General features: G+C 41.9%; 463 protein-coding genes, 1 tRNA gene, 2 other RNA genes, 28 pseudogenes and 3 riboswitches (2 of these 497 running past the window's edge). Of the genes and pseudogenes, 320 read left to right on the top strand and 174 right to left on the bottom strand.

The annotated features are described in order from the left end of the window. The 14 genes from scpB to aroD form a co-directional block, all read left to right on the top strand. Positions 1-357, top strand: partial view of an SMC-Scp complex subunit ScpB gene (scpB, locus tag MKY50_RS11830; RefSeq protein ID WP_003223904.1) — the 3' portion only. The gene continues 237 nt to the left of window position 1, outside the view; the window shows 357 of its 594 coding nt (coding positions 238-594); its start codon lies off the left edge, out of view; its stop codon occupies positions 355-357. Between the two features lie 54 nt (positions 358-411). Further along, positions 412-951, top strand: coding sequence for a YpuI family protein (locus MKY50_RS11825; RefSeq protein WP_256682858.1), 540 nt, complete (start codon positions 412-414; stop codon positions 949-951). Positions 952-1,073: 122 nt separating this feature from the next. After that, positions 1,074-2,222 (top strand): D-alanyl-D-alanine carboxypeptidase DacB, encoded by a 1,149-nt coding sequence (dacB, locus tag MKY50_RS11820; RefSeq protein ID WP_014480157.1) that lies wholly within the window; start codon positions 1,074-1,076, stop codon positions 2,220-2,222. After that, positions 2,210-2,800: a spore maturation protein SpmA gene (spmA, locus tag MKY50_RS11815; protein WP_004398980.1), complete on the top strand. Its 591-nt coding sequence runs from the start codon at positions 2,210-2,212 to the stop codon at positions 2,798-2,800. Before dacB (MKY50_RS11820) ends, spmA begins: the two co-directional genes overlap by 13 nt. 4 nt (positions 2,801-2,804) lie before the next feature. After that, positions 2,805-3,341, top strand: a complete 537-nt coding sequence (gene spmB, locus MKY50_RS11810) for a spore maturation protein SpmB (RefSeq protein WP_003230509.1) — start codon at positions 2,805-2,807, stop codon at positions 3,339-3,341. A 91-nt stretch (positions 3,342-3,432) separates the two neighbouring features. Next, positions 3,433-4,167: a 23S rRNA pseudouridine(2605) synthase RluB gene (gene rluB, locus MKY50_RS11805; protein WP_004398815.1), complete on the top strand. Its 735-nt coding sequence runs from the start codon at positions 3,433-3,435 to the stop codon at positions 4,165-4,167. A gap of 94 nt (positions 4,168-4,261) precedes the next feature. Then, a complete protein-coding gene (gene resA / locus MKY50_RS11800) occupies positions 4,262-4,801 on the top strand; it encodes a thiol-disulfide oxidoreductase ResA (RefSeq protein WP_341116717.1) in 540 nt (179 codons plus the stop codon). After that, complete coding sequence (gene resB / locus MKY50_RS11795; protein ID WP_335388639.1) at positions 4,798-6,426, top strand: cytochrome c biogenesis protein ResB; 1,629 nt, start codon at positions 4,798-4,800, stop codon at positions 6,424-6,426. The genes resA and resB overlap by 4 nt, the downstream gene beginning before the upstream one ends. Before the next feature lie 19 nt (positions 6,427-6,445). After that, entirely contained in the window at positions 6,446-7,621 is a 1,176-nt protein-coding gene (gene resC, locus MKY50_RS11790; protein WP_004398799.1) for a cytochrome c biogenesis protein ResC, read from the top strand. A gap of 80 nt (positions 7,622-7,701) precedes the next feature. Continuing rightward, entirely contained in the window at positions 7,702-8,424 is a 723-nt protein-coding gene (resD, locus tag MKY50_RS11785; protein ID WP_003246107.1) for a DNA-binding response regulator ResD, read from the top strand. Further along, positions 8,421-10,190: a sensor histidine kinase ResE gene (gene resE / locus MKY50_RS11780; protein ID WP_128474034.1), complete on the top strand. Its 1,770-nt coding sequence runs from the start codon at positions 8,421-8,423 to the stop codon at positions 10,188-10,190. Before resD ends, resE begins: the two co-directional genes overlap by 4 nt. A gap of 203 nt (positions 10,191-10,393) precedes the next feature. Then, the gene (gene sigX, locus MKY50_RS11775; protein WP_003230521.1) at positions 10,394-10,978 is read left to right on the top strand and encodes an RNA polymerase sigma factor SigX; all 585 of its coding nucleotides are present in this window, start codon (positions 10,394-10,396) and stop codon (positions 10,976-10,978) included. Beyond that, entirely contained in the window at positions 10,914-12,017 is a 1,104-nt protein-coding gene (gene rsiX / locus MKY50_RS11770) for an anti-sigma-X factor RsiX (RefSeq protein ID WP_341116716.1), read from the top strand. Before sigX ends, rsiX begins: the two co-directional genes overlap by 65 nt. 111 nt (positions 12,018-12,128) lie before the next feature. After that, on the top strand, positions 12,129-12,896 hold the full coding sequence (aroD, locus tag MKY50_RS11765; protein ID WP_087614600.1) for a type I 3-dehydroquinate dehydratase: 768 nt from the start codon (positions 12,129-12,131) through the stop codon (positions 12,894-12,896). Positions 12,897-12,938: 42 nt separating this feature from the next. Here aroD and serA read toward each other — a convergent pair whose 3' ends face one another. Further along, a complete protein-coding gene (gene serA / locus MKY50_RS11760; RefSeq protein WP_004398713.1) occupies positions 12,939-14,516 on the bottom strand; it encodes a phosphoglycerate dehydrogenase in 1,578 nt (525 codons plus the stop codon). A gap of 208 nt (positions 14,517-14,724) precedes the next feature. Further along, positions 14,725-14,859: riboswitch (FMN riboswitch) on the top strand. 153 nt (positions 14,860-15,012) lie between these two features. Here serA and fmnP point away from each other — a divergent pair. Beyond that, entirely contained in the window at positions 15,013-15,585 is a 573-nt protein-coding gene (gene fmnP / locus MKY50_RS11755) for a riboflavin transporter FmnP (RefSeq protein ID WP_004399159.1), read from the top strand. Positions 15,586-15,624: 39 nt separating this feature from the next. Here fmnP and MKY50_RS11750 read toward each other — a convergent pair whose 3' ends face one another. Then, positions 15,625-15,873, bottom strand: a complete 249-nt coding sequence (locus MKY50_RS11750; protein WP_003225461.1) for a ferredoxin — start codon at positions 15,871-15,873, stop codon at positions 15,625-15,627. 265 nt (positions 15,874-16,138) lie between these two features. On the opposite strand from MKY50_RS11750, the gene MKY50_RS11745 reads away from it, so the two are divergent. The 17 genes from MKY50_RS11745 to fni all read left to right on the top strand — a co-directional run bounded on the left by MKY50_RS11745 (position 16,139) and on the right by fni (position 32,016). Beyond that, positions 16,139-17,197 carry a helix-turn-helix domain-containing protein gene (locus MKY50_RS11745; protein ID WP_041351444.1) on the top strand — a complete coding sequence of 353 codons (1,059 nt, stop codon included), beginning with the start codon at positions 16,139-16,141 and terminating at the stop codon, positions 17,195-17,197. Next, a complete protein-coding gene (locus tag MKY50_RS11740) occupies positions 17,190-18,680 on the top strand; it encodes a RecQ family ATP-dependent DNA helicase (protein WP_341116712.1) in 1,491 nt (496 codons plus the stop codon). The genes MKY50_RS11745 and MKY50_RS11740 overlap by 8 nt, the downstream gene beginning before the upstream one ends. A gap of 41 nt (positions 18,681-18,721) precedes the next feature. Beyond that, complete coding sequence (locus MKY50_RS11735; protein ID WP_283933531.1) at positions 18,722-19,309, top strand: CPBP family intramembrane glutamic endopeptidase; 588 nt, start codon at positions 18,722-18,724, stop codon at positions 19,307-19,309. Further along, positions 19,260-19,991 carry a LysM peptidoglycan-binding domain-containing protein gene (locus MKY50_RS11730; RefSeq protein WP_212060727.1) on the top strand — a complete coding sequence of 244 codons (732 nt, stop codon included), beginning with the start codon at positions 19,260-19,262 and terminating at the stop codon, positions 19,989-19,991. Before MKY50_RS11735 ends, MKY50_RS11730 begins: the two co-directional genes overlap by 50 nt. A gap of 62 nt (positions 19,992-20,053) precedes the next feature. After that, on the top strand, positions 20,054-20,497 hold the full coding sequence (locus MKY50_RS11725; RefSeq protein WP_003230531.1) for a YpbF family protein: 444 nt from the start codon (positions 20,054-20,056) through the stop codon (positions 20,495-20,497). 86 nt (positions 20,498-20,583) lie between these two features. Further along, entirely contained in the window at positions 20,584-21,363 is a 780-nt protein-coding gene (locus MKY50_RS11720; protein WP_046381152.1) for a metallophosphoesterase, read from the top strand. Between the two features lie 158 nt (positions 21,364-21,521). Beyond that, a complete protein-coding gene (locus MKY50_RS11715) occupies positions 21,522-22,106 on the top strand; it encodes a genetic competence negative regulator (protein ID WP_003230533.1) in 585 nt (194 codons plus the stop codon). Positions 22,107-22,261: 155 nt separating this feature from the next. Beyond that, on the top strand, positions 22,262-23,536 hold the full coding sequence (gene gudB / locus MKY50_RS11710) for an NAD-specific glutamate dehydrogenase (RefSeq protein ID WP_003230536.1): 1,275 nt from the start codon (positions 22,262-22,264) through the stop codon (positions 23,534-23,536). A gap of 108 nt (positions 23,537-23,644) precedes the next feature. Further along, positions 23,645-24,619, top strand: coding sequence for a YpdA family putative bacillithiol disulfide reductase (locus tag MKY50_RS11705; RefSeq protein ID WP_029317974.1), 975 nt, complete (start codon positions 23,645-23,647; stop codon positions 24,617-24,619). A 119-nt stretch (positions 24,620-24,738) separates the two neighbouring features. Continuing rightward, a complete protein-coding gene (gene prsW, locus MKY50_RS11700; RefSeq protein ID WP_014480144.1) occupies positions 24,739-25,395 on the top strand; it encodes a glutamic-type intramembrane protease PrsW in 657 nt (218 codons plus the stop codon). Positions 25,396-25,547: 152 nt separating this feature from the next. After that, entirely contained in the window at positions 25,548-26,465 is a 918-nt protein-coding gene (gene sleB, locus MKY50_RS11695) for a spore cortex-lytic enzyme (RefSeq protein ID WP_015714181.1), read from the top strand. Positions 26,466-26,499: 34 nt separating this feature from the next. Continuing rightward, complete coding sequence (gene ypeB, locus MKY50_RS11690) at positions 26,500-27,852, top strand: germination protein YpeB (RefSeq protein WP_003230547.1); 1,353 nt, start codon at positions 26,500-26,502, stop codon at positions 27,850-27,852. A gap of 93 nt (positions 27,853-27,945) precedes the next feature. Further along, positions 27,946-28,599: a cyclic di-GMP receptor DgrA gene (gene dgrA / locus MKY50_RS11685; protein ID WP_341116710.1), complete on the top strand. Its 654-nt coding sequence runs from the start codon at positions 27,946-27,948 to the stop codon at positions 28,597-28,599. Between the two features lie 44 nt (positions 28,600-28,643). After that, positions 28,644-28,820: a YpfB family protein gene (locus tag MKY50_RS11680; protein ID WP_003230553.1), complete on the top strand. Its 177-nt coding sequence runs from the start codon at positions 28,644-28,646 to the stop codon at positions 28,818-28,820. 78 nt (positions 28,821-28,898) lie between these two features. Then, positions 28,899-29,573 carry a (d)CMP kinase gene (gene cmk, locus MKY50_RS11675; RefSeq protein ID WP_003230555.1) on the top strand — a complete coding sequence of 225 codons (675 nt, stop codon included), beginning with the start codon at positions 28,899-28,901 and terminating at the stop codon, positions 29,571-29,573. A 232-nt stretch (positions 29,574-29,805) separates the two neighbouring features. Further along, positions 29,806-30,954, top strand: a complete 1,149-nt coding sequence (gene rpsA / locus MKY50_RS11670; protein WP_014477197.1) for a 30S ribosomal protein S1 — start codon at positions 29,806-29,808, stop codon at positions 30,952-30,954. Between the two features lie 12 nt (positions 30,955-30,966). Next, positions 30,967-32,016 carry a type 2 isopentenyl-diphosphate Delta-isomerase gene (gene fni / locus MKY50_RS11665; RefSeq protein WP_341116707.1) on the top strand — a complete coding sequence of 350 codons (1,050 nt, stop codon included), beginning with the start codon at positions 30,967-30,969 and terminating at the stop codon, positions 32,014-32,016. A gap of 42 nt (positions 32,017-32,058) precedes the next feature. Here fni and MKY50_RS11660 read toward each other — a convergent pair whose 3' ends face one another. Further along, entirely contained in the window at positions 32,059-32,190 is a 132-nt protein-coding gene (locus tag MKY50_RS11660; RefSeq protein ID WP_003225499.1) for a YpzI family protein, read from the bottom strand. A 77-nt stretch (positions 32,191-32,267) separates the two neighbouring features. Here MKY50_RS11660 and MKY50_RS11655 point away from each other — a divergent pair, with 77 nt between their 5' ends. From MKY50_RS11655 to ypjB, 36 genes are all read left to right on the top strand, one after another. Continuing rightward, complete coding sequence (locus MKY50_RS11655; protein ID WP_003230560.1) at positions 32,268-32,867, top strand: YphA family membrane protein; 600 nt, start codon at positions 32,268-32,270, stop codon at positions 32,865-32,867. Next, the gene (locus tag MKY50_RS11650; protein ID WP_003230562.1) at positions 32,864-33,757 is read left to right on the top strand and encodes a YIEGIA family protein; all 894 of its coding nucleotides are present in this window, start codon (positions 32,864-32,866) and stop codon (positions 33,755-33,757) included. Before MKY50_RS11655 ends, MKY50_RS11650 begins: the two co-directional genes overlap by 4 nt. After that, the gene (locus tag MKY50_RS11645) at positions 33,754-33,948 is read left to right on the top strand and encodes a capping complex subunit for YIEGIA (protein ID WP_003230563.1); all 195 of its coding nucleotides are present in this window, start codon (positions 33,754-33,756) and stop codon (positions 33,946-33,948) included. Before MKY50_RS11650 ends, MKY50_RS11645 begins: the two co-directional genes overlap by 4 nt. Positions 33,949-34,101: 153 nt before the next feature. Next, a complete protein-coding gene (gene der / locus MKY50_RS11640; RefSeq protein WP_341116706.1) occupies positions 34,102-35,412 on the top strand; it encodes a ribosome biogenesis GTPase Der in 1,311 nt (436 codons plus the stop codon). A gap of 17 nt (positions 35,413-35,429) precedes the next feature. Beyond that, the gene (locus MKY50_RS11635) at positions 35,430-36,467 is read left to right on the top strand and encodes an NAD(P)H-dependent glycerol-3-phosphate dehydrogenase (protein ID WP_015714177.1); all 1,038 of its coding nucleotides are present in this window, start codon (positions 35,430-35,432) and stop codon (positions 36,465-36,467) included. A 339-nt stretch (positions 36,468-36,806) separates the two neighbouring features. Then, the gene (locus MKY50_RS11630; protein WP_004399143.1) at positions 36,807-37,010 is read left to right on the top strand and encodes a DUF2768 domain-containing protein; all 204 of its coding nucleotides are present in this window, start codon (positions 36,807-36,809) and stop codon (positions 37,008-37,010) included. Positions 37,011-37,031: 21 nt separating this feature from the next. Beyond that, a complete protein-coding gene (locus MKY50_RS11625; protein ID WP_003230571.1) occupies positions 37,032-37,766 on the top strand; it encodes a hypothetical protein in 735 nt (244 codons plus the stop codon). Positions 37,767-37,946: 180 nt separating this feature from the next. Beyond that, on the top strand, positions 37,947-39,425 hold the full coding sequence (spoIVA, locus tag MKY50_RS11620) for a stage IV sporulation protein A (RefSeq protein ID WP_003230572.1): 1,479 nt from the start codon (positions 37,947-37,949) through the stop codon (positions 39,423-39,425). Between the two features lie 373 nt (positions 39,426-39,798). Beyond that, positions 39,799-40,077, top strand: a complete 279-nt coding sequence (gene hbs / locus MKY50_RS11615; protein ID WP_003153447.1) for a non-specific DNA-binding protein Hbs — start codon at positions 39,799-39,801, stop codon at positions 40,075-40,077. Between the two features lie 187 nt (positions 40,078-40,264). Next, the gene (folE, locus tag MKY50_RS11610) at positions 40,265-40,837 is read left to right on the top strand and encodes a GTP cyclohydrolase I FolE (RefSeq protein WP_173614163.1); all 573 of its coding nucleotides are present in this window, start codon (positions 40,265-40,267) and stop codon (positions 40,835-40,837) included. A gap of 21 nt (positions 40,838-40,858) precedes the next feature. Continuing rightward, positions 40,859-41,086, top strand: coding sequence for a trp RNA-binding attenuation protein MtrB (gene mtrB, locus MKY50_RS11605; RefSeq protein WP_003230576.1), 228 nt, complete (start codon positions 40,859-40,861; stop codon positions 41,084-41,086). Between the two features lie 163 nt (positions 41,087-41,249). Then, complete coding sequence (hepS, locus tag MKY50_RS11600; RefSeq protein ID WP_004398550.1) at positions 41,250-42,005, top strand: heptaprenyl diphosphate synthase component 1; 756 nt, start codon at positions 41,250-41,252, stop codon at positions 42,003-42,005. Between the two features lie 6 nt (positions 42,006-42,011). Then, complete coding sequence (gene menG, locus MKY50_RS11595) at positions 42,012-42,713, top strand: demethylmenaquinone methyltransferase (RefSeq protein ID WP_003230580.1); 702 nt, start codon at positions 42,012-42,014, stop codon at positions 42,711-42,713. Between the two features lie 25 nt (positions 42,714-42,738). Further along, positions 42,739-43,701 carry a heptaprenyl diphosphate synthase component II gene (hepT, locus tag MKY50_RS11590; RefSeq protein ID WP_003246013.1) on the top strand — a complete coding sequence of 321 codons (963 nt, stop codon included), beginning with the start codon at positions 42,739-42,741 and terminating at the stop codon, positions 43,699-43,701. Between the two features lie 115 nt (positions 43,702-43,816). Further along, positions 43,817-44,266 carry a nucleoside-diphosphate kinase gene (ndk, locus tag MKY50_RS11585; protein ID WP_010886554.1) on the top strand — a complete coding sequence of 150 codons (450 nt, stop codon included), beginning with the start codon at positions 43,817-43,819 and terminating at the stop codon, positions 44,264-44,266. Between the two features lie 236 nt (positions 44,267-44,502). Beyond that, the gene (cheR, locus tag MKY50_RS11580) at positions 44,503-45,273 is read left to right on the top strand and encodes a protein-glutamate O-methyltransferase CheR (RefSeq protein WP_003230589.1); all 771 of its coding nucleotides are present in this window, start codon (positions 44,503-44,505) and stop codon (positions 45,271-45,273) included. Between the two features lie 74 nt (positions 45,274-45,347). Beyond that, positions 45,348-46,520, top strand: a complete 1,173-nt coding sequence (gene aroC / locus MKY50_RS11575; RefSeq protein WP_327847436.1) for a chorismate synthase — start codon at positions 45,348-45,350, stop codon at positions 46,518-46,520. Continuing rightward, positions 46,520-47,608 (top strand): 3-dehydroquinate synthase, encoded by a 1,089-nt coding sequence (gene aroB, locus MKY50_RS11570; RefSeq protein WP_014480126.1) that lies wholly within the window; start codon positions 46,520-46,522, stop codon positions 47,606-47,608. The genes aroC and aroB overlap by 1 nt, the downstream gene beginning before the upstream one ends. Next, positions 47,605-47,988, top strand: coding sequence for a chorismate mutase (aroH, locus tag MKY50_RS11565; protein WP_004398675.1), 384 nt, complete (start codon positions 47,605-47,607; stop codon positions 47,986-47,988). Before aroB ends, aroH begins: the two co-directional genes overlap by 4 nt. A 215-nt stretch (positions 47,989-48,203) precedes the next feature. Then, positions 48,204-49,751, top strand: a complete 1,548-nt coding sequence (gene trpE / locus MKY50_RS11560) for an anthranilate synthase component I (RefSeq protein WP_326132199.1) — start codon at positions 48,204-48,206, stop codon at positions 49,749-49,751. After that, positions 49,723-50,739: an anthranilate phosphoribosyltransferase gene (gene trpD / locus MKY50_RS11555; protein WP_144530203.1), complete on the top strand. Its 1,017-nt coding sequence runs from the start codon at positions 49,723-49,725 to the stop codon at positions 50,737-50,739. The genes trpE and trpD overlap by 29 nt, the downstream gene beginning before the upstream one ends. Further along, positions 50,732-51,484: an indole-3-glycerol phosphate synthase TrpC gene (gene trpC / locus MKY50_RS11550; protein WP_341116702.1), complete on the top strand. Its 753-nt coding sequence runs from the start codon at positions 50,732-50,734 to the stop codon at positions 51,482-51,484. The genes trpD and trpC overlap by 8 nt, the downstream gene beginning before the upstream one ends. Before the next feature lie 4 nt (positions 51,485-51,488). After that, entirely contained in the window at positions 51,489-52,136 is a 648-nt protein-coding gene (locus tag MKY50_RS11545) for a phosphoribosylanthranilate isomerase (RefSeq protein ID WP_015714169.1), read from the top strand. Beyond that, positions 52,117-53,319: a tryptophan synthase subunit beta gene (gene trpB / locus MKY50_RS11540; protein WP_120028319.1), complete on the top strand. Its 1,203-nt coding sequence runs from the start codon at positions 52,117-52,119 to the stop codon at positions 53,317-53,319. The genes MKY50_RS11545 and trpB overlap by 20 nt, the downstream gene beginning before the upstream one ends. Continuing rightward, on the top strand, positions 53,312-54,115 hold the full coding sequence (gene trpA, locus MKY50_RS11535; protein WP_015714168.1) for a tryptophan synthase subunit alpha: 804 nt from the start codon (positions 53,312-53,314) through the stop codon (positions 54,113-54,115). The genes trpB and trpA overlap by 8 nt, the downstream gene beginning before the upstream one ends. A 10-nt stretch (positions 54,116-54,125) precedes the next feature. Then, positions 54,126-55,208, top strand: a complete 1,083-nt coding sequence (hisC, locus tag MKY50_RS11530) for a histidinol-phosphate transaminase (protein WP_015714167.1) — start codon at positions 54,126-54,128, stop codon at positions 55,206-55,208. A gap of 48 nt (positions 55,209-55,256) precedes the next feature. Further along, a complete protein-coding gene (locus MKY50_RS11525; protein WP_014480118.1) occupies positions 55,257-56,372 on the top strand; it encodes a prephenate dehydrogenase in 1,116 nt (371 codons plus the stop codon). A gap of 10 nt (positions 56,373-56,382) precedes the next feature. Next, positions 56,383-57,669 carry a 3-phosphoshikimate 1-carboxyvinyltransferase gene (gene aroA / locus MKY50_RS11520; RefSeq protein WP_341116699.1) on the top strand — a complete coding sequence of 429 codons (1,287 nt, stop codon included), beginning with the start codon at positions 56,383-56,385 and terminating at the stop codon, positions 57,667-57,669. 334 nt (positions 57,670-58,003) lie between these two features. Further along, on the top strand, positions 58,004-59,275 hold the full coding sequence (locus MKY50_RS11515; RefSeq protein ID WP_003230620.1) for a tetratricopeptide repeat protein: 1,272 nt from the start codon (positions 58,004-58,006) through the stop codon (positions 59,273-59,275). 71 nt (positions 59,276-59,346) lie between these two features. Continuing rightward, complete coding sequence (locus MKY50_RS11510) at positions 59,347-59,886, top strand: ReoY family proteolytic degradation factor (protein ID WP_014477176.1); 540 nt, start codon at positions 59,347-59,349, stop codon at positions 59,884-59,886. A gap of 54 nt (positions 59,887-59,940) precedes the next feature. Then, positions 59,941-60,387 carry a YpiF family protein gene (locus MKY50_RS11505; protein ID WP_341116698.1) on the top strand — a complete coding sequence of 149 codons (447 nt, stop codon included), beginning with the start codon at positions 59,941-59,943 and terminating at the stop codon, positions 60,385-60,387. Between the two features lie 142 nt (positions 60,388-60,529). Beyond that, positions 60,530-61,033: a ubiquinol-cytochrome c reductase iron-sulfur subunit gene (locus MKY50_RS11500; protein ID WP_003230627.1), complete on the top strand. Its 504-nt coding sequence runs from the start codon at positions 60,530-60,532 to the stop codon at positions 61,031-61,033. 1 nt (position 61,034) lies between these two features. Further along, complete coding sequence (gene qcrB, locus MKY50_RS11495) at positions 61,035-61,709, top strand: menaquinol-cytochrome c reductase cytochrome b subunit (RefSeq protein WP_003225560.1); 675 nt, start codon at positions 61,035-61,037, stop codon at positions 61,707-61,709. A 34-nt stretch (positions 61,710-61,743) separates the two neighbouring features. Then, complete coding sequence (locus MKY50_RS11490) at positions 61,744-62,511, top strand: menaquinol-cytochrome c reductase cytochrome b/c subunit (RefSeq protein WP_003225562.1); 768 nt, start codon at positions 61,744-61,746, stop codon at positions 62,509-62,511. A 110-nt stretch (positions 62,512-62,621) separates the two neighbouring features. After that, positions 62,622-63,215, top strand: coding sequence for a DUF1405 domain-containing protein (locus tag MKY50_RS11485; RefSeq protein WP_003230630.1), 594 nt, complete (start codon positions 62,622-62,624; stop codon positions 63,213-63,215). Between the two features lie 68 nt (positions 63,216-63,283). Further along, a complete protein-coding gene (ypjB, locus tag MKY50_RS11480; protein ID WP_015251822.1) occupies positions 63,284-64,078 on the top strand; it encodes a sporulation protein YpjB in 795 nt (264 codons plus the stop codon). Positions 64,079-64,119: 41 nt separating this feature from the next. On the opposite strand, the gene MKY50_RS11475 is transcribed toward ypjB, so the two are convergent. Beyond that, a complete protein-coding gene (locus tag MKY50_RS11475) occupies positions 64,120-64,992 on the bottom strand; it encodes a YitT family protein (RefSeq protein ID WP_003230635.1) in 873 nt (290 codons plus the stop codon). Between the two features lie 139 nt (positions 64,993-65,131). On the opposite strand from MKY50_RS11475, the gene MKY50_RS11470 reads away from it, so the two are divergent. From MKY50_RS11470 to MKY50_RS11385, 18 genes are all read left to right on the top strand, one after another. After that, positions 65,132-65,467, top strand: coding sequence for a nucleotide pyrophosphohydrolase (locus MKY50_RS11470; RefSeq protein ID WP_004398044.1), 336 nt, complete (start codon positions 65,132-65,134; stop codon positions 65,465-65,467). Between the two features lie 11 nt (positions 65,468-65,478). Next, a complete protein-coding gene (gene dapB / locus MKY50_RS11465; RefSeq protein ID WP_251233028.1) occupies positions 65,479-66,282 on the top strand; it encodes a 4-hydroxy-tetrahydrodipicolinate reductase in 804 nt (267 codons plus the stop codon). A gap of 15 nt (positions 66,283-66,297) precedes the next feature. Continuing rightward, a complete protein-coding gene (mgsA, locus tag MKY50_RS11460) occupies positions 66,298-66,711 on the top strand; it encodes a methylglyoxal synthase (RefSeq protein WP_014477171.1) in 414 nt (137 codons plus the stop codon). After that, a complete protein-coding gene (bshB1, locus tag MKY50_RS11455) occupies positions 66,704-67,414 on the top strand; it encodes a bacillithiol biosynthesis deacetylase BshB1 (protein ID WP_015383958.1) in 711 nt (236 codons plus the stop codon). The genes mgsA and bshB1 overlap by 8 nt, the downstream gene beginning before the upstream one ends. Next, positions 67,411-68,544, top strand: a complete 1,134-nt coding sequence (gene bshA / locus MKY50_RS11450; RefSeq protein WP_015251824.1) for an N-acetyl-alpha-D-glucosaminyl L-malate synthase BshA — start codon at positions 67,411-67,413, stop codon at positions 68,542-68,544. The genes bshB1 and bshA overlap by 4 nt, the downstream gene beginning before the upstream one ends. A 4-nt stretch (positions 68,545-68,548) precedes the next feature. Beyond that, a complete protein-coding gene (locus MKY50_RS11445) occupies positions 68,549-69,742 on the top strand; it encodes a CCA tRNA nucleotidyltransferase (RefSeq protein ID WP_120028315.1) in 1,194 nt (397 codons plus the stop codon). Next, on the top strand, positions 69,727-70,704 hold the full coding sequence (locus tag MKY50_RS11440; protein WP_341116694.1) for a biotin--[acetyl-CoA-carboxylase] ligase: 978 nt from the start codon (positions 69,727-69,729) through the stop codon (positions 70,702-70,704). Before MKY50_RS11445 ends, MKY50_RS11440 begins: the two co-directional genes overlap by 16 nt. Positions 70,705-70,949: 245 nt before the next feature. Continuing rightward, positions 70,950-71,783, top strand: a complete 834-nt coding sequence (panB, locus tag MKY50_RS11435; RefSeq protein WP_042976364.1) for a 3-methyl-2-oxobutanoate hydroxymethyltransferase — start codon at positions 70,950-70,952, stop codon at positions 71,781-71,783. 1 nt (position 71,784) lies between these two features. Then, positions 71,785-72,645 carry a pantoate--beta-alanine ligase gene (panC, locus tag MKY50_RS11430; RefSeq protein WP_042976362.1) on the top strand — a complete coding sequence of 287 codons (861 nt, stop codon included), beginning with the start codon at positions 71,785-71,787 and terminating at the stop codon, positions 72,643-72,645. A 1-nt stretch (position 72,646) separates the two neighbouring features. Beyond that, the gene (gene panD / locus MKY50_RS11425) at positions 72,647-73,030 is read left to right on the top strand and encodes an aspartate 1-decarboxylase (RefSeq protein WP_003225586.1); all 384 of its coding nucleotides are present in this window, start codon (positions 72,647-72,649) and stop codon (positions 73,028-73,030) included. Positions 73,031-73,155: 125 nt separating this feature from the next. Then, on the top strand, positions 73,156-75,951 hold the full coding sequence (dinG, locus tag MKY50_RS11420) for an ATP-dependent DNA helicase DinG (RefSeq protein ID WP_015251827.1): 2,796 nt from the start codon (positions 73,156-73,158) through the stop codon (positions 75,949-75,951). A 142-nt stretch (positions 75,952-76,093) separates the two neighbouring features. Continuing rightward, complete coding sequence (locus MKY50_RS11415) at positions 76,094-76,264, top strand: YpmA family protein (protein ID WP_015251828.1); 171 nt, start codon at positions 76,094-76,096, stop codon at positions 76,262-76,264. An 8-nt stretch (positions 76,265-76,272) separates the two neighbouring features. After that, positions 76,273-76,758: a cell wall elongation/penicillin-binding protein regulator TseB gene (gene tseB / locus MKY50_RS11410; protein ID WP_003230665.1), complete on the top strand. Its 486-nt coding sequence runs from the start codon at positions 76,273-76,275 to the stop codon at positions 76,756-76,758. A gap of 22 nt (positions 76,759-76,780) precedes the next feature. Next, positions 76,781-77,962 (top strand): aspartate transaminase AspB, encoded by a 1,182-nt coding sequence (aspB, locus tag MKY50_RS11405; RefSeq protein ID WP_124048169.1) that lies wholly within the window; start codon positions 76,781-76,783, stop codon positions 77,960-77,962. Positions 77,963-78,105: 143 nt separating this feature from the next. Then, on the top strand, positions 78,106-79,398 hold the full coding sequence (gene asnS / locus MKY50_RS11400) for an asparagine--tRNA ligase (protein WP_004398777.1): 1,293 nt from the start codon (positions 78,106-78,108) through the stop codon (positions 79,396-79,398). 92 nt (positions 79,399-79,490) lie between these two features. Further along, positions 79,491-80,189, top strand: a complete 699-nt coding sequence (gene dnaD / locus MKY50_RS11395; RefSeq protein WP_339244759.1) for a DNA replication protein DnaD — start codon at positions 79,491-79,493, stop codon at positions 80,187-80,189. An 18-nt stretch (positions 80,190-80,207) separates the two neighbouring features. Then, positions 80,208-80,867, top strand: a complete 660-nt coding sequence (nth, locus tag MKY50_RS11390) for an endonuclease III (RefSeq protein WP_009967580.1) — start codon at positions 80,208-80,210, stop codon at positions 80,865-80,867. Beyond that, the gene (locus MKY50_RS11385; RefSeq protein WP_041849962.1) at positions 80,864-81,358 is read left to right on the top strand and encodes a YpoC family protein; all 495 of its coding nucleotides are present in this window, start codon (positions 80,864-80,866) and stop codon (positions 81,356-81,358) included. Before nth ends, MKY50_RS11385 begins: the two co-directional genes overlap by 4 nt. A gap of 74 nt (positions 81,359-81,432) precedes the next feature. On the opposite strand, the gene MKY50_RS11380 is transcribed toward MKY50_RS11385, so the two are convergent. Together MKY50_RS11380 and recU are read right to left on the bottom strand one after the other, a co-directional pair. After that, a complete protein-coding gene (locus MKY50_RS11380; protein WP_341116691.1) occupies positions 81,433-84,186 on the bottom strand; it encodes a transglycosylase domain-containing protein in 2,754 nt (917 codons plus the stop codon). 21 nt (positions 84,187-84,207) lie between these two features. Then, positions 84,208-84,828, bottom strand: coding sequence for a Holliday junction resolvase RecU (gene recU, locus MKY50_RS11375; RefSeq protein WP_014480105.1), 621 nt, complete (start codon positions 84,826-84,828; stop codon positions 84,208-84,210). 40 nt (positions 84,829-84,868) lie between these two features. Here recU and MKY50_RS11370 point away from each other — a divergent pair. After that, a pseudogene (locus MKY50_RS11370) lies at positions 84,869-85,825 on the top strand (DUF2515 domain-containing protein); the annotation flags it as partial. 29 nt (positions 85,826-85,854) lie between these two features. Here MKY50_RS11370 and sspM read toward each other — a convergent pair. Continuing rightward, positions 85,855-85,959 (bottom strand): acid-soluble spore protein SspM, encoded by a 105-nt coding sequence (gene sspM, locus MKY50_RS11365; RefSeq protein ID WP_003225606.1) that lies wholly within the window; start codon positions 85,957-85,959, stop codon positions 85,855-85,857. 198 nt (positions 85,960-86,157) lie between these two features. Between sspM and MKY50_RS11360 the strand changes: the two genes are divergently transcribed. Then, positions 86,158-86,403 carry a DUF5446 family protein gene (locus MKY50_RS11360; protein WP_021481526.1) on the top strand — a complete coding sequence of 82 codons (246 nt, stop codon included), beginning with the start codon at positions 86,158-86,160 and terminating at the stop codon, positions 86,401-86,403. Between the two features lie 45 nt (positions 86,404-86,448). Continuing rightward, positions 86,449-86,820, top strand: a complete 372-nt coding sequence (locus MKY50_RS11355) for a YppE family protein (RefSeq protein ID WP_341116690.1) — start codon at positions 86,449-86,451, stop codon at positions 86,818-86,820. A gap of 38 nt (positions 86,821-86,858) precedes the next feature. Here the strand turns inward: MKY50_RS11355 and MKY50_RS11350 are convergent, their stop codons facing one another. Next, on the bottom strand, positions 86,859-87,047 hold the full coding sequence (locus MKY50_RS11350) for a YppF family protein (RefSeq protein ID WP_003230690.1): 189 nt from the start codon (positions 87,045-87,047) through the stop codon (positions 86,859-86,861). A 187-nt stretch (positions 87,048-87,234) separates the two neighbouring features. On the opposite strand from MKY50_RS11350, the gene MKY50_RS11345 reads away from it, so the two are divergent. After that, positions 87,235-87,612, top strand: a complete 378-nt coding sequence (locus MKY50_RS11345) for a YppG family protein (protein WP_015251832.1) — start codon at positions 87,235-87,237, stop codon at positions 87,610-87,612. Between the two features lie 20 nt (positions 87,613-87,632). Here MKY50_RS11345 and MKY50_RS11340 read toward each other — a convergent pair whose 3' ends face one another. Further along, positions 87,633-88,052 carry an Hsp20/alpha crystallin family protein gene (locus MKY50_RS11340; protein ID WP_341116689.1) on the bottom strand — a complete coding sequence of 140 codons (420 nt, stop codon included), beginning with the start codon at positions 88,050-88,052 and terminating at the stop codon, positions 87,633-87,635. 137 nt (positions 88,053-88,189) lie between these two features. On the opposite strand from MKY50_RS11340, the gene MKY50_RS11335 reads away from it, so the two are divergent. From MKY50_RS11335 to MKY50_RS11295, 9 genes are all read left to right on the top strand, one after another. Then, positions 88,190-88,696, top strand: coding sequence for a PTS sugar transporter subunit IIA (locus MKY50_RS11335; protein WP_085187617.1), 507 nt, complete (start codon positions 88,190-88,192; stop codon positions 88,694-88,696). 102 nt (positions 88,697-88,798) lie between these two features. Beyond that, positions 88,799-91,048: an ATP-dependent helicase MrfA gene (gene mrfA, locus MKY50_RS11330; protein WP_029317999.1), complete on the top strand. Its 2,250-nt coding sequence runs from the start codon at positions 88,799-88,801 to the stop codon at positions 91,046-91,048. 15 nt (positions 91,049-91,063) lie between these two features. Beyond that, positions 91,064-92,305, top strand: coding sequence for a metal-dependent exonucleaseMrfB (gene mrfB / locus MKY50_RS11325; RefSeq protein ID WP_085187420.1), 1,242 nt, complete (start codon positions 91,064-91,066; stop codon positions 92,303-92,305). Between the two features lie 100 nt (positions 92,306-92,405). Then, positions 92,406-92,534: a hypothetical protein gene (locus MKY50_RS11320; protein ID WP_003230707.1), complete on the top strand. Its 129-nt coding sequence runs from the start codon at positions 92,406-92,408 to the stop codon at positions 92,532-92,534. 83 nt (positions 92,535-92,617) lie between these two features. Next, complete coding sequence (gene cotD, locus MKY50_RS11315) at positions 92,618-92,845, top strand: spore coat protein CotD (protein WP_010886551.1); 228 nt, start codon at positions 92,618-92,620, stop codon at positions 92,843-92,845. 88 nt (positions 92,846-92,933) lie between these two features. Further along, positions 92,934-93,476: a DUF1273 domain-containing protein gene (locus MKY50_RS11310; RefSeq protein ID WP_256683491.1), complete on the top strand. Its 543-nt coding sequence runs from the start codon at positions 92,934-92,936 to the stop codon at positions 93,474-93,476. Positions 93,477-93,553: 77 nt separating this feature from the next. Beyond that, positions 93,554-93,850 carry a cell division regulator GpsB gene (gene gpsB / locus MKY50_RS11305; protein WP_003225629.1) on the top strand — a complete coding sequence of 99 codons (297 nt, stop codon included), beginning with the start codon at positions 93,554-93,556 and terminating at the stop codon, positions 93,848-93,850. Between the two features lie 65 nt (positions 93,851-93,915). Further along, an RNA gene (gene rnpB, locus MKY50_RS11300) (RNase P RNA component class B) lies at positions 93,916-94,296 on the top strand. A gap of 100 nt (positions 94,297-94,396) precedes the next feature. Continuing rightward, a complete protein-coding gene (locus MKY50_RS11295) occupies positions 94,397-95,554 on the top strand; it encodes a THUMP domain-containing class I SAM-dependent RNA methyltransferase (protein ID WP_009967571.1) in 1,158 nt (385 codons plus the stop codon). Between the two features lie 52 nt (positions 95,555-95,606). Here the strand turns inward: MKY50_RS11295 and MKY50_RS11290 are convergent, their stop codons facing one another. Continuing rightward, positions 95,607-95,759: a YpzG family protein gene (locus MKY50_RS11290; RefSeq protein WP_010327933.1), complete on the bottom strand. Its 153-nt coding sequence runs from the start codon at positions 95,757-95,759 to the stop codon at positions 95,607-95,609. A gap of 163 nt (positions 95,760-95,922) precedes the next feature. Here MKY50_RS11290 and MKY50_RS11285 point away from each other — a divergent pair, with 163 nt between their 5' ends. Next, positions 95,923-96,114: a hypothetical protein gene (locus MKY50_RS11285; RefSeq protein WP_003246090.1), complete on the top strand. Its 192-nt coding sequence runs from the start codon at positions 95,923-95,925 to the stop codon at positions 96,112-96,114. Between the two features lie 102 nt (positions 96,115-96,216). Beyond that, positions 96,217-98,142 (top strand): ATP-dependent DNA helicase, encoded by a 1,926-nt coding sequence (locus MKY50_RS11280; protein ID WP_014477152.1) that lies wholly within the window; start codon positions 96,217-96,219, stop codon positions 98,140-98,142. 40 nt (positions 98,143-98,182) lie between these two features. On the opposite strand, the gene kduD is transcribed toward MKY50_RS11280, so the two are convergent. After that, complete coding sequence (gene kduD, locus MKY50_RS11275) at positions 98,183-98,947, bottom strand: 2-dehydro-3-deoxy-D-gluconate 5-dehydrogenase KduD (protein WP_003230720.1); 765 nt, start codon at positions 98,945-98,947, stop codon at positions 98,183-98,185. Between the two features lies 1 nt (position 98,948). Then, positions 98,949-99,776 carry a 5-dehydro-4-deoxy-D-glucuronate isomerase gene (gene kduI / locus MKY50_RS11270; RefSeq protein WP_003230722.1) on the bottom strand — a complete coding sequence of 276 codons (828 nt, stop codon included), beginning with the start codon at positions 99,774-99,776 and terminating at the stop codon, positions 98,949-98,951. Positions 99,777-99,997: 221 nt separating this feature from the next. Between kduI and kdgR the strand changes: the two genes are divergently transcribed. The 14 genes from kdgR to exnP all read left to right on the top strand — a co-directional run bounded on the left by kdgR (position 99,998) and on the right by exnP (position 114,635). Continuing rightward, entirely contained in the window at positions 99,998-101,017 is a 1,020-nt protein-coding gene (gene kdgR / locus MKY50_RS11265; protein ID WP_003230725.1) for a pectin utilization transcriptional regulator KdgR, read from the top strand. Between the two features lie 37 nt (positions 101,018-101,054). Continuing rightward, positions 101,055-102,029, top strand: a complete 975-nt coding sequence (kdgK, locus tag MKY50_RS11260) for a 2-dehydro-3-deoxygluconokinase (RefSeq protein ID WP_003230727.1) — start codon at positions 101,055-101,057, stop codon at positions 102,027-102,029. Position 102,030: 1 nt separating this feature from the next. After that, complete coding sequence (gene eda, locus MKY50_RS11255) at positions 102,031-102,621, top strand: bifunctional 4-hydroxy-2-oxoglutarate aldolase/2-dehydro-3-deoxy-phosphogluconate aldolase (protein ID WP_003230732.1); 591 nt, start codon at positions 102,031-102,033, stop codon at positions 102,619-102,621. Between the two features lie 44 nt (positions 102,622-102,665). After that, positions 102,666-103,658, top strand: a complete 993-nt coding sequence (gene kdgT, locus MKY50_RS11250) for a 2-keto-3-deoxygluconate transporter (protein WP_003230734.1) — start codon at positions 102,666-102,668, stop codon at positions 103,656-103,658. Positions 103,659-103,769: 111 nt separating this feature from the next. After that, positions 103,770-105,275: a carboxypeptidase gene (gene ypwA, locus MKY50_RS11245; protein WP_041336383.1), complete on the top strand. Its 1,506-nt coding sequence runs from the start codon at positions 103,770-103,772 to the stop codon at positions 105,273-105,275. A gap of 141 nt (positions 105,276-105,416) precedes the next feature. Continuing rightward, positions 105,417-105,516, top strand: a riboswitch (purine riboswitch). Positions 105,517-105,605: 89 nt separating this feature from the next. After that, on the top strand, positions 105,606-106,190 hold the full coding sequence (xpt, locus tag MKY50_RS11240; RefSeq protein WP_003230744.1) for a xanthine phosphoribosyltransferase: 585 nt from the start codon (positions 105,606-105,608) through the stop codon (positions 106,188-106,190). Beyond that, positions 106,187-107,503: a xanthine permease PbuX gene (gene pbuX / locus MKY50_RS11235; RefSeq protein ID WP_003230748.1), complete on the top strand. Its 1,317-nt coding sequence runs from the start codon at positions 106,187-106,189 to the stop codon at positions 107,501-107,503. The genes xpt and pbuX overlap by 4 nt, the downstream gene beginning before the upstream one ends. A 73-nt stretch (positions 107,504-107,576) precedes the next feature. Further along, positions 107,577-108,674, top strand: a complete 1,098-nt coding sequence (bpsA, locus tag MKY50_RS11230; protein ID WP_003230750.1) for a type III polyketide synthase BpsA — start codon at positions 107,577-107,579, stop codon at positions 108,672-108,674. 3 nt (positions 108,675-108,677) lie between these two features. Then, on the top strand, positions 108,678-109,184 hold the full coding sequence (bpsB, locus tag MKY50_RS11225; protein WP_004398552.1) for an alkylpyrone methyltransferase: 507 nt from the start codon (positions 108,678-108,680) through the stop codon (positions 109,182-109,184). Between the two features lie 70 nt (positions 109,185-109,254). Next, positions 109,255-109,344 carry a Fur-regulated basic protein FbpC gene (gene fbpC / locus MKY50_RS11220; protein ID WP_100069434.1) on the top strand — a complete coding sequence of 30 codons (90 nt, stop codon included), beginning with the start codon at positions 109,255-109,257 and terminating at the stop codon, positions 109,342-109,344. Positions 109,345-109,519: 175 nt separating this feature from the next. Beyond that, positions 109,520-113,101 (top strand): dynamin GTPase, encoded by a 3,582-nt coding sequence (gene dynA / locus MKY50_RS11215; RefSeq protein WP_341116683.1) that lies wholly within the window; start codon positions 109,520-109,522, stop codon positions 113,099-113,101. A 64-nt stretch (positions 113,102-113,165) separates the two neighbouring features. Next, positions 113,166-113,423, top strand: coding sequence for a YpbS family protein (locus tag MKY50_RS11210; protein WP_003230757.1), 258 nt, complete (start codon positions 113,166-113,168; stop codon positions 113,421-113,423). Between the two features lie 74 nt (positions 113,424-113,497). Beyond that, positions 113,498-113,644, top strand: a complete 147-nt coding sequence (locus tag MKY50_RS11205) for a hypothetical protein (protein WP_003230761.1) — start codon at positions 113,498-113,500, stop codon at positions 113,642-113,644. Between the two features lie 100 nt (positions 113,645-113,744). Then, the gene (gene exnP / locus MKY50_RS11200; RefSeq protein WP_003230763.1) at positions 113,745-114,635 is read left to right on the top strand and encodes a 5'-3' exonuclease ExnP; all 891 of its coding nucleotides are present in this window, start codon (positions 113,745-113,747) and stop codon (positions 114,633-114,635) included. Between the two features lie 7 nt (positions 114,636-114,642). Here exnP and sspL read toward each other — a convergent pair whose 3' ends face one another. Genes sspL through MKY50_RS11185 form a run of 3 tightly spaced genes read right to left on the bottom strand, consistent with a single transcriptional unit; the run spans position 114,643 to position 115,900 of the window. Then, the gene (gene sspL / locus MKY50_RS11195; RefSeq protein ID WP_033884785.1) at positions 114,643-114,771 is read right to left on the bottom strand and encodes a small, acid-soluble spore protein L; all 129 of its coding nucleotides are present in this window, start codon (positions 114,769-114,771) and stop codon (positions 114,643-114,645) included. Positions 114,772-114,812: 41 nt separating this feature from the next. After that, positions 114,813-115,211: a reverse transcriptase-like protein gene (locus MKY50_RS11190; protein WP_336154343.1), complete on the bottom strand. Its 399-nt coding sequence runs from the start codon at positions 115,209-115,211 to the stop codon at positions 114,813-114,815. Then, positions 115,211-115,900, bottom strand: a complete 690-nt coding sequence (locus tag MKY50_RS11185; RefSeq protein ID WP_144530220.1) for a queuosine precursor transporter — start codon at positions 115,898-115,900, stop codon at positions 115,211-115,213. The genes MKY50_RS11190 and MKY50_RS11185 overlap by 1 nt, the downstream gene beginning before the upstream one ends. An 82-nt stretch (positions 115,901-115,982) precedes the next feature. Between MKY50_RS11185 and MKY50_RS11180 the strand changes: the two genes are divergently transcribed. Beyond that, complete coding sequence (locus MKY50_RS11180; RefSeq protein ID WP_003230769.1) at positions 115,983-116,663, top strand: ribonuclease H family protein; 681 nt, start codon at positions 115,983-115,985, stop codon at positions 116,661-116,663. Then, on the top strand, positions 116,656-116,838 hold the full coding sequence (locus MKY50_RS11175) for a zinc-finger domain-containing protein (protein WP_004399003.1): 183 nt from the start codon (positions 116,656-116,658) through the stop codon (positions 116,836-116,838). The genes MKY50_RS11180 and MKY50_RS11175 overlap by 8 nt, the downstream gene beginning before the upstream one ends. Before the next feature lie 27 nt (positions 116,839-116,865). Here the strand turns inward: MKY50_RS11175 and MKY50_RS11170 are convergent, their stop codons facing one another. Then, on the bottom strand, positions 116,866-117,135 hold the full coding sequence (locus MKY50_RS11170; RefSeq protein ID WP_004398863.1) for a DUF2564 family protein: 270 nt from the start codon (positions 117,133-117,135) through the stop codon (positions 116,866-116,868). Between the two features lie 155 nt (positions 117,136-117,290). Here MKY50_RS11170 and degR point away from each other — a divergent pair, with 155 nt between their 5' ends. Beyond that, the gene (gene degR, locus MKY50_RS11165) at positions 117,291-117,473 is read left to right on the top strand and encodes a transcriptional regulator DegR (protein WP_003230774.1); all 183 of its coding nucleotides are present in this window, start codon (positions 117,291-117,293) and stop codon (positions 117,471-117,473) included. Between the two features lie 51 nt (positions 117,474-117,524). Here degR and cspD read toward each other — a convergent pair whose 3' ends face one another. From cspD to metA, 4 genes are all read right to left on the bottom strand, one after another. Next, complete coding sequence (cspD, locus tag MKY50_RS11160; RefSeq protein ID WP_003230776.1) at positions 117,525-117,725, bottom strand: cold-shock protein CspD; 201 nt, start codon at positions 117,723-117,725, stop codon at positions 117,525-117,527. 30 nt (positions 117,726-117,755) lie between these two features. Beyond that, positions 117,756-117,887 (bottom strand): hypothetical protein, encoded by a 132-nt coding sequence (locus MKY50_RS11155; RefSeq protein ID WP_339187120.1) that lies wholly within the window; start codon positions 117,885-117,887, stop codon positions 117,756-117,758. 80 nt (positions 117,888-117,967) lie between these two features. Further along, positions 117,968-119,116 carry a diglucosyl diacylglycerol synthase gene (locus tag MKY50_RS11150; protein ID WP_003246153.1) on the bottom strand — a complete coding sequence of 383 codons (1,149 nt, stop codon included), beginning with the start codon at positions 119,114-119,116 and terminating at the stop codon, positions 117,968-117,970. 230 nt (positions 119,117-119,346) lie between these two features. Then, entirely contained in the window at positions 119,347-120,252 is a 906-nt protein-coding gene (metA, locus tag MKY50_RS11145) for a homoserine O-acetyltransferase MetA (RefSeq protein WP_004398721.1), read from the bottom strand. A gap of 342 nt (positions 120,253-120,594) precedes the next feature. Here metA and MKY50_RS11140 point away from each other — a divergent pair, with 342 nt between their 5' ends. The 11 genes from MKY50_RS11140 (at position 120,595) to MKY50_RS11090 (ending at position 129,647) form a co-directional block, all read left to right on the top strand. Further along, positions 120,595-121,077 carry a glutathione peroxidase gene (locus MKY50_RS11140; RefSeq protein WP_212060670.1) on the top strand — a complete coding sequence of 161 codons (483 nt, stop codon included), beginning with the start codon at positions 120,595-120,597 and terminating at the stop codon, positions 121,075-121,077. A gap of 15 nt (positions 121,078-121,092) precedes the next feature. Continuing rightward, positions 121,093-121,710: an Mn(2+)-dependent (deoxy)ribonucleoside pyrophosphohydrolase gene (gene hdhQ, locus MKY50_RS11135; protein ID WP_341116677.1), complete on the top strand. Its 618-nt coding sequence runs from the start codon at positions 121,093-121,095 to the stop codon at positions 121,708-121,710. 59 nt (positions 121,711-121,769) lie between these two features. Next, positions 121,770-122,903 (top strand): conserved virulence factor C family protein, encoded by a 1,134-nt coding sequence (locus MKY50_RS11130; RefSeq protein WP_032722021.1) that lies wholly within the window; start codon positions 121,770-121,772, stop codon positions 122,901-122,903. Between the two features lie 288 nt (positions 122,904-123,191). Continuing rightward, on the top strand, positions 123,192-124,868 hold the full coding sequence (gene ilvD, locus MKY50_RS11125; protein WP_009967560.1) for a dihydroxy-acid dehydratase: 1,677 nt from the start codon (positions 123,192-123,194) through the stop codon (positions 124,866-124,868). 106 nt (positions 124,869-124,974) lie between these two features. Next, positions 124,975-125,409, top strand: a complete 435-nt coding sequence (gene brxA / locus MKY50_RS11120; RefSeq protein WP_003230794.1) for a bacilliredoxin BrxA — start codon at positions 124,975-124,977, stop codon at positions 125,407-125,409. Positions 125,410-125,450: 41 nt separating this feature from the next. Beyond that, on the top strand, positions 125,451-126,224 hold the full coding sequence (locus tag MKY50_RS11115) for a class I SAM-dependent methyltransferase (protein WP_341116676.1): 774 nt from the start codon (positions 125,451-125,453) through the stop codon (positions 126,222-126,224). Between the two features lie 259 nt (positions 126,225-126,483). After that, positions 126,484-127,095: a YpjP family protein gene (locus MKY50_RS11110; protein ID WP_009967559.1), complete on the top strand. Its 612-nt coding sequence runs from the start codon at positions 126,484-126,486 to the stop codon at positions 127,093-127,095. Positions 127,096-127,112: 17 nt separating this feature from the next. Continuing rightward, positions 127,113-127,646, top strand: a complete 534-nt coding sequence (locus MKY50_RS11105; protein WP_087961595.1) for a phosphatidylglycerophosphatase A family protein — start codon at positions 127,113-127,115, stop codon at positions 127,644-127,646. Positions 127,647-127,728: 82 nt separating this feature from the next. Next, complete coding sequence (locus MKY50_RS11100) at positions 127,729-128,523, top strand: thymidylate synthase (RefSeq protein WP_044052509.1); 795 nt, start codon at positions 127,729-127,731, stop codon at positions 128,521-128,523. Then, entirely contained in the window at positions 128,520-129,026 is a 507-nt protein-coding gene (gene dfrA, locus MKY50_RS11095) for a dihydrofolate reductase DfrA (RefSeq protein WP_015251863.1), read from the top strand. Before MKY50_RS11100 ends, dfrA begins: the two co-directional genes overlap by 4 nt. After that, positions 129,027-129,647 (top strand): hypothetical protein, encoded by a 621-nt coding sequence (locus MKY50_RS11090; RefSeq protein WP_015251864.1) that lies wholly within the window; start codon positions 129,027-129,029, stop codon positions 129,645-129,647. A gap of 38 nt (positions 129,648-129,685) precedes the next feature. Here MKY50_RS11090 and trhA read toward each other — a convergent pair whose 3' ends face one another. Further along, positions 129,686-130,327 (bottom strand): PAQR family membrane homeostasis protein TrhA, encoded by a 642-nt coding sequence (trhA, locus tag MKY50_RS11085; RefSeq protein ID WP_004398522.1) that lies wholly within the window; start codon positions 130,325-130,327, stop codon positions 129,686-129,688. 20 nt (positions 130,328-130,347) lie between these two features. Then, complete coding sequence (locus MKY50_RS11080; protein WP_341116675.1) at positions 130,348-131,343, bottom strand: sigma-54-dependent transcriptional regulator; 996 nt, start codon at positions 131,341-131,343, stop codon at positions 130,348-130,350. Between the two features lie 248 nt (positions 131,344-131,591). On the opposite strand from MKY50_RS11080, the gene ilvA reads away from it, so the two are divergent. From ilvA to MKY50_RS11045, 7 genes are all read left to right on the top strand, one after another. Next, positions 131,592-132,860, top strand: coding sequence for a threonine ammonia-lyase IlvA (gene ilvA / locus MKY50_RS11075; protein ID WP_014480067.1), 1,269 nt, complete (start codon positions 131,592-131,594; stop codon positions 132,858-132,860). A gap of 85 nt (positions 132,861-132,945) precedes the next feature. Then, positions 132,946-133,197, top strand: coding sequence for a YpmP family protein (locus tag MKY50_RS11070; protein WP_004399020.1), 252 nt, complete (start codon positions 132,946-132,948; stop codon positions 133,195-133,197). Positions 133,198-133,343: 146 nt separating this feature from the next. After that, positions 133,344-133,925, top strand: coding sequence for a cytochrome c oxidase assembly accessory protein ScuA (gene scuA / locus MKY50_RS11065; protein WP_326237227.1), 582 nt, complete (start codon positions 133,344-133,346; stop codon positions 133,923-133,925). Positions 133,926-134,002: 77 nt separating this feature from the next. After that, positions 134,003-134,770 carry an SGNH/GDSL hydrolase family protein gene (locus MKY50_RS11060; RefSeq protein ID WP_003245956.1) on the top strand — a complete coding sequence of 256 codons (768 nt, stop codon included), beginning with the start codon at positions 134,003-134,005 and terminating at the stop codon, positions 134,768-134,770. Between the two features lie 9 nt (positions 134,771-134,779). Beyond that, entirely contained in the window at positions 134,780-135,343 is a 564-nt protein-coding gene (locus MKY50_RS11055; protein ID WP_015251867.1) for a YpmS family protein, read from the top strand. Positions 135,344-135,355: 12 nt separating this feature from the next. Beyond that, positions 135,356-135,550: a protein YpmT gene (ypmT, locus tag MKY50_RS11050; RefSeq protein WP_003230808.1), complete on the top strand. Its 195-nt coding sequence runs from the start codon at positions 135,356-135,358 to the stop codon at positions 135,548-135,550. Positions 135,551-135,621: 71 nt separating this feature from the next. Next, the gene (locus MKY50_RS11045) at positions 135,622-136,959 is read left to right on the top strand and encodes an MATE family efflux transporter (RefSeq protein ID WP_014477118.1); all 1,338 of its coding nucleotides are present in this window, start codon (positions 135,622-135,624) and stop codon (positions 136,957-136,959) included. 49 nt (positions 136,960-137,008) lie between these two features. Here the strand turns inward: MKY50_RS11045 and MKY50_RS11040 are convergent, their stop codons facing one another. Then, positions 137,009-137,434 (bottom strand): MarR family transcriptional regulator, encoded by a 426-nt coding sequence (locus MKY50_RS11040; protein ID WP_004398634.1) that lies wholly within the window; start codon positions 137,432-137,434, stop codon positions 137,009-137,011. Positions 137,435-137,565: 131 nt separating this feature from the next. Between MKY50_RS11040 and msrA the strand changes: the two genes are divergently transcribed. Further along, positions 137,566-138,099 (top strand): peptide-methionine (S)-S-oxide reductase MsrA, encoded by a 534-nt coding sequence (msrA, locus tag MKY50_RS11035; protein ID WP_014477117.1) that lies wholly within the window; start codon positions 137,566-137,568, stop codon positions 138,097-138,099. After that, positions 138,100-138,534, top strand: a complete 435-nt coding sequence (gene msrB, locus MKY50_RS11030) for a peptide-methionine (R)-S-oxide reductase MsrB (protein ID WP_014480061.1) — start codon at positions 138,100-138,102, stop codon at positions 138,532-138,534. A 43-nt stretch (positions 138,535-138,577) separates the two neighbouring features. On the opposite strand, the gene MKY50_RS11025 is transcribed toward msrB, so the two are convergent. Beyond that, positions 138,578-139,603 carry an SDR family NAD(P)-dependent oxidoreductase gene (locus tag MKY50_RS11025; protein WP_003230816.1) on the bottom strand — a complete coding sequence of 342 codons (1,026 nt, stop codon included), beginning with the start codon at positions 139,601-139,603 and terminating at the stop codon, positions 138,578-138,580. Positions 139,604-139,973: 370 nt separating this feature from the next. Between MKY50_RS11025 and MKY50_RS11020 the strand changes: the two genes are divergently transcribed. Continuing rightward, positions 139,974-141,122, top strand: a complete 1,149-nt coding sequence (locus MKY50_RS11020) for a phytase (protein ID WP_341116672.1) — start codon at positions 139,974-139,976, stop codon at positions 141,120-141,122. A gap of 70 nt (positions 141,123-141,192) precedes the next feature. On the opposite strand, the gene cgeB is transcribed toward MKY50_RS11020, so the two are convergent. Continuing rightward, positions 141,193-142,146 (bottom strand): spore maturation protein CgeB, encoded by a 954-nt coding sequence (gene cgeB, locus MKY50_RS11015; RefSeq protein WP_024572013.1) that lies wholly within the window; start codon positions 142,144-142,146, stop codon positions 141,193-141,195. Positions 142,147-142,152: 6 nt separating this feature from the next. Then, the gene (gene cgeA / locus MKY50_RS11010; protein WP_003230824.1) at positions 142,153-142,554 is read right to left on the bottom strand and encodes a spore crust protein CgeA; all 402 of its coding nucleotides are present in this window, start codon (positions 142,552-142,554) and stop codon (positions 142,153-142,155) included. 204 nt (positions 142,555-142,758) lie between these two features. Between cgeA and cgeC the strand changes: the two genes are divergently transcribed. The 14 genes from cgeC (at position 142,759) to MKY50_RS10940 (ending at position 153,190) form a co-directional block, all read left to right on the top strand. Next, positions 142,759-143,064, top strand: coding sequence for a spore maturation protein CgeC (gene cgeC, locus MKY50_RS11005; protein ID WP_003230826.1), 306 nt, complete (start codon positions 142,759-142,761; stop codon positions 143,062-143,064). Positions 143,065-143,128: 64 nt separating this feature from the next. Then, on the top strand, positions 143,129-144,409 hold the full coding sequence (gene cgeD, locus MKY50_RS11000) for a spore maturation glycosyltransferase CgeD (RefSeq protein ID WP_341116669.1): 1,281 nt from the start codon (positions 143,129-143,131) through the stop codon (positions 144,407-144,409). Positions 144,410-144,437: 28 nt separating this feature from the next. Beyond that, the gene (gene cgeE / locus MKY50_RS10995) at positions 144,438-145,217 is read left to right on the top strand and encodes a spore maturation N-acetyltransferase CgeE (protein WP_033884744.1); all 780 of its coding nucleotides are present in this window, start codon (positions 144,438-144,440) and stop codon (positions 145,215-145,217) included. Positions 145,218-145,260: 43 nt separating this feature from the next. Beyond that, positions 145,261-145,410, top strand: coding sequence for a YjcZ family sporulation protein (locus MKY50_RS10990; protein WP_015251877.1), 150 nt, complete (start codon positions 145,261-145,263; stop codon positions 145,408-145,410). Then, positions 145,404-145,559, top strand: a complete 156-nt coding sequence (locus tag MKY50_RS10985) for a hypothetical protein (protein ID WP_003230835.1) — start codon at positions 145,404-145,406, stop codon at positions 145,557-145,559. Before MKY50_RS10990 ends, MKY50_RS10985 begins: the two co-directional genes overlap by 7 nt. Then, complete coding sequence (locus tag MKY50_RS10980; protein ID WP_341116668.1) at positions 145,540-146,874, top strand: aspartate aminotransferase family protein; 1,335 nt, start codon at positions 145,540-145,542, stop codon at positions 146,872-146,874. The genes MKY50_RS10985 and MKY50_RS10980 overlap by 20 nt, the downstream gene beginning before the upstream one ends. 6 nt (positions 146,875-146,880) lie before the next feature. Next, positions 146,881-147,570, top strand: coding sequence for a CoA transferase subunit A (locus MKY50_RS10975; protein WP_341116667.1), 690 nt, complete (start codon positions 146,881-146,883; stop codon positions 147,568-147,570). Beyond that, entirely contained in the window at positions 147,555-148,208 is a 654-nt protein-coding gene (locus tag MKY50_RS10970; protein ID WP_015383895.1) for a 3-oxoacid CoA-transferase subunit B, read from the top strand. Before MKY50_RS10975 ends, MKY50_RS10970 begins: the two co-directional genes overlap by 16 nt. 8 nt (positions 148,209-148,216) lie before the next feature. Next, positions 148,217-149,527 carry a peptidase gene (locus MKY50_RS10965; RefSeq protein ID WP_080479570.1) on the top strand — a complete coding sequence of 437 codons (1,311 nt, stop codon included), beginning with the start codon at positions 148,217-148,219 and terminating at the stop codon, positions 149,525-149,527. Then, the gene (gene ablB, locus MKY50_RS10960; RefSeq protein WP_251233013.1) at positions 149,505-150,332 is read left to right on the top strand and encodes a putative beta-lysine N-acetyltransferase; all 828 of its coding nucleotides are present in this window, start codon (positions 149,505-149,507) and stop codon (positions 150,330-150,332) included. Before MKY50_RS10965 ends, ablB begins: the two co-directional genes overlap by 23 nt. 28 nt (positions 150,333-150,360) lie before the next feature. After that, positions 150,361-151,776, top strand: coding sequence for a lysine 2,3-aminomutase (ablA, locus tag MKY50_RS10955; RefSeq protein ID WP_004399420.1), 1,416 nt, complete (start codon positions 150,361-150,363; stop codon positions 151,774-151,776). Then, positions 151,773-152,051 carry a YokU family protein gene (locus tag MKY50_RS10950; protein WP_004399539.1) on the top strand — a complete coding sequence of 93 codons (279 nt, stop codon included), beginning with the start codon at positions 151,773-151,775 and terminating at the stop codon, positions 152,049-152,051. The genes ablA and MKY50_RS10950 overlap by 4 nt, the downstream gene beginning before the upstream one ends. Positions 152,052-152,137: 86 nt before the next feature. Then, a complete protein-coding gene (locus MKY50_RS10945; protein WP_003231160.1) occupies positions 152,138-152,362 on the top strand; it encodes a YozE family protein in 225 nt (74 codons plus the stop codon). Positions 152,363-152,509: 147 nt separating this feature from the next. Continuing rightward, entirely contained in the window at positions 152,510-153,190 is a 681-nt protein-coding gene (locus tag MKY50_RS10940) for a hypothetical protein (RefSeq protein ID WP_014480050.1), read from the top strand. On the opposite strand, the gene MKY50_RS10935 is transcribed toward MKY50_RS10940, so the two are convergent. Continuing rightward, positions 153,187-153,330 carry a hypothetical protein gene (locus MKY50_RS10935; protein WP_003231164.1) on the bottom strand — a complete coding sequence of 48 codons (144 nt, stop codon included), beginning with the start codon at positions 153,328-153,330 and terminating at the stop codon, positions 153,187-153,189. The two genes, MKY50_RS10940 and MKY50_RS10935, sit on opposite strands and share 4 nt — an antisense overlap. A 118-nt stretch (positions 153,331-153,448) precedes the next feature. On the opposite strand from MKY50_RS10935, the gene MKY50_RS10930 reads away from it, so the two are divergent. The 3 genes from MKY50_RS10930 (at position 153,449) to yodL (ending at position 154,688) form a co-directional block, all read left to right on the top strand. Next, a complete protein-coding gene (locus MKY50_RS10930) occupies positions 153,449-153,625 on the top strand; it encodes a YozD family protein (RefSeq protein ID WP_003231166.1) in 177 nt (58 codons plus the stop codon). Positions 153,626-153,701: 76 nt separating this feature from the next. Beyond that, a complete protein-coding gene (pgpB, locus tag MKY50_RS10925; protein ID WP_340955800.1) occupies positions 153,702-154,313 on the top strand; it encodes a phosphatidylglycerophosphatase PgpB in 612 nt (203 codons plus the stop codon). Positions 154,314-154,373: 60 nt separating this feature from the next. Further along, the gene (gene yodL / locus MKY50_RS10920) at positions 154,374-154,688 is read left to right on the top strand and encodes a shape determination protein YodL (RefSeq protein ID WP_004399431.1); all 315 of its coding nucleotides are present in this window, start codon (positions 154,374-154,376) and stop codon (positions 154,686-154,688) included. Between the two features lie 39 nt (positions 154,689-154,727). Here yodL and MKY50_RS10915 read toward each other — a convergent pair whose 3' ends face one another. Then, positions 154,728-154,853, bottom strand: a complete 126-nt coding sequence (locus MKY50_RS10915) for a hypothetical protein (protein ID WP_003231174.1) — start codon at positions 154,851-154,853, stop codon at positions 154,728-154,730. 201 nt (positions 154,854-155,054) lie between these two features. On the opposite strand from MKY50_RS10915, the gene deoD reads away from it, so the two are divergent. Together deoD and ldcB are read left to right on the top strand one after the other, a co-directional pair. Beyond that, the gene (deoD, locus tag MKY50_RS10910; protein ID WP_003241589.1) at positions 155,055-155,756 is read left to right on the top strand and encodes a purine-nucleoside phosphorylase; all 702 of its coding nucleotides are present in this window, start codon (positions 155,055-155,057) and stop codon (positions 155,754-155,756) included. An 82-nt stretch (positions 155,757-155,838) separates the two neighbouring features. After that, the gene (gene ldcB, locus MKY50_RS10905; RefSeq protein ID WP_014480046.1) at positions 155,839-156,660 is read left to right on the top strand and encodes an LD-carboxypeptidase LdcB; all 822 of its coding nucleotides are present in this window, start codon (positions 155,839-155,841) and stop codon (positions 156,658-156,660) included. 70 nt (positions 156,661-156,730) lie between these two features. On the opposite strand, the gene MKY50_RS10900 is transcribed toward ldcB, so the two are convergent. Both MKY50_RS10900 and MKY50_RS10895 read right to left on the bottom strand, forming a co-directional pair. Further along, the gene (locus MKY50_RS10900) at positions 156,731-156,982 is read right to left on the bottom strand and encodes a hypothetical protein (protein WP_003231182.1); all 252 of its coding nucleotides are present in this window, start codon (positions 156,980-156,982) and stop codon (positions 156,731-156,733) included. Between the two features lie 87 nt (positions 156,983-157,069). After that, positions 157,070-157,771, bottom strand: coding sequence for a class I SAM-dependent methyltransferase (locus MKY50_RS10895; protein WP_101172393.1), 702 nt, complete (start codon positions 157,769-157,771; stop codon positions 157,070-157,072). Positions 157,772-157,923: 152 nt separating this feature from the next. Here MKY50_RS10895 and ctpA point away from each other — a divergent pair, with 152 nt between their 5' ends. Continuing rightward, positions 157,924-159,324: a carboxy-terminal processing protease CtpA gene (ctpA, locus tag MKY50_RS10890; RefSeq protein ID WP_015714111.1), complete on the top strand. Its 1,401-nt coding sequence runs from the start codon at positions 157,924-157,926 to the stop codon at positions 159,322-159,324. 33 nt (positions 159,325-159,357) lie between these two features. Here ctpA and MKY50_RS10885 read toward each other — a convergent pair whose 3' ends face one another. Both MKY50_RS10885 and MKY50_RS10880 read right to left on the bottom strand, forming a co-directional pair. Beyond that, positions 159,358-160,848 (bottom strand): sodium:solute symporter family protein, encoded by a 1,491-nt coding sequence (locus MKY50_RS10885; protein WP_029318028.1) that lies wholly within the window; start codon positions 160,846-160,848, stop codon positions 159,358-159,360. Beyond that, entirely contained in the window at positions 160,848-161,048 is a 201-nt protein-coding gene (locus tag MKY50_RS10880; protein ID WP_003231189.1) for a DUF3311 domain-containing protein, read from the bottom strand. Before MKY50_RS10880 ends, MKY50_RS10885 begins: the two co-directional genes overlap by 1 nt. Positions 161,049-161,231: 183 nt before the next feature. Between MKY50_RS10880 and MKY50_RS10875 the strand changes: the two genes are divergently transcribed. Next, the gene (locus tag MKY50_RS10875; protein ID WP_033884561.1) at positions 161,232-162,143 is read left to right on the top strand and encodes a ring-cleaving dioxygenase; all 912 of its coding nucleotides are present in this window, start codon (positions 161,232-161,234) and stop codon (positions 162,141-162,143) included. 15 nt (positions 162,144-162,158) lie between these two features. Continuing rightward, positions 162,159-162,761: an alpha/beta hydrolase gene (locus MKY50_RS10870; protein WP_003231194.1), complete on the top strand. Its 603-nt coding sequence runs from the start codon at positions 162,159-162,161 to the stop codon at positions 162,759-162,761. Between the two features lie 42 nt (positions 162,762-162,803). On the opposite strand, the gene MKY50_RS10865 is transcribed toward MKY50_RS10870, so the two are convergent. Next, entirely contained in the window at positions 162,804-163,412 is a 609-nt protein-coding gene (locus MKY50_RS10865) for a nitroreductase family protein (RefSeq protein WP_341116662.1), read from the bottom strand. A 129-nt stretch (positions 163,413-163,541) separates the two neighbouring features. Between MKY50_RS10865 and yodB the strand changes: the two genes are divergently transcribed. Continuing rightward, entirely contained in the window at positions 163,542-163,880 is a 339-nt protein-coding gene (gene yodB, locus MKY50_RS10860) for a transcriptional regulator YodB (RefSeq protein WP_004399427.1), read from the top strand. A gap of 378 nt (positions 163,881-164,258) precedes the next feature. Here the strand turns inward: yodB and MKY50_RS10855 are convergent, their stop codons facing one another. Beyond that, complete coding sequence (locus MKY50_RS10855) at positions 164,259-164,648, bottom strand: tautomerase family protein (protein ID WP_014477090.1); 390 nt, start codon at positions 164,646-164,648, stop codon at positions 164,259-164,261. A gap of 364 nt (positions 164,649-165,012) precedes the next feature. On the opposite strand from MKY50_RS10855, the gene MKY50_RS10850 reads away from it, so the two are divergent. Together MKY50_RS10850 and MKY50_RS10845 are read left to right on the top strand one after the other, a co-directional pair. Then, positions 165,013-166,347: a gluconate:H+ symporter gene (locus MKY50_RS10850; protein WP_015251887.1), complete on the top strand. Its 1,335-nt coding sequence runs from the start codon at positions 165,013-165,015 to the stop codon at positions 166,345-166,347. Between the two features lie 84 nt (positions 166,348-166,431). Further along, a complete protein-coding gene (locus MKY50_RS10845; RefSeq protein ID WP_004399366.1) occupies positions 166,432-166,668 on the top strand; it encodes a hypothetical protein in 237 nt (78 codons plus the stop codon). A gap of 33 nt (positions 166,669-166,701) precedes the next feature. On the opposite strand, the gene gerT is transcribed toward MKY50_RS10845, so the two are convergent. Continuing rightward, positions 166,702-167,175, bottom strand: a complete 474-nt coding sequence (gene gerT, locus MKY50_RS10840; protein ID WP_003231207.1) for a spore germination protein GerT — start codon at positions 167,173-167,175, stop codon at positions 166,702-166,704. A gap of 98 nt (positions 167,176-167,273) precedes the next feature. On the opposite strand from gerT, the gene rarD reads away from it, so the two are divergent. The 4 genes from rarD to bshB2 all read left to right on the top strand — a co-directional run bounded on the left by rarD (position 167,274) and on the right by bshB2 (position 169,555). Beyond that, positions 167,274-168,170 (top strand): EamA family transporter RarD, encoded by an 897-nt coding sequence (gene rarD / locus MKY50_RS10835; RefSeq protein WP_021481479.1) that lies wholly within the window; start codon positions 167,274-167,276, stop codon positions 168,168-168,170. Between the two features lie 75 nt (positions 168,171-168,245). Then, the gene (locus MKY50_RS10830) at positions 168,246-168,524 is read left to right on the top strand and encodes a hypothetical protein (protein ID WP_003231211.1); all 279 of its coding nucleotides are present in this window, start codon (positions 168,246-168,248) and stop codon (positions 168,522-168,524) included. Continuing rightward, on the top strand, positions 168,521-168,871 hold the full coding sequence (locus MKY50_RS10825; RefSeq protein WP_003231213.1) for a YojF family protein: 351 nt from the start codon (positions 168,521-168,523) through the stop codon (positions 168,869-168,871). Before MKY50_RS10830 ends, MKY50_RS10825 begins: the two co-directional genes overlap by 4 nt. Positions 168,872-168,889: 18 nt before the next feature. Beyond that, positions 168,890-169,555 (top strand): bacillithiol biosynthesis deacetylase BshB2, encoded by a 666-nt coding sequence (gene bshB2 / locus MKY50_RS10820; RefSeq protein ID WP_003231215.1) that lies wholly within the window; start codon positions 168,890-168,892, stop codon positions 169,553-169,555. A 25-nt stretch (positions 169,556-169,580) separates the two neighbouring features. Here bshB2 and rsbRC read toward each other — a convergent pair whose 3' ends face one another. Beyond that, complete coding sequence (gene rsbRC / locus MKY50_RS10815) at positions 169,581-170,429, bottom strand: RsbT co-antagonist RsbRC (protein ID WP_122895487.1); 849 nt, start codon at positions 170,427-170,429, stop codon at positions 169,581-169,583. A gap of 15 nt (positions 170,430-170,444) precedes the next feature. After that, positions 170,445-171,803: an MATE family efflux transporter gene (locus MKY50_RS10810; RefSeq protein WP_003231218.1), complete on the bottom strand. Its 1,359-nt coding sequence runs from the start codon at positions 171,801-171,803 to the stop codon at positions 170,445-170,447. Between the two features lie 265 nt (positions 171,804-172,068). Between MKY50_RS10810 and cdaS the strand changes: the two genes are divergently transcribed. The 8 genes from cdaS to odhB all read left to right on the top strand — a co-directional run bounded on the left by cdaS (position 172,069) and on the right by odhB (position 183,682). Continuing rightward, positions 172,069-172,692: a cyclic di-AMP synthase CdaS gene (gene cdaS / locus MKY50_RS10805; RefSeq protein WP_010886531.1), complete on the top strand. Its 624-nt coding sequence runs from the start codon at positions 172,069-172,071 to the stop codon at positions 172,690-172,692. A gap of 235 nt (positions 172,693-172,927) precedes the next feature. Next, on the top strand, positions 172,928-174,145 hold the full coding sequence (locus tag MKY50_RS10800; RefSeq protein ID WP_003231222.1) for a macrolide family glycosyltransferase: 1,218 nt from the start codon (positions 172,928-172,930) through the stop codon (positions 174,143-174,145). Between the two features lie 381 nt (positions 174,146-174,526). Then, complete coding sequence (cwlS, locus tag MKY50_RS10795) at positions 174,527-175,762, top strand: D-gamma-glutamyl-meso-diaminopimelic acid endopeptidase CwlS (protein ID WP_341116659.1); 1,236 nt, start codon at positions 174,527-174,529, stop codon at positions 175,760-175,762. A 92-nt stretch (positions 175,763-175,854) separates the two neighbouring features. After that, positions 175,855-176,445: a superoxide dismutase family protein gene (locus tag MKY50_RS10790; RefSeq protein ID WP_021481471.1), complete on the top strand. Its 591-nt coding sequence runs from the start codon at positions 175,855-175,857 to the stop codon at positions 176,443-176,445. A gap of 63 nt (positions 176,446-176,508) precedes the next feature. Beyond that, the gene (locus MKY50_RS10785; protein ID WP_015251896.1) at positions 176,509-177,423 is read left to right on the top strand and encodes an ATP-binding protein; all 915 of its coding nucleotides are present in this window, start codon (positions 176,509-176,511) and stop codon (positions 177,421-177,423) included. A 10-nt stretch (positions 177,424-177,433) separates the two neighbouring features. Next, positions 177,434-179,350 carry a nitric oxide reductase activation protein NorD gene (locus MKY50_RS10780; protein WP_116316642.1) on the top strand — a complete coding sequence of 639 codons (1,917 nt, stop codon included), beginning with the start codon at positions 177,434-177,436 and terminating at the stop codon, positions 179,348-179,350. A gap of 228 nt (positions 179,351-179,578) precedes the next feature. Beyond that, the gene (sucA, locus tag MKY50_RS10775) at positions 179,579-182,413 is read left to right on the top strand and encodes a 2-oxoglutarate dehydrogenase E1 component (protein WP_049141172.1); all 2,835 of its coding nucleotides are present in this window, start codon (positions 179,579-179,581) and stop codon (positions 182,411-182,413) included. A 15-nt stretch (positions 182,414-182,428) separates the two neighbouring features. Then, on the top strand, positions 182,429-183,682 hold the full coding sequence (odhB, locus tag MKY50_RS10770; RefSeq protein ID WP_163130783.1) for a 2-oxoglutarate dehydrogenase complex dihydrolipoyllysine-residue succinyltransferase: 1,254 nt from the start codon (positions 182,429-182,431) through the stop codon (positions 183,680-183,682). A 49-nt stretch (positions 183,683-183,731) separates the two neighbouring features. Here odhB and MKY50_RS10765 read toward each other — a convergent pair whose 3' ends face one another. Continuing rightward, on the bottom strand, positions 183,732-184,697 hold the full coding sequence (locus MKY50_RS10765) for a bile acid:sodium symporter family protein (RefSeq protein ID WP_004399225.1): 966 nt from the start codon (positions 184,695-184,697) through the stop codon (positions 183,732-183,734). Positions 184,698-184,915: 218 nt separating this feature from the next. On the opposite strand from MKY50_RS10765, the gene MKY50_RS10760 reads away from it, so the two are divergent. Next, the gene (locus MKY50_RS10760; RefSeq protein WP_014477075.1) at positions 184,916-186,253 is read left to right on the top strand and encodes a sodium-dependent transporter; all 1,338 of its coding nucleotides are present in this window, start codon (positions 184,916-184,918) and stop codon (positions 186,251-186,253) included. Between the two features lie 32 nt (positions 186,254-186,285). On the opposite strand, the gene MKY50_RS10755 is transcribed toward MKY50_RS10760, so the two are convergent. From MKY50_RS10755 to dhaS, 3 genes are all read right to left on the bottom strand, one after another. Next, positions 186,286-187,131, bottom strand: a complete 846-nt coding sequence (locus MKY50_RS10755; RefSeq protein ID WP_019712210.1) for a superoxide dismutase — start codon at positions 187,129-187,131, stop codon at positions 186,286-186,288. Next, positions 187,121-189,019 (bottom strand): sporulenol synthase, encoded by a 1,899-nt coding sequence (gene sqhC, locus MKY50_RS10750; protein WP_341116651.1) that lies wholly within the window; start codon positions 189,017-189,019, stop codon positions 187,121-187,123. Before sqhC ends, MKY50_RS10755 begins: the two co-directional genes overlap by 11 nt. Before the next feature lie 100 nt (positions 189,020-189,119). Further along, positions 189,120-190,607 (bottom strand): aldehyde dehydrogenase DhaS, encoded by a 1,488-nt coding sequence (gene dhaS, locus MKY50_RS10745; protein WP_015714095.1) that lies wholly within the window; start codon positions 190,605-190,607, stop codon positions 189,120-189,122. Between the two features lie 229 nt (positions 190,608-190,836). Here dhaS and MKY50_RS10740 point away from each other — a divergent pair, with 229 nt between their 5' ends. Both MKY50_RS10740 and MKY50_RS10735 read left to right on the top strand, forming a co-directional pair. Next, positions 190,837-191,040 carry a DUF6501 family protein gene (locus MKY50_RS10740; RefSeq protein WP_003231245.1) on the top strand — a complete coding sequence of 68 codons (204 nt, stop codon included), beginning with the start codon at positions 190,837-190,839 and terminating at the stop codon, positions 191,038-191,040. Positions 191,041-191,396: 356 nt separating this feature from the next. Beyond that, a complete protein-coding gene (locus tag MKY50_RS10735; RefSeq protein ID WP_003220141.1) occupies positions 191,397-191,741 on the top strand; it encodes a PH domain-containing protein in 345 nt (114 codons plus the stop codon). 86 nt (positions 191,742-191,827) lie between these two features. Here the strand turns inward: MKY50_RS10735 and MKY50_RS10730 are convergent, their stop codons facing one another. Both MKY50_RS10730 and MKY50_RS10725 read right to left on the bottom strand, forming a co-directional pair. Beyond that, entirely contained in the window at positions 191,828-192,061 is a 234-nt protein-coding gene (locus MKY50_RS10730; RefSeq protein WP_003231251.1) for a hypothetical protein, read from the bottom strand. A 4-nt stretch (positions 192,062-192,065) separates the two neighbouring features. Further along, a complete protein-coding gene (locus MKY50_RS10725; RefSeq protein ID WP_004399338.1) occupies positions 192,066-192,329 on the bottom strand; it encodes a hypothetical protein in 264 nt (87 codons plus the stop codon). 66 nt (positions 192,330-192,395) lie between these two features. Between MKY50_RS10725 and yocM the strand changes: the two genes are divergently transcribed. Further along, entirely contained in the window at positions 192,396-192,872 is a 477-nt protein-coding gene (gene yocM / locus MKY50_RS10720) for a salt stress-responsive protein YocM (protein ID WP_014477071.1), read from the top strand. On the opposite strand, the gene MKY50_RS10715 is transcribed toward yocM, so the two are convergent. Further along, positions 192,859-193,086, bottom strand: a complete 228-nt coding sequence (locus MKY50_RS10715; protein ID WP_077671345.1) for a hypothetical protein — start codon at positions 193,084-193,086, stop codon at positions 192,859-192,861. The genes yocM and MKY50_RS10715 overlap by 14 nt on opposite strands. Before the next feature lie 77 nt (positions 193,087-193,163). Here MKY50_RS10715 and MKY50_RS10710 point away from each other — a divergent pair, with 77 nt between their 5' ends. From MKY50_RS10710 to MKY50_RS10685, 6 genes are all read left to right on the top strand, one after another. Continuing rightward, entirely contained in the window at positions 193,164-193,496 is a 333-nt protein-coding gene (locus tag MKY50_RS10710) for a hypothetical protein (RefSeq protein ID WP_123373202.1), read from the top strand. Positions 193,497-193,570: 74 nt separating this feature from the next. Next, on the top strand, positions 193,571-194,062 hold the full coding sequence (locus MKY50_RS10705) for a TraR/DksA family transcriptional regulator (RefSeq protein ID WP_003231259.1): 492 nt from the start codon (positions 193,571-193,573) through the stop codon (positions 194,060-194,062). 149 nt (positions 194,063-194,211) lie between these two features. After that, positions 194,212-194,838 carry an FMN-dependent NADH-azoreductase AzoJ gene (gene azoJ / locus MKY50_RS10700; RefSeq protein WP_003231260.1) on the top strand — a complete coding sequence of 209 codons (627 nt, stop codon included), beginning with the start codon at positions 194,212-194,214 and terminating at the stop codon, positions 194,836-194,838. A gap of 236 nt (positions 194,839-195,074) precedes the next feature. Then, a non-coding RNA gene (ssrS, locus tag MKY50_RS10695) (6S RNA) lies at positions 195,075-195,261 on the top strand. Between the two features lie 141 nt (positions 195,262-195,402). Then, the gene (recQ, locus tag MKY50_RS10690) at positions 195,403-197,178 is read left to right on the top strand and encodes a DNA helicase RecQ (protein ID WP_097080601.1); all 1,776 of its coding nucleotides are present in this window, start codon (positions 195,403-195,405) and stop codon (positions 197,176-197,178) included. A 247-nt stretch (positions 197,179-197,425) separates the two neighbouring features. Beyond that, complete coding sequence (locus tag MKY50_RS10685) at positions 197,426-198,289, top strand: LysM peptidoglycan-binding and 3D domain-containing protein (protein WP_003231267.1); 864 nt, start codon at positions 197,426-197,428, stop codon at positions 198,287-198,289. A 594-nt stretch (positions 198,290-198,883) separates the two neighbouring features. On the opposite strand, the gene desR is transcribed toward MKY50_RS10685, so the two are convergent. The 5 genes from desR to MKY50_RS10660 form a co-directional block, all read right to left on the bottom strand. After that, positions 198,884-199,483, bottom strand: a complete 600-nt coding sequence (gene desR / locus MKY50_RS10680) for a two-component system response regulator DesR (protein ID WP_004399356.1) — start codon at positions 199,481-199,483, stop codon at positions 198,884-198,886. A gap of 18 nt (positions 199,484-199,501) precedes the next feature. After that, positions 199,502-200,614 (bottom strand): two-component sensor histidine kinase DesK, encoded by a 1,113-nt coding sequence (gene desK / locus MKY50_RS10675; protein ID WP_003231271.1) that lies wholly within the window; start codon positions 200,612-200,614, stop codon positions 199,502-199,504. Positions 200,615-200,733: 119 nt separating this feature from the next. Next, complete coding sequence (gene desE / locus MKY50_RS10670) at positions 200,734-201,792, bottom strand: fatty acid desaturase DesE (RefSeq protein ID WP_004399588.1); 1,059 nt, start codon at positions 201,790-201,792, stop codon at positions 200,734-200,736. Positions 201,793-201,953: 161 nt separating this feature from the next. Beyond that, positions 201,954-202,931: a S66 family peptidase gene (locus MKY50_RS10665; protein ID WP_004399250.1), complete on the bottom strand. Its 978-nt coding sequence runs from the start codon at positions 202,929-202,931 to the stop codon at positions 201,954-201,956. 63 nt (positions 202,932-202,994) lie between these two features. Further along, positions 202,995-203,492: a GNAT family N-acetyltransferase gene (locus MKY50_RS10660; RefSeq protein ID WP_004399390.1), complete on the bottom strand. Its 498-nt coding sequence runs from the start codon at positions 203,490-203,492 to the stop codon at positions 202,995-202,997. Between the two features lie 170 nt (positions 203,493-203,662). Here MKY50_RS10660 and MKY50_RS10655 point away from each other — a divergent pair, with 170 nt between their 5' ends. After that, positions 203,663-204,445 carry a VLRF1 family aeRF1-type release factor gene (locus tag MKY50_RS10655; protein WP_004399450.1) on the top strand — a complete coding sequence of 261 codons (783 nt, stop codon included), beginning with the start codon at positions 203,663-203,665 and terminating at the stop codon, positions 204,443-204,445. Positions 204,446-204,581: 136 nt separating this feature from the next. Further along, a complete protein-coding gene (locus MKY50_RS10650; protein WP_003231280.1) occupies positions 204,582-205,118 on the top strand; it encodes a DUF420 domain-containing protein in 537 nt (178 codons plus the stop codon). A gap of 89 nt (positions 205,119-205,207) precedes the next feature. On the opposite strand, the gene MKY50_RS10645 is transcribed toward MKY50_RS10650, so the two are convergent. Continuing rightward, entirely contained in the window at positions 205,208-205,885 is a 678-nt protein-coding gene (locus tag MKY50_RS10645) for a lysozyme family protein (protein WP_003231283.1), read from the bottom strand. Positions 205,886-206,078: 193 nt separating this feature from the next. Here MKY50_RS10645 and czrA point away from each other — a divergent pair, with 193 nt between their 5' ends. Beyond that, the gene (czrA, locus tag MKY50_RS10640; RefSeq protein ID WP_003231284.1) at positions 206,079-206,402 is read left to right on the top strand and encodes a Zn(II)-responsive metalloregulatory transcriptional repressor CzrA; all 324 of its coding nucleotides are present in this window, start codon (positions 206,079-206,081) and stop codon (positions 206,400-206,402) included. A 26-nt stretch (positions 206,403-206,428) separates the two neighbouring features. On the opposite strand, the gene csk22 is transcribed toward czrA, so the two are convergent. Beyond that, on the bottom strand, positions 206,429-206,974 hold the full coding sequence (gene csk22 / locus MKY50_RS10635) for a mother cell-specific sporulation protein Csk22 (protein ID WP_341116650.1): 546 nt from the start codon (positions 206,972-206,974) through the stop codon (positions 206,429-206,431). A 205-nt stretch (positions 206,975-207,179) separates the two neighbouring features. On the opposite strand from csk22, the gene MKY50_RS10630 reads away from it, so the two are divergent. The 7 genes from MKY50_RS10630 to csaA all read left to right on the top strand — a co-directional run bounded on the left by MKY50_RS10630 (position 207,180) and on the right by csaA (position 211,973). Continuing rightward, on the top strand, positions 207,180-208,121 hold the full coding sequence (locus tag MKY50_RS10630) for a helix-turn-helix transcriptional regulator (RefSeq protein WP_003231290.1): 942 nt from the start codon (positions 207,180-207,182) through the stop codon (positions 208,119-208,121). 53 nt (positions 208,122-208,174) lie between these two features. Beyond that, positions 208,175-208,657 carry a GyrI-like domain-containing protein gene (locus MKY50_RS10625; RefSeq protein ID WP_014480008.1) on the top strand — a complete coding sequence of 161 codons (483 nt, stop codon included), beginning with the start codon at positions 208,175-208,177 and terminating at the stop codon, positions 208,655-208,657. Between the two features lie 76 nt (positions 208,658-208,733). After that, positions 208,734-209,435, top strand: coding sequence for an MBL fold metallo-hydrolase (locus tag MKY50_RS10620; protein WP_015251916.1), 702 nt, complete (start codon positions 208,734-208,736; stop codon positions 209,433-209,435). A gap of 5 nt (positions 209,436-209,440) precedes the next feature. Beyond that, positions 209,441-210,016 (top strand): TetR/AcrR family transcriptional regulator, encoded by a 576-nt coding sequence (locus MKY50_RS10615; RefSeq protein WP_017697555.1) that lies wholly within the window; start codon positions 209,441-209,443, stop codon positions 210,014-210,016. A 77-nt stretch (positions 210,017-210,093) separates the two neighbouring features. After that, on the top strand, positions 210,094-210,837 hold the full coding sequence (locus MKY50_RS10610; RefSeq protein WP_069703920.1) for a GNAT family N-acetyltransferase: 744 nt from the start codon (positions 210,094-210,096) through the stop codon (positions 210,835-210,837). 14 nt (positions 210,838-210,851) lie between these two features. After that, positions 210,852-211,577, top strand: coding sequence for a helix-turn-helix domain-containing protein (locus MKY50_RS10605; protein WP_080477820.1), 726 nt, complete (start codon positions 210,852-210,854; stop codon positions 211,575-211,577). Positions 211,578-211,640: 63 nt separating this feature from the next. Beyond that, complete coding sequence (csaA, locus tag MKY50_RS10600) at positions 211,641-211,973, top strand: chaperone CsaA (RefSeq protein ID WP_341116644.1); 333 nt, start codon at positions 211,641-211,643, stop codon at positions 211,971-211,973. Between the two features lie 249 nt (positions 211,974-212,222). Here csaA and MKY50_RS10595 read toward each other — a convergent pair whose 3' ends face one another. Beyond that, complete coding sequence (locus MKY50_RS10595; RefSeq protein ID WP_341116642.1) at positions 212,223-213,659, bottom strand: flavin monoamine oxidase family protein; 1,437 nt, start codon at positions 213,657-213,659, stop codon at positions 212,223-212,225. Between the two features lie 127 nt (positions 213,660-213,786). Here MKY50_RS10595 and MKY50_RS10590 point away from each other — a divergent pair, with 127 nt between their 5' ends. The 4 genes and pseudogenes from MKY50_RS10590 (at position 213,787) to MKY50_RS10575 (ending at position 215,332) form a co-directional block, all read left to right on the top strand. After that, positions 213,787-214,353 carry an SMI1/KNR4 family protein gene (locus MKY50_RS10590; protein ID WP_029727192.1) on the top strand — a complete coding sequence of 189 codons (567 nt, stop codon included), beginning with the start codon at positions 213,787-213,789 and terminating at the stop codon, positions 214,351-214,353. A gap of 87 nt (positions 214,354-214,440) precedes the next feature. Then, positions 214,441-214,560, top strand: a pseudogene (locus MKY50_RS10585) (hypothetical protein); the annotation flags it as partial. Positions 214,561-214,649: 89 nt separating this feature from the next. Beyond that, a pseudogene (locus MKY50_RS10580) lies at positions 214,650-214,832 on the top strand (hypothetical protein); the annotation flags it as partial. A 146-nt stretch (positions 214,833-214,978) separates the two neighbouring features. After that, a complete protein-coding gene (locus MKY50_RS10575) occupies positions 214,979-215,332 on the top strand; it encodes a hypothetical protein (RefSeq protein WP_250622286.1) in 354 nt (117 codons plus the stop codon). Between the two features lie 38 nt (positions 215,333-215,370). On the opposite strand, the gene MKY50_RS10570 is transcribed toward MKY50_RS10575, so the two are convergent. Next, positions 215,371-215,706, bottom strand: a complete 336-nt coding sequence (locus MKY50_RS10570; RefSeq protein WP_264098984.1) for a hypothetical protein — start codon at positions 215,704-215,706, stop codon at positions 215,371-215,373. Between the two features lie 208 nt (positions 215,707-215,914). Between MKY50_RS10570 and MKY50_RS10565 the strand changes: the two are divergent. Both MKY50_RS10565 and MKY50_RS10560 read left to right on the top strand, forming a co-directional pair. Beyond that, positions 215,915-216,151 (top strand): annotated as a pseudogene (locus MKY50_RS10565) (YolD-like family protein). Next, positions 216,148-217,196: pseudogene (locus MKY50_RS10560) on the top strand (Y-family DNA polymerase). The pseudogenes MKY50_RS10565 and MKY50_RS10560 overlap by 4 nt, the downstream one beginning before the upstream one ends. A gap of 54 nt (positions 217,197-217,250) precedes the next feature. Here the strand turns inward: MKY50_RS10560 and phrK are convergent. The 4 genes from phrK to MKY50_RS10540 all read right to left on the bottom strand — a co-directional run bounded on the left by phrK (position 217,251) and on the right by MKY50_RS10540 (position 219,688). Next, positions 217,251-217,373, bottom strand: coding sequence for a phosphatase RapK inhibitor PhrK (gene phrK, locus MKY50_RS10555; protein WP_004399440.1), 123 nt, complete (start codon positions 217,371-217,373; stop codon positions 217,251-217,253). Beyond that, entirely contained in the window at positions 217,370-218,485 is a 1,116-nt protein-coding gene (gene rapK, locus MKY50_RS10550; protein WP_033884009.1) for a response regulator aspartate phosphatase RapK, read from the bottom strand. Before rapK ends, phrK begins: the two co-directional genes overlap by 4 nt. A gap of 44 nt (positions 218,486-218,529) precedes the next feature. Next, complete coding sequence (locus tag MKY50_RS10545) at positions 218,530-218,772, bottom strand: phage holin (protein WP_341117309.1); 243 nt, start codon at positions 218,770-218,772, stop codon at positions 218,530-218,532. Between the two features lie 751 nt (positions 218,773-219,523). Then, entirely contained in the window at positions 219,524-219,688 is a 165-nt protein-coding gene (locus MKY50_RS10540; protein WP_341116637.1) for a hypothetical protein, read from the bottom strand. A 670-nt stretch (positions 219,689-220,358) separates the two neighbouring features. Between MKY50_RS10540 and MKY50_RS10535 the strand changes: the two are divergent. From MKY50_RS10535 to MKY50_RS10515, 5 genes and pseudogenes are all read left to right on the top strand, one after another. After that, a pseudogene (locus MKY50_RS10535) lies at positions 220,359-220,595 on the top strand (hypothetical protein); the annotation flags it as partial. Between the two features lie 33 nt (positions 220,596-220,628). After that, positions 220,629-220,877 carry a hypothetical protein gene (locus MKY50_RS10530; protein WP_174222940.1) on the top strand — a complete coding sequence of 83 codons (249 nt, stop codon included), beginning with the start codon at positions 220,629-220,631 and terminating at the stop codon, positions 220,875-220,877. Between the two features lie 28 nt (positions 220,878-220,905). Continuing rightward, positions 220,906-221,154: a hypothetical protein gene (locus MKY50_RS10525; protein ID WP_033884007.1), complete on the top strand. Its 249-nt coding sequence runs from the start codon at positions 220,906-220,908 to the stop codon at positions 221,152-221,154. A gap of 81 nt (positions 221,155-221,235) precedes the next feature. Then, positions 221,236-221,685, top strand: coding sequence for a hypothetical protein (locus MKY50_RS10520; RefSeq protein WP_033884006.1), 450 nt, complete (start codon positions 221,236-221,238; stop codon positions 221,683-221,685). Between the two features lie 52 nt (positions 221,686-221,737). After that, a complete protein-coding gene (locus tag MKY50_RS10515) occupies positions 221,738-221,932 on the top strand; it encodes a hypothetical protein (RefSeq protein WP_033884004.1) in 195 nt (64 codons plus the stop codon). A 168-nt stretch (positions 221,933-222,100) separates the two neighbouring features. Here the strand turns inward: MKY50_RS10515 and MKY50_RS10510 are convergent, their stop codons facing one another. Then, positions 222,101-222,376 carry an LCI fold-containing protein gene (locus tag MKY50_RS10510; RefSeq protein WP_033884003.1) on the bottom strand — a complete coding sequence of 92 codons (276 nt, stop codon included), beginning with the start codon at positions 222,374-222,376 and terminating at the stop codon, positions 222,101-222,103. A 206-nt stretch (positions 222,377-222,582) separates the two neighbouring features. On the opposite strand from MKY50_RS10510, the gene MKY50_RS10505 reads away from it, so the two are divergent. After that, entirely contained in the window at positions 222,583-222,798 is a 216-nt protein-coding gene (locus MKY50_RS10505; protein ID WP_080529412.1) for a hypothetical protein, read from the top strand. A 13-nt stretch (positions 222,799-222,811) separates the two neighbouring features. Here the strand turns inward: MKY50_RS10505 and MKY50_RS10500 are convergent, their stop codons facing one another. After that, positions 222,812-223,186 (bottom strand): YoqO family protein, encoded by a 375-nt coding sequence (locus MKY50_RS10500; protein WP_033884000.1) that lies wholly within the window; start codon positions 223,184-223,186, stop codon positions 222,812-222,814. A 220-nt stretch (positions 223,187-223,406) separates the two neighbouring features. Here MKY50_RS10500 and MKY50_RS10495 point away from each other — a divergent pair, with 220 nt between their 5' ends. Further along, the gene (locus tag MKY50_RS10495; RefSeq protein ID WP_004399296.1) at positions 223,407-223,754 is read left to right on the top strand and encodes a hypothetical protein; all 348 of its coding nucleotides are present in this window, start codon (positions 223,407-223,409) and stop codon (positions 223,752-223,754) included. Positions 223,755-223,805: 51 nt separating this feature from the next. Here MKY50_RS10495 and MKY50_RS10490 read toward each other — a convergent pair whose 3' ends face one another. Next, complete coding sequence (locus tag MKY50_RS10490) at positions 223,806-224,108, bottom strand: hypothetical protein (RefSeq protein WP_341116628.1); 303 nt, start codon at positions 224,106-224,108, stop codon at positions 223,806-223,808. A gap of 152 nt (positions 224,109-224,260) precedes the next feature. On the opposite strand from MKY50_RS10490, the gene MKY50_RS10485 reads away from it, so the two are divergent. Beyond that, a complete protein-coding gene (locus MKY50_RS10485; protein ID WP_225722012.1) occupies positions 224,261-224,536 on the top strand; it encodes a hypothetical protein in 276 nt (91 codons plus the stop codon). Between the two features lie 201 nt (positions 224,537-224,737). On the opposite strand, the pseudogene MKY50_RS10480 reads toward MKY50_RS10485, so the two are convergent. Both MKY50_RS10480 and MKY50_RS10475 read right to left on the bottom strand, forming a co-directional pair. Next, positions 224,738-224,872 (bottom strand): annotated as a pseudogene (locus MKY50_RS10480) (ATP-dependent DNA ligase); the annotation flags it as partial. Between the two features lie 48 nt (positions 224,873-224,920). Then, positions 224,921-225,157: pseudogene (locus MKY50_RS10475) on the bottom strand (S8 family serine peptidase); the annotation flags it as partial. Between the two features lie 1,052 nt (positions 225,158-226,209). On the opposite strand from MKY50_RS10475, the gene MKY50_RS10470 reads away from it, so the two are divergent. From MKY50_RS10470 to MKY50_RS10450, 5 genes and pseudogenes are all read left to right on the top strand, one after another. Next, a complete protein-coding gene (locus tag MKY50_RS10470; RefSeq protein ID WP_341116626.1) occupies positions 226,210-226,611 on the top strand; it encodes a hypothetical protein in 402 nt (133 codons plus the stop codon). A 499-nt stretch (positions 226,612-227,110) separates the two neighbouring features. After that, a pseudogene (locus tag MKY50_RS10465) lies at positions 227,111-227,315 on the top strand (helix-turn-helix domain-containing protein). 537 nt (positions 227,316-227,852) lie between these two features. Then, the gene (locus tag MKY50_RS10460) at positions 227,853-228,041 is read left to right on the top strand and encodes a hypothetical protein (protein WP_134818957.1); all 189 of its coding nucleotides are present in this window, start codon (positions 227,853-227,855) and stop codon (positions 228,039-228,041) included. A 117-nt stretch (positions 228,042-228,158) separates the two neighbouring features. After that, the gene (locus tag MKY50_RS10455) at positions 228,159-228,797 is read left to right on the top strand and encodes an HIRAN domain-containing protein (protein WP_327847490.1); all 639 of its coding nucleotides are present in this window, start codon (positions 228,159-228,161) and stop codon (positions 228,795-228,797) included. A 43-nt stretch (positions 228,798-228,840) separates the two neighbouring features. Beyond that, entirely contained in the window at positions 228,841-229,071 is a 231-nt protein-coding gene (locus MKY50_RS10450; RefSeq protein ID WP_033884044.1) for a hypothetical protein, read from the top strand. A 264-nt stretch (positions 229,072-229,335) separates the two neighbouring features. On the opposite strand, the gene MKY50_RS10445 is transcribed toward MKY50_RS10450, so the two are convergent. Further along, a complete protein-coding gene (locus MKY50_RS10445; protein ID WP_341117308.1) occupies positions 229,336-229,515 on the bottom strand; it encodes a hypothetical protein in 180 nt (59 codons plus the stop codon). A gap of 65 nt (positions 229,516-229,580) precedes the next feature. Between MKY50_RS10445 and MKY50_RS10440 the strand changes: the two genes are divergently transcribed. The 7 genes and pseudogenes from MKY50_RS10440 (at position 229,581) to MKY50_RS10410 (ending at position 232,085) form a co-directional block, all read left to right on the top strand. Further along, positions 229,581-229,832 (top strand): hypothetical protein, encoded by a 252-nt coding sequence (locus MKY50_RS10440; protein WP_029727209.1) that lies wholly within the window; start codon positions 229,581-229,583, stop codon positions 229,830-229,832. Positions 229,833-229,835: 3 nt separating this feature from the next. After that, a complete protein-coding gene (locus tag MKY50_RS10435) occupies positions 229,836-230,048 on the top strand; it encodes a hypothetical protein (RefSeq protein WP_033883988.1) in 213 nt (70 codons plus the stop codon). A 9-nt stretch (positions 230,049-230,057) separates the two neighbouring features. Beyond that, positions 230,058-230,179 (top strand): annotated as a pseudogene (locus MKY50_RS10430) (hypothetical protein). A gap of 160 nt (positions 230,180-230,339) precedes the next feature. Beyond that, a complete protein-coding gene (locus tag MKY50_RS10425) occupies positions 230,340-230,507 on the top strand; it encodes a permease (protein ID WP_341116622.1) in 168 nt (55 codons plus the stop codon). Between the two features lie 478 nt (positions 230,508-230,985). Further along, positions 230,986-231,315 carry an HIT domain-containing protein gene (locus tag MKY50_RS10420; RefSeq protein WP_029318060.1) on the top strand — a complete coding sequence of 110 codons (330 nt, stop codon included), beginning with the start codon at positions 230,986-230,988 and terminating at the stop codon, positions 231,313-231,315. Between the two features lie 33 nt (positions 231,316-231,348). Then, a complete protein-coding gene (locus MKY50_RS10415; protein ID WP_029727212.1) occupies positions 231,349-231,633 on the top strand; it encodes a hypothetical protein in 285 nt (94 codons plus the stop codon). 101 nt (positions 231,634-231,734) lie between these two features. Next, entirely contained in the window at positions 231,735-232,085 is a 351-nt protein-coding gene (locus MKY50_RS10410) for a hypothetical protein (RefSeq protein WP_044052683.1), read from the top strand. A gap of 39 nt (positions 232,086-232,124) precedes the next feature. Here MKY50_RS10410 and MKY50_RS10405 read toward each other — a convergent pair. Continuing rightward, a pseudogene (locus MKY50_RS10405) lies at positions 232,125-232,456 on the bottom strand (helix-turn-helix domain-containing protein). 170 nt (positions 232,457-232,626) lie between these two features. Here MKY50_RS10405 and MKY50_RS10400 point away from each other — a divergent pair. Then, a complete protein-coding gene (locus MKY50_RS10400; RefSeq protein WP_003231362.1) occupies positions 232,627-232,866 on the top strand; it encodes a TM2 domain-containing protein in 240 nt (79 codons plus the stop codon). Positions 232,867-232,943: 77 nt separating this feature from the next. Here the strand turns inward: MKY50_RS10400 and MKY50_RS10395 are convergent, their stop codons facing one another. Next, positions 232,944-233,192: a hypothetical protein gene (locus MKY50_RS10395; RefSeq protein ID WP_015251937.1), complete on the bottom strand. Its 249-nt coding sequence runs from the start codon at positions 233,190-233,192 to the stop codon at positions 232,944-232,946. A gap of 310 nt (positions 233,193-233,502) precedes the next feature. On the opposite strand from MKY50_RS10395, the gene xynA reads away from it, so the two are divergent. Together xynA and ppsA (MKY50_RS10385) are read left to right on the top strand one after the other, a co-directional pair. Then, the gene (gene xynA / locus MKY50_RS10390) at positions 233,503-234,144 is read left to right on the top strand and encodes an endo-1,4-beta-xylanase XynA (RefSeq protein ID WP_192858429.1); all 642 of its coding nucleotides are present in this window, start codon (positions 233,503-233,505) and stop codon (positions 234,142-234,144) included. A gap of 669 nt (positions 234,145-234,813) precedes the next feature. Next, complete coding sequence (gene ppsA, locus MKY50_RS10385) at positions 234,814-237,414, top strand: phosphoenolpyruvate synthase (RefSeq protein WP_341116619.1); 2,601 nt, start codon at positions 234,814-234,816, stop codon at positions 237,412-237,414. Positions 237,415-237,772: 358 nt separating this feature from the next. On the opposite strand, the gene MKY50_RS10380 is transcribed toward ppsA (MKY50_RS10385), so the two are convergent. Together MKY50_RS10380 and MKY50_RS10375 are read right to left on the bottom strand one after the other, a co-directional pair. Further along, a complete protein-coding gene (locus MKY50_RS10380; RefSeq protein ID WP_038429095.1) occupies positions 237,773-238,036 on the bottom strand; it encodes a hypothetical protein in 264 nt (87 codons plus the stop codon). A 403-nt stretch (positions 238,037-238,439) separates the two neighbouring features. Beyond that, on the bottom strand, positions 238,440-238,661 hold the full coding sequence (locus MKY50_RS10375) for a hypothetical protein (protein ID WP_341116616.1): 222 nt from the start codon (positions 238,659-238,661) through the stop codon (positions 238,440-238,442). Positions 238,662-238,824: 163 nt separating this feature from the next. On the opposite strand from MKY50_RS10375, the gene MKY50_RS10370 reads away from it, so the two are divergent. After that, a complete protein-coding gene (locus MKY50_RS10370) occupies positions 238,825-239,178 on the top strand; it encodes a DUF3221 domain-containing protein (RefSeq protein ID WP_230488193.1) in 354 nt (117 codons plus the stop codon). A gap of 106 nt (positions 239,179-239,284) precedes the next feature. Next, positions 239,285-239,374: pseudogene (locus MKY50_RS10365) on the top strand (SMI1/KNR4 family protein); the annotation flags it as partial. A gap of 261 nt (positions 239,375-239,635) precedes the next feature. Here MKY50_RS10365 and bla read toward each other — a convergent pair. Then, the gene (bla, locus tag MKY50_RS10360) at positions 239,636-240,556 is read right to left on the bottom strand and encodes a class A beta-lactamase (RefSeq protein ID WP_341116614.1); all 921 of its coding nucleotides are present in this window, start codon (positions 240,554-240,556) and stop codon (positions 239,636-239,638) included. 255 nt (positions 240,557-240,811) lie between these two features. Here bla and MKY50_RS10355 point away from each other — a divergent pair, with 255 nt between their 5' ends. Both MKY50_RS10355 and MKY50_RS10350 read left to right on the top strand, forming a co-directional pair. Further along, complete coding sequence (locus tag MKY50_RS10355; protein ID WP_046381095.1) at positions 240,812-241,444, top strand: type 1 glutamine amidotransferase family protein; 633 nt, start codon at positions 240,812-240,814, stop codon at positions 241,442-241,444. Between the two features lie 263 nt (positions 241,445-241,707). Next, a complete protein-coding gene (locus MKY50_RS10350) occupies positions 241,708-242,139 on the top strand; it encodes a hypothetical protein (protein WP_042975982.1) in 432 nt (143 codons plus the stop codon). Between the two features lie 173 nt (positions 242,140-242,312). Here the strand turns inward: MKY50_RS10350 and MKY50_RS10345 are convergent, their stop codons facing one another. Further along, complete coding sequence (locus MKY50_RS10345) at positions 242,313-243,191, bottom strand: DMT family transporter (RefSeq protein ID WP_076457988.1); 879 nt, start codon at positions 243,189-243,191, stop codon at positions 242,313-242,315. Positions 243,192-243,291: 100 nt separating this feature from the next. Here MKY50_RS10345 and MKY50_RS10340 point away from each other — a divergent pair, with 100 nt between their 5' ends. Further along, entirely contained in the window at positions 243,292-244,164 is an 873-nt protein-coding gene (locus MKY50_RS10340; RefSeq protein WP_021481419.1) for a LysR family transcriptional regulator, read from the top strand. Positions 244,165-244,280: 116 nt separating this feature from the next. Here the strand turns inward: MKY50_RS10340 and MKY50_RS10335 are convergent, their stop codons facing one another. From MKY50_RS10335 to MKY50_RS10325, 3 genes and pseudogenes are all read right to left on the bottom strand, one after another. Then, positions 244,281-245,075 (bottom strand): DUF817 domain-containing protein, encoded by a 795-nt coding sequence (locus MKY50_RS10335; protein ID WP_116316668.1) that lies wholly within the window; start codon positions 245,073-245,075, stop codon positions 244,281-244,283. A gap of 105 nt (positions 245,076-245,180) precedes the next feature. Beyond that, positions 245,181-245,434, bottom strand: a pseudogene (locus MKY50_RS10330) (helix-turn-helix domain-containing protein). Positions 245,435-245,443: 9 nt separating this feature from the next. Beyond that, positions 245,444-245,926: a DUF2975 domain-containing protein gene (locus tag MKY50_RS10325; RefSeq protein WP_341116610.1), complete on the bottom strand. Its 483-nt coding sequence runs from the start codon at positions 245,924-245,926 to the stop codon at positions 245,444-245,446. A 346-nt stretch (positions 245,927-246,272) separates the two neighbouring features. Here MKY50_RS10325 and MKY50_RS10320 point away from each other — a divergent pair, with 346 nt between their 5' ends. The 3 genes from MKY50_RS10320 (at position 246,273) to MKY50_RS10310 (ending at position 248,120) form a co-directional block, all read left to right on the top strand. After that, the gene (locus MKY50_RS10320; RefSeq protein ID WP_076457984.1) at positions 246,273-247,184 is read left to right on the top strand and encodes a VanW family protein; all 912 of its coding nucleotides are present in this window, start codon (positions 246,273-246,275) and stop codon (positions 247,182-247,184) included. Between the two features lie 100 nt (positions 247,185-247,284). Further along, on the top strand, positions 247,285-247,782 hold the full coding sequence (locus tag MKY50_RS10315; RefSeq protein WP_106073473.1) for a hypothetical protein: 498 nt from the start codon (positions 247,285-247,287) through the stop codon (positions 247,780-247,782). 104 nt (positions 247,783-247,886) lie between these two features. Then, entirely contained in the window at positions 247,887-248,120 is a 234-nt protein-coding gene (locus MKY50_RS10310) for a hypothetical protein (protein WP_341117306.1), read from the top strand. Here MKY50_RS10310 and MKY50_RS10305 read toward each other — a convergent pair. Beyond that, the gene (locus MKY50_RS10305) at positions 248,079-248,435 is read right to left on the bottom strand and encodes a hypothetical protein (RefSeq protein ID WP_080265378.1); all 357 of its coding nucleotides are present in this window, start codon (positions 248,433-248,435) and stop codon (positions 248,079-248,081) included. The genes MKY50_RS10310 and MKY50_RS10305 overlap by 42 nt on opposite strands. A 313-nt stretch (positions 248,436-248,748) precedes the next feature. Between MKY50_RS10305 and MKY50_RS10300 the strand changes: the two genes are divergently transcribed. The 5 genes and pseudogenes from MKY50_RS10300 (at position 248,749) to MKY50_RS10280 (ending at position 251,994) form a co-directional block, all read left to right on the top strand. Further along, positions 248,749-249,504 (top strand): N-acetyltransferase, encoded by a 756-nt coding sequence (locus MKY50_RS10300; protein ID WP_029318075.1) that lies wholly within the window; start codon positions 248,749-248,751, stop codon positions 249,502-249,504. Between the two features lie 29 nt (positions 249,505-249,533). Further along, positions 249,534-249,653, top strand: a pseudogene (locus MKY50_RS10295) (hypothetical protein); the annotation flags it as partial. 24 nt (positions 249,654-249,677) lie between these two features. Beyond that, positions 249,678-250,160, top strand: coding sequence for a DUF4944 domain-containing protein (locus MKY50_RS10290; protein ID WP_341116607.1), 483 nt, complete (start codon positions 249,678-249,680; stop codon positions 250,158-250,160). Between the two features lie 122 nt (positions 250,161-250,282). Then, positions 250,283-251,461, top strand: a complete 1,179-nt coding sequence (gene oxdD, locus MKY50_RS10285) for an oxalate decarboxylase (RefSeq protein ID WP_003231409.1) — start codon at positions 250,283-250,285, stop codon at positions 251,459-251,461. A gap of 227 nt (positions 251,462-251,688) precedes the next feature. Then, positions 251,689-251,994 carry a membrane protein gene (locus MKY50_RS10280; RefSeq protein WP_004399414.1) on the top strand — a complete coding sequence of 102 codons (306 nt, stop codon included), beginning with the start codon at positions 251,689-251,691 and terminating at the stop codon, positions 251,992-251,994. A gap of 332 nt (positions 251,995-252,326) precedes the next feature. Here MKY50_RS10280 and MKY50_RS10275 read toward each other — a convergent pair whose 3' ends face one another. Beyond that, a complete protein-coding gene (locus MKY50_RS10275; protein ID WP_163130807.1) occupies positions 252,327-253,010 on the bottom strand; it encodes an SOS response-associated peptidase in 684 nt (227 codons plus the stop codon). A 249-nt stretch (positions 253,011-253,259) separates the two neighbouring features. Beyond that, positions 253,260-254,297, bottom strand: coding sequence for a polysaccharide lyase family 1 protein (locus MKY50_RS10270; RefSeq protein WP_004399365.1), 1,038 nt, complete (start codon positions 254,295-254,297; stop codon positions 253,260-253,262). Between the two features lie 172 nt (positions 254,298-254,469). On the opposite strand from MKY50_RS10270, the gene MKY50_RS10265 reads away from it, so the two are divergent. Together MKY50_RS10265 and exlX are read left to right on the top strand one after the other, a co-directional pair. Beyond that, positions 254,470-255,147, top strand: a complete 678-nt coding sequence (locus tag MKY50_RS10265; RefSeq protein ID WP_004399503.1) for a YoaK family protein — start codon at positions 254,470-254,472, stop codon at positions 255,145-255,147. A gap of 269 nt (positions 255,148-255,416) precedes the next feature. Beyond that, positions 255,417-256,115, top strand: a complete 699-nt coding sequence (gene exlX / locus MKY50_RS10260; protein ID WP_003231419.1) for an expansin ExlX — start codon at positions 255,417-255,419, stop codon at positions 256,113-256,115. Between the two features lie 36 nt (positions 256,116-256,151). Here exlX and hpaB read toward each other — a convergent pair whose 3' ends face one another. Then, positions 256,152-257,603: a 4-hydroxyphenylacetate 3-monooxygenase, oxygenase component gene (gene hpaB, locus MKY50_RS10255; RefSeq protein WP_021481406.1), complete on the bottom strand. Its 1,452-nt coding sequence runs from the start codon at positions 257,601-257,603 to the stop codon at positions 256,152-256,154. A 324-nt stretch (positions 257,604-257,927) separates the two neighbouring features. Here hpaB and MKY50_RS10250 point away from each other — a divergent pair, with 324 nt between their 5' ends. After that, positions 257,928-259,613, top strand: a complete 1,686-nt coding sequence (locus MKY50_RS10250) for a methyl-accepting chemotaxis protein (protein WP_341116604.1) — start codon at positions 257,928-257,930, stop codon at positions 259,611-259,613. A 113-nt stretch (positions 259,614-259,726) separates the two neighbouring features. On the opposite strand, the gene MKY50_RS10245 is transcribed toward MKY50_RS10250, so the two are convergent. Together MKY50_RS10245 and MKY50_RS10240 are read right to left on the bottom strand one after the other, a co-directional pair. Continuing rightward, positions 259,727-260,020: a YozQ family protein gene (locus tag MKY50_RS10245; RefSeq protein ID WP_041335460.1), complete on the bottom strand. Its 294-nt coding sequence runs from the start codon at positions 260,018-260,020 to the stop codon at positions 259,727-259,729. Between the two features lie 43 nt (positions 260,021-260,063). Then, the gene (locus tag MKY50_RS10240; RefSeq protein WP_014477000.1) at positions 260,064-260,186 is read right to left on the bottom strand and encodes a hypothetical protein; all 123 of its coding nucleotides are present in this window, start codon (positions 260,184-260,186) and stop codon (positions 260,064-260,066) included. A gap of 68 nt (positions 260,187-260,254) precedes the next feature. On the opposite strand from MKY50_RS10240, the pseudogene MKY50_RS10235 reads away from it, so the two are divergent. Together MKY50_RS10235 and MKY50_RS10230 are read left to right on the top strand one after the other, a co-directional pair. Continuing rightward, a pseudogene (locus MKY50_RS10235) lies at positions 260,255-260,375 on the top strand (hypothetical protein). A gap of 86 nt (positions 260,376-260,461) precedes the next feature. Continuing rightward, the gene (locus MKY50_RS10230; RefSeq protein WP_341116602.1) at positions 260,462-260,866 is read left to right on the top strand and encodes a UPF0715 family protein; all 405 of its coding nucleotides are present in this window, start codon (positions 260,462-260,464) and stop codon (positions 260,864-260,866) included. 374 nt (positions 260,867-261,240) lie between these two features. Here MKY50_RS10230 and MKY50_RS10225 read toward each other — a convergent pair. Both MKY50_RS10225 and MKY50_RS10220 read right to left on the bottom strand, forming a co-directional pair. After that, positions 261,241-261,533: pseudogene (locus MKY50_RS10225) on the bottom strand (hypothetical protein). Between the two features lie 66 nt (positions 261,534-261,599). Beyond that, the gene (locus MKY50_RS10220) at positions 261,600-263,642 is read right to left on the bottom strand and encodes a molybdopterin oxidoreductase family protein (RefSeq protein ID WP_341116601.1); all 2,043 of its coding nucleotides are present in this window, start codon (positions 263,640-263,642) and stop codon (positions 261,600-261,602) included. A gap of 147 nt (positions 263,643-263,789) precedes the next feature. After that, positions 263,790-263,881: riboswitch (SAM riboswitch) on the top strand. An 83-nt stretch (positions 263,882-263,964) separates the two neighbouring features. On the opposite strand from MKY50_RS10220, the gene MKY50_RS10215 reads away from it, so the two are divergent. The 6 genes and pseudogenes from MKY50_RS10215 to MKY50_RS10190 all read left to right on the top strand — a co-directional run bounded on the left by MKY50_RS10215 (position 263,965) and on the right by MKY50_RS10190 (position 271,187). Next, positions 263,965-264,999 carry a 2-hydroxyacid dehydrogenase gene (locus tag MKY50_RS10215; protein ID WP_341116600.1) on the top strand — a complete coding sequence of 345 codons (1,035 nt, stop codon included), beginning with the start codon at positions 263,965-263,967 and terminating at the stop codon, positions 264,997-264,999. Between the two features lie 17 nt (positions 265,000-265,016). Further along, complete coding sequence (locus MKY50_RS10210; RefSeq protein WP_341116599.1) at positions 265,017-266,480, top strand: FGGY-family carbohydrate kinase; 1,464 nt, start codon at positions 265,017-265,019, stop codon at positions 266,478-266,480. A 96-nt stretch (positions 266,481-266,576) separates the two neighbouring features. Then, positions 266,577-267,821: an MFS transporter gene (locus tag MKY50_RS10205; RefSeq protein WP_341116597.1), complete on the top strand. Its 1,245-nt coding sequence runs from the start codon at positions 266,577-266,579 to the stop codon at positions 267,819-267,821. Between the two features lie 189 nt (positions 267,822-268,010). Continuing rightward, positions 268,011-268,841 carry a lipase family protein gene (locus tag MKY50_RS10200; RefSeq protein ID WP_029318086.1) on the top strand — a complete coding sequence of 277 codons (831 nt, stop codon included), beginning with the start codon at positions 268,011-268,013 and terminating at the stop codon, positions 268,839-268,841. Between the two features lie 24 nt (positions 268,842-268,865). Next, a pseudogene (locus tag MKY50_RS10195) lies at positions 268,866-269,693 on the top strand (lipase family protein); the annotation flags it as partial. Further along, on the top strand, positions 269,682-271,187 hold the full coding sequence (locus MKY50_RS10190; RefSeq protein WP_339189414.1) for an arylsulfotransferase family protein: 1,506 nt from the start codon (positions 269,682-269,684) through the stop codon (positions 271,185-271,187). The pseudogene MKY50_RS10195 and the gene MKY50_RS10190, both read left to right, overlap by 12 nt. A 156-nt stretch (positions 271,188-271,343) precedes the next feature. On the opposite strand, the gene MKY50_RS10185 is transcribed toward MKY50_RS10190, so the two are convergent. The 3 genes from MKY50_RS10185 to MKY50_RS10175 all read right to left on the bottom strand — a co-directional run bounded on the left by MKY50_RS10185 (position 271,344) and on the right by MKY50_RS10175 (position 273,067). Beyond that, on the bottom strand, positions 271,344-271,877 hold the full coding sequence (locus tag MKY50_RS10185; RefSeq protein WP_341116595.1) for a GNAT family N-acetyltransferase: 534 nt from the start codon (positions 271,875-271,877) through the stop codon (positions 271,344-271,346). Positions 271,878-271,920: 43 nt separating this feature from the next. Further along, complete coding sequence (locus tag MKY50_RS10180) at positions 271,921-272,691, bottom strand: hypothetical protein (RefSeq protein WP_341116593.1); 771 nt, start codon at positions 272,689-272,691, stop codon at positions 271,921-271,923. A 70-nt stretch (positions 272,692-272,761) separates the two neighbouring features. Then, complete coding sequence (locus MKY50_RS10175; RefSeq protein WP_032721975.1) at positions 272,762-273,067, bottom strand: DUF948 domain-containing protein; 306 nt, start codon at positions 273,065-273,067, stop codon at positions 272,762-272,764. Between the two features lie 152 nt (positions 273,068-273,219). On the opposite strand from MKY50_RS10175, the gene MKY50_RS10170 reads away from it, so the two are divergent. The 4 genes from MKY50_RS10170 (at position 273,220) to proB (ending at position 276,749) form a co-directional block, all read left to right on the top strand. After that, positions 273,220-273,936, top strand: a complete 717-nt coding sequence (locus MKY50_RS10170; protein ID WP_341116591.1) for a 3-ketoacyl-ACP reductase — start codon at positions 273,220-273,222, stop codon at positions 273,934-273,936. A 291-nt stretch (positions 273,937-274,227) separates the two neighbouring features. Further along, the gene (gene rtp, locus MKY50_RS10165; protein ID WP_003220337.1) at positions 274,228-274,596 is read left to right on the top strand and encodes a replication termination protein; all 369 of its coding nucleotides are present in this window, start codon (positions 274,228-274,230) and stop codon (positions 274,594-274,596) included. Positions 274,597-274,743: 147 nt separating this feature from the next. Further along, entirely contained in the window at positions 274,744-275,637 is an 894-nt protein-coding gene (gene proC / locus MKY50_RS10160) for a pyrroline-5-carboxylate reductase (protein ID WP_341117305.1), read from the top strand. Beyond that, on the top strand, positions 275,634-276,749 hold the full coding sequence (proB, locus tag MKY50_RS10155) for a glutamate 5-kinase (protein ID WP_317680679.1): 1,116 nt from the start codon (positions 275,634-275,636) through the stop codon (positions 276,747-276,749). Before proC ends, proB begins: the two co-directional genes overlap by 4 nt. 50 nt (positions 276,750-276,799) lie before the next feature. On the opposite strand, the gene gltC is transcribed toward proB, so the two are convergent. Then, on the bottom strand, positions 276,800-277,702 hold the full coding sequence (gene gltC / locus MKY50_RS10150; protein ID WP_004399246.1) for a glutamate biosynthesis transcriptional regulator GltC: 903 nt from the start codon (positions 277,700-277,702) through the stop codon (positions 276,800-276,802). 146 nt (positions 277,703-277,848) lie between these two features. On the opposite strand from gltC, the gene gltB reads away from it, so the two are divergent. Together gltB and gltD are read left to right on the top strand one after the other, a co-directional pair. Then, entirely contained in the window at positions 277,849-282,411 is a 4,563-nt protein-coding gene (gltB, locus tag MKY50_RS10145) for a glutamate synthase large subunit (RefSeq protein WP_327829513.1), read from the top strand. 16 nt (positions 282,412-282,427) lie between these two features. After that, positions 282,428-283,909, top strand: a complete 1,482-nt coding sequence (gltD, locus tag MKY50_RS10140) for a glutamate synthase small subunit (protein WP_014476983.1) — start codon at positions 282,428-282,430, stop codon at positions 283,907-283,909. A 56-nt stretch (positions 283,910-283,965) separates the two neighbouring features. On the opposite strand, the gene MKY50_RS10135 is transcribed toward gltD, so the two are convergent. Continuing rightward, on the bottom strand, positions 283,966-284,955 hold the full coding sequence (locus MKY50_RS10135) for a zinc-binding dehydrogenase (protein WP_014479971.1): 990 nt from the start codon (positions 284,953-284,955) through the stop codon (positions 283,966-283,968). 127 nt (positions 284,956-285,082) lie between these two features. On the opposite strand from MKY50_RS10135, the gene yofA reads away from it, so the two are divergent. Further along, positions 285,083-285,940: a LysR family transcriptional regulator YofA gene (gene yofA / locus MKY50_RS10130; protein ID WP_003231468.1), complete on the top strand. Its 858-nt coding sequence runs from the start codon at positions 285,083-285,085 to the stop codon at positions 285,938-285,940. 100 nt (positions 285,941-286,040) lie between these two features. Here the strand turns inward: yofA and ggt are convergent, their stop codons facing one another. Beyond that, a complete protein-coding gene (gene ggt / locus MKY50_RS10125) occupies positions 286,041-287,804 on the bottom strand; it encodes a gamma-glutamyltransferase (RefSeq protein WP_003231470.1) in 1,764 nt (587 codons plus the stop codon). A gap of 184 nt (positions 287,805-287,988) precedes the next feature. On the opposite strand from ggt, the gene MKY50_RS10120 reads away from it, so the two are divergent. The 3 genes from MKY50_RS10120 to MKY50_RS10110 all read left to right on the top strand — a co-directional run bounded on the left by MKY50_RS10120 (position 287,989) and on the right by MKY50_RS10110 (position 289,206). Beyond that, the gene (locus tag MKY50_RS10120; RefSeq protein WP_003231472.1) at positions 287,989-288,219 is read left to right on the top strand and encodes an excisionase family DNA-binding protein; all 231 of its coding nucleotides are present in this window, start codon (positions 287,989-287,991) and stop codon (positions 288,217-288,219) included. 316 nt (positions 288,220-288,535) lie between these two features. Then, entirely contained in the window at positions 288,536-289,081 is a 546-nt protein-coding gene (locus MKY50_RS10115; RefSeq protein ID WP_043857582.1) for a site-specific integrase, read from the top strand. Positions 289,082-289,133: 52 nt separating this feature from the next. Continuing rightward, positions 289,134-289,206: transfer RNA gene (locus tag MKY50_RS10110), tRNA-Arg, on the top strand. A 93-nt stretch (positions 289,207-289,299) separates the two neighbouring features. Here the strand turns inward: MKY50_RS10110 and iseA are convergent. Further along, the gene (gene iseA, locus MKY50_RS10105; protein WP_341116585.1) at positions 289,300-289,845 is read right to left on the bottom strand and encodes a DL-endopeptidase inhibitor IseA; all 546 of its coding nucleotides are present in this window, start codon (positions 289,843-289,845) and stop codon (positions 289,300-289,302) included. 285 nt (positions 289,846-290,130) lie between these two features. On the opposite strand from iseA, the gene MKY50_RS10100 reads away from it, so the two are divergent. The 20 genes and pseudogenes from MKY50_RS10100 (at position 290,131) to nrnB (ending at position 344,111) form a co-directional block, all read left to right on the top strand. After that, a complete protein-coding gene (locus MKY50_RS10100) occupies positions 290,131-291,522 on the top strand; it encodes an MATE family efflux transporter (protein ID WP_004399508.1) in 1,392 nt (463 codons plus the stop codon). A gap of 132 nt (positions 291,523-291,654) precedes the next feature. Continuing rightward, a complete protein-coding gene (gene galM, locus MKY50_RS10095; RefSeq protein WP_161476941.1) occupies positions 291,655-292,632 on the top strand; it encodes an aldose 1-epimerase in 978 nt (325 codons plus the stop codon). 33 nt (positions 292,633-292,665) lie between these two features. Next, positions 292,666-294,141 carry a D-alanyl-D-alanine carboxypeptidase/D-alanyl-D-alanine endopeptidase gene (gene dacB, locus MKY50_RS10090; RefSeq protein ID WP_339176614.1) on the top strand — a complete coding sequence of 492 codons (1,476 nt, stop codon included), beginning with the start codon at positions 292,666-292,668 and terminating at the stop codon, positions 294,139-294,141. 381 nt (positions 294,142-294,522) lie between these two features. After that, a complete protein-coding gene (ppsA, locus tag MKY50_RS10085; protein WP_341116583.1) occupies positions 294,523-302,208 on the top strand; it encodes a plipastatin non-ribosomal peptide synthetase PpsA in 7,686 nt (2,561 codons plus the stop codon). Positions 302,209-302,232: 24 nt separating this feature from the next. Then, the gene (gene ppsB / locus MKY50_RS10080) at positions 302,233-309,915 is read left to right on the top strand and encodes a plipastatin non-ribosomal peptide synthetase PpsB (RefSeq protein ID WP_341116581.1); all 7,683 of its coding nucleotides are present in this window, start codon (positions 302,233-302,235) and stop codon (positions 309,913-309,915) included. A gap of 17 nt (positions 309,916-309,932) precedes the next feature. Next, on the top strand, positions 309,933-317,600 hold the full coding sequence (gene ppsC, locus MKY50_RS10075) for a plipastatin non-ribosomal peptide synthetase PpsC (protein WP_341116580.1): 7,668 nt from the start codon (positions 309,933-309,935) through the stop codon (positions 317,598-317,600). Positions 317,601-317,625: 25 nt separating this feature from the next. Further along, positions 317,626-328,431: a plipastatin non-ribosomal peptide synthetase PpsD gene (gene ppsD / locus MKY50_RS10070; protein ID WP_341116579.1), complete on the top strand. Its 10,806-nt coding sequence runs from the start codon at positions 317,626-317,628 to the stop codon at positions 328,429-328,431. 7 nt (positions 328,432-328,438) lie between these two features. After that, positions 328,439-332,278, top strand: coding sequence for a plipastatin non-ribosomal peptide synthetase PpsE (gene ppsE / locus MKY50_RS10065; RefSeq protein WP_341116578.1), 3,840 nt, complete (start codon positions 328,439-328,441; stop codon positions 332,276-332,278). A 107-nt stretch (positions 332,279-332,385) separates the two neighbouring features. Next, complete coding sequence (locus MKY50_RS10060; protein ID WP_014476970.1) at positions 332,386-332,778, top strand: DUF1360 domain-containing protein; 393 nt, start codon at positions 332,386-332,388, stop codon at positions 332,776-332,778. A 135-nt stretch (positions 332,779-332,913) separates the two neighbouring features. Beyond that, positions 332,914-334,446, top strand: a complete 1,533-nt coding sequence (locus MKY50_RS10055) for a glycoside hydrolase family 10 protein (protein ID WP_106074202.1) — start codon at positions 332,914-332,916, stop codon at positions 334,444-334,446. A gap of 84 nt (positions 334,447-334,530) precedes the next feature. Next, positions 334,531-334,682 (top strand): annotated as a pseudogene (locus tag MKY50_RS10050) (hypothetical protein). Then, positions 334,672-334,975, top strand: a pseudogene (locus tag MKY50_RS10045) (DUF5367 family protein). The pseudogenes MKY50_RS10050 and MKY50_RS10045 overlap by 11 nt, the downstream one beginning before the upstream one ends. Positions 334,976-335,065: 90 nt before the next feature. Beyond that, on the top strand, positions 335,066-336,208 hold the full coding sequence (locus tag MKY50_RS10040) for an acyl-CoA dehydrogenase (protein ID WP_128441656.1): 1,143 nt from the start codon (positions 335,066-335,068) through the stop codon (positions 336,206-336,208). A 43-nt stretch (positions 336,209-336,251) separates the two neighbouring features. After that, positions 336,252-337,901 carry an AMP-binding protein gene (locus MKY50_RS10035; RefSeq protein ID WP_341116577.1) on the top strand — a complete coding sequence of 550 codons (1,650 nt, stop codon included), beginning with the start codon at positions 336,252-336,254 and terminating at the stop codon, positions 337,899-337,901. Between the two features lie 9 nt (positions 337,902-337,910). Then, positions 337,911-339,245, top strand: coding sequence for an acetyl-CoA carboxylase biotin carboxylase subunit (locus MKY50_RS10030; protein WP_106074200.1), 1,335 nt, complete (start codon positions 337,911-337,913; stop codon positions 339,243-339,245). A 14-nt stretch (positions 339,246-339,259) separates the two neighbouring features. Next, positions 339,260-339,481: an acetyl-CoA carboxylase biotin carboxyl carrier protein subunit gene (locus tag MKY50_RS10025; RefSeq protein ID WP_014476962.1), complete on the top strand. Its 222-nt coding sequence runs from the start codon at positions 339,260-339,262 to the stop codon at positions 339,479-339,481. Positions 339,482-339,495: 14 nt separating this feature from the next. Beyond that, a complete protein-coding gene (gene ldeG, locus MKY50_RS10020; RefSeq protein WP_213420268.1) occupies positions 339,496-340,395 on the top strand; it encodes a hydroxymethylglutaryl-CoA lyase in 900 nt (299 codons plus the stop codon). Between the two features lie 20 nt (positions 340,396-340,415). After that, on the top strand, positions 340,416-341,198 hold the full coding sequence (locus MKY50_RS10015; protein ID WP_213420269.1) for an enoyl-CoA hydratase: 783 nt from the start codon (positions 340,416-340,418) through the stop codon (positions 341,196-341,198). Positions 341,199-341,208: 10 nt separating this feature from the next. Then, on the top strand, positions 341,209-342,744 hold the full coding sequence (locus tag MKY50_RS10010; protein ID WP_341116573.1) for an acyl-CoA carboxylase subunit beta: 1,536 nt from the start codon (positions 341,209-341,211) through the stop codon (positions 342,742-342,744). Positions 342,745-342,911: 167 nt separating this feature from the next. Continuing rightward, positions 342,912-344,111 carry an oligoribonuclease NrnB gene (nrnB, locus tag MKY50_RS10005; RefSeq protein WP_015251991.1) on the top strand — a complete coding sequence of 400 codons (1,200 nt, stop codon included), beginning with the start codon at positions 342,912-342,914 and terminating at the stop codon, positions 344,109-344,111. 48 nt (positions 344,112-344,159) lie between these two features. Here nrnB and MKY50_RS10000 read toward each other — a convergent pair whose 3' ends face one another. The 3 genes from MKY50_RS10000 to MKY50_RS09990 form a co-directional block, all read right to left on the bottom strand. Next, entirely contained in the window at positions 344,160-344,756 is a 597-nt protein-coding gene (locus MKY50_RS10000; protein ID WP_003231529.1) for a DedA family protein, read from the bottom strand. Between the two features lie 72 nt (positions 344,757-344,828). After that, the gene (gene galU, locus MKY50_RS09995) at positions 344,829-345,722 is read right to left on the bottom strand and encodes a UTP--glucose-1-phosphate uridylyltransferase GalU (protein WP_277737176.1); all 894 of its coding nucleotides are present in this window, start codon (positions 345,720-345,722) and stop codon (positions 344,829-344,831) included. A gap of 6 nt (positions 345,723-345,728) precedes the next feature. Next, entirely contained in the window at positions 345,729-346,175 is a 447-nt protein-coding gene (locus tag MKY50_RS09990; RefSeq protein ID WP_167408187.1) for a GtrA family protein, read from the bottom strand. A 594-nt stretch (positions 346,176-346,769) separates the two neighbouring features. On the opposite strand from MKY50_RS09990, the gene xynD reads away from it, so the two are divergent. Further along, the gene (xynD, locus tag MKY50_RS09985) at positions 346,770-348,311 is read left to right on the top strand and encodes a glycoside hydrolase family 43 protein (RefSeq protein ID WP_213385474.1); all 1,542 of its coding nucleotides are present in this window, start codon (positions 346,770-346,772) and stop codon (positions 348,309-348,311) included. Positions 348,312-348,441: 130 nt separating this feature from the next. Further along, a pseudogene (gene xynC, locus MKY50_RS09980) lies at positions 348,442-349,699 on the top strand (glucuronoarabinoxylan endo-1,4-beta-xylanase XynC). A gap of 258 nt (positions 349,700-349,957) precedes the next feature. On the opposite strand, the gene MKY50_RS09975 reads toward xynC, so the two are convergent. The 3 genes from MKY50_RS09975 to MKY50_RS09965 all read right to left on the bottom strand — a co-directional run bounded on the left by MKY50_RS09975 (position 349,958) and on the right by MKY50_RS09965 (position 353,488). Further along, positions 349,958-350,221, bottom strand: a complete 264-nt coding sequence (locus tag MKY50_RS09975) for a YnfE family protein (protein ID WP_003231535.1) — start codon at positions 350,219-350,221, stop codon at positions 349,958-349,960. Between the two features lie 67 nt (positions 350,222-350,288). Then, positions 350,289-351,788 carry an endo-1,4-beta-glucanase EglS gene (gene eglS / locus MKY50_RS09970; protein WP_341116571.1) on the bottom strand — a complete coding sequence of 500 codons (1,500 nt, stop codon included), beginning with the start codon at positions 351,786-351,788 and terminating at the stop codon, positions 350,289-350,291. A gap of 302 nt (positions 351,789-352,090) precedes the next feature. Further along, positions 352,091-353,488 carry an alanine/glycine:cation symporter family protein gene (locus tag MKY50_RS09965; protein WP_116316104.1) on the bottom strand — a complete coding sequence of 466 codons (1,398 nt, stop codon included), beginning with the start codon at positions 353,486-353,488 and terminating at the stop codon, positions 352,091-352,093. A gap of 496 nt (positions 353,489-353,984) precedes the next feature. On the opposite strand from MKY50_RS09965, the gene MKY50_RS09960 reads away from it, so the two are divergent. Together MKY50_RS09960 and MKY50_RS09955 are read left to right on the top strand one after the other, a co-directional pair. Further along, a complete protein-coding gene (locus tag MKY50_RS09960) occupies positions 353,985-354,338 on the top strand; it encodes a hypothetical protein (protein ID WP_003245190.1) in 354 nt (117 codons plus the stop codon). A 25-nt stretch (positions 354,339-354,363) separates the two neighbouring features. Continuing rightward, a complete protein-coding gene (locus tag MKY50_RS09955; RefSeq protein ID WP_003231548.1) occupies positions 354,364-354,489 on the top strand; it encodes a hypothetical protein in 126 nt (41 codons plus the stop codon). A 45-nt stretch (positions 354,490-354,534) separates the two neighbouring features. Here MKY50_RS09955 and parC read toward each other — a convergent pair whose 3' ends face one another. From parC to MKY50_RS09940, 3 genes are all read right to left on the bottom strand, one after another. Next, entirely contained in the window at positions 354,535-356,955 is a 2,421-nt protein-coding gene (gene parC, locus MKY50_RS09950) for a DNA topoisomerase IV subunit A (protein WP_338733994.1), read from the bottom strand. A gap of 3 nt (positions 356,956-356,958) precedes the next feature. Further along, entirely contained in the window at positions 356,959-358,926 is a 1,968-nt protein-coding gene (gene parE / locus MKY50_RS09945; RefSeq protein ID WP_014479944.1) for a DNA topoisomerase IV subunit B, read from the bottom strand. A 399-nt stretch (positions 358,927-359,325) separates the two neighbouring features. Next, positions 359,326-359,733, bottom strand: a complete 408-nt coding sequence (locus MKY50_RS09940; protein ID WP_014479943.1) for a CoA-binding protein — start codon at positions 359,731-359,733, stop codon at positions 359,326-359,328. A 169-nt stretch (positions 359,734-359,902) separates the two neighbouring features. Here MKY50_RS09940 and plsY point away from each other — a divergent pair, with 169 nt between their 5' ends. Both plsY and MKY50_RS09930 read left to right on the top strand, forming a co-directional pair. Then, on the top strand, positions 359,903-360,484 hold the full coding sequence (gene plsY, locus MKY50_RS09935) for a glycerol-3-phosphate 1-O-acyltransferase PlsY (RefSeq protein ID WP_003231560.1): 582 nt from the start codon (positions 359,903-359,905) through the stop codon (positions 360,482-360,484). An 87-nt stretch (positions 360,485-360,571) separates the two neighbouring features. Further along, positions 360,572-360,859, top strand: coding sequence for a HesB/YadR/YfhF family protein (locus tag MKY50_RS09930; RefSeq protein WP_064814120.1), 288 nt, complete (start codon positions 360,572-360,574; stop codon positions 360,857-360,859). A 30-nt stretch (positions 360,860-360,889) separates the two neighbouring features. Here the strand turns inward: MKY50_RS09930 and MKY50_RS09925 are convergent, their stop codons facing one another. From MKY50_RS09925 to acnA, 7 genes are all read right to left on the bottom strand, one after another. After that, positions 360,890-361,189 (bottom strand): hypothetical protein, encoded by a 300-nt coding sequence (locus MKY50_RS09925; RefSeq protein WP_341116567.1) that lies wholly within the window; start codon positions 361,187-361,189, stop codon positions 360,890-360,892. A gap of 15 nt (positions 361,190-361,204) precedes the next feature. Further along, positions 361,205-361,621 (bottom strand): YbgC/FadM family acyl-CoA thioesterase, encoded by a 417-nt coding sequence (locus MKY50_RS09920; protein WP_017696516.1) that lies wholly within the window; start codon positions 361,619-361,621, stop codon positions 361,205-361,207. An 84-nt stretch (positions 361,622-361,705) separates the two neighbouring features. Further along, positions 361,706-361,957 carry a small acid-soluble spore protein Tlp gene (gene tlp, locus MKY50_RS09915; protein WP_003231568.1) on the bottom strand — a complete coding sequence of 84 codons (252 nt, stop codon included), beginning with the start codon at positions 361,955-361,957 and terminating at the stop codon, positions 361,706-361,708. Between the two features lie 36 nt (positions 361,958-361,993). Continuing rightward, entirely contained in the window at positions 361,994-362,140 is a 147-nt protein-coding gene (sspN, locus tag MKY50_RS09910) for an acid-soluble spore protein SspN (RefSeq protein ID WP_003231569.1), read from the bottom strand. 63 nt (positions 362,141-362,203) lie between these two features. Beyond that, positions 362,204-362,329, bottom strand: a complete 126-nt coding sequence (locus MKY50_RS09905; RefSeq protein ID WP_341116566.1) for an FbpB family small basic protein — start codon at positions 362,327-362,329, stop codon at positions 362,204-362,206. Positions 362,330-362,409: 80 nt separating this feature from the next. Next, complete coding sequence (locus tag MKY50_RS09900; RefSeq protein WP_161621604.1) at positions 362,410-362,922, bottom strand: redoxin domain-containing protein; 513 nt, start codon at positions 362,920-362,922, stop codon at positions 362,410-362,412. 71 nt (positions 362,923-362,993) lie between these two features. Beyond that, the gene (gene acnA, locus MKY50_RS09895) at positions 362,994-365,723 is read right to left on the bottom strand and encodes an aconitate hydratase AcnA (protein WP_341116564.1); all 2,730 of its coding nucleotides are present in this window, start codon (positions 365,721-365,723) and stop codon (positions 362,994-362,996) included. Between the two features lie 227 nt (positions 365,724-365,950). Between acnA and sspO the strand changes: the two genes are divergently transcribed. The 4 genes from sspO (at position 365,951) to yneK (ending at position 367,410) form a co-directional block, all read left to right on the top strand. Beyond that, positions 365,951-366,097, top strand: a complete 147-nt coding sequence (sspO, locus tag MKY50_RS09890) for an acid-soluble spore protein SspO (protein WP_003244839.1) — start codon at positions 365,951-365,953, stop codon at positions 366,095-366,097. Between the two features lie 31 nt (positions 366,098-366,128). After that, positions 366,129-366,275 (top strand): small acid-soluble spore protein P, encoded by a 147-nt coding sequence (locus tag MKY50_RS09885; protein ID WP_003221237.1) that lies wholly within the window; start codon positions 366,129-366,131, stop codon positions 366,273-366,275. 80 nt (positions 366,276-366,355) lie between these two features. Beyond that, positions 366,356-366,748 carry an outer spore coat protein CotM gene (cotM, locus tag MKY50_RS09880; RefSeq protein ID WP_072174018.1) on the top strand — a complete coding sequence of 131 codons (393 nt, stop codon included), beginning with the start codon at positions 366,356-366,358 and terminating at the stop codon, positions 366,746-366,748. 233 nt (positions 366,749-366,981) lie between these two features. Beyond that, on the top strand, positions 366,982-367,410 hold the full coding sequence (yneK, locus tag MKY50_RS09875) for a DynA interaction protein YneK (protein ID WP_341116563.1): 429 nt from the start codon (positions 366,982-366,984) through the stop codon (positions 367,408-367,410). A gap of 30 nt (positions 367,411-367,440) precedes the next feature. Here yneK and MKY50_RS09870 read toward each other — a convergent pair whose 3' ends face one another. The 3 genes from MKY50_RS09870 to ccdA all read right to left on the bottom strand — a co-directional run bounded on the left by MKY50_RS09870 (position 367,441) and on the right by ccdA (position 369,169). Beyond that, on the bottom strand, positions 367,441-367,932 hold the full coding sequence (locus MKY50_RS09870; protein WP_010886519.1) for a CcdC family protein: 492 nt from the start codon (positions 367,930-367,932) through the stop codon (positions 367,441-367,443). Between the two features lie 78 nt (positions 367,933-368,010). After that, positions 368,011-368,373, bottom strand: coding sequence for a response regulator (locus MKY50_RS09865; protein WP_003245707.1), 363 nt, complete (start codon positions 368,371-368,373; stop codon positions 368,011-368,013). Positions 368,374-368,461: 88 nt separating this feature from the next. Next, positions 368,462-369,169: a cytochrome c-type biogenesis protein CcdA gene (gene ccdA / locus MKY50_RS09860; RefSeq protein ID WP_003231585.1), complete on the bottom strand. Its 708-nt coding sequence runs from the start codon at positions 369,167-369,169 to the stop codon at positions 368,462-368,464. Between the two features lie 219 nt (positions 369,170-369,388). Between ccdA and ynzD the strand changes: the two genes are divergently transcribed. After that, complete coding sequence (ynzD, locus tag MKY50_RS09855; protein WP_010886518.1) at positions 369,389-369,562, top strand: aspartyl-phosphate phosphatase YnzD; 174 nt, start codon at positions 369,389-369,391, stop codon at positions 369,560-369,562. A 73-nt stretch (positions 369,563-369,635) separates the two neighbouring features. Here the strand turns inward: ynzD and MKY50_RS09850 are convergent, their stop codons facing one another. The 6 genes from MKY50_RS09850 to yneA all read right to left on the bottom strand — a co-directional run bounded on the left by MKY50_RS09850 (position 369,636) and on the right by yneA (position 373,997). Beyond that, on the bottom strand, positions 369,636-369,854 hold the full coding sequence (locus MKY50_RS09850; RefSeq protein WP_003221221.1) for a YneF family protein: 219 nt from the start codon (positions 369,852-369,854) through the stop codon (positions 369,636-369,638). A gap of 85 nt (positions 369,855-369,939) precedes the next feature. Continuing rightward, positions 369,940-370,386, bottom strand: coding sequence for a sporulation inhibitor of replication protein SirA (gene sirA / locus MKY50_RS09845; RefSeq protein WP_003231591.1), 447 nt, complete (start codon positions 370,384-370,386; stop codon positions 369,940-369,942). A gap of 152 nt (positions 370,387-370,538) precedes the next feature. Continuing rightward, positions 370,539-372,542: a transketolase gene (gene tkt, locus MKY50_RS09840; RefSeq protein WP_033885144.1), complete on the bottom strand. Its 2,004-nt coding sequence runs from the start codon at positions 372,540-372,542 to the stop codon at positions 370,539-370,541. A gap of 168 nt (positions 372,543-372,710) precedes the next feature. Next, positions 372,711-372,944: a DUF896 domain-containing protein gene (locus MKY50_RS09835; protein WP_003231595.1), complete on the bottom strand. Its 234-nt coding sequence runs from the start codon at positions 372,942-372,944 to the stop codon at positions 372,711-372,713. A gap of 63 nt (positions 372,945-373,007) precedes the next feature. After that, the gene (locus tag MKY50_RS09830; RefSeq protein WP_015383764.1) at positions 373,008-373,661 is read right to left on the bottom strand and encodes a YneB family resolvase-like protein; all 654 of its coding nucleotides are present in this window, start codon (positions 373,659-373,661) and stop codon (positions 373,008-373,010) included. 18 nt (positions 373,662-373,679) lie between these two features. Beyond that, the gene (gene yneA / locus MKY50_RS09825) at positions 373,680-373,997 is read right to left on the bottom strand and encodes a cell division suppressor protein YneA (protein WP_015252003.1); all 318 of its coding nucleotides are present in this window, start codon (positions 373,995-373,997) and stop codon (positions 373,680-373,682) included. Positions 373,998-374,146: 149 nt separating this feature from the next. Here yneA and lexA point away from each other — a divergent pair, with 149 nt between their 5' ends. After that, positions 374,147-374,764, top strand: coding sequence for a transcriptional repressor LexA (gene lexA / locus MKY50_RS09820; RefSeq protein WP_003238209.1), 618 nt, complete (start codon positions 374,147-374,149; stop codon positions 374,762-374,764). Positions 374,765-375,050: 286 nt separating this feature from the next. Here lexA and MKY50_RS09815 read toward each other — a convergent pair. After that, a pseudogene (locus tag MKY50_RS09815) lies at positions 375,051-375,393 on the bottom strand (hypothetical protein). Beyond that, positions 375,302-375,736, bottom strand: a complete 435-nt coding sequence (gene fosM, locus MKY50_RS09810; protein ID WP_003231604.1) for a FosM family fosfomycin resistance protein — start codon at positions 375,734-375,736, stop codon at positions 375,302-375,304. Before fosM ends, MKY50_RS09815 begins: the two are co-directional and overlap by 92 nt. A gap of 207 nt (positions 375,737-375,943) precedes the next feature. Here fosM and MKY50_RS09805 point away from each other — a divergent pair, with 207 nt between their 5' ends. Then, positions 375,944-376,393, top strand: coding sequence for a YndM family protein (locus MKY50_RS09805; protein WP_003245454.1), 450 nt, complete (start codon positions 375,944-375,946; stop codon positions 376,391-376,393). A 26-nt stretch (positions 376,394-376,419) separates the two neighbouring features. Here the strand turns inward: MKY50_RS09805 and pghL are convergent, their stop codons facing one another. The 10 genes and pseudogenes from pghL to MKY50_RS09755 form a co-directional block, all read right to left on the bottom strand. After that, positions 376,420-377,178, bottom strand: a complete 759-nt coding sequence (pghL, locus tag MKY50_RS09800) for a gamma-polyglutamate hydrolase PghL (protein ID WP_119899451.1) — start codon at positions 377,176-377,178, stop codon at positions 376,420-376,422. A 223-nt stretch (positions 377,179-377,401) separates the two neighbouring features. Next, positions 377,402-377,716 (bottom strand): hypothetical protein, encoded by a 315-nt coding sequence (locus tag MKY50_RS09795; protein WP_201757448.1) that lies wholly within the window; start codon positions 377,714-377,716, stop codon positions 377,402-377,404. A gap of 77 nt (positions 377,717-377,793) precedes the next feature. Continuing rightward, complete coding sequence (locus MKY50_RS09790) at positions 377,794-379,434, bottom strand: YndJ family protein (protein ID WP_341116562.1); 1,641 nt, start codon at positions 379,432-379,434, stop codon at positions 377,794-377,796. Then, positions 379,431-380,048 carry a DUF4166 domain-containing protein gene (locus MKY50_RS09785; protein WP_338381962.1) on the bottom strand — a complete coding sequence of 206 codons (618 nt, stop codon included), beginning with the start codon at positions 380,046-380,048 and terminating at the stop codon, positions 379,431-379,433. The genes MKY50_RS09790 and MKY50_RS09785 overlap by 4 nt, the downstream gene beginning before the upstream one ends. Positions 380,049-380,052: 4 nt before the next feature. After that, positions 380,053-380,859 carry a hypothetical protein gene (locus MKY50_RS09780; RefSeq protein WP_029726668.1) on the bottom strand — a complete coding sequence of 269 codons (807 nt, stop codon included), beginning with the start codon at positions 380,857-380,859 and terminating at the stop codon, positions 380,053-380,055. 146 nt (positions 380,860-381,005) lie between these two features. Further along, positions 381,006-382,220 (bottom strand): Ger(x)C family spore germination protein, encoded by a 1,215-nt coding sequence (locus tag MKY50_RS09775; RefSeq protein ID WP_341116561.1) that lies wholly within the window; start codon positions 382,218-382,220, stop codon positions 381,006-381,008. Then, on the bottom strand, positions 382,210-383,301 hold the full coding sequence (locus MKY50_RS09770) for a spore germination protein (protein ID WP_088326105.1): 1,092 nt from the start codon (positions 383,299-383,301) through the stop codon (positions 382,210-382,212). The genes MKY50_RS09775 and MKY50_RS09770 overlap by 11 nt, the downstream gene beginning before the upstream one ends. Positions 383,302-383,330: 29 nt before the next feature. Next, a pseudogene (locus tag MKY50_RS09765) lies at positions 383,331-384,889 on the bottom strand (spore germination protein). Positions 384,890-385,184: 295 nt separating this feature from the next. Beyond that, on the bottom strand, positions 385,185-385,373 hold the full coding sequence (locus tag MKY50_RS09760; RefSeq protein WP_014476925.1) for a hypothetical protein: 189 nt from the start codon (positions 385,371-385,373) through the stop codon (positions 385,185-385,187). Between the two features lie 37 nt (positions 385,374-385,410). After that, the gene (locus MKY50_RS09755) at positions 385,411-385,533 is read right to left on the bottom strand and encodes a hypothetical protein (protein WP_256683449.1); all 123 of its coding nucleotides are present in this window, start codon (positions 385,531-385,533) and stop codon (positions 385,411-385,413) included. A gap of 149 nt (positions 385,534-385,682) precedes the next feature. On the opposite strand from MKY50_RS09755, the gene MKY50_RS09750 reads away from it, so the two are divergent. Further along, on the top strand, positions 385,683-386,117 hold the full coding sequence (locus MKY50_RS09750) for an SRPBCC family protein (RefSeq protein WP_003231627.1): 435 nt from the start codon (positions 385,683-385,685) through the stop codon (positions 386,115-386,117). Positions 386,118-386,181: 64 nt separating this feature from the next. Here MKY50_RS09750 and MKY50_RS09745 read toward each other — a convergent pair whose 3' ends face one another. Further along, the gene (locus MKY50_RS09745) at positions 386,182-386,580 is read right to left on the bottom strand and encodes a hypothetical protein (RefSeq protein ID WP_009967329.1); all 399 of its coding nucleotides are present in this window, start codon (positions 386,578-386,580) and stop codon (positions 386,182-386,184) included. A 16-nt stretch (positions 386,581-386,596) separates the two neighbouring features. Beyond that, complete coding sequence (locus MKY50_RS09740) at positions 386,597-386,755, bottom strand: hypothetical protein (protein WP_033885321.1); 159 nt, start codon at positions 386,753-386,755, stop codon at positions 386,597-386,599. Positions 386,756-386,833: 78 nt separating this feature from the next. On the opposite strand from MKY50_RS09740, the gene tatAC reads away from it, so the two are divergent. From tatAC to MKY50_RS09720, 4 genes are all read left to right on the top strand, one after another. Then, a complete protein-coding gene (gene tatAC / locus MKY50_RS09735) occupies positions 386,834-387,022 on the top strand; it encodes a twin-arginine translocase TatAC (RefSeq protein ID WP_003231634.1) in 189 nt (62 codons plus the stop codon). 174 nt (positions 387,023-387,196) lie between these two features. Next, positions 387,197-387,397 carry a spore coat protein CotC gene (locus MKY50_RS09730; protein WP_003231636.1) on the top strand — a complete coding sequence of 67 codons (201 nt, stop codon included), beginning with the start codon at positions 387,197-387,199 and terminating at the stop codon, positions 387,395-387,397. 245 nt (positions 387,398-387,642) lie between these two features. After that, positions 387,643-387,999, top strand: a complete 357-nt coding sequence (locus MKY50_RS09725) for a YoqO family protein (protein ID WP_033885320.1) — start codon at positions 387,643-387,645, stop codon at positions 387,997-387,999. 163 nt (positions 388,000-388,162) lie between these two features. Next, positions 388,163-388,882, top strand: a complete 720-nt coding sequence (locus tag MKY50_RS09720) for a YrpD family protein (RefSeq protein WP_338381963.1) — start codon at positions 388,163-388,165, stop codon at positions 388,880-388,882. Between the two features lie 739 nt (positions 388,883-389,621). Here the strand turns inward: MKY50_RS09720 and MKY50_RS09715 are convergent. Together MKY50_RS09715 and MKY50_RS09710 are read right to left on the bottom strand one after the other, a co-directional pair. Beyond that, the gene (locus MKY50_RS09715) at positions 389,622-390,461 is read right to left on the bottom strand and encodes a thymidylate synthase (protein WP_338381964.1); all 840 of its coding nucleotides are present in this window, start codon (positions 390,459-390,461) and stop codon (positions 389,622-389,624) included. Positions 390,462-390,735: 274 nt separating this feature from the next. Next, a complete protein-coding gene (locus MKY50_RS09710) occupies positions 390,736-390,900 on the bottom strand; it encodes a hypothetical protein (RefSeq protein ID WP_003231643.1) in 165 nt (54 codons plus the stop codon). Positions 390,901-391,303: 403 nt separating this feature from the next. Between MKY50_RS09710 and cotU the strand changes: the two genes are divergently transcribed. Next, on the top strand, positions 391,304-391,564 hold the full coding sequence (cotU, locus tag MKY50_RS09705) for a spore coat protein CotU (protein WP_003231648.1): 261 nt from the start codon (positions 391,304-391,306) through the stop codon (positions 391,562-391,564). Between the two features lie 641 nt (positions 391,565-392,205). On the opposite strand, the gene dutA is transcribed toward cotU, so the two are convergent. Then, complete coding sequence (dutA, locus tag MKY50_RS09700) at positions 392,206-392,640, bottom strand: dUTP diphosphatase DutA (protein ID WP_003245820.1); 435 nt, start codon at positions 392,638-392,640, stop codon at positions 392,206-392,208. A gap of 29 nt (positions 392,641-392,669) precedes the next feature. After that, positions 392,670-393,131 carry a DUF2691 family protein gene (locus MKY50_RS09695; protein ID WP_029317844.1) on the bottom strand — a complete coding sequence of 154 codons (462 nt, stop codon included), beginning with the start codon at positions 393,129-393,131 and terminating at the stop codon, positions 392,670-392,672. Between the two features lie 463 nt (positions 393,132-393,594). Between MKY50_RS09695 and alr the strand changes: the two genes are divergently transcribed. After that, positions 393,595-394,779, top strand: a complete 1,185-nt coding sequence (alr, locus tag MKY50_RS09690; protein ID WP_015713988.1) for an alanine racemase — start codon at positions 393,595-393,597, stop codon at positions 394,777-394,779. Between the two features lie 101 nt (positions 394,780-394,880). Here alr and MKY50_RS09685 read toward each other — a convergent pair whose 3' ends face one another. Further along, entirely contained in the window at positions 394,881-396,296 is a 1,416-nt protein-coding gene (locus tag MKY50_RS09685; protein ID WP_038429020.1) for a sugar porter family MFS transporter, read from the bottom strand. Positions 396,297-396,709: 413 nt separating this feature from the next. Between MKY50_RS09685 and yncB the strand changes: the two genes are divergently transcribed. Beyond that, positions 396,710-397,345 (top strand): endonuclease YncB, encoded by a 636-nt coding sequence (gene yncB, locus MKY50_RS09680; RefSeq protein ID WP_015252020.1) that lies wholly within the window; start codon positions 396,710-396,712, stop codon positions 397,343-397,345. Positions 397,346-397,558: 213 nt separating this feature from the next. Here yncB and MKY50_RS09675 read toward each other — a convergent pair. The 3 genes and pseudogenes from MKY50_RS09675 to xylA all read right to left on the bottom strand — a co-directional run. After that, positions 397,559-397,724: pseudogene (locus MKY50_RS09675) on the bottom strand (glycoside hydrolase family 11 protein); the annotation flags it as partial. Positions 397,725-397,825: 101 nt separating this feature from the next. Beyond that, positions 397,826-399,325, bottom strand: a complete 1,500-nt coding sequence (xylB, locus tag MKY50_RS09670) for a xylulokinase (RefSeq protein ID WP_038429019.1) — start codon at positions 399,323-399,325, stop codon at positions 397,826-397,828. Positions 399,326-399,475: 150 nt separating this feature from the next. Beyond that, positions 399,476-400,813: a xylose isomerase gene (gene xylA / locus MKY50_RS09665; RefSeq protein WP_038429018.1), complete on the bottom strand. Its 1,338-nt coding sequence runs from the start codon at positions 400,811-400,813 to the stop codon at positions 399,476-399,478. Positions 400,814-401,061: 248 nt separating this feature from the next. On the opposite strand from xylA, the gene xylR reads away from it, so the two are divergent. Next, positions 401,062-402,216: a transcriptional repressor XylR gene (gene xylR / locus MKY50_RS09660; protein WP_338381966.1), complete on the top strand. Its 1,155-nt coding sequence runs from the start codon at positions 401,062-401,064 to the stop codon at positions 402,214-402,216. A gap of 136 nt (positions 402,217-402,352) precedes the next feature. Here xylR and xynB read toward each other — a convergent pair whose 3' ends face one another. From xynB to MKY50_RS09610, 10 genes are all read right to left on the bottom strand, one after another. Beyond that, positions 402,353-403,954, bottom strand: a complete 1,602-nt coding sequence (gene xynB / locus MKY50_RS09655; protein ID WP_338381967.1) for a xylan 1,4-beta-xylosidase — start codon at positions 403,952-403,954, stop codon at positions 402,353-402,355. A gap of 30 nt (positions 403,955-403,984) precedes the next feature. Continuing rightward, positions 403,985-405,376, bottom strand: a complete 1,392-nt coding sequence (locus MKY50_RS09650; RefSeq protein WP_003245259.1) for an MFS transporter — start codon at positions 405,374-405,376, stop codon at positions 403,985-403,987. Between the two features lie 865 nt (positions 405,377-406,241). Next, positions 406,242-406,712 carry a hypothetical protein gene (locus MKY50_RS09645; protein ID WP_033885075.1) on the bottom strand — a complete coding sequence of 157 codons (471 nt, stop codon included), beginning with the start codon at positions 406,710-406,712 and terminating at the stop codon, positions 406,242-406,244. A 129-nt stretch (positions 406,713-406,841) separates the two neighbouring features. Then, positions 406,842-407,006, bottom strand: coding sequence for a hypothetical protein (locus MKY50_RS09640; RefSeq protein WP_003231681.1), 165 nt, complete (start codon positions 407,004-407,006; stop codon positions 406,842-406,844). 268 nt (positions 407,007-407,274) lie between these two features. Further along, on the bottom strand, positions 407,275-407,928 hold the full coding sequence (locus tag MKY50_RS09635; protein WP_338381969.1) for a DUF3885 domain-containing protein: 654 nt from the start codon (positions 407,926-407,928) through the stop codon (positions 407,275-407,277). Continuing rightward, positions 407,925-408,155, bottom strand: a complete 231-nt coding sequence (locus tag MKY50_RS09630; RefSeq protein ID WP_017697687.1) for a helix-turn-helix domain-containing protein — start codon at positions 408,153-408,155, stop codon at positions 407,925-407,927. The genes MKY50_RS09635 and MKY50_RS09630 overlap by 4 nt, the downstream gene beginning before the upstream one ends. 75 nt (positions 408,156-408,230) lie before the next feature. Continuing rightward, on the bottom strand, positions 408,231-408,395 hold the full coding sequence (locus tag MKY50_RS09625) for a hypothetical protein (protein WP_017697686.1): 165 nt from the start codon (positions 408,393-408,395) through the stop codon (positions 408,231-408,233). Positions 408,396-408,697: 302 nt separating this feature from the next. Continuing rightward, positions 408,698-408,943: a UPF0715 family protein gene (locus tag MKY50_RS09620; RefSeq protein ID WP_250614809.1), complete on the bottom strand. Its 246-nt coding sequence runs from the start codon at positions 408,941-408,943 to the stop codon at positions 408,698-408,700. Between the two features lie 204 nt (positions 408,944-409,147). Next, positions 409,148-410,050 carry a CPBP family intramembrane glutamic endopeptidase gene (locus tag MKY50_RS09615; protein WP_338381970.1) on the bottom strand — a complete coding sequence of 301 codons (903 nt, stop codon included), beginning with the start codon at positions 410,048-410,050 and terminating at the stop codon, positions 409,148-409,150. Positions 410,051-410,128: 78 nt separating this feature from the next. Continuing rightward, entirely contained in the window at positions 410,129-410,665 is a 537-nt protein-coding gene (locus MKY50_RS09610) for a GNAT family N-acetyltransferase (protein ID WP_080529355.1), read from the bottom strand. A gap of 275 nt (positions 410,666-410,940) precedes the next feature. Here MKY50_RS09610 and MKY50_RS09605 point away from each other — a divergent pair, with 275 nt between their 5' ends. Beyond that, the gene (locus MKY50_RS09605; protein ID WP_162868975.1) at positions 410,941-411,123 is read left to right on the top strand and encodes a hypothetical protein; all 183 of its coding nucleotides are present in this window, start codon (positions 410,941-410,943) and stop codon (positions 411,121-411,123) included. A gap of 94 nt (positions 411,124-411,217) precedes the next feature. Here MKY50_RS09605 and MKY50_RS09600 read toward each other — a convergent pair. Continuing rightward, positions 411,218-411,334, bottom strand: a pseudogene (locus MKY50_RS09600) (YolD-like family protein); the annotation flags it as partial. 559 nt (positions 411,335-411,893) lie between these two features. Here MKY50_RS09600 and MKY50_RS09595 point away from each other — a divergent pair. The 4 genes from MKY50_RS09595 to MKY50_RS09580 are packed head-to-tail and all read left to right on the top strand — an operon-like array spanning position 411,894 to position 415,759. After that, the gene (locus MKY50_RS09595) at positions 411,894-413,294 is read left to right on the top strand and encodes a glycosyltransferase (protein WP_445662042.1); all 1,401 of its coding nucleotides are present in this window, start codon (positions 411,894-411,896) and stop codon (positions 413,292-413,294) included. Beyond that, a complete protein-coding gene (locus MKY50_RS09590; protein ID WP_029726889.1) occupies positions 413,291-414,397 on the top strand; it encodes a tetratricopeptide repeat-containing glycosyltransferase family 2 protein in 1,107 nt (368 codons plus the stop codon). Before MKY50_RS09595 ends, MKY50_RS09590 begins: the two co-directional genes overlap by 4 nt. Next, a complete protein-coding gene (locus MKY50_RS09585; protein ID WP_212059439.1) occupies positions 414,384-415,091 on the top strand; it encodes a class I SAM-dependent methyltransferase in 708 nt (235 codons plus the stop codon). The genes MKY50_RS09590 and MKY50_RS09585 overlap by 14 nt, the downstream gene beginning before the upstream one ends. Further along, positions 415,088-415,759, top strand: coding sequence for a glycosyltransferase family protein (locus MKY50_RS09580; protein ID WP_128422244.1), 672 nt, complete (start codon positions 415,088-415,090; stop codon positions 415,757-415,759). The genes MKY50_RS09585 and MKY50_RS09580 overlap by 4 nt, the downstream gene beginning before the upstream one ends. A 103-nt stretch (positions 415,760-415,862) precedes the next feature. On the opposite strand, the gene MKY50_RS09575 is transcribed toward MKY50_RS09580, so the two are convergent. The 4 genes and pseudogenes from MKY50_RS09575 to MKY50_RS09560 form a co-directional block, all read right to left on the bottom strand. After that, on the bottom strand, positions 415,863-419,228 hold the full coding sequence (locus MKY50_RS09575) for an NTTRR-F1 domain (protein ID WP_341116557.1): 3,366 nt from the start codon (positions 419,226-419,228) through the stop codon (positions 415,863-415,865). A 711-nt stretch (positions 419,229-419,939) separates the two neighbouring features. Then, positions 419,940-420,253 (bottom strand): annotated as a pseudogene (locus MKY50_RS09570) (T7SS effector LXG polymorphic toxin); the annotation flags it as partial. A gap of 24 nt (positions 420,254-420,277) precedes the next feature. Beyond that, positions 420,278-420,769: a hypothetical protein gene (locus MKY50_RS09565; RefSeq protein WP_122894488.1), complete on the bottom strand. Its 492-nt coding sequence runs from the start codon at positions 420,767-420,769 to the stop codon at positions 420,278-420,280. Between the two features lie 239 nt (positions 420,770-421,008). Then, positions 421,009-421,299 (bottom strand): hypothetical protein, encoded by a 291-nt coding sequence (locus MKY50_RS09560; protein WP_341116556.1) that lies wholly within the window; start codon positions 421,297-421,299, stop codon positions 421,009-421,011. Between the two features lie 765 nt (positions 421,300-422,064). Between MKY50_RS09560 and MKY50_RS09555 the strand changes: the two genes are divergently transcribed. Next, on the top strand, positions 422,065-423,102 hold the full coding sequence (locus MKY50_RS09555; RefSeq protein ID WP_341117303.1) for a DUF4917 family protein: 1,038 nt from the start codon (positions 422,065-422,067) through the stop codon (positions 423,100-423,102). A 480-nt stretch (positions 423,103-423,582) separates the two neighbouring features. Here MKY50_RS09555 and MKY50_RS09550 read toward each other — a convergent pair whose 3' ends face one another. Continuing rightward, positions 423,583-423,831 (bottom strand): hypothetical protein, encoded by a 249-nt coding sequence (locus tag MKY50_RS09550; RefSeq protein WP_341116555.1) that lies wholly within the window; start codon positions 423,829-423,831, stop codon positions 423,583-423,585. 299 nt (positions 423,832-424,130) lie between these two features. On the opposite strand from MKY50_RS09550, the pseudogene MKY50_RS09545 reads away from it, so the two are divergent. Beyond that, positions 424,131-425,899: pseudogene (locus MKY50_RS09545) on the top strand (T7SS effector LXG polymorphic toxin). Positions 425,900-425,913: 14 nt separating this feature from the next. Next, positions 425,914-426,372 (top strand): SMI1/KNR4 family protein, encoded by a 459-nt coding sequence (locus tag MKY50_RS09540; protein WP_327840082.1) that lies wholly within the window; start codon positions 425,914-425,916, stop codon positions 426,370-426,372. A gap of 49 nt (positions 426,373-426,421) precedes the next feature. Here the strand turns inward: MKY50_RS09540 and MKY50_RS09535 are convergent. Further along, positions 426,422-427,392: pseudogene (locus tag MKY50_RS09535) on the bottom strand (N-acetylmuramoyl-L-alanine amidase). Between the two features lie 43 nt (positions 427,393-427,435). Further along, a pseudogene (locus MKY50_RS09530) lies at positions 427,436-427,693 on the bottom strand (phage holin family protein); the annotation flags it as partial. Between the two features lie 152 nt (positions 427,694-427,845). On the opposite strand from MKY50_RS09530, the gene MKY50_RS09525 reads away from it, so the two are divergent. Beyond that, a complete protein-coding gene (locus MKY50_RS09525; RefSeq protein ID WP_341117366.1) occupies positions 427,846-428,013 on the top strand; it encodes a hypothetical protein in 168 nt (55 codons plus the stop codon). Here the strand turns inward: MKY50_RS09525 and MKY50_RS09520 are convergent. After that, on the bottom strand, positions 428,008-428,757 hold the full coding sequence (locus tag MKY50_RS09520; protein ID WP_341116554.1) for a hypothetical protein: 750 nt from the start codon (positions 428,755-428,757) through the stop codon (positions 428,008-428,010). The two genes, MKY50_RS09525 and MKY50_RS09520, sit on opposite strands and share 6 nt — an antisense overlap. A 50-nt stretch (positions 428,758-428,807) precedes the next feature. Beyond that, entirely contained in the window at positions 428,808-429,188 is a 381-nt protein-coding gene (locus MKY50_RS09515; RefSeq protein ID WP_327840380.1) for an ArpU family phage packaging/lysis transcriptional regulator, read from the bottom strand. Between the two features lie 278 nt (positions 429,189-429,466). Between MKY50_RS09515 and MKY50_RS09510 the strand changes: the two genes are divergently transcribed. Then, positions 429,467-430,207 carry a hypothetical protein gene (locus MKY50_RS09510; protein WP_327840080.1) on the top strand — a complete coding sequence of 247 codons (741 nt, stop codon included), beginning with the start codon at positions 429,467-429,469 and terminating at the stop codon, positions 430,205-430,207. A gap of 27 nt (positions 430,208-430,234) precedes the next feature. Here MKY50_RS09510 and MKY50_RS09505 read toward each other — a convergent pair whose 3' ends face one another. Both MKY50_RS09505 and MKY50_RS09500 read right to left on the bottom strand, forming a co-directional pair. Further along, entirely contained in the window at positions 430,235-430,759 is a 525-nt protein-coding gene (locus MKY50_RS09505; RefSeq protein WP_327840079.1) for a putative metallopeptidase, read from the bottom strand. Positions 430,760-430,793: 34 nt separating this feature from the next. Beyond that, positions 430,794-431,333, bottom strand: coding sequence for an ERCC4 domain-containing protein (locus tag MKY50_RS09500; RefSeq protein ID WP_327840078.1), 540 nt, complete (start codon positions 431,331-431,333; stop codon positions 430,794-430,796). A 27-nt stretch (positions 431,334-431,360) separates the two neighbouring features. Between MKY50_RS09500 and MKY50_RS09495 the strand changes: the two genes are divergently transcribed. Next, entirely contained in the window at positions 431,361-432,515 is a 1,155-nt protein-coding gene (locus MKY50_RS09495; RefSeq protein WP_341116552.1) for a tyrosine-type recombinase/integrase, read from the top strand. A 112-nt stretch (positions 432,516-432,627) separates the two neighbouring features. On the opposite strand, the gene glnA is transcribed toward MKY50_RS09495, so the two are convergent. From glnA to spoVK, 5 genes are all read right to left on the bottom strand, one after another. Beyond that, a complete protein-coding gene (gene glnA / locus MKY50_RS09490) occupies positions 432,628-433,962 on the bottom strand; it encodes a type I glutamate--ammonia ligase (RefSeq protein WP_015252037.1) in 1,335 nt (444 codons plus the stop codon). A 58-nt stretch (positions 433,963-434,020) separates the two neighbouring features. After that, positions 434,021-434,428, bottom strand: coding sequence for a transcriptional repressor GlnR (gene glnR / locus MKY50_RS09485; protein ID WP_003238341.1), 408 nt, complete (start codon positions 434,426-434,428; stop codon positions 434,021-434,023). A 109-nt stretch (positions 434,429-434,537) separates the two neighbouring features. Next, positions 434,538-435,803, bottom strand: a complete 1,266-nt coding sequence (locus MKY50_RS09480) for a methionine gamma-lyase family protein (protein WP_341116549.1) — start codon at positions 435,801-435,803, stop codon at positions 434,538-434,540. Positions 435,804-435,820: 17 nt separating this feature from the next. Further along, positions 435,821-437,083: a GTPase HflX gene (gene hflX / locus MKY50_RS09475; RefSeq protein WP_029317828.1), complete on the bottom strand. Its 1,263-nt coding sequence runs from the start codon at positions 437,081-437,083 to the stop codon at positions 435,821-435,823. Between the two features lie 132 nt (positions 437,084-437,215). Then, complete coding sequence (gene spoVK, locus MKY50_RS09470; RefSeq protein WP_003231746.1) at positions 437,216-438,184, bottom strand: stage V sporulation protein K; 969 nt, start codon at positions 438,182-438,184, stop codon at positions 437,216-437,218. A gap of 640 nt (positions 438,185-438,824) precedes the next feature. Between spoVK and cwlC the strand changes: the two genes are divergently transcribed. Continuing rightward, a complete protein-coding gene (cwlC, locus tag MKY50_RS09465) occupies positions 438,825-439,592 on the top strand; it encodes a sporulation-specific N-acetylmuramoyl-L-alanine amidase (RefSeq protein WP_341116548.1) in 768 nt (255 codons plus the stop codon). Positions 439,593-439,655: 63 nt separating this feature from the next. Here the strand turns inward: cwlC and MKY50_RS09460 are convergent, their stop codons facing one another. The 9 genes from MKY50_RS09460 to MKY50_RS09420 all read right to left on the bottom strand — a co-directional run bounded on the left by MKY50_RS09460 (position 439,656) and on the right by MKY50_RS09420 (position 446,530). After that, positions 439,656-440,276, bottom strand: coding sequence for a hypothetical protein (locus MKY50_RS09460; RefSeq protein ID WP_003245105.1), 621 nt, complete (start codon positions 440,274-440,276; stop codon positions 439,656-439,658). A gap of 49 nt (positions 440,277-440,325) precedes the next feature. Further along, positions 440,326-441,315 carry a class 1b ribonucleoside-diphosphate reductase subunit beta gene (gene nrdF / locus MKY50_RS09455; protein WP_003231754.1) on the bottom strand — a complete coding sequence of 330 codons (990 nt, stop codon included), beginning with the start codon at positions 441,313-441,315 and terminating at the stop codon, positions 440,326-440,328. A gap of 17 nt (positions 441,316-441,332) precedes the next feature. Next, positions 441,333-443,435 (bottom strand): class 1b ribonucleoside-diphosphate reductase subunit alpha, encoded by a 2,103-nt coding sequence (gene nrdE / locus MKY50_RS09450; RefSeq protein WP_014479842.1) that lies wholly within the window; start codon positions 443,433-443,435, stop codon positions 441,333-441,335. Beyond that, on the bottom strand, positions 443,395-443,787 hold the full coding sequence (nrdI, locus tag MKY50_RS09445) for a class Ib ribonucleoside-diphosphate reductase assembly flavoprotein NrdI (RefSeq protein WP_003231758.1): 393 nt from the start codon (positions 443,785-443,787) through the stop codon (positions 443,395-443,397). The genes nrdE and nrdI overlap by 41 nt, the downstream gene beginning before the upstream one ends. Positions 443,788-444,030: 243 nt before the next feature. Continuing rightward, positions 444,031-444,261: a hypothetical protein gene (locus MKY50_RS09440; protein ID WP_003245262.1), complete on the bottom strand. Its 231-nt coding sequence runs from the start codon at positions 444,259-444,261 to the stop codon at positions 444,031-444,033. A gap of 82 nt (positions 444,262-444,343) precedes the next feature. Then, a complete protein-coding gene (locus MKY50_RS09435) occupies positions 444,344-444,616 on the bottom strand; it encodes a YmzC family protein (RefSeq protein ID WP_014479841.1) in 273 nt (90 codons plus the stop codon). Positions 444,617-444,811: 195 nt separating this feature from the next. Continuing rightward, complete coding sequence (gene hfq, locus MKY50_RS09430; protein ID WP_003221097.1) at positions 444,812-445,033, bottom strand: RNA chaperone Hfq; 222 nt, start codon at positions 445,031-445,033, stop codon at positions 444,812-444,814. Between the two features lie 39 nt (positions 445,034-445,072). Further along, the gene (gene miaA, locus MKY50_RS09425) at positions 445,073-446,017 is read right to left on the bottom strand and encodes a tRNA (adenosine(37)-N6)-dimethylallyltransferase MiaA (RefSeq protein WP_340958405.1); all 945 of its coding nucleotides are present in this window, start codon (positions 446,015-446,017) and stop codon (positions 445,073-445,075) included. 99 nt (positions 446,018-446,116) lie between these two features. Next, a complete protein-coding gene (locus MKY50_RS09420; RefSeq protein ID WP_003231769.1) occupies positions 446,117-446,530 on the bottom strand; it encodes a YmaF family protein in 414 nt (137 codons plus the stop codon). An 88-nt stretch (positions 446,531-446,618) separates the two neighbouring features. Between MKY50_RS09420 and MKY50_RS09415 the strand changes: the two genes are divergently transcribed. From MKY50_RS09415 to ebrB, 3 genes are all read left to right on the top strand, one after another. Continuing rightward, a complete protein-coding gene (locus MKY50_RS09415) occupies positions 446,619-446,894 on the top strand; it encodes a hypothetical protein (RefSeq protein ID WP_029317825.1) in 276 nt (91 codons plus the stop codon). 136 nt (positions 446,895-447,030) lie between these two features. After that, the gene (ebrA, locus tag MKY50_RS09410) at positions 447,031-447,348 is read left to right on the top strand and encodes a multidrug efflux SMR transporter subunit EbrA (protein WP_009967307.1); all 318 of its coding nucleotides are present in this window, start codon (positions 447,031-447,033) and stop codon (positions 447,346-447,348) included. A 13-nt stretch (positions 447,349-447,361) separates the two neighbouring features. Continuing rightward, positions 447,362-447,715: a multidrug efflux SMR transporter subunit EbrB gene (gene ebrB, locus MKY50_RS09405; RefSeq protein ID WP_003245163.1), complete on the top strand. Its 354-nt coding sequence runs from the start codon at positions 447,362-447,364 to the stop codon at positions 447,713-447,715. A 13-nt stretch (positions 447,716-447,728) separates the two neighbouring features. Here ebrB and MKY50_RS09400 read toward each other — a convergent pair whose 3' ends face one another. From MKY50_RS09400 to MKY50_RS09390, 3 genes are all read right to left on the bottom strand, one after another. Beyond that, positions 447,729-448,181, bottom strand: coding sequence for an OsmC family protein (locus MKY50_RS09400; RefSeq protein WP_003231775.1), 453 nt, complete (start codon positions 448,179-448,181; stop codon positions 447,729-447,731). A gap of 69 nt (positions 448,182-448,250) precedes the next feature. Beyond that, complete coding sequence (locus MKY50_RS09395) at positions 448,251-448,958, bottom strand: poly-gamma-glutamate hydrolase family protein (RefSeq protein ID WP_003245758.1); 708 nt, start codon at positions 448,956-448,958, stop codon at positions 448,251-448,253. A gap of 279 nt (positions 448,959-449,237) precedes the next feature. Further along, complete coding sequence (locus MKY50_RS09390) at positions 449,238-449,471, bottom strand: hypothetical protein (protein ID WP_014476869.1); 234 nt, start codon at positions 449,469-449,471, stop codon at positions 449,238-449,240. Positions 449,472-449,695: 224 nt separating this feature from the next. Here MKY50_RS09390 and aprX point away from each other — a divergent pair, with 224 nt between their 5' ends. The 4 genes from aprX to MKY50_RS09370 all read left to right on the top strand — a co-directional run bounded on the left by aprX (position 449,696) and on the right by MKY50_RS09370 (position 453,843). Then, on the top strand, positions 449,696-451,024 hold the full coding sequence (aprX, locus tag MKY50_RS09385) for a serine protease AprX (RefSeq protein WP_341116546.1): 1,329 nt from the start codon (positions 449,696-449,698) through the stop codon (positions 451,022-451,024). 111 nt (positions 451,025-451,135) lie between these two features. Continuing rightward, positions 451,136-451,960 carry an MBL fold metallo-hydrolase gene (locus MKY50_RS09380; protein WP_088325918.1) on the top strand — a complete coding sequence of 275 codons (825 nt, stop codon included), beginning with the start codon at positions 451,136-451,138 and terminating at the stop codon, positions 451,958-451,960. A 78-nt stretch (positions 451,961-452,038) separates the two neighbouring features. After that, complete coding sequence (locus MKY50_RS09375; protein ID WP_003231786.1) at positions 452,039-452,395, top strand: hypothetical protein; 357 nt, start codon at positions 452,039-452,041, stop codon at positions 452,393-452,395. Positions 452,396-452,625: 230 nt separating this feature from the next. Beyond that, entirely contained in the window at positions 452,626-453,843 is a 1,218-nt protein-coding gene (locus MKY50_RS09370; RefSeq protein WP_128992866.1) for a cytochrome P450 family protein, read from the top strand. 44 nt (positions 453,844-453,887) lie between these two features. On the opposite strand, the gene MKY50_RS09365 is transcribed toward MKY50_RS09370, so the two are convergent. Further along, positions 453,888-461,373 carry the 3' portion of a beta-ketoacyl synthase N-terminal-like domain-containing protein gene (locus MKY50_RS09365; protein ID WP_341116541.1) on the bottom strand. 149 nt of this gene lie beyond the right edge of the window, so only the last 7,486 of its 7,635 coding nucleotides appear in the window; the start codon falls outside the window, past its right edge; it ends in the stop codon at positions 453,888-453,890.

The following is a 461,373-nucleotide window of genomic DNA, read 5'->3' as shown; positions in this document are numbered from 1 at the left end:
AAAAAACTGATTGAAGTGCCGTCAAAGGGCCTTTCTCAAGCATCTTTAGAAGTACTGGCCATTGTTTCATACAAACAGCCAATTACGAGAGCAGAAATTGAAGAAATCAGAGGAGTAAAATCAGAGCGGATTTTACACAGTCTTGTCGCGAAGGCGCTATTGTGTGAAGTAGGGCGTGCCGATGGTCCGGGGCGGGCCATTTTATACGGTACTACGCCGACTTTTCTTGAACAATTCGGTCTGAAAACGCTGGACGAGCTTCCGCCGCTGCCTGAAAATGCGGAAGAAGACGTTCTTCAAGAAGAAGCAGATTTATTTTTTGAAAACTTTAACCAAACTTTCGAAGATATAAAATAGAAGTTTAATGAATCGCGCTTTTTCATCATCATAAGATATAAGGAAGAAGCTATCATGAAAGAAGCAAAATGTGAGAGACAAATACATGAGGGGAAGATACCAAACGAAATGGGACATTCGATTGTGCGAGCGCAGACTCAAAAAACAGGCGAATTCTTATCAATGGTTGTCAATACCGTGAACGATTACCTAAATCAAACGACACTTGAGTCCTTACAGGCTGAATTACCTATTGAAAAAGGATACTGCTGTGATGTGCTGAGCACTCTGAGAAGAATGGCAGTATTTTGTGAAGGAGGCGCAGAAGCGTGCCGCCGTCTCCTGATGCAGGAGCCTTTTCAGGAAGCCAGAGCGGAAAAAACACTTTATAATGTGTATCACCAATGCATTGAAGAGTTCTTTATGCCGAAAAAAGACACGTGGTGTGAAAATAGCCGGGCGTCTTATACTGGGGTCAGCGCAATTGAGTTTTATCATGCTGTTCCTGCGTCGCTTGAGCAATTATTATTGCCGTTGAGCGCGACCTTTCTGAAGATGAGGGAAGAGCTGGCTCATTACGAAGCGTCCGGATCAAGCATGGCGCCAATCAGATAACGTTTACTCTCCCTTTTTCAGGGAGAGTTTTTTTATGTTTGCTTCCAGAAATATAATTGTTATTCATAACTGATGGACATGCGCATAAACTTGTACAAACCACCACAAGGACGTGAGCAAACATGCGCATTTTCAAAAAAGCAGTATTCGTGATCATGATTTCTTTTCTAATTGCAACCGTAAATGTGAATACAGCACATGCTGCTATAGATGTCAGTGCAAAAAGCGCAATCATTATTGACGGTGCGTCAGGCAGAGTGTTATATGCCAAGGATGAGCATCAAAAAAGGCGGATCGCGAGCATCACAAAAATTATGACCGCCGTCCTCGCCATCGAATCCGGCAAAATGGATCAAACGGTGACGGTTTCGGCAAATGCTGTCAGAACAGAAGGCTCCGCCATTTATTTAACAGAAGGTCAAAAAGTGAAGCTAAAAGATCTTGTGTATGGCCTGATGCTAAGATCAGGAAACGACGCCGCTGTCGCGATTGCTGAGCATGTCGGTGGGAGCCTCGATGGGTTTGTTTATATGATGAATCAAAAAGCCGAGCAGCTTGGTATGAAAAACACCCGTTTTCAAAACCCGCACGGATTGGACGACCATGAAAATCATTATTCAACAGCCTATGACATGGCCATTTTAACTAAGTATGCTATGAAGCTGAAAGACTATCAAAAGATTTCAGGCACAAAAATATACAAAGCGGAAACGATGGAAAGCGTATGGAAAAACAAAAATAAACTTCTGACCATGCTATATCCGTACAGCACAGGAGGAAAAACAGGCTATACAAAACTTGCAAAACGGACACTGGTCTCTACGGCTTCAAAGGACGGCATTGACCTGATAGCCGTCACCATTAATGACCCTAATGATTGGGATGACCATATGAAGATGTTTAACTATGTGTTTGAGCATTATCAAACCTATTTAATTGCAAAAAAAGGGGATATTCCAAAGCTGAAAGGCACATTTTATGAATCGAAGGCTTTTATCAAACGTGATATCACCTATTTGCTGACTGAAGAGGAAAAAGAAGATGTGAAAATTAATACCACACTGCTCAAGCCGAAAAAAGCATGGGAAAAAGATGCCTCGAAAATCCCTGACATCGTAGGGCACATGGAGATCATGTTCAACGATGCAACCATCGCAAAAGTGCCGATCTATTATGAAAATGAGCGGCATCAAAAACCGAAGAAACAATTTTTTGAAACGTTTAAATCAATCTTTCTGAATGCGGCAGGCGGAGCAAAATGGTCAATATAATTTGGGTCAGTTTAACCGTGATCGGACTCGTTTTTGCGATGTGCAACGGAACTCTGCAAGATGTAAATGAAGCTGTGTTTAAGGGTGCGAAAGAAGCGATTACGATTTCATTTGGATTGATGAGCGTGCTTGTTTTCTGGCTTGGCTTAATGAAAATCGCCGAGCAGTCAGGTCTTTTGGATATTTTCAGCCGGATGTGCAGGCCTTTTATATCTAAACTGTTCCCTGATATACCGCCGGATCACCCGGCGATGGGCTATATTTTATCTAATCTTATGGCGAATTTCTTCGGCCTCGGAAATGCAGCAACTCCGCTTGGCATTAAAGCAATGGAACAAATGAAAAAGCTGAATGGAAACCGATCGGAAGCAAGCCGGTCAATGATTACTTTTTTAGCTGTTAATACGTCCTGCATCACACTCATCCCGACAACGGTGATCGCTGTCCGAATGGCTTATTCCTCCAAAACGCCGACAGATATCGTCGGGCCAAGCATTTTGGCAACGCTTATTTCCGGAATCGGTGCCATTATCATTGATCGGTATTTTTATTACCGCCGCAAAAAGAAGGGAAGGTGAGCGGATGGAAATCATCAACTGGCTGTCTTTAGCCATGATTCCAATCATTATTGCCGGAATTCTTCTTTATGGAACGATCAAAAAGGTTCCGACATATGAATCGTTTGTCGAAGGCGGGAAAGAGGGGATAGAAATTGCCTTTTCCATTATCCCCTATTTAGTCGGAATGCTTGTCGCTATAACTGTTTTCAGATCATCAGGCGCGCTTGATTTTATAATGGATCTTTTAAAACCGGCTTTCTCCGCTATCGGCATTCCTGCTGAAGTAGTGCCGCTTGCTCTGATCCGCCCGATCTCCGGTACGGCCGCTCTCGGAATGACGACCGATTTAATTGCAGTATACGGGCCCGATTCCTTTATCGGCAGGCTGGCTTCCGTCATGCAGGGATCTACAGATACAACGCTTTACGTACTGACTGTGTATTTCGGAGCAGTCGGCATTAAAAAAATGGGTGATGCATTAAAGGTGGGACTTCTTGCAGATTTAATCGGCGTAGTTGCATCTATCATCATCGTTACGTTATTATTTGGGAGCGCCTGAAAACGGCGTTTTTTTTAGATTTGGCATAGGAATTTGAAAAAGCTTGTTTGTTAAGGTTGAAAAAAGTAAGATAATACTTGAGGTGAAAGACATGGAAAGACTGCAAAAAGTGATTGCTCATGCCGGAGTTGCGTCGCGCAGAAAGGCAGAAGAGCTGATTAAAGAAGGAAAAGTAAAGGTGAATGGCAAAGTAGTAACAGAGCTAGGTGTTAAGGTCACCGGTTCTGATCAGATTGAGGTAAACGGGTTAAAGGTTGAACGCGAAGAGCCGGTTTACTTTCTCTTATATAAACCAAGAGGCGTTATTTCCGCAGCGCAAGATGATAAAGGACGCAAAGTGGTGACGGACTTTTTTAAAAATATTCCGCAGCGCATTTATCCGATTGGGCGTCTGGACTATGATACGAGCGGTCTTTTGCTTTTAACCAATGACGGTGAATTCGCCAATAAGCTGATGCACCCTAAGTATGAAATAGACAAAACATACGTGGCGAAGGTGAAAGGAATCCCGCCTAAAGAGCTGCTCAGAAAGCTGGAGCGCGGAATTAGGCTGGAAGAAGGCAAAACAGCGCCTGCTAAAGCGAAGCTGCTGTCTTTGGATAAGAAAAAGCAGACAAGCATTATTCAGCTGACGATCCATGAGGGACGCAACAGACAGGTGCGCCGCATGTTTGAAGCGATCGGACATGAGGTAATCAAGCTGAAGCGTGAGGAATACGCGTTTTTAAACCTGCGAGGCCTGCACACGGGCGATGCCAGAGAGCTTACGCCCCACGAAGTAAAAAGGCTCAGAGCACTGGCGGATCACGGTAAAAACGCTTTCTAAATTTCACATAACCTTCAAAAAGTAAGAAATGTGAAATGAACGTGCAATGATATAATTGAATGGATCTGCAATAGGGGGAAGGGGGCAGTGGACAATGAAGAAAAAAAGGCGTTTATTCATTCGGACCGGCATCCTTCTCGTTTTAATCTGCGCACTCGGCTATACCATTTACAATGCTGTATTTGCCGGCAAAGAGAGTATATCCGAAGGGTCCGACGCACCGAATTTTGTCCTTGAGGATACGAATGGGAAACGTATCGAGCTCAGTGACTTAAAAGGGAAAGGTGTTTTTTTGAATTTCTGGGGTACATGGTGTGAACCGTGCAAAAAAGAGTTTCCTTATATGGCAAACCAATATAAGCATTTTAAAAGCCAAGGTGTTGAAATTGTCGCTGTAAATGTTGGGGAGTCAAAGATAGCAGTACATAATTTTATGAAATCCTACGGAGTCAATTTCCCGGTTGTTCTGGATACAGATCGCCAAGTGCTTGATGCCTATGACGTATCTCCGCTTCCGACAACCTTTTTGATCAATCCGGAAGGAAAAGTTGTCAAGGTGGTGGCCGGCACTATGACAGAAAGCATGATACACGATTATATGAATCTCATAAAACCCGGAGAGACTTCGGGATGAAGCAAGTCAAATGTGAATGCGGACATATAAACCCGGTCGGAACCGTTTTATGCGAATCGTGCGGAAGAGCTCTTCAGGAAACTCAACCTCCGCTCGCTGATATGAGATATGACGGAAGCGCAAGACGTTCGCAAACCTATAACAAAACGATCATCGATAAAATTTGGAATTTCTTTTCCTCGGTTAAGGTGGGAATATGGCTTATCGTCATAACCCTTGCCGCATCAGCGTTCGGCACCATTTTTCCCCAGGAAGCCTATCTGCCTCCGGGCGCACAGGCTGATACTTATTACAAGGAGCAGTACGGCACGTTCGGCCAGCTCTATTATTTGCTCGGGTTTCATCATTTATATGGTTCTTGGTGGTATTTGCTGCTCATTGCCTCGATCGGCATTTCACTTGTGATTTGCAGCCTTGATCGGGTCATTCCGTTGTACAGAGCGTTAAAAAACCAAGGCGTCAGAAGGAGCCCGGCTTTTTTAAGAAGGCAGCGCTTGTTCAGTGAAACAGTTACAGTACTGAACGGGGAATCGAAAGAAAAGATAGTTGCTCTATTAAAGAAAAAACATTATAGAATCAGAGAAAAAGAGGGCAGCATTCTTGCTGAAAAAGGACGCTTTTCCCGCTGGGGCCCGTATGTCAACCATATTGGATTGATCATCTTTCTGATTGGTGCGATGCTGAGATTTGTGCCTGGCATGTACGTCGATGAGACGCTTTGGGTCAGAGAAGGCGAAACCGCAGCAATTCCGGGTACAGACGGAAAATATTATTTAAAAAACAATCAATTCAGCGTAGAGACCTATAACAGCAAAACAGAAAAAAAGGTATTTGCAGATGCCATTGACAGAGTCGGGGACGGTAGAGTGGCAAAGAACTTTCAAACCGATGCCGTACTCTACAAGAGAGAAGGAAAAATTGTTTATGGCGAGAAGCCGAAGCTGAAAAAAGTAACAGAAGAAGACATCCGTGTCAATCAGCCGCTGCGTTTTGATTCTTTTTCCGTTTACCAGGTGGATTACAAAGAGAATCAGCTTGACAAAATGGTGTTCCAGCTGATTGATAAAAAAACAAAAAAATCCTTTGGGAGCCTGAAGATCAACCTTCTGGATCCAGATTCGGTCTATGATCTTGGCAACGGTTACAAGGTGGAAATCGCCAGCTACCTGCCTGACTTCTATTTTAATCAGGACGGAGAGCCGAGCACAAAAACAAAGATCCCTAACAATCCGGCTTTTGTCTTTAATATTATAACGCCGGACAAACCGAAAGGCGAAAAGAGCTTTGTCGCCATCCAAGAAACCATCGAAGGATCAGGCAATAATAAATACAAGCTGAAATTTGACCATGTCGAAACGAAAAACATTACTGGACTTACAGTCAGAAAGGATCTGACACTCTGGGTGCTTGCTGTCGGCGGAGCCATTTTTATGATCGGTGTCATTCAAGGTATGTACTGGCAGCATCGAAGAATTTGGCTGCACTCACAGGACGGCGCAGTTATGGTAGCGGGGCATACCAATAAAAACTGGTTTGGCCTGAAGAAGGATTTAGCATTTATATTGGCTGATTCCGGACTGACTGAACCGGCGGACCAAAAAGAATTAATCAAAACACAGAAATAGGCGAAAAGGGAGTGATGTCATGGCAGAGCTGAGCGGAAATTTTCTTTATGCGGCCTTTCTTGTGTATTTAATCGCTGTACCAATTTTCGGCGGGGCCATACGCGGGAATAAAGATAAAAAGGGCAGGCCAAACCGATGGGCCAACATTGGAATCACCCTTTCTATTGTCGGTTTTTTCTGCCACCTTGGATATTTCATCACAAGGTGGGCTGCCAGCGGCCATGCGCCGGTCAGCAATATGTTTGAATTCACCACCGCTTTTGGCATGATGCTTGTTTTGGCGTTTATCATTCTTTATTTTCTCTATAGATTGCCTTCATTAGGCCTGTTTACGCTGTCAATTGCTTTATTGCTGATTGCCTACGCCAGCATGTTTCCGACAGATATCTCGCCTTTAATTCCTTCGCTCCAAAGCAACTGGCTGTATATTCACGTAACAACGGCCGCGCTTGGGCAAGCTATACTTGCCATCAGCTTTGTCGCTGGTGTCATCTTTCTTTTGAAGCATGTAGATCAGACAAAGCCAAGCAAAAAGACCTTCTGGCTTGAAGCGATTATGTTTATCCTGGTCACAACCGTCGCCTTTATTGCAATCACATCAGCATTTCGTCTTGCAGGCTATGAAGCGGAGTTTAACTGGGTGGACAAAAGTAAAGAAAAAAGCGTGATGGTGTACGAAATGCCCGCGCTTGTCGGTCCGCATCAGGGAGAGCTTTTGACCGAAGGAAGAATGGAACCGCTTGTTGATCTTCCCGCGCTTTTCTCAGGCAGAAAAGTGAACACTGTCATTTGGTCATTTGGAGCAGGTCTTGTGTTGTATGGGGCTCTCCGTCTGATCATCAGAAAAAGAATCAGCGCTCTATTACATCCGCTGGTGAAAAACGTCAATCTTGATCTGGTGGATGAGGTTGGGTACAGGGCCGTATCAATCGGATTTCCGATCTTTACACTCGGCGCGCTGATCTTTGCAATGATTTGGGCTCAGCTCGCGTGGACCAGATTTTGGGGCTGGGACCCTAAGGAAGTATGGGCGCTGATCACATTTTTGTTCTATGCCGCCTACTTGCATTTAAGACTGTCAAGAGGCTGGCACGGTGAGAAGTCAGCATGGCTGGCCGTAATCGGTTTTGCTATTATTATGTTTAATTTAATATTCGTAAATCTTGTGCTTGCCGGACTTCATTCTTATGCATAGTCCTTTGAAAGCGACACAGTTCTCAAACTTTCTCGCGATTTGATAAAATGAAAGTAACAGAAGGAAAGCAGGGGGAAAACATGGACCAAACGAACGAAACAAAAATATTAGTAGTTGATGACGAAGCCAGAATTCGCCGCCTTTTAAGAATGTATCTTGAACGTGAAAATTATGCTATAGATGAAGCTGAAAATGGTGATGAAGCCATTGCCAAAGGGCTTGAAGCCAATTATGACTTAATTTTGCTTGATCTGATGATGCCGGGGACTGATGGAATTGAAGTGTGCCGGCAAATTCGCGAAAAAAAAGCGACACCCATTATCATGCTGACCGCAAAAGGAGAAGAAGCAAACCGGGTGCAGGGGTTTGAAGCGGGAACAGATGATTATATTGTTAAGCCGTTCAGCCCGAGAGAAGTCGTGCTGCGTGTAAAAGCCCTTTTGAGAAGAGCATCCCAAACTTCTTATTTCAATGCCAATACACCGACGAAAAATGTGCTCGTGTTTTCACATCTGTCCATAGACCATGATGCTCACCGCGTAACAGCTGATGGTACAGAAGTGAGCCTGACGCCAAAAGAGTATGAGCTTCTATATTTCTTAGCGAAAACGCCTGACAAGGTGTATGATCGGGAAAAGCTTCTGAAAGAAGTGTGGCAATATGAGTTTTTTGGTGATTTACGGACAGTGGACACTCACGTCAAACGCTTGAGAGAGAAGCTGAACAAGGTATCTCCGGAAGCTGCGAAAAAAATTGTCACCGTATGGGGTGTAGGTTATAAATTTGAGGTCGGCGCTGAATGAAATTTTGGAAAAGCGTAGTAGGCAAGCTGTGGTTTACGATCCTTTCACTCGTCTTGATCGTATTGTTCATTTTAACGGTTCTTTTGCTGGAGTTTATTGAAAACTACCATGTGGAAGAAGCCGAGAATGATTTAACACAGCTTGCGAATAAAGTTGCTGTCATCCTAGAAAATCACGAGGACCAGGCACTGGCAAGGTCAATCACTTGGGAGCTCGCTGATAACTTAACAAGCATTGCCATCATCCAGGATGAGAAGAACCACTGGTATTCTCCGAATGATAAAAATCGCCTGTCGTCTATTACGGTTGAGCAAATACAGCATGACAAAGATTTAAATAAAGCTCTCAAAGACCATAAAAAAGTAAGCAAACGGACGGGACTGAGCGATACCGACACGGATAATGAACGCCTGATTGTAGGTGTCCCGTATGAAAAAGACGGAAAGAAAGGCATGGTCTTTTTATCCCAGTCTTTGCTTGCCGTTAAAGATACAACAAAACATACGACCCGCTATATTTTTCTTGCCGCTGGAATTGCGATTGTGCTGACCACATTTTTCGCATTCTTTTTATCAAGCAGGGTCACGTACCCTCTCCGAAAAATGAGAGAAGGCGCGCAGGATTTGGCGAAGGGCAAGTTCGATACAAAAATCCCGATTTTAACTCAGGATGAAATCGGTGAACTGGCGACCGCTTTTAATCAAATGGGCCGGCAGCTTAACTTTCATATCAATGCGCTCAATCAAGAAAAAGAGCAGCTTTCTAACATTTTGAGCAGTATGGCTGACGGGGTTATTACCATTAATATTGACGGTGCGATTCTTGTGACCAACCCGCCGGCTGAACGTTTTCTTCAGGCTTGGTATTATGAACAGAACATGAATATCAAAGAAGGCGACAACCTTCCGCCTGAAGCAAAAGAGCTGTTTCAAAACGCTGTCAGCACTGAAAAAGAACAAATGATTGAGATGACGCTGCAAGGCAGATCATGGGTGCTTTTGATGTCGCCGCTTTATGCGGAATCGCACGTAAGAGGAGCGGTTGCCGTACTGCGTGACATGACAGAAGAACGCCGCCTTGATAAGCTGCGGGAGGACTTTATCGCAAATGTCAGTCATGAGCTGAGAACACCGATCTCCATGCTTCAGGGATACAGTGAAGCAATTGTTGATGACATTGCAAGCTCTGAAGAAGACCGGAAAGAAATTGCCCAAATCATTTATGACGAATCGCTCCGAATGGGCCGTTTAGTTAATGATTTGCTTGATTTAGCCCGAATGGAATCAGGCCATACAGGCTTACATTATGAAAAAATCAATGTGAATGAGTTTTTAGAAAAGATCATTCGGAAGTTTTCCGGTGTTGCGAAAGAAAAAAATATTGCTTTAGATCATGACATTTCTCTCACAGAAGAGGAATTTATGTTTGATGAAGACAAGATGGAGCAGGTATTTACCAATTTGATTGATAACGCGCTGCGGCATACTTCAGCCGGCGGCAGTGTCTCCATTTCAGTCCATTCTGTGAAGGATGGATTGAAAATTGATATCAAAGACTCCGGGTCTGGCATACCGGAAGAAGATCTGCCATTTATCTTTGAGCGGTTTTATAAGGCAGATAAAGCGCGGACAAGGGGCAGAGCAGGAACCGGGTTAGGGCTGGCTATCGTTAAAAATATCGTGGAAGCCCACAACGGATCAATCACTGTGCACAGCCGAATAGATAAAGGAACAACATTTACTTTTTATATTCCGACAAAACGGTAAAATCGAGTCTGAATTTGCCGAAGAATCTTGTTCCATAAGAAACACCCGCTGACTGAGCGGGTGTTTTTTTAATAGCCAACATTAATAAAATTTAAGGATATGTTAATATAAATTCCCTTCCAAATTCCAGTTACTCGTAATATAGTTGTAATGTAACTTTTCAAGCTATTCATACGACAAAAAAGTGAACGGAGGGGTTTCAAATGGAAGAAACCTTTCAATTATTATATGATACATATCATCAAGATTTGTACCAATTTTTATTTTATATGGTAAAGGATAAAAACCAGACAGAAGACCTTCTTCAAGAGGTTTATATCCGGGTATTAAATTCTTATCATACGTTTGAAGGAAGAAGCAGTGAAAAAACATGGCTTTTGTCTATCGCACGCCATGTTGCGATAGACTGGTTCCGTAAACAGCAAACAATCAGACAGCGTATACTCGGTACATTTGACTGGGATACACAGGATGTCAGGGATCAGCAATTGCTGCCGGACGAACTTGCGGTTCAACATGAAAATGTCCGGGAAATTTATGCTGCGCTTGATCAATGTACAATCGATCAAAGAGCTGTGATTATCTTGCGGTTTATTCAGGGATATTCAATACAGGAAACAGCCAAGGCTCTGCGCTTCTCGGAAAGCAAAGTAAAAACGACCCAACACAGAGGGCTCAAAGTACTTCGGAAACATATGGAGCTTTTGAGGGAGGAGCTAATGGATGATGAAGTCAGAATGGAACGAAGAACAGATAAAGGAGTTGTTAAGTCAACTTCCGGCAGTTAAAGACCATCGTTCGCCTCAGGATATTTACAAGCGGCTGACGATGGCAAAGCGTAAAAATAAGCCCGCTGTCAAGTGGATTGGCCCCGCGTGTGCCGCTGCAATTGCGGTTTATATCGCCTTCATTATTACTCCTCATTTCTTTGATCAGGCACAGCCTCAACAAAAAGAAGCGTCCCAAGAGAACGCAGTAACGAAAACTGAGACAGAAGACAGCCCAAAAGCTGCATCATCCCTGGATCATACATCGTTTGTTGTACCTGAAAAGGAACAAGACAATTACATCACTGTAGCAGTTGCTGATGCCGATACATCTGCAATTATACCCGTCAGCATTCAAAAAACAAATGCATACCAAACGATCCAGGACATGCTGACTGTAAGTAGTGAATTGGATATCTTGGATCATGCCATTACAATTCCATCCTTCATAGATGAAGTAGAAATAAAAGAAAAACCAAAGCAGAAGGAATTAAGTATACGAGTCCATCAGCCAGCTACGGCATTTTCTGTAAAAGATGATACCCTGTTAAAAAAATTGCTTAAAGAATCCTTAAAATGGAGTCCTTATGAAAAAGTCAAATTTTTATCGGATCAAAATGAGACTGGGGTTCGGATTGGCTCATATGGCACTTTTACGGAAATTTCGATTCCCAAACAGTCAAAAAGAGCTTACTACTTGTACAAAAATAAACAAGGGAACTTTCTCATTCCGTCAGAAAAAACATTTGATACAGTAAAAGAAGCGATTAAGGAAATGGAATCGAGCAGCCAAGAAGATACGACACCTCTTATTCAAGCGGGTGCTGTCCAATCTGTAACGAAGAAACAGAAACACTTATATATCCGCTTTTCAAAGGACTCAGAAGTTGAGGATTCTATTGCCGGTATTTTAATGATTGAGGGACTTCTTTTAACCGCAAAAGAGTTTGGCTTCACAGAAGTGACCTTTACCGAAACCAGAACAAACAAAATCGGCAAATATGACGTATCAGATGCAATTCCGGTACCGGCTGCTCCAAATCCGATTTTCTTAAACTAAAATGGGCCCTTTGAGGCTCTTTTTTAGTTGCTATTCATATAATAGAAATTTTCAAAAAAAAGTTGTACGTGTATAATAAAACAAGGTAACGATTGAAAGGATTTGAGATGAGTGAACGTGTTAACAATTAAAGGAGTTTCCATCGGGGAAGGAATGCCGAAAATCATCGTTCCGCTGATGGGAAAGACGGAAAAACAAATTCTGAATGAAGCAGAGGCAGTAAAATTACTGAATCCGGACATTGTTGAATGGAGAGTCGACGTATTTGAAAAAGCGAATGACAGAGAAGCGGTCACAAAGCTCATTTCTAAGCTTCGTAAATCTTTAGAAGACAAGCTATTTCTATTTACATTCAGAACCCACAAAGAGGGCGGGAGCATGGAGATGGACGGAAGCTCCTATCTTGCTTTGCTGGAATCGGCAATCCAAACAAAAGACATCGATCTGATAGATATCGAATTATTTTCAGGAGATGCAAATGTAAAGGCGTTAGTATCGCTGGCGGAAGAAAACAACGTCTATGTGGTGATGTCAAATCACGACTTTGAAAAAACACCTGTAAAAGATGAAATTCTTTCCAGACTTCGAAAAATGCAGGAATTAGGCGCGCATATTCCAAAAATGGCTGTCATGCCGAATGATACTGGAGATCTCCTAACGCTGCTTGATGCGACGTATACAATGAAAACAAAATATGCAGACCGTCCCATTATTACAATGTCAATGGCTGCAACAGGGCTTATCAGCAGGCTGAGCGGTGAGGTTTTTGGATCGGCTTGTACTTTTGGAGCTGGAGAAGAGGCGTCCGCACCAGGCCAAATTCCTGTTTCTGAGCTAAGGAGTGTCTTAGATATTTTGCATAAAAACACACGGGGATAGAACAATAAAAAAACTCAAGCTATATAGCTTGAGTTTTTTTGATTATGGCAGATCAATGAGTTTCACAGACACAATATCAGGGACATTTGTTAGTTCTTTCACAATTTTATCTTCCAGATGTCTGTCAAAGGAAAGCATCATGATGGCTTCTCCGCCTTTTTCCTTACGGCCAACCTGCATAGTTGCAATGTTAATATCATTATCTCCGAGAATACGTCCTACTCGGCCGATGACACCTGTTGTATCTTGATGCTGGATATACACCAAGTGACCTGTCGGATAAAAATCAATATTAAATCCATTGATCTCGACAATTCGTTCTCCGAAATGAGGAATATACGTAGCCGTTACAGTAAAGGTGCTGCGGTCTCCTGTCACTTTTACGCTGATGCAGTTATCGTATCCAGATTCAGAAGAGGAAATTTTTTCACTGAAGCTGATGCCGCGTTCTTTTGCGACACCCCCGGCATTGACCTCATTAACAGTAGAGTCTACGCGCGGTTTTAAAAAGCCTGACAGAAGGGCTTTTGTAATGAACGATGTTTCAAGTTTAGCAATTGTGCCTTCATATTGAATGGCAACATCCTGTACTGGTTCTTTCATGCACTGTGATACAAGGCTGCCAATTTTTCCTGCAATTTGATGGTAAGGCTTAATTTTAGCAAATTCATCTTTTGTCATGGCAGGCAGGTTGATAGCTGACATGACAGGCAGGCCTTTTGCGAACTGCAGAACTTCTTCTGACACTTGGGCGGCGACATTGAGCTGTGCTTCTTTCGTTGATGCTCCCAAGTGAGGAGTGGCAATGACTAATGGATGATCAACAAGTTTGTTGTCAACTGGCGGTTCAACTTCGAAAACGTCAAGAGCCGCTCCCGCAACATGCCCGTTTTCCAAAGCTTCGAGAAGTGCTGCTTCATCGATAATTCCGCCTCGCGCACAGTTAATTAAGCGAACGCCTTTTTTCGTTTTTGCAATCGTTTCTTTATTCAATAAGCCTTTTGTTTCTTTTGTTAAAGGCGTGTGAACGGTAATGATATCCGCACTTTCAAGCACTTCTTCAAATGTACGGCTGTTTACGCCGATTTTTTTCGCTCTTTCTTCCGTTAAGAAAGGATCAAAAACGTGCACAGTCATACCGAACGCTCTCGCACGCTGTGCAATTTCACTTCCGATTCGGCCTAATCCTACAATACCAAGCGTTTTTCCATAAAGCTCTGAACCGACATAAGCTGTGCGGTTCCACTCTCTGGATTTCACTGAGATATTAGCCTGCGGAATGTGTCTCATTAAAGAAGAGATCATTGCAAATGTATGCTCAGCTGTCGAAATGGTGTTGCCGTTCGGAGCATTGATCACAATTACCCCGTGTTTCGTAGCCTCATCAATATCGATATTATCGACACCGACACCGGCTCTTCCGACAATTTTTAAAGAAGTCATTTTGTTGAAAAGGTCTTCTGTTACTTTTGTCGCGCTTCGCACCAAAAGAGCATCAAAAGTATGTAATTCATCTTCTGCATCTGCTACGTTTTTTTGAACGATTTCAATAAAGTCTGATTCAATAAGTGGCTGTAAACCGTCGTTGCTCATTTTGTCTGAGACCAATACTCGAAACATCGTTAGATTTCCTCCTAAATTGACAAACTAAATATCTGATAATTTAACATATTCTCAAAAGAGTGTCAACGTGTATTGACGCAGTAAAGGATAAAAGTAAAGCCTAATAAATCAATGATCTGACAGCTTGCAGGTAATATATATAATTTGAAGCAATTCTCTATACAGCCAACCAGTTATCGTTTATAATGTAATTAAATTTCATATGATCAATCTTCGGGGCAGGGTGAAATTCCCTACCGGCGGTGATGAGCCAATGGCTCTAAGCCCGCGAGCTGTCTTTACAGCAGGATTCGGTGAGATTCCGGAGCCGACAGTACAGTCTGGATGGGAGAAGATGGAGGTTCATAAGCGTTTTGAAATTGAATTTTTCAAACGTTTCTTTGCCTAGCCTAATTTTCGAAACCCCGCTTTTATATATGAAGCGGTTTTTTTATTGGCTGGAAAAGAACCTTTCCGTTTTCGAGTAAGATGTGATCGAAAAGGAGAGAATGAAGTGAAAGTAAAAAAATTAGTTGTGGTCAGCATGCTGAGCAGCATTGCATTTGTTTTGATGCTGTTAAATTTCCCGTTTCCGGGTCTTCCGGATTATTTAAAAATCGATTTTAGCGACGTTCCCGCTATTATTGCCATTCTGATTTACGGACCTTTGGCGGGTATTGCCGTAGAAGCGATAAAAAATGTTCTTCAGTATATCATTCAGGGAAGCATGGCCGGAGTTCCTGTAGGGCAAGTTGCGAATTTTATTGCAGGAACACTCTTTATATTACCGACTGCTTTCTTATTTAAAAAACTCAACTCAGCAAAGGGCTTGGCTGTCAGCCTGCTTTTGGGAACTGCAGCGATGACCATTTTAATGAGTATTTTAAATTATGTTCTGATTCTTCCGGCATACACGTGGTTTTTACATTCACCGGCATTATCCGACAGCGCGCTAAAAACAGCAGTCGTCGCAGGTATCCTGCCGTTTAACATGATAAAAGGTATTGTAATTACGGTTGTATTCTCACTAATTTTTATCAAGCTTAAGCCATGGATTGAGCAGCAGCGAAGTGCACATATCCATTAAATAAAAAAGCTCCCGTTCGGGAGCTTTTTTTAGTTACTTCTATTCAAATTTAAGCGGGTCGCCTTCAAATGGCTCATCCGCCACTTTGATGGAATCAGTAGGGCATCCTTCAAATGCGTCAATCATATCTTCTTCCAGTACCTCAGGAACTTCGACAACACCTTTGTTTTCATCAAGCGTTACGAACGCGATGCCTTCATCATCGTAATCGTAAATGTCTGGTGCAGCAGCTCCGCAAGCGCCGCATGCAATACATGTATCTTTGTCTACGATTGTGTACTTTGCCATGAATAAAACCTCCCAGATTGTTCTTGGTGGAACAAATGGATCAATCTTTATATTTAATCAATTTAACACCTATTCCTCTTACTTATTGTAATGATGTTGCTGCCACATTTCAACAGAAAAATGATTGAGAATGCTTATCACATAAGGGGTTATCTACATAACATCCCCCTTAATGATGACTTTAAACGTCGATTTCTGTTTGAAATCTGTTAAAATAAAAAGAGCAAATCAACGATTTTTGTCAGGAAGAATGTAGGTGGATAGGTTGTCATTAAATTACTTCGATATTATGGTTCTCGATTGTCTTTGCAAAATAAACGGGGAACGGTCGGGAAGCGCTGTTTTTCACCTATTCAAAGGCAAGAGATCGTCACAGACCATTCAAGATGCCGGCTTATTTCAGACTGCAAAATACTTTGGAATGGCGGCAAAATGTTCGAGAAGCGATATTTCTGCGTCGCTTGACAAGCTTGAAAAGCATTCATATCTCGCGCCAATGTCTGAATCAGATACATACAAAGTGACAGCCAGCGGCGCAGCAGTTTTAAGGCATGCCCTTAGCGAGCGGCCTTGGCCCGTTCATTGTCACGGCGCTCATTATCAGCAGGCTGCCGGTGTGCTTTGGAAAAGACTTTCGCTGCTTGTGCAGGTCCTATCCCATAAACAGCAAGGGAGCAGGCAGTATATCCCTGTAACTAAGGATCATAAGACACTTCACTGGGTAAAGAAATACCTGTCCCGGCATACGGATCATATAGAGATGGCAAAAAGCCTTTTTGCCATGCTTGAGGCGCATTTAAAAAAGATTGAAAACAAAGCAGCGCAAATTTTTGTCTACTCCTTAACCGCGCACCATCGGATCGGTTATACGAGCAGGCAGCTTGCTGATACGCTGAAAGAAGACGAATGGTATGTCTATATCATGTTTTGGGCTTCGGTACATTATTTTATTCATTCTCTTCCGGAGTGTGAAGATGCTTTGTTAAAGGATCTCCTTTCTGATGTGCACTTAGATAATGCCCTGACAGAGTCGACGAGGAAAACATGGCAGATGGTCAAACAAGGGTTTCCGATACAGCGAATTGCTGAAATCAGAAAGCTGAAAACAGCGACGATTGAAGACCACATTGTCGAGATTTCTCTCCATGAGCCTGCGTTTATGATTAATGACTATGTATCAGCAGAAGACCAGCTTCAAATCGCAGAGTTTGCCAAACGGATGCGGACGAATAAAATCAAACAAATTCGCGACGGGCTGGAACAGCGGTTCAGCTACTTTCAAATCAGACTGGCATTGACAAAGCAGGTGCAGCAATATGACTAAATTACAGCAAACGTTATATCAGTTTTTTGGTTTTACTTCCTTTAAAAAAGGGCAGCAGGACATTATTGAAAGCATACTCAGCGGGAAGGATACCATTGCAATGCTCCCGACTGGGGGAGGGAAATCGCTTTGCTATCAGCTGCCTGGTTATATGCTTGACGGCATGGTATTAATCGTTTCTCCACTGCTTTCTTTAATGGAGGATCAGGTGCAGCAGCTGAAAGCCCGGGGGGAAAAGCGTGCTGCAGCTTTGAACAGCATGCTTAACAGGCAGGAAAGACAATTTGTTTTAGAACATATTCATCGATATAAATTTTTGTACTTGTCTCCTGAAGCTTTACAGTCTCCATATGTATTGGAAAAATTGAAAAGCGTCCCGATCAGCCTATTTGTTATTGACGAAGCGCATTGTATTTCTGAATGGGGACACGACTTCAGGCCTGATTATTCAAAGCTCGGACAGCTGAGAAAAAAACTCGGACACCCGCCCGTTCTGGCATTGACCGCCACGGCTACAAAGGAAACGCTGCAAGATGTCATGAACCTGCTGGAGCTGCAGCATGCTGTACGCCATCTCAACTCAGTCAACCGCCCAAACATCGCACTGAGGGTTGAAAATGCGGCGGATACTGCCGAAAAAATAGATAGGGTCATTCAGCTGGTTGAAAACCTGCAAGGTCCGGGAATTGTTTATTGTCCAACACGGAAATGGGCCGAGGAATTAGCGGGTGAAATTAAAAGCAAAACGAGCAGCAGAGCCGACTTTTACCATGGCGGTTTGGAGTCAGGGGACAGGATTTTAATTCAGCAGCAGTTTATTCATAACCAGCTTGATGTGATATGTTGTACGAATGCGTTTGGAATGGGTGTCGATAAACCTGATATCAGATATGTAATTCATTTTCACCTCCCGCAGACGGCAGAAGCTTTTATGCAGGAAATCGGCAGAGCGGGACGCGACGGAAAGCCGAGTGTCAGCATTTTGCTGCGGGCGCCAGGGGATTTTGAATTGCAGGAACAGATTATCCAGATGGAGAGTGTCACAGCTGAAGAAATCGCCGACGTAATCCGTGTGCTAGAGAAGACGGAGGAGCGGGATGAGAGAAGGCTTCGTGACGTATTACTTCAGTATGGCGTCGGAGAGACACAGGCCCGTACGATGATTCATCTCTTTATGCAGGGAAAAACATCAGTTGAACTGATGAAGAAAGAAATTTCATATCGCATGGAGCTGAAACTGGAAAAAATGCACCGTGTATCATTTTTGCTTCAGCGTGACGGCTGTTTAAGGCAGGCACTGTTAACCTACTTTGATGAATCATACGAGCCTGATGACGGAAACCTCCCGTGCTGTTCACATTGCGGTTTTGATTTATCCTTGTATGAACAAAAAGGGGCACGGAGTAAAATGGCGCCATTAGACAGCTGGAGTTCGGAATTGCACCGGATATTCAGCTTGCAGACTGTAGGTGAGCTGAACTGAAACAGCAAAAAGATTATATTCAGCATATGTCTGACCGTGATATGCTGAAGCAGTTATATTTGACGCAGCTACTCATCATCTTTGCCGCTGCTGCAGCAGGACTGTTCTTTTTTGAGGATGTACGGGACGTATTAAAGCTCTGGGACATTCGCGATATGCGAATCATCTGGTATGGTGTTTCTATAGCTGTTATTGTTATTTTAGCCGATATGGCAGTAATGAAATGGTTTCCGTCTCATTTATATGATGACGGCGGAATCAATAAAAAAATATTCAGTAAGAGGTCAATCCCTCATATTATATTTTTAACGCTTCTGATTGCTTTCGCGGAAGAAATGTTATTCAGGGGAGTGCTGCAGACTCATATCGGTTTATGGGCGGCCAGCCTTATATTTGCCGCTCTGCACTTTCGGTATTTGTCAAAATGGCTGTTATTTATTATGGTGACAGCAATCAGCTTTTTGCTCGGTCTGATGTATGAATGGACCGGCAACTTATTTGTTCCGATGACGGCGCATTTTATCATTGATGCCGTGTTTGCCTGTCAGATTCGTTTTGAACATGTGAGGAGGGATAAACATGACGAACATGTCGAGAGTAGAGAGAAGAAAAGCCCAGAATCTTTATGAAGATCAAAACGCCGCATTGGCGGACGATTATGCCGATGATGGAGAAAGCCTTCCGACAAGACAATCTGTAAAAAATCAAAGAGAACAGAAAAAAAAGCAAGGCAAAACAAAAACGCCATTATTCACAGTACTCGCAGTAATATTTGTATTTGTGCCGGTTATCGTTTTAGTCACCTTATTTTATCTAAAGAGCCACCCGGATAATCATGACGATTATGAAGATGTTTTTATTGACAGCAGCCAAAGCAAATATGAGGTTGTCCCGAAATCAGAGGATAAAAACGATACCGCAGACACTAAAGAAACCGCACTGCAGAAGGAGTCAAAAAAAGAGCCTGAAGATTCCAAGCCAAAAGAGCAAACAGCTGCTGATAAGAAACAGACTGCTGTAGCGGAAAAAGAAGACTCGGCAAATAAGGAGGAAGCAACCGCCGCGGCTGCTTCCTCTTCCCAATCAACAGTACAACAGCAAGAACAGCAACAGCAGCCGGCTGAGCCAGTTCAAAATGTGCCGAATCGCGTTGTCAAGCACACCGTCCAAAAGAAAGAAACGCTATACCGCATTTCCATGAAGTATTATAAAAGCCGGACAGGAGAAGAAAAAATTCGAGCGTATAATCATCTGAATGGAAATGATGTTTACACCGGACAAGTTTTGGACATCCCCTTAATGGATGAATAGGGTATTATTTTTATTTTACGTTCATATATTGTAGCAATGAAAATGGACAAGGTGTGAAGCGTATGGAATCCTTATGGAATCAGCTGGATCAGTTTACAGACGCGCCGACCAAACAGATGCTCCAAGCGCTTGTAAAACGAAAACAAAAATTCGAAAATTATGCAGCGCAATGCCGCAGATGGCGATGGGCTTCACTTATCTGCCTAGGCTTATTATGTGTTATGATCATGATCAAAAGCCCGGAGCCTCAGCTTATACTTCAAGAAATACTTAGCCATACCTTTTATTTATTTTGGATGCTGGCAACCGCTTTTGCCTACTGCACTTCATATTATTTCAAGAAAAAGGAAGAAAAATCCGAGACTGATTTCCATAAACTGAGATGTGAAATTATTCAGAAAAGCACTGATCTCTGGCCGCAGCCCGATAAATGGAAGGCGAGAGAGTCTGTTTTTCACATGATGAAGCACAAATATGACATTAATCTATATTTTGAAAGTAAATAAAATGGGGCGTTTTCTCAAACGATAGAAACGTCTTTTTTTTATTGTCCGTCTTATTGATAAGTTCTAAAAAGAATGGAGAGTTTTTTATGAAGCTATCAGTGAAAATTGCCGGTGTACTAACTGTTGCGGCAGCGGCAATGACGGCAAAAATGTATGCAACAGCAAAAGGCAATCATTTGAAGACACATACGTTTCCTTTATCAAAGATGAAGGGCAAGCCGCCTCTGACAATCTTTTTTATTTCAGACATTCACAAACGTCTCATCGATCAAGACCTTTTAGAAAAAGCGCGAAGCCATGCCCCCCACTTGGTTATAATCGGCGGTGATTTAGCTGAGGGCGGGGTGCCCAGTGCGAGAATCGAGGAAAACATCAAAAGGCTCGTACAATTCGGGGTCCCTATCGTGTTTGTGTGGGGGAATAATGATTATGAAGTCAGGCAGCATAAGCTGTATTCCATATTTAAAGCGCACGGCGTCATCACTCTGAGAAATGAGTCAGTCCCGTTTTCATACAATGGGCATACGATTGCGATTGCGGGGGTTGATGATATCAGGATGGAGATGGATCATTATGAGGAAGCCATCAAAGAACTTGATGAAAGCCAGCTGAATATTCTGGTTTGCCATAATCCGGAGATTCATGAACAAATCAATGAAGATGACGGTATTGATGTGATACTCAGCGGACATACCCATGGAGGCCAGATCAGGTTTGGAAAATTCGGTCCTTATGAACTGGGGAAAACAGGTATTGTTAAAAACGCGGCATATCTGATCAGCAACGGCTACGGCACGACAAAAGTGCCTCTTCGTTTAGGTGCTGAGCCTGAAACACACATTGTGACTCTTTGCGGGCCAGAATAACTTCTAAAAAGCAAAAATCCATATGGCAATAAAAACTGCATTGTGCTTGTCTTACTAGTGAACTCAGTGTAAACTGATAACAATTAAGAACCTATGACTCATCATCTCATATAATGTGTTATATGATTTGTGTGCAAGTAGAGGCAGGAGGGAACGTTATGCGGCTTGAGCGTCTGAATTATAATAAGATCAAAATCTTTTTAACCCTCGATGATTTGACAGACCGGGGATTGACAAAAGAAGACCTCTGGAAGGACTCATTTAAAGTCCACCAGTTATTTAAAGATATGATGAATGAAGCAAATACAGAGCTCGGCTTTGAAGCGAATGGACCGATTGCAGTGGAAGTGTATTCTCTCCAAGCACAAGGGATGGTCGTGATTGTAACAAAGAACCAAGACGCCGATTCAGAAGACGATGAGTATGATGATGATTACATCGAAATGCAAGTCAAGCTTGATGAAAGCGCGGACATCATATATCAATTCCATTCCTTTGAAGATATCATTCAGCTTTCAGAAAGCTTACAGCGAATCGGTATCACAGGGGGAACTGTCTACCACTATGACGGGCAGTACTTTTTAAGCCTTGAAGATCTAGGGTCACATACGGCTGAAGGGGTTGTGGCGGTTCTGGCTGAATACGGCAATCCGACAACTTTAACGATTTATCGCCTGCAAGAGTATGGTAAGCTCATTATGGACGGTAATGCCGTAGAGACGATACAAACTCATTTTTCATAAGAATGCAACGGAAAACTGCTGATTTCAGCAGTTTTTTTTCGTTAAAAAACATGGAAAAACATAACGTTTATTCTATGCACAGATCATATGAAGGTGTATACTATTCTCTGAAAGGGAGCATGTGAGAAACAGAAGATTCTAGGAGGTTAACTCAAATGGCAGCCGATCGAAACACCGGTCATACAGAAGAGGACAAACTTGATGTATTAAAATCAACCCAAACCGTAATACATAAGGCTCTGGAAAAATTGGGATATCCCGAAGAGGTATACGAATTGTTAAAAGAGCCGATGAGATTATTAACGGTAAAAATACCTGTTCGTATGGACGACGGTTCAGTAAAGATTTTTACAGGATATCGTGCGCAGCACAATGACTCTGTCGGTCCAACGAAAGGCGGGATACGTTTTCACCCGAACGTAACAGAAAAAGAGGTGAAGGCGCTTTCAATTTGGATGAGTTTAAAATGCGGCATAATTGATCTTCCATATGGCGGTGGTAAAGGCGGAATTGTTTGTGATCCAAGGGATATGTCGTTTAGAGAGCTTGAGCGTCTGAGCAGAGGGTATGTCAGAGCGATCAGCCAAATTGTCGGCCCGACAAAAGACGTGCCGGCACCGGATGTATTTACAAACTCACAAATCATGGCTTGGATGATGGATGAGTATTCAAGAATTGATGAATTTAATTCGCCTGGATTTATTACAGGCAAACCGCTTGTGCTTGGCGGATCTCACGGGAGAGAATCTGCGACAGCAAAAGGTGTTACCATCTGTATTAAAGAAGCGGCTAAGAAGAGAGGTATCGATATTAAAGGTGCGCGTGTCGTTGTCCAAGGCTTCGGAAACGCGGGAAGCTATTTGGCAAAATTTATGCATGATGCGGGGGCAAAAGTTGTCGGCATCTCAGATGCGTATGGCGGACTTTATGATCCGGAAGGCCTTGATATCGATTATTTACTCGACCGACGCGACAGCTTCGGTACCGTAACAAAGCTTTTCAACGATACCATTACCAACCAAGAGCTGCTGGAGCTGGATTGTGATATTCTCGTTCCTGCTGCGATTGAAAATCAAATTACAGAAGAAAATGCCCATAATATCCGGGCTAAAATTGTCGTTGAAGCAGCGAATGGGCCAACAACGCTTGAAGGAACAAAAATTCTTTCAGACCGGGACATTCTGCTTGTACCAGACGTGCTGGCAAGTGCCGGTGGCGTAACAGTTTCTTATTTTGAATGGGTTCAGAATAACCAAGGCTTCTACTGGAGTGAAGAAGAGGTAGAAGAAAAATTAGAAAAAATGATGGTCAAATCATTTAACAATATTTATGAAATGGCTAACAACCGAAGAATTGACATGAGGCTCGCTGCATATATGGTCGGCGTTCGCAAAATGGCTGAAGCTTCGCGTTTTAGAGGCTGGATATAAGTTGATGATTTGCATAAAAATAAAAAATCTCCTATGATAAAATAGGAGATTTTTTTATTCGGAAATAGAAAATATGAAGTGAAATGCCAATCGCAGGAGTTGACAGAAATGATTCAAGAAAAAGCAATTATTATAGGCGGAGGACCTTGTGGACTATCTGCTGCCATTCACCTAAAACAAATTGGCATTGATGCCCTCGTCATTGAAAAAGGCAATGTCGTTAACAGTATTTACAATTATCCGACGCATCAAACCTTTTTCAGCTCAAGTGAAAAGCTCGAAATCGGAGATGTCGCATTTATTACAGAGAACAGGAAGCCTGTCAGAATCCAGGCTTTATCGTATTACCGTGAAGTCGTTAAACGGAAAAACATCCGTGTTAATGCGTTTGAAATGGTGCATAAAGTGACGAAAACGCAAAAAAACACATTCGTTATTGAGACGTCAAAAGAGACCTACACGACGCCATATTGTATCATCGCCACAGGCTATTATGATCATCCAAACTATATGAATATACCCGGTGAGGATTTGCCGAAAGTATTTCATTATTTTAAAGAAGGCCACCCGTATTTTGATAAAGATGTTGTTGTTATCGGCGGGAAAAATTCAAGCGTGGACGCCGCCCTTGAACTCGTGAAATCTGGGGCGCGTGTCACAGTTTTATATAGGGGCAATGAGTATTCTCCAAGCATTAAGCCGTGGATTCTGCCGGAATTTGAAGCTCTCGTCAGAAACGGTACAATCCGTATGGAATTTGGCGCTTGTGTCGAAAAAATCACCGAGGATGAAGTTGTGTTTCGCTCCGGAGAGAAAGAACTCATTACCATTAAAAATGATTTTGTATTTGCCATGACAGGCTATCATCCTGATCATCAATTTCTTGAAAAAATTGGTGTTGAAATTGATAAAGAAACAGGGCGTCCATATTTCAACGAAGAAACGATGGAAACGAACGTTGAAGGTGTCTTTATTGCCGGTGTTATTGCTGCGGGAAACAATGCAAATGAAATATTTATTGAAAACGGCAGGTTTCACGGGGGGCATATCGCAGCGGAAATCGCCAAAAGAGAAAACCATTAAAGATGAGGAGCATATGATGCATTCGTATGCTCTTTTTGTTTTTTTAAGTGCAGACAGATGTAAAATTTTAAACAACATGGTAGGATAGACGTAGGAATATAAAGGAAAGAGGTTGCCTGATGTTTGCAATCATCTCTGCAGGAATTGCCCCCGGCATCGCGTTATTAAGTTATTTTTATTTAAAAGATCAGTATGATAATGAACCTGTACATATGGTGCTACGGTCGTTTTTTCTCGGGGTTGTTCTTGTATTTCCCATCATGTTTATCCAGTATGTACTTGAAAAAGAGAATGTAGGAGGCGGAAGCTTTTTCGTTTCTTTTTTATCTTCGGGGTTTTTGGAGGAATCATTAAAATGGTTTATACTGATGATCAGTGTCTACCCGCACGCCCACTTTGATGAGCATTATGACGGGATTGTGTACGGTACAAGTGTATCACTCGGTTTTGCAACCCTCGAAAATATTCTTTATTTAATTGGCCACGGCGTGGAGCATGCGTTTGTCAGGGCGCTGCTGCCTGTTTCATGCCATGCCTTGATTGGCGTTATAATGGGATTTTACCTTGGAAAAGCCCGTTTTTCCGCTGATAAGGCGCGTGTAAAGTGGCTTACTCTTTCTTTAGTTGTCCCATCCCTTTTGCATGGATCATATGATTTTATCCTAACAGCGCTTAGCAATTGGATTTATTATATGCTTCCATTTATGGTATTTTTATGGTGGTTTGGTTTGCGTAAAGCGAAAAAAGCCCGTTCCGTTAATATGATGCAAGTATAGAAGCCGCACAGCAACCGTGCGGCTTTTTTGTGTGCAGTTTTTACAAAAGAGTTTTTATGTTCTGAGGGATAACAAGGAAAGAGTGTATAAAAATAACCTCGTTACAGAAAATACGATTACACTTAAAAATTTGCAGTAGGAGGCTTGAAAAGATGAAGTCCAAAGGATCGATTATGGCATGTCTCATCCTTTTTTCCTTTACAATAACGACGTTTATTAATACTGAAACGATCTCTGCCTTTTCGAATCAGGTCATTCAAAGAGGGGCAACAGGGGATGATGTGGTCGAACTTCAGGCGCGTCTTCAATACAACGGATATTATAACGGAAAAATTGACGGGGTTTATGGATGGGGGACGTACTGGGCAGTTCGAAATTTTCAGGATCAATTCGGGTTAAAAGAGGTTGACGGCCTTGTAGGAGCTAAAACAAAGCAAACCTTAATATGTAAATCAAAATACTATCGTGAATATGTCATGGAACAGCTCAATAAAGGGAATACATTCACGCATTACGGAAAAATTCCGCTAAAGTATCAGACGAAACCATCAAAAGCAGCAACACAAAAGGCAAGACAACAAGCAGAAGCACGGCAGAAACAGCCTGCGGAAAAAACAACGCAGCAGCCTAAAGCGAATGCGAATAAACAGCAAAACAATACACCAGCAAAAGCAAGAAAACAGGATGCGGTAGCAGCGAATATGCCTGGTGGATTTTCCAACAACGATATCAGGCTGCTTGCTCAAGCGGTTTATGGCGAAGCCCGGGGCGAGCCGTACGAGGGGCAGGTTGCTATTGCAGCAGTCATTTTAAACCGTTTGAACAGCCCGTTATTTCCAAATTCAGTAGCGGGGGTTATTTTTGAGCCGCTTGCCTTCACAGCAGTAGCCGACGGACAAATTTACATGCAGCCGAATGAAACGGCACGAGAAGCAGTGCTGGATGCCATCAATGGCTGGGACCCATCAGAGGAAGCACTTTACTACTTTAATCCGGATACGGCTACAAGTCCGTGGATTTGGGGGCGTCCGCAGATTAAAAGAATCGGTAAACACATTTTCTGTGAGTAGCAGATATGAAAAAGCATAAAAAGAGGTGTGATAAATGATCAGAGGAATTTTAATCGCCGTGCTTGGTATTGCAATAGTCGGTACAGGCTACTGGGGATACAAAGAACACCAGGAAAAAGACGCAGTTCTTCTTCATGCTGAAAATAACTATCAGCGGGCGTTTCATGAGCTTACCTATCAGGTGGATCAGCTTCATGATAAAATCGGAACAACACTTGCCATGAACAGCCAAAAATCACTGTCGCCTGCATTGATCGATGTGTGGAGGATTACATCAGAAGCTCATAACAGCGTCAGTCAGCTGCCGCTTACATTAATGCCGTTTAATAAAACTGAAGAGCTATTATCAAAGATCGGCGATTTCAGCTATAAAACTTCAGTCAGAGATTTGGACCAAAAGCCGCTTGATAAAAACGAGTATACATCACTAAATAAGCTATATCAGCAGTCCGAAGATATACAAAATGAATTGCGTCATGTTCAGCACCTTGTCATGAGCAAAAACCTTCGCTGGATGGACGTAGAAATGGCTCTGGCTTCTGACGAAAAACAAAGTGATAATACGATTATCAACAGCTTTAAAACAGTCGAAAAAAATGTTGGTGCATTCTCCACTGGCACTGATCTTGGCCCGAGTTTCACCAGTACGAAAAAAGAAGAGAAAGGCTTCAGCCATCTGAAGGGAAAACAAATTTCCGAACAGGAAGCAAAACAAATTGCTGAGCGCTTTGCCCCAGATGACAATTATTCAATTAAAGTGGTAAAGAGCGGAAAAAAAACAAATCGCGATGTATATAGCATCAGCATGAAAGACCCAGACCATAAAGCAGTGATTTATATGGATATTACGAAGAAGGGCGGGCATCCGGTATACTTGATCCAAAACAGAGAAGTGAAAGATCAGAAAATCAGTTTAAATGACGGATCGAACCGAGCGCTTGCATTTTTAAAGAAAAACGGATTTGAAACAGATGATTTGGAAATTGATGAAAGTGCCCAATATGATAAAATCGGTGTATTTTCATATGTTCCTGTTGAAAATAAAGTCCGGATGTACCCCGAGGCAATTCGTATGAAAGTGGCCTTGGATGACGGTGAGGTTGTCGGCTTTTCAGCAAGAGACTTCCTCACATCTCACAGAAAAAGAACCATACCTAAGCCTGCAATTACTGAAGCAGAGGCAAAGTCTAAATTAAATAAAAATGTACAAGTGAGAGAAACAAGGCTCGCTTTGATTACAAATGAACTAGGTCAAGAAGTGTTATGCTACGAAATGCTTGGGACAATTGAAAATGACACATTCAGAATGTATATCAATGCCAAAGACGGATCGGAAGAAAAGGTTGAAAAACTAAAAAATGCAGAACCTATATATAAAGACCTATAAAAAACAGGAGGAAAGGACTAAATGTCTTTTCCTTTTTTTCATTACGTGCTTTAATAAAAACGTGAGTATATTGAATGCGAAAGAGTGAAGTCAATGATAGAGATTGGAGAAAATGTACTTTTAGAATATATAGAAGAAAATGAATTGAAAAAGGCAAAAAGCAAGGCGGTCAGCATCGAAAACAATGAACTTTTGATCGCGTATCCTGTTGATGTAGTTACAGGGCGAACTGTGATTTTACATAACGATATGGAAGTAACGGTAGAGTTTGTGGGAAAAGACGAAGTTCCTTATCGCTTTATAAGCCGTATAAAAGGTAAAGTGAAGGACAAACTTCAAATGATCTGTCTTGAAATGCCTCCCCGTGAAAAAATGAAAAGAATCCAGCGCCGCCAATATGTAAGAACTGATGCGGTATTAGATGTGCAAATTCAGCCGGGAAATGAAGAAGAGACCCGCACACTATCCTATAACATCAGTGCAGGCGGCATCGCCGTGGTTTTAGCTGATGGCCTTTCTTTTCAATCGGGGGAATCATTGCGCCTGATCATCCGTCTTCCTGAAGAGGAGCACACACGTCAAATAGAAACAGAAGCAGTTGTCAGACGAATCTTTAATGACCCCAAGTCAGAAAAACGAAAAATGACTTTAGAGTATTCAGAAATTGCAGCAGGTGACCAGCAGGCTTTGCTTCAATACTGCATCAGGCGCCAGTTAAATAAGAGAAGAAAGGCCCGAATGGAATAAACATCGGCAAACACTTCCATACTATTTGTAATGGAGGTGCTCCAATGAAAACATTTGAACGGCTGCTGATCAAATTATTGTTCATTCAGGCCATCATTTTACTTGGTGTCCAATTTCTTTTTCACTATCAGCATATTGAACCATACGTATCAAAAGTGATTCAATATGAAGGGGTGGATAAAATGGAGGAAAACAATAGGATTGAAACCTTCAAACATTAATTATTCATCAATTTTTCACCCTTTTTCATAAAGTTCGTGATACAATCCTTAGAGGAGAAAAGAGCAAGGAGAGGAATTATGGAAAAGAAATTATCGATTGCAATCGACGGCCCGGCAGCTGCGGGGAAAAGCACCGTTGCCAAAATTGTGGCTGAGAAAAAATCGTACATATATATTGATACAGGAGCGATGTATCGGGCGATTACGTACGCGGCTTTACAGGAAAACGTTGATCTGACAGATGAAGAAAAACTGGCTGAGCTGCTAAAGCGGACAGACATTGAGCTGATTACAACAAAAGATGGACAAAAAGTGTTTGTAAACGGCACCGATGTAACTGAGGCGATCAGAACAGATGAAATCAGCAACCAAGTTTCAATTGCGGCCAAGCACAGAAGTGTCAGAGAAGAAATGGTGAAACGCCAGCAGCAGCTTGGGGAAAAAGGCGGCGTCGTCATGGATGGTCGTGACATCGGGACGCATGTGCTGCCAAATGCAGAAGTAAAAATCTTTCTTTTGGCATCTGTGGAAGAGAGAGCGAAACGCCGTTATGAAGAAAATGTGAAAAAAGGCTTTGATGTCAACTACGAAACATTAATTGAGGAAATTGCAAGAAGAGACAAGCTTGATTCAGAGCGCGAAGTATCTCCGCTGCGTAAAGCAGAAGACGCTCTTGAAATCGACACGACATCGCTTTCCATTCAAGAGGTAGCTGATAAAATCCTCGAGGCTGTGGAGCAAAAGTCCCGCTGAGGATGGCAAATGCCACTTTTTTTGAATTTTTCAACGAAGATAGAATGTTATTGCTTGACAAACCTGTCCTTTTATTAGAAGTTAATACTAATAAAACTTTTTATTGATCATTCAAAAAACTTTTTTGGATGATTCTTTAATACATATTCGGCTAAAAGCGGGCATGTTATATGTTCAGCTTTCAAACCGTTTTAATTAAGCTGTGTAGGTTTGGACCAAGGAGGTTATTCAAATGACAGAGGAAATGAATCAAATTGATGTTCAAGTGCCAGAGGTTGGAGATGTAGTTAAAGGGATTGTGACAAAGGTAGAAGACAAACATGTAGATGTAGAAATTATCAATGTCAAACAATCCGGTATTATTCCAATCAGTGAATTATCAAGTCTTCATGTAGAGAAAGCATCGGATGTTGTTAAAGTAGACGACGAGCTTGACCTGAAAGTAACAAAAGTGGAAGACGATGCTTTGATTTTATCTAAACGTGCTGTTGATGCAGACCGCGCTTGGGAAGACCTTGAGAAAAAATTTGAAACAAAAGAAGTGTTTGAAGCTGAAGTGAAAGATGTCGTGAAAGGCGGCCTTGTCGTTGATATCGGCGTTCGCGGTTTTATTCCGGCATCACTTGTTGAAGCACATTTCGTTGAAGACTTCACTGACTATAAAGGAAAAACACTGTCACTGCTCGTTGTAGAGCTTGACCGTGATAAAAACCGCGTGATCCTTTCACACCGTGCTGTTGTTGAAAGTGAACAAGCGAATAAAAAACAAGAACTTCTTCAGTCTCTTGAAGTTGGAAGTGTACTTGATGGCAAAGTACAGCGCCTGACTGACTTTGGCGCGTTTGTTGATATTGGCGGCATCGACGGACTTGTACACATTTCACAGCTTTCCCACTCTCATGTAGAGAAGCCGTCTGACGTTGTTGAAGAGGGACAAGAAGTAAAAGTGAAAGTGTTATCGGTTGACCGTGATAATGAACGTATTTCTTTATCAATCAAAGATACACTGCCTGGACCTTGGAGCCAAATCGGCGAAAAAGTGAAGCCTGGCGATGTGCTTGAAGGAACTGTACAGCGTCTTGTAAGCTTCGGTGCCTTTGTTGAAATCCTTCCAGGTGTTGAAGGTCTCGTTCATATTTCTCAAATTTCCAATAAACACATCGGCACGCCGCATGAAGTCCTTGAAGAAGGACAGACTGTAAAAGTGAAGGTTCTTGATGTGAATGAAAATGAGGAGCGCATTTCATTAAGCATGCGTGAACTTGAAGAAACGCCTAAAGCTGATCAGGAAGATTACCGTCAATATCAAGCGAAGGAAGAAACAAGCACTGGCTTCCAGCTTGGAGATCTGATCGGAGATAAGCTGAATAAACTAAAATAATTGGTGATAAACGTGACTCGAGCAGAACGAAAAAGACAACACATCAATCATGCCTTGTCCACCGGCCAGAAGCGGGAAACAGGTCTTGATGATATTACGTTTGTTCACGTCAGTCTGCCCGATCTTGCATTAGAACAAGTAGATATTTCCACAAAAATCGGCGAACTTTCAAGCAGTTCGCCGATTTTTATCAATGCAATGACTGGCGGCGGCGGACAACTTACATATGAGATTAATAAATCGCTTGCGCGAGCGGCTTCTCAGGCTGGAATTCCCCTTGCTGTGGGATCGCAAATGTCAGCATTAAAAGATCCATCAGAGCGTCTTTCCTATGAAATTGTTCGAAAGGAAAACCCAAACGGGCTGATTTTTGCCAACCTGGGAAGCGAGGCAACGGCTGCTCAGGCAAAGGAAGCCGTTGAGATGATTGGAGCAAACGCACTGCAGATCCACCTCAATGTGATTCAGGAAATTGTGATGCCTGAAGGGGACAGAAGCTTTAGCGGCGCATTGAAACGCATTGAACAAATTTGCAGCCGGGTCAGTGTACCGGTCATTGTGAAAGAAGTCGGCTTCGGTATGAGCAAAGCATCAGCAGGAAAGCTGTATGAAGCTGGTGCTGCAGCTGTTGACATTGGCGGTTACGGGGGAACAAATTTCTCGAAAATCGAAAATCTCCGAAGACAGCGGCAAATCTCCTTTTTTAATTCGTGGGGCATTTCGACAGCTGCAAGTTTGGCGGAAATCCGCTCTGAGTTTCCTGCAAGCACCATGATCGCCTCTGGCGGTCTGCAAGATGCGCTTGACGTGGCAAAGGCAATTGCGCTGGGGGCCTCTTGCACCGGAATGGCAGGGCATTTTTTAAAAGCGCTGACTGACAGCGGTGAGGAAGGACTGCTTGAGGAGATTCAGCTGATCCTTGAGGAATTAAAGTTGATTATGACCGTGCTGGGTGCCAGAACAATTGCCGATTTACAAAAGGCGCCCCTTGTGATCAAAGGTGAAACCCATCATTGGCTCACAGAGAGAGGGGTCAATACATCAAGCTATAGTGTGCGATAAATGATAAAAGCCCAAAACCATATGTGGTTTGGGCTTTTTGTATTATGATTTTCGCTTTTTGAATCTTCCGTTTTGTTCAAGGCTTGTCGCTCCGTCATAGTGAATGGACTGGTCGCGATCTGATTCGACTCTGCCTGAAGCTTTGAGTTTTTTCTCTTGTCTGTCTTTTCCCATGATCATACTCCTTAATGTGAGATCGATTGTTTAAAAAATGTGCTTGAACTCCATACTGGGAATATGGAGGAAGTAAAATGGAACAATTTTATTACTATTGGTCAATGTGGTTTCTGTGGGTTCTGACAACATTTATTTTTGAAAAGACGAAAAGACGAATTGCCGTCTCTGTCTTTATTTTAACTAATATTATTCTAAGCATACATGACATCGCTTTATATTTTTCCCTGAATGCTGCATATTTGATGTTTTTCGTTTGCGGATGTGTCTATGCCGGGTATTTGGGAATGTATCGTTTTCGTTACATCATGGTCTATCTGACGCTTGTTGCCGCGTATGCGTTTGTTTATCTTTTTGCATTATATGACCCGGTTTGGTTCATCATAAAACCTGAGTGGGCTGCTGTTATATTAATAGTGCTTTTAACAGCTTCTGTTGAAAGGAATTTTGAGAAGCAGCTTGTCTTATTTGTCCTAGGGATGTGCCAAGGCGAACTGGTGTATTCATTTGTGATCCAGAAGTTGGCCGGGGCTATGGCTGTCGGCGGCTTTCAATGGCTGAATGCGTGTTCTGCGGGGATGATATTGCTGTTTGGCATATCTAAATACGAACACCTCGCAAGCCAGATTGGTCAGAAAAGCAAAAGATCAAACAAAGGAGCTACCAAAATGTCATGAGTGATTACATCTATCCGATTATTGCTGGGGTCATTGCCGGAATTGCGACAAGGCTTTATATGCTGAAAACGGATTACCGCCAGTATCCGACCTATGTTCATGGGAAAGTGATTCACATCGCACTGGGGTTGATAGCGGCTGGTTTAGGTGCAATTATTATGCCGGCGCTTTTGCAGGAGGAATTTACGGCCATCACATTTTTAACATTGGCAGCGACGCAATTTAGAGATGTCCGAAACATGGAGCGGAACACATTGACGCAAATGGATTCGTATGAACTTGTCTCAAGGGGAAGCACATATATTGAGGGGATTGCCATTGCGTTTGAAAGCAGAAATTATATTGTGATCTTTACAGCGCTTTTGACAACCTCTGCGTATGTGTTTTTATCCATCTGGGCTGCAGTCATAGCGGCTGTCGTTTGTTTTTTACTGGCCATGAAGTTTATGTCGGGCAGTGTGTTGAAGGATATTGTAGATATCGAGTACATAAAGCCGCGCTTTGACGGTCCGGGACTGTTTGTTGATAATATTTATATGATGAATATCGGGCTTCCAGAGAAACAGGAACTGATTTTAAAGCATGGCATGGGCTTTATTTTGACGCCGAAAAACTTTAATTCAGCAGCGACGATAGCAAATTTAGGGCAGCGTCAGGCCATTTTATTTGATGTTTCCAATGTGCTCGGGGTTTATCGGGATTCAGGAGAGCCATCTTTGACACCAATTGCAAAACGGGATTTAAATGATGGGAGAGTGGCAGTATTTGTTCTCCCGCAAATTCACCATCCCGAAACGGCTGTTCAAATTATTAGCAATGTTCCAACCCTGGAAAATGCGATTAGAATGCCGACTGAATTTATCAAGAATCAGGATAAGGTGATAGGATGAGTGAATCTCTTACGAAAGTGATTTTGTCTGTAATCACGACAAATCGAAATCGGGTTGCAGGGGGAGCACCTGTCTTTTTTTGCAATGACCAAAAGGAGATGGAGCTTTTCGCTAAAAATCTTGAGGCGATCCTTGATGGAATAGCTCACAGAATCGGAGATGACGTGTATTTGATCGTGAAACATTTTTAAGAATAGTTGTGATCCCAGTAAAAACTGATATAATAAATGAGTTAAGCCCTTCCTCTGAAGGGTTTCTTTTCATAAAAGTGAATGAAATGATTTTAATAACCGGTTGAAAATTTATGTAAAAATGAAAGCGGCTGGATTGAAAGGAAGGGTACTATGGGTAAACCTGTCGTAGCCATTGTCGGGAGACCAAATGTAGGAAAATCCACAATCTTTAACCGGATTGCGGGAGAAAGAATTTCAATAGTAGAAGATATCCCTGGCGTGACAAGGGATCGGATATACAGCTCGGCTGAATGGCTGAATTATGATTTTAATTTGATTGATACGGGCGGTATTGATATCGGTGATGAGCCGTTTTTAGCGCAGATTCGCCAGCAAGCTGAAATCGCCATGGATGAAGCGGACGTGATTATTTTTATGGTGAACGGCCGTGAAGGCGTGACAGCTGCTGATGAAGAAGTGGCGAAAATTTTGTACCGCACAAAAAAGCCTGTTGTTTTAGCGGTTAATAAACTGGATAACACAGAAATGAGAGCGAATATTTATGATTTTTATTCGCTAGGCTTTGGCGAGCCGTATCCAATTTCGGGAACACACGGACTCGGACTGGGTGATTTACTGGATGCCGTTGCAGAGCATTTTAAAAACATTCCTGAAACGAAATACAATGAAGAAGTTATTCAATTCTGTCTGATCGGACGTCCAAATGTCGGAAAGTCCTCACTTGTGAATGCGATGCTCGGCGAAGAACGCGTTATTGTCAGCAACGTGGCTGGAACGACAAGAGATGCTGTTGATACGTCATTTACTTACAACCAGCAGGAGTTTGTCATTGTCGATACTGCAGGTATGCGAAAAAAAGGGAAAGTCTATGAAACGACTGAGAAGTATAGTGTACTGCGGGCGCTGAAAGCGATTGACCGCTCAGAAGTCGTGGCGGTTGTGCTGGATGGCGAAGAAGGCATTATTGAACAGGATAAGCGCATCGCCGGCTATGCACACGAAGCGGGCAAGGCCGTCGTCATCGTCGTAAACAAATGGGATGCTGTTGACAAAGATGAGAGCACGATGAAAGAATTTGAAGAAAATATTCGCGATCATTTTCAATTTCTGGATTATGCGCCAATCCTATTTATGTCTGCCTTAACGAAAAAACGGATCCATACTCTGATGCCTGCGATTATCAAAGCTAGTGAAAATCATTCACTTCGAGTTCAAACAAACGTCTTAAATGATGTCATCATGGACGCTGTGGCAATGAATCCGACACCGACTCATAACGGTTCTCGTTTGAAAATTTACTATGCGACTCAAGTGTCGGTAAAGCCGCCAAGCTTCGTTGTGTTTGTAAACGATCCGGAATTGATGCATTTTTCATACGAACGGTTTTTAGAAAACCGAATCAGAGACGCGTTCGGTTTTGAGGGGACACCAATCAAAATATTTGCAAGAGCTAGAAAATAAAAAGGTGTGAATCAAACATGAAAAAAGTCACAATGCTTGGAGCAGGGAGTTGGGGAACAGCACTGGCTTTAGTTCTAACTGATAATGGAAATGAAGTGTGTGTGTGGGCTCACCGTGCAGATTTAATTCATCAAATTAATGAGTTGCATGAAAACAAAGATTATTTGCCGAATGTTAAGCTGTCTACATCCATTAAAGGAACAACAGATATGAAAGAGGCTGTTTCAGACGCGGATGTCATTATCGTTGCGGTCCCGACAAAAGCAATTCGGGAAGTGCTGAGACAGGCTGTCCCTTTTATTACGAAAAAGGCAGTCTTTGTTCATGTCAGCAAGGGTATTGAGCCAGATTCACTTCTGCGCATTTCTGAAATTATGGAAATTGAGATCCCGAGTGATGTCAGAAAAGATATCGTTGTCCTTTCCGGCCCGAGTCATGCGGAAGAAGTAGGGCTGCGGCACCCCACAACTGTTACTGCATCTTCAAAGAGCATGAGGGCAGCAGAAGAGGTGCAGGATCTATTTATTAATCACAATTTTCGGGTGTACACAAATCCTGATATTATCGGAGTTGAAATCGGAGGGGCTTTAAAGAATATTATTGCCCTTGCTGCAGGAATTACAGATGGTTTAGGGTACGGCGACAATGCCAAAGCTGCTTTGATTACACGCGGACTTGCCGAAATCGCGAGACTCGGAACGAAAATGGGCGGAAATCCCTTGACGTTCTCTGGATTGACAGGAGTAGGCGATCTGATTGTGACGTGCACAAGTGTTCATTCCAGAAACTGGCGTGCGGGCAATTTGCTCGGAAAAGGGTACAAGCTTGAAGATGTTCTTGAAGAGATGGGAATGGTAGTCGAAGGTGTCCGCACGACGAAAGCGGCTTATCAGCTTTCGAAGAAATATGATGTTAAAATGCCGATTACAGAAGCTCTCCATCAGGTCCTGTTCAACGGACAAAAAGTGGAAACCGCTGTTGAATCTTTAATGGCGAGAGGGAAAACCCACGAGATGGAGGATTTGGTAAATACGTTTGAAAATCAAGTGAAGTAAAAGTATCAATCGTATGGTGAAACGCATATCTTAATTGAACGAAAGCCCGAAAAACAGAAGAACACCCAAGTCTTGGGATCTCCTGAAACATTTTGCCGATTTAGGCAATAGAGGATGCATCTGTATGCCAAGTCGCATACTATAGCATCGAAGTCCAAGAGAGTGTTTCTTAAACGTGCAGGTGAATATAGTCAAGTTGACTGAAGCGAAGGTCCCCCTCTTTGCTTCAGTTTTTTTTTGTTCTATCAAAGGATGGAAAATCTGGTTGATCTTTTCCGGCGCTGTATATTAAAATATAATATAACGCTTACATCATACATATCGGGGAGGCGCACGTCATTGAATCTGGCATTGATGAAAATGTGGTTTGCTCTAGGGTCCATGGGTCTGATGTTTTTGGCTGTAGCTTCCATCTATTTAAGCCGCTTTAAGTGCCAAAACCGTTTTTTGAAGATTGCGATTTCATCATTCGCATACATGTGTATGCTCATATCTGGAATTATTGTGTTTGTCGTGGTTTTTAGCGGCCCTGTCAATGAATAAAGCTGTAAAAGGAAGTGCTGTATGGGTAAACTGAAGTGCGCAATCATTTTTGCGGCAGTTGTGTTTTTATCCGGATGTTTATATCCAAATGAACGGAAAAGCAGTGTGCATGCCATTCCTTATCAAGACCAGCTAAAGCAGGTTCAATCTGCTGTTGATGAATTTCAAAAGGCAAATGGAGGGCTGCTTCCTATTCAAACCAAAGATATGTCGACACCGCTATATCAAAAATATCCGATAGACTTTAACCGGTTAGCGCCAAGATACATAGCTGAACCTCCAAGTACGGCATTTGAAAGCGGGGGAGACTATCAATACGTGCTTGTTGACGTAGAGAACGATCCGACTGTTAAATTAATTGATCTAAAGATGGCAGAAAAAATTCGCGATGTGAAATTGCGCATCCAAATGTATCGTCAGGAGCATCAATATCCGCCTTACAAGGATGTGCTATCTCGTGATTTATTTACACTCGATGAGAAGAAGCTTGGGGATGGCAGCTCTCTTACAGTGACAAGCCCAATCTCAGGGAATTCCTTGCCGCTTATGATTGACGGAGACGGAGAAATATATGCCGATTACCGGACTGAGCTGGCTTCTTGCCTCAAAAAAAGCAAAAAAACGTTTAAACCCGGGACTGAAATCCAGGATATGATTTGGCATGAAACCCCCTTTGTCCCCGCGTTTTCTGTAAAATATACGGTAAATGACAAACAGGAACCTGTTTTTTTAGAAAATGATATGAAAAAGGAATGAACCTTTCTCCCTTGCATACAAATAGGGAGAAAGGTTTTTTTATATTAATAGATTGAGGATGAGAAATTTTCTAAAGATGTCATATTCAAATAGGACAACGTCATACACATATAGTGTCCTGTGTTTGATTGAAAGAGCTTAATAAAATTGAAAAGGATAGGAAGTCCGGGAGGGGATCACTTGGAAAAGGTCGATATTTTCAAGGATATCGCTGAACGAACAGGAGGCGATATATACTTAGGAGTCGTAGGTGCTGTCCGTACAGGAAAATCCACGTTCATTAAAAAATTTATGGAGCTTGTGGTGCTCCCGAATATCAGTAACGAAGCAGACCGGGCCCGAGCGCAGGATGAACTGCCGCAGAGCGCAGCCGGCAAAACCATTATGACTACAGAGCCTAAATTTGTTCCGAATCAGGCGATGTCTGTTCATGTGTCAGACGGACTCGATGTGAATATAAGATTAGTAGATTGTGTAGGTTACACAGTGCCCGGCGCTAAAGGATATGAAGATGAAAACGGGCCGCGGATGATCAATACGCCTTGGTACGAAGAACCGATCCCATTTCATGAGGCTGCTGAAATCGGCACACGAAAAGTCATTCAAGAACACTCGACCATCGGAGTTGTCATTACGACAGACGGCACCATTGGAGATATCGCCAGAAGTGACTATATAGAGGCTGAAGAAAGAGTCATTGAAGAGCTGAAAGAGGTTGGCAAACCTTTTATTATGGTCATCAACTCAGTCAGGCCGTATCACCCGGAAACGGAAGCAATGCGCCAGGATTTAAGCGAAAAATATGATATCCCGGTATTGGCAATGAGTGTAGAGAGCATGCGGGAATCAGATGTGCTGAGTGTGCTCAGAGAGGCCCTCTACGAGTTTCCGGTGCTAGAAGTGAATGTCAATCTCCCAAGCTGGGTAATGGTGCTGAAAGAAAACCATTGGCTGCGTGAAAGCTATCAGGAGTCCGTGAAGGAAACGGTTAAGGATATTAAACGGCTCCGGGACGTAGACAGGGTTGTCGGCCAATTCAGCGAGTTTGAATTCATTGAAAGTGCCGGATTAGCCGGAATTGAGCTGGGCCAAGGGGTGGCAGAAATTGATTTGTACGCGCCTGATCATCTATATGATCAAATCCTAAAAGAAGTTGTGGGCGTCGAAATCAGAGGAAGAGACCATCTGCTTGAGCTCATGCAAGACTTCGCCCATGCGAAAACAGAATATGATCAAGTGTCTGATGCCTTAAAAATGGTCAAACAGACGGGATACGGCATTGCAGCGCCTGCTTTAGCTGATATGAGTCTCGATGAGCCGGAAATTATAAGGCAGGGCTCGCGATTCGGTGTGAGGCTGAAAGCTGTCGCTCCGTCGATCCATATGATCAAAGTCGATGTCGAAAGCGAATTCGCCCCGATTATCGGAACGGAAAAACAAAGTGAAGAGCTTGTACGCTATTTAATGCAGGACTTTGAGGATGATCCGCTCTCCATCTGGAATTCCGATATCTTCGGAAGGTCGCTGAGCTCAATTGTGAGAGAAGGGATTCAAGCAAAGCTGTCATTAATGCCTGAAAACGCACGGTATAAATTAAAAGAAACATTAGAAAGAATCATAAACGAAGGCTCTGGCGGCTTAATCGCCATCATCCTGTAATACCGGTAGACCTCTTTATAGAATGGGAGGTCTTTTTTCTTTGCTCTTAATAATGGAAAAGGATCAAGGAATAGGATGAAAAAAGGAAAAAAAGGAATATTCGTTCGGTAAATCACCTTAAATCCTTGACGAGCAAGGGATTGACGCTTTAAAATGCTTGATATGGCTTTTTATATGTGTTACTCTACATACAGAAATTCTTCACTTTGTTGGACAAACATTCCTCAGAGTGCAGTTTTTCTTAAAAAGCCGTTTAATTGTCTTTCTCTTACTTGCTCTCATTTTTTTCTGAGACAGGTTTAGAATCAGACTGAACTGTGAAGAAATGATAATAAACGAACTGAATGTATCCTTTTGGGAGGAGGTGAAAGGCATGAACAAAACAGAACTTATCAATGCGGTTGCAGAAGCAAGCGAATTGTCTAAAAAAGACGCTACAAAAGCAGTTGACTCTGTTTTTGATACGATCTTAGATGCACTTAAAAACGGTGATAAAATCCAACTGATCGGTTTTGGTAACTTCGAGGTGCGTGAACGTTCTGCACGTAAAGGGCGCAACCCTCAAACAGGTGAAGAAATCGAAATTCCAGCAAGCAAAGTACCTGCTTTCAAACCAGGTAAAGCGCTTAAAGACGCAGTTGCCGGAAAATAATTGTGAATATAGATCGTGTATGCATCTAGCTTACATACACTTTATTTCTTCACAGAAAAGCCCCTTTCTAAGGGGCTTTTCATATTTCAAGAGCATGGGCTTCCTGACAGGGCATTCACTTTGCTTTTAGCGGGGCATATGTGCTAGAATCGAAATTAAATGTATTCATTGGTGGAGGACATAGAACATGAAAGAAGTTAATAAAGAGCAAATCGAACAAGCTGTTCGTCAAATTTTAGAAGCGATCGGAGAAGACCCGAATAGAGAAGGGCTTCTTGATACTCCGAAAAGAGTCGCAAAGATGTATGCCGAAGTATTCTCCGGCTTGAATGAAGATCCAAAAGAACATTTCCAGACTATCTTCGGTGAAAACCATGAGGAGCTTGTTCTTGTAAAAGATATCGCGTTTCATTCTATGTGTGAGCATCACCTTGTTCCCTTTTATGGAAAAGCACATGTTGCATATATCCCGCGAGGCGGAAAGGTCACAGGACTCAGCAAACTGGCACGTGCCGTTGAAGCCGTTGCAAAGCGCCCGCAGCTTCAGGAACGCATCACTTCTACAATTGCAGAAAGCATCGTAGATACGCTTGATCCGCATGGCGTAATGGTAGTGGTTGAAGCGGAACACATGTGCATGACGATGCGCGGTGTAAGAAAACCGGGTGCGAAAACTGTGACTTCAGCAGTCAGAGGCGTTTTTAAAGATGATGCCGCTGCCCGTGCAGAAGTATTGGAACATATTAAACGCCAGGACTAATAAAGATAGAGGGTGCTATAAATGAATCAAAAGCATTCAAGTGATTTTGTCGTCATTAAAGCCGTTGAGGACGGAGTGAATGTGATCGGCCTGACAAGAGGAACAGACACAAAGTTTCACCATTCCGAAAAACTCGACAAGGGAGAAGTGATCATCGCTCAGTTTACAGAGCATACTTCTGCCATTAAAGTCAGAGGAGAGGCACTGATTCAAACCGCGTACGGAGAAATGAAAAGCGAAAAAAAATAAGCTGGCTGTCCCCGCTGTTAAAAGCAAATGCTCGCAAACAGCGGGAGGATACAGCCAATTTCTTTTTTTTATGCTATAATGATACCTGCGTAAGCGAATGAAAAGATAAAACTCATACATAGATTAAGAAATAAATGTGAATTTGGGGACAAGGGTGATATTTTTGCAAGACATCTACGGAACTTTAGCCAATCTGAACACGAAATTAAAACAAAAGCTGTCTCATCCTTATTTAGCGAAGCATATTTCTGCGCCGAAAATTGATGAGGATAAGCTTCTTCTTTTTCATGCTTTATTTGAAGAAGCTGACATAAAAAACAACGACAGAGAAAATTATATTGTAACAGCGATGCTTGTACAAAGCGCCCTTGATACCCATGATGAAGTGACGACAGCTAGAGTCATAAAACGAGACGAAAACAAAAACCGCCAATTGACTGTTCTCGCGGGCGATTATTTCAGCGGGCTGTACTACTCTTTACTATCTGAAATGAAGGATATCTACATGATTCGGACGCTTGCTACAGCCATTAAAGAAATCAACGAACATAAAATTCGTCTGTATGACCGTTCTTTCAAGGACGAAAACGATTTTTTCGAAAGTGTCGGCATCGTTGAATCAGCTTTATTCCATCGTGTGGCGGAACACTTCAACCTCCCGCGCTGGAAAAAGCTGTCGAGTGATTTTTTTGTATTTAAGCGGCTTATGAACGGAAATGATGCATTTCTGGATGTGATCGGCAGTTTTATACAGCTGGGAAAAACAAAAGAAGAGATATTAGAAGATTGTTTTAAAAAAGCGAAAAACAGCATTGAGTCACTTCTGCCTCTAAATTCACCTATTCAGAACATTTTAATAAACCGTCTGAAGACAATCAGCCAAGATCAAACCTATCATCAGAAAGTGGAAGAAGGGTAAACCATTATGCAGGACTCAAAAGAACAGCGCGTACACGGAGTATTTGAAAAAATATATAAAAATTATGACCAAATGAACTCTGTCATCAGTTTTCAGCAGCATAAAAAATGGCGCGACAAAACGATGCGCATCATGAATGTAAAAGAAGGCGCAAAAGCACTTGATGTCTGCTGCGGAACGGCTGACTGGACGATCGCTCTTGCAAAAGCGGCAGGCAAAAGCGGCGAGATCAAGGGCTTGGATTTCAGTGAAAATATGCTGAGTGTCGGCGAGCAGAAAGTAAAAGACGGCGGATTCAGCCAAATTGAACTGCTGCACGGAAATGCGATGGAGCTTCCTTTTGATGATGATACATTTGATTATGTCACCATTGGCTTCGGACTCCGCAATGTCCCTGATTACTTGACTGTACTGAAAGAGATGAGACGTGTAGTGAAGCCGGGTGGGCAGGTGGTATGTCTGGAAACGTCCCAGCCGGAAATGTTCGGATTCAGACAGGCTTACTTTATGTACTTTAAGTATATTATGCCGTTTTTCGGGAAACTGTTTGCGAAGAGCTATAAAGAATATTCTTGGCTTCAAGAATCAGCCAGAGATTTCCCTGGAATGAAGGAACTGGCAGGCCTGTTTGAAGAGGCGGGCCTGAAAAATGTTAAATATCATTCGTTTACTGGCGGAGTCGCTGCCACGCATATCGGATGGAAATGAAAACACAGATGTTTGGGTGAATGATATGAAATTTAAAATGGCCTACTCTTTTTTAAATGACGATATTGATGTAATCGAAAGAGAACTTGAACAAACCGTACGTTCCGATTACCCGCTTTTAAGCGAGGCAGGTCTTCACCTGCTGCAGGCCGGAGGGAAACGTATTCGGCCTGTTTTCGTGCTGCTTTCTGGCATGTTTGGCGATTACGATATTAATAAGATTAAATATGTCGCCGTCACTCTGGAAATGATTCACATGGCATCTTTGGTTCATGATGATGTCATTGATGATGCAGAGCTTCGCCGAGGAAAACCGACAATCAAAGCAAAGTGGGACAATCGTATTGCGATGTACACAGGCGATTATATGCTTGCGGGATCTCTTGAAATGATGACGAGAATTAACGAACCGAAAGCCCATAGGATTTTGTCACAGACGATCGTTGAAGTTTGTCTAGGAGAAATTGAGCAGATCAAAGACAAATACAACATGGAACAAAATCTCAGAACGTATCTCCGGCGTATCAAAAGAAAAACGGCTCTCTTGATCGCGGTCAGCTGCCAGCTTGGTGCTATTGCGTCGGGAGCTGATGAGAAGATTCATAAGGCATTGTACTGGTTTGGGTATTACGTCGGCATGTCTTATCAGATTATTGATGATATTCTTGATTTTACTTCAACTGAAGAAGAGCTGGGTAAACCCGTTGGAGGAGATTTGCTTCAAGGAAACGTCACATTGCCAGTGCTGTATGCCCTGAAAAATCCTGCATTAAAAAACCAGCTTAAATTGATTAACAGTGAGACAACGCAGGAACAGCTTGAACCAATCATTGAAGAAATCAAAAAAACAGATGCAATTGAAGCATCTATGGCAGTAAGCGAAATGTATCTGCAGAAAGCTTTTCAGAAATTAAACACGCTTCCTCGAGGGCGCGCACGCTCGTCTCTTGCAGCCATCGCAAAATATATCGGTAAAAGAAAATTTTAATTTTTGTAGATATTAAGAAATTTCTCCGCCCCGGATTGATTAATTATCAGAAAGATGTTACGATTTCGGTGTGCAGTGTGAAAGCCTATACATACATAATGATGGGGTGGAGAATATGATGGAAAAGACTTTTATCATGGTGAAACCAGACGGTGTCCAACGTCAGCTCATTGGGGACATTTTATCTAGATTCGAACGTAAGGGCTTACAATTAGCTGGCGCCAAGTTAATGAGAGTGACTGAACAAATGGCTGAGAAACACTACGCCGAACATCAAGGTAAGCCTTTCTTCGGAGAGCTCGTTGAGTTTATTACTTCAGGACCTGTATTCGCAATGGTGTGGGAAGGCGAAAATGTCATTGAAGTGACGAGACAGCTGATCGGGAAGACAAACCCTAAAGAAGCTTTACCTGGTACGATTCGTGGGGATTATGGCATGTTTGTCGGAAAAAACATCATCCACGGCTCTGATTCTCTCGAAAGTGCAGAACGCGAGATTAACATTTTCTTTAAGAATGAAGAATTAGTATCATATCAGCAGCTTATGGCAGGCTGGATCTATTAATCATTGTGAAAATAAGCAACAGAGCCGGCAACATATAACGCCGCCGGTTTTTGTTCTGTTTTGTAAAGGTTTACATTAAAGTGAATAAAGGGTTGAATGGCAGTGTGCATCAGACCTCTGCCTTTCCCAACGATCTAAAATCAGCTGAAAAGCTGATTTTTTTATTGAAACAATACAATTTCCTGATAAAACAAGCTATACTAGGACAAAAAGACAGCGAGACTGGGAGAGTAGAGATGGATACATACAGCGTATTTACAACGAAATGGAAACAATTAACCGGAGTCGATTTAACACTATATAAAGAAGCACAAATGAAGAGAAGGCTAACGTCACTTTATGAGAAAAAGGGGTTCCAAAGCTTTAAGGACTTTGCTGCGGCATTGGAAAAGGATCAAGCTCTCTTAAATGAAACATTGGACAGAATGACGATCAATGTTTCAGAATTTTATCGTAATTATAAAAGATGGGAAGTTCTTGAGACTGCAATTCTGCCGTTAATCAAGACCTCTAGGCCTTTAAAAATTTGGAGTGCCGCCTGCTCAACGGGGGAGGAGCCATACACGCTTGCCATGCTTTTGGACCAGCAAAAAGGTCTTCCGGGCTATCAGATTTTAGCGACGGATATTGATGAAAAAGCATTGGAAAAAGCGAAAAAAGGCGTTTATCAGGAGCGGTCTTTACAGGAAGTGCCGCTATCTGTGAAAGATCGTTATTTTACGCAAAACGCAAATAGAAGTTATGAAGTGAAAACGGAAATCAAAAAGAATATTACATTCAAAAAGCACAATTTGCTGGCGGATCGTTATGAACAAGACTTTGACTTAATCGTGTGCCGCAATGTATTTATTTATTTTACAGAAAGCGCGAAGGAAGAGCTGTATTTAAAAATGGCACATAGCTTGAAGAAGAATGGAGTTCTTTTTGTCGGCAGCACCGAGCAAATCTTCAATCCCGAGAAATTTGGCCTAGTCCCAGCCGATACATTCTTTTATCAAAAAAGATAGACTGACTTTTTGCTGAAAAATATGTTATAGTAGTCTTACTTAAAAGCGTTAATGCGATGAAGGGAGAAGAAGTCATGAGATATTTAACAGCCGGAGAATCACACGGCCCCCAACTGACAACCATTATTGAGGGTGTACCTGCCGGGCTTTACATAACGGAGGAAGATATCAATTTTGAGCTTGCCAGACGCCAAAAAGGACACGGCCGCGGCCGCCGCATGCAGATCGAAAAAGACCAGGCCAAAATTATGAGCGGGGTGCGCCATGCACGTACACTCGGTTCACCAATTGCTCTCGTAGTTGAAAATAACGATTGGAAGCATTGGACAAAAATCATGGGCGCCGCTCCAATTACAGAAGATGAAGAAAAGGAAATGAAGCGCCAGATTTCCAGACCTAGACCTGGGCACGCTGACTTAAACGGTGCAATTAAATATAATCATCGTGATATGAGAAATGTGCTTGAGCGTTCTTCAGCAAGGGAAACAACTGTCAGAGTGGCGGCAGGGGCTGTAGCTAAAAAGATTCTTTCTGAGCTTGGCATTAAGGTGGCGGGCCACGTGTTGCAAATTGGCGCTGTTAAAGCTGAAAAAACAGAATATACGTCAATTGAAGACCTGCAGCGCGTAACGGAAGAGTCTCCTGTCAGATGCTACGATGAAGAGGCAGGCAAAAAAATGATGGCTGCCATTGATGAAGCAAAGGCAAACGGAGATTCCATCGGCGGAATAGTAGAAGTCATTGTCGAGGGAATGCCGGTAGGCGTGGGCAGCTATGTCCATTATGACCGCAAACTGGATAGCAAGCTTGCTGCCGCTGTACTGTCAATTAATGCATTTAAAGGTGTGGAATTCGGGATCGGATTTGAGGCGGCAGGCCGAAATGGAAGCGAAGTCCATGACGAGATCATTTGGGACGAGGAAAAAGGATACACCCGTGCTACTAACAGACTTGGCGGACTGGAAGGCGGCATGACGACAGGGATGCCAATCGTTGTCCGCGGAGTCATGAAGCCGATTCCGACTTTGTATAAACCGCTGAAAAGTGTAGATATTGAAACGAAAGAACCGTTTTCCGCCAGCATTGAACGTTCAGACAGCTGTGCTGTTCCTGCAGCAAGTGTAGTCGCTGAAGCGGCTGTCGCTTGGGAAATTGCGAACGCAGTCGTTGAACAATTCGGATTAGATCAAATTGACCGCATTAGAGAAAATGTGGAGAAAATGAGAAAACTGTCGAGGGAATTTTAATGAAGACACTGCATGTTCAAACTGCTTCCTCGTCATATCCTGTTTTTATCGGACAAGGTATCAGAAAAAAGGCTTGCGAACTATTAACCTCTTTAAACAGGCCTTTAACAAGGATTATGCTTGTCACGGATGAAGAGGTGGACCGCCTGTATGGTGATGAAATGCTCCATTTGCTGCAAGATAAATGGCCTGTGAAAAAAGTGACGGTACCGAGTGGAGAGCAGGCAAAATCCATGGACATGTACACAAAATTGCAGAGTGAAGCGATTCGTTTTCATTTGGATCGCTCCTCATGCATCATCGCATTCGGTGGCGGTGTTGTAGGGGATCTTGCCGGTTTTGTGGCTGCCACTTTTATGCGCGGCATTGATTTCATCCAAATGCCTACGACGCTCTTGGCGCATGACAGCGCAGTCGGAGGAAAAGTAGCCGTGAACCATCCGCTTGGAAAAAATCTAATCGGTGCGTTTTATCAGCCGAAAGCCGTGCTCTATGATACAGATTTCCTGCGTTCTCTGCCTGAAAAAGAGCTTAGGTCCGGAATGGCAGAAGTGATTAAACACGCTTTTATCTATGACAGAGCGTTTCTGGAGGAGCTGCTGAATATCCACTCACTGCGTGATATCACTAATGATCAGCTGAATGACATGATTTTTAAAGGCATTTCAATTAAAGCGTCTGTCGTTCAGCAGGATGAAAAAGAAGAGGGGATAAGAGCTTACTTAAACTTCGGGCATACGCTCGGTCATGCCGTTGAGGCGGAATATGGATACGGGCAGATCACTCACGGTGATGCCGTAGCCCTCGGAATGCAGTTTGCTTTATATATAAGCGAAAAGACTGTAGGCTGTGAAATGGACAGAAAACGTTTGGTCAGCTGGCTAAAAAGCCTGGGTTATCCAAGTCAAATCAGAAAAGAGACGGAAACTTCGGTTCTCTTGGACCGTATGATGAATGATAAGAAAACCCGCGGCGGGAAGATTCAGTTTATTGTGCTCAACGAATTAGGGAAAGTTGCTGATCATACATTTTCCAGAAATGAACTTGAGAGCTGGCTGAACAAATGGCGATTGGAGGAGACATCATGATGATTCGCGGAATTCGCGGAGCAACTACAGTTGAACGGGATACTGAAGAAGAAATTTTACAAAAAACTAAACAGCTGTTAGAGAAAATCATAGAAGAAAATCATACAAAACCGGAAGATGTTGTTCAAATGCTTCTGTCGGCTACACCTGATTTGCACGCTGTTTTCCCGGCAAAAGCTGTTCGCGAGCTTTCAGGATGGCAGTATGTACCGGTAACATGTATGCAGGAAATGGACGTAACAGGCGGTCTGAAAAAGTGCATAAGAGTCATGATGACGGTCCAGACAGATGTCCCTCAGGATCAGATCAGACATGTATATTTAGAAAAAGCTGTCGTATTGAGGCCCGATTTATCATTGACAAAAAATACTGAATTGTAATACGATAAGAACAGCTTAGAAATACACAAGAGTGTGTATAAAGCAATTAGAATGAGTTGAGTTAGAGAATAGGGTAGCAGAGAATGAGTTTAGTTGAGCTGAGACATTATGTTTATTCTACCCAAAAGAAGTCTTTCTTTTGGGTTTATTTGTTATATAGTATTTTATCCTCTCATGCCATCTTCTCATTCTCCTTGCCATAAGGAGTGAGAGTAATGAATTTCCAATCAAACATTTCCGCATTTTTAGAGGACAGCTTGTCCCACCACACGATACCGATTGTGGAGACCTTCACAGTCGATACACTGACACCCATTCAAATGATAGAGAAGCTTGACAGGGAGATTACGTATCTTCTTGAAAGCAAGGACGATACATCCACTTGGTCCAGATATTCGTTTATCGGCCTGAATCCATTTCTCACAATTAAAGAAGAGCAGGGCCGTTTTTCGGCCGCTGATCAGGACAGCAAATCTCTTTACACAGGAAATGAACTAAAAGAAGTGCTGAACTGGATGAATACCACATACAAAATCAAAACACCTCAGCTTGGCATTCCTTTTGTCGGCGGAGCTGTCGGGTACTTAAGCTATGATATGATCCCGCTGATTGAGCCTTCTGTTCCTTCGCATACAAAAGAAACAAACATGGAAAAGTGCATGCTGTTTGTTTGCCGGACATTAATTGCGTATGATCATGAAACCAAAAACGTCCACTTTATCCAATATGCAAGGCTTAATGGAGAGGAAACAAAAAACGAAAAAATGGATGTATTCCATCAAAATCATCTGGAGCTTCAAAATCTCATTGAAAAAATGATGGACCAAAAAAACATAAAAGAGCTGTTTCTCTCTGCTGATTCATACAAGACGCCCAGCTTTGAGACGGTATCTTCTAATTATGAAAAATCGGCTTTTATGGCTGATGTAGAAAAAATCAAAAGCTATATAAAAGCAGGCGATATCTTCCAGGGTGTTTTATCACAAAAATTTGAGGTGCCGATAAAAGCAGATGCTTTTGAGTTATACCGAGTGCTTAGGATCGTCAATCCTTCGCCGTATATGTATTATATGAAACTACAAGACAGAGAAATAGTCGGCAGCTCTCCGGAACGGTTAATACACGTTCAAGACGGGCACTTAGAAATCCATCCGATTGCCGGTACGAGAAAACGCGGTGCAGACAAAGCTGAAGATGAGAGACTGAAGGTTGAGCTCATGAAGGATGAAAAAGAAAAAGCGGAGCATTACATGCTCGTTGATCTTGCCCGAAACGATATCGGCAGAGTAGCAGAGTATGGTTCTGTTTCTGTGCCGGAGTTCACAAAAATTGTTTCCTTTTCACATGTCATGCACATTATCTCGGTGGTTACAGGCCGATTGAAAAAAGGGGTTCATCCTGTCGATGCACTGATGTCTGCTTTCCCGGCGGGGACTTTAACAGGCGCACCCAAAATCCGTGCCATGCAGCTTTTGCAAGAGCTCGAGCCAACACCGAGAGAGACATACGGAGGATGTATTGCCTACATTGGGTTTGACGGGAATATCGACTCTTGTATTACGATTCGCACGATGAGTGTAAAGAACGGCGTTGCATCGATACAGGCAGGTGCTGGCATTGTTGCTGATTCTGTTCCGGAAGCCGAATACGAAGAAAGCTGTAATAAAGCCGGTGCGCTGCTGAAAACGATTCATATTGCAGAAGACATGTTTCATAGCAAGGAGGATAAAGCTGATGAACAGATTTCTACAATTGTGCGTTGACGGAAAAACCCTTACTGCCGGTGAGGCTGAAACGCTGATGAATATGATGATGGCAGCGGAAATGACTCCTTCTGAAATGGGTGGTATATTGTCAATTCTTGCTCATCGGGGGGAGACGCCAGAAGAGCTTGCGGGTTTTGTGAAGGCAATGCGGGCACACGCTCTTACAGTCGATGGACTTCCTGATATTGTTGATACATGCGGAACAGGGGGAGACGGTATTTCCACTTTTAATATCTCAACGGCCTCGGCAATTGTTGCCTCGGCAGCTGGCGCAAAAATCGCTAAGCATGGCAATCGCTCTGTCTCTTCTAAAAGCGGAAGTGCTGATGTTTTAGAGGAGCTAGAGGTTTCTATTCAAACCACTCCCGAAAAGGTCAAAAGCAGCATTGAAACAAACAACATGGGATTTCTTTTTGCGCCGCTTTACTATTCGTCTATGAAACATGTAGCAGGTACTAGAAAAGAGCTAGGTTTCAGAACGGTATTTAATCTGCTTGGGCCGCTCAGCAATCCTTTACAGGCGAAGCGTCAGGTGATTGGGGTCTATTCTGTTGAAAAAGCTGGACTGATGGCAAGCGCACTGGAGACGTTTCAGCCGAAGCACGTTATGTTTGTATCAAGCCGTGACGGTTTAGATGAGCTTTCAATTACAGCACCGACCGACGTGATTGAATTAAAGGACGGAGAGCGCCGGGAATATACCGTTTCACCCGAAGCTTTCGGTTTCACAAATGGCAGACTTGAAGATTTACAGGTGCAGTCACCGAAAGAGAGCGCCTATCTCATTCAGAATATTTTTGAAAATAAAAGCAGCAGTTCCGCTTTATCTATTACGGCTTTTAATGCGGGTGCTGCGATTTACACGGCGGGAATTACCGCCTCACTGAAGGAAGGAACGGAGCTGGCGTTAGAGACGATTACAAGCGGAGGCGCTGCTGCGCAGCTTGAACGACTAAAGCAGAAAGAGGAAGAGATCTATGCTTGAAAATATCATCAAACAAAAGAAAGAAGAAGTGAAAACACTGGTTCTGCCGGTAGAGCAGCCTTTCGAGAAACGTTCATTTAAGGAGGCGCTGGCAAGCCCGAATCGGTTTATCGGGTTGATTGCCGAAGTGAAGAAAGCATCGCCGTCAAAAGGTCTTATTAAAGAGGATTTTGTGCCTGTGCAGATTGCAAAAGACTATGAGGCTGCGAAGGCAGATGCGATTTCCGTTTTAACAGACACCCCGTTTTTTCAAGGGGAAAACAGCTATTTATCAGACGTAAAGCGTGCTGTTTCGATTCCTGTACTTAGAAAAGATTTTATTATTGATTCTCTTCAAGTAGAGGAATCAAGAAGAATCGGAGCGGATGCCATATTGTTAATCGGCGAGGTGCTTGATCCCTTACACCTTCATGAATTATATCTTGAAGCAGGTGAAAAGGGGATGGACGTGCTAGTGGAGGTTCATGATGCATCAACGCTAGAACAAATATTGAAAGTGTTCACACCCGACATTCTCGGTGTAAATAATCGAAACCTAAAAACGTTTAAAACATCTGTAAAGCAGACAGAACAAATCGCATCTCTCGTTCCGAAAGAATCCTTGCTTGTCAGCGAAAGCGGAATCGGTTCTTTAGAACATTTAACATTTGTCAATGAACATGGGGCGCGAGCTGTACTTATCGGTGAATCATTGATGAGACAAACTTCTCAGCGTAAAGCAATCCATGCTTTGTTTGGGGAGTGAGGTTGTGAAGAAACCGGCATTAAAATATTGCGGTATTCGGTCACTAAAGGATTTGCAGCTTGCGGCGGAATCACAGGCTGATTACCTAGGATTTATTTTTGCTGAAAGCAAACGAAAAGTATCTCCGCAAGATGTGAAAAAATGGCTGAACCAAGCTCGTGTCGAAAAACAGGTTGCAGGTGTTTTTGTTAATGAATCAATAGAGACGATGTCACGTATTGCCAAGAGCTTGAAGCTCGACGTCATTCAGCTTCACGGTGATGAAAAACCGGCGGATGCTGCTGCTCTTCGCAAGCTGACAGGCTGTGAAATATGGAAGGCGCTTCACCATCAAGGTAACACAACTCAAGAAATAGCCCGCTTTAAAGATAATGTTGACGGCTTTGTGATTGATTCATCTGTAAAAGGGTCTAGAGGCGGAACTGGTGTTGCATTTTCTTGGGAATGTGTGCCGGAATATCAGCAGGCGGCTATTGGTAAACGCTGCTTTATCGCTGGCGGCGTGAATCCGGATAGCATCACCAGCCTATTGAAATGGCAGCCAGAAGGAATTGACCTTGCCAGCGGAATTGAAAAAAACGGACAAAAAGATCAGAATCTGATGAGTCTTTTAGAAGAAAGGATGAACCGATATGTATCCATATCCGAATGAAATAGGCAGATACGGTGATTTTGGCGGAAAGTTTGTTCCGGAAACACTCATGCAGCCGTTAGATGAAATAGAAACAGCATTTAAACAAATCAAGGATGATCCCGCTTTTCGTGAAGAGTATTATAAGCTGTTAAAGGACTATTCCGGACGGCCGACTGCATTAACATACGCTGATCGAGTCACTGAATACTTAGGCGGCGCGAAAATCTATTTGAAACGAGAAGATTTAAACCATACAGGTTCTCATAAAATCAATAATGCGCTAGGTCAAGCGCTGCTTGCTAAAAAAATGGGCAAAACGAAAATCATTGCTGAAACCGGTGCCGGCCAGCATGGCGTTGCCGCTGCAACAGTTGCAGCCAAATTCGGCTTTTCCTGTACTGTGTTTATGGGTGAAGAGGATGTTGCCCGCCAGTCTCTGAACGTTTTCCGCATGAAGCTTCTTGGAGCGGAGGTAGTGCCTGTAACAAGCGGAAACGGAACATTGAAGGATGCCACAAATGAGGCGATCCGGTACTGGGTTCAGCATTGTGAGGATCACTTTTATATGATTGGATCAGTTGTCGGCCCGCATCCTTATCCGCAAGTGGTCCGTGAATTTCAAAAAATGATCGGAGAGGAAGCGAAGGATCAGTTGAAACATATTGAAGGCACTCTGCCTGATAAAGTAGTGGCATGTGTAGGCGGAGGAAGCAATGCGATGGGTATGTTTCAGGCATTTTTAAATGAAGATGTTGAACTGATCGGCGCTGAAGCAGCAGGAAAAGGAATTGATACGCCTCTTCATGCCGCCACTATTTCGAAAGGAACCGTAGGGGTTATTCACGGTTCATTGACTTATCTCATTCAGGATGAGTTCGGGCAAATTATTGAGCCCTACTCTATTTCAGCCGGTCTCGACTATCCTGGAATCGGTCCGGAGCATGCATACTTGCATAAGAGCGGCCGTGTCACTTATGACAGTATCACTGATGAAGAAGCGGTGGATGCATTAAAGCTTTTGTCAGAAAAAGAGGGGATTTTGCCGGCAATCGAATCTGCCCATGCGTTAGCGAAAGCATTCAAACTCGCCAAAGGAATGGATCGCGGTCAACTCATTCTCGTCTGTTTATCAGGACGGGGAGACAAGGATGTCAACACATTAATGAATGTATTGGAAGAAGAGGTGAAAGCCCATGTTTAAATTGGATCTTCAACCAACAGAAAAATTGTTTATCCCGTTTATTACGGCGGGCGATCCAGTTCCTGAGGTTTCGATTGAACTGGCGAAGTCACTCCAAAAAGCAGGCGCCACTGCATTGGAGCTTGGTGTTGCATACTCTGACCCGCTTGCAGACGGTCCGGTGATCCAGAGGGCTTCAAAGCGGGCACTTGATCAAGGAATGAATATCGTAAAGGCAATCGAATTAGGCGGAGAAATGAAAAAAAACGGAGTGAATATTCCGATTATCCTCTTTACGTATTATAATCCTGTGTTACAATTGAACAAAGAATACTTTTTCGCTTTACTGCGGGAAAATCATATTGACGGTCTGCTTGTTCCGGATCTGCCATTAGAAGAAAGCAACAGCCTTCAAGAGGAATGTAAAAGCCATGAGGTGACGTATATTTCTTTGGTTGCGCCGACAAGCGAAAGCCGTTTGAAAACCATTATTGAACAAGCCGAGGGGTTCGTCTACTGTGTATCTTCTCTGGGTGTGACCGGTGTCCGCAATGAGTTCAATTCATCCGTGTACCCGTTCATTCGTACTGTGAAGAATCTCAGCGCTGTTCCGGTTGCTGTAGGGTTCGGTATATCAAACCGTGAACAGGTCATAAAGATGAATGAAATTAGTGACGGTGTCGTAGTGGGAAGTGCGCTCGTCAGAAAAATAGAAGAATTAAAGGACCGGCTCATCAGCGCTGAAACGAGAAATCAGGCGCTGCAGGAGTTTGAGGATTATGCAATGGCGTTTAGCGGCTTGTACAGTTTAAAATGAGGTGACTGATTTGCGTATCAAAGAACATTTAAAACAGCTGAAGCCTTATCAGCCTGGAAAGCCGATTGAAGCAGTGAAATCAGAATATGGCTTGGATAAAGTGGTGAAGCTTGCTTCAAACGAGAATCCTTACGGCTGTTCAGAGGCTGCAAAAGAGGCGCTTCATCATGAGATTCAACAGCTTGCCCTTTACCCGGACGGGTATAGCGCCGCTTTGCGGACAAGGCTCAGTAAGCACCTCAATGTCAGCGAAACATCACTTATTTTCGGCAACGGTTCTGATGAAATCATACAGATCATCTGCCGGGCATTTTTAAACGATAAAACAAACACGGTTACTGCTGCCCCCACTTTTCCGCAATATAAACATAATGCGGTCATTGAAGGTGCTGAAGTACGTGAAATTGCACTTCGTCCCGACGGCTCACATGATTTAGACGCCATGTTAGAAGCCATCGACGAACAGACACAAGTCGTTTGGATATGCAGCCCGAATAATCCGACTGGCACTTATACATCTGAAGGAGAATTACTCGCATTTCTGGAGCGCGTTCCTTCACGTGTCCTTGTTGTTCTTGACGAAGCATATTATGAATATGTAACAGCAGAGGATTACCCGGAAACCGTGCCGCTCTTAAGCAAGTATTCCAATTTGATGATTTTGCGCACATTTTCAAAGGCATACGGTCTGGCAGCGCTCAGAGTCGGATACGGAATTGCTGACGAGAGCCTGATTCGCCAGATTGAGCCGGCGAGAGAGCCGTTTAATACGAGCCGTCTGGGCCAGGCTGCGGCGATTGCAGCACTTGATGATCAAGCGTTTATTGCTTCCTGTGTCGAGCAAAATAATGCAGGCCTTCAGCAGTATTATGATTTTGCGAAAACTCATGGTTTAAAGTGCTACCCTTCACAGACAAATTTTGTGTTAATTGACTTTAAACGTCCTGCTGATGAACTGTTTCAGGCTCTGCTGGAAAAAGGCTATATCGTCCGGTCAGGAAACGCATTAGGTTTCCCGACATCACTCCGGATTACGATCGGAACAAAAGAGCAAAATGAAGAAATACTTGCCATTTTAGCTGAAATTTTATAAGAGGTGATCAAATATCACCTCTTTAGTCTATAAACCAGGTGATGACGTATGAATCAAATGAAAGATACAATATTGCTCGCCGGTCTCGGATTGATAGGCGGTTCGATTGCCCTAGCCATCAAAAAAAATCATCCCGGCAAACGGATTATCGGAATCGACATCTCTGATGAACAGGCGGTAGCGGCATTAAAATTAGGTGTGATAGACGATCGTGCTGATTCGTTTATTAGCGGTGCGAAAGAGGCAGCTACAGTAATCATTGCGACACCTGTTGAACAAACACTGGTTATGCTTGAAGAGCTGGCTCATTCAGGAATTGAACATGAGCTTTTGATTACGGATGTAGGAAGCACAAAGCAAAAAGTGGTTGATTACGCTGATCAAGTGCTGCCTAGCCGCTATCAATTTGTCGGAGGGCATCCGATGGCGGGTTCACATAAATCAGGAGTGGCCGCTGCGAAGGAGTTCCTGTTTGAAAATGCATTTTATATTTTAACGCCAGGCCAGAAAACGGACAAACAAGCTGTGGAACAGTTAAAAAACCTGCTGAAGGGGACGAATGCCCATTTTGTGGAAATGTCGCCAGAGGAGCATGATGGTGTTACAAGTGTAATCAGTCATTTTCCGCATATTGTAGCAGCTAGTCTTGTTCACCAAACCCATCATTCGGAAAACCTGTATCCGCTTGTTAAACGTTTTGCTGCCGGCGGGTTCAGAGATATTACAAGGATTGCATCAAGCAGCCCGGCAATGTGGCGGGATATTTTATTACATAATAAAGATAAAATCTTAGACCGTTTTGATGAGTGGATTCGTGAAATTGACAAGATCCGTACATATGTAGAACAAGAAGATGCGGAAAATCTATTTCGTTATTTTAAAACCGCCAAGGATTATCGCGACGGGCTGCCGCTTCGGCAGAAGGGAGCGATACCTGCATTTTATGATTTATATGTGGATGTACCCGATCATCCGGGTGTGATATCCGAGATAACAGCGATTTTAGCTGCGGAACGCATCAGTATCACGAATATCCGCATTATTGAAACACGAGAAGATATTAACGGAATTTTAAGGATCAGTTTTCAGTCTGATGACGACCGCAAAAGGGCAGAACAATGCATTGAAGCCCGGGCGGAATATGAAACTTTTTATGCTGATTGAGGTGGAAAAAATGAAACGAGAAAAGGTGCAGACCTTACATGGAGAAATACATATTCCCGGTGATAAATCCATTTCTCACCGCTCTGTTATGTTTGGCGCGCTAGCGGCAGGCACAACAACAGTTAAAAACTTTCTGCCGGGAGCAGATTGTCTGAGCACGATCGATTGCTTTAGAAAAATGGGTGTTCACATTGAGCAAAGCGGCAGCGATGTCGTGATTCACGGAAAAGGAATCGATGCCCTGAAAGAGCCAGAAAGCCTTTTAGATGTCGGAAATTCAGGTACAACCATTCGCCTGATGCTCGGAATATTGGCGGGCCGACCTTTTTACAGCGCGGTAGCCGGAGATGAGAGCATTGCGAAGCGCCCAATGAAGCGTGTGACTGAGCCTTTGAAAAAAATGGGGGCTAAAATCGACGGCAGAGCCGGCGGAGAATTTACACCGCTGTCGGTGAGCGGCGCTTCATTAAAAGGCATTGAATATGTATCACCTGTTGCAAGCGCGCAAATTAAATCTGCTGTTTTGCTGGCCGGATTACAGGCTGAGGGCACAACAACTGTCACAGAGCCCCATAAATCTCGGGACCACACTGAGCGGATGCTTTCTGCTTTTGGCGTTAAGCTTTCTGAAGATCAAACGAGTGTTTCCATTGCTGGTGGCCAGAAACTGACAGCTGCTGATATTTTTGTTCCTGGAGACATTTCTTCAGCCGCGTTTTTCCTTGCTGCTGGCGCGATGGTTCCAAACAGCAGAATTGTATTGAAAAACGTAGGTTTAAATCCGACTCGGACAGGTATTATTGACGTCCTTCAAAACATGGGGGCAAAACTTGAAATCAAACCATCTGCTGATAGTGGTGCAGAGCCTTATGGAGATTTGATTATAGAAACGTCATCTCTAAAATCAGTTGAAATCGGAGGAGATATTATTCCGCGTTTAATTGATGAGATCCCTATCATCGCGCTTCTTGCGACTCAGGCGGAAGGAACCACCGTTATCAAGGACGCGGCAGAGCTAAAAGTGAAAGAAACAAACCGCATTGATACTGTTGTTTCTGAGCTTCGCAAGCTGGGTGCTGAAATTGAACCGACAGCAGATGGAATGAAGGTTTATGGCAAACAAACGTTGAAAGGCGGCGCTGCAGTGTCCAGCCACGGAGATCATCGAATCGGAATGATGCTTGGTATTGCTTCCTGTATAACGGAGGAGCCGATTGAAATCGAGCACACGGACGCCATTCACGTTTCTTATCCAACCTTCTTCGAGCATTTAAATAAGCTTTCGAAAAAATCCTGAAGTTTTACTTCAGGATTTTTTATGCAGATCATAATTCGAGGCGAAAAAACATAGCTTGTCTTATAGAACGGATAGAAAAACGAAAAGGGGGGATGTGCTTTACTTACAAGCCGGCAGGTTAAAGAGCTGCTTTACTGTACAGAGGGCGATCTTCCTTTTTTCATTTTCTATCTCAAGATCTTTTGGTAAACTAATAAGACTCAATAATTCCCTTCCGTACAGAAGCATCTTATTTGCCGGGGGCATTCGTCTGAATTATGATAAGATTAACCCGAACAAATAAAGCTTTTTTGTATGGTTGATGTTGTATAGGAAAAGAAAGGACCGGTCCGATTTGAATACATTGATTCAAGAAGCCATAAAATTAGTTGAAGCAGGTGAAACAGAAAAAGGCCTCAACACGCTCTCGAAGGCTGAAAAACAGCTGCATGATGAAGATAAAGCCATTGCAGCCCAGCTTTATTACGAGTGGGGCGATGTAGAAAAAGCCATTTCACTGATTAGTGATCTACATGATTTATATCCAAATGAAACAGAACTGACGAATTTCTACGCTGAACTTTTAATAGATATTGACGAAGAAGAAAAAGCCCTCGCTGTGCTGGAGACTATTCCGGAAACAGATCCATCATATCCGGAAAGTTTGCTGCTTATGGCGGATCTTTATCAGATGCAGGGGTTATTCGAAGTCAGTGAACAAAAGCTTTTCCAGGCAAAGTCCATTCTGGACAATGAACCTGTTATTGATTTTGCACTGGGAGAACTTTACTTTGCTCAGGGAGCCTATGCAAAAGCGGTTCAATATTTTAAAACAACGGCTGAGGAGCAGAGTGAGATCGGGGGCGTTAATGTCCATCAAAGACTGGCAGAATCGTTAAGTGCCTCAGGTGAATTTGAGGATGCCATTCCATGGTATGAGAAAGCTGTCGATGAGAATCCTGATCCTAATACGATTTTCGGCTATGGTTTTACAGCCTTACAGGCGGGGCTTGTGAAAACAGCTATTAAGCAGCTGTCTGATTTAAAGGAGCTTGATCCATCTTATACTTCACTTTATATGCCGCTCTCGAAAAGCTATGAAGCTGAAGGAATGTATGAAGAGGCATTAAAAACGGCAAAAGAGGGTATCAGATATGATGAATATAACAAAGAACTTTTCCTTTATGCCGCCAAAATGGCCTTAAAAATCGGGAAGTCAGAAGAGGGAAAAAAGCTGCTTCAGGAGGCGCTTGCGCTTGATCCGGGCTTTGTCGAGGCGCTTCATACACTTCTTGCCGTGTATCACAAAGAAGAGGATTATGATCAGATCATTGATCTTATTCAAGAGGTTCGAAGCTACGGTGAAGAAGATCCGAAATACAATTGGTATCTTGCAAGCGCATATACTGAATTAGAGCAATACGAGGAAGCAAAACAATCCTTTGAGGCTGCCTATCTTCATTACCGGGAGGATAGAGATTTCTTATATGAATACGCAAGCTTCCTATTAGAAGAAGGCCTTCAAAAAGAAGCGCTGCCGCTTTTGAAAAAGGTTCTTGAAATGGACGGAGCCAATGAAGAGCTGGAAGAAACGATTTTGCGAATCGAGGATGAATTTTCTAGATAAGCAGGAATATTAACCATTCATGTGGAACATATAAGTATATAGATTATACGAACGATAGAGGAGGGAATTACATGCAGACCCCTGTTTCTGTCAATGAGAAAAAAGATTTTATCCGTTGGTTTTTAAACCATTATCAGTTAAAGCGCCGAGAGTGCGTTTGGATCTTGAACTACTTAATGAGCCATGATTCTCTCATGGAGAAGGTTCATTTTGTGGAGCAGGCTGAATTTTGCCCGAGAGGCATTATAATGTCAACACATTGTGTTGAAGAAGTTCCGTTCCGGTTCTATAAAGAGAATGTCATGACTACCGACGCGGAAAAATCTTTTCATGATATTAGATTAAATAAACAGCAGGATTTGTTTATCCAGCTTAATTTTCGTTCGGCTTACAGCTCACCTGAATATGCGGCGGTGCTGGAGTCCAACCCGCATATTCCGAAAGATCTTTTTGAGAATAAAAAAGATCAGGGATTGGCGGAACAGATTTTAGAGCACGCTATTTCCACATTCCAAAGAGAAAAATTATTAAAAGACATTGACGAGGCGTTAGATCGTCATGATAAAGAGGCATTTGAACAATTATCGCGCCAATTAAATCAGCTCACATAATATGACCAGCCTTGCAGTGAATTGCAAGGCTTGTTGCCGTAAAGGGGGAGAACGATGAGGTGGAGAATCACTGATGCCAAGGACTATTTACAAGCTAAGGATTACATTGATACCGCTGTCATACCATTAATTAACATAAGAGTTAATAACCATTTTAAAATGACGGCGGAGAAAGGCGAGTTTACGCAGCTTCTCTCAGAAGAACTTGAAAGACAGTTAAAGGGACGGGTATATTTACTTCCTCCTTATACATATGTTGATAGAAATGAAATAACCGTTCAAGGGCTTAAGGATTTGCGGGAAGAGCTGATAACGGAATTTCCGCATGTTGTCCTGCTCACATCTGACGAAAGTTGGAGAGCTGAGGATGCGTTAGGCAAAATGATTGTTACACCGTCTGTTCCATTAGAGCATTTAAATGACTCTTTAAAAAGAAAAATATTGGATGAACGCACTGCTGAAATTTTGAACGTTTTGTTACAGTTATGGAGCACTTCATAAAAACACTTACATTTCCTTATAAACAATATTTTGGCTATATTGACCTTGCTGAGAGATTCATATATTATGAGGGTGTCTAGAGTTATTGCAATATTTTCTATTTTAGTCAGTTTGCAGGGGTGACCTAGAGGGGGGAGAAGAGATGGGCGGAAAACATGATATATCCAGACGTCAATTTTTGAATTATACGCTCACAGGCGTAGGAGGTTTTATGGCGGCTAGTATGCTCATGCCTATGGTTCGCTTCGCACTCGACCCGGTATTAAAATCGACAGGGAAGCAGGATATGGTTCAGGTTGTCAGCGTTGATGAGTTGACAAAAGAGCCGCAGCGCTTTGATTTTAAAATTAATCAAGTCGATGCCTGGTATGAGTCAGAAGAGTCAAGATCAGCCTGGGTCTTCAAAAACGGGGATGAAATTGTAGCACTTTCGCCAATTTGTAAGCATTTAGGGTGTACGGTGAACTGGAATAGTGATCCTAAAAACCCGAATAAATTCTTTTGTCCATGCCATTATGGACTCTATGAAAAGGACGGCACCAATGTCCCTGGCACGCCGCCGCTTGCGCCTCTTGATCATTATGAGCAAGAAGTAAAAGACGGCTTCCTGTATCTTGGAAAAGCAAAGCCTAAGGGGGAAGGGTGACATGCTGAACAAAATTTATGACTGGGTAGACGAGCGGCTTGATATTACACCGATGTGGAGGGATATTGCCGATCACGAAGTACCGGAACATGTGAATCCCGCCCATCATTTCTCTGCGTTTGTGTATTGCTTTGGGGGACTGACGTTTTTTGTAACCGTTATCCAAGTATTATCTGGAATGTTTTTAACGATGTATTATGTGCCTGATATCAAAAATGCCTGGGAATCGGTATATTATTTGCAAAATGAAGTGGCATTCGGCCAGATTGTCAGGGGGATGCACCACTGGGGTGCGAGCCTGGTCATTGTGATGATGTTTTTACATACGCTGAGGGTCTTTTTCCAAGGCGCGTATAAAAAACCGCGCGAGCTGAACTGGATTGTCGGTGTGCTGATCTTTTTTGTTATGCTCGGTCTTGGCTTTACAGGCTACTTGCTTCCTTGGGATATGAAGGCTCTGTTTGCAACAAAAGTCGGGCTGCAGATCGCCGAAGCCACGCCTTTGATCGGAACGCAAGTTAAAACGCTCCTTGCAGGGCATCCGGATATTGTAGGCGCCCAAACGCTGACTAGGTTTTTTGCGATCCATGTATTTTTTCTTCCTGCCGCATTGTTCGGGCTGATGGCTGCACATTTTATTATGATCCGGAAGCAGGGGATTTCAGGACCGCTTTAAACTCTTGATCTGCGAATAAAAGGGAGGGGATGACATGCACCGGGGCAAAGGGATGAAATTTGTAGGCGACTCAAGGATACCGGCTGAAAAAAAGCCGAATATACCGAAGGATTATTCGGAGTATCCCGGTAAAACAGAGGCTTTCTGGCCAAATTTCTTGTTAAAGGAATGGATGGTTGGAGCTGTCTTTCTTATCGGTTTTCTCGTTTTGACGATTGTGCATCAGCCGCCTTTGGAGCGGATGGCGGACCCGACTGATACTGGTTATATTCCGCTGCCGGATTGGTATTTTCTTTTCTTATACCAGCTGTTGAAGTATGAATACGCCGCTGGAAGCTTTACAGTGGTCGGCGCCATGATTATGCCAGGTCTCGCTTTTGGGGCCCTGCTTTTGGCTCCATTCCTAGACAGAGGGACAGAAAGAAGGCCGTGGAAGCGTCCGGTCGCTGTCGGTATGATGCTTCTGGCCATTTCCGCTGCTGTATTTTTGACGTGGCAGTCAGTTGCTACTCATGACTGGGCCAAGGCAGAAGAACAGGGGAAAATTACAAAAGAAGCCGACATTGACACCAATGCAGAAGGATATAAGGTTTTTAAGGAACAGGGCTGTATTTCTTGCCATGGGGATAACCTTCAAGGAGGAGCGGCCGGGCCTTCATTGGTTGACAGCGGGCTGAAACCGGATGAAATCAAAAAAATCGCTGTAGAAGGGAAAGGCAAAATGCCGGCGGGTGTGTTCAAAGGAAATGATAAGCAGCTCGAAGAACTTGCAAAATTTATTTCTGAAACAACCGCAAAATAACGTATTGTGAATTGTCAAATGGAAGGATATACTTTTATTATCAAAAGCTGACCCGGCGTCAGCTTTTTTATTTGGACATATTATTTTTACAGACTGAGAGTTGATTCGATGTGAAATGGTTTCAATATGTATTAGGGCAGCGGCCGATGCTTATTCTTGTCTTAGCCATTAATTTTCTGGGAACGGTTTACGGCTACTATTGGTACTTGCCGCAGCTTTTGGAGACACCGGCACGTTTCCTGATTTTTGTTCCGGACAGTCCGACAGCAACGTTTTTCTTTCTGTTTGTGCTGCTTGCCTTTCTCATGAAACGGAATGCTCCGTTCTTTGAGGCGCTTGCGCTAGTTACCCTCGTAAAGTATGGCCTATGGGCGGTGGCTATGAATTTTCTTGTGCTTGCAGTAACTGGTGACTTGCCGTGGGAGGGCTACATGCTAATTGCTTCGCATTTTGCAATGGCAGTTCAAGGCGTATTATACAGTCCGTATTTTCGTTTTTCATTTTGGCATCTTGCAATTGCTGCAGTCTGGACACTGCATAACGATGTCATTGACTACTTGTTTGATATGATGCCGCAATACTCTATGCTTTCTGATTATATGACTGAAATAGGATACGGAACATTTTGGCTAAGTATCTTTTCAATCGCGCTTGCTTACTTTCTTGTGGTCTCAAAAAAGCAAACGAAGCTTGAGCTGATGTAAAGACAATGTTGGTCTATCCTTGTCCCTTTCTTCATATTCTGTAAGGAGAGAGAGTGGGAGGGACCTGCATGAAACGAAAGCTGACGATCTGTTTGTTGATTGCACTTATTTTTTATAATGGAAATGCCAAGGCTGCAGAGCGGGGAAGCCTCGAGGAATTGAATGATTTATCCGATACAGTCTTTCAAATGACCCGACAGGCGAAATATGAAGAGGCGCTTCAAGTCTTGGAGTATTTTGAAAAAACATTAAAATCCGCTGAGAAAAAACAGCAAGACCCCATGCTAACGGGAGCCCAAATTCGTCAAATCACATTGGGCTATAATGATATGGTTCGGAGTTTAAAGCAAGCTGATACATCAGACACACAAAAACTCAGAGCAGCCGCGCAGTTCAGAATGCTGATGGATGCGGTTGACAATCGGTCTGACCCGCTTTGGGGCTCACTGGAAAAACCGATTATGGAAGCTTTTACTGAGCTGAAGCGAGATGTCCAGAAGAATGGAAGCACAAGCTTTCATGAAAAATGGAATGAATTTATCAGTTTATATGACTTGATTTACCCCAGTCTTACAATCGATGTATCAGAGGATCAGCTTGAAACAGTCGGAAAACATATAGATGTTATTGAGCAAGAGGAATTTCAGCAAATGACAGAGAGCACGAAGCTTGAACGGCTTTCCCTTCTTCAGCATGACCTGAAAAATGTGTTTGACAGGGTGGAGGAGGATGATGCCGATCCGTCTTTACTCTGGGTGATGATTACAACCGGCAGTATCATCATTACTGCTCTTACCTATGTCGGTTACAGAAAGTACAAGGCGGAAAAAAACAAGCTGAAAAAAAGGGACTACCCTAAATAAGGATGAGGGGCGGCGGTCAGCCGCCTTTTTTCTATTACATGTCAGCGCGGAAGCGGATTTTTATTTTCATCAAGCGTAAATCCTTCTCCGAGCACATCGTGAACATCGCTTACCGCTACAAAGGCATGGGGATCAATGGAGTTAATCACGCTTTTCAGCATCACCAATTCATTTTTCGGCACCACACAATAAAGTACATCTATATCCTCTTTTGTGTAGGAACCTTGTCCTTTCAAAATGGTGACGCCCCGTTCCATTTCTTCAAGAATCTTTTTCTGAATCAGGTCGTTTTTCGAAGAGATGATCGTAGCGCCTTTAGCAGCGTATCCGCCTTCCTGAATAAAATCGATTAATCTTGCCGCTACAAATACAGCTACCAGCGTATACATCGCTTCTTTATAGGAGAGATAAGTAAGCAAAGACAAAATGATGACGCAGGCATCGAAAGCAAACATCGTTCTGCCCATCGGAATCCCAAAATACTTATTCACTAAACGTGCGATGATATCAACACCGCCTGTCGTACCGCCGAACTTGAAAATAATACCCAGTCCGGCTCCGATGAATACGCCGGCAAATAAAGCGGCGAGCGCTAAGTCGTGCTGAAGGGGCATATGGATTTCATATCGCTGAAAGATGCTGAGGAACAAAGACAAGGCTACAGTGCCGACAAGGGTATAAACAAACATTGTCCTGCCGAGCAAACGCCAGCCAATAAAAAAAATCGGAATGTTCAACACCAGGTTCGAGATAGAGGGGCTGATGTGGAAAAGGGCATAAAGCAAAAGTGTAATACCTGTAAAACCGCCCTCAGCCAGATTGTTCTGCATATTGAAATGAACCAAGCCAAATGAAAAAATTGCCGCTCCGATTAAAATAAAAAATATGTTTTTTAATCTAATTTCTCCAAGCATCACATAAAACCCCTTTTCCTTCCATTAGATAGCGTTTATATTATAGTGGATGAAAAAGAAAACAGCAAACGTGCTTAAACATTTGTCAAACGTATCTGAATTAGCTAACATGTAAGAGGATGATAGGAGGTTTCGTTCAGTGAGTGATAAAACAATGAAAGACATACAGGCTGAAGTAGACCGTTACATCGGCCAATTTAAAGAAGGATATTTCAGCCCGCTGGCCATGATGGCGAGGCTGACTGAAGAACTGGGCGAGCTTGCCAGAGAAGTGAATCACCGTTATGGAGAAAAACCAAAAAAAGCGACTGAAGATGATAAAAGCATGGAAGAGGAAATGGGCGATGTGCTATTTGTATTGGTTTGTTTAGCTAACTCCCTTGATATCTCTTTAGAGGAAGCCCACGACCGAGTCATGCATAAATTTAATACAAGAGATAAAGATCGCTGGACCAGAAAAGAAGAAGGAAAGTAGAGGAGATCAAGATGTCAAACGAAACAATTAAAGTAGTCATTGCGGGACCGCGTGGAAGAATGGGGCAGGAAGCTGTTAAATTGGCAGAACGAACACCTCATTTTGACCTTGTCGGGGCCATAGACCATACATACGATCAGCAAAAATTATCTGATGTGATGCCTGTTGAGTCAGATGCTTTCATTTACACAGATATCCATGCCTGCTTTACAGAAACACAACCGGATGTCTTGATTGATTTAACAATGCCCGAAATCGGAAAAGTACATACAAAAATTGCATTAGAGCACGGAGTCCGTCCAGTTGTCGGAACAACCGGTTTCTCAGAAGCTGATTTAAAAGAGCTCACGTCTTTAACAGAAGAAAAAGGGATCGGAGCCATCATCGCGCCAAATTTTGCGCTCGGTGCGATACTGATGATGAAATTTTCAAAAATGGCTGCCAACTATTTTGAGGATGTTGAGATTATTGAGCTTCATCATGACCAGAAGCTTGACGCACCAAGCGGAACTGCGCTTAAAACAGCGGAAATGATTTCAGAAGTCCGTAAAGAAAAGCAGCAAGGACATCCGGATGAAAAAGAAATTCTCCCAGGAGCAAGAGGAGCGGAGCAAAACGGCATTCGCTTGCACAGCGTCCGTCTTCCGGGACTGGTCGCGCATCAGGAGGTCATGTTCGGCATGGATGGCCAAACGCTTCAGATACGCCATGATTCTTATAACCGTGCTTCTTTCATGTCAGGCGTTAAACTGTCAGTCGAACAAGTCATGAAGATTGATCAGCTTGTGTATGGTTTAGAAAATATCATTGATTAGACGGGGGGATAAACAATGAAAATTGCTTTGATCGCGCATGACAAGAAAAAACAGGATATGGTTCAATTTACGACTGCCTATCGGGATATTTTAAAGAATCATGATCTATACGCAACCGGAACCACAGGGTTGAAAATTCAAGAGGCGACAGGTCTTCAAATTGAACGTTTTCAATCCGGCCCTTTAGGGGGAGACCAGCAAATCGGTGCACTGATCGCTGCCAATGCACTCGATCTTGTCATTTTTTTGCGCGACCCGCTGACCGCGCAGCCGCATGAACCGGATGTCTCGGCATTAATCCGGTTATGTGATGTGTATTCCATTCCGCTCGCCACAAATATGGGTACTGCGGAAATTCTTGTGCGCACACTTGATGAAGGTGTTTTCGAATTCCGTGACCTTCTTCGGGGAGAAGAGCCGAATGTATAATGCTGACGTTCTTGCTTTTGGCGCCCACAGTGATGATGTCGAGATCGGAATGGGCGGCACAATAGCGAAGTTTGTCAAACAGGAAAAAAAAGTAATGATATGCGATTTGACAGAAGCGGAACTCTCTTCTAACGGTACGGTCAGTTTGCGTAAAGAAGAAGCAGCTGAAGCAGCCCGCATATTAGGCGCAGATAAAAGAATTCAGCTAACGCTTCCAGACCGCGGCCTAATAATGAGTGATCAGGCAATTCGGTCGATTGTCACTGTCATCAGAACCTGCCGCCCAAAAGCGGTTTTTATGCCGTATAAAAAGGATCGCCATCCGGATCACGGCAATGCGGCTGCACTGGTGGAAGAAGCGATCTTTTCCGCCGGAATCCATAAATATAAAGATGAAAAAAGCCTTCCGGCGCATAAAGTCAGCAAGGTTTACTATTATATGATAAATGGTTTTCATCAGCCGGATTTTGTCATTGATATCTCGGATACAATAGAGGCAAAGAAACAAAGCCTCAACGCCTACAAAAGCCAGTTTATCCCGTCAAAGGATTCAGTTTCTACTCCTCTGACGAATGGTTATATCGAGATCGTTGAAGCGAGAGAAAAGCTTTACGGTAAAGAAGCGGGCGTGGAGTATGCCGAAGGTTTCTTTTCCAAACGGATGCTGATGCTTGATCATGATGTGCTTGGGGGCGAACAATGAGAAAACTAAAAATAGGAATCACATGCTATCCGAGCGTTGGAGGCTCAGGTATCATTGCGACAGAACTGGGGAAGCAGCTTGCTGAAAAGGGACATGAAATCCATTTCATCACATCAAGCATTCCGTTTAGACTGAATACATATCATCCCAATATTCATTTTCATGAAGTTGAGGTTAATCAATATGCTGTTTTTAAGTATCCTCCGTATGATTTGACATTGGCAAGCAAAATCGCTGAGGTGGCGGAACGGGAGAATTTAGACATTATCCATGCTCACTATGCTCTCCCGCATGCCGTTTGCGCCTATCTTGCAAAACAAATGCTGAAACGCAATATCGGCATTGTTACCACTTTGCATGGCACGGATATCACGGTGTTAGGTTATGATCCGTCTCTAAAAGATCTGATCCGTTTTGCTATTGAGTCATCAGACAGGGTGACGGCCGTCTCCTCAGCGCTTGCGGCTGAAACATACGATTTAATTAAACCGGAGAAAAAAATTGAAACGATTTATAACTTTATAGACGAGCGCGTGTATCTGAAGAAAAACACAGCGGCAATTAAAGAGAAACATGGAATTTTACCAGATGAAAAAGTCGTCATCCATGTGTCCAACTTCAGAAAAGTTAAACGCGTGCAGGATGTCATCCGTGTGTTCCGCAATATCGCTGGCAAAACGAAAGCGAAGCTGCTTTTAGTCGGAGACGGTCCGGAGAAATCGACAGCCTGCGAGCTTATCAGAAAATATGGCTTGGAAGACCAAGTCTTAATGCTTGGAAATCAAGACCGTGTTGAAGAGCTTTATTCTATTAGCGATTTGAAGCTGCTGCTATCTGAAAAAGAAAGCTTTGGCCTTGTCCTGCTTGAAGCGATGGCTTGCGGAGTGCCTTGTATTGGAACAAACATTGGCGGTATCCCTGAGGTTATAAAAAACAATGTGAGCGGATTTTTGGTGGATGTCGGTGATGTTACGGCCGCAACAGCCCGCGCGATGAGCATTTTAGAAGATGAACAGCTAAGCAATCGTTTTACAAAGGCGGCAATAGAGATGCTTGAAAATGAATTTTCTTCTAAAAAAATTGTCAGCCAGTATGAACAGATTTATGCCGATTTAGCAGAACCGGAGTGATCACATGGAAAAAGTTTTTATCAAAGCACTTCCCGTGCTCCGCATCTTAATCGAAGCAGGCCATCAGGCTTATTTTGTCGGAGGCGCAGTTCGTGACAGCTATATGAAACGAACGATCGGAGATGTCGATATCGCGACAGATGCGGCACCTGATCAAGTAGAACGGCTGTTTCAGCGGACTGTTGATGTAGGCAAAGAGCACGGGACCATTATTGTGCTCTGGGAGGATGAAACCTATGAAGTCACGACATTCCGGACTGAATCTGATTATGTTGATTTCAGAAGACCGTCAGAAGTGCAATTTATCTCATCATTAGAAGAGGATCTAAAACGCAGAGATTTAACGATCAATGCGATGGCCATGACAGCGGACGGGAAGGTGCTTGATTATTTTGGCGGCAAGAAAGATATTGATCAGAAAGTGATTCGAACCGTTGGAAAGCCTGAGGATAGATTTCAAGAGGATGCGCTTCGTATGCTGAGAGCCGTACGCTTTATGAGCCAGCTTGGCTTTACGCTTTCACCGGAAACAGAAGAAGCCATTGCGAAAGAAAAATCACTCCTCTCCCATGTTTCAGTCGAACGAAAAACTATAGAGTTCGAGAAATTGCTGCAGGGAAGAGCTTCTCGCCAGGCGCTTCAAACACTCATTCAAACGAGATTGTATGAAGAGCTTCCTGGTTTTTATCATAAACGAGAAAACCTGATTTCAACGAGTGAGTTTCCATTCTTCTCTTTAACATCCCGTGAGGAGCTTTGGGCTGCTCTTTTAATTAACCTTGGCATAGTTTTGAAAGACGCGCCCCTTTTCCTGAAAGCCTGGAAGCTCCCGGGAAAAGTGATCAAGGAAGCCATTCACATTGCCGATACGTTTGGCCAGAGCCTTGACGCAATGACAATGTACAGAGCTGGGGAAAAAGCACTGCTCTCAGCGGCCAAAATATCGCAGCTTCGGCAAAACGAAAAATTGGATGAAAAGAAACTGAAGGACATTCAGTACACTTATCAAAACCTGCCGATCAAAAGCCTTAAGGATCTTGATATCACGGGTAAGGACTTGCTTGCGCTTCGAAACCGACCGGCTGGAAAATGGGTGTCGGAAGAATTACAGCGGATCGAGCAGGCTGTTGTGACAGGGAAGCTCTCCAATCAAAAGAAACACATAGAGGAGTGGCTGAAGACATGCGGTCAACATTAAGAAAAGACCTTATTGAATTATTTTCTCAGGCCGGCAATGAATTTATTTCCGGCCAAAAAATCAGTGATGCTCTCGGCTGTTCAAGAACTGCTGTGTGGAAGCATATTGAAGAGCTTCGGAAAGAGGGTTATGAAGTAGAAGCCGTTAGAAGAAAAGGATATCGGCTCATCAAAAAACCCGGAAAACTCAGTGAAAGCGAAATTCGTTTTGGATTAAAAACGGAAGTGATGGGCCAGCATCTTATTTACCATGACGTTCTTTCAAGCACGCAAAAAACGGCTCATGAGCTCGCGAATAATAACGCACCGGAAGGCACCCTCGTGGTGGCTGACAAACAAACAGCCGGAAGGGGCCGAATGTCTAGGGTATGGCATTCTCAAGAAGGAAACGGTGTTTGGATGAGCCTGATTTTGCGGCCTGACATTCCGCTCCAAAAAACACCGCAGCTGACTCTGCTTGCTGCAGTAGCTGTTGTGCAGGGAATAGAAGAGGCAGCAGGCATCCAAACGGATATTAAATGGCCAAATGATATTTTGATTAACGGAAAAAAAACAGTCGGTATCCTAACGGAAATGCAGGCTGAAGAAGACCGCGTACGTTCAGTGATCATTGGGATCGGCATTAACGTTAACCAGCAGCCTAATGATTTTCCAGATGAATTGAAGGACATCGCGACAAGCCTCAGCCAAGCTGCTGGGGAAAAAATTGATCGGGCCGGCGTCATCCAGCATATTTTACTATGCTTTGAGAAACGGTACCGGGATTATATGACGCACGGATTTACGCCGATTAAGCTTTTATGGGAAAGCTATGCGCTCGGTATGGGCACTAATATGAGAGCCAGAACGTTAAACGGAACCTTTTACGGTAAGGCGTTAGGTATAGATGATGAAGGCGTTCTGCTTTTAGAAACGAACGAAGGCATTAAAAAAATCTATTCTGCCGATATCGAATTGGGCTAATGTGTTGGTACAAGCCCGTTGATTTTGGTATACTTCCATTGGGCAGTATCGCCTGCGAACTGCACCTATTATTAAAATAGATAGACATTGCAGCAGTCTGCCTTGATCCAAAAAAGGACTGGGACAGAGGGATGAAACTCGCCGAACTTTAGAAAGTGAAGAATCCTTCTCGTTGTAACGGAAGGTTTTTTGGCTTGCAGAAGAAAACGGCAGATCATCTCCTCTAAACATGAGGAGGAGAAAACATGAAAACAAAACTGGATTTTCTAAAAATGAAGGAGTCTGAAGAACCGATTGTCATGCTGACCGCTTATGATTATCCGGCAGCTAAACTTGCTGAACAAGCGGGAGTTGACATGATTTTAGTCGGTGATTCACTCGGAATGGTCGTCCTCGGCCTTGATTCAACTGTCGGTGTGACAGTTGCGGACATGATTCATCATACAAAAGCCGTTAAAAGGGGTGCGCCGAATACCTTTATTGTGACAGATATGCCGTTTATGTCTTATCACCTGTCCAAGGAAGATACGCTGAAAAATGCAACGGCTATCGTTCAGGAAAGCGGAGCTGACGCACTGAAGCTTGAGGGCGGAGAAGGCGTGTTTGAATCCATTCGCGCATTGACGCTTGGAGGCATTCCAGTAGTCAGTCACTTAGGTTTGACACCGCAGTCAGTCGGCGTACTGGGCGGCTATAAAGTACAGGGCAAAGACGAACAAAGCGCCAAAAAATTAATAGAAGACAGTATAAAATGCGAAGAAGCAGGAGCTATGATGCTTGTGCTGGAATGTGTGCCGGCAGAACTCACAGCCAAAATTGCCGAGACGCTAAGCATACCGGTCATTGGAATCGGGGCTGGTGTGAAAGCAGACGGACAAGTTCTCGTTTATCATGATATTATCGGCCACGGTGTTGAGAGAACACCTAAATTTGTAAAGCAATATACGCGCATTGATGAAACCATCGAAACAGCAATCAGCGGATATGTTCAGGATGTAAGACATCGTGCTTTCCCTGAACAAAAGCATTCCTTTCAAATGAACCAGACAGTGCTTGACGGCTTGTACGGGGGAAAATAAGATGAGACAGATTACTGATATTACACAGCTGAAAGAAGCCATAAAACAATACCATTCAGAGGGCAAGTCAATCGGATTTGTTCCGACGATGGGGTTTCTGCATGAGGGGCATTTAACCTTAGCAGACAAAGCAAGACAAGAAAACGACGCCGTTATTATGAGTATTTTTGTGAATCCTGCACAATTCGGCCCTAATGAAGATTTTGAAGCATATCCGCGCGATATTGAGCGGGATGCAGCTCTTGCAGAAAACGCCGGAGTTGATATTCTTTTTACGCCAGATGCTAAGGATATGTATCCCGGTGAAAAGAATGTCACGATTCATGTAGAAAGACGCACAGACGTGTTATGCGGGCGCTCAAGAGAAGGACATTTTGACGGGGTCGCGATCGTACTGACGAAGCTTTTCAATCTAGTCAAGCCGACTCGTGCCTATTTCGGTTTAAAAGATGCGCAGCAGGTAGCTGTTGTTGATGGGTTAATCAGTGACTTCTTCATGGATATTGAATTGGTTCCTGTCGATACGGTCAGAGAGGAAGACGGCTTAGCCAAAAGCTCTCGCAATGTATACTTAACAGCTGAGGAAAGAAAAGAAGCGCCTAAGCTGTATCGAGCCCTTCAAACAAGTGCGGAGCTGATCCAAGCCGGTGAAAGAGATCCTGAAGCGGTGATAAAAGCTGCAAAAGAAATCATTGAAACGACTAGCGGAACCATAGACTATGTAGAGCTTTATTCCTATCCGGAACTCGAGCCTGTGAATGAAATTGCTGGAAAGATGATTCTCGCTGTTGCAGTTGCTTTTTCAAAAGCGCGTTTAATAGATAATATCATTATTGATATTCGAGAAATGGAGAGAATATAATATGTATCGAACAATGATGAGCGGCAAACTTCACAGGGCAACTGTTACGGAAGCAAATCTGAACTATGTGGGAAGCATTACAATTGATGAAGATCTCATTGATGCTGTGGGAATGCTTCCTAATGAAAAAGTACAAATTGTGAATAATAATAATGGAGCACGTCTTGAAACGTATATTATTCCTGGTAAACGGGGAAGCGGCGTCATATGCTTAAACGGTGCAGCCGCACGCCTTGTGCAGGAAGGAGATAAGGTCATTATTATTTCCTACAAAATGATGTCTGATCAAGAAGCGGCAAGCCATGAGCCGAAAGTGGCTGTTCTGAATGATCAAAACAAAATTGAACAAATGCTGGGGAACGAACCAGCCCGTACAATTTTGTAGAAGAAAAGCCCCCTTTATCGGGGGTTTTCTTTTAAGATTTTGAGAGTAAAACGGTTTTGCCGCTCCATTTCCGTACAAAACGTGTTACACTTTTGTCGTATGCAAGAATTGAGGTGTCCATTTTAATGAATAAGCAACGGTTCGTTGTTATAGATGTAGAGACAACAGGGAATTCGCCGAAGAAAGGCGATAAAATCATACAAATCGCAGCGGTTGTAATCGAAAATGGACAAATTACTGAGCGGTTTTCAAAATACATTAATCCAAATAAATCAATCCCTGCTTTTATTGAGCAGCTTACTGGAATCTCTAATCAAATGGTCGAGAATGAACAGCCATTTGAAGCAGTTGCTGAAGAAGTATTCCAATTGCTTGACGGCGCTTATTTTGTCGCCCACAATATCCATTTTGACCTTGGATTTGTCAAGTATGAGCTACATAAGGCTGGCTTTCAGCTCCCAGATTGTGAAGTGCTTGATACTGTCGAGCTCTCACGTATTGTTTTTCCGGGATTTGAAGGGTATAAACTGACGGAATTAAGCGAGGAGCTTCAGCTGCGGCATGATCAGCCGCACCGGGCTGACAGCGATGCTGAAGTGACAGGGCTTATTTTTTTGGAAATCCTTGAAAAGCTGCGGCAGCTTCCTTATCCGACATTAAAGCAGTTAAGAAGGCTTTCGCAGCATTTCATCAGTGATCTGACGCATTTGTTGGATATGTTCATTAATGAAAACAGACATACCGAGATACCGGGCTATACGCGCTTTTCTTCGTTTTCTGTCAGAGAACCTGAAGCTATCGATGTTCGTATAAATGAGGACGAGAACTTCTCATTTGAGATCGAAAGCTGGGAAGCGGGAAATGAAAAAGCGCTGTCAGAGTTAATGCCTGGGTATGAAAAAAGAGACGGCCAAATGATGATGATGAGAGAGGTGGCTGATGCGTTTGCCAATCGTGAGCATGCGCTGATTGAAGCTCCTCCAGGCATCGGAAAAACGATTGGCTATCTTATTCCGGCTGCGCTTTTTGCCAAGAAATCAAAAAAGCCGGTCATAATCAGCACGTATTCGACGCTTTTACAGCAGCAGATTCTCACAAAGGATTTGCCGATTGTCCAAGATCTGTTTCCATTTCCGGTAACAGCGGCGATTTTAAAAGGGCAATCGCATTATTTATGCCTGTATAAATTTGAGCAGGTGCTTCATGAAGAAGATGATAATTATGATGCCGTACTGACAAAGGCACAGCTTCTCGTTTGGCTGACAGAGACAAATACAGGAGATGTAGCGGAACTGAATTTGCCTTCAGGCGGAAAATTGCTGTGGGACAGATTGGCTTATGACGATGACTCCTATAAAAGAAGTCGCAGTGAGCATGTGATCGGTTTTTACGAGCGGGCCAAACAGATTGCTATGCGTTCCGATTTGGTGATCACCAATCATTCTCTTTTGCTGACCGATGAAGGCAGCCAGAAAAAAAGGCTTCCCGAAAGCGGCACATTTATTATTGATGAAGCACACCATTTTGAACGTGCGGCAAGCGAACATTTAGGGAAAAGAGCCACGTACATAGAATTGCATACGAAATTGAGCAGAATCGGCACTCTGAAGGAGCAGGGACTTCTAAAAAAGATGAGACAGCTATTCCAGCGAAACAGCCTGCCGGTTGATTCATTTTTCGAATTGGAAGAGTGGCTTCAGCACGTTCAAGCAGAAAGTGATGCTTTCTTCAGCTCTGTACATTCTTTTGTCAAACGAAGAAAACCTAAAGAAGACTTAAACCGTCTAGTGTTTAAGGTGAACAAAGAAAGCCAGGATAAAAGCTGGTCGATCTTAACAGATGGTGCGGAGAGGCTTTGTTCCATGCTGACACATTTGCAGCAGCTTTTTGAGGCGCAGTCATCCCTTATGGAAAAACATTTGAAGGGGATGAAGAGCAAAACCGTCTTTTTAGCCGATGAATACCAAAGAAGCATGAAAGGCTTGCAGCATTACTGTCAGACGTTGCAGAAGCTCTTCTTTGGGTCTGATGACGATGAAGCGGTTTGGATTGAAATAGATGCAAAGGGTGCGAAAAATGCAGTGGCCATTTACGCACAGCCTCTTGAACCTGGTGAACTTCTGGCTGATCAGTTTTTCGCGCGCAAAAATAGTGTGGTGCTGACATCTGCAACTCTTACAGTCGAAGGTTCTTTTCAATTTATGATTGAACGACTGGGACTGAGTGACTTTTTCCCGCGGACAATGAGAATTGAATCACCTTTTTCTTACGATGAGCGTATGCAGGTGATGATTCCAAAGGAAATGAAATCAATTCAGGATACAGGACAACCTGAATTTATACAGGATACAGCCCGTTATATCGAACTGATGGCAAAGGAAAAACAGCCTAAAATTCTTGTGCTGTTTACATCCCATGATATGTTGAAAAAGGTTCACCAGGAGCTTAAGCATAACATGAGTGCTTCCGGCATTCAGCTCTTGGCACAAGGGATTACAGGCGGAAGTCCCGGCAAGCTGATGAAGACTTTTAAAACATCCAATCAGGCGATCCTGCTCGGAACAAATCATTTTTGGGAAGGCGTTGATTTCCCTGGTGATGAGCTGACGACAGTAATGATCGTGAGGCTCCCATTCCGGTCCCCTGATCACCCGCTTCATGCTGCAAAATGTGAGCTTGCCCGCAAAAAAGGAAAGAATCCGTTTCAAACAGTGTCATTACCGGAAGCTGTGCTGACCTTCAGGCAAGGAATCGGACGCTTGCTGCGTTCTGCGGGAGACAAGGGAACGATTATTATATTGGACAGACGGATTAAAACCGCTGGTTACGGCCGGCTGTTTCTTGATGCCTTGCCGACAACCTCAGTATCCGAAATGACTGACAGCGAGCTTGAAGCTTATGTTGCAGGGGAAAAAGAATAAAAGCCGCATAAAGCGGCTTTTGCGGTGTGGGAGTAGGATGGTGTTTTATTTAAAAGCGGATTTCCCGCTCTGTGATACTAGTATGGCGTGTCCTGAAATGGAGTATGACTAACAATATTTGTTCAAACTGGAGGATGAAAAAATGGAAAGTAAAATCGAAATTCTTTCAACAATTAATGTAGAGCATTCTGATGATCTGTATAAAATTGTGGACACATTGAATCGTACACTGAAAAGAGAAAATCTGATGTTCGGCCTTGCGCTGGATGAAGAAAACAAAAACCAAGCCGTTTTTACCATTTATCGTACGTAGGTGAGAAGATGAGAAAAAAAGCATTAATATTTACCGTCATTTTTGGTATTATTTTTTTAGCAGTACTTCTTGTCTCGGCAAGCATTTATAAATCAGCCATGGCACAAAAGGAAGAGGGGCACGAAGCAGCAGCTGCTGAAGCTAAAAAAGAAACCGATCTCGCCCATGTTGATCAAGTCGAAACATTTGTCGGAAAAGAAAAATATTATGTTGTAAAGGGAACGGATAAAAAAGGCACTGCATTATATGTCTGGGTTCCTGCTGATAAAAAAGCAAAAATTCTCTCAAAAGAAGCGAAAGAGGGAATCTCTGAAGACAAAGCGGCGAAAATCATAAAGGATGAAGGGCTGGTTTCAAAGCAAAAAGAGGTTCATCTGGCAAGAGAAGGAAACGTCCTGCTTTGGGAAGTGACGTACTTAGACAAAGAAGGGCAATACAGTTTAAGTTATGTGGACTTTACAACTGGAAAGATTCTCAAAAATATCACGCCTTAAGACGAATTAGGGGGAGTTCAAGTTGAAACTGGCAAAAAGAGTATCCGCATTAACACCATCAACCACACTGGCAATCACAGCGAAAGCGAAAGAACTGAAAGCCGCAGGCCATGATGTCATCGGCTTAGGAGCAGGCGAACCTGACTTCAATACACCGCAGCATATTATTGATGCCGCTGTGCGTTCGATGAACGAGGGCCATACGAAATACACGCCTTCCGGTGGTTTGGCTGAACTGAAAAACAGCATTGCAGAGAAATTTAAACGCGACCAGAATATTGAATACAAATCGTCTCAAATTATTGTCTGCACTGGTGCCAAACATGCTCTGTACACCCTTTTCCAAGTGATTTTGGATGAAGAAGATGAAGTTATTATTCCAACGCCTTACTGGGTAAGCTATCCGGAGCAGGTGAAACTCGCTGGCGGAAAGCCTGTTTATGTAGAAGGGCTTGAGGAAAATCACTTCAAAATTTCGCCTGAGCAGCTGAAAAATGCAATTACGGAAAAAACAAAAGCAATCGTTATTAATTCTCCAAGCAACCCGACTGGTGTCATGTATACGGAAGAAGAACTATCTGCGCTCGGTGAAGTGTGCCTTGAACATGATATCTTGATTGTGTCAGATGAAATTTATGAAAAACTTACATACGGCGGAAAGAAACATGTTTCCATTGCACAGCTGTCAGACAGACTGAAAGAACAAACGGTCATTATAAACGGCGTATCGAAGTCCCACAGCATGACAGGCTGGAGAATCGGTTATGCGGCAGGCTCTGAAGACATTATTAAAGCGATGACGAACCTTGCAAGCCACAGTACGTCAAACCCGACATCAATCGCACAATACGGAGCGATTGCTGCTTATAACGGGCCTTCTGAGCCATTGGAAGAAATGAGAGAAGCATTTGAACATAGATTAAATACGATCTATGCAAAGCTCATAGAAATTCCAGGGTTCAGCTGTGTGAAGCCGGAAGGTGCTTTTTACTTGTTCCCAAATGCAAAAGAGGCAGCTCAATCTTGCGGTTTCAAAGATGTAGATGAATTTGTTAAAGCGCTTCTCGAGGAGGAAAAAGTTGCGATTGTTCCAGGATCCGGATTTGGCTCTCCTGAGAATGTCCGTCTTTCTTATGCAACATCGTTAGATCTTCTTGAAAAAGCCATTGAAAGAATCAAGCGTTTTGTAGAAAAACATAGCTAACAGATCAAAAAGCGGCTGACAGAAAAGCCGCTTTTTATCTGCATTGACCCGGTTAGTTAAGAGCGGGTATAATAAAGTGATGATAAAAGAGTTCGCGGGGCAATGAGCTTCCGAATGTCTTTCTTGTTTTGGAGGGAAATATGTTGAAAACAACAATCAACCAAGTGTACAAGCACGTAGGTGAGGAAGTAACGATCGGAGCTTGGGTCGCTAATAAGCGTTCAAGCGGGAAAATTGCGTTTTTACAGCTTCGGGACGGTACCGGTTTTATTCAGGGTGTCGTAGTAAAAGCGGAAGTGGAAGAAAGCATTTTCCAAACAGCTAAATCAGTGACGCAGGAAACGTCGCTCTATATAAAAGGAATTGTCAAAGAGGACGAGCGTTCTCCGCTTGGATATGAACTTGCTGTGACAGATATTGAAGTCATTCACGAAGCGACCGATTATCCAATTACACCAAAAGAACACGGAACGGAATTTTTGATGGATCACAGACATTTATGGCTGCGTTCAAAGCGCCAGCATGCGATCATGAAAATCCGTAATGAAATCATTCGCGCGACTTACGAATTCTTTAATAACGAAGGCTTCGTAAAAGTGGATCCGCCGATTCTGACTGGAAGCGCACCTGAAGGAACAACAGAACTCTTTGCGACAAAGTACTTTGATGAAGATGCATATCTGTCTCAAAGCGGCCAGCTCTACATGGAAGCTGCGGCAATGGCTTTAGGAAAAGTATTCTCTTTCGGACCGACATTCAGAGCGGAAAAGTCTAAAACAAAGCGTCACTTAATCGAATTCTGGATGATCGAACCGGAAATGGCGTTTGTAGAATTTGAAGAAAACCTTCAAGTACAGGAAAATTACGTTTCTTTCATCGTGCAATCAGTTCTTAAGAATTGTAAAATTGAATTAAACACATTGGGAAGAGACACGTCAAAACTTGAGCAAATCAAAGCCCCGTTCCCAAGAATCACGTATGATGAAGCGATTGAATTTCTGAAAGAAAAAGGCTTTGACGATATCGAGTGGGGAGATGATTTCGGAGCGCCTCATGAAACAGCGATTGCTGAACATTATGACAAACCGGTATTCATCACTCGCTATCCGACATCCTTAAAACCGTTCTATATGCAGCCGGCTTCTGACCGTGAGGACGTTGTGCTTTGCGCTGACTTGATTGCGCCGGAAGGCTATGGAGAAATCATCGGCGGGTCTGAACGGATTCACGATATGGAACTTTTGGAATCGCGTCTTAAAGAACATGGACTGGATTCTGACGCATATAAATGGTATGCTGAACTTAGAAAATATGGATCAGTTCCTCATTCCGGCTTCGGCCTTGGATTAGAGCGGACAGTAGCTTGGATCAGCGGAGCGCCTCACGTTCGTGAAACGATTCCGTTCCCAAGACTGTTAAACCGTCTGTATCCGTAATACATTCAAATGAAACAAAAAAGAGTCTCCTGCAAGGGAGACTTTTTACAGTAAAGGGGCAATCACAATCCTTTACAGTAAGAGGTGTGACGATGAAAAAACAGCAATTTATTGATATGCAGGAGCAGGGAACATCAACCATCCCCAATCTTCTGCTCACGCATTATAAACAGCTTGGGCTTAATGAAACAGAACTTATTCTGCTGTTAAAAATTAAAATGCATTTAGAAAAAGGATCATATTTTCCTACACCGAATCAGCTGCAGGAAGGTATGTCAATTTCTGTTGAAGAATGTACAAACAGATTGCGGATGTTTATTCAAAAAGGCTTTCTGTTTATTGAAGAATGCGAGGATCAAAACGGCATCAAATTTGAGAAATATTCTCTTCAGCCTTTATGGGGCAAGCTGTACGAGTATATTCAGCTTGCACAGAATCAAACACAGGAAAGAAAAGCAGAAGGGGAACAAAAAAGCCTTTATACTATTTTTGAGGAAGAGTTCGCAAGGCCATTATCGCCTTTGGAGTGTGAAACGCTGGCGATCTGGCAGGACCAGGATCAGCATGACGCACAACTGATCAAACACGCGTTAAAAGAGGCTGTACTATCAGGAAAACTCAGTTTCCGCTACATTGACCGGATTTTGTTTGAATGGAAGAAAAACGGGCTTAAAACTGTGGAGCAGGCAAAAATACACAGCCGAAAATTCCGGCGTGTACAAGCAAAGCAGAATGAACCGCAAAAAGAGTATAAAAGGCAGGTTCCTTTTTACAATTGGCTTGAACAATAAAGTGAAAAGGTGACAATCGTGTTAAATCTAAAACAAATTGAATTCTGTTTAGACAAGATAGGTGACATGTTTCCTCATGCGGAGTGTGAACTGGTTCATTCCAATCCTTTTGAATTAGTGGTGGCTGTTGCTTTATCTGCGCAATGTACAGATGCACTTGTAAACAGAGTGACCAAAACATTATTCCAAAAATACAAACGGCCGGAAGACTATTTGGCTGTTCCGCTGGAAGAGCTTCAGCAAGATATTAAATCAATCGGTTTATATCGTAATAAAGCGAAAAATATTCAAAAGCTGAGTAAAATGATTATTGAAGATTATGGCGGAGAAGTGCCGAGAGACCGCGATGAGCTTGTCAAACTGCCAGGGGTCGGGAGAAAGACCGCAAACGTAGTGGTATCCGTTGCGTTTGGCGTGCCGGCCATAGCCGTAGATACTCATGTGGAGAGAGTCAGCAAACGATTGGGCATTTGCAGGTGGAAGGACTCGGTTCTGGAAGTTGAAAAGACGCTGATGCGCAAGGTTCCCAAAGAAGACTGGTCCGTTACGCATCACCGGCTTATTTTCTTCGGCAGATATCACTGTAAAGCCCAATCTCCGCGCTGTGCGGAGTGTCCGCTGCTTTCTTTGTGCAGAGAAGGGCAGAAGAGGGATAAAAAAGGACTGGTGAAACGATGACGCAAGCAAAAGAAGTGTTGGCTTCCTATGAGCAATACTTGCGCAGTCTTGGCCAGAAGAGTTCCTCGGATATGAAGAAAACCTTGCAGACCAATCCCGTGTATTTTGATTTCTGCACGGAATTACAAGGCGATTTGCCATGGGAGGACAGCGGGAAATACGTTCCGCTTTTATTTGAAGTGTGGGATGACATCAAAGCATCACTTCTCCCAGTCTTTCAAACACGAAAATCGAGATGTGACCAAAACGAAATGTTAAAGGGCATTGTGTGTTTGCTGGCTTCGTTACATTGGACAGCAGGTGAGCCGGTGAAATCGCTCAATTGGCAAGAACTGCGGGAGAAATCGTATCCCGCAAAGCCGATTAATTGGGCTGAACGAGTGGAATTTATTCTTCTTAAGCCGACCCAATACCATTGCTTTATTCAGCTTGACGAGCTGATTACCGAAATGAAAAAGCATTTTTATAAATATCATGCGATGAATCGATAAAACCTCCTGTTAAAACGGGAGGTTTTTTATTTGTACCAAAAAAGCCATCACCCCAAAGGTGACGGCTTTTTTGGTTAATTTGTTTTTTCAATGGATGATGAGTTTGTTTGTGTTTTATTAGATGTGTCTGTTTTATTTTTATTCGTGTCAGTACCTGTTGAGTCATTCGTATCTGAGTTCGAATCACCATCCGACGTATCCTGGTTGTTGCTGTTATTACTGTTATTGTTATTACTATTGTTAGATTGGTCTTGGTTACTGTTGTCAGACGGATTGGTGTTCGTGTTGTCTTGTTTTTTGTCTTGATCATTTGTTGAATCATCTGTCTGATCTTGATCCGTCTGACCGTCATCTTTTTGAGAATCATCAGTTTGTGTATCATCCTGATTCTTCTCATCATCTTGTTTTTCATCATCCGTTTGTTGCTGGTCTTTTTTATCTTCATCGTCTTCAGCTTTTGGCACCTCATAGGATGTGGAAGCTGTACTTTTGCCATCATCACTGACGGCTGTTACTTCGAATTTGTACACAGATCCTGGCTGCACACCCGATATGACTGCCTCTTTTGCAGAGCTGTTTTGAATTTCCGAGTAGCTGCCGCCGTCAACAGATTGCTTTACAGCAAAGGTCGCATCTCCGTCGTAATTCCAGCTTAACGTTAAAGATTGATTGTCTTTATCGTATTTCACGTTTAAACCAGACAGTTTAGCTGTTTCCTCTTTTTCTTCTTTCTCATATGTTTTAGAAACAGTAGAAGGAGCTGTGCCTTTAACAAAGTACTCTGTGAGCTTCTTATCGCTTGGCGTATTTGGCCCTGCCAGTTTTGCAGGGTTTGAGCCTTTTTCTACAGAGGCTTCCACTACGCTGTCAGGCTTCTCAAATGATCCGCTTCCGTCATCAACATCGGCGATGAGCTGGGCGAAGATGCGCTTTGCAACTTTTTGTTCTTCAGTTGAAAGAGATTTCTTTCCAGCCTCGTTTTCTCCCATACCCGTCCAGACGGCAGCTGTATATTGTGGTGTGTAGCCAACGAACCAAGAATCTCGGGCGCCACCGCTAGCGATATTGTACCTTTTGACTTCATTATCATCAAAGTTAGTCGTTCCTGTTTTTCCTGCAATTTCTACACCAGGTACTTGTGCAAGCTGTCCAGTACCTGTCTTAACAGCTGTTTTCAGCATATCTGTAATCATAAACGCAGTATAATCACTCATGGCTGATTTTGATTTTGGTGTTAAGTCAAGCTTCGTGCCATCGTTAAATTCGATAGATTTTACAAAATGCGGTTCATTATACGTTCCGTTATTTCCAAACGCGCTGTATGCACCTGCCATTGTCAGAGGAGAAACACCATCGTTCCCACCGAAACCGCCAATAGAATAGGCCTCTGTTACATTTTCTTTTGTTAAACCAAGGCCAAGTCCATTTGCAAAGTCTACAGCAGTATCTTTACCGACTGCCTGGAATGCTTTTAAAGCAGGTATATTTCTTGATTGGGCCAGAGCGTAACGCATTGAGATAGGCCCTAGATATTTGCGGTCCCAATCACGAATCGGTTTTCCGTTAGAATACGTATAAGCTGAGTCATCAATTTGTTCGTATGTGGACCATTTCTTATTTTCAATAACTGGTCCGTAGTCCAAAATCGGTTTTATGGTCGAACCAGGCTGTGCCTTAGTTTGAGTAGCATAGTTAAAGCCTCCGACAGGCTGATTGCGTCCCGCACCAATCGCTCGGACTTCTCCGTTTTTGGTATCGAGAAGCGTCACACCGCCCTGCATGCCTTCAGTAAATCCGACGGTGTCTCCGTCCATTAATTCATCTAGTTTATCTTGTGCTTTTGTATCTAATGTCGTATAGATCTTTAATCCGTCAGCAGATGGATCGACATCAGATTTTTCATCAATTTCTTTCATGACTTCTTCAACAAACGCGCTGTATTTATTTGAATTTGTTTTTTCATATTCCTTCTGTGACACAATGCCTTCGTCTTTCACTGCCACTTTTTTCGCTTTGTTATATTGAGAATCAGAAATAAATCCTTGCTTTTTCATCAGACTGAGTACAATGTTCCGTCGTTTTTCCGCTTTATCCGGGTTTTTAACGGGATTGTACGCTGTCGGGCTCTGCGGCATTCCTGCCAGTGTGGCAGCCTGTTCGACAGTCAATTTGCTTAAATCTGTAACGCCGAAAAATTCTTCCGCCGCTTTTCCGATTCCGTATGCTCTAGGAGAAAAATAAATCCGGTTTAAATACATTTCTAAAATTTCATCTTTAGAGTAATTGCGCTCCAGCTGAATTGAAAGCCATACTTCCTGGACCTTCCGTTTCAACGTCTTCTGATGTGAAAGAAGGGAGTTTTTGACGACCTGCTGGGTGATCGTACTTCCGCCTTCAGCCCCGAAGCCGTCTTTAAAGTTGGCAACTAAAGCACCGCCGATACGGACAGGGTCAATCCCGTGGTGCTCATAAAAACGGGCGTCTTCTGTCGCGATAAAGGCTTCTTTTACAACATCGGGAATTTCATCTATCGAGACGTAGGTCCGTTTTTCGGCGCCGACTTCGGCGATCTCTTTTCCATTTTTATCATAAATCGTTGATGAATAAGGCGTCTTCAATTTGCTTTCATCAAGGGACGGCGCATCAGAAACCATGACGGCAAATGTAACAGCGCCGCCGACTACGCCTAAAACAAACAGAATGAGTAAAGTGAAAAGGGTCTTTTTAAACAATCCGCCCTTTTTTCGTTTCTTGCCTTTTTTCGGTGAAGGGCTCGACTTGCTGTTCGCTTTTCGTCGAGCTTCACGGCTGTTAAATTGATCTGACATAACATCTCAACCTTTCGTTAATCAACCTTTCGCACCAGATGATGGCGAAAAATAAAGCTGTTCAATAATACTAATATAATCAATTCTGGGTGCGTATCCAAGAAAAATCGGATAAGCTGTTTCTTCCAACTCATCTTTTCGAATTGATTTTCTGCCGTTTTTTTCTTTTCTGTCCCAGAAATAAAACAGCTTATCGGCTTCCAAAAAATATACCTGGTCGAAAGCGGATATAATAACAAAACAAATACCGTCTTGAGCCTTTACCTGCTTCATATGCTCGATTTGATGGTCATGAAAATTCTGCAGGGGGAAAGAGGTCTTGTTTTTCGTTTCTTTCGCCTCAAAATCAATATACCGCCCTTTGTAAATCCCATTGTAGTCTGTTGTCGATGATTGTTTAAAGTAAGCTTCTTTAATCACTGCGGCACTTCTTTTTGGATAATGGACATTTACAATTTGAACAGGTGTCGGCTTTTTGTGTATAACGGCAATTTGGTTTGTCAGATAATACTTATTCGTTTCGTTTAAGTCATCTTCGAGGGTCATTCCGCGATTACTGTAAGACGGGGCCCTTTTCTGACTGTTTTGGGATGAAACCGAATGTTTCGGCTGAAATGTTTTTCCGTTAGGATACCGAATCACTTTATCATCCTCCTTATTAAACTAATCATGACGGAAGTGAATGAACGTGCAAGAACAACAGACCATTAGAAAGCTTCTGAGCCGGATTGAGCGGCAGACAAAAATAAAAAACGCGGATAACATTTCAAGAACAAATGCTTATAAAGCATTTTACGACCGTCACCCGGAAATCAAATGGTCGCTTTTGGCTTCTTTCGTTTCTCGTAATGCCGGCTGGTCAATGACTGACTTAAAAGGCAGTCTGTTTCAGCTTGGACTCCGTGAGAGACAGCAAGAATGGTTCTTTTTAGCCTATGAAAGAGCGAACTGGCTTATTTTTTCGGATGCCTATCCGCAGCTTCTACTATACCACTGGTCAAAAAGAGTCGGGAAACCGCTGTTTCATCTGCTGCATGTGTTTGGCGTCTCACAATTTATGTCGGAAGAATGGACCCGTTTTTGGCATGAGCGAAATACGGAGCGGCTAATGTATGCCCTCATTATAAATGAACAAAACACTATCCAAACACCTATTATACAAAATCCTTCGTTTAAAAAGAATGTTTTTGACACGATTCCTTTTTATTTAAGTGACTGGTTTCATTTTAACACCGTTATTTTTCCTTCCTCAAATGGGTTTCTTTACGGCATTTCAGTGAAACACTTTTCAAAGGCGGAGGAAAGGATAAGGCTGGGAAAGCAGCTGTCTCAATTGCTGTTCAAGCCAGAATTGTTCTCCTCTTTTTATCACTTTTTGCATACAGTGCCGCACACAGGTTCCCGTTTTGATATGGAAAAGATGATCGGGATTACAAAAAGAACATCTCCTATGCTAAGGACATGCTACCCTGAGTTAATCCACTCATTAGACGGAACGAAAACAGATTGGTTTCATGGAAAGATAAAGAAAACGTTCTTTAGGCGCGAGGAATTGCCGAAGCAGATTGAATTGACAGACTGGTATTTACATAAAAAGCGCCAGCTTCATGCGCTTTTTGCGGTGGAGCAGTGGCTAAAAAATAAAGAAGCAAGGAAATTCCTTGCTTCTTACGTAGAAGGGCGGTTCGGGCCGCCTAATTTTTTATCTAAAGAATCGATTGCCTTTGATTCAGTCTTTTTTTGCTGGCCGGCTTTTTTCGGTCTTGTTTTCATACGGCACCTCCTCACAAGTATCGTTTGCATTAACGAGGAGGATCATACAATTTTTGCGGGTGTTTTTGTCGAAAACTTCAGCTTTTCGTGGAATACCTGTTTGTTTGGCGATTTGCTTCTAGTTTTGTCATGAGGAAGGAAAGAGCCTTGAGAGCAAAGAATTTTAACCGGGAGAGACGAGGAAAGGGAGGTACACGAATGTCCGGTTATGTTAGCAAGACAGATATTCTCCGTATGCTTTCTGATATAGAAGATGAATTAACGCGAGCTGAGCAAAGCCTGAATCATTCTGTAAATGCATTAGAGGCTGAAATGCGGGAAACGGAAAACGATCGCCTGAGTGTGCTGGAAGAAGAAATCATAGATCTTCATATTTGTATAAATGAGCTGTATCAATCGCCTGAACACAGGTATGCGTTTGAGAAGGTATACCGCATCGGCTGAATTTGCGAGTGAAATTTGGTACGATAGGCATTGAGGTGAAAGATATTGCTATCACAAACTTTGCTGGAAATGACTGAGCAAATGATTGAAGTTGCTGAAAAAGGCGCTGATCGGTATCAGGAAGGGAAAAACAGTAATCATTCTTATAATTTTTTTGAGACGATAAAGCCTGCAGTTGAAGAGAATGATGAACTGGCCGCTCGCTGGGCAGAGGGTGCTCTTGAATTGATAAAAGTCCGCCGGCCTAAATATGTGCATAAAGAGCAAATTGAGACCGTAAAGGATAATTTCCTGGAATTGGTCCTTCAATCATACGTTCATCATATTCATAAAAAACGATTCAAGGACATCACTGAGTCAGTCCTTTATACATTGCACGCAGTAAAGGATGAAATTGCAAGAGAAGACAGCCGGTAAAAGGCTGTCTTCTTTTCGTTTTTATAGGGGGCCGGACGTTAATTCATCTCATATGCCGGGCTTTCTGCTCCATTTGCTTCGAGAACCTTCATACTGTTACGAAACTCAGTTATGCTGAGATGTCCTTGAATATAGAGGAACTTGGCAAAGTCCATCAGTTTATTCATACAGTCTGTTTCATATTTCTTCATTTCTGCAAAACGTTTGCTTAAGTATGATACGTTCATTATGGTGCATCCCCTCTCATCTGTATTGAAAATATGGTACCATAATGATTCGACTTTTTTCTGTTTTTAAAAAATTTAAACTTTCGACACAATTTGACAAATGCTAATCATCACTTGTGACACAAACAATAGAAGTCATTCATACATATATAGAAGAGAAATATGTTGTGTTTAGGGGGGAATCGCAATGAACGGGAGCTCTCGAAGCTATCCTCGGCAAATGGGCTATTATTATCCTCAGCAAATGCAAGGATATTATCAGCAGGCTGCACCCGGTTATTTAGAGCAACAACTGCCTCAGCAGCATTATGGACAGCAGGATTATTATCAGCCTTATGCTCCGATTCAGCCTATGCCTATGCAGCCACCTGTATTTTCTAATCCTTATCCTATCCCAAGGCCTAATCAACAGCAGCCTTCGCAATTTCAAAGCATTATGTCGCAGTTTAAAAAAGCCAATGGGCAATTTGATTTTAATAAAATGATGGATACGACAGGTCAAGTAATGAGTGCAATGAATCAGGTCGGATCTTTAATAAAGGGATTTACCAGCTTTTTTAAATGATAGAAGCATGAATGAATCGTTCATTCATGCTTATTTTTTGGAAAGAAAAGTGTCATTGTCTGCTCGTTCCAAGACGTTTCCATATCTTCTTGGCGAACTTCATAAGGCAGCTGAACCGTTCTTGTCATGCTTGTAAAGGTAGCCTCATTTTGGTGTTTCTGTTTTTCTTGGAGTGTTACATGGAGATACCTCGATTTAACTTCAACGACGATCTCGCCATCTCGAAACGTCGCCGGAATGGTAATATCGATATACAGCCCAGTATCTCTTTCTCTGACATGTATGGTCGTCTGCACATCCTTTAAACTCGAGTTGATCAGGTTCTGAAATCCGTTTATAAGGTTGCCGAACGCTGAGGATTGAAAAAGAGTGTCGATTGCCTCCGTTATGATTTCTTCTTTCTTTTGCAGTTCGTTCTTTTTGTCATCATGGAATTCCAATTTCGCCACCGCCTTTTTTAACCAGATTATGCGTCTATGCCAGATGTTGTTATAAATTGAAGCAAAATTGAAAGTGTGGTTAAATAGTGGTGAATGAAGGGATAACGGTTGAAGTGAATGAGAAGGGAGAAAATACATTGCTGAAAAAATTATTCGGAATGGGCAAAACTCAGGAAAAGGTGACAGAAGAGGTTATTTATTCTCCGGCAGACGGTACAGTAATGGACCTGTCAGATGTACCGGACCCTGTTTTTTCACAGAAAATGATGGGAGAAGGAATAGCGGTGGAACCTTCTAGCGGTGAAATCGTTTCTCCCGCTGAAGGTGAAGTCATTCAGATTTTCCACACCAAACACGCCGTTGGCATTCGGACTCGCTCGGGAATTGAGCTGTTAATTCATGTCGGGCTGGAGACAGTCAATATGAACGGAGAAGGATTTACTGCCCACATTAAAGAAGGGGATAAAGTGAAGGTCGGTGACCCGCTGATTACATGTGATTTGGAATTAATAAAAGAAAAAGCGAGCAGCACAGTCATCCCAATCGTTATAATGAATGGTGAGGCTCTAGGATCAATTGTGCCGGCAGGCGAAAAGGCTGCTCGTAAAGGCGAATCAAAGCTCCTTACAATAAAAGCGAAATAAGCAGGGCGTATGCCTTGCTTTTTTTATTCAACTGTATAAAATTTGCACCTAGCCATGCAAACAAATATTCGGTAAACTGTACTTGACAAAGAGGTGTAAAGAATGAAAAAGAAATCACTGACTGAACTCATTTCTGATTTAAAAGGAAATGAAAACGTTGTGAATTGGCATGAAATTGAGCCTCGGGAAGCAAAAACAAGGCCTATGCCCGAAAGTATAGACGAGAGAATCAAAGCGGCCCTTTCGAAAAGGGGCATTGATGAATTATATACTCACCAATATTCCGCTTTTCAATATGTGCAAAAAGGAGAGAGCATCGTTACCGTAACGCCAACAGCATCAGGAAAAACGTTATGCTACAACCTCCCAGTCCTGCAGTCCATCGCCCAAGATGAAACAAACCGGGCGTTATATTTATTTCCGACTAAAGCGCTGGCACAAGACCAAAAGAGCGAGCTAAATGAAATTATTGATGAAATGGGCATTGATATTAAAAGCTTTACATATGACGGGGATACGTCTCCGGCAATCAGACAAAAGGTGAGAAAAGCAGGTCATATTGTCATTACAAACCCCGATATGCTGCATTCTGCCATTCTACCGCATCATACGAAATGGGTCAGTTTGTTTGAAAACCTTAAGTATATCGTCATCGATGAGCTTCATACGTATCGAGGTGTGTTCGGCAGCCATGTAGCAAATGTGATCCGGCGGCTAAAGCGGATCTGCCGGTTTTATGGAAGTGATCCGGTTTTTATTTGTACTTCCGCAACAATTGCCAACCCAAAGGAATTGGGAGAGCAGCTGACAGGCAAACCGATGCGGCTGGTCGATGACAACGGCGCACCGAGCGGACGCAAGCATTTTGTGTTTTACAATCCGCCAATTGTGAACAAACCGCTGAATATTAGAAGGAGCGCAACCGCAGAAGTGAATGAACTGGCGAAAGAGTTCCTTAAAAACAAAGTGCAGACCATTGTTTTTGCCAGAAGCAGAGTTCGGGTGGAAATTATTTTAAGCCATATTCAGGAGCTTGTGAAAAAAGAGATTGGAACAAAATCAATCAGAGGCTATCGGGGAGGCTATCTGCCGAAAGAGCGAAGAGAAATCGAAAAAGGCCTGAGAGAAGGCGACATTTTAGGAGTGGTCAGTACGAATGCCTTAGAGCTTGGTGTTGATATCGGCCAGCTGCAAGTGTGTGTAATGACGGGGTATCCCGGAAGTGTTGCAAGTGCTTGGCAGCAGGCGGGACGAGCCGGCAGAAGACACGGTGAATCTTTGATTATCATGGTAGCCAATTCAACACCGATTGACCAATATATTGTGCGGCATCCTGAATATTTCTTTAATCGTTCGCCGGAATCTGCAAGAATCAATCCGGAGAATTTGATTATTTTAGTAGACCACTTAAAGTGTGCGGCTTATGAGCTTCCTTTTAGAGCTGATGAAGAATTTGGAGCCATGGAAGTCAGTGATATTCTTGAGTATCTTCAGGAAGAGGCTGTTCTTCACCGCAACGGCGAACGGTACCATTGGGCAAGTGAGTCGTTCCCTGCGTCAAACATCAGTTTGCGTTCCGCCTCCCAGGAAAATGTCGTTATAGTTGATCAGTCGGATATTGCAAATGTAAGGATTATCGGTGAAATGGACCGTTTTAGTGCGATGACGCTTTTGCATGATGAAGCGATTTATTTGCATGAAGGCGTTCAGTATCAAGTTGAGAAGCTCGATTGGGACCATAAAAAGGCGTATGTCAGAAAAGTCGATGTCGAATATTATACGGATGCAAACCTGGCAGTTCAGCTGAAGGTATTAGAAATCGATAAAACGAAAGAAAAAAGCCGTACGTCATTGCACTACGGAGACGTCACTGTCAATGCCCTGCCGACCATTTTTAAAAAAATAAAAATGACCACTTTTGAAAATATTGGGTCTGGACCTATTCATTTGCCGGAAGAAGAACTGCATACAAGTGCAGCTTGGCTCGAAATCAAAACAGCGGATGAAGACATCGGGGAAAAGACACTGGAACAGCTGCTTCTTGGCATCTCGAATGTGCTGCAGCATATTGTCCCTGTGTATATCATGTGTGATCGAAATGATGTTCATGTTGTTTCTCAAATTAAAGCAGCCCATACCGGATTGCCAACCATATTTTTATATGATCATTATCCGGGCGGTATCGGTTTGGCGGAGGAAGTCTTTAAACGTTTTTCAGACATTAATGAAGCGGCGAAACAACTGATTACACATTGTCCTTGTCATGACGGCTGTCCGTCTTGTATAGGTACGGAAATAGAAGGGATAAAAGCAAAGGAAAGAATTTTGCAGCTGTTGGATCAAATGTCGTAAGGAGGGAGGCCGGATATGTCATTAAAAGGGAAACTCCAACGGATGAAAAAGCACATGGCGCTCGACGAAGGAGAACAAAAAATAGAAGCAGGCAAACAAGAAAACCACTTTGATGACATCCCGTTTTTAGAAGAGTGGGAGGCTTTTGGCATGAAGCCTTTCATCTTCGAAGATGAATATTGCCTCATCAGAGAAGTAGAATATCCGCTTTCTCACCGCCATGGGTTATACAGCTTTTCTGAGCTTGAGGAAGTGATCACACTGTGGAATCAAAGCGGCCTGTCGCATACATTGTCAGCAAAAGGGTATAACAAAAACAACCTCTTTTTCTTTGATACAGAAACAACCGGTCTTGGGGGTGGAGCTGGGAATACCATTTTTTTGCTTGGGCATGCGAGAGTATATGAAGACCGAGTGACAGTCAAACAGCATCTTTTGCCCAAACCGGGGAACGAAGTCGCCTTGTACCAAAGCTTTTTAAGCGAGGTTGACATTACATCACTTGTGACCTACAACGGCAAAGCCTTTGATTGGCCGCAGGTGAAAACAAGGCACACCTTGATCCGTGACAGACTTCCGAAGCTTCCGGAGTTTGGCCACTTTGATCTTTTGCATGGAGCTAGACGCCTGTGGAAACACAAAATGGACCGTGTATCTCTTGGCACGGTTGAAAAAGAGGAGCTCGGCATCCGCAGGCTAGAAGACACACCGGGCTACTTAGCGCCAATTCTTTACTTTCATTTTATCAAGGCGCAAGAGCCGGATCTTTTAAAAGGTGTCCTGCATCATAATGAAATGGATGTGTTATCACTCATTTCATTGTACATCCATATGTCTAAAAAAATCCTTTCAGAATCACATGCGCCAAAAGAACACAGTGAAGCCTATGCTATGGCGAAATGGTTTATGGCTCATAAAGAAACGGACCAAGCGATCAAGCAGTTGGAAAGGCTTATAGAAAAATCGTTTGAGGACCAGGACAGTGCACGGCTGGATTTATCGCTCCTGTACAAAAAACAAAATCGCTTGGAAGAAGCAGTGCCGCTTTGGGAAAAGCTGTCCCGCTCGCAAAACCAGAAGTGCAGATACGCTGCTGTAATAGAGCTCGCGAAATATTTTGAGCATAAGAAAAAAGAATTCGGAAAAGCATTGCAAATAGCAGAGCAATTGCTTAGCGATGCGGCATGCTTATCAGAGAAAGAAACTGAAAAACTGCATGTGAGAATTGCCCGGCTGAAGAGGAAATATTCCTCTTAAATATTCCCCGGGAAAGCGCAAAAGACGACTTGTTTCGCCATGAATTTTTTTTGCTGAATTCACATTGATTTTGTTGTAGAATAGCGGCGAATCCTGTAAAATGACGTTAGTTATTTTTAAAGGGAGAGTTGGTATGTATAAGGGTGTTTTTTACTTGTTCTTTGTTGTGGTATTTTTGATTGCTTTTGTGTTTTCAAACTTTAAAGACAGCTTAATTGCACACTTTTAAAATAGGTCTTTGCATCAGAACATGTACCCCTTATTTTTCATAGCTTAGTATTGTAATAAAGTTTATGGAAAGGGGATTTTATCATGCATCACTGCAGACCGCATATGATGGCGCCAATTGTCCATCCTACTCATTGCTGTGAACACCATACGTTTTCGAAGACTATCGTGCCGCACATTCACCCACAGCATACAACAAACGTAAACCACCAGCATTTTCAGCACGTTCACTACTTTCCACACACTTTCTCAAATGTTGACCCGGCTACGCATCAGCATTTTCAAGCAGGAAAACCTTGCTGCGACTACTAGTATGGAAAACGTGCAGCTTGATGGTGTAAACAATGCAGCACAACAAATGGGGCCCACGGGAGCCCCATTTTTTAAAGCAGGTGAAATGATGAAAGTATTGGCAATAACGGGCTATAAACCGTTTGAACTGGGGATATTTAAGCAGGATGACAAGGCGCTGTATTACATAAAAAAAGCCATTAAGAACCGGCTGATTGCTTTTTTGGATGAAGGATTAGAATGGATTTTAATTTCGGGCCAGCTTGGAGTTGAGCTGTGGGCGGCAGAAGTTGCATATGATTTGCAGGAGGAATACCCTGACTTAAAGGTAGCTGTCATCACACCATTTTACGAGCAGGAAAAGAACTGGAAAGAACCGAATAAGGAACAGTATGAAGCAGTTCTGGCTCAGGCAGACTATGAAGCAAGCCTGACTCACCGTCCTTATGAAAGCCCGCTTCAATTCAAACAAAAAAATCAGTTCTTCATTGATAAGTCCGACGGGCTTCTGCTTTTATATGACCCGGAAAAGGAAGGCTCCCCTAAGTATATGCTTGGGACAGCGGAAAAAAGGCGCGAACAGGATGGCTATCCCATCTACTTTATTACAATGGATGACTTGAGAGTGACAGTGGAGGAAGACAGCTACTAACAATGAGAGAGAAATTTGACAACCGTACAGATTTCTGAAAAAATATATGTGATGATTCACGATACGAGGTGAAAAAGATGCTTGCTGATAAAGTAAAGCTTTCTGCGAAAGAAATTTTGGAAAAAGAATTTAAAACAGGCGTTAGAGGCTACAAGCAAGAAGACGTTGACAAATTTTTAGATATGATTATTAAGGATTATGAAACCTTCCATCAAGAAATTGAAGAACTGCAGCAGGAAAATCTGCAGCTGAAAAAACAGCTTGAAGAAGCCAGCAAAAAACAGCCTGTGCAATCTAACACAACAAACTTTGATATTTTAAAACGGCTGTCTAACTTAGAAAAACACGTTTTTGGCAGCAAGCTTTATGATTGATCACGCTTGAAAAAAATGGCGCTTGTAAATTGTAATCAGTTGTTATATAATAATTCATGTTCTTAACGTTCGGGTAATCGCTGCAGATCTTGAATCTGTAGAGGAAAGTCCATGCTCGCACGGTGCTGAGATGCCCGTAGTGTTCGTGCCTAGCGAAGTCATAAGCTAGGGCAGTCTTTAGAGGCTGACGGCAGGAAAAAAGCCTACGTCTTCGGATATGGCTGAGTATCCTTGAAAGTGCCACAGTGACGAAGTCTCACTAGAAATGGTGAGAGTGGAACGCGGTAAACCCCTCGAGCGAGAAACCCAAATTTTGGTAGGGGAACCTTCTTAACGGAATTCAACGGAGAGAAGGACAGAATGCTTTCTGTAGATAGATGATTGCCGCCTGAGTACGAGGTGATGAGCCGTTTGCAGTACGACGGAACAAAACATGGCTTACAGAACGTTAGACCACTTACATTTAAAATGATGAAAACAAGCTCTCCCGTATAAGGAGAGCTTTTATCTTGAAAAGAGAAAAGTTTTAAAAGACAGGGTGATACGATGAAGAAGTATACACTAATTGCAACGGCGCCGATGGGCATTGAAGCTGTTGTCGCAAAGGAAGTACGAGATTTAGGATACGAATGCAAGGTTGATAACGGGAAAGTTATTTTTGAAGGTGATGCACTTGCCATCTGCCGTGCGAACCTTTGGCTTAGAACAGCCGACCGTATAAAGGTTCAGGTTGCTTCTTTTAAAGCGAAAACATTTGATGAACTGTTTGAAAAAACGAAAGCGATTAACTGGCGCTCATTTATACCTGAAAACGGGAAATTCCCTGTCATCGGAAAATCGGTAAAATCAACACTTGCAAGCGTTCCTGACTGTCAGCGGATCGTCAAAAAAGCAATTGTCGAAAAGCTCAAGCTGCAGTCCGGCAAAGCCAATGATTGGATTGAAGAAACAGGTGCTGAGTATAAAGTGGAAATATCTTTATTGAAAGATCAGGCTTTGATTACACTGGACTCATCAGGGACGGGCCTTCACAAACGAGGATACCGTGTCGATCAGGGCGGTGCGCCGATTAAAGAAACACTTGCTGCCGCTTTGGTGCAATTAACCAATTGGACGCCGGACCGCCCGTTTGTTGATCCTTTCTGTGGCTCCGGAACAATCGCGATAGAAGCGGCGCTAATTGGCCAAAACATCGCCCCGGGATTCAATCGCGATTTTGTTTCAGAGGATTGGGAATGGATCGGTAAAGATCTGTGGAACAAAGCGCGGCTTGAAGTCGAAGAAAAGGCAAATTATGATCAGCCGCTTACAATTTTCGCTAGCGACATAGACCACCGCATGGTTCAAATTGCAAAAGAAAATGCAGAGGAAGCAGGATTGGGAGATCTAATCCAGTTCAAACAGATGCAGGTCAAAGACTTTACCACAAATCTGGAATTTGGCGTAATTGTCGGCAACCCGCCATATGGAGAGCGTCTCGGCGAGAAAAAAGCCGTTGAGCAGATGTACAAAGAAATGGGGCAGGCGTTCGAGCCGCTTGATACTTGGTCTGTGTATATGCTGACATCAAATGAAAACTTTGAGGAAGCATATGGCAGAAAAGCAACGAAGAAACGAAAACTCTTTAACGGGTTTATTAAAACGGATTATTATCAATACTGGTCAAAAGTAAGACCGCAGCGCAAGAAAACAGAAAACGCATAAAAAGAAGACGCTCTGCATGCGTCTTCTTTCATCTTTCAGCCCTATTCTATCGTTACCAACGGTGAGCTTTCGCGTTGCTTCTCAATATAATGTTGGTTTGGGACATTTCAGTGTGACCGTTTACTTGAGACTTAGAACGTTTAGGCCGCGTCCAATTGTGATGAAACAGTTCAGAATGCTGATCTAATCGGTTTCTATAACTCATGTCAACATCACTCCCTGATAGAATATTGTTGATAAGACGGATAATCCGGAGACGGAATATCAAGTGTAGTTTGTGCATGTTCCGGTGATAACATGCGGTAAAGCATGTATATAAAATGAAAAGTTCGCATACAATGATGATTATTTCCATCAGAGGTGATCTCATGCTGAACAGCGAACATTTTAATCTTATTCAAAGGGCGCTTGACGCAACAGCAAACGAGCTGAAGGAGCTCGGAACTGATTCGTCTCCGTCTGTGATTTCGCATGCGCAAACTGATTTAGAAAAAGCGGTAGAACATATTTATTCAACAGACCATCCTTTTTTATCGTCGCATGTGATCAATCGTAAGTAAACTGCAAAAAACTTGGCATTGCCAAGTTTTTTTATTGTATTCATCAGCGGAAAATGATATTATTGGTGGTCTGAATGTCGAATAGTTGGGGGTTGGAACTAGGTGACAACATCACGTTTGCCTTTTTCTTTAACGAAAACAAAGAATTTTTATGAAGAATTGAACAATTGGATTGGTGACGTGTTTTACGATATCCTTCCCGAAAAAGGGTTTGATCTTCGGGACGAGCAAGTATTTATGGCTTTTCAGCTGGAGCGGGCGTTTAAAGAGAAAAAAGTCATGTTCGCCGAAGCTGGAGTGGGAACGGGGAAAACGCTGGTATATCTTCTTTTTGCAATCAGCTATGCAAGGTATGTCGGCAAACCTGCCATCATCGCTTGTGCGGATGAAACATTAATTGAACAGCTGGTGAAAAAAGAGGGCGATATTTCTAAGCTGGCTGAGCATCTTGATCTGAAAATTGATACAAGGCTGTCAAAATCACATGAGCAATATTTATGCTTGAAGAAGCTTGAAAAAACAATGCAGCGTTCTGATGATGATAAATGGCTGGATCTTTATGAGTCGTTACCGTCATTTGTCCACGAGTCCCAGGCGATGCAGCGCTTTTATCCGTATGGCGACCGTAAGCAGTACGCAAATCTATCGAATGAAGAGTGGTCTGACGTAAGCTACGACTCGTTTCAGGACTGTCTGACTTGTGATATGAGACACAGATGCGGTCTGACACTTTCCAGAGATTACTACCGCAAGTCAACGGACTTAATCATTTGTTCCCATGATTTTTATATGGAGCATGTGTGGACGGAAGAATCACGCAAACGAGAGGGCCAGCTGCCGCTCTTGCCTGATCATAGTGCAGTTGTATTTGATGAGGGGCACTTGTTAGAGTTTGCTGCGCAAAAAGCGCTAACCTATAGAGTGAAGCAGTCTACTCTTGAATTGTTTTTAGAACGATTGCTGCAAAATGACATCAGAGAAGAGTTTGCAGAATTGATTGAAGATGCGCTTCTCGCAAACGACGAATTTTTCTATGTTCTTTCTGAAGAATCAAAGGAAGTAGCCGGTTCACACCGTTTAGAAATAAAAAATGACCAGCGTGTCAAAAAGGCGGCGGACGAGCTTTGCCGTTTACTTGATAAAATCGGTGAGGCACTTGTATTTGAGTCTGAAATGTATACGATTGATCAATACGAGTTGTCAGTAGTGGAAGAATATGTTGAACAAATGGCGTATTCATTATCTCTATATCAAAAGGATGCAATCAGCTGGCTGGAGAAAAAGGAAGCAGAATCAACTTTTGTCGTGATGCCGAGAACGGTAGCAGAAGTACTTGGCGAAAAAGTGTTTTCTAAGAAAATTCCTTATATCTTCTCTTCTGCTACGCTGTCAGAAGGCGGTTCGTTTGATTATATTGCCGACAGTCTTGGGATTCATGATTATTTGTCATTAACTGTTGATTCCCCTTATGATTATGACGAGCAAATGAGTATTAATTTATACGCAAAAACAGATATGGCCGCTGAACAAAAAACGGCTGAAACGATTGAAACAATCAAACGATACAAAGGAAGAACGCTGGTGCTTTTCCCTTCTTTTGAAGAATTAAACGAGTTTAAAGAGCTGTCGGCGGCATGGGAGCTGCCGTATCCAATTTTCTTCGAAGGTGATGAGGAAATCAGCAGCTTAGTAGAGAAATTCCAAGAGGAAGAAGAAACAGTACTTTGTTCAGTTCACTTATGGGAAGGACTCGACATTCCCGGTGACGCATTGAAGAATGTTACCATTTGGTCATTACCGTTCCCGCCACACGATCCTGTATTTACAGCGAAGCGCAACGGAGCGAAAAAAGATCCGTTCGAAGAAGTTGATCTGCCATATATGTTGTTACGTGTACGGCAGGGCATCGGGCGCCTGATTCGCTCGAATCAAGACAGCGGCTCGATTCACATTTACGCTGGCGGAGAAAATGAACGCATCATTGATGAGGTCAAAAAGGTCTTGCCTGTTGAACCGCACATGATGTAATGGAAAAAAGCTGACGATCGTTCGTCAGCTTTTTTATTTGTCAGCGGGATAGCCAGCCGCCATCAACTGCTAAAATATGTCCATTTACATAATCTGAAGCACGTGATGCCAAAAAGACTGCAGTCCCCCCGATATCATCCGCTTGGCCCCAGCGGCCGGCAGGAATTCTCTTTAAAATGTCCTCATTTCGCTTTTCGTCATCCCGAATAGGCTTTGTATTCGCAGTAGAAATATAGCCTGGGGCGATTGCGTTGACCTGAATACCTGACGCTGCCCACTCATTTGCAAATGATTTTGTCAAACCGGCAACAGCGTGTTTGCTCGCGGTGTAAGCCGGAACGAGGATGCCGCCTTGAAAAGACAGGAGAGAGGCAATATTAATAATCTTTCCATGACCTCTTTTCAGCATGTGCCTGCCAGCAAGCTGTGTCAGAATAAACAGGCTGTTTAGATTGACATTCAGTACGTGCTGCCAGTTCTCTTCTGGAAAATCTTCCGCTTTTTCCCGATGAATAATGCCGGCATTATTGACAAGGATGTCGATCTGCCTGTTTTCAAACAGCTCAGCTGCAGAATCCTTTATCGCTTCCGGCTTGCTCATGTCCAATGTAAAAGATGTAAATATCCGGCCTTCCTGTTCCACAAGCTGCTGTGTTTCAGACAGACTGCTTGTATGTGATGTGCCGATAATATCAGCGCCAGCCCCGGCTAGGGCTTTGGCTATTCCTTGACCGATCCCTGTTCCCGGGCCTGTCACCAGCGCTGTTTTTCCTTTTAATGAAAAGGCGTCATGTAGATAACCCATCTTATTTCAGCCCATCCATTGGAATGAGATCCATGTCCGTAAATGTGTAATTTTCTCCAGCCATCGCCCACACAAAGCTATAGTTTGATGTTCCTGCGCCAGAATGAATAGACCAAGCGGGAGAAAGGACAGCCTGCTCATTTCCAACAACAAGATGGCGTGTTTCGTCCGGCTGGCCCATGAAATGAAATACCTTTGAGTCCTTTTCAAGATCCAGATAAAGATAAGCCTCCATCCGACGGTCATGAACGTGTGCTGGCATGGTATTCCAGTTGTTGTTTTGATCTAACATCGTTATTCCCATCATCAGCTGACAGCTTTTAATGCCATCCTGATGAATGACTTTGTACAGACTTCTGACATTAGACGCTGCATCATCACCAAGGCGGTCCGGTGTCAGTTCAGATAGGGCGGCTTTTTGTGTCGGATAGCTTTTGTGGGCGCAAGCGGAGACGAAGTAAAACTTCGCTTTTTCCCCGTTCAGGCTTGAAAACGATACATCCTGATTGCCCATTCCAATATAGAGAAAATCCTTTGTTTGAAGCACATATTCATCATCGCCGACTCTAACGGCACCAGGCTGGCCGACATTAATAATCCCGATTTCACGCCGTTCCAAAAAGAAGTCTGTTTTTAGAAAATCACCTGCATCAAGCTTCAGTTCACTTTGCCCTGGAGCCGCTCCGCCGATGACAACCCGGTCTTCATGTGAGTAATACATCGTAAGTTTGTTTTCTGTAAATAAAGAATCCATTAAGAAATGACTGCGAAGCTCCTCTGTTGTAAAGCGTTTTACTTGTTCAGGATGTACAGAATAACGATTTTCCATTATATTTCCCCCTTGGTTAGGATTTCAGCATCACTTGAATGAAAATATTTTGGTAACGGTTTCAAAGAAAATTTTAGGATAAATAGTGAAAAGAGTCAACGAAAAAATAATGAATTGACATATTATTAAAAAAACTCTTCCCAAATTTTAAAATTATGGTATTCTTTTGTTGTAACGGTTTTGAAATCGGTTTCAAATATATGAGATACAGGAGCACTTGAATGAAAAAGAAAACAACAGGCCATACAACCATCAAAGACGTAGCTGAATGTGCAGGAGTTTCGAAATCGACAGTTTCCCGCTATATTAACGGAAAAATTGACGCGATTTCTCCTGAAAAAGTGAAAAACATTAAAAAGGCAATCGCAGAATTGAATTATCGGCCGAGTAAAATGGCACAAGGTTTGAAAATAAAAAAAAGCAAGTTAATCGGATTTGTTGTGGCTGACATTACAAATCCTTTTTCGGTCGCTGCTTTCAGGGGAGTCGAAGAGGTTTGTGATCAATATGGATACAGCATTATGGTGTGCAACACAGATAACAGTCCTGAAAAAGAGCGGGAAATGCTCTTAAAGCTAGAAGCCCATTCGGTTGAGGGCTTGATTTTAAACGCAACAGGGGAAAACAAGGATGTACTCCGCGCTTTTGCTGAACAGCAAATTCCAACAATCTTAATTGACCGGAAACTGCCGGATCTGAAACTGGATACCGTAACGACTGACAACAGATGGATCACAAAAGAGATTCTTCAGAAGGTGTACAGCAAAGGGTATACTGATGTCGCGCTGTTTACCGAACCGATTTCCTCTATCAGCCCTCGTGCAGAAAGAGCAGCTGTGTATCAGGAAATGGCTTCGGTTCAAAATGTGAACGGGCTTGTCAGATTGCATGAAATTGACGTAAAGGACAAGGAGCAGCTTAAGGCGGAGCTTCGTTCTTTTCACAAGGAAATGCCGGAGCAAAAAAAAGCGATTCTGGCTTTGAATGGCTTGATTATGCTGAAAATCATCAGCTGTATGGAAGAGCTTGGCCTGCGCATCCCTCAAGATATAGGGATTGCAGGATTCGATGATACGGAGTGGTACAAACTGATCGGTCCAGGCATTACAACGATCGCCCAGCCGTCACATGATATGGGCAGGACGGCGATGGAACGTGTATTAAAAAGGATTGAAGGTGACAAAGGAGCGCCTCAAACCATTGAATTAGAGGCAAAAGTCATCATGAGAAAGTCACTTTAATCCTAGGTGCCCTCAACTAAGAGGAGGTTGGGAAGAGATGAAGCTTGATGCGGTGACATTCGGGGAATCAATGGCCATGTTTTATGCAAATGAGTATGGAGGCCTTCATGAAGTATCCACTTTTTCTAAAGGGCTTGCCGGAGCAGAAAGCAATGTCGCCTGCGGCCTTGCCAGACTCGGATTTCGAATGGGATGGATGAGCAAGGTCGGCAATGATCAGCTCGGAACGTTTATTTTACAAGAGCTTAAAAAAGAGGGAGTGGATGTGTCCCGCGTGATCCGCTCGCAGGACGAAAATCCCACCGGGCTGCTGCTGAAGTCAAAAGTGAAAGAAGGCGACCCGCAAGTTACCTACTATAGGAAAAACTCAGCTGCAAGCACATTAACTACAGCTGAATATCCGAGAGATTATTTTCAATGCGCAGGCCATTTGCATGTGACAGGTATTCCGCCTGCTTTATCAGCCGAGATGAAAGACTTCACGTATCATGTCATGAACGACATGAGAAACGCAGGGAAGACCATTTCATTCGACCCTAATGTAAGACCTTCGCTTTGGCCTGATCAAGCAACAATGGTACACACAATCAATGATCTGGCTGGGCTTGCAGACTGGTTTTTCCCGGGTATCGCAGAGGGAGAGCTATTGACCGGAGAAAAAACACCTGAAGGCATTGCCGACTATTATTTGAAAAAAGGTGCCAGCTTTGTTGCTATTAAACTTGGAAAAGAAGGCGCTTACTTTAAAACGGGGACAAGTGAAGGATTTCTAGAAGGCTGCCGGGTCGACCGGGTGGTTGATACGGTCGGCGCCGGAGACGGATTTGCAGTCGGTGTAATCAGCGGTATCCTAGACGGTTTGTCGTACAAGGATGCGGTGCAAAGGGGAAATGCGATTGGCGCTTTGCAAGTGCAGGCACCGGGGGATATGGACGGTTTGCCGACCAGGGAGAAATTAGCTTCTTTTTTATCTGCTCAAAGAACGGTTCACCAAAAGAAAGGGGATTATTAATATGGAGTCCAAAGTCGTTGAAAACCGTCTGAAAGAAGCAAAGCTGATTGCAGTCATTCGTTCAAAGGATAAGCAGGAGGCCTGTCAGCAGATTGAGAGTTTATTAGATAAAGGGATTCGTGCAGTTGAAGTGACGTATACGACCCCCGGGGCATCAGATATTATCGAATCCTTCCGTAATAGGGAAGATATTTTAATTGGCGCGGGTACGGTCATCAGCGCGCAGCAAGCTGGGGAAGCTGCTAAGGCTGGCGCGCAGTTTATTGTCAGTCCGGGTTTTTCAGCTGATCTTGCTGAACATCTATCTTTTGTAAAGACACATTATATCCCCGGCGTCTTGACTCCGAGCGAAATTATGGAAGCGCTGACATTCGGTTTTACGACATTAAAGCTGTTCCCAAGCGGTGTGTTTGGCATTCCGTTTATGAAAAATTTAGCGGGTCCTTTCCCGCAGGTGACCTTTATTCCGACAGGCGGGATACATCCGTCTGAAGTGCCTGATTGGCTTAGAGCCGGAGCTGGCGCCGTCGGAGTCGGCAGCCAGTTGGGCAGCTGTTCAAAAGAGGATTTGCAGGCTGTTTTCCAAGTGTAAGTGGAATTGTTTTTTCATAACCGGAGGATGGGAGAATCCACAATATGAAAATCAAGGCGACAATTGAACGGGTACCTGGCGGAATGATGATTATTCCGCTATTTCTTGGAGCGGCGCTCAACACGTTTGCGCCTGGAACAGCGGAGTTCTTTGGAGGGTTTACGGGTGCTTTGATTACCGGAACGCTGCCGATACTGGGTGTTTTTATCTTTTGCGTAGGAGCAACGATTGATTTTCGTTCTTCAGGCTATATCGCAAGAAAAGGAATCACGTTATTATTGGGGAAGATCGGATTTGCGGCGCTGCTCGGCGTGATCGCAGCGCAATTTATACCTGACGATGGCATACAATCCGGCTTTTTTGCAGGCCTTTCTGTTTTAGCAATTGTCGCGGTAATGAATGAAACGAACGGCGGACTGTATTTGGCGCTCATGAATCACATGGGAAGAAAAGAGGATGCGGGCGCTTTCGCCTTTATCAGTACAGAATCTGGTCCTTTTATGACCATGGTGACGTTTGGTGTGACGGGACTTGCCGCATTCCCATGGGAAACGCTGGCAGCGACAGTCATCCCGTTTTTACTTGGATGTATACTTGGAAATCTGGATCATGATCTCAGAGACTTATTCAGCAAGGTTGTGCCGGCGATCATTCCATTTTTCGCCTTTTCGCTCGGCAATACCTTGAATTTTGGAATGCTGATCCAATCAGGGCTGCTCGGCATTTTTATCGGAGTTTCTGTCGTCATTTTATCGGGCAGTTCTTTGTTTTTGCTTGATCGTTTTATTGCGCGGGGAGATGGTGTCGCGGGAGTGGCCGCTTCTTCTACGGCAGGGGCGGCTGTAGCCGTGCCATATGCATTAGCGGAAGCGAATGCCTCATTTGCGCCAGTTGCTGAGTCGGCAACTGCAATTATCGCGACAAGCGTTATTGTCACCTCGCTCTTAACCCCGCTGGCAACAGTGTGGGTAGATAAAAAAATCAAGCAGAAAAAGCGGAGAACACCTCCGCCAAAAAATCAAATGACGATCAACTGAATAAAAAGGCTGCCACAAAACATACCGGCAGCCTTTTATACAAACAATTTGACTTTCATACCCCCTTCCATTAGCCTGTAATGGAACGGCTAGAATAGGGAGGGAATGGATATGGAGATACATACATATGAAAAAGAATTTTTTGATCTTTTAAAAAGAATCTCACATTACAGCGAAGCAGTTGCGTTAATGCACTGGGACTCCAGAACAGGCGCGCCGAAAAATGGCTCAGAGGATCGTGCCGAAAGTATCGGCCAGCTTTCAACAGATATATTCAATATCCAAACATCAGATCGAATGAAGGAGCTTATCGATGTCCTGTATGAACGATTTGATGACTTGTCGGAAGATACGAAAAAAGCAGTGGAACTGGCGAAAAAAGAGTATGAAGAGAATAAGAAAATCCCTGAGGCTGAATACAAAGAATACGTGATTCTGTGTTCAAAGGCAGAAACAGCGTGGGAGGAAGCGAAAGGAAAATCTGATTTCAGCTTGTTTTCTCCTTATTTAGAACAGCTGATTGAATTCAATAAACGTTTTATTACGTATTGGGGATATCAAGAGCATCCTTATGATGCATTGCTTGATTTGTTTGAGCCCGGCGTCACGGTAAAGGTGCTTGATCAGTTGTTTGCTGAGCTGAAGGAAGCGATTATCCCTCTTGTTAAACAGGTGACAGCTTCCGGAAATAAACCAGATACAAGCTTTATTACAAAAGCGTTCCCGAAAGAAAAGCAAAAAGAGCTCAGTCTGTATTTTTTACAGGAGCTTGGCTACGATTTTGATGGCGGAAGACTTGATGAAACCGTTCATCCGTTTGCAACTACGCTGAATCGGGGAGACGTTCGGGTCACGACGAGATATGATGAAAAAGATTTCCGGACGGCGATCTTTGGGACCATTCATGAGTGCGGGCACGCGATTTACGAGCAAAATATTGATGAAGCACTCAGTGGCACGAACTTGTCAGACGGCGCATCGATGGGAATTCATGAATCGCAATCATTATTTTACGAGAATTTTATCGGCCGCAACAAGCATTTTTGGACTCCGTACTATAAGAAGATTCAAGAGGCATCACCTGTACAGTTCAAGGACATCTCCCTGGATGATTTTGTCCGGGCAATCAATGAATCAAAACCTTCATTTATCAGGGTCGAAGCGGATGAATTGACGTATCCTCTTCATATCATCATCCGTTATGAAATTGAAAAAGCGATTTTCAGCAATGAAGTGTCTGTGGAAGATCTGCCGTCGCTTTGGAATCAAAAATACCAGGATTATTTAGGGATTACACCGCAGACCGACGCAGAGGGGATTTTACAGGACGTCCATTGGGCAGGTGGAGATTTCGGCTACTTCCCATCCTATGCGCTCGGCTACATGTATGCGGCTCAGCTGAAACAAAAAATGCTTGAGGATCTCCCTGAATTTGACGCTCTCTTGGAAAGAGGAGAGTTCCATCCGATAAAGCAATGGCTGACGGAAAAGGTGCACATTCACGGAAAACGGAAAAAGCCGTTAGACATTATTAAAGATGCAACAGGAGAAGAGCTGAATGTTCGCTATTTAATTGATTATTTATCAAACAAATATTCAAATCTCTATCTGTCATAATCAAAAGCCTGGCGGCGCGGTCGTCAGGCTCTTTTATATCGAATCCCCTTGAAATACGAATGATATCTAAAAAAACAAAATTAAAGTTCGGGAATTTTTATTTTCAGCCTATGCAAGAGATTAGAATCTTGATATAATTTATTACAATATAATAGGAACACTCATATAATCGCGTGGATATGGCACGCAAGTTTCTACCGGGCACCGTAAATGTCCGACTATGGGTGAGCAATGGAACCGCACGTGTACGGTTTTTTGTGATATCAGCATTGCTTGCTCTTTATTTGAGCGGGCAATGCTTTTTTTATTCTCATAACGGAGGTAGACAGGATGGAAGCACTGAAACGGAAAATAGAGGAAGAAGGCGTCGTATTATCTGATCAGGTATTGAAAGTGGATTCTTTTTTGAATCACCAAATTGATCCGCTGCTTATGCAGAGAATTGGTGATGAATTTGCGTCTAGGTTTGCAAAAGACGGTATTACCAAAATTGTGACAATCGAATCATCAGGTATCGCTCCCGCTGTAATGACGGGCTTGAAGCTGGGTGTGCCAGTTGTCTTCGCGAGAAAGCATAAATCGTTAACACTCACCGACAACTTGCTGACAGCGTCTGTTTATTCCTTTACGAAGCAAACAGAAAGCCAAATCGCAGTGTCTGGGACCCACCTGTCGGATCAGGATCATGTGCTGATTATCGATGATTTTTTGGCAAATGGACAGGCAGCGCACGGGCTTGTGTCGATTGTGAAGCAAGCGGGAGCTTCTATTGCGGGAATCGGCATTGTTATTGAAAAGTCATTTCAGCCGGGAAGAGATGAACTTGTAAAACTGGGCTACCGAGTGGAATCTTTGGCAAGAATTCAGTCTTTAGAAGAAGGAAAAGTGTCCTTCGTACAGGAGGTTCATTCATGAGAAATGGATTCGGCAAAACGCTGTCTTTAGGGATTCAGCATGTTCTTGCCATGTATGCCGGCGCCATTGTCGTTCCTCTGATTGTCGGAAAAGCAATGGGACTGACTGTCGAGCAGCTGACTTACTTAGTATCGATTGATATTTTTATGTGCGGTGTGGCTACACTTCTGCAAGTGTGGAGCAACCGATTTTTTGGGATCGGGCTTCCGGTAGTGCTTGGCTGTACCTTTACAGCTGTATCGCCGATGATAGCGATTGGATCTGAATATGGGGTTTCAACAGTTTACGGCAGCATTATCGCTTCAGGCATTCTTGTCATTCTTATTTCATTTTTCTTTGGAAAGCTCGTATCGTTTTTTCCGCCGGTCGTGACAGGCTCTGTTGTTACGATTATCGGTATTACACTGATGCCGGTTGCCATGAATAACATGGCCGGCGGAGAAGGAAGTGCAGATTTCGGAGATCTCTCCAATCTTGCACTTGCTTTTACCGTGTTGAGTATCATTGTGCTTCTATACCGTTTTACAAAAGGCTTTATCAAGTCCGTCTCGATTTTGATCGGTATTTTGATTGGCACCTTCATCGCATATTTTATGGGAAAAGTTCAATTTGATAATGTTTCGGACGCGGCAGTTGTTCAAATGATTCAGCCATTTTACTTCGGAGCGCCGTCTTTTCACGCAGCGCCTATCATTACGATGTCCATCGTTGCAATTGTCAGCCTTGTGGAGTCAACTGGTGTTTACTTTGCTTTAGGTGACCTGACAAACCGCCGTTTGACAGAGATAGATTTGTCTAAAGGCTATCGAGCTGAAGGACTGGCTGTGCTTCTGGGCGGTATTTTTAACGCTTTTCCTTACACGGCATTCTCTCAAAATGTCGGGCTTGTTCAGCTCACAGGGATCAAAAAAAATGCCGTCATTGTGGTCACAGGTGTGATCCTAATGGCATTTGGGCTGTTTCCAAAGATCGCTGCTTTCACGACTATTATTCCATCCGCTGTTTTGGGCGGTGCAATGGTGGCGATGTTTGGAATGGTGATTGCTTACGGAATTAAAATGCTCAGCCGCATTGATTTTGCGAAACAGGAAAATCTGCTGATTGTTGCTTGCTCAGTGGGATTGGGGCTCGGTGTGACCGTTGTGCCGGATATTTTCAAACAGCTTCCGAGTGCCTTAACGCTGCTTACAACGAATGGCATTGTGGCGGGCAGCTTTACTGCAGTCGTCTTAAATATTGTATATAACGTTTTTTCTAAAGCTAAAAAAATAGAACAAGAAGCTGACCTCGCTGAACAAAAAACAGCAGTCTAACTCCGCCGCGGCGGAGTTTTTTTTGCATATAAAAAAGATTGTTGCGGCACAATGTATGCAAAGAGGTGATCGCATGGCGTTTATTTTATCCATTGGAACAAGTCTTCCTGCGTATAATGTAAACCAAGAGAAAGCGGCCGAGTTCGCCCGCTATATGTTTCAGCATTCTTTTAAGGATATTGACAGGCTGTTATCCTCCTTTAAAAACGGGCAAATCCATTCGAGACAGTTTGTTAAGCCGATTGAATGGTATAAAGAGGGGCACAGCTTTGAAGAAAAAAATCAAATATACATAGAAGAAACACTTAAACACAGCAGAGCGGCTGTTCGTGAGTGCCTCTCTCATCCGGAATTTTTTCAAGAAGCCATTCCTTATGAGAAAGTGGAAGCTGTTTTTTTCGTCTCCAGTACAGGTCTTTCCACACCGAGTATCGAGGCGCGGCTTATGAATGAACTTCCGTTTTCTCCATATACGAAGCGGATTCCGATTTGGGGGCTTGGCTGTGCAGGAGGAGCCAGCGGACTTGCGCGTGCAGCCGAATACTGCAAAGCGTATCCTGAGGCTTTTGTGCTTGTCATTTCTGCCGAGCTGTGCAGCCTGACATTCCAGCCGGAAGATAAAACAAAAAGCAATCTGATCGGCACCTCGCTTTTTGGTGACGGCATTGCCGCAGCTTTATTATGCGGAGAGAAGGCGGACCGCAGGGTGTCAAAGCTGAAGCTTGCGCCGAAGATAATGGACGCCCAATCTGTTTTGATGAAACAATCAGAAGATGTCATGGGCTGGGACTTTACCGATCAAGGATTCAAAGTCATTTTCTCACGAGACATTCCGACCTTGGTGGAAAAATGGCTCAAAACAAATGTACAGATTTTTTTGGACAAACATAAGCTGTCATTCCATGATATCAGTGTTTTTTTGGCGCATCCAGGCGGAAAAAAAGTGATCGATGCATACATCAAAAGTCTCGGGCTGTCGTCAGAAAAGCTTTCATCTGCGCAAAGCATTTTGCAAAAGCACGGAAATATGTCTTCAGCCACAATCTTGTATGTGATCAAAGACCATCTGCAGAACGGACATAAAAAGGAAGCTGAACGAGGACTGATTGGCGCATTAGGGCCGGGTTTCTCATCAGAGTTGCTATTATTCAGCTGGGAAAAGGGGGCCTGACTCATGTTTTGGTTGTTGATCGCCATTCTCATTGTTCAAAGAGCAGCAGAAATGGCAGTGGCCAGGCAAAACGAACAAAAGGTAAAGAAGCAAGGAGCAATTGAATTTGGCGAGAGCCACTATCCGTATATCATTACGATGCATATCCTTTTTTTCCTGTCCTTAATTGCCGAGGTGCTGCTGATGAATAAACAGCCGTCCAGCTGGTGGCTCGGTATCGCTGCAGTGATTTTAAGCGTACAGATCGTACGGTATTGGGCGCTTTGTTCCTTAGGAGCATATTGGAATACGAAAATCCTTGTTGTTCCAGGTGTAGAGCTTGTAAAAAAAGGTCCATATAAATGGATGAAACATCCAAACTATGCCGTTGTTATCCTCGAAATTTTGCTGATTCCGCTGCTTTATCAAGCATACGTCACCATGTGTCTGTTTTCCATTTTCAATGCCGTGTTGTTAAGCGTCAGAATTCGCGCAGAAGACAAAGCATTACAGGAATACAGCGTAAAATAGCGATTGAAAATCATTCTCAACCATGTTAAAATGGATTTGAAAAAGATTCTCAATCAGGATGGTGAAGCAAATGACAATGCTGTTTTTGCTTGGAGCGGTTTGTACATATAGTGTATTAATTGGTTTTGTATTAAAAGGAATCTCTAATAAATCTGTTTGATGAATCTGGAACTTGTAAAAGTTGCAGATTTTCTTTTATAGAAGCTGCCGTAATGGCGGCTTTTTTCTATTCTCCTAAAGAAATTTGGTTTATTCTTGTGTAAAATGAAAAGGGAATGAATTCAGATCTTTCGAAAAAGGTTCACAATTGAAACGGCACAAAGGGGTTCAGACTTATGACAGATCAAAACAGAAAAGAGCTTTTGCATAAAACCGGGGAACTTTATAAGCAATTTATTGAGAATCAAGATGAACAAAGGGCTGCTAAACTGGCTGCGGTCATGAAAAAAGCGGCTGATGAAGAGGTTTATATCGCGTTTACCGGGCATTATTCAGCGGGGAAATCGTCACTGCTGAACTGCCTGTTAATGGAGAATATTTTGCCGACAAGCCCGATTCCGACAAGCGCTAACCTTGTTGTGATCAGAAACGGGGAAAAGCGAGTTCGGCTTCATACAACAGACGGAGCGTGTGCTGAGCTGGAAGGGACTTACCAGAAAGACAAGGTGCAGCAATATTGTAAAGACGGGGAACAGATTGAAAGCGTCGAAATTTTTGACAGGTATACTGAGATCGATTCCGGGGTTGCGTATATTGATACTCCAGGGATAGATTCAACAGATGATGCGCATTTTCTATCGGCTGCTTCTATTCTTCACCAAGCGGATGCGCTGTTTTACGTCGTTCACTATAATCACGTGCACGCTGAGGAAAATGTAAAGTTTCTCAGATCAATAAAAGAAAGCATTCCGAATGTGTATTTTATCGTCAATCAAATTGACCGCCATGATGAGACGGAGACGAAATTTGGAGACTATCAAGCGCAGGTAGAGGAGATGCTTTGCAATGAAGGGATTTCAAGGGAAGCGCTCTATTTTACATCAGTAACAGAACCGGATCACCCGTTCAATCAGATGGGGGCCCTGAGAGAAGAGTTAAGCAGAATAGAACAGCAATCAAAAAGCAATATGCAGGCTTTAACCGAACAAAAAGTCCGTAATCTGCTAAAGGAACATACGGAAATGCTGAAGAAAGACGAAACAGGCGCTCCGAGTTTCGCTGAACAGCTTAATATCCATACTGGACTGGTCCAATCGCTGCGTGATCAATTGGATGAGGCCGAAAAACAAATGACTGAGGCAGAGAAGAGGATGCAGGAAGAAATCAATCGTATTTTAAAAAACGCCAACCTGACGCCTTTTGAAATGCGTGAATTGGCGGCTGCATTTTTAGAATCACAAGAGCCTTCCTTTAAAACCGGCTTTTTCTTTTCTAAAGCGAAAACTGCACAGGAAAGAGATAAAAGGCGGAATGCTTTTTTCTCTGATGTGGCAAAACGAACAGAGGCCGAAGCGGATTGGCATATGATAGACACGCTTCATAAACTCGCCAAGGTATTTGATGTCTATACCGCTGAAAGTGAAAAGCTGATTCAGGCCTATCGCACACCGCTTGATATAAGCATCATTGAACACGCGGTCAAGCATGGTGCAGCCTTTTCCTCTGAATATGTATTGCAATATACAAAAGACTTGGCAGAGCTCATCCGGAAAGAGGCGAAAAGAGAAGCCGCAGACATCATAAAGGTGCTCTCCGCTATGGTGAAAGAGCGTGTTTCCAAAGATGTGCAAACAATTAACGACCGGCTCGTCCAAGAATCAGAAAAACTTGTCTTTCTTCAAGAACAGGCACGTTTAGAGAATAATGCCCGAGAGAAAACCGATCGCCTGTGGGCCATTTGGGAAGAAGAGTCCGCATGCCCAATGCATATAGACACAGAATGGTTTAAATCGAAGAAAACAAGAGTGGCGGCTCCAGAGCAGAAACAAGGCCGAAGCCAGCTGACGGCGCAGCCGATGCCGAAATCAGAAATCAAAATGGAACAAGAAATGCCGCTTCAAGACCAAATCAAACGCTTTTACACTTTGTCTGACATTTTAGGCGAATGCAGCATGTTGTTAAAGCAAACTTCAGCGTTTCGTGAAAGGGTGAAAAGGCTTGAGGAACGGAAATTTACACTCGCTCTTTTTGGAGGCTTTAGCTCGGGGAAATCATCATTTGCCAATGCGCTTGTCGGCGAAAGAGTGCTGCCATCCTCACCAACGCCAACCACAGCGACAATTAACAAGATCACAAAGCCAATCAATGGCAACTTAAACAAAACAGCGAATGTAGTGTTTAAGACAGAGGATGACTTAACGGCTGAAATTTTGCAGCTCACCGGAATACCAAAGGAGCCGGCAGGCCGTTCCTTCACAGAGAAGTGGGAAAAGGCAGTCAAAAAAAACAGGCTGCAGGAAGAACACGTGAAATTGATCAGCAATTTCCTGCTTGCATACGAGAAGTATCAGCAGTATATACAGGAACAGAAGAAATTAACGATTCCGCTCTCTGAATTAAAGCCGTATGTAGCAGAGGAAACAACGGCCTGTGCTGTGAAAGAGGTAACGGTCTACTATACATGCCCGCTCACTGAAAAAGGGATTACGATCGTTGATACACCCGGCGCGAGCAGCATGAATAAACGGCATACAGAACTGGCATTCCAATATATCAAAGATGCTGATGCATTTTTTTATATGACTTATTATCAGCACTCTTTTTCAAAAGGAGACCGTTCATTTTTGCGAAAGCTTGGACTTGTGAAAGAATCGCTCAGCATGGATAAAATGTTTTTTATTATTAATGCTGCAGACCTTGCAAAAGATAAAACAGAGCTCGAAACAGTGACCGATTATGTCAGCGCAGAGCTTGTAAAAGAAGGGGTTTATGAGCCGCAGCTCTTTACCGTATCAAGTAAGGAGGAACTGGTGGGAAAACCGGAGTCATTTTATAATCAGTTCTCGAAAGTAAGAAAACACTTAGACCGGTTTATCGAAGTGGATGTAAAAAAAGCGTCAGCAGCGCAGCTCAGTTCGGAGGCAGACAAACTATGCGAAACTGTTTTTCAGCTTCACCAATCCCAGCATCAGTCCCGAGAAGAGAAGGAAGCGCAGAAACAGTGCCTTATGCTGTCATTTGAGCGGACAGCGGCCGATATCGAGAAACGGCGGAACTCAAAAACCATCATTGAAAAAGTAAAAAAAGATACAAGAGAGCAGCTATATCACATTGCACAGCGATTATCATATTTTGCAAATGATTTATTAAAATCGGCATTTCATCCCGGGCTGCAAAACGGGGATTGGAAAAAGAACGTCAGTAAAGCGATGACAACAGCCTTACATGAATATCTATTTGAATATATTCAGGAAATCAAAACGCTTGATGTTCGCATGAGCGGTTTCATCGAACGGCATATCAATGAAGAATGGCTGGATCATTTTCAAAAAACATTAAACGAGGACGGTTATTTTTCCGTTTATGCGGGTGATCAGCATTCGAACGGCATACAGTTGAAGGAAGTTGAACCGGAAATAGAAGAACGTGCTTTTGAGCAGGAACTAAAAGAGATCAAATCACCGAAGCAGTTTTTTGAGCAGAAAGGAAAAGCGACCTTTATCGAAGCTGTACGGATGAAACTTACGAAAATCACAAAGGCATGGATAAAAAATGAAGAAGAAAGCCTGATATCTCATTACACTGCTCACCTCAGACGCTTACAGGAAGATATGGGTGAAAAAGCAATCGCGCAAATAACGGATCAAAAAGAGACATATTTAAGAGGATATGCGGAAGGGGAACATGCGAAAGAGATTGAAATGGCGTATCAGGCGTGCATCTCCTGGAAAAATTCAGACAATACAATAAAAATGTAAAATTCAGTTGGCTTGTATTTCAAGTCATGATAGACTAAATAGAAAAAAGCGAGATGAACGATTAATGTCAGAGGTACATAAAGCAATTTCAGCACATTCATCAAAACAGCACGAGCATATCAAAGCATTTATGCGTCTTGAAAATATGCGTGAATTGGCGATTGAAGAAGCTGTTGCTAAATGCAGAAACGATGAGCCTTATACTACAGATGCAATTAATGAAATTACCGAGCAAATGAATCAGCTCGCTAAAAAAGGCATCGTCCCGACAAGACGGCTTGTATCAAAAGAAATGGTCAGAGAATACGTAAGCCGCATGTAAGCTGGATGATCCTGTCGCGAGTGAACCTCCTGCCGGAAGCATATACTATATGCATCCGACGTAAGGGGGGATTCATGTTGGGCAGAACAAAGCTCGGAAACAGAAATGCACAGGCGAATAACAATGCCAAAAAGAAAAACGGATTTCAAACCCATTTTGACTCTTACGCAGGACGCGAAGCTGAAAAGCTGATCGCCAGCAACAAAAGACACAACGATTGATAAATATTCAAACAGTATCTCTAATTAAAGAGATACTGTTTTTTATTTTTGGGCTGCTTTATGATAAAATAGAAGGAATGAAAGAAAAGGGAGTTATTTGATGAATAATAATAAACTATTGCTGGTTGACGGCATGGCTCTTTTATTCCGGGCCTTTTTTGCCACGGCCGTACATCGCAACTTTATGATAAATGACAGCGGGGTGCCGACGAACGGCGTCAACGGCTTTTTAAAGCATTTGATTACAGCTGTGGAAACATTCCAGCCGACACACGTCGTCTGCTGCTGGGACATGGGGAGCAAAACGTACCGAAATGACTTGTTCCAAGATTATAAGGCCAACCGCAGCGCGCCGCCTGTGGAGCTGATTCCGCAGTTTGATTTGGCAAAGGAAGCAGCCGCAGAGCTTGGAATCATGAATATTGGCTTTGCCGGCTATGAAGCGGATGACTGTATCGGTACTCTTGCCGATTTATTTGCGAATGAAGCGGACATTACGGTGGTAACAGGGGACAGAGATTTACTTCAGCTGTTAACGGATAAAGTAAGCGTTGCTTTGCTTCAAAAAGGAATCGGAAATTATAAAGTCTATACAAAAGAGACTTTTTATGAAGAAACAGGCGTAATGCCGAAGGCTTTGATTGATATTAAAGCGCTTATGGGTGATTCCAGTGATAACTATCCCGGAGTCAAAGGCATTGGAGAAAAAACAGCCTACAAACTGATTCGTGAATACGAAACGATTGACCGTTTATTGGAAAATCTTTCTCTTCTTCCAAAAGGACAGCAGGGAAAAATTCAGCAAGGTTTAAGCGATTTGGAGATGTCGAGGAAGCTTGCGGAAATCCATTGCTCAGTGCCGCTGGCCTGCACACTGAAAGACGCTTTATTTACTTTGCAAATGGAGCAGGCGGCTGACATGCTTCGCCGCCACCAAATTAAAGGAATTGAGCGTATGCTTGAAAAGCTGAACGCTAGAGAGATCGTTTAGATCCTCTCTAGCGTTTTGTATTGCTTTTTTTTGCTCTCTCCTCAAGCTCTGTTTTAGGGTCATTATGTGTATTGCCTTCCAGGTCGCCTTGCGGAGTAACACCGCCGGTCAGCTGGCCTTTATCTTTCTTTTTCATGTTAGTTCACCTCGCCATTAGGATGAACCAATGATCAAGATTTAATTCTTTTCATTCAGCCGAATCGCTTCTTTTGCCAGAAGATCGGCTTTTTGGTTTTGCTTGCCCGGTATCCATTTGATGAAAAAAAGAGGGAATGCCGCTTTTAATCGGATGATCTCTTCTACAAACGGTTGAAACGTTATATTTTTAACCATTTCAAGCTCAGTGGCGCGTTCCACAATATCTGAATCTGTTCGAAAGGAAACTGATTGATACCCGCGCGTTGCACATAGCTTCATCCCTTCAATTAATGCAAGAAATTCCGCTTCCTGGTTTGTATGCACTCCGATTGGAATAGAGAAGGATTCTGCTGTTCCCTCATGTTTGATAAAAATGCCGATACCGGAAGGTCCGGGATTACCAGCGCTTGCGCCGTCTACGTATATTTCTGTAGGCATTATGAACTCCTTTCATCTTTAGGTATCATTTTTTTGGCTGCATAAGCATAAGGCAATGAAATCAAAGATACCGCAAACTTAATCAAATATGTAGAAATAAAAATATGAAGCCACACGCCTGCCGGATAAATGCCGAGAAAGGCGACTGCAGTGAATATGAATGTATCAAACATCTGGCTGACTGCTGTACTGCCGCCGTTTCTGAGCCATAAAAGCCGATCAGAAGGAAATATCCTTCTAATTGCCGAATATACATAAACATCCAGCGTTTGGCTGAAGATAAAGGCAAGCAGACTTCCTAACGCAACTCGCGGAAGGAATCCGAAGATCGTTTCCAGCGCTGTTTGTGATATGTCGCTGGAAGCCGGTTCGAAAAGCAGCACGCCCTGCATGACAAAAGTCAGCGTCAGGAGCGTTGAGAATCCGAGCCATACCGCTTTTCTGGCTTCAGCTGGTCCGTATTTTTCATTCAGCACATCTGTCGCAAAAAAGATTGTGCCATACATCACATTCCCGAGTGTCGCTGTTAAGCCAAACAGTTCGACTGTTTTGACGACTTGGAGGTTGGCGCAGACTGTCGCAAAACCGATCCAAACAAACAGTCCCATTTTGCCAAATCCTTTATAAAATAAAAGAACAATGATAAAATGAATGATCGCAAAAAAGATCCAAAACGAATTATTAAACAAGATGAAAAAGCTTCCTTTCCGGGGTAAGATTGGTTTGATTATAGCATAAGCCCGGCAACTAATGAATGGTAAGGTGATTGTAATGAAGCTCAGACCGCATTTGAAAATAGAAGCAAAAGGAACGGGATCCGTCTCATTTTTTAGCGAAGACTGGCTGACAGCACAGCAGGCACGTACGTTCGCCAGAGAACTTGGCCGTTTTCCATACATGAAGGAGCTAGAGTTCGAAGACGAGAAAGGCGGCAGCTGGACGCTGAAGGAATTGGAAAAGCTGACAGAGGAGCTTGCTCAAGAGCCTGATGACATTACTGTTTATTTTGACGGCAGTTTCGATAAAGAGAGCGAACTGGCCGGTCTCGGGATCGTCATCTATTACTCATTGGGAGGAACCCGGCATCGCTTGAGAAAAAATAAAAGCTTCCGGCTGAAAACCAATAATGAAGCTGAATACGCAGCGCTTTATGAAGCAATAAGAGAAGTAAGAGAGCTTGGGGCAAGCAGAAATTCAATTACAATCAAAGGGGACTCGCTTGTTGTGCTGAATCAGCTTGACGGCAGCTGGCCTTGTTATGATCCATCTCATAATGAATGGCTGGACAAAATAGAAGCACTCCTTGAATCGCTGAAGCTTACTCCAACCTACGAAACAATACAACGAAAAGACAATCAGGAAGCTGACGGCCTCGCTAAAAAAATTCTATCCCATCAATTCGTAGAAAGCCACACGAAATTAGACCGTAACGGAGATGACGATATTGGATAAGAAAATGATCTTTAAAGAACTGACAGAACTGCACGATGAATATTGCAAGGACTGTTTTATTAAGAAGCAGTTTCGCAAAGAATTTGGCAAAACTTATGCGCATTCATTTTGTATCAATAAATGTACGGTTGGTGAAAAGTTGAAACAATACGGAGATGTCTTAACCAATCACTAAAAATAAAAACCGCAGAAGCTGCGGTTTTTATTCTTTGAATTCATCCAGCTGATGCTCGCTGTCATCTAGCAGCTGCTGTTGCTGCTTTACAAATTCAGGATCATCGAGAGCTGCCAGCTCTTCAGATTGTGACAGTTCTCTAGCATCCTCAATGGCTTGGTATGCAGAGTCAACTAATGTTTTGCTTTGGCCTCTCGTCGCAGCTCCTGTTGTTTTCTGCGCTGTTTCCACCGCTAGTTCCAGCTGCCGCTTATCCGTAAAGCCAGTCTGATCCTCATTATGAAATTCTGAAGTCACAAAAAACACCTCCGCCATTATTTTGCAGAGTTTTTTTGAAATTTATGTACCAAAATAGAAAAGAAAATAAAAATAAGCCGATATAACTATTGAACCAGAATAAATAGGACCGTTTTACTATTTGAGGTATCTTGATAGAGAAGGGGAACGCAGCTATGGATGATAAAGACTTGAAGTTGATCCTTCACAAAACATTTATAGAAATATACAGTGATTTAGAAGAACTGGCGGATATCGCGAAAAAAGGAAAACCATCAATGGAAAAGTATGTTGAAGAGATTGAACAGAGGTGTAAACAAAACATTTTGGCGATTGAAATCCAGATGAAAATCAAATAGGAGAGGCGAATGCCTCTCCTCTATTTGTCATCTCATCATCATGTATTGAGTTTAGAGTTTTACAACATTAGAAGCTTGAGGTCCACGATTACCTTCGACAATTTCAAAAGAAACTTCTTGTCCTTCTTCTAATGATTTGTATCCATCTCCTTCGATAGCTGTGAAGTGAACAAATACATCGTCTCCGCCTTCAACTTCAATGAAGCCGAATCCTTTTTCGTTGTTGAACCATTTTACTTTACCGTTTTGCATATTGCTTAATTCCTCCTAGTACTGTAGCACTCATGTGCTAAAAAAAATTTTGTTATCATCTAACTTTGATTCATTGTTAAATGATGGTTCAACTATACACCATCTGGGAGCACCCGTCAAGTTTCGAAACGGCTTATTTTTCAAAAGAAGGGCAAGTTTCATAAAAAAATGTAACCGCTTTTATTAATGGCTGAATATAAATAAAAAGAGCACACGATCTTCGTATGCTCTCAAGTACGCCATTACGATAGCACTTTGGCTTTTTGTTTGGCAGTCATCATTTCTGATTCCTTCAGGATATCCTCTAAAATCACTTCAGAGGAGTTTGCTAAATGAAGGTCCTTAATGTTTTTCTTCATGCGATGCAAGGTATCTTCATCTGCAAGAAGGGAAGTGACTGATTCGAGAATCTCTTCATGACGGTTCACAACGATGGCAGCTCCGCGGTCTTCAAAGAAGTTTGCATTTTCTTTTTCCTGGCCAGGCACGGGTTTGTACAGAATGACAGGCACTCCAATGGCTGTGGCTTCTGTCAAAGTAATGCCGCCGGGCTTGGTAATCATGCAATCTGTGATCCGAAATAGCTCATCAATACGCTCCACATAGCCCAGAACTTTTAATTTGTCACCATTTTCCGCTTCAAGCGCACTCAAAGATTCTTTTAAAGCCGTATTTTTCCCGCACACGACAACTACTTGCACTTGGTCATCCTTGACAAGGTTTTCGCACAGCTCTTTTACGTTCTTTAATACACCGTGAGCACCTGCCATGATCAGAAGCACTTTTTTGTTTGGTGAAAGATTGTACTTTTTATATATCGGGCCAACCGGCATGGATTCTTCAAATTGCGGCCTGATTGGAATTCCTGTGATTTTTACGTTGCTTGGATGAGTGCCGATCTCCAGCAGTTTTTCCTTCACGTAATCTGTCGCCACATAATATTTATCCACGTTTTCGTGAACCCAAATTTTATGAAGACAAAAATCAGTCATAACGTTGAAGGTAGGAATGACTCTTCCAGTTCGGCGTCTGTATTCCGGCACGACGATCATCGGAAATGTATTAATAATAATATCGGGCTGATGTTCATCGACAAGTTCGCCCAATCTTTTATTACCCATTTTAAAGTAAATATTGAATTTACGTTTATTATAGATTTTGTCAACTCCGTAATAAAACAAACGATAAAACTGTTTCCCGATTGAGAAGCTTTTTAAATAAAGGTATTGAGTTACCTCTGAAACAATCGGATTTGACTCTTGGTACAAATTAGAAACTGTTACATGCTGAAAGCCGAGCCGTACACATTGTTCATAAAGTGTTTTGGCTACCTGCACATGTCCATTTCCGTAATTTGCAGTCAAAATTAATACTCTTTTATTGGTATTCAAGTAAATTCACCTCAATGTAATCAACAACAAGCAAGCTTCATGCATCGTAAGGAGTTATTGTCTATACATAAACATAACACAAATACATAATCGAATTATTAATGCAGTGAAAAAGTTAAGCTAATTTTAAATGATTTGGATTCCAGTATTTTAAATTTTTGTTATACGCAGACTGAATCAGATGTATTTTATCATATTTTTTGCTCAGCGTATCACTAAAAAAAGAAAAATTAGTCCCATTCATAAGGAGTTTCTTGGTAAACGTAATAATTCAGCCAATTCATAAACAATAATGTGGCATGCGCTTTCCAGCGATTCACTGGCTCGTTGCTGCCTTTTGCAAAATAATGTTTAGGCGCCTCGACAGTAGAAAGGTTTCGTTCCAAATCTCTTTCATACTCTTGAAGAAGCGTATTTGTATCATATTCAGGGTGCCCTGTCAAAAAGACTTGTTTTTCGTCTTTGGACACAATTAAGCAAACCCCGGCTTCCTTTGATGCGGTAAGAATGTTTAACTCGGGCACTGCTTGAAGCTGTTCCATATTTATATCTGTATGCCGGGAATGCGGCACGTAGTATAGCTCGTCAAAACCTCTTACCAATCTTTCGTGTTTTGAAAGAACGGTATGTTCGAACACACCGAAGATTTTTTTCGGCATTTGAATTTTTTCCACACCGTAATGGTAGTACAAACCTGCTTGAGCACCCCAGCAAATATGCAAGGTTGAAGTGACATTTGTTTTGCTCCACTCCATGATTTCCTTGAGCTCTTCCCAATATGAAACCTCTTCAAACGCCAAATGCTCGATCGGCGCACCGGTGATAATCATGCCGTCAAACCTCTTGTGACGGATATTGGAAAAAGTCGTGTAAAATTCGTCAAGGTGTTCTCTCGCAGTATTTTTCGGCGTGTGTGTGCTTGGGATTAAAAATGTGAAATGAACCTGTAAAGGCGAATTTCCAAGCAATCTGAGAAGCTGAGTCTCTGTTTGGATTTTTTTCGGCATCAAATTTAATATAATAATTTTTTGCGGCCGGATATCCTGATGAAATGCTCTGCTTTCATCCATTACAAATATATGTTCACTTTCAAGCACCTGTTTTGCCGGCAGGTGTGTTGGTATATTAATAGGCAACGTGCCACCTCCATTATTTCCCCGTTTAATTTTCTTCATTATAGGAATTTTCACGCCAATTTTCAATCTATCTATACGTGTTGAGGGGGAAACAACAGAAAACTCTTTAAATAAAACGCACTGACACGCCTTTTGGTTTCACAGTAAAATGATTTTCCATGATGTCAGAGGGAATTGTAATGTTTTATAGAATGATAAGATAAAAAATGAGCCATATGAATTGATAATGAACGGACGCTTATATCGTTAGGTTTCTTATGAGTTCTTAATTGATGTTTACATTTTGAATTGCGATTTAAAAAAGGTAAAATAATCAGCACCAGGGACATAGGAGGGACTTACATGTCTATTTATCATATGAAGGTACGTACAATCACAGGGAAAGACATGACACTTCAGCCTTTCGCGGGAAAGGTACTGATGATCGTGAATACAGCAAGTAAGTGCGGTTTTACTTCCCAATTGAAGCAGCTGCAGGAATTATATGATACATATCAGCAGGAGGGGCTGGAGATCTTAGGGTTCCCCTGCAATCAATTCATGAACCAAGAGCCTGGTGAAGAGGCTGACATACAGGAATTTTGTGAAACAAATTACGGTGTTACATTTCCTATGTTTTCAAAAGTGGATGTAAACGGGAAAAACGCCCACCCGCTGTTTGTGTATTTGACAGAACATGCGAAAGGGATGCTGGGAACTAAGGCGATCAAGTGGAATTTCACGAAATTTATAGTGGATAGAAATGGAGAAATCGTTGGCCGTTATTCACCAAATACAAATCCGAAAGAGCTGGAAAACGATATCGTGAAGCTATTAGAGCACTAAAAAGAGGGTGTTTTTGTGAAGGAATTGAAGCAGGCAGAGCAAATCAGGACATGGGTTCAATCTATCCTGACTGACGAAAGCTCTGGACATGACTGGCATCATGTATCAAGAGTAGCAGATCTTGCAGCGTATATTGGAGAAAAGGAAAAAGCGGATTTGTTCATTGTTGAAACGGCGGCTTTGGTTCATGATTTAATTGATGTGAAGCTGCCTGACACGGTCAGGCTTTCTGTGAGCGAAGTATATGATCAGCTCGTTTTTTTCGGAGTAGGAAAAGAGAATGCTGACAGGGTGATTCATATTATAACAAGGATGTCCTTTCGAGACAGGGAAAAGCTGGCGAAGGAGCCGCTCTCAATTGAGGGAAAAGCCGTACAGGATGCTGACAGACTTGATGCGATTGGTGCTGTCGGGATTGCGAGAGCTTTCATGTTTGCGGGCGCAAACGGGCATGGCCTTTATGGAGATGATCAAAGCGCCTACGCTCATTTTTTTTATAAGCTGCTGCGGCTGAAAGATATGATGAATACAGACACTGCACGGGAACTGGCAGAAGAAAGACACAATTTTATGCTTCAATTTGTCCGCCAATTAGAAAAAGACATACCCGGGATTGATGCCGAAACGTCGTAATAGAAGGCTTGGAGCGACTATGATAGAATAAGTCACAGATATGCTATAGGAGGACGATCATGAAGATAAAATCAATTGAACCTACACCAAGCCCGAATACAATGAAAGTCATCTTAACGGAAGAGCTTCCGGCGGGCAAAAGCAATAACTATAAACCTGAGCAAGCAGAAGGCGCACCGCCTGTTATAGCGGAAATCCTTAAAATAGATGGAGTTAAAGGGGTATATCACGTCGCAGATTTTCTTGCTGTTGAACGGAATGCAAGATACGACTGGAAAGACATATTACCGCAAGTCCGCACTGCATTTGGGATGGAAAGTGCTGAAAGCGGAGAAGAAAATCGTTCTGATCAAGAATCTTTTGGAGAGGTAAAAGTTTTTGTGCAGATGTTCAGCGGCATTCCTATGCAAGTTAAATTAACCGATGGAGAGCGGGAAGAACGCTTCGGCTTACCTGAACGCTTTCAGCAGGCGATCTTAAAACTTAGATCTGAAGCTTCCAATGTTGTGTTTGAGCGGGCTTGGAAAGAACAAGGTGTCAGATTCGGTGACTTTGATGAAATCGGCCATGATGTGACAGAAGAGCTTCAGGCGGCATACAGTGATGAACGGCTGAAACGACTGACTGAAGCAGCCGCTCAAGGAAAGGGCGAAGCAAAACAAGCTGTACAGCGCAAAGCGTATAAAGTAACGCTTGACATGCTAGATGATGAGGACTGGAAAAAGCGTTATGCACACTTGGAACAGATGGATCCGAAAGAAGAGGATATCCCGGTTTTACAGAAGGCATTGGATGATCCAAAGGTGTCCATCAGAAGACAGGCTGTTGTGTACTTAGGGATGATTGAAACACCTGATGTTCTTCCTCTATTGTATAAAGCACTTGAGGACAAAGCTGTATCAGTCAGAAGAACGGCCGGAGACTGCCTGTCTGATATCGGCGATCCTCAAGCCATTCCCGCTATGATCAAGTCGTTAAGCGACTCCAGCAAGCTTGTTCGCTGGCGTGCGGCCATGTTCCTGTACGAAGTCGGCGATGAAAGTGCAATTGAAGCTTTGCGCGCTGCCGAAGATGACCCTGAATTTGAGGTCAGCCTTCAAGTCAAAATGGCGCTTGAACGTATTGAGCATGGAGAAGAAGCAAAAGGTTCTGTTTGGAAACAAATGACGGAAAGCAGAAAAAAAGGCGAATAGAAATAAAAAAGGTGCAGATCATGCACCTTTTTTATGTGAATTCACTTTTTATAAAAATTATTTCGAATATTGTTGAAAAATATCTGAAAACTATTTATAGTAAGTAACAATATTAATAGTTGGAGGGTTCAAATCGAAAGAAAGCTATATAAATATAAAAACACGAAAGAACAAAACAAGGTGAGGGCGGCCTGTATTTATCTTATTTGCAAAAACAGCCCATAAATAAACTGAAAATTGTCAAAATAAAATCCAATCAAACAATTGAAAGAATTTAGGAGGATCACCATGGCAGAATTACGCAGTAATATGATCACACAAGGAATCGATAGAGCTCCGCACCGCAGTTTGCTTCGTGCAGCAGGGGTAAAAGAAGAGGATTTCGGCAAGCCGTTTATTGCGGTGTGTAATTCATACATTGATATCGTTCCCGGTCATGTTCACTTGCAGGAGTTTGGGAAAATCGTAAAAGAAGCAATCAGAGAAGCAGGGGGCGTTCCGTTTGAATTTAATACCATTGGGGTAGATGATGGCATCGCAATGGGGCATATCGGTATGAGATATTCGCTGCCAAGCCGTGAAATTATCGCAGACTCTGTGGAAACGGTTGTATCCGCACACTGGTTTGACGGAATGGTCTGTATTCCGAACTGCGACAAAATCACACCGGGAATGCTTATGGCGGCAATGCGCATCAACATTCCGACGATTTTTGTCAGCGGCGGACCGATGGCGGCAGGAAGAACAAGTGACGGGCGAAAAATCTCCCTTTCCTCAGTATTCGAAGGGGTAGGCGCTTACCAAGCAGGGAAAATCAACGAAAACGAGCTTCAAGAACTAGAGCAGTTCGGATGCCCAACGTGCGGGTCTTGCTCAGGCATGTTTACGGCGAACTCAATGAACTGTCTGTCAGAAGCACTTGGTCTTGCTTTGCCGGGTAATGGAACCATTCTGGCGACATCTCCGGAACGCAAAGAGTTTGTGAGAAAATCGGCTGCGCAATTAATGGAAACGATTCGCAAAGATATCAAACCGCGTGATATCGTTACAGTAAAAGCGATTGATAACGCGTTTGCACTCGATATGGCGCTCGGAGGTTCTACAAATACCGTTCTTCATACCCTTGCCCTTGCAAACGAAGCCGGCGTTGAATACTCTTTAGAACGCATTAACGAAGTCGCTGAGCGCGTGCCGCACTTGGCCAAGCTGGCGCCTGCATCGGATGTGTTTATTGAAGATCTTCATGAAGCGGGCGGCGTGTCAGCGGCTCTGAATGAGCTTTCCAAGAAAGAAGGAGCGCTTCATTTAGACGCGCTGACTGTTACAGGAAAAACTCTTGGAGAAACCATTGCCGGACATGAAGTAAAGGATTATGACGTCATTCACCCGCTGGATCAACCATTCACTGAAAAGGGAGGCCTTGCTGTTTTATTCGGTAATCTAGCTCCGGACGGCGCTATCATTAAAACAGGCGGCGTACAGAATGGGATTACAAGACACGAAGGGCCGGCTGTCGTATTCGATTCTCAGGACGAGGCGCTTGACGGCATTATCAACCGAAAAGTAAAAGAAGGCGACGTTGTCATCATCAGATACGAAGGGCCAAAAGGCGGACCTGGCATGCCGGAAATGCTGGCGCCAACATCCCAAATCGTTGGAATGGGACTCGGACCAAAAGTGGCATTGATTACGGACGGACGTTTTTCCGGAGCCTCCCGTGGCCTCTCAATCGGCCACGTATCACCTGAGGCAGCTGAGGGCGGGCCGCTTGCCTTTGTTGAAAACGGAGACCATATTATCGTTGATATTGAAAAACGCATCTTGGATGTACAAGTGCCAGAAGAAGAGTGGGAAAAACGAAAAGCGAACTGGAAAGGTTTTGAACCGAAAGTGAAAACCGGCTACCTGGCACGTTATTCTAAACTTGTGACAAGTGCCAACACCGGCGGTATTATGAAAATCTAGATAGCTGGGGACACTTTCTTTTATTTTAAGGTGTGAACATTTGAAATCCGGCCCTCTCTATAGTATCCTTTACTTCAGATGAAGGATACTAGAGGGGGCTTTTTTTATGTCAATGGCTTATGAAGAATACATGCGCCAGCTTGTCGTACCGATGCGCCGCGAGCTGACTGGAGCAGGTTTTGAAGAGTTAACAACAGCTGAAGAAGTAGAAAACTTTATGGAAAAGGCAGAGGGCACAACTCTTGTAGTCGTTAACTCTGTATGCGGCTGCGCGGCAGGCCTTGCGCGTCCTGCGGCTACACAGGCAGTCCTCCAGAATGACAAAACACCTGACAATACGGTGACTGTATTTGCGGGCCAAGATAAAGAAGCTACTGCGAAAATGCGTGAGTATTTTACTGGCCAGGAGCCTTCTTCACCATCAATGGCTCTTTTGAAAGGCAAAGAAGTCGTACATTTTATTCCGCGTCATGAAATTGAAGGACACGATATGGAAGAAATCATGAAAAATCTGACTGCTGCCTTCGATGCGCACTGCTAAATGCCCGTTCTCCGGGCATTTTCTTTTTGGGAGTACAGAAGATGATAACAACAAGCTATAGACCGTCTGAACACACCATAAAAACTGCAAAGCAGCTTTCTAAAGAGCTAAATATGCCATACTGCGGCCGGAATAAACAAACGGTTGAACACCTGCTGAGGTCAGCTGAACGTGATTTGCTTGTGGTCGGCAAAGAGCGGTTTGAGCTGTATACGAAACAAGGTGCCAAATTCTTTTTTCATCCGAATACAGCGATGTTCAGAGCCAAACGCTTCTTACAGGGGGAGAAAGAGCCTATGCTTCGGGCTGCCGGCTTATCTGAAGGGGATACGTTTTTAGATTGCACACTCGGGCTGGGGTCAGATGCCATTATCGCAAGTATGGCAGTAGGCGAAACGGGTTCTGTTGTTGGGATTGAAAAAAACCATCTTGTGTCTGTTTTAGTGAGGACGGGGCTGCATTCATGGGAAACGGGTATAGAAGAGCTTCAAGCTGCGATGAGAAGAATCCAGGTGAAGAATGGTGATTGCTTTGAACACATCAAGCAGCTTCCTGACAACTCTGTTGATGTGGTTTATTTCGATCCAATGTTTCATGAACCTGTAGAAACCTCTGACGGCATCGCGCCTTTACGTGATTTGGCAGAGGATTCAGTTTTGCACGAAGGATGTATCAATGAAGCGGTACGAGTCGCCAGAAAAAGCGTTGTGCTAAAAGACCACTGGAAAAGCCCGCGGTTTGAACAGTTTGGTTTTAGCGTCATGAAAAGAAAAACAGCACTGTTCCATTATGGCGTCATTCAAACAAGCCCGTGATTCATATCACGGGCTTTCTGTTAATCGGTGACCTCCATGACGACAAAGTATAATAATGTTAAGAGTGAAACTGTGGCAAACAGAGCGTCAATCATGCGGAAAGCCTCCTTTCATGAAATATTGTAAGCGTTTTTACACAAAGTGCATAGCAACGAATCTCCTAATTTGCATATCAGTTTCATATAGTACATGACTTGCATGTTTTGGATGTGCTAAAATAAGAGAAACATGACAATAAAATAGAGAGGGATAAGCAGTCATGAAATTGTGGATGAGAAAGACCCTTGTGGTTTTATTTACCATTGTAACGTTCGGGCTCGTATCTCCTCCGGCTGCCCTTATGGCGGACAAGCCTTCCGGACAGCCGAGCAGTCTTGAGCAGAATGATTACACCGCTTTTTATGATGAGCATGACCTGTACGATGATGAGTCGGATGACAGGCGAGATCCTGAACTGCTTTTTCAATCGTACAAGGAACAGCTCCTTGACAGCGCTGAGGATCAGTCCTTTTTAAAATTCGGCAGCAGAATCGCTCCTGTCATTGAGGATGACTATCGGAAAGAGATCCTGCCAAAAATCGAAAATGTGATTAGTGATTATTTAGCGACATTGCAAGATGATGAGGCGTACCAAGATGTTGTGATCTCAAGCATGCCTTCAGCGGGCAAAACGGAAAAAATTTTCAACGTTTACAATCGGACAACTGGAGAAGATCTTCTCAGATTCCATGTGCGAAGAGACCACCCGCCTCATGACGGCTACTGGTTTAATTTTCATTATCATACAGCAGAAGATGGATTTCAATCACATCATGAGCTTGGGAGCATTTATTGGGACCGCAACACGCCTCCCAACTGGATGAGTGCCTAAAGGAGATGCCATTAGACATGAAAAAGTACACAATGAATGAAATGGTCGATATAACAAAGGATATGCTGAACAAACGGGGCGTTATGATAGAAGATATTGCACGGATTGTTCAAAAACTTCAGGAAAAATACAATCCAAATCTGCCACTCAGTGTTTGCATGGAGAATGTAGAAAGAGTCCTGAACAAACGTGAAATTATTCATGCTGTTTTGACAGGCCTTGCACTCGATCAGCTTGCAGAACAGAAGCTTCTCCCCGAGCCGCTGCAGCACCTTGTTGAAACAGATGAACCGCTTTACGGCATAGATGAAATTATCCCGCTTTCAATCGTTAATGTGTACGGGTCGATCGGTTTGACCAATTTCGGTTATTTGGATAAAGAGAAGATTGGAATTATTAAGGAACTTGATGAAAGTCCAGACGGTATTCACACCTTTTTGGATGATATTGTGGCAGCTCTTGCTGCAGCAGCGGCGAGCAGAATTGCACATACGCATCAGGATCTGCAAGATGAAGAAAAAGAACAGGATGAAAAGCCTGTTGTCAGCTGACTATAAAAAATCATTTCTGGGTTCAGAAATGATTTTTTATTGTGTTACACTACTAGAAGACTACTTTTAAAGGATGAAAAAAATGAAACAGTATAAGGATTTATGCAGACATGTTTTAGAGCATGGTGAGAAAAAGGGAGACCGGACAGGGACCGGAACAATCAGCACTTTCGGATATCAAATGAGATTTAATTTACGGGAAGGCTTTCCGATGCTCACCACTAAAAAACTCCACTTTAAATCAATTGCGCATGAACTGCTGTGGTTCTTAAAAGGAGATACGAATGTACGCTATTTGCAGGAAAACGGAGTGCGAATCTGGAATGAGTGGGCTGATGAAAACGGTGAACTTGGACCTGTATATGGCTCCCAATGGCGTTCTTGGCGGGGAGCTGATGGAGAAACCATTGATCAAATTTCCCGTCTTATTGAAGATATTAAGACAAATCCGAACTCCAGACGCTTAATCGTCAGCGCCTGGAATGTTGGTGAAATTGATAAAATGGCGTTGCCGCCGTGCCATTGCCTGTTCCAATTCTATGTGTCTGACGGCAAGCTGTCCTGTCAGTTGTATCAGCGCTCTGCCGATGTTTTCTTAGGTGTGCCGTTTAATATTGCATCTTATGCCCTGCTAACCATGATGATTGCTCATGTGACTGGGCTTGAATCGGGCGAGTTCATCCATACATTTGGTGATGTTCATATCTATCAAAATCATATTGAACAAGTCAATTTGCAGCTTGAAAGAGATGTTAGACCGCTTCCGAAGCTTCGTTTCGCCAGAAAGGTTGATTCTATTTTTAACTTTGCATTTGAGGACTTTATCATCGAGGATTATGATCCGCATCCTCATATAAAAGGGGCGGTAAGCGTATGATTTCATTCATTTTTGCGATGGATGCCAACAGGCTTATCGGCAAAGACAATGATTTGCCGTGGCATTTGCCCAATGATCTTGCATACTTTAAGAAAGTAACATCGGGCCATTCAATCATTATGGGCCGAAAAACATTTGAATCGATCGGACGTCCGCTTCCAAATCGGAAAAATATTGTCGTTACCTCAGCGCCGGCTTCAGAATTTCCGGGATGCACGGTTGTCGGTTCATTAAAGGATGTACTGGACATTTGTTCAGGCCCTGAAGAATGCTTTGTGATCGGAGGGGCTCAGCTCTATACGGACCTTTTCCCTTATGCGGACAGACTGTATATGACGAAAATTCATCACGAGTTTGAGGGTGACCGTCACTTCCCTGAATTTGATGAATCCAATTGGAAGTTGGTTTCTTCTGAGCAGGGGACCAAAGACGAAAAAAACCCGTATGATTACGAATTTCTAATGTATGAAAAAAAGAATTCTTCTAAAGCGGGAGGATTTTAATTGGTTCGCTACAGCCTTCTAGTGGTTTATATTGTGTATATGCTGTTAAAAAATATGAAACAATTATTTAATCAAACAATGCTCGATCCCCGTCTGTCATACAAAAAACAGATGACTCTTGTGTACGAACAGCCAAAGGCGTTTTTGGAAGGCTGTATCGGCATCTCCGGTTCAGTTGTGACGATCCATCAGCCAGAGCCAATACCACACGGTCCTGTTTTGTATGTGCATCCCCGTTTGCGTTTGGCTGAACTGGCCTTAATTGCTGGATATATTGAGGAACCGGCCGGCTTTATCGCCAACCCAAAAGTGTTCCGCTTGCCTTTTATCGGGCAATGGCTGGATCGGATGGATGTGATTTCAGACGGGGATTCAGAAAAGGTATATGAAGATGTGACAAAACAGCTGGAAAAGGGACAAAGCCTGATTCTTTCACTAGATGGTTCTATTGATCCTGTAGAACTTGCGGCCCGCTATCATCTTCCGTTGGTGATGGTGGAAACGAAAGGAACAGATAACATGCAAAAGGGCTCGTTTTTTAAACGCTTAAAACCGGCAGACATTGAATTGTCCTTTTCAAAAGCTTATATACCTGCCAATGAAAAACAATTACGTGCATAAAAAAGCGCAGTCGTGAAGACTGCGCTTTTCTGTTACTGTTACGAAAGGAAAGGCACCTTTACACAATAGAAGAGCACGCAGAAAAACATAGCAGCGCTCCCGCCCAATACAAAGCTGTGCCAAATGGCGTGATGGAAGGGGATCTTTTTCCAAATGTAAAAGATGGTTCCGACAGAGTATAAAATGCCGCCGAGAAAAAGGAGGCTGAATCCCGCTCCGCTCAGTGAAGCATATAAAGGTTTAACTGCAATAATCATCAGCCACCCCATGACTAAATACACGAAGGTTGACAATAGGATAAACCGTTTCACAAAGAAAATTTTAAAAACGATTCCACCTAGGGCAAGTGACCATACGATAACCAACAGGGTAAAGCCGAGTGTGCCTTTCAGCGGCCCAAGCAAAAAAGGCGTGTAGGTTCCGGCGATGAGTACGTAAATTGCGCTATGATCAATAATCTCCAAAATGTCCTTCGTTTTTTTATGTGTGATGCTGTGAAGCAGGGTGGAGCTCAAATATAACAGCAGCATAGAGACACCGAATATTGTAAAGCTGACAATGTCCCATGCAGACCCGTAATTAGCCGCAAATATGATTAGAAACACTAATGCTGGGATGGATAAGAGGACACCGATGCCGTGTGTAATCGCATTGGCGATCTCTTCTTTGATTGTAAACAAGTGCATTCTCCTTTCGATCGCTAGATCATTTGATTTTTTAACGTCTCTATAAAGCTCAAGCCCTCAAAGGTAATTTTTGTGCCTGCGCGTCCGCGGCTTTTGGTGACATAATCTTTTTTCTCCAAATAGTCGAGACGGCTTCTGACCTGCTGAGGAGTTAACGAGGTTTGGGTATTTTTGCTGTGTTCAGAAATGATCCGTCTGCTGGCAGGTTCTCCTTTTTCGTTCAATACTTTTATTGTTTCCAAAATAAACAAAAACTCAGCTTTTTCCATTAAAGTAAGCAGTTTCGCTTTTTTCTTCGACGTTTTTCCGTCTATCGTGCCTCTAATATACGGCGGCAGGTCATATGGCTGAATCGTTCCTCCGCTTGATACTGCCGCCATATAATCTGCAGCGTTTTTTAATTCCCTGACATTGCCTTCAAATGCATGCTTCTCAAGCACGGGAAAAACGGAGGGATCGATTAACAATTGCTGACCGGAATTTGAGAGAAAATGCTGTGTCAAAAGCGGAATATCGCTTTTTCGTTCCGATAATTCGGGCAGTGTGAGCGTTAAAATGTTCAGTCTGTAGAATAAGTCTTGCCTGAATGTATGTTCCACGGATCGGTCTGCAGAAGCACAGATCATTCGCGGTTTCTTCGTGTCTGAATCAAGCGCTTTTAACAGCTGAGCTTGTACAGAAGCAGGCATGCGCCATACATCATCAAGAAAAAGGGTTCCTCGTACCGCTTTTTGAAAAACACCTGTGTTTCCGTTAGGGCCAAAAAGCTCATGAATAAGGGTTTCTTCCGAATGGGTGCTGCAATTGACGCTTATAAACGGTTCATTGCTTCTCGAAGATTCCAAGTGTATGGCATGTGCGAAGTGATTTTTGCCTGTTCCGATTTTTCCTGTTATTAAGACAGGAAGCTCCGATAACGAGAACTGCTTGGCGATTCGCTTCGCTTCCAGGAAAGTTTGATGTTCTCCGATTAGATGTTGAAATGTATTGAGTTTTGGTGCACTATTCATCAATTGGCTCCTTTTGGTTCTAATTGGTTTCATTATATCATGCCTTTTGGTTGAAAACACCCTTTATTTTACGATCATCTTTTTTCTTGGCTCTGCAGGATAATGGTTGAACAGAAGTTACCACAAGATGTGGTGGACATAGTCTGTATTTTTTTAATTATTAAATAAAAATAATTGTCTTATTTTTTGAATATTCATGTTATAATGGCATATTAAATAGGGATTTAAAACAAGAAAGGAATCTGTACATGAAACCGTTGCTTAAAGAAAACTCTCTCATCCAAGTGAAAGACATTTTGAAGGCTCACCAAAACGTAAAGGACGTTGTCATTCACACACCTTTGCAGAGGAATGACAGACTTTCTGAGAGATATGAATGCAATATCTATTTAAAACGCGAAGACTTGCAAGTTGTCAGATCTTTTAAGCTCAGAGGGGCTTATCATAAAATGAAACAGCTTTCCAGCGAGCAGACAGAGAACGGAGTTGTGTGTGCAAGTGCCGGAAACCACGCTCAAGGTGTGGCATTTTCGTGTAAACATCTTGGCATTCACGGGAAAATTTTTATGCCGTCTACTACACCGAGACAAAAAGTATCTCAAGTTGAACTATTCGGAAAAGGATTTATCGATATTATTTTGACAGGCGATACGTTTGACGACGCGTATAAAAGCGCTGCTGAATGCTGTGAGGCGGAATCTCGGACGTTTATCCATCCGTTCGATGATCCGGATGTGATGGCCGGACAGGGAACGCTCGCAGTCGAGATTTTAAACGACATTGATACAGAACCGCATTTTCTTTTTGCAAGTGTCGGAGGCGGCGGCCTTCTCTCTGGGGTAGGTACATATTTGAAAAACGTGTCTCCTGATACAAAGGTAATTGCTGTTGAGCCGGCGGGAGCGGCATCCTACTTTGAATCAAACAAAGCTGGGCATGTCGTCACACTTGATAAAATTGACAAGTTTGTAGATGGTGCGGCTGTTAAAAAAATTGGCGAGGAAACCTTCCGGACGCTGGAAACTGTCGTTGATGACATTCTCCTTGTGCCTGAAGGAAAAGTATGTACATCCATTCTTGAATTATATAACGAATGTGCGGTTGTTGCTGAACCGGCTGGAGCTCTTTCTGTCGCAGCGCTTGATTTGTACAAGGATGAAATTAAAGGGAAAAACGTGGTGTGTGTGGTAAGCGGGGGCAATAACGATATCGGAAGAATGCAGGAAATGAAGGAGCGTTCCTTGATTTTTGAAGGTCTTCAGCATTATTTTATCGTCAACTTTCCGCAAAGAGCGGGGGCGCTCCGCGAATTTCTTGACGAAGTCCTCGGGCCGAATGATGACATTACAAGATTTGAATATACGAAGAAAAATAATAAAAGCAATGGACCTGCTCTTGTCGGCATCGAGCTGCAGAACAAAGCCGATTATGGGCCGCTGATTGAACGGATGAACAAAAAACCGTTTCATTATGTAGAGGTGAACAAGGATGAGGACTTGTTCCATTTGCTGATCTAATTTTTTTACACAACCGCGCAAAATGACAGACAGCCCGGCTGGCATCATATATAATAGAAGAAAAACAAAAAAGAGGATTGATAGCTTGTTACTCAAAAGCCTAGAGTTCAAACGCGGTGACGGGATTCAGGTGAAAGTGACAGAAATACCTGTATTAAAGGAAGATGAGCACTATTTCTTTATGTTACATCACCATTTGCAATTCTACTTAAAAGAAGTGTTTTCATCAAACAGCAGGGCAAAAGTGTATTCTTTCCGACATTATATGAAGCGCCGGATGAAGTGGGCAGATTATCAGGCTGTATTTCATCAAGAGGTGTTAAAGCACAACGCGTAACATGCCGTTTTTTACCTGCATGCCCTCCTTTGTAATCGTTAATGGGAGGCATGCAGGATTTTTTTTGCTCAGTATCGAATACAAACATGGGACAGTAAGGACGGTTTTAGAAAGCGTTTTTATGCTGGCTGGAAAGGGTGGATGTCATGAAGGTTATCAACGGGTTAACGGCTGGGCTGATTTTTCTGTTTTTGTGTGCATGCGGAGGACAGCAGATTAAAAATCCGCTCAATTACGAGGTGGAGCCTTTTACATTTCAAAACCAAGACGGCAAGAACGTTTCTTTAGAGAGTTTAAAAGGAGAAGTATGGCTGGCGGATTTTATTTTTACCAATTGTGAAACTGTATGTCCGCCAATGACCGCTCATATGACCGATCTGCAAAAAAAACTGAAAGCCGAAAATATAGATGTCCGCATCATATCATTTAGTGTTGACCCAGAAAACGATAAGCCGAAACAGCTGAAGAAATTTGCCGCAAATTATCCATTATCTTTTGATAACTGGGATTTTCTCACGGGATACAGCCAGAGTGAGATTGAGGAGTTCGCACTTAAGAGCTTTAAAGCGATCGTAAAGAAGCCGGAGGGAGAGGACCAAGTGATTCATCAATCTTCTTTTTATTTGGTAGGTCCGGACGGTAAGGTGCTGAAAGATTACAATGGAGTAGAGAATACACCGTACGATGATATCATTTCCGATGTGAAGTCAGCCACTACACTCAAGTAAGCTAAGAGACTAGGCATTTGCAAATCTTCTAAAACATGATACACTTTCCACTAGTAGAATGGGAAGGAGCAACAAGATTGAAGCTGCGCATTTTTTCAATCATGGCCAGTTTGATTTTGCTTCTTACTGCGTGTACGAGCATACGTACATCATCTGAGGGAAAACAAAAAGCCCATGAAACGAAAACAAAAGAACACATTGTCATAGCGGCTGTCGGAGATTCGCTGACAGAAGGAGTCGGAGATCCCGACGGAAAGGGATATGTCGGCAAGGTGGCGGATTCTATCCGGTCAGATAAACAAGTCAAAACGGTCGACGTGAAAAATTATGCTGTAAAAGGGAACCGTTCGGATGATTTATTAGAAAAACTAAAAGATAAAAAGGTTCAAAAAGGCATAAAGGACGCAGATTATGTCTTTTTTACAATTGGCGGTAATGATTTGATGAAAATCCTTCGCCAAAACTTTCTGCAATTAACCGTTGAACCGTTTCAGGAAGCGGAAAAACCGTACGAAAAGCGCTTTGAAAAAATCATTTCTGAAATTCGCGAGCTGAATGATCACGCTGAGCTGATTTATGTCAGCATGTACAATCCGTTTACGTTTACATTATCAGAACTAAATGAAATAAATGGTGTCGTCACGGATTGGAACCATATTGCTGAAAAAGAGCTGAAAAAAGATAAACATGCAAAAATCGTCCATATCGAAGATTTGTTCAATCAAAAAAGTGACAGCAGCCGAATTTCTGAGGAAGATGATTTTCATCCTAATGGTACGGGTTATTCTCTTATCGCAAAGCGCGTCTATCAAGCCATTAAAAAAGAAGGATTACCGAAAGAGTAGGGTGACAGCATGAATAAGTGGAAGCGACTGTTTTTTATATTGCTTGCAATCAATTTTATCCTCGCCGCCGGGTTTGTGGCACTTGTTTTGCTCCCGGGGGAACAGGCTCAGGTGAAGGATTCATCTGAGAGCGAGTATGGATTTCAAGTGACAAGCACAAAAGAATCATTAGCTGCGTTTGTTAACTCATATTTAAACGACAAAGCATCAAACAAGCTTGATTATAAAGTAGAGATTGATGATGATGTTCATGTCGCAGGGAAAATCAAGGCATTTTCCACGTCTATTGATGCGTTTATCGCTTTTGAGCCGACCGTGAAAAAAAACGGTGATGTAGAGCTGAATGTCACGAAATTTTCGTTAGGGAAATTGAGTATACCAATTAGCTTTGTGTTAAATTATATGGACAGCTTTTATGAATTGCCGTCATTTGTCCATGTTCACCCCGGGGATAAAAGCATTGAAGTGCGTTTGTCAGAAATGCCTTTAACGAATGGAATGTATGTCAAAGCGGATAAGATAAATTTAGAAAAAGATGAAATTGAGTTTTCCTATTACCATCCTAAACAATAGAGGTGACTGAAAATGAAACGGATTTACCAGTATTTCAGTTTATTATCCTTTACATTTTCCCTGTATTTCGGCTGGCTTGCTTATCATCATCTGGCTGCTGAAGACATGGATCAAATGTATTTGAATGTTTCCTATTGTGCCTTGTTCCTAAGTGTGATGGTGTTTACATTCGGTATGCGAGACCGAAAAAAAACCGATAAGTCATGAAAAAAGAGACATGAAACAACGTCTCTTTTTTCGTGCGGTCCAAAGAAAATTTGAGAACACAAGGAGAAAAGATGAAAGCATACGATTTTACACAGGGGAATGTGCTGAAACAGCTTGTACTGTTTTCAATGCCTATTATGCTCGGAAACGCATTGCAGGTTTCCTTTCAATTTATAGACAGCTTGTGGATCGGCAATTTACTGGGGGCAAAGGCCCTTGGGGCAGCCGCGGTATCAAGCACGATTGTTTTGACCGTGCTGTCTTTTATTTTGGGCCTTAACAATGCGACGTTAACCATTTTATCTCAGCAAAAAGGAAAAGATGATGTAAAAGGAATGGCGTCGTATATTAACGCTTTTGTTGTTTTATTAACAGGCCTAAGCATCGGATTCGGCGCGGCCGGTTTTTTTCTCTCAGAGCTTTTGCTGCGTCTTCTAAAAACGCCGGAGTCAATGATACCGCTTGCTGAGACGTATTTACAGATTCAATTTATCGGCATTTTATTTTTGTTTGGTTATAACTTTATCAGTACTGTGCTTCGTGCGCTGGGCGACAGCAAGACACCTCTCCGGTTTATTGCGTTTGCTGTTGTACTGAATACAGTGCTTGCGCCGCTCTTTATTTCTGTGTTCCGCATGGGAATAGCGGGAGCGGCTTATTCAACGATTTTGTCACAGGGCATTGCGTTTTTGTATGGGTTGTTTTATGTCATCAAACACAAGCTTGTGCCATTCTCGATTCCGAGAATGCCCAAGTGGGAAGAGTCCGCGCTGATTTTGAAACTCGGGATTCCGGCAGGTCTGCAGATGATGGTGATTACAGGCGGTATGATGGCGATTATGAGTGTTGTTAACTCATACGGGGATCACGTGGTATCAGGCTTTGGCGCGGTGCAGCGGCTTGATAGCATCATCACGCTTCCAGCAATGGCTGCCGGTACGGCCGTCAATAGTATGGCAGGGCAAAATATTGGAATCGGAAACGAAAAAAGAGTGGGAACAATTGCAAGGCTAGGTGTGATAGCTGTTATTTCCTGCATGCTGGTGATTGCGGTTATGATTTGGGTATTTGGTAAATATCTCATAAGGTTATTTATCAGTGAGCCTGATGCGGTCGCATTTGGTGAACAATATTTGAAGTGGATCGCGTTTTTCTACCCTTTTATTGGGATTAATTTTGTGCTGAACGGAATCGTCAGGGCCGCGGGAGCGATGCTGCAGGTTCTGGTATTAAATTTAATCTCGTTTTGGGTGTTGAGATATCCTTTCACAGCTCTATTTTCAGCTTGGCTTGGACAAAAAGGAATCGGGCTTGGAATCGGAATGAGTTTTTTATTTAGCAGCTGCGCGGCATTTTTGTATTATAGATATGGCCGCTGGAAAGCAATGAAGCTGTTTACTGAAAAATAAGTGAAGCACTGCGAAAAGCACATACCTATATATCGGTATGTGCTTTTTTTCACCGTTTTTTATCAAGTTTGCTGAAGAGCTCGATTAACGTGGCAAGTTCAGCATCAGTGTAGCAGTCAAAGCGTTTAAAGAAATATTCCGTTTTTTTCTCGTTAAAGTGCTGAAGGACTTTTTCGCCCGCTTCAGTGATATGAATGCGGATGATGCGTCTGTCTTCCTTCGATCTGATTCTCGTAATCCATTCCTTTTCTACCAGCGCATCGGTCACAGCCGTAATGTGGCTTGCCGATACCTCTAAAATAGGCGCAAATTCAGTGACTTTTTTAGGCCCTTGTTCACTGAGGATCCGAAGAATGGTGAATTCATTCCGCGACAGCTCTTTATCTAAAATTTCATTGATTTCATTGCGTATTTGTTTAAAGACTTTACGGAGTAAAGTTTCCATATCGTACATCATCTGTGTTCTTACTTTCAAATTTGTGAACCTCCATTACATAAGCATATTGCTTAAAACCTATAGATTTTATTGAAAAGCAGAATCATTTTCATTCTATTTTTACATGCTATAATATAATAATACCACGTATTAACAAAGGAGGCACCAGTATGTCTGAAAAAAAAGAAATCGCCACATTTGCAGGAGGCTGTTTTTGGTGTATGGTTAAACCTTTTGACGAACAGCCGGGAATTGAAAAAGTGGTGTCCGGGTATACAGGCGGCCATACTGAAAACCCTACGTATGAAGAGGTGTGCAGTGAAACGACGGGACATCGTGAAGCCGTTCAAATCACATTTAATCCTGATGTATTCCCTTATGAAAAACTGCTTGAATTATTTTGGCAGCAAATCGATCCGACAGATGCCGGGGGGCAGTTTGCTGATCGCGGCAGTTCCTATCGCGCAGCCATTTTTTATCATAATGATAAACAAAAGGAGCTTGCGGAAGCTTCCAAGCAACGTCTGGCGGAAAGCGGCATCTTTAAAGATCCGATTGTAACGGACATTTTAAAAGCTGAACCTTTCTATGAAGCGGAAGGCTACCATCAGCATTTTTATAAAAAGAATCCAGCACATTATCAGCGCTACCGGACAGGTTCCGGACGTGCGGGGTTTATCAGCGAGCATTGGGGGGCTAAATAAATGGCGTACAATAAAGAAGAAAAAATAAAGTCATTAAATCGCATGCAATATGAAGTAACGCAAAATAACGGCACGGAGCCGCCATTTCAAAATGAATATTGGGATCATAAGGAAGAAGGGTTGTATGTAGACATTGTGTCAGGCAAGCCATTGTTTACATCCAAGGATAAATTTGATTCCCACTGCGGCTGGCCAAGCTTTACAAAGCCGATTGAAGAAGAAGAAGTGGAAGAAAAACTGGACACGAGCCACGGCATGATTCGCACAGAAGTAAGAAGCCGAACTGCTGATTCTCATCTTGGCCACGTATTTAATGACGGACCTGGTCCAAACGGACTTCGTTACTGCATAAATTCAGCAGCGCTGCGGTTTGTTCCGAAGCATAAGCTAAAAGAAGAAGGATACGAAAGCTATCTGCATCTCTTTAATAAATAAACTGTTAAAAACAGGCCTGCCTAATGGATAGACAGGCTTGTTTTTATGCCTTTTTCTCTTGATGCAATTCTTCAATAATCTGTGCAATTCTTTCTTTCGTAATGAGCGGGGCTTGATCTGATTGATACCCAGGCAGATTGACTTTGCGAAAGTCAGGATGTTTTTCCGGCTCTGGAAGGATCGCATAAAGGTTGCCCCATTCATACAGTGATTCAATTTCATGTGGAGATGTTAATTCTTCGTGAAGCTTTTCACCTGGACGCTTGCCCACTTCTACTGCAGCCGGCCGCGGGAGCCCGTGCTGCGATGCATATTCTTCAAACCCATGAATCAGTTCTTCAAGTTTCAGTGATTCCATTTTGAAAATAAAGGTTTCTCCGCCTTTTGTAATAGCAGCCGATTGTAATGTCAATGTAGCTGCATCGTCTATTGACATGAAAAATCTGGTCATGTTTTTGTCTGTGATGGTCAGGGGTTCACCCTCCATCATCTGTTCAAATAATATGGGGATGACCGAACCTCTGGAACCGAGAACATTTCCAAAGCGGACCGAACAAAACAAGGTTCCTTTGTTTTGGACGTGGCGGTTTGCTTGATGAAACAGCTTTTCAGATAACAGCTTGGTGGCACCCATTGTGTTCACAGGAGATACAGCTTTATCTGTACTGATATTAATGACATGCTGCACTCGGTGTGAAAGGGCAGCTTCCACCACATTTTGTCCGCCGATGAGATTGGTCTGGATCGCTTCAAATGGATGGTCCTCACATGTCGGAACCTGTTTCAGCGCAGCCGCGTGAAAGACGATATCGACGCCTTTCATCACCTGATTCACCCTTCTGTGATCGCGTACATCTCCAAGTACAAATAATAGCCGCTTATCCTCCGCATACTTTTGGCTCATGACATACTGTTTACTGTCGTCTTTGCTGAATACAATCACCTGTTTAGGTGTAAGCATCAAAAGGCGTTTGACAATTTGACTCCCGATTGAACCCGTTCCGCCAGTGACTAAAACTGTTTTGTTATGGAAAAATGGTTTTAGTTCTGCTGTTTGCTGTTTAGGCATGGCTTATCCTCCAACTCTCGTTTCTCTACCATGCATCATATGTTCAACTTTGTAATCGAATTAATGAAAGCAACCAATAAAACAAAATTTAGGGGAATGATCATGTCACAAAGTGTTCTTTTTTAATAGAAAATGGAAAAACGGACGTAACTAGGGAAAAACACAACTAAATAAACAATGTACTAAATATTCAACATATTTTTATTTCGCTCCGCAAAAGGAAATCTGGCAAAGTCATCTCACGTACCTCTTTGGGGAATAAGTTGTTTATGAGTCAGAAACCCTATAAAAAAAGGTTCATTTTCCTCACGGTAATCACCTGTATATATTTTACAATAGTAGTGTTAGTAATAAAAGAGGAGGGTACCAAATGAAGGTTTCAAAAACAATGCTGCTAAGCACTGCCGCGGGTTTATTGCTTAGCCTGACAGCAACCTCGGTGTCGGCTCATTATGTGAATGAGGAACATCATTTCAAAGTGACTGCACACACGGAGACAGATCCGGTCGCATCTGGGGATGACGCAGCAGATGACCCGGCCATTTGGGTTCATGAAAAACACCCGGAAAAAAGCAAGTTGATTACAACAAATAAGAAGTCAGGGCTCGTTGTGTATGATTTAGACGGAAAACAGCTTCATTCTTATGAGTTTGGCAAGCTCAATAATGTCGATCTGCGCTATGATTTTCCATTGAACGGCGAAAAAATTGATATTGCTGCCGCATCCAACCGGTCCGAAGGAAAAAATACAATTGAAGTATATGCAATAGACGGGGATAAAGGAAAATTGAAAAGCATTACAGATCCGAACCATCCTATCTCCACCAATATTTCTGAGGTTTATGGATTCAGCTTGTATCACAGCCAGAAAACAGGAGCATTTTACGCATTAGTGACAGGCAAACAAGGGGAATTTGAGCAGTATGAAATTGTTGATGGTGGAAAGGGTTATGTAACAGGGAAAAAAGTGCGTGAATTTAAGTTGAATTCTCAGACCGAAGGCCTTGTTGCGGATGATGAGTACGGAAACCTATACATAGCAGAGGAAGATGAGGCCATCTGGAAATTTAACGCTGAGCCCGGCGGAGGATCAAAGGGGCAGGTTGTTGACCGTGCGACAGGAGATCATTTGACAGCTGATATTGAAGGACTGACAATCTATTATGCACCAAATGGCAAAGGATATCTCATGGCTTCAAGTCAAGGAAATAACAGCTATGCAATGTATGAACGGCAGGGGAAAAATCGCTATGTAGCCAACTTTGAGATTACAAATGGCGAGAAGATAGACGGTACTAGTGACACGGATGGTATTGATGTTCTCGGTTTCGGACTTGGCCCAAAATATCCGTACGGGATTTTTGTGGCGCAGGATGGCGAAAATATCGATAACGGACATGCCGTCAATCAAAATTTCAAAATTGTATCGTGGGAACAAATTGCACAGCATCTCGGCGAAATGCCTGATCTTCATAAACAGGTGAACCCGAGGAAGCTGAAAGACCGTTCTGACGGCTAGAAAAGAAAGCAGCTTGTGCGGCTGCTTTTTTCTATGAATAAAAAAATCGTTCATAGCAATGAACGATTTTTCAAGAGAGCGCCAGATGAATCGCTTTTAGTTTTGCAGGAAGCTCATCAAACGTAAATGCGGGTACGATCTCTTTATAATTGGCTGCTGCAGCTTTTTGCCGTTCTTCAGGGTGGTTGATATAGAAAGCGGCTTTTTCCTTAAAGTCGTTCATGCCGTGATAAGAAATAAAGGATGAAAAAGGATGCGCCGCGGGTAAATCTGTTAATTGAAATGCTTCGCATGCAGCGATATCAAACGTTCGGTTATTAAAACTGGCATTTTTGATGCGCATAGTATTTTGGTTGAAAGCAAAATGATAGGGACGATGCGCATTAATTACGATGTCTGCCCCATTATAATAATGAACGGCCTGTTCGGGTGGAACCCATGTGCTGACGACATCAATATGCGGCTGTTTGAGCACTTTTTTAGGCAGATATTTTCCCCACTCCTTGCCGATTACCCGAACCGTGAATGGCAGATGGACCGCTTCTTTCATAAGCTGAACCCGATTAGGGTAAGGATAGCCGATGATTAACAGATTTGAATGATAGGAATGTTCGGTGCCCATTTTTTTAAACAGCCGATGGTTAACTGGTATCGGAACATAATAGACGTTCTGGTAGCCGAGCTCTTGATAGTAGAGAGCTGCATTTTGTTCTATCGTTAATATGGCGTCAGCAAGCTTAATTACCTGAAGGCTGATATCCATATAAAATGGGTCTTCGGTCAGCCAAACATACACGGGGATATCCTTACCCTTTAACCAGGTCAGCCAGTCGTGAGGAACGCGGTCTCCAACCATCATAAGTGTGAAGTCCGGCTGAAACGCTTCGATCTTCATCAAAGATTCTGCTTCAGGTTTATCTGCAATCATATACTCTGTATGAGTGTTCTGAAAACATTCTTCAGCCCAGCGATCAAAATAACTGTATATTCCTCCGTATCCCGACTGGATATACAAGACTTTCATCGGATGTTATGAAAAGAACGTAACGCTTTCTACTTTGTCTACATCAATTAATGTTGTAGCTTGGCCTGCCGGAGTGACGGAGCTTTCCTGTGTTACAAAGACGATACCGTGAACTTGATCGAAAGCAACGAAAACAACCGGTCCGATCATGTCACCTGAATCAGTCACAATGCTGATTGTCGTGCCTGGCGTAATTCTGGCAAAAATCCATCTTGCCGGAAGAGAAGGGTCTAAAATAGATTCTGCCGTAACCGTTTCACTTTCATCTACTTTTTGATCGATGGCAGCATCAAGCAAGGCTTTAAGGTTACTATCCATATTTTCTCCTCCTTCTGTTGCAGTTGGAAATAAAGGGCTTAAAACGGCTTTAATTAAATCCTTTTTTAACTGTGCATTTTCAGAGCTCATTACACACACCTCCTATTCGATAGTGAACTCACGTTATTCATATTCTTCCGGCTGTTATTTGGTATGAGTCGAACGCCGTACCTGATCTATTTTTCATCTATTTAAGGAAAATGCTGATTTTTTAATGGAGTGGACATAGCCTATACCATAAATCAAAGTCGCACATATTGTGAAACAGAGATAAGGATAAGGGAGAGGGATGATTTGGATTTAGAGAAACAAGTGGATCGAGAAGAAAACCAAGATGATCTGCATTTTATTTTGCTTTTGCTGATTCTGCTTATACGTCAATCGTCTTCTGAAGGAAATCCATCTGACCTCAGACGCCAGCTTGTTTTTGCAAAAGAGCTGGGCGTACCGGTTTCAAAAGTCAATTTGATCAACGGAGATACACTTCAAAATGTAATCGTAAAAGAAGTTCTGACTGATTTGGTTATTTTCCAAAACCCGTTAAATAACACGAGATCTCATGTTTCACTCTCAAGTGTTGTAAGCTGGGGTGCTTTTTAAATGATGACAGAGGCTCTGCTTGCTGCGGAGCCGTTTTTATGTTTGGCGGCGGGAGGCGGTATAGATGGGAGAGAAAGTGTCTATTATTTTAACAAGTTACAACAAACCCGATTATTTGCAAAAAGCGATCGAAAGCGTGATACAGCAAACGCATGATCTTTGGGAGCTTTTTATCATGGATGATCATTCGAATGCAGAAACAACTGCGGTGATTCACAAGTATCTCCATGACCGGCGCATTCAATATCATAACAGTTTCGTGCATCCTGCAGATCGATTAAAAACAGCCCGTTATGCCACATTAATTAACAGTGCGCTCCCATTTGCAGACGGCGATTACATTTCCTATCTTACTGACGACACTGTTTATCATCCTGAGCGGCTGAGCCGTATGGTGCAAGAGTTTTCACATAAGCCTGAAGCGCAGGCGGTCTATTCAAAACAAAAAGTTGTACATGTAAACGAAAGGGGAGAAGAAATCTCACATTTCTACAGAAATGCCAATGCAGTGCTTGATCAGGCCGCTTTTCAAGTTGATCATTGCTCCGTTATGCATCGCCGTTCGTTACTTAATCTCATCCACCATAAATTTGGAGGCTACTGGGATGATGATATGAAGCATTGGAATCATGGAGACGCAATTTTTTGGGCGAGACTCAACAACTTTACCCCATTTCTGCCGATAAATGAAGTATTAGACACAACCTATAAAACCCCAGATTCATTTCAAAATGCATATCGGTTTCTGCCCGCCGATTTGATTGACGGCTCTTTTGTAAAAGGTTCAGATCAAAATGTGTATTTTTTTGATCGGGGTGTAAGGCATCCTGTTGGAGAAAAGTGGGGTTTTTTGTATCTAAATCGGACTGTCGCTGTTCCAGACCCATATTTATTCCAATATAGGATTGGCAAAATTTTAAACATTCCGAATTATATTTTAGTAAAGGAAGCTAATCATCCTGCAATATTTTATATCGAAGCCGGAAAAAAAAGGCGAATTGTGAACCAGTATGCGTTTCAATTTTATCAATTTCAAAGAAAAGACATAGTGACAATTGGAAAAGAAGAGATGGAGACGCTTCCGGAAGGGCCGCCGATTACGTGGAAACGATCTGAATTGATCAAAAATCCGCCTGGCCGACGGGTGTTTTTCATCGAACGCGAGCCGTTTTTGTTTCTAAACGGCGTCTTTCACCCGATTAGTGAACAAGTAGCAAGGAAGTTTTTTTTACATCAGAAGCCAATCTCCGCTTCTTTCCGAAATATTCAGCAATTTCCAATTGGAAAGCCGTTTTATCCGGTGTACGATGAGATTATAAAGAAATTGAATATTGCAACAGAGTAAAGGTATAGGTCATAAAAAGGAGACGTTCATGACAGGACATTATTCAAAAACGGAACATCAATATATATTGTTAACGTCTGAATCGGCATCGTTTGATCATTACAGCGTATACAGAGATCCGCAGCTTCCACAAATTTTTTCTCATAACTTTGTTCAGCTTCATGATACGTTTCCATTGGAGCGGTTACTTAACTTTTTACCCTCCGTACCAAAGCTGCTTGATGCGAATTATCTCCATTTAAAAGCGTCGCCGCAGCATGTTTTTCCGCTCGGTTTGAAGCAGTCGCTTGTAAAAAGCGGTTTTGTCGTCGAGGATGAGCTACTATATGACATGAAGCTTAGTGACTGGAAGGGGCAGATGGGACATCCTTTAACCGCATGGGGGACGGCAAAAAGTCTTTTCGACGGATCTTCTATTATGAAAATTTACGATTCCATTTATATTGGAGAAGCAATCGCTGAACAAAAATTAAAAAGAAAATATCCTTTCTATGAAGCAGGTATAATCATTCTTGTTGTTTGTTACAGCGACCAGGCACAGAAAGTTCCCATTGGGTGCGGCGAGCTGTTTATCGATCATCAAGAGAAAACGGCTAAAATCGAAGAAGTGGCAATTTTAGATCAGTTTCAAAGGAAGGGCTACGGCAGTATCTTAGTGAAAGAAATGCTGTCCATCGCCAAATCACTAGGAATGGAAGCAGCCTACTTAGTGGCTGCAAGCACTGACGGTGCAACTCAGTTTTACGAAAAGCTGACGTTTAAAAAATATGAGCGGGTGCATACTGTATTTCATTATTTCCTTACATGAAATAGGCGTTTGCACAAACCATTTGGGACTTGGCCCGCATAAAATGCCGTATATCGTGATAAGAAAGGATGAAAACAGCATGTATGGATACTCTGGGTACGGTTACGGATTTGGCTGCGGGACAAATACATTTGTGTTAATTGTTGTCTTGTTCATTTTATTAATTATTGTTGGAGCCGCTTTTATTTGCTAGATGCTGAAATTTCAAAAGAGCCTTCCCTATTAGGAAGGCTCTTTTTATGTGAAAAAGTTTTTGCGGGGAACGTCATGCCGCCATTTGGACACTCATACAATATGGTAAAAGGGGTTTTGAGGTGGGAGCATGAGCAGTTATTTGATTAAGCCAGAGCTTAGCTCGGCCTATCCGGTTGTCAGTTATGCGAAGGGTTCATATGTTTATGATCAGACCGGAAAAAAATATCTCGACGGCTCGTCAGGTGCGGTGACATGTAATATCGGCCACGGAGTTCGTGATGTGACTGAGAAGCTGAAAGAACAGCTTGATCAGGTGTCTTTTGCTTACCGCTCACAGTTTACGAGTGAGCCCGCCGAGCAATTAGCCGCTCTCTTGGCACAGGAGCTGCCCGGAGATGTGAATTGGTCTTTTTTTGTCAACAGCGGGTCAGAAGCGATAGAAACAGCTATGAAAATCGCCATTCAGTATTGGCAGGAAAAAAAGCAAACACAAAAATCCATCTTTTTGTCTCGATGGAGCAGTTACCACGGAATAACTTTGGGAGCGCTTTCATTGTCTGGTTTTTATGAAAGGAGATACCGGTTCACCCATCTCATTGAGCGGTATCCAGCTATCTCAGCTCCACATATTTATCGGCTGAATCACGAGACGGAAGAAGAATTTGTTCAGACTGCAGCTGATGAACTGGACACCATGATCAAAAGAATCGGAAGCCAATTCATCGCCGGCTTTGTGGCTGAGCCTATTATTGGTGCTGCAGGTGCAGCGATTACTCCGCCTCCGGGATATTATGAGAGATTAAGTGAGGTATGCCGCACACACGATGTGCTTTTTATTGCAGATGAAGTGATGACGGGGCTTGGGAGAACAGGAAGGATGCTCGCGACAGAGCATTGGGATACCGTACCTGATATTGCTGTACTGGGGAAGGGACTCGGTGCGGGGTATGCGCCTATTGCTGCTGCCGTCGTATCTGATTCTATTATTGAAACGATAAAACAAGGGTCAGGTGTGATTATGAGCGGTCACACATATAGTGCACATCCCTATTCAGCCAAAGCTGCTCTTGAAGTTTTGCGATATGTGTTAAAGCACGGCTTGATCAAACAATCAGAAAAAAAGGGCGCTGTGCTGAAGAAGAAGCTTGATGAGGCCGCATCTCAAAGCGGCATTATAGGTGATGTGCGCGGAAAAGGACTGCTATTAGGCGTTGAATTTGTGACAGACCAAAAAACGAAGAAAGTGTTTCCGCCAGAGCAGGCGGTAACCCAGCTTATTGTCAGCGAGGCGAAAAAACGCGGGCTGATTGTTTATCCTTCCAAAGCTGGAATAGACAGTGGAGAAGGAGATGCTGTCATTATTGCTCCTCCTTTTACCATTTCAGACGGTGAAATGGAAGAGCTTATCTCTATTTTTTCAGAAACAGTTGCAGCGGTCGAAAAAAACTTAAAAAAGGATTGACATTAAATGGCGCCATTTCAAAAAGCAATCAGCATTGACACAGCAATTGCAGATGTTCGGGATGGATCGGTTCTGATGTTTGGCGGTTTTGGGGGAGTCGGGTCGCCTCCTTCATTGATTGAAGCGATATTGGACAGCGGTGTAACGGATTTAACTGTGATTTGCAATGACGCCGGTTTCCTGGATATCGGGATCGGCCCGCTTATTGTTAATCAACGGGTCAAAACCCTGATCGCCTCGCATATCGGTTCCAATCCTGTAGCCGGAAAACAGATGACAGAGGGGACGTTAGAGGTTCAATTTTCACCTCAGGGAACGCTTGCGGAACGGATTCGCGCCGGCGGAGCGGGGCTTGGCGGTATTTTAACCGACGTGGGCATTGATAATCAAATGGTTTGCGAAAAAAAGGACATCGTAACAGTGGCGGGAAAACGATACTTGATTGAAGAGGCGCTGACGGCTGATTTTGCTTTCATCAATGCTTACATTGCAGATGAATTCGGCAATCTAACGTATGACAAAACCGCGCGCAATATGAACCCGCTTATGGCAATGGCCGCCAGGAGAACCTTTGCCGAAGCTGAGCGTATCGTTCCGAAAGGTGAGATTTCTGAAGAAATGATTGTCACACCGGGGGTTTTTGTTGAGGGAGTTGTACGAAGCGAGGGAGTGAAGTGGAAATGGGCTTGGGAGTAGCAGAAAGAGAACAGATTGCAAAACGGGCTGCTACTGAAATTAAGCAGGGCATGATTGTGAATCTCGGTATCGGTATCCCATCCTTGGTACCGAACTTTTTGCCGCCTGACATGCAGGTCATGTTTCAAGCGGAAAACGGTGTCCTTGGCATTGGAGAAAGTCCCGAAAAGGGAGAAGAGGATGCGCATTTATGCAACGCCGCGGGCTATCCTGTCCGCGCTGTAAAAGGGGCGTCTTATTTTGATACAACCATGTCTTTTGCGATGATCAGAAAAGGCAAAATTGATATTACGATTTTAGGCGCCCTGCAGGTGAGCCAATCAGGAGATTTGGCAAATTGGCTTGTTCCGGGAAAAAAGGTGCCTGGTATGGGCGGGGCGATGGAGCTTGCCCAAAAAGCGAAAAAAGTGGTTGTCGTCATGAGTCATACAGATCAAAAGGGAAGGCCTAAATTAACAGAAAGATGTACGCTGCCATTAACTGCTGCAGGCTGTGTAGATTTGATTATTACCGAAAAAGCGGTTCTTGAGGTCGATAGCCATCACTTCATTTTAAAAGAGCTGATGAATGGCTCGACAATCGATGAGGTGACGAGGCTGACAGAAGCTGAAATCAAAATAGATATGCCTTTTTCTTAAGAGGGGGAATGAGGATGCAAGACATTGAAAGAAAAGTAATCGGGTGGCTTGATCAGCATTCGGCCAAAGCCATTCGTCTTCTCAAAAGGCTGATTGGGGAAAAAAGCACATTGGGGTCAGAGTTTAACGCCCAAGCTGTTGTGCTTGAAAAGCTGCGGCAATTTCATATGGACATTGATGTATGGGAGCCAAGCATAAAGCAATTAAAACAGCATCCCTACTTTAAATCTAACCGATCCGATTTTCATGAGAGCCCGAATATCGTGGCTAAAAAAACGGGAGCCGGCGGAGGCAGGTCCCTGATTTTGAACGGCCATATCGATGTTGTGCCTGAAGGAAGCGTAAAGGATTGGAAGTATGAACCGTATCAAGCTGTCGAAGAAAACGGTAAAATATACGGCCGCGGCTCAACGGATATGAAGGGAGGCAATACAGCCCTTCTTTTTGCTTTAGAAGCCCTGCACGCCTGCGATGTCAAACTGAAGGGAGATGTATTGTTTCAGAGTGTTGTAGATGAAGAGTGCGGCGGCGCCGGTACACTTTCCGCCATCATGAGAGGCTATCGTGCTGACGGGGCGCTGATTCCTGAACCGACGAATATGAAACTATTTATTAAGCAGCAGGGTTCGATGTGGTTTCGGATCACTGTGAAGGGATTATCCGCACATGGGGGCACACGCTACGAAGGGGTAAGCGCGATTGAAAAAAGCATGCACGTTATCACAGCGATACAAGAGCTGGAGAAAGTCCGCAATGCGAGAATTTCAGATCCGCTGTATGACAATATCCCAATACCGGTACCGGTGAATATCGGCACCATCTCAGGCGGTGCCTGGCCATCTTCAGTTGCAGACCGTGTCGTCATAGAAGGGAGATGCGGAATTGCTCCCCATGAGAAACCAGAAGCTGTAAAACTTGAATTGGAAAACTGGCTGAAGGATTTAGAATACCATGACGAATGGTTTAAACGTCATCCCGTACAAGTAGAATGGTTTGGCGCTCAATGGCTACCGAATGATTTACCTGATGATCACCCTTTAATTTCTGTGCTGCAATCAGCCTATCAAAAAATGAAACAGAAAGAGCCGATTATTGAGGCTTCCCCGTGGGGAACGGATGGAGGGCTTTTGTACCATGCAGGAGATACACCAGTAATCGTTTTCGGGCCGGGGGAAACAAAAACGGCTCATCAGGCCAATGAATACATTGAGGTTGAAGCCATGATAGAATCTGCTAAAATTATTGCACTTTTTGTCATGGATTGGTGCGGGCTTCATACAGATGGGGAGGATGCGGATGCTCAAGTCAATAAAGAGTAGCGGTGTCACAGCAGTTTTGGACCATGACGGTTTTAATAAACGAATCAGAGTGGTCCGTTATGACGGAGCCATTGAGAAGGCCCTGCCGGATATCGTGGCAGCGGCAAAAGAAGAGAATGCAGAAAAAATCATCGTCTATGCGAAGCAGCATGATGAGCCAATGCTTGCCAAACAATTATTTGCGCCGGAGGGCTATCTAAAGGGCTATTATCTCGGCCATTCGGCTTGTGTCATGGTACGTTACCTTTCAGAAAGCCGGAGACAAACAGATTCTTATACAGAGGAACAGGAGATCATCGAAGCCATATATCGCACAGCGCCCCGTCTTCGCAACGACAGTACACCCGTTTTTACGATGAGAAAAGCAGAAACAAACGACATGTACCAGCTATCGATGCTGTATAAAAAAGTATTCCGCACGTACCCAACCCCGGTATTTGACCCCGCTTATATTGAAAAGACGATGAATACAAATACGGTGTATTATATCATGCTTGATCATGACCGCCTGATCAGCGCAGCAAGCGCAGAAATCAATCCAGAGCTTGGGCATGCAGAAATAACCGATTGCGCTGTGCTGCCGGAATATCGCGGCCATTCGTTAACAAGCTTTTTAATCGAGGCGTTAGAAAAAGAAATGGCTGGAAAGGATATCTTTCATGTATTTTCTCTCGCCCGTGCTTCGTCTTTTGGGATGAATGCTGTGTTGTACCATTCAGGTTATCAGTATGGCGGAAGGCTGATCAATAATTGCTTTATAGCCGAAGGCCTTGAAAACATGAATATTTGGTGCAAGCAACTGTAAGTCAAAATATGCGCGAGGAGGAATTCGTTTGAAAAACAAATGGTATAAACCGAAACGGCATTGGAAGGAGATCGAGTTATGGAAGGACGTTCCGGAAGAGAAATGGAACGATTGGCTTTGGCAGCTGACACACACTGTAAGAACGTTAGATGATTTAAAGAAAGTCATCAATCTGACCGAGGATGAAGAGGAAGGCGTCAGAATTTCTACCAAAACGATCCCCTTAAATATTACACCTTACTATGCTTCTTTAATGGATCCCGACAATCCGAGATGCCCGGTACGCATGCAGTCTGTGCCGCTTTCTGAAGAAATGCACAAAACAAAATACGATCTGGAAGACCCGCTTCATGAGGATGAAGATTCACCGGTACCCGGTCTGACACACCGCTATCCCGACCGTGTGCTGTTTCTTGTCACGAATCAATGTTCCATGTACTGCCGCTACTGCACAAGAAGGCGCTTTTCCGGACAAATCGGAATGGGAGTCCCCAAAAAACAGCTTGATGCTGCAATTGCTTATATCCGGGAAACACCCGAAATCCGCGATTGTTTAATTTCAGGCGGTGATGGGCTGCTCATCAACGACCAAATTTTAGAATATATTTTAAAAGAGCTGCGCAGCATTCCGCATCTGGAAGTCATCAGAATCGGAACAAGAGCGCCCGTCGTCTTTCCGCAGCGCATTACCGATCATCTGTGCGAGATATTGAAAAAATATCATCCGGTCTGGCTGAACACCCATTTTAACACAAGCATCGAAATGACAGAAGAATCCGTTGAGGCATGTGAAAAGCTGGTGAACGCGGGAGTGCCGGTCGGAAATCAGGCTGTCGTATTAGCAGGTATTAATGATTCGGTTCCAATTATGAAAAAGCTCATGCATGACTTGGTAAAAATCAGAGTCCGTCCTTATTATATTTACCAATGTGATCTGTCAGAAGGAATCGGGCATTTCAGAGCTCCTGTTTCCAAAGGTTTGGAGATCATTGAAGGGCTGAGAGGTCATACCTCAGGCTATGCGGTTCCTACCTTTGTCGTTGACGCACCAGGCGGAGGAGGTAAAATCGCCCTGCAGCCAAACTATGTCCTGTCACAAAGTCCTGACAAAGTGATCTTAAGAAATTTTGAAGGTGTGATTACGTCATATCCGGAACCAGAGAATTATATCCCCAATCAGGCAGACGCCTATTTTGAGTCCGTTTTCCCTGAAACCGCTGACAAAAAGGAGCCGATCGGGCTGAGTGCCATTTTTGCTGACAAAGAAGTTTCGTTTACACCTGAAAATGTAGACAGAATCAAAAGGAGAGAGGCATACATCGCAAATCCGGAGCATGAAACATTAAAAGATCGGCGTGAGAAAAGAGATCAGCTCAAAGAAAAGAAATTTTTGGCGCAGCAGAAAAAACAGAAAGAGACTGAATGCGGAGGGGATTCTTCATGAAAACATGCGAATGGTGCGGCGAGCTCGAAGCGGTGCCCGGCAGGAACACGGTGTACTGGGAGCTCCCTGATGGAACGAGGGCTATAGAACTGACAGACACCCCTGCCATGGTATGTTCTTCCTGCGGTATGACCTATCAAGAGGAAAACACGGTTAAGGAGATTGAGGATCAGCTGCTTTTAATTCAAACAAAAAAACTGCCTGAAAGCCTGACATATCAGCAGCTCATGGAGACAGAAAGAATTTTGAAACGCAACTATTTTGACTTCTCCTGAGTCATGTTTCAGTATTCTTTTGTTGTAATTTTACACTTGAACTGTATAATAGAACAACAAAAGACAGACACCAGGAGGGGAAACCCATGAAATCCTTTTATCACTATTTATTGAAATACAGACACCCTAAGCCGAAGGACAGCATCAGTGAATTTGCCAATCAGGCGTATGAGGATCACAGCTTTCCAAAAACATCAACCGATTATCATGAAATCAGTTCATATTTGGAGCTGAATGCTGATTACCTTCACACGATGGCGACGTTTGATGAAGCTTGGGATCAATACGAGTCTGAAGTGCACGGCAGATAATAGCTGTTTCATCCGCAGATCACTGCGGATTTTTTTATGTCCCCCATACCATAATTGGATATTTCCTTTGGTTTTCATGCCCATGCGAATTGGCTTCACCCGGCATACGATAGCGTATGAGAAATGTTGCGGCGAGGGGGAGACACCATGAAGCAAAATAAACCGAAATTCCAAGTAGGGGATATCGTAGTCGTCATTATGTATGGAACAGTCGGCACCATCACAAAAGTACACCAAATTGATAAACACTATCTTTATGAAGTCAATCATAACGAAGTTTTATACTTTGAATCATCTATTCAGCTTTATAAAGATTATGAGGGTGTCATTGTCGACATGGAGAAGCTTGATATTGAGTATGAATTCCTTATTGGGGACGTTGTTTATGTAAAAGATTATGGAAAAGAACTCTTTCGCATTATCGGCCATAGAACAGAAATTTGGAGATATTTAGAAGATGGCTGGGAAGATATCATTTATGAGCTGACCCGTTTAAAGGATGGAGAGTGGCTTGAAACGGAGGAAGAGGATCTCACGCTGGTGCTTAGAAAATATGAAATGGACCAGTTTGTGCATCAGCTGTTGTTTGTCCATTATGTCGGAGAAACTGGCCATGAGATCGGCGAAGATATCGCATCGTCTGCTCTTCTTCAGTTTGAAGGCGATGATGAAGATCAAGATACCCTTCACATCCTTGCTGTGTCAATTGTTGATGAGCTTCTGGATATTTATAATGACTACAAAATTCTGTACGAAATGTTTCATGATGAAGAATATAAAGACATGATGATGTTTGTTTTGGAAAGTTTAAAAGAGCATTTCAGTTAGTTTGTGAACATACGGATCAAGACATATAAAAAATATGGCAGACAGCCCCAAATCATCACACGCGTCATTCCTTTGAGCGTTTTTTCCATTATGATATCAAATCTTTCTCCGTCCAGTGCTTCCATCATTTTAGCAATCATAGCGTCAGCCTCCCATGGCTCGTTTTTTATTCAATATATGACTGAAAGAATTGTTTAGAACACCGGGTATAATTCAGCCTGTTTTTTCATAAAACATAAAAAAGGAGGCGGTACGGAGATGAAAGAAATAGATCTTGTGATTGATACGGAAGAAATCGCTGAATTTTTTTACAGAGAGCTTGCAAGACGGGGCTACATACCGAGTGAGGATGAGCTGTTTGAAATCGCTGATATTACCTTTGATTATTTGATAGAAAAATGTATGATAGATGAAGAGCTGGATGAAGATGAGTGAGGCTTAAAACCGGAGCGGTCAGCTCCGGTTTTATTATTCATGTTCTATGACTTCTGTGAAAATTGAGGTGGTTAAATTGTACAAGCCCGTTAGCTTGTTTCTTTTCTTTCTCATTCTAGCTGCGGCCATTCATACAAATGCTGTTCAATCTGCAGATGAAGCAATAAGCAAGGCAGCTGTTTTGATCCGTCAGCCATGGCTTAATGAAGTCATGACGGGGATCACGCATCTTGGTGCTTCTTCTTTTCTACTCCCTCTAATTGTCATCATTGGAGCAGGCATGTTTTTCTACAGAAAAACATGGGACGGCCTGTTGATGCTCTTAGTATTCGGCACAGATCGGCTGTTAAACAAAGTCTTAAAAGAATGGATCGAAAGAGTGAGGCCTGATTTTGCACCGCTGGTTCATGAATCATCCTTCAGTTTTCCGAGCGGCCATTCCATGAATGCAGCTTGTGTCTATCCTGTTATTGCTTACTTTTTAGTGAAACACCTCCCGTTTTTGTCCAAGCATAAAAAAATGGTATATATCATAGCCGGTGTAATTACTGTTTTGGTCGGCATAAGCAGAGTCTATCTGGGGGTTCATTTTTTGACGGATGTGTTAGGAGGCTTCAGTCTCGGCTTGCTTCTGTTTTTCCTAGTAAAAGATTTTGACGAAAAGATTAAGCGGTTTCGACAAAAATAGAGAGAGGAAAACACAGCAAAAACGCCAATATGTTAAAGAAATAAAAGGGAGGGGATCTTGATGATGTTATCCGTGTTTAAAAAGAAGTCTTGTTCCTATGACGTGACAATATTTCAGACACCCCGGTTTGGCGAAAAAAAGGGCTACAGAGCCGTCTATCGAACTGAACTGAACGGGAGCGATCATCAAGACGTGCTGAAAAGAGCATTCTCTTTGTTTAATGTATTCGACACTGTTCCGAGTGATTATGATGCAAGATTCATGGCCACAGGGGACGTGATCCTGATTGATGAAGGCAGAAAAGGGAAAACATATTATCAACTGCTTCCCGCCGGCTGGAGGAAAATCAATCGTCTGATTGTACAAACGACATAATGAAAAGAAAACTGCGGAAACCCGCAGTTTTCTGCAGTTTTAAGGCTTGCGTTTGGCAGCAGAATATTCTTTCCCGTGTGCTTCTTCAGCTGCAATGATATCTTTTTCAGGTATATGATTGTTCTTTTTTTGGCCGGTGATCCGGTTACGATGTTTTTTACCCATGTCCTACCCCTCCTTCCTGCGGTTAGGTTTTCAAATTAACACCCCGATTATCCGTTTTTCTGAGGAAGTGCCTAACAGATCCTCGAACATTTCTTTTTTCGACATATTCCTTTATAATCAATGCTGAAGTTTGTTTCATCATGACATTCGTTGTAAAATGGACGGGCTGGATGATAATTTAGATTTACAGGAGGATATGAGATGAGTGTACATATAGGTGCTGAAAAAGGACAAATTGCGGATACTGTGCTTTTGCCGGGAGATCCTCTCAGAGCAAAATTTATCGCAGAAACATATCTTGAAAATGTAGAGTGCTACAATGAAGTCAGAGGCATGTATGGATTTACGGGTACATATAAAGGTAAAAAAATCTCAGTACAAGGCACGGGAATGGGTGTTCCGTCTATTTCAATTTATGTGAATGAATTAATTCAAAGCTACGATGTGCAAAATCTAATAAGAGTCGGTTCTTGCGGCGCTATTCGTAAAGATGTCAAAGTGCGAGACGTCATTTTGGCGATGACCTCCTCAACTGATTCACAAATGAACAGAGTCGCTTTTGGAAGCATTGATTTTGCGCCTTGCGCAGATTTCGAGCTTTTAAAAAATGCCTATGATGCCGCAAAGGATAAAGGTGTGCCGGTGACTGTAGGAAGCGTATTTACAGCTGACCAGTTCTACAACGACGATTCGCAAATTGAAAAACTTGCAAAATACGGTGTGCTTGGCGTTGAAATGGAAACAACTGCATTGTATACATTAGCAGCGAAACACGGAAGAAAAGCCCTGTCAATTCTCACCGTGAGTGATCACGTATTAACAGGAGAAGAAACGACAGCGGAAGAGCGTCAAACGACATTTCATGATATGATAGAAGTGGCTTTACATTCCGTATCACAATAAAATATATCAAGAGGCGTGCTGGGTGCCGGCAGCCTCTTCTTTATGAATGCGGAAACGATTGATAAAAGGAAGGTAATGTAATATGAAAAAGTCCGGTAAATGGTTCTCACTGGCTGCCGCTCTGAGTGTAACGGCAATAGTCGGAGCCGGCTGCAGCATGTCGAACGGAGATGCTCAAAAGGATACGAAAACCACAGCAGAAACAAAGCAAACAGAACAAAAAACAGCTGACAGCAAAAAATCAAACACTCAAAACAGTGAGTTTTCATTGGAAAGCCAGTATTTCAATGATATTAAAAAAGTCGATGGTCTGGAAACCATTCAAAATCCAGAAAATATACTCGCGCTTGTCAATAAACAATACGCATTGCCCGGAAACTATGAACCTAGCGATCTTGTCATACCTGATGTAGAGTTTTCTTTTGAAGAAAAGATTCAAAAACGTTACATCAGAAAAGAAGCCGCCGACGCATTAAAAACAATGTTCGATGCTGCCAAAAAGGAAGGCTATGAACTGGCAGCTGTCTCAGGGTATCGTTCGTATGACAGACAGAAAGTCATTTTTGACAATGAAGTAAGCCTAAAAGGGGAAAAGAAGGCAAAGGAAGCGGTCGCTTACCCGGGTGAAAGCGAGCATCAAACAGGCCTTGCGATGGACATTTCGAGCCGGAGCAATGGCTTTGAGCTAAATGAAGCGTTCGGAAGCACGGCAGACGGGAAATGGGTGCAGGACAATGCTTATAAATATGGCTTTATCATTCGCTATCCGAAAAATAAAGAAGATATCACGAAATATGAATATGAGCCATGGCATCTGCGCTATGTAGGCAAAAAAGCCGCAAAGGTCATTCAAGATAATGATTTAACGCTTGAAGAGTACTTTGAAAAAGTGAAGAAAATTTAAAATGAAAAGCCCGCTTACACTAGATAAGCGGGCTTCATTGTGTCTGGTGAATCTAGCATTTGTTCTATGCTTACCAGAAGAATAAACCAGCCAGAGCCACTCCTGCAATTAAACCGAGGGAAATACCGTAAGCTGCTCCGTATCCCCAATAACCGCCCCAATATCCGTAACCGAAACCTCTTGGCCCTCCGCCGACCGGAGCTATAAAAACTCTGTCTCTTGTTACACGGGTAATTCTGCCGACGTGAACTCTCCCGCCTCTCTCTGTAATTCTGACGACTTTACCTTGATGGTTTTTGCAAAGATGATAATATCTCTCCAATATTGTTCCCCTCCTATCCTGACTTTCTATCAGCATATGATAGATAGGAAAAAAAGGTTGGACGAAAACAGGGGGCGATACGCCGTTTTACTTGTACGCGATAAAAATACAATGACCCATGTACTCACTATATAACTGCATGAGCTGATAATGTGTTTGAAGCGTATCGTAATAGATGGGATCAATCGTTTGCGATAAATCCATTTCTGTGGTTGGTTCAAATTCCATGTCTTCCGGAAGAAGTGACATCGCTTCTGTTTTTTGAAAGCCATAGGATCTTAGGAGTTTATGCCATTCGCTTTCTTCATGTAAGCAAGTAAATCCGTAAAAATCCATCATTTGCTTCTTTTCTGCAGGGGGCATTGGTTTTTTTAAAGCAGCTTCGATACCAATCAGCATCCCGCCGGGTTTTAAAACTCTTGAAATTTCTTGAAGAGAGGATGTCAGGCGTGAAAAACTGAGGACCGATTCTGACAGGACGCAGGAAAAGGACTCAGAAGAAAACGGGAGATGTTCCAGCTCCGCCTGATATGCAGGGATGGCAAGCCTTTCATTCGCAAATCTTTTTTTCGCTTTCTCAAGCATAATAGGATCTTTATCAACGACTGTTACAGGATACAGCAAATGTCCTAAATAAGCCGCCGTTTGCCCTGTTCCGCATCCGGCATCAAGAATCGGCTGATCCGGAGAGGGTGCAGCCTTTTGCAAGACCGCTTTTGAAAAAGCCAGCCCGCCTGGGTGCGCCCCTGCGACACCGAATAAGGACAGCATTTCTAAATATCGGCTCAATATCGAATCCTCCTTTTTCCTTATCATATGTCGTATAAAGACATAGGTTTATGAAAAGCAAAAGAAGGGCGTTTCTCTTTCGTTTCTGCTCCGAGTTGACGAATAAGAATTCGTCCATGATAATAATGTAAGAAGAAAAAGGTGGTGTTTAATTGAAACGGCAATTAAAACTGTTTTTTATTGTGCTGATCACTGCAGTTGTCGCTTCGGCGCTTACTTTATTTATTACGGGCAATTCCAGTATCCTGGGCCAAAAATCAGCAAGCACAGGAGACAGCAAGTTCGACAAATTAAATAAAGCGTATGAGCAAATCAAAAGTGATTATTATCAAAAAACAGATGATGACAAATTAGTAGACGGAGCAATTAAAGGAATGATTCAATCACTGGATGATCCGTATTCTACATATATGGATCAAGAGCAAGCGAAATCATTCGACGAGACGATTTCAGCATCTTTTGAAGGAATCGGAGCCCAAGTAGAGGAGAAAGACGGAGAAATCCTTATTGTATCCCCAATTAAAGGTTCACCTGCTGAAAAAGCCGGCATCAAACCGAGAGACCAAATCATTAAGGTGAATGGAAAAAGCGTAAAAGGCATGAATGTAAATGAAGCCGTCGCTTTAATCCGAGGCAAAAAGGGCACAAAGGTGAAGCTTGAACTGAACAGAGCGGGAGTGGGGAATATCGATCTTTCGATTAAGCGCGATACCATTCCTGTAGAGACTGTCTATTCAGAGATGAAAGATAACAACATCGGAGAAATTCAAATCACTTCTTTCTCTGAAACAACAGCTAAAGAGCTGACAGATGCGATTGACAGTTTAGAGAAAAAAGGCGCCAAAGGCTATATTTTAGACTTGAGAGGCAACCCGGGCGGCTTAATGGAACAGGCGATTACGATGAGCAACCTGTTCATTGATAAAGGGAAAAACATCATGCAGGTTGAATACAAAAACGGTTCAAAAGAAGTCATGAAGGCCGAAAAAGAACGGAAAGTGACCAAGCCGACCGTCGTTTTAGTAAATGACGGTACAGCAAGCGCAGCCGAGATTATGGCCGCTGCCCTTCATGAATCGTCAGACGTACCGTTAATCGGCGAGACGACATTCGGCAAAGGTACAGTACAAACGGCAAAAGAATATGATGATGGCTCTACCGTCAAACTGACAGTTGCCAAATGGCTGACTGCTGACGGCGAATGGATTCACAAAAAAGGCATCAAGCCTCAAGTGAAAGCAGAGCTGCCTGATTACGCGAAGCTGCCGTATTTGGACGCAGATAAAACGTACAAATCAGGTGATACAGGCACAAACGTCAAAGTGGCTCAGAAAATGCTCAAAGCACTTGGTTACAAGGTAAAGGTTAACAGTACGTATGACCAGGATTTTGTATCTGTCGTCAAACAGTTCCAGAAAAAAGAGAAGCTGAATGAAACAGGCATACTGACTGGCGATACAACAACGAAATTAATGATAGAACTTCAAAAGAAGCTGTCTGATAATGATACGCAAATGGAAAAGGCAATTGAAACACTGAAAAAAGAAATGTAAAAAAACCATACGCGGCTGCCGCGTATGGTTTTTTTATGCGCCCTTTTGATTTGGATTAGCGTCTTGTTTTTTGCCAAATAAACCTTCAATGACAGGATTGGATCCCGCGTTTTTAACGAACAGCGGATTCAGGATCACCACAGCGATCATGTTGGCGGCCAATCCCCAGAATCCTTCATAAATGCCATGTGCGGATTGAGTGGTATACACAATAAACGTTACCGCAAGGCCGACTAATAATCCAATAACTGTCGCTTCTTTCGTTTGACGCTTCCAGAACAGGCTGACAGCAATCGCAGGAAAGATTTGCACCATGCCGGATACACCTAATAGCTGGAGTGTCACTAAGGCAGTCGGGAACAGCATTCCAAACAGCAGCGCAAGACCGATGACAACAAACACCATTGAACGTGTGACAAGGGTCAGCTTGCTTTGCGACACAGTCGGGTGAATCAAGTCGCGGTACAAGTTATTGGCGAACAAATTCGATGCCCCGATTGCCATGATGGAACAAGGTATTAATGAAGCAAGAGCGATAGTGGCATATGCAAAGCCTTGTGCCACGCCGCCGTAAGATGTTTGAATCAAATGCAGCAGCGCCAGTCTTGGATTTGTATCTTCCGGCAGAACAAGAAAGGCGATAAAGCCAAGAAAAATAACCAAAATTAACACGATATTATAAAGCGGCAAAAACATGCTGTTTTTTCTTACTGCATCAGCGCTTTTCGCCGTGAAAACACCTGTAGCGGCATGTGCCCACATAAAAAGTGCCAGAGCGGAAACAATAGATGCTGTGATAAACCAAGGGATGCCTTTTGGCCCTTCTGCCGGTATCGTCAGCATTTGCGGCGCTTCCTTCACTAACGTGTCAATCATTGGCGTCCAGCCGTTAAAATGAATGAGAGGGAGGGACACCACCATAAACAGCATAATGACCCATACTAAAATGTCCTTAATGATGGCTGTATATGTGGGCCCTTTAATCCCGCTGAAGAATGTGTAAAGAGCAACAAGAATAAATGAAATGATCACAACGAATTTTACGTTAATATAGCCAGTGCCGGCAACCTGAAGCGTGTCTTGAATGCCGCTCAGCTGAAGGCATATGTACGGAATAAGCATGAGTACCCCAACGATGGCAACGAGGCTTGCCAAAAGCTTACTGTTAAAACGTTCCCGGGCATAATCCGCGAGTGTTGTTAATTTATGAATTTTCGCAACTTTCCAAAGTTTTGGCAAGAAGAAGTAGGCGATAAAGTAGGCCAACACAGAATAAGGAATGGCGAAAAATGCAACACTTCCGCCAGTAAAAGCAGTACTGGTCAACCCTAAGAAAGTATAGGCCGTATAAAGGTCAGCGCCTACTAAAAACCAGACGAGAAGACCGCCGAAGCGTCTGCCGCCGACAGACCATTCTTCCACAGAAGTGCGTGAGGATTTGTCTCTTCCGGCGAGAAAGCCGATACAGACAACGGTTAAAACAATAATAGCAGTAATGAGAAGTGCAGTCAGATTCCCTTGCATTATTCAAGTCCTCCATCTTTTTTTTGCATCTGATAAATGCCAAACGAGCATAACGGCGTAACAATAATCCACAGCAGCAGCCAAAAGTGGAAAAACGGCAGGCCGAACATAATCGGTTCTATTCGATTCACAAGCGGCAAAAGCGCGAGCTGAACGAATGGCAAAAGAATGAGAATAACAATAAGTGCTTTTTTAACCATTTACTTTCCTCCTGAAACATGATAATGCTCACTATAATAGCAGTTGTAAGAAAAGATCACAAGATAATTATTAGAAAAAAATGATTTTTTCAATTATTTAATCAAAACACATGGTTTGCATCCTTTTCAATAAAGGTTTAAAATAATAAATATCTTGAAATCGAGATAAATAGGAGTGAGAAAATGAAAACAGAAGGATTGCACCATGTCACAGCATTCGCCAGAGATCCGCAAGAAAACTTGCGATTTTATACAGAAGTGCTTGGGCTCAGGCTTGTTAAAAAAACAGTAAACTTTGATGATCCCGGAACGTATCATTTTTACTTTGGGAATCAAAACGGAGATCCCGGTACAATAATGACCTTTTTTCCGTTCCAAGGAAGCGGACAGGGAACGGTAGGAAAAGGCCAAGCGGGCCGGGTGTACTTTTCAGTTCCCTCAGGCTCCCTGTTTTTTTGGAAGGAGCGTCTTGAGAAAAGCGGGCTGAGCCTAGAGGAAAAAACGTTGTTTGGTGAAAAAGGTCTTATTTTTGATGATACAGAAGACCTTCCGCTGGCGATCATGGAGGATGCGAAAAGCGGCAAAAGCGAGTGGACGCCTGACGGGATCACAACAAATGAAGCAATTACGGGAATGAAAGGTGTGCTGCTATATTCCTACGACCCGCAGGCGACCATACAATTGTTAACGGAAAGCTTTGGATACACCAAAGTGGCCGAAGAAGACCAGATTGTCAGACTGGCATCCTCAGCGGCCGTCGGCGGTGTCATTGATGTCCATTTACATCCTGAAAAAAGAGGAGTCGGAGGATATGGTACGGTACACCATGTAGCGTTTCGGACTAAGAAAAAGGAACAGGCGAAATGGCTGCCGATTATTGCTGAAAACCATCTGCCTTCGTCAGAAATTCTCGACAGGGAATACTTTACATCAGTTTATTTCAGGGAGAAAGGCGGTATCTTATTTGAAATTGCTACAGATGAACCAGGCTTTATGACAGATGAAACGTTTGCTGAGCTAGGGACTTCCTTAAAACTGCCTGAATGGCTGGAGAAACATAGACAACAAATTACAGACATTTTACCTGAACTTTAATAGGGGGAATTTATAATGAAGCATATTTATGAAAAAGGAACATCTGACAACGTACTTTTGCTGTTGCATGGCACGGGCGGTAATGAACACGATCTGCTTTCATTGGGGCGGTTTATAGACCCTGATGCCCATTTGCTTGGTGTCAGAGGATCGGTGCTTGAAAATGGAATGCCGCGATTTTTCAAACGTCTGAGTGAAGGAGTTTTTGATGAAAAGGATCTTGTGGTGCGGACAAGAGAATTGAAAGATTTTATCGACGAGGCTGCAGAAACGCATCAGTTTAATCGCGGCCGAGTGATTGCAGTCGGTTATTCAAACGGCGCAAACATTGCGGCAAGCCTGCTTTTTCATTATAAAGATGTGTTAAAAGGGGCTATTCTGCATCACCCAATGGTTCCGATTCGAGGTATCGAGCTGCCTGATATGGCGGGGCTCCCTGTTTTTATCGGTGCCGGGAAATACGACCCTCTCTGCACGAAGGAAGAATCAGAAGAGCTTTACCGCTATTTACGTGACAGCGGGGCATCAGCCTCCGTTTACTGGCAGGACGGGGGCCATCAGCTGACTCAGCATGAAGCTGAACAAGCTCGTGAATGGTACAAAGAGGCGATTGTATAAAAAAACCTTAGTCCGGATTTCGGACTAAGGTTTTTCATATCCTTACAGCCAAGTTGATACTTTTGAAAGTGGCAGGCGGTTGCTTTGATGGGCAGGCTTCACTGCTTTGCCGATTGAAATAAGCATAACCGGAACATAGCGCTCACTGATATCAAATTGCTTTTGGAACTGCTCTTTGTTAAATCCGCCAATTGCGCAAGTGTCATAACCTTTTGCTTTTGCGGCAATCATAAGCTGCATAGCAGCTAAAGAAGCATTTAAGAAAGCGGAATCACATGCGAATTGCTCGCTTTGGTAAGCACCGTTGATTTGGCCGAGCAATGTTTGTTTGATTTCATCCGTAATATAGCCTTGGCTTGCTAATTCAGCATAAACTTCTTCACCGTTTTCATTTGCCTTTAAATCGCCTAAAATGGCAACAACAGCAGAAGACTCAACGATTTGTTTTTGATTATACGCTACAGGAAGAAGCTCCGCTTTTGATTCATCGCTGTGGAATACTGTAAAATGCCAATGCTGAAGGTTCCAAGCAGAAGGCGCTTTAGCGGCAAGGTCTAATAGCTCAGTCAGCTCCTCCTTAGAGATCGGGGCATTTGTATCATATTCCTTTACAGATGCACGTGCTTTTAAAACATCCAGAGTATTCGTCATAGTGTTTCCTCCTTCGGATAAACGTGGTATGATAATAGAAAAGTTAGAAGCTTACTAAATGTAACTTGAAAGATTATTGTAATGGATCATTGAATACATGTCAATCAATAGATGAAGGGATGAAGACTTGTGGGAAATACGATGTGCCCTAAAATGGAATCCGCATTCTCATTGCTGGGAAAACGATGGAACGGTCTGATCATCCATGTGCTAATGGATGGGCCGAAACGGTTTAAAGAGATAACGGAAACAATACCGATGATCAGCCAAAAAATGTTGGCAGAGCGCTTGAAGGAGCTTGAACAAAACGAGATTGTCGAACGGCAGGTTCTCCCTGAAACGCCGGTCAAAGTCATCTACACGCTAACTGAAAAAGGAACAGCGCTTCAAGCTGTATTTCAAGAAATGCAGGCATGGGCCGATCAATTTTGCGAGCCTGGTGACACAGTGTGTGAAGAAGAGAAATAAGGAAAGCGGCACCTGAAAAAGAGCCTTTGTTTCCATGGTGAGTCATGTAAGTACGGTTCACACCCGTTTACATGACTTTTTATATTTGTCAGACTGACATTTCCGGATTGGCAAAAGTGCCATGTTCATGGAAATGATCAATAAGTTATAGCATCCAACCTGTTGTAAATGGGGATTATGAGTTATCTTATTATGCAAATCAGCAAAATTTTATATTTTCGGCCAAAGTCAGCTTCCAATTGGCATTTAAACCGAATCTAAAAGGAGATCCAGGTTTTTCGTATTGCTGGATGCTTCTATACTGATGACTTCCGCATTTATGAAAAAAAGAGAGAGCTTCTTTGGAGCTCTCTCTTTTTTTTATGGGGAGACGAAATCTTATAGTTTTCCATTCAAAAATTGCGCCTCACCGAGACCGAAACTCCAGTCTGCGTCACCATTCTCAGTAATAGATACCATGAGGTCTTCAGGGGAAATTCCGCATTTTTCTTCTAACCTTTCAGCAAGCAGAGCATACAATTTTTCCTTTTGGCTTTCGGTTCTTGCTTTGCTTGTCATGCTAATGATGACCAGATCCTTGGTTCTCTGAAACCCTAATCCCGTATCCTGGATTATAAGCTCGTTTGCGGGATGCTGATGGACAATTTGATAACGGTCTCTTTCCGGAACACCAAACGCTTCAACCATCGCTTGGTGAGCAGTATCTAATAACAATTGCAGCGATTTTTCGTCACGGCCTTCAATTACATCAAAACGCAATAATGGCATGTGTACTCCTCCTCTTGTGAAGTTGTTATCCGTCTGTTCTCATATTGTCTCATTTGCTTCCAGACAATGGAGAGATATAATGATTGGCAGTCAACTTTAAAAAACATAACATATAACCAAAAGTTAATCAACATATAACTAATAAATCATTGAGTTAGGTGGTAGGTAATCGAGACAAGCTCATAAAAACGATTGACAGTCATTGATTAGGAGATTAGTATGAACATATTAGTTGATCAAAAGATAACAATCATATAACCAAGACGTTTTTAGTTATTAATGAAAGCGCTTTCTGTTCATCTAGGCATGAAAAGCGCCAAAACATTGTCGCGAGAATCATATAAAACACTTTTGGAGGGGTACCATGCCGATTTTAATTGTAGCTGTCGGAGTGCTGATTCTGTTATTTCTCATTATTAAAGTAAAATTAAATACCTTTGTCTCACTGATTGTCGTTTCATTTTTAGTAGCCATCGGACTTGGAATGGATATCAATAAAATTGTTCTTTCAATTGAGGCTGGAATTGGCGGGCAGCTGGGGCATTTAGCTTTAGTGTTTGGACTTGGCGCGATGCTTGGGAGGCTTGTCTCAGATGCTGGGGGCGGCTATCGGATTGCCATTACGCTGATTGACAAATTCGGGAGGAAACGAATACAGGCGGCGGTTGTAGTTGCCTCTTTTATCATCGGTATTGCGCTGTTTTTTGAAGTGGGTCTTGTTCTGTTGATACCGATTGTTTACGCGATTGCTAAAGAATTAAAAATGCCTTTTCTGTATCTGGGAATCCCGATGGCCGCCGCCTTAAATGTTACTCACGGATTTTTGCCCCCGCATCCTGCTCCAACTGCTATCTCAGTTGCATACGGTGCCCATATTGGCCAGGTGCTGCTTTTTGGAATCATCATCGCTGTTCCGACAACTGTGATTGCCGGGCCATTATTTAATAAATTTGCGATGAAACGGTTTCCTGGTGCGTATCAAAAGCATGGAAACCTATCGGGGTTAGGACCAAGGAAAGAATTTCAGCTGGATGAAACACCGGGCTTTGCGATCAGTGCTGTCACGTCTTTATTCCCGGTTATCTTTATGGCAATGGCAACAATTTTTTCTTTATTATTGAGTGAACATTCAAAAGGAAAAGACATTATAGAATTTATCGGCACTCCGGGAACGGCAATGCTCATTTCGCTGTTGCTTGCACTCTATACGATGGGATATGCCCGTAAAATATCTATGCAGGAAATCAGCAGATCTATTTCAGAATCAATTTCGCAAATTGCGATGATGCTGCTCATCATAGGAGGGGGAGGAGCGTTTAAACAGGTGCTGATTGCCGGCGGAGTCGGCGATTATGTCGCTGATTTTTTCCGTCAAACAAACATGTCGCCGCTATTCGTTGCATGGACCATCGCCGCGGTTCTGCGTCTGTGTCTAGGCTCTGCTACCGTGGCTGCGCTTACCACAGCGGGAATGGCAGCTCCGCTTATGGAGGCTGGCAGTGTAAACCCTGCGTTAATGGTGCTTGCAACAGGAGCCGGCAGTGTCATTGCGTGTCATGTAAATGATGCAGGATTTTGGATGGTAAAGGAATTTTTCGGCTTGAGCATGAAAGAAACATTTCAAACCTGGACGCTGCTTACAACAGTTCTTTCGGTTACAGGGCTCGGCTGTGTGTTATTGGCAGGGCTTGTGATGTAACAATCATAGACAGTCCGTAGCCCAATCGTTTTTCTTCCTTGCTGAATACTTTACGTATAGGCAGACATAAAGGAGGAAAAAATCATGTACCCTCATCATTCGTATTTACGCGGAATCCCAGGTCCAGCCGGATATCCGGCGCGTAGTCCTTTTTTGTTTGGCGCTCCTCTAGTCGGCGGTTTATTAGGCGGTTTTCTCGGGAGTGCGCTGTTTAACTATTCTCGTCCCTATGCCTATCCTCCTGGCCCTTATGGATATGGAGGCGGACCGTACGGTTTTGGTGCCGGCGTGCCATACGGGGGATATCCCGGCTTCTATTAATAAAAACGGCCTGCATCGATTGCAGGCCGTTTTTTATCGGATGATTTCTACCTCGGACATATTGTAGTCTTGCTGTTTTTGAAACATGACTTCCAGAAGGCCATCCTTATAGACGGCTTTTGTTCCTTTGCGTTTGACTAAACAAGGAAGGTTTACTTTTTTCGGATGATCTGCTCTTGGGAGGTTTTCCAACCATAATTCGTGAGATGTGTGTTTGATTCTCACTTGTTCCAGCCATTCTTCGCTGATTGGCACCTTTACAAACACATGGTCTGCTGTTTCGAATATATCAATATCAGGTTTGACATCAGGTTTTGCATCAGGTTTGGCGGGATGTTCTTTTTGGGGGAGAGGATCGCGGAAAGGAAATTGAGCCGCATAATCACTGCCGAACACACTTTCCATCACACGATTGACATACGTTTCAACTTCTTTCGGATCAGCTTTTTTTAATGCTTCTTTAGAAAATTGATTGTGGAAAGGAAAGTACTTGTTCCACTCAAACATTGTCTTCACATCCTTTCTTCACGGACAAAATAGTATATGCCCGCCAGATCTTTCACGTGATATAATATAAGATGCTCTAAAGAAAGGCAGGGATATAAATGCAATATTCAGAAACAAAAAAAGGCGTTATTTACACAGCCGTTTCCTTTATCATGTGGGGCCTGTTTCCGCTCTATTGGAAGCTTCTCGAACAGCTGCCGGCTCTTGATATTTTGGCTCATCGTATTATATGGTCTTTTGTTTTTATGTGTATCGTACTTTTTTTCTTGCGGCAATGGAAAATAGGATGGCAGGAGTTGCGCTCTCTGAAAAAGAACGGAGGGATCCTCTCTTTATTTCTTGCTTCTATCCTGATTTCGATCAACTGGTTTGTATACATATGGGCTGTCAACCATGGCTTTTTGCTTGAGGCTAGTCTTGGCTATTACATTAATCCGCTTGTATCAGTGCTCCTTGGGATTTTATTTTTAAAGGAAAAACTGAATCGCCTGCAATTAGTGGCCGTTTCGATTGCGGCAGCCGGTGTCATCATCTCAGCGTTCCAATACGGCTCCATTCCTTATGTTGCGCTTCTGCTCGCATTCAGCTTTGGGCTGTACGGGTTAAGCAAAAAAAGAACAAGCCTGCCGAGCGCCATCGGTTTAACGCTGGAAACATTCATGATTATGCCGATTGCATTAGGGTATTTGCTGTTCAGCGGACATGTTCAGCCAGCGGGTGCAGAAAGCGGAGGGACGTGGCTGCTTCTCTTTTTGGCCGGTGTGTTTACGGCTTTGCCGCTCTTATTGTTTGCGGAAGGAGCGAAACGGCTGCCACTGTATCAAGTCGGTATCTTACAATATATTGCGCCGACCATTACCCTTCTGATCGGGCTGTTTGTTTACAATGAGCCATTTTCCAGCTCGAAGGCTTTTACATTCAGCTGTATATGGGCTGCGCTGATCTTGTTTACGTTTTCACAAGTGAAGTGGAAACGGGCGTCAAAAAGCCATTGAGGCCTTTGGCTTTTCAGCTGATGCATATATTATGTATAATCATTTCATGTATGTAAGACATAAAGGAGCAAGACGATGGACAATGATAAAGAGATAGTGAAAGCATATGCTTCACTTTGGAATAACCGATCTCTCGCACATGATGACGCAGAAGCGGTAGCAGAGGCGATTGATCTTGAGCTCTTGGATAAACGAACACATCCAAGACTCCGAAAACCGATGCTGGAAAAATATTTTGCCGCGATTCAGCGCATTGTGAATTCACAGCTCGAACCGGCTGTGAAATATCAGCTGGTCAAATTACATACAGAACGTGCAGAGTATTTAAAAGAAGAAAGAGGGGAGCAATCATGAAAGCGATCATAAAAGAAGATGTGCAAGCATCTTTAGAACGATATGCGGACCGCCCTGTATATATCCATTTAGAAACCACCACAGGTTCTTATTCAGCGCACTTAAATGAAAAGAACATGACGGTTGTTGCGTATATCCGCAATGCAAAAGTCACTTATCATCAGGCAAAAATCAAAGGCAACGGGCCTTACCGCGTTGGCTTGAAAACAGAAGAAGGCTGGATTTATGCTGAAGGCTTGACTGAATACACGGTAGATGAAGAAAACCGTTTATTAATGGCGGGACACCTGCCGGGCGGTAAACTGGCTATTTCTCTGCAAATCAGCGAAAAACCGTTCACAGTTTAAAGAAAAGGGTGAATAATAATGAAAGAACATGTACTAGTAATCCTGCCTCACCCTGATGATGAATCATATGGAGTGGCAGGCCTCATTGCCTTAAACAGAAAAAAAGACATTCCCGTTACGTATGCCTGCGCCACTTTAGGTGAAATGGGCAGAAATATGGGCGATCCATTTTTCGCGAATCGGGAAACGTTGCCGCTATTAAGAAAACAAGAGCTCATCAATGCCTGCAAAGAAATGGATATCAATGACCTTCGTATGCTTGGACTCCGTGACAAAACGCTCGAATTTGAAGATGATGAGTATTTAGCTGATATCATGGAAGAGATCATAGATGATGTAAAACCAAGTTTAATTGTCACATTTTATCCCGGACACGGTGTGCACCCTGACCATGATGCATGCGGGGAAGCGGTGATCCGTGCATTGTACCGCAAAAAGAAAGAAGACCGTCCGCGTACAATCTGCATGGCCATTACCCGCAACAGAGAAGAGGTTCTCGGCGAAGCTGATGTCGTGCTTGATATCAAAGAAGTAGCTGATATTAAAATGAATGCGTTAAGAGCTCACCGCACACAAACAGAAGGCATGCTCAGAGAGCTTGAAGAGAAATTGAAAAATAATGAACCTGTTATGGCAACATGGTTTGAAGAAGAAATATATTGGACGTATCAATGGAATGATTAATCAAAAAGGTATAAGGCCTTAAGCCTTATACCTTTTTTAATTTTAAGTCCGATGCAATTGCTGAAGCGAGAGTGGATCTCAAGGAAATACCTTCGAAAGACAAACCTAGCTGAACCGCTGTTTGCGCGATTTCCGGACGGATTCCAGACAAAGTTGAAGAAACACCGATTAAACGAAGCGCCTCAATCAGACTGAACAGCTGATGGGCAACCATCGTATCAATCACAGCTACTCCTGACAAATCAATATACAGTTGTGTCACCTTTTTTTTCGCACATTGATGCAGTGTGTTTTCCATAATCAGCTTGGCGCGGACTGTATCAATATCTCCGATTAAAGGCAGCAGTCCGACGCTGTGAAACAGCACGATGACCGGAGCGCTCAATTCAGTAATCATATCTTTTTGGGCCTGAAGCTGAAGGCTTGTGTTTTTGTACATTTCTTCTATAAAAATATGAATCACAAGATCAAACGCTTTTATAAGGGCGTGATACAGGTCTTCGGCTTCTTCGCTTTTCACAGTATCCTGATTGAGATGGACAAATTCTTTCACATAGGAAACATATAAATCTCTCACTCTGACAAACTCCCGAATAATATAGTGGATAGGAGTTTTTAAATGCTCTTGATCCTGTGTGACTTCAAAGGCCCAATCTTTCAGTATAGGCAAGTATACGTCCTCATCATCTATAAAAATACGGTTTATTTTATAGTTAAAGGCAAGATTCTGGCTCTTTAAATTGTGAATGACAACAGGATCTGTTGAGGCATAAATGGAATTGGGATCAGTCTCCTCGATTGTTTCATACCACGTTGAACTGATGGTTTCCGCATGCTGGGAAAGATACTCGAATAATTTTTTGTTTTTTGCCATGATTGATCACCTCTTTTAAATGTGTTGTTTTTGCGAATAACGTTTTTGCAGTTTTGCCAGCCTGAAAAACAGCCCAACTGCTCCGGCGGCGAGTCCCGCTATTAATCCAATCCAATAGCCGAATGCACCGAGGCTTGTAAACGTACCGACCATATAACCGACCGGAAGGCCAATGACCCAGTAAGAGACAAAAGCGGCCGCAAGCGTATAGTTCACATCTTTGTACCCTCTGAGTGCTCCCTGGATCGGTGCGGCAACAGCATCGGAAAGCTGAAAAAATAGCGCATAAATTAAAAAGTGCTGTGTCAGCCGGAGCACATCGGGGTCAGAAGTATACATGCCCGCAATTTGCTCTCTGAATAAAAGGATACAGGCGGCAGTGAACAAAGAAAAGCCGATCGCCATCATGATGCCGATTAAGCTATATGAGCGTGCATCCTTAAAACGGGCTGCACCCGCTTCAAATCCGACAACAATTGTTAGAGCCATGGACACGCTAAGCGGCAGCATATATAAAAGAGACGCAAAATTCATGGCTGCCTGGTGGGACGCGATGGTCACTGTATGAAAATGGCTCATTAGAAGCGTGACAGCTGCGAAAATGCTCGTTTCAAAAAACACGGCGAACCCAATAGGCAGCCCGATTTTGAGCAAATTTTTGCATGCTTTCCAAGAGAACTTATACATGGTAAGAAAAATCCCGTATTCAGAAAACGGTGCGTTTTTATGAATAATGAAAAAACTGATGATGCATATACACCAGTAAGTTAACGCGGATGCCAGTCCCGCGCCTACACCTCCAAGTGCCGGCATTCCGAACTTCCCGAAGATAAATACATAATTCAATACAAAATTGATTGGAAGAGAACTGAGTGTAATCATCATGGTGACTCTCGTTTTTCCTAATGAGTCGATGAATGATCTCAACACGGTGTAAACAAATAAAGGGAAAATTCCCAGTGATAAAAAGCCTAAAAAGTGTTTAGCAATCTGATGCACGTGAATATCAAGGTTCAATCGGCCAAGAATAAGGTCAACTGCAGCATATCCAATCACTAAAACGGCGATGCTAAGAAGCGCGGCCACGTATACAGCTTGTAAAACAGTAAAGGGAATCTTCTGTTTTTTCTCTGCACCTAATAACTGAGCGACAATCGGGGTGACCGCCATTAATATACCTGCAAGTCCTGTGTAAACAGGGGTCCAAAGGCTTGAGCCAATGGCGACACCAGCTAAATCAGCGGGGCTGACTTTCCCTGACATCACAGTATCTAGAAAAGTGATCAGAGAAAGCCCCGCTTGGGTAATGAATATCGGTATTAAAATGTGCAAGAGCTGTTTGATTTTTTCCCGGGCGTTTTGAGTTTCTTTCATACATTGATCTCCGTTTCTTTTTCATAACGAGAGAAATTATAACATTTTATGTATAAAAAGCAATGAACGCCGGGCCTATTCTTTTTTTGTCGGTTTCGTTTTTCTAAACATTTGGGCATAAATAAAAGAAAGCGAAATCACGCCTAAAAAGGTGCAAATATACTGAATGATTCTTTCGATTTCCATTCTTTACATCCCTCCTTTACCAATAGAATGTGCATCAATAAGATAAGCATTCGTGAAAAGTTGGAAATTTAAACAGGAGATGAAGGCTATGCGCTATGAGCAGATATCAGAAAATGCGTTCAAGGGGAAAATACAGGTGTACTTAGAGCAAATATTAGGTGATGCATCTCTAATCTTGAAAACGCTTCACGAAAAAGACCAGTGTCTCCTTTGTGAATTAGATGATTTGGGGCACGTTTTTCAGGACATGCAGGGGATTGCATCCTCCTTTTATTTGCAATCATACATTGAGGAATTTACGCCGGCATTTATTGAGCTGGCCAAGGCGATTAAAGCCTTATCGGAACATAAGCATGGAGCTTTAATTGTGATTGAAAGAGCAGACCCGGTTGAACGTTTTATTCAAAAAGGCACCTCCCTACACGCCGAGATCAGCTCTTCATTAATTGAAAGCATCTTTTTTCCCGGAAACCCTCTTCATGACGGCGCTTTATTAGTGAGGGAAAACAAACTCGTGTCAGCAGCCAATGTGCTCCCGCTGACGACGAAGGAAGTGGATATCCATTTGGGAACCCGGCACCGGGCGGCTCTTGGTATGTCGGGCTATACGGATGCACTGGTGCTCGTGGTTTCAGAGGAAACAGGGAAGATGTCGTTTGCCAAAGACGGTGTATTATATCCGTTAATTTCACCAAGAACGTAAAAATAATAAAAAGGGCCTGATTAAGAATCCTATCATGAGACAAAATGACTGAATTCGTATCTTTATTAAAGCATTCGCTTCAAGCTGAATGCTTTTTGTCTTGAAGACAGGGAATATAAACTGGTAGAAAAGTTATATGTGATGAATATTAATCAAGTGAAATACTTTACCTGTTTATGTATTTATAGTACCGTATAAAATATTATATAAATTTTCAAAGGAAGGGTGCTGCCGCATGGCAAATGTATTAATGATCGGTTTCCCCGGTGAAGGGCATATTAATCCCTCTATCGGTGTGATGAAGGAGCTGAAATCCCGGGGAGAAAACATTACGTACTACGCAGTGAAGGAATATAAAGAAAAAATCACAGCTCTTGATATAGAGTTTCGTGAGTATCATGATTTCAGGGGAGATTACTTCGGGAAAAACGCAACCGGCGATGAAGAAAGAGATTTCACAGAAATGCTCTGCGCTTTTTTGAAAGCCTGTAAGGATATCGCGACTCATATTTATGAGGAAGTCAAACATGAATCGTATGATTATGTCATATATGATCACCATCTTCTCGCGGGTAAAGTCATTGCCAACATGCTGAAGCTGCCAAGATTTTCATTGTGTACAACCTTTGCGATGAATGAGGAATTTGCGAAGGAAATGATGGGAGCGTACATGAAAGGATCACTTGAAGATTCGCCTCATTATGAATCATACCAGCAGCTTGCAGAAACGTTAAATGCTGATTTTCAAGCAGAGATCAAGAAGCCATTTGATGTTTTTTTAGCTGATGGTGACTTGACAATCGTCTTTACATCAAGGGGATTTCAGCCACTGGCTGAGCAATTTGGCGAGCGATATGTATTTGTCGGTCCTTCCATTACAGAAAGAGCCGGAAACAATGATTTCCCATTTGATCAGATTGACAATGAAAACGTGCTGTTTATTTCAATGGGAACCATTTTTAATAATCAAAAGCAGTTTTTTAATCAATGCCTTGAAGTTTGTAAGGACTTTGACGGTAAAGTTGTGCTTTCTATCGGCAAGCATATTAAAACAAGTGAGTTAAACGACATTCCGGAGAATTTCATTGTACGCCCGTATGTCCCTCAGCTTGAGATCTTGAAAAGAGCCAGCTTATTTGTGACACACGGCGGAATGAACAGCACAAGTGAAGGTTTGTATTTTGAAACCCCGCTCGTTGTCATTCCGATGGGAGGCGACCAATTTGTTGTCGCAGATCAGGTGGAAAAAGTCGGCGCAGGAAAAGTGTTAAAAAAAGAAGAATTATCTGAAAGCCTTCTGAAAGAGACGATACAAGATGTAATGAATAATCGTTCGTATGCTGAAAAGGCAAAAGAAATTGGACAATCACTGAAAGCGGCAGGCGGCTCTAAAAAAGCGGCCGATAGCATTCTTGAAGCTGTAAAACAAAAAACTCAATCAGCAAATGCATAGTGTAAAAGCCTGTTCTTATCGAAAGAACAGGCTTTTTGCCATTTCATAAGAATGCAGAGGAAGGGATTTGATACGCCGATAGAGAATTGATTAGAAAAATAGACAAGAAAGGAGGAGAAACTGCTTCGTTCATCAATAGAAAACCATCATTTTTACCCTCACTTAAATAGTTCCTTAGACTTTCGAAAAACATATCGTGCTTATGTAAAATGTTAGATGTTTATTTGAAGGTTTAAAGGTCGAACGATGCTGAAAATGCTGCGCCAAATGTTTGAAAAGGGTTTAACTTGCTGAAAAATTGACGATAAAACAGTTGTGTGCCATTTTTGGAAACAAAATACTAGCTGTTTTTGCAAAAAAACAGTTTAGGAGGTTGAATGAATGAAAAAGAAGATTGTAGCCGGCTTGGCTGTTTCTGCAGTTGTTGGGTCGTCGATGGCCGCAGCACCCGCGGAAGCAAAAACGATAAAAGTAAAAAGCGGTGACTCTCTTTGGAAACTTTCCCGCCAGTATGATACGACAATATCAGCTCTGAAATCCGAAAACAAATTGAAATCAACGGTGCTTTATGTCGGGCAAAGTCTTAAGGTTCCTGAAAGCAGCAAAAAAAGCACGACATCCCCATCTAATTCAAGCAAAACATCAACATACACAGTTGCATATGGTGATTCCCTATGGATGATTGCTAAAAATCATAAAATGAGTGTTTCTGAGCTTAAAAGCTTAAACAGCCTGAGCAGTGACCTGATTCGTCCGGGGCAAAAGCTTAAGATCAAAGGGACAAGCAGTTCAAGCGGATCAAATGGATCAAAGAAAAACAGCGGTTCCAATTCTTCAGGTTATTCAAAAAGTACATATACGGTCAAGCTTGGTGACTCACTGTGGAAAATCGCAAACAGCTTAAATATGACTGTAGCCGAATTAAAAACCTTAAATGGCTTAACATCAGATACACTTTATCCTAAACAGGTGCTCAAAATAAAAGGAAGCAGTTCACCTAAGAACGGAAACAGCGGTTCCAAAAAGCCGTCAAACTCCAATCCCTCAAAAACAACGACGTACAAGGTAAAAGCAGGCGATTCGCTGTGGAAAATTGCAAATCGGCTCGGAGTCACTGTCCAAAGCATCCGTGATAAAAACAATTTATCATCGGATGTGTTGCAAATCGGGCAGGTTCTGACTATTTCGGGAGCATCAAAATCTAATCCTTCAAATCCGACAAAGCCAAAAGATAACTCAGGGTCAAACATTCAAATAGGCTCGAAGATTGACAGAATGATAACGGAAGCGAAAAAATATGTCGGAGTGCCTTACCGATGGGGCGGAAACACGCCTGCCGGTTTTGATTGCAGCGGCTTCATTTATTACCTCATTAATAATGTATCATCTATATCAAGATTGAGTACGGCAGGGTATTGGAATGTCATGCAGAAAGTCAGCCAGCCGTCAGTAGGAGACTTTGTCTTCTTTACCACATATAAATCCGGCCCGTCTCACATGGGGATTTATCTAGGCGGCGGTGATTTTATTCATGCAAGCTCATCGGGCGTCGACATTTCCAATCTCAGCAATTCGTATTGGAAACAGCGGTACTTGGGCGCAAGAAGTTATTTTTAAAAATGAGTATGACAAAAAGCCTTTTATAGGCTTTTTTGTTTATACCAGACAATGATTGACCACACTGTTAGAAAAAACAAGGGGGAGACAGTATGCACCGTCTCTTGCTGTTGATGATGCTGACGGCACTGGGAGTTGCCGGATGCGGACAAAAAAAACCTCCAGACCCTCCTAACCGGGTGCCGGAAAAAAAAGTGGTTGAAACGTCAGCGTTTGGTCATCATGTCCAACTGGTCAATCGTGAAGGGAAAGCAGTCGGTTTTATAGAGATCAAAGAATCAGATGATGAAGGCCTCGATATTCATATTTCCGCAAACAGCCTGCGTCCAGGTGCTTCTCTCGGTTTTCATATTTATGAGAAAGGTTCTTGTATCAGGCCGGATTTTGAATCAGCGGGCGGTCCCTTTAATCCGCTGAACAAAGAACACGGCTTCAATAATCCGATGGGGCATCATGCCGGAGATCTGCCGAACCTTGAAGTCGGTGCTGATGGAAAGGTAGATGTCATTATGAATGCGCCTGACACTTCACTGAAAAAAGGAAGTAAACTAAATATTCTCGACGAGGACGGAAGTGCATTTATTATTCATGAACAAGCGGACGATTATCTGACAAACCCAAGCGGCAATTCCGGTGCGCGTATTGTCTGCGGAGCCCTATTGGGAAATAACGAGAAGCAGTAATATCATCCAAGCCCTTTTGTATTGAGCATACAGGGGCTTTTTTAGTATACTCGTTAATGGAATATGAATAGGAAAGGGAATCTGTCTATGACAACTCAACTACAGCACTTAACATTGCCGGAAGATATACAACAAAAGCTTTTATCATATAAAGAGCAGCCTATTTCCCCGGAGTTTCAATCGCTTATAGGAACATCAGGCTATGAGGCGGAGGATGAAGCCATTTTATTTGACGCCATTATTGCATTAGCCATGGGGAAAAATGTCCTGCTGAAAGGGCCTACAGGTTCAGGAAAAACAAAGTTGGCAGAAACATTGTCCAGCTATTTTCATAAACCGATGCACAGCGTCAACTGTTCAGTCGACTTGGACGCTGAGGCATTGGTCGGTTATAAAACGATTGAAAATCAATCTGGCCAGGCGACAATCGAGTTTGTTTCAGGACCTGTTACAAAGGCAATGAAGGAAGGCCATTTTCTTTATATAGATGAAATCAATATGGCGAAGCCAGAAACACTGCCTATTTTAAACGGTGTATTAGATTACAGAAAAATGATGACAAATCCGTTTACAGGCGAGGTCATACGGGCTAAAAGCGGTTTCGGAGTCATTGCAGCCATCAATGAAGGCTATGTCGGAACTGTTCCTCTGAATGAAGCGTTGAAAAACCGTTTTGTCATCATTGATGTGCCTTATATTAAAGGCGAGCTGCTGAAACAAGTGCTCATGTCTCAGTCAGCCCTGAAAGACGAGAAATTGATTGACAGATTTATCACGCTTTCCTCTGACTTGATCGTTCAGGCCAATAACGGACAGGTGTCTGAAGAAGCGGCATCCATCAGAGCTTTACTCGATACATGTGATTTAGCTGCTTATATTCCGCCGCGTCGTGCCATTGAGCGGGGAATTGTAGAAAAGCTTGATGATGATCGGGAAAAAGCGGCCGTCCGAAATATTGCAGAAACTCTGTTTGAATGAGGGGGCTGCGATGAAATTTATCAAATTTAACGACAGCACGATTGATTCATTTTTATTTATGATGCTGACTGATTTGGCCAAAACACTCACCAAGAGTGAAGCGGTAGAAGTGGAGTATGGCGTTCAGTCCTATTACAATCCATTTGAAAAGAAAATCTATATGAGCCACTTTTGGAAAGACAGGGCAGCTGAGGACATGGAAGCGGGTCTGAAAAGCGACGTCTACCTGCGTTCAGTCGGAACAAGATATAGCTCGCTGCATGAGTTTGCGAACTTTTTGAATGATATCCATCGTCATCTCACCTTTAAAAGTTTTGCCAAGCAGCTCTTTATGCTGCTTGAAGACATTAGGATCGAAGAATGCATCAAACATGAGCGTCCGGGTACGAAACATGTATTTGCGAAGCGAAAAGACATGTACAGAAAACATTTCTCAACTCAGCTGACCTTAAATTTGGAACGAAGCATTTTTACCGATGCGCTCTTTTGCGCGATCTATGTCAAGCTCACAGCGGAATCGCCGCTTGAGACTCTTCCGTCCATGCGTGAAGATATCGATCTGATGCGCCCGTTTATTGAGCAGCAGCTCTTGCGTGTGTATGAAGCAGATTCGACATGGCAGGTTCTGAAAATTGTTGAGGACCTCATGGACGGACTTGAAGAGGTGCTCGATAAAGACATGTTGAACACCTACTTCTTTTTGCCTGAGCTTGACTACGCAAAAGCTGCAGAACAGCCTTTATTTGAAGAAGAGAAAAAAGCGCCGAAGCTGAGTGATGACGTCACGCTTCCAAAACAATCAGACGGTGATGAGGATATCCATGAAGAAGAAATGCCGACATGGCACAGGGAAACAGAAGCACCGTCTAAAAGCTTCCTTCAATTTGATATTGAACACGGCGCAAAATCAGATTTAGGAAAAGATGCTTCAAGGGAAGGCGACGATGGAGATCAGGCCCTTGGCTCTGTTCAAGGATCAGCCAGACAAACGAAACGGAAAGACTATTCCAAGCTGGAAGCGCTGGAGTCTCAAAAAGACCAGCCGAACGGAGCGGGTATGGCTGACGGCAAAGAAAATAAATATGCATTTCCAATTTATAAAGAACCGCAGCCGGCAACCAGTGAAGAAGAGCTTTCTTATAAACAGCAGGCAAAAACGATTGAATCGTATCAAAAGCGTTTGAAACAAATGATTCAAAAAACGCTTGAACATAAAAAAACATTGCCGAGAACAGACCTTCATGCCGGGAGACTGAACAATAAGCTTCTTCGCTACTTCACTGAGCGAAATCCGCGCCTGTTCTACAAAAAGCAAGAACCATCTTCAGAAATCGATGCAGTTTTTACTTTGCTGGTCGATTGTTCAGCCAGCATGTTCGACAAAATGGACGAAACAAAACGAGGAATCGTGTTGTTTCACGAAGCGCTGAAATCGGTAGCGGTTCCGCATCAGATTGTCGGTTTCTGGGAAGACACAAATGATGCAACCGAAACAAGCCAGCCAAACTATTTCAATACGGTTATTCCCTTCCAATCATCATTAAGACAAGAGTCTGGACCGGCCATTATGCAGCTTGAGCCAGAAGAAGATAACCGTGACGGGTACGCAATTAGGCAGATGACGAAAAAAATGCTGCATCGCAGCGAGGCGCAAAAGTTCTTAATTGTTTTCTCAGATGGAGAGCCGGCCGCATTTGGCTACGAACAAAATGGGATCGTCGATACAAGTGAGGCGGTTATCGAAGCCCGAAAAAGAGGAATAGAAGTGATAAATGTTTTTCTCTCCAACTCAGAAATAGAAGAATCGCAAATGAAGACGATCCAGGATATGTACGGAAAATTCAGTATATTTGTCCCGGATGTTGATCAGCTACCGGATGTTTTGTATCCGCTGCTGAAAAAACTGCTTCATAAAAGCATAGGATAGCCCTTAATCCTATGCTTTTTGGCGTTTGTTTTTTCGAATGATTAAATTTTTTGTTTTTTATAAAGGTTTTTTACTATTTTGTGAACAATCAAGGTAGAATCAAATTGCAAACAGTGGTAAAATATCGTTGGAAGCGTTTTTATTACATAATTTTGGACACAGCGTTCGAAAGTTATTTCAAGATAGTGAATCAATCACTTGATTATTTAAGTTGGGGGTAATATTCAAATGTTTCAAAATAGTATGAAACAACGAATGAATTGGGAAGATTTTTACGGTCCGAACCTCGGCTATGCGCTGGAGCTTTACGATCAGTATACCCAGGATCCGAACAGCATTGACCCGGATTTGAAGGAAATGTTCGACGAGCTCGGTGCTCCGCCAAGCGATATAAAAGAGGCCTCGGGAACAAAAGAAAAGGGACGTGTTACAGCCGATCTGATTCAAAAGATCGCATCCGCAGTCAGACTTGCAGAAGATATCCGAACCTATGGCCATTTGAACGCTTCCGTCAATCCGCTCAGAAAGGATGAGAAAAAGAGCGAACTTTTTCCATTATCCGATTACGGGCTAACAGAAGAGGAAATAAAAGCAATACCTGCGTCTGTCATCTGCAAAGACGCTCCTAAAAACATTTCGAACGGTTTAGAAGCCATTCAGTATTTACGAAATACGTATAAAAGAACGATCTCATTTGAATTTGACCATGTGCATGACTTCAAAGAGCGCGAGTGGCTGACAAGAAAGATTGAATCTGGCGAGCTGTTCCAGAAGAACTCAGCTGAAAAGCTGTCAGCTGTGCTGGAAAGATTGACAGAAGTAGAGGGCTTTGAGCAGTTTTTGCACCGCACATTCGTCGGGCAGAAGCGCTTTTCCATTGAGGGTCTAGACGCTCTTGTTCCAGTGCTTGATGACATTATTGCACAATCTGTCAAATCAGGCACGACAAGTGTCAACATCGGGATGGCGCACAGGGGACGCCTGAATGTCTTGGCACATGTGCTCGGCAAACCGTATGAAATCATCTTCTCTGAATTCCAGCATGCGCCGAACAAAGATCTTGTACCGTCTGAGGGATCCATTGGAATCAGCTACGGATGGACAGGGGATGTCAAATACCATTTGGGGGCGAATCGGGAGCTTCAAGACGCTGAAACAAAATCAGCGCGCATTACGTTAGCGAACAACCCGAGCCACTTGGAATTTATCAATCCGATTGTTGAAGGCAGCACAAGAGCGGCACAGGAAACGCGAACACAAAGCGGATACCCGGTACAAGATGAAACAAAATCGCTGGCCATTTTAATCCATGGAGATGCTGCATTCCCTGGGGAAGGAATTGTAGCTGAAACATTGAATTTAAGCTCTTTAAAAGGGTATCAAGTAGGCGGTGCGATTCATATTATCGCCAATAACATGATCGGATTCACAACAGAAAGCGCTGAATCCAGATCGACAAAATATGCCAGTGACCTGGCCAAGGGTTATGAAATTCCGATTGTTCACGTGAATGCGGACGATCCTGAAGCTTGTCTCTCAGCTGTTAAGTTTGCGGTCGAATACCGAAAAACATTCAACAAGGATTTTCTGATTGATTTGATCGGGTACAGACGCTATGGACACAACGAAATGGATGAACCGTCAACCACTCAGCCAATGCTGTATGATGCTGTCAGAAAGCATCCGACAGTCAAACAAATTTTCGCTGAAAAGCTGGTAAAAGAAGGCGTGCTTACCGAGGAAGTCGTTCAAAACATCGAAAAATCGGTAACGAAGCGCATTGAGGATGCATATCAGAAAGTTCCGTCTAAAAAGGAACACACTGCCTGTGAAATTGAACTTCCAGAGCCTGTATCAAACGGTTTCCCAGATGTGGACACTTCGATTGATTTTGATGTGCTCCGCAAGCTGAATGGCGAATTGATCAACTGGCCGGAGTCATTTAATGTTTTCGGCAAGCTAAAACGCATTTTAGAAAGACGCGCCAAGGCGTTCGATGATGACAGAAAAGTGGAATGGTCTTTGGCAGAATCACTCGCGTTTGCTTCAATTTTGAAAGACGGAACACCGATTCGTTTAACAGGACAGGATTCCGAGCGCGGAACGTTCGCCCAAAGAAACCTTGTGCTTCATGACAGTGAGACGGGCAAAGAATTTGTGCCGCTTCATCACTTATCTGACTGCAGCACATCATTTGCTGTTCATAACAGCCCGCTGTCTGAAGGATCGGTTCTCGGTTTTGAATACGGCTATAACGTGCATTCACCGGAAACGCTTGTTTTGTGGGAAGCACAGTACGGAGATTTTGCCAACGCTGCTCAAGTGTATTTTGACCAATTTATTTCTGCCGGACGCGCCAAATGGGGCCAAAAATCCGGATTAGTCATGCTGCTTCCGCACGGTTACGAGGGACAGGGGCCTGAGCACTCAAGCGGAAGAATCGAGCGATTCCTGCAGCTTGCAGCGGAAAACAACTGGACGGTTGCCAACCTGACAAGCGCGGCACAGTATTTCCATATTTTAAGAAGACAGGCTAAAATGCTGCTTCGTGAAGAAATCAGACCGCTCGTCATTATGACGCCGAAGAGCCTTCTTCGCAACCCAAATACGGTGTCGGAAGTGCAGGAGCTCAGCGAAAGCCGCTTCCAGCCTGTTTATGAACAGTCGGGACTTTCTCATGACTATGAAAAAGTAACCAGACTTGTATTATCCAGCGGTAAAGTGTCTATAGACATTAGCGATCATTTTAATAAGTTAGAAGACGGTAAAGAGTGGCTTCACATTGCGAGAATCGAACAGCTGTATCCATTCCCGGCAAAAGGAGTCAAAGAGTTATTTGCAAAACTTCCGAACCTGAAAGAAATCGTTTGGGTGCAGGAAGAGCCGCAGAACATGGGGGCTTGGGGTTATATCAGCCCGTATTTGACAGAGATTGCACCAGAGGGAGTAAGCGTTCAATATATTGGACGAAGAAGACGATCCAGCCCTGCAGAGGGAGATCCGACAGTTCATAAAAAAGAACAGGAACGTATTGTATCTGATAGCTTGACTCGCAAAAACTAAGGGGGAAATGAAAAAATGGCGGAAATTAAGGTACCTGAATTAGCAGAATCAATCTCAGAAGGAACAATAGCCCAATGGTTAAAGCAGCCTGGTGACTATGTAGAACAGGGTGAATATCTGCTTGAACTAGAAACGGATAAAGTGAATGTTGAATTGACAGCAGAAGAATCGGGTGTACTTCAAGAGGTATTGAAAGATTCGGGTGATACCGTCCAGGTCGGAGAAATTATCGGTACGATTTCAGAAGGCGCGGGTGAAAGTTCTGCCCCTGCTCCTACAGAGAAAGCAGAAAGCAAGGAAAGCGTAAAAGAAGAGAAACAGGCTGAACCAGCTGCACAAGAGGTGAGCGAGGAAGCACAATCTGAAGCAAAATCAAGAACGATCGCTTCTCCGTCGGCCCGTAAGCTGGCGAGAGAAAAAGGAATTGACCTGTCTCAAGTTCCAACTGGAGATCCGCTTGGAAGAGTGCGCAAGCAGGATGTCGAAGCGTACGAAAAACCGGCATCAAAACCGGCTCCTCAGCAAAAGCAGCAGCCTCAGGCTCCAAAAGCACAGCAAAGCTTTGATAAACCTGTCGAAGTGCAAAAAATGTCACGCCGCAGACAAACGATTGCAAAACGCCTTGTAGAGGTGCAGCAAACATCGGCGATGCTGACTACATTTAATGAAGTGGACATGACGGCTGTTATGAATCTCAGAAAACGCCGCAAAGATCAATTCTTTGAGCAAAACGAAGTGAAGCTCGGCTTTATGTCTTTCTTCACGAAAGCGGTCGTGGCTGCATTGAAAAAATATCCGCTGTTGAATGCGGAAATTCAGGGCGATGAGTTGATCGTTAAGAAATTCTATGATATCGGTATCGCTGTTGCTGCTGATGAAGGCCTTGTCGTACCGGTAGTACGAGATGCGGACCGCCTGACATTTGCAGGAATCGAAAAAGAGATCGGCGAGCTTGCGAAAAAAGCAAGAAACAATAAATTAACCCTTAGCGAGCTTCAGGGAGGCTCCTTCACGATTACAAACGGAGGGACTTTCGGTTCATTGATGTCAACTCCAATTTTAAACAGCCCGCAAGTCGGTATACTGGGCATGCATAAGATTCAGCTGCGCCCTGTAGCCATTGATGAAGAGCGTTTCGAAAACCGTCCGATGATGTATATCGCTTTATCTTATGATCACCGAATTGTAGACGGTAAAGAAGCGGTTGGTTTCCTCGTGACAATCAAAAATTTACTGGAAGATCCTGAACAGCTTTTATTAGAAGGATAATAAAAAAGGGTACATCACGATAAAGTGATGTACCCTTTTTGATGCATATTTAAAGTGATAGATTGCTGCTTTTGGATCCAGCTTGCTTCTTTTTCACTTTTTTTGACCAATATGTTGCAAGCATAGAACCTGAAAGGTTATGCCACACACTGAATATTGCGCTGGGTACGGCAGATAACGGTGAGAAATGAGCCGTGGCAAGTGCAGCCCCGAGCCCGGAGTTTTGCATGCCGACTTCGATTGCGATCGCTTTTTGAGACGGGTAATCCATTTTTAAAAGCTTTGCACAAAGAAACCCCAGTAAATAACCGATACCGTTATGCAGGATAACAACTGAAAAAATGAGCAACCCCGATTGAAGCAGATTTTCCCGATTGCCGCTGACGACAGCTGAGACAATCGCAACGATGCCAATGACAGAAACAAGCGGAAGGGCATGTACGGCTTTTGCCACTTGTTTTCTGAAAAACATTTTGACAATCAGACCTGCAATGATCGGAAATAAAACCGCCTGTAAGATTGAGATAAACAAAGACCCCGGCGAGACAGGAAGCCATTCTTTGGCAAACAGCATAATCAACAACGGTGTTACAACAGGTGCCAATAAGGTAGAAATTGTCGTAACCGCAACAGAAAGGGCAGTATTTCCTTTTGCTAAGAATGTCATAACATTAGATGCAGTTCCCCCGGGACAGCAGCCGACAAGAATAACACCAACTGCGATTTCAGCTGGAAGATGAAGCCCAAATGCGAGGCCGAAAGCAACGAGCGGCATGATCGTATACTGAGCTATTACTCCAATAATAACTTGCCAAGGCTTTCTGACCAGCTCTTTGAAATCATCGGCTTGCAGTGTAAGGCCCATCCCAAACATGATAATGCCGAGAAAAATCGTAATATAAGAACTGATCCACGTAAATAAAGATGGGAAAGAAAATCCCAGCACTGCAAAAACAATGACCCATATGCCAAAGGTTTGTCCTGCAAAATGACTTATTTTTCTAATGATGTCCATAAAAACACTCCTAACACACTTATCAAGAACTTCAGCAGAAATTCTTACAAATTTCATAACATTCTCTTATTATAAATAATTTTCTGAATAATTCAATATTAGTTTTTGGCAGATGTCTATAGATATATGATGTAAACTAATTAAAATGTTCTTGACTATATAGGAAGATATTCTTACAATGAACCTTTATAATGGTTAGATCAAATAGGAGTGATACGGTGAAGGAAGCAAATCAATGGTCTTCGAAGCTCGGCTTTATTTTAGCCGCGGCAGGATCAGCTATCGGGCTTGGTGCGATATGGAAATTCCCATATGTTGCCGGAACCAGCGGAGGAGGCGCATTTTTACTTATTTTTATTTTATTTACGGTTTTAATCGGACTGCCTTTATTGTTAGGTGAATTCATCATAGGCAGAAGAACACAGAAAGATGCCGTTCAGTCCTATAAAACACTTGCTCCAGGAACGAAGTGGCATTGGATCGGTTATTTAGGCATGGTGACGTGCTTTATTCTTCTATCTTTCTACAGTGTCGTAGGCGGATGGATTTTAATTTATATTATAAAAGGCTTCACTGGCGGTTTATCGCAAACATCTGGTTTTGATACGATATTTGCAAGTACCATTTCAAATCCTTATTTGGCTGTAGGAGGCCAGCTGCTCTTTATGGTGGTAACAATTTTAGTTGTTGCAAAAGGGGTAAGCAGCGGAATTGAAAAAGCAAGCCAAGTATTAATGCCGGCGCTTTTTCTATTATTCATCATTTTAATGGTGCGTTCGGTTACACTTGATGGCGCGATGGAAGGAATCAAATTTTTCCTGATGCCTGATTTAACTGCAATTGATGCCAATACCATTTTATATGCAATGGGACAATCCTTTTTCTTATTAAGTGTCGGTGTATCTGTCATGGTAACGTATAGCGCTTATTTAGAGAAACAGGAAAATCTGGTACAGTCCGCTGTATCTGTAACTGTTATGAACATGCTTGTTGCTGTAATGGCCGGAATTGCGATTTTTCCAGCTGTCTTTTCATTCGGCCTCAAACCAGACCAAGGCCCGGTTCTGTTATTTAACGTGCTGCCGACTGTGTTTAATCAAATGCCGTTCGGAATTATCTTTTTATTAGCATTTTTACTTCTATTTTTATTTGCTGCATTGACATCTGCTTTTTCAATGCTGGAAATTTTGGTCGCAGTACTTTCGAAAGGCGATGTCAATAAGAGAAAACGATTCGCTTGGTTAGGCGGAATTGCTATTTTTATTGTCGGTGTGCCGTCTGCATTATCATACGGTGTCTTAAGTGACGTCACTATATTTCATCTGTCTATTTTTGATGCGGCCGACTATCTTGTGAGCAATATTTTAATGCCGTTAGGTGCGTTACTGATTTCGATTTTTGTCCCGCTTAAAATACCGAAACAGGATTTGTTTGACGAGCTGAAAAGCGGTTCCAATCTCAAACGAAAGTGGTTTGCGGTTTGGCTGCTGCTCATTCGATATCTATCTCCTGTTGCCATCATCATCGTGTTTTTGCATGTGGTAGGGATTTTTTAAAACACGGAGCCCCCGGGGAAAGGGGGCTTTTTTTAATAGAGCTTCCAAACGACTTCTTTTGCCTGCTCAAAACGTTTTTCAGCCTCGCGCCAATCCACGACATTCCACCAGTGATCGACATAGCTGGCCCGGTCATTTTTGTATTGCAAATAGTAGGCATGCTCCCATACGTCAAGCGGTAAAAGGGGGATTACATCCCATTGGCTTAAGAGCTGGTGTTTTTCTGCCGTTAAAATCTCCAGCCGTCCTGATCGAGGTGCCCAGACCAGAATGGCCCAGCCGACGCCTTCCACTTTTTTAGCGGCTTGGGTAAAATGTTCTTTAAAAGCGGAATAGCTTCCAAATGAAAGGTCTATCATTTGGAACAATGCCCCTGTAGGACGCCGTTTTCCGTTTGGATGCATAGAAAACCAAAAAATACTATGCAAATAATGGCCTGCTCCATGGAACGCAAGCTCTCTTTCCCAATGAGTGATTAAGTCATAATTCTTTGTCGCTCTCGCTTTTTTAAGCTCTGATTCTGCTTTGTTCAGGCCATCGACATAGCTTTGATGATGTTTTGTATGATGAAGGACCATAATATCGCGTGAAATATAAGGTTCTAAGGCGGAGTATTTGTAAGGAAGCTTTGGCAGCACGTGTTTCCCTATAGGGACATAAGCGCGTCTTTCACTTGTATCATCTGATTCTGTAATATCCCGATAAAGGGCAGCGGCCTGTTTATACCAATCTTCTTCTGTTGTTTGGTCATCTTCCAGAGCCTCAATCATCTTGTCGATTTGATCTTCAAACTGGTCAAGCTGACCTCGCTTTTGAATCTGATCTTTCAGGGCTTCACACCAATTGAACATCTCCGCTTGATAAGATTCACGTTTCATTTGCTGTCTCCTTTTCAATAGAATCTAAATACTTCCCGACAGCCAGCAAAGAGAATACATATGGATAACTGTGATAGCGAATATAAAATTGCTTCGGCAATCCGATCCCTGCTGGATACGCGAGGCTATCGGCGCTATGCGAACTGCTGTCGGTAAGGTATTGCATGCCTTTCACAACTGACGGGTGTTCGGAATTTTCATATGTGAGCAAAGCGTCTAAAGCCCAGGCCGTTTGTACAATGGTTCCTCTATGAAGCGGTACATATGTTTTGATTTCGGCGCTTTTGCAGGATTCTCCCCAGCTTCCGTCATCATTTTGTATGGATTTGAGCCAACGCAGAGCCTTTTGTATACCGGGATGCTTTCGGTCAACACCGCATGCATGCATACCAGTAAGAGCAGCCCAAGTGCCGTAAATGTAGCAAACACCCCATCTGCCGTACCATGACCCATTTTGCTCCTGATGTTCGAAAAGCCAGTTCACAGCGCGTTGAATATGTTGATGTTTTTTTGTGAAGCCAACTTTCTCGCCTAAAAAGTGCAGTACACGTCCGGTGAGGTCGGCGGTTGAAGGGTCAACTGCAGCGTCCTCGGCGGATTCAAGCGGCAGAAGGCGGATCAGTGGATGGTTCACATTTTTTTCGAAAGCAGAAAATCCGCCGTCATTGTTTTGCATCGATAAAAGCCAAGATACCCCCCGCTCCCATGCTGCAGGAGAATGATTGCGGGGAATCGCCTTTAAAACGGCTGCAGTGTCGTCACAGTCAGGGTTATTTGTATTGATGTTTGAAAACCCCCAGCCGCCAGGAACTGAATTTGGATTTTTGACAGACCAGTCTGCTATTTTGGTATGCTGGCGTTCTAGCAAAAAGTCGGCTGCTTTTGTAACAGAGCCATCCGTTTCGGTCACACCATTTTTTTGAAGGGCATGGCTTATTAAAGCTGTATCCCAAACAGTTGAAGTAGAGTTTTCCAGATAAGGAATCCCGTTGCACTTAGTCACCAGTGATTTAATGCCGGTAATCGCCCTCCTGATAACAGGGGAATAGCGTGACACACCAAGTGACAGAAGGCTGTAAGCCATAAATATGGTTGCGCTCGCATAGCTGTATAATGTTCCATCTTTTTCAATCCGGTCCAGCATATACGTTTTAGCTGTCTGTAGGCCCAGCTGCTGAAAAGCAAATGGTGCATGAAAAACGCGTTTCCAATGTGACAAAATAGACGTGAGATCTCTTTCTTCGAAAGCATCAGACCGAAGCCAAGTGAAAGGATTTTTTGTCATGTGCGGATCGAGATGGTGAAGAGATGAAATATTGCGGTTAATAAGGACAAATCGCTGATTGAGTGTTACAGCCATAGGAGCAAAATGAATACGGGCATATGAGCTGAACTGATAGAAATGAACCGGCAATGTTGGGGGGAGTGCCATGAGTGATAATGGTAAATACAAAGCAGGCCAAGGATAAAGCCCACTCGCGGCAAGCATCCATTTTGTCATGAAATGAACATGTCTCAAACCGCCATGTGAGATGATAAATTGTTCAGCTTTCTTCATGTGCGGCTCAGTTCTGTGAAAACATCCTGAAGCCAGCATCCCGACATATCCTTGGACGGTAGCCGTTAGATTTCCGCGCGTTTCATCGGGATAGTTGATAAATGTGCCGTCTGGCTGCTGTTTTGCATGAATGCCGGCTGCAAGGGATGATATCAGTTCTTTTTCATTTTTGCCTTCATCTAGTGAGGTAAGGAGCAAAATAAAAAAGGAATTTGTCATGATTGGTCCTTCAAAGCAAAATGTCCATGAACCATCAGCATTTTGCCTCTCTCTTAACTCCGTAATGGTTTTCTTTTGAAAACGCCTCACTTTCTCCTGAAGTGTGCCCATCACGCTCAACTCCTTCAGAAGCATATATATTCAGCGTCTTTTACTGCCATTACAGAAAGAAAAAAACTGCTGGCAGGCAGCAGTTTTTTAAACATACATGTTAGTCTTCAAGGTTTATCCATACACTTTTGACTTCTGTGTAATTATCCAAGGCATATGATCCCATTTCTCGTCCGAGTCCTGACTGTTTATAACCGCCAAATGGAGACGCCGCGTCAAACACATTATAGCAGTTCACCCAAACGGTTCCGGCTTGAAGTCGGTCCGCGATATAATGAGCCTGCTTGACGTTCTCTGTCCATAGTCCGGCCGCAAGCCCATATTCTGAATGGTTTGCCCGTTCAATAACTTCATCGACAGTTTCGTACGGAATTGCAGTCAGCACGGGTCCGAAAATTTCTTCTTTTGCGATGGTCATTTCGTCTTCAACATTCGCAAACACAGTCGGTGCGACAAAATATCCTGCTTCAAAAGGACAGCTTCCGCCGGTCACTGCTTTTGCTCCTTCATCTTTTCCTTTTTGAATATAGGAAAGAACGCGCTCATGCTGTTCCTTGCTTACGAGAGGCCCGATTTGAGTATCTTTATGAAGTCCCGCTCCTTGGCGGAGTGACTCAGCATAGGACGCCATTTCATCAACAACTTCATCATATTGGTCTTTATGAATGAAGACACGTGAGCCCGCACAGCAGACTTGGCCCTGGTTAAACATCACACCGTTTAAAGCGCCCGGGATGGCTTTTTTCAAATTCGCATCCGGCAGAAGAATATTAGGCGATTTTCCGCCCAGCTCCAATGTAACACGCTTAATGCTTTTCGCTGCGGTGGACATGATTTTCTTTCCGATTTCAGTGGAACCGGTAAAGGCAATTTTATCAACCGCTTCGTGGTTCGTCAGCGCTTCTCCCGCATCTTCACCGAATCCTGGGATGATGTTGATTACACCGGCAGGGAAACCGGCTTGGTCAATTAATTCTGCCAAATAAAGAGCTGAAAGCGGTGTTTGTTCAGCCGGTTTGAGGACGATTGTACAGCCTGTTGCAAGTGCCGCGCCCATTTTCCACATCGCCATCAGGAGCGGGAAATTCCATGGAATGATCTGGCCGACGACACCGACAGGCTCATGACGCGTATAATTAAAGTAAGCGCCGGAAACCGGAATCGTCTGTCCTGTTATTTTTGTACACCAGCCGGCGTAATAGCGCATATGCTCAATAGCCAGCGGAATATCTCCATTAGTCGTTTCATTGATCGGTTTCCCATTATCAAGTGTTTCAAGCTGAGCAAGCTCAGTTTTATGCTCTTCCATTAAGTCCGCCAGCTTATACATCAGTCTGCTTCTCGAAGCTGGAGACATTGTTCTCCATTCACCTTGGTCAAAGGCTTTCCGGGCAGCTTTAACCGCTTTGTCCACATCCGCAGCCTGGGCTTCATACAGCGTCATCAAGGTTTCGCCGGTCGCCGGGTTTGGAGTGTCAAAGGTTGCCCCTGAGGCACTCGGAACAAACTTTCCGTCAATATAAAGCTTCTTTGTTCCCTGCAAAAATGTCTCCAGCCTTTTCGTCACTTGCATCGTTAAAGAACTCATCCGTAACAAACCTCCAGTCATTTTTTATGGTCTGTTCTGAGATTCTTGGTGATAGCACATTGATTCCTGGATTGAATAGCAGAAATAAGCTGTGATAGTTGCTTCAAACGTAAGCGTATACAAACATTCTATAATAGAAATCAAGGCAAAATCAATGAATAACCGATATTGCAATTTACAAAAGAAAAAAGCTACAATAAGCTTATAGATAAGAAAAGGAGATTTCATCATGATTCATAAAAATTGGCTTGAAAAAGAAACAATTAAAAAAGTAAAGTGTGTGCAGACAAACGCAAAAAAATATATCGTAAACCGCGTTTTAACACCGGGAAAAGAATATGAAGTAAAAAATGAAACAGAGGAGTTTCTCTTTGTGGTCGACAATACGAATAAAGTCGGCGGCTATTATAAAGAATACTTCGAAGAGATGTAATGCTTCCTTGAAGCATCAAACAGATTTTGTTAAAAGCAGTCGATACATAAAACCGCAGCTCAGCTGCGGTTTTTTTGTGGTTAAAACAGGAAATATAAAACAAAATTAAAAAAATCATTAAAAACCGCTTTTTTATAAAAACATTGCTGAATATTGAAACTTTTTTCTCTATATGTGCGTATTACTTGCTGACAACAGCTTAAAAGCCAAAAAACAAATCAAAAATTTGAAAAATGTAATCTGTTCGTAATGGTTTAAATGTCTTCTATGTCGTATTCTTATATAGGGATAAAGGACTTATTTTTATGTAGTGAATGATAAAACAAATAGATAAATGCAGAAAGAGGGGTTCTTCATTGGGTATTTTTTCTGTTAGCAGATCAACGGACGCAAAGAAGCTTGAGGCTTTGCTCGTTGAAGGGGAAAGAATAGAATCGATTTATAAGCTCCGAGTGGACCAAATTTGCTTTACAAATAAGCGGATCATTTTCTTTGACAATAAAATGTTTTCCAAAAAGAAGGTTCGTGTATTTCTTCCATATAAAACAATTGAAAGCTTTGCCATCCAAGAAGCGGGAATGTTTGATCCGGACACTGGGCTTTTATTGATGACAAGAAGCAAAACGTTCGAATTAGAATTTGCGAAAGACACCGATTTAAGCGAGGTTCAGGCGGTGCTGACAAAGCATTTGTGCAGCTGAATATTTGATGAGCCAGCCGTTCAAAAAATGGTTAGGCTTTTTTTTATATATAAAAAAAAGAACAGGGCGCACATGCCCTGTTCTTATTACACCACACTGTTTTTCGCTGAGTTCGAATCAACAAGATCTGCATCTAATACATTTGAAATCGGTACGACAAGAGGAGTAAAGTCGCCATTTTCTTCTCCAAACCCTTGATTTATTTTAGCTGATAAAAAGTAATCGACCTGCTGATACGGACCGAGTGTTAAAGAGGAACCACGGTCCATCGTATTGATTTTAAATCCGCCGACATTCACGACGGAGGGAGAAAAGAACATCTCATCACTTCCTTTTGATTGAGGAGTTAACCGCTTCGCTTTCAAAAGAGGCCGGAGAATCAATTTGGTCTCTGTCATCCACATGGCTTCTCGTGCCCATAAATCCGCTCGCATCTCCAAAATTCTGTCCGTAGCCTTGATTTTTTTTATCTGAATTTTGCCATTCTGCCAATAAATTTTGTCCTACGTTAACCGCTGAAGCATTTTCAAAGGAATTAATTTTCAGCATGAAAATATTAATATTGATATACGGAGTTGGTTGAACCACAGGCAAACCTCCTTTCTATAGTTGTATGCTGGCGGTTATAAAGTATGTTAAGACAGGGGGCTTCAAATGGATTTCGAAAAGATGAAGCAGTGGATGGAATTCGCACAGCAGATGTACGGCGGTGACTTTTGGAAACAGGTATTTGATGAAGACCAAAAAACCCCTTTTATGACAAATGGCCAATCTCCGTTTCCGTTTGCGCAGCAAGATCAGCGAGGGAAAGGAGATGCTTCATTTCCGAGCATGGATATTGTAGATACCGTTACGGAAGTACAATTTTTAATTTATCTTCCAGGCTACCGTAAACAAGACGTTCACATATTATCGTACGGAGATTATTTAGTGGTGAAGGGGCAGCGCTTTTCCTATTTTAATGAACAGGACTTTCGCCAAAAAGAAGGGAGATACGGAAGTTTTGAAAAGAAAATTCCGCTTTCCGATCATCTTCATGGAAAGATGAATGCCATTTTTAAAGACGGAATCCTATACATCACTATTCAAAAAGACGAAGGTCAAGCGAAAACCATTGTTATTGATGATTGATTTTCATACCGAGTGCATCTGCCCCATCACGGTCATCAATTGATTCAATCGGAATGACCATGACAATAACATCTGCATTTTGTTCCCCAAAACCGTTATTTCTTTTGATAGCAGAGCGCCTGTTCCTTAACTCCGCAGAACCAAAGGTAAGGGATGAGCCGGTGCCTATCGAGTTAGTCTTGAGATGAGAAATATTGATGTTAGTCGGAAGCATGAAAACCTCTCCTTTCTATGGGATATACCTCATTATATATGTAGACGAAAGAGGAGTATGCAAAGGGTCGTGATGTCATGAAAAAAATGTTCCGGTCGCTGATCAGGCATTGCTTGAAACCAGAACTTGACAAACTGCGTGAATGTGAAGAAAGACTCTCAGTGATTGAGAAACAAAAACAAAGCAGCAAACAGGAGTCTGAAGAAACCTATATACATATTGAAACGCTGAATGTCGAAAAAATTGACTATCATCTTGAATTCGGCGAGCTGACCATTGATGAACTGAGCGGCAGATTAAATATAGGCGCAACCTATTATATACCGCCAGAAGAGAAGAACAAAAAGTGCCAACGAAAACCCGAAGCACCATCGACGCCAGCGGTCACGATCCGTTCAAAAAGGCAGTAGCTCATCTTTCCATCGATGTTCCCATGTTTGACAGAAGGCAAAACGGGAAACAGGATAGAAAGGAGAGGATATACATGGCACTGACAAAAGAACAAACACAGCATCTCTATCATAAATTGCTCGATATGCAAAAAGAATTGTCTGGCGAGAAAAAGGAAACAGAATCAATGACGGAAGAAGTGGGGGAGCTTTCCAATGGGGTTGACAACCATATGGCAGACCACGGGACGCTCGTCACAGACCGGATGACAGACCAAACGGTGAAAGAGATTGACCGGGAGCTGTTAGAGGAGGTCAACCGTGCATTACAAAAGATGAAAGATGGAACTTATGGCGTGTGTGAAAAAACCGGCCAAGAGATTCCTTACGAAAGACTTGAAGCTGTTCCTTATGCAAGAATGACAGTTGAGGCCCAAGCTGATGTGGAGGATGATCTGGAGACAGATGCTCCTTCTTATGAAAGAGAGTTTCATGAACAGGTAAAAGACTTATCCAACAAAGAAACAATTGATCAAAAAAGCTCGCAGACGTATGAAATCTTGGATCGTGAACAAGATTCGAAGTAAAAATGGTAAGCAAGTACACCGATATTAGATGTACTTGCTTTTTTTGAAAAAAAATCTCATATTCAAAATAAAGTGATTGACTTTGCATAAAAAAGAAAGTAACATACTATTTGTAAGTAAATATAAAAAGTTTACCGGGAGGAATACAAATGTCTACAGTTTTATTTGTAAAATCAAGCGACCGTACAGCTGAAGAAGGCGTTTCAACTAAACTTTACGAAGCTTTCTTAGCTGCTTATAAAGAAAACAACCCTAATGATGAAGTGGTTGAATTAGATCTTCATAAGGAAAACCTTCCTTACCTTGGCAGAGATATGATTAACGGAACATTTAAAGCAGGTCAAGGAATGGAAATGACAGAAGATGAGAAAAAACAAGCAGCAATTGCTGACAAATATCTGAACCAGTTTGTAAAAGCTGACAAAGTTGTTTTCGCATTCCCGCTTTGGAACTTCACAGTGCCAGCAGTGCTTCATACTTATGTTGATTATCTGTCTCGCGCAGGCGTTACATTCAAATACACACAAGAAGGACCAGTCGGTTTAATGGGCGGCAAAAAAGTTGCGCTTCTTAACGCTCGCGGCGGTGTCTACTCAGAAGGACCAATGGCTGCACTTGAAATGTCATTAAACTTCATGAAAACAGTTCTTGGTTTCTGGGGTGTTCAAGACTTGCACACAGTTGTCATCGAAGGACATAACGCAGCACCTGATCAAGCGCAAGAAATCGTTGAAAAAGGTTTACAAGAAGCAAAAGATCTTGCTGCAAAATTCTAATAAAGCCAAGACTCCTATCGTTACAAATAGGAGTCTTTTTGTATATACACATTAATATAGAAGAAAATAATCATTCGCTTTTAGCGAAAAAGGCTGTTTTTTTTATTGTAATATATTTTTTGTTTGTCGAATTGTCAGGTATTTTGGAGAAAAAACAGTTTTATTCACTGGAAAAAGTTTTTCTAAACAATTGTTCTGACCTCTTGATTAAAAGCGCCTGATGGTGTACTATATTAAAGAAGCTACTTTGTGCGTATTGTTAATTAAGTTTTAACCTTTAAGCTGTAATAGGGAGTTTTATATCGAAGCCGGAATGTCATGCCTCCATTGCAGAGGACGACAGGAACGTTTCTGCAAACACCCACTTTGAGGAGTGGTGGTTTAAAACTTTCTTACTTGCATACGGCAAGACGTAGCGAAAGCCATTTCCTTTTCGGAAATGGCTTTTTATTTTATCTAAAAAGGTTTGGTATAGTGAATATTCCATTTTTGTGTGAAAGAAATGAAGGCCGCTTTTTTATGATATGATGGGAGAAATTCAAGGAAAAGCGAGGTTTACACGTTATGTTACATAGAGCCCAATCCCTTCTGGCTCATTATTTTGGTTATGAGAAGTTTCGGAGCGGCCAAGATGAAGCGATCCGCTTGGTGACGGAAGCGAGGCAAAATACGGCCTGCATTATGCCGACGGGAGGCGGCAAATCGATTTGCTATCAAATTCCGGCATTAATGTTTGAAGGGACGACGATCGTCATATCACCGTTGATTTCCTTGATGAAGGATCAAGTTGATGCGTTAGAAGAAGCGGGGATTAACGCCGCCTACATTAACAGCACACAATCCAATCAGGAAATATATGAGAGGCTGAACGGACTCAAAGAAGGGGCTTATAAGCTTTTTTACATTACACCAGAGCGACTAACGTCCACAGAGTTTATCCGGATTTTGCAGGGCATAGATGTTCCTTTGGTCGCAATAGACGAGGCGCATTGTATTTCTCAATGGGGCCATGATTTCAGGCCAAGCTACAGGAATATTGAAATCTTGTTCCGTGAATTACACGACAAGCCTGTCATCATGGCGTTAACAGCAACAGCCACACCCGAGGTTCATGATGATATTTGCAAACAGCTGCATATTCAAAAAGAAAACACGGTATATACCGGATTTTCCCGAGAGAATTTAACCTTTAAAGTAGTAAAAGGAGAAAATAAAGATCGGTTTATAGACGAATATGTGCAAAACAACAGGCATGAAGCAGGAATTGTCTATACAGCGACCAGAAAAGAAGCTGATCGGATATATGAGAGATTGAAACGAAATCAGGTCAGGGCAGGCCGGTATCATGGAGGTATGGCTGATGATGAGAGAAAAGAGCAGCAGGAAAGGTTTCTTAATGATGAGCTTCAAGTGATGGTGGCAACCTCTGCTTTTGGAATGGGTATTGATAAATCAAATATCAGATTTGTTCTGCATGCACAAATTCCGAAAGATATGGAAAGCTATTATCAAGAGGCAGGACGAGCTGGACGGGACGGTCTTGCCAGTGAATGTGTTCTCCTGTTTTCACCGCAGGATATTATGGTGCAGCGCTTCTTAATTGAGCAATCAGAACATGAAGAGAAACAAAAGCAGGATTTAAAAAAACTGAGACAAATGGTCGACTACTGTCATACGGAAGATTGTCTGCAGCGTTTTATCCTTATGTATTTCGGAGAAAAGGAGCCTGATGCGTGCGGACAGTGCGGAAACTGTACCGATACAAGAGCGGCCCATGACGTGACGCGGGAGGCGCAAATGGTCTTATCCTGTATCATTCGCATGAAAGAACGGTTTGGCAAGACAATGGTTGCCCAGGTGCTTGCCGGCTCCAAAAATAAAAAAGTTCTTGAAAATGGCTTTTCAGACCTTTCAACATACGGGATATTAAAACACCAATCCGTTGGCGAAATCAGTGATTTTATCGAATTTCTTATTTCTGACGACTTCATCAGGATGTCAGACGGAACGTTTCCGACTCTTTTTGTCAGCAGTAAAGGAAGAAATGTGCTGAAAGGAGAATTATCAGTAGCGAGAAAAGAAGCGTTAAAAGCGGCAGCGATTACTGAAAATGACGAGCTATTTGAACGATTGCGCATGGTTCGGAAAGAAATTGCGGCTGAGCAGGGCGTTCCGCCATTTGTTGTTTTCTCTGACCAAACGTTAAAAGAAATGTCAGGAAAACAGCCCGTAAATGATGATGAACTTTTGTCTATAAAAGGAGTCGGAGAACAAAAAAGAGCAAAATACGGCCGGCTTTTTTTACAAGAAATACAAGCTTATGCAAGGATGACAGACTAATAAAACAGAAAATCAATCTTTTTTTCTATAAAAAACACATTTTATTTTCTCTGTTTCGCCTCAAAATAAAAAGACCTGCGAAGCCTATTATATCAAGGGTTCAGTAAGTCTTTCCATCAGAGAGAAATCCTTCATGTAAAGGAACTGTAATCTAAATCATATCTTTTTGTTATTGATTTGACATTTACGTGTGTTACGATATCACCTGTTAGCCGCCAATAAAAAGCTAACAAGGGAGGATTTACTTATGAAGAAGACGATTATGTCCTTTGTGGCAGTTGCTGCACTTTCAACAACTGCATTCGGAGCTCACGCTTCTGCAAAAGAAATTACGGTGCAAAAGGGTGATACGCTCTGGGGAATCTCTCAGAAAAATGGAGTGAACCTAAAGGACTTAAAAGAATGGAACAAGTTAACTTCTGATAAAATCATTGCAGGAGAAAAACTGACCATTTCTTCAGAAGAAACAACCACGACTGGGCAATATACAATTAAAGCGGGAGATACGCTTTCTAAGATTGCTCAAAAATTCGGCACGACAGTCAACAACCTGAAAGTTTGGAATAACTTAAGCTCTGACATGATCTATGCTGGATCAACTCTTTCAGTAAAAGGTCAGGCAACAGCAGCTAACACAGCTACTGAGAATGCGCAAACAAACGCACCTCAAGCTGCGCCAAAACAAGAGGCTGTGCAAAAAGAGCAACCTAAACAAGAAGCTGTACAACAGCAACCTAAACAAGAAACAAAGGCTGAGGCAGAAACTTCTGTTAACACAGAGGAGAAGGCTGTTCAATCAAATACAAATAATCAAGAAGCTTCAAAAGAACTAACAGTTACTGCTACTGCTTACACCGCTAACGACGGCGGCATTTCCGGCGTTACAGCTACAGGCATTGACTTAAATAAGAACCCGAATGCGAAAGTTATTGCGGTTGATCCTAATGTAATTCCGCTAGGTTCTAAAGTCTATGTTGAAGGCTACGGGGAAGCAACAGCAGCAGACACTGGCGGCGCTATTAAAGGAAATAAAATCGACGTATTTGTACCAAGTAAAAGTGATGCTTCTAATTGGGGCGTCAAAACTGTAAGTGTTAAAGTCTTAAACTAATAATATAGATTGTGATAAAAGACATAAGCTTTTGGCTTGTGTCTTTTTTTGTTCTGCTTAGAGCTGTTTATATCATATGCTGATAAAAGAAAGTGGTCCCGTTTTTCTTTATGTGCGATTCAGGGGCTCTCGGGTTAAAAGATTGATTCCACATTACAGAGACATTCGGCATCATGACATTTATAGCTGGTTGTTACTATCTTTGATCAGCGAAACGAGCTGGTGTTTTTGGCAGATAATAAGCAGTTGGATGTAGCAGATACCATTTACGGAATCGGATTGATTTCAGACGGTTTTTTATTGTGATATTAGGCTCTTGCAGTTGGGCATGGCAGCTTCGGGAGCGAAGTGGCACAACTTTGTCATACTGAAAATACAATATAATCAATATCAGAAATTCTGCTGATGTGCAATGGCCGACCATTTTAACAGGGATATCATTCAATCCAGTCTTTTATTGGGCTGTTAACCAAACAATCGTTCAGCGGGCGTAGGAGCGAGGATATGGATCAATTTAATTCTGGTTGCGACGAGGTTCTCAAACGGGAATTTCAGGTTAACAAAAAGGATCCTGGCAGATGCCAAGATCCTTTTTTATTTAAACCAGCCTTTTTCTTTTGACCGGGTAATGGCTTCAATTCGATTTTTCACTTCAAGCTTTTCTAGAATCATTGAGATATAATTCCGCACCGTCCCGCTTTTGATGCTGAGTTCCTGAGCGATTTCTTTTGTGTTTTTACCGTCAGCCACAAGTTCGAGCACTTCTTTTTCTCTATCTGTAAGAGGGTTAGCTTCGCTGTATAAGTCCTCCATCAGTTCAGGTGCATAGATGCGTTTTCCGTTCATGACGCTACGGATGGCGTTGGCCAGCTCTTCACTCGGACTGTCTTTTAACAAATAGCCTTTAACGCCAGCTTTAATAGCTCTCTGAAAGTAACCGGGTCTGGCGAAGGTGGTTAAGATGATAATTTTGCAGCCTGTATCTTTTAGCTCCTCAGCAGCTTCAAGCCCTGTTTTTCCGGGCATTTCAATGTCCATAATACATACATCAGGCTGGCGTTTTTTGACAAAATCAACAGCATCTTGGCCGGTTGTACCTTTGCCTACGACTTCCATATCGTCTTCGAGGTTTAGAAGTGATCCTAAAGCGCCCAGCAGCATTTGCTGATCTTCTGCAATAAATATACTAATCATATAAGCCATCCTTTATGTTTATTTTGAATTATTAGGAATTGCCATGGTAAGCTTGGTCCCGTTTTCGGTATCGATGTGAAGGCTTCCGTTTGCAAACTCAAGCCGTTCTCTCATCCCGAGTAAGCCATGTCCTTTTGAAAAGGAATTTTCTTCTCCTTTGAATGTTCCATCGTCAGACACTGTAATCACAACTTCCTTCCAGAGCTGCTGAATGTCAACTCGGCAAGTTTTAGCCTGGCTGTGTTTGACGACATTTGTGACAGCTTCCTTTAAGCACATGCTCAAAATGTTTTCATTCAGCAATGAGATATTTTCGGGCCATTTCTCTTCTTCATAGATAAACATAATGTCAGCTGCTTCGAGAATTTGTTTGATGTTGATCAATTCATCCTTGAGCCGGATGCCCTTCATAGAGGAAACGATTTTTCTTACTTCATTTAAAGAAGTTCGCGCTGTTTGCTGAACACTTTTCAGTTCACGAGCTGCTTGTTCGGGATCTTTGTATATCAATTTTCTTGCTAAGTCGCTTTTTAAACCAATAAGAGAAAGCTTTTGCCCAAGCGTATCATGGAGATCGCGGGCAATTCGCTGACGTTCTTCTAATTTTACCAGTTCTGCAATCCGTTCATTTGCATCCTCGAGCTTTTCTTCAAGTCGTTCGCGCTCCTTGCGGCTTTTTATACTGAAGGGCAATAAAATTGCGCTGATGAGGGTAATAACGACAAAAGGAATTTGTGTCAGAAAGAATTCCTTTTTTAATACGAGACTGAAATTGGCTGCGACGGCCGCGCTTATTAAATGGACATAATATAAAATATGAAAAGGGACGCGTTCCTTAATGTTTCCAATAAAATAAGCAATAAAGAAAGCAAAATAAATATAACTGAACAGAGTAATGGAGGCGGTTGAAATGCCAATTAATAAAAATCCCCACAAATAAATGGTCCAGCCTTTTGAGACAAAAGCAAATCGATATACCGAAAAAAATAAAAGCGTCAAAATGATGCCGACAATAATAACAAATGTAGATGATGATTTCCATATAAAGTAGAAGGGGAGGATGAAAAATATCGTCCATATATAGGGCGTAATCCCGTTTAGTTTTTGAAATGTAAAATGATTTTTAATCATGATCTTACCTCATTTTCAGCTTTTCATCTTACTTGTAACTTTATCATTGTGAAAGCCAGAATGCACCCTCCAACAATAAAAAGGAAGCCTTCTAGTATATTAGAAGACCTCCTTTATCATCAGGCATTCTTCCGCAGCTTCTGTTTTTCTGGTGAATCAGGCGGAAGGCTTACAGGTATATGTTTTATAGCCCGAAATGACACAAACTGTTTGTTATCTTCATCCCATAGACGGAACGCAAGTGATTGCAGGCTTGTTTTTAAGGTGATTGTCGGTACGTTTTTTAATGGTTCGTGATGTTCATGAGCAACTTCAAGCTTATAGTTAGGCACCTTTGGACTCAAATGATGAACGTGGTGGTAACCAATATTGCCTGTTAGCCATTGAAGCAGTTTCGGGAGTTTATAAAATGAGCTGCCTTCAACAGCAGCCTGAACGTAGCTCCAGTTTTCATCCGCTTCAAAATAAGAATCTTCAAAGGTATGCTGCACATAAAACAGCCAAACACCGATTGAACCTGAAATCAGAAATATCGGGCCTTGCACCAGTAAAAACGATTGCCAGCCAAAGATCAGACAGCAAGCGGCAGCCAACGCGACAATTGCCAGATTCGTAAGGTATGTGTTTACACGTTCCTTGCGTCTTGCGCCTTTTTTGTTAAAACGGTTCGTGATCAGAAAAACATAAATCGGTCCGAGAATAAACATGATAAACGGGTTTCTATAAAGTCTGTATGCAAGCTTTGTTCGTCTGGATGCAGCTTTATATTCGTTTACTGTTAACATCCAGATGTCTCCTGTTCCGCGTTTATCCAGATTGCTGCTAGTTGCATGATGAATCGAATGGCTGTGCTGCCATTGAAGATACGGGAATAAAGTCAGGACACCTGTCAGAAAACCGAGAATGTGGTTATAGCGTTTTTGTTTGAAAAAAGATTGATGGCAGCAGTCATGGAAGATGATAAAAATTCTTGTCAGAAAACCTGCGGCAATCACCGTTAATGCTAACGTAAGAAGATAGGAGACATCGAGGCTGAGATAAGCAAGAAACCATAGGCCGAAGAATGGGATAAACGTGTTTAAAAGCTGAATCAGGCTGTTTTTTGTTTCAGGCTGAGCAAATGCAGCGACTTGCTTTGTCAGCTGTTTTTGTTTATGTGCAATGGTTTGTTCAGTCATAGTAAGTATCCTCTCATTGTGTGTCTCGGTTCAGTATACGCTAATGAGAGAAGTCTTTTGTAGTAGCACACATCATGCCTCCTATATGACATTTGTCATGTCTCGTGCGGCATGCATAGCCGATTGCGCTAAAAAAGCTTGTAAAAAAATTTACAAGCTGATTAATGTTTATCAATCCATATTCGTGATGTACCCGAAATAGCTTCAATCCTGCATGTTCCTCCTATAGGGAACGTGGCAATTGGCGAGGTATGTCCGGCATTTATATTTGCGATGATCGGGATGCCGGATAATTCTTTTTTTGTTTCGATCATGGCTTTTACAAGATCTATTGATACGTTTGATGCTTTCTGAAATCTGCCGATCAAAATCGCCTTTACATGTGAAAAAGCGGGGAGGTGGATGAGTGATTGCAGATCGCGGTCAAACATATGGATGTCTGACATATAATCATCTTCAATCAATAAAATAGTATGTTCTGTTTCGGGAAAATACTCCGTTCCCTGCAGCAAATTAAGCGTGCATAAGTTTCCGCCAATTAAAGTACCTTCCGCATAACCTTCTTGGATTACAACAGGGCCGTTATTAGGATAAAAACGCCTGTTTTCTTGATCCAAAAACCAGCGATCATCGCTCCACTCACTTGAGGGGTGAATTTCAAACGGATCGTCTGAAGCGCAGCAAGAAAGAAAATACTCCTCTGTATAATCGAGTCCTTTTTTCATTGCAAATGTTGAGAAGTGGGGACCTGAATACGTAACAAGACCCGTTTTTTGATAAATAGCGTTGCAAAGAGCGGTTATATCGGAATAACCGCACAGAATTTTTGGATGTCGTTTGATTTTCTCGTAATCAAGATAACGCAGCAGCTGATTTGAATTAAACCCTCCGAGTGTCGTTAAAATCGCTTTGACGCCTGGATCAAAAAAGGCAGCGTGCAGATCATGGACTCTTGACTCGATAGAGGATGAATCAAATTCGTTACATTCATTTGCGTGTTCAGCGATGGTTACCCGATAACCTAAGCGTTCTAACGCCGTTTTTGCTTGGATTTTTGCTTCATTTGATAATATAGACATGCTGGTCGCGGGAGACACGATCCGGATTTCGTCTCCCTTTTTCAGTTTTGAGGCGTACATAGAACCCTCCATCAATGGTTTTATACCATTACAGCATATCTTGGCTCTTTCTTCCAGACTTTTTTACAAATCAACCCACTTAATGCTGCCGGATTGGGTATCATGATCGATACATACTTTGAAGTGATGTTTTTCATAAAAGTGAATCAGCCGGTCTACATGATTCCAATCCCGTTTGGCGATGTCTCCGGTGACTTTCGGTATATTATGGTCTCTTGCAATATCTTTTAAATATTTCATGCAAATGGAGCCAAACCCGTGATTCGGAGGGCCTTTTATATCCCCTATATGAATGGCATCGTCCTTGTAAGACGCTACAAGTGAAAAACAGCCTTTTCCTCGGTATGCCGTTTTACAATCAGTTAGCATAATTTTGCATGTTTGGCCATCATCAATCGAGGAAACAATCATCCACTCATCATGTTTCGATTGATCAATACCAAGCACTTTGGCATCTTTAGATAAATCCTTCATATTCTCCTGCATGCGATAAATTTGAAATTCTAAATCATTTAGTTCTTCCTCAAGCTCTTGACGATTTTTTTCTTTAACAGTAAACAAGATCAAACTCCTTTCAAAAAACAGCTTAGAAACACAGTTACCAATTGTATTAGAAGAGAGGCGTATTGTAAACAACAATTCCATTATTACTAGAAATTAGCGGAAAGTCAGGTTTGATCGTTTTTAAGAGAGGAAAAAGAAAACTAACCTGTGAAAAAGGAGGAATCGGAATGGCGATTGATTCATTGATTAACAAATTACAGTATGTCCAATTGGAACCGCCGGATAAAATTCTCTCTCTGTATCTCAATACAGACATGAGAGATCCAGAGCAGCAGGGGGGAGAATGGAAGATTGCCCTAAAGTCAGGATTCAGCCGATTAAAAGAGTATTTGGCAGCTAGTGATCCAGAGGAGGAAAAGTGTCTGGATGGAATCAGGGCTAAAATGAATCAATACTTGAATGCAATGGGAAAAGACATGCCCCGCAGTCTCGTGTTTTTTGTTTCCGACAGCGGCATATGGGAACCTATTAAGCTTCAAGTCCCTGTAGATACAAGATTTTACTGGGAAGAAACAGCTGTCCTGGATCAGCTAAAGGGTTTGCGCCAGACATACCCAAGTACGGCGTTTATTTTAACTCAGCAGCATGAAGTGAAAATTATTGAAACTGTTTTAGGAAAAATTGAGGCGGTGGAGCGTTATGAGTATGATATGATCAATGAGTCTTGGAAGAATAGCCATTCCGCTGTAGACAAAGCGCCACCATTTGAAGAGAACCGGATGAGGGAACATGTAACAGAGAACCAATCGAGACTGTATAAGCGGCTGGCTGCCAGCCTTGATCAAAAAGCTGCCGCGAAAAGATGGGAACGAATGGTTATTGCCGGGGATAAAGAAACGGCCGATATCTTGGATCAGCATATGAATAAACCCATTCATTCGAAAATTCAAAAGAACCTGCTGAATGAAAATGAACATAAGGTCATTGAACATTTGATAAAAGAGGCGTAAACCTAACAGGCCGGGGCTAATAGCCTCCGGCCTTTGAAGTGTGTCTAATTTCTGACGAAGCAATCGAAACCGTTGACATCTTCTTTGAATTTGCATACGATTTGGATAGCCAGTACAAATTAGGAGAGGTCACCAAATGAACCAAACAGAAAATAAACCGAAAAATTACACGGGGATTGTCCTTACGCTGACAGTTCTGATTAACGGTTTAATCGCAGTGCTGTTTTTTATGCCTAAATTAGATCAGTTCAGCCATGCGAATATTCACATTTTGCCAATGCTGAATGCGATATTCAATAGCTTTACGTTTATCTTCTTATTGGCCGCGCTGATTATGATTAAACAGAAAAATATCAAAGCTCACAAACGCTTTATTTTGGCTGCGTTCACAACAACATTACTATTTTTGATTTGCTATGTGACGTACCACTCGATTGCGGAAAACACGCTCTATGGCGGAGAAGGTATTATGCGCCCGATTTATTTCTTTATTTTAATTACACATATCTGCCTTTCTGCAATTATTGTGCCGCTTGCGCTGTTTACGCTGATCAGAGGCTTCAGCATGCAGGTGGAGCGCCATAAAAAAATTGCGAGATGGACAATGCCTCTATGGCTGTATGTAAGCCTTACAGGCGTTATTGTATATTTGATGATTTCACCGTATTATTAAAAGCCATACTCAGTATGGCTTTTTTTACGTGTAAACATGGCAAAAGCCCAAATTCATTTTTGGGCTTTTGTCAGTAAATTGATAGACTCTTATTCATGAGCCTTGGATTCCATGGTTTCAAGTGTTGCAACCTGCAAAGATTCTTCAACAGTTTTTGTTTTTTCTTTTACTTTTTCTGCATACGTATAATCACCGTAGCAATACGGATAGCGGAAATTTTTCGCATTTCCCCCGCAAGTATACAGATCAGGATTTTTTTTGACTTGCTGCTCGGAGTATTGTTTTGCCAATTCCTCAGTATGCGTTCCTCCATGTTCAGCTACAAAATCAATGTAACCTGCCCCCATGTTGTAGCTTTGAATAATGGTATCCAAATCCACGCCTTTTTCCTTACCGGTCTTGTACATGAGGGTAAATTGCTTGATGCCTTGTTTAACACTGAGTTGAGGGTCTGTTATCTCATTGCGTTTTAACCCCAGAGATTCAGAGGACTGCATGGGATCATTGCCTTTTCCTTTTGACTCCTGATACATCATGCCTAATATGAGTGATGTATAATTAGAGAGTCCTTGGCTTTCAAGCTCTTCTTCCACCAAGGGTTTGTAATCGGTTAAACGTTCCAAAACAATCGTTTTCGTATCGATCGGAAGTTTTTTGATTAAATCCCGGTTGAAAAAAAGCAGGACCAATAAAAAAGAGGCGATGACAAAGACAAAAATCATCATAAAACCCGCAGCAGCGAAACAGCCTTTTCTCTTTTTCTTCACTGTGTTTCACCCTCAATGTTTGGAGCAGTATGACCTTTTTTATTATGACATAAGAGGGTATATCAGACCAAGTAAAAACCTGATTTGAAACATAAATTTAAACTATGAGATTGAAATGGAATACAAGCAGGCTGGTTTGCACTCAAGCGCATTTGTTATAAGATAAAACTATGAATAAAGAAAGGTGATACATATGACTGAATTTAGAGAAACGGAACAATCGGCTGCTGATCTGGACGAGGAGACGCTGTTTCTAGTCGCGCAAACATTCAAAGCGCTTTCAGATCCTACCCGAATCAGAATTCTCCATTTATTGTCCCAAGGTGAGCATGCAGTAAACGGAATTGCAGAAAAGCTGAATTTACTGCAATCCACTGTGTCCCACCAGCTTAGATTTTTAAAAAATCTCCGGCTTGTCAAATCGCGCAGAGAAGGAACATCGATTTATTACTCTCCGGAGGATGAACATGTTTTAGATGTTCTTCAGCAAATGATCCATCATACACAGCATGATTGAAAAAGACATCCTTGCTTAACTCGCTGTTAGCGGGCAAGGATGTCTTTTTCTTTATTGTATTCGTGCTGTTCAAGTTCGTTTCTGCTGAGCTTGATGACAAAAGAAGAAAAACCGATATAATAAACGGCTATCAGAAAACAGACGCCAATTGTCAGAGGGTCCGTTCCGATTGACTGACTGTATGATCCAAGGCGGTTTAGATCAGGCGAGGTAAGATAAAGCTCTGTCACTCGATACAGAAATCTTGATAGAAATAAAGTTAAGAGAATCACCTCTACCCAAATATGAGTCCGAAAATAGATCTTTCCTCTGCGTTTTTCAAAAGAGATGTTTTTCTTAGCGAAAAAGACAAGGAGCCATCCGCCAAGAATGCCCAAAATGAGATATCCATATAAAAAAGGGTGAATGGCGCTGAAGATTGAAAGTCCAAAAGCAAACAGCGAGAAAAGAATGACGCGGGTGAACAGCCAGCGGGGCTTCAGCGGCTGGTATCCGATGGACCTTTTAATTTTTTTATACAGAAAAAAGATGATGATTATGGCAGGATAAACGCTCTGAAGTGTAAGATGCATGATGTGAAATCCCCTCCGTTGAGAAGTGTATGCTTATCCGGTCGGAAATAGTAGCTGAAATAAATACTGAACACAAAAAAGAAGGGGAAACCCCTGTTTTCATAGCATATGCGAGGTGTATTCCGCCGCATAATAGATATGCCCAAGCTTTATCAAAATGTTATGATTGTTTTGTTGGAAAATACAAGAAGAAAAGGTGCGCAGAATGAAACTGGAACGTTTGTTAGCGATGGTTGTGTTATTGATCAGCAAAAAACAAGTGCAGGCTGCAGAGCTTGCTGAGCTGTTTGAAGTATCTGTCAGAACAATTTACCGTGATATTGAGACGATCAATAGGGCTGGTATTCCGATTGTGACCTCACAGGGTTCCGGGGGCGGAATTGGCATCATGGAAACGTATCGGCTTGAAAGAGAGTGGCTGAAGGAGGAGGAATTGTTTGCAATTGCTTCCGCTTTGCAAAGCGTTTCATCTATGTATGAACCCGTTTCTCACAGCACAGCCTATCAAAAAATCAAACACCTTATACCTGAGCAATCTACTCAAGCATTTAAGCACCAAACAGAAAAATGGTTTATTGACATGACGGCTTGGGGCCATACTGAGGATCAAAAGACGCTGCGCGAGAAAATCAGCGCTGCCATCGATCGGTTGTTAACGATATCTTTTACATATACAAGCGCAAGCGGGGAAACACTACTTCGGGAAACTGAACCTTATACATTGGTTTGCAAGGCGGGGCACTGGTATTTATATGCCTACTGCCTGGTAAGAAATGATTTTCGCTTTTTTAAACTGAACCGGATGAAAGATCTGGCCATCTTACATCAGACATTTATCAGAAAAGACATTCAGCTGGACACTTTGCCATGGGATAAGAGTTGGTACCAAAAGGACCGTTTAACTGAATTGGTTATTCTTGTTCAGCCGTCAGCACGTCAGCGTATAGGTGAATGGTTCGGATATGATGTCCTTCACTGTTGTGAGGAAGATGAAATCTGCCAGGCGGTGATTTCACTTCCAGAAGATCAATGGCTGATCGGTTTTTTGCTCCAGTTCGGAAAGGATATTGAGGTTCTGCAGCCTCTTCATATACGGGATAAAGTAAAAGAAACCATTCATCACATGCAAAAAATATATGAAACCTGACACACTGCTGTCAGGTTTCTTTGTCTATAATCTTAACAAAAGGAGGAGATCGTATGGGCTTTTCACATATAACACACTTAGACCGGAAACGATTTGCCGGACTGTCACAACGGACAAGCAACGCACTGGAAATGACGGAAGAAAGGAGGATTCCGGCACTGTGGGACCAATTCTGGAAGCAGGATATGAGCGCTCTTTTATCACAGGCTGAAAAAGACAAAAGCATTATTGCCTTATATTCGAATTATGAACAAGAGACGAATGGGTTTTATACGTTTTCAGTCGGAACGTTTCAGGAATACGACGACATTCTTCCGGGACCATATGAAAACATTGATTTGCCGGCTTCCGCTTACGCCGTTTTCACTTCCAGAATCGGTCCTATTGAAGAGATTGTGCTTGAAACGTGGAAGGAAATTTGGACTTGGGATAAGCGGCATCTGCGCACGTTTACAGGTGATTTTGAGATGTATGATCAAAGTGCCGCAGTGCCACAGCGAGCACAAGTTAACATTTATGTAGCGATAAAAAAATAATAAACTCTTGAAAAACTAATGGTGTTAGTTAATAATAAAACTAACACCATTAGTTTTTGTTAGGAGGAATAAAAAGATGAGAATGACTCAGTACCAAACGGTTTGGCAGCTGACTTTTTTTCCAGCATTGTTTCCGGTTAATTGCTATTTAGTAGAGGAAGAAAACGAAGTCACCCTTATTGATGCCGCACTGCCAGGCAGCTATAAAGGGATTATTCAAGCTGTGAATCAGCTTGGAAAACCGCTTCGGCATATTTTACTGACTCATGCACATGGGGACCATGTCGGATCACTGGATACATTGGCACAAACATTTCCGCATGCAAAGGTCATGATCTCGGAACGGGATTCATTCTTGCTCCAAGGTGATACATCATTGCGGCAAGATGAGCCGCAGACGCCTATAAAAGGAGGTATTCCGAAACACATACAAACAAAGCCTCACCAACTGCTGACGGGCGGTGAAACAATTGGTTCTCTGCTTGCCATTCCAACACCGGGCCATACACCGGGCAGCATGTCATTTCTTGATACAAGAAACGGCACTTTAATAGCAGGAGATGCGTTTCAGTTGCGCGGAGGAATCGCTGTATCAGGTCAGATAAAATGGACGTTTCCTTTTCCCGCTTTCGCCACATGGAATAAGGAGGAGGCCATCAAAAGTGCACAATTGCTCGCAGATAAGGCGCCTTCCTGTCTCGCTGTCGGACATGGAAAATTCCTGCGATCACCTTCAGAGCGGATGAGACAGGCGATCCAAAAAGCAAAGAAAGGATGATGAGCATGTCACCGAGAATAGGTTTGACCCAAAAAATGATTGTAGACGCTGCAGCAGAGATTGCCGATCAGGAAGGGGTAAATGGTGTCTCACTTGCCGCACTTTCTAAAAAAATGAATGTTCGCCCCCCGTCATTGTATAACCATATCAACGGGCTGCAAGCGATCAGAGCAGAACTTGCTGTCAGAGGACTGACAAAGCTTTTTGATCAAATGGCGGACTCCGTAACCGAACGAAAGGGAGATTCCGCTATGCTTTCTTTAGCTCATGCATATGTTGATTTTGCAATTGAAAATCCCGGATATTATGAAGCGGCTCTGCTTAAGGTTCAGGACAAACGGACGGAAATCGTCTCTGACCAAATTGTCTGTCTTGTGACGAAGCTGCTCATTGAAAACGGCTATGCAAGTGAAAAGACTGCCATTCATGCGACAAGGGGGCTCAGAAGCCTGCTGCATGGCTTTACTGCTTTAATCGCAAAAGAAGCATTTGAACGTGAGGAGGACATTTTAGAAAGCCTGTCATTTTCAATTAGGACATTTTTGTCAGGATTATTAATAAACAATAAAAATATTATGTAAACAAACAAATGGATGTCTTATATTTCTGAATATTGTATAATATCAAGGGAGTATACATAGGGGAGAGGCATTATGCAATGGATGACATTCACAAGATTGAACGGTTAGCGGCAGCTTCATGGCCGGCTTATTTTCAAAAAAGCATAGGGAAATGGCTTCTCAGAGCGAATTTTGGCGTAACCAAAAGGGCAAATAGCGTATGGACTTCTGCGGATATGCCTGAAGGGGATTTTCAGCTAGAGGCCGAACTTTTTTATCAAAGTTTAGGCTTACCTGTTTGTTTTCATATTAGCAACGCATCACCGAAAGGGCTTGATGACGCATTGGCAGACAGCCGTTATGAAAAGGTAGACGAGTGCTTCCAGATGACAGCGTTGTGCCGGTCAATTATGAGCCGAACAAATGACAACAGCCGATTTACATACAAGTGGGAACAAGAGCCATCATCTGTTTGGATAGATGAATTTATTCAATTAGAAGGGTTTTCACCCGAGCGTCACAAAGGTTACAAACACATATTCGAACGCATGCCGCCGTGTAAAACTTTTTTCAAGATGTATGACAAAGAAAGCCTGACAGCGCTTGGCACGGTTTCTGTCATTGATGGTTATGGCGGACTTAGTAATATCGTTGTAGCTGAGGAGCACAGAGGAAAAGGGGCAGGAACCCAAGTGATCAGGGTGTTGACTGAATGGGCAAAAAACAACGGAGCGGAACGCATGTTTTTACAAGTGATGAAAGAAAATCTGGCGGCAGTTTCTTTATATAAAAAAATCGGATTTTCGCCTATATCGGAACACCATTACCGGATTAAAAGATGACCAAAGGAAGGGGTTTGCTGATGGACTCGCTTCAAGAGATGATTTGCGAAAAACGGACGTACACACGCCTTTATCATTCACATAAGCACGCATACAGCCAATTTCTTTTTCCGCTTGAAGGGAGTATTGATCTTGAGACTGAAGAGCGCCAGGTGAAATTAAAGCCAGATCATTTTTTATATATTCCTCCGCAGTGTGAGCATCGTTTCCGTTCTATCGGAAGAAATGAATGTCTTGTACTGGATGTTCCGCTTCATGCAATGAAAATTGATGAGTATCGTGCAGGATCGGGAATTGAAGCTGCCCTCGATCCTTTCTGGTCTTCGATCAGGTACTTGCTGACAGAGGAAGCAAAGGCCGGAACAGCCAACTCGCTTCATATGCTAGTACAATACATAAAAGAAAAGCTTCAATCCCATAGCTATGCCTCAATTGCATACATTCACAGCCATTTATTTGAGCGGCTGACGATTAAGAAGCTGGCAGAAATCGAGCATTATCACCCAGCTTACTATTCAAGCTGGTTCAAAAAACAGACAGGGAAGTCCCCGCAGAACTATATTGCCGACCTTCGCCTTGAGGAAGCAAAACGAATGCTGATGGAGAGAAATGAAACCCTTACCGTCGTGAGCGAGGCGCTGGGCTTTCAAAACCTTTCTTCTTTTACAAGATGGTTCACGAAAAGCACAGGAATGCCGCCCCGCCTGTATCGAAACACCTTATATTCGGATAAAAAATGATGGCTCTTAGTTAAAAGAATATTGTATATCTCCTTTACAATAGGAGAAAAAGGAGTTATTGATATGGCAGTTATTGAAGACTTTGAGAAATTGGATATCAGAACGGGAACAATTGTAAAAGCGGAAGAATTTCCTGAAGCAAGAGTACCGGCAATCAAGCTTGTGATAGATTTTGGGACTGAAATCGGCTTAAAACAATCGAGCGCGCAGATCACGAAGCGTTATAAGACGGAAAATCTCATCAACAAGCAAGTCATAGCAGTCGTGAACTTTCCGCCCCGCCGGATCGCCGGATTTAAATCGGAAGTCTTGGTCCTCGGCGGCATACCCGGCCAGGGCGACGTCGTCCTTTTGCAGCCGGATCAGCCTGTTCCAAACGGCACAAAAATCGGATAACGCAAAAAAAGACGTTTGCCTAAGGCAAACGTCTTTTGCATATTGAGGCGATGCACCACACGCCACATTCGTGTGTGCCGTAAAGGCATGTACATCGGCTTACACAATTCAGCTCATCGCTATATGAATATAGCATGGAGGGCGAAGGATTGCAAGGATTACTTTGTTTTTGTGATTGAATTTGTCCGTCTAATCAAGATCTTATTATATGAAATGTAATAATCTTTTAGTACAGAAGGTGAGCATGATCTAAGGTAAGCGATTGACCTCATAAGCAACACGTATTCCAGATTCAATCGCGCCTTGCATCCACGCATGAGTGAGTGAGGCGTGTTCTCCGGCGAAATGAATTCTGCCCTCAGGGACAGGAATATAGGGATACAGCTCTAATTCTTGTCCTGGTTCGAAAGCTGTAAAACCTCCCGCAGAATACGGGTACTGGCTCCAGCTAAAAGAAGTGCCAGACACAAATTCAGACCATACAATATCACCATAGATTTCAGATAAATTCAGTAAAGTATACTGGATTCGCTCTCCTTCTGAAAGACTGTCCCATATTAGTGCCTCATCAGCCCAAGTATAACTCGCCAGAATGACGGCATGTCCATTTGCTCCAATATTTCTGCTTGGATAATATGAAAAACGAATCGGAAGATCAGTAATAGATTTGCCGCCGCGCTGACCGGCTTTTTCCCAAAATCGGCTTTTAAACTCTATGCCGATTTTTGTTGCACTGATATAGTTTAGCTCACGGATGGCCCTCCGTTTATAGTACGAGAATGAATGGTATGGTTCGACTTTTACAAATCGCAATGTTGAAAAAGGAATGGTTACAATAGCGAGATCTGCTGTGAACGATGCAAATTCTGCCGTTTGTTGATGCTGACAATGGATCGTAACACTATTTTCACCCTGAGAAATTTTCATCATTTTTTGATGGTATAGAATGTTTGTTTTTAATTGAGGAAGAAACGCGTGAGGCAGCAGATCCATGCCGCCAGTTATCTCATAGAAGTGAGCGGGTGAAGAAAAAAAGATAGATTCCCGCAATACTTCAACAAGGGACATCCCCATATACGCTTCCATATCCAAAAGTACACCGATCATATCGATCGCGCCATATGAAAAATACGTGTTTAAAAAAGAGCTTAACGAATGATTTTTGTATTGTTCTTCGACAATCCGCCAATTTCTCGCTGGATTTTGATTGATAAAATTTAGAATAGGCTGCAGTAAAGAAAGCATCAGCTCTTCAGACGTTTTCCCTTGTTCATGTGGTGCAACTGGATATCTCAATATTCCAGGAGCTCGTTCAAAAACTTGGAGACGTGTTTTGATTCCATTTGCATAAATGATGTCCATCGGGGTTCTGTTGATAAATACATTTGTTGGCAATTTGAATTTTTTGATATATTCTAAGGTTAACGAATGGTTATTCGGTATGCGCATCGGGCCAGCGTTGAAATACAAATCATCACTAAAGGGAGATCTCAAAGTGCAGACACGGCCGCCCGCTCTGCCGCTCGCTTCGAGAATCGTTACTCTGTGACCGGCATTTTTCAACAAAGATGCTGATACAAGCCCGGACAATCCAGCTCCTATAACAAGAATGTGCTTTTGATGCTGCGATGCGCTAAGGCCATTTCTAATGATCTTTACCATGTCATCATTCATTAGAGAATTCAATTTTTAGAGGCACCTCTTTTTAGAATTTATTGCATTATATTCACTGAAAAGAGCACCTATCACGATCTGTTCACATCTTTTGGAATTTGAAAGGTTATTGTTAAAAGGAAATAAAGGGGTGATGTATGTGACTAACTTTGTTCATAAGACGGTAAATGGCTTGAAAAGTCTTTTAGACGAAAAAGGAGCCATTCAATTGTTTTGTTCTGAAGGGGATATCATGGAGTTCCTTGTTACATTTTCACAGGACAAAGCAACCCTTAACGACATTCAAAGCTTTGAAGCTAAACATCAGATTACCCTTCCAGAGGATTATCAGAAGTTTATTACACTGCATAATGGTGCGAAAATCTTTCAGATACTTGCTGATGGGGAGAATATAGGTGGAGGACTTTATTTATTTAGCCTTGAAGAGATTGAAGAGGAGTTAAAATATGAGGATTTGTTTGAAGGCATCAATGGTATTCCAATTGGTCACTTATTAGAAGGGTGCCATTTGATGATCGACAAAGATAAATTGGATAAAGGGGATCCCAACTATCTTTTTATATTAGAAATAGGGGAATATACACCATTAAATTTAAATTTCGAGATATTTCTAGATCGGTATATAGAATCCAATGGGGCAACTTTTTGGGAATGGTGCTACTATACCGCAGAAAATTATTATAGAACACGATCGCACGATGTATAAGACAGTCAGTTCTGGCTGTCTTTTTTTGTTATTCAAGCAAATAATTGTGGTGAAATTTACATAGAGTAGGCTTGAAAGGAGAATGAAATGAAGGTATTTGAAGCTGATTCATTGCTCTCTGAAGCGGATAAAAGAGCCAAAGAGTACAAGGGACTAAGGTCACAAATGGTGAAGCTAAGAAAAACATTTAAAGCTGTAGCTGATATGATAGTTTGCGAATCGCAAAATTCAAGGCGTAGTCCTAAATTCAACTATTGAGTAGGTGTTGTTTTTAAAACGAAAAGTGAGGATTGTAAATGAAGATTGTTAGCCAAGAAATTCAAGATTTGTCCATTAAATCTTTAGAGTCAACTTTTAGTAAACTTTCAAATGCTTATAAAAGCACGACAGAAAAAGGTTCAAACACAACTGTTGTCAAAAAGAGACTAAACGCTGTAAAAATTGGTTTAGAAATCCTAAAAGGTACCTGGAACTATGGTTTCCTTTTATTTTTGCGTATTTATCAACATTAAAATTTGACATAACCTTATTAAATGATTTGAGGGATTGTCGATATTTAACATGTGTAAAAATGGAAAAGGTAATACAATTATAAAAAGCTCTGAGAGGATTGTGATTATCTGTGATGAATGTAAACTCAAGCGATCTTATTTATGATCCGAAATTCTTAGCATTTTGCAGTTTGGCTACAGAAGGGTATGGAGGGGATAATCCTACTCCTTCATCAATTAGTTTTAGTGAATTCTGTGAAAAACTTGAGAAAAATGAAGTAGTTAAACCCGAGAACAAAAAAAGCTCACTTGACCTAAATAAGTCTTTAGATTATTGGAAATCAAGATTTAATCCGGGAGGTAATCTCTCTGCATTAGATTCACAGGTATTAGATATTATCAAAAAAGCTTACAACATAGGCATGGTTAACAAAAATAATATGTTGTTGCGAAACGAAGCTATTAATGCTTATAAAAATTCAATTTAAATATGAAACAGTGCCCAGCTCAATAAGTGCTGGGCGTTTTACTTATTGAGATTATTTTCTTGCAAATATTCTTGATGCTCTTTCTCAAGCTTAACAATATCATCTTTGAATATATAGATCTTATATTTTTCCTTGGCTTCTCTAGACAGATTATCTTTTAAATATTCACGAAGTTTTGCTTCACTTTTGGTTTGATCCATGCCTATTGTAATTGCCGGATCTGTTATTCCAATTTCAAAACTAAATAACCCAAATTCATCCCAAGCACTTTCTAAAACTTCTTCAGGTGCTTTTTTGTTTGCTTCGATTAAAGTAATACCCGATATAATCAAAATAGGAACTAAAATCAAAAATCCAATTAACCTCTTCTTCATTCACCATCTCACTCTCCCTTGTCGATAAGAATCTCTCCTTTATAAATACTACGTATATCATTATTGACCTTTATATTTTATTACCAACATTTACATCGAACTTTTGTTCCTATTTATATTGAATGAAGAACATTTGTTCTGTTAATATTAGATCAATAAAGGAGTGAGTCGATATGCTTAGGGATCGAGGAACAATCAATGGACATCAATGATGCTAGAACATTTAATACAGCTTAAACAAGATTTGATTGATGGATCAAAAATTGAGATGATGGACGTTCTCGTTTCTGAAGCACTTAAATTTTGAAATTCAAACTTTACAACTATGGATTTGTTTGAAAATGCCGCCGGAAGAGTTCATTACATTAATTTTGAACAACACAAGCTTCACGTTAAAGATCAACATAACAACACAGTATATATAACAAGGAGTTACATACAATGATTGATTACTCACAATTTCTACGTAAGAATATACTTTGTGTTTTATACTTCTGTATCGGCTGTTGTAAGAAATATGGAGAGACAGGTAAGTGTAGTATTAGCCGCATCTCCTGCACTTAAAAAAGATTTGGAATCAAAACAGGATCGAGACTATTTGAGATACCTGAAGATCCAAGAATATACATTGTAAATCCACAAATGAAGCTTTTCATCAGAGTTTCAACTGAGATTACAAAGCTGTTTTACAGATTTGTTCCTGAAAAATGTGTCCACACGTATTCAATTGATTAATCTTTTTTAGATGCAGGAAAAGAGAATCCTGAAGAAATGGCCAAAGCAATCCAAAGCAGCATGTGGAGAGAATTTGGTTTGATGTGCACAGTTGGAATTGGTGACAATATGTTGCTTAGTAAGCTTGCGCTTGACCTGGAGAGTAAGAAAACAAAGAGTGGTATTGCACGTTGGAGATATGAAGATGTGCCAAATAAACTCTGGAAGGTTCACTGTCTAAAATATGGGGAATAGGAGGGAGGATGGAAAGAAACCTGAATCGGATGGGAATATCAACTGTAGGCCAGTTAGCTAAATTTCCTTTAGAGCTGCTTGAAAAGAAGTTCGGAATAATGGGAAACCAGTTGTACTATCATGCGCATGGAATTGATTTATCAGAAATAGGTGCTCAGTTGATGCAAGGTCAGATTAGTTTTGATAAGAGTCAGATTTTACTGAGGGATTATACAAGGAGAGAAGAGATTAAGGCTGTTCTTTTGGAAATTTGTGAGGAAGTCGCAAGAAGGGCATGTACACATAATAAAGTTGGTCGAACGATCAGCCTTGGAATTGGTTACAGTAAAGATGAGCTTGGTGGTGGATTTCATCGATCCAAAACAATTGATTTTCCCACAAATATCACGATGGATATTTATAAGTGTTGCTTGATGTTCTTTAATAAGTTTTACTCGGGCAAAACAGTGAGAAGTATCTCAGTTACGTTTGCAGGTACAGCGCTTCACAGAGCTGGGTTGACTGGTGGACATAAATCATAAAATAAAAGCCCACTCAAGTGTATGAGTAGGGCTAAATTAATTAATCAACCTTTTTTAACCTCCGACAGGCCTTTCAGCTACCTGGATGTTAGATGGTGAATCTGTACTCAATTGCGTTAAAGCTACTCCACTTAAAATCACAGCTAAAATAGATACGCAAAGCACAAGTTTTTTCATAAGATTCCCTCCACCTGATTCATTTTCTGTTCAGCCCAAATTTTCGCATTGAAAAAGCTCGTTGCTTCTTCAAAAGCACCTATTGATTCAAACCTTTTTGCAGCTATGTAGGACAATTCATCTACACTTTCAAGTTCATTTTGTTGCTTTAAAAACTCAATATTACTAATACAATTATTGAAATTATTTTTTAATTCACCACAATAAAGGTTGTATAAGATGCTAATTTTGGCTTCGTATACTTTATTCTCCATTAATATGAGTCTTTCCTGTGCTTTATTGTAAAAATTAATGGCTTTCATTTTTTCGTCAATTTTAAAGAGTTCTTTAATTATCATGAATAAAGAATTTATATAATAAATTGAATGTAACCAAGATTCATTTCCTATTGCTTTTTCAAGAGATTCGATGCATTTATCAGGTTTATTCCAATCAGAATAAACGATGCTAAGATTGTGAAATAATTGAGCTTTCAAAAATTCATCTTTTGTTTCTTTTGCAATATCAATTGCTTCTAAGTAATATTTTTCTGCTTCCTCAAATCGTTTCATATCAGCATAGTTCGCAGCTGCAATCATTGTTGATGTAGCAAGTTTGCATTTGTAATCAGGGTGTCGCTTATATATCGAAATTGCATTTTTTATATAATGTTGTGCCACAATGCTTTGTTTAACAAGAGTGTATAAGTAAGAGACTTTAGAGTAAAATTCAGCTGCTTCAATTTCGTCTGGAATTTCTGCAAGCTTTTTCTCAGCTAATCCATATAAGTTAATTGCTCGATCATAGTTTTTGTTGTATGCCTCATACATTGCTTCAAATAGATAAAAGTTGTATTCTAATTTATCATTTGTTTTTTTAATGAAGTTTTGATTGTCTTCAGTAAAATAGGTGTGCTTTTGCAAAGGTTCTCCTCGTGAGGAATGTAGCAACATTTTATGTCTTTCTTCTAATAAACTATAATACGCAAGAACTTCTTGATCTTCTTCCATTTCATCAAAAAGTTTCTTTATCTCTGAATAATATTTTATTGACTCATCAACCTTTTGCTTTTTTATAGCAATGTACCAGTCATTCAGTGTAGTAGCGACAACTTCTGAAGCGATCTTACTCATCCAAACCCCTCTTTCTGAAAATTTCAAAAATCTCTCGAAAACAATCATAACATAGTCATTGAAAAAATTGTAAAAGGATGTAAAGTTTTCTGCAATTTTTTCATTACGAAAAAAACACCCTCCTCAATTAAGAGAAGGGGAGGGGGTTTATCATAATCCATTGCTTGTTCACTATCAGAAATACCTTGAGTTGTTGGGTCAACAATGATTCCCATTGCAGTTAAAAAAGTTAGAAGTGCATTAAATATCTCTGTTAAATCGTCACCAATTACAGTCAAGTCGTATATCGTACACGAATAACATGCTTATCGTAAAAATTTATAATGAGCTAAAAAAGACAGTAAACATAAGGATTTTTGATACTTTAATTAGTGAATAGGGGGTAAACGATCGTAAAACATAAGCGGGAGTAGGGGAAAGTGGTTGTTTTAAGGAGATATTGATAAAAAAAGGAAAATTTTTAGAAGGAAAAACGTTGATACTATAGGCTTTTACGATAACGATTATGATGTGAAAAAAGACGATCTAATGTAAAATTAGGAAAATGAAAATTTGGAAAGGGTGTGGAAATGGAAGTGCATGGGTACTTTTGAGTATTTGGATGTTAATAGACCCCCACATTTTGGTAGTTAAATCCCTATATAATAAGTCTTATACTGCTTTTTAGTAACAAATATTGGATTTCGAGTTTTTTTCGGCTGTCTCACAAATTCGAATGAAAATCAAGGGCAAAATTAAAAAAATGAATAATTAAGAGGGTGTATAAGGCTTAATATTATTAATCGTTACCGTAACAGCAAAAAATGAATCGAAGACTTATTTTTATGCAAATTGGCGAATATCAATAACGTCTTAGTCATAATACTTAATAACCTAAAGCAAAGGCTGAATTTATGAAAGGGTTATTTTAGATGGGTACATATAATAGAAGAAACTCGTCACAGATAAATCATTTAGATGGACGGTGAGGAACTTAAATAAGCTGCAGAAGGAAGATATGAAGTTGTTCTAATACCTGCTCATTTACAATTATGGCTTTCAATCAGGGGCACTGATACCCAAAAGATTAAAGACATGCTCATAATTGTTTCGTTTATACTCTCTGAATCCAAATCTTAAGTACATCTTATGTAACACCTTATCAATGTCGCAATCCGTAATGACATTATGCTCTTCAATCTTTCCTTTAAAATAAGTATCCATTAGGTGTTTATTATAGTACAACCGCTTGCTAATCTGTTCTTTTGCGGTGATCATTTCATTTGAAAAGAAGTCGCAGCAAATGGATGTCACGATATCCGCTCATGATACAAAATGCAGACGTCAGACTTTAAAAAGTAAACACGCTCACCGATATTTCTATGTAGAGCTCTAGCCTTATCAAACAGTTCTTCCGTAAGACATCGAAGGACATAAGACTGAGTATATTTGTATCAAATGGTGAGCTCATAGATAGTCCTAGATCCTTTAAACCAGAATTTTCAAAAGGAGCTTTTCTTGGAGCTTTTCTTGAAGAAGAAAAGACAGAGATAGTGAGTATATTAGAAGGTATCAAACGACGATTTGATCCGATTAGAAACAAGAAGATACTCAAGCAAAAAACGTTCTCTGTCATTAAGCAGCAATCTCTGTCATTAAGCAGCAATCTAAATTCCTCCATTATTAAATTTCTGTATGCAATTAATTTAATGAAAAAGATGGTCAGCAACTCCTCTCCAAAAGTTACTAACCGAGTCAAAACCTCAACGTACCTTTAAGACCTAAAGGTGATATAAGCTTTCCATTATTAATTATAAGTACTACTCGTGAATCAGGAAATATTGTAAGTAACTCATTTAACAACAACAAAAGGATTAAGCAGCTTGAAGAATAAAAGAAAGCAGCTGCTTTTAATAATGAATTTGAAAACGGAACAAGAGTAAGGGTTAGGTTCGAAGATCAACATATAAAAACGTTTGAGAAAGAACAAAAGGAAGTCTGTGGAGTAGGAGAATGGATTCTGAAGAATGCTGCTGCTACTGAATTGCAAAAGGAAGTGGATCGTTTGGAAAAGACATATTTCAAGAAGAAAGAGTTGTTAGACACTATTAGACAAGCTGATGAAGTCTAAATAAAAGCTGCATTTTAATGTGATTAAAAGGGAGTGAGAATAATAAAGGAATCAAAACATGGAATGAGTCAATATCGCTTAAATAGAGCAAAAAGTTATGCCCAGTCATTTCTAGAAACAGTATCAAAGATTGAATTTATGTACCAACTTTCTCTTCAAAAGTTGGTTGATCCAGACATTACAGAAACCTATATTGCTAGGAATATTAAAGAAATTGATAGGGAATGGGAGGACTTTAAAAGTTATATTGAGCAGCAGGAGGACATGAGGGAATTAGATTAAAAGTAAAAGAGAAGAGGAGGTTAAAAAAATGAACTTGCTAAAAGAAATAACAGTATTTGATTTAAATAAAATCAAACCTAGCACAAAGGTTAAGGTAACTTGGTACAAGGGATCAGAGATGGAGTACATACATCATGGCGAAGTCATCATCAATAATGGGGAAAAGTTCTTCTATAATTACGTTGATAAAGAAGAAAATGTAGGTCACTGTCATGTAAACGCACTTGATTTAAAAAACTATCCAGACAGTTTAACTGTTGAAATTAAATCAAAATAAAATTGAAGTCCAGATCAAATACATATGAATAATCGATCCAGAAATAAGGGAAATTAACCAAAAAAATATGAGGAACTCTCCATGAGACGATTTATTTTGGTTATATCCTTATTGGCTGCTGCTGTTGCCTATCCAATTCAAGTAAAAGCAAGTACAATGCCTTGTAGTGTAATAATGGAACCTGTTGATCAGAGCCTTAGAAATGTAAAAGGCGTGGCATTAATTTATAAGGTGCAATTAAATCCGCCTAGTGCTCCAAGAACCAATATAAGTATTCTTGCTGTTCATCTTCCGGAACCATCTTCATATGGAAATTACGATACCTACGAAGGTTTTGCTTCTAAACCAGGTGAGATTAGTTGGCGATTTAAACTTTATCCTACACCTGAAGACAGTCCTAGTTGGGCTGGAAGGATTGACTCAATTACAGCCGAAATGAAGAATGTTAAAGTTCAAGTGCGTCTTTCTAATGCTAGAACAGAAAAGTTGGGACCAAGTGTATTAACGAATAAGGTTCAATCTTGTGACTAGATGTTACTTGAAGCACAACGGTGCAATACAAACCTTGATTGGATTGAAGTGAATGATTAAATCAATTATTTTGCCTGAAGATAATATAAAAATAACTGTCAGAAAGTCAGTGAGTGAAGAATCAAATACAAAGGTAGTCGCAATTTATGACTATAGAGATGAACCAGAGGAGGCTTTTTGGATACACTTGTCTGATGGCAGCGAAATGTTTGTTGATGATCATAATGTCTTTGTTGTTTATGAGTAGCACTACACTTGATAAAAAGACTGTTTTAAAGAGAGGGAGATGTATTAATGGGGATGTATACAAAATTGGTATGTGCTTTTGAACTATGTTTAAAAGGATTACTTTAACCAGATAGAGCTGGCAAACTATGAATTTAAAAAGGGAGCTAGATGCCCCCCCATTTTGATCTTATATTCGTACACCTTCATAGTGGCCAATCCAATTTCCTTCCGAGACTTTTGTAATACCTTTTAAATACCAGCGGATACCGTCTTTTTCAAAGGTATTGGCAAAAATACCAGTAGTACTAGGTAGATCCCATTTGATAGCTTGAGCTTTAAAATCATCACTTGCAACATTTACTATTTCCTTATCGGGACTAGTACTTGCAGCGAACGCTGGAGATGCTGAAACAAGTAAACCTACAGATAATGCAACACCTGTTATTACTTTTTTGTAACTCATGTAAATCCCCCATTCTTATAATTTTTTCTTACAATTACATTATATGGATTTATCTGTTGGGGAAATAGCGAAATTACTCCCATATATATGGAAATTGTGTGTCGGTTAATGTCGTGATAGAGGAGAGGGCAAATGGAGAGATGGATTATAGGATGAAATCATAAAAAAAATAAAGAATAAAAATAAAATAAGTGGAGGTTTTTCAGGTGATAAAGAGGAATCTGCTTAGTAACCACGTTGATGAGATTATCGGAGAATATTACGGTTCTAAAGGATATTCAGTTAAGAGTATTGATCGTCAAGAAAACGGTCAACTTATTGTTGTTACTCAGCGAGTAACAGAGGAAAGGGAACCAGAGAAAGTTGATTTAGCATTTGATTTCATACATAAAAGACCGCATAGAAAGAAGCATTTAGCATAAAAAAGGCAAAGAGCTATAACTCTTTACCATTAGTCGATTTCCTTAACCGATTCGCAATGTACTTCATTACATTTACTGCAATCGTTACCAATGCAATAATTAATGCTATTTCAAATAAGAGGGTATATCTAAAATTCACATTAAGCTTTTCAAAGTAATCGCTGGTAAATGAGAGCAGTTGATAAACTCCTAGCATCAAAAGAATAAAGGTAACTCCTAAAATAACAAGTGACTTTTTAGAATAATCCTTAGCATGTTCAAAATTATAAATCATTATTGATACCAATAACAAAGCCGTAGCAATCTTATGCGATAGCGATTCATCGGCCGAAAAAGTTTGCACTAGTATGCTGATAATTAATCCAACAATTCCGATTGTTTTATTCAAGGCAACACCCACTTGTATATAAAAAGTTAAGTATGAGTTTACCAATTAAAGGGGATTTTCTCAAGATGGTGCATATTAAAGTTAAATTAAAATCGTGGTTTTATCATTAAATTAATGAATACATATGAAGTGGATAGTTAATGAGTGGAAAAGTGCAAAATCAAGAAACTTTAACTATTAAAGAGGTGAGACAAGTATTTTTCAAAAGAAGAGGAATGACATGTACAGGAAGATTTTCGATATGGTTAACGGTAGTGAAGAGCAATCAAAAATAACTGATTGGCTATATAAATTAATGATTGAGGATGAAAATTCACTTTACAAAATCGACATTAAAGTTTCGAAAAGGAGGATTTCTGAACAAGGAGATATTTATAGAGAGGAGGGAGAATACATAGAGAACGCAGATCTTCAAACTTTACCAATCGGGACAAAATCCTTTGTGCAAAACGGTTGTTGGAAGGGTGAAATTGTTTCTAATGAAAAGAAACATTTATATATGCCACAGATTGGAGAGATGAGGGAAATCAAAGTTGGATCAACTGGGTTGAATATAGAGATTGAATAAAAGATAGTTTTTAACTAAAAATAAGATAAGGGACTAGTCGCCCCTCATTTATTATTGTCCTAAGTAAACAGTCTCTGTATATTCAACTCTAACTCTAAGATCAGATTGCTGTTTCCAATTAGTTGCAGTCAAGGTTCCGTACCAACCATTCTCTGCATATTGAATCGTATAAGGGATACTACGGGATTCTTCTTGGGTGTAGTATCTCACGACAGTCATTTCCATTTGATCTCCTTGGATTCGGATAGCATCATGACTTTTAACAGAGGTAGCAGGTGTAGCATAAGCGGTAGCAGCGGAAATAAATAAAGACGTTAATAAGAGGGAACTTGTAATAACCTTTTTAATTTTCAATAAAATTATCTCCTGATTTTTTAATGAAATACACTGTAATTATATGTAAATAGATTAGTGTATCCAAGTTACAATTATACTGTATTTTAAGTGGAGGGTATTAAGAAGAGATTATAAAATAGTTATTCTATTTAAAAGCAGTGAGTGAACAGATGAACTTTCAACGAGAGTACTTAGGATATTACATACATAATACTGCTGACATGCTCTGGTTGTGGTATGACTATGACACTGAGATCTTTGACAGGTCATTACCATATACGGTAGCAACTCCAGATGATGAAACTGCTGTAATTCAAACTCGGTTTCCATACACAATCTGGTCATATAATAATGCACAAAAACTGTTAAAAGATATTTATTGGATCGCTAAAGCTCATGAAGTATCTGCAGAAGAAATGTTTCAAGCAAAAATGAGTGAAGAATGAGTGAAGTTAGAGGAAGAAGTAGTTCACAAAATCGGATTGATTTGTTTTTAGAATTAGATAAAAAAGGACAATTCAAATTTATAAAAGACATGAGCAATTAATTCACTAAAGTTCTTATTCGATAGCAACTAATTGATCCATGTACTAAATTTTTACTCGGATTTTAAAAGCTAGGCTCTAAGGAGTTATGTAACGGAGAGATTACACTCTCCAGGATTCGAAGGAAGGTATGCGGAGTTTACCGTGCTTAGTCTTAAATTTATGCTTAACCTTACATAAAATAGGCTCAAAAAATACATATTCTTCAGATTCAGACTTTACTTGTTTCATAGAGTGGACTTCACCACCTCCTTTATCGTTAAGAACCTTAACATCGAATAATTTCACTTGAGGAGATATTCCTTGAACTGTTTGTTTATTTAAAGGAGCCATAATAACACCCGCTATGGCTGTATCATGGCCTAAAGAATCTTTTGTAGTGGAATTGTTTTTTATAGCATCATATGAGGTTATTGAACTATTTTCAAAAATAGACAGAGAGCTATTAATCCCACTATCTAATACAGCTACCTTTATAGGACTCTTTGGAGAATAAAGTTTAACTTCTTTACTTGGGAACACAATACATAGTCCCCAGCTTGTTTTGCAGTCATCATTTGACAAGGTAGCTAGAGAATACTTACCAGTGTAACCTTTTTAAGGAGATTAGCACAAGAAAAGTAACAAATAACTTTTTCATTTAATAACCTCTTTCTGCTACTTTTTTAACTATTTTTCATTTAGGTAAATAATACTTTTTTCTATATATAAGTAAAGAGGGAAAGGATAAATTTCGAATATTAAAATTTCTAAATATAGAAAGGTTGAATTTACAAGAGAATGCACGTAGTCGTTTTATGTTCATATATTAAGAAAGAAAGCGTACCAGCATCTGAAGTTAGGAAGCTTTTTTTGTTATGGCATCTAATTAAGTAAACAACAATTTCACACAGAATGGAGAGATTAAAGTGTCATCTAAAAAAGACGTTACCCGGGAGAATGGTTAGGCAATGAAACAAAAACTTGGAAAGGAGAATGTACTGAAACGCCCATGGAATTTTTAAAAATGTTGAGGGGGCGTTCAAGCGGGCAAAAAATCACCTTTTTTCATGAAGCTTTTATTATTAAAACTATATTAAAGAAACTATGAAGTGGCTAGCATCTGCAATGGACGGAAGAGGGAAAGGAACAAAGGACATTATTTTCTGTATAAAACAGCAGTTTTAATTAGATAAGATCACGCTGTATAATAAAGGAAACGGTAAGGTGGGGGGGTGTCTGAAAATCTTAAACTTTAAATTTGATAATTCTTTCTTTGAATTACATACAGCGTTTACTATTAATTTGGACCTTCTAACTGATAATGATATCCAGATGGATATGCTCATGAGGAGTAAAGCGATACTCAAAACAGTTGGCTTTACAAATTTCTTAATCCAAGATACATACTTTATAGTTGAAGATAGCAACTCAGTTTATTGTACATATCACTTTCAAGTTCAATTAAAATCATTTTGAAATGCATCCAGGTGTAGAAAAAGGAAAATGGAAATCAAGTTATTCTTAGTGATATAGCAAGGTACAAAGGCTAAATATAACATGGACTTGATTCTAAACGAAGAGAGATGTGAGCAATGGTAAATATCTTAACTAATATCTTGAAAAGTGACAGATTGGATGAATATCCATTATTTCAAAAGTTCTGCTCCCTCAAAGAAAAAGGGTTACGTAAGGAATCCTTTAAAGCATTATCTTCTTTTATTGATGAAGCAAAGACGTGGGATAATAATGCCCAACAGAAGTTTGCATGTTGGCTATTTGATTTATTTGAAACATCAGATGATATTCACCATGTACTCGTTCATCCTTTGGAAGAGGAACTTTTAAAGCCTTTACTTGAGGGATGGATGAAGAGTAATCCGGAAGATCCAAGGCCATATAGGTGGTATGGCGTGTTTTTAAATACTGAAAACGTGTCGATTACTTACACAATGCGCTTAGACTTGGTGGCAGCAATGAACAATTATCCTTATTAACGCTAATCGATATAAATTTGAACGCACTTTGGTATTCATTTCATCATATATCCGAAGATTTGTACCTTGGCGATATTAAAGAAGATACAGCACTTATTATTAAGTCAATACAGTTAAACAACAAGGTAGAATGTCAACAAACAAGAAATAACAATAACGAAGCACTTAACTATTATCAAGATCTGTTAAATGACTGGGTGTTGTTTACAGAAAAACAATCAAAGGGATTTATTGAATGGTGTGAAAATAAGGGAAGAAATTATCATTGGGTCGAATCCTATTATTACCAAAAACATTGAGCGCAGCTAGTGAGAGCTCGTTATGAGTCGAAAAGAATCCTGGTTGTGGGAACGAGAAAATCAAAGGCAAATATGGGATTGACCATGAAGAGCCCGGATTATCCATATTAAGCTTCTTTAGAGTCAAAGCAGATTTAAAGCCTTGGTCATTACTACAAATTCAATGATCATTTTAAGTGATCAAAATTGAGGTGATAACAATGATTAAATCTAATTTAAAGCCCATATTATAGACCAAAGAAAGATCAGTATCCGGAAACTTTCCAGGGATATTGATCACGAGTATCCGACTGTCCAAAAGCTATATAATGACGAAATGGAGCGGTATCCAAGAGAGCTAACATCGAGCTGCAGGAATTGCAGATATTCGAAAAAAGTCATAATCATATCGATCGCTCAGGATGAAAATGGTATACTAAAGTTAGAAGGATAGAAAGTAATTACAAGTTTTCTAGGTCTGCATAAAATCGTACTTTTGTTGAATTAGAGGAGTACAAGGAGATTAATAGAGGATATGTAAAGCTAATTAGGTTTCATAATAATGGTTTTAAAACAACTCCGTATAACTCAACACCTTTTGTCACTCACGCCCGTTTATAAATTTTGAAGTAACTGATTTGGGAATGAAAAATGAAATTATAAAAGAGCATAATGTTATATGACCTAAAATTAATGATCAAAAGTGGAAAGGATGCTTTGTTTTTCTAGAGAAGTATGATAAGCAACTATTGAAAAAAGGTGCACTGGTTATGCGAAAGAACCATAAAAAGAGCGTCTATTTTTTGAAAGTAAAGAACAAAACCATATGGGTGAGAAACACTCCTCACACTGGAAAAGAAGATTGTTATGTAAACCAATATGACTGAAGTTATTGAACATGCGGGTAAAAAATATAGTTTCAAAAAATACCTTGGAACTTATTCCAATCTCTATTGGGTTTAGATGAGAATTAATTTAGCTTTAAAAAGATTAGTTTTGGGCAAACAACATTTAGGATATGTGCCTGAATGGTTGTCGGAGGCTTATATTATTATGGATGATCAAGTATATTGTTTAGAATTATCGAAATTATTTGTATTAAAAGAACAGGTTAAAAGAGCAGTGGGGAAAGAAAGAATTTATATTCCTTAAATAGTTGAATTGTGAGTTAGTAAATAAGAAAGTCTGGTGCTTCATATGCGAAAATTCAAGTTTTGTGAGAGGAATTTAAAATAAATTCATTCTTTTATTTTAATTGGAGGGGGACATTTGGGCATACTCAACTTTTTCAAGAACAAAGTTAAAAATGAACAGAATGAGAGTAGAAATAATAATATTAATACTTCTGAGGTTAATAACGAAACAGAGGTGACATCTAAAAAAGAAAATTTCCCAATCTTGATTCAAGAAACAGCCTTCTCAAGGAAATATGAAGAAAAGTCTGCATTTTTTGAGTATATAGACTTTAAAGTTGCAGGAACATCACACTATCAAAAAGATATTAAGAAAGCCATCAATACTGAGGATGAAAATAGCTTTTTCTTCGATGAAAAATATGATGGTATGACAAATAAAGAGATTTTAGAATCTACTTTTGATGAGCCAATATTTGTTTATCATAATGCCCTTTTCTCTAATTGTGAATTGCGGTTAGAAGAGAATAACGAGTACGATCCGGAAGCTATAGCTGTCTATGTAAATGATTTCAAAGTAGGACATGTTCCTCGAAAGAATTTTCAAGAAGGCAAGAAATACATTTACGATCAGTTAAAGAGTGGTATAAGGCACCCAATCTCAGCAAGTTTGTATGGAGGGAAATATAAAGTTAACCGCGATGATACAAAGATTGAAACAGGTGAAACAAATTATAAAATTGAGTGTCAAATAGTCATTAAGACAGACAAATAGACTATGAAACCACAATTTTGAGGGGAGCGGGTGAGTGAACTATATGGCGGTCAAAATGATAACTGTCTGGTATAAATACAATGATGAAGGCAGCGAAGCGAAATTAAATCATATTGAAGACGGATGGATAAATGGAGACTATCCAAAACCGAAAGATCCATCATATTCAAATCAAGAAGCGTGGAAGAAAAGTAGTTGGAAAAGAAAACATGCTTATTTAGATGAACAATATCAAGTATTGAACGTTCCAGCAGCTTATTGGATAAAACAATGAGGAGTGACTGACTTTGTAAGATCCAATTAGGTTCTGTCACATTAAAAACGAGGAAATTTACATGGTACATATGGCAGAAGAGACATACATGAAAATCGCTGAAAAAGCAAGTGAATATACGATCTGTGAAAACTCTTGGCTTTTTACAGATGGCGACCTGAAGAGGGAGAAGAATTAAACAAGTTAAATCATTTAACGAGTTTAGTGGATTGCCTGATCGAAGCAAATAATAAAAGAAATGTTTTAAACAAAAAGAGCATTAATCTAAATGCTCTTTTTCATACCGCATCGCCGACATTCACGCAAGAATATTCCACTCTTCGCAGAGCTTTTGAACAAAGTGTAATCACAATTGGCGCAGCGACCGTATTTTAAATCAGAATATTCTTTGTAATCATAAACGATTGAAGTATCATACCCGTTTGTATTTCTCTTCCACAAGATCACCTACATAACTTATTCAACATACTCAAGAATACCAAATTTCGTTCGATATAGGGAAGAAAACAATGATTGGATTAGCTTATTTTTTAATTATCTGGCTTGGAGTTGGATTGTTGACTGGCATTAAGTTTATTTTTGTTGATCAGGTCTATGATGAAGAGTTTAAAGAACTCATGGATAAAGAAACAGCGGCGGGCATGGAAAGGAATTTGGCCAGCCTGTTTTTCAAAAATAAGCTTAATGCAATTGCCTTTTTCATGATAATTGGTTTGCTGCCATTAGCAATGAGGATTACAAAATTATTTAAAAGAGGTTGATTTATACCTTTGCTTGATTATTTTTATGTACTGCAGTTTGAAAACAAGGAATACTTCAAATCAAAGTTAGATGAGGAAGGTTATTTGACATCTAGCTACCGCCACGGAACATCTAAATTGCAAACAATGTATGAAATCATTGAGGTAGCAAATGAGCTTAAATCAAAGTGTAATGTGCAATGTGAGGTAAGGGAAATTCAAGTCGTAAAGCGTTAGGGGGTTTAGGTGTATTGGATAGAGTGGATTGAGAACGAGGAAAAAAAGTCTTATTGCGGATTGAATGGGCTGCTATACTGGAAGACCGGTATCAAAAGCGGTTTGGGTATGTTGAATGGAAGCGGCTTTAAAAAGGGGTGAAATGCCATTAAAAATTTAGTTTTATTGTCCAGCTTTTTCGGGATTGTGCTATCGCTTATAGGGCTATTATTTGGAGTCCTAACAGATTTCTATATTTCAGGTATTGCACGGCTTATGGGTGTTTTAGCTGGTCTCCTCGTATTACTTAGCTTGAAGTCAAGAAACACAGAAATGCAGGCATTTATAGTGAGTTCTAGTACCGCGTTAGGAATAATGGGTGCAGGAATTTTATATCTTCCAGCAGCTATTGTCAATGTCTTAATTGGTTTCAAACTAAACAAAAATTTAAAAGAAGAAAACGCTAAGGAACAGATCTGAATAGACTGCTTTTTGTTTAGTATGACCATGGAAAATTGTAGTATAATAGTAATAAAATAATCATTTTATTGTGAGGTTTAGAGGGTGCTTAAAGAAAGAGGACAAATAGGTCAAGAATTTGGCGCGAAAGAAATTGCCGACTATTTAAAATCAAAGAGTTATAAACCAAAAATTTAAGTTAGTCACTATCGAGATCACTTTGGTGGCTCTATAACCTTTTGGTACAGACTTAGGAAATACTATATAGCTCTTATACAATTTGATACCCCCGAGATGGAGATCCGTTAAGCACTAAAAGTGGCTTTACCCAATTAGGTATGGATTCTAAAGGACAAGCAGAAAAATAATGATTCATTTGATTGCCCACTTTAACGGCTGGTACATAACTAACAAAGAGCCAAATCCTCGAGAAGAGCATTGGATTAATTTATATATTGACTATGAGGATCGAAGCTAAACGCTGTTGGGAGGATTAATAATGACTGAAGATTTTTATTGCGATGAAGTATTAAGTGGAAAAACAAAAGTAAATAAAGTCTTTGAAACCGAGAATGTCTTAGCGTATCATCATACAAGACCTTTTTGGCCAGTCCATATAGTTGCAATTCCAAAAAAGCATATTTCTTCTTTAATAACTTTGGAAGAAGGGGATAACGAGCTACTACTTGAGTTGCTTGGTGTGATAAAAAAGGTTGCAGCTATGGTAACAAAAGAAAACGGTTCTTGTAGAGTACTTACAAACTTGGGAGAATATCAGGATTCGAAGCATCTACATTGGCATATAGCTTCGGGAGAGCCATTAAGATAAAAGAATCCTTTTAATCAAAAGGTGTGAAACTAAATGGATTTGTACATATTTATAATAGTTATTAATTGTTTAGCAGCTATAACTACCATTGTACTTACCTTTTTTAAATCAAAACTTACAATTGTACCTATATTAAACTTTTTGTTTTCTTTGATAACAGCAATAACAACAGAGTATAACGCCTGGACAATCACTTTAATAATTATAAGTTTAATTCTTTTGGGAGTTTTTTCAGCTGTTAAAAAATATGCTCAAGTTGAATACCATTGCTCACAAGCATCTGTCCTATTTGGAGGAGTTCCAACCATAAAAGAATGAATTAGAAAAGCAACTGCAGAAAGAAATCCTAAAGTAATAATCCTCTAATGTTCTCTAAAGGGATTGAGACAGTTGCAAGGAATGGTGAACCGTACACAGTTTTGAACGATTTGCTGTTTGCAACAGGCAATTTACATATTGGTCTGGGGTACGATTATTTAAAGTGCATTGCCTTACTAATCAATGTCAAAAGATTTTTTAGTGTAACAGAGTCATATGGAAATATTTCTGATAAATTAGCTGTTGCTGCTATGAAGGGTGTGCAATTTGATCAGTTCGAGGAAGCTTACAAAGCTTATAAAGAAACAGTTACAATAAATCAAAATAGCTTAATGGACTATTTAAGTGCTTTAATTACTCTGATAAAAGCAGGTGAGAAGCCACAAAAAGCTGGTGAAAGTTTAGCTATCATCATGAATAAACTTATTGAAATGAGTTGGAAAATTCAATGATATAATTGTTTTATGCAAAAGCCCTTATGCGGGCTCTTTTTAATTGTTGTTTGCAGTAACCAATTTTAAAATTTTCCGTATAGGATCTAACATCTCAGGTGTAAGTTTATATCCATCCCAGTGGATATAAGGTTTTTCTATTTAGGTTTTTTCTTTCCACTTTAGGATCAAGATCATCCGTTAACCCAAGTATGTAATCAACTGTAACATCATATAGCCTAGCTAAAATAATCAACTTGTCCAATGGTGGTTTTTTTCTTTCAGTTTTATACCGCGCCGTAACTTGATTTTGCAATTCCAATTTTCTCACCTAACTGTTCCATTGTTAATTTGTGTGCCTTTCGTAATTGACGTAATCTTTGGCCATACATTTTGAATAAACGCCTCCCAAAACCATCTAGTTCAATTATATGAGCTTTCATTTCTCAATAAAATAAAAAATCTCAAAAGAATTTCAAAATTTTCACGATTTCTGGCGGAAAATGCATTATAATGTGAAAGCATTACTTTAAAAATGGTAGCAATGAACTAGGAGGAAGTCATGGTAAGCAAGAAGAACAAAATTGTAGCGGCATTATTAGCATTTTTCTTCGGGGGTCTGGGAATACATAAGTTTTATTTGGGAAGAGTAGGACAAGGTATTCTATATATTTTGTTTTGCTGGACTGGTATCCCCTCTATTATCGCATTTATTGAATTCATTATTTTTCTTTGTGGTAGCGAAGAAGGGTTTGATCAAAAGTACAATTTTTATTACTTTCAGCAGCAATCTAAAGCTTAATTTTAAAGAGGGATATACAGTCCCTCTTTAAATAAAATAAGAATTTTAAAGATTTTTATTTTGAATTGGAGGCTCGGTTACATCCCACAGTTACCCTGATTGTCAATTCTTTTTTTCTTTTTCAGAGTCCTTTCAAATAAAAATCTTGCAACTTCTTTGTAAAACTGATCTAAGCTATCATCCTCAAATTTTTGGTCAATAATTCTAATTGAGCAGTTCTTTCTTAGTATAACCTTAATTGTTTTCTTCTTCAGTTCTTCATATTCTTCATATTCTTCATAGATTTGCTTCCCTTCATTAGACAAGCGGCAGCACAATAATTTCACAATCTCTACTGTATATCTCCTTTATAGAAATGGTTCAATGGGAATTCATTGCAGATATTACTCCATCTGAATTAGAAACAAGAATTGTGATCCTACGAAAAAAGGATCAGGATATGGTGGAAGAAGACCACTTATAATGTGTTTCTAGGTATTTGTAATTAAATTACAAATACTTTTAATATTTGCTCATGAATTCGTGGTATTATACTGAAGAGGACGATCAAAAGCTTTGGCGTTAGTAATTAAGAATGTTTTAAATATATACGAGTGCTACCTCAAAGTCGGAAAAAAATATTATAGGAGGTAACATATGTTTAAGTTTAAAAAGAATTTCTTAGTTGGATTATCGGCAGCTTTAATGAGTATTAGCTTGTTTTCGGCAACCGTCTCTGCAGCTAGCACAGACTACTGGCAAAATTGGACTGATGGGGGCGGTATAGTAAACGCTGTCAATGGGTCTGGCGGGAATTACAGTGTTAATTGGTCTAATACCGGAAATTTTGTTGTTGGTAAAGGTTGGACTACAGGTTCGCCATTTAGGACGATAAACTATAATGCCGGAGTTTGGGCACCGAATGGCAATGGATATTTAACTTTATATGGTTGGACGAGATCACCGCTCATAGAATATTATGTAGTGGATTCATGGGGTACTTATAGACCTACTGGAACGTATAAGGGTACTGTAAAAAGTGATGGGGGTACATATGACATATATACAACTACACGTTATAACGCACCTTCCATTGATGGCGATCGCACTACTTTTACGCAGTACTGGAGTGTTCGCCAGTCGAAGAGACCAACCGGAAGCAACGCTACAATCACTTTCAGCAATCATGTGAACGCATGGAAGAGCCATGGAATGAATCTGGGCAGTAATTGGGCTTACCAAGTCATGGCGACAGAAGGATATCAAAGTAGTGGAAGTTCTAACGTAACAGTGTGGTAACAGATCATCCTTAATCAGGGGTAGCTAACGGGCTGCTGATCGTTCCTTGAGAAGTTTTATAATCAATGATTATTAAAATCGTTAGTAATGGTTAAAGGTTGTTTTCTACTAGGTGAACGGCCTTGGAATTGCTGGAGGTAGGGTATTCTCCATCTGGTTTTAAAACTTTCCCTATAGGTTAATAGAATGGTATTTAAATGAGAATGCTATCAATTTTTTGTAGTCAGCGCTTGCTCACAACAGACACCTTTACATAACCCTTCTTTATCAAACATAAGCCTTATTCAAAATAAAAATATCTAGTAGTTAACCAGATCCTCATAACTTTATACTAGTTAAAGGTGGGACTGTTAAGAACAAAAAGTCCAATTTATGAATGGGGACTCTACGAACAAAGCAAGTAAGTTCAAAAAGAACCCAACTTTAGGATTTCCTTAGAGGATTGAATCAGCTCAAACCAAGTTTTTTAATGCGACTAGCTATGGAAATTAAGAAAAGAACCTGGTGAAATTTCCCAGGTTCTTTTTATATTGCACAAAAACAGACACGGTGATATAATCACACTACGTGCGCTTTCTAGTTAAAAAGTTATAGATATCCATCTTATAATTTTATTATATCCTGCTAGGAAGCTCTTGTCAATATTTTTTTTTGAAGGGGAGATGTAGAATGAGTTCTTTGGTTCTCGGTTTACATGAAATTGAAAAAACACAGCTTTCGCTCGTTGGAGGAAAAGGGTTACATTTAGGGGAATTATCAAAAATTCAAGGTATACAAGTACCAGAAGGATTTTGTGTCACAACAGTAGGATATCAAAAAGCCATCGAACAAAACGAAACGTTACAAGTGTTGTTGGATCAATTGACCATGCTAAAAGTTGAGGACCGAGATCAGATTGGTAACATCAGCCGGAAGATTCGGCAAATCATTATGGAAGTAGACATTCCTTCCGATGTTGTGAAAGCAGTGGCTCAATATCTCTCCCAGTTTGGCGAGGAACATGCCTATGCCGTGCGTTCTAGTGCGACTGCTGAGGATTTACCACATGCTTCTTTTGCCGGTCAACAAGACACCTATTTAAATATTACCGGCGTCGATGCAATCTTGCAGCATATCAGTAAATGCTGGGCGTCCCTATTTACGGATCGCGCGGTTATTTACCGTATGCAAAATGGATTTGACCACAGCCAAGTCTATTTATCCGTTATCGTTCAAAGGATGGTTTTCCCTCAGGCTTCGGGGATTTTATTTACCGCTGATCCGATTACCTCCAACCGAAAGGTGTTATCCATCGATGCCGGTTTTGGACTTGGTGAAGCACTGGTTTCTGGCTTGGTATCTGCCGATTGTTATAAAGTACAGGATGGGCAAATCATCGATAAGAGAATAGCAACTAAAAAAATGGCTATCTACGGACGAAAAGAAGGCGGAACAGAAACACAGCAGATCGATTCTGATCAGCAAAAGGCTCAAACACTGACTGATGAACAAATTTTACAGCTGGCACGCATTGGAAGACAGATCGAAGCTCATTTCGGCCAGCCGCAAGATATCGAATGGTGTTTGGCCCGCGATACTTTTTATATTGTACAGAGTCGTCCAATCACTACTTTATTCCCCATCCCTGAAGCGAGTGACCAAGAAAATCACGTCTATATTTCTGTTGGTCATCAACAAATGATGACGGATCCCATAAAACCACTGGGATTGTCTTTTTTTCTGTTGACGACTGTTGCACCCATGCGTAAAGCCGGTGGAAGGCTATTTGTTGATGTCACACATCATCTGGCATCCCCTGACAGCAGAGAAGTTTTCTTAAAAGGCATGGGGCAGCACGATCAGCTCTTAAAAGACGCACTTATGACCATAATAAAGCGACGAGATTTCATAAAGTCGATACCAAATGATAAAACAGCACCAAATCCCAGCAGAGGCAATGCAGATATGCCGGCTCAAGTTGAAAACGATCCGACAATCGTGTCTGATTTGATTGAGAGCAGTCAAACATCGATAGAAGAGTTAAAACAAAACATCAAAACGAAATCAGGATCAGATTTATTTCGTTTTATTCTGGAAGATATTCAGGAATTAAAGAAGATTTTATTTAACCCAAAAAGTTCGGTTCTAATTCGAACTGCTATGAATGCTTCATTATGGATTAACGAAAAAATGAACGAGTGGTTAGGTGAAAAAAACGCAGCAGATACGCTTTCTCAATCTGTACCCCATAATATTACTTCAGAAATGGGTCTTGCGCTATTAGACGTCGCAGATGTGATTCGTCCTTATCCAGAGGTAATTGATTACTTACAACATGTAAAAGATGATAACTTTTTGGATGAACTGGCTAAGTTTGATGGCGGAAGCAAAACCCGAGACGCGATCTATGATTATCTCAGCAAATACGGAATGCGATGTACCGGAGAGATTGATATCACAAGAACTCGATGGAGCGAAAAACCAACTACACTTGTCCCAATGATTCTTAATAATATTAAAAATTTTGAGCCTAATGTCGGCCATCGGAAATTTGAGCAAGGGCGACAGGAAGCTTTGAAGAAAGAACAAGAGTTATTAGATCGATTGAAGCAATTACCGGATGGTGAACAAAAAGCCAAAGAAACAAAACGAGCGATAGATATCATCCGGAATTTCAGCGGGTTTAGGGAATATCCAAAATACGGCATGGTTAATCGATACTTCGTTTATAAGCAGGCTTTACTGAAAGAAGCCGAACAACTCATAGAAGCGGGCGTTATTCATGAAAAAGAAGATATATACTATCTCACTTTTGAAGAACTTCACGAAGTCGTACGCACACATAAACTGGATTATCAAATCATCAGCGCACGAAAAGACGAGTACACATTATATGAAAAACTATCTCCACCACGTGTTATCACGTCTGATGGTGAAATCGTTACAGGTGAGTATAAACGAGAAAATCTCCCAGCCGGAGCGATTGTAGGTCTACCTGTTTCCTCCGGAGTGATAGAGGGGCGAGCGCGTGTCATTTTAAACATGGAAGATGCTGATTTAGAAGATGGAGATATATTAGTTACCTCCTTTACCGATCCAAGCTGGACACCATTGTTTGTATCCATAAAAGGCCTAGTCACCGAAGTTGGGGGACTGATGACCCATGGAGCTGTTATAGCCCGTGAATATGGCTTACCTGCAGTTGTTGGCGTTGAAAATGCTGCCAAGCTGATAAAAGATGGGCAACGAATTCGCGTTCATGGTACAGAAGGTTACATTGAAATCTTATAATGTCTGATGTGTGTAGAGAGCCATCAGATATTCCGCCATCAGCCCTAACTAGAAGTTGGGAGGCTGCATTTGTACCGAATGATTAAGTTCCCGTTGAACTAACGAAGATCGATAGCACATTAAGAAAAGCTGGAACCTCTTGGAGGAGGTCTGGCTTTTCTATATAAAAGTGGCGTAGTGTGCAAAAGCCGCATTTTGCGGGCGGCGCTTCTTTAAAGTGAATTTTTTATTACCAGCATTTAAAACCAAACTTTAGATTTTGTTCGTGTCAAAGAGAACTGGAGAATTTGATAGGGGACCACATAGAAAGAAATACCTAAAACAAGAGAAAAAGGAGCTAAAAAGCTCCTTTATAAATTTAAACAACTTTTGTATAAATAGCCGTGTAAAACCCGATTGAGTAATCAAAATAATGACGTGTAAGCGTATAAGTATAACCGTTGTATTCTATTGTTGGCTGGAAGTCCATTGGAAGAGGACTAATGCGGTATATAGTGTCATAATCATATTCACCACTTTTTACTGCAACCTCAGACGAAGTGCCAGCAGCCAATGCGGGAACCGCGGATATGAGCATGCCAAAGGATAAAGCAGAACTCAATAAGATTTTCCTAATCTTCAATTACATCAACTCCATTTACAATTTATACATATATTATGTTGTAATTGGAAGTTATTTTGAAAGTGAATAATGGATCATAAAAAGTAAAAATCTCGATTTTAGCGGAATAAGAGTAAGGGTATGGTTCGAAGACAACCACATACAAACATTTGAGAAAGAACAAAAAGAAGTAGCTCCGTTTGGTGAATGTCCCTGTTGTTTATTTTAAAGATCAAAAAGAGTTTAAAATGGCCGGTATTACATTAATGACACGCCAAAATGCTATTTACGAAGACAAAGATCGGAAGAAAAAAATGGTTCAGATAGTTTTATCATTATAGATAGAGGTGGCCCAAAAGCAGCCTAGAAATAAGCTTAAACAAAAAATCCTCCCACAAAGGGAGGATTACTATTACATATTAACTTAAGTGTAAATCAATGAAACAATGAATAAAAAATACGAAATATAAGATATTGCTTTTGAAGAACTTGTTTTATGTTTTTGGAATGTATAGATAAGTGCAAAACCAAAGAAGAAAACTGTTACAAACCAAGAAGTGTATTGTGGAAAGATGGCGACCGCCAATACCATGATTGTTGAAAAAATAAATGAAGAGTAATGAGTTACTTTATGATCATCATTCAATGAAATCACCTCTACGAATTTTTACCCGATTTAGTCTGTGTATTAACAGCTTGTAAAAGATTCAATATGAAAAAATGAAGAAGTTTCTGGATAGGTTTACACTACAGTTTATTGATATGTAGTTATGGAGTGAGATTGTTAAACATGACGGGAGGGAGAAAGGTTGCCGAAAATCGGAGTAAGCTTGATAGTGCTCATTATTTTCCTTGCAGGCTGCAATAAAAATGAACAAAACGGAGACGAAACAAAGATGCAGAGCCTAGTAGGCTATGTCGTGCTTAAAGACAATAATAGGGCAATTCTCATTACCACTACAGAAACTCCAGTAAAAGAAGATTACGATCTTTCTGAAGGACAACTTATGAACAAGTTTAAAAATAACATAGTAATTGTAGGATTAAGTGAGATTGATAACACAGATGATCTCAAAAGAGGTGAAAAAATAAAAGTGTGGTTCCATACACGAAAAGAGTCAAATCCACCAAGTGCAACGATACAAAAATATGAATTATTATAAAAAAATTGTTGAATTCTCATATAGATAACCTCTGAGACAACAAATGTTGTTCTATTGCATTGAAACTGCCAGTGACCAATATCAAGTTCAGTTATGTTAATTCAAGTGGTTTGATATGTTAGTGTCTTCGAACGAGACGAAATATTGGGAAGAGAGTCCGAATATCAATGAGTATTACAAATTGGTCACAGAATAAGAGACTTAAGAGAGTTGTCTGCATTGTATGTTTACTTGAAGGAGAAGAAAACGGATTTTAGGGTGCTTAATCTTAATTCTTGTCAGGTCAAACTTTACTTGTTCCATAAAATGAAAACTTGCCGTTAATTATAATAACGTTTAATTTTGTGGTGTTTAAATATATGATTCTAGAGGTCTTATGAAAGAACCGTTCAACAAAAAATGAACGGTAGGAGTTAAAAAAGTAATGTCTTTTCCTTAGTGGCAAAAGGCTAAACATTTATTTGAGATCGTTAAGGACGACTTTTGCAGCCTCAGCGATAAGAGCATTATCATAATTAGCATCTTTCGTAAAGCGGTTTGACAGAATTGCCAAAACAATAGGAGCTCTGTTAGGCGGCCAAACGATAGCAATGTCGTTACGTGTCCCGTAGCTTCCGGCTCCAGATTTATCGCCGACTTCCCATCCTATTGGAGCGCCTGCCCGAATCAGTTCGTCACCAGTAGCATTGCCTCGCATCCAATCGGTTAAGATCGTGCGTTTGTCAGTCGTGAGAGTGTTATCTAAAGTGAAAGCTTTAAGATCGGTTGCCAGTGCTTTTGCGGTGCTAGTGTCACGAATATCACCAGGAATCGCAGAGTTTAGATCCGTCTCGAATCGTTTAGCTTTCGTTACATGATCCCCAATCTGTTTCAGTGACTTTTCAAAACCTTTAGGGCCGCCAAGCTGTTGCAACAAGATGTTCCCAGCGGTATTATCGCTGTAACGGATAGCCGCTTCCGAGATTTCTTTTAGGCTCATGCCTGTATCTAGGTGTTTCTCTGTGATTGGAGAATATGTAACAAGATCGTCCTTGCTGTAGTGGATGACTTCATTAAGTTTTTCAATTGAGTTTTTCTTCAGGACAGCAGCTGCGGCTAGAACTTTATAGGTTGATGCGTAAGCAAATCGCTCATTCGGCCGATAGGCGATTGTCTTGTTTGAACCTGTATCAATTGCATAAACACCAAGCCTGGCATCAAATTTTTTCTCAAGTTGAACAAATTTTTTATTCGTTATACAGCTTGCCATGTTTGTGTCATCTATGGATTTTGCTTCGGCATGCGTTGAGCTGTAAAAAGGTGTGAAACCAGTAATGCTTAAACATAAAAGCCCAACACATATTCCGAATTTTACTGACGCTTTATTTTTCAACTTCATCAAGCCTCCTCATTCAAATGATTTTGTATTACCTTTGAAATGTTTCCCATGACAGTTAGTGTAACAAACCCCTTTGCGCTAGTAAACATAGAATCAATTGATCTTATATTTTTAATAAGTTGGGAGAACAAGGGCAATTGCCCACCTACATGGTATTATATAAGAATAGGCAAATCAGATTACATATGCTGACAATGGCTGTCAGCAAAGTCATCTATTAGAAAGCTTTATCAATTGTGATTGGAGTGTTATTGGATGCAAACGAGAAAAGTTTATCTCTACGTATTTCACACAATGTCAGACTGGGAATATGGATATTTAATTGCGGAACTAAACTCAGGGAGATACTTTAAACAAGATGCAGCATCTTTAAAAGTAGTTACAGTAGGGGTTAATAAAGAAATGATAACTACGTTGGGAGGATTAAGCATAAAACCAGATATTTCTCTTGACGAATGTACTCTTGGGAGTCAAGATCTTATCATTTTACCCGGAGGAAACACTTGGGGAGAAGATATTCATCAGCCGATCTTGAAAAAAGTTGGCGACGCTTTAAAGCTCGGCACGACTATTGCTGCAATTTGTGGGGCAACCTTGGGCCTCGCGAATGAAGGATACTTAAATTCGAGAAAGCACACAAGCAATGACCTAGACTATATGAAAATGGTCTGCCCTAATTACAAAGGAGAAACACTATATGAAAAGGAACCTGCAGTATCTGATAAAAATTTGGTTACTGCATCAGGAATTGCTCCTCTGGAATTTGCGGTAGAAGTATTGAAAAAATTAGATGTATTTGCACCAGATACATTGCGTTCATGGTATAAGCTGAATAAGACTTATAAGCCTGAATACTTCTTTGAGCTAATGAATACAATAAATCGATAGAAAACACTTTAGCAGTTTTTTGTAGTGCTCCTGAACTTATGGGAGCATTTTTTATATGTGTCTAGGAGCTATATAAAGAAATGCAGAAACTTTTAAAAAGAATATAGATTGGTAAGCCTTATTTCGAATAGAGTTTGATTTGGGTTAAAACTGTTCTTATTAAGGCTCATTTCATGGTGCTAAAGATTCATTTGGAGAAGACTGTCTTGATCAGAACAGACCCTTCCAATATATTGAAGTAAAAGATATCGGGAGGAACTCTTTTGAAAAAGATGTTGATGTTAGCTTTTACATTTCTTTTGGCTTTCACTATCCATGTAGGGGAAGCTTCGGCTGTTATCGTGAAAGATGAGGAAAAAGTGAGTTTTACAATGACAGAAAATGAAAAATGGTTTATGAAGTCTGATGACCTAAATTCAAACCATTGGACATCTCACTTTGGGTACAGATTCACCATTTTCGATACTGAAGGATGTACAATTAACACAAGAATCATGCGAATGACTTTGTCAGGATATGAAATAACCGTTAGTGAAAAAAACTTCTCAGGGGATCATTTTGATTTGAGTGCAACTGATCGAGTTGAGACGATGCCTTATAAGACTCATTATTTGATTTTGACAAAAGATCCAGATTGCGGAGATGTTAAAGTAAAAGGTCTATACGGTTTTCAGTTTGATCAGCCAGAATGGTAATAAAAAAGAATCTAGATTCTCACCGGCCTAAACGCCAGCCAAGCTAATGTCTCACATGCAGACACTAGCTTTTTTCATTGTTTAATAGGCTGTCGTCAGGATTCTAGAAGACTTTCTCATAATAGTCGTTCCCTGTCACATGAAGCCCAAATGACAGGGGAAATGTATATCATTCACACTTTCCGTCGTGAAAATGTAAATGTATTCATAAAAATCCCGCAGCATATCAGCAGTGCGCCGAGGATAATATTGATGGTGATCTGTTCGTGCAATTGCAGCCATCCAAAGAATAGGGCCAATACGGGAACAAACATTAATGCCATGGATGCTTTTGACGCTTCGATTTGATTGAGCACCCAAAACCATACGACAAAGGTAAAGCCGGTGGAAAGCAAGCCATTAAACAGCAATGACCACACCGCTTGATATGTCCACTCGGCTGAAGGGACCGGCTCAAATATAAAGGAAAACACCAATAACATGACGGCTCCCATCATAAGGTGCCAGGCATTCATGTGAATAATATCGATATGCTTGAATTGTAGCTTGCTGAACACATTCGCAATTCCCCAGCTAAGCGCTGCCGCAAGGACGCACAGCTCCCCAAATAAAGCGCTTTGATCGATATTGAGCATTTCCTTTCCAAATATAAATAACAGTCCGAAGAGGCCGCAGACCAGTCCCATTGTTTTATACACATTCATTCTCTCGTTTAATGTAAAATGGCTGATCACCGTAACAAATATAGGCATTGTATATACCAAAACAGAGGTTTTCCCTGAATCGACAAACTGCATTCCATACGTCAAGATCCCCATATAGCCCAGCCCCATCAAGAGGCTCATGATGATATAGCTTTTGAGATGTTCTTTTTTAATTGAAAGCTTTTTTCTTTGGATGAAGAGAATGAGAAATAAAGGAACCGCTCCGATGAACAGGCGCAAACCCGAAAATAAAAGCGGGGGGATGTCATGAATTCCTACTTTCATCGCAACCCAAGTATAACCCCAAATAAGTGTGACAGATATGATACCCAGCATAACTTTTACCATAATGAAGCCGCCTTTCTTGTTTAAATATCGTGCTGGTTTCTATCATATGTTACATTTATGTATAACTGAAATACATTTTTATTATTGGGGGTATAACCAAATGGTTATGAATATGAACCATCTTCACATATTTGTAAAAGTCGGGGAGAAATTGAATATTACAGAAGCGGCAAAAGAATTGTTCATCTCTCAGCCGGCGGTAAGCAAAGCGATAAAAAACCTGGAGAGCTCACTGCAGCTCAAATTATTGATCAGGGATAAACATCATGGTTTAATGCTGACTGACATCGGAAAAGAAATATTGCTGCTTGCGAGGCAAATGAAGGGAATTGAAAGCAAAATATATCAAGTAGCCAACCGGGAAAACAAGCTGTTAAACGGGAAGGTGAAAATCGGTTCATTTCCTGCAGTTTCAACAAATATCATGCCACAGGCGATTGCTGCATTCAGATCAAACTACCCGCTGATCCGCATAGAATTGATCGAAGGAACCTCTGACCAAATAAAAGGATGGGTTGAGGATCGGACGGTTGATATCGGGATCGCAGCATCTCCATTTGAACCGTTTGAAAATCAGCTATTGTGTAACGACTATATGGTGGCTGTCATCCCGCCGCAGCGTGACGAGTTAAAACTTGAAAAGCATGTCGACCTTGAAACATATCAAGATGACCTCATTTTTTGTAAAGGCGGTCATGAAATCGCGATGTCAAACGCATTTTCGCAATACAACATCGAATTAAAGGAAAACTTAACTGTGCAAAATGCCGAAACCTTGATTAATATGGTCAAAAATAACTTGGGTATCGGCATCATTTCAAACTTTACACTTTCATCCGTCCCGCATCAATTGATTAAAAAGGACATCTTTCCTAGGGTCACACGCGATATTGGCGTCATCGTACATTCATTTGAAGAGATAACGCCGGCGGCGCATGAGTTTGTCAAAGTGTTGAAAGCAGTTGTAATCTGAATCAGTTATCGTGTTGCGATGAAATTGAAGAAGATGAATACTCACCGGCAGAGTTACATAAAAGAAAAAAGCAACCATTTGAACGTTGCTTTTCACTCTATTTGGGACCTTGTATGCTAAGAAAAAGATTCATCCATCTCTGCCTTTGTGGGACTCTGCTCCTTAACTTGTTTTAATGATGCTACTATAAGAAAGCTAACAATCACTAGCAAGAGCCATGAACTTACCTTTCCAAGGTGTACAAGACTCCATGTATCGATTTGGTTTGGATATTTCCAAGCTCCAAAAAACGTAGCGATATTTTCCGCTATCCATATAAAAAATCCGATGAGTACAAAAGAAAGTGCGAGCGGCATACGGTAACGAGCTCCATTCACCTCGTATGTAACCCATGTTTGCCAAAAGACAATGATGACAAGCCCAGATAACCACCATCGAAAGTCTATAGAAAAATGGTGGGTGAAAAAATTCAAATAAATCGCTGTGGCAAGCGGAACAACTGCAAAAAAAGGCGGCCACTTAACCAGTTCAACCTTAAGCCTTCTCCATGCCTGGCACAAATAACTGGCTACACTTGCGTACATAAAACCGCTATACAAAGGTACTCCAAATATTTTGGAGTATCCTTCTTCTGGATAAGACCAGGAGCCCATATGGACTTTAAAAAGTTCCAGAGCAAGCCCAATAAGGTGGAATAATGTGATCACTTTTAATTCATCCCGTGTTTCAAGACCGGAACGCACCATCCACAATTGCATGAGAACGCAGATAATGAGCAGCCAGTCATATCGCGGCAAGAAGGGCAGTGGGATGATTTGCGTAATAGCCAAAGAGGCAAAAATAACGGCAGGAAACAAACATGAAAGGGCTTGTTCCCAGCCAAAATGAACGATTTGTTTTATGGCTCTCATGATGTATGCCTCCTCCATAGTTGTGTTCTTCGTGTATGGAAGGGACGCTTAGTATAGCAGCTAGATGGATATAAGTTTATGTCCATAAGCTCACCGCCAATCACTTTATTTTTCTGTTGATCTTACATATTTTTTTACGAATCCTGTGTGTCTTCATCACTTCGGTATTCCAATATATCCCCGGGCTGACATTCTAAAGCCTTGCAAATCGCTTCTAAAGTTGATAATCGAATAGCCTTTGCTTTTCCGTTTTTCAATATCGAAAGATTAGCCATGGTGATGCCAACTCTCTCTGAAAGCTCTGTTACGCTCATTTTCCTCTTAGCAAGCATCACATCGATGTTGATAATAATCGCCATGTCATCACCTCAGACCGTTAAGTCATTTTCTGATTTTATATCTATCGCTTCTTTTAACAGTTTTTGAAGAACAGCAGCAAAGACCGCAATCACCATTGAAGCAAAAATAATAACCAATCCGATCACAATGATACCCGGGGCGTCGTCTATCTCGGCGATCAGATAAAAGACAGGCATGCCTGCTACGTAAAAGATACTGATAGTGACTGCGCAATATTTTATATTCTTCAAAGCTCTTACAGACAAACCCGAGAAAGCTTTGTTTTTGTCAATATAGCTTAAAAGTTTGAACGCTTGATAAAGAGCAAAGTAAAAAGGTATCGCCGTTACATACAAATAGATGAAAACGAGATATTTTATATAAGCGATATTTGGAAATAATTCTGCTGAATAGTTGGCTATCTTAGGCACTAAAAAAATGCATAAAGCAAGAATTGGAATTCCAATAAGAACCAAAGCCATCTTTAAAAAAATTGTCGACATTCGATTCATAACAAGCACCTCATTTATTTGTTGTCTAATTGAATGTAACAAAAAATTTATCGTTTCTCAATAAAAAAATATTGAAATGGATTGATTTTTTGTTGTTATAGGAGACCCTTTTCATTTTTGACAAGACAAAAAAGCATCCCTCATCACTGGGAGATGCTGAACTACTTCAAACTTGCCGACTGAATGAACCGTGTGCCTCAGTGAGCTCAGGGATCGGTGTGAATATAAAGCTAAGCTCTTTTATGAAGGTTTTTATCAACGTCTAAAGATTCAAACAAACGATGGGAAGAAATACATCAAAGGATAAGCGGCTGTTCATACTAATGATCGGGAGGTAAACCGACTTATGATACAAATTTTGATCACTGGTCTTTTTTTATTGGCTCAGCCGAGTGAGCCGCAGGACAGTTTAACGGTCACACAGCAAGGACGGACGATTGCCACTGTTAACCGTGAAGACTTTACAATGCCTCTTCCCGGCACTCCAATGGTTGACTATGAAAAATACAGTAAATTCATCAAACAGCTTGATCAGAAAGTGTACCGTGAGCCGATAAATGCTGTCCTTAACGATCATGGAAGCATCGTCCCGGGCAGGGTTGGCTACAAACTGTATCAACAGGCGTTTATGGAAAAGTTTTATGCGTATTTTTATGGGCAAGGTCCCTCCGAGATAGAAGTGCCGGAAATGAACATTTATCCGAAAGTTGACAGCGAGCTGCTAGCTCACATCAGTACGCAGCAGCTTGGTCAGTACGTGACGTATTTTAACTCAAGCAATAAAAGCCGTTCACACAATATTTCGCTTTCTGCAAAAGCAATCGACAATCACGTTGTTTTCCCTAATGAGACGTTTTCGTTTAACCAAGTTGTGGGAATGAGAACTCGGAACAAAGGATATAAAAGTGCACCCATTATTGTAAAAGGGGAGTTGTCTGAAGGTGTAGGAGGAGGAATTTGTCAGGTGTCCTCAACTCTATTTAATGCAGTCGATCGTGCAGGACTGCAGATCGTTCAGCGCTATTCTCATACTAGAAGTGTACCATATGTACCGCCCGGACGGGATGCGACGGTAAGCTGGGGAGGTCCTGACTTTCGCTTTCAAAACCAATATAACCAACCAATCTTAATTCGGGCAAAAAGGTATGGGGGAAGTATGATTATTACGCTATACTCTTCTGATGTGATTAACAGCAAATTGAGAAAAATCCCCAAAGCTCCATCTCGGATACCGAAAGAAATAAATGCAGAGCAGTAAAGACAAAACCTCAGGTAAGGTTTTGGTTAAGAGAGCTTGTAGATTGCTCAAAATCAATTCTTTAAGGAACGGCCAGTGAAAGGAAGGAGGGATAAATGAAGTGAAAAGGGTATTATTTTCTGTAATTGTTTTTACAGCAGTTGGATTTACGTTTTGCCAATCAAAAGCGCATGCCCTGACTTTTACGGTGTTGCCTATTACACAAAAAACAGACCAGTGGTCAGTAAAAGTAAGTGAAGCAAAAAATGCAAAGGAATTTGCGAGACCTCAAAAAGGAGAATATCAAGTATATTCCTTGGAAGTCAAAAATATAGGGGAAAAAGCAGCTACAGTGGATGTGCAATTGTATAGAAATGACCCTAATTCAATCACAAGGTTTTCGCTTTTTGGATGTCCCGATGAAAATTGTGTCAAACCAAAAGAAGATTCTAAAATGTTAGCTGAAAGTTTAAATGATGGCTCACTGCTGAAGTTCAATCATTTTATGCTGGCAGATAAGGCCTCTGAATTAGAGGTTGTTATAATTTGGACACAGAAGGGGCAAGAAGGACGCAATTTAAAACAGACCTTTAAATTCACTGAAGATGGCGTTAATTAGACAGTAAAGATGGAATGGCTTTGGTGATTCGATCTCTTACTTTGCCTGAGGAAAAAATGAAAATAATTGTTGGAAAACCAATCATAGCTGAGTCAAATGTTAAAGTGACTGTGATTTATGACTATAGAGAAGAACCAGAGTTTTGGATACATTATCCGATGGGAGTGAAATGTTTGTTGATGATCACAAAGTCTTTATTGAATACGAATAGAGACTTTGTGACTGACTGCGCATTTCAACTTAACATTTTACTGATAATGACAGTGAAACCTAAACAAGTGCAACCTGTTTCATCATTAAAAACCGCTAATTTCAAAATTTTCTATGTCAAGATTTAGTTTTTTCAATTGTTTCAACAAAACTTCAAATTTTAAGCAATTGCCATTTTTCAATTCTTCTGGAATATCTTCCGGATGAGCAATTACCATCCCGCTCTCAATCCATTGTTTACGATACAATTGAAATGCAGCCTCAATTAAATGATCAGGAGTTACAATAAAACCTAACCTCACATCATGATCCTCACTGTAGCCAAATTCAAAACCGCAACATGGACAAATGTCAAACGTTTTTTGATACTCGCCTTTATACAAAGGATTTTGAATTAATCCTTTGTATCCGCAAATTAAACAAGAATAACATTTTTCCACCAAGTTTAATTCCCCTTTTATCACTTATTTACTATTGCTGTCCCGTAACAAATATTACTTCAAATATAAACTTCGTGTACTGTATTTATAGCATAAGCAGTGCATCTAATCCTCAAAGATGAACACACTTTGGATTTGAAATGGGTGATATAGGAATCAAGATAATATCTGAATAAAAGAAGGGTTTTACAGTTAATTGGCAAAATGGAAAAGAAAAAGTATTTAAGTTGGAACGGGTATTTATTCTATTAGGCATGTAAAGTGTGCCAGCGAAAGTTGAATTCCATGAAATTATGTTAAAGGGGGAAAAGAGGAGATGTGCTACATTGAAATCACAAAGGACAATATTGAAGACAATCATATTTGCTGTGCATTAGGCGCGAAACAATATGAGCATGCAGTTAATGAAAAGAAGAGATGGCTCAAAGCTCGAATGGATGAAGGATTGGTGTTCTATCGCTTACATGAACGGGCAAAAGTCTTTATTGAATATCTACCTGCGAATGAGGCATGGGTGCCTGTCAATGCGCCTAATTTTATGTACATTAATTGTCTGTGGGTGTCTGGCAGATATAAAAATAACGGTCATGCGAAACGATTGTTGGACAAATGTATAGCAGATGCGAAAGCGTGCGGCATGGATGGCATTATCCATATCGCAGGCAAGAAAAAACTGCCCTATTTAAGTGATAAGCATTTCTTTGAGCATATGGGGTTTACTCTACAAGATGAAGCTGCCCCTTATTTTCAATTAATGGCTTTGACTTGGAATGGCCTTGCAGCTTCTCCTGCATTTAAGAGCCAGGTGAAAAGTGATTCTATCAATGAAAAGGGGATTACGATATACTATACAGCTCAGTGTCCGTTTGCAGTGGGCATGATAAATGATTTGCGGGAATTGACTGAAAAGAAAGGGGTTCAATTTCAGTCAATTCAGTTATCATCGAAAGAAGAGGCACAAAAGTCACCAGCTATTTGGACAACTTTTAGCGTTTTTTTTGATGGGAGATTTGTGACTCATGAGATCATGAGTGTAAATAAATTTGAAAAGTTACTTAATACACTAGCTTGATTTTTAATAATAAAAAGCCATTTTAAGGTTTTAATCTTGTCTTTAGAGAGCACTTTAATTTAAGTCAAAAGTTTAGACAGTCATCTGTTAGATCATTAGCCCTTTTTTATTTTGTTTTCGGTAACATTTTGATCATATTTTCCTACTAAAAAGTTAGGAAAGTGGGGGAAAACATGAGAAAAAAGAACAATATTAAGAAATGGCTATTGATCATTGCTGGATTCTTGATCATCTGCATCACCACATTATTTGTAATGGTGTCAGGAAACGAAGTGAAATATGAGGGCAGCGGGAAAAGCGGACTGTGGATGTCTAACCTTGAAAAATCAGGAAAAACTTCAATTGGACCCAATTATTTTCTAAATCTGTATTGGCAGGGGAGTAAGAAGGACGAAAAGAGGACTATCATAGAAAAAATCACCTTATACATAGATGGTAAAATGTATGATGACAGGGAAAATTATGATTTGTCAGAATACACAGGTGATGAAATGCCAGGTGGGGGACGCATGGAGGACCATATTGCCACCTTTGATTATATGCCTGAAGATGAAGTGATAGGACATGATGTATTAGTGAAAGTGGAGTGGAAGACAGGCCAGAAAAAACAGACAGAAGCAATCAAATTACATAAGAAGCCATGGTATAAAAAATAGTTTATTTGATGTATTTGTGATCACATTGGTGGTCACTTTTTTATTTGCGGATTCCTAGGCACAGCAATCTAAGATTCTGCATAGGCTGAAATAAAATCTTGTTCATTTCTAAAACGAGGTGCATGCTGTTGGAACAACAACCAATCAATCATGAAGACAGAAACGTGCCGCAGCCTATTCGAAGTGATGGAGCTGGAGCTATTGATACAGGCCCGCGAAATATAATACGGGATATTCAAAATCCGAATATATTTGTTCCGCCTGTTACAGATGAGGGTATGATTCCTAACTTGAGATTTTCATTCTCAGACGCTCCCATGAAATTAGATCATGGCGGCTGGTCAAGAGAAATCACCGTCAGACAGCTTCCGATTTCGACTGCGATTGCAGGTGTAAACATGAGCTTAACTGCGGGAGGCGTCCGTGAGCTTCATTGGCATAAGCAAGCGGAGTGGGCTTATATGCTTTTGGGACGGGCACGTATCACCGCTGTTGACCAAGACGGACGAAATTTCATTGCTGATGTTGGTCCCGGCGACCTTTGGTACTTCCCAGCAGGAATTCCGCATTCCATACAGGGATTGGAACACTGCGAGTTTCTGCTCGTATTCGATGATGGAAACTTTTCTGAGTTTTCAACGTTAACCATTTCAGATTGGCTTGCACACACACCAAAAGACGTTCTGTCTGCAAATTTCGGTGTCCCAGAGAATGCTTTCAACTCTCTTCCGTCTGAGCAAGTCTATATTTACCAAGGGAATGTGCCGGGATCAGTCGCGAGTGAAGACATTCAGTCACCATATGGAAAAGTCCCCATGACCTTTAAACACGAGCTGTTAAATCAACCCCCAATTCAAATGCCAGGGGGGAGTGTACGAATTGTGGATTCTTCTAACTTCCCAATTTCAAAAACGATAGCCGCTGCACTTGTTCAGATTGAGCCTGGCGCGATGAGAGAGCTTCATTGGCATCCCAATAGCGATGAGTGGCAATATTATCTAACAGGACAGGGACGAATGACGGTATTTATCGGAAATGGGACTGCCCGCACATTTGATTATAGAGCAGGCGACGTTGGATACGTACCTTCTAATGCTGGCCACTATATACAAAATACTGGTACAGAAACATTATGGTTTTTAGAAATGTTCAAAAGTAACCGCTATGCAGATGTGTCACTCAATCAGTGGATGGCATTGACGCCTAAAGAATTAGTGCAAAGCAACTTGAATGCTGGATCAGTCATGCTTGATTCTCTGCGTAAGAAGAAAGTGCCTGTTGTGAAATATCCCGGTACGTAAAAGACGAACAGATCACACAGCTGCCTTTCATATCTTTTTAAAGTAAATAGACCTGAATTTTGGCCAGTGTTTTATTAAATCCCTATATATACGTTATGTAGGGTTTTTCTGCTTGAATCGTATTGTAATGAGCTTTAAAAAGTTAATGTGGAAATGATAACCATTCGATAATGGGAATTCAATGGCCGATTTCTACCAGTTTGATTGGCTTTAAAGGAGGACAAGAAATGAAAGCACTCATATTTTTATCCAGTTTGACTGCCATTGGGAGCTCTATATTGGGGCGATGGTTAGGGATGCTGGATGATTCTTATGCTGTTGGCGATGCTTGGTTTATAGGTGTTTTAGCTGGATTGATTTCACTTCTAATATTGATTGATAGTCAAACGATGACAAAGAATTACATAGTAAGTTTAAGTACGATACTAGGCATTCTTGGAGTGGGATTTATATATTTCCCAGCTGCATTCATCAACATATTATTAAGTATTACACTGGATAAACAAAAGAAAGAAGACCTCCATGTAAGATGAAAGAAATTTCATTTAATTCTTAGGAGGGAAAGTGTATGGATTTACCTCTATGGGCTTATATCATATTTGCAATCACAGGTGCGGCAGGTTTCATAAGTTTAATGTGGTTCAGTTTTTTTGCTGACAAAATAGAAAGGTGAAGCGATTTTATAAAAATGTAAACTATTTTATATGAAAGGGATAACATTGCTTATTTAAGTTTACATAATAAAATTATTTCGAACTGATATCGAAAACTAATTGATCTATATACTAAATATTCATAATTACTAGAGGGATTGGCACCTAAGGAACAAAGCTATTGACAAGTTCTTGCTAGAGAATTTCAATCACTACATATGATTTTCTGCATCAAGAAGCTCAGCTGAATTATTTTTAGGTGAATTTACTAATGATGAAACCTGGTATGCTTCCATGTCATCAGCATCATAAGGCAGCAGCAAGCTTTGCAGATAATCAGGGCTTGTATTTTGGGGGTTAAGCCACTCCTTTTCATGATCATGGGCCAATATAACCGGCATTCGGTCGTGTATATCTTTCATGAACTCATTAGGCTCAGTTGTTATGATGGTGCAGGTATAAAGAGGATCTCCTTGATGTGTGCTCCACTTTTCATATAAGCCAGCAAACGCAAAAAGAGCAGATGATTTCAATTTGATCCGCATTGGGATTTTGGTTTTGGAATCAAGCCGTTTCCATTCATAAAAACTGTCTGCTGGTATGATGCAGCGTTTGCTGACAAGCGGTCTTCGAAAGGCCGGTTTCTCGGTAATTGTTTCGGCTCGAGCATTGATCATTTTATAACCGATCTTTTCATCTTTTGCCCAAGGTGGAATAAGTCCCCATCTAAGCTTGCCTAAGCGATTATTTGATCCATCATTGATGATTGCAAGGATGTTTTGTGATGGTGCGACATTATAGCTTGGCTGGTATTCACCTTTAGGAAAAAATTGATCGATGTCAAACTGATCAATAATATCATCAAATGCAGAGTACAAAGTAAACCTGCCGCACATATCCATCATCCTTTTTAGGGGCTTTTGAATAGTTTGTGGGACGAACGTTCATTTAATACAGGACAATGATTTCTTTTTACTTGCGATAAACTGGTATAATAAGAAAGCCATTTAAGAAGTTATGTGGAAAAAACATATGCTTTTTAGTTTGACCGACGCTGGATCTTGATGGAGTTACAAGGATCGCTTAAAAATAGCCTATAAGTATAAAAAGAGGCACAGCGTTTTTAACGCAGGGCCTCTTTTATATCAGTAGCCAAATACCAGAGTTGTACTTTGTGATCCGGCATATTTCGTGACAAATTCTTTTGTATATTCCGGCGTTTGGACACGATAGCTATAGTTTGACCCAGGATTCCAAGAAGTCAGCGGAGAGGTTTGCTTGTTGAGTGATGGATAGCTGCCTATGTCTTTGAAATAACCAGTGCCCTTGTCGTCAAGGATGCCGCCTTTTTCACTGCCTTTCCCAAAGTAATTATATTCGGAATATATTTTTGCTTTTGTAGCAATTGTAATCGCCTGGTTAAAATTATTGCTGTAATTGTTTTTAACATGAAAGTAACCGTATCTCATCAGACCTGGGCCTCTAACATACAAGTTCTCAAAATAATTATTGGCGATTGTCATGTGGGGGTAGCCGTCATATTGATGCTGGGAATCATCCGGGTATCCTAAAATCAAACCGTATTTATGATTCGCAAATTTTGAGTTGCTGATCGTGATATAATCTGCGGATTTTCCGATATACACGAGTTTGTCCAAATCGCTTCCGCTTGCATTATAGCTATGACCTGAGAATGTGACGTGATCAATCCAATAGTTCATACCGGAATCTAAATAAAGCTGGATATCATTATTTCCGTTAATCTGCGGACTGTGTTCAAACGTTAAATTTTGAAAAATGACATTTCCAGAAGCTGATGAAGTTGTTAAATAAATATTTTTCAGCGTTTTTTTCGCGTAAGAGCCCACGAGTGTTTTATTTGAGCCAATGGTAACTGTTGTTTTCGCAGATGCGGAAAGATCATTTTGAAGCACTAAAATTTTCGGAGTGGATCCTCCTAGATGGGTTTTTAAATCATTTACGCTTTGAATGTAAACAATCTGCCCGTTTTTTCCACCCGTTGTGCCCGTTTTAGAGATGCCTTTTTCATTTTTGGCATTTCCGGCAAAACCTAAAAGGCCATTTGTTGAGGTATTCGGAAAATCGACTGCACCTAATGCTTTTCCAGGCAAGAGAACCAAAAACAAGCTAAAGACGGTGAACCATAAACAAAGTCGTTTCATCACAATATGCTTCCTTTCAATTTTAATCATTTCCTTGCGGGGATTATTATTACAGTTAATGGAAAGGAATGATAGGTTCTATCTTCCTAATTAATGTTGGGTTACTTAAAAAATAGAGATTGCGCCAAAAGACATACTAACAATTGAAATAGAAGAAAGGATTGATACACCGTTGACTGCAGCAGCTTATCGAAACACCTTGCTATCACTTTTATGTTTAACAGCTGGAATCGTGGATGTAATCGGGTATTTAAGCCTGGGACATGTGTTCACAGCTAATATGACTGGAAACATTGTATTATTGGGGTTAGCTATCGGCAAATCCATTCAGGTCACTGTTTTTAATTCCTTGACTGCGCTAATCGGATTTATATGCGGCGTGATCATTGCTACATTGATGGTCGGAAAGGCGGAAAATACCCTTTGGCCTTCTGCTGTGACAAAAGCCCTCGCACTTGAAGCATTCATTTTGTTTGTCTTTGCTTGTCTTTCTTTTTACCGGGCATTTGTTCCTGTGCACATTCTAATTATACTCATGAGCATTTCTATGGGGATTCAAACTACAGCAGCAAAAAAACTGGGGATCGCAGGTATTTCTTCAACTGTGTTGACCGGCACTTTGGCTTCTCTTTTAGAGGATATATCCGGCCGTTTGTTTTTTAAGAAGCAAAAGAAGACTTTCTTAAGAGATACTGTGTTAAGAGCACTGGCTATTATTTTATATTGTGTGGGGGCTATTATTGTTGCTCTGGCTGAGCCTGATTTTTATCACTTCATTATTTGGGTTCCGATTGTGCTGATCTTTGGCATCATGATGACAGCTAAGTTGAAACTGAGCGGGGAAAAATAGCTTTTCCTGTATAGCTGTTATCAGGCCAACAGCCTGTTTCATTTCGTTATTGAAGTGCGAATTTTGAGAGGGAAAAATAAGACATTCGGCTGAAGTGCACATTCGTTCATTTGTATTGGCTTTTTCATAACTACCTACATTTGATATATGAATGATAGTGAATTTGCCTTAAAAGCATCTATGAATCTATTTCCTCTTTCAAACCAGATGGATTGAGTCTTATAATGATAATGATTCTCATTTGAAGTCTGGTTTGAGGAGGACCAAATATGAAAAAGATCATGAGTGCATTTGTTGGTATGGTTTTGTTGACGATCTTCTGTTTTTCCCCGCAAGCTTCGGCAGCATATGACGACCTGCATGAAGGTTATGCAACGTATACAGGGTCAGGTTATTCAGGAGGAGCTTTCCTGCTGGATCCCATTCCTTCCGATATGGAGATTACTGCAATAAATCCGGCGGATCTCAATTACGGAGGAGTAAAAGCGGCACTTGCCGGCTCTTATTTGGAAGTTGAAGGGCCAAAAGGGAAAACAACCGTATATGTTACTGATCTTTATCCCGAAGGCGCTCGGGGAGCTCTTGATCTGTCACCTAATGCCTTCCGTAAAATCGGCAATATGAAAGACGGAAAAATCAATATTAAATGGCGTGTTGTCAAAGCCCCAATCACCGGCAATTTCACGTACCGGATCAAAGAAGGCAGCAGCAGGTGGTGGGCAGCAATCCAAGTCAGAAATCACAAGTATCCTGTTATGAAAATGGAATATGAAAAGGATGGTAAGTGGATCAACATGGAGAAAATGGACTATAACCATTTTGTGAGTACGAATTTAGGTACTGGCTCTCTCAAAGTCAGAATGACTGACATCCGCGGAAAAGTTGTGAAAGACACCATTCCAAAGCTGCCTGAAAGCGGAACGTCCAAAGCCTATACAGTACCGGGCCATGTTCAGTTTCCTGAATAAAAAATACGAAACAGCGGATCTTTTCCCGCTGTTTTTTCATTGTTCTGCATCTGCATGTAAAAATGTTTTAATCATGTTCAACTGCTCCTGCTTTGGATAACTGGTATACAGCCTGCTTGAAATCCGAATAGGATCTCCGAAAAAATATCTTTCGTAGTGAGTTTGTCTAGTTCCGAATGAACTCATTGTTAAATCCCATGCCAAACGGAAAATTTTCACACGTTCTTCAGCATTTGTATTGGTTGCTTGAAGATATTGGTCAAGATCTTCCCGTATCTCTGAGTCAAATGCATTTTCGGTAGGCAGTGTCACCATTCCGCTAGCTCCAATTAATTGTATGATTTCAGTAAATCGAGGATATAGCTTAGGAATGATTGTACTGATGACTTGAAGAGGAATTAAACAGGGGCGCATATAGCCGAATTCATCTAACTGAGCATCATTTTCCGATTTGTCAATGAGCGCTTTGATTGTTTCCAATCCCACAATGATTTCTGAGAGCTTTTCTTGGATGTGCTGATATTCGGAAACATTAATGGTGTCGACAAGAAGCTGTGCAACACCTAATAGAAATTCAATTTTTATCATTTGCCTAATGACAACCTGGTGAAAGGTAAAGGCATGAAAAGAGCTTTTTGTCATAAAATCTTTAGCTGCTTCCGCATTATCGTAAAAAAACACACGATTCCACGGCACTAACACATGATCAAAAACCACAATTGAATCCATTTCTTCATACCTTGAGCTTAAGGGATGATTAAAGGAAGAGTCGCTTAATACAAATGATTCTCTTGTGATGAATTTTACGCCTTTTGTATTAGAAGGGATTGAAAAAGCATAAGCTTCATCTGTTTCAAAGAAAAATTTAGGCGCTGAAAAAACCAAGATTTCATCGGTCAACCCGCCTTGTGTTGCAAGCAGTCGTGCTCCATGAATCATTAAACCTTTTTCGGTTCTATCAATGACTTTAGCAGATATCGGTTTTTCACTTAGCCCAAAATAGGACTGTGACCGGTTCACTTGCGGAGTAATGAATGTATGGGTAAAGGAAAGGTCATGCTTAGCAGCTTGTTCATACATATCTAGTATATGTTCAGGAAAGCAATTCTCTTTTTCTTTGAGAAGCTCCGCTGACGAAGCAAAGCTCATCATAACCGTATTCATGTAATCCGGACTTCTCCCCATCATTCCGTGAGTATGTCTAGCCCAATGTTCAATCATGTTCCTTCTTTTTTTTAAATCATTTTTGGTTTTAGGCTGGAGATAGGAAAGGCCGATTCGATTATGATCTCCAGGAAGGCAATAAGTCATTTCATGTATTAACTCATCCTTTGTTTGCAATTCATAAAGTGAGCTTTTTGTTTTGATTATTCCTTTAAATGCAGGATGCTCAGAAATGTTACCCTTTATTTTTTCGCCATCATACCATATTTCGTTTTCTAGTTTATTCAATCGGTCAATGAATTCTTTACCATTGATGATCCCCATTTAAGTTTCGCTCCTTCATATTATGCTGCGTATTGTATTATATTTTCGAGAAAACAGCCGGTTCAGCCAATTTGAGGTGGGAAAAGCCTTTTTTAGAAAAACGAATAAGAGTGACTTACATACCGCAAAAGACTGCAAATTTTACTTAAGGTTTTTCTGTAAGTTCAGAGACGTAAAGAATTTGCTTATTCATATAAGAATATCACTATAAAACTTGATAACACGTGTCGATATTATGGACATGAGCGTAAGCGAATTGGATTCAAACGCGCTTGAACATATTTTATTTCAGCCATTACATTGTGCGGAAAGGGAAAACGACACATGAAAGTGAAAACAAAATTGCTGGGGATTATATCAATATTAGTTGTTTCAATTATTGGAATTGGAGGCTCCTCAGTATTTATGATTTCTTCTACTGTGAAAAAGAATGAAGAACTTAAAGACAAAATGGAATTCCAAAAAGAGATAAAACACATCCAATATGAATTGACCGGGTTATCAAATGATGAAAGAGGCTTCTTGATTACCGGAGACAAAGAATACGACGAGGGTATGAAGGAAAAAGCAGACGATGTCTTAAAGAGCCTTGACCGGGTTAATGACTTGATTGATGAAGAGAAGTATCGATCCAATTTTGAAAACATTAAGACAAGTTTTACTCAGTATAGAGCTTTGAATCAGCAAGTAGTAACAGCCTACTCTTCAAATCCTAAAAAAGCAAAAACCATCCATTTTGGAGAAGAAAGAACACTAAGAAAAGAAGGCGTAGATCCGGCTGTCAATAAGCTGTCTGATCGCCTGGATCAAGAGGTAGAGGATCTAAAGGATGAAATACGAGGCAATGGGAAAATGAGTCAATGGCTCATCATCATTGTCACCGGGATATCAGTTATATTAGGCGTTGTTTTAAGCATAATGCTGTTAAAGTCCATAATGGTGCCCCTAAGAAGCATAAATAAGCAGCTGGAGGAAATTGCACACGGCGACGCTGATTTAACCAAAAAAGTCATTGTGAAAAATAAAGATGAATTTGGCCAGCTTGCCCAATCTTTTAATTCTTTTACTCATTCATTAACTCAAATTGTGAAGCAGATCAGCAGCTCATCTGAACAAGTTGCCGCTTCCTCTGAAGAATTATCGGCAAGCGCGGAAGAATCGAAATCAACATCTGAACATATTTCACGAGCCATGCAGATGGCTGCCGACAGCAATGTGAAGCAAAGCTCAATGACAGAAAAGAGCGCAGAATCCATTACTGAATTATTAGACAGTATATCATCAGTCGCTTCAAATACAGGGAACATAGCGGATCTTTCTTCTTCGATGAGAGACAAGGCTGAAATAGGCTCTAAGTCCGTCAACAAGATGTTAGACCAGATGAAATTCATTGATAAATCTGTAGATTCAGCCGGCAATGGATTGCAAACATTGGTAGCGAGCACAGCAGAAATCAGCGATATCTCTTCGCTTATCACGACGATTTCAGAGCAGACAAATTTATTGGCACTAAATGCAGCGATCGAGGCGGCCAGAGCCGGAGAGCAAGGAAAAGGATTTGCTGTGGTGGCAGAAGAAGTTCGGAAGTTGGCGGATGAAACAAATAAATCTGCAAACCACATCCAATCGGTGGTAGCGACCATCCAAAATGAATCGATAGAAACGGTAAATAATATTAAAGTTGTTCAAGAAAATGTGAGCTCAGGTATTGTTCTTTCTCAAGAGACAACAGGAAATTTCAATGAAATACTGAACCTGGTGGAACAGGTCACTTCTCAAATACAAGAAGTTGCAGCAGCAACTCAACAGCTTACTTCAGGCGTTGAAGTGATTCAGCACACAGTTCATACATTGGCTGCTGGTACCAAAGAAACGTCAGCAAATACAGAAGCGGTTGCAAAATCATCAGAGGAACAGCTTCATTCAATGGGGGAGATCTCCTATGCCGCAGAATCTCTATCTCAGTTGGCGGAAGAGCTTCAAACCGTCATTAATCGTTTTAAATATTAAACAAGCTACTTACATGCAACCCCCATCCTATTCGGTGGGGGTTTGCTACTTTTACTGTGGTTGCTTCTACAAACAGAGCTAACTGACCTTTTAAGTTAGCTCCGTTTGTATGGCTAGTCCAAATTTTGATCGATCGTCCCTTCAAAATAGTCATCGCTGACCTGTTCATGAGTTTCAGCCAATCCTTTTTCTAATTGCGTGCTTCCTTTATAATCTGAGGGCTCAAAGTATTTCCCGGCAACATCTGTTGTGTCATTTTTGTTTTCTTTGTTATGAGTTTGTGTTTCAGTGTTTACACTTTCAGTCTCAGTATTGCTGCGTATAGATTGCTGAAAATCATATTCCTTTTCTAATGAAGAAAATCTTTTATAATCATCAGGTCTGTCTGCACCGTTTTTTTGAGTCACTTTACTTCCTCCAGATTATTGATATTTTAGTGGGGGTAAGAACTTATTTCGTTCTTTTAGGATCAGAACCATGTTTTTTAGGATCATCTGCTTTAAAAGCTGTTTCAGTCTCATGGTCATTTCTCATTTGTTCAATACTTGAATTTTGAATTCCCTTTTTACTCATTGGTTTCACTCCTTTACGAAAAGTGTTGAATATCAACTCTTCTTATTCTGTCTGTTGGGCAGGTATTCATGCACTTTTTTCATTCGCGCTTTGGCCAATCAGGAGAGGCATTTTCATGCCAGCGTATTATCTAATAAAAGAACGTCATTTTTGAAACCTTTTATTAGCGCATTGCGTATAGCACGTTAGGGAAGACATCTCGATAAAAGAAATACAAAGGTTGTGAATTTATACTAACAGCACTGTGAATAAATCAAACAAGGGGGGGTGAAAAAATGAAAAAAATTGTATCATATTATTTAATGACATTAGGGCTATCCAGCCTTACATTTGGTTTGTTTTTAGGGTTTTATTCTTTCGTTATGTATGGCGATATGATAATTGCATTGTTTACGGCAGCAATTGCTTTATTATACGGTTTTGTGGTGTATGGCCTTTTTGCTGTTCCGCTCCAAATGAAGTTGCAGAAAAAAGCGAGAACATTCAATGTCATGTACCTCTTGATTTACAGTGTGGTTGCTTTTATCGCAGCTTTCCTGTTTTTTGTTATCAATGAACCTGCGTCAATAGCATGGACATTGCAATCGTACTTTTATTATATGTTAAGTATTGCGGCTGCAGTAATTTACTGGTTATGGGATTCTCTGATCCTTTATAAACGTACAGCTTCCGGTGTATAGGCTAATTTTTACCAATCGGAGAAATATGGAGGTTCAATAAAAATTCAGGATCTAAAAGCTTTAGGTTTCATATTTTTTTAAAAAAATCCTCCGCGGATAAAGGCGCAGTATGGGGGCATAATGAGAGCACACATTCGAACCGAATAGGTTTTCTAAGTGTTTTACGATACATACGTTCATCAAGATCATCACGTCATCAATGGAATTTAAAAACTATTGTTGTGGAACGGGCATCTCGAGCCGTTTGAGGAAAGAACATAGATGGTGGTTTATCGTTTTATCAGCGCTTATAGAACAAAGTTTTGGTGGCGGTCAATCCATAAAGCTAAAGAGAGGAGAGCGTGACAATGAATCTCGCTCTCCTCAGATTTGTTTTATTCACCCTGATGTTTTTCAACTAATGTGAATGTCCAATCTTTTAACATATGTTTCTGTACATATTTTTTTCCGTTTATTTCAATGTAAGGCAGGTCTGCCATGTCTCCGGCTAACTGTTTTGCTTCAGTCGTTGTTATTCCTAAAAAAAGTCCGATGTAAAAGTAAATATCCCGTTCTTTTATAAGCAAGATATCATTTTGTTCATTACTTTGGTTTGGTTCCTCTGCTTTAAGCCTTCACCGATAAAATATCCTGCCAAAGCAATACCAATTCCTAAAAAAACGTCCATGTGAATGCCTCCATTATGTCAATGTTATGTTATACGGGCTTGGCATACTCCGGGTTTCATTATTTTTCAAACCTTTTCAATCTGTACACGGCCTGAAAAAAAGGTGGCGCCGCCGCCCATATCGGACAAGCGATCTGGGGTTAGCGCGTTTACAAGCTGTTTTTTTCCTTGTTCATCCGCCCATAATCCTTGGCTGACAACGACACCTGGCAGCACTTGTTCTCCAACTGCAGCGGTCAGCTCGCATTCTCCCCGGCTGTTCCAAATTCGTACAGGTGCCCCATCAACGATTCCGTGTTTTTCAGCATCTTTTGTGTTGATAAAGAGCTTTGGCGTCTTTTCAAGCTTGATGTGTTTTTCATTATTGGAAAATGTTGAGTTTAAGAAATTATGGTTTGGCCCCGGAACATACATAAACGGATGTTCATTATCGGTTACAAGAGGTGTATATGTCGGTAAAGCCGGGAAGCCGTCTTGTTTCATTTTTTCTGAATATAATTCTATTTTTCCGCTTGGCGTTGGAAGTTCGCCCGGAAACAGCGGCTTTTCGCGTTTTGCTTTCATAAATGAATGCTTAGTGAGTGCATCGTAATCAATCTCTGCCAAATGCGGATTATCTGGATGGTCAAGCGCCTGGCGGATTAATACTTCATCTGAATCTTTAAGCTCCTGGTCTGTGAATCCCATGGCTTCAGCCAGTAATCGGAACACCTCAGTGTTAGACTTGCTTTCCCCATATCTCTCAATCACCGGCTGCTGAAGCTGAATGTAATGGTGCCAGTAGGAGGTGTAAAAATCAGTATTTTCAAAAGCGGATGTTGCAGGCAGTACAATGTCCGCATATGCAGCCGTTTCCGTTAAAAACAAATCATGAACCACAGTAAACAAGTCTTCCCGCAGCAAGCCCTGTCTGACTTTGTTTGCTTCGGGTGCGACGACGGCAGGGTTCGTTCCGTAAATAAATAGAGAGCGAATCGGCGGGTCTGTTTCCAAAAGCACCTTGCCAAGCTGATTCATATTAAACGACCTCGGGGTGCGCCCTTTCAATAAGTCGGGCCGCTGCAAGGCATTTGTGTTATATTCTAAAATTCCGCTGTTATGCTTAATTGCGCCGCCCCCTGTGTGCAGCCATTGGCCGGTGATCGCCGGAAGACAGGCAATCGTCCTGACAATCATCCCGCCGTTATCGTGATGCTGGGGTCCGTTTCCGATTCTGATAAAAGAAGGGGAGGTTTCCCCGTACATTTTTGCCAGTCGGTAAATATCTTCGGTACTGACACCGGTGATCGTCGATACCTTTTTAGGATCATATTGTTTCACGTGTTCACGGAGCTCTTCATAGCCAACCGTGTACTCAGACAGAAATGCTTCATCATGAAGGTTTTCTTTAAATAAAATGTGCATGATGCCAAGAGCAAGTGCACTGTCGGTTCCCGGCTTTATCGGAATAAACCAATCTGCGAGACGTCCTGTTTGATTTTTATGCACATCGATCACGACAATTTTGGCACCTTGTTTTCGCGCTTTTTGGGCGATCGTAATTTGGTGCATATTTGTGCTGACCGCGTTGATTCCCCAAAAAATAAATAGTTTTGTATGAATGGTTTCCTCAGGATCGATTCCCGCGCTTATGCCCATTGTATATTTATAGCCTTCAGATCCCGCTTTGCTGCAAATCGTCCGTTCAAGCTGGCTTGACCCCATGCGGTAAAAAAAGCGGCGGTCCATTCCTTCAGCTGTCAATTTCCCCATATTTCCGTAAAAGCTGTAAGGAAGTATGCTTTCAGCTCCCTCTTCATCAATCAGCTGTTTCCAGCGGGAGGTGATCGTATCGATTGCCTCTTCCCAAGAAATCGGTTCAAATATCGCTTGGCCTTTAGCACCTGTTCGTTTGAGCGGTGTAGTCAGCCGCTTTTCATCATAGATGCGCTCCGTCATATTCCGGACTTTGTTGCATATGTTTCCGGCTGTGACAGGATGATCAGGGTCTCCTTGCACTTTTACGATTTTCCCGTCTTTTTTATGTATTAACAATCCGCACTGATCCGGGCAGTCCAGCGAGCAAACGGATTTGAAAATGCCGTTTTGTTGTGTGGCAAAAGATTTCATGGCCCAGTTCCTCTCTCTAGTTAGATATTTTGTAAGAATTATAACATTTCGGATCATAACGTCAATTCTGAAAAAAGAGATTGACATCAATCTGAGACTTCTTTATGATAAACGTATTCTTTATTCTGAAAATTACATACTCAACATTTTCTATCCAGAGAGGTGGAGGGACTGGCCCTATGAAACCTCGGCAACATTATTGTGCCAATTCCAGCAAGCGTCAGCTTGAAAGATAGGAAAGCAAGGTTTATACCGGCGTCTGCCTGTAACAGAGCGCGCCTATATATGAATCTCTTTCCATCTTCGGAAAGAGATTTTTTTTATGAAAAATACGATGAAAAGGATGTTTTGCACCATGACGGTTTTGGTTACAGCACCGTACAACGAAGAAGGACGAAAAGAGCTAGAAAACTTGTTTGGCTCAGTTGCTTATCAATCTTGGAAGGAACAAGGCCGGGCATATCGGGAAGATGAACTCATTCAGCTGCTAAAAGCAACAAATGCGACAGGCTTGATTACTGAGCTTGATCAGGTAACAGACAGCGTATTTGCTTCTGTTCCCGAATTTTCATTTGTCGGTGTTTGCAGGGGAATGCCCTCCAATGTGGATGTGGCAGCTGCCTCAAAAAGAGGCATACCTGTTTTTTATACACCAGGGCGGAATGCACAAGCCGTTGCTGAAATGTTTATTGGAAATGTGATTACCTTTCTCCGCCATACCAGCGTCTCGAATCAATGGCTGAAGGATGGAAAGTGGGACAGGGATTACTTACAGGCTTATGTCAAATTTAAAGGAAATGAATTATCAGGAAAAACGGTTGGCATGATTGGGTTCGGGGCGGTTGGCCAAAGGATTGCAAAACTGCTGACTGCGTTTGACTGTAAAATAAAGTATTACGATCCATACATTCAAGACGATCATCCGCTGTATGAAAAAGTATCTCTTAAAACGGTGTTTTCAGACAGTGATATCGTTTCTGTACATCTGCCTCGTACTGAGGAAACACTTGGACTTATTGATCGGAAGTATTTTGATCTGATGAAACAGAGTACGATTTTCGTCAATACTTCAAGAGCAGTTGTTGTAAACCGTGAAGATCTTTTATCTGTATTAAAAGAACATAAAATCAGAGGTGCGATATTAGACGTTTTTTATCATGAACCTCCAGAGGAATCAGATTATGAATTGATTTCATTGCCTAATGTTCTGGCAACACCGCATCTCGCTGGAGCAACATTTGAAGTGGAGGATCATCACGTGACGATACTGAATAAAGCCCTCAAAAAGTGGAAGGGTGAAAAAACTCTTAATATTCCGACAATGTATAACAAGGACGAACTGAAAACAGGGGTATAAGAAAGGAGGCTAACAGAATGAAAAAACAAAAAGGCTATCTCGTTTTTGATATTGGCACAGGCAATGCGAGGGTAGCGGTCGTGAGTGTAACCGGCAGTGTTTTAACAGTTGAACGGGAGGACATCGTGTATTCCACAGAGACGCTTTACCCGGACAGCCGTTATTTTTCTCCTCAGGTGCTGTGGAAGCAGGTGATGAATTTGGCAAAACGTGCGCTATCCCGTTCGTGTGATATTGACATCATTGGTTTGACATCGACGAGCCAAAGACAGGGGATTGTTTTGATTGATCAAAACGGCAATCCTTTTCTCGGGCTGCCGAACATCGATAATCGCGGCCGAGAGTGGGAGGCGGGCATTCCCGATTGGGAAGAGATATACAGCAGCACAGGCCGCCTGCCAACTGCACTTTTTTCTGCGCTCAAGCTTTATGGATTAAAACAGCGCCAGCCCTCTTTATGGGAAAAGACTGCAAGCTTTACAAGCATCAGTGATTGGGTGACGTACCAACTGAGCGGAATATTAACATATGAACCATCACAGGCAACAGAAACCCTGCTATTTGATGTGAAGCAAAACACTTGGTCAGAAGAGATGTGCGACATTTTCGGCTTTTCTCCATCTATCCTTCCGCCTCTTGTAAGAGCGGGAACAGCAATTGGAACGATAGCAAATGAATATGCATCCGAATTAGGCCTTTCAATAAATGCTAAGGTTATAGCAGGGGGCGGGGATACACAGCTGGCTGTCAAAAGCACCGGAGCTGGACTTGAGGACATTGTCATTGTATCAGGGACAACAACGCCAATAACCAAAATTACTGAGGATCATGGCGACACAAAACATAAAGCCTGGCTGAACTGTCATGCAGATCAAGGGCATTGGCTTGTGGAAACGAATCCGGGAATTACCGGATTGAATTATCAAAAATTAAAACAGATTTTTTATCCGAATGAAACGTACGAAGTAATGGAGGAGGAGATTTCTGCACTTGCAAAAGAAGACCATGCATGTGTAGCGGCTCTCGGCTCTTATTTATCGGCTGAAAAGAATGCGTTAACGAGAGGCGGTTTTCTTTTTGATGCCCCGCTGTCAGCACATTTAAAGAGGGCACATTTTGTACGTGCAGCGCTAGAAGAGATCGCATTTTCAATCAAATGGAACTTTGACATTTTAACAGAGGTTACTCCGTTTGAACGTGACTATGTTTGGGTGTGCGGAGGGGGATTCCAAAGCAAAGCGCTCACTCAATATATCGCGGATCTTCTTCAAAAAAAGGTCTATGTCCAAGAGGGATATCATCAGGCATCTGTCGTCGGTGCTGCAGTCATTTGCAATGAAACCTTTCAATTAACGGAGGAGATGTCAGCAAATGTCCGGGTGATCGAACCGAAGGACTGTCAGATAGAATTGGCTTTATATGAGGAATGGAAGCAAACACAGCGCTTTTTTTCAGGTTCAGAAAGCAAAGTATTGATTTAAGGCGGCGGAATTTTTGCTGTTTTGAGGAATCATTTAATTTTCAACTTTAATAAGGTAATACGGTAATTGATATAAGCATCTAAGGAGGAGACAGATATGTTGGATAAAATAGGAATACCGAAGCGGCTTGCCTGGGGATTTTTAGGGGTTGTTTTGTTTATGATGGGAGATGGCCTTGAACAAGGCTGGCTCAGTCCTTTTTTGATCGAAAACGGGCTCACCGTTCAGCAGTCCGCTTCCATTTTTAGTATATACGGAATTGCGCTTGCCATAGCTTCCTGGTTTTCGGGTGTATGTCTCGAAGCATTTGGCGCAAAACGGACGATGTTTATGGGGCTGTTGTTTTATGTGATCGGTACAGCTGCTTTTATCGTATTTGGATTTGAACAGCTGAACCTGCCAGTGATGTATGTGACTTACTTCGTAAAAGGGTTAGGTTACCCGCTTTTTGCTTACTCTTTCTTGACATGGATCATTTACAGAACACCGCAAAGCAAACTGAGCACTGCTGTCGGCTGGTTTTGGATAGCATATTGCCTCGGCATGTTTGTGTTCGGCGCTTGGTACTCAAGCTACGCGATCAAAGCGTTCGGTTATTTGAATACGCTTTGGAGCTCTATTTTCTGGGTATGTCTCGGTGCATTCTTTGCATTGTTTATCAATAAAGACCGTTTTGAAAAGAAGAAAAGAAAAAGATCAGAAACAGCCGAGGAGCTTTTAAAAGGGGTTACGATTTTATTTACAAATCCGCGCGTGCTTACAGGCGGAATCATCAGAATCATCAACAGCATTGGTACATATGGTTTTCCAGTCTTTTTGCCGATGCACATGGCCCAGCATGGAATTTCAACCAATGTGTGGCTGCAAATTTGGGGAACGATTTTTCTGGGGAACATTGTGTTTAACCTTATCTTTGGTATTGTCGGCGATAAATTCGGCTGGAAAAATACTGTTATTTGGTTCGGCGGAGTCGGCTGCGGCATTTTCACCGTCTTATTATACTACGCACCTGTTTTCTCCAGCGGAAATTTAGCGGTTGTCAGCGTGATCGGCTTTATTTGGGGCGGTTTGCTGGCAGGCTATGTGCCGATTGGTGCAATTGTGCCGACGGTGGCAGGAAAAGATAAAGGGGCAGCCATGTCTGTATTGAATTTGGCTGCAGGTTTATCAGCGTTTGTCGGCCCCGCACTCGCTTGGCTGTTCATCGGTCTCGTCGGCGCGCAAGGCGTGGTCTGGATCTTTGCGGCCCTTTACCTTGCAAGTGCGGTCTTGACAAAATGTATTCATATACCTGAGGAAAAAGTAGTAAAGGAGGATACATCTCCTCAATATGTATCTTAATCAAAAAGCGCCCCTGCAACAGGGCGCTTTTTGTCTTTTTACATTTTCTTTTATTCCGTCATTAAGTAACTTCCACGTTTCTTTACCCATATCCTCGTTCATATCACCATCATTAGCAATTCCGGGTTTTCATTCATATTGTACCATTAACATCATATTTACCTATATTAAGAAAGGGATTGCGTATATATGGTTTCTTTAGATAAAAACAATATTTTTAATAGCAAAGCCGCAATATTTCTTGCAGCAATGAGCTATCAGACATATCCATTCTTTTTAGAAGGGAAACTTACCTTACCAGAAGGCTTTAAACTTCGATATACCATTCGTGCTTTTGCTGACGTAGAGAATCCTATGGAAGAGGTATTCGGTTTTATTGCCGAGTCACAAGATCAAATCGTTATAGCGTTTAGAGGATACGCAGCATATCCTAAGGATCTTTTAGCATCCTATGACATATTTCAAGTTCCCTATCCCTATGTTAAAAATGGCGGGAAAACGTCTCGTGGATTCACATGTCTTTATCAATCAACAAGAAACAATTTAATCAGACAAATAAATAAACTTTCTACGTCAAAAAAGCTGTTTGTTACCGGGCACAACTACGGAGGAGCTTTGGCAACGTTAGCTGCTTTAGATATTGCTGCGAACACTGGGTTTAATCATCCTTTCTTGTATACGTATGGCAGTCCGCGTATCGGTGACCCTGTCTTTGCTTCCCAATTTAACAAAGTGGTGAAAAATAGTATACGAATTGTAAATATTCATGACTCTTTTCCAACTTTCCCAGCAAAAAAGTATCCACCACCTTTTACGGAGGAAGGATTATACTATCACCATGTAAAAACAAAGTATCCAATCTCTTTTCAATTGAATAATACGCCGCGCAATGATGCGATTGCTTGTTATTTTAAATACCTTAGTAAAATGAATCCTGATTTCTCCGAAATATTATGCGATAAAAATCCAGGGTTTTGTCCCGATCCTGACATGTGTACTCCGTTTCGAGGAACATGCTAGGAATAAAAGAAAGGAGCTGCTCGGATGAATCACTCAAGCTTATATTATATGTTTAACCGTGAGGATTCGATATTGCTATCGGCCATGATCTATCAGTCATATCAACTCTTTGAAAAGGAACCGCTTGTCTTGCCAAAAGGATATAGCCTTCGATATACCATACGAGCTCTTGCTGGTGTTGAGGATCCGGAAGCTGAAGTATTTGGTTTTATTGCCGAGTCACAAGATCAGATCATTGTAATTTTTAGAGGAACCCGAACATTTAAGGACAATGAGTCGGACCAAGACTTATATCAAGTACCATATCCGTTTGTCAGAAATGCAGGAAAAACCCATCGTGGATTTACATGTCTTTATCAATCGACAAGAAATGAGCTGATCGGGGAATTAACCAAGCTTTATGCAGCAAAAAGATTATTAGTCGCAGGCCATAGTTTAGGAGGAGCTTTAGCCGTGTTAGCCGCTTTTGATATTGCGGTGAATACCCGATTTAAAAATCCTTTTGTGTATACTTATGGCAGCCCTCGAGTCGCTGACCCTGTCTTTGCGTCCCGGTTCAACCAAACGGTAAAGAATAGTATTCGTATTTTCAATATCCATGACATTATTCCCACCTTGCCGGATCAAGCATATCCGCCTCCATTTACAAAGCAAGGATTATTCTATCAGCATGTAGACAAGAAGGTAACGCTCTCTTTTCAGCTGAACAGTTTACCTGTTCGCAATCATGAGATTGTCTGTTATTTTAAAAACCTCAGCCAACAAAATCCTGCCTTTGCCAAATCATTATGTGATGAAAACCCGGGATTCTGTCCCGATACGGAATTATGCGTGCCATTTATGGGGGGATGCGGTGATAAGGCATCCGCAAATCATTCAAGCTCACAAGAATGGAACTTTGTTTCGGCTCCTACCCTGCATCCTATGAAGGTTTCTATAAATGTCAACAAGCCAGGGACAGCACCCGGCTTAATATTCGTTGCACCCTATACTGTGTTCGGCGCGACTATGATTGGGCAAACAGGTGCATTGATCATAGATCAAGCTGGTAACCCAGTATGGTTTAGACCTCTTGATAGTAGATTTACACAAAATACGGACTTTAGGGTACAATCCTACAAAGGGGAACCCGTTCTTACCATGTGGCAAGGAACAATATCTGGAACTCAGTCTAAAGATCCTAATCTCCCGGCGGGGGATCCGGAACCTGGAGCTTTTTTTCAAATCATCAATCAGAATTATAAAGTGATTAAGAAACTCACCGCCAAAAAAGGATTTACCTCTGATGTTCACGAGTTTACGATTACAAAGCAAGATACGGCTTTGTTTACTGCTGTGAAACAAGTGCCAGCGGATCTCACAATGTATGGAGGTCCGGCAGATGGGTACTTTGACAATTATTCCATTCAAGAAGTAGATCTTGAGACAGGAGAGCTTCTTTTCTTCTGGGATGTGCTTGCTCATGTTAATCCGGATGACTCGATGTTACCTGCGTCATCCGCCACAAGCGCTAACAATATTTGGGACTGTTTTCACGTGAATTCAGTTGAGGAAGGGCCGAACAATACTCTTCTAATAAGCATGCGTAACATGTGGGCGATTTATTTGGTTGATAAAACAACAGGAAAGATTGTCTGGCAGCTTGGTGGCAAAAAAAGCGATTTTACTTTTGAGCCAAATGCAACATTTTCTTGGCAACATGATGCACGTTTTAGGTCTAGAACACGGATAAGTCTATTTGATGATGCTTGTTGTGCTTCTTCAAGCTCTCCGCCTGAGGGAGAGGCTCGTGGTTTAATCCTTCAACTTGATTTCCATAACATGACTGCAAAAGCAGATCGAACTTATTATCATGATCCAGCGCTGTATGTTCCAAGTCAAGGAAATGTTCAGAAACTATCAAATGGAAATCAATTCGTTGGATGGGGACAGGAACCGTATCTTTCTGAATATAGGAGTGCTGGTAATAATAAAAAAGATCCTTCGTTGAATTTGTTATATGATATGCAGTTTCCTGGTCAAAATCTTTCTTATAGGGCGTTTAAGGATAAATGGGTAGGCTTGCCGTTTTATCCACCCAGTATTGCTGTAAATCCATTATGTGAAGATGCAGCCATTGTTTATGCATCATGGAACGGTTCAACTGAAACTGTAGCCTGGAAAGTGTTAGCTGGTCCAGCACCTAACAAATTGTCTGAGGTGGGAACGGATGCTCCCCGAACCGGATTTGAAACAGATATTCTTGTTCATTCGATTGGGCCATATTTTCAGGTGAAAGCATTGAATTCTTCTGGCCAAACCATTGGTACATCACAGATCATTCATGCGGGGCAAGAAAAAGAATAAGCCTCTTCACTATATTTTGTGATGTGTTCTATCAGGCTATTTAGCATTTACTGTCCCATACTGGAGTCGGTGCAGAGGCTGGCTGCCCCTTCTATTTTGGGCAGTCACCAAGAAGAGGAAGGGAGTGTGCATACAGATTGAGAGAATGTCGTCCGTTCATTTGCTTGATTTTAAAATAGAATATACATTTGTATCGTTTGGAATTCCATTTTGATACATGTACTGTCTTAAAACGCCTTCTTTTTGAAAACCAATTTTTAGAAGCAGACGATTTGATGCTTCATTAGCGGTAAATACAACTGCGCCAATACGCGTCAGTCCAAGGGCAGAAAATCCGTAAGATACGACCTTTGAAATGACTTCTGATGCAAATCCGTTTCGCCAATGCTCCGGGATGATTTCATAACCGATTTCCGCGCGCCTATGCTTTTGGGCCAGAGCGTGAAAGCCTATTGTTCCGATCAGTTCTTTAGTGTCCCGTCTTTCAATTCCCCACCGTATACCGCGTTTTTCTTGATAGAGGGCAGCAAACGTTTGAATCATTGAAATGGCCTGTTCTATAGATTCCATGTTTTCAAGCCCATAATAGCGTGTCACCTCATCGTTTGAGAAACAAGCAAAAATGGCTTCCGCATCCTGATCTGTGATTTGCCTAAGTGTAAGACGATCGGTTTCTAATATAGGAAACATTCAACCACTCCCCGCGTTTGTGTCTTTGTTTATCATATCCCTTTTATTTCCTCTTTTCTATAGTGAAATCAACCAATGCAGCAAAGGAACGAATTTGTCTTTCTAGTTGCTCTTTGTTTTTGTTGAATTGTTTCAAACGATGGCCGTTCGCGCCTGATGGGTGGGGAAAGCCGTTAAGGCAAACCAAATTCTGGAGGCTGTGCTGTCTGATCAATGTTTCACATACTGTTTCGGCCGCTTTTCCTAACGGAATGAGAAGAGCTGGTCCCGTCACATGGTTAAGCTCCGCAGGGAAGTACCCAAAAGCATAGGTGCTTAGGATAGGAGAGCGAGTGATGGCCGGTTTGTATCCGGTATAGTTTTTTTGCTGGATAAAGACAGGATATTTAATAACGGAAGTTGTATGGAGCATATGCCGTAAGTCACCAAAAAGCTGCGCGGCGCTTTGAATGCCGAAAGCCTGTGGCAGCCCGCATAAATCCAGCATGGTAATAATGTTATGTCTCATCGATCCGGAGAAACCCGCTGCTATTTTTGTGTCTACTACCATTTGCTCAAGAGTCCCGCCTTGCCGCAGGCTTTCGGCGGCTGTTTCGTACGCTGTCTTCATCTGGGAAAAACCAGGCGTGATCCCGGCAATCACAAGCGAGGCATCCCGATTGATAAATTCATTATGAGGTGAATAGTAGATGCCAAGTTCGTTTTCTTGATGGAGACGAAATGGATCAGTAAGTAAATCGGACTTTGTAAGTGAAGAGGGAAGAGAATGTAGTTTTTCTGCGAACTCTTTTAAGCAGCTGCGGTTTATAATCATGTGTAAGCCTCCTCGAAAAATGAGATCCCATTTGTCCATTCTGATCGTAACAACGGGATCTCATTCATCCTTATCTGCTATTAAAATGTCCTGCCTGCCACACCTCTTTGACTGCTTGGGGAACTTCTTTCACTTCAGCTGCTGTCTGCTGAAACGCGTATTTTTTCATTTGGACATCATGCTGAATCTTCTTTTGTTTTTGCGTCAGCAGCTCTGCTTCTGTTTTTAATCCCTCGATTTGTTTTTGCATAGCCTGCGTAACAGAAGTGAGCTCCTTTAGTGCGGGGTCTATTTTTTTCTTGTTTTGGATCACATTAAACCCTAAAAATATGATAGAAATAGCCAATACTGCCAGGCTGATATAAACAATAACCATATGTTCACTCCTTTTTTCTTTTGTCATTACCCTGTTTCCGCTTTTTTAATCCAAAGAAATGATGATTGCACAGTTCGTTTGATTTGCGTATTGGATTTATTCTACTTATAATGTGATATCGTACATAGGTAAACAAAGAAAGGGTGCTTCAATTGCAAAGTTTACAAAATAAAACCGCTTTAATCACAGGCGGAGGCAGAGGGATCGGCCGTGCTACAGCTCTTGCTCTTGCGAAAGAAGGCGTAAATATTGGGTTAATCGGCCGGACTGCCGCTAATGTTGAAAAAGTGGCAGAAGAAGTCAAAGCGCTTGGTGTAAAAGCTGCATTTGCTGCTGCAGATGTAAAAGATGCCGAGCAGGTTAACCAAGCCGTCTCTCAAGTGAAAGAACAGCTTGGTGATATCGATATTCTCATTAATAACGCGGGAATCAGCAAATTTGGCGGTTTCTTAGATCTGTCAGCTGATGAGTGGGAAAATATTATTCAAGTCAACCTAATGGGTGTGTACCATGTCACTCGCGCGGTGCTTCCGGAAATGATCGAACGCAAAGCCGGAGACATCATTAATATTTCATCTACAGCGGGCCAAAGAGGAGCTGCTGCAACAAGTGCTTACAGTGCTTCTAAATTTGCCGTTCTCGGGTTAACAGAGTCTCTTATGCAAGAAGTAAGAAAGCATAATATCAGAGTCAGCGCGTTAACGCCGAGCACTGTCGCTAGTGATATGTCTATCGAATTGAACTTAACAGACGGTAATCCTGAAAAAGTGATGCAGCCTGAGGATCTTGCTGAGTACATGGTGGCACAATTGAAATTAGATCCTCGTATTTTCATCAAAACAGCGGGATTATGGTCAACAAATCCTTAAAAATGAAAACCTGTCTTTCGACAGGTTTTTTTATTTGAATGAAATTCATACCGGCATATGCAAATCTGACAATCGTTTTAAATTGAAGCTGGCAGTGAATGCAGGCTATAATAGAACTAAGAAAACTATGTACCAAATGTTCAGTCGAAATTTATTTTTTCCGCTACACCTATAATCAGTAAATATGAAATGACTGGACTATCAGTCTTTAATATAAAGAAGGAAAACAATAAAAGAAAATTGAATATTTAGTACATAGTGTTGTCAGTGACAGAAGAAGGAGTGCATATGATGAAAGAAGAAAAAAGGAGTTCAACAGGCTTTTTAGTGAAACAGCGCGCATTTTTGAAGCTTTATATGATAACGATGACAGAGCAAGAGAGACTCTATGGGTTAAAGCTGCTTGAAGTACTTCGGTCTGAATTTAAAGAGATTGGTTTTAAACCAAATCATACAGAAGTATACCGGTCTTTGCATGAGCTTCTTGATGACGGGATACTAAAACAAATTAAAGTAAAAAAAGAAGGGGCTAAGCTCCAGGAAGTCGTCCTCTATCAATTTAAAGATTACGAAGCCGCCAAGCTATATAAAAAACAGCTGAAGGTAGAGCTGGATCGCTGTAAAAAACTGATTGAAAAAGCTCTCTCAGATAATTTTTAATAGAAACAAACACCCGGCGCAGCAGTGTGAACCGGGTGTTTTCTGCTTTTCATTATACATATTTGTCGAAAAGAAACAATACAAATCAATGATGACCTTCAAACTTGACATCATTTCCTCACGTGGTAACATTTTAAACGTGTGAAAATGCGAACAAAAAAGCGAACAAAGGAGATGTTACCGATCTTTGATCAAAAGAAAGTAGCCTTTATAGGAGCAGGATCTATGGCGGAAGGAATGATATCAGGTATCGTTCGTGCCAACAAAATCCCGAAACAAAACATCTGCGTTACAAACCGCAGCAATACAGAGCGATTAACTGAACTTGAACTTCAATATGGAATCAAAGGCGCCTTGCCGAACCAACTATGTATTGAAGACATGGATGTACTCATTTTGGCAATGAAGCCAAAAGACGCCGAAAACGCTCTGTCATCACTAAAATCACGTATTCAACCCCATCAATTAATATTGTCGGTCCTTGCCGGCATAACTACCTCTTTTATTGAACAATCATTGCTTAATGAACAGCCGGTTGTCAGAGTGATGCCCAACACTTCCAGTATGATTGGCGCTTCTGCAACAGCTATTGCCCTTGGCAAATATGTGTCGGAAGACCTGAAGAAGCTGGCCGAAGCATTGCTCGGATGCATGGGCAAAGTCTATACAATCCAAGAAAATCAAATGGATATATTCACCGGAATTGCAGGCAGCGGCCCCGCGTATTTTTATTATTTAATGGAATTCATTGAAAAGACAGGCGAGGAAGCGGGCCTCGATAAACAGTTATCTCGAAGCATCGGCGCACAGACACTTTTAGGTGCCGCAAAAATGCTCATGGAAACAGGAGAACATCCTGAGATCTTAAGAGATAATATCACGTCACCGAACGGAACGACAGCAGCGGGGCTGCAAGCCTTGAAAAAGAGCGGCGGCGGAGAAGCGATTTCTCAAGCAATAAAGCATGCGGCTAAGCGTTCAAAGGAAATCAGCGAAGATATCGAAAAAACTGCAGCGCCGCTATCAGGAGTGATAAAGTGACGCCTGATACAAGCATGAAAAGAGTCGTTGTGAAGATTGGAAGCAGTTCATTAACAAGCCTTCATGGAGAAATCAGCATTCGAAAATTAGAAGCGTTGGTCGACCAGGTCGTCAAACTCAAAGACGCCGGTTATGAAGTGATTTTGGTTTCCTCAGGCGCAGTGGCGGCGGGATATCGGAAGCTCGGATTTATCCAAAGGCCCGAGAAGCTTCCAGAAAAACAAGCATCAGCTTCAATCGGCCAGGGATTGCTGATGGAGGCTTATTCAAAGCTGTTCTTGGCACACGGCTATGTCGCATCCCAAATTTTAATTACGAGAAGCGATTTTTCTGATGAATATCGATACAACAATGTCAGGAATACAATGAATGTACTGCTCGAGCGCGGCATTATCCCGATCATAAACGAGAATGACACAGTTACTGTCAATCGGCTCAAGTTTGGCGACAATGATACGCTCGCGGCAAAAGTCGCAGGTTTGATTGATGCAGATATGCTTGTGATTTTATCAGATATAGACGGATTATATGACGGCAATCCGCGCACTAATCCAGAAGCGAAAAGGATACAGCGGGTGAGTGAAATAACACCTGACATCGAAGCATGCGCAGGTGACACTGGGAGCATCGTTGGCACCGGCGGCATGCGCTCTAAGCTTGATGCGTTTAAAATCGTAATGGCGTCTGGCATTAAAGGTTTCCTAGGTCAGGCAGATGCTGGCGATATTTTATACCACGCCGTTCATGAACAGGCGGAAGGCACCTATTTTGAAGCAGAAGGAACGCTTCCGTTGAATCAAAAGGAGCAATGGATCGCTTTTAATTCCGGCCCGGAAGGTGAAATGATTTTATCAGATGATTGTTCACGAAAAATAACAAACGGCCAATCGAGTTTATACCTGGACGGTGTACAGAAGATTAAAGGGAAATTCAAAAGCGGTTCAGTTGTTCGGCTGATGAATTCAAAAGGGATGGAAATCGGCCTTGGAATCGTCAATTACTCTTCTGTACAGCTTCAAGAACCGGAAAAGAAAAAGGAACTGACAAACAGAGCTCTAATTGATCAAGAAGCATTTGTTTGCCATGTGGATTTTTCTTTACCTGTAAATTAATTTGCAGAAAAAAACCCGAAGCTTCTATATAGAAGCTCGGGTTCATTTTTTTATTGATACTGCTCCAGCTTAGAGAAAAATTGAATGACAAACTCATAAAAATCATTCGCAGAAGGCGCAAGCTCTCTATTTTTCGGTTTAATGATTCCAACAGTCCGTTTTACTTGAGGGAACTCAATTGGAATTTTCACAGTAAAACGAGGTGTTGTTTCAGCAAAAGTACTTTCAGGCAGAAGGGTAACGCCCATTCCTGCGGACACTAACCCTTTGATCGCATCCAAATCCTCACCCTCCGTGGAAACGAGAGGAGCAAAGCCTGCTTGTTTGCAAGTATCAATTGCCATCTCTCTAAGTACAAATCCTTCCGGGAACAATACAAATTGGTCGTTGCGCAAATCGATTAAATGAACCGTTTTTTGTTTAGCAAGCGGATGATTTAATGGAACAAGCGCGTAAATTTTTTCAGTAAATAATATTTTTCCCGTTATGTCAGAGAAATTCGTCGGCACCGGTCCTAATAAGGCCAGATCAATATCGCGGTTTCTGACAGCTTCAATCAGAAACTTATAGGAGCCTTGGCGCAGCAAAAATTCGACGTGCGGATATTCTTCTTTAAACGCTGAAATGACAGTCGGCAAAAGCTGGCTGGCGAGGCTTGTAGGAAAGCCGATCTTTACCGTTCCGCGATGCGGGTCAAGATACTCATCAATTTGCTCTTTCGCATAATCAATGGCTTTCATCGCCGTTTTCACATGAATCAAAAATTCTTTTCCGATTGGCGTGAGTTTGATATTTCTCCCTTCACGCTCAAATAAGGTCACATTTAATTCTTCTTCAAGATTGGCAATTTGTCTGCTGATTGCTGATTGGGCTACATGCAAATGATCAGCGGCTTCTGAAACGTGTTCTCTTTCAGCCACCTCCATGAAATAACGCAGTTGGCGCAGCTCCATGTTTGTCTCACATCCATCTATCTCATTTTGAGATTCTTTTGATCTAAATTATATATTGTTTATATCGTTTTGAAAACCTACAATGATTATAGAGTTGTTAGATTTTATGACCGGTATTATCGGAAATTGATCGGGGGAGAGGAATTATGACGTACAATCAAATGCCAAAAGCTCAAGGTCTCTACCGTCCTGAATTTGAACATGATGCATGCGGAATCGGCCTATATGCACACTTAAAGGGCAAGCAGACTCACGACATTGTCAAACAAGGACTTAAGATGCTTTGCCAGCTAGACCATAGAGGAGGGCAAGGCAGTGATCCGGATACAGGAGACGGAGCCGGCTTACTGGTTCAAATCCCTGATGCTTTCTTTAGAAAAGAGTGCAAAGACATCAATCTGCCAGAAAAAGAACGTTACGGGGTAGGAATGGTCTTTTTCTCACAGAAAGAAGATGAAAGAAAAAAAATTGAAAAGCAAATCAATGCACTGATTGAACAAGAAGGCCAAGTCGTTCTTGGATGGAGAACTGTACCTGTAAATGTCGGAAAAATCGGAACAGTGGCGCAAAAAAGCTGCCCGTTTGTCCGTCAGGTATTTATCGGCGCAAATTCTGATCTAAAGGACAATTTATCTTTTGAACGAAAATTGTATGTCATTCGTAAACAGGCTGAAAATTGGGGAGTAACGGAAGGTCTTGATTTTTATTTTGCCAGTCTTTCAAGCCAGACCATTGTTTACAAAGGCCTTTTAACACCTGAACAGGTTGATGCATTTTATTCTGATCTGCAAGACGAAGCATTCGTTTCTGCTTTTGCGCTCGTTCATTCACGCTTCAGTACCAATACATTCCCTACATGGGAAAGAGCGCATCCTAACCGCTATTTGGTTCATAACGGTGAAATTAACACCCTTCGCGGAAATATCAACTGGATGAGAGCACGTGAGCAGCAATTTGTTTCTGAAAGCTTCGGTGAGGACTTAAACAAGATTTTGCCGATTCTCAATGCTGACGGCAGTGACTCTTCCATTTTGGATAACGCATTTGAGTTTTTTGTGATGGCTGGACGCAAACCGGCACATACGGCAATGATGCTCATTCCAGAGCCTTGGACGGAAAATACGCATATGTCCAAGGAAAAAAGGGCGTTCTACGAGTACCATAGCTCCCTGATGGAGCCTTGGGACGGACCGACAGCCATTTCATTTACTGACGGTAAACAAATCGGGGCGATCCTTGACCGGAATGGTCTCCGTCCGGCCCGTTATTATGTCACAAAAGATGATTATATTATTTTCTCATCTGAAGTAGGCGTTATTGAAGTTGAACAGGAGAACGTTTTATATAAAAACCGCCTTGAGCCTGGGAAAATGCTTTTAATCGACCTGGAAGAAGGCCGTATTATCTCCGATGAGGAAGTCAAAACACAAATTGCAACTGAGTATCCGTACCAAAAATGGCTTGAAGAAGAGCTTGTACAAGTAAATCCTGATCCGGAGTCAAGAGAAGAAGAACAATTTAGTGATCTTCTTACTCGCCAGAAGGCATTCGGATACACATATGAGGATATCCAAAAGTATCTAATTCCTGTTATTAAAGAAGGCAAAGATCCCCTTGGTTCAATGGGGAATGACACTCCGCTTGCTGTACTTTCTGACCGAGCGCAATCACTGTTTAACTACTTTAAACAGCTGTTTGCACAAGTAACGAACCCGCCAATCGACGCGATTCGTGAGCAGCTTGTCACTTCAACGATGACTTGGCTCGGTGCGGAAGGCGATCTTCTTCATCCAAGTGAACGAAATGTTCGCCGGATTAAACTGTATACACCTGTTTTATCCAATGAACAGTTTTACGCATTGAAAACGATTGTTCATCCAGATTTAAAAAGCCAAAAAATTGATGTGCTGTTTTCAGAGGATCTTGAACGCGGATTAAAGGACATGTTCACACAAGCAGAGAAAGCCATCAGCCAAGGCGTAAGTTTGTTAATTTTATCAGACAAAAAGATGAACGAACGACTGACACCAATTCCGCCGCTTCTGGCAGTAAGCGCGCTGCACCAGCACTTAATCCGCAAAGGGCTGCGTACGAAGGTCAGCATTATTGTGGAATCGGGAGAAGCACGTGAAGTGCATCACTTTGCAGCGTTAATCGGTTATGGCGCAGATGCGATTAACCCTTATCTCGCTTATGCGACCTACAAGCAGGAAATTGATGAAGGCCGTTTGGATATCAGCTATGAAGAAGCGGTCAGCAAATATGGAAAAAGCATTACTGAGGGCGTCGTAAAAGTGATGTCCAAGATGGGAATTTCAACTGTGCAAAGCTACAGAGGCGCCCAAATCTTTGAAGCGGTAGGAATCAGCCGCGATGTGATCGACCGCTATTTCACAGGTACTGCATCACAGCTAGGCGGCATCGATTTACAAACAATTGCAGAAGAGGCACAGCGCCGCCACCGGGAAGCGTATCAGGATGATTACAGCAAAACGCTTGAACCGGGAAGTGACTTCCAATGGAGAAATGGCGGAGAGCATCATGCGTTTAATCCGAAAACGATTCATACTTTGCAATGGGCGTGCCGCAGAAATGATTACAGTCTGTTTAAACAGTATACAAAAGCGGCTGATGAAGAGCGCATCGGATTTTTGCGGAACTTGTTTGCATTTGACGGAAACCGCAAGCCTTTGAAGTTGGAGGAGGTTGAATCCGCTGAATCGATTGTCAAACGTTTTAAAACGGGTGCGATGTCATTCGGGTCCTTGAGTAAGGAAGCGCACGAAGCTTTAGCAATCGCAATGAACCGTCTTGGAGGAAAAAGCAACAGCGGTGAAGGCGGAGAAGATCCCAAACGCTTTGTTCAAGATGAGAACGGCGATGATAGAAGAAGTGCGATCAAACAAATTGCATCCGGACGGTTTGGTGTCAAAAGCCATTACCTCGTCAATGCTGATGAGCTGCAGATTAAAATGGCTCAAGGTGCTAAGCCGGGTGAAGGCGGGCAGCTTCCTGGCAACAAGGTATATCCATGGGTTGCCGATGTCCGCGGGTCAACGCCAGGTGTCGGATTAATCTCACCTCCGCCACACCATGACATTTATTCGATTGAGGATTTAGCCCAGCTGATCCACGATTTGAAAAATGCCAACCGTGACGCAAGAATCAGCGTAAAGCTGGTGTCAAAAGCAGGTGTAGGAACAATCGCTGCAGGTGTTGCCAAAGCGACTGCAGATGTCATTGTGATCAGCGGCTATGACGGAGGTACAGGCGCTTCTCCGAAAACCAGTATTAAACATACAGGGCTTCCGTGGGAGCTTGGCCTTGCAGAAGCACATCAAACACTAATGCTGAACGGACTTCGTGACCGTGTTGTATTAGAAACAGACGGAAAGCTCATGACGGGCCGCGACGTTGTGATGGCTGCCTTGCTCGGCGCCGAAGAATTTGGTTTCGCAACGGCTCCGTTAGTTGTACTCGGCTGTGTCATGATGCGTGCCTGCCATTTGGATACATGCCCTGTCGGTGTAGCGACACAAAATCCAGAGCTTCGCAAAAAGTTCATGGGAGATCCTGACCATATTGTGAACTATATGCTGTTCATTGCCGAAGAGGTTCGTGAGTACATGGCTGCGTTAGGCTTCAGGACATTTGATGAAATGATCGGCCGCACTGATGTACTTCATGTAAGTGAACGGGCAAAGGAGCACTGGAAAGCAAGCCAGCTTGATTTGTCTACCCTTCTTTATCAGCCTGAAGGGGTGCGGACGTTCCAATCGCCGCAAAATCATAAAATTGATCAATCACTTGATATTACAGCGATTCTCCCGGCCGTACAAGAAGCCATCGAGTCTGGAAAAGAAGCGGAAGTTTCTATCGAAATCAACAATACAAACCGTGTAGCCGGAACGATAACCGGCAGTGAAATCTCAAAGCGTTACGGAGAAGAAGGGCTTCCTGAAGATACAATCAAGCTGCACTTTACCGGATCAGCCGGCCAAAGCTTTGGAGCTTTCGTTCCTAAAGGGATGACGCTTTATTTAGACGGAGACTCAAATGATTACGTCGGAAAAGGGCTTTCTGGCGGAAAAATCATCGTCAAGTCACCAGAAGGATTCAACTCTGCTTCGGATGACAATGTCATTATCGGCAACGTGGCTTTTTACGGTGCGACAAGCGGAGAAGCATATATTAACGGGCGTGCTGGTGAACGCTTTGCCGTTCGAAACAGCGGTGTGAACGTAGTTGTAGAAGGCATCGGCGACCACGGCTGTGAATACATGACTGGCGGCAGCGTTGTCGTTCTCGGTGATGTAGGCAAAAACTTTGCGGCAGGTATGTCCGGCGGAATCGCTTATGTACTGACCGAAGATGTCAAAGCGTTTAAACGCAAATGCAACCTTGAGATGATTTTATTTGAATCATTAGAGGATGAGAAAGAAATCCAGCAAATCAAAGCAATGCTTGAAAGACATACTGCGTATACAAACAGCCAAAAAGCAGAAGATCTGCTAGATCAATGGGAAGACAGTGTGAAAAAATTCGTCAAAGTCATTCCGAAAAACTATAAACAAATGCTCGCAAGCATCGAAGAGCAAAAAGCTGCAGGTTTATCAGATGAAGAAGCCATCATGTTCGCTTTTGAGGCCAACACGAAGCCAAAGCAGAATACAGCAGCATCGGGACAAAAACAAGCGGTAGTACAGTAAGGAAGGGGAGAGGAACATGGGGAAACCAACTGGATTTATGGAGATCAAACGAGAAAAACCTGCGGAGCGGGACCCTCTCACTCGCTTAAAGGATTGGAAAGAATATTCTGCTCCTTTTTCAGAAGAAGCATCGAAACGGCAAGGGGCGCGGTGTATGGATTGCGGTACACCGTTTTGCCAGATCGGTGCGGACATTAACGGATTTACATCCGGCTGTCCGATTTACAACTTAATTCCTGAATGGAATGATCTTGTCTACCGGGGCAGATGGAAGGAAGCATTGGAACGTCTGTTGAAAACAAACAACTTTCCAGAATTCACAGGGCGGGTATGTCCCGCTCCTTGTGAAGGATCATGCACTTTAGCGATTTCAGACCCGGCCGTTTCAATTAAAAATATCGAGCGAACCATTATCGACAAAGGATTTGAGAACGGCTGGATTCAACCTAGAATTCCTAAAAAACGAACAGGCAAAAAAGTGGCCATCGTCGGGTCAGGCCCAGCCGGACTGGCGAGTGCTGACCAGCTGAATCAAGCGGGACATTCCGTCACTGTTTTTGAACGAGCAGACAGAGCGGGCGGCCTTTTAACATACGGCATTCCAAACATGAAGCTTGAGAAGGGCATTGTAGAACGCCGAATTAAATTGCTGACGCAAGAAGGAATTGATTTTGTCACGAACACAGAAATCGGTGTTGACATTACAGCTGATGAGCTAAAGGAGCAATTTGATGCTGTGATCCTATGCACAGGCGCTCAAAAACAGCGGGACCTCTTAATTGAAGGACGCGACTCAAAAGGAGTCCATTACGCGATGGACTACCTGACACTTGCAACAAAAAGCTATTTAGATTCTAATTTTAAAGACAAGCAATTCATTGATGCCAAAGGGAAAGATGTCATCGTAATCGGAGGCGGAGATACAGGAGCTGACTGTGTGGCTACCGCTCTGCGTCAAAAAGCCAAAAGTGTGCACCAATTCGGCAAACACCCGAAACTTCCGCCAGCCCGCACGAATGACAATATGTGGCCTGAACAGCCACACGTCTTTACGCTTGAATATGCATACGAGGAAGCAGAAGCAAAATTCGGAAGAGATCCGAGAGAATACTCCATTCAAACGACAAAAATGGTCGCGGATAAAAACGGAAAGCTGAAAGAGCTTCATACCATCCAAATGGAAAAAGTGAAAAATGAGCATGGTAAATACGAGTTCCGCGAGCTGCCTGGAACGGAAAAAGTATGGCCTGCTCAGCTTGTCTTTATCGCTATCGGCTTTGAAGGCACAGAACAGCCGCTGTTGAAACAGTTCGGTGTTGATTCAGTAAATAACAAAATCAGTGCAGCATATGGGGATTATCAAACAAATATCGATGGTGTATTCGCCGCAGGGGATGCAAGAAGAGGCCAAAGCTTAATCGTATGGGCGATTAATGAAGGCCGTGAAGTGGCGCGGGAAGTGGATCGATATTTGATGGGGAGTTCAGTTCTTCCGTAAATAAAGGGGATTATCATATAAGAGAAACCGGTCTGGCTGCCAGCCGGTTTCTTTTTTTATTCCATTACGATCCCGATGTTTCCAAACTGTCTGCCTTCCTGCATTCTTTTATATGCTTCACATGCTTTTTCTAAAGGATATATCCGGTCAATTACAGGCCGCAGCTTATGTTTGTCAATGAAAGCGAGCATAGCTTGAAATTCCTCACCGCTTCCCATCGAGGTTCCCAAAACATTGACCTGAGGAAAGAATAGAGAACGCACCGGAAAACTGAGATTATCCCCTGAGCTTGCTCCAAAGCTGACAATACGGCCATTTGGTTTTACATGGCGGAAGTATTCCGAAAAGAGGGCAGGTCCTATGCTGTCAAGAACAACATCCGCCTTTTTTCCCTGCAACTGCTCATCCCAATTGCTGTAGCTGTCAAATGCGTAATCAGCACCTAATTTCAGCGCCTTTTTTCTTTTCTCCTCACTGCGGGAGGTCACGCTTACTGTTGCCCCAATCGCCTTAGCCATAAATAAAGCGTAGGTTGCTACACCGCTGCCGATGCCGGGTATCAATAGATGCTCGCCTTTTTTTAATTGCCCCTTTGTAAACAGAGCCCGATATGCAGTTAAAGCGGATAAAGGTAAAACGCCCGCTTCTTCCCAAGATAAATAAGCAGGTTTTTTGATTGCATTTTGTGAAGGAATGATCACATATTCAGCAAGTGTTCCGTCCGAAGGACCTCCCAGAATCTCAGGTACAGGTGGAACATTTTCTGTCAAATCCCAGTTCAATGTCGGGAAAATGACTACTTCTGTCTGAACAGTAACATTTTTCACGCCTTCACCAATCTCTTCGATGATACCCGCGCCGTCAGAACCCAGTATCATGTGAGGATCTTGTTCAGATTTGTTTTTCATAAGAAACAAGTCACGATGATTCAGGCCTGCAGATTTTAATTTAACCTTTACCTCTCCGTATCCAGGCTTTGTTGATGGAACGTCCTGAACTGATAACCCCAGAAGACCGGCTTTTCCGTTGTGAATTACAGCTTTCATGCTGTCTGCCTCCTCATTAATTGTATTTTCATATCTTTACATATTTTACATAGCGGTTTTCTTCGAGTAAAATGAACAAATATGATAGCCAATATCACTTTTCATCATAGCAAGCAGGTGAGAGCGCGTGGAAAGCGGAGATTTAAAGATTTTTCAGGCTGTTGCTCGCGAAGGAAGCATAACGAAAGCAGCCCAAATGCTGAATTATGTTCAGTCGAATGTGACAGCCAGAGTGCATAACCTTGAGGAAGATTTGAATATCAGGCTTTTTCATCGAACGAATCGGGGAATGAAGCTGACTGCTGCAGGAGAAAATCTTTTACAATATGCAGATCAAGTATTATCGCTGTTAGACCAAGCTGAAAAATCGACCCGAATGAGCAGGCAACCAAAAGGGCCTTTGCGGATCGGATCACTGGAAACAATGGCGGTAACGCATCTGCCTGAGCATGCAGCATCCTTCCTCAGGCGTTTTCCTGAAGTGGATTTATCAGTGAACACAGCTGATACGCATCATTTGATTCAACAGGTTCTTGATCATAAAGTTGATGGCGCTTTTGTATATGGGCCGGTTGAACACGCTGCAGTTAGACAACTCCATGTCTCCCATGATGAATTAGTTTTGATTTCATCACGAGAAGGGACGGCAGAAGACATGCTTCAGCAGCCGATGCTCTTTTTTGGGGCTGGCTGTTCTCATCGTGACAGGGTCAAAAGATTACTAGAGGAAGCAGGCATACACAATCAAAAAATCATAGAGTTTGGCACATTGGAGGCTATTATAAAAGGTGTTTCCGCCGGGATGGGTACGGCGCTGCTCCCAAAGTCCGCTGTTGACGGCTCCGAGCATCGTACAAATGTATGGATTCATCAGCTGCCACCATCATATCAAGACTTAGAGATCGTCTTTATATACAGGAAAGACTTTTTTATTACGAGTGCGTTTCAGACATTTCTTGATGAGATAAACGAAATGAAAAGATGAAGATAGACGTGCATTAGCAGAATAAAGACGTTTGTCAGTTTTTATTTTAAAGATCTGCATGAAAAAACTGTACTCATTTGAAGCGAGTACAGTTTTTTATTTATTTACGTTTTAAATTAATGCCGATCGCCGCGCCGTTTCTGCTTGAATCAGCTACACCTTTAAAGGTGCCGTTTTCATGGTCGATCGATATACTTTGCACGTTTCCGATATCCACCGGACTTGTGCCGAATTTGTGGCCCATGCCGTTTAGCTTGCTGAGGACATCTTTAGGAACTCCGTCTTCGTAACGGTAAGAGCTCATGCTGTTTGTGTAAATTCTCGGCTCTTCAACAGCTGCTTTTAATTCCATACCATATTCAATGTGGTAGAGAATGGTTTGCAAAACGGATGAAATAATTGTGGCCCCGCCAGGAGATCCAACCGTGAGGACAGGCTTGTCATCCTTAAATAAAATCGTCGGGGTCATGCTGCTTAAAGGCCGTTTGTTTGGCTGTACTTCGTTAGCTCCGCCTGGTATCGCATCAAAATCCGTTAATTCATTGTTTAAAATAACACCGTAATCAGGGACCATAATACCCGTTCCGAATAGCTGTTCGATTGTTGTTGTATAAGAAACAACATTTCCCCAACGGTCAGCAACTGTAAAGTGGGTTGTTTGGCCTTCTACTTTGTCTTTCGGCTGTTCAACTTGTTTATAGTTTGCTGATCCTTCTTGGTATTTCCAAGGGTCACCGGCTTTCGGTTTTTTATTCACTTGATCTAGGTTGATTAATTGCTGGCGTTCTTTAATATAATCGGGGTGAAGCAGGCCTTTGAGAGGAACATTTACAAATTCGGGATCACCTGCGTAAGACGCACGGTCGGCATATGACAAATGCATCGTTTCAGCAAGCAGCTGATATTTTTCCCATGAGCGGACATCGTATTGTGAAAGGTTAAAATGATCAAGGATTTTCAGCATTTGCAATAAGAAAATACCGCCGGAGCTTGGAGGAGGAGTAGTAGCGATTTGATAGCCTTGATAATCTCCCCAAATCGGTTCATCAATTGTAATGTCGTAATTTTCTAAATCTTTTTCTGTCATTGATCCGCCGAAATCCTGGACAGTGTCAGAAAGCGTCTTGGCGAATTTTCCTTTATAAAAAGCGTCAGTGCCTTTGGAGCGAATAAGCTTAAATGTTTTAGCCAAATCCTTTTGAATAAGGGTATCTCCTTCTTTAAGCGGTTCGCCATTTGGTAAAAATACATCTTTTGCGGCAGTCCGTGAAAGCTTTTCCTGATAATCAGAAATGGCCTCTGCCAACACCGAATCAATCGGAAAGCCTTTTTCAGCGAGTTTAATAGAAGGGGTAATTAATTGCTTCATCGAACGGGTTCCCCATTTATCCAAGGCTTCTTCCAGCCCTTTCAGAGTGCCTGGAACACCAACGGCAGTACCTTTTGTTACACGTTCAGAGAAAGGAATTGCTTTGCCGTTTTCGTCCAGAAACATATCAGGAGTTGCGCCTGCTGGAGCACGCTCACGGCTGTCGATTATCGTTGTATCCTTCGTTTTTCCGTCATACACCATCATAAAACCGCCGCCGCCAATACCTGACATCATCGGCTCTGTTACATTGAGTGCAAATTGAATGGCAACCGCTGCGTCAATAGCATTTCCTCCTTTTTTCAGCACATCAGCACCGATTTCAGAAGCAAGAGGATGTGCGGTCGCAACCATGCCGTCTTTTCCAACATCTACTTGTTTGTACTCATCGTAGCTTTTGGGCGGTTTTTTAGCTTCCGCGTGAAAAGGGACACTTCCAGCGACTAACAGAACACTAAGCAGAGCTGTTAAACAGACGTTCCACGTTCTTTTCATGTTCTCCCTCCTATATGAAGCTGTATTGTTACAATCTTAGCGTAAAAAAATTACAGCGTTTTCACAAGTGACAAATGGTATATTATATAGTGCATAATGCCGTTTTTCTGTGCAAAATTGATTATATTGATATGAGCCATGTGCTATATTAGAATCAGCATACGGATTAAGAAGGGACTGCTATATGTATTTAACGATTGAAGAAACAGCAGAATATACAAATCTTTCAGAGGATTATATTAAAAGCTTGGTGCTCGAAGGGAAAATCAGAGCCGTTCATGACGGAGAGCAATTTTTGATTTATAAAGAACAGTTCAAAACGCATCTCGAACAGCTGGAGAATTACAAAGCACTTGTGCAGGAAATATTAAATGAACCAATCCCGGAAGATATTGATGTAAAGGATGAGGATTAGGACACAATTTGAAGTTGTGTCTTTTTTTTATGTTTTTTTGCGGAAGCTCCAGAAAATTGGGAGCGTCAGATTGCGTTTTAAGAGGATTTTTGATGATTAGTAGGGGGATAAGTATCCAAGAGGTTAAAAGCTTTATAAGAGGCTTTAAAGCTTATTTTATAGGGTGAAGGTTTGAAGAAGCTTTTTTAAAAGCTTATGTAACACTATGTATATTATGTTACATAAACGCCGCCGCACTTTGACATTCAACGTTTTTCAGCTATAATAGTAACATAGACCTCAAAATGTTACATAACGGTTTTTAAGGAGTTTTTTGATGCATATTGTACAGCCGATTCGCAGTCTAGAGAAAATCCAAGAAGTCAAACAGTATTTGCTTAACAAAAACAAGCGGGATTATTTTCTGTTTATTTTCGGCATCAACAGCGCGCTCCGCATTTCTGATATTCTGCCGCTGCAAGTGAAGGACGTTCAAAATAAAGATCATTTATGGGCGACTGAAAGCAAAACGAAAAAGAAAAGAAAGATTCTTATTTTAGAATCGCTGAAACAGGAAATATACGAGTATACGAAAGACATGAAGGAAAACGAATATCTTTTTAAATCAGTGCGGACCAGGAAGCCAATTTCCCGCATACAGGCCTACAGAATTTTAAGAGAGGCCGCTGCGGTGTGCGGACTTGAGGAGATAGGAACGCATACACTCCGGAAAACGTTTGGCTATCATTTTTATCAGCGAACGAAAGACATCGCCGAGCTGCAGAGAATACTGAATCATTCATCACCATCAATTACAATGCGGTATATCGGTATTGATGAAGATACGACAAGAGCCGCATATAAGGTTTTTGGAGGGCTTTAATACAAATCGCTTGAAAATATTGATCATCAGAGCTACTATATAAATACCAAAAGCTCTAGTAGCACAGCGGATAGTGCAGCAGTTTCCTAAACTGCAGGTCGGGAGTTCGAATCTCTCCTAGAGCGTTATATTCACAAAAAGACAACAGGCACTTTTCGCCTGTTGTCTTTCTTTATGCAGACCAAATAAAAAACGCCCGCTTATACCGGGCGTTATTCTTATATAACTGCGTCAAATTGATTGACTTTCCATTTTTTATTTTCTTTCACAAATGTCACTTTCCGTTTTGCAGAAGGGGATCCGTCTAATGTAGGGACGGTAAATTCGTATGTGATTGTGCTGCCTTTTTTAGATATCAGTTTAGCAGTTGATTTTTTCCAATTCAAAAGATTGTCTCCGTCACCGATTGGAACAGCAAGTTTTCCTTTTGAAACAGTGAAATGATAATCTTTAAAGCCTTTTTCGATTGCTGTTTTTGTAAAAATAGGAGTTAAATAATTCACCGCTTTTGCTTTAGTGCCTAGATCACTGCACATGTATACATATTGAAGATTTTGATACTCGAATGTGCCTGATGGGCAAACTGCTTTTTTCACCTTCGGATTGTGCCCGCTCATGGTGTTCCAAAAATGTTCTCTAGCGGATAATGCCAACTGTAATGCTTGTTTTTGTGATAAATCGCCTGATATATTTTTCGCAAATGCATTTGTGCTTAATGACAGAATAAGTGCAATGGTTGTTAGAAATAGAAGACATTTTTTCATTATCGCTCTCTCCTTCAAAATCTCTTTCTCTTATGTTACAAATGTTACAATAATTACGGATAGATTACAATACTTTTGCATAAATTATTTTTTATTCTTTTACTCACAAAAAATACGCCATTACTTGCTAGTTTATTCTTCATAAGCTAAAAAGATGTGTAAAATTAGAAGAATCGGGAAGGGTTTCATATGTGCAGTGATGAATAATAACATGTTGCATATCCTGTTTTTGTCAAAAAATGAGGACATGTTTAAAAACGATTTCAAATAAAGGAGTCCTTTAATATGGAAACATCACAAGAACCTCTTGTAACTCAAAAGAAAAGCAAACCATCAGTTTGGCGGTCGATGTCACTCTTTTTGGTGCCGCTTCTGCTGAGCAATGTGCTGCAATCAGTCGGCCAGCTAGTCGGGATGATGGCTGTAGGCAGATGGCTCGGTGTTGATGCAGTGGCAGCTGTATCATCCTTTTTCCCGTTATTTTTTCTTTTAATCTCATTTACAATTGGGATCGGTTCAGGAAGTTCGATTCTGATCGGACAAGCTTACGGAGCGAAAAATGAGGAACGGCTAAAGGCTGTTGTCGGGACGACGCTCACGTTTACATTTTTATTAGGCGTTGTGTTAGCCGTTATCGGCAGTATTTTCACCCTGGATATCCTTCGTTTAATGGGAACACCTGAAAATGTCATTCATGTCAGCGCTAACTATGCACGTATTTTATTTTATGCTATGCCGTTTATGTTTTTATATTTTGCATATACTACCTTTTTGCGCGGAACAGGAGATTCCAAGACACCGTTTTATACGCTGATTGTGAGCACGGTCATCAACATCGCGCTTTTGCCTGTTTTAATCCTTGGCATGTTTGGTTTTCCGAAACTGGGCATATACGGCTCGGCATATGCAACTGTCATTTCCACGATTGCGACTTTTCTCGTGTTAATGGTGTATTTACGAAAGCGAAAACACCCGTTGCAATTTGATAAAACAGTACGTCGTTATTTGAAAATGGATAAGGAACTGCTGGTTCTCCTGCTGCGTCTTGGGGTCCCAGCAAGCATCAATATGATTCTTGTCTCATTATCAGAGATAGCGGTTATTTCATTCGTCAATCATTACGGCTCTAATGCAACAGCTGCATACGGAGTGGTCAACCAGGTGGCCAGCTATGTACAGATGCCGGCCGTCAGCCTTGGTATTGCGGTTTCTATTTTCGCTGCGCAATCGATTGGGGCAAACGAGTTTGACCGCTTAAAGCAGGTCATTCGCGTGGGGATTTGGCTGAATTATATCATTGGCGGCGTACTGATCATACTGATCTATGTTTTTTCACATCAGATTTTGTCGTTATTTTTAACCGAGCAAGAGACGCTTTACATTGCACACCGTCTTTTGATGATTACATTGTGGAGTTATTTGCTGTTTGGAAATGCCCAAATTATTTCTGCAACGATGCGGGCAAGCGGAACAGTTTTATGGCCGACCGTCATCAGTATTTTTGCAATCTGGGGAGTAGAGGTGCCTGTCGCTTTCGTCCTTTCTCACTATACAAAGCTTGAAATACTCGGCGTCTGGGTTGGTTATCCAGCTGCGTTTGCCGTCAGCTTGCTGTTGATTTATGGGTATTATCAATTCGTCTGGAAAAAGAAACAAATCACACGTCTCATCCAATAGCCTCCGAATCACACCGTTCATAAGTTGAACGGTGTTTTTTTATTTGATAGGGGAAAATATAAAATGGAGGAAATATGGTACAGTACATTGAATTCTTATACTAGCAATGAATCAAGGAGAGGTTGAGTAAACATGGCAAACTTTATTGAGAAAATCACGTATTTGGGAACGCCGGCCATCAAAGCGGGCAACGAACATCTAGAAATGATTGTTGTCCCTGAGTGGGGGAGCAACGTCATTTCTCTCGTGGACAAAACAACAAATGTCCAGCTTTTGCGTGAACCGGAAACAGCAGAAAGTTTTCACGACACACCAACATTGTATGGCATTCCAATCCTGTTCCCGCCTAACCGCATAAGTGACGGTACATTCAGTTTCCGGGGCAGAACGTATCATTTTGATATCAACGAGAAGGATAAACACAACCATCTTCATGGGTTTCTTTACGATGAAAAGTGGAATGTCGTGACCACGAAGCAAACTGATGAAGGAGTGATTGTTGAAACAGAAATTGATCTTTCTGAGCTTCCCCATGTGCAGAATCAATTTCCTCATCATGCCGTCGTTCGGATGACATACACGATCAAGGGGAATACCCTATTTAAACATGCGACGGTCATGAACAAAGGAAAGGAAGCGTTTCCTTGGGGAATTGGGTATCATACTACATTTGTGTTTCCGGCAGAAAGCTCGTTATTCTCCCTGACAGCAGATCAGCAATGGGAGTTGGATGAACGCCTGCTGCCGACCGGGAAACTGATGGATGTACCGAATAAAGAAGCTTTGCATGAAGGAATGGATTTGCGCCACAAGCAGCTGGATGATGTCTTTTTATCTTCCTATCAGAAGAGGGGCGGAGAAAACCAGGCAGTCATTTATCATCAGCATGCACATATCAGCATTATTTATAAGGCAGATGAACAGTTTAAACATTGGGTTGTATACAATGCGGACGGAAAACAAGGGTATTTATGCCCTGAACCTTACACATGGGTGACAAACGCTGTGAATCTTGATTTACCTTCGTCACTCACTGGTTTACAAGTGCTGGAGCCGGGAGAAGAAACGACAGCTAAAAGCAGTATCACCATTGAACTGAATCATCAATAGCCAATGATGAAGCGCAGAGAGGCGGGGAAATTAATGAAAAAAAGCATAAAGCTTTATGTTGCTGTTTTACTGCTTTTCGTCGTTGCTTCGGTGCCTTATATGCATCAGGCTGCGCTTGCCGCTGAAAAACAAGATGCACTTTCCGGGCAGATCGATAAGATTTTAGCTGATCATCCTGCCCTCGAAGGCGCAATGGCCGGCATCACCGTTCGCTCTGCGGAAACAGGTGCTGTTCTATATGAACATTCAGGAGACACCCGAATGAGGCCTGCCTCTTCTCTAAAGCTTTTGACAGCGGCCGCGGCACTTTCTGTCCTTGGCGAGAACTATTCTTTTACAACCGAGGTCCGGACGGATGGAACACTGAAAGGGAAAAAGCTGAATGGTAACCTTTATTTGAAAGGGAAAGGCGATCCGACACTTTTACCATCTGATTTTGACAAAATGGCTGAGAAATTGAAACATTCCGGCGTAAAAGTAATTAAAGGCAATCTGATCGGTGATGATACGTGGCATGATGACATGCGATTATCACCTGATATGCCTTGGAGCGATGAATACACATATTATGGCGCGCCAATCTCCGCTCTAACAGCGTCTCCGAATGAAGACTATGATGCAGGCACTGTGATTGTTGAGGTCACCCCAAATCAAAAAGAAGGGGAAGAGCCTGCCGTGTCTGTCTCTCCGAAAACCGATTATATAACGATAAAGAACGATGCTAAAACGACTGCTGCCGGTTCAGAGAAAGACCTCACAATCGAAAGAGAGCATGGAACAAACACGATTACAATTGAAGGGAGCGTACCGGTTGACGCAAACAAGACAAAGGAATGGATTTCTGTCTGGGAGCCTGCCGGATATGCCTTAGATTTATTTAAGCAGTCACTAAAAAAACAAGGTATTACTGTGAAAGGGGACATCAAGATGGGTGAAGCACCTAGTTCTTCAGATGTGCTGCTCTCTCATCGCTCAATGCCTTTATCGAAACTTTTTGTGCCGTTCATGAAATTAAGTAATAACGGACATGCCGAAGTGCTCGTAAAAGAGATGGGGAAAGTGAAAAAAGGAGAAGGGAGCTGGGAAAAGGGGCTCGAAGTGTTAAACAGTACGCTTCCGGAATTTGGTGTTGATTCTAAATCACTCGTCTTAAGGGACGGATCAGGAATCTCACATATTGATGCTGTATCCTCAGATCAACTTTCACAGCTGTTATATGACATTCAGGATCAGAGTTGGTTCTCGGCTTATCTAAATTCTTTACCTGTTGCGGGCAATCCTGACAGAATGGTGGGCGGAACGCTGAGAAACCGCATGAAAGACACTCCTGCACAAGGAAAAGTAAGAGCAAAAACCGGATCGCTCAGTACGGTAAGCTCTCTATCGGGGTACGCAGAAACAAAGAGCGGAAAAAAACTTGTTTTCTCTATTCTTCTAAATGGATTGATTGATGAAGAGGATGGAAAAGATATTGAGGATCAAATCGCTGTCATTTTGGCAAATCAATAATAGCGGCAGACCTGTTTTCCAAGAGAAAACAGGTTTTTTTATGTCTGTAATAACGCTTTGTCGAACCTTCCAACAATTAGAAGAATGATGCACAAAAGAAAATTAGTCCGATTAAAAAGTAGTGTATAAGACCTTATGTAAAACAATACTTTTATCACTTTATATCCGGAAATTTGATAAAAAAAGAAACGAAAAATAAAGAAATAATACTATATTCAAAAAAATGTTATAAAAATTTAATGTTTTTTATTGTACTTTAAAAAATATCCGTTAATATAGTGCATATATGGATTATATAGTCATATAATTTCTTTTATTGTCATTTTTCTGCTTTTTTCTACATTTTCTTATCCTCTTATTATGAGAACTGGAGGGAATCCGTTGAGCGAACATACTTATTCTTTAACCCATGCCCAAAGGAGAGTGTGGTTTACCGAACTGCTGGAGCCAGATACCAGCATTTGCAATCTTACAGCTTGTGTGAAATTCAAAGGCAATATTGAGCTTGATACTCTAGAGGGAGCGCTGAATCATTCCATCTCCCGCAACGACGCCATCAGATTTCAGCTGTTAGAAGGAGAAGAGCTTGAGCCGCGATTGCACCTTACTGAATATAAATATTATCCACTTAGAATAATTGATTTTTCAAATGTTGAAATGATAGAAATAGAGCAATGGATTCAGGATCAAGCGAGCATTCCATTTAAACTGTTCAACTCGCCTCTTTTTCAATTTTACCTCCTTAGAATTGACTCTCATGAAGTTTGGCTATTTGCGAAATTCCATCATATCATAATGGATGGAATCTCTTTAAATGTGATGGGAAATCAAATTATAGATCTTTATCAAAAAATGAAAAAGAAAGATCCTTTACCTGATCAGCCGGAACCTTCTTACTTGAGCTACATCGAAAAAGAGAGTCAATATCTACAATCTCCGCGGTTTGCAAAGGACCGTTTATTTTGGACGCAAACCTTTGAGCACCCGTTGGAATACCACTCGTTAGCCGACCAGACGTCCTTACAAAAACAGAGCACATCTGCATCCAGAGACACCATCATTCTTTCACCTGATCTAGAGCAAACGATTCGAATCTTCTGCGAAGAACACAAGATCAATATCATTTCCTTATTTATGGCTTCATTTTACATATGCATCAGCCGAATCACTTCTAAAAAAGATCTTGCCATTGGCACCTACTATGGCAACAGAGGGTCAAAGGCTGAAAAAGAAATGCTCGGCATGTTCGTTAGTTCTCTTCCAATCAGAATAACGGTTGATCCTGACACAGATTTTCTTTCCTTTGTCCGCACAATAGGCAGGGAACAGCTTTCTGTTATGCGTCATCAACGGTTTCCTTATAATTTGCTTGTAAATGAATTAAGAAATGAACAGAAGGATTTACACAACCTTATCGGTATATCTATGCAGTATCAGCCACTTCAGTGGCATAATGCAGATGATTTTGACTATGAAACAGCGCTTTATTTCAGCGGATACACCGCGAACGAGCTTTCAGTTCAAATACAAGAACGGATAGACAATGGAACCATTCAATTAAATTTCGACTATCAAAATACCTTGTTTTCTCTTGAGGATATTAAACGAATACAATCTCATCTGCTTACCATACTGGAAAACGCCCTTCACCATCCGCACAGCTTTATAAGAGAATTAGATATGACGAATACAAGAGAAAAGCAAAAATTGTTGTATGAGTTTAACAAGACGGAAGCTGTTTCGCCTAAAGCTTTCACCCTGCATGGGCTGTTTGAGCGACAGGCAGCTTTCACACCGGAGCGGCTGGCCATTCGCTTTTCAGGCGGTTCGCTGACATACGCTGAGCTTGATATGTACGCCAGCCAGCTGGCTGCGCACCTTGCGGCACGCGGCGTCACAAACGAAAGTATCGTCGGTGTCCTGTCTGAACGGTCACCTGACATGCTGATCGCTGTCCTTGCTGTATTGAAGGCCGGAGGGGCGTATTTGCCGCTTGATCCTGCGTATCCAAAGGAGCGGTTGAGCTACATGCTGAAAGACAGCGGGGCATCGCTCTTGCTGACACAGCCGGGATGCTCCGCACCAAACTTTTCTGGCGAAACGCTTGAAGTGGACATGACATCTCTTGAGTGTGAAGAAGTAAAACGTCATGTGTCTGCTTCTGTTAGCGACGGATCTCTCGCCTATGTCATCTATACATCGGGCTCTACCGGGCAGCCGAAAGGAGTGGCCGTTGAGCACCGCCAGGCTGTTTCTTTTCTGACCGGCATGCAGTACCAGTTTCCGCTTTCGGAAGATGACATTGTCATGGTGAAAACCTCTTTTTCCTTTGATGCGTCTGTGTGGCAGCTGTTTTGGTGGGCTCTTTCCGGTGCTTCGGCGTATCTGCTTCCGCCCGGCTGGGAAAAAGACTCCGCATTGATCGTACAAGCCATTCATCAGGAAAACGTGACAACGGCTCATTTTATTCCGGCTATGCTGAACAGCTTTCTCGATCAAGCGGAAATCGAAAGGCTGAGTGACAGGACAAGCCTAAAGCGTGTATTCGCCGGAGGTGAACCGCTTGCGCCGCGTACGGCAGCCCGTTTTGCTTCTGTATTGCCGCAGGTATCATTAATCCATGGCTACGGGCCAACAGAAGCAACGGTAGACGCGGCATTTTACGTATTGGATCCAGAACGGGACAGGGATCGTTTGCGGATTCCGATTGGGAAGCCCGTACCCGGTGCGCGTTTGTATGTTTTAGATCCGCATTTAGCCGTACAGCCTTCCGGTGTCGCCGGCGAAATGTACATTGCCGGAGCGGGTGTTGCCAGAGGTTATTTGAATCGGCCGGCATTAACGGAGGAGCGTTTTCTTGAAGACCCGTTTTACCCGGGGGAACGCATGTACAAAACCGGGGATGTGGCGCGCTGGCTCCCTGACGGGAATGTTGAATTCCTCGGGCGCACGGATGATCAGGTAAAAATCCGCGGCTACCGGATTGAGCCGGGAGAAATTGAAGCGGCACTAAGAAATATAGAAGGTGTAAGAGAGGCGGCTGTTACCGTACGGACAGACAGCGGGGAGCCGGAATTATGCGCTTATATAGAAGGGCTCCAAAGAAACGAAGTGCGTGCACAGCTTGAGAGACTGTTGCCGGGCTACATGGTCCCAGCCTATATGATAGAAATGGAACAGTGGCCGGTTACGCCAAGCGGAAAGCTCGACCGAAACGCCCTGCCAGCTCCTGGCGGAGCGGCAGATGCGGAGACCTACACAGCGCCGAGAAACGTGACTGAGATGAAGCTTTCTCAGCTGTGGGAGGACGTGCTGAAAAATGGCCCTGTCGGGATTCACGACAACTTTTTTGACCGCGGGGGACATTCCTTAAAAGCAACGGCGCTTGTCTCACGGATCACCAAAGAATTCGATGTACAGGTGCCGCTAAAAGATGTGTTTGCCCATCCGACAGTAGAAGGACTGGCTACCGTTATCCGTGAAGGAACGGACAGTCCATATGAAGCGATTAAGCCCGCTGAAAAACAGGAAACCTATCCGGTTTCCTCTGCCCAAAAGCGGATTTATGTCCTTCAGCAGCTGGAGGACGGAGGGACAGGCTACAATATGCCGGCTGTGTTAGAGCTCGAAGGGAAGCTCAACCCTGAAAGGATGGACAGAGCTTTCCAAGAGCTGATCAAGCGCCACGAGTCGCTTCGGACCTCCTTCGAACAGGACGAAGGAGGCGATCCGGTGCAGCGCATCCATGACGAGGTGCCGTTTACGTTACAGACTACAGTTCTCGGCGCACGAACCGAAGAGGAGGCCGCAGCCGCATTTATCAAACCGTTTGATCTCAGCCAAGCGCCGCTGTTCCGTGCCCAAATCGTAAAGGTATCAGATGAGCGGCACCTGTTGCTGGTCGATATGCATCACATCATTTCAGACGGTGTTTCCGTCAACATTCTGATTCGGGAATTCGGCGAGCTGTACAATAATCGGAGGCTTCCGGCGCTGCGCATTCAATATAAAGATTATGCCGTATGGCAAGAAGGATTCAAAACAGGAGACACGTACAAAACGCAAGAGGCGTACTGGCTGAAGCAGCTCGAGGGCGAGCTGCCTGTGCTGGATCTCCCCGCTGATCATGCCCGCCCGCCGGTGCGAAGCTTCGCGGGTGACAAGGTCTCATTTACGCTGGATCAAGAGGTTGCATCAGGCCTTCACAAGCTGGCACGAGAAAACGGAAGCACACTGTACATGGTGCTCCTTGCGGCTTACACCGCGTTCTTGTCACGCTTAAGCGGACAGGAAGATATCATCGTCGGCTCGCCAATCGCCGGCCGGCCGCACAAGGATCTTGAGCCGATACTCGGCATGTTTGTGAACACGCTGGCGCTTCGGACGCGCCCGGAGGGCGGGAAGCCATTCGTACAGTATTTGCAGGAAGTGCGTGAGACAGCATTGGAAGCCTTTGAGCACCAGGATTACCCGTTCGAAGAGCTTGTCGATAAGCTTGAATTGACACGAGATATGAGCCGGAACCCAGTGTTTGATGCGATGTTTATCCTTCAAAATGTGGAAAAACAGGACATAGATCTGAGAGAAATAAAAGTCCGGCCTGCCAATTTCGCACATCACATTTCTTTATTTGATATCACATTAATAGCTACGGAAATAAGTGGATCTATTTGCTGCGAAATGGAATTTAGTACAGAAGTATTCCTAAAAGCTACGATTGAACGGTGGGCTGATCATTTTATCGAATTTCTGCATGCGGCACTTTCAACCCCTGAAACAAGCCTTGCACAAATAAACATACTTAGTGATAAAGAAAAACAAAAAATAGTCTTTGAATTTAACAAAACTCAGGTTGAATTTGCTCGAAAAGATGTTCCTTTTCATCGCATATTTGAAGCGAAAGCTGAAGAAATTCCAGAACATATAGCTGTTATTGATAACGAAACAGAGATTAGCTATCGCCTTCTAAATGAAAGAGCCAATAGTCTGGCACGAACATTGCAAAACAGAAAAGGACCGAAGCCAACTGTGGCTGTTTTAGCCAAGCGGTCCATTGATGCAATTGTTGGGGTGCTGGCAGTGATGAAAGCTGGCGGAGTGTATATCCCAATCGATTCATATTATCCAAAAGCCCGTATTGAATATATTCTTCGTGATAGCGGGGCAGATATTCTACTTTCACAGCAGGAATTGAAGCATTTGATTTCAAACTTGCCTGAATCTGAGATGTCTCATATCTGCCTTGACGATGAAAGCACTTATGAAGAAAGTAACTGCAACCTTAACTTATCTCCTGCTCCTGAAGAGCCGGTATATATCATTTATACGTCAGGAACGACGGGTGCGCCTAAAGGTGTTATTGTCACCCATCAGAACTTTACTCATGCTGCTCTTGCTTGGCGTCAAATTTATGAACTGGATCGGAAGCCTGTCAGACTGCTTCAAATCGCGAGCTTTTCATTCGATGTCTTCTCAGGAGATTTGGCGAGAACATTGACCAACGGCGGGACTCTAATCGTTTGCCCAGATGAAACACGGCTGGAACCTGCTGAAATATATAAAATCTTGAACTCTCAGAGAATCACGGTGATGGAGTCGACACCGGCTCTCATTATCGCGGTGATGGAGTATGTATACCGTAACCAATTCAAGCTTCCTGACTTAGACATACTGATTCTTGGTTCCGACATGGTGAAAGCTCAAGATTTCAAAACATTGACAGATCGCTTTGGCCAAAGCATGCGCATCATTAATAGCTATGGTGTCACAGAGGCAACCATTGATTCGAGTTTCTATGAAACCAGTATGGGTGGAGAGTGTACGGGAGATAACGTACCAATCGGCAGCCCGCTGCCGAATGTACACATGTACGTACTCAGCCAGACTGATCAAATTCAGCCGATTGGTGTTGCCGGCGAGCTGTGCATCGGCGGGGCAGGTGTTGCGAAAGGCTATCATCATAAACCTGACTTAACGCAAATGAAATTTACAGAAAATCCATTTGTCTCTGGAGAAAGGCTGTACAGAACCGGTGATCGAGCATGCTGGCTTCCAAACGGAACGATCCGGCTTCTTGGCCGAATGGATTATCAAGTAAAGATAAATGGATACAGAATTGAAACAGAAGAAATTGAAAGTGTTCTGCTTCAAACGGGGCTTGTCAGAGAAGCTGCTGTTGCCGTTCAGCATGATAAAAATGGACAGGCTGGTTTGGCAGCATATATTGTGCCTTCAGACGTCAATACGAATGCTCTCCGTGCTGCTTTAACAAAGGAACTGCCAGCGTATATGATTCCTGCATATCTGATTCCTTTAGAAAACATGCCGCTAACCCTAAACGGAAAGCTGGACAGAAATGCCTTGCCGGCTCCAAATAATGTGTTATCGCGTCCATATACCGCACCAGTTAACGACATACAAAAAACGATGGCGTATATATGGGAAGATGTACTGAGCATGTCACGAGTCGGCATTCACGATTCCTTTTTTGAGCTTGGTGGAGACTCAATTAAAGCATTACAAGTGGCAGCACGTCTGGCAGCTGAAGGCTGGAGCATGACAATACGCGACTTATTCCGTTATTCAACGATTCAGGAACTATGCGGACATATCACACCATTGGCATCTCAAGCGGACCAGGGACCTGCGGAAGGTGAAGCTGAACTCACCCCGATTCAGCGAAGATTTTTCGGACAGGTACATGCTTTTCACTATCATTACAACCAGTCCGTCATGCTTTTCAGTGAAAAAGGATTCAATGCTAACGCGCTTCATCTAGCGCTGCGTAAAATAACCGAGCATCATGATGCCATTCGCATGATTTTCCAACGTGACCAAAACGGCCATGTCATTCAGTTTAATCGCGGAATCAATCACAAGGATCATGAACTGTTTGGCCTTTATATTTCAGATTGGACAAAAGCATCGCTGGAAAGGGCTCATCTTGATGAAAAACTTGCCGCTGAGGAAACCGTCATTCAAAGCAAAATGAATGTAGAAAAAGGGCCTTTGCTGCAAGCAGGTTTGTTTAAAACGGCAGAAGGGGATCATTTGCTGATTGCACTTCATCATCTTGTGATAGATGGCGTTTCTTGGAGAATTCTGCTTGAAGATTTAGCTGCAGCATATCAACAGGCTTTAGAAAAGAAAGAAATCCAATTACCGCCAAAAACGGATTCTTATTTATCCTACGCCGATGGTCTTACCCAAATAGCTGAAAGTAAACAATTGCTTTCAGAGAAAACGTATTGGCAAACGATTTTAGACGCTCACACTGCTTTTCTTCCTAAGGACATAGAAAATGTGCCGGACAGACTCCAAATGAACAGCGACGCAGCTGCATTTGTACTATCCGGAGACTGGACTGAAAAATTGCTGTTTGAAACCCAGCAAGCCTATGGTACTGATGCCAACGAACTTTTGCTTACGGCTTTAGGAATGGCGCTTTCTGAATGGACAGGGCATGACCAAATCGTGATCAGCACTGAGGGACACGGCAGAGAAGGGCATGTGCCAAACATTGATATTTCAAGGACCGTTGGATGGTTTACCTCCATTTATCCTATTCTGCTAGACATGGGTATTTCCGAGCCTTTCGAGGATCAGCTCGCATACCGAATTAAGACGACAAAAGATATGCTGAGAAGAGTACCGAACAAAGGAACTGGATACGGATTGTTAACACACATAGGAAAACTGCGGCATAAAGAGCCTGAGGTCAGCTTTAATTATCTCGGTCAATTTAGCGAAGAGAAGGAAGCTGAAACGTTTCAATTATCATATTACCAGCCCCGTTACGAAATAGCGGGTGAGAGAGAACGAGAGTATGAGCTGGACATCAACGCTCTCATTACGGACGGACAGCTTCAAGTAAAAGCGGTATACACCCAGGTGTTCAGCAAACACTCAATTGAGTGCTTTATGGATCGTTTTCACAGGCATCTTATCGAGACGATTGAGCATTGTTCGCAGAAAAAAGCACGCGAAAAAACATTGAGCGATTTCAGCAATAAGGAATTAACGTTGTCTGCATTATCTAGCATCGAAGATCTCGTGAAAGATCTTTAACTTTTGAAAAGGTGTGTGGAATTGATGGCACAATCGGCACAAATTCAAGATATTTATCCGTTATCGCACATGCAGGAAGGAATGCTGTTTCATTCATTAATGGATTTCAGCTCGAAAGCATATATCGAACAGACCTCGTTTACGATCACAGGGAATCTATGCGTCGACTCGTTTCAAAAGAGCTTAAACCTTCTTGTTTCTAGATATGATATTTTCAGAACGATTTTCATTAAAGAAGTACCAGATCTTACAGGTCCGCAGCAGGTAGTCTTATCAAACCGGGAATTGACAGTATATAGAGAAGATATTTCTCGCCTGGCTGATCAAGAACAGCAGACGCTGATTGATGCTTTTATGACTAAGGATCGGGAAAAAGGATTTGATTTGCAAAAAGATCCTTTAATGCGTCTTGCCCTTTTTGATAGAGGAGACAGCCAATATACATGTGTCTGGACACATCACCATATCATCATGGATGGCTGGTGTCTCGGCATTATTCTTAAAGAGTTTTTCAGCATGTATGATTCGCTCAAAAATAACTCACCTGTACAGCTTGGCAGCACGGTGCCGTACAGCCGTTATATTGAATGGCTCGGAGAACAAGATCAAGAAGAGACTGCTGCCTACTGGAGCGAATATTTGAAGGAGTACGGCAATACTGCTTCTATTCCCCGAATAAAGCGCCGCACGGCAGACGGGAATTATAAAGCCGACCAGGTCAGCTTTTCATTAGCGCCGGATATGGTTGAGAAACTGACAGAGGCTGCCCAAAACTGGGGAGTGACATTAAACACGCTGTTTATGAGTATTTGGGGCGTGCTGCTCCATCGATATAATGCTGCAGATGATGCCGTTTTTGGCTCCGTCATTTCGGGACGCCCGTCAGCGATTGACGGAATTGAATCAATGGTCGGCTTGTTTATCAATACTGTTCCAGTGCGAATCCGATCTGCGAAAGGCATAACGTTTTCTTCGCTGGTCAAAGCCGTGCAGGAGGATATTTTATCATCTGAACAGCATGGGTATTATCCGCTTTATGAGATTCAAAACCATAGTCCATTGAAGCAAGGGTTGATCGATCATATTTTTGTTTTTGAAAATTACCCTGTACAGCTTCATCAGGCATTAAGCGTGGAGAGTGAAAATGACGAAGGCGCTCTGAAGCTGAGTGACATTTCAATGTCGGAACAAACCAATTACGACTTTAATATCGTTATCGTTCCGGGAGAATCATTTTATATCAAATTCAGCTACAACGCAGACATTTACGAGCGGGAGGAGATGCTGAGGATTCAGGGGCATCTAAAGCAAGCACTGGATTGCATTTTGACAAATCCCGATGTTGCCGTCAGTGACATCAATATCGTGCCGCCGGAGGAGCAACAGGTTATCCAATCGTTTAACGAAACTGAGCGTCCTTATGTGAACAAAACGATACCCCAATTGTTCGAGGAACAAGCCCGCAAAACACCTGAAGCGGCTGCATTAAAAATGGGAGACGATTGCTGGACCTATCGCCAATTAAATATAAGAGCCAATCAGATTGCGCACGCCCTGATAGAAAAAGGCGTTAGATCTGGAGATATCGTGGCTGTGATGATGGGCCGGTCAATGGAAATGCCTGCAGCTTTGCTTGGGATTTGGAAAGCAGGCGGCGCTTATATGCCGCTTGATCCACATTTTCCAGCAGAACGTCTTTCTTTCCTGCTGAAGGACAGTCAAGCGGCTCAATTGCTGATAGAAGAAGACCTTATTTCCTTGATCCCTCCGTCCTATGAAGGAAATACGATAACGATAGAACATACAGAAAGTTACCAAACAGAAGCTCCAAATATGCCGCCAGGTGATCTAGCCTACTTGATCTATACGTCGGGAACGACGGGGCGCCCTAAAGGGGTTTTAGTAGATCATCACGGTATTGCCAATACATTGCAATGGAGACGGGAAGAGTATGACATGACCGAACAGGATATATCCCTCCATTTGTTTTCGTACGTGTTTGACGGCTGTGTAACGAGCTTATTTACCCCGCTTTTATCCGGTGCGTGCGTACTGCTGACAACAGATGACGAAGCGAAGGATGTGCTGGCCCTTAAGCGAAAAATAGCCCGTTATAAGGTCAGCCACATGATCATTGTTCCTTCCCTGTACAGGGTGTTATTGGAAGTGATGACTGCTGACGATGCAAAAAGTCTTCGTATTGTGACATTTGCGGGTGAAGCGGTCACGCCTGATCTGCTTGAGTTGAGTCAAATAATTTGTCCTTCTGCTGAACTGGCAAATGAATACGGGCCCACAGAAAACAGTGTGGCAACAACAATATTGCGGCATCTGAATGAAAAAGAGAGGATCACGATCGGACACCCGATCAGAAACACAAAAGTATTTGTTTTGCACGGAAATCAAATGCAGCCGATCGGCGCGGCGGGTGAACTGTGTATTTCCGGCGCGGGTCTTGCGAGAGGATACTACAAACAGCAAGAGCTGACACAGAAAACATTCTCTGATCATCCATTCCTTGAAGGGGAGCGTTTATACCGAACAGGTGATGCAGGCCGCTTTTTGCCTGATGGAACGATTGAATATATTGGGCGTTTTGATGATCAAGTAAAAATTAGGGGTTACCGTATTGAACTGAGAGAGATTGAAACAGTTCTTCGACAAGCACCGGGGGTAAAGGAAGCCGCGGTACTGGCCCGTGATGTTTCTGCTGAGGAAAAGGAGCTCATTGCTTATATCGTTCCCGAAAAGGGAAACAGCCTCCCAGATTTGTATCAGCATCTTGCCGGGACATTGCCGTCCTATATGATCCCAGCAAGTATTATCAACATCAGCAGGATGCCATTAACATCCAGCGGCAAGCTTGACAGGTTTGCGCTTCCTGAACCAGAAAACAATACGAGTGTCACATATATGGCGCCCCGAACCTTAATCGAAGCTGATCTCGCACATATTTGGGAAGATGTGCTGAATAAACAGCACATCGGCATTCGTGATGATTTCTTTCAGTTAGGCGGACAGTCCTTAAAAGCGGCCGCACTGGTATCAAGAATACATAAAAAGCTTAATGTCGAGCTGCCGCTCAGTGAGGTGTTTTCTTATCCGACGGTTGAAAGCATGGCGGTCAAATTGATGAGCTTAAAAGAACACGCTTTTACACAGATTGAACCTGCGGATCAAAGAGATGTCTATCCGCTGTCTTTCTCGCAAAAACGATTATATGCTCTTCATCAGCTGGCAGATGACAGCACAGGCTACAACATGCCAGCTGTACTTGAATTACGCGGTAATCTGAATCGCCAGCGGTTGAGAAGCGTTCTCACAGAACTAGTGAATCGGCATGAAGCATTACGGACTGTTTTTGTGCTTGACAGAGACGAGCCTGTGCAGATCATTTATCCAGAGATAGCTTTTGATCTAAAAGAGCTTGAAATGGAATCAGAACAAATGCTTGAGTCTGCAATCGAGACCTTTATCAAACCGTTTGATCTATCATCCGGTCCGCTTTTTAGAGCATGTGTCATTACAATGGGCAATAATCGCGGCTTTTTGCTGCTCGATATGCACCATATTATTGCCGACGGTGTCTCGATGAGCACTCTTGTCCAAGAATTTACTGACTTATATTGCGGAAAAGAGTTGCCAGCTTTAAACCTGCATTATAAGGATTTTGCTGTTTGGCAGCAAGAGAAGTACCCGAAAGAGCTATACAAAAAACAGGAGGCCTACTGGCTCGGTCAGCTTGGCGGGAGTCTTCCTACACTAGAATTACCGCTTGATAAAACAAGGCCGCGTCTCCCTGATTTCAGCGGTGGAACAATTGAAGTCAACATTGATAAAGACATGACTGATGAGCTGCACCGTTTAATGGCTGAAACGGGAACAACATTGTATATGATTCTTCTGGCTGTCTATTCTATTTTGTTATCTAAGCTAAGCGGGCAAGAGGATATTGTTGTCGGTTCGCCTGCTGCCGGAAGACCGCACGCCGATCTGGAGCGCGTCATCGGGATGTTCGTCAATACATTGGCGATGCGCAGCAAGCCCGAGGGCCACAAAACGTTCAGCTCCTATTTGCAGGACATTCGCCACTTGGCTCTGACCGCTTATGAGCATCAGGATTATCCTTTTGAGGAGCTGGCAGATAAGGTCGATACAAATCGAGAGGTAAATCGCAACCCGCTGTTCGATGCGATGCTTGTGCTTCAAAGCAGTGAAGATTTCCGGTTCGAAGTGCCTGGTCTGTCGATTTCGTCTGTCACTCCTAAACATGATATATCCAAATTCGATTTAACATTACACGCTGAGGAGCATCCGAGTGGAATACGCTGCCGTTTTGAATACAGCACTGCTCTTTTTGAAGAAGAAACCATTACGCAGTGGGCATCCTATTTTATTGAATTGGTGAAAGGGGTAACGGCGGATACCGAGATGAGAATTTCGGACATGCAATTGCTTCCTGCTGCAGAGCGTAGGTTGCTCCTTGAAAAAATGGGGCAGTATGCGGCTTATCCGAGAAATGAAAACATAGTAAGCTTATTTGAAAAGCAAGCCGCTCAGTATCCGGAGCATATCGCAGTGGTGTGCGGCCATTCTCAGCTTACGTATCGAGACCTGAATGAAAAAGCCGAGCGGGCAGCTGCTATGCTGATCAAACAAGGGGTCAGAACTGGCGATATCGTCGGTCTGATGCTCGATCGGTCACCTGATATGATCATTGGCATTTTATCGATTTTAAAAGCTGGAGGGGCCTATTTGCCGATTGATCCTGAATATCCCAAGGAGCGTATCAGCTTTATGCTCAATGACAGCGGAGCAAAACTGCTGCTGACAGAGCGCGGTCAAAACAAACCTGCAGACTACATCGGGCAAATTTTGTATATCGATGAATGTGAAAACGACTCAATTCCGGCTGATGTAAACATTCAAGAAATAGTAACGGATCAGCCCGCATACGTGATATACACATCTGGAACGACTGGCCAGCCAAAGGGAGTCATTGTCGAGCACCGCAATGTGATCAGTCTCTTGAAGCATCAAAACCTGCCTTTTGAATTTAACCATGAAGACGTCTGGACGTTATTTCATTCTTATTGCTTTGATTTCTCTGTATGGGAGATGTTCGGTGCACTATTGAACGGAGGTACATTAGTCGTGGTCTCTAAAGAAACAGCCCGTGACCCCCATGCATTCCGTTTATTGTTAAAAAAAGAGCGCGTCACTGTACTCAATCAGACCCCGACTGCTTTTTACGGCTTGATGCTTGAAGATCAAAATCATACAGATCATTTAAACATCTGCTACGTGATTTTTGGCGGCGAAGCCTTACAGCCCGGATTGCTTCAAAGCTGGAATGAAAAATATCCTCATACTGATTTGATTAATATGTACGGTATTACAGAAACAACGGTCCATGTAACATTCAAAAAATTGTCCGCAGCAGACATTGCAAAAAATAAAAGCAATATCGGACGGCCGCTTTCTACTCTGCATGCTCATGTGATGGATGCCCATATGAACCTGCAGCCGATCGGAGTTCCAGGGGAGCTGTATATAGGCGGAGAAGGTGTGGCACGGGGATATCTCAACAGAGATGAGCTGACCGCTGACCGTTTTGTATCCAATCCTTATCTTCCGGGAGACAGATTATACCGAACAGGAGATCTTGCTAAGCGCCTGTCAAATGGCGAGCTGGAATACTTAGGCCGCATTGATGAGCAGGTGAAAGTCAGAGGGCACCGTATTGAGTTAGGCGAAATCCAAGCGGCACTTCTTCAGTATCCAATGATTAAAGAGGCGGCTGTCATTACCAGAGCAGACGAGCGAGGGCAAACAGCTATATATGCATATATGGTGATAAAAGATCAACAGGCTGCGAATATATCAGACATCCGGGCTTCCCTAAAAAACGCCTTGCCTGACTTTATGCTGCCTGCCCGTATGATACAAATTGACAGCATCCCGGTGACTGTTAATGGAAAGCTCGATCAGAAAGCCCTGCCAGAGCCTGAAAAACACGCTTATACAGCTGATGATATCAGTCCTAGAAATGAGATTGAAACGGTGATGGCTGAAATTTGGGAGGATCTTCTTAATGTAGATGAGCTGGGTGTAAGCGCCAATTTCTTTGAGCTTGGCGGAGACTCTATTAAAGCGCTGCAGGTTTGTGCCAGACTGAAGCAGCGCGGATTTGAAACGACAGTACGTGAGATGTTTGAACATCAGACTCTTGGTGAACTGTCCGCCCGGGTTCGAAAAGACGTACGCGCCATTGACCAAGGCCCGGTCGAAGGCGAGATTACTTGGACACCTATCCAGCAGTGGTTTTTCTTGCTATCTCTGGAAAGCCATCATTTTAACCAGTCCGTTATGATCTACCGGGCTGAACGATTTGATGAGGCTGCGCTTAGAAAAGTACTAAAAAGCCTTGTGACTCATCATGATGCACTGAGAATCGTATGCCGGCATGAAGATGGCAGGCAGGTGCAGATAAACAGAGGGATAGATCTTTCAGATGAGGAGCTATATGCACTTGAACTGTTTGATGTAAAGGATAGCCTAACAGAAGCACGGTACACGATTGAGGAAGCAGCCAGCCGGATGCAAGAACATATTCGTTTGGAAACCGGCCCCTTACTTCACGCTGGATTGTTTAAAACCGAGAATGGTGACCATTTATTTCTGACGATTCATCACTTAGTTGTTGATGCGGTTTCCTGGCGAATTTTGTTCGAGGATTTTTCAGCTGCTTACAAACAGGCAGTCTCAGGAGAATCTATTAAACTGCCGCAAAAAACAGATTCATATTTAACGTATTCACAAAGAATAGCTGACTACTCTAAAAGCCGCCAGGTGCAGCGCGAAGCAGCGTACTGGGATGAGTGCGAGAACCGTCACATCCAGCCTATTCCAAAAGACAATGACGCAGCATCTAACACATTCAAAGATACAGAAGTGATTGATTTTGAGCTATCTCGCCATCACACAGAATTACTACTAACGGCTGCACATAAAGCTTACAGCACGGAGATGAATGATATCCTTCTGACAGCTTTAGGTCTTGCTTTGCAGAAATGGACGGGAAATAACCAATTTAAAATCAGCATGGAGGGCCATGGAAGGGAATCATATCTTGAGGACATCGATATTAGCAGAACTGTTGGCTGGTTCACCTCCATTTATCCTGTGTGGCTTGATATGAGAGATTCCGATCATAAGGACAAAGAAGAGCGGCTGGGCCACCTTATTAAACAGACAAAAGATATGCTGCACCGTATACCGCATAAAGGCGCGGGCTACGGCGTGCTGAAATATATCAGCAAAAGATGGGGCTCTGAGAAAAACAGCCCAGAAATCAGCTTTAATTATTTAGGCCAGTTTGATCAGGATATTCAATCAAATGCCTTTGAGGTGTCTGACATCAAGCCAGGAAATGAGATCAGCCCGAACTGGGAGCGTCCTTATGCACTGGATATCAGCGGCGCCGTTTCTTCGGGGTGCCTGAACATGCACATCATCTATAACAAGCTGCAATTCGAAGAAAAAACAATCCAAACATTTGCCGGGCATTTTAAACAGACACTGGAAAACATCATTGAGCATTGTACGGGCAAAGAAAACCGAGAATGGAGCGCATCTGATTTCACTGATGAAGACTTAACGCTTGATGAATTGAGTGAGATTATGGGAGCCGTCAACAAACTATAGGGAGAGGAGATTCACTGATGCCGCAGCAACCCGAAATACAGGATATATACCCTTTGTCATTTATGCAGGAAGGGATGCTTTTTCACTCACTGTATGATGAACAGTCGAGAGCTTATTTTGAACAGGCTTCTTTTACGATCCATGGACAGCTTGACTTGGAGAGTTTTCAGAAAAGTATGGATGCTGTTTTTGACAGGTACGATATCTTTCGAACAGCATTCATCTATAAAAATGTAGCCAAACCTCGTCAAGTCGTGCTCAAGCAACGTCATTGCCCTGTTCATGTTGAAGATATTTCTCATCTCAATGAAAAAGATAAAGAACATTGTACAGAGGCATTCAAAGAGCAGGACAAATCCAAAGGCTTTGATCTCCAAACGGATGTGCTGATGAGAATATCTATTTTAAAATGGGCGCCTGATCATTATGTCTGTATCTGGAGCCACCATCATATTTTAATGGATGGCTGGTGTTTAGGCATCGTCATTAAAGACTTTCTCCATATTTATCAAGCGCTTGGAAAAGGGCAGTTTCCTGATTTGCCTCCCGTACAGCCGTACGGGACGTATATTAAATGGCTGATGCAGCAAGACCGGGAAGAAGCAGCTGAGTATTGGAAAAAGAGGCTTCAGCATTTCGAAAAAGCTTCGCCTCTGCCTAAAAGAACAAATCAAATGTCGGATGGGACATTACAGCAGATCACGTTTACCATTCCTGAAAAAGAAACCTCCGAATTACAGAAAATCGCTGCAGCTTGTGGTGCGACACTTAACACTGTTTTCCAAGCTTTATGGGGAATCATGCTCCAAAAGTTCAATCGCCGCGACGATGCTGTGTTCGGATCAGTTATATCAGGCAGACCTTCTGAGCTAAAAGATGTGGAAAACATGGTCGGACTTTTTATCAATACCCTTCCTATTCGAGTCCAAAGTGATTTTCTGTCTTTTTCTGACCTAGTCAGCGGAATGCAAAAGGACATGACTGAAGCAGAAGCGTATAGTTACTTCCCTTTATATGACATTCAGGCGCAGAGCGCTCTTAAACAAGAGCTGATTGATCATATTATCGTCTTTGAAAATACACCTACTCAACAAGAGATTGAAGAGCTGAATCAAGCTGGATCATTTGATTTCTCCGTGAAAGATTTTGAGATGGAAGAGGTAACTAATTATAGATGCAGTGTCAAAGTGATTCCAGGGCGTACTTTGTACGTTCGGATTCATTTTCATACAGGCACTTATCAACCAAATATGATGTCCGAAATAAAAGATTATTTACAGCACATGATCTCTGACGTCATCTCTGATCCATCTCTTCCTGTGTCAAAGATGACGTTGCTAGATGAGGACAAAACACGGAAAATCGTTTCTCAAAATAACAGGACAGTATCAGTTTCACCTGAAGCCCCAACCCTGCATGGGCTGTTTGAGCGACAGGCGGCAGTCACACCGGAGCGGCCAGCGATTCGCTTTTCCGGCGGTTCGCTGACATACGCTGAGCTTGACATGTACGCCAGCCGGCTGGCTGTGCACCTAGCGGCACGCGGCGTCACAAACGAAAGTATCGTCGGTGTCCTGTCTGAACGCTCACCTGACATGCTGATCGCTGTCCTTGCTGTATTGAAGGCCGGAGGGGCCTATTTGCCGCTTGATCCTGCGTATCCAAAGGAGCGGCTGAGCTACATGCTGAAAGACAGCGGGGCATCACTCTTGCTGACGCAGCCGAAATGTTCCGTACCGAACTTTTCCGGAGAGACGCTTGAAGTTGACATGACATCTCTTGCGAGCGAAAAAGCAGAAAACCATCTATTTACTCCTGCTGACGGCGGTTCTCTCGCCTATGTCATCTATACATCGGGCTCTACCGGGCAGCCAAAAGGAGTGGCCGTTGAGCACCGCCAGGCTGTTTCCTTTCTGACCGGCATGCAGCACCAGTTTCCGCTTTCGGAAGCTGACATTGTCATGGTGAAAACCTCTTTTTCCTTTGATGCGTCTGTCTGGCAGCTGTTTTGGTGGACTCTTTCCGGTGCTTCGGCGTATCTGCTTCCGCCCGGCTGGGAGAAAGATCCGGCATTGATCGTAAAAGCCATTGATCAGGAAAACGTGACAACGGCTCATTTTATTCCGGCTATGCTGAACAGCTTTCTCGATCAAGCGGAAATCGAAAGGTTGCGTGACAGCACAAGGCTGAAACGTGTATTCGCCGGAGGTGAACCGCTTGCGCCGCGTACGGCAGCCCATTTTGCTTCTGTATTGCCGCAGGTATCATTAATCCATGGTTACGGGCCGACAGAAGCAACGGTAGACGCGGCATTTTACGTATTGGATCCAGAACGGGACAGAGATCGTTTGCGGATTCCGATTGGGAAGCCCGTACCCGGTGCGCGTTTGTATGTTTTAGATCCGCATTTAGCCGTACAGCCTTCTGGTGTCGCCGGCGAACTGTACATTGCCGGAGCGGGTGTTGCCAGAGGTTATTTGAATCGGCCGGCATTGACGGAGGAGCGTTTTCTAGAAGACCCGTTTTACCCGGGTGAACGCATGTACAAAACAGGGGATGTGGCGCGCTGGCTCCCTGACGGGAATATTGAATTCCTCGGACGCATGGATGATCAGGTGAAAATCCGCGGCTACCGGATTGAGCCGGGAGAAATTGAAGCAGCACTAAGAAGCATAGAAGGCGTAAGAGAGGCGGCTGTTACCGTACGGACAGACAGCGGGGAGCCGGAATTATGCGCTTATATAGAAGGGCTCCAAAGAAACGAAGTGCGGGCACAGCTTGAGAGACTGTTGCCGGGCTACATGGTCCCAGCCTATATGATAGAGATGGAACAGTGGCCGGTTACGCCAAGCGGAAAGCTCGACCGAAACGCCCTGCCAGCTCCTGGCGGAGCGGCAGATGCGGAGACCTACACGGCGCCGAGAAACGTGGCTGAGATGAAGCTTTCTCAGCTGTGGCAAGACGTGCTGAAAAATGGCCCTGTCGGGATTCACGACAACTTTTTTGACCGCGGGGGGCATTCCTTAAAAGCAACGGCGCTTGTCTCACGGATCTCAAAAGAATTCAATGTACAGGTGCCGCTAAAAGATGTGTTTGCCCATCCGACGGTAGAAGGACTGGCGGCCGTTATCCGTGAAGGAACGGACAGTCCATATAAAGCGATAAAACCGGCTGAAAAACAGGAAACCTATCCGGTTTCCTCTGCCCAAAAGCGGATTTATGTCCTTCAACAGCTGGAGGACGGAGGGACAGGCTACAATATGCCGGCTGTGTTAGAGCTCGAAGGGAAGCTCAACCCTGAAAGGATGGACAGAGCTTTCAAAGAGCTGATCAAGCGCCACGAGTCGCTTCGGACCTCCTTCGAACAGGACGCAGGAGGCGATCCGGTGCAGCGCATCCATGACGAGGCGCCGTTTACGTTACAGACTACAGTTCTCGGCGCACGAACCGAAGAGGAGGCCGCAGCCGCATTTATCAAACCGTTTGATCTCAGCCAAGCGCCGCTGTTCCGTGCCCAAATCGTAAAGGTATCAGATGAGCGGCACCTATTGCTGGTTGATATGCATCACATCATTTCAGACGGTGTTTCCGTCAACATTCTGATTCGGGAATTCGGCGAGCTGTACAATAATCGGAATCTTCCGGCACTGCGCATTCAATATAAAGATTATGCCGTATGGCAAGAAGGATTCAAAACAGGAGACGCGTACAAAACGCAGGAGGCGTACTGGCTGAAGCAGCTCGAGGGCGAGCTGCCTGTGCTGGATCTTCCGGCTGATCATGCCCGCCCGCCGGTGCGAAGCTTCGCGGGTGACAAGGTCTCATTTACGCTGGAACCAGAGGTTGCATCAGGCCTTCACAAGCTGGCACGAGAAAACGGAAGCACACTGTACATGGTGCTCCTTGCGGCTTACACCGCGTTCTTGTCACGCTTAAGCGGACAGGAAGATATCATCGTCGGCTCGCCAATTGCCGGCCGGCCGCACAAGGATCTTGAGCCGATACTCGGCATGTTTGTGAACACGCTGGCGCTTCGGACGCGCCCGGAGGGCGGGAAGCCATTCGTACAGTATTTGCAGGAAGTGCGTGAGACAGCATTGGAAGCCTTTGAGCACCAGGATTACCCGTTCGAAGAGCTTGTCGATAAGCTTGAATTAACACGGGATATGAGCAGAAATCCGCTGTTTGACGTAATGTTTGTTCTTCAAAACATGGATCAGGAATCGTTGGAGCTGAATGAACTTTGTCTCAAACCTGCAGCACACAATGGGCATCAAACGTCCAAATTTGATTTAACCCTATATACACAGGAACAGCCCCGCGGTTTGCTGACGTTCCAAATGGAGTTTAGTACTGACTTATATAAGAAAAAAACGATAGAAAAGTGGCTTCAATACTTCATCAATATGTTACTCTCCATCATCAAAGACAACAAAGCCGCTCTCGGAACAATAAATATCCTGAATGAGGATGAGACCCATTACCTTATCCACGAGCTCAATCGTACAAAAATAGATTATCCAAGAAATGAAACCATCAGCAGACTCTTTGAAATGCAGGCAGAACAAACACCTAATGCTGTAGCAATTGTCAGCGACACCCAAGTATTCACTTACGAGGACATGAACAGCTGGGCAAATCAAATTGCCTCAGTTCTACAGATTAAGGGCGTAGGGCCTGATAGTGTTGTAGCCTTGTTGACAGGCAGAACACCAGAACTCATTGCAGGAATGCTGGGCATTCTGAAAGCTGGGGGAGCCTATCTGCCTATTGCTTCTGATCTGCCTGTTGAACGAATAGCTTATATGCTGTCAGACAGCGGGGCGGCATTACTCCTTCAATCTGAAAAAACAGAAAAACAACTATTAGACATTGAATGTGAACAAATCATAATCGAAGATATTCAAAAGCAAGGAAAAACGAAGAACGTTGATTCTTCAGCAGGGCCACATTCACTCGCATATATCATTTATACCTCTGGATCAACCGGTAAACCAAAGGGTGTCATGATTGAGCAGCGAAGTGTAATTCGTCTTGTTAAAAACAGCAATTATATTACATTTACACCTGAAGACCGCCTTCTGATGACATCATCAATCGGTTTCGACGTTGGGTCATTTGAAATTTTCGGACCGCTGCTAAATGGTGCCGCTTTGCATCTGTCCGATCAACAAACATTTCTCGATTCCCATCAGCTTAAGAGGTACATAGAACATCAAGGAATCACAACGATTTGGCTGACATCTTCTCTATTCAATCATTTGACAGAACAAAATGAACAAACATTTTCACAGCTGAAACATTTAATTATAGGCGGAGAAGCTTTGTCGCCGAGCCACGTCAATCGAATCAGAAATGTCTGCCCTGAAGTATCTATATGGAATGGATATGGCCCTACCGAAAATACAACTTTTTCGACATGCCTTCACATTCAAAAAACATATGAACTTTCCATTCCGATCGGGCGGCCGGTTGGTAATTCCACCGCTTATATCTTAAATCAATGGGGAGTGCTGCAGCCGGTCGGAGCTGTCGGTGAACTTTGTGTCGGCGGAGATGGCGTCGCCAGAGGATATTTGGGCCGTCCTGATTTAACGAAAGAGAAATTTGTCAAAAACCCATTTGTACCCGGCGATCGACTGTATCGCACGGGTGATCTGGCGCGCTGGCTTCCTGATGGCACAATTGAGTACGTTGGCCGTATTGATGATCAAGTAAAAGTCAGAGGCTATCGGGTGGAGCTGGGTGAAATCGAAACAGCACTTCGTCAAATAGACGGAGTCAAAGAAGCCGCAGTGTTAGCACGTACAGCCCAGACCGGGAGCAAAGAGCTGTTTGGCTATATCAGCGTAAAAGCAGGCACGAATGCTGAACAAGTGCGTTCTCTTCTCGCGCGTTCGCTGCCAAACTATATGATCCCGGCGTACATTATTGAAATGGAGACTCTTCCGCTCACATCAAACGGCAAATTGAACCGAAAAGCACTTCCTGAACCAAATTTCACATCTAAACAAACGTACGCTCCGCCTCGAAATGACCTTGAAGACCAACTTGCGTTGATCTGGCAGGAGGTTCTCGGCATCCAGAGGATCGGAATAGAGGATTCGTTTTTTGAATTGGGCGGAGATTCAATCAAAGCGCTTCAAGTTTCTGCACGCCTTGGGCGCTATGGGCTAAGCTTGCAGGTAAGTGATTTATTCCGTCATCCAAAGATAAAGGACTTATCACCATTTATCCGTAAGTCAGAGAGAATCATAGAGCAAGGACCCGTTCAGGGAGACGTTCCTTGGACGCCTGTTCAGCAATGGTTTTTTTCACAAGATATTGAAGAAAGACACCATTTCAATCAGTCTGTCATGCTATTCCATTCTGGACGTTTGTCTGAAAACGCCCTTAGACCAGCCTTGAAAAAACTGGCGGAGCATCATGATGCGCTTCGGATGGTTTATCGCAACGATGACAGGCGATGGATTCAAATCAACCAAGGCATTCATGAGTCACAGCTATACAGCTTAAGAATCTCTGATCTTTCACAGTCAGAAAGCGGCTGGGAGACGCAAATCAAACAAGAAGTTGCAGATCTTCAGCAAAGCATCAATTTGCAGGAAGGACCATTGTTGCACGCCGCTTTGTTTAAAACACTGACCGGAGATTACTTGTTCCTTGCGATCCATCACCTTGTCGTTGATGGTGTCTCATGGCGGATTTTGCTGGAGGATTTGTCAGCCGGATATCAACAAGCTGCTGCAGGCCAGACGATCCAGCTTCCGCCTAAAACAGATTCCTATCAGGAATACGCAAGACGCATACAGGAATATGCCCAAAGCGGTAAGCTGATTCGCGAAGAGGCGTATTGGCGAAGTGTAGAAGAACAACAAGCCGCAGAACTGCCATATGCAATACCGCATCATCTGAACATCGACTCCAGCAAAAGGGACTCATTAAGCTTTTCACTGACTGAAGCAGACACCGCCGTCTTGCTGCAAAACGTCAATTACGCCTATGGCACAGATACACAAGATATTCTGTTAACCGCAGCATCCTTGGCGATTTGTGAATGGACAGGAGGAAGTAAGCTCCGTATCGCTATGGAAGGACACGGGAGAGAACACATTCTGCCAGAGTTAGATATCAGCAGGACGGTCGGCTGGTTTACATCCATGTATCCGGCCCTCATAAGCTTTGAAAATCATAGGGATGAGCTCGGAATCGCATTAAAAACCGTTAAAGATACACTGGGCCGGATACCAAACAAAGGGGTAGGTTACGGTATGCTGAAATACCTTACACACCCTGAAAATAAAAGCATTACGTTTTCAAAAACACCTGAAATCAGCTTTAACTATTTGGGCCAGTTCAACGACATCGAAAGACAGGACACCTTCCGCCCATCAAGCCTTGGGAGCGGAAAGGATATCACTCATACATGGAAGCGTGAGCAAATCATCGAGATGAGCGCAATGGCAGCAGACAAAAAGCTCCATTTCAATCTTAGTTATCCGCCATCCCGCTTTCACAGAAACACAATGGAGCAGCTTATTAACAGGATTGAACACTTTTTGCTGGACATTATGAAACACTGCGCCGGTCAACAGAAAGCAGAAAAGACACTGAGCGATTTCAGCAGTCAATCATTAACGGCAGAGGACTTGGACAGCATATCCAGCTTGGTGGAAGAATTGTAGAAAATCGTGACAGGGAGACATGAACATGACAAAAGCGAATTCAATTCAGGATATTTATCCGCTGTCTTACATGCAGGAAGGGATGCTTTTCCATTCCCTCCTGCAAAAAGATTCACAGGCGTATGTTGAGCAAGCTTCTTTTACAATAGAAGGAAAAGTCAACCCACAGTTTTTTCAAAACAGCATCAACGCTCTTGTAGAAAGACATGATATTTTCAGAACGATTTTTATCAGCCAAAATGTTTCCTCTCCTCAGCAGGTTGTTCTGAGAGAACGAAATGTCATCGTCCTGGAAGAAGACATTACTCATTTAAACGAGGCGGAGCAATCACAGTTTATCGAGCAATGGAAAGAAAAGGACCGGGACCGGGGGTTTCATTTGCAAAAGGATGTGCTCATGCGCATCGCTCTGATTCAAACAGGAGAGAGCCAGTACTCTTGCATTTGGACCTTTCATCATATCATGATGGACGGTTGGTGCCTCAGCATTGTGCTAAAGGAGTTTCTGCATATTTACGCATCTTATGTAAATGCATCCCCAATAACATTGGAGCCGGTCCAGCCATACGGAAAGTATATCAAATGGCTGATGGAGCAAGACAAAGAGCAGGCGGTTTCTTATTGGGACCATTATCTTTCCGGCCATGAACAGCAAACCGTGCTCCCGAAGCAGAAAAAAACAAAGGGAAGAAGCAGGCAGGAACACGTTACATTTTCATTCTCTAAGGAAGAAAGCAGCAGGCTTTCAGAGCTTGCTGCTAGAGAAGAAGTGACACTCAGTACGATTTTTCATACCATTTGGGGCATTCTGCTACAAAAATATAATAATAACGATGACGCCGTATTCGGTTCTGTCATTTCAGGAAGGCCCGCAGAAATCGAAGGCATTGAACATATGGTAGGTCTTTTCATTAATACGATGCCGATTCGGGTGCAGGGGGCAAAAACGCCATTTCTTCAACTTATAAAAGATATGCAAAAAGACCGTCTTGCCGCTGAAGCATACAGCTACCACCCTTTGTATGAGATTCAATCCCGCTCAGCTGTTAAGCAAGGGCTGATTGATCATATTCTCGTATTTGAAAACTATCCGGTGCAGCAAGAGATTCAAATGCTGAACAAACAGGAACATGCTTCTGATCTTTTTCAGATTCATAATTTCACTGTCGCAGATGAAACCAACTACAGCTTTTATCTTATGGTGGCGCCAGGGGAAGAAATTCATATCAAAATGAACTATGATGCGGAGCAGCACGATCGGTCTTTTGTGCTCTCTGTCAAAGAGCATCTTCTGAATGCTGTATCACAAATCTTAAATAATCCGAATCTTCCACCTGAAGAAATCGATATCACGACAGATACTGAAAAGCGGCAGCTGATTGGAGAAATCACAGATCAAACACCAGTTTACGAAACCATCCATGCCATGTTTGAAAAACAGGTGGAAAAGGCACCAGATGCTCATGCTGTAATTGATCAAGCCTGCTCATTAACATACAGAGAACTGAATAAAGCGGCTAACAGATTGGCACGGCATTTACGAATGAAAGGCGTTGTGAGAGAGGAACCCGTTGCGATTATGATGGAACGCTCTGCGGCGTTTATCACCGGCGTTCTTGGAATCTTAAAGGCAGGCGGCGCCATTGTTCCGGTTGATCCGCATTACCCGGCTGACAGAATCCGTTATATCCTGCATGATTGCGGCTGTTCGCATGTTGTTTCACAAGCGCATCTTTCCTCATCGTTAGAAGACAATTACATTATCACTCATCCAGAAGATATCGAAAGCAAAGTAGACGGCAGTAACATAAAGTCAGTCAACAATGCTGACGATCTGCTGTATATGATTTATACATCAGGCACAACAGGTAAACCAAAGGGTGTTCAATTTGAGCATCGAAACATGGCTAACTTGCTGAAATTCGAATATACTCACTCCGGCATTGACTTTGAAGCAGATGTTCTGCAATTTGCGACACCTTCCTTCGACGTCTGCTATCAAGAAATTTTTTCTGCGCTTCTGAAAGGCGGCACACTCCACATCGTGCCAGAAGCCATAAAAAGAGATGTGCCTCAGCTGTTTGCATTTATAAACAAGCATCAGACGAATATTGTGTTTCTCCCAACTGCTTTTATCAAAATGATTTTCAGCGAGCGTGAACTAGCGAATTCGTTTCCTGATGGCGTCAAACACCTGATCGCAGCCGGGGAACAATTAATGATTTCAGACCTTTTCCAAAATGTGTTGCGTGAACGCGGCATACACCTGCACAATCATTACGGACCTTCAGAAACTCATGTGGTATCTACGTATACCATTCATCCTGGAGACCCTATTCCTGAGCTTCCGCCAATCGGTAAACCGATAGGCTGTACTGATCTATATATTTTGAATCATCAAAAACAGCTTCAGCCATGCGGCGTACCAGGCGAACTCTATATTTCCGGCGCAAGTGTTGCCAGAGGATATGTCAATCACGATAAACTGACAAGCGACAAATTTTCATCCGATCCATTCAAGCCTGGTGTGATCATGTACCGGACAGGTGATTTGGCCAGACGGCTTGAAGACGGCAACATCGAATATATCGGACGGGCAGACAATCAAGTGAAAATCAGAGGTTATCGAATTGAGCCGCAAGAAATCGAAGTCACGTTAATGAATCATCCGGACATTAGTGAGGCTGCCATTCTCATCTGGCAAGATGAAAACGGTGAACATGAATTATGCGCTTACTATTGCAGTGTACAAAAGCTGAACGCAATAGATTTACGCAGTTATATGGCTAGTGAGATCCCAGAATACATGATTCCGGCGAAATGGATATGGGTTGACAGCATACCTCTTACCCCAAACGGAAAAATAGATCGCGCAGCACTTCCGGAGCCAGATGCTTCAATCAGCGGAAACCCATATACTGCCCCTCGAAATCTGTTAGAGGCAAAGCTTTCGCAACTATTTGAAGATGTGCTAAAGAATGGGCATATAGGCATCCAAGACAACTTTTTTGACAATGGCGGTCACTCGTTAAAAGCAACAGTGCTTATGTCACGGATCGCAAAGGAATTCCATGTGCAAGTTTCACTTAAGGACATCTTTGCTCATCCGACTGTTGAAGGATTAGCTTTAATCATTCGAGAGGCAGAACAAAATCCGTATGCAACAATTGAACCAGCAGAAAAAAGGGATACATATCCTGTATCTTCGGCCCAAAAACGAATCTATGTGCTTCAACAGCTTGATGAGGGTGTCGCCTATAACATGCCTGCGGTCTTAGAACTGGAAGGTGCACTAGATGTCGCCAAACTGTCTGCTGTATGTAAAGAACTGATCAGCCGGCATGAGCCGCTTCGAACTTCCTTTGTATCCGGAGCTGATGACGAGCCGGTTCAGCGTATCCACACCGAAGTGCCGTTTACATTAAGTAAAGAGACCACTATCGAGGGATTTGTCCGTCCCTTTGATCTCAGCCAGGCGCCATTATTTAGAGCAGGCCTTATAGAAGTGTCAAACGAGAAGCATGTATTGCTGGTGGATATGCACCATATCATTTCAGATGGCGTATCCGTTCAGCTCCTAATCCGAGAATTTACCGATCTTTATGCCAACCGGCAGCTTAAGCCATTGCGGATCCAATATAAAGATTACGCCGTATGGCAGCAGAAATTTAAAAAGGGAGACTCGTACCAAAAGCAGGAGACTTACTGGCAGCAGCAGTTTAGCGGGGATCTTCCTATACTGGAGCTTCCAACAGATAAACGACGTCCGGCAGAACGGCAATTCATAGGCGGAAAAGTAACCTTTCAATTGGACAAAGAGATCACGGCCCGCATAAAGCGGCTCGCCCATAAAAACAGAAGCACGCTTTATATGACGCTTCTCGCTTTGTATTCAGCCTTTTTGTCTCGGTTAAGCGGTCAGGATGATATCGTAATTGGTTCACCTATCGCCGGACGGCCCCATGCCGACCTTGAAGCTGTTCTTGGGATGTTCGTCAATACACTGGCTCTCCGCACACGCCCGGCGGGTAATAAGACATTTGAGGAATTTCTGAAAGAAGTCAGACAGACGGCACTAGAAGCGTATGAGCATCAGGATTACCCGTTTGAAGAGCTTGTGGACAAACTCGGTGTGCAGCGGGAAATGAGCCGGAATCCTTTGTTTGACACAACGCTAGTCCTTCAGAATATGGAACAGCAAAAGCTAAAAATGAATGATGTACAGCTTCAGTGGAACGACTTGGAGCACCCAATATCAAAATTTGATATTTCCCTATACGTTACAGAACATGATTCCGAGCTTTTCTGTCAGTTTGAATACAGTACAGCTTTGTTTGAGAAAGAAACCATCCAAAGGTGGGCCAGCCTTTTCACCACGCTTGTGGAACATACAGCTGCCAGTCCTGAAACAGAATTGGACGATATTCCAATCTTAACAAAAGAAGAAGAGCGAGATTTCATTGAATCATGCCATCTGTTTGAGGAGACGGGCTATTCAATGAATCAAACGCTCCACTATGCACTTGAACAGCAGGCAGCAAAAACGCCTGATCAGGCGGCCGTTATCTTCGAAGATGGAGTGATGACCTATAAAGAATTGAACGAACAGGCTAACCGTATCGCCTGGGAGCTGATCGGACGGGGGGTAAAACCCGAAACGACTGTGGCCATTATAGGAAAGCGTTCACCTGAAATGCTGCTTGGCATTTATGGCATTCTTAAAGCTGGCGGCGCTTATCTGCCCATTGACCCGGATTATCCGGAAGAACGAATCAGCTTTCTGCTGGAGGACAGCGGTACAAACATTCTCCTCGTGCTTCAGTCTGCCGGTCTCCATGTTCCGGCATTTGCAGGAGAGATTGTCTATCTCAATCAGACAAATAGCGGACTGGCACATCGTTTGTCCAATCCGAATGTGGATGTTCTCCCGCAATCTTTAGCCTATGTCATCTATACATCCGGCTCTACCGGGATGCCTAAGGGTGTTGAAATTGAACATCGATCAGCGGTGAATTTTTTGAATTCCCTACAGTCCCGCTATCAGCTAAAGCATTCAGATATGATTATGCACAAAACATCTTATTCATTCGATGCTTCAATATGGGAGCTGTTTTGGTGGCCTTATGCCGGAGCTTCTGTTTATCTGCTTCCTCAGGGGGGCGAAAAAGAACCTGAAGTGATCGTGAAGGCCATAGAAGAACAAAAGATCACAGCTATGCATTTTGTGCCTTCAATGCTCCATGCATTTTTAGAACATATAAAATATCGCTCTGTACCGATTAAGACAAACAGACTCAAGCGAGTATTTTCTGGGGGAGAACAGCTGGGGACCCATCTTGTCTCCCGATTTTACGAGTTGCTTCCAAATGTTTCAATAACCAATTCCTATGGGCCAACGGAAGCAACCATAGAAGCTGCATTCTTTGATTGTCCGCCGCATGAAAAACTTGAACGGATTCCAATTGGAAAACCTGTTCATCATGTCAGATTATATATCCTGAATCAGAATCAGCAGATGCTGCCTGCTGGATGTATCGGCGAACTGTACATTGCCGGAGCGGGTGTTGCCAGAGGTTATTTGAATCGGCCGGCATTAACGGAGGAGCGTTTTCTTGAGGACCCGTTTTACCCGGGTGAACGCATGTACAAAACCGGGGATGTGGCGCGCTGGCTCCCTGACGGGAATGTTGAATTCCTCGGGCGCACGGATGATCAGGTGAAAATTCGCGGCTACCGGATTGAGCCGGGAGAAATTGAAGCGGCACTAAGAAGCATAGAAGGAGTAAGAGAGGCGGCCGTTACCGTACGGACAGACAGCGGGGAGCCGGAATTATGCGCTTATGTAGAAGGGCTCCAAAGAAACGAAGTGCGGGCACAGCTTGAGAGACTGTTGCCGGGCTACATGGTCCCAGCCTATATGATAGAGATGGAACAGTGGCCGGTTACACCAAGCGGAAAACTTGACCGAAACGCCCTGCCAGTTCCTGGTGGAGCGGCAGATGCGGAGACCTACACGGCGCCGAGAAACGTGACTGAGATGAAGCTTTCTCAGCTGTGGGAGGACGTGCTGAAAAATGGACCTGTCGGGATTCACGACAACTTTTTTGACCGCGGGGGACATTCCTTAAAAGCAACCGCGCTTGTCTCACGGATCGCCAAAGAATTCGATGTACAGGTGCCGCTAAAAGATGTGTTTTCCCATCCGACGGTAGAAGGACTGGCTACTGTTATCCGTGAAGGAACGGACAGTCCATATGAAGCGATTAAGCCCGCTGAAAAACAGGAAACCTATCCGGTTTCCTCTGCCCAAAAGCGGATTTATGTCCTTCAGCAGCTGGAGGACGGAGGGACAGGCTACAATATGCCGGCTGTGTTAGAGCTCGAAGGGAAGCTCAACCCTGAAAGGATGGACAGAGCTTTCCAAGAGCTGATCAAGCGCCACGAGTCGCTTCGAACCGCCTTCGAACAGGACGCAGGAGGCGATCCGGTGCAGCGCATCCATGACGAGGTGCCGTTTACGTTACAGACTACAGTTCTCGGCGCACGAACCGAACAGGAGGCCGCAGCCGCATTTATCAAACCGTTTGATCTCAGCCAAGCGCCGCTGTTCCGTGCCCAAATCGTAAAGGTATCAGATGAGCGGCACCTGTTGCTGGTTGATATGCATCACATCATTTCAGACGGTGTTTCCGTCAACATTCTGATTCGGGAATTCGGCGAGCTGTACAATAATCGGAAGCTTCCGGCACTGCGCATTCAATATAAAGATTATGCCGTATGGCAAGAAGGATTCAAAACAGGAGACGCGTACAAAACGCAAGAGGCGTACTGGCTGAAGCAGCTCGAGGGCGAGCTGCCTGTGTTGGATCTCCCCGCTGATCATGCCCGCCCGCCGGTGCGAAGCTTCGCTGGTGACAAGGTCTCATTTACGCTGGATCAAGAGGTTGCATCAGGCCTTCACAAGCTGGCACGAGAAAACGGAAGCACACTGTACATGGTGCTCCTTGCGGCTTACACCGCGTTCTTGTCACGCTTAAGCGGACAGGAGGATATCATCGTCGGCTCGCCAATCGCCGGCCGGCCGCACAAGGATCTTGAGACGATACTCGGCATGTTTGTGAACACGCTGGCGCTTCGGACGCGCCCGGAGGGCGGGAAGCCGTTTGTACAGTACTTGCAGGAAGTGCGCGAGACAGCATTGGAAGCCTTTGAGCACCAGGATTACCCGTTCGAAGAACTTGTCGATAAGCTTGAATTGACACGGGATATGAGCCGGAATCCAGTGTTTGATGCGATGTTAGTTGTTCAAAATAATGATTACGAGCGATTGCATCTTCATGATTTGCAAATGAAGCCGGCACAAGTTTCTCATCTCGTTTCTAAATTCGATTTGACACTACAGGCATCTGAGGGCGACGGAAACATTCATTTCCTTTTTGAATATTCAACCGCATTGTTCGAGAAAACCACCATTGAACGCTGGGCATCGCATTTAACAAATGTACTTAGCATCATTGGTAAAAACCCGGAGGTGACACTCAACCATATCGACATCCTGACCCAAGAAGAGCGGCACCAGCTGCTTAATGAGTTTAACACCGGGCAAGCGAATCAATACGGAGTTCAAACAATCAGTCAATTGTTTGAGCAGCAAGCTGCACGAACACCAAAAGCTTCTGCACTTGTCAGCGGAGACAAAACACTGACTTATCAAGAGTTGGACGAGTGGTCCAATGGAATCGCACGTGCATTGAGCAACAGAGGTGTTAAGCCGGACACACCAGTAGGCATCATGATGCATCGTTCGTTCAGTATGATAGCAGCCATACTTGGTGTGTGGAAAGCAGGCGGCTGTTACGTTCCCATTGATCCTGAATACCCGACAGAACGCAAACGCTATATCCTTAGCGACAGCGGAACGAAACTGCTGATGACAATAAATGAAGCGGATCGGGGAGTACTTGCTGACTTTGAAGGAGAGATCTTGACGATAGAAAGCGTAGAGGCAGACGACAAATCGCCGCTGCCGCAAATGTCGTCTGCCCATCATTTGGCTTATATCATTTATACCTCTGGAACGACGGGCCGTCCAAAAGGGGTAATGGTCGAGCATAAAGGTATTGCTAACACTCTTCAGTGGCGGCGAAACGCTTATGCATTCAACGAGACAGATACCATTCTGCAGCTCTTTTCTTTCTCATTTGACGGCTTTTTAACTAGTATGTTTACACCGCTTTTGTCAGGTGCAAAAGCCGTTTTGCTTCATGAAGAGGAAGCGAAGGATATTCTAGCCATTAAGCATCAGCTGTCTCGTCAACGGATTACACATATGATTATTGTGCCTGTTTTATATCGAGCGCTTTTGGACGTAGTGCAGCCGGAAGATGTAAAGACGCTTAGAGTCGTCACACTGGCGGGAGAAGCGGCTGACCGCGAATTGATCGCCCGCAGCTTAGCTATATGTCCGCATACCGAACTCGCCAACGAATATGGACCGACAGAAAACAGCGTGGCGACTACCGTCATGAGACATATGGAAAAGCAGGCATACGTAAGCATCGGCCAGCCGATTGACGGAACTCAAGTGCTGATTTTAAATAGCAATCATCAGCTTCAGCCAATCGGTGTTGCGGGAGAGCTTTGTATAGCAGGAACAGGGCTTGCAAGAGGGTACGTTAATCTTCCAGAACTGACAGAGAGAGCATTCACGCAGAATCCATTTAAACCCGAAGCACGAATGTACCGAACAGGAGACGCCGCCAGATGGATGGCCGACGGTACACTCGAATATCTCGGAAGAATCGATGATCAAGTCAAAATCAGAGGATACCGTGTAGAAACGAAAGAAATTGAATCGGTCATCCGGTGTATAAAGGGTGTAAAAGACGCCGCAGTAGTTGCTCATGTAACAGCGTCAGGACAAACCGAATTAAGCGCTTATGTGGTGACAAAACCAGAGTTGAGCACAAATGCTGTACGCTCAGAATTACAAAACAAGCTGCCGGTGTTTATGCACCCTGCGTTTATTGAAAAACTGGACTCACTTCCATTGTCACCAAACGGCAAGCTGGATCGCGGAGCACTTCCAAAACCTGTTTACAACCACGAAGGTGAACGTCCATTCCTCCCGCCAGCCAGCAAAATGGAACAAATACTGGCAGATATATGGAAAGAAGTACTGGGGGCAGAAAAGATCGGAACAGCTGATTCGTTCTTTGACCTTGGCGGAGATTCAATCAAAGCGTTACAGGTATCTGCGCGGCTTCACCGGATAGGCAAGCAAATGGCAGTGAAAGATTTGTTTAGCCATCCGACCATTCAAGAATTGGCAGCTTATATCCGTGATTCAGATACAAGTTCCAGCCAAGCTGCGGTTGAGGGAGACGTACAATGGTCGCCTGTTCAAAAATGGTTTCTTTCTCAAGATATAAAAGAAAAACACCATTTTAATCAGTCCGTAATGCTGCATCGAAGCACCTCTGTACAAGAAGACGCACTGCGAAAAACGTTAAAAGCAATAACGTGTCATCATGATGCGCTGCGAATGGTGTTTACACAGAATGAACAAGGAAAGTGGGATCAATATAATCGGCCGCTCAGTCATTCGGACGACGCGTTGTACGGCCTTCAGATGATTGATTTATGCACTGATGGAAATAGAGCGTATGAGCCTATTATCAAACGCCATGTACTTGATATTCAGCAGAAAATGGATTTGAAGAATGGTCCGCTGCTGCAAGCCGGTCTTTTCCACACAATTGACGGTGATTTCTTATTTTTATCGGCTCATCACCTCGTCGTTGACGGCATCTCATGGAGGGTTCTGCTTGAAGATTTGGCTTTAGGGTATCGCCAAGCTGCAGGCGGCGGGAAAGAGATTCAGCTGCCTCCTAAAACAAGCTCATTTAAAGCGTACACGAAAAAGCTCTCTGACTACGCTGAAAGCCAGCAGCTCATGAAACAGCTCAAGTATTGGCGCGAGGCCGAAGAGTATCAAACAGAGGCATTGCCTTTTGATCACATTGATGGAACTAGAGCACACGAGGGACAACGGTCCACGATTTCGTTTACCTTAAACGAGAAAGAGACAGCAGCACTCTTAAAAGACGCCAACAGCGCATATAACACTGATACGCAGGACATGCTGCTCGCTTCTGTCATTCTTGCGCTGCGCCATTGGACCAATCAATCCGCCTTCAAACTATCATTAGAGGGCCACGGGCGAGAGGATGTATTAGAAGGAATAGATGTGAGCCGGACGGTTGGATGGTTTACCGCCATTTATCCGTTATTGGTTAAATTGAACGCAGACTTGCCAGATTCGGAAGAATACATGGTTCATGTGCTAAAAACAACAAAAGATACACTGAGACGTGTACCTGACAAAGGATTCGGCTACGGTGTCATCAAATATTTGACGCCTCCTGGCAAAAAAGACATCAATTTCACAGGTGCACCAGAAATCAGCTTTAATTATCTTGGTCAATTTGAAAGCGGCCGCACAGCTGAAGTACCTGAGGAGGACGCCTTCTCATTCTCTCCGCTTGGTGCCGGAGGTGATATCAGCACAACATGGAACCGTGAACAGTCGCTGGATATCAGCGCAATCGCTGCAGAAGGAAAATTGACTGTCAATATGACTTATGACAATGCCCGCTTTCAGCGCAAAACCATCGAACAGCTTAGCGAAACATGCCGTCAATTTTTATTACAGCTGATCGAACACTGCCAGAACAAAAGAGAAACAGAAAAGACGATCAGTGATTATGATGATCAAGAACTGACCGAGGATGCCCTGCAAGAGATTGCTGATATGCTCAGTTTTCACTAATGAAACCGTGAAGAAAGGTGCAGACACTATGGATAACATAAAAAAAATCAAGAACATTTATCCTCTGAGTCACATGCAGGAGGGGATGCTGTTTCATTCCTTCCTCCGTAAAGAGGAGGGGGCGTATGTCGAGCAGTCGCTCTTCACCATTAAAGGAAGCCTCAGCTATGACTGGTTCCAGCGCAGCATTCAAGCCATTATCGACCGCCATGATATTTTCAGAACCGTGTTTTTGCCGCACGTCCCGCATTTGTCGGGACCTCGGCAAGTCGTGATGACAGAACGTGAATTCCATTTGTACAGCGAAGACATTTCCCATCTGCCAACAAACGACCAGAATGAGTATATTGAACGCTTTAAAGAGAAGGACAAGCAAAAAGGCTTTGATTTGCAAAAAGACATGCTGATGCGGATTTCTCTGTTCAAAACAGCTGAAGATGAGCATGTCTGTCTTTGGAGTCACCATCACATTTTAATGGACGGATGGTGCCTAGGTATTGTTATGCAGGAATTTATGCAAATTTATCAATCGATTCATGCAGGAAAACCGCTTTCATTAGACCCTGTCCGTCCGTACAGCACCTATATTTCCTGGCTGACAAACCGAGACAAAGAAAAAGCAGCGGCCTACTGGGATACCTATTTAAAAAACTACAGCACTCCATCACCTCTGCCTCGTGTGTCTGATAAAGAAACAAAAGAAGGTTATCACCGTGAAGATTTGATATTTTCATTAAATAAACCACTGACAGACAAGCTGAAAGAGACTGCCAAACAACACGGCGTCACGCTCGCTACCCTTATTCAGGCAGTCTGGGGTGTGATGCTGCAGCAATATAACCGCACAGACGACGTTGTGTTTGGCGCAGTTGTATCAGGAAGACCGTCAGAAATCCCAGGCGTGGAGCAAATGATAGGGTTGTTTATCAATACCATACCGATTCGAATTAAAACACACCAAGACGAAACGTTTCACGAGCTGCTCATACGCTGCCAGAAAGAAATGCTGGAAGCTGAGCCGTTTACCTGCCAGCCTTTATTTGATATTCAGGCAAACACCGCATTAAAACAGGAACTGATTGATCACATTATCGTCTTTGAAAACTATCCGTTACAGCAGAAAATCGCCGATTCCGCTGATCAAACCGATTCACCGCTGCAAATCGATCAAGTTCAAGTATCCGAGCAATCAGGATATAACTTTAATCTTGTCGTTGCTCCTGGCGAAGAGCTTGTCATCAAGTTCAGCTATAATGCATTCGTTTACGATGCTGCCTGGATCAGCTGTATCAAGAGGCAATTTACGCAAGCGCTTAGCACAGCTGCACAGCACCCTCATATGCCAATTGCTGATTTTTCTTTTCTTGATGCAACAGAAAAAGAGCAGATTGTCACACAGTTCAACAATACAAAAACGGAGTATCCAAAGAATCATACAATTATCGATTTATTTCGCGAACAAGCAGAAAAGACGCCAGACCATACCGCACTTGTGTATGGCAATATGTCTATTTCGTATAAAGAGCTTGATAAACGCTCTAATGCGCTCGCCAGAGAGTTAATTCAAAAGGGATTTCGGAAAAACGAGACAGCCGGAATATTGGCTGCACATTCTCCCGAATTCATGATCAGTGTGCTTGCCGTATTAAAAGCAGGGGGAGCATACCTCCCGCTTGATGCGGAGCTTCCGCCTGAACGAGTCAGCTTTATGCTTGAGGAAACGCAGGCAAAAATGCTGATTGTTCAAAAGGGATTGGAGCAAAACGCTGCGTTCTCAGGAACATGTATCATTTCAGATGCGCAGGGATTGATGGAAGAGAACGATATCCCTATTAATATCAGCTCCAGCCCGGATGATCTTGCGTACATCATGTATACCTCAGGATCAACAGGCCGGCCGAAAGGGGTCATGATCACGAATCGCAATGTCGTGTCCCTTGTCAGAAACAGCAATTACACGTCTGCGTCCGGTGATGACCGGTTTATTATGACTGGATCTATCAGCTTTGACGCCGTCACCTTTGAAATGTTCGGGGCACTTTTAAATGGCGCAAGCCTTCATATCATTGATAAATCGACAATGCTGACACCTGATCAGTTTGGAGCGTATTTGCTTGAAAATGACATTACAGTGCTATTTTTAACGACAGCTCTTTTTAATCAGCTGGCACAGGTACGAGCTGACATGTTTCGCGGACTCTATACGTTATATGTCGGAGGAGAAGCACTCTCTCCTGCTCTGATGAATGCTGTCAGACACGCCTGTCCAGATCTCGCGCTTCATAATATTTACGGGCCTACGGAAAACACGACTTTTTCAACCTTTTTTGAAATGAAGAGAGACTATGCGGGGCCGATTCCGATTGGAAAACCAATCAGCAATAGCACCGCTTACATCTTAGATACAAAAGGACGTCTTTTGCCAATAGGCGTTCCCGGCGAGCTTTGTGTTGGCGGTGATGGTGTCGCTAAAGGCTATTTGAACAGAGATGACCTGACAAATGCTGTTTTTTCTCCTCATCCTTTCTTGCCTGGAGAAAGAATATACCGTACCGGTGATTTGGCGCGCTGGCTGCCTGATGGAAACTTAGAATACATCAGCAGAATTGACAGGCAAATGAAAATCCGCGGAAAACGAATTGAGCCTGCCGAAATAGAAGCGCGCCTGTTAGAAATGGAAGGCGTTCAAGAAGCAGCAGTGACATTGAGAGAAAAAGATGGAGAGGCGCAGCTGTACACTCATTACGTCGGTGATCACAAAAAAACAGATACGGATTTTCGCGCTTATTTGGCGCGTGTGCTTCCAGACTATATGATCCCGCTGCACTGGGTGCGTGTGGAGCGGATGCCGCTTACCGGAAACGGAAAAATAGACCGCAGCGCGCTGCCTATTCCAGAAAATAAGCCTGCCAAACGACAGAACATCATATTGCCAAGAAACTTGGTTGAAGAAGAATTGGCGAACATTTGGAAGCAAGTCCTCGGTGTTAACACAATCAGTATTGATGATGACTTCTTTGCTATTGGCGGACATTCACTAAAAGCACTGCAAGTCATACATACACTAAAACATCAGCAGAACATTGACATACCGATTGATTTCTTGTTCGAACATCCGACAATCGCTCAGCTTGCCGAAAAACTTTATTCTAAACAGCTGAGAGCGGCAGATGAACAGCATGTGATCAAACTGAACCAGCACGGCGCGCAAAATCTTTTCTGCTTCCCGCCGATATCAGGATTTGGCATTTATTTTAAAGACCTTGCTTTATTGCTGAATGAGAAGGCAGCCGTATACGGGTTTCACTTTATTGAACAAGACACCCGCATTGAACAATATGTTAATTGTATGACGGACATACAGCCTGAGGGCCCATACGTTTTATTAGGCTACTCTGCAGGCGGAAACCTGGCTTTTGAAGTGGCACAGGCTATGGAGCGCAAAGGATTAGAAGTCAGCGACTTCATTATCGTGGACGCTTATCTAAAAGAACAGCCTTTGCCTATCGATACCGGGAATGACGAATCTGCAGCATATCTGCCTGAAGCAGTCAGAGAAAAGGTGATGAAGAAAAAAAGAAACTATCAGGAATATTGGGCACAATTGCTGAATGAAGGGCACATCAAAGCAAGCATTCATTTCATCGAAGCTGGAATCCATCCCGAAACCAGCAAGAATACAGGCTTAACGAAATGGGAAGGCGCCTGCGGAAACTATAGTGAGTACACGGGTTTTGGCGCTCATAAAGACATGCTGGAAGGAACATATGCTGAAAAGAATGCTGACATCATCCTCGACATTTTAGAAAAGATCACTTCAAATAAAGCAATCCCGCACAAACAATAGAGCGGATTCGCGGACAGAGGCATTCTCTGTCCGCTTCTTTTTGTATCAAAGAATGGATCGATGACACTAGGGAATGATAACATCATCCTTTTTCTTGGAGGCTTGTCATGGATCATCTATCTTTTCTTACGTTTATCATGCTGATTCTAGCCAGTTACAGGCTGACACATTTGATTGTATTCGACAAAATCACAGAATTTATCCGAAAACCTTTTATGAAAAAGAAAAGGATTGTTGATCAAAACGGGCATGTAGATGAAAAAAGCGTGCCGGCTTCTAACTTTGGATACATGCTCAATTGCTACTGGTGTGCCGGTGTTTGGTGTGCCATCTTGATCGGACTTGGCTATCTATTTTTGCCTCGTATTGCAATACCGCTGATCTTTATTTTAGCCATTGCCGGAGCACAAGCGATCCTTGAAACGGCTGTCGGTGTCGGCGTAAAACTTATTGACGTGTTAAAAAGTCTGCAAACCATGATGAATGATAAAAAGTCCTAAAAGCGGTTCACAACATGCTTTAGGACTTTTTTCGTTTATTTAGTGAGATAGACATTCTGTTAATCACCCTTTTATAGCCCGGGAATACCGTAATAGCGAATAGTGAAAGTGATGTAATGGGGGAGAAGAAACAGAATGAAGGTTTGCCAAAAGTCGATTGTCCGTTTCCTTGTCAGCTTGATCATCGGAACGTTTGTCATTTCCGTTCCGTTTATGGCCAATGCGCAGTCTGACAGGGAGCTGAGAGCCGTATGGATTGCTTCCGTATTAAATATTGATTGGCCGTCCAAAAAAGGGTTATCTGTGAAAGAGCAAAAACAGGAGTATATCAAACTGCTGGACGATGTGCAAAAAATGGGAATGAATGCCGTTATTGTTCAGATTAAACCGACGGCTGATGCCTTTTATCCGTCAGCTTACGGGCCTTGGTCGGAATACTTAACCGGTGTCCAAGGGAAGGACCCGGGCTATGATCCTCTTGCATTTATGATTGAAGAAACCCATAAACGAAATTTGGAATTTCACGCGTGGTTTAACCCTTACCGTATTACAATGAATCATACAGATCTTAATAAATTGTCTGAGAGTCACCCGGCAAGAAAACATCCAGATTGGGTTGCCGCCTACGGAAACCAGCTGTATTATCATCCAGGCATTCCAGAAGCGAGAGATTTTATCGTCAAAGGCATTGAAGAAGTCGTAAAACATTATGATATCGATGCTGTTCATATGGATGATTATTTTTACCCTTATAAAATAGCAGGACAGGAATTTCCTGATCAAGCACAGTATGAACAATACGGAAAAGACGCTTTTTCTAATATCGATGACTGGCGGCGGGACAATGTGAACCAGCTTGTCAAACAAATCAACCAAACAATTAAAGCTGCAAAACCGTATGTCAAATTCGGCATCAGTCCCTTTGGAGTATGGAGAAACGCCGCAGATGACCCGACCGGATCGAATACAAAAGCAGGCGTCAGAAATTATGACGATCTATATGCAGACACAAGGCATTGGATCCAAGAAGGCGACATCGATTATATTGCTCCGCAAATTTATTGGAGTATCGGCTTTAACGCAGCGGCGTACGACGTGCTGGCTGATTGGTGGAGCAATGAAGTCAAAAATAGGCCTGTTCACTTATATATTGGCCAGGCAGCATATAAAATCAATAACAATTTTGATCCGCCTTGGTCCGACCCTGAGGAATATGTGCGGCAAATCACTTTGAACCGCCAGCTTGAACTGGTGAAAGGAAGCATGCATTTCAGCCTCAAGGATCTCAACAAAAATCCGCTTGGCATCAAAGACAGGCTTATCGCCGATCTTTACAGCAAGCCGGCACTGGTTCCGCAAATGCCTTGGCTTGACAATACCGCCCCAAAAAAACCGAAGCTTACGAAAGTCACCGAAGACAAAAACGGCAATCTTCTGCAGATTAAAGATCACCCATCAAATCAAAAAACGAAAGAAACAGCCTATTATGCGATATACAGAGCCGAAGGGAAAAAGCAGAGAACATTGCTGGCAACGCAAAGAAAAACACATGAGCAGCAAACCTTCTTAGATAACACGGCAGATCCCAACAAGAAATATACGTATTATGTCACTTCAGCAGACCGGCTTCATAACGAAAGCAAAGCTTCCAAACGAACAACAAAATAAGAAATGAGAAGGACGGCTTTCTAAGTCGTCTTTTTTTAAAAAGTGATTTTGGAGACAGGAAACGATAGTAAGCCGCTGTAGGCGGTGTTTGGACATTTTCCATTATTGGAATCTGAGAAACTAGTACTAAATAAAACGAAGAGAAACACGTACAGGACGTGTTTTTCGTTTTCATTTCTAGTCTGGTTAGGTGCCACATTATTTTTTGTGCTGTTCGAAGATGCTGTGTTGACTGATCCGGCTGAAGAAGCCTTTTTGCCGAACTTTCTTCTCTTGGGAGCGGGCACCGCTCTTGTTTTATGCCTTGTGTTCTTTCTCTATCAAAAACTCGATCAATCACAGTTCGCGGTGATCAAGCTAGGTATATGGGGATCAGCGGTCGGTTTATTGATTGATACGATTTCCCTTTGGAATCTCCCTCATCTTCCCGGCTTTATCAAAGGGCCAAGTTATTGCGTTTGCGATATGGATGGTATGCGCCTACTGCATGTATTTGCTCATTCCGCTGAAATTATTACATAAAAAATGATTCAGTTTTAATTTTCAGACTTTTCTTGTCAGGGAATGATTATAGAACTCGCCTAATAGGATGTTACAAAGATGTGAAGGAGGAAACGATGTGAATTTTGAGCTGACAAAAGAACAACAAATGGTGCGTGAAATGGTAAAAGATTTTGCGAAAAAAGAAATTGCTCCTCACGCTGAACATGTAGATCAAACAGGTGAGTTCCCGATGCAAACATTTGAAAAAATGGGTGAACTCGGTCTGATGGGTATTCCATTTCCAGAAGAATATGGCGGATCTGGCGGTGATACGATTTCATATGCCTTAGCGGTTGAAGAAGTCGGCAAAGCCTGCGGCAGTACTGGATTAAGCTATGCTGCAGCGGTCTCGCTAGGCGCAAGCCCTCTATACTACTTCGGAACAGAAGAGCAAAAACGGACGCATTTGACGCCGCTGGCTTCAGGCACAGCACTCGGATCATTCGGCCTGACGGAGCCAAATGCAGGCTCAGATGCAGGAGGCACTCAAACAAAAGCGATTTCAAATGGTGACGAGTATGTAATCAACGGCGAAAAGTGCTGGATCACTAATGCAAGCTACGCACGCACAGTTATTGTGACTGCAGTAACAGGCAAAAACAAAGATGGAAAAAACATCATCTCCGCATTAATCGTGCCAACTGACACACCAGGACTTACGATTACGAGCCCGTACGATAAAATGGGCGTCCGCGGTTCGAATACAGCGGAAATTTTGCTTGAGGATGTAAGAGTGCCTGCGGCCAACTTACTCGGCGATCCAACAAAAGGGTTTAAACAGTTTCTATATACGCTGGACGGTGGTCGAATCTCCATCGCTGCTCTTGCAGTCGGCATTGCTCAAGCGGCCCTTGACGCATCATTGGCATATGCGAAAGAACGAAAGCAGTTTGGACAGCCGATTTCTTCATTTCAAGCGATTCAATTTAAGCTTGCTGACATGGCGATGGAAATTGATCTGGCACGGCAAATGGTGTTAAAAGCCGCCTGGCTGAAAGATCATAACCGCCCGTTCACCAAAGAAGCGGCGTACGCCAAGCTATTCGCATCTGAAATGGCGACAAGAGCTTGCAATCAAGCCATTCAAATCCATGGAGGTTCAGGCTATATGAAAGAGTATGGGGTGGAACGGATGCTGCGGGACGCAAAATTAATGGAAATCGGTGAAGGCACATCTGAAATTCAGCGTCTCGTGATCGCCAGACAGCTTTTAAAATAAAAATGTAAACGCTTTCCTATCATTAAGAAAGGAGGAACAATGAATGGCTGAACTCATCCATTCCACAATCGGCAGGCTGCTGGAACAAACAGCTGATGCGTATCCCGATCGAGATGCTGTTGTGTATCCAGACCGAAATATCCGCTATACGTACGCTCAATTTGACAGTCTGTGCCGTCAAACCGCTAAAGGTCTCATGCGGATGGGGATTGGAAAAGGAGACCACGTCGCCATATGGGCTTCTAATATCCCTGAATGGCTTGCCGTCCAGTTCGCAACTGCGAAGATCGGAGCCGTGCTCGTAACCGTCAATACCAATTATCAAGCACACGAACTGGACTACTTGTTAAAGCAATCGGATGCCGCCGCGCTTATTATCATGGATTCATACAGGGGCACTTCTTATCCAGACATCGTGAGCAGTTTAATTCCAGAACTGCAAGAAGGAAAGCCCGGCCAACTGAAATCTGAACGCTATCCCTTTTTAAAAACGCTGATCTATATTGGCAATAAACGGTTGCCTGGCATGTATCATTGGGACGATACAGAGATATTGGCGAAAACAGTGACAGATGCTGAGCTTGAAGAGAGAATGAACAGCCTGGATAAAGACGATGTGATTAATATGCAATACACATCAGGAACGACAGGGTTTCCAAAAGGCGTGATGCTGGCCCATTTTAATGTCATCAATAACGCTGCCAATATCGCTGAATGTATGGCTTTATCCTCTCAAGACCGCATGTGCATCCCGGTTCCGTTTTTTCACTGCTTTGGATGCGTGCTTGGGGTTTTGGCATGTGTATCCGTCGGGGCAGCCATGATACCCGTGCAAGAATTTGATCCCGTTACCGTCCTTAAAACGGTAGAAAAAGAGAAATGCACAGCGCTCCATGGTGTGCCTACCATGTTTATCGCCGAGCTGCATCATCCGGATTTTGATGCATATGATCTATCGACGCTCCGAACAGGAATCATGGCCGGCTCTCCCTGTCCAAGTGAAGTGATGAAAGCTGTGATTGAAAGGATGGGCATGAAAGACATTACGATCGCCTATGGACAAACCGAAGCCTCGCCAGTCATTACACAAACGAGAGCAAATGATTCCTTCATAAGAAGAGTCGAAACTACCGGCCGTGCCCTGCCACATACTGAAGTGAAAATTGTAGAACCCGGGACATGGCAAGAAGTTCAAAGAGGCATGCAGGGAGAGCTGTGCACCCGCGGCTATCACGTCATGAAAGGCTATTATAAAGACAAAGAAGCGACCAGAAAAGCAATCAATCATGACGGATGGCTGTTTACCGGAGATCTTGCTGTCATGGATGAAGACGGGTACTGCCGCATCACCGGAAGATTAAAAGATATGCTCATCAGAGGCGGCGAGAACATTTATCCGCGGGAAATTGAAGAATTTTTATACCGGCATCCCGCTATTTTAGATGTACAGGTCGTTGGTGTGCCTGACGCCAAATTCGGGGAGGAAGCTGCAGCCTGGATTAAACTGAAAGACGGTAAAAGCGTTTCACCTGATGAGCTTAAAGCCTATTGCAAAGGGAAAATCGCCCGCCACAAAATTCCGCGTTATGTTATTTTTACGGATGACTATCCGATGACGGCCTCAGGCAAAATTCAAAAATATAAACTGCGAGAAAAAACGATTGAAATGTTCAACCTATCATCAAGTCAATGAGGTGAAATCATGTTTACAAAAGTACTGATCGCCAACCGCGGAGAAATTGCAATGAGAATTATCCGAACATGCAGCCGTCTCGGCATTAAAACGGTCGCTGTTTATTCAGAAGCAGACAAGGACGCGCCCCATACAAAAGCCGCTACAGAGGCATATTTGATCGGGGAATCGAGAGTCAGTGAAAGTTATTTAAATATAGAGAGAATCATAAAGACGGCGAAAAAAGCAAAAGCCGACGCGATCCACCCGGGATATGGATTGTTATCAGAAAACAGCCGGTTCGCTGAACGCTGCAAGCAAGAAAACATCGTGTTTATCGGACCTTCCCCTGATATCATCGCAAAGATGGGCAGCAAAATTGAAGCGCGAAAAGCAATGGAGGCTGCAGGTGTCCCTGTGGTGCCGGGCGTTTCTGAATCCCTCGGAGATATAGAGGCAGCCTGCCGCACCGCAAGTCAAATCGGCTATCCTGTCATGCTGAAAGCTTCAGCGGGCGGAGGCGGCATCGGAATGCAGCGTGTTGAAAATGAAGAAGCATTAAAAAAAGCGTACGAGGGAAACAAAAAGCGCGCAGCAGATTTTTTCGGTGACGGGTCTATGTATATAGAAAAAGTTATTGAACATGCGCGCCACATCGAGGTTCAGCTTTTGGCCGATCAACACGGCCATACAGTACATCTGTTTGAACGTGATTGCTCTGTTCAGAGACGCCACCAAAAAGTCATTGAAGAAGCACCGTCTCCATTTGTAGACGATGAACTAAGAATGAAGATCGGTCAAACAGCGGTAAAAGCAGCGAAGGCAATCGGCTATACGAACGCAGGCACCATCGAATTTATAGTTGACCAGAAACAAAATTTTTATTTCCTCGAAATGAATACGAGACTGCAAGTTGAACACCCCGTGACTGAAGAAATAACAGGCCTGGACTTAGTTGAGCAGCAGCTGCGGATTGCTGCGGGCCATACACTCACATTCTCCCAAAAAGACATCAAACGGAACGGGCATGCGATAGAGGTTCGAATATACGCGGAAGATCCCAAGACCTTCTTCCCGTCACCAGGTACGATCACTGCGTTTTCACTTCCTGACCAAAAAGGAGTCAGACACGAATGTGCGGTAGCAAAAGACAGCACCGTTACCCCTTTTTATGACCCGATGATCGCTAAGATGATTGTCAAAGGCCAAACCAGAACAGAAGCAATTGAAAAACTAGAGACAGCGCTTCGCGACTATCGTGTAGAGGGAATCAAAACAAACCTTCCGCTTCTCATACAGGCTGCGGCAACAAAGGCATTTAAAGAAGGGGATGTCACGACTGACTTTTTGAAACAACACCTATAAAGGAGGCAGTTGTCATGACGGTTAGCATACAAATGGCAGGAAACCTGTGGAAAGTCCACGTCAAAGCCGGCGACCAAATCGAAAAGGGCCAGGAGGTAGCCATTTTGGAATCGATGAAAATGGAAATCCCGATCGTTGCAGATAGAAGCGGAATCGTAAAAGAAGTCAAAAAAAATGAAGGCGACTTTGTAAATGAAGGAGACGTACTGCTCGAACTGAGCGATTCCACTCAATAATTTGGAGGAAGACCATGACATATCCTAAAAAAGTGACAATCAAAGAAGTCGGCCCGCGTGACGGCTTACAAAACGAGCCCGTATGGATCTCAACAGAGGATAAAATAACCTGGATCAACCAGCTTTCCAGGACAGGGCTTTCGTATATTGAAATCACATCCTTCGTTCACCCGAAATGGATTCCGGCGCTTCGAGATGCTATCGCTGTAGCAAAAGGCATCGACCGTTTAAAAGGGGTAACGTACGCGGCACTTGTCCCGAATCAAAGAGGACTGGAGAATGCACTTGAAGGAGGCATTAACGAGGCTTGCGTTTTTATGTCCACCAGCGAGACGCACAACAGAAAAAACATCAATAAATCCACTTCTGAATCCCTTCATATACTCAAACAAGTAAACAACGACGCACAAAAAGCAAACCTCACAACAAGAGCCTACCTCTCGACTGTTTTCGGCTGTCCGTACGAAAAAGATGTCCCCATTGAACAAGTCATTCGCCTTTCAGAAGCTCTATTTGAATTTGGGATTTCTGAACTTTCGCTTGGAGATACGATTGGAGCGGCTAATCCCGCCCAAGTGGAAACTGTACTTGAAGCTCTTTTGGCAAGATTCCCGGCTAATCAAATTGCCTTGCATTTTCATGATACGAGAGGAACCGCTCTGGCCAACATGGTCACAGCACTCCAAATGGGCATCACGGTGTTCGACGGCTCGGCAGGCGGGCTTGGGGGATGCCCATATGCGCCAGGTTCATCAGGAAACGCCGCAACTGAGGATATCGTGTACATGCTTGAACAGATGGATATCAAAACAAATGTAAAGCTAGAAAAACTGCTATCTGCGGCCAAATGGATTGAAGAAAAAATGGGCAAACCGCTGCCGAGCAGAAATTTACAGGTGTTTAAATCATCTTGATAAAAGGGAGGACGCATACAATGGGAGATTCTATTCTTTTTACTGTTAAAAATGAACATATTGCGTTGATCACCTTAAACAGGCCTCAGGCAGCAAATGCTCTTTCAGCGGAAATGCTTAGAAACCTGCAAATGATTATCCAGGAAATTGAATTTAACTCAAACATCCGTTGCGTCATCCTCACAGGCACCGGTGAAAAAGCGTTTTGTGCAGGGGCAGACCTAAAGGAACGGATAAAACTGAAAGAAGATCAGGTTCTGGAAAGTGTATCTCTCATTCAAAGAACGGCGGCTTTACTTGATGCCTTGCCGCAGCCGGTCATAGCTGCGATAAATGGAAGCGCATTAGGCGGCGGACTAGAATTGGCATTGGCATGCGACCTTCGAATCGCAACTGAAGCAGCTGTGCTGGGACTTCCGGAAACAGGGTTAGCTATTATCCCGGGCGCTGGAGGGACCCAAAGGCTGCCCCGGCTGATTGGCAGAGGAAAAGCAAAAGAATTCATTTATACAGGCAGACGCGTGACCGCACACGAAGCAAAAGAAATCGGCCTTGTAGAGCATGTCACGGCTCCTTGTGACCTTATGCCAAAAGCAGAGGAACTGGCCGCAGCCATTTCTGCCAACGGACCGATCGCTGTCCGTCAGGCTAAATTTGCAATCAATAAAGGATTGGAGACAGATCTTGCTACAGGCCTTGCGATTGAACAAAAAGCGTATGAACAAACCATCCCGACAAAAGACAGGAGAGAAGGGCTTCAGGCCTTTCAAGAAAAAAGACGGGCCGTATACAAGGGAATATAAAAGGGAGGCAATGCTGATGGATTATGAAAAGGAACGAACAGAACGGGCTGAACGGATTCGAAAAGGCGGAGCGGAAAAGTATCATCAAAGCAATCGGGAAAAAGGCAAGCTCTTTGTCAGAGAGCGGCTTTCCCTTCTCTTTGACGATGACATTGAGCTAGAAGACGCTTTTTTTGCGGAATGTATGTCAGACGGGCTTCCCGCTGACGGAGTTGTAACCGCTATTGGCAAAATCGGCGGCCAAACCGTTTGCGTCATGGCGAATGATTCAACAGTGAAAGCGGGGTCATGGGGAGCAAAAACAGTTGAAAAAATCATCAGAATTCAAGAAACCGCCGAAAAATTAAACTGTCCGCTCATTTATTTAGTCGATTCGGCAGGCGCCCGAATTACCGACCAAATCAATGTCTTTCCAGGGAGACGCGGTGCAGGAAGAATTTTTTACAATCAAGTCAAATTATCGGGACGCATTCCGCAAATCTGTCTGCTTTTCGGACCATCTGCAGCAGGTGGCGCTTATATTCCGGCCTTCTGTGATATCGTCGTTATGGTAGACGGTAACGCCTCCATGTATTTAGGCTCGCCAAGGATGGCGGAAATGGTTATTGGCGAAAAAGTGTCTCTTGAAGAAATGGGTGGCGCCCGTATGCATTGCTCAATCTCCGGCTGCGGAGATATTCTTGCAGAAACTGAAGAAGAAGCCATACAGCTGGCGCGGGCTTATTTGTCTTACTTTCCGGCAAATTTTCAAGAAAAAGCGCCCATTCATAAGAAACGCCCGCCAAAACACTTCGACACCCCGCTTGCCGACGTCATTCCGCAAAATCAAAACGCACCTTTTGATATGCATGAGCTGATTGAGCGGGTCATAGATGAAGACTCATTTTTTGAGATCAAAGCTTTATTTGCACCGGAATTATTGACGGGCCTCGCACGAATCCACGGACAGCCTGTCGGCATTGTTGCAAACCAGCCGAAGGTAAAAGGAGGCGTCTTATTCCACGATTCAGCAGACAAAGCGGCTAAGTTTATTACCTTATGTGACGCTTTTCATATCCCATTGCTGTTCTTAGCGGATATCCCCGGTTTTATGATTGGCACAAAAGTAGAACAGGCTGGGATTATCAGACACGGAGCGAAAATGATTTCTGCGATGTCGGAGGCAACTGTTCCAAAGCTCTCTGTCATTGTCCGAAAAGCGTACGGGGCGGGGTTGTATGCAATGGCAGGGCCGGCATTTGAACCGGATTGCTGTCTAGCGCTCCCAACCGCCCAAATCGCCGTCATGGGCCCTGAGGCCGCTGTAAACGCTGTCTACGCTAAAAAAATCGCCGAGCTGCCAGAAGAAGAGAGAGCCGCATTTATCAGCAGCAAACGGGAGGAATACAAAGAGGACATCAATATCTACCGTCTGGCTTCAGAAATGATCATTGATGCTGTTATCCCAGCCAATTCGCTGCGTGATGAGCTGGCAAAACGGCTCCAGGCATACATGACAAAGGAAATGACATTTACCAATCGAAAGCATCCAGTTTATCCAGTGTAAAAGCAAGAACTTAGGAGCGTAAAAAGCGCTCCTTTATATATTTACAATAACAACATTATGTCAACTAATTACATTTGCATAAAACGGTTGGTTTTTTAGAATAGTAAATAAAGGCTGCCGCACCTCTAGCGGCAATTGTCAGTTTATCATAAAAAGGGGCCTACATTATGTATCATTTATATTCACATAACGACTTGGACGGAGTAGGATGCGGAATCGTAGCAAAATTGGCGTTCGGAAAAGACATAGAGGTCCGGTATAACTCTGTTAACGGCTTAAACGCACAGGTGCAGTACTTTTTAGAAAAAGCGAAGGAGAGCAACAGACAGGACGCGTTATTCATCACCGATCTCGCCGTCAATGAAGAAAACGAAGAGAGATTGAATGAGTATGTTCATGCAGGGGGCAAAGTGAAGCTCATTGACCATCATAAAACAGCCCTTCATTTGAATGAGCATGAATGGGGATTTGTCCAGGTGGAATACGATGATGGAAGGCTCACATCCGCGACATCGCTTTTATATGGCTATCTCGTTGAAAATGGCTTCATGAAACCGACAAACGCCTTAGATCAATTCACAGAGCTCGTCCGCCAATACGATACATGGGAGTGGGAGCGGTACGATCAAAAACAGGCGAAGCGGCTTAATGATCTTTTCTTTTTGCTGTCAATCGATGAATTTGAAGCAAAAATGATCCAGCGCCTTTCCACGCATGACGAATTTTTCTTCGATGATTTTGAAGAAAAACTGCTTGATTTAGAAGACGAAAAAATCGAGCGCTACCTCCGCAGAAAGAAAAGGGAAATGGTACAAACCTTTGTTCACGAACACTGTGTAGGCATCGTTCACGCTGAATCGTACCATTCAGAGCTGGGGAACAGGCTAGGGAAAGATAACCCGCACCTCGATTACATTGCGATTTTGAGCATGGGGTCAAAACGAGTCAGTCTCCGCACCATTCATGATTACATCGATGTGTCAGAAATCGCCGGCCGATATGGCGGCGGAGGGCATGCAAAAGCGTCCGGCTGTTCAATAACCGATGAAGTATACGAGTTGTTTGTAGCTGAAGCTTTCCGTATTGATCCTGTACGGCCGGATGCCTTCCGTAACATCTATAATCTAAAGGGATCTGCGAATGGATCATTATATGAAAATCGCGCACAAATGAGATTTTTTCTTTTCCCTTTAGACAACGAATGGAATATTCAAATTAACGGAGAAACCCAAGACGAAACATTCGCAGCGTTTGAAGAAGCAGAATGGTTTATTAAGAGAAATTATGCCGCATCGCTTGTGCGGGATGAAGTGTTTGTTGCATTTTTAGCGGAGAATCTGAAGCTGGCAAATCAACATCGCAAGTAAAAAAATATGCATAGGGGAGCGTCAGTCACCCCTATGCATATCCGCTAGCTATCGTTTAAATATGGCTGTACGTTTCTTAATCACAAAATAAAGGGCTATCACGACAACAGCCAATATCATAATCGGTGTTGTATAAGTGCCCGCTATATTCTCAACATCATCCCACTGGCTTCCTAGCTGTATGCCTAAATAAACAAACAGAATAGACCATGGAATGATAGCAAGCACAGTCAGTACCACAAATTTGAGAAAAGGCATTCTGGCAATACCTGCCGGAATGGATATGGCATGTCTGACAACCGGTATAAAACGAGCCGAGAAGACAACTCCGGCGCCGTATTTCTGAAACCAGTTTTCCGACATGTCGATATGATGCTTTTTAATCAATAAATACTTCCCGTATTTGTCCAGAAATGGCCTGCCGCCATAGCGGCCGATCCAGTAAATAAAGATCTGGGCAATGGTGCCCCCGATAACACCCGCAATAATTGCGCCAATAAATCCAATCGTGCCCTCCGATACCATATAGCCGCCATAAGCTAATACAATCTCACTCGGAATGATTTCAATCATTAACCCAATCGCAATACCCGCATATCCCATGTTCGTCAGCCATGTTAAAATTTCGCTTATCAAACTGCCCACATTCTTCACAACCTGTCCTAATCTTTTTCACTATTATATGACTGATTGACGAGCAAGATGGTTACAATTTTTTTACCGCAGCATTTCTTTCGTTTCCCGTTTGATCACATCTTCTAAATAGGCCAAAAGCTGAGATCTCATTTCGGGACGTATTAAGCCGATTTCGGTGCTCGCTTTAAAACAGCCCAGCTTATCGCCAATGTCATATCGATTTCCTTCCAGCAACCGGGCATGGATCGGCTCCTTACGGCAAACCTCACGAAGCGCATCTGTCAGCTGAATTTCGTTGCCCGCGCCTCTGCCAATTGTCTTCAAAACGGAGAAGATCGAAGAATTCAGCACATAACGTCCCATTACTGCGATTTCCGAAGGTGCTTCTTCAGGAGAAGGCTTTTCCACTAAATCGTTCACTTCGTATACATGCCCTTGAGACCCTGATGTATTTATAATACCATATTTGCTGACATCCTCAGGGAGAACTGACTGTACACCGACAACCTCTGTGCCATAAACGTCATATACATCCATTAATTGCCGAAGAGCCGGTGTTTCAGACACCATAATATCATCACCTAAGAGAACGGCAAAAGGCTCATCTCCGATAAAATGCTCCGCACACAGCACCGCATGGCCTAATCCGAGCGGTTCTTTCTGGCGGATGTAATGAATGTTGGCCAAATCGGCAATCTGCTGCATTTCCTTAAGTGTCTCCGTCTTGCCTTTTTCCCGGAGATTGAATTCCAATTCCGCCGACCGATCAAAATGATCTTCAATCGAGCGTTTGTTTCTCCCTGTAATAATCAGTATATCTTCAATTCCTGACTCTGCGGCCTCTTCTACAATATATTGGATTGCTGGTTTGTCGACGATTGGGAGCATTTCTTTAGGCTGCGCCTTTGTCGCCGGCAGAAATCTCGTTCCTAAACCCGCTGCGGGTATAACCGCTTTTCTCACTTTTTTTCTCATTCATCTTCACTCCTGATCCTGTATGTTTTTCAGCGAATCTCCAAATACCCAGATTCGGTTTCCGATAAAATTCATCATCATTCCGCCGATAGTGGCGGCGAGCTTACTCACCAAAAGCGAGCAGCCGCAATTTTGAAACAAATAAAGTAGCAAAAAGGTGATCCCCGACGCGGCAATATTAATCATGAGAAAACGCACGACCTCTTTCCCGTCAGCCTTACGTTTCACACAAAACGTCCAATTCCGGTTCCACACATAGCTGTTGGCGATACCTGCAGTATAGGAGCAGATCTGCGCCGGCAGATAAGAGACATGACAAGCGGTAAGAAGAAAGAAGACACCAAAATCTATCAGCGTATTGCCGACGCCTACGGTGCAAAAACGGCCTAAGGTCTTTATTTTTTCTTTCAGCGTAACGGACCTCCCTTCATAAAAGATGCGAGTGGCAGTCATATTTGTTGATATGGATTACTATAGCGGACAGTGTTGAATAAACAATTAATAAAATATGAACAAAACATGAAAAAGCGGGTATACCGCTCAATAGTCTTATACTCTTGAAAAAAACAGCCGCATTGAACGGCTGTTTTTTGTGTCTGAAAACATACAAATATAAACGGAGTGTTAGCCCCATCTTATCAATGAATAAATGTATCCAGTTCCTTTGTAGAATCGAACACTAACTCCTCCAAAAGTTTCTATACACAATTTTTTTAATGATGTAGGATGTTAGATAAAGGGATATCTTGGATAATGATGTAATCTCCGTTCAATGTGATTAGTGGGAGGCCATGAACAATCCTGTCTTTTTATTTTCTGGACAATGGTCGCTAGGAATGGGGAAGTTTTTTTGAACAATTTTGAAGGAGTGGTGCGATCTCCTCGAAGAAAAGAGAGAATGGAGACACATGAAGATGAGCTTTCAGAACAACTGGGAACATTGCTAAACAGCTTCCGGCTACTTTATGCGTGCAATCTTCGTGACCTGTTGTTATCAAATTCCAAAAGAAAATCCCCCATTTTAAGGAAAAAGGAGGATGTGAAGTGATGAGGAAAAAGTGTAGCGTATGTTTATGGATTCTAGTTTTATTATTGAGCTGCTTATCTGGGAAGTCTGCGTATGCTGCCACTAGTACTACAATTGCAAAACATATAGGGAATTCAAACCCGCTTATCGACCATCATTTGGGAGCGGATCCGGTTGCGCTGACCTATAACGGAAGAGTCTACATCTATATGTCAAGTGATGACTATGAATATAATAGCAACGGAACAATTAAAGATAATTCATTTGCCAATTTGAATAGAGTATTCGTCATATCTTCAGCGGATATGGTGAACTGGACAGACCACGGAGCCATTCCGGTAGCAGGTGCCAATGGAGCTAATGGAGGCCGTGGAATTGCAAAATGGGCAGGTGCGTCATGGGCACCGTCAATCGCAGTAAAAAAAATCAATGGCAAGGATAAATTCTTCCTTTATTTCGCAAACAGCGGCGGAGGTATCGGGGTTCTCACCGCAGACAGCCCGATTGGTCCATGGACCGATCCAATCGGAAAACCGCTCGTAACGCCTAGTACGCCAGGAATGTCTGGTGTTGTATGGCTTTTTGATCCGGCAGTATTTGTAGATGACGACGGAACCGGTTACCTGTATGCCGGCGGAGGCGTTCCTGGCGGTTCAAATCCAACGCAGGGACAATGGGCCAATCCTAAAACGGCAAGGGTCATAAAATTAGGGCCTGATATGACGAGTGTTGAGGGAAGTGCATCTACAATTGATGCGCCTTTCATGTTTGAAGATTCCGGATTGCACAAGTATAACGGAACATACTACTATTCCTATTGCATCAATTTCGGCGGCATGCACCCGGCCGATAAACCCCCAGGTGAGATCGGCTACATGACCAGTTCAAATCCCATGGGTCCCTTTACATATAGAGGGCACTTCCTGAAAAATCCGGGTGCATTTTTCGGAGGCGGCGGAAACAACCATCATGCTGTTTTCAATTTTAAAAACGAGTGGTATGTGGTGTACCACGCGCAAACTGTCAGTTCCGCTCTGTTCGGGGCCGGCAAAGGATACCGTTCTCCCCATATTAATAAGCTGGTGCATAACCCAGATGGATCCATCCAAGAGGTAGCAGCAAATTATGCAGGTGTAACACAGCTTTCCAATTTGAATCCTTATAACCGGGTAGAAGCTGAAACGTTTGCTTGGAATGGACGCATTTTGACAGAGAAGTCCACAGCACCCGGCGGGCCAGTAAATAATCAGCATGTAACAAGCATTCAAAATGGAGACTGGATTGCTGTAGGAAATGCAGACTTCGGAGCGGGCGGTGCCAGGTCATTTAAAGCAAATGTAGCATCCACTTCAGGCGGGAAAATAGAAGTGCGCCTCGACAGTGCTGATGGTAAGCTTGTTGGAACTCTGAATGTACCTTCCACAGGTGGAGCGCAAACGTGGAGAGAAATAGAAACTGCAGTAAGCGGGGCAACCGGTGTGCACAAAGTATTCTTTGTATTTACCGGAACAGGTACAGGAAACTTGTTTAATTTTGATTACTGGCAGTTTACGCAAAGATAGGACTCGTAATGGGACCGCTTAAAAACGAGGCGGGTGAAGTACGAGCCATCACCGGAACAGCCCGCCATTATGGATATGCCATGCAGATTTTTTAATACCGTAAAAGACACATGACGAAGGAGAGGAATAAATGATTCCACGCATTAAAAAAACAATTTGTGTATTATTAGTATGTTTCACTATGTTGCCAGTCATGTTAGGGCCAGGCGCTACTGAAGTTTTGGCAGCCAGTGATGTAACAGTTAATGTATCTGCAGAGAAACAAGTGATTCGCGGTTTTGGAGGGATGAATCATCCGGCTTGGGCTGGCGATCTTACAGCAGCTCAAAGAGAAACTGCTTTTGGCAATGGACAGAACCAGTTAGGATTTTCAATCTTAAGAATTCATGTAGATGAAAATCGAAATAATTGGTATAAAGAGGTGGAGACTGCAAAGAGTGCGGTCAAACATGGAGCAATCGTTTTTGCTTCTCCTTGGAATCCTCCAAGTGATATGGTTGAGACCTTTAATCGTAATGGTGACACATCGGCTAAACGGCTGAAATACAACAAGTACGCAGCATCTTAACGATTTTGTTACCTTCATGAAGAATAATGGTGTGAATCTTTACGCGATTTCGGTACAAAACGAGCCTGATTACGCTCACGAGTGGACGTGGTGGACGCCGCAAGAAATACTTCGCTTTATGAGAGAAAACGCCGGCTCAATCAATGCCCGCGTCATTGCGCCTGAGTCATTTCAATACTTGAAGAATTTGTCGGACCCGATTTTGAACGATCCGCAGGCTCTTGCCAATATGGATATTCTCGGAACTCACCTGTACGGCACACAGGTCAGCCAATTCCCTTATCCTCTTTTCAAACAAAAAGGAGCGGGGAAGGACCTTTGGATGACGGAAGTATACTATCCAAACAGTGATAACAACTCGGCGGATCGATGGCCTGAGGCATTGGATGTTTCACAGCATATTCACAATGCGATGGTAGAGGGGGACTTTCAAGCTTATGTATGGTGGTACATCCGAAGATCATATGGACCTATGAAAGAAGATGGTACGATCAGCAAACGCGGCTACAATATGGCTCATTTCTCAAAGTTTGTGCGTCCCGGCTATGTAAGGATTGATGCAACGAAAAACCCTAATGCGAACGTTTACGTGTCAGCCTATAAAGGTGACAACAAGGTCGTTATTGTTGCCATCAATAAAAGCAACACAGGAGTCAACCAAAACTTTGTTTTGCAGAATGGATCTGCTTCAAACGTATCTAGATGGATCACGAGCAGCAGCAGCAATCTACAACCTGGAACGAATCTCACTGTATCAGGCAATCATTTTTGGGCTCATCTTCCAGCTCAAAGCGTGACAACATTTGTTGTAAATCGTTAAGAGCACAAAGACACTCATAAATAATAGAGTGTCTGAATTGGCGATTTTCCGATTGGGAAATCGCTTTTTTATTTTGTTGCTGAATTACAGGAAGAAGAAAGGATGTACATAAAAACAGCAAAGCTTTAATCTTCATCTTTTCTAGTTTACATAATATATATTCTAGGAAGTAAACAAAATAAATAAATTTCTGTCTCAATATCAAAGTATACTTAAGTTAGTGAGACAGAAATTGAAATTTTACTGCTGAATGACAAATCAAAAAAATGGTGTTGTCAATCCATAATAAACGGCTTCTAAATCTTCCAGCGTCATATCGCCATATGCGCATTTGATAACAGAATCAGCAAACACATCATAGTCATAATCTGTAGAAAATCCTTGCTGCAGCTGTTTTTCGTAAACTTCGATCTGATCTTTTTGATGCTGGATGTCTTTTTCCTTACCTGGATAGTCGGGACCATTTATCATATTACTCATTTTTTTATACAGCACCATATACTGTTTCAGTATTTCATCCACAACGCAAACCTCCTATTAGATGATAAAAACGGACATCGTTACTGATGTCCGCCAAAAAAAAGCTTAACTAATTTGGTTCTGTTCCCCAAATCAGTTTTCCTTGATCATATAATGTGATTTTTTTCGTTGTTTTAAACGTATTTGATTTGAAAAAGGAATAATCGCCGCTTTGTGCATAATTGCTCCAGTCATCATTGTGAAGACGGAGCTGAATATTCCCTGTGCTTGCTCCCGGTGCCAACGTTCCGTTTTTAAATCCAAGTTCCAGATAGGTATCTGCACCTTGCTTTGGTTTATGCAACGTCACAAACTTGTGTGTCACATTGCCGCATCCAATCTGCGCGTAGTCACAGTCAACGTTTTGGCCTTTGTTTTTCGCTTTATACCAGTAACGGGCAGTGACATCTTTTAAATCAACCGTGGTATTGCCGTTATTTTTTATTTGAAGCTGCGGACGGATTTGGTTGCTGTTCATACTCCCATCCCCTGCTCTGTACTGTACAGAAATACCATTTTCCTGTGTGGGTTTATCTTTTGATGGCGTTTCAGGAATGTCCTTCGTCGAATCTTTGGTGCCGAGAATGTTTTCTCTAACGAATGTTCCTGAAGCAGATAAATCTGACAACCGCCAGCCGCCTGTTTTAGATGCCCCCGGCTTTAAAGCTGAGGATGATTCCTGCTTATCAGAAAGATTCCAGTTCACCCAGCTGATGGTCTTGCTGTCGAGATATTTCAGCCATTCCCTCGATTGATCAAGGAATACACCGCCATTGCCAGACGCGTCGCTTGTTCCCCACTCTGTCACAAAAATAGGTGCTCCTTTGCTGAGTGCATAGTTTGCTTTATCCCGTAAAAATTGGCCGTGTGTGCCGGCATAAAAATGAAGTGCGTACATAACGTTTGCATCTTTTAGCTGGTCATCGGCAGCATCATTTACATCCTGGCTCCATGTACCGGTTCCGACAATGATGATGTTGTCTGGATCATTTTTGCGGATAACGGAAATCACTTCTTCCGCATACGGTTTAATATCACGCTTCCAGTTCACATCACCGTTTGGTTCGTTTGCAATTTCATAAATGACGTTTGGCGTGTTTCCGTAAAGACTTGACATTTCCTTGAAGAATTCTTTTGCCTTCTCTTTATTTTGGTTTGGATTGCCGTCATTTAAAATATGCCAGTCAATGATGACATATATCCCAAGCTCTTTTGCCGCTTCAACCGCTTCTTTTACTTTATTTTTCACGGACGGGTTGTCAATATAACCGCCATCTGCCGTATACATCGCTGCACGGAAAACGGTGATACCCCAATCATCTCTCAGCCATTTTAAGCTGTCTTTATTGACAAATTCTCCATACCATTGCAATCCGTGTGAACTGATCCCCTTCAGCTGTACCGCTTTACCGTCTCGGTTAACGAGCTGTGTACCTTTTATGCTAAGCTGGCCATTCTTGGCTACTGGCGTTTTTGTCCCTGCTGCTGATGTCGGCGAAGCTATCATGCCGCCCATTGTCAATAACGTAATCAATAAACACGTAATAAAAATAGAGATTGACCGTTTCATATCTGATCTTTTCCTCCTTCGCATCATTTTGGCTCTCCACTTCTTATGAGCACGAACTCATTGTAAAAATCTTTCTCATGATTGTCTATCAACCTAATTTCTTGTTTTTGGGAGGTTTAAAAGCCTGTTAATTTGCTCTACCTCCAATGAATAAGACACACATGACACATATAGAACAAAGAAAACTGGACTGAATTGGGACTTTACACGTCATTTTTCATTCGAGTCGAAAAATTAAATTTATTTCCAATAATGAAAAAGCTGCATTCAACTATTGAATGCAGCTTTGTTTTATATTTAAATTATGCTTCTTGTTTCTCATCTTCCCATGTTTCAGCGTTTTTCAGCCCTGGGATGTTTTTCGCTTTAAACACAGGATCAAGTCCTTGCTTACGTTGTTTCGCGTAATCTTTATACACTTTGTAAGCAACGTTTGACAGCAGCGTAATCACAATTAAGTTGATCAGCGCCATGATACCCATAAAGAGGTCCGCCATATCCCAAACGAGCTGGAAGTCAGCTAAACAGCCATAGACAACCATAGCGATAACCGCAATGCGGTAAATATTCAGCCATGTCTTGCTTGTTTTAATAAATTCAATGTTTGTCTCGCCATAATAATAGTTTCCGACAACTGAACTAAAGGCAAACAAGAACATTGCAATAGCTATGAAAGTCGGTGTCCAGCTACCAATGTGGTGGTTTAAAGCAGCCTGTGTGACTTGGATGCCATCACCTTTTGGCGTTAGGCTGTATAGCAGTACGATAAACGCAGTGGATGTACATACGATAAAAGTATCAAAAAACACACCTAAGGTTTGGATAAATCCTTGTTTCGCCGGGTGCGAAACATGGGCTGTGGCAGCCGCATTCGGCGCGCTCCCCATTCCTGCTTCGTTTGTAAATAATCCACGTTTTGCACCAATAATAATGATGCTTCCTAATCCTCCGCCTACAACCTGTTCAACGCCAAATGCATTTTTGACAATTGTCGCGATAACGCCTGGGAAGGCAGTAATATTAGTGATAACTACATATAAAGCAATAAGGATATAGATACCGGCCATTACCGGAACAATCATTTGTGATACCGCTACAATTCGTTTTAAACCGCCAAAAATAATAAACGCAGTTAAAACAGCAAGAACAATAGCAACAACGGTTTTATTCACATTGAATGCTCCGTCTAATGCTCCCGCAATCGTATTCGTTTGAACAGCATTAAAGATTAAACCAAATGAGACAGTAATTAAGATTGCAAAAACAATGCCAAGCCATCTGGCACCAAGACCCTTTTGGATATAGTATGCTGGCCCTCCGCGGAAGTCTTCTCCGTCTCTCACCTTATAAAGCTGCGCTAATGTACTTTCGACAAAGCTTGAAGCCATGCCTACTGCAGCAACTACCCACATCCAAAATACAGCGCCTGGTCCGCCAGTCGCAATTGCTAAAGCGACACCAGTCAAATTCCCTGTACCGACTCGGGATGCAGCAGAAATAAAGAAAGCCTGCATAGATGAAACACCTTTATTTCCTACAGGCTTTTCACCTACGATTCTAAACATTTCAATAAAATATCGGAATTGGATAAAACCAAAACGAATAGTAAAAAATAAGCCGAGCCCTACTAAAATATAAACCAAAAAATCCCATATAAAGGCGCTCGGGATATTAATCAAATTGCTGAAAAAAGACTCCATTTTTACCTCCTGTTTTCTTCAATTCATTGTGAACCTCATTTTGATGTTAGTTTTTTTAACACAACGAGTATTATTATATCACAATATGACGAATTAGGAAGTTTTTTCGAGAACAATATTGTCATAGCCTGCTTTTACTCTTTTAGCCTCCTCTCTATTATTTTCCTATGAATAAGAACATCTTTAATAAAAATTAGCATTTGAAAAAGAATTCTCTTTTAAGATGTACAATTTCTTTTCCTTCCCTTTGATTCAGCTCATAAATAGTAATAAACCCTAAACACTAAACATATCATCTAAAATGTGTTTCATTCACATTTCAGACCGGGTATACATACGCTAATAAAAGAAGTTTTCTCTTTCAAAAATAAGCAAAAAGATATATACTTAACAAGGTTAAATTTATTTTTAAATTTAATAAATCAGGTTTACTTTTAGGATGGATTGGGGTATTATTATAAAAATATTCAGTAATATTAAAGGAGGGGGAGATCATTTGAAAAAAGTAACGATATTGAAAGCATCCATCTTATTCTTGGCGATTGCCAGTTTTCATTTGTTCTCAATTCCCCACGCCTTTGATATCGGCCATCATTATAAAGCCGTAGCCGACCAGCAGGAAATGCATGAGATGAAAGCCGGCCAAAATGCTGATGATGAGAAGAAATCCATCACAGGGGCATTTACGCTGACCGCTTTATGGGCAATGGCTGTTCTGCTGCTGACCGCTGAAAGCAAAAGTACGGGATACTCCCGCAGACGTCAGCGGAAAAAAAGCTTTATACTGGCCAAATTTTATCAATCGTCTTATTTCGGCAAACTTCATGTTCAACATCACCCGATTATGTAACGAAAATATGAGGAGGCTGTTAAACATGTTGTTTATCTTAAGAATGGTGATTTTAGGCTTATTTTCTTTCACAGCGCTGAATTTATTTGTATGGCAGGGGATTGAAGTCATTCATGCTGTAACAGATCTATTCACCAACCATGAAAGCTGATAAAAACAAACGAAACCCGCTCATATAGTATGAGCGGGTTTTTTATTATTGTTCTGTATGAAGGCGCCAAACAGCTGTAACCTTGCCTGATTCCTCTTCATCAAAAAAGAAAGAGCCATTGCTGTATCTGTCGTTTGTCCGCAACTCTTTTGCCTGCAGTTCTTTTCTGTCGCCTTTTTCTGTTTCTGCCACTAGTCGCTGTTCAAGACCGCAAGCGAACAGTGCTACAACACGATGAGGATTCTTTTTCAGTTCCCTTAGCATTACGACACCGCGTTTTGCGCGGGATGTCTTCTCGAACTCAGAAAGACCCATGCGTTTTACCGCTCCCCGCTGTGTGAACAAGACAATTGAATCAGATTGCTGAAGGATCTCACCGGAGACAACAAAGTCATCCTCTTTTAAGTTAATCCCTTTGACACCTGCCGCACGCGCGCCAACTACATTCACTTCGTCTTCTCCAAACCATAGACCATACCCTAAGTGAGTGGCCATAAAGATCTGGCTTTCCCCATTTGTTACATGTACATCAATCAGTTCATCTTCACCCTTCAGATTTAAGGCTACAAGCGCCTTAGAATAACGCTGTGCTTTATAATGGGTGAGCTCTGTCTTTTTCACCATACCGTTTTTCGTAAAGAATAGAAGATATGCCGACGGATCAAATTCTTTTATCGGTATAGCCTTTACAATCGTTTCATCACGGTCAATAGTGATCAGATTTGAAAAATGCTGGCCCATGTCCTTCCATCTGATATCAGGCAGCTGGTGAACAGGACAATAGATGTAGCTTCCTTTGTTCGTAAAGAGCAGCAGCACGTCTGTCGTATTCATTTCAAACTGATGCAGCATCCTGTCCGTATCTTTCATTCCGAAGTCCTGACCGTTGGAAGCGGCAAATGAGCGCTGGCTCGTCCGTTTTAGGTAACCATCCTTCGTAACGGTTACATATACATCCTCAGATGCAACCATGACTTCGAGATTGATTTTAATTTCTTCAATTTTTTCTTCAATCACGGAGCGTCTCGTATCTGCATATTTCTTTTTCAGTGCTTTTAAGCTGTTTGTAATCACTTTTAGCAGTTTTTTATCATTGCTCAGAATAGATTCGAGCTCTTCAATTTTTTTACCGAGCTCTTCTGCCTCTTCCTTAAGCGCTGTAATATCTGTATTGGTTAAACGATATAGCTGCAATGACACAATGGCTTCAGCCTGAGGCTCCGTAAATTCATATTTGGCGATCAAATTGTTTTTAGCGTCACGTTTATCGCTAGAAGAACGGATTGTTGCAATCACTTCATCCAAAATAGACAAAGCTTTCATGAGCCCTTCTACGATATGATGTCTGTCTTTTGCTTTTTGAAGCTCGTAAACGGACCGGTTTGTGACAACTTCCTTTTGGTGTCCGATATATGCATCCAAAATAGACGGCAGGCTCATCAGCATCGGACGGCGGTTATGGATAGCCACCATATTGAAGTTATATGTGATCTGCAAATCAGTATTTTTATATAAGAAATTCAAAATGCCTTTGGCATCAGCTTCTTTTTTCAGTTCAATGACCACTCTCAGCCCTGTTCGATCCGTTTCATCACGAACCTCTGAGATGCCTTCAACCTTTTTATCAATACGGAACTCGTCCATTTTTTTTACAAGGTTTGCTTTATTTACTTCAAATGGAATTTCAGTAATGACAATTTGTTCTCGTCCGCCTCTGATTGTTTCAATTTCAGCCTTTCCGCGGATAATGATTTTTCCTTTTCCGGTTTCGTAAGCTTTTCTTATCCCGTCAACGCCCTGAATAATACCGCCTGTCGGAAAATCAGGCCCTTTAATAACTTCCATGAGTTCGTCAACAGAGCAAGATGGCATTTGAATACGCTTAATGACAGCATCAATGACTTCTCCCAGATGATGAGGGGGAATGTCGGTCGCGTATCCTGCTGAAATCCCGGTAGATCCGTTGACCAATAGGTTAGGAAACATCGCCGGGAGTACGACAGGCTCCTTGCTTGTATCATCGAAGTTCGGCACAAATTCAACCGTGTTTTTGTCAATATCCCGAAGAAGCTCAGATGCAATCGGAGATAATCGTGCCTCTGTATAACGCATGGCTGCCGGGGGATCTCCGTCGATACTTCCATTGTTTCCATGCATTTCGATTAACACATTACGAACTTTCCAATCCTGGCTCATCCGCACCATTGCTTCATAAACCGAGCTGTCACCGTGCGGATGATAGTTACCGATGACGTTACCGACCGTTTTGGCCGCTTTTCTGAAGTTTTTATCAAACGTGTTTCCATCTGTATGCATTGCATACAGAATTCTGCGCTGTACCGGCTTTAATCCGTCTCTCGCATCGGGCAGCGCCCTGTCTTGAATAATATATTTACTGTAGCGTCCAAAACGGTCGCCGATCACCTCTTCTAATGGTAAATCATGAAATAATTCTGGCTGTGACAATCATTAAACCTCCTCAGCGACCGATAAGTTTTCATTTTCTAAAATATTGCTTTCTTCATCTAAGCCGAAAGCGACGTTTTTCTCAATCCACTTTCTGCGCGGCTCTACTTTGTCTCCCATTAACGTCGTCACACGTCTTTCTACACGTGCCGCATCGTCAATTTTGACCCTAACAAGTGTGCGGGACTCCGGATTCATCGTCGTTTCCCACAGCTGGTCTGCGTTCATCTCTCCAAGACCCTTATATCGTTGAATGGTATAGCCTTTGCCGACTTTTTTCAGGACATCACCCATCTCTTCATCAGACCATGCATATTCAATGATTTCCTTCTTCCCGCTTCCTTTACTGACCTTATATAAAGGTGGCAGCGCAATGAACACCTTGCCATGCTCAATGAGTGGTTTCATATAGCGATAGAAAAAGGTAAGAAGCAGCACTTGAATATGGGCGCCGTCAGTATCGGCATCGGTCATAATGATGATTTTGTCGTAGTTGATGTCATCGATTGAGAAATCTGCCCCGACTCCCCCGCCGATCGCATGAATGATCGTATTGATCTCTTCATTTTTAAAGATATCAGCAAGCTTAGCTTTTTCTGTATTAATGACTTTACCGCGTAAAGGCAGAACCGCCTGGAATCTGCGGTCTCTTCCCTGCTTGGCTGACCCGCCTGCTGAATCTCCCTCAACGAGATACAATTCATTTTTTGCCGGGTTTCTTGAACCCGCAGGCGTCAGCTTTCCGCTTAAAGTCGCTTCTGATTTTTTTCGTTTTTTGCCGCTTCTTGCTTCTTCACGGGCTTTGCGTGCCGCTTCGCGCGCCTGGCTCGCCTTGATTGCTTTTTTGACAAGAAGCGTTGCGGTGTCCCGATTTTCCTCTAAAAAGTAAGCAAGCTGCTCTGAAACAATCGCATCCACCGCTGATCTTGCTTCACTAGTACCGAGCTTTCCTTTTGTTTGTCCCTCAAATTGAAGAAGCTCCTCAGGTATGCGGACAGAAATAATGGCTGAAAGCCCTTCCCTTATATCGGTGCCTTCAAGGTTCTTATCCTTTTCTTTCAGCAAAGCCACTTTTCGCGCATATTCATTAAAAGCACGCGTCATCGCAGTTTTTGCACCTGACTCATGCGTCCCGCCGTCTTTTGTTCTGACATTGTTGACAAACGACAAAATATTTTCAGAATAACCATCGTTAAACTGGAACGCAAAGTCCACTTCTATAGAATGATGCTCACCCTCAAACGAGACCACTTCAGACAAGACGTCTTTTTCTTCATTTAAGTAAGCAACAAACGCTTCTATGCCGTTTTCATAATAAAAGACCTCATGCTGGTCATTGCGTTCATCAATCAGCTCAATTTTCAGTCCTTTTAACAAAAACGCAGACTCTCTTAAGCGCTCAGAGAGCGTTTCAAAATTATAAGTGGTTGTGCTGAACATCGTTGGATCTGGCTTAAAGTGTGTAAGAGTTCCCGTCTTTTTTGTTTTGCCGATCTTTTCGAGAGATGTAACCGGTTTTCCTCCATTTTCAAATCGCTGCTGATAGACAAAACCGTCCCGCTCAATGGTAACCGTCAGCCATTCAGATAAAGCATTCACGACTGATGCACCAACCCCGTGGAGCCCACCGCTTGTCTTATAGCCGCCTTGGCCGAATTTTCCTCCGGCATGAAGCACCGTTAAAATCACTTCAGGGGTTGGTTTGCCGAGCTTATGCATTCCGGTCGGCATGCCGCGGCCTCTATCCTGTACAGAAATACTATTGTCTTTATGTATTTTGACGATTATGTGATCTCCATGGCCGGCAAGCACCTCGTCGACAGAGTTATCTACAATTTCATAAACCAAGTGGTGCAAACCCCGCGCGTCAGTAGAGCCAATATACATACCCGGCCTTTTCCTGACAGCCTCAAGGCCTTCGAGCACCTGTATGGCATCTTCGTTGTAATCAAATTGCTGTTTTCTAGCCAAACGTACAAACCCCTTTCAAAAACTAACATTGTCTTTCTCTTTTTCAGTGTTACACATCATTTGTATATAAGATATTTTTTATAAACCTCGCCTCGAGCCAGTGCTGCCTTGGACTCCTCATTATAACCAATATGTTTGCAATCGCAACATAGAGCTAACGAATCAGTTCTTCTCAAAACATCGGCTAGTGCTGTTTTTACACCATGAGAACGTATGTTTGTTTATTATATATAAAGCAGCAGACCTTCGCAAATCGAACGGCCGAAACCCAGCTGGACAAGGTATTCAAAAAAAGCTGTTCAAGCTTTATTGTATCTGTTTCACCGTAATACGCAAACAATATCTTAAAATTAAAAAGCAAAAATCCTTGAATTTACAAGGATTTTTGCAGTTCTGCACCTATTTTGTTACAGCGTGTGCCACTTTTATGCACAGATCCATGATAACCGTTCTGCCTTTTTCTTTTAGCATCTGGTATGCTTCCTCATTAACTAGCCCTTGCTGTGCCCAAAATACTGGCGCATCTGTCTCTAAAAACTCTTCCGCCACTCCAGGAAGCTGTTCTGATCGCCGGAATACATTTACGATGTCAATCGGACCGTCTATCTCTTTTAAAGATGAAACGGCTTTGATACCTAGCGCCTCATCAATTGTAGGGTTCACAGGGATAATTTCATAACCCGCGTCCTGCATTGCTTTTGAAACCATATGTGACGTTCTATCCGGACGGTCTGAAAGCCCTACTACCGCTATACGTTTGCTTCTTTGAAGAATCTCTTTAATTTCCGCTTTAGAAGGATTTTGCATCGTGTGTCACTCCTTTTCCACTTATTTTACACGATCAAAACAGGAGAAATCAAAATATGATGCATGTTTGATTGGATTTGTAAGCAAACTTTACAAAAAAACTTATCATCAGATCATGACATCTCATGTTAAAATAAAAAGAAGGGAATTTGAAAAAGGAGAAATGTAGATGTTAATTGCTTTATTGATTATTTTGGCCTACTTGATAGGCAGCATTCCGTCTGGCTTAATTGTGGGCAAGCTTGCCAAGGGAATTGATATTCGGGAGCACGGAAGCGGCAACTTAGGCGCTACCAATGCATTCCGTACATTGGGTGTAAAAGCTGGTTCGGTCGTCATAGCCGGAGATATTTTGAAAGGGACACTGGCAACTGCATTGCCTTTTCTCATGCATGTTGATATTCACCCGCTTCTTGCAGGAGTCTTTGCGGTTTTAGGCCACGTGTTTCCCATCTTCGCCAAATTTAAAGGCGGTAAAGCCGTGGCGACATCAGGAGGCGTTTTGCTATTTTACGCACCCCTGTTATTTATCACGATGGTTGCAGTATTCTTCATCTTTTTATACTTGACTAAATTTGTTTCTCTCTCATCGATGTTAACAGGGATCTATACTGTTATATATAGTTTCTTTGTCCATGATACGTATTTATTGATTGTCGTTACCCTGCTCACTATTTTTGTGATATACAGACACCGAGCGAACATTAAACGAATTATCAATAAAACAGAACCTAAAGTAAAATGGTTATAAGCTTAAAAAACTTCTCTTTTGACACAGAATAGCCTAATACGTTTATAATAGAGAAAATTCAAATGAAGAACAAAGGGGTGTTCTGTTATGAATATGACAATTAACGAAGACGCATTGAACTGGTATAAAGAAGAACTCGATTTGGAAAGCGGAGACCAGGTTCGCTTTTTCGTCCGCTATGGAGGCTGCAGCAACGTTCAAAAGGGTTTTTCTCTCGGTGTAGCGAAAGATGCCCCACAAGAGGCTGGAGTCACTGCAGAAGCTGATGGCATTACCTTCTTTATTGAAGAAAGTGATTTATGGTACTTTGATAACCACGATCTGCTCGTCAGCTTTTCAGAAGACGCTGATGAACCGGTTTTTGAATACCAATAAAAAAGAACGCACATCATGTGCGTTCTTTTTTTACAAATGAAATCGTATAAGATGATCGGTTAGGTTTTCTTGTTCCAAAATATATTTTTGTGTATCACCCAGCAGATCAAAGTGAGGAAATTCACTTTTCTTATGGATCCATTCTTTTTTTAACCCGTAAGCCGCTCCCCACTGAATCAGCTTATCAATGTCTGCACACCCGGCTTTTGTCACAGTCCTTGCTTCCGGAAACCGGTCATCCAGCCAGTAATGTGTTAAAAATGCGATTTCTCCTCTTTTCACTGCTTGTTTCCATCGGTTAAGTTCCTCCCGTTTCACACCAAACGCCATATCCGGTTCACTTCCCTATTTTTTGGCCTTTTCATATGCTGTGTGCCAATCAGGAAAAGCTTTGCGGAATTGAATTGGCTTAAAGCTTTCTTTATCCACACAAATATGAGATGAGGTGGCTTTGATGGAAAGCTCACCGGCCGGATTATAAATGTGATAACCATAGACGGTTTTAAAGCCGTTATATTCCTCTATCCATGTATGTACAACCGCGGTTTCTCCGTAATGAAGCGGCTTTTTATAGGAAATGTTGATATCAACGACTGGCGACAGAACGCCTCTTTTTTCCATATCACTGTATAAAAAGCCTAAGTCCTTAATTAAGGCCGTTCTGCCGACCTCCATCCACACAAGATAATTTGCGTGATAGACAATCCCCATTTGGTCTGTTTCTGCATAACGCACTTCTATTTCTTTTTTCGATACATGCAAGATTACTCTGCTCCCTTAACATCAATTTAGCCTCATTTTACCATAATCAAATCAGAAAGAAAAAAACCAGGTTTCCCTGGTTTTTTAAGAACGGTATCCGTTTTGTCTCGCTGCAGATTCGTCCTGTATTTCATTACGAAACGCTTCAATGCTCTGTTCGCGCCTTGCATTTTTTTCTTTGATACGCTGTTTATCTTCTCCAGAAGCAAACTCCATTGATGCTTCTGCTTCTTCTATATTTTCAATTGTATTTTGAACCATATCCTGCAATTTTTCCACATTATCAGAACGATCATCAGGATTAGGCTGCTGATATTGATTTTGGTTCTTTGTCATTCGGATGTACCTCCTAGAAATAAACTCGATTTTTCGCTACTCGCCTTTTGTCTGCATGATGATCGGCCGCTGACCTGAAGTATCATGCATTTTTTCCCCTTTATTGGCTTTATATTTCACAGGCTTTGTACCCAAGTGGCTTGGAGCATATTGAGGCTGACCGTTTTTCTTGTTGTTTCCCATGTTTATCCCTCCTCAACAGATAGGTTTCTCAAAAGGAGGGGTAAACATGAATACAAATAAAGGTTATTTTTGCTTAAACAGCTGTTCTAGCTTTTCCTCAAGCTGATTTAAATACTCTGTATTGGTCATCAGCTCTTTTTTGTTTTCCATGACGAGCTCATGAAAAGAACGTTTTCTCATCTTCTTCACGCTTCTCACCTCCGCATATTCTTTTATTTTTTCCAATTCTGAAAACTTGTAAGCATATTTGAGCATAAAAAAAACTGAATCTAATCAAGATCCAGTTTTCGTTCCATTTCTTTTTTTGTCATGGTGCCAACGTGTATGTCTTGGATAACACCTTTTTCATCTAAGATATATGTCGTTGGATATGACATCACGTTATAGTCAGCATTGATCCCTTTTTTATCAATCAGAATGGGGAACGTTAAATCATACGTATCAGCAAACGCTCGGACCTGTTTCTCACTTTTCTCAGCTGAAGTGAAATTTACCGCAACAACCGCAAGTTTGTCGGCGTACTCTTTTTGCAGCTTTTCCATCGCAGGCATTTCCTGACGGCACGGCTTACACCAAGTTGCCCAAAAATTGAGCAGCACTTTTTTGCCTTTTGCATCCTGTAAAGAGCTTTTCTCTCCTGATAGCGTTTTCAAAGAAAAATCAGGTGCTTGTTGCCCCTCTTGAATTCCGACTTCTTTTTTGCTGTATGTTTGATATAAATTCCATCCCGTATAACCGGCTAGCATGATAAGCAGGATCCCTGCGAGCCATTTTTTCAGCATATGCCACCTCCGCAGCACATTGTGTCATAAAAAGAAGAGAAAGCGAAATGCCTTCTCTTCCTATTGATTCATCAGGACTGCTTCATTTTTTCACGAAGCACCATTTGAAGGATGCCGCCATGGCGGTAGTAATCAATTTCAACTTCACTATCAAAGCGGACGACTGCTTCAAAAGTTGTTACATTGCCGTCTTCATTGATTGCTCTTACAGTCACAAGGTCACGAGGACGAACTGTTTCATCAACATCTACCTCGATGACTTCTTTACCCGTTAAGCCGAGTGTATTCGCATTTTCACCTTGTTTAAACTGAAGCGGCAGCACACCCATGAATACAAGATTGCTTCTGTGAATTCTTTCGAAGCTCTCTGCAATGACCGTTCTGATGCCGAGAAGGTTTGTTCCTTTTGCAGCCCAGTCACGTGAAGATCCCATACCATAGTCTTTTCCTGCTAATACGACAAGACCGGTTTTATCTTCTTTGTATTTCATGCATGCATCATAGATGGATGTTACTTCACCAGTCGGCCAGTACGTCGTAAATCCGCCTTCTGTACCCGGTGCGATTTGGTTTTTGATGCGAATGTTGGCAAATGTTCCTCTCATCATGACTTCATGGTTTCCACGGCGGGAGCCGTAGGAGTTAAAGTCACGAGGTGAAACACCTTTTTCTTGCAAATACTTTCCGGCAGGCGTATCTTTTCCGATTGCCCCCGCAGGAGAAATATGGTCAGTTGTGACTGAATCGCCGAATTTACCGACAACACGCAGTCCTTTTAATGGCTCAACCTTGCCTGGCTCAACAGACATCTCTTCAAAGAATGGCGGGTTTTGGATGTAAGTTGAATCGTTATCCCATTTATATAACGCTTCATCTGTTGTTTCAATCTCGTTCCAGCGCTCGTTGTCATCAAATACCGTTTCATACTCTTTACGGAAGAGCTCAGGCGTAACAGTTTGCTTAACAAGTGAATTGATTTCGTCTGTTGACGGCCAAATATCGTTAAAGTATACGTTTTGACCATCCTTGCCCACACCGATTGGATCAGTTTTCAAGTTAATGTTTACCGTTCCAGCCAGCGCATATGCCACAACAAGCGGCGGTGAAGCAAGATAGTTGCCTTTAACAAGCGGGTGAATACGTCCTTCAAAGTTACGGTTTCCGGAAAGGACAGACGTAATCAGAAGATCATTTTTCGCAACCGCTTCTTCGATTTCCGGTGAAAGCGGACCTGAGTTCCCGATACATGTTGTACAACCGTAGCCAACGAGGTTAAAGCCAAGCTCTTTCATGTATGGAAGAAGGCCTGAATTCACAAGATATCCTGTAACAACTTTAGAACCCGGTGCAAGTGACGTTTTCACGTAATTAGGCACCTTAAGCCCTAACTCAACCGCTTTTTTCGCTACCAGTCCGGCGCCGATCAGCACGTATGGGTTTGATGTATTTGTACAGCTTGTAATCGCAGCAATGGCGATCGCACCCGTTTTCATAACTGTTTCTTCGCCGTTAAGGAGTTTAAACTTAATTTCCTTATTTTCTTCCTCAGCATTTAAACCGAATCCTTGGTTACCTGCAGGGCTGACTAATTGCTTTTTAAACGTTTCCTGCATAGCAGATAGCGGGATCAAATCCTGAGGACGCTTTGGACCCGATAAGTTTGCTTCAATTTGAGACAGGTCAATTTCAACCACATCAGTAAATTGAGGGTCTTCCGCATCTGGAGTGTAGAACAAGCCATTGCTTCTGCAGTATGCTTCAACAACATCAATATGTTCAGGATCACGGCCAGTCAGGCGCAGGTAGTTAAGCGCTTCTTCATCTACTGGGAAGAATCCGCATGTAGCACCGTATTCCGGAGCCATATTCGCAATTGTTGCGCGATCTGCAAGCGGCAGTTCAGCAATTCCCGGTCCGAAGAATTCAACAAATTTACCGACAACGCCTTTTTCACGCAGCACTTGTGTTACTTTTAACGCCAAGTCAGTAGCTGTTGTTCCGTTTGGAAGCTTGCCGACAAGTTTCGCGCCGATTACCTCTGGAACTGGGAAGTAAGAAGGCTGTCCAAGCATTCCCGCTTCAGCTTCAATTCCACCGACACCCCAGCCGAGAACACCGATACCGTTAATCATTGTTGTGTGTGAGTCTGTTCCGACAAGCGTATCAGGATACGTTACAAGCTCGCCGTCTTCTTCAATGGCATGGACAACACTTGCCAAGAACTCAAGGTTGACCTGGTGCACAATACCTGTTGCAGGCGGTACTGCCTGATAATTGTTAAACGCTTTCTTTGCCCAGCTTAAAAATTTGTAGCGCTCTGCATTTCTTTCGAATTCCAAGTCCATATTTACTGCTAATGCATCTTCTGTACCAGCTTTATCTACCTGTACAGAGTGGTCGATAACGAGATCAACAGGAATTTCAGGGTTGATTTTATCAGGATCTCCGCCGACAGCTGCCATTGCTTTACGCAGTGAAGCCAGATCTACTACTGCCGGAACCCCAGTGAAGTCTTGTAAAATAACACGAGACGGTTTGAACGGAACGTCGATATCCTTTAATTCGGCAGTTCCCCATTTTGCCAAATTTTCCACGTGTTCTTTTTTGATAACGAAGCCGTCAACTTGACGCAATACTGATTCTAAAAGAACTTTGATGGAATAAGGAAGCTTCGAAACCTTTCCTATACCTGAATCTTCTAACGCTTTTAAAGAGTAGTAATGATATGTTTTCCCATTTGTAGTAAACGTTTTTCTCGCTTGGAAAACGTCTTTTGCTGCAGTTTTTTGCTCGTTTGCCATTCTCCAAAATCCCCCTTCAGATCAGATCATTCTCAGATGAACATTACATTCCATCACAATTTTCTCACAATTTCATATTAAAACAAAATCATACATAAGTAAATATCAATGTTTTTATTAAATACAATAAGTTCGACTTATGAGAAAAATGTACCGGTAATTTTTACTGTTTACGCTCTCTCATATAACACAATAAAAGAAGCCATATTATGATTGAGGTGATAATGATGGTCAAAAGAAAAGCGAATCACGTCATTAACGGAATGAATGACGCAAAAAGCCAAGGCAAAGGCGCCGGCTATATTGAAAACGACCAGCTTGTACTGACTGAAGCAGAACGCCAAAATAACAAAAAAAGAAAAACCAATCAATAACACCGAACTCTTTTAAGGAGGTTCTCATTTTATGACCAATAAGAATACAAGTAAAGATATGCATAAAAACGCCCCTAAAGGACACAATCCCGGCCAACCTGAGCCTCTAAGCGGAAGCAAAAAAGTAAAGAACCGAAACCATACAAGACAAAAGCACAACTCAAGCCATGATATGTAAGAAAAGCAGACCTTAGTGTCTGTTTTTTTATGCGTTCACCCATTTATAATCCACCGCATATGATGTAAAGCAAGGTTGATATGTGGAGGAATGCTTCCATGGACCATTCAAAACGCAACGATGCAAATGATTTCGATAGTATGGATGAATGGCTTCGGCAATTTTTTGAAGACCCCTTCGCCTGGTACGACGAAACATTGCCTATTGATTTATATGAAACTAGTCAGCAGTATATTATAGAAGCGGATCTGACTTTTTTACAGCCTACACAAGTAACAGTTACCCTTTCTGGATGCGAGTTCATCTTAACTGTCAAATCGTCAGGACAGACTTTTGAAAAACAAATGATGCTTCCTTTTTATTTTAATGACAAAACCATTCAAGCCGAATGCGAAAATCAAATACTCACAGTCGCCGTCAATAAAGAAACAGAAGATGGCTCTTCTTTTTCTCTTCAATTTCCTCTCAGCTAAACATAAAAAGTCACTTTCATCCCCTATTATGAAAGTGACTTTTTTTCCGTCCATTTATCGTCAAATACCCTCTAGTGACTCTCCCATGGCCAAATAGCAGATTCACTATACAATAGAATATGATCTACTATCTCTTTTGACTAGACGTCTATCACTTTTTTCTATTCTTTTTTTACTGTGTTCTTCTAATCTCTCTTCGTATACAATATGGTTAGAATAAGGGGGAATGATTGATGCTGGAAGGATGGTTTTTATGGTTTATTCTGTTTTGGGTGATCGTGATGGTAGTCTTATTATCAATCGGCGGTTTTTTCATGTTTCGAAAGTTTTTAAAGCGTTTACCAAAAGAGGACGGCAGATCAGAGCTTGATTGGCAGGATTACTATATTGAAAACAGCAGACATTTATGGAACGATGAAAACAAACAGTTTCTAGATGAATTGACTGCGCCGGTGCCAGAACTGTTCAGAGATGCAGCAAAAGCCAAAATCGCAGGCAAAATCGGTGAGCTTGCATTAAAAGAAAAGGTAGCAAAGATTGATCAGCAACTTATGATCAAAGGCTATATTCTCGCAACTCCTAAAAGAGACCATACCTTCTTAAAAAGGCATCTGCGGGACAAAAAAATCGATTTGGAACCTTATCAGACCCTTCTCAAATAAAAAACCTTTCCTGACAAGAGGAAAGGTTTTTTAATTCATTTGAATATTAGATGACTGCAGCTCGTTATGAAGTTTTCGATATGATAAATACATGGCGATTCTCCAAGGCACAATCATACCGAAAGCCAGAATCCAAAACATTCCGCTCAGTGCACCATAATCAATTGATGTGCTCAAGATCGATTTCATCACGATTCTGATCACCAAAAGACCGACTAATATAAAAACAAATGCTTTAGAGCGTTTCATGTAAATTTCATTATTTTTAATTTCGAACTTAGAAGTTTTGATTAGAAAAATAGAGAAAATCACACCTAAAGTGAATGCTTCCAAAAACTCTGCACCAGTTACCCAAAATACCGGAAATAAAAACATTAACGCTCCCGTACTCATAAAAATCGGCGGAAGAATGATTTTTTTTGGTGAAACGGGCTTGTCAGAGGACTTTATTCTGACCACCATCACAGCTACAGCCATTAACACAGCAATAATCGATGAAACTATAATCATCATACTTATCATTCCTTTGTTTCTCGGAGTGTTGATACTATATACTATACTCCAAAACAATAAAAAAAACCATTTTGAAAAGAAATGACTTTAATGTCCCATAACGCGGCTTACAGCTTCCAGCACTTTTGTTTCCTCAAACGGCTTAACAATAAAATCCTTTGCCCCCAGCTCAATTGCTTCCGTTACAATTCTTTGCTGGCGCATGGCGGTGCACATGATGACCTTCGCTTTAGGATCAAAGGTTAAGATATCACGAAGCGCTTTTATGCCGTTTTTCACCGGCATTGTAATATCCATTGTCACAAGGTCCGGGCGCAGTTTTTTATACAGGTCCGCTGCTTGTTCACCGTCCGCCGCTTCGCCTGCGATTATGTAATTTGCCTCTTCCAAGATCTCTCTGATTTTCACTCTCATGAACTTGGCGTCGTCTACAACTAAAACTCTTGTCATATTCCCCTCCAACAATCGATTTCCACAGATAATAGTCTTATTGTACCAAAAACAAAAGGATTAGTAGTAGTACGAAAGTAATTTACCGTCAAAAACCAGTAAAGCCTCCAAAAAGATCTGACAGCAAAATAATGATCAGGCTCATCCAATTAAAGAATAACAGCACACCAATCACAATCATCAAAACGCCACCAGCTTTCATAATGAAAAGCTGGTTCTTCCTTATCCACTTCAGCTTTGTGATAAAAAAAGACAATAAAAGAAACGGTACCGCAAAACCGAGTACATATAACATCATGTATGGCACCGCTGAGCCCGGATTGGTGCCTGCAAGTGTGATAACAGCAGCTAATATCGGACCGGTACATGGTGTCCATCCAGCTGCAAATGCCATTCCGATTAAGACCGACCCTAAAAACCCGCTTGGTTTATGCTTAAAATGGATTCTCCGCTCTTTCATCATAGCCTCAGGCCGGAACACACCGAGTGTAATGAAACCGAACAAAATAATAAGCAACGCGCCAATTTGCCGAATCGCATCGTGATAATCCCTAAACAGGCTGCCAATAAAAGATGTTCCATAGCCTAAAGCAATAAAAATGACTGAAAAGCCAAGCAAAAAACACAAAGTATGAAACAAGCTTCTTTTCTGCAGCAGCAGCTTTTCAGTTTTTACATCGTCCATGCTGACCCCTGTAATATATGACAAAAAAGCTGGGTAAAGCGGCAGGCAGCAAGGCGAAATAAAGGATAAAAACCCCGCTCCGAATGTCAAAAAATAATTCACGTCTCCCATGTCATCATCCCTTCATGATTTGACATTCCTTCAAGTTATGACAAAATCATTTCATTTTTTTAACACTTTCACTTGAAGGATTTCTATTTTCAGAAAAAACTTATATAATTTAATTTGACATTGAGACATTATACTCCTTCTCATTTGAAAATTAGTATAAATATGGATATAATATAAACATTCACTTTGAAGATCTAATGTATGAAAGGATACATCCCTGTGATTAGAGAGCATCTATTAAAAGAAATTGAAAAAAAAAGAGCAGAGCTGCTGCAAATTGTCATGGCGAACGGAATGACATCTCATATTACGATAGAGCTCAGTCAGGAGCTTGACCATCTTCTCATACAATATCAAAAGCAGCGCCTTCGAGCAGTAGCGGGTGATGAATGATTGCAAAATAAAAAACCCGTATAAGGGTTTTTTATTTTATAACCATGTTTCTCTATATCATAATCTTTACGTATTATTTCGTTTGATTATTCATGGCTTTCATCATTTGATTGATTTTCTTTTGAGAAGGTTTCATTCCCATTTGCATCATCATCATGCGTAACATTTGTTCATTAATAGGCGGATTCTTTTTCAGGTAGCTCATCATATATTTACGAGCAATAAAAAACCCGAGTGCAACACCTATGAGCAATGCAACAACGCCCACTAGGATGCCAACCCATAAAGTCATTTTATTTCCTCCTTCATGTTGTCTAGTTTAAAGTGTACTAAACCAAAAGCTATTATACAACATTTACATCTCTTTTTCTTCGGTTTTAGACAAAATTTCTTTCTTTCACCGGATTTAGCCATCCGTAACGCTTCGAATTGAAATCCATTGCTAAAAAGCAAGGGCTTACTTTTCTTAACACTTCAAAGAATATCGTTTCTGCCTCGTAATCTCCCGAAGCCACAATTTCTATCATGTGCTCCTTCATCATAAACGTCGCGTGGCCTTTTGCTTTCGGCAAAGCTATTCTATAAATATAATCCAGCTGCCTGTAATCCGTCTTGTTTAAATTCATTTTTAACCGCTGATGCATATGTAAAATAGGGATTGGTTGTGTAATATATTGAATCTGTTTCTCTGTCATTTCATACTGCTGCTTTTCAAGGCTTGTCCAATGATAGTCTTGAAACAGCTCAAACATAACCGATTCCCGGCCGAAATAGTGATTGGCAAATTCCTCTTTGATCAGGTACGTATAGTAGTGACGTTCCATCTTTTCATCCCCTTTTCCAGCAGCATTTCATTTGCTCTCTATTATACAAAAGAAGAAAAGAAAGAATTGTCTATTACTGTTAAACAGCCAATACTATTTTTGTCGGATAAACAAGAAAAAGAGGATGATTTGACTCATCCTCTTTCAAAAGCTTACTTATTGATTAATGCCTTAACTCGATTCACTACGTTCGGAACTGAGAAGCCGTATTCGTTAATGATGGTTTCACCAGGAGCAGATGCACCGAATCGGTCTATGCCGAGAACGTCACCTTCAAGCCCCGTGTATTTGCCCCATCCAAATGATGAGCCCATTTCAATTGCAAGACGTTTTTTCACATCTGCAGGAAGGACTTTGTTTTTGTATTCATCAGATTGTTTCTCAAAACGGTCCATTGAAGGCATGCTGACAACAGAAACATCGATATTTTCTTTTGCCAATTCAGCCTGCGCTTCAATTGCAAGACCTACCTCGGATCCGGAGGCAATGAGAAGAGCGTCAGGTGTTTCGTTTTTAGATTTAGAAACGACATATGCACCTTTTTCTACTCCTGCCAATGCTTCTTCAGCTGTTTGATCGATGGTAGGAAGGTTTTGACGTGTAAGCACTAGCGCTGTTGGGTGGTCAGTGCTTTGCACTGCAAGCTTCCATGCTGCTGCTGTCTCATTGCCGTCTGCTGGACGGATCAAAGAAAGGTTTGGCATCGCACGGAGTGAAGCAAGCTGTTCAACAGGCTCGTGCGTCGGACCGTCTTCACCAACCGCAATACTGTCATGTGTGAAGACATATGTCACAGGAAGGCCCATTAACGCTGCAAGGCGAATCGCAGGACGCAGGTAATCAGAGAAGACAAAGAAAGTTCCGCCGAATACACGAAGACCGCCATGAAGCGCCATACCGTTTAAGGCTGCACCCATCGCAAATTCACGTACACCAAACCAGAAGTTTTTGCCTGAGTAATCAACCGCTGTAAAATCACCGGCATTTTTAATAGTCGTTTTGTTCGATCCCGCTAGGTCAGCAGAACCTCCGACAAAGAAAGGAATTTTTTTCGCAAGTCCGTTGAGAACTTCACCGGAAGATGCACGGGATGCCAGGCTGCTTCCTTTTTCATACACAGGAACCTCTTGATCCCAGTCCTTCGGAAGCTCTCCTTTGATTGCCAGTTCAAGCTGTTCAGCAAGTTCAGGATAAACTTCTTTATATTTAGCGAATTGAGCATTCCATTCTTGTTCTTTTTTCTCACCTGATTCTTTAACAGCTGCAGCGAAATGCTCATAAACTTCTGACGGAACGTAGAAGTCTTCTTCATATGTCCACGCGTAAGCTTCTTTTGTTAATTTGCTTTCCTCTTTACCAAGCGGCGCACCGTGAACACCGGATGTACCGGCACGGTTAGGTGAACCGAATCCGATTGTAGTTTTCACTTCAATTAATGTAGGTTTCTTTTCATTTTGGCGTGCTTTTTCGATAGCCGCTGTTAATTCTTCAATATTGTTTCCATCCTCAACATAAAGAACTTCCCAATTCATTGCTTCAAAACGCTGTTTCACGTTTTCAGAGAATGAACGGTCGAGGTCTCCATCAAGAGAGATGTCATTAGAATCGTATAGTACGATCAGACGGCCAAGCTGAAGATGGCCTGCGAGTGAAGCGGCTTCAGAAGAAATACCTTCCATTAAATCACCATCACCGCAAATACTGTATGTATAATGATCGACTACGTTAAATGAATCGCGGTTGTATGTTTCCGCTAAATGGCGTTCAGCAATTGCCATACCGACTGCCATGGCAATTCCTTGGCCAAGCGGACCTGTTGTAGCATCAACACCGGCAGTATGTCCGAATTCCGGATGTCCTGGTGTTTTGCTGCCCCACTGGCGGAATCCCTTAAGATCTTCAATACTAAGATCAAACCCGCTTAAATGAAGCATGCTGTATAATAGTGCTGACCCGTGTCCAGCAGATAAAACAAAACGGTCACGGTTAAACCAGCCAGGGTTTGCCGGACTTACGTTCATAAATTTTGTCCACAGCGTGTATGCCATTGGAGCGGCTCCCATCGGCATCCCTGGGTGACCAGAATTTGCTTTTTCAATAGCGTCTATTGACAGTGTGCGAATGGTAGCAACTGATTTCTTTTCAATTGTATCCATAAAAATCCCCTTCCTTATGTGTTGTACCCTTACATCATAAATGTCTGACGACTTTTTCTCAACTGTTTCAGCTTAAATTTGAGAGAAACTTGTTGAATTTTGTCATATAAGAGTTTTGATTATAGTATATGCAAAAGAGGAATACGATATTGCCGTATTCCTCTTATATTAGTGAAGTTTGTTATTTCTTTGTTCTCTTTTTAGCTTTTCTGGTGTAACATCATTGCCTTCTGGGTCAATGATTTTCACACTTTTTAACGTGTTCTTCATAGAAGAACGAAAACCTTTCAAGTACTCTTGACGGAGCTTTTGCTGTTCGGCTTTTTCTTCTTCTGTAATAACGCCAGCTTTAGCTTTGGCAGCAAGTTCATTAATTCTGGCAATTTTCGCGTTTGAAATCATGTTAAACTCCTTTATTGCATTTTGTCTATATAGTACTAGATCAAAAAAAGTTTTACAACTGATTCACTCTGCTGTCTCTTCATTCTCTATGTATTCCTGAAAACGCCGGTGAACGGTTGCTTTAGAGACATCATAGCCAAACCCTCTTAGGGTAGCCGCGATTTCAGCAAACGTCAGTTTATTCGCTCTCAGGCGGACGATCTCAGAGATTGGCACCTCTATTTTTTCTTTTCCACTGTTCTCATGTTGGTTTTTTAAGTTTTTTTGCGGTTTAAAACCGTTTTTTACTGCACGTTTCATTCCCCGTCTGATTTTCATGTTGTGAATCTTTCGCTGATACTCTTCCACAATGCTGACGATTTCCAAGACCATTGAGTCAGCCTCCGATAACTCCAGTTCACCTCTATGAGCCGTTGTATAGACTTTCACACCTTCTCTATAAATACAATGAAGCAGTGCGATTTTTGCGTTTCCCCGTCCGAGCCTTGTCTCATCCTGAACCAAAATGACATCAATTCCAGCGTTCTTAATCTCATCAAGCAGCTCAAATACACCATCCCGATCCATTTCATATCCGCTGGCTTTTTCTGAAATCACTTTGACCACTTCCATGCCGTTCTCCGCTGCAATAGCCGTAAGCTCCTCCTCCTGCCGCTTTAATGACGTTTCCTGCTGTTCTTTATTTGTGCTTACACGGGCATAAATGAGTGCTTTCATTTTATCTCTCTTTCCTCTCTATTTTACAGTTGCTAATTCATATGCATCCTGATGCTTCTTTTTCAATGGGATCACTAACTCATCACCCGGCTGGATATCAGAGGTTTGAAGTTGATTTTTATCAGCTACCCATTCAATAAAATCATTTTTGTTTATCTTTTTTGTATCTGCTACCTGATCAGCAATTGACCAGAGTGTGTCGCCTTGCTGGACTTCTATTTTAACATACTGATTAAGCTCTTGGCCGCTGCTTGTATATGACAGCATAAGGATAACCGCGCTCAAAATCACTGTGAACAGACCGACAAAAATAATAGATTCTTTACTCATGATCATAACCTCCAACAGGAATGTTTGTTCGCATTTTTATAATTTCAGTATATACGAACAAACGTTTCTGTCAATTGTTTTTTCGAACCTATGTTTGTACTGTAAGGAAAATCATGCTATAATCTTCTTAAAATCGACGTTTTGAGGTGCGAAAAATGACGAAGCTATCAAAAAGGCAACTTGATATCCTCCGTTTTATTAAAGCAGAGGTTAAATCAAAAGGATATCCGCCTTCCGTGAGAGAGATCGGAGAGGCTGTCGGGCTTGCGTCCAGCTCTACTGTCCACGGCCATTTGGCCCGCTTGGAAACAAAAGGGCTGATCAGACGGGATCCGACAAAACCAAGAGCAATAGAAATTCTTGATGAAGAAGTAGACATTCCGCAAAGCCAGGTCGTTAATGTACCGGTCATCGGGAAAGTCACGGCGGGATCTCCTATTACAGCAGTAGAAAATATTGAAGAATATTTTCCGCTCCCAGACCGCATGGTTCCTCCAGACGAGCATGTATTTATGCTGGAGATTATGGGAGACAGTATGATAGATGCTGGTATTCTCGATAAGGACTATGTCATCGTTAAACAGCAAAACACAGCGAACAATGGGGAAATTGTAGTTGCGATGACAGAAGATGATGAAGCAACTGTAAAACGATTCTATAAAGAGGATACCCACATTCGCTTGCAGCCTGAGAACCCAACGATGGAACCTATCATTTTGCAGAATGTCAGCATTCTAGGGAAAGTGATTGGCGTGTTCAGAACCGTCCATTAATCTATTGATCTATCAGATGCATAAAATAACCCCCTCTTCCTTTACGGAGAGGGGGTTTGTTGTTCAAAAAAAGCAGGCTCGCCCTGACTTTTGGGTGCGAGCCTGAATAGGAGGAAAAAGAACATCATGTTTACACCATAATTATCCACCAAAAGATTGTTGAAGTCAAGAAATTTTCTTTCCTTTAGGAAACTTTTATCAAAATATGAACATTTAAAATATTAGACGCCATCTTCTTAAAAACGTTTCATTTTTTAGGTCGTGGAAGGATACGGTTTCATATTTCTTAAGGGGCGAAGCAATTGAAATATACTGAAAATTTAGTACATAGTTTAATTAGTTCAACATTCTGATAAAACAGCTCGCTTTCTTCATATAAAATGTAATATGTATTTCAATTTCACCTTCACCCAATCACTTGTGCAGTTCAAAAGATATGGCATCGTTGAACAAGTCGGGTAGAAACCTTCCCCAAACATAAAGTCTCCACCAACACCCTTCTTTAAATTTAACCTTATATGAAATATGGTTGTGATATCAAAAGGCCGTTTCATCATAAAAGTGCATATGCGTTTTTTCTTGTTTGTAATATCGAAGCCTGTCTTGAAGGGTTCCGGTATGAAATTCAAATTTGTGGCCGTCAGGGTCGGTAAAATAAATTGATTTTCGATCGCGTTCATCTCGTTCTCTGCCAGGCAGAATATTGACATGAAGTCTTTTTAATTTAGCTGACATCTCCTCAAATTCATGATCTTCAATTGTAAAAGCAATATGGGTATAAGAAAGCTTAATGTCATTTCTCGGGATGTCTGGTTCTTCATTAAGCGCTAGCCAGATGCCGTTCATATCAAAATATGCAGTTGTTCTTCCCTTTACCAAAAGCTTTGCACCAAACACTTTTTGATAAAAATCAATCGATGTATCCAAATGCGAAACTGAAAATAGCAAGTGATTGATTCCTTTTATCTCCACAAATCATTCCCCCCTTGAAAGCTGATCATCCACATATACGACTTTTTTCATAAGAAAGTTTCATACAGCTGAAAAAAATACCAGTGTAAACAAAAACGGACTGTTTAAAATAGTAACATGACCATTATGAATGGTTTTGAATTGCATTATTTATCATTTGTTTACGCCCAAGAATTTTCTTCAAAAAATAACAATTTAGGTGGTCAAATGAAACATATCATTGCGCTTGCTTCAAAGATTGCTTTCACTCTCGCCCTTTTATATGTGATTTTGGACAGAGTCTATCACGCATCCTTCTTAAGTGTGATGTTTATTGCACTTTTCTTAGGTTTTGTTTCCTATCTTTCTGGTGACATGCTCGTCTTACCCAGAACAAACAATATTACAGCTTCATTGGCTGACTTTGGCCTTTCATTCGTTATTCTTTGGGTATTTGTTTTAACCCAAACAAGAAACGATTTCTCACCATTTGGAGCGGCTCTCCTTTCCGCTGCCTGTCTTACTGTTTTTGAATACTTTTTTCATCGGTATTTACTGAAAAATGTGCTTGATGAAAATTTCCGAAATGAACTGTCAGCGAGAGATAACACGTTGCAGTATCAAACGGAAGCCGCGGACGAGCTGTTTCCCGAAACGAAAGAGAAGCATAAGGAATAGGAGGCTGTCTTATCGCCTCCTATTTTTCAGTAGCTATTTTTGAGAAAACGGAACATCACTTCTGTAAACTCATAAAACCTCTCATTTTGAGTAACAGCTCTGCTTTTTAAAGAAAAGATGCCGAACAAAGACTTTCGAAACCCTGTGCTCATTTCTATCTGAATACTTAAACCTGTTTTTGATTTATTTGCAATGTTATTCGGACTAACGCCCGCATGCGGATGGTCCGTATTGAGCAATACAGCAGGAAAACCGGCATGCTGCAATTTCTCAACTAAATCTGCCGCTCTTACGCGATCTGTACCGCCGACTTCGATCTGCTGATCTTCTTCTGCGTACCCGTGTAATGAAATGACATATTCATGATTTCCCGTCATTTTAAGGGCCCGAGGTTCATCAAAGTGCGTGCTCGTAATGTGCAGGACTGAGTTTCCTGCCGATTTTAAGCCTTCAAATAAATACATCGAGTACTCTTTGCTGAGCTCTCTCGCTACTTCACTTGTCCCGCCTTCAATACCTCCTCCGTGAATAGCTAAAACAAGAACAGGGCTTCCGGTTTCTTTCGTAACAACGCCGTAATCAGAAGGATCTTCATTGTTTTTTAATTCCTCAAAATTCTGATATACATCTTCAGCATAAATTGAAGAAATCGGAGTAAATACCATAAAAATAAACAATAATTTTACAATTTTAATAGTTGATGGAAAACGTTTGGCTATGTTACAATCAACATGCTTCAAGGAATGGAGCAAACGGCGGAGCAGGGATACTTTGGCCGGTTTCATCTACTCCGCCTCTAAGTCCAAATCAACAGGATGTAGGTCTCTTTGAGGCTTTAGCACGAATTCTCTCGTCCTCCTTGTTAAATTTTTGTTAAATTCACAATATTATATACCATTAGCCCGGGCGCTGTTCTTCTCATTTTTGAATTTATGAAAAGTAAGCTGGCACCACCTCCCCCATTTCCATACAAAACAAAAATGCACCTGCCCTTTGGCCTGTGCATTTTTATTTTCTCTTCATTCTTCGTTTTTTTACTTGATTTAATTTCATGATGTTTTTTTCAATTTTTCTTATGTTTCGCCTTTGCGGGATTGTTTTCATTTCATAATAAACAGAAATAAACCCGCTTAATGTCACTGCTGCAATATAAAGGGCGCGCTGTTTGATCATCCGGTCAGCTTGTCCATGATCATTCGCTTCTTTTTCCAGCCTTTCGATCACAGTTTTATCAAACAGCTGATCGACATACACTTGTTTCATTCCCACTGCAAACCCCGCAGCCAGCCAAAGAATCAGAAATAAACTGATATAAAACACCATAAACCCTTCCTTTCCTGTCTTGATGCGGTGCAGAATTTTGAAATGCAGCAACTGGCAGACGAAGCTTCTTCTTTGTGTTAGGTTCTTTCAATAGGCTGGTTAATATGTGTAATGCTGTAATGAACAGTTAGAAATTTTAATCCAAACAGCCACATATGATGAACAGCGGTTAATTTGTTGTCATGTGCAGCTTCTATCAGAAAGGTTTCAGATAAAGGAAGCGGACAAGTTCCCGCTCTTGTTTGCAGATAAATTCCTTCATCCCCCGCTCTGCTTTTTCTCCGCCTGCTTGTTAAAACCAGCTTCTCCTGGTGATGATATGGTTTTAAAATACCTGTCATGCTGCTGAATGGAAGCGGTAAAGAAATATTCATATACCCCTCTCCATTTGAACGATACACTGAATAAAGAGCGGTAAAAATGGTTTCGTTTTTTTCATTTGTTCTAATCCAGGCACGTACTCTTTCCCTTCCGTCTTTTTTCGAATGAACACCTTTTATCTTGCTGTACATCCTATACCAGTCAGGGTTCGTCGAAAGATGTATTTGGCCGATTCTTCTGCTGAACCATTCGTAAATAATTGCAAGCGGCCGAAACCACGTGCTCCATGTTACTTTTGCTTTAATATTGTATTCGATGGTTTGTTCATAAAACGAAAGAATGAGCGGCGCCAGTTTTTCTGGTGAAAAATCTTTTGAACGCAGGCTGCCCATATCATCCACAAGTCCGCTGTACCGAGCGTTATTTTCAGCTTGAATGTTAGCTAAAAATTCTTCTCCAATCTTTCTTTTTCCGTAGATACGGCTGAATGTCTTTACACTGTCTGCATCAAAAGGTTTCGCATCCTCTATTCTCCACCCTATGAGAGTGGGCAAGATAACACCAAACGCGTTGACAAAACCGTGAATCCAAATCATCTGATTGATGGTCAATGTAACTTCTTGCCGAAATACACCAAAAGAATAAATCATCGAGAAAGCAATCGTTATCATTAAAACAGCGGAAGAAAGCCGAATAAGAAATGTCCCCGTCTTGGTGCGAAAAGCTGCCGTGAACACCAAAAATGCATGAAGATAAATCGCCGCCATATAAATGCTAACCGCAATGACATCAAGTGTTTTTGAATATGTGATGCCCAGTGCGATAAGAAGGGGCGAAAGCAAAATCACCCATGTTATCCAACTGTACAACATCCGATGTTTTCTAATGGTTCTGCCGAGTAAACCGTTAAAGATCGGGATCAGAAAAGCAGAATAGTGAAAGTGGACAGCAGTCAGCAAAATGATGAGAGGGCCAAATTGCATGATCTGCAAATGGGCAGCATAAGCAAAAAACCAAAATCCTCCTCCCGCCAAATAAATAAGGCCGAACAAAACTGATGTCTCTTCGATTCTATGTATCTTTGTTTCCCAAAGGCGGAAGATCGCATACAATGCAATAAAAACTGTGTACATCCACCAGATAAGCGCGAAACCTCCAACCTCCGTCACTAGAGCCAGCACCGCAAAGAATGCGGCTGCCGGATACCACTGGATTAGCCCATATTCCATAAACTGAGCAGCACGAACCGGAGATTGACGAAAAACAAAAGGAAAAATTCCCGGCACGAAAAATAGAATGGATAACAAAACGAGTGCCTCTGCCACTGAAATATCCGGTGCTTCTGCTGCAAGAAATCCTATAAAACAAAGCGCACTGACTATGCCAGTTCGTTTCATGATTCTCTCTCTTCCTCCTGAAACGTTCCTTTATAAAAGAAAAGAGTGCCGAGAATTGTATTTTGCACATGCACTTCAATGGTGAAACAATTCTTTCTATCATCAAACGTTTCGCAAACTACGGATGTACCGGTCAGCCATTTCGGCAGCGGGATTCTTTTTCCGCATATTAATAGCCATTGCTTTCCCGATGTGATCGTAAGAGAGCCGTCATGAGATGCCTCGAACGTCAAAACAGACAGCAGCAGATGAGGTTTGCCGAAGAAATCAAGTATTCTATTTTCTTTCTCGTCATATATCATTAACGCATCAAAGAAACGTTTTTTGCCTTTAAAGAAAAATGTACGATTCCATTCTATTCCTGTATGTTGCGATTTCAAAAGACAAGTTCTATTTTGTATTGTAAATGGAATGTCTTTGCCTCTTTCTGAAAAGAAGCATCTGAAAAAAACACCTAGCTTTAACAGCATTCTAACCAGAAAAGAGCCTCCGCTTATTTCTGACATCGTTCCCGTCCCGCTGAATGTATGAGACCCGTCTAATTGGTACCGTTTCTGCAGCTTGGGATGCAGCAAATGATAGTTAATAATTGATTTTTCATAAATCGAACTCACAATGTCACTTCTTTCTCTTTCGTTTTGTGCGCCTGGCACTGGGGAGCTGCAGGCTAAGAGCGCCGCTTGCAGCGGAAAACACACTCAATAGAACCCACATGAATATTTCGGAACCTAGACAAGCAAACCCAGCAAAAATACAAGCCTGGACACCATGAATGATCCATTTTCTTTTTAAAGGAATCAGCCACAAAATAGCTAAGCCTATCTCCGCTGTTCCTGCCAATATGCTTGTCTCAACACCTGCAAAGCCTTGATAGAACCAAAACAGGCTGAAAAACAGACACATGAACACATAGATGATAGCGGATCGAATGAAGCGCTTCGGATGTTTATTTTGCTCTACCCAAAGCCTTAATGCATCAAAGCTCCAGGCAGTCGCCCAGCCAAGCAGCGGCCGAAATAATAAACGATCAATCCATCTTCCCAGCAGTCCGTAGGCTGTTTTGTATTGGTACTGTGTTAAAAACGTCATTTTCCCATTTTCTCTCTCTATATACTTCCAGTAGCCGCTTCCATGCCGAATCAGAGATAATGGATGATCAGAGCCAAAAGCCAGTGAAGAAGACCTTTCAGATGAACATTTGTTGAAAACACCGACGGTTTCTCCTGTACCTGACACCTTTAATCCAAAGCCTACCCTTGTTTCGTAAAGAAACTTCTGTTTTTCGCATGGCTGACTATTCAAATACGTAATATTTGAAAACCGGAGATCCCATTCCTTATGCAGTGATGGGTTTTGTGTATATTCCCAGAGTGTATCCAGATCAGATTTCATTTCGATTTCTACATAAATCGGTTTCTGCCTCACAGCCCCTTCTCCCTTCTATTTCAAGCAATTCCTATATTAGCATATTGGTCGATTCGTTAAGTGTATATCTCTCCAAAAAAAGTATCTTTATCCTAAAAAATGCATAAAAAAGAGAAGAGAGGTTTCCTTCTCTTCCTTGGGATTCATTACTGAGTTTTAACCGTGCCATAATGAGTAATTGTGACGTTCACACTGTATGTGATGTCGGCTTTACTGAAGGTGTCATCCCAGTTATTTTTCACCCTTTTCCATAAGTGAGGATATGTAAGTCTAAAAGATTCATCAAAACCCGCAACATCTGCTTTATAATCATGCTGAATTTTTTTTAATACCTGACCAACTATTTTCTTTACCTCGTTTTCAATAGTCGTTTCGAGACGATCTATAAACTGGGTGTCCAACGCCTCTTTTGTGTTCCAGTTTTCAACCAAATCGCCTTCTGATTCAATATCGACATGGAATGAAATATCTTTCCCTTTTACGATTGGCTGAATTTTGCTTTTGATTTTATTGATATCGTACGCTAGTGTCTGTTGGCTCTTTTTATCATGGCTTTTGACAACTCCGCCTTTCCCTTCTCCTCTAATCCATGTAATCCCCTCAGTTTCATATTCATTTAAAGTGCCTATCATTTTTTTCGATTTTCCGTTGATTACAGCTGCTCCGGAATATTTGACCGCTCCATTGGCCGCAACCACATTTTGCAGTAAAAAGCTGCTGCCAGAATGCAGTTTTCCAATTAGTTTCGCGAGTGTCATAGGGGGAAGAATTCTGGAAACTTTATGTTCATTTTCACCTAATCCAATCAGCCGAAATGCCGGAATTTCTCCGTTCTCTTTCAGCTGGAGAGCGTCTCTTGCTTCCCCTTTAGCAGATAAAACAAGACAGCTCAGCCTAATTTCATTATCACGAAAAAATTGATCCAGCATTTCGTCGATAGGAAATGTGTGCAGCACATCTTCACTCATGACAACAACTTTTAAATGCGGGCTAAACACTTCTCGGTCCCGTCTTAATGCAACCTCACTTCCGATCTGCTGTAATGAATCCCCTGTTTCACTTATATTAATGTACGCTTTTTGCGCTCCTTGTCCGCTACCGCCTCCCCCGCTTGTGCCCGCGCCTGCCGCTTTTTCATTAACAAATTGATAGGTCAGCGTAATGTTGTCTTTTTTCGGATAGCTCCCGCCCTCTTCTTTTAACTCTTTTTCAGTGTTCGTTTCTTTTCCTTTATCAATTGCGATAGCGAATGTGAGACCGAGATCTTCTATTTCCCGACTGCTCCAGCATCCTGTTACGCAAATCAGCAGCAGACATACTATGACCATAGCAGGCAATTGACGTTTTAGTTTACTTTTCACCTCTTTTCCTCCATTTCGAAATGACTAACAGCAAAATCGGCAAAGCGCCAAATATATACAAAGCGATATGACTGACCGTATCGCCCAATATAAAGACGTCATTTTCATTTTTCGGCATGCAAGAGAGGATATATATAACAGGAAGCAGCCCAAACATACATGAAAGGGGTTTCTTTTTAAAAACTTGTGAGACTCCCAGGGAAGCTGCATAAAAAGTGATAATAAACGTGGCAAAAAGCTGCATAATCCAAATCACAAGGAGAAATGATTCAAACCGTTCAAATATTAAACCAGGTATTTCAAAACTTCTCATCAGGTCAAGCCCCGGCCATGTTCTCGTCACAACTCCCTCAACTGATAGTGCACCGATGACCATAATCATCGTAATCATATAAAAACTGGTCACAACGCCTGTCCCGATCACAACTGCTTTCACCGCATTTTTCGGCTTTTTCATAAATGCTACTAAAATGAACATAATTTCTGAACATGTAAATGAAAGGTTCGTTGTCTTTACACCTCTAAGAACCGGCATGATTCCATCACCTAATACAGGGCGCAAATTGTTGATCTCAAATATGCCTAAACTCATGAGGGCTATCGTTAAAAAGATGATGACCGTAATCGGAAAAATCATTTCAAAAAGCCGTGCAATCGGATCTAGGCCTTGTGTAATTGAATAAAGCCCAATCCAAAGAACTGTCATAATGATGGCCCAAGACGGTGTCCCTTCGAGGAGAAAAAAATCCACGATTTCGGACATGACTCTGACTTCAAATGCACCGAGTGCCAGAAAATAAGTAATAAAAACAATACTGATCAGATGCCCGAGCCATTTTCCTACAATATGTCGGGAGTATTCATAAAAGGTCTCCTTAGGATACTGCTGGCTTAATTTAACTATCATCATCCCGGCTATTACCGCTAGGACCCCGCCTAATAAAACTGAAATCCATCCATCTGGAGATTGTGTTTGTTCTGTTACTGTCCGAGGGAGCGTAAGAACTCCGGCAGCAAGCATATAATTAATGATGATAATCGTTGCCTGAGCGGTTGTGATTTTACTGGTTGGGCTGAACATGAGACTTTATCACCATCCTGTCGAGTTCATCACTTCACCCGTTTTGTATTATCTGTATTCATCATTTTAGGCCGGCGCTTCATGACTAAAAGAGGCATTCTGATAACAAAGTCTTTCCAATCTTTTAAGTGATAGGGCACTGCCGGACTTGCGTATGGCACACCAAAGCTCTTTAGCTTTACGACATGGCTGCTTAGCAGCAGTAATACATAATGACTCCAAACAATCCAAACACCGCCGCACAAAACATCGCGCCAAACCGAAGCATCCGAAGTGCTATACCTGTGCTATAATGCGGGATGGCAAATGAAGAAATTGCTGTGAGCGCAACAACAATGACCATGATTGGACTGACAATCCCCGCCTGCACAGCTGCTTCCCCGATGATTAATCCGCCAACTATGCCTATTGCGGGTCCAATTGGTTTTGGCAAACGAAGCCCCGCCTCTCTTAAAATTTCAATCGCGACTTCCATAAATAAGGCTTCAATCAGAGATGGGAACGGAACACCTTGGCGCGTCCCGGAAATTGAAATCGCCAGCTTGGTCGGAATTAACCCAGGATGAAAAGAAATAAATGATATATATAAAGCGGGTGCGAATAACGTTATCATTGCTGCGATGAACCTCAGCAATCTGATGAGCGAGCTCGGGAACCACCGTTCATAATAATCTTCAGGCGATTGAAGCATCATGCTGAAAGTGACTGGAACAATCAAAGCAAACGGAGTGCCGTCAAGCAGAATAGCTACTCTTCCTTCCATTAATCCGCTTATGACGCGATCAGGACGTTCTGTACTCTGTACTTGCGGGAACGGGCTCAAATAATTATCCTCAATTAACTGTTCAACGTAGCCTGACTCCGGCAAATGATCGATCTCAATCCCTCTCACTCTTTTTCTTACTTCCTCGACTACTTTTGGATCTGCAATGTCATTCATATAAGCGATAATTAAATCCTTTTTTAATCGTGTTCCTACTTCAAATCTCTGCAATGTTAATTGATCATTTTTTCCTTGCTGTCTCAAAAGAGCTGTATTCGTACTCAACTCTTCTGTAAAGCCTGTGCGCGGCCCTCTGACAAGCGCTTCTGAAAGCGGCTCCTCGATACTTCGATTTTGTTTTTTTACAGTTCCCAGAAGAAAGGCCTGCGGTATTCCATCGATGAGAAGCGCTGTCGAACCCATGAAAACATTCAACACGATATCACTGATTTTCTCTGAATCTATGACATCACCGATTGATACGATTTGATTTTTTATCTGTTTCGAAGTTAAAATACCTTTGCCGGATTGAGAAATTTCATCGCTTACCTGATTAGGTTGATTCATGACTAACACTGATAGTCCTTTATTAATCAAGTCCTGATCAGACAGTCCTTCAACAAAGATCAATGCCGCTTTCACATGTAATTGAGTGATTTCAAGCTCACGGAAATGAACGTCCCCGTTATGTCCTATTTTTCTTTTTACATGTTCTAAGTCGTATCCGATGTTACCGGTTAACACATCCTGATCCTTTTCAGCTGTTGAATGATCTGATTTATGCTGCTTCTGTGTTTTGTACTGATTGCTCCGCCACCTCATCATTGCACCTTCTTATACATGAATCCAAGTAAACACTTTATAGATTGCATATGGAACGAGAAATACTACTAACGCTTGAAACCACACATTCCAGTCAGTAAGTGTTGATATCATGTTATCCATCTGTCAGTTCCCCTCTCTCTAATAGGATTATTTTTCCCGTATACCTATTTTTTATGTTCGTCTTTTTTCTCAATAAAAAAAGCATGATGAACATTTCATCATGCTTTTAAAGAAATCAACCTGACCATTTTGCATTATTAAACACAAAATGAGCCTTTTAGCAGTCTGGGATAAACTAAAATTCCAGCTTGAAGCTTTCTGCCTGATCTGAAACTTCCACAGGAATCCCCATTATCGTTTTCGGTTTGGAAACGTAAACAAAGCGCATTTCTTCCTCTAATTGCTGAAACACTTTTTCACTAACTATAATTCTGGCCGGCTTCCCTGGACTGTTATCAATGGCTGCTTTGATTTTTCCAAGCATAAAAAACCTCCTGTTTTAGAAAATGGCACATTTACTATTAAAACAAAAATCGCAAAATAAATTGGCTGAACAGGAATTCCGGTTCAAACATAACAGTTGCGGCTGAGCAAACAAGAATGAACGAAATGACAATATACACATCTCTCTCTTTTTCGTGCATGCAGAATTCTCCCATTCACAGATCAGACTGGCGACTGACACGCTGTTCAACAGCAGCTCTAGCATAATTAATGCACGCTATGGACATGATCTTATTAGTTATTATATGATTGAATTGAAAAAAACATCATATGTCAAGAGGTAAACGAAATGGCTCAAAACAACGAAAATGCATTACCGGATATTACAAAAAGCATTACGCTGGAGGCTCCCATTCAGAAAGTCTGGGAGACAGTCTCTACTTCAGAAGGCATTGCCAAGTGGTTTATGCCCAATGACTTTCAGCTCAAAGAAGGACAAGAATTTCACTTACAATCGCCGTTTGGGCCGTCCCCTTGTAAAGTTTTGGCTGTTCAAGCTCCAACTGAACTTTCTTTTGAATGGGATACAGAAGGATGGGTCGTTACCTTTCAATTAGAAGACTTGGGGGAAAAGACAGGGTTTACCCTTATTCACAGCGGCTGGAAAGAGCCGAATGAAGTGATCGGCAAAGCAAACGAGAAAAGCTCCGTCGTTCGCGGTAAGATGGATGGCGGCTGGACTGGCATTGTAAATGAACGGCTTCGTAAGGCTGTCGAAGAATAAAAAAGAGAGAGGTATCTCTCTTTTTTGTTTTTTTCCAAGGGTTATACTTCACAATTTGAGTCCATCAATCATAAAACGTAACAGTTTTAGATTTACCAGAGTAATCGGTAACAAAGAACTCGGCCTTGTTATTGCTCCCATCTACAAATTTTCCAATACTGCCAAAGGTGTGGCATTCTCCGGGTGAAAAATAGTTTGCCCCTACATAATCATCAGGATTGTCACCGGGATCATCCTCATATAAGTGCAGTGAAACAGAAAAAGGAGTGCTTCCTGAAAGGCACACTCTAAAATCTCCTCCGGTCGAGTATACCGTCGGACTTGAGTAAGTATATGTGTAAGTCCCCAACTTATCCCACTCTCCAGCCCCCGCAGTTCCGGCTTTTTCTGCTTGTGCCGTTAATGGAAAAACCGCAGCCAACCCTAAAACAGACAAAAATCCAACTACCTTAGTGAATCTCATCAGCTACACCACTCCTCTATGTCAATGATAGCCGCAGATACGTTTGTATCATTTCCGGCAGAGCTACATAATTGATCCAGCCTGCCTCCTGCTTCTTAGGCAGGTGGCATTGGACATTATATTCAGCAGCAGCCGTTTTATGAATCCGTCTTTGTGCTGGTTTTAAAATGTTCAAAATAAATGCATTCCCATTTGTACTGCTATCTCTTATAATTTGTTTAAAAGGTTGTACTTCAATCAGGGGGAAAAGGATATGGAATTAAGCTTCACAAAAATACTCGTTATTTTGTTTGTGGGTTTTTTAGTATTTGGGCCTGATAAACTGCCGGCGCTTGGCCGTGCAGCAGGAAAAGCCTTATCAGAATTTAAACAAGCAACAAGCGGACTGACTCAGGATATCAGAAAAAATGACTCAGAAAACAAAGAAGATAAACAAATGTAGGATAAATCGTTTGGGCCGATGAAAAATCGGCTCTTTATTTTGATTTGTTTTTGTGTCATCTGTCTTTTTCTATCATTTGGACAGCCCTTTTTTCCTTCTATGATTTTAACTGTCCAAGCCGCAAAATCTACTCGCCGTATAATAAAGCGTAGTAAAAATAAAGGAGGAGTATATATGGGTTATTACAAAAAATACAAAGAAGAGTATTATACGGTCAAAAAAACGTATTATAAGAAGTATTACGAATATGATAAAAAAGATTATGACTGTGATTACGACAAAAAATATGACGACTATGATAAAAAATATTATGATCACGATAAAAAAGACTATGATTATGTTGTAGAGTATAAAAAGCATAAAAAACACTACTAAACGCCATTAACATCTCCTCGTTTTTACTTTCCCCCGGCTATTGCCGGGTCTTTTTTGTTTGTGCACTATATGTATATTTCTGAAGCTTCCCTTTCTATGAAAACCTTGGTGACTGAATCTGAAAAAGAATAGTGAATATTTAGTACATAGTTTAGTTAGTTCATAAGTGAGCGCATTCAGTTTATTGCAGTTACAAAGAAACTTTTATAAACTCTTTGTGGATCATACATAAAAGGAGAGGTTTTTTGTATAGAAACATCGTATTTTATCTCATTTTACTTTGTCTATTTATATCAGTTGTCATGAAAAGCTTTGAGGTGATAAGCACAATAGCCAATGTTATCTGCTTTGTTTTCGTATTGCTGTATTTTAAAGATGAAATGAAAACATACTCACGTAAAGCGTTAGCAATCCTAAGTATTTGTTTTCTTTTCTTAGTCGGTATCTGTGCTTTTATCATTTTACAAGGACAGACATTGATGAAACGTCACCTCTTTTTTACAGGCTTGGAAACGATAGCGGGCATTCTTTTAATAATCGTTTCTTTAAGCATTTGTACTTTTATTTTGGGGAAAATTTCAAATCGGCTAAAACGATTGTGATCTCATTCTTTCCTCTGATAAAGGTATATAGCTTTCAGATTGGAGAAGCGTTTCGTCCCTTACATCACTCAAAATGAAATATTTTGTTTATTTATATACATCAATCCAGTTCCAAAATAAGGTATAATAAATGACGAAATCACTATCAAAAGGGGGAATTTGAGTGAAAAAAATATTGATTGCAAGTGCAGTAGGAACAGCCATTCTTTTCGGAACACTTCCATCAGTTATACCAGGTTTACCCGCGGCAGACGCTCAAGTCGCAAAAGCAGCATCCCAGCTGCCTAACGGAATCGGCGGCCGTGTCTACCTGAACAGTACGGGCGCCATTTTTACAGCTAAAATCACGCTTCCTGAAACTGTCAAAAACAACGCCTCGGTCTCTACTCCCTATATTTATTCTGGCTTTAGAGCAACAAGCGGAACTGAAGCCGATATCGGGCTTCAGTACAGCAAACAATACAACGTCTGGAAGCCCCTCATGAAGGTTGGATCCAAAAATGAAGAAACGTACATCGAAGGAAAAGACAAATTCACATACAATAAAGGCTTCCGCCCTGGAAGCACAGTCCAAATGACAATCTATAAAAACTTAAACGGCAATACGCGCATGACCCTTTGGGGAACGAACAATGACGGCTACACCGGACGGATTATCACAGAAATTCAAGGAACCAACATCGGTACGATTTCAAAATGGAAAACACTTGCTACCGCGGCTGTTTCGTATGAAAGCCAGCGTGATGCGATCAAAGCAACCTTTTCGACATCTTTTAACAACATCACAATCGACAATAAAGCCGTCACTCCTGTAATAGATACACAGGATTTCGCAAAGGTTTCTGTTGCCGGAAATAACGTTACGATCTCTGTTAATAAATAAACGAAGCAGCAAAAAGCCGCCAGCATTGTCTGGCGGTTTTATAATTAATTTTCCATCTCCATAAAAAAACCGTGTCGGAATCCACTCCCTATATAGATTTACGAACATCAATCTTTTCATTTTTAAGTTGAATTTTAGCCAGGGACCAAAAAGTTTCATAATAAAAACAAATAACCTAGAACTGCACAAAGTAATTGTATTCATTGCACGATGCTGGTCTTTTAAGGTGAAATATGTATATGTTAATATTAGGTTTACAATTAAGCTATTCAAGTGTTTAAAAAACCTAGAAAGGTTGATGAAAATGAACCTTTATTTAGTTATAGCTCTTGTTATTTCAGTTTTTTTTAATGTGATCTTATGTATCCAGTTAATAAAATACAAAACCAATCGATCCACTAATATAAATTGGAAAGAAAGGATGGGACTCAACAATCCTTTTACAGCTATAGTATGGGCTTTTCTTTTCATTACAATTTTCTTGAGCCTTATGATATTAATAGGAGGAATTAACACCTTATAAAACCAATGGCCTTTTCATATCGTTCGTTTAATTTTTCAGACCACGCAATCGTTGTTCACTTGTACTAAGAGAACCCAACGCTTCTAACAATCCTTTTGTTTCGCGTTGGGCTCCAATTTTGTTTACTATTTGTTTATAGAAATATGAAGAAGAAATTTCTTCATTTTTAGCCTAATGCCAGCTTATATTCTGAAAAATAACAATAAAAAGGCAGCATTAAACCGCTACCTCAAATAAAAGCTTGTCCCCATGTTTATAGTTGATTAATTTGAAATCATCAATGGTAAAGTTATAAAAATCTTTCACTTCAGGATTGATCCATAGTTCAGGTGCTTCAAACTGTTCTCTTTCCATTTGAATTTTCAAATTGTCTATATGACGTGTGTACACATGGCAATCCCCAATGTTAAAGATATATTCACCAAGTTCATAACCAGTCACTTGAGCAATCATGCGCTGCAACACATTGTACTGGAATACATTGAATGGATTCCCCAACGCCATATCATTGCTCCGTGCTCTTACCTCGAGGTGGAGCTTACCTTGCTTCACATACCATTGAGTTTCGTATACACATGGCGTTAAGGCCATTGCGTCTAAATCATCAGGATTCCACAGCATTGTCATGTGTCTGCGTGAAGACGGATTGTTTTGCAATTGATGAAGAAGATAATCAACCTGATCCACTTTTTCTCCATTTAGACTTCTGTTTTTCTTCCCCAGCTGAAATCCATATGCCTGTCCGATGGTTCCGTCTTCTTGTTTCCACTGATCCCAAATATGTACGCCCATCTTGTTTAAATCATTAACATCATTAGATTTCAGCTGCCAAATCCAGAGCAACTCTTTAATGGCTGTTTTCCAGGCAACCTTTTTTGTCGTTAAAATCGGAACCTCTGAGTTGTCGAATCTCATTTGCTTACTCATTACACTTAGAGTATGTGCCGGTGTTCCATCTGAGTCCCACTTGGTTCTTACATCAAACTCTTCGTCTGAGATTCCATTATTGATGATATCCTTTATAATTGAATTGTATTGTTTATCGAATTGCGTCATGACTATTCATATCCTTCTTTCATTTTCAGTTGCTAAGCATAATTTATTACGAATGCAATATTATCGCAAATACTAAGCACTCGCAGATAAAATGAGATTCTTATTCCAATCACTGTGTGTTTAAAGAGGAGTTAATCCCCCCTCTTTTACACCTGTATTTCTCCATAACATAGTCTGTCACATAGCTCATAGTTACCGCCAGTTTGGTACATACACCGTTGATAACATTGTTGAGGATTATAAGAAATGGTTTGATATTGCGGCACATAAAAATTCAAATAGTCAGGTGTTTGTGTATACCAAATTGGAAATTGTCTAAACACATTAAATCCTCCAATAGCTTTTTCTGATTTAATGCATTGTATTTTACCTCAATATCAATTGTCATTTGTCCATGTGCAATTGGGCTTTCTTTAAAATAAATTCTCTCTAATTTCATTCATTTGATCATTAACAACTTTTTTATGATATTTGGCAGCGGTTCATTCCTTATATGATCTGTTTCTAACCGGTTTTGCTGTTTGTTTTTGATGTCTAACTCTAAATCCTTCAAAAGCAGTATTAAAAATCACATCATAGAGCTCTGAATCTTAACCATAACGTTCAAATATTCTTCAATGAGAAAGTCCCTTTTTACGTATATTAATCTTCTCTATACACTTTACTATTATTTTACAGTGGTTGAGTGCTTTCTCTCGCTCTTGTTTTAATAAACAGCTATCCGTTTTGTTTTTCAGAAAGTGTTTTAAACAGCCTCTTTTTACTATTCTTATTTCATTTGACCATACCATATCATTTAAACTTCATAAATTAAATTCGAATAACATAAAGGAGGAATTTAATTGGGTTATTATAAAAAATATAAAGAAGAGTATTACACTTGGAAAAAAACATATTACAAAAAGTATTACGACAATGATAAGAAGCATTATGATTGCGACAAGTATTATGATCATGATAAAAAACATTATGATTACGACAAAAAGTATGATGACCATGATAAAAAGTATTACGATGATCACGATTATCATTACGAAAAAAAGTATTATGATGACGATGATCATTATTATGATTTTGTCGAATCATATAAAAAACATCACTAAATCTCTTAAACGTCTATTAATTCCCCGGCGACATACCGGGGGCTTTTTTATGATATTTATCGACGATACTCAGATTTTTTTGTGAAGTCTTATGTCTCATTTCATCTTATATTTTGAACTTGTCTCAAGGCTGCTGTAAATTCAATTATTAATGAACACATGTCATTTAACTTGGCTTATTATTAGTGGCATTACTAGTTTTTAGTTGCCTTCCCCTATTTATAAAAATTTAGATAAAAGTATTTCTTTATAGAGATGCTTGTTTCATCGACAACTCAATCCTAAATGTGGTAAAATCGATAAAAATGTAAAAACTGTAAATATAATAAAAGGAGCATCTTTATGTATATAAGTATTATAATTTTAGCATCCATGCTTTTATGGGGGGCAGTTATCCACGAGCTAAGTAAACCTTCAAAAAAGCAAAGCACCAGAAAAATTGTTTCTTTGACATCTTTAGGTTCTTTATCGACTTTAGTTATTACTATTTCACTTTTTCAAAACTTCCCTTTTTAAACTTTGTTTTTAATTAAATCCTTCGTATTAAAATATTCATTTTATACATAATATTTATATGTACCTTGGCTGAAACCTCCATTGATCAATCACACAGCATGAAGACAGCCAAGGATTTATTTTGTTTACTTCGTACCTGTTGAACCGAGTCCTCCTCTATCCTCGTTTCCCAAATGCTCGACTTCAACCAATTCAACCGCCGGCATTTTCTTCATGATTCTAAACTGGCAGATACGATCACCCTTCTTAATTTCAGTATCACGCAATGCATAAGCAGGAAAGAACCAGAAATCGTTGTCTCCCTTATATGACTCATCGATAACACCCATTGAATTTGTTTGAATAACGCCAAAGTTCTTATATGTACTTGAACGAGGGACGACATGTGCTTCGTAACCTTCAGGCAGCTCCATTGCAACACCTAATGGGACAAGCTTAAATTCATCTTTTTTGATTGTTACATCTTCAGCTGCCCGAAGATCAATCCAGTCTCCCTGCTCAATTTTGCTGATTCTTGTTTGTGTTTCATCTAGATACTTGATTTTAATTTGCATTGTCATGTACTAGCTCCTTTAATTTTTATTGAGTATCATACAGTAAGGCTTGTTCTTGTGTCATTTTCATCAGTTATAAATTGAACGTCTTCAAAATCATTCTGTAAAGCATTGAAGTAAAGTTTTTCAATGATATTTTTGTTTTTACAGTAAATCGAAACGTAGCTATTATCTGCTATCAAAAGGACAAGTTCGCAATCACTGTCAGCAAACTCTTCATATGTATTGACTTGATTAACCATTTTTCCATATGGAAATGCTTTCAGTTCAACGAAAATGGTATAGTACTGATTCGTTTTTAATTGTTGCTCAAAAACTGCCCCCTCAACAATTGCGTAGTCATGAAAAAGCTCCTCATCATCGAGCTCTCCTTCTACAACAAAATAAGATTCCCCACTCGTTTGCCACCTATAATTAGCTATTTCTACCGGCTGCAGTATTCTCCATAGAAAATTTCCATATTCATTCGGTATTTGAAAACTAACTCCCCTATTCATGTATACCCCTTACTTAAACGATTTTTGTGAATACGAGTATAATTATATACTCTGATGTTAGGTTTATGGAACAAGGAATCGACTGCCTTTTCAACCGATTATCTTTTACAGAATTTCCTCAGCCCTTCTCATTTAAAAGGTTCTTCAATGTTCATAACAACGGTAAGTATTTCCTGATTAGATTTCTCGTTATCATCTACCCTTAGAAAAAAATGTCCCAAAACAAATAATCATTTTTGTAATCCTCGGTCGCCGCATCCATTAACACCCCACTTACAAGCCTCATGTATCCCGTACTTGCTATTATTCGAACATTGATAGGCACCTTCTCGTATCACATGGATTTGCTGTTGAATGATTTCAAATAAAGTTGAATAAAATAAGATCGAATCATCCAACAATTAACATTTATTCTTGCGGCAATAGGTGGTATTTACAATCCATAAGAAGGAAGGAAGCGTTGATGATAAAGCTTTGCCGAGAAGTTTGGATCGAAGTCAATCTTGATGCCGTTAAAAAGAATTTGCGAGCGATCCGCCGTCATATTCCACATAAGAGCAAAATTATGGCTGTTGTAAAAGCGAACGGTTATGGCCACGGGTCTATAGAAGTGGCACGCCATGCACTGGAACACGGGGCGAGTGAGCTCGCTGTTGCCAGTGTGGAGGAAGGAATCGTTTTACGTAAAGCTGGGATTACAGCACCTATCCTTGTGCTTGGTTTTACATCCCTTAGTTGTGTAAAGAAGTCAGCAGCTTGGAATATAACATTATCAGCATTTCAGGTTGATTGGATGAAAGAAGCAAACGAGATATTGGAAAAAGAAGCGAGTGCTAACCGGCTGGCCATTCATATTAACGTGGATACCGGCATGGGACGATTAGGTGTACGCACAAAGGAAGAACTTTTAGAAGTAGTGAAAGCTTTAAAGGCAAGTAAATTCCTCAGATGGACAGGGATTTTCACACATTTTTCGACAGCTGATGAACCGGACACCACACTCACAAAGCTGCAGCATGAAAAATTCATCAGTTTTCTCAGCTTTTTAAAAAAACAGGGGATTGAGCTGCCCACCGTGCATATGTGCAACACGGCTGCAGCTATCGCATTTCCGGAATTTAGCGCTGATATGATCCGTTTAGGTATCGGCTTATATGGTTTATATCCTTCAGCCTATATTAAACAACTAAATCTCGTTAAGCTTGAACCTGCGTTAAGTTTAAAGGCACGCATCGCTTATGTGAAAACCATGCGGACAGAACCCCGAACCGTTAGCTATGGTGCTACATACATCGCAGAACCTAATGAAGTAATTGCTACACTCCCGATTGGCTATGCTGACGGCTATTCTCGTGCCCTTTCCAATCGCGGATTTGTTCTTCATCGCGGAAAACGAGTGCCAGTGGCGGGAAGAGTAACAATGGATATGATCATGGTCAGTTTAGGAGAAAACGGTGAAGGTAAACAAGGAGAAGAAGTCGTGATTTACGGTAAGCAAAAAGGAGCCGAGATTTCCGTTGATGAAGTGGCTGAAATGCTCAATACGATTAACTATGAAGTCGTGTCTACATTAAGCCGCCGCATCCCTCGTTTTTATATAAGAGATGGCGAGATTTTTAAAGTATCAACTCCAGTATTATACGTGTAGAACATCTTAAAATGCTGAATCAAAATCCCTCTACCAGAGGGATTTTGTTTTTTCTGAAACTAAAAAAATCCCTCCTATAAGAAGAGAGATTTTCAACATATTTATAACTCAATAACTGATTGTTCAGGAGTATTATGATCGTGTCGAGAACGAAAATGCTCTTCTAATTCTTCAAGTGTACGCCCTTTTGTTTCCGGCATGAATTTGTACACAAAACCGATTGCCAATACACCTAAAGCCACAAATATAAAGAATGTAAAAGACAAACCTACAGAGCTAAGCAAGATCGGGAAAGCAAAACCGATCACAAAGTTTAATATCCAAAGGAAAAAAACACTTATCCCAGAACCAAGTCCTCTTAACCTTTGAGGGAATATTTCCGCTATGACAAGCCAAGTCACAGGTCCTACACACCCTTGCATAAAGGCAAGAAATAAAACGGTCAAAGAAAGCACTACATAAGGAAGTGCCATAGATCCATCAAGCACAATTGAGAAAATCGCAATCAATAGGAGAGCTGTAGTCGTCCCCGCCAAACCAATCAATAATATTGGACGCCGTCTCACTTTTCCGACCAGCCAAATCCCAAATATAACTGCAATAACTGATATCAGCCCATTTCCAATATTAGCGATTAAAGCCGCTTTTGTACCAAAACCAGATTCTTTAAGGATTTGTGTGCCATAATACATAATCGAGTTCACACCTGTAATTTGATTCACGATGGCAACACCAATTCCAATCCATAAAAGACGGCGCAGCCATGGTGTAGAAAAGTCCTTGAGTGATGCCTTTTCTAGTGCTGTATCTTTTTCTACCGCTTCTTGAATTTTTCTACATTCAGCTTCTGCACGTTTATCTTCTCGAATTTGTTTAAGAACTCGCAGCGCCTCACTGTTTTTGCCTTTGGTGATTAGCCATCGGGGGCTTTCTGGGACCTTAAGCATACTGGCAAATAACATGATAGCCGGAACAGCACAAATGACTAGCATGTATCTCCAAACATGTCCCGTATTTGCCATTGTTACACCGAGGATCGCATTAAAAACATATGCTAAAAATTGCCCGCCAACAATCATTAGTTCATTTTGGGTTACCATACGCCCTCTCTTTTCATGCGGTGCCATTTCTGCTAAAAAGGCCGGCACCATCGCCGAGGCTCCTCCAACAGCCAGCCCCAGTAAAAAACGAAAGGCCGCCATGATGAAAACATTAGGTGCTAACGCTGTTCCCAGTGATGCCAGGAAAAATAAAAAGGAAAGATTAAGGATCATTTTACGTCGGCCATATCGATCAGCCAATCTTCCGCATAACAACGCTCCAAATGCGGCACCTAATAAAAGAATACTCGTAACAAGCCCTTCTGTAACCGGTGTTAAATCAAGCTGATCTGGCCTTGCCATAAAAGGTAAAGCTCCATTTATAACTCCGGTGTCATATCCAAAGAGAAGCCCTCCAAAAGTTGCTGAAATCATTATTAATTTCAACCTTCGATTTCGATGTTCATTCATATCCATTTCCCCTGCCTTTATTAAGAATACTTAATAAGCTCTTTCAGTGTGGATATTGAGTCAAAACTAAAGTCATCTCTATCTTAGATTTTCGCCTCTGGATTTGTAACCGTTTACATTTTTAGCCAATAGAATAAACCTAAGCTATCAGTTGTTATGTTGTAGTAATGTTTTTGTTACATTATTGTCATTTCTCATATTATCATAATTCCAAAAGCATTTTCAGTCAATATTATTTTCAGGATTATTTATTTCCGCTATGTGATGGTGATGTTTTGATCATCTCGTTGTAAAGTTAACTATTGGCAATTTGGAGTGTTATAAGTTCCCTTGAAGTTTTCCATTCACAAAAAATGTCCATATCGTTATAATGATGATGTTTAAACGCAAAAAGAGAAAATGATAAAGAGGGAATCAATATGAAGAAGATTTTGATCAGTATGATCGCAATCGTTTTAAGTATTACTTTGGCAGCTTGCGGATCAAATCACGCAGCCAAAAACCATTCAGATTCTAATGGGACGGAGCAAGTCTCTCAAGATACTCAATCTAATAAATATAATCAGACAGAACAAAAGGCCGGCACGCCTCATTCAAAAAATCAGAAGAAATTGGTCGATGTTACATTAGATAGAGCAATAGATGGAGATACGATTAAGGTTATTTACAACGGAAAGGAAGACACAGTGCGCTACTTGCTCGTTGATACACCTGAGACGAAGAAACCAAATTCTTGTGTTCAACCATACGGTGAGGATGCGTCGAAACGAAATAAAGAATTGGTCAACAGCGGTAAGCTACAGCTGGAATTTGATAAAGGCGATCGCAGAGATAAGTATGGAAGACTGTTAGCATACGTTTATGTTGACGGCAAATCTGTTCAAGAGACATTATTGAAAGAGGGATTGGCCAGAGTAGCATATGTATATGAGCCTAACACAAAATACATAGACCAATTCAGACTAGATGAGCAAGAAGCAAAATCAGATAAACTGTCAATTTGGAGTAAGAGCGGTTATGTGACGAACAGAGGATTTAATGGCTGTGTGAAATAGAAAAACACTGTTCGTTAAAAAAAGCAGCAAACCTAGCAGAATGCAGTTTCCAAAGAATGAGAAAGAGATGATGGCGTGTCTAGTTTCCATTCTGCTTATCAAGCTAAAATCATCAACTAGCCTGTAAAATTTCCGCTGTATAGTAACAATAAAAAACACCCCTTCACGTCAATGTGAGGGGGTTATTTGTGTGTAAACATCCTTCCTATTTCATCATAAATCAAGAGATCCCTCTACCGTCGTTAGCGCGGTTTCATACATCTTACCCATTGGCATTCCTAAGCTTTCCCACTTCTTGAAGTGTTCGCTGACAGAATACGGTTCCGCTCGTTCGTTTTGTCTGCTGGACACTCCAATACTGTTTAAAGGTTGCCATACCTTATTCTCACCATCTTTTCAAAAGAAGGCAGCCATGTCATCAAAGGCCTTTGATGATTAATCGTTAATTGTTCTTTCGTTGATCTCCAGACAATAACATCATTAGTTTTTTCGAAAGCTCTTCAAAGCTTGATTGAGATCCTTTGTGTGAGTATAAATGTTCTTATACAAATCAAATAGTGTTTTATATTTTTGAACATTTTGTGCCTTTGGATAAAATGCAGCAGCCTCACGAATGAACTGCTCTGCACATTCTTCAAGGGATTCAAACCATCCGCTTCCAAAGGCAGCCAGCATTGCAGCCCCCATAGCTGGCCCTTGTTCATTTTCTAACTTAATTACCCTCGTATTGAAAATATCAGCTTGCATTTGCAGCCACGTATCATTTTTAGCTCCCCCACCAATAGAAACAACAGTATGAACTGATTTTCCCGCTTTGCGGAATAGCTCAATTGATTCATGTAAAGAGAATGTGATACCTTCCATTATTGCCCTCAAAAAATGCTTTCTATTATGGGCTCCATCCATTCCGATCAAGCTTCCCCGAATAGAAGAATCAGCATGCGGCGTTCTTTCACCAACCAAATAAGGAGTGTATAGCAGTCCATTGGCTCCTATCGGAATAGCTTCCACCCCCTGCAATAATTGCTCAAACGATTCGTTTGGTGCAAACGTTCTTTTAAACCAGTCCAAGCTGTATCCTGCAGCGAGCGTGACGCCCATCGTATAAAAAGAATCCTTTTTTCCATGATTAAAAAAGTGGACTTTCCCTTTAAAGTCTCTTTCTTTTTCTTCTTCGTAGGAAAGTATGACCCCTGACGTCCCAATACTGCATAATGTTTTTCCGGAAGAAAGGATACCTGCTCCAATAGCGCCGCAAGCATTATCTGCTCCCCCAGCGTACACTTTTGTTTTTTCTAATAGCCCGGTCTTTGCGGCAACGTGCGGAAGCAGCGACCCTACACAATCATGAGATTCAACAAGCGGAGGACAAATATCTGCAGAAATACCAATTTGATTGCAAATATCATTGCTCCACTTCTTGCGAGTAATATGTAAAAGTAAAGTTCCTGCTGCATCGGAGTATTCGGTGTGAATGGCACCGGTCATACGGAATCGCACGTAGTCTTTCGGAAGCAAAAACACAGCAGTTTTTTTAAAAAGTTCAGGTTCATGTTCCTTTACCCATAACATTTTAGGTAATGTAAACCCTTCTAAAACACGGTTTTTTGTGATGTCAAGAAGATGATCGCCAAATTTCTCGGTCATCCTTATACATTGAGGCGTTGTTCTGGTATCATTCCAAAGAATTGCATTACGTAACACCTGACGATCTTGGTCAAGCAGTACTAATCCATGCATTTGTCCCGAATAGCTTATCCCGTCAATATCCTTGGCTTGAACATTGGATATAGAAACCAATTCAGCCAATGCTTCAATTGTTTGCTGTACCCAGTCTTCAGGATTTTGCTCACTATATCCCGCCCTCTCTTGGATGAGCGGGTACCTTTTGGACGTTTCTGCACAAACCTTGCCGTTTTGATTAACTAAAATGGTTTTAACAGCACTCGTTCCAAGATCTATTCCAATGACATACTTCATTTTTTCACTCCTTGCCCTTTTAAAAAACCATTCACTCTAAATAAATCCTAATTATAGAAGTTACCCGTCATAACAACAAGCAATAGGAAAGGAATCATGACGGGTAATTCAGTGACTTGGTATTGATAGCAGGATCTGGAGCTTATCCTGTTATACTTCTAAAATGTATTGGTTCAATATCGCTTTTAATTTCTCCTGTCTTCCAGATTCGTTTTTAATTGATTTATGATTTAGCGCATATTGCTCAAGTGTGTGGAAATTAGCTCTTCCTTCTATAATTTCAAGACCAATCCCTTCAGTAAAGCTGCGGTAACGATGTTGAATCACATCTTCAAACACACGATCTTCGATTAATTTGTGGGCAACTTTCAATCCTCTTGCAAATGCATCCATCCCTGCAATATGGGCATATATTAGATCATCAGGCTCAAAAGAAGATCTTCTGACCTTCGCGTCAAAGTTTAATCCGCCGCTTCCTAAGCCGCCATTTTGCAGGATTTCGTACATTGCTAATGTCGTAGAATATAAATCCGTCGGAAATTCATCCGTATCCCAGCCTAAAAGAGGATGACCCTGGTTTGCGTCAACAGAGCCAAGCAGACCATGTACTCTTGTCATGCGCAATTCATGTTCGAATGTATGCCCGGCTAATGTGGCATGATTGGCTTCAAGATTTAATTTAAAATGATTGTCTAAGCCATATTGCTTCAAAAAGGCAATGGTTGTTGCTGCATCTGTATCGTATTGATGGGTGGTCGGCTCTTTTGGTTTTGGCTCAATCAAAAACTGCCCTGTGTACCCGATTTCCTTCGCATAATCCACTGCCATATGCATAAATCTAGCCAAATTATCAAGCTCAAATTTTAAATCGGTATTTAACAATGTTTCATATCCTTCACGGCCGCCCCAAAATACATAGTTCTCAGCGCCAAGCTCTTTTGCTGTTTCTAACCCTTTTTTCACTTGTGCTGCAGCATACGCAAACACATCTGCATTGCAAGAAGTCGCGGCACCATGGACGAAACGGGGATTCGTAAACATGTTTGCGGTATTCCATAATAGCTTAACGCCGCTATTTCTCATGTAATCTTTAATCATGCCCACGATCATATCTAAATTTTGGTTTGTCTCTTTTAGCGTACTGCCTTCTGGTGCAATATCCCGGTCATGAAAAGCAAAGAATGGTGCATCTAGTTTTTCAAACATCTCAAATGCTGCTTCTACTCTCATCTTCGCTAGATCCATGCCTTTATAGTGATCCCATGGTCTTTGCATCGTAGCTGCTCCAAAAACGTCTGTACCATCAGCAGTAAATGTATGCCAATAGGCAATAGAAAATCGCAAATGCTCTTTCATCGTTTTTCCGCCGATTACTTCTTGAGGATTATAATATTTAAATGCTAAAGGATTAGTCGAATCTTTCCCTTCGTAAACCACTTTGTTTGCGCTTCCAAAATAGTTGGTTGAACTGGAATGAGATTGAGCCATGTGATTTCCCCCTTAAAAATAAATTCAAAACCTGATCATTCAAATACAAATGCATTTTATTTCATATTGTAAGTTACCTATTAGTTTGTTGTTTAAACAAACTAACTTACTTTCATCTTATATAACCTCATCAGTATTTTCAATATTTTTTTTAGTTTTTTATGAACACATTAGATATAATAAAGGGAAGATTCGCTATGTACTATGTTTATACTTAATTTAAAGATTAAACAAATGGAGTGGATGAAGTGGATATCGCTGATCAAACCTTTGTCAAAAAAGTAAATCAAAAGTTATTATTAAAAGAAATCCTTAAAAATTCACCTATTTCAAGAGCAAAATTATCTGAAATGACTGGATTAAATAAATCAACTGTTTCATCACAGGTAAACACGTTAATGAAAGAAAATCTGGTATTTGAAATAGGTCAAGGACAATCAAGTGGCGGAAGAAGACCTGTCATGCTTGTTTTTAATAAAAAGGCAGGATACTCCGTAGGAATAGATGTTGGTGTGGATTATATCAATGGCATTTTAACAGACCTCGAAGGAACGATCGTTCTTGATCAATACTGCCATTTGGAATCCAATTCTCCAGAAATAACGAAAGACATTTTGATTGATATGATTCATCACTTTATGACGCATATGCCCCAATCTCCGTACGGGCTTATTGGTATAGGTATTTGCGTGCCTGGACTCATTGATAAAGATCAAAAAATTGTTTTCACTCCGAACTCCAACTGGAGAGATATTGACTTAAAATCTTCTATACAAGAGAAGTACAATGTGCCTGTTTTTATTGAAAATGAGGCAAATGCTGGCGCATATGGAGAGAAAGTATTTGGAGCTGCAAAAAATCACGATAACATTATTTACGTAAGTATCAGCACAGGGATAGGGATCGGTGTTATTATCAACAATCATTTATATAGAGGAGTAAGCGGCTTCTCTGGAGAAATGGGACATATGACAATAGACTTTAATGGTCCTAAATGCAGTTGCGGAAACCGAGGCTGCTGGGAATTGTATGCTTCAGAGAAGGCTTTATTAAAAAATCTTCAGACCAAAGAGAAAAAACTGTCCTATCAAGATATCATAAACCTCGCCCATCTGAATGATATCGGAACCTTAAATGCATTACAAAATTTTGGATTCTATTTAGGAATAGGCCTTACCAATATTCTAAATACTTTCAACCCACAAGCCGTAATTTTAAGAAATAGCATAATTGAATCGCATCCTATGGTTTTAAATTCAATGAGAAGTGAAGTATCGTCAAGGGTTTATTCCCATTTATGCAATAGCTATGAATTATTGCCATCTTCCTTAGGACAGAATGCGCCGGCATTAGGAATGTCCTCCATTGTGATTGATCATTTTCTGGACATGGTTACAATGTAATTTTAATGGAATGTACAGCTCATCTTTAAAGATGAGCTTTTTTATTCTAGGAGTATTTCTGAAGCAATATTGATATAGGCACCTTCTCATATGAAAAAGGAGTTCTAAAATAGAAATCTCCTTTTTCATGTGCAAATTATTTTTCTTTATAACGAAAATATCTAAAGTCGGCCGGTATATGATTACCGCTGGTATCTTGGCATTGCATCCCTACAAAGGCCCCTGTGAAGAATCCTCCCCCACGGATGTAATCATCTGATAATTTTTTCGATTCCAGTGCAATGTCAATTTTGTGCCAAACTTCTTTGTTAAAAGAATAGAAATAATAATATTTGTCCTTTTCAATATTTACTTTTAAATATACATACTTTACTTCACGAGGAATAACAATTTTATTATTTAATGGCTGTGAAAAAGAAAAGTTGTCACATAGTGTTAATTCAAGAATGCGGCCCAGTTCTTCATCATGCGTGACTTGAAGAGCCGTCCAGTTCTCTGTATTGTAATAATTCACCAATCCAGCGGCTTGTTGAAAATTTTCCGGATAAAACTCAACAGCAGTTTCCGCTTCAAAATGGAGACTTTGCCAGCGTCTGGCTACAAATGCCTGAGTAAATGTCGAAGTTAATGATTCATGACCGAATAATCGTAAATGATTTGGCGCTTGAGTCAATGAACCTAATTCATTCGTGAATGGAATCCTTAAAGTTTGAAAATTTATATTTAATGTTGAATCCTCAAATTCATCAACTTCCGGGTACGTTGCTTCAAATATTGTTTCGGGTATAGAAGGTGCATCTACCTCCAAGCTTCCTTCTTTTCCACCTACTACATAGGGCCATTCATCTTTCCAGTAAAGTTTTTGAATAGCTGTTTCTCTGCCCAAAGGACAGTATCCTCTCTGCTGAAAAATTGAATCATCGTCAGGATGAATAGGACGTCCCGTTAAATGAGCTAAATACCACTCATCTGTATGTGTTTGAACAATGGATGCATGACCACATTTTTGCAATGGATTTCCTGGGTCATGCCATGACGTTAAGATTGGATTATCGGGATGAACTTCATATGGCCCCTCAATATTTGCAGAACGGGCAATTGTAGCAGCATGTTCGTACCGTGTTCCTCCTTCTGCAGTTAATAAATAATAATAGTTCCCGATATGATAAAGGTGCGGAGCTTCTGTCAGTTTTCTATCAGTTCCTTCAAATATAACTTTTGGTTTACCGATTAATTTTTGCTCTTTATCAGAATATTCCTGTATAACAATTCCTCCAAATGAGTGCCGATCAATACGGTGATCCCATAACATATTTAATAAATACTTTTTTCCATCCTTATCATGGAACAAAGAAGCATCAAATCCCGAGCTATTTAATGTAATCGGCTCACTCCAATCACCATTAATCGTTTCACAAGTAACTAAATAATTGTGACAATCTTTCCATGCGCCATCTACTACCTTAACATTCGTATAGATCAGCCAAAACTTCCCATCACTATAGCTTAAACATGGTGCCCAAACCCCACCTGAATTTGGATTTCCTTTCATGTCTAATTGTGAAACTCTCTGTAATGGATGTGCAACTAAGTGCCAATTTACTAAATCTTTTGAGTGGTGTATCTGGACTCCCGGAAACCACTCAAATGTAGATACAGCGATATAATAATCCTCTCCTACCCTACAAATACTTGGATCGGGATTGAATCCTTTAAGTACTGGATTGGTAATCTTCATTTGGGACTCCTCCTCAGTTTATTTTCTTTTTTAAGCTTTGAAATCATCAATATGATCCAAATAAACTTTGTCTCTATTCTCTAATTCTCGAACCATGTTTTTATATTTTTTCTCATCTAAGTTATAGAAATTAATATCAATTAAAGCTAGAACAAGCAAGAACACGGGAATAATGGTTGTTGTAATTAAAATCCCCATTAATGCCGCCGGGGTTTGTGCCTGATTTGCCACATATCCAAACTTATCAAGAACCAGACCCGGAACAACTCCTCCTAAGGCCATACCAAACTTAAAGAAAAATCCGATTATAGCGTAAATGAGCCCACCCATTCTTTTCCCAGTCCTGTACTCTCCATATTCAATTGTTTCAGGAATAAGCGCCCACATATATCCCCCGGCAGTGAGACTTCCAGCAGCAGCGATTAATCGACAGACAAGTATGAGGTAAACATTACTTGGCGGAACAAACAGTAAAGCTAAGAGGCCGATAATATTCAGTAATAATGCATAGTTTAGTAATTTCTTTTTCCCCAAAAATTGATGAAGCCTTGGAATAAACGGTAAAATGACCAAAGCGGGCAAACTTCCTATCAAACCGTACCACTTCACCAAATCCTCTCTTTCTAAGTTATACGTTACGTAGTAAATGCCAACCGAATTACTGATGGAATTCACTCCAAAAATAATAATAAAGAAAATACTTAATACAACAAGTGGACGATTAACACGAAACTGCTCAAATATATCCGTAAATTTAATTTTTTCTTCGGATTTTTGAAGAGTGACCCGCTCTTTTGTGCTTTTAAAACAAAAGATTAAAAGGCACCCGCCTATCATTCCCAAAATACCCATGGTTAGTTGCCAGCCAAGAGACTCGTTGCCGGAAGTATCGCTTAAATAAGCAGCCAGTAAGGGAACAAAAAATGCAACGACAAGTCCCCCAAGATTCGCAAATAACATGCGAACAGAAGTTATACTAACCACTTCTTGATTATTTCTAGTCATTGCAGAAGTTAACGCGCCATATGGAACGTTTATCGTTGTGTATGTAAGCGACAAGCCAACATAGGTTATATAGGCATATATTAATTTCCCCATATCCGAAAAGTCTGGTGTTGTAAAACAGAGTATTGCCAGTATGACAAATGGAAAAGCTCCGAATAAAAGATACGGTCTAAAGCGTCCAAATCTGCTGTTCGTTCTGTCAACTATTGTTCCGATAAAAGGATCAGCGAGAGCGTCGATTATTCTAACCACTAAAAACATAGTACCGGCTGCTGCTGCCGATAAACCAAAAACATCTGTATAGAAGAACAAAAGATACGTAGACACTGTTGCATAAATTAAATTACACGCAAAATCTCCAGACGCATATCCAACTTTTTCAACCATGCTAATCTTCTTTACATTTTCACTGAGCATGATTTCTCCCCTTTTCGATCCTTTAATATGGAACAGTGTGAAACGGTATAACAATTTCTCGAATTTACGGTCAGTAAACTTTTATAAAAGCGCTTTCAAAACAGTGCGAAAAAATATGGTGATCAGCAAGCAGAAAATTCATCTTTTTTCGTCATACCTTATATACCTGGAAAAGGATAAAAGCCTCATTCTTTCGTTTCTTATATTGTTTAGCTCCATTAAATCGATCCTCTTATCCCCCTTCCATCCATATTCAGTAAGACCTTATCTTGTGGACAATGAAATTTTATCTTATTAGTTTGTTGATCGAACAAACTAACTTGATTTAATATTATAAAATCCTTTCAACTTTTTCAACATCTTTTTCAGATAGTTTAAACAGAATGAATTAAATATTGATTTTTGACTGTTTCGTTATATTCAGTGTCTCAAATATTTGCGAATGTCATGTATCAGTTAACGACGATTAGTCCAAAACAGATTCTTGTGTAAACACATGACAAAGATGATCTATGCGAAATAAAGAATTGGTTAGTGGTAAGTTGCATTTAAGAGTTTGATAAAGGTGATCACAGGATGTATGGAGACTGTTAGCCTAGATTTATGCTGATGGCAAGCCCGGTCATGAATTGAAAGAACAGGAATGGCCAGAATAGTTTATGTTATAAGTCCAACCCTACATACATATATCAATACAGGAAAGATAAATAAGAAGCAAAAATTGAAAAGCTTTCAACCGGAGTAGAAATGGCTTTTTGACTGTCTGAGGATTAATGGCTGTGTTAAACACTATGATTTATCCTTTCAAACTTATTTTAATCTTAAAAATTTTAATTGAGACTGGAAACAAAAGAGAATACAGAAATTAATTCCGTATTAATTTATTCAATATGTTAATTTTACTTTGGTCTTTATGATTCTTCTTCCTTCTTCTATAACCATCTAATAAAGACTTTTTATAAACCTTGAGGTAATCATCAATCGTTAGCAAATGATATTTCGCTCCGCCATCTTCAAAAACCTCTAGATTATTATAGTCTACATCTGCAAATGGTTTTAAATCCTCAATGTAAGCAATGCCTATTTTTGTATTAGTTTTCTTAAATTCATGCTCATGTAAATCAACCATTTTGTATCCATGCAGTTCCATCACTTTTTTTAGTTTTTCCCACTTTTCCTCTAAAAAAATTAAAGGAATAAGGAGATCAATATCTTCTGGAGAAAAGTCTAACCCAGTTACCTTTTCAAGACCTAAAGAGCCATATAATAATGGAATGATGTCTAGCTCTTTATTAAAAATTTTAGCTATATTGATAAATTCATTATACAATTTCATTTTCCATCCCCGATATTTGGTAATTAATTATTTAAGATTCAACTGCCTCTTGAATTTTCATAAGTCCTTCAATACTAATACCTCAAAGGGTTATTTTTTCAATAATCCTGAAAGTCATCTGTACAATATCTAAAAAGCCTTAAATACTGAATTAAAGAAAAACATCAATATGATAATGGCTAGCACAACAACAATTTCAAAAGTATGTGAACTGCCATCTTCTTTTTCTCGTTCTTTCTTCTCCCTCATTTGCTCCCTATACTTTCTTTGTATTTCATCCTTTTTTTTATCCATCTTACTCGACCCCTTTCATCATAAAGTAAAGTCAAGCAATTCTGAAATTTCCCATCCCTTTCTGTTGACACTTAATTTAATCCAATCCTCATCATCAGCATATGGTTTTTTGAAATGGACAACTAATTGAATCATTCATTTCTCAGCCCGACCTTTAGAATCCTTCCCTAATTACGTAAAACCATTTTAGCTGTTGTCCCATGGCTTGTCGAACTGAACTAGAGCCATATAAAACTTAGATTTTTTCAGTTTCTATTAAAAAAGAGTATTACATGTACTTATACTCTTCTACCCAGTCGTGATATTTTTCATAAAGTGGACGTATTCGTTTGAAATCAAGAGCTATGACTTCACATCCACGATCATCATAGATAAAGAAAATAATGTCTTTTGTAATGTTCACAAAGAAAACATCAGGGTAATCAGTAGAGTAACCTCCGAATTTCGGTTTTAATGGAAAATCCTCGTTACTGGCTGCTTTAAGTAATTCAGTTACACGTAAGTCTCGAGGTTTGCATAACAAGGAAAATTGTTGCATCTCGTATTCTTCAGCTTTATTGATTTCGAAAGGGTAGGGATATGTCTTCACCAGAATTTGATTCAAATGATTTTTACACTTTTGATTTTTACACTTTAGAAACGGTTGATAGACCTTTAATTTTCTTATACATTTCTCTTTCTTGTGCTTATACATATTCGTCACGAGGAATATGTCATCGTTTTGTTCAAATAATTCATTAAAAATGATTGTTATTTGCTCATATACAACTTGGAACCTCTTAAGATTCAATTCTTCTTTCTCTTTGAGTTGATAGATATTTTCCCCAAGACAAAAATGGATTCCTATGCCCCATTGATTATAGATGCTAGGAATGAATTCGAGGTTTTGAAACCTTTCCTTCATATACTCCATTATCTTCATTTAGACATTCTCACTTTAGGAATATGATCTTTTTGGAATATCAACAACTCATGCAGTTCGATGTTTTGATAGGGCCAGACTTTATCAAACAGCTCTCTCGGATACCGCTCCATTTCGTCATTATATAGCTTTCTGACAGTTGGATACTCATGATCAATATCTCTGGAAAGTTTCCGGATACTGATCTTTCTTTGGTCTATAATCGTTTTTAACTTTGATTTAATCATATTCTCACCTTTTAGTTATTTTTGATCACTTAAAATGATCATTAAGTTTATAATGGATCCTTGACCTCGCTGAATTTAATAATCCCGCTCTTCATGTTCAAATCCATAAATACCTTTTATCCACACATCGCCGCAGCCTGAACTTTTTGTTATTTCTAACTGATCACCTTCTACTCGATCTGCTGCACTGTAGTCCAAATAACTTCCTGGAATTCTTTCTCGCTCCTTGAAAATATCCATCAGTTAGAGCTATTCTGCTAAGTTTCATATTTAGAGTACAGTCTTTATTATTGTGTATTGTGAATTTATAACCAAGTGCGGTCAAAATTCCGGTCGATCAAAACAAAGTCTACATTTGTTTAATCCACCGTTAGCTTTGCTTCAGCTTTGGGAAGATTAAAACTTGAGACTAAGCCTAAGCAAACCAAAGTTAAACGATTAACCCTTTTCATCCCTCTCTCCCTTTACCCTTTTGTGTCATAATTTGGTAAACGAAAGGGATTTTTGACCGTGCATAAGGAAAAGGATTGTGATGATTTAAGCTACGCTGCTACCCTCCCAATGTTTTGCAGAAAAACCGAGTCCCAGATCCAAAATATTACGGCAAATGAGACGCTAAACAAGTATATTTCATATTCCATCAGAAAGTTTAAGGTGTTTTTTGGATCAGTAATGAAAGCGAAGAATAACCATACTAAGAAGGAAAAGAATATGTATATGAGTAAATATTTCGCGTTAAACCTTTTTGGATTGCGATTTAAGAAATATTGAACAGGTGCAGCAAAGATTAAACACTTATTAGGAAGTATGGTATGTAGCCGTCATAACCAATGCCAAAAACATAAACAACAGCAGCTGATAACGCGGACAAGACATGAACAAATATGATCCTTAAAACTTGCATGTTTATAACCTCTTTCTTAATGAATGCTTCTTCAACATTGTCTAGATCCTCCTTAAAATCACTTTAAAACTACTGTTCTACTCAGAAATTAAACATCTTGGTCGCATTTCTCATTCTTCCGCCATTGAATAGTATTTCGGCGAGTTATTGCAACAGGTATTAATAGTAGAGTACCGACAATAAGCAACATAAAAAAGATCACAAACAGCGAACCTGTTCCCGGAACAATTTCTTCATAGGTAATAAAGCGCTCCTTCCCCTGCAGGACGAAGAACCGAGAATTTTCAAGAAAGGATAGATGAAAAGCGATAGACGTCCATAAGCTTCCTGTTACAATACGCAGGAGTTGAAGGATGAATCCAAAACCCAACAATAAAACAATGTAATCTAATGTGATAGCAGATGATTCAATTCCAACTATATATTGCAAGCCACTTACAGTTATTGGTGCAAGCACAAACAGGATCGGCTGTAGGAGTAAGGCCATAAAACAGTTCCAACGCTTATTTAGAGCATAGTACACCGTCCCCCGAAAAGTTAATTCCTCTGGAAAAGCTTCATAAAAGAAAGCGATAATCATATTTAAGAGCAATGCTGTCACTAAATGGACAGAGAAGTGAAATTGTGTAATTTTGATCCAGCATAATAAATGGGCGATAGCGAAACCAGACCCGGATAATACAATCACATATATTGCTCCTATTAAGGCTTTCGGAATGGCTTGCCGCCACCCAGACAGTCCTATAGAATAAAAGGGTCTACTAGACATCCGTTTAAGAAGAATGTAGAGCAACGGGACAGTTATTAATGTGACTAAACCTGCTTGGATGCCTTGCTTCAAAAGCTTGGAAGCTCCTGCTTGGCTAGCCATTGAACCGACTAAAGTAGCAAAAAACAAAGCAAATACGAATGTTCCCCAACTGAGCAAGACAGTTCCTAACCATTTATGATGATTGTCTTGTTTTCCCCTTTTGGTGAGATGAATTTGCATTTGGATACCCCTCTCACATCATTCATATTAAGCACTATAAGCCCTACTATCACTATACGTTCTATAGCTGTTATGGTTTCAATTTCCTGCATTACCCCTCTTACAATTCCACTCTTCCTCTAAAATAGCGTAATAATATTCATCCCACCATTCATTGCCTTTTGGAATACATTTTTTAAAAAAGCCTTCTCTTCTCATTCCAATCTTCTCCATAACTCGGTATGAGGGAATATTCTCAGGTTGACACGTAGCTATAATCCTATGTAAGTTCATTTCTTTAAATCCATATTCCAAGATAGCTTGGGCTGCCTCAGAAGCATACCCTTTATTTTGATAATTGGGATTAAACACCCACCCAATTTCATATGTATGTTCACCAAAATACTTATAAAAAACAATATGGCCTATAAGACAGTCTTCATCTCTTAGTATGACAGGGTATTTTTCAGCGTTATCACCTTTGTTTTTATTTACAAATGCCTTTGCATCTTCTTCAGTAAAAACCCCTTCAGGTATATACTTCATTACATTACTATCAGATGTATACTCATATACAGCTTGCCAATCTTTGAATTCAAATTCACGTATCAATAACCTTTTTGTTGTGATATGCATTAAAGTAACTCCCCTCATGCTTACTTGATCTTTATTTCGATATTAAGACAACAATAACCTCTTTAAAACTATCCTTATTCAACAATATTGCCTCTTACTAGAACAACTCAAGGATTTCTGACTGTGAACAAGCAATGGAATATGATTCTCAAAAATAATTCCCTTACCCTTCTCATAATTTGCAGGAGGCTTTTTTGTTTTTTAAGATAACATTAATCTTCCTTATTCATTTAAATATGATAAAATATTACATATTTAATATAGGAGGGCTTGTGTTGGAGCAAATGATCTCTTCTTCTAAAGTCGGAGTAAAAATATTGGATATTTTATTGAGAAAGACTCATTTGAAGTTGCAAGTAGAGGTCACACTTCTTAAATATGTATTATTCCCCCTCAAAAAATTTTTTTGGGGGGATTTTTATGATTTGTGTCCTCCAGTAAGCTTTATCGGCTTATAAGAGACTTAAATGAAGCACTTAAATTGATTAACCATTTTAAGAATTAAACATTTCTTCAAAAACAGATTTTATTAGTGGATTTACGACACATCTCAAATAGTCTCGATAGCAATTCTTTGTTAAATTCAAGTGCCTCATAGACTAGAAGATCCATCTCTTCAATATGTTGCTCATCTAAGGACGGTTTTTCAATTTCTGATACGTCAATCAAATCTTATTTAAACTACGTTAAATGTTCTGGAAACACCATTGATGTCCATTTCATTAAATTATCATTGTTTATATGTATACGATGATTCTTTCTAAAGTAGTACTCAACTAGTTTCAGTTACAAAAAACATTCTATAAATCATAATTGATCTCTTTGGTCCTACCTCCACTTTGAAAGTTTGATTTAAGTTCCTTTTTCCGAAGAACAATATAATGATTGTTAGTTAAAGTCACGAAACCTATATAAAAATTTCTATCTGACCGATATTTCGTCCTTCTCCCCATCGGTATTCTCCTTTAAATATATAACTCCTAATTCACCATTTAATACAGAAAGAATTAAATATAACTTTCATACAAACTGGTTAAGGCAACTTATCATCCCTATTTCCCTGAATTCCCCAACCTTGTTGATCCCCTTAAGGGAAAACTAAATGTAAAACAAATTCATCGACTTTTTCTTTAAAAAACCATTCACATTTTTACGTTTAAGCAGCATTCTCCTTTTTACAGGAAAGAATCATTCCGTCTGAACATTACGATATACATATAGTATCCGAATGATATGGCGAAGGGCGGAGGTTATAGTGAAAACGAGTATTATTGTTCTGACTTATAATCAATTAGCTTTAACAAAACAATGCTTGGAGAGCATATGGAAGCATACGAATAATGACTGTATAGAAGTAATTGTTATAGATAACGGCTCTCATGACGGTACACGTGACTACCTCAAACAGATAACTTCAATTAAGGCGATTTTTAATAAGACGAACGAAGGCTTCGCAAAAGCCTGTAATCAGGGTCTTGAAGTTGCCTCAGGGGACAATATTCTTTTTTTAAACAATGATACTGTTGTAACAAATCAATGGCTGGAGCCAATGATCAAGCTGCTTTATCAGGATGATAAAATCGGCATGGTCGGGCCTGTAAGCAATTATGTCAGCGGTCCGCAGCAAGTTCCCGTTAACTATACAAACGTTGAAGAAATTGAAGATTTTTCTCGTCTTTACTGTTTGCAGCAGCGAGGCAGGTCAAAAGCTGTATTGAGACTGGTCGGATTTTGCCTGCTTGTCAAAAAGAAGGTGTTGGATCAAGTTGGCGGTTTTGATGAACGTTTTGTAGGCGGTTCATTTGAAGATGATGATTTAAGCCTCCGCGTACTGCAAGCGGGGTATCAGCTAAAAATCGCTCTTGATTCGTTTGTCCACCATCACGGTCATGCCACGTTTACAGGCAATCCAGATTTAAGCATCAGTCAATCATATGAAGAAAACCGGCAACGCTTCATCGATAAATGGAAGGTGGATGTAACAACATTCTTTGACTCCCAGCCCCAGCTGACAGCACTTGTGCCAGCGGAAGCCGACTCTATCTTACATATCGGTTGCGGCACGGGAGCTGCGGGGACAGAACTTTTGAACCGGCAATCCTGTTTATTGTATGGGATTGAAAAGGATGAGTTATTACAGACCATTGCAAGCCCCTATTACGAACAAGTCATTTCGGCAGATGTGGAAACATGCGACCTCCCTTACCCTGAGTCCTTTTTCGATGTAATTTTGATCGGTGACCTTTTAAACTGCTCAAAAAATCCCAGACATACAATTGAGACTCTTGCCGTTTATCTAAAGCCTTCTGGCTCGCTGATTTGCAGCATCCCAAATACTGCCTATGCAGATACATTTTTCTCTTTATTATGTGGTGCATCGACGTACACACATTTCATCACACCTCGCAACGTAAATACCCTATTTCCTGAATACCTTTATGACATAAAATCCATCACCTCCCATTCCTCCGATACTGAATCAAACATACAGCTCTTTTTACAAGAACTTCAATTCCTTGCCGGGCAATTTGGTTTGACTTTGGATCACTTGTCAAAACATGCCCATATTGATTACATGTTTGTCCATGCCATAAAGAAAAAACAGAATAAAACGGAGGTGGCGATGTGATTTCAATCAGTTTATGCATGATTGTAAAAAATGAAGAGGCTGTTATTGGCCGATGCTTAGATTCTGTGCAGGAGATAGCTGATGAGATCAATATTGTGGATACCGGGTCAGTTGACAAGACGAAAGACATTGCTGCTCGCTATACAGACCGAATCTTTGATTTTAAATGGATTGACGATTTTGCGGCAGCCCGAAATTTTTCGTTTCAGCAGGCGACATCCGACTATATCTTATGGCTTGACGCCGACGACGTGTTTACCAAGAAAGATCAAGAGCTGTTATTGGATTTAAAAAGAACGCTTGATCCGGATATAGACGCGGTCTCAATGAAATACCATTTGGCTTTTGATGAAGAAAATAACGTCACATCCAGCTTAAGGAGATACCGGCTCGTAAAACGGGAAAAGAGCTTTAAATGGATCGGCGCGGTTCATGAATACCTAGAAGTATATGGGAAACTTCACCACAGTGATGCAGCGGTTTCTCACCTGCCACTTAGTCATGACGCAGATCGCAACCTCCGAATTTATGAAAAAATGGCCTCGTCAGGAAAGGATTTTTCTCCAAGAGATTTATTTTACTATGCGAACGAGTTGTGTGATCACGGAAAAATGGAGCAAGCGATTGAGTACTATTTACGTTTTTTACAAACGAAGCAGGGATGGGTAGAGGATAATATCAGAGCGTGCAATAAATTAGCAGACTGCTACCATTCACTGGGGCTGAAGGAAAAAGAATTAAGCTGGGTGCTCCACACGCTCGTCTATGGACCGCCTAGAGCAGAAACCTGCTGCAGGCTGGGATACTCTTTTTTAGAAAAAAACGATTTTCAAAGTGCGGTCTATTGGTATGAAAAAGCAATAGAAAACAAAGGAGCAGAAAACCTGGCTTTTCAAAACCGCGCCTGCGCGACCTGGCTTCCCCACCTGCAATTAGCCGTCTGCTACGATAAACTCGGCCAGCATCAGCTTGCCTATCAGCATAATGAATCGGCATTGCAATACCGTCCCCATGATTCAAGAATGCTAGCCAACAAAAAATATTTTGAAGATATTCTAAAGATGCAGACCGGCTCCGGGGGTGAACATCATGGAAATCAATAAAAATTCACTTGCTGATTCTATGAAAGAGTATGAGTTAAAAGATAAAGAGTATTACAAAGGCATCAACTGGCAGCTATTTGATCTGATAGAACCGCATGCGAAAACCATTCTTGAAGTCGGATGTGCTGAAGGCTTGTTTGGCGCAGCTGTGAAGGAAAAAACGAATTGCTCCTATTATGGGATCGAGTCTTATCCACCAGCTGCCGAAAAAGCAACACATTATATTGACGAAGTAATAACGGGAGACATTGAAACACTGAAGCTGCCTTTTCAAAAAAACACATTTGATCACATTATCTTCGGTGATGTTCTGGAGCACTTAATAGACCCGTGGGCAGTTTTAGGTAACATCAAGCCTTATGTAAAAGAAACAGGGAGTATCTTGGCAAGCATCCCGAATATCGGACATATCTCGATTTTCGAAAGTCTGCTGTCCGGCAAATGGACGTATATACAGGCAGGGCTGCTCGATAAAACACACTTCCGTTTTTTCACCTTGGAGGAAATGAAAAAGATGTTTCATGAAACAGGCTACAAGATCAACCAAATCGAGCCTATTGTTTTTACGACTCATTATTATGAAAAAATGATCAGCAAACTTGCTTATGTCAGATCATGCATGGGAATTCACCATGCAGATCTTGAGGAGGAGGCCAGAGCCTATCAATATGTCATAAAGGCAGAGAAAAGATGAATCAGCATACAAACGAAAATTCAATTAGCTTCATTACATGTGTGAATGACGATACCCTTTATGATCTCTGTCTAAGACATATTCAGTCTCTTTCTGTACCGCCGCATATGAAGGTAAAATTAATCAATATCCGAGACGCAGACAGTATGGCGTCCGGCTACCAGGCGGCAATGGAGGACTCTGACTCAAAATATAAAGTGTATTTACATCAGGACACATTTATCATCAATCGTTCCTTTATTTATGATATTCTCCATGTCTTTCAGCACAATGATCAGCTTGGCATGATAGGCGTTATAGGAGCTGAAGAAGTGCCGCAAAGCGGGATTTGGTGGGAGGCTTCTAAAAAAGCCGGAAAAGTCATTGAATACCGCAGTACGTACAACTATTTATTATTTGATGAAATTGATGAAACTGTGAAAGCAGTTCAAGCATTAGACGGTTTATTACTGGCGACTCAGTACGATGTTCCATGGCGAAAAGATATTTTTAACGGATGGCATTTATATGATACTTCTCAATGTTTTGAGTTCAGAAAAAAAGGATATATAGTGGGCATCCCTCATCAGAAAGAGCCTTGGGTCTTACATGCATGCGGCAACGAGTTTGATACAGACCAGTATTCTTATTACCTTAAAAAATTTTTGGAGGAATATTCCGAGACATGATAAGGTTTCAATACCACGACAAAGAAACCTACTGTTTAAAAGTAGGTTTCTTGTTTCATATGCTTGAATTTTTTTAAAAAAGTGATTTTTTAATTCTCTATTATTAAGGGAACCTAATAGCATTTATATCTAGGTTTAGTGCGTTGCTGCCACTCACATTACTTACTGTTGTGAAGATTATCCTAATCTCATAAGAAGTCGTGCCTGTGACCGTTGTAGCATCTACATACGTTGTAGCAATTGGAAATCTTGACGTAATTGCAGCGCTGATATTTCTTTGGACGGAGCGTGTATCTACTAATACTCCGTTTCTATAAATTCTGGTTTGAAAAGTAAAGTTTGAGTTAGCTGTCGTTGTAACATCTACAGAAATGGCAAGGTCTAATTTTATTAATTGTCCTGCGACTGTTGGCACACTTAAAGTACCAATCGACGTTTCAGTACCGTTAATAGCAAGCGGAACGGGGCCTGCTATTTCACTGTAAAACAGCTGTGGATTTGCCCCGGTTGATCCGGTTGGTCCTGTTGATCCTGTTGATCCAGTTTCTCCGGTTGGTCCGGTTGCACCTGTTACTCCCGTTGCTCCGGTTGCGCCTGTTGCTCCGGTTGCTCCGGTTGCTCCTGTTGCTCCGGTTGCTCCTGTTTCTCCTGTTGCGCCTGTTGCTCCAGTAACTCCTGTTGGACCAGTTGGTCCTGTATCTCCAGTTGCACCAGTTACTCCTGTTGCTCCTGTTTCTCCTGTTGCTCCGGTTGATCCAGTTTCTCCTGTTGCTCCAGTTACTCCAGTTACTCCAGTGGCTCCGGTTACTCCCGTTGCACCTGTTACTCCCGTCGCACCAGTTTCTCCGGTCGCGCCAGTTTCTCCGGTCGCGCCAGTTTCTCCGGTTGATCCTGTTGCACCTGTTTCTCCTGTTGCTCCCGTTGATCCTGTTGCGCCTGTTGCTCCAGTAACTCCTGTTGGACCAGTTGGTCCTGTATCTCCAGTTGCACCAGTTACTCCTGTTGCTCCTGTTTCTCCTGTTGCTCCGGTTGATCCAGTTTCTCCAGTTTCTCCTGTTGATCCGGTTGCACCTGTTACTCCTGTTGCTCCGGTTACTCCCGTTGCACCAGTTTCTCCTGTCGCACCAGTTTCTCCGGTTGGTCCAGTTAATCCTGTTACTCCAGTGGCTCCAGTTGCTCCAGTAACTCCCGTTGATCCTGTTACTCCAGTGGCTCCCGTTGATCCTGTTGATCCGGTTGCTCCGGTCGCGCCAGTTTCTCCGGTTGATCCTGTTGCACCTGTTTCTCCTGTTGCTCCCGTTGATCCTGTTGCGCCTGTTGCTCCAGTAACTCCTGTTGGACCAGTTGGTCCTGTATCTCCAGTTGCACCAGTTACTCCTGTTGCTCCTGTTTCTCCTGTTGCTCCGGTTGATCCAGTTTCTCCTGTTTCTCCTGTTGCTCCAGTGGCTCCGGTTACTCCCGTTGCACCTGTTACTCCCGTCGCACCAGTTTCTCCGGTCGCACCAGTTTCTCCGGTCGCACCAGTTTCTCCGGTTGGTCCAGTTAATCCTGTTACTCCAGTTGATCCTGTTGCTCCAGTAACTCCTGTTGCGCCTGTTGATCCAGTTAATCCTGTTTCTCCTGTTGCTCCTGTTGCTCCTGTTGCTCCGGTTACTCCCGTTGCACCTGTTAATCCAGTTGATCCCGTTGATCCGGTTGGTCCTGTATCTCCAGTTGCACCAGTTACTCCTGTTGCTCCTGTTGCTCCTGTTGCTCCGGTTGCGCCTGTTGCGCCTGTTGGACCGGTTACTCCCGTTGCACCAGTTGGTCCGGTTGCGCCTGTTGCTCCAGTTTCTCCGGTTGGTCCTGTTGGACCTGTTTCTCCTATTGATCCAGTTGCACCTGTTACTCCCGTTGATCCTGTTTCTCCTGTTGCTCCAGTAGCTCCGGTTGCTCCGGTTGATCCTGTTGCACCTGTTGCTCCGGTTGATCCTGTTGCTCCTGTTTCTCCTGTTGCTCCGGTTGATCCGGTTGATCCGGTTGATCCAGTTGGACCGGTTACTCCTGTTGATCCTGTTTCTCCAGTTGGACCGGTTACTCCTGTTGATCCAGTAGCTCCCGTTGATCCGGTTGATCCAGTAGCTCCCGTTGATCCGGTTGATCCCGTTGATCCTGTTACTCCTGTGGCTCCTGTGGCTCCGGTTACTCCCGTTGGTCCTGTATCTCCAGTTGCACCTGTTACTCCAGTTTCTCCCGTTGATCCGGTTGATCCTGTTGCACCAGTTGATCCAGTTAATCCTGTTACTCCAGTGGCTCCGGTTACTCCCGTTGATCCGGTTGATCCGGTTGATCCAGTTTCACCGGTTGGTCCTGTTGGACCTGTTGATCCTGTTACTCCTGTTGGACCGGTTGGTCCTGTATCTCCAGTTGCACCAGTTGCTCCTGTTGCTCCGGTTGATCCTGTATCTCCAGTTGCACCAGTTGCTCCTGTTGCTCCGGTTGATCCTGTTGGACCGGTTACTCCTGTTGCGCCAGTTACTCCTGTTGCGCCAGTTTCTCCTGTTGCACCAGTTGCTCCTGTTTCTCCGGTTGCTCCGGTTACTCCGGTTACTCCGGTTGCACCTGTTGCACCTGTTGCTCCTGTTGTGCCAGTTGCTCCGGTTACTCCCGTTGCTCCTGTTGGTCCGGTTGATCCTGTTACACCTGTTACTCCGGTTGCACCAGTTTCTCCTGTTACTCCTGTTGATCCAGTAGCTCCCGTTGATCCGGTTGATCCAGTGGCTCCGGTTACTCCCGTTGCACCGGTTGGTCCTGTTGCTCCGGTTGATCCTGTTGATCCTGTTACTCCAGTTACTCCAGTTGATCCTGTTGCACCTGTTACTCCAGTTGATCCTGTTGCACCTGTTACTCCTGTGACTCCTGTTGCTCCTGTTGCACCAGTTACTCCTGTTGCTCCGGTGGCTCCGGTTGATCCTGTTGGTCCCGTTGCTCCGGTGGCTCCGGTTGATCCTGTTGGTCCAGTCGGTCCAATTCCCCCAGCAGACTCTATTAAAGAAACATCATCAATTAGAACAGACCCAAAAGTAGTTTTGCTTATTACCACTACTGCGTTTACTGCTTCAGCGGGGGTTTCAATTGTTCTATATATTTCATTCCATGTATTAAATGAGACATTTGGCAAATTTCCGGAAGCAATGATAATTTCCTGTCCGCCTTCAATCTCTTCGCCTTCACTGTTAACAAATAAAATTTGTATAGTTACTTGGGGACTTGAGTTGTTTCCAATTCTCCCAAGCGAAACGATGAATATCAGAGATTGTCCAGAAACGACAGGCACGATCTGCCCTAAAAAGGCATACGGCTGATTACTGAAAAACTGTGCGGAATATCTTCCAGAATGGGCAAAAGTATTAATAACGGACGTATTTGCAGAAGCCCAGCCCGTCAGATTGCCTGTTTCAAAACCTCCATTTACAATCACATCATTCACTCAACTTCATTCCCTGCCTTTTTGAATAGTTCCAGCTATTATATGCAGGAAAAATGCCATCGGTCTTTCACTTCGCTAGCTAAAATAAAAAAAGATGAATGCCCCGAATCACTTTTTCTCCCAGACACTGTAAAGACCGGTACATGGAACCTGAAAAGAAGAAACAGTAAATTAGCTTCTTAGACGGCCGAGAGAATGAAGTTTGGACTTGATTTAAAGACAGAAAAAGCTTTTCGGGAATTTGCAATGCGATTGAGGATTTCACATATCCTAGATTGAGAAGCGGACGCTAATGAAGAAGTTTTATCAGACTAAGAAAGAGCAACTAAAGTCAAAAAAACGTTTTATAAAAGCTGCTGGCAAGGGTACCAACAGTTTAGCTACTATTATCACAAGATTGCTATTTTATTTATTTAATTAAAGTTGCGCCTAACAAATCTTTGCTTGTCCCATTTCTTATATATTGGTGACTAGGAGATATCATAGTTCTTTCCCCTATTAAACGGGACATTAAGGTTTTTCTCTCTGGATTATCAAATGGATATAATTTTAAGTATAGACATAGTCATCACTAAACCTGAAAACAAATACTTAAACATTCATTTGGATTTTTAAATCTTTTGCAAGCGTTTTGGAGCCTAATAGCCCTTTTAAATATTTCAATTCCTTTGACCAATTCACTTTTTTATCCTCTTAAGATATTTATTCAATGATGTTATTCAGAATGTCTTTCATCGTTTTCTTTTGTTCAGACATAATGAATTTTGATTTTGTGTAATCGTTAGCCAGCTCATGTTTTAAAAATGACTCTTCTATGTAAGTATCTTACATCTTTGCATCTACAAGTTTTGCAAAAATGATGCTTAAGAAAGCAATTTCCATGTCAATCCGATCGATCCATTGATCTGTAATGCCGGCATGATCATGATAAAATGCTTTAATGTTGTCTGCACCCTTCCTGGAAAACTCGCTGTCACCCAAGTCAGCTAATTCTTAAACGCTTTTCTTAGCTTCATCAGTTGATTGAAAGCTCTTTGCTGCTTTCTTTTTTATTTCTCGAATTGTTTGTCATTGAGTAAAAATATTAGCGCCTCTTCAATTTCTTTTTCTAAGTCATTATTATTTAAATCGAATAAAGTTCCACAACCCGTCCCTTTATATCCACCGTAGTAATACCACAAATCCATTGTGAAACAGTCTAATTCTTCATCATCACAGACTATTGCAGGTTGATAGTAATTAATTGCTATTTGTGAACGGTATTCTTTTTCAAAACATCTCTCAGCTGTAAAATCATTTAGCACATCTCCATCTATGTCTCTACAAATTTTGATGCTAAGGTTTGGTTTACCCTGTGCTTCAAAAACATCTATATACTTATTCTGCAGCTTTTTCGATACTACTTCCCCCAGGCTCTCCAATTCAAATATCATTTGTTTTAATTCTAGATTAAAATCCTTTTCTGGAATCTGTATATAATCTTCATCGCTTGGACTTTGATTTTTCTGTTTCTTGAGTAATTGACTTAAAGCTTTCCACACAGTGTTGTCCTCCTATGATAGCTACTTTAGACGTGCCTCTATGGAAATGGTCATTTGGTGATCAGCTTCACGAAATGCCTCAGCAAATGTTTCAATCCCGGTATCCTAGATACATGGCGTTCGATAATCATGCCCACGATTGCCCCAACTGTGTGGACCAGTTGCAACATTCTGCGATTCATTACCGACCTTGTCAAATGGATGTTAAATAAAAAAAGAACCTTAATTTTTCCATTGGCTTATTGGCTTACTTTTGAAAGTTTATGAATTATTATTATATTGAACAGTGTTGGTATGATGTATACAAGACCAGTTCCAAGTAGACCTATTACTGAACTAGAAATTAATAAAATGCTGAAGATTGGTTTATTATTTGTCTGGATTGAAGCAAGCATGGTTATAATTCCCGCCAAAGCACCTAAAAACCATAAATTCCCCAAAGTGTAAGAGTCATCTATAACCGCAAACAGTTGAGCCAGTACAGAAAAAACCGCTCCTAATCCCCCGGAGAAGATAGTCAATTTTTTCATAGAAATCTCCTTTTTGAAAATTGATTTAGATTTCAACGTAATTATGGATTCATTTGGTTATGATGTCAATGATAAACATCTACCTTACTCATCTTATTATTGCTGGTAGAAGTATTGAACAATGGAATTATCACAGAATTTGTCGAATTATTTATGCGTATTGCTTTCCTTAAGCATAAAATTATTTTCCTACTTGAAAATTTAGTACATTGTCTTATTAGTGACATAATTAAAAGTGACCTGCTTTTAGCAGTGCCGCTCCATAATTTATTACCTATTAACATAAAAAATCCCCTAACACCAATAGTGCCAAGGGATTGAGAGATTAATATTGAGACATATATTGTTCGCGCTCCCAAGGATGAACTTGTGTGCGGAACATAATTTTCAATTTAAATAAATAATATACAGCACTGAAAACCCTTGAAAACAAAGGATTTTTCAGTGCTTTATTATTTTTAATCTGAAATAGGATCTCTATAAATCTCAATATTTTTTGGTCAAATTTTGGTCATGATTTTGGTCAAAAACTTTCAAGCTAAAAAAAGAACTGATGGTATAATATAGTAACTCATTTAAAATAAGGAGATTGTATCCGATATGATTCTAAGCAAAGTAAGATCAGCGCACTAAAAGTCAGCTGAAATTTCAGGTGATGTTAACGCTGCTAAAAATAGCACACTCGGGAAACGTATTGCTCGTCGTGCATCCAACATAGCAACAAGTAAGATTAAATATATTTTAATAAGGAAAGAGGATATTCATATGACAGAACTTTATGATTTTAAGACATTATCAGAAAAACATCCTGAAATATTAGATAATTTACTCACAGGAAATGGCTTCTCAATAGAATTTGATTCGAATTTTAGATACGGGGGTCTTTACGAATATTTACAAACAAAAGAACTTTTTAATGTTAGGGAGCAAAACTTATTTGAAGCTTTTGAGACTACAAACTTTGAGCTTGTTCTAAATTCTCTTCTCAAAGCTCATACAATTAACGAAACATTAGGCAAAGACACAGATTTTTTAGACGAAAGTTATCAAACAATTAAAAACCTCCTTATTATGGCTGTAAAAGAAATACATCCCGCATATTGGCTTTTAGATAATGATAAATTAGCTTGGAGCTTTAATATTTTCAAGAAAAACATCTTCACTACTAACTACGATTTGTTGTCTTATTGGGCTTTATTAGCTATTAGAAATAAAAAACTAATTAGGGATGGTTTTTGGCCGCGAGATGATCAAAAACTTTCTTTTCAATCAGATACCTTTCAAAATAATCATTTTAAATTGTTTTACTTACATGGTGCATTACATCTTTATGAAGATCGTGGTGACGTCATCAAAGTAAAATCTTCAGGGGCAAATTTGATGGATGATATAACAAAAGAGTACGAGAGAGGAAACTTTCCTGTCTATGTCTCAGAAGGTGCATCAGAGAAAAAACTAGCCCAAATCAAAAATAATAGTTACTTAAGCCATTGCTATCATGAGCTTTTAAATAGTGATGGTGGTATTACTATTTTAGGTCAAGGTTTAAATCCTGAATACGATAAACATCTTATAGATGCTATTAAAAATTCAAAAGTGAAATTTATAGCATATGGGGTTTATGATACGCCAGATACAACTAAAGATTATATTATTGAAACCACAAAAAACCATTTTGGTGATTTAGAGGATAAAGAACTTCATTTTTATGATTCAAAAAACTTTTTCAACTCAGTAAAAGAGATAGCATATCAAGATAAACCTTTCTGGGGTATGATGCCTCCTCATTTCCCAAAGATTTAATACCTAAACCACAATTCAGGTTTTGCTTTCTTATCCGATCTGTTATGGATCACTTCAAAAGGAAAAAGCTGAAGATGGAGGGTCACTAATACGACAAAACCAACTAATACTTACAATGGTTTTTTCGATGTGCCTAGCTCTAGGAGTTGATATTGTATGACTGATTTTGAGCGCAAGTTATATCAAATCTTTGTCAATATGAGTCTATACGAAAAGAACCCGACTCTTCCCGAACTGAAAAGAAAGACCGGGAAAGGCGAACAGGAAATACGCGAGGCCACAAAAAACCTTATCAAAAAGGATCGATTTCTTGGGATAAAGAAAAAAAAGATGGATTATATAAAAAAGCCCTCCTCATGTGAGTTGGGCTTTTAAAATAAAATCACGTTACGTATACCTTATTTCTGTTTAGAGTAGTTACTACCAAATTAGATACTCGAACGACGGAAACTGCTTAATATGAGTGGTATATAGCGCATATTAGGCTAAGACACCACCAATAAATTCGGCAAGTTCTATTGCATCTTCTACTGATAGAGAAGGATCACCGATTGGCGTGTGAATTTTGAGATTCAATTTTTCTGCACTTTCTTGAATATTAGTTAGATTAATCGTTCCTGATACTTCTGAAGTTATACTGTAAAGCGTATGTCTCCCGCCAAAAATTGGATCACGGACCGTTTCTTTTGCACGTACAGTAACTTTAATATCGACCTCTGGATAATGCACATCAAATCTATCTACGCGAACAAATCCCTCATTACCTAAAGCAAAACGGCTATATGCACTGATTATCTTATCAGTAGCTTCCTTTATCGTTTCTTCATTTACTGGATTATCATTAACCTCCTTATTTTTTTCACTTTTATAATGCGTTCAAAAAGATGAAAATATGCATTGTAAAATACATATAAAAATAGTAAATATTGAGTACAGGTGAATCGATTCATTTTATTGATAATATAAGATGATACTTAATCTCCCATGGTAAAATATTGATATGGAAATAACATTGAAAGGGTATAATCATGAAGGTATTTGAAGCCAAAACTCTGCTTTCAGAAGCAGATAGACGCGCAAAGGAATACAAAGAATTAAGAAGTCAGATGGTCAATCTAAAAAAAGCCTTCAAAGCTGTGGCTGATTTAGATGACAGTGAGTTTTCCGGCAAAGGTGCCGACAACATCAAAGCATTTTATCAAGATCATGCTGGTGTGGCGGACAATTGGATTGATCTAATTGATATGAAAATTGCGTTTTTGACAAGCATTTCAGGTGCTTTAGAGGATGCCAGCTTGTCTGATGCATACATAGAAGAATCCTTCTTAGAGCACGAGCTGGCTAATGCTTACACAAAATCAAAATCGATTATGTCTGAACAAAAGAAAGCCATGAAAGATATCTTACATGATATCGACGATATTCTTCCGCTTGATTTGTTCTCGACAGAAACCTTTAAAGACGAACTCGCCGACGCGGAGAATAAACGCAAAAAACAGTCGATAAATTAGGCAGCGTTGACGAAGCACTTGTTTCTGAATATGCTCAGTCAGAGCCAAACGAACAATTCATCAAGAAGGACTTCCAAAAGCTTGAGGAATCCACTGGCAAGGGCAAGAATGCTACGCCCATTCACTACAACGCCAAGGCGTACCGTGAAAGTGACATACATAAGAAAAAAGGCGATATTGAAAAACATACTGAAGCTTATTTGACGATTAAGAAGAAGGAAGAAAAAGAACGAGAGATTGAAAAACTGAAAGAAAGACTGAAGAATTATGATTATGCGGATGCCGATGAATTCTATTCAATGGCCAAAACAATTGGGTATGAAAATCTAACAGCAGATCAACAAAGATATTTCACACAGATTGAAAACACAAGGGAACTAATGGCTGGAGCCAAAGGTACTGTTACCGCCCTTTATGATATGACAGCTGAAACATTAGACTATATGGCACACAATCACCCTGTCGACATGTTTATTAATTCTGCAGTTGCAGTTTATCACTATGATTCCACGTTTAACTCAATAAAAGATGCAATAATAACCTCTTATGTTAGAGATGTAAAGAACGGTGACACAGAATCAACGGCTCACTGGATTACATGTGCAGCAGTAAACATCTTTGCTTTAAAAGGTGCTGGTTCAGTTGCTAAAATAGGAGTGAAAACAGCCGGAAAAGCTGCAGTCAAAAAAGTGTCTAAAAAACTGGATGAAACTCCTGATCCACTAACAGTAATTAAACCGTTTGCCATGCGAGAAGATGTTGTTGTAGCAGGCGGCATGCCTTATAATGTCATCAATGATGTTAGCGCAAAAGACAGACTGCTTCAGCTTGCTAAAAAATTAGATGAAACAAGAAAGCCATTTACAGGTCAGAAAGTAAATGTCCCTTGGTTAAATAAAGAAAAATATGAAGCATACGAAATAGGCGGCAAGGTAAAAGTTAAAGGGCAACCTAGAGATGTAAGCCGTAGAGTCTATACAATGAAAGATATTGATCTTAATCAAAAAAATCGGAAAGGCCTTACGAATCTTCAACTAATGAAAAATGGTAATGCTCCTTTTGCAAAAGATGGAACCCAAATTAATTTGCATCATTTGATTCAAGAAGAGCCTGGCAATATGCTCGAGATACCTGAAAGCTGGCACAATAAGTACAGTGATGTTTTGCATGGATTAAAAGAGAATGGACAAAGTTTTAGAAACGATCCAGTACTTGATAAACAATATAAAAGCTTTAGGAGAAGGTATTGGAGATGGAGAGCTCAGCAATTTGAGAACCAAGAATAAGAGGTGAAAGTTTAATGGATTATTCAAAAGTGAAAACTTTCTTTGATGAAAATAAAGAAAATTCAATTCTCACCGGGGGAGTCACTGAAGATCAGGTTAGAGAAATAGAAGAGGATCTTAATGTAACCCTTCCAGACAGCTATAAATGGTTTTTAACTGAGTATGGTTCAGGGGGAGCATACGGGACAATGATACTCGGATATGACTCTCACGGTGCTGAAGTTGTCGAACAGACCAATGAATATAAAAAATATTATAACCTTTTCGATGGTCTTGTAGTGATCGAATATGTTGATGAATTTTCTTATTGTCTTGACACTAACAAGATGAAAGAAGGAGAATGCCCTGTCATCCTTTGGGATAACCAAGAGGGATATGGTAAACAAGTTGGTAGCACATTCCTAGAGTTTTTAATAGAAGAGCTTGAAGAAGCGAAAGACGACTGGATTGATGATGAAGACTGGGACGATTAAGTCAAAGGATTGCAATTTAGAGCCCCTCATTATATGAGAGGCTCTTTTATTACTTCAATTTCGCTTCAATTTTCGCTTTAGTCTTAGGTCCATAAATACCGTCAGCAGTCAGGCCATTTACTGACTGGAACCGTTTGACCGCATTTGCTGTTTTCGGACCATACACGCCATCAATACCGTTATTCTTTGCCCCTTTGATCCGGGTAGAAATAAAGAGCAGCAAGAGCTCTTTGAATCTGCCTTACGTCATTCCCTTTTCGCATAGGGCTTGTGACTTTATAGATGCCAGAAGGCAGCGCATATGACGTTTTTTTGTTACTTGATTTAGTGCTGGAGCCCTTTAAACTTTAACTTTTGGCCTACTGTGATTTTATTCGGGTCTTTAATGTTATTCCAGCTCTGAAGGTTCGCCACACTCACCCCATGCTCTTTTGCAATTGCGGAAAGAGTATCGCCTTTTTTGACTGTGTAAGTGCCCCCAGAAGCTTTAGAAGCAGATGATGTCGGTTTAGAAGTTGTTTTCCCTCCCAGAGCCTTCAATTCTGCTTCGATGGCAGCCTTAACCTCGTCCCATCTTCCCTCTGACAAAATACGGTGCGGGCAATACTTGCCGTTCCAGTCTTGATGCTTGCGCACACGATCAATACCCCAGCCGCGCTCTTTGAGCAGCTGCGCCACAAATTTAATAGCCAATTTTTCAGCAGCGTAGTATTTAGCGCCTCCCGATTTACTATAACAAATTTCGACACCAATCGACTTACGGTTCCCGCTGCCGTTGGTGCCGTCTCCTGTGTGCCATGCGTTGCGATTTAACGGTAGCCCTTGAATAACCTCTTTGTCATCAACGGCAAAATGAAAGCTTGTCGAGCTAGTATTTCCGATCATATAGCTGATTTCATTGGCAGCTGACGCGTCATTCGCTGTATTGTGGATGGTGATGTATTCAGCGTCCATGTGATTAGGGCATTTCAAAGCGTATTTAGCTTCTGATACAAGATTCTTTTTCACTGTGATTGTCATAAGTGTTCTCTCCTTTATTTTTGATATAGAAAAAGCCGCTGGGTTACCCAGCAGCCTGTTCATCCTTTTCATTTGTTTGGTCATTGTCATTTTCGATTACATGAAGACGGTCAGTAATGGCAGCCGGAATCTTAACGCCGATTTGTGCAAGGTTCTCCGTAATGGAAAGCCCCTCATTGGCGATATAAAAAAGAACGGTTCCAAATGTAAGGACACCGGTCAGATTGAGGATTGTATCTACGATATTTGCCACAATGACCACCAGAAAACTGAGCATTTTTCGGACATAACCGAACCAAGCGCAAGGGAGTTTCCTTATGTGTTTGATGATGAAAAAGCCCGCCGGTTCCTATACTGGATGACCCAATTTAAACATACGAAAGGCCCTTTGCAGGGTGAAAACATTGTGCCTGAGCCGGAAAAGACGGCTGCGGAGAAGGAGTTTAAAAACGTATGAAGACAATCAAACAATTTCTCATTGATTACTCGCGCGAAGTGATATCGGGTGAGATTGTGGCGTGTGAAAAACACATTTGGACCTGTGAGCGTTGTCCCCTGTTTTATCGGGAATTTGTCGATAAAAAAAGCCTTCAAAATCTTGAAGGCTTCCCAGTGTTATGAATCAATTTGTGTATAATGCAAAAATTTAGTTTTTCTTGTCCAGTTTTCAATCATCAGATGTATAGGTATTTTAGAATTATGTCGTTTAGTATGTTCAGTATTCAACTCTGGTTGAAAATGATAAATCAAACTGGCTTCAACACTTTCAAGTAACTCTTTACAATAATCAAAAGGACTTATCCATTCTAATGGTACATGCTTCTTATGTACATCTAGGAAAGTCAAACAACCAAAATATATATTTTTTTCTAATCCATCGTATTTAGGATCATTTAACTTTAAAGCTGCAAGATGTCCCCCTGCAAATCTATGGTTCTCTGATGATGTTTTACCAACATAAACTAATCTCTCATTATCACCCGTGCCGGTAGTAATTAAGTAAATCGGATAACATCGGGCAGGTATATTTTCTAATTTATCTATGATATATGATATTTGTTCTCTATCAACATCAATAGTGATGTTATCTTTATCAATCTCCTCAAAATATTGCTCTTCAAGAATTTCCAAAGCATCATTTATATAAGTTTGTGTATTTCCCCATGCAGTTTTTAAGTCCTGGGCAGGAAAGTCTAAAACTTTATATAGTGGCATTACTACGTCAAGACCAAGAAAAAAACCATACTCAAAATTTAAATTATTTTTTTCATAATGGTGCAATAAAGGAATTTCTCCTCTTCTCATAAAATGTATAAGTGGTTTAAAGTCTGAGAAATCTTCCGTACTCTTCTTAATTTTCTTCATATTTCACCTCAATAACGTTTTTTTTATTATACATAAAAAAAGAAAAGCACTCAGATAATTCCGAGTGCTGTGGCAATACGTAGAATGGCACGCTGTTTTATTTCATAATAGGTGTCCTTCTTCATGCCGAGTTCTATATAAATATTGATGTCCTTTACCTTGGCTGCAGTAAGGTATTTCTTTTCAATGATCAAACGTTCTTCATCGTCCAGGCTGTTTTTTAAAGCCCGTTCCATCTGCTTCACCTTTAGTTCATTAACGGTAAACGAATCTCGGAGGGAAGGGAAAATATTAATGCCTGTAGATGAACACTCTTTTTTATTTTCTAATTGGACTTTGAGCGCGCGATAATTTTTCAATTCTTTGATAACTATTTTACGAACAGCTTTTTCGTCCACATCATCAAGAAAAGATAGCTGTGCCATTGACACCTCTTCCCTCCATTCGTTCATTTTTCTTTTTCCCATTCCTGGATACTTCTTTCCAAAATTTTATCCAGATTAATGGGGAAGCAATGATGAAGATTACTATAAACACATATATCATGTTTGCCTCCTTAGTATTCTATTGCTTATCCTTTATAAATATTATCTGCGTAAGACCCTTTCCGATTTCATCATCAACCTAGGAATACACACTCGCAAATCCTACTACAATTTTCAACCAAATATGGTATTATTAATTCAGATATTGTAGGAGGATAAGAAGGATGAATAACGATAATGTTGTTTTACGTGTACATAGTTTGCTGGATTCAGCATATAAAATAGGTGGTAGTCTTAATTCTACTTCTTACCGAAAAACTTGGGCAAAAGTATTTGAAATAGATGAGGATGATACACCTTCATTATTAAGCTCACTTTCATTATTGTTGGAATCTATTAGGACAAGTAGATCCATTATTGAATCTCACCCCCGTTTAAACACAGAAAAAAACATCCGTTTTTTAAACAAGATTGAATTAGGAATTTTTAGTATTAATTTAAAAAACGGTACAATGGAAAATTTTTATAACCATATTAATAAAGAGACACTTACCGCCTTTGGTTATATAGGTGAAGCTATATCTCTACTTAATGAGTTTTCAACAAATGAACTTGACTCAGAACAAATTAACTCTCTCATTTCAGAAATCGAAGAGTTGACCCATCTTTTCAGTGTTTCTACGCTCCCTGAAAAACTAAAACTTATTGCAATAAACAAATTAAATTTAATTAGAGACGCTTTAACACAATATGCAATTACCGGACCAAATGGTATTGAAGAGGTCCTTGAACAAACATTAGGTTCAATATTCTTAAATGCAGATTCCTTTCAAACTGAATCAAGTTCACCTGAAGTTAAAGGTTTCTTTAAAGTAATTGATAAATTAACTAAACTATTAGGGCTTGGAAATTCAGCTGGTCAATTCCTAGAACACATAAATAAACTTTTACCTCCAAAAGAGTAAGGAGCAAAATAGCTCCTTGCTTCTTTTTTATTTCACCCTCTGAAGCCGTTGCTCTCTGTTCACATCTTCAAAATTCATTTGATAGTCAGCCTCCCGGACAGCTTCGGCAAATGTTTCAATGCCTGTATCCCATAAACCATGGCGCTCGATAATTTCAGAGAATTCCTCAACGTCATGTTCGCGAATTCCCCAGCTGTCTGGATCAGTGGCAGCGCCGTATACAGTCACCCATTTACTTTGGTCTTTCGGGTCTGGCTCTTCCCATTCTTCTCGAGTAAAATGGCAAAGCTCATGATCTACCAGGGCAGCGCGTTGTTCCTCCGGCATAGTCTTCCATGCAGCTTTATTGATAAACACGAAAAGCATGTAATCGGTCATATGGCGCTCAAAAGCCGTGCATTTCTTCGCCTTTCCTGCCCATTTGCTGTTACCCTCACGGAGATAAAAACCTATTTGCTGTTTAGCGTCTTTTAAATGCGGGTGATGCTCGTCAATTATGCTTTCAGCCAGCTGCCGTACTTCCTTCGATTCTTCAAAACCTACAAATGCCACGTTACCTTCCTCCCTTTGATTGTTTTATTCAGATTTACACAAGTCCGCCTTTCAGCAGTTCCCGGGCCATATAATGAAAGTGATGGTAAATGTAATTTCCGGTAGCGTTAGGGCTAAGAAAAACAGTTGAAAATCCGTAACGAACCTCAAATGTTTTCAAGCTGCCCAGCAGCGCTTTAGGTTCATACTTTGAACGATATTTTCCGTTGAGTATCTTTTGGTACCCTTCCAGGTCTTCCACAAGAAGAGTGAATGGATGCCTGGATGCTCGAATCAATTCATTTTCAAAACGAGAACGATCTTTAATCGACTGCACCAGCTCGTCCACTCCATTTTTTCGTTCAATGGCTGCATTCAAATACATATCACGGCTGATTCCAAATTCATCATTCTTGGGAATCATGGCCGAGTAATCGCCGGTTTTCATTCCTTTGAATTTGATTGCCACTTCCTTTTTACGGAGATAATCAAGAACATGCTGATTCTTTTGCTCTCTCGTATCCACAATAATGATCATGCTGTCCAGAATTTCTTTTAACTCCGTTTCCGAATAGTTATAGTGAATAATTGTCATGCTTTCTTCCCCTACAGGAGTGATCGCGTGGCTACATTCAGAAAAAGAGGAGACAAGTGGGAATATCGTGTCTCCTTTAAGGACCCTTTTACTCTCAAATACAAAATAAAATCAAAAAGTGGTTTTAAAACAAAGAAAGCAGCTCAAAAAGCTGCTGCCGAACAAGAAAAGCAAATAGCTGCTGGATTTGAATTTGATACAGAAACCATGTCGCTTGAGCAATTTTTATTTAGTTGGCTACATGAATACAAAAAAGACACCGTTAGAAAGAATACATATGAACTCCACGAACGAAACATCAAGAATCATATTCTTCCTTACTTCAAAAACATCAAGATTACAGATATTAAACCTATTATGTATCAAAAATTCCTTAACTTTTTAACTGATCAGGGGTACAGCAAACGCACTGTGGAAATTATACACGGTACAATGTTTAACGCTTTTAGTAAAGCTGTCATCATAGGAAAATTAGCAAAAAACCCTTGTTACGGGGCCACAATATCAAATAAGAATGAAAAGAAAAAAGGTACACTCGAATACATGCTTTCTGAGGATATTCCGAAATTTCTTCAGGAAGCATATAAGTATAACTATATATATTACATTTTTTTCAGAACGCTCATAGAGACCGGTATGCGTAAAGGTGAAGCTGCTGCTCTTCAATGGACAGATATCAACTTAAGAGAGAATTACATAGACATTAAAAACACCCTAGATTTTTCTGCAAAAACAGCTGCTGAACTCTTCGGCGAAACTAAAACTTATGAATCCAAAAGAAGAATATCAATTGGCGCTTCCCTTTCTGCTGCTTTACAAAAACATAAGAAGTGGCAATTTGAGAATAAACAAATGTTACAGGATGATTATAAACATGATCTCAATTTAGTATTTTGCAGAGTTGACGGGAATTTTTTACCTAAGTCCACCCTTTTTAATGCGTTTAATCGTATTTTAAAGCGAGCTGACATAAATAAAATGCCTATCCACGCATTACGGCATACACATGCTGTTTTACTTTTAGAGTCAGGCGCTGATATGAAATACATTCAAGAACGTTTAGGACATAAAAGCATGATGGTAACTGCCGATGTTTATTCACATATTAGTAAGAAGCTTGACCAAAACCGAATAAAGGATTACGAGAAATACGTGTCCTCAATTGTGGAGTTAGATTCATAACTTCAAATTTTTTTGGTCATATTTTGGTCAAGGACCAAAAATATCGATCTCTTAATCTTATGACCAAAATTTAAAAATCCCCTGACACCAATAGTGCCAAGGGATTGAGAGATTAATACTGAGACATATACTGTTCGCGTTCCCAAGGGTGAACTTGCGTGCGGAACATGTCCCATTCGATTTCTTTTGCTTCGATGAAGTGTTCGAATAGGTGCTCGCCCAGCGCTTTGACCATGACTTCGTTTGATTTGAATTCTTCTAGTGCTTCCGCAAGTGTTGCTGGAAGGTCAACGATTCCGTTTTCCATGCGCTCTTCTTTGCTCATCACATAGATGTTGCGGTCGATTGGAGCCGGCGCTTCCAGTTTGTTTTTGATTCCGTCTAATCCTGCAGCAAGCAATACGCTAAGTGCAAGGTATGGGTTTGCAGCTGGGTCTACGCTGCGTACTTCAACACGTGTGCTGATGCCGCGAGAAGCCGGGATACGGATAAGCGGGCTTCTGTTTTGCGCGCTCCATGCTACATAGCAAGGTGCTTCATAGCCAGGAACAAGACGTTTGTAAGAGTTTACTGTCGGGTTTGTTACTGCTGTAAAGCTTGTTGCGTGCTTCACGATACCTGCAATGAAGTGTTTCGCTGTTTCACTTAACTGAAGATCTGCGCTTTCATCAAAGAATGCGTTAACACCATTTTTGAAGAGTGATAGATTGCAGTGCATACCTGAACCGTTTACACCGAACAATGGTTTTGGCATAAATGTCGCATGCAGGCCGTGTTTACGGGCAATTGTTTTGACAACTAGTTTAAATGTTTGGATGTCATCACAAGAGCGGACTGCTCCAGCATATTTAAAGTCGATTTCGTGCTGACCAGGTGCTACTTCGTGGTGAGACGCTTCGATTTCAAAGCCCATCTCTTCAAGCTCAAGTACGATATCGCGGCGGCAGTTTTCTCCTAAATCAGTTGGAGCTAAGTCGAAATATCCGCCTTTGTCGTTTAGTTCAAGCGTCGGCTCGCCTTTTTCGTCCAATTTGAATAAGAAGAATTCAGGCTCAGGCCCAAGGTTAAAATCACTGAAGCCGAGGTCTTCCATTTCTTTCAGAATCCGTTTTAAGTTGTTTCGCGGGTCACCTTCAAAAGGTGTGCCATCCGGATTGTAAATATCACAGATGAAACGTGCTACTTTACCTTTTTCAGCTGTCCATGGGAAGATAACAAATGTATTTAGATCTGGATACAGGTACATGTCTGACTCTTCGATACGAACGAATCCCTCAATAGAAGAACCGTCAAACATGACTTTATTATCAAGCGCTTTTCCAAGCTGGCTTACAGGAATCTCAACATTCTTGATTGTTCCAAGAATGTCAGTAAATTGAAGGCGGATATACTTCACGTTTTCTTCTTTTACTAATTTTTCGATATCTTCTCTAGTGTACTTTGCCATTTGGTAAAATTCCTCCTCTTAAAAGGTAAATGTATATAGCAAAACAGTTGCTAACGGATTAATGAAAGAAGCGGGACATGTCGCCTTGACGGAATGTATTCCCTCTTTGAAAACGGCCGGCTTGCATGAGCTCGTTTTTCAGGAGCTGTCTCAGTTCGTCATCGGACAGATCATGTTTCATTGGTTTTTTCGTCTTCTCGTTTTGTTTTTGTTCTGGCTCGGCTTCGGCTTTCGCCAGAATCTGTTTAATTCCTGCCATGTTTACACCTTGTTCTATCAGGTGCTTGATTTCTAACAGTTTATCTACATCATGAAATGAAAATAATCGTCTATTTCCTTCACTTCTGGCTGGAAATATCAGTCCATTTTCCTCATAATATCGAATTTGTCTTGCTGATAACTCAGTTAACTGCATGACAATTCCTATTGGAAATAAAGGCATTGAGCGGCGAATATTATCACTCATCTCAATTTCCTCCTTTTCTTAACTTAGTTTCATTATAGGTGATGTTATATTATGTGTCAATACGATGTAAGGATTCTTAACATCAAATCCAGAGAAATTTTTAAAAAATTTAAATTAATTGCTTTTGCATCAATGAATCCACTGCACTGCATATGGCATTCTTCACATGCGAATAGGTTAATCCTCCCTGAACATACGCTACATACGGCGGGCGGATAGGGCCATCAGCTGATAATTCGATGCTTGCTCCTTGAATAAACGTGCCTGCTGCCATAATGACATCATCCTCGTATCCAGGCATGTAGGCTGGATAAGGCGTCACATGAGCATTGATTGGCGATGCAAATTGAATAGCCTGGCAAAAAGCAATCATCTTTTCTCTGTCAGAAAACTCAACGGATTGTATCAAATCCGTTCTTTTCGCATCCCATTTCGGGTTTGAAGTGAAGCCGAGTTTTTCAAGGAATCTCGCTGTAAACACCGCTCCCTTTAAACTTTGAGACACAACGTGAGGCGCCAAAAAGAAGCCTTGGTACATTTCTTGGAGCGAGTAAAGAGATGCCCCCGCTTCTCTGCCGATGCCGGGTGACGTCATACGGTATGAGCAAGCTTCAATCCATTTCGCTTTTCCGACGAGGTAGCCGCCTGTTTTCGCAAGGCCCCCGCCGGGATTTTTAATGAGAGATCCCGCCATCAGGTCGGCTCCGACATGGCAAGGCTCAAGCTCTTCCACAAATTCTCCGTAACAGTTGTCCACAAAGACGATCAGATTTTCATTGATTTCTTTTACAAAACGGATCATTTCTTTTATTTCACTAATTAAGAAAGAAGGGCGATTCGCATATCCTTTTGAGCGCTGAATGCCGATTACTTTTGTCTTCAGATTGATCGCAGCGGCGACTGCATCATAGTCTATCTTTCCGTCTTTCGTCAGATCAACCGCATTATAGCCGATTTGAAAATCCTTTAACGAACCAGCGTTTTCTCCACCCCTGACGCCCACAATTTCCTCTAGCGTATCATACGGCTTGCCCGTGATATAAAGGAGCTCGTCCCCCGGTCTGAGGACACCGAACAAAGCAATTGAGATGGCATGTGTGCCTGAAATGATTTGCGGCCTTACAAGCCCCGCTTCTCCGCCAAACACATCCGCATATATGCTTTCAAGCGTGTCTCTTCCGATATCATCATAGCCGTATCCAGTAGACGGCGTGAAATGAGTGTCGCTTACTTTGTGTTTTCTATAGCTTTGAAGCACTCTCCACTCATTTCGCTCGCTGATTTCTTCTATTTGTTTATGAATGCCGGCAATGTCCGCTTCCACTTCCATTGCCGTTTTCTTCAATAATTCTCCGTGTGTTAATGTGTCAAACATGTCTTTATTTTTCCTTCCTACATATACTTCTTTAATTCACCGATGATACTTTGCTCTTCTTGGACATAGCCGGATATGTCATACTGTTCATTTTCTTCATTAAAATAGAAGCGGTCTACCATCGTTTCCGATTTGATTCTGGAAAGGAGCTTCCCTTCACTTGCCGGCACATGTGCTTCAAAAGACGTTAACAGTTCTTGGCGCAAATAGCGCTGAATCGCTTCTTTAAAGGCTGCAGCGTCGTCCTCAAATTTCGCACTGACCATAATGTGATCCCTTCCGGCGGACGGTATAAAATCAGGCAGTTTTTGATCACGTTTATTGTAAGCCGTCAGCATCGGGATATCATCTGCTTCAAGCTCCTCGAGAAGCCCAAGCACTGTTTTTTCATGTCCCGCATAATCCTCATTTGAAGAATCAATTAAATGCAGGATCAAATCCGCTTCTTTTACTTCCTCAAGCGTTGAGCGGAATGCAGCAATCAATGTCGTCGGAAGATCCTGAATAAATCCTACTGTATCTGAAAGAAGAACACTGTAGCCGCTTGGCAGGACCATTTTTCTGGTCATTGGATCGAGCGTGGCAAACAGGAGGTCTTCTTCATAGCTGTCAGCACTCGTCAGGCGGTTGAACCATGTTGATTTCCCTGCGTTTGTATAACCGACAAGCGCAATTTGAAGCACACCGTTTTTCTTTCTTCTTTCACGGTATCGGCTTCTATGGCGAATGACAGTGGAAAGCTGTGTGTTGATTTCATGAATGCGATTTCTGATATGGCGGCGGTCGGTTTCCAGTTTCGTTTCCCCGGGACCTCTTGCCCCAATTCCTCCGCCTTGCCGGGAAAGGTTGATCCCTTGTCCCGTCAGACGCGGCAGTGCATATTGCAGCTGAGCCAGCTCAATTTGAAGTTTGCCTTCTCTCGTTCTCGCCCGCTTTGCAAAAATATCTAATATCAATTGCGTGCGGTCAATCATCTTCACTTCAATTGCTGTTGCCAATGACTTCAGCTGACTTGGCGACAGTTCATCATTAAAGATGAGGAGATCAGCTTCAAGCTCTTCCACCAGTGCCTTCAGCTCTTCTACCTTCCCTTTTCCTATATATGTAGCGGCGTCAGCCCTGTTCCGTTTTTGTGTGACGCTGGTCAGTACTTTTCCGTCTGCTGTTTTCGTCAGAGATGCTAGCTCTTCCATAGAATTTTCAAAATGCTCATCCGTGATATGCGGCAGCTGACATCCGACTAAAATGGCTTTCTCCTGAATCGTTTCTTGTTCGTTCAAATGGATGTTCCTTTCTTTTGCATATTGGGCAGTAGTATTATCATACCAAACCCTGCATGTGTATACCACAAATCGATTGCTTTGAAAAGCGGAAATACGAGCAAAAAACAGACCTCTCAAAAACTGAGAGGTCTATGCAGATCCAGATGCTTCTTCTTTAATGGAAAGATCTTGGCTTTTGATGGTCATCAAGTCGCTTTTTAAGTATTGGTCTCCCATTAAAAGCCTCATGGCTTGTGCTCTGATCGATTTTTCGATCACATTTCTGACAAAACGTCCATTGCTGAATTTAATGGGGCTTGTCGTGCTTTTCACTGTCATTAAGTAATCTTTCAATTTCCATTCCGCTTCTTGACTGAGCTGGTATTCCCTTTCATCGATCATTCGTTTCGCAATCTCCATGAGCTGGGTCACAGAGTAATCCGGAAAATCAATGGAGATGGGAAATCTTGATTGGAGACCGGGATTTAACGAGAGAAAATGATCCATTTCCCGTGAATATCCAGCGAGTATCAAAATAAACTCATGCTGTTTGTCTTCCATATGCTTTACAAGTGTGTCGATCGCTTCTTTCCCAAAGTCCTTTTCGCCGCCTCTTGCCAGCGAGTAGGCTTCGTCTATAAACAAAATGCCACCTAATGACTTTTTGATTAAATCTCTCGTCTTTTGGGCGGTGTGTCCGATATACTCCCCGACCAGGTCAGCCCGCTCCGCTTCTATTAAGTGGCCTTTTGACAGGACATTCATTTCAAAGAACAGCTTGCCGATGAGCCGTGCAACCGTCGTTTTTCCCGTTCCCGGATTTCCTTTAAACATCATGTGCAGCGCTTGCTTTCCAACCTTCAAGCCTTGCTCCGCGCGTTTTTGGTTCACAAAAATCCAGGCGTATATTTCCTTGATGTTGCGTTTCATTTCCTCCATCCCAACTAATGCGCTCATCTCTTTTTCGATTTCCTTCAAAATGCCGTGCTTTGCTTCGTTTTTTTGCAATGCAGCCTGATATTCCGCCTCTGCCTCAGCATTCGTCAGCACCTGCTTTTGCCCGTTCAGAATAATGTTGATCTGTCCGTTGTTTTTATAAGTCACAGCGCGCTCCAACATCTTCACCTCTCTGTTCTCCCTATATGATATTCAAGCGGATGCCGATTGTGACAAACGCCTATCATGTGTCGAAACAATTGCTTTTTTCGGGAACAATAAGGAATCCTGCGCTTTCCCGAGAAATACTTTATTTCTTATTGTATTCACGGACATGGGGTGGACAAACCATGAGATTTTGTTTTTAATCATTTTGTCAAAGTATTATAGTGAGCTTCTTTCTCATTATTTTCTCCATTCACCAATCCTTTTTTCATGTAACGGGCTGTTTTTTGTACGAAGCGTATTACCCGCCCTAAGATACCTGAAGTGTTTTTCTTTTTTTCGATTTATAAAGTGGTGTCTTTAATGAAAGGAGCTTTTCTCATCAATTTACGTTTCAAATGCTTGATTTAATATGAACGCAAAGCTTAAAACCAGCAGGAATCAGTGCAGGTTAACCGAACCCAAAGTACATACAAACATATGGCATATGCACATATTTCATTTCGGACCGTATCTGTTGTCGCTTCATGTTGAATTGTGCGCTTTCCCGAGAAATAATTTCTGGATGTGAAAGGGTTATTTCCTCATTTTTCAGTTGAATGATAATCGTACAAGCAGAAGCCGTGTTTTTTCATATCCTGTAATGAGGTGATGAAAAATGGTTAAAATTTTTATTGATCCTGGCCATGGCGGGTCTGATCCAGGCGCAACAGGTAATGGCCTTCAGGAAAAAACGTTAACCCTGCAAATCGCTTTAGCCTTACGTACGATATTAACTAATGAATATGAAGGCGTTTCTCTGCTGCTGAGCCGGACAAGCGACCAATATGTCAGCTTAAACGACCGGACAAATGCCGCAAATAACTGGGGAGCAGATTTCTTTTTGTCCATTCACGTTAATTCCGGGGGAGGCACAGGTTTTGAAAGCTATATTTATCCAGGTGTAGGAGCCCCGACGACGACTTATCAATCGGCAATTCACTCTGAAGTGATACAAGCTGTCGACTTTGCCGATCGCGGCAAAAAAACGGCGAACTTCCACGTCCTAAGGGAGTCGGCAATGCCTGCCCTCTTGACCGAGAACGGCTTCATTGATACCGTTGCCGATGCAAATAAGCTGAAAACGAGCAGTTTTATTCAAAGCTTAGCGAGAGGACATGCAAACGGGCTGGAGCAAGCCTTTAACCTTAAAAAGACTTCCAGCTTAGGGTTATATAAGGTTCAAATCGGCGCATTTAAAGTCAAAGCGAGTGCCGACTCGCTCGCAAGTAAAGCCGAAGCCAAAGGTTTTGACTCGATTGTCCTTTTAAAGGACGGATTATACAAAGTGCAGATTGGCGCATTTTCATCCAAAGACAATGCAGACACCCTGGCTGTCAGAGCGAAAAATGCCGGCTTTGACGCTATTGTGATCCTAGAATCATAGCCGAGACTGGGACGAGCGTCTCATAAAAAAACCCGGCTCCTCATCGCGAGAAACCGGGTTTTTTTATTCAAGAATATCAACAACAAACTGTGACCATGTTTCCAGACGGTTGTAGATGTCATCCTGTTTTAATTCAGAAACTTTCATCCATTTACCCGCAATTTGTTCTTTCTCCTTCACTTCCACTTGTGCGCCAGGCTTTAATTGAAGCGCAGAAAGAATACCGATATGCACTTTGCCAACACTATTTTCATCATCATTGATCAATCCCAGTGTGACAATCGCCTGTTTATCTTCTTCATTTATTTGCAGTTCTTCCTCAAGCTCACGGTCTGTGTTCAGCTTTAAGACTTCAGCAAATGAAGCTGCCCCTTCGATGGCGTTCATATGACCGCCAAAGCCGAGAGAAAGCTTGTTGTGCAGTCGTGATTCACCGCCGCCAGCCAGCCGCTCGTAAAGAAAAACTTCATCTTCACGCTTAATGACGACATAAGGTATCGGCTGCTTGAAACGCGGATCTTCTTCTGCGTCCCCTCTTCTCATTTCACGATAGGCCGCTTCAATCTGAGCCATGATTTCGGCTACTCTGCTATCTTCACTGTACACGCCCTGGAAGGTTAAGCTTTCTTTCTTAAACACATCATCGCGCGGGGCAACTAAAATCATTTCGTCCATTTTTCCCATGGGTACTGCGTCCTCCTCATTTGAACCTTCAAGCCGAAAAGAGCAGATATTATATCTGCTCTTTTTCATCTTCAAAATAAAAGTCATCATCTTTGAGCGGCTCAACTGTCGCTTTTTTATAACCATTCCCCTTCATAGAGAAGAAGTCATGCGATTTTGTTTTTGTGTTTAATCCGTTTAATACGATCGGATTAATATCTTCCTCTTCGAAGTATGGATCAAATCCAAGATTCATCAGCGCTTTATTCGCATTATAGCGGATGAATTTCTTTACATCGTGTGAGAGTCCGACTTGATCGTACAAGTCCTCTGTATACTCAAGCTCATTTTCATATAACTGATTCAGAAGGTCAATCGCAAATTCACGAAGCTCTGCTTTTTTCTCTTCTGTCTGTTTATTATAAATTTCCTGAGCAAGGAGACCGACATACACACCGTGAATCGCTTCGTCACGAAGGATCAGGTTAATGATCTCACCGCTTTGCATCAGTTTTCCTTGTCCGTAGAAATATAACGGATAATAGAAACCGCTGTAGAAAAGGAAGCTTTCCAGATAGACGGAAGCAACCATCGCTTTGAACAGTGAAATTTCATCATCTTTTTGAATGGCTTTGTAAAGCCCGACAATCATTTGCGCTTTTTTCTGCAAATATTTATTTTGTTTAACCCATTCAAATACTTCATTGATCGTTTCAGTCGGTGCAAGGGTCATGAAAATATTAGAGTACGACTTCGCATGGACAGCGTTCTCCATCATCGCCATAAAGTTCAGCACCGCTTTCCGCTGGTGGCCGTCTACGTGTTCAGCCACGATCGGCATCCCCGTATTCCCCTGCTCTGTATCAAGAAGCGTAAGTCCGGCCAGTACCTTCATATAAGTGTCCTGCTCATTTTTTCCGAGGTACTTCCATGTGAGGAGATCGCCGTTTAAAGCAATCTCTTCCGGAAGCCAGAACTGTTTCACGTTTTGGTTATAGAACATTTGGGTAAAATCGTCTTCATGCTTTGACCAGTTTGCTGCGTCATAAATTTTTGTCACTATAAACTCTCCTTTAATCAAACAACACAAGAAAGGCAGCTGTCTTGCCCAGTATCTTTCGTTCTTGCATAGTAAATGGTTTTAATTCCTCTATGATGTGCATACAGATCGATTCGGTTTAAATCACGGGTCGTCATTGTGTCTTTTAAGAACAATGTAAAGCTGATTCCCTGATCAATGTGCTGCTGGATAGTGGCGATCATATCCACAACCTTGAACATGTCCATATCGTAGGCTTCTTTATAGAAGAACCAGTTATTAGATGCAAGCCCAGGCATTGGGTAGTACGTTTTTGAGTTGCCGTATGTTCGTTCTTCAATGCGTTCCATAATCGGCATAACAGACGCCGTACTTGATTGGACGTATGAGATAGAGCCTGTCGGCGCAATGCATAATCTGTAGCTGTGATACATGCCGTGTTCAGCCACAAATGCTTTTAGCTTTTTCCAGTCCTCTGTCGTCGGGATATGCATACCCTCAAACAGGTTGGCGATTTTTTCGTATTTCGGTGAGAAATCAGTAGAAACGTATTTGTCAAAGTATTCACCTGTCGCATAGGTTGAGCCTTCATATTGATCAAACGTTTCACCCTTCTCTTTTGCGATTTCCGCAGAACGCTGGATGGAGTAGAAGTTCACCATCATAAAGAACGTGTTTGCAAAGTCACGCGCTTCCGGACTTTCATACGCAATGCCGTTTTGCGCAAGGTAGCCGTGAAGGTTCATAGCACCGAGGCCGATTGATTTCATCGCTTTGTTTGCCCGTCTTACAGCAGGCGCATTACGGATGTCAGTTGTTTCAGACACGTGTGTTAAAGAGTCTGTCGCAAGCTTGACTGTCTTTTCGATTGATTTATGCTCCATGACATTGAGAATGTTAAGCGAACCCAGGTTGCAGGAAATATCCAGACCGATTTCATCTTCTTCATCATAGTCTGTGTATGAAGAAACTTGAGATGCCTGCAGCACTTCAGAGCAAAGGTTAGAAAATTTGACCTTGGAAATATGGTTATTCGCATGCACTTTATTGACGTTATCTTGGAACATGATGTATGGATAGCCTGATTCAGAACGAAGCATCGCCAATTTTTCAAGCAGTTTCCGCGGGTTGATTTTTTCCTTTTTCACCCGAGGGTTGTCGACAAACTTGTCGTACATTTCGTTCATGTCCATCTCATCCATGTGCTGGCCGTACTCTTTATAAATCGTGTGCGGGTAGAATACATAAGCCGCTTTGTCCTCGCGTGCAAGCTCAACGAACTTATCCGGAATGACAACACCGATCGAAAGCGTTTTGACACGCACATCTTCATCCGCAGAAATCTTTTTCGTATCAAGAAAATCATTGATATCGCGGTGGAAAATGTTTAAATACGCCGCGCCGGATCCTTGTCTTTGTCCCATTTGGTCAGCGTAACGGAACGCGTTATCAAGAAGCTTCATGACGCCTACAACGCCTTTTGTCGCATTCTCAACATCTTTAATGGCTTCACCTTTCGCGCGAAGCTTGGACAGGTTAAGAGAAACCCCGCCGCCAAGCTTAGAAAGCTGCATGGAGATATCGATCGCTCTTGAAATGTCATTTAAAGAATCATTAACTTCGAGCAAGAAGCAGCTCACAAGTTCACCGCGGCGTTTTCTGCCGGCGTTCAGAAATGTCGGTGTGCTCGGCTGATATTCTTGATTGATCATCAGGTTTACATATTCTTTTGCTTTCTCAGTGTCGCCGTTAGCGAAGAACAGCGCAACAATTGAGATCCGGTCCTCATAACGCTCGAGGATTTTTTTCTTGTCATTCGTTTTCAAAGCATAGTCATTATAGAATTTAAACGCACTCATGAAGGAAGGAAAACGAAACTTCTTAGCGTAAGCTGTCTTAAACACTTCTTTAATGTCTTCAAAAGAATAAAGGCTTAAGAATTCCTCTTCGTAGTATTGGTTTTCAACCAAATAATCCAGCTTCTCTTTTAAATCGTGAAAGAAGACTGTGTTTTGATTGATATAATCTACAAAATAGCTATGTACAGCCTCTTTATCCTTGTCAAACTGGAATTTTCCATCTTTTTGGATCATGATTTCGTTATTTAACTGGATCCATTTTGGCACTTGATTTTGTGACAACTCTTTCTACCTCCTGAGTAAACAATTCAACGTCTTTAGATGTGCCGCTGAGTTCAAATTTGTGCAAGATCGGCACCTGATATTGTCTTGAAATGGTATCGGCGCTTTTTGCAAAGTTATCGCCCCATACTTTGTTGCCGCTCGCAGCGACTCCTAATAAGAGATGGGCGTATTTTTCGAGAAATGATTGTGTTGATGCCGGTACCTGGCCGAAGTTTGTCGTGTAGGTGACCAAGACAAACGGAGTGTCCACGTGGTCCATTTCGTCCACCTTGCGTATCTGCTGAAAGCCTGTTTTATTCACAAACCGCTGAACATTCCCTGTTTTCGAATCAAATATGATTTGTACCACGTTTTATCACGACCTATCAAAAAATATGAATCTCTCATCACTAGCACTATATATAGTATACTACCCTCTAGCAAAAACACAATATATAGATTCGTTTTTATGAAAAATTCATATTTTGATCAAATCAGGCAAATGGGCAGACTCATTAGGGCCCAAAAAAGAGAGCAGAACGAGAATCATCTCTCGTCCTACTCGGGGTGTCGTTTTTTAGCCGATGTTTATCATAACATGAAAAAAAACTGCTTAGTAGTCTAGATTTTTTTTTCTTAAGCTATCACAGCATTTTTCGCTCTCTACTGTTTCTTCTATTTCAACATCCGCGCCGATCTCTTCTAAAACCGCCTTCAAAGCAGTGATAATTGACGCTTCTCTGATTAATTCTTTTCCGTTCACAATGATACTTGTTCCGTATTCATAACAAGAATCATCTTCGCAAATTTCTTCCCAATGATTCACGATCACTTTATGCTTCATGTTTTCACCCTCTGTTTTGATCTGTGTCTGTATTTAGTTTAGCGGCTGGCATCCGCTTTGTAAATTCGAATGCTTGTGAATTTTATTCAAGCTCATCATCCGCGTATTCTTTCTTCAGCTTTACCTCATTGCGGGACTCATTATACTCATAAATTTTGATATAGCCGTCCTCCATAACGCCAAAATGGTTATGTTCAAGTGGAAACGAGGTGGGCTGAGGCGTTTCATAGTCTGAATTGCCGCTGTCTGTTTCAATAATGGTATCTTGATTCCCGCACGCCCCGAACAGTAAAAAGACAGCTATCCATACAAGTGCAATCCTGATTCGTCTCAGTTCTGCTTCACTTTCAAACAAGGTCGATCACCCCCAAATTCATTTTATACATAATATACCATTTTTACTTCCGTATGTTGTTCTCATAAAAAAAGACCGTGCCTTGGCATGGTCAGCTTACACAAAAAGCTTGGAGCAAAAGTGGATTCATGTTAAAAATGGCCGCCGGGAACCCCCGGCAGCCTTTCCTCATGTCTTGACATGGCATTTTTTGATCTATTCGAGTTCAAGCTGGACGTTTTTTTGCGGCGCAAACGTTGAGATCGCATGTTTATATATAAGCTGCTGCTTACCTTCCGATTCCAACAATACGGTAAAGTTATCAAAGCCTTTCACCTGGCCCCGCAACTGAAAGCCGTTCAGCAAAAAAACAGTGACATACGTATTTTCTTTCCGGATTTGATTCAAAAACTGATCCTGAATATTAATCGGTTTCATGTTTCGTCCTCCTTGATTCTCTATATCATACATTTTCGATTAAAGTTCGAGTTTTCCTGCTATATGTGTGAAAATTTCCTTTTTTTTCAGCTCCATATCAACAGGCGGTGTCATATCGAACCATGTGACCTGCATTTTGTTGCGAAACCACGTCAGCTGGCGTTTCGCATACCGCCTCGAGTTCTGCTTTAGCTGTTCGACAGCATCGGAAAGTGTCACAAAACCGTCAAAATATGCATACAGCTCTTTATAGCCTATCGCCTGTATTGATTGACAGTCTCTCACGTTCTTGTCGTATAAGCGTTTCACTTCCGGAAGAAGGCCTGACTGCATCATCATATCGACCCGCTGATTAATTCTTTCGTAAAGCGTGTCTCTATCCATTGTCAGGCCAATTAACACTGCATTGTACAGAAGTTCTCGTTTTTGTTCCTTCAAATGCTGGGACATCGTTTTTCCGGACGTATGTAAAATTTCCAGTGCGCGAATGACTCTTCTTGTATTATTCGGATGAATCGCAGCTGCTGCCTCGGGATCTGCTGCAGCAAGTTTGGCATGAAGAAAGTCAGCGCCTTCCCGCTCAGCGGCCATTTGCATGCTCTCTCGAAACACGAGATCATTTGCCTCTTCCGTAAATGTATAATCGTAAAGCACAGATTGTATATAAAGCCCTGTACCGCCGACAATCATCGGAAGCTTTCCTCTATTTGCAATCTCGCTGATTTTATTTCTTACTAAGCTTTGATAATCGGCAGTAGAAAAAGAGTCTTGGGGATCTAAAATGTCAATCAGATGATGGGGCACTCCCTCCATCTCCTGTTCGGTAATTTTAGCTGTTCCAATATCCATCCCTTTATAAATCTGCATCGAATCTCCGCTGATAATTTCCGCGTTTAAGGATTTGGCTAGCTGAATACTTAAATTGGTTTTCCCCACTGCCGTCGGTCCGACTAAAATGACAACGGGCTGCTTCGTATTATTCAATATGTATCACTCTCTTTTATAAATCTCCCCCCATTATAGCATTCAACATGGACAACCACCTATCCATTTTGCCCTTTTTTTGCATCGGTAAACATCCTTCTACCAGCCGAGCGGCTCATTGCCGACAATTTCCCTTGTCTTTCCTTTCAGGGTATGACGATGCGTTTTTCTTCTGTCATCTCCGGGATCGTACACAACCCCTCCGTACTGGATCTCAATCGGCTCGTTATAGGCCAGATATGTCGTTTCTTCGATTTCATGATAATGTGTGCCATCTGCTAAGGGAATCGCCGGCCCTGAGATTCCGTAATACCGATGAAAATGGCCGTTTTCAAATGAAGTGATCCCTGTATAGTAATGTGTATGCTGATCGGTATTTGATCCGTTTGCCGGCTGAGTAAACCCTTCAATGAGATGATAATGGCCCTGTTCTCTCGTTGTTTTGACATGATAGGCATGTGCGTGGGGCGGTGCTTTTGACCAGTCAGACTGATACAGGCCCAATGTGTTCACATCCTCCTTTTTCTCGATTCGCCCAATCAAATCCGGGCAGGGTGAATACACTGCATCATCTACACTTTATTACAGGAGGAAAGAAAACATGAACGAGTTAGAGCATTTCAGCCCTGAAGATACAAGAATATTTGGAAGACCGTTCGGATTCGGGAGACCATTTGGGTTTGGAAGACCGTTCGGGTTCGGTTACGGGTTTGGAAGACCCGGATTTGGTTATGGGTTTGGCCGGCCATTCGGATTTTTTGGAGGACCGTTTATCGGCGGCCTTGCAGGCGGGCTTATAGGAAGCGCTTTATTTAATCCTTATTTTTATGGCGGATACCCCTATTATCCGTATGCCCCGTTCCCTTATTATTATTAAACGCAAAAGGCCCCTTAAAAAGGGGTCTTTTTAAGTGTGTGAAAATGAATCTCTTGACTCATACATAGGCATACACTAATATTTTTCTAGCTGAAGGTTTTTTTCTAATCTAAAAATATAGTGAGGAGAATTCATGATGTTGATAGGATATATATTCCTCACGATTGCCATATGTTCGGAATCGATAGGAGCAGCCATGCTGAAAGTATCTGATGGCTTCAAAAAGTGGAAGCCAAGTGCTTTGGTCGTTATTGGCTATTCCCTCGCCTTTTATATGCTGTCCCTGACTTTAAACCATATTCCCCTGAGCCTCTCCTATGCGACTTGGAGCGGGGCAGGCACGGTGCTGACGACAGTGATCGGAGTAAAATGGTTCAAGGAAGATCTGAATGCCAAAGGGCTTATCGGGATTCTTTTATTACTATCAGGGGTCGTGTTACTTAATTGGCCGTAAAGGAGTGATGAAGATGAGAGGATTGCTTTATTTGGCTCTCGCCATTGTATCTGAAGTGTTTGGGAGCACGATGTTGAAGCTTTCAGAAGGATTTACACAAGCCTGGCCCATTGCCGGAGTCATAGTCGGATTTCTTTCTGCTTTTACGTTTCTAAGCTTTTCTTTAAAAACAATTGACTTATCAAGCGCGTATGCAACATGGTCGGGCGTTGGTACCGCGCTTACAGCAATTGTCGGGTTTTTGCTTTTTGGCGAAACCATCAGTTTAAAAGGTGTATTCGGTCTCACGCTTGTCATTGCAGGCGTGGTCGTGCTAAATCAATCGAAAGCCCACGCTGAAGATAAAAAACAGACGGCCTGTGAGTGACCGTCTGTTTTCTTTATTCTCCACCCAGTTTCACAGAGGCTTCAAGCTGCAGCTCGACATTTCCTTGAATTGCACGCGAAATCATGCATGACGACTCCGCTTTTTTACAAAGTTTGTGCGCCAATGCGACGTCGTCTTGTGAAGCATCATGTTTAAGCACGACAGAGGGACGGTGAATGATCTTTTTGTATGTAAAGACTCCTTTTGTGACGTCGACAATGCCTTCTGACTCCATCTGTAAGTCTTCTTTTTCCAGCCCGCTTCTCTCCATCATCGCTGCAAGTGTAATAATGTAACAGGTCGCTGCCGCCCCGAGAAGCATTTCATCTGGGTTGGTCCCTTCTCCCGGGCCATCCATTTCTTTAGGAATGGAAATCGATGTGATCAGGTTTCCGCTTTCGATCGTACCGACATCATTACGGTTACCCGGCCAGTTCGCTTTTAAATAAAAATGATGATCTGCCATTGTTTTGCCTCCTTTTTTATCCTATTTCAGTCTACTGATCTTCTCTTATTTTGTCTTCTGATCTGCTTGTTACGAATACTCTTTTTCCAGGACACCTTTGATCGCACTGACATAAGCATAAAATTCACTGTTCTTTGTGTATTTTCTATTTTTATAATAAAAATCATCAAAAAATGCTTCTCTCTGCTCACGGCTGATTTCCAGCTGGATACTTAGCCCCGTTTCCCCTTGGTTATTAATGTTTTCGGCATTCAATCCAGCAAGACCGCTTTTAGACGACGCTAACTCAGCGGAAAACCCTCTCCGCTCAAGGGCTCTCACAATCATTTTCGCCCGCTTTCGGTCTGTTCCCCCTACAAGGGTATTCTTGTTCTCTCCTTTATATCCGTGAAAAGCCACCACATATTGATGCTCCTTGATTTTCTTTTTTGCCAATGGCTCATCAAAGTTGGTGCTTGTAATGTGCAGTGTTTGGTTATCATGGGACTTCAACCCTTCAAATAGGTATGTAGAGTATTCATTATTGAAATAACGCACAAGCTCACTTACTCCGCCTTCAATTCTTCCGCCATGCGGAGACATAATTAAGACTTTGCTTCCTTTTTTCTCATTATATGAAATATCGTAATCGGCTGGGCTCTCATTCTCTGCCAAGCTGCTGAAATTTGAATATGTATCTGGCTGATTTGATGGTTCTGGTTCCAATGAGTAATGAACATATCTCAAGAACAAGACAATGGCTAAGACTAATATGACATTTAGTAAAAATCTTCTCATGTTTAACTCCTTTCATAAGAATGGCGCGGTTCATTATATGAGGTTTAGCCAATAGGTTTTATCTTACCATTGTATACACAATATCATCAGTGAAAAAGTTCCCGGTTTCAAAAAATCAATTGATTGTCACGGTTATTAGCGGTTCATTTCAAATAAGAGTGAAAAAAGGTTGAGAGGAAAGACAAAAAAGGTAGGAACAACCTCACTTGGCAAATAAATGTATATAGGTTTAAGGAGGGTTTTAGTAACAGGCTGCCCGGTTGCTGAGACGGACAGCTGTTACCGGCCTGCAGAATAGAGATTTTGCTTATTTGTTCTCACAAAATCACAGGAGAGGATAGAGTCCAATAAAAATGTTCTGATCTGTTGTTTCGAAAAACAAAATGCTTTGATTTTCGTTTTGCTTTTCTGTCTCACAATAATCGTTCTTTTACTAATCGTTCCGTCTTTCTTCATATATATAATGCTGATTGGCATTTGGCTTTCCAAAGATCGGTGCAAGTAGAAATTCATACGGTTGCTCTCCCCTTCCCAGTTTGATATGATCACATTATAATACGAACAAACGTTCTTTTTCAATCCCCAATGATTTCCTCAGCTTCTGAATCTATCGTATCTAATGCGAAAGATTCAAAAAAACAAACTCTTGTCTGTCTCTTACAGAGGACAAACAAACTTACCAAACCTATCATCTGTTCATAGAGTATACAGAGAACCTTATAATAGGAGGAAAATACATGTTTGGGTACTCTATGGTACAAATGGTGAGAGCAAATGCTCACAAGCTAGATTGGCCGTTACGGGAAACCGTATTGCAACTTTACAAGCCCTTCAAATGGACTCCTTGCTTCTTGCATAAATTTTTCGAAACCAAATTGCAAAACAGAAAAAAAATGTCAGTCATTATCGAATTTGAGGAAGGCTGTCACGAGACCGGCTTTCAAATGGCTGGAGAGGTGCTGCAAAAAGAAAAACGCAGCAAGCTAAAAAGCCGCTTCAACAAAATCAACTGCTGCAGCGCCGAGGTTACTCCTTCAGCATTACATTCCCTTCTCTCTGAATGCAGCAATATCCGTAAAGTGTATTTAAACCGCGAAGTCAAAGCGCTTTTAGACACGGCAACCGAAGCAAGCCATGCGAAGGAAGTCGTCAGAAACGGGCAAACCCTGACAGGAAAAGGTGTTACTGTCGCTGTTGTCGATACAGGAATCTACCCGCATCCTGATCTAGAAGGCAGAATTATCGGATTCGCGGATATGGTCAATCAAAAAACAGAGCCGTACGATGATAATGGTCATGGCACACACTGTGCAGGTGATGTCGCAAGCAGCGGCGCATCCTCTTCCGGTCAATACCGCGGACCTGCACCGGAAGCCAATCTCATCGGCGTAAAGGTATTAAACAAGCAGGGTTCAGGAACGTTAGCAGATATTATAGAGGGTGTTGAGTGGTGTATTCAATACAATGAGGACAACCCCGATGAACCGATTGATATTATTAGCATGTCGCTCGGGGGCGATGCCCTTAGATATGATCATGAACAGGAAGATCCGTTAGTCAGAGCGGTTGAAGAAGCGTGGAACGCAGGGATTGTCGTCTGTGTCGCTGCCGGAAACTCAGGCCCTGATTCGCAGACCATTGCAAGCCCGGGCCTGAGCGAAAAGGTGATTACAGTAGGTGCGCTTGACGATAACAATACTGCAAGCAGCGATGATGATACTGTCGCTTCCTTCTCAAGCCGCGGCCCGACAGTATATGGGAAAGAAAAGCCCGATATTTTAGCGCCGGGTGTTAATATTATTTCCCTTCGCTCTCCGAATTCTTATATTGATAAGCTCCAAAAGTCAAGCCGTGTAGGGTCTCAGTACTTTACAATGTCAGGAACCTCGATGGCAACACCGATTTGCGCAGGAATCGCAGCTTTAATTCTTCAGCAAAACCCGGATCTTACCCCTGATGAAGTAAAAGAGCTTTTGAAAAACGGCACGGACAAATGGAAAGATGAAGATCCGAATATCTACGGAGCGGGCGCTGTCAACGCAGAAAATTCCGTTCCCGGCCAATAGAAAGCACCAAAAAACCGGCAATTCTCTCTCAGCAGAACTGCCGGTTTTTTCGTTTGAATATTCATAATCATAAGGTAAAATAATGGAAAATAGATGAAGGAAGTGAAGAAAGTGCCATATTATATCTGCAATACATGCGGTGTGCAACATGCACAGACTGTAGATCCGCCCAACTCGTGTCTGATTTGCGAGGATGAAAGACAGTATATTCATCCCGATGGACAAACTTGGACAACCCTTGAAGACATGCGTGAGAAAGGAAACCTTCAAAACATCCTTAAAAAGGAAGAAGAGCATCTTTACAGCATCAAAACTGAACCAGAGTTTGCGATTGGACAAACAGCCCATCTTATCCAGCATAAGGGCTTCAATGTGCTGTGGGATTGCATGACATATCTTGACCAAAAGACAATTGACCAAATCAACGAATTAGGCGGTATTCAAGCCATCGCCTTGTCTCATCCACATTATTACTCTACTCAAGTTGAGTGGGCTGAAGCGTTTCAGGCGCCGATCTATATCCATGAGGATGATAAAGAATGGGTGACAAGGCCAAGCAATCACATTCACTTCTGGTCAGGGGAAACGCTCAACGTGAAGCCGGGACTGGACCTTTACCGACTGGGCGGACATTTTAAAGGCGGTGCTGTTTTGCATTGGAGCAAGGGAAATGAAGGGAAAGGCTGTCTATTGACCGGAGATATCATTACGGTTGCGGCGGACCGAAACTGGGTCAGCTTTATGTACAGCTACCCAAACCTCATTCCCCTTCCCGCCTCCAAAGTTGAAGAAATAGCAGCCAAAGTAAAACCGCTTCAATTCAACCGGCTTTACAATGCTTTTTCTAAAGTTGTCAAAGAAAATGCCAGTGAAGCGGTCCAGCGTTCTGCCGTACGCTATATCAAGGCTCTCAACAGCGAATTGTTTCATACATAAAGAGTGAGGCGGCTCTTTTCCGTGTAAAAGATGCAGCAATTGGGAATAGTATCGTGTAAATCAAAAGGAGGAATATTGATGGCACACACGAATACACAGCTTTCTCAATGGCTGGAATCAAAAGTCGGCCAGACGCTTGATATTAGAAAAGGTGAATTGACCCATGATGAAGAGATATCAGACTTGGATCAGATTGTTCTCCACCTTCAAAAAGTGGCTATACGCAGTACGAATCATCCTGATGATTATGTTGCGAAAGAAGAGCTGGTTTTAGAAGGCGAAGGAACAACATTCACTGAGGACGGAAACGTACCGCTTCCGCAAAATGCCTATGAGATTCCTTTATTAGGTGACATTCATATTCACCAAGAAAACGAAGGATTGAAGGTCGTAACAGATCGTGCAGTATATACAATTGATATCCAGCACAGCTGACAGTCACTTTCATCAAAATAATACAGCGTAGCGCCTTTGAGCTTTCGTTCAAAGGCGCTGCTTTATATCGAGCCGTTTTTTCACTTTTTTCGTTCTTCACCCTATTGAATGACTCCTAAAATAGATATATAGTTTTAGAGACAGGATTACATTTCAAATCATTCTGTTTTTTGTAAACTAGTTCAGCAATTTGATTCATCTATTTACCCTATTAGGCGAGGAGAATGCAAATGGAAAAATTGATGTTTCATCCGCATGGTAAAGAGTTTCATCACAATCCTTTTTCAGTTTTAGGACGATTTAGAGAGGAAGAGCCCATTCACCGATTTGAATTAAAACGGTTCGGAGCCACATATCCGGCCTGGTTAATTACCCGATACGATGATTGTATGGCCTTTTTAAAAGACAATCGAATTACAAGAGACGTAAAAAATGTGATGAACCAAGAACAAATCAAAATGCTCAACGTTAGTGAAGATATCGATTTTGTATCCGATCATATGCTGGCAAAAGACACACCTGACCATACCCGCCTGAGATCACTTGTTCATCAAGCATTTACTCCCCGAACCATTGAAAATCTGCGCGGCAGCATTGAACAAATTGCTGAACAGCTTTTAGATGAAATGGAAAAAGAAAATAAAGCGGATATCATGAAATCCTTCGCTTCCCCTTTGCCTTTTATTGTTATATCTGAATTGATGGGAATCCCAAAAGAAGATCGGTCACAGTTTCAAATCTGGACCAATGCGATGGTTGATACCTCTGAAGGTAACAGAGAGCTGACAAATCAGGCCCTTCGTGAATTTAAAGATTATATCTCCAAGCTGATCCATGACAGAAGAATAAAGCCAAAAGACGATTTAATCAGCAAACTTGTGCATGCTGAGGAAAACGGCAGCAAGTTAAGCGAAAAAGAGCTCTATTCGATGCTGTTCTTGCTCGTTGTAGCCGGCCTTGAGACGACTGTTAACTTACTCGGCTCAGGCACACTCGCATTGCTGCAGCACAAGAAGGAATGTGAGAAGCTCAAGCAGCAGCCTGAAATGATCGCTACAGCGGTTGAAGAATTGCTGCGATACACCTCACCTGTCGTTATGATGGCAAATCGGTGGGCCATCGAAGACTTTACATATAAGGGGCATTCAATCAAAAGAGGAGACATGATTTTTATAGGGATCGGATCTGCCAATCGCGACCCGAATTTTTTTGAGAACCCCGAAATATTAAATATAAACCGGTCGCCTAACAGACATATTTCTTTCGGTTTTGGCATTCATTTCTGCTTAGGAGCGCCTCTTGCCAGGCTGGAAGGCCACATTGCATTTAACGCACTTCTGAAGAGATTTCCTGATATTGAACTTGCGGTTGCACCTGATGACATTCAATGGAGAAAAAATGTCTTTTTAAGAGGATTAGAAAGTCTCCCTGTTTCACTTTCAAAATAACATTCAAAACGCCCCCTTTTAAAAGAGGGGGCGTTTGTGTTTTCTCAGCGCTTCACCAATTCATCTGTTTCTTTTTCTTCCCTCGCTTCATGTTTCTTCCGGAAAGCCTTAAGGAAATTCGCATTCACTACTCCCCTGTTTGAATAGAGCTTTTCGCAAAATTCTAACATGGCTGTTGACGCTTTCGGTTCGGTTAATATCATGAAGTGGTTGCTTGAATCGACATCCACCAGGTGGAAATGAGGAATTTGCCGCTCCCATTCCTCCCAATAGGCAGCTTGATCAAACGGTTCTTTTTCATTTGATAAAGTGAAATAAGTGTCTAAATCACCAAAGAAAGACCTGCTTTTGTTGCGGAAATAATAACATTTTACCGTCTCAGGATCAGGGAGAGGCTTAACAGTGTACGACTCCAAATCATAGGCGCGCTGTGTTTTCATCATTTGCTGAGCCTGCGCACGTATTTGCTTATCTGGTTTGTTTAGCCCTCGTTCTTTTGCCAAGTCAATCAACTCAGACAGGAATTCTTCATCCTCTAAGCTTATGTCCACCTCTTCACGGCTGATGAGAACATCCGTAAGCTTTTCCCGTTTCGCAATCGATGCCAGCATCGTATTAATTGTTTGCAACATTGACGTTTTCATAGATGCCTCATTCTCTTTTGTCTCAGAACGATATGGGGAGTCAATCATCACCATGCTTTTGACAGCAAGGCCTTGGCTTTGCAGCTGGCGTGTGACTTCATATGCAATCATCCCGCCTAAGGAATATCCGCCTACATCATAAGGACCTTCAGGCTGTATGGATCGAATGATCTCTATATAATAGGAAGCCATTTGTTCAATTCCGTGCAAAGGAGCAGAATCAGTCATGAATCCTCTGGCTTGAATGCCGTAAAAAGGGCGCTGGCTCTTTTGTGCAAATTGCTGATAGATTTCAACTCCTCCTACTCCGCCATGGAACCAAAAGACAGGGCGCCCCCGCTTGCCGTCATTTAACGGTATTAATTCCGGAAACGTGCGAGCTTGATCATTTTGTAAGGATGTATCCTCCTTTTTCTTTGCGATCAAGTCCATCATGTCCTGAACAGTATGGCATGCTTGAAGCTCCGTCAAGGCAATGAGAGGGTCCACCTTTGATTGCAATTGCTGTAATAACTGTATGCAAGAAATTGAATCAAATCCATACTGCTGCAATGGCTTATGAGGCTGCAGTTCACCCGGAACCATCCCTAGTACATTTGCTAATATGTGATGATCGCTGCTGTTGTTGATACGCTCATCCTGTGAAACAGAAGGCGTATTCTCTACTGCTTGAAAGCCGTTCCAGCAGCTTCTCTTTTCAAATGGATAGGTTGGCAACGGTATTCTGCGGGCACCTTTTCCTTGATAAAGCTTCTCCCATGGGATTTGCACCCCTTTTGTCCAGCAAAACGCGATCTTTTCAAGGTTGTTTTCAGACAACAAAGTCTCGATCACCATTTCTCTTAATGGACCATCCAGCAAGGCTTCGAGATCTGACGAGCCATTTTCTGCATTTCCGCTAAAGACAGGTACAGAACTCTTCGGCTTATCGCCTTTTTCCGCAGCTAAGCAGGCTTGCAAGCCGATTACCAGTTCTTCTTTACTGCGGACGACGAGCGCCAGGCGGTCTTCCATTTCCTCTCGGCCGGTTTGGAGTGTATAAGCATAATCTTGTAATGACAGTTCTTGTTGTTTATTCAGATAGTCAAGCTGCTGTTGAACAATTGCTTTTAGCCTGTCTTGATTCTTTGCAGAAAGAACTACAATGTGGGCACCATTCTCACTCATACTAACCGGTGGTTTTGGTAAAGGAATATATTCTTCTAAAATGACGTGCGCATTTACGCCTCCAAAGCTATAGCTGTTGATACTCGCTCTGCGCGGAATTTTTTTGCCTGCATCGTCACTTAAATCCCTCCATTGCTGATTCTCGGCAGTCACTCGGAAACGGGTGCCCTTTAATGACACCTGGTCATTCAAAGACGAAAATCCGGATATGCCTGGTATTGTTTGATGCTTCATCGCCATGCTGACCTTCATAAGAGCAGCCATGCCTGAGACGAGTTCACCGTGTCCGATGCTCGGCTTTAAGCTGCTGATATAACATGGCGCTTCCTCCCGTACTTCCTGTGGAAGTTCCAATTCGAGCTGACTGCAGCCTGACTTTAACGCCTCTATTTCTATCGCGTCTGCCAATGGAGAGGCGATCCCATGCGCTTCTATATAGGTCACCGTTTTGGGATCAATTTGCGCTCCTTGATAAGCCTTCAGCATTGCATCCTTCATGCCGGCCGGATTTGGCGCGTGAAGTGACATTCCCCTGCCGCCATGCGATACACCTGAACCTTTAATAACCGAATAAATATGATCAGAATCTTCAATGGCTTTTTGCAATGGTTTAATGATGAGAACTCCTGCTCCTTCACTTCTGACAAAGCCATTTGCATCTGCTTGAAAGGATTTGGCCTGTCCTTTCTCACTCAAATAGCCCATTGAGTCGAAGCCAATAAAGCCTTTTGGTGAAAGCAGCAAATTCACAGCCCCGACAATGGCTTGCTCACATTCGCCGTTTCGAATGGATTGTATAGCTCTGTGCAAAGCCACTAGAGCTGAGGAACAGGCAGCTTCATAATATTCACTTGGCCCTTTTACATCAAGTGCATAGGATATACGGTTTGGAATTAGGGAAGGAACCACAGCTGTATCCGTATTGCCGGCTGCGACAAATACTCCTGTCGGGCGGCTGGATAAAACCTGCCCTGTTAAGCCTGCATCTTCCATCGCCTTCCATGCATGTATCAAGAGCAGAAACTCCTGTGGGTCCATATTCGCCGCTTCTTTAGGCGATATGCCAAAAAACAGGGGATCAAACTCACCTATTCCTTCTATAAAACCGCCCCATTGAAGGCTTGATTGCCCTTCCTTATCGGCTGCGGCATATTTGCGCCAGTCCCAGCGTTCTTTCGGCACTTCAGAGACACAGTTCTTTCCTTGGACAAGGTTATCCCAAAATTCCGTTACGCTGTTTGCTTTCGGAAACTGTCCCGACATGCCGATAATGGCTATGCCGTCTGCCGCGTGTTCGATTGTTTTATCCGTGTTCGTCTCGTATGCCGGAATCTGTTTCATTTGGTTTTCGATTTGAGCTGGGCGTTCTTCCTGCTGATGAGCTTCACCAAACAGCTGAGCAAAAGATGCTTCATGTTTGTCCGCAAAAAAGTCGATTAACTCTTGAATAGTCGGATATTCAAAAAACAGAGTCGGATTTAATTCGATCTTTGTCTCTGCTTCCATCTCCCTTGTCAGTGCAACCAATTGAGAAGAATCAATTCCAAAATCCATGATATGCGCTTTTGCAATTGACAATTTTGACGGATCGGCCATGTATACTGCCAGTTTATCTGTTACATAGCTTCTGATACGATCTTTCAGATTGCTGGCTTTGATGGCCTTATTTTGATTTCCTCTTTGATTCGAAATACGAAGCTGTTTAAGCGAGTAGCCCGAGTAGTGCAGCACTGTTTCCGACGACTCATTGACCACATCTACATCAAACAGCAGCATGTCACCTGTATTCTTAACCAATGTAATCAAAAGCCAGCAATCCCCTTTTATCGTTTGCTTTGTAAACTGGATATCATTGATTCCAAACGGCAGGAAGCCGCCTGTCATGTCAAACTGCTCTAAGAAACTGAGGATAGCCAAGTACGCGCTGTTTGTCATCAATGGGCTTACAATGTAATGGTGCCCGTTTGCCAGCCCGCTTTGGGGCAGGCGAATTTTTGCCAGTATAGACTTGTGATCTCTGTAGAGATGAGTAATTGTCTTAAATAACTCTCCCCATTCAGGACCGTTTCCAGTTTTATACATCTGATCGATGTGATGAAGCTTAGTTAATGAATGCTTAACGTTCTCGATATTGACTTTTTTTGGCTCAAAAGAACCGATTCCGCATTGTCCGATTGCGGCAGGCTTCCACAAACCAGAGGACGGCTCGCGATACATGATTTGCAGTTCTATGACTTGATCTTTTTGCAGCGGCTTTGCCTGAAGTTCAATGGTCTCGCCTTGTTTGATGACAATTGGACTGGTATAACTTAATTTGCTGATACGGCCGCTGTTTTCCTCAGGGAACAGGTTAAAAAATGCTTCAATGGCCAGACTGCCATATGTGGCACCGACAAGCACCCGTTCATTGTTGAAGACGTGTCCTTGAACGTAAGGCTCATCATAAGTGAATTGATCTTGAATGACCGGCTGATTGATATTGTCTTCAACATCTGACGATTTCTCATTGATAGACGATACATCGAAATGAAATGGTGTATTATGGTCAAATGCATAGTGAGGCAGATGAACCCAGCCTGATCGGTTCCCTATATCAGCTTCTTTAAAAGCAATCGATGCCCCTTGTGCCCATTGCTCTGCTGCGTTTATTTCTCTATCCCTAGATGCTGATTCCGCACATGGCTGTAAATCGAATGATGTATAGATGCCTTGCTGGAGTGAGCTTTCTCTTGATGTTCGGAACACCTTTAGTTTTTCGATCAGCTCTTGAGTCGAAGTCACTGTAAATGCAGCCCTATGCTCTAAATTATGGTTTCTCCTGTGTAAAGCCTGTACAACGGGTTCAATATCCAGAGAAGCTTCCTTCTCTAAAAACAATTGCATATTTTCTAGATAGCTAAGCAGGCTCCATTTTGTTTTGGCTGAAAAAACGGCAGTGAATTCCTGCTGGCGGGGAGCGATATGTTCTTTCTCAGGAGGCATCTCCATATATTCTTCTATAATAAGATTGGCATAGGCTCCCCCCGCTCCGAAGGAATTGATCATGCTTCTGCGCGGCAATTGTTTTCCAGTTTCAGGATCATTCAAGCGATGCCATGGCTCTGTTTGTTCCTGAAGATAGAAAGCCGTGTGCTCCAGCTTAATATTTGGATTGACAGGCATCGCGTTAATTGTCGGCACCAGCGTCCCTTTCTTCATCTGCAGCAGCACTTTTGTCAGCTGAGAAATACCGGAAGCCGCCTCTAAATGCCCCAGATTGGATTTGACAGAGCCTATCGCACAAAACTGTTTCTTGTTTGTATATTGTTGAAACGCGTTTGTTAAGGCAATTACTTCAATAGGATCGCCCAGCGCCGAACCATTTGCCGCCGATTCAATATAGCCGATAGTCTCTGGATCAATGCCCGACTGCTGAATCGACTTGACAATTAACTTTGCTTGCTGCTTGGGGTCCGGAGCTGTATACATCTGTCTTCCGCCGCTATGGTTGGCAAAACTGCTTTTGATCACAGCGTAAATATGATCCTGATCTTCCATTGCCTTCGAAAGCGGTTTTAACAAGACAGCTCCAATGCCCTCCCCGGGAATAAGCCCGTTTCCTGTGCCAAAACTTTTGCTTTGATTGCCGCTTCCCAGCAGATTGGCACGCTCCAAAGAATCATATTTAGAGAGATCGAGTGTTAAATTGACACCCCCAGCAATCGCCATTGAGCAGTTTTTCAATTTCAGGCTTTCACACGCAAGATGTATGGCGTTTAATGAACTAGAGCATGCTGAGCTGACAGCGATACTCGGTCCGGTCAGGTTAAAAAAGTGGGAAACGCGATTTGCAATGTGCCAGTCTCCCCCATTTGAGCTGAGGACTGCCTGCTCTAAAGATGGGATATTCCAAAAATACTGGTTATACATATTCCCTATAAAAACACCTACTCCGTCATCATCCCGTAATTTATCCAGCCGGGTTCGCGTATAGCCGCCGTCCTCAAACGTTTCCCAGACGGTTTCTAAACATAAACGGAGTTCCGGTGTCATTTCCATCACCCGATTTTGCTCCACCTCAAAAAGCTGATGGTCAAATGCCTCTATATCTTGTAAAAATCCGCCATAGCGTTTCTTATTTGCCGGCTTTTTTGGATCTTTTGATAATGTTTTCAATAAAGATGTGCGCCATCTGGATTCCGGTGCCTCTGTAATACAATTGTCTCCGGCGATTAAATGCCCCCAAAGCTCTTCTAAACTGTTAGACATCGGATAGCGCCCGCTTACCCCGATTATTGCGATATCTTCTGTACTAGAATCATTAAAATGTGTTCCTTGCAAATTACTTGTCTTTTCTATTTTTAGTGGTTCGGTATTTGCTAGCTGAGTTTCCGTGACTTCCTGCTCTGTAACAAAGCGGCGTGTATGAAAAGTAAATGGCTTATTAGGATCTGTACGCTCTGGTTGAAGTGGAGCTTCATTTTTTGCAGGCTTCGTTTTTTCCTTTAACAATGCTGTCCGGAGCTTATTTTCATGCCCCTTTACTAAATATTCGACGAGTTCTTTTGTGTTGTTATGTTCAAATAAAATGGTTTTTGGAAGCTCTCCCGTCACTTTTTCTAATTCACGAATGAAATTCACCTGCAAAATCGAATCAATTCCATACTTCTCAAATGTCGTATCTTCGTGAATACGTTCTGGTGATAGTTTGATTGATTTTGCCAGCGTATGCTTCACAAATTGTGCCGTTTGTTCGATGAGAGAATCGCTTTCATGTGAATGATCGATTTCAGCATTCATTTGTATATGGCTTGGATCTTCTTCTGCCCCCGTTCTCTTCTTTTGACGGACGACTCCGTTACTTTCAGCGGCAATGATCTGCTGGCCGAGCTGATGCGATTGTTCAGCCATAAAGGAAACATAGCGAAATCCTTCACTCTCAAGCACCGTTTTCCAAGTATCCGGATACAGGCCCGGGCAGCCCGGAATGCGGAGATCAGGATCCTCATACAGCCACCAGCCCTCTAAAAGGCCGAACGTCAAATGCGAATATATATTATGATTACTTATTTCATTTAAAAGGAGCAGCCCGTTTTTTTTCAAAACTGCTTTTGCATTTCGCAATGTCTGCCGGATATTTTTTGTGGCATGAAGCACATTTGCCGCGATGACCGCGTCGTAGCCTCCCGCATCAATATGCTGTTCAGACGCCGGCTCCTCGACATTAAATCGTTTATATGTCAAATATGGATTGTCAGGACCATACTTATTTTCTGCATGCATTAAAAAAGCTTTAGACAGATCTGTATAGCAATATTCTTTTATATGTGTCTGCCATGCTTTCAATTTTTGAAAAACAGCCGCGCTTGTCCCGCCGGTCCCGGCTCCGATTTCTAATATTCGAATCTTCGCCTCAGGCTCTTGCTTCAGACGTTCTTGCAGATAGGCTGTTAACGTATCTGCAAGAACATCATTAAAATAGTCTGCGACTTGATTGTTTTTATAGACCCCTTCTACTAAATCCATAGATGAATTCGGAAACAGGATATCGGTGGCTGACGCCTTGCCGGTCAGAATCTCCGGCAAGGCTTTAAGTGCTGTCTCCACCAATGTCACCATGGCTTTCATATTATTGTCTTGAAGCAGGTCAAATTTTTGTTCATTCCATTCTTTCCACAGCTCGCTCATGGTGCCTATTGAGCGTGTTGGAACATGTCCGTTCTCCGTTCGCTTGAGAAAT

The sequence above is a fragment of the Bacillus sp. FSL R7-0685 genome (assembly GCF_038002425.1).
Taxonomy (GTDB): Bacteria; Bacillota; Bacilli; order Bacillales; family Bacillaceae; genus Bacillus; species Bacillus subtilis.
The sequence above is the reverse complement of the archived record's forward strand: the minus strand, read 5'-3'. Positions and strand labels throughout refer to the sequence as shown.

Bases quoted from the DNA above. Each gene is read 5' to 3' on its own strand.
- kdgK (WP_003230727.1), top strand. From the start codon at position 101,055: ATGAAGCTTGATGCGGTGACATTCGGGGAATCAATGGCCATGTTTTAT.
- MKY50_RS09500 (WP_327840078.1), bottom strand. From the start codon at position 431,333: ATGACAATTATTCACTATAACTATTCGGAAACGGAGTTAAAAGAAATT.
- MKY50_RS10340 (WP_021481419.1), top strand. From the start codon at position 243,292: ATGGTTATGAATATGAACCATCTTCACATATTTGTAAAAGTCGGGGAG.
- aroH (WP_004398675.1), top strand. From the start codon at position 47,605: ATGATGATTCGCGGAATTCGCGGAGCAACTACAGTTGAACGGGATACT.
- ebrB (WP_003245163.1), top strand. From the start codon at position 447,362: ATGAGAGGATTGCTTTATTTGGCTCTCGCCATTGTATCTGAAGTGTTT.
- dacB (WP_014480157.1), top strand. From the start codon at position 1,074: ATGCGCATTTTCAAAAAAGCAGTATTCGTGATCATGATTTCTTTTCTA.
- pbuX (WP_003230748.1), top strand. From the start codon at position 106,187: ATGAGAAATGGATTCGGCAAAACGCTGTCTTTAGGGATTCAGCATGTT.
- MKY50_RS10460 (WP_134818957.1), top strand. From the start codon at position 227,853: ATGAGAATTAATTTAGCTTTAAAAAGATTAGTTTTGGGCAAACAACAT.
- MKY50_RS11740 (WP_341116712.1), top strand. From the start codon at position 17,190: ATGACTAAATTACAGCAAACGTTATATCAGTTTTTTGGTTTTACTTCC.
- MKY50_RS11080 (WP_341116675.1), bottom strand. From the start codon at position 131,343: ATGAATAGTGCACCAAAACTCAATACATTTCAACATCTAATCGGAGAA.
- MKY50_RS09790 (WP_341116562.1), bottom strand. From the start codon at position 379,434: ATGAAACGAACTGGCATAGTCAGTGCGCTTTGTTTTATAGGATTTCTT.
- MKY50_RS10300 (WP_029318075.1), top strand. From the start codon at position 248,749: ATGTGCTACATTGAAATCACAAAGGACAATATTGAAGACAATCATATT.
- mrfB (WP_085187420.1), top strand. From the start codon at position 91,064: ATGTCATTAAAAGGGAAACTCCAACGGATGAAAAAGCACATGGCGCTC.
- ypjB (WP_015251822.1), top strand. From the start codon at position 63,284: ATGAAACGAAAGCTGACGATCTGTTTGTTGATTGCACTTATTTTTTAT.
- alr (WP_015713988.1), top strand. From the start codon at position 393,595: ATGATAAAGCTTTGCCGAGAAGTTTGGATCGAAGTCAATCTTGATGCC.
- dynA (WP_341116683.1), top strand. From the start codon at position 109,520: ATGACAGATCAAAACAGAAAAGAGCTTTTGCATAAAACCGGGGAACTT.
- MKY50_RS10135 (WP_014479971.1), bottom strand. From the start codon at position 284,955: ATGAAAGCTGTAATTCACAACGGAAAAGCCGGTCTTCTGGGGTTATCA.
- xylB (WP_038429019.1), bottom strand. From the start codon at position 399,325: ATGAAGTATGTCATTGGAATAGATCTTGGAACGAGTGCTGTTAAAACC.
- oxdD (WP_003231409.1), top strand. From the start codon at position 250,283: ATGCTGTTGGAACAACAACCAATCAATCATGAAGACAGAAACGTGCCG.
- resE (WP_128474034.1), top strand. From the start codon at position 8,421: ATGAAATTTTGGAAAAGCGTAGTAGGCAAGCTGTGGTTTACGATCCTT.
- MKY50_RS10620 (WP_015251916.1), top strand. From the start codon at position 208,734: ATGAGAATGACTCAGTACCAAACGGTTTGGCAGCTGACTTTTTTTCCA.
- bpsA (WP_003230750.1), top strand. From the start codon at position 107,577: ATGGCGTTTATTTTATCCATTGGAACAAGTCTTCCTGCGTATAATGTA.
- MKY50_RS09510 (WP_327840080.1), top strand. From the start codon at position 429,467: ATGAATAACGATAATGTTGTTTTACGTGTACATAGTTTGCTGGATTCA.
- MKY50_RS09745 (WP_009967329.1), bottom strand. From the start codon at position 386,580: ATGAGATTCACTAAGGTAGTTGGATTTTTGTCTGTTTTAGGGTTGGCT.
- ldeG (WP_213420268.1), top strand. From the start codon at position 339,496: ATGACATATCCTAAAAAAGTGACAATCAAAGAAGTCGGCCCGCGTGAC.
- aroC (WP_327847436.1), top strand. From the start codon at position 45,348: ATGAGATATTTAACAGCCGGAGAATCACACGGCCCCCAACTGACAACC.
- MKY50_RS09865 (WP_003245707.1), bottom strand. From the start codon at position 368,373: ATGACAAGAGTTTTAGTTGTAGACGACGCCAAGTTCATGAGAGTGAAA.
- MKY50_RS11320 (WP_003230707.1), top strand. From the start codon at position 92,406: ATGACGTTAGTTATTTTTAAAGGGAGAGTTGGTATGTATAAGGGTGTT.
- MKY50_RS10035 (WP_341116577.1), top strand. From the start codon at position 336,252: ATGGCTGAACTCATCCATTCCACAATCGGCAGGCTGCTGGAACAAACA.
- galU (WP_277737176.1), bottom strand. From the start codon at position 345,722: ATGAGAAAAAAAGTGAGAAAAGCGGTTATACCCGCAGCGGGTTTAGGA.
- ccdA (WP_003231585.1), bottom strand. From the start codon at position 369,169: ATGGGAGACGTGAATTATTTTTTGACATTCGGAGCGGGGTTTTTATCC.
- MKY50_RS09630 (WP_017697687.1), bottom strand. From the start codon at position 408,155: ATGATTAAATCAAAGTTAAAAACGATTATAGACCAAAGAAAGATCAGT.
- MKY50_RS11720 (WP_046381152.1), top strand. From the start codon at position 20,584: ATGAAGCTATCAGTGAAAATTGCCGGTGTACTAACTGTTGCGGCAGCG.
- MKY50_RS11510 (WP_014477176.1), top strand. From the start codon at position 59,347: ATGCAGACCCCTGTTTCTGTCAATGAGAAAAAAGATTTTATCCGTTGG.
- MKY50_RS09695 (WP_029317844.1), bottom strand. From the start codon at position 393,131: ATGAATAGGGGAGTTAGTTTTCAAATACCGAATGAATATGGAAATTTT.
- MKY50_RS09755 (WP_256683449.1), bottom strand. From the start codon at position 385,533: ATGCACGAAAAAGAGAGAGATGTGTATATTGTCATTTCGTTCATTCTT.
- MKY50_RS09965 (WP_116316104.1), bottom strand. From the start codon at position 353,488: ATGGAGTCTTTTTTCAGCAATTTGATTAATATCCCGAGCGCCTTTATA.
- serA (WP_004398713.1), bottom strand. From the start codon at position 14,516: ATGTTTCGAGTATTGGTCTCAGACAAAATGAGCAACGACGGTTTACAG.
- aroA (WP_341116699.1), top strand. From the start codon at position 56,383: ATGAAACGAGAAAAGGTGCAGACCTTACATGGAGAAATACATATTCCC.
- MKY50_RS11705 (WP_029317974.1), top strand. From the start codon at position 23,645: ATGATTCAAGAAAAAGCAATTATTATAGGCGGAGGACCTTGTGGACTA.
- resA (WP_341116717.1), top strand. From the start codon at position 4,262: ATGAAGAAAAAAAGGCGTTTATTCATTCGGACCGGCATCCTTCTCGTT.
- msrB (WP_014480061.1), top strand. From the start codon at position 138,100: ATGGCGTACAATAAAGAAGAAAAAATAAAGTCATTAAATCGCATGCAA.
- kdgR (WP_003230725.1), top strand. From the start codon at position 99,998: ATGAAAAAGAAAACAACAGGCCATACAACCATCAAAGACGTAGCTGAA.
- resD (WP_003246107.1), top strand. From the start codon at position 7,702: ATGGACCAAACGAACGAAACAAAAATATTAGTAGTTGATGACGAAGCC.
- MKY50_RS09650 (WP_003245259.1), bottom strand. From the start codon at position 405,376: ATGCTCAGTGAAAATGTAAAGAAGATTAGCATGGTTGAAAAAGTTGGA.
- tlp (WP_003231568.1), bottom strand. From the start codon at position 361,957: ATGACAAAGAACCAAAATCAATATCAGCAGCCTAATCCTGATGATCGT.
- trpB (WP_120028319.1), top strand. From the start codon at position 52,117: ATGTATCCATATCCGAATGAAATAGGCAGATACGGTGATTTTGGCGGA.
- MKY50_RS10935 (WP_003231164.1), bottom strand. From the start codon at position 153,330: ATGATTGCTAAAATGATGGAAGCACTGGACGGAGAAAGATTTGATATC.
- cgeD (WP_341116669.1), top strand. From the start codon at position 143,129: ATGGGAGAGAAAGTGTCTATTATTTTAACAAGTTACAACAAACCCGAT.
- eglS (WP_341116571.1), bottom strand. From the start codon at position 351,788: ATGAAACGGTCAATCTCTATTTTTATTACGTGTTTATTGATTACGTTA.
- rsbRC (WP_122895487.1), bottom strand. From the start codon at position 170,429: ATGGCAAAAAACAAAAAATTATTCGAGTATCTTTCCCAGCATGCGGAA.
- MKY50_RS11650 (WP_003230562.1), top strand. From the start codon at position 32,864: ATGAGTGATTACATCTATCCGATTATTGCTGGGGTCATTGCCGGAATT.
- tkt (WP_033885144.1), bottom strand. From the start codon at position 372,542: ATGGATACAATTGAAAAGAAATCAGTTGCTACCATTCGCACACTGTCA.
- gpsB (WP_003225629.1), top strand. From the start codon at position 93,554: ATGCTTGCTGATAAAGTAAAGCTTTCTGCGAAAGAAATTTTGGAAAAA.
- MKY50_RS10485 (WP_225722012.1), top strand. From the start codon at position 224,261: ATGAACTTTCAACGAGAGTACTTAGGATATTACATACATAATACTGCT.
- azoJ (WP_003231260.1), top strand. From the start codon at position 194,212: ATGTCTACAGTTTTATTTGTAAAATCAAGCGACCGTACAGCTGAAGAA.
- prsW (WP_014480144.1), top strand. From the start codon at position 24,739: ATGTTTGCAATCATCTCTGCAGGAATTGCCCCCGGCATCGCGTTATTA.
- MKY50_RS10825 (WP_003231213.1), top strand. From the start codon at position 168,521: ATGAAAGCGATCATAAAAGAAGATGTGCAAGCATCTTTAGAACGATAT.
- sirA (WP_003231591.1), bottom strand. From the start codon at position 370,386: ATGGAACGTCACTACTATACGTACCTGATCAAAGAGGAATTTGCCAAT.
- MKY50_RS10865 (WP_341116662.1), bottom strand. From the start codon at position 163,412: ATGACGAATACTCTGGATGTTTTAAAAGCACGTGCATCTGTAAAGGAA.
- MKY50_RS09525 (WP_341117366.1), top strand. From the start codon at position 427,846: ATGAAGACAATCAAACAATTTCTCATTGATTACTCGCGCGAAGTGATA.
- MKY50_RS09580 (WP_128422244.1), top strand. From the start codon at position 415,088: ATGAATCAGCATACAAACGAAAATTCAATTAGCTTCATTACATGTGTG.
- bshB1 (WP_015383958.1), top strand. From the start codon at position 66,704: ATGTATAATGCTGACGTTCTTGCTTTTGGCGCCCACAGTGATGATGTC.
- MKY50_RS09375 (WP_003231786.1), top strand. From the start codon at position 452,039: ATGGCACACACGAATACACAGCTTTCTCAATGGCTGGAATCAAAAGTC.
- cwlC (WP_341116548.1), top strand. From the start codon at position 438,825: ATGGTTAAAATTTTTATTGATCCTGGCCATGGCGGGTCTGATCCAGGC.
- MKY50_RS11285 (WP_003246090.1), top strand. From the start codon at position 95,923: ATGCTGAACAGCGAACATTTTAATCTTATTCAAAGGGCGCTTGACGCA.
- MKY50_RS10210 (WP_341116599.1), top strand. From the start codon at position 265,017: ATGAAAAAACAAAAAGGCTATCTCGTTTTTGATATTGGCACAGGCAAT.
- MKY50_RS10120 (WP_003231472.1), top strand. From the start codon at position 287,989: ATGTATTTAACGATTGAAGAAACAGCAGAATATACAAATCTTTCAGAG.
- sspN (WP_003231569.1), bottom strand. From the start codon at position 362,140: ATGGGAAACAACAAGAAAAACGGTCAGCCTCAATATGCTCCAAGCCAC.
- xylA (WP_038429018.1), bottom strand. From the start codon at position 400,813: ATGGCTCAATCTCATTCCAGTTCAACCAACTATTTTGGAAGCGCAAAC.
- MKY50_RS10280 (WP_004399414.1), top strand. From the start codon at position 251,689: ATGAAAGCACTCATATTTTTATCCAGTTTGACTGCCATTGGGAGCTCT.
- MKY50_RS10450 (WP_033884044.1), top strand. From the start codon at position 228,841: ATGGCGGTCAAAATGATAACTGTCTGGTATAAATACAATGATGAAGGC.
- MKY50_RS10950 (WP_004399539.1), top strand. From the start codon at position 151,773: ATGAAAACATGCGAATGGTGCGGCGAGCTCGAAGCGGTGCCCGGCAGG.
- MKY50_RS11140 (WP_212060670.1), top strand. From the start codon at position 120,595: ATGTCTATTTATCATATGAAGGTACGTACAATCACAGGGAAAGACATG.
- MKY50_RS09400 (WP_003231775.1), bottom strand. From the start codon at position 448,181: ATGGCAGATCATCATTTTTATTTAAAAGCGAACTGGCCGGGTAACCGT.
- MKY50_RS10785 (WP_015251896.1), top strand. From the start codon at position 176,509: ATGAATAGGAAAGGGAATCTGTCTATGACAACTCAACTACAGCACTTA.
- MKY50_RS10180 (WP_341116593.1), bottom strand. From the start codon at position 272,691: ATGATTATAAACCGCAGCTGCTTAAAAGAGTTCGCAGAAAAACTACAT.
- MKY50_RS10250 (WP_341116604.1), top strand. From the start codon at position 257,928: ATGAAAGTGAAAACAAAATTGCTGGGGATTATATCAATATTAGTTGTT.
- MKY50_RS11055 (WP_015251867.1), top strand. From the start codon at position 134,780: ATGAATAAGTGGAAGCGACTGTTTTTTATATTGCTTGCAATCAATTTT.
- hpaB (WP_021481406.1), bottom strand. From the start codon at position 257,603: ATGGGGATCATCAATGGTAAAGAATTCATTGACCGATTGAATAAACTA.
- ppsC (WP_341116580.1), top strand. From the start codon at position 309,933: ATGCCGCAGCAACCCGAAATACAGGATATATACCCTTTGTCATTTATG.
- MKY50_RS11825 (WP_256682858.1), top strand. From the start codon at position 412: ATGAAAGAAGCAAAATGTGAGAGACAAATACATGAGGGGAAGATACCA.
- MKY50_RS10970 (WP_015383895.1), top strand. From the start codon at position 147,555: ATGGGCTTGGGAGTAGCAGAAAGAGAACAGATTGCAAAACGGGCTGCT.
- MKY50_RS10630 (WP_003231290.1), top strand. From the start codon at position 207,180: ATGAAACTGGAACGTTTGTTAGCGATGGTTGTGTTATTGATCAGCAAA.
- MKY50_RS09710 (WP_003231643.1), bottom strand. From the start codon at position 390,900: ATGAAATTAGAGAGAATTTATTTTAAAGAAAGCCCAATTGCACATGGA.
- MKY50_RS10060 (WP_014476970.1), top strand. From the start codon at position 332,386: ATGGATCATCTATCTTTTCTTACGTTTATCATGCTGATTCTAGCCAGT.
- resB (WP_335388639.1), top strand. From the start codon at position 4,798: ATGAAGCAAGTCAAATGTGAATGCGGACATATAAACCCGGTCGGAACC.
- cgeE (WP_033884744.1), top strand. From the start codon at position 144,438: ATGACAGGACATTATTCAAAAACGGAACATCAATATATATTGTTAACG.
- yodL (WP_004399431.1), top strand. From the start codon at position 154,374: ATGATGTTATCCGTGTTTAAAAAGAAGTCTTGTTCCTATGACGTGACA.
- aprX (WP_341116546.1), top strand. From the start codon at position 449,696: ATGTTTGGGTACTCTATGGTACAAATGGTGAGAGCAAATGCTCACAAG.
- MKY50_RS10800 (WP_003231222.1), top strand. From the start codon at position 172,928: ATGGCAAATGTATTAATGATCGGTTTCCCCGGTGAAGGGCATATTAAT.
- MKY50_RS09625 (WP_017697686.1), bottom strand. From the start codon at position 408,395: ATGGATATTTTCAAGGAGCGAGAAAGAATTCCAGGAAGTTATTTGGAC.
- MKY50_RS11130 (WP_032722021.1), top strand. From the start codon at position 121,770: ATGAAGATAAAATCAATTGAACCTACACCAAGCCCGAATACAATGAAA.
- rsiX (WP_341116716.1), top strand. From the start codon at position 10,914: ATGATGAAGTCAGAATGGAACGAAGAACAGATAAAGGAGTTGTTAAGT.
- MKY50_RS10290 (WP_341116607.1), top strand. From the start codon at position 249,678: ATGAGAAAAAAGAACAATATTAAGAAATGGCTATTGATCATTGCTGGA.
- hepT (WP_003246013.1), top strand. From the start codon at position 42,739: ATGAAATTTAAAATGGCCTACTCTTTTTTAAATGACGATATTGATGTA.
- MKY50_RS09955 (WP_003231548.1), top strand. From the start codon at position 354,364: ATGTTGTTTATCTTAAGAATGGTGATTTTAGGCTTATTTTCTTTCACA.
- MKY50_RS10335 (WP_116316668.1), bottom strand. From the start codon at position 245,075: ATGAGAGCCATAAAACAAATCGTTCATTTTGGCTGGGAACAAGCCCTT.
- MKY50_RS10755 (WP_019712210.1), bottom strand. From the start codon at position 187,131: ATGAAACGTGAATCTTATCAAGCGGAGATGTTCAATTGGTGTGAAGCC.
- MKY50_RS09900 (WP_161621604.1), bottom strand. From the start codon at position 362,922: ATGCTGAAAAAATGGCTCGCAGGGATCCTGCTTATCATGCTAGCCGGT.
- MKY50_RS10525 (WP_033884007.1), top strand. From the start codon at position 220,906: ATGAACTTGCTAAAAGAAATAACAGTATTTGATTTAAATAAAATCAAA.
- xynA (WP_192858429.1), top strand. From the start codon at position 233,503: ATGTTTAAGTTTAAAAAGAATTTCTTAGTTGGATTATCGGCAGCTTTA.
- ndk (WP_010886554.1), top strand. From the start codon at position 43,817: ATGATGGAAAAGACTTTTATCATGGTGAAACCAGACGGTGTCCAACGT.
- phrK (WP_004399440.1), bottom strand. From the start codon at position 217,373: ATGAAAAAACTTGTGCTTTGCGTATCTATTTTAGCTGTGATTTTAAGT.
- MKY50_RS09930 (WP_064814120.1), top strand. From the start codon at position 360,572: ATGAATATGACAATTAACGAAGACGCATTGAACTGGTATAAAGAAGAA.
- MKY50_RS10915 (WP_003231174.1), bottom strand. From the start codon at position 154,853: ATGGGTAAAAAACATCGTAACCGGATCACCGGCCAAAAAAAGAACAAT.
- MKY50_RS09540 (WP_327840082.1), top strand. From the start codon at position 425,914: ATGGATTATTCAAAAGTGAAAACTTTCTTTGATGAAAATAAAGAAAAT.
- MKY50_RS10190 (WP_339189414.1), top strand. From the start codon at position 269,682: ATGGGGGGATGCGGTGATAAGGCATCCGCAAATCATTCAAGCTCACAA.
- MKY50_RS11635 (WP_015714177.1), top strand. From the start codon at position 35,430: ATGAAAAAAGTCACAATGCTTGGAGCAGGGAGTTGGGGAACAGCACTG.
- MKY50_RS09370 (WP_128992866.1), top strand. From the start codon at position 452,626: ATGGAAAAATTGATGTTTCATCCGCATGGTAAAGAGTTTCATCACAAT.
- MKY50_RS09645 (WP_033885075.1), bottom strand. From the start codon at position 406,712: ATGAAATTGTATAATGAATTTATCAATATAGCTAAAATTTTTAATAAA.
- ablB (WP_251233013.1), top strand. From the start codon at position 149,505: ATGCTCAAGTCAATAAAGAGTAGCGGTGTCACAGCAGTTTTGGACCAT.
- MKY50_RS09940 (WP_014479943.1), bottom strand. From the start codon at position 359,733: ATGCAAAATCCTTCTAAAGCGGAAATTAAAGAGATTCTTCAAAGAAGC.
- MKY50_RS11730 (WP_212060727.1), top strand. From the start codon at position 19,260: ATGACGAACATGTCGAGAGTAGAGAGAAGAAAAGCCCAGAATCTTTAT.
- MKY50_RS11155 (WP_339187120.1), bottom strand. From the start codon at position 117,887: ATGAAACTTGCCCTTCTTTTGAAAAATAAGCCGTTTCGAAACTTGACG.
- panD (WP_003225586.1), top strand. From the start codon at position 72,647: ATGTATCGAACAATGATGAGCGGCAAACTTCACAGGGCAACTGTTACG.
- desR (WP_004399356.1), bottom strand. From the start codon at position 199,483: ATGATTAGTATATTTATTGCAGAAGATCAGCAAATGCTGCTGGGCGCT.
- ebrA (WP_009967307.1), top strand. From the start codon at position 447,031: ATGTTGATAGGATATATATTCCTCACGATTGCCATATGTTCGGAATCG.
- MKY50_RS11680 (WP_003230553.1), top strand. From the start codon at position 28,644: ATGAAAACATTTGAACGGCTGCTGATCAAATTATTGTTCATTCAGGCC.
- csk22 (WP_341116650.1), bottom strand. From the start codon at position 206,974: ATGCATCTTACACTTCAGAGCGTTTATCCTGCCATAATCATCATCTTT.
- MKY50_RS11045 (WP_014477118.1), top strand. From the start codon at position 135,622: ATGAAAGCATACGATTTTACACAGGGGAATGTGCTGAAACAGCTTGTA.
- MKY50_RS10275 (WP_163130807.1), bottom strand. From the start codon at position 253,010: ATGTGCGGCAGGTTTACTTTGTACTCTGCATTTGATGATATTATTGAT.
- dhaS (WP_015714095.1), bottom strand. From the start codon at position 190,607: ATGAGTTCTTTAACGATGCAAGTGACGAAAAGGCTGGAGACATTTTTG.
- MKY50_RS09715 (WP_338381964.1), bottom strand. From the start codon at position 390,461: ATGACGCAATTCGATAAACAATACAATTCAATTATAAAGGATATCATC.
- rarD (WP_021481479.1), top strand. From the start codon at position 167,274: ATGCAATATTCAGAAACAAAAAAAGGCGTTATTTACACAGCCGTTTCC.
- MKY50_RS10990 (WP_015251877.1), top strand. From the start codon at position 145,261: ATGCCGTATATCGTGATAAGAAAGGATGAAAACAGCATGTATGGATAC.
- MKY50_RS10655 (WP_004399450.1), top strand. From the start codon at position 203,663: ATGGCGATTGATTCATTGATTAACAAATTACAGTATGTCCAATTGGAA.
- MKY50_RS11725 (WP_003230531.1), top strand. From the start codon at position 20,054: ATGGAATCCTTATGGAATCAGCTGGATCAGTTTACAGACGCGCCGACC.
- MKY50_RS10325 (WP_341116610.1), bottom strand. From the start codon at position 245,926: ATGAATCGAATGTCGACAATTTTTTTAAAGATGGCTTTGGTTCTTATT.
- MKY50_RS11100 (WP_044052509.1), top strand. From the start codon at position 127,729: ATGAAACAGTATAAGGATTTATGCAGACATGTTTTAGAGCATGGTGAG.
- czrA (WP_003231284.1), top strand. From the start codon at position 206,079: ATGACTGAATTTAGAGAAACGGAACAATCGGCTGCTGATCTGGACGAG.
- fbpC (WP_100069434.1), top strand. From the start codon at position 109,255: ATGACAATGCTGTTTTTGCTTGGAGCGGTTTGTACATATAGTGTATTA.
- glnA (WP_015252037.1), bottom strand. From the start codon at position 433,962: ATGGCAAAGTACACTAGAGAAGATATCGAAAAATTAGTAAAAGAAGAA.
- MKY50_RS09635 (WP_338381969.1), bottom strand. From the start codon at position 407,928: ATGAAGATAATGGAGTATATGAAGGAAAGGTTTCAAAACCTCGAATTC.
- MKY50_RS11105 (WP_087961595.1), top strand. From the start codon at position 127,113: ATGAAAAAGTACACAATGAATGAAATGGTCGATATAACAAAGGATATG.
- bshA (WP_015251824.1), top strand. From the start codon at position 67,411: ATGAGAAAACTAAAAATAGGAATCACATGCTATCCGAGCGTTGGAGGC.
- ppsA (WP_341116619.1), top strand. From the start codon at position 234,814: ATGAGTTCTTTGGTTCTCGGTTTACATGAAATTGAAAAAACACAGCTT.
- MKY50_RS10345 (WP_076457988.1), bottom strand. From the start codon at position 243,191: ATGGTAAAAGTTATGCTGGGTATCATATCTGTCACACTTATTTGGGGT.
- acnA (WP_341116564.1), bottom strand. From the start codon at position 365,723: ATGGCAAACGAGCAAAAAACTGCAGCAAAAGACGTTTTCCAAGCGAGA.
- MKY50_RS10740 (WP_003231245.1), top strand. From the start codon at position 190,837: ATGATTCATAAAAATTGGCTTGAAAAAGAAACAATTAAAAAAGTAAAG.
- MKY50_RS10765 (WP_004399225.1), bottom strand. From the start codon at position 184,697: ATGGACATCATTAGAAAAATAAGTCATTTTGCAGGACAAACCTTTGGC.
- cwlS (WP_341116659.1), top strand. From the start codon at position 174,527: ATGAAAAAGAAGATTGTAGCCGGCTTGGCTGTTTCTGCAGTTGTTGGG.
- MKY50_RS10215 (WP_341116600.1), top strand. From the start codon at position 263,965: ATGAAAAATACGATGAAAAGGATGTTTTGCACCATGACGGTTTTGGTT.
- MKY50_RS09805 (WP_003245454.1), top strand. From the start codon at position 375,944: ATGAAACATATCATTGCGCTTGCTTCAAAGATTGCTTTCACTCTCGCC.
- MKY50_RS11445 (WP_120028315.1), top strand. From the start codon at position 68,549: ATGGAAAAAGTTTTTATCAAAGCACTTCCCGTGCTCCGCATCTTAATC.
- MKY50_RS11360 (WP_021481526.1), top strand. From the start codon at position 86,158: ATGTCCGGTTATGTTAGCAAGACAGATATTCTCCGTATGCTTTCTGAT.
- sigX (WP_003230521.1), top strand. From the start codon at position 10,394: ATGGAAGAAACCTTTCAATTATTATATGATACATATCATCAAGATTTG.
- MKY50_RS09615 (WP_338381970.1), bottom strand. From the start codon at position 410,050: ATGCAAATTCATCTCACCAAAAGGGGAAAACAAGACAATCATCATAAA.
- sleB (WP_015714181.1), top strand. From the start codon at position 25,548: ATGAAGTCCAAAGGATCGATTATGGCATGTCTCATCCTTTTTTCCTTT.
- MKY50_RS10440 (WP_029727209.1), top strand. From the start codon at position 229,581: ATGATTGGATTAGCTTATTTTTTAATTATCTGGCTTGGAGTTGGATTG.
- MKY50_RS11180 (WP_003230769.1), top strand. From the start codon at position 115,983: ATGAAGCTCAGACCGCATTTGAAAATAGAAGCAAAAGGAACGGGATCC.
- MKY50_RS09830 (WP_015383764.1), bottom strand. From the start codon at position 373,661: ATGAAAGCACTCATTTATGCCCGTGTAAGCACAAATAAAGAACAGCAG.
- cdaS (WP_010886531.1), top strand. From the start codon at position 172,069: ATGAAGGCTATGCGCTATGAGCAGATATCAGAAAATGCGTTCAAGGGG.
- cmk (WP_003230555.1), top strand. From the start codon at position 28,899: ATGGAAAAGAAATTATCGATTGCAATCGACGGCCCGGCAGCTGCGGGG.
- MKY50_RS11440 (WP_341116694.1), top strand. From the start codon at position 69,727: ATGCGGTCAACATTAAGAAAAGACCTTATTGAATTATTTTCTCAGGCC.
- exlX (WP_003231419.1), top strand. From the start codon at position 255,417: ATGAAAAAGATCATGAGTGCATTTGTTGGTATGGTTTTGTTGACGATC.
- MKY50_RS10240 (WP_014477000.1), bottom strand. From the start codon at position 260,186: ATGAGTAAAAAGGGAATTCAAAATTCAAGTATTGAACAAATGAGAAAT.
- MKY50_RS11110 (WP_009967559.1), top strand. From the start codon at position 126,484: ATGAAATTGTGGATGAGAAAGACCCTTGTGGTTTTATTTACCATTGTA.
- bshB2 (WP_003231215.1), top strand. From the start codon at position 168,890: ATGAAAGAACATGTACTAGTAATCCTGCCTCACCCTGATGATGAATCA.
- MKY50_RS10415 (WP_029727212.1), top strand. From the start codon at position 231,349: ATGGATTTGTACATATTTATAATAGTTATTAATTGTTTAGCAGCTATA.
- MKY50_RS10650 (WP_003231280.1), top strand. From the start codon at position 204,582: ATGAACCAAACAGAAAATAAACCGAAAAATTACACGGGGATTGTCCTT.
- MKY50_RS10470 (WP_341116626.1), top strand. From the start codon at position 226,210: ATGGTAAATATCTTAACTAATATCTTGAAAAGTGACAGATTGGATGAA.
- MKY50_RS09640 (WP_003231681.1), bottom strand. From the start codon at position 407,006: ATGGATAAAAAAAAGGATGAAATACAAAGAAAGTATAGGGAGCAAATG.
- dnaD (WP_339244759.1), top strand. From the start codon at position 79,491: ATGAAAAAACAGCAATTTATTGATATGCAGGAGCAGGGAACATCAACC.
- qcrB (WP_003225560.1), top strand. From the start codon at position 61,035: ATGCTGAACAAAATTTATGACTGGGTAGACGAGCGGCTTGATATTACA.
- spmB (WP_003230509.1), top strand. From the start codon at position 2,805: ATGGAAATCATCAACTGGCTGTCTTTAGCCATGATTCCAATCATTATT.
- iseA (WP_341116585.1), bottom strand. From the start codon at position 289,845: ATGAAAAAATGTCTTCTATTTCTAACAACCATTGCACTTATTCTGTCA.
- MKY50_RS10015 (WP_213420269.1), top strand. From the start codon at position 340,416: ATGGGAGATTCTATTCTTTTTACTGTTAAAAATGAACATATTGCGTTG.
- MKY50_RS10400 (WP_003231362.1), top strand. From the start codon at position 232,627: ATGGTAAGCAAGAAGAACAAAATTGTAGCGGCATTATTAGCATTTTTC.
- tseB (WP_003230665.1), top strand. From the start codon at position 76,273: ATGAGAAAAAAAGCATTAATATTTACCGTCATTTTTGGTATTATTTTT.
- menG (WP_003230580.1), top strand. From the start codon at position 42,012: ATGCAGGACTCAAAAGAACAGCGCGTACACGGAGTATTTGAAAAAATA.
- dacB (WP_339176614.1), top strand. From the start codon at position 292,666: ATGAAAAAAAGCATAAAGCTTTATGTTGCTGTTTTACTGCTTTTCGTC.
- yneA (WP_015252003.1), bottom strand. From the start codon at position 373,997: ATGATCATGAGTAAAGAATCTATTATTTTTGTCGGTCTGTTCACAGTG.
- plsY (WP_003231560.1), top strand. From the start codon at position 359,903: ATGTTAATTGCTTTATTGATTATTTTGGCCTACTTGATAGGCAGCATT.
- MKY50_RS11625 (WP_003230571.1), top strand. From the start codon at position 37,032: ATGGGTAAACTGAAGTGCGCAATCATTTTTGCGGCAGTTGTGTTTTTA.
- MKY50_RS09395 (WP_003245758.1), bottom strand. From the start codon at position 448,958: ATGAGAAGATTTTTACTAAATGTCATATTAGTCTTAGCCATTGTCTTG.
- panB (WP_042976364.1), top strand. From the start codon at position 70,950: ATGAAAACAAAACTGGATTTTCTAAAAATGAAGGAGTCTGAAGAACCG.
- MKY50_RS11190 (WP_336154343.1), bottom strand. From the start codon at position 115,211: ATGCCTACAGAAATATACGTAGACGGCGCAAGCGCTGGTAATCCCGGA.
- rtp (WP_003220337.1), top strand. From the start codon at position 274,228: ATGAAAGAAGAAAAAAGGAGTTCAACAGGCTTTTTAGTGAAACAGCGC.
- dutA (WP_003245820.1), bottom strand. From the start codon at position 392,640: ATGACAATGCAAATTAAAATCAAGTATCTAGATGAAACACAAACAAGA.
- MKY50_RS10685 (WP_003231267.1), top strand. From the start codon at position 197,426: ATGAAGAAGACGATTATGTCCTTTGTGGCAGTTGCTGCACTTTCAACA.
- MKY50_RS09835 (WP_003231595.1), bottom strand. From the start codon at position 372,944: ATGATTTCAAACGCGAAAATTGCCAGAATTAATGAACTTGCTGCCAAA.
- MKY50_RS10220 (WP_341116601.1), bottom strand. From the start codon at position 263,642: ATGAAATCTTTTGCCACACAACAAAACGGCATTTTCAAATCCGTTTGC.
- MKY50_RS11525 (WP_014480118.1), top strand. From the start codon at position 55,257: ATGAATCAAATGAAAGATACAATATTGCTCGCCGGTCTCGGATTGATA.
- rluB (WP_004398815.1), top strand. From the start codon at position 3,433: ATGGAAAGACTGCAAAAAGTGATTGCTCATGCCGGAGTTGCGTCGCGC.
- proC (WP_341117305.1), top strand. From the start codon at position 274,744: ATGCGAACAAAAAAGCGAACAAAGGAGATGTTACCGATCTTTGATCAA.
- MKY50_RS10055 (WP_106074202.1), top strand. From the start codon at position 332,914: ATGAAGGTTTGCCAAAAGTCGATTGTCCGTTTCCTTGTCAGCTTGATC.
- gltB (WP_327829513.1), top strand. From the start codon at position 277,849: ATGACGTACAATCAAATGCCAAAAGCTCAAGGTCTCTACCGTCCTGAA.
- MKY50_RS10540 (WP_341116637.1), bottom strand. From the start codon at position 219,688: ATGGATACTTATTTTAAAGGAAAGATTGAAGAGCATAATGTCATTACG.
- kduD (WP_003230720.1), bottom strand. From the start codon at position 98,947: ATGGGTTATCTACATGACGCCTTTTCATTAAAAGGAAAAACAGCGCTG.
- MKY50_RS10510 (WP_033884003.1), bottom strand. From the start codon at position 222,376: ATGAGTTACAAAAAAGTAATAACAGGTGTTGCATTATCTGTAGGTTTA.
- panC (WP_042976362.1), top strand. From the start codon at position 71,785: ATGAGACAGATTACTGATATTACACAGCTGAAAGAAGCCATAAAACAA.
- xpt (WP_003230744.1), top strand. From the start codon at position 105,606: ATGGAAGCACTGAAACGGAAAATAGAGGAAGAAGGCGTCGTATTATCT.
- MKY50_RS09795 (WP_201757448.1), bottom strand. From the start codon at position 377,716: ATGGTGTTTTATATCAGTTTATTTCTGATTCTTTGGCTGGCTGCGGGG.
- ilvD (WP_009967560.1), top strand. From the start codon at position 123,192: ATGGCAGAATTACGCAGTAATATGATCACACAAGGAATCGATAGAGCT.
- deoD (WP_003241589.1), top strand. From the start codon at position 155,055: ATGAGTGTACATATAGGTGCTGAAAAAGGACAAATTGCGGATACTGTG.
- yncB (WP_015252020.1), top strand. From the start codon at position 396,710: ATGAAGAAGATTTTGATCAGTATGATCGCAATCGTTTTAAGTATTACT.
- galM (WP_161476941.1), top strand. From the start codon at position 291,655: ATGGCAAACTTTATTGAGAAAATCACGTATTTGGGAACGCCGGCCATC.
- MKY50_RS10355 (WP_046381095.1), top strand. From the start codon at position 240,812: ATGCAAACGAGAAAAGTTTATCTCTACGTATTTCACACAATGTCAGAC.
- trpE (WP_326132199.1), top strand. From the start codon at position 48,204: ATGAATTTCCAATCAAACATTTCCGCATTTTTAGAGGACAGCTTGTCC.
- MKY50_RS09390 (WP_014476869.1), bottom strand. From the start codon at position 449,471: ATGAATTTCTACTTGCACCGATCTTTGGAAAGCCAAATGCCAATCAGC.
- MKY50_RS11475 (WP_003230635.1), bottom strand. From the start codon at position 64,992: ATGCTTGGAGAAATTAGATTAAAAAACATATTTTTTATTTTAATCGGA.
- MKY50_RS09770 (WP_088326105.1), bottom strand. From the start codon at position 383,301: ATGTTCAGCCCAACCAGTAAAATCACAACCGCTCAGGCAACGATTATC.
- cspD (WP_003230776.1), bottom strand. From the start codon at position 117,725: ATGCAAAACGGTAAAGTAAAATGGTTCAACAACGAAAAAGGATTCGGC.
- MKY50_RS10705 (WP_003231259.1), top strand. From the start codon at position 193,571: ATGGCACTGACAAAAGAACAAACACAGCATCTCTATCATAAATTGCTC.
- MKY50_RS11735 (WP_283933531.1), top strand. From the start codon at position 18,722: ATGCTGAAGCAGTTATATTTGACGCAGCTACTCATCATCTTTGCCGCT.
- ypwA (WP_041336383.1), top strand. From the start codon at position 103,770: ATGGAGATACATACATATGAAAAAGAATTTTTTGATCTTTTAAAAAGA.
- sspL (WP_033884785.1), bottom strand. From the start codon at position 114,771: ATGAAAAAGAAAGATAAAGGCCAGCTGACCGGCGGTGTTACTCCGCAA.
- mtrB (WP_003230576.1), top strand. From the start codon at position 40,859: ATGAATCAAAAGCATTCAAGTGATTTTGTCGTCATTAAAGCCGTTGAG.
- MKY50_RS11715 (WP_003230533.1), top strand. From the start codon at position 21,522: ATGCGGCTTGAGCGTCTGAATTATAATAAGATCAAAATCTTTTTAACC.
- MKY50_RS10855 (WP_014477090.1), bottom strand. From the start codon at position 164,648: ATGCCATTATTGCGTTTTGATGTAATTGAAGGCCGTGACGAAAAATCG.
- exnP (WP_003230763.1), top strand. From the start codon at position 113,745: ATGAATAATAATAAACTATTGCTGGTTGACGGCATGGCTCTTTTATTC.
- spoVK (WP_003231746.1), bottom strand. From the start codon at position 438,184: ATGTTGGAGCGCGCTGTGACTTATAAAAACAACGGACAGATCAACATT.
- ypmT (WP_003230808.1), top strand. From the start codon at position 135,356: ATGAAACGGATTTACCAGTATTTCAGTTTATTATCCTTTACATTTTCC.
- MKY50_RS11115 (WP_341116676.1), top strand. From the start codon at position 125,451: ATGATAACAACAAGCTATAGACCGTCTGAACACACCATAAAAACTGCA.
- MKY50_RS10520 (WP_033884006.1), top strand. From the start codon at position 221,236: ATGAGACGATTTATTTTGGTTATATCCTTATTGGCTGCTGCTGTTGCC.
- tatAC (WP_003231634.1), top strand. From the start codon at position 386,834: ATGGAATTAAGCTTCACAAAAATACTCGTTATTTTGTTTGTGGGTTTT.
- brxA (WP_003230794.1), top strand. From the start codon at position 124,975: ATGTCAATGGCTTATGAAGAATACATGCGCCAGCTTGTCGTACCGATG.
- MKY50_RS09460 (WP_003245105.1), bottom strand. From the start codon at position 440,276: ATGGGAAAAATGGACGAAATGATTTTAGTTGCCCCGCGCGATGATGTG.
- cotM (WP_072174018.1), top strand. From the start codon at position 366,356: ATGTGGAGGAATGCTTCCATGGACCATTCAAAACGCAACGATGCAAAT.
- ilvA (WP_014480067.1), top strand. From the start codon at position 131,592: ATGAAACCGTTGCTTAAAGAAAACTCTCTCATCCAAGTGAAAGACATT.
- cgeB (WP_024572013.1), bottom strand. From the start codon at position 142,146: ATGAAAGTCTTGTATATCCAGTCGGGATACGGAGGAATATACAGTTAT.
- aroB (WP_014480126.1), top strand. From the start codon at position 46,520: ATGAAGACACTGCATGTTCAAACTGCTTCCTCGTCATATCCTGTTTTT.
- MKY50_RS11295 (WP_009967571.1), top strand. From the start codon at position 94,397: ATGAAGAAGTATACACTAATTGCAACGGCGCCGATGGGCATTGAAGCT.
- MKY50_RS10625 (WP_014480008.1), top strand. From the start codon at position 208,175: ATGGGCTTTTCACATATAACACACTTAGACCGGAAACGATTTGCCGGA.
- sspM (WP_003225606.1), bottom strand. From the start codon at position 85,959: ATGAAAACAAGACCGAAAAAAGCCGGCCAGCAAAAAAAGACTGAATCA.
- MKY50_RS11205 (WP_003230761.1), top strand. From the start codon at position 113,498: ATGTTGGGCAGAACAAAGCTCGGAAACAGAAATGCACAGGCGAATAAC.
- msrA (WP_014477117.1), top strand. From the start codon at position 137,566: ATGTCTGAAAAAAAAGAAATCGCCACATTTGCAGGAGGCTGTTTTTGG.
- MKY50_RS09925 (WP_341116567.1), bottom strand. From the start codon at position 361,189: ATGGCGTTTGGTGTGAAACGGGAGGAACTTAACCGATGGAAACAAGCA.
- MKY50_RS10515 (WP_033884004.1), top strand. From the start codon at position 221,738: ATGATTAAATCAATTATTTTGCCTGAAGATAATATAAAAATAACTGTC.
- folE (WP_173614163.1), top strand. From the start codon at position 40,265: ATGAAAGAAGTTAATAAAGAGCAAATCGAACAAGCTGTTCGTCAAATT.
- der (WP_341116706.1), top strand. From the start codon at position 34,102: ATGGGTAAACCTGTCGTAGCCATTGTCGGGAGACCAAATGTAGGAAAA.
- recQ (WP_097080601.1), top strand. From the start codon at position 195,403: ATGTTACATAGAGCCCAATCCCTTCTGGCTCATTATTTTGGTTATGAG.
- rapK (WP_033884009.1), bottom strand. From the start codon at position 218,485: ATGAGTAAGATCGCTTCAGAAGTTGTCGCTACTACACTGAATGACTGG.
- cgeA (WP_003230824.1), bottom strand. From the start codon at position 142,554: ATGAGCTCTGAAAATGCACAGTTAAAAAAGGATTTAATTAAAGCCGTT.
- odhB (WP_163130783.1), top strand. From the start codon at position 182,429: ATGGCGGAAATTAAGGTACCTGAATTAGCAGAATCAATCTCAGAAGGA.
- trpD (WP_144530203.1), top strand. From the start codon at position 49,723: ATGAACAGATTTCTACAATTGTGCGTTGACGGAAAAACCCTTACTGCC.
- trpA (WP_015714168.1), top strand. From the start codon at position 53,312: ATGTTTAAATTGGATCTTCAACCAACAGAAAAATTGTTTATCCCGTTT.
- MKY50_RS09760 (WP_014476925.1), bottom strand. From the start codon at position 385,373: ATGCTTGGAAAAATCAAAGCAGCCATTGATAACAGTCCAGGGAAGCCG.
- MKY50_RS10615 (WP_017697555.1), top strand. From the start codon at position 209,441: ATGTCACCGAGAATAGGTTTGACCCAAAAAATGATTGTAGACGCTGCA.
- MKY50_RS11020 (WP_341116672.1), top strand. From the start codon at position 139,974: ATGAAGGTTTCAAAAACAATGCTGCTAAGCACTGCCGCGGGTTTATTG.
- trpC (WP_341116702.1), top strand. From the start codon at position 50,732: ATGCTTGAAAATATCATCAAACAAAAGAAAGAAGAAGTGAAAACACTG.
- MKY50_RS09415 (WP_029317825.1), top strand. From the start codon at position 446,619: ATGAACGAGTTAGAGCATTTCAGCCCTGAAGATACAAGAATATTTGGA.
- MKY50_RS09480 (WP_341116549.1), bottom strand. From the start codon at position 435,803: ATGTTTGACACATTAACACACGGAGAATTATTGAAGAAAACGGCAATG.
- sspO (WP_003244839.1), top strand. From the start codon at position 365,951: ATGGTCAAAAGAAAAGCGAATCACGTCATTAACGGAATGAATGACGCA.
- MKY50_RS09560 (WP_341116556.1), bottom strand. From the start codon at position 421,299: ATGAAAAAATTGACTATCTTCTCCGGGGGATTAGGAGCGGTTTTTTCT.
- MKY50_RS10965 (WP_080479570.1), top strand. From the start codon at position 148,217: ATGAGGATGCAAGACATTGAAAGAAAAGTAATCGGGTGGCTTGATCAG.
- MKY50_RS11655 (WP_003230560.1), top strand. From the start codon at position 32,268: ATGGAACAATTTTATTACTATTGGTCAATGTGGTTTCTGTGGGTTCTG.
- hfq (WP_003221097.1), bottom strand. From the start codon at position 445,033: ATGAAACCGATTAATATTCAGGATCAGTTTTTGAATCAAATCCGGAAA.
- MKY50_RS10980 (WP_341116668.1), top strand. From the start codon at position 145,540: ATGAGCAGTTATTTGATTAAGCCAGAGCTTAGCTCGGCCTATCCGGTT.
- desK (WP_003231271.1), bottom strand. From the start codon at position 200,614: ATGATTAAAAATCATTTTACATTTCAAAAACTAAACGGGATTACGCCC.
- MKY50_RS09595 (WP_445662042.1), top strand. From the start codon at position 411,894: ATGATATGGCGAAGGGCGGAGGTTATAGTGAAAACGAGTATTATTGTT.
- MKY50_RS10880 (WP_003231189.1), bottom strand. From the start codon at position 161,048: ATGGTTAAAAAAGCACTTATTGTTATTCTCATTCTTTTGCCATTCGTT.
- csaA (WP_341116644.1), top strand. From the start codon at position 211,641: ATGGCAGTTATTGAAGACTTTGAGAAATTGGATATCAGAACGGGAACA.
- MKY50_RS11290 (WP_010327933.1), bottom strand. From the start codon at position 95,759: ATGAGTTATAGAAACCGATTAGATCAGCATTCTGAACTGTTTCATCAC.
- MKY50_RS10930 (WP_003231166.1), top strand. From the start codon at position 153,449: ATGAAAGAAATAGATCTTGTGATTGATACGGAAGAAATCGCTGAATTT.
- scuA (WP_326237227.1), top strand. From the start codon at position 133,344: ATGAAGGTTATCAACGGGTTAACGGCTGGGCTGATTTTTCTGTTTTTG.
- hbs (WP_003153447.1), top strand. From the start codon at position 39,799: ATGAACAAAACAGAACTTATCAATGCGGTTGCAGAAGCAAGCGAATTG.
- MKY50_RS10945 (WP_003231160.1), top strand. From the start codon at position 152,138: ATGAAATCCTTTTATCACTATTTATTGAAATACAGACACCCTAAGCCG.
- dapB (WP_251233028.1), top strand. From the start codon at position 65,479: ATGTCAAACGAAACAATTAAAGTAGTCATTGCGGGACCGCGTGGAAGA.
- MKY50_RS10420 (WP_029318060.1), top strand. From the start codon at position 230,986: ATGACTGAAGATTTTTATTGCGATGAAGTATTAAGTGGAAAAACAAAA.
- xynD (WP_213385474.1), top strand. From the start codon at position 346,770: ATGAGGAAAAAGTGTAGCGTATGTTTATGGATTCTAGTTTTATTATTG.
- MKY50_RS10710 (WP_123373202.1), top strand. From the start codon at position 193,164: ATGAAAAAAATGTTCCGGTCGCTGATCAGGCATTGCTTGAAACCAGAA.
- MKY50_RS11505 (WP_341116698.1), top strand. From the start codon at position 59,941: ATGAGGTGGAGAATCACTGATGCCAAGGACTATTTACAAGCTAAGGAT.
- MKY50_RS09885 (WP_003221237.1), top strand. From the start codon at position 366,129: ATGACCAATAAGAATACAAGTAAAGATATGCATAAAAACGCCCCTAAA.
- MKY50_RS10665 (WP_004399250.1), bottom strand. From the start codon at position 202,931: ATGTACGCCTCAAAACTGAAAAAGGGAGACGAAATCCGGATCGTGTCT.
- kduI (WP_003230722.1), bottom strand. From the start codon at position 99,776: ATGGAAAATCGTTATTCTGTACATCCTGAACAAGTAAAACGCTTTACA.
- MKY50_RS10025 (WP_014476962.1), top strand. From the start codon at position 339,260: ATGACGGTTAGCATACAAATGGCAGGAAACCTGTGGAAAGTCCACGTC.
- MKY50_RS10230 (WP_341116602.1), top strand. From the start codon at position 260,462: ATGAAAAAAATTGTATCATATTATTTAATGACATTAGGGCTATCCAGC.
- cheR (WP_003230589.1), top strand. From the start codon at position 44,503: ATGGATACATACAGCGTATTTACAACGAAATGGAAACAATTAACCGGA.
- MKY50_RS10845 (WP_004399366.1), top strand. From the start codon at position 166,432: ATGTACCCTCATCATTCGTATTTACGCGGAATCCCAGGTCCAGCCGGA.
- cotD (WP_010886551.1), top strand. From the start codon at position 92,618: ATGCATCACTGCAGACCGCATATGATGGCGCCAATTGTCCATCCTACT.
- glnR (WP_003238341.1), bottom strand. From the start codon at position 434,428: ATGAGTGATAATATTCGCCGCTCAATGCCTTTATTTCCAATAGGAATT.
- MKY50_RS10975 (WP_341116667.1), top strand. From the start codon at position 146,881: ATGGCGCCATTTCAAAAAGCAATCAGCATTGACACAGCAATTGCAGAT.
- gudB (WP_003230536.1), top strand. From the start codon at position 22,262: ATGGCAGCCGATCGAAACACCGGTCATACAGAAGAGGACAAACTTGAT.
- MKY50_RS10030 (WP_106074200.1), top strand. From the start codon at position 337,911: ATGTTTACAAAAGTACTGATCGCCAACCGCGGAGAAATTGCAATGAGA.
- MKY50_RS10850 (WP_015251887.1), top strand. From the start codon at position 165,013: ATGCCGATTTTAATTGTAGCTGTCGGAGTGCTGATTCTGTTATTTCTC.
- rpsA (WP_014477197.1), top strand. From the start codon at position 29,806: ATGACAGAGGAAATGAATCAAATTGATGTTCAAGTGCCAGAGGTTGGA.
- dgrA (WP_341116710.1), top strand. From the start codon at position 27,946: ATGATAGAGATTGGAGAAAATGTACTTTTAGAATATATAGAAGAAAAT.
- MKY50_RS11415 (WP_015251828.1), top strand. From the start codon at position 76,094: ATGGAAAGTAAAATCGAAATTCTTTCAACAATTAATGTAGAGCATTCT.
- ppsB (WP_341116581.1), top strand. From the start codon at position 302,233: ATGGCACAATCGGCACAAATTCAAGATATTTATCCGTTATCGCACATG.
- MKY50_RS10185 (WP_341116595.1), bottom strand. From the start codon at position 271,877: ATGTTTCCTATATTAGAAACCGATCGTCTTACACTTAGGCAAATCACA.
- MKY50_RS10205 (WP_341116597.1), top strand. From the start codon at position 266,577: ATGTTGGATAAAATAGGAATACCGAAGCGGCTTGCCTGGGGATTTTTA.
- ggt (WP_003231470.1), bottom strand. From the start codon at position 287,804: ATGAAAAGAACGTGGAACGTCTGTTTAACAGCTCTGCTTAGTGTTCTG.
- yneK (WP_341116563.1), top strand. From the start codon at position 366,982: ATGCTGGAAGGATGGTTTTTATGGTTTATTCTGTTTTGGGTGATCGTG.
- MKY50_RS10790 (WP_021481471.1), top strand. From the start codon at position 175,855: ATGCACCGTCTCTTGCTGTTGATGATGCTGACGGCACTGGGAGTTGCC.
- MKY50_RS09610 (WP_080529355.1), bottom strand. From the start codon at position 410,665: ATGCATATCACAACAAAAAGGTTATTGATACGTGAATTTGAATTCAAA.
- yocM (WP_014477071.1), top strand. From the start codon at position 192,396: ATGGATTTCGAAAAGATGAAGCAGTGGATGGAATTCGCACAGCAGATG.
- ppsD (WP_341116579.1), top strand. From the start codon at position 317,626: ATGACAAAAGCGAATTCAATTCAGGATATTTATCCGCTGTCTTACATG.
- MKY50_RS10115 (WP_043857582.1), top strand. From the start codon at position 288,536: ATGCATATTGTACAGCCGATTCGCAGTCTAGAGAAAATCCAAGAAGTC.
- MKY50_RS10570 (WP_264098984.1), bottom strand. From the start codon at position 215,706: ATGAAGAAGAGGTTAATTGGATTTTTGATTTTAGTTCCTATTTTGATT.
- MKY50_RS11385 (WP_041849962.1), top strand. From the start codon at position 80,864: ATGACGCAAGCAAAAGAAGTGTTGGCTTCCTATGAGCAATACTTGCGC.
- MKY50_RS10200 (WP_029318086.1), top strand. From the start codon at position 268,011: ATGGTTTCTTTAGATAAAAACAATATTTTTAATAGCAAAGCCGCAATA.
- dfrA (WP_015251863.1), top strand. From the start codon at position 128,520: ATGATTTCATTCATTTTTGCGATGGATGCCAACAGGCTTATCGGCAAA.
- MKY50_RS10010 (WP_341116573.1), top strand. From the start codon at position 341,209: ATGCTGATGGATTATGAAAAGGAACGAACAGAACGGGCTGAACGGATT.
- MKY50_RS11345 (WP_015251832.1), top strand. From the start codon at position 87,235: ATGAACGGGAGCTCTCGAAGCTATCCTCGGCAAATGGGCTATTATTAT.
- nrnB (WP_015251991.1), top strand. From the start codon at position 342,912: ATGTATCATTTATATTCACATAACGACTTGGACGGAGTAGGATGCGGA.
- MKY50_RS11490 (WP_003225562.1), top strand. From the start codon at position 61,744: ATGCACCGGGGCAAAGGGATGAAATTTGTAGGCGACTCAAGGATACCG.
- MKY50_RS09850 (WP_003221221.1), bottom strand. From the start codon at position 369,854: ATGACTTTATGGGTTGGCATCCTAGTGGGCGTTGTTGCATTGCTCATA.
- kdgT (WP_003230734.1), top strand. From the start codon at position 102,666: ATGAAAATCAAGGCGACAATTGAACGGGTACCTGGCGGAATGATGATT.
- MKY50_RS11500 (WP_003230627.1), top strand. From the start codon at position 60,530: ATGGGCGGAAAACATGATATATCCAGACGTCAATTTTTGAATTATACG.
- lexA (WP_003238209.1), top strand. From the start codon at position 374,147: ATGACGAAGCTATCAAAAAGGCAACTTGATATCCTCCGTTTTATTAAA.
- MKY50_RS10495 (WP_004399296.1), top strand. From the start codon at position 223,407: ATGTACAGGAAGATTTTCGATATGGTTAACGGTAGTGAAGAGCAATCA.
- sqhC (WP_341116651.1), bottom strand. From the start codon at position 189,019: ATGGGCACACTTCAGGAGAAAGTGAGGCGTTTTCAAAAGAAAACCATT.
- MKY50_RS09585 (WP_212059439.1), top strand. From the start codon at position 414,384: ATGGAAATCAATAAAAATTCACTTGCTGATTCTATGAAAGAGTATGAG.
- degR (WP_003230774.1), top strand. From the start codon at position 117,291: ATGGATGATAAAGACTTGAAGTTGATCCTTCACAAAACATTTATAGAA.
- resC (WP_004398799.1), top strand. From the start codon at position 6,446: ATGGCAGAGCTGAGCGGAAATTTTCTTTATGCGGCCTTTCTTGTGTAT.
- MKY50_RS10575 (WP_250622286.1), top strand. From the start codon at position 214,979: ATGAATGTAAACTCAAGCGATCTTATTTATGATCCGAAATTCTTAGCA.
- MKY50_RS10780 (WP_116316642.1), top strand. From the start codon at position 177,434: ATGAAATTTATCAAATTTAACGACAGCACGATTGATTCATTTTTATTT.
- MKY50_RS11025 (WP_003230816.1), bottom strand. From the start codon at position 139,603: ATGCCTAAACAGCAAACAGCAGAACTAAAACCATTTTTCCATAACAAA.
- MKY50_RS11645 (WP_003230563.1), top strand. From the start codon at position 33,754: ATGAGTGAATCTCTTACGAAAGTGATTTTGTCTGTAATCACGACAAAT.
- MKY50_RS10830 (WP_003231211.1), top strand. From the start codon at position 168,246: ATGGACAATGATAAAGAGATAGTGAAAGCATATGCTTCACTTTGGAAT.
- MKY50_RS09990 (WP_167408187.1), bottom strand. From the start codon at position 346,175: ATGACTGCCACTCGCATCTTTTATGAAGGGAGGTCCGTTACGCTGAAA.
- xynB (WP_338381967.1), bottom strand. From the start codon at position 403,954: ATGAAGATTACCAATCCAGTACTTAAAGGATTCAATCCCGATCCAAGT.
- MKY50_RS11750 (WP_003225461.1), bottom strand. From the start codon at position 15,873: ATGGCAAAGTACACAATCGTAGACAAAGATACATGTATTGCATGCGGC.
- eda (WP_003230732.1), top strand. From the start codon at position 102,031: ATGGAGTCCAAAGTCGTTGAAAACCGTCTGAAAGAAGCAAAGCTGATT.
- MKY50_RS10810 (WP_003231218.1), bottom strand. From the start codon at position 171,803: ATGAAAGAAACTCAAAACGCCCGGGAAAAAATCAAACAGCTCTTGCAC.
- pghL (WP_119899451.1), bottom strand. From the start codon at position 377,178: ATGAAACCGGCCAAAGTATCCCTGCTCCGCCGTTTGCTCCATTCCTTG.
- mgsA (WP_014477171.1), top strand. From the start codon at position 66,298: ATGAAAATTGCTTTGATCGCGCATGACAAGAAAAAACAGGATATGGTT.
- MKY50_RS10885 (WP_029318028.1), bottom strand. From the start codon at position 160,848: ATGCAAGGGAATCTGACTGCACTTCTCATTACTGCTATTATTGTTTTA.
- MKY50_RS09440 (WP_003245262.1), bottom strand. From the start codon at position 444,261: ATGAAGCATAAAGTGATCGTGAATCATTGGGAAGAAATTTGCGAAGAT.
- MKY50_RS10870 (WP_003231194.1), top strand. From the start codon at position 162,159: ATGAAGCATATTTATGAAAAAGGAACATCTGACAACGTACTTTTGCTG.
- MKY50_RS10100 (WP_004399508.1), top strand. From the start codon at position 290,131: ATGGAAACATCACAAGAACCTCTTGTAACTCAAAAGAAAAGCAAACCA.
- MKY50_RS09870 (WP_010886519.1), bottom strand. From the start codon at position 367,932: ATGATAAGTATGATGATTATAGTTTCATCGATTATTGCTGTGTTAATG.
- MKY50_RS10320 (WP_076457984.1), top strand. From the start codon at position 246,273: ATGATACAAATTTTGATCACTGGTCTTTTTTTATTGGCTCAGCCGAGT.
- MKY50_RS10270 (WP_004399365.1), bottom strand. From the start codon at position 254,297: ATGAAACGACTTTGTTTATGGTTCACCGTCTTTAGCTTGTTTTTGGTT.
- MKY50_RS11660 (WP_003225499.1), bottom strand. From the start codon at position 32,190: ATGGGAAAAGACAGACAAGAGAAAAAACTCAAAGCTTCAGGCAGAGTC.
- MKY50_RS11310 (WP_256683491.1), top strand. From the start codon at position 92,934: ATGAAAGTATTGGCAATAACGGGCTATAAACCGTTTGAACTGGGGATA.
- dinG (WP_015251827.1), top strand. From the start codon at position 73,156: ATGAATAAGCAACGGTTCGTTGTTATAGATGTAGAGACAACAGGGAAT.
- gerT (WP_003231207.1), bottom strand. From the start codon at position 167,175: ATGTTTGAGTGGAACAAGTACTTTCCTTTCCACAATCAATTTTCTAAA.
- MKY50_RS09750 (WP_003231627.1), top strand. From the start codon at position 385,683: ATGGCTCAAAACAACGAAAATGCATTACCGGATATTACAAAAAGCATT.
- bla (WP_341116614.1), bottom strand. From the start codon at position 240,556: ATGAAGTTGAAAAATAAAGCGTCAGTAAAATTCGGAATATGTGTTGGG.
- ypeB (WP_003230547.1), top strand. From the start codon at position 26,500: ATGATCAGAGGAATTTTAATCGCCGTGCTTGGTATTGCAATAGTCGGT.
- MKY50_RS11350 (WP_003230690.1), bottom strand. From the start codon at position 87,047: ATGAACGTATCATACTTAAGCAAACGTTTTGCAGAAATGAAGAAATAT.
- sucA (WP_049141172.1), top strand. From the start codon at position 179,579: ATGTTTCAAAATAGTATGAAACAACGAATGAATTGGGAAGATTTTTAC.
- spmA (WP_004398980.1), top strand. From the start codon at position 2,210: ATGGTCAATATAATTTGGGTCAGTTTAACCGTGATCGGACTCGTTTTT.
- gltC (WP_004399246.1), bottom strand. From the start codon at position 277,702: ATGGAGCTGCGCCAACTGCGTTATTTCATGGAGGTGGCTGAAAGAGAA.
- MKY50_RS10875 (WP_033884561.1), top strand. From the start codon at position 161,232: ATGAAAACAGAAGGATTGCACCATGTCACAGCATTCGCCAGAGATCCG.
- desE (WP_004399588.1), bottom strand. From the start codon at position 201,792: ATGACTGAACAAACCATTGCACATAAACAAAAACAGCTGACAAAGCAA.
- mrfA (WP_029317999.1), top strand. From the start codon at position 88,799: ATGAAAAAGAAATCACTGACTGAACTCATTTCTGATTTAAAAGGAAAT.
- MKY50_RS10730 (WP_003231251.1), bottom strand. From the start codon at position 192,061: ATGTTCTTTTCTCCCTCCGTCGTGAATGTCGGCGGATTTAAAATCAAT.
- MKY50_RS11380 (WP_341116691.1), bottom strand. From the start codon at position 84,186: ATGTCAGATCAATTTAACAGCCGTGAAGCTCGACGAAAAGCGAACAGC.
- MKY50_RS09520 (WP_341116554.1), bottom strand. From the start codon at position 428,757: ATGAAGAAAATTAAGAAGAGTACGGAAGATTTCTCAGACTTTAAACCA.
- MKY50_RS09555 (WP_341117303.1), top strand. From the start codon at position 422,065: ATGACAGAACTTTATGATTTTAAGACATTATCAGAAAAACATCCTGAA.
- bpsB (WP_004398552.1), top strand. From the start codon at position 108,678: ATGTTTTGGTTGTTGATCGCCATTCTCATTGTTCAAAGAGCAGCAGAA.
- MKY50_RS10940 (WP_014480050.1), top strand. From the start codon at position 152,510: ATGAAGCAAAATAAACCGAAATTCCAAGTAGGGGATATCGTAGTCGTC.
- MKY50_RS10715 (WP_077671345.1), bottom strand. From the start codon at position 193,086: ATGCTTCCGACTAACATCAATATTTCTCATCTCAAGACTAACTCGATA.
- gltD (WP_014476983.1), top strand. From the start codon at position 282,428: ATGGGGAAACCAACTGGATTTATGGAGATCAAACGAGAAAAACCTGCG.
- MKY50_RS10610 (WP_069703920.1), top strand. From the start codon at position 210,094: ATGGATGACATTCACAAGATTGAACGGTTAGCGGCAGCTTCATGGCCG.
- ldcB (WP_014480046.1), top strand. From the start codon at position 155,839: ATGAAAAAGTCCGGTAAATGGTTCTCACTGGCTGCCGCTCTGAGTGTA.
- MKY50_RS09730 (WP_003231636.1), top strand. From the start codon at position 387,197: ATGGGTTATTACAAAAAATACAAAGAAGAGTATTATACGGTCAAAAAA.
- MKY50_RS09685 (WP_038429020.1), bottom strand. From the start codon at position 396,296: ATGGATATGAATGAACATCGAAATCGAAGGTTGAAATTAATAATGATT.
- MKY50_RS10175 (WP_032721975.1), bottom strand. From the start codon at position 273,067: ATGGTTATTGTTTATATCAGCCTGGCAGTATTGGCTATTTCTATCATA.
- MKY50_RS11210 (WP_003230757.1), top strand. From the start codon at position 113,166: ATGTCAGAGGTACATAAAGCAATTTCAGCACATTCATCAAAACAGCAC.